The sequence below is a fragment of the Natronorubrum halobium genome (genome assembly GCF_051351675.1).
In the GTDB taxonomy this organism is placed as follows: Archaea; Halobacteriota; Halobacteria; order Halobacteriales; family Natrialbaceae; genus Natronorubrum.
In genome coordinates, this window is the sequence record NZ_CP195595.1 from 2,934,747 (window position 1) to 3,382,188 (window position 447,442).

446 protein-coding genes, 3 tRNA genes, 3 rRNA genes and 5 pseudogenes (1 of these 457 running past the window's edge) are annotated in these 447,442 nt (G+C 63.7%); 232 read left to right on the plus strand and 225 right to left on the minus strand.

Annotation, left to right across the window (positions count from 1 at the left end; all coding sequences use genetic code 11):
- The 7 genes from ACSFC7_RS14475 to ACSFC7_RS14505 all read right to left on the minus strand — a co-directional run.
- Positions 1–481, minus strand: the 5' end (the start) of a protein-coding gene (locus ACSFC7_RS14475) for an acetyl-CoA carboxylase biotin carboxylase subunit (RefSeq protein WP_436343534.1). Its footprint begins 1,349 nt before the window's first position; 481 of the gene's 1,830 nt are visible here — the first part of the coding sequence; the start codon lies at positions 479–481; the stop codon falls past the left edge of the window.
- Positions 482–859: 378 nt separating this feature from the next.
- Positions 860–1,693, minus strand: a complete 834-nt coding sequence (locus tag ACSFC7_RS14480; protein WP_436343535.1) for a carbon-nitrogen family hydrolase — start codon at positions 1,691–1,693, stop codon at positions 860–862.
- A complete protein-coding gene (locus ACSFC7_RS14485; RefSeq protein WP_436343536.1) occupies positions 1,693–2,139 on the minus strand; it encodes an SRPBCC family protein in 447 nt (148 codons plus the stop codon). Before ACSFC7_RS14485 ends, ACSFC7_RS14480 begins: the two co-directional genes overlap by 1 nt.
- A 91-nt stretch (positions 2,140–2,230) precedes the next feature.
- Complete coding sequence (locus ACSFC7_RS14490; protein WP_436343537.1) at positions 2,231–2,455, minus strand: DUF7123 family protein; 225 nt, start codon at positions 2,453–2,455, stop codon at positions 2,231–2,233.
- A gap of 100 nt (positions 2,456–2,555) precedes the next feature.
- The gene (locus ACSFC7_RS14495; protein WP_090306643.1) at positions 2,556–2,744 is read right to left on the minus strand and encodes a DUF7525 family protein; all 189 of its coding nucleotides are present in this window, start codon (positions 2,742–2,744) and stop codon (positions 2,556–2,558) included.
- 146 nt (positions 2,745–2,890) lie between these two features.
- Positions 2,891–3,235, minus strand: coding sequence for a hypothetical protein (locus tag ACSFC7_RS14500; protein WP_436343538.1), 345 nt, complete (start codon positions 3,233–3,235; stop codon positions 2,891–2,893).
- A 9-nt stretch (positions 3,236–3,244) separates the two neighbouring features.
- Positions 3,245–4,789, minus strand: coding sequence for an acyl-CoA carboxylase subunit beta (locus tag ACSFC7_RS14505; RefSeq protein WP_436347965.1), 1,545 nt, complete (start codon positions 4,787–4,789; stop codon positions 3,245–3,247).
- Between the two features lie 306 nt (positions 4,790–5,095).
- Here ACSFC7_RS14505 and ACSFC7_RS14510 point away from each other — a divergent pair, with 306 nt between their 5' ends.
- Positions 5,096–6,376 carry an ABC transporter substrate-binding protein gene (locus tag ACSFC7_RS14510; protein WP_436343539.1) on the plus strand — a complete coding sequence of 427 codons (1,281 nt, stop codon included), beginning with the start codon at positions 5,096–5,098 and terminating at the stop codon, positions 6,374–6,376.
- Between the two features lie 477 nt (positions 6,377–6,853).
- On the opposite strand, the gene ACSFC7_RS14515 is transcribed toward ACSFC7_RS14510, so the two are convergent.
- The 4 genes from ACSFC7_RS14515 to ACSFC7_RS14530 are packed head-to-tail and all read right to left on the minus strand — an operon-like array spanning position 6,854 to position 10,813.
- The gene (locus tag ACSFC7_RS14515) at positions 6,854–7,558 is read right to left on the minus strand and encodes an ABC transporter ATP-binding protein (RefSeq protein WP_436343540.1); all 705 of its coding nucleotides are present in this window, start codon (positions 7,556–7,558) and stop codon (positions 6,854–6,856) included.
- Complete coding sequence (locus ACSFC7_RS14520; RefSeq protein ID WP_436347966.1) at positions 7,558–8,379, minus strand: ABC transporter ATP-binding protein; 822 nt, start codon at positions 8,377–8,379, stop codon at positions 7,558–7,560. Before ACSFC7_RS14520 ends, ACSFC7_RS14515 begins: the two co-directional genes overlap by 1 nt.
- An 11-nt stretch (positions 8,380–8,390) precedes the next feature.
- Positions 8,391–9,701, minus strand: a complete 1,311-nt coding sequence (locus ACSFC7_RS14525; RefSeq protein ID WP_436343541.1) for a branched-chain amino acid ABC transporter permease — start codon at positions 9,699–9,701, stop codon at positions 8,391–8,393.
- Positions 9,698–10,813: a branched-chain amino acid ABC transporter permease gene (locus ACSFC7_RS14530; RefSeq protein ID WP_436343542.1), complete on the minus strand. Its 1,116-nt coding sequence runs from the start codon at positions 10,811–10,813 to the stop codon at positions 9,698–9,700. Before ACSFC7_RS14530 ends, ACSFC7_RS14525 begins: the two co-directional genes overlap by 4 nt.
- Before the next feature lie 473 nt (positions 10,814–11,286).
- Between ACSFC7_RS14530 and ACSFC7_RS14535 the strand changes: the two genes are divergently transcribed.
- Positions 11,287–12,684, plus strand: coding sequence for a sodium-dependent transporter (locus ACSFC7_RS14535; RefSeq protein WP_436343543.1), 1,398 nt, complete (start codon positions 11,287–11,289; stop codon positions 12,682–12,684).
- A gap of 30 nt (positions 12,685–12,714) precedes the next feature.
- Here ACSFC7_RS14535 and ACSFC7_RS14540 read toward each other — a convergent pair whose 3' ends face one another.
- The gene (locus ACSFC7_RS14540) at positions 12,715–13,434 is read right to left on the minus strand and encodes an SDR family NAD(P)-dependent oxidoreductase (RefSeq protein ID WP_436343544.1); all 720 of its coding nucleotides are present in this window, start codon (positions 13,432–13,434) and stop codon (positions 12,715–12,717) included.
- A gap of 106 nt (positions 13,435–13,540) precedes the next feature.
- A complete protein-coding gene (locus ACSFC7_RS14545; protein WP_436343545.1) occupies positions 13,541–13,990 on the minus strand; it encodes a response regulator in 450 nt (149 codons plus the stop codon).
- A 251-nt stretch (positions 13,991–14,241) separates the two neighbouring features.
- Between ACSFC7_RS14545 and ACSFC7_RS14550 the strand changes: the two genes are divergently transcribed.
- Positions 14,242–14,901 (plus strand): glycerophosphodiester phosphodiesterase, encoded by a 660-nt coding sequence (locus ACSFC7_RS14550; RefSeq protein ID WP_436343546.1) that lies wholly within the window; start codon positions 14,242–14,244, stop codon positions 14,899–14,901.
- 2 nt (positions 14,902–14,903) lie between these two features.
- On the opposite strand, the gene ACSFC7_RS14555 is transcribed toward ACSFC7_RS14550, so the two are convergent.
- The 7 genes and pseudogenes from ACSFC7_RS14555 to ACSFC7_RS14585 all read right to left on the minus strand — a co-directional run bounded on the left by ACSFC7_RS14555 (position 14,904) and on the right by ACSFC7_RS14585 (position 24,453).
- Complete coding sequence (locus tag ACSFC7_RS14555; protein WP_436343547.1) at positions 14,904–15,083, minus strand: hypothetical protein; 180 nt, start codon at positions 15,081–15,083, stop codon at positions 14,904–14,906.
- Positions 15,084–15,187: 104 nt separating this feature from the next.
- Positions 15,188–15,504, minus strand: a pseudogene (locus ACSFC7_RS14560) (YjbQ family protein); the annotation flags it as partial.
- A 44-nt stretch (positions 15,505–15,548) separates the two neighbouring features.
- Positions 15,549–16,568, minus strand: a complete 1,020-nt coding sequence (locus ACSFC7_RS14565) for a HEAT repeat domain-containing protein (RefSeq protein WP_436343548.1) — start codon at positions 16,566–16,568, stop codon at positions 15,549–15,551.
- A 76-nt stretch (positions 16,569–16,644) separates the two neighbouring features.
- A complete protein-coding gene (locus tag ACSFC7_RS14570; RefSeq protein ID WP_436343549.1) occupies positions 16,645–18,672 on the minus strand; it encodes a SpoVR family protein in 2,028 nt (675 codons plus the stop codon).
- A 105-nt stretch (positions 18,673–18,777) separates the two neighbouring features.
- Complete coding sequence (locus ACSFC7_RS14575) at positions 18,778–20,103, minus strand: YeaH/YhbH family protein (protein ID WP_436343550.1); 1,326 nt, start codon at positions 20,101–20,103, stop codon at positions 18,778–18,780.
- Entirely contained in the window at positions 20,094–22,382 is a 2,289-nt protein-coding gene (locus tag ACSFC7_RS14580; RefSeq protein ID WP_436343551.1) for a PrkA family serine protein kinase, read from the minus strand. The genes ACSFC7_RS14575 and ACSFC7_RS14580 overlap by 10 nt, the downstream gene beginning before the upstream one ends.
- Position 22,383: 1 nt before the next feature.
- On the minus strand, positions 22,384–24,453 hold the full coding sequence (locus tag ACSFC7_RS14585; protein ID WP_436343552.1) for a PrkA family serine protein kinase: 2,070 nt from the start codon (positions 24,451–24,453) through the stop codon (positions 22,384–22,386).
- Between the two features lie 587 nt (positions 24,454–25,040).
- Between ACSFC7_RS14585 and ACSFC7_RS14590 the strand changes: the two genes are divergently transcribed.
- The 4 genes from ACSFC7_RS14590 to ACSFC7_RS14605 all read left to right on the plus strand — a co-directional run bounded on the left by ACSFC7_RS14590 (position 25,041) and on the right by ACSFC7_RS14605 (position 27,991).
- Entirely contained in the window at positions 25,041–25,493 is a 453-nt protein-coding gene (locus ACSFC7_RS14590) for a DUF5820 family protein (protein WP_436343553.1), read from the plus strand.
- A 113-nt stretch (positions 25,494–25,606) separates the two neighbouring features.
- Entirely contained in the window at positions 25,607–26,053 is a 447-nt protein-coding gene (locus tag ACSFC7_RS14595; RefSeq protein ID WP_090306548.1) for a UPF0179 family protein, read from the plus strand.
- Positions 26,054–26,165: 112 nt separating this feature from the next.
- On the plus strand, positions 26,166–26,852 hold the full coding sequence (locus tag ACSFC7_RS14600; RefSeq protein ID WP_436343554.1) for a PHP domain-containing protein: 687 nt from the start codon (positions 26,166–26,168) through the stop codon (positions 26,850–26,852).
- Positions 26,849–27,991, plus strand: coding sequence for an asparagine synthase C-terminal domain-containing protein (locus ACSFC7_RS14605; RefSeq protein WP_436343555.1), 1,143 nt, complete (start codon positions 26,849–26,851; stop codon positions 27,989–27,991). The genes ACSFC7_RS14600 and ACSFC7_RS14605 overlap by 4 nt, the downstream gene beginning before the upstream one ends.
- Positions 27,992–28,109: 118 nt before the next feature.
- Here ACSFC7_RS14605 and ACSFC7_RS14610 read toward each other — a convergent pair whose 3' ends face one another.
- On the minus strand, positions 28,110–29,075 hold the full coding sequence (locus ACSFC7_RS14610; RefSeq protein ID WP_436343556.1) for a glycosyl hydrolase: 966 nt from the start codon (positions 29,073–29,075) through the stop codon (positions 28,110–28,112).
- A 133-nt stretch (positions 29,076–29,208) separates the two neighbouring features.
- Positions 29,209–29,667: a DUF6069 family protein gene (locus ACSFC7_RS14615; protein ID WP_436343557.1), complete on the minus strand. Its 459-nt coding sequence runs from the start codon at positions 29,665–29,667 to the stop codon at positions 29,209–29,211.
- A 128-nt stretch (positions 29,668–29,795) separates the two neighbouring features.
- Here ACSFC7_RS14615 and ACSFC7_RS14620 point away from each other — a divergent pair, with 128 nt between their 5' ends.
- Both ACSFC7_RS14620 and ACSFC7_RS14625 read left to right on the plus strand, forming a co-directional pair.
- Positions 29,796–30,194 carry a winged helix-turn-helix transcriptional regulator gene (locus tag ACSFC7_RS14620; protein ID WP_436343558.1) on the plus strand — a complete coding sequence of 133 codons (399 nt, stop codon included), beginning with the start codon at positions 29,796–29,798 and terminating at the stop codon, positions 30,192–30,194.
- 179 nt (positions 30,195–30,373) lie between these two features.
- Positions 30,374–30,622 (plus strand): amphi-Trp domain-containing protein, encoded by a 249-nt coding sequence (locus tag ACSFC7_RS14625; protein ID WP_436343559.1) that lies wholly within the window; start codon positions 30,374–30,376, stop codon positions 30,620–30,622.
- Between the two features lie 69 nt (positions 30,623–30,691).
- Here the strand turns inward: ACSFC7_RS14625 and ACSFC7_RS14630 are convergent, their stop codons facing one another.
- From ACSFC7_RS14630 to ACSFC7_RS14650, 5 genes are all read right to left on the minus strand, one after another.
- On the minus strand, positions 30,692–31,783 hold the full coding sequence (locus tag ACSFC7_RS14630; protein ID WP_436343560.1) for a P-loop NTPase: 1,092 nt from the start codon (positions 31,781–31,783) through the stop codon (positions 30,692–30,694).
- 121 nt (positions 31,784–31,904) lie between these two features.
- Positions 31,905–32,192: a hypothetical protein gene (locus tag ACSFC7_RS14635; RefSeq protein ID WP_436343561.1), complete on the minus strand. Its 288-nt coding sequence runs from the start codon at positions 32,190–32,192 to the stop codon at positions 31,905–31,907.
- A gap of 225 nt (positions 32,193–32,417) precedes the next feature.
- On the minus strand, positions 32,418–32,753 hold the full coding sequence (locus tag ACSFC7_RS14640; protein WP_436343562.1) for a hypothetical protein: 336 nt from the start codon (positions 32,751–32,753) through the stop codon (positions 32,418–32,420).
- The gene (gene nrfD, locus ACSFC7_RS14645) at positions 32,750–34,117 is read right to left on the minus strand and encodes an NrfD/PsrC family molybdoenzyme membrane anchor subunit (RefSeq protein WP_436343563.1); all 1,368 of its coding nucleotides are present in this window, start codon (positions 34,115–34,117) and stop codon (positions 32,750–32,752) included. Before nrfD ends, ACSFC7_RS14640 begins: the two co-directional genes overlap by 4 nt.
- On the minus strand, positions 34,114–35,931 hold the full coding sequence (locus tag ACSFC7_RS14650) for a 4Fe-4S ferredoxin N-terminal domain-containing protein (protein WP_436343564.1): 1,818 nt from the start codon (positions 35,929–35,931) through the stop codon (positions 34,114–34,116). Before ACSFC7_RS14650 ends, nrfD begins: the two co-directional genes overlap by 4 nt.
- Positions 35,932–36,365: 434 nt before the next feature.
- On the opposite strand from ACSFC7_RS14650, the gene ACSFC7_RS14655 reads away from it, so the two are divergent.
- Positions 36,366–36,788, plus strand: coding sequence for a cupin domain-containing protein (locus tag ACSFC7_RS14655; RefSeq protein WP_436343565.1), 423 nt, complete (start codon positions 36,366–36,368; stop codon positions 36,786–36,788).
- On the opposite strand, the gene ACSFC7_RS14660 is transcribed toward ACSFC7_RS14655, so the two are convergent.
- The gene (locus ACSFC7_RS14660) at positions 36,692–37,366 is read right to left on the minus strand and encodes a helix-turn-helix domain-containing protein (RefSeq protein ID WP_436343566.1); all 675 of its coding nucleotides are present in this window, start codon (positions 37,364–37,366) and stop codon (positions 36,692–36,694) included. The genes ACSFC7_RS14655 and ACSFC7_RS14660 overlap by 97 nt on opposite strands.
- Positions 37,367–37,500: 134 nt before the next feature.
- Between ACSFC7_RS14660 and ACSFC7_RS14665 the strand changes: the two genes are divergently transcribed.
- The 3 genes from ACSFC7_RS14665 to ACSFC7_RS14675 all read left to right on the plus strand — a co-directional run bounded on the left by ACSFC7_RS14665 (position 37,501) and on the right by ACSFC7_RS14675 (position 38,487).
- A complete protein-coding gene (locus ACSFC7_RS14665) occupies positions 37,501–37,731 on the plus strand; it encodes a DUF2249 domain-containing protein (RefSeq protein ID WP_436343567.1) in 231 nt (76 codons plus the stop codon).
- Between the two features lie 97 nt (positions 37,732–37,828).
- A complete protein-coding gene (locus ACSFC7_RS14670; protein WP_436343568.1) occupies positions 37,829–38,062 on the plus strand; it encodes a DUF2249 domain-containing protein in 234 nt (77 codons plus the stop codon).
- 116 nt (positions 38,063–38,178) lie between these two features.
- Positions 38,179–38,487, plus strand: a complete 309-nt coding sequence (locus ACSFC7_RS14675; RefSeq protein WP_436343569.1) for a DUF2249 domain-containing protein — start codon at positions 38,179–38,181, stop codon at positions 38,485–38,487.
- 15 nt (positions 38,488–38,502) lie between these two features.
- On the opposite strand, the gene ACSFC7_RS14680 is transcribed toward ACSFC7_RS14675, so the two are convergent.
- Positions 38,503–39,417, minus strand: coding sequence for an alpha/beta fold hydrolase (locus tag ACSFC7_RS14680; protein ID WP_436343570.1), 915 nt, complete (start codon positions 39,415–39,417; stop codon positions 38,503–38,505).
- Between the two features lie 259 nt (positions 39,418–39,676).
- On the opposite strand from ACSFC7_RS14680, the gene nirK reads away from it, so the two are divergent.
- Positions 39,677–40,765: a copper-containing nitrite reductase gene (gene nirK / locus ACSFC7_RS14685; protein ID WP_436343571.1), complete on the plus strand. Its 1,089-nt coding sequence runs from the start codon at positions 39,677–39,679 to the stop codon at positions 40,763–40,765.
- Positions 40,766–40,944: 179 nt separating this feature from the next.
- Here the strand turns inward: nirK and ACSFC7_RS14690 are convergent, their stop codons facing one another.
- Together ACSFC7_RS14690 and ACSFC7_RS14695 are read right to left on the minus strand one after the other, a co-directional pair.
- Positions 40,945–41,070 carry a hypothetical protein gene (locus tag ACSFC7_RS14690; protein ID WP_436343572.1) on the minus strand — a complete coding sequence of 42 codons (126 nt, stop codon included), beginning with the start codon at positions 41,068–41,070 and terminating at the stop codon, positions 40,945–40,947.
- 131 nt (positions 41,071–41,201) lie between these two features.
- On the minus strand, positions 41,202–42,179 hold the full coding sequence (locus tag ACSFC7_RS14695; RefSeq protein WP_436343573.1) for a transcription initiation factor IIB: 978 nt from the start codon (positions 42,177–42,179) through the stop codon (positions 41,202–41,204).
- 261 nt (positions 42,180–42,440) lie between these two features.
- Here ACSFC7_RS14695 and gatC point away from each other — a divergent pair, with 261 nt between their 5' ends.
- The 3 genes from gatC (at position 42,441) to ACSFC7_RS14710 (ending at position 44,496) form a co-directional block, all read left to right on the plus strand.
- On the plus strand, positions 42,441–42,716 hold the full coding sequence (gene gatC, locus ACSFC7_RS14700; RefSeq protein ID WP_436343574.1) for an Asp-tRNA(Asn)/Glu-tRNA(Gln) amidotransferase subunit GatC: 276 nt from the start codon (positions 42,441–42,443) through the stop codon (positions 42,714–42,716).
- Between the two features lie 2 nt (positions 42,717–42,718).
- Positions 42,719–43,987, plus strand: coding sequence for an Asp-tRNA(Asn)/Glu-tRNA(Gln) amidotransferase subunit GatA (gene gatA / locus ACSFC7_RS14705; protein WP_436343575.1), 1,269 nt, complete (start codon positions 42,719–42,721; stop codon positions 43,985–43,987).
- A gap of 95 nt (positions 43,988–44,082) precedes the next feature.
- On the plus strand, positions 44,083–44,496 hold the full coding sequence (locus ACSFC7_RS14710; RefSeq protein ID WP_436343576.1) for a hypothetical protein: 414 nt from the start codon (positions 44,083–44,085) through the stop codon (positions 44,494–44,496).
- Positions 44,497–44,913: 417 nt separating this feature from the next.
- Here ACSFC7_RS14710 and ACSFC7_RS14715 read toward each other — a convergent pair whose 3' ends face one another.
- The 9 genes from ACSFC7_RS14715 to ACSFC7_RS14755 all read right to left on the minus strand — a co-directional run bounded on the left by ACSFC7_RS14715 (position 44,914) and on the right by ACSFC7_RS14755 (position 54,517).
- The gene (locus tag ACSFC7_RS14715; protein WP_436343577.1) at positions 44,914–45,264 is read right to left on the minus strand and encodes a helix-turn-helix transcriptional regulator; all 351 of its coding nucleotides are present in this window, start codon (positions 45,262–45,264) and stop codon (positions 44,914–44,916) included.
- 69 nt (positions 45,265–45,333) lie between these two features.
- Positions 45,334–46,137, minus strand: a complete 804-nt coding sequence (locus ACSFC7_RS14720) for an NRDE family protein (RefSeq protein WP_436343578.1) — start codon at positions 46,135–46,137, stop codon at positions 45,334–45,336.
- A 64-nt stretch (positions 46,138–46,201) separates the two neighbouring features.
- Positions 46,202–47,761: a class I adenylate-forming enzyme family protein gene (locus ACSFC7_RS14725; RefSeq protein WP_436347967.1), complete on the minus strand. Its 1,560-nt coding sequence runs from the start codon at positions 47,759–47,761 to the stop codon at positions 46,202–46,204.
- Positions 47,758–48,852: a mandelate racemase/muconate lactonizing enzyme family protein gene (locus ACSFC7_RS14730; RefSeq protein WP_436343579.1), complete on the minus strand. Its 1,095-nt coding sequence runs from the start codon at positions 48,850–48,852 to the stop codon at positions 47,758–47,760. The genes ACSFC7_RS14725 and ACSFC7_RS14730 overlap by 4 nt, the downstream gene beginning before the upstream one ends.
- Positions 48,849–49,790 (minus strand): 1,4-dihydroxy-2-naphthoate polyprenyltransferase, encoded by a 942-nt coding sequence (locus ACSFC7_RS14735; protein WP_436343580.1) that lies wholly within the window; start codon positions 49,788–49,790, stop codon positions 48,849–48,851. Before ACSFC7_RS14735 ends, ACSFC7_RS14730 begins: the two co-directional genes overlap by 4 nt.
- Before the next feature lie 156 nt (positions 49,791–49,946).
- On the minus strand, positions 49,947–50,591 hold the full coding sequence (locus tag ACSFC7_RS14740; RefSeq protein WP_436343581.1) for a cohesin domain-containing protein: 645 nt from the start codon (positions 50,589–50,591) through the stop codon (positions 49,947–49,949).
- Positions 50,588–51,865, minus strand: coding sequence for a DUF7350 domain-containing protein (locus ACSFC7_RS14745; RefSeq protein ID WP_436343582.1), 1,278 nt, complete (start codon positions 51,863–51,865; stop codon positions 50,588–50,590). Before ACSFC7_RS14745 ends, ACSFC7_RS14740 begins: the two co-directional genes overlap by 4 nt.
- A 35-nt stretch (positions 51,866–51,900) precedes the next feature.
- The gene (locus ACSFC7_RS14750; protein WP_436343583.1) at positions 51,901–53,163 is read right to left on the minus strand and encodes a DUF7405 family protein; all 1,263 of its coding nucleotides are present in this window, start codon (positions 53,161–53,163) and stop codon (positions 51,901–51,903) included.
- Positions 53,164–53,623: 460 nt separating this feature from the next.
- Positions 53,624–54,517, minus strand: coding sequence for a 1,4-dihydroxy-2-naphthoyl-CoA synthase (locus tag ACSFC7_RS14755; protein WP_436343584.1), 894 nt, complete (start codon positions 54,515–54,517; stop codon positions 53,624–53,626).
- 157 nt (positions 54,518–54,674) lie between these two features.
- Here ACSFC7_RS14755 and ACSFC7_RS14760 point away from each other — a divergent pair, with 157 nt between their 5' ends.
- The gene (locus ACSFC7_RS14760; RefSeq protein WP_436343585.1) at positions 54,675–54,968 is read left to right on the plus strand and encodes an amphi-Trp domain-containing protein; all 294 of its coding nucleotides are present in this window, start codon (positions 54,675–54,677) and stop codon (positions 54,966–54,968) included.
- Between the two features lie 411 nt (positions 54,969–55,379).
- Here ACSFC7_RS14760 and ACSFC7_RS14765 read toward each other — a convergent pair whose 3' ends face one another.
- From ACSFC7_RS14765 to ACSFC7_RS14780, 4 genes are all read right to left on the minus strand, one after another.
- Positions 55,380–56,306 (minus strand): FAD-dependent oxidoreductase, encoded by a 927-nt coding sequence (locus ACSFC7_RS14765; protein ID WP_436343586.1) that lies wholly within the window; start codon positions 56,304–56,306, stop codon positions 55,380–55,382.
- Positions 56,303–57,442, minus strand: coding sequence for an ABC transporter substrate-binding protein (locus ACSFC7_RS14770; protein WP_436343587.1), 1,140 nt, complete (start codon positions 57,440–57,442; stop codon positions 56,303–56,305). The genes ACSFC7_RS14765 and ACSFC7_RS14770 overlap by 4 nt, the downstream gene beginning before the upstream one ends.
- Positions 57,443–57,444: 2 nt before the next feature.
- On the minus strand, positions 57,445–58,626 hold the full coding sequence (locus tag ACSFC7_RS14775; protein WP_436343588.1) for an ABC transporter substrate-binding protein: 1,182 nt from the start codon (positions 58,624–58,626) through the stop codon (positions 57,445–57,447).
- 66 nt (positions 58,627–58,692) lie between these two features.
- Positions 58,693–59,718 (minus strand): HEAT repeat domain-containing protein, encoded by a 1,026-nt coding sequence (locus ACSFC7_RS14780; protein ID WP_436343589.1) that lies wholly within the window; start codon positions 59,716–59,718, stop codon positions 58,693–58,695.
- A gap of 299 nt (positions 59,719–60,017) precedes the next feature.
- On the opposite strand from ACSFC7_RS14780, the gene ACSFC7_RS14785 reads away from it, so the two are divergent.
- Entirely contained in the window at positions 60,018–61,193 is a 1,176-nt protein-coding gene (locus ACSFC7_RS14785; RefSeq protein ID WP_436343590.1) for a J domain-containing protein, read from the plus strand.
- A gap of 531 nt (positions 61,194–61,724) precedes the next feature.
- Here the strand turns inward: ACSFC7_RS14785 and menD are convergent.
- From menD to ACSFC7_RS14805, 4 genes are all read right to left on the minus strand, one after another.
- Complete coding sequence (gene menD / locus ACSFC7_RS14790; protein WP_436343591.1) at positions 61,725–63,542, minus strand: 2-succinyl-5-enolpyruvyl-6-hydroxy-3-cyclohexene-1-carboxylic-acid synthase; 1,818 nt, start codon at positions 63,540–63,542, stop codon at positions 61,725–61,727.
- Positions 63,543–63,566: 24 nt separating this feature from the next.
- Complete coding sequence (locus ACSFC7_RS14795; protein ID WP_436343592.1) at positions 63,567–64,916, minus strand: isochorismate synthase; 1,350 nt, start codon at positions 64,914–64,916, stop codon at positions 63,567–63,569.
- Positions 64,917–65,016: 100 nt separating this feature from the next.
- Positions 65,017–65,619 carry a sulfite oxidase-like oxidoreductase gene (locus ACSFC7_RS14800; RefSeq protein ID WP_436343593.1) on the minus strand — a complete coding sequence of 201 codons (603 nt, stop codon included), beginning with the start codon at positions 65,617–65,619 and terminating at the stop codon, positions 65,017–65,019.
- Positions 65,616–65,768 carry a hypothetical protein gene (locus ACSFC7_RS14805; protein ID WP_436343594.1) on the minus strand — a complete coding sequence of 51 codons (153 nt, stop codon included), beginning with the start codon at positions 65,766–65,768 and terminating at the stop codon, positions 65,616–65,618. Before ACSFC7_RS14805 ends, ACSFC7_RS14800 begins: the two co-directional genes overlap by 4 nt.
- A gap of 137 nt (positions 65,769–65,905) precedes the next feature.
- Here ACSFC7_RS14805 and ACSFC7_RS14810 point away from each other — a divergent pair, with 137 nt between their 5' ends.
- Together ACSFC7_RS14810 and ACSFC7_RS14815 are read left to right on the plus strand one after the other, a co-directional pair.
- Positions 65,906–66,205, plus strand: coding sequence for a hypothetical protein (locus ACSFC7_RS14810; protein WP_436343595.1), 300 nt, complete (start codon positions 65,906–65,908; stop codon positions 66,203–66,205).
- 344 nt (positions 66,206–66,549) lie between these two features.
- A complete protein-coding gene (locus ACSFC7_RS14815) occupies positions 66,550–66,771 on the plus strand; it encodes a ribbon-helix-helix domain-containing protein (protein ID WP_006091440.1) in 222 nt (73 codons plus the stop codon).
- Between the two features lie 29 nt (positions 66,772–66,800).
- Here ACSFC7_RS14815 and ACSFC7_RS14820 read toward each other — a convergent pair whose 3' ends face one another.
- Entirely contained in the window at positions 66,801–66,989 is a 189-nt protein-coding gene (locus ACSFC7_RS14820) for a DUF7550 family protein (RefSeq protein ID WP_436343596.1), read from the minus strand.
- Between the two features lie 161 nt (positions 66,990–67,150).
- Here ACSFC7_RS14820 and hisF point away from each other — a divergent pair, with 161 nt between their 5' ends.
- Both hisF and ACSFC7_RS14830 read left to right on the plus strand, forming a co-directional pair.
- A complete protein-coding gene (gene hisF, locus ACSFC7_RS14825) occupies positions 67,151–67,963 on the plus strand; it encodes an imidazole glycerol phosphate synthase subunit HisF (RefSeq protein WP_436343597.1) in 813 nt (270 codons plus the stop codon).
- A 281-nt stretch (positions 67,964–68,244) separates the two neighbouring features.
- Positions 68,245–69,057 (plus strand): hypothetical protein, encoded by an 813-nt coding sequence (locus tag ACSFC7_RS14830; RefSeq protein WP_436343598.1) that lies wholly within the window; start codon positions 68,245–68,247, stop codon positions 69,055–69,057.
- 46 nt (positions 69,058–69,103) lie between these two features.
- Here ACSFC7_RS14830 and ACSFC7_RS14835 read toward each other — a convergent pair whose 3' ends face one another.
- Positions 69,104–69,388, minus strand: a complete 285-nt coding sequence (locus ACSFC7_RS14835; RefSeq protein ID WP_436343599.1) for a DNA-directed RNA polymerase subunit L — start codon at positions 69,386–69,388, stop codon at positions 69,104–69,106.
- 564 nt (positions 69,389–69,952) lie between these two features.
- Here ACSFC7_RS14835 and ACSFC7_RS14840 point away from each other — a divergent pair.
- The 4 genes from ACSFC7_RS14840 (at position 69,953) to ACSFC7_RS14855 (ending at position 75,555) form a co-directional block, all read left to right on the plus strand.
- Positions 69,953–71,872, plus strand: a complete 1,920-nt coding sequence (locus tag ACSFC7_RS14840) for a rhomboid family intramembrane serine protease (protein ID WP_436343600.1) — start codon at positions 69,953–69,955, stop codon at positions 71,870–71,872.
- Between the two features lie 404 nt (positions 71,873–72,276).
- Positions 72,277–73,044 (plus strand): ABC transporter ATP-binding protein, encoded by a 768-nt coding sequence (locus ACSFC7_RS14845; RefSeq protein WP_436343601.1) that lies wholly within the window; start codon positions 72,277–72,279, stop codon positions 73,042–73,044.
- Complete coding sequence (locus ACSFC7_RS14850) at positions 73,034–74,311, plus strand: ABC transporter permease (RefSeq protein WP_436343602.1); 1,278 nt, start codon at positions 73,034–73,036, stop codon at positions 74,309–74,311. The genes ACSFC7_RS14845 and ACSFC7_RS14850 overlap by 11 nt, the downstream gene beginning before the upstream one ends.
- Positions 74,308–75,555 (plus strand): ABC transporter permease, encoded by a 1,248-nt coding sequence (locus tag ACSFC7_RS14855; protein WP_436343603.1) that lies wholly within the window; start codon positions 74,308–74,310, stop codon positions 75,553–75,555. The genes ACSFC7_RS14850 and ACSFC7_RS14855 overlap by 4 nt, the downstream gene beginning before the upstream one ends.
- Positions 75,556–75,593: 38 nt before the next feature.
- On the opposite strand, the gene ACSFC7_RS14860 is transcribed toward ACSFC7_RS14855, so the two are convergent.
- Together ACSFC7_RS14860 and ACSFC7_RS14865 are read right to left on the minus strand one after the other, a co-directional pair.
- On the minus strand, positions 75,594–76,232 hold the full coding sequence (locus ACSFC7_RS14860) for an METTL5 family protein (RefSeq protein ID WP_436343604.1): 639 nt from the start codon (positions 76,230–76,232) through the stop codon (positions 75,594–75,596).
- A gap of 10 nt (positions 76,233–76,242) precedes the next feature.
- Positions 76,243–76,644 carry a hypothetical protein gene (locus ACSFC7_RS14865; protein WP_436343605.1) on the minus strand — a complete coding sequence of 134 codons (402 nt, stop codon included), beginning with the start codon at positions 76,642–76,644 and terminating at the stop codon, positions 76,243–76,245.
- Positions 76,645–76,807: 163 nt separating this feature from the next.
- Here ACSFC7_RS14865 and ACSFC7_RS14870 point away from each other — a divergent pair, with 163 nt between their 5' ends.
- Positions 76,808–76,975: a zf-TFIIB domain-containing protein gene (locus tag ACSFC7_RS14870; RefSeq protein ID WP_436343606.1), complete on the plus strand. Its 168-nt coding sequence runs from the start codon at positions 76,808–76,810 to the stop codon at positions 76,973–76,975.
- 117 nt (positions 76,976–77,092) lie between these two features.
- Here the strand turns inward: ACSFC7_RS14870 and ACSFC7_RS14875 are convergent, their stop codons facing one another.
- Positions 77,093–78,118 (minus strand): hypothetical protein, encoded by a 1,026-nt coding sequence (locus tag ACSFC7_RS14875; protein WP_436343607.1) that lies wholly within the window; start codon positions 78,116–78,118, stop codon positions 77,093–77,095.
- 98 nt (positions 78,119–78,216) lie between these two features.
- Positions 78,217–79,116, minus strand: coding sequence for a DUF7139 domain-containing protein (locus tag ACSFC7_RS14880; protein WP_436343608.1), 900 nt, complete (start codon positions 79,114–79,116; stop codon positions 78,217–78,219).
- A gap of 228 nt (positions 79,117–79,344) precedes the next feature.
- On the opposite strand from ACSFC7_RS14880, the gene dph2 reads away from it, so the two are divergent.
- The 5 genes from dph2 (at position 79,345) to ACSFC7_RS14905 (ending at position 85,977) form a co-directional block, all read left to right on the plus strand.
- Positions 79,345–80,394, plus strand: coding sequence for a diphthamide biosynthesis enzyme Dph2 (dph2, locus tag ACSFC7_RS14885; protein WP_436343609.1), 1,050 nt, complete (start codon positions 79,345–79,347; stop codon positions 80,392–80,394).
- A 398-nt stretch (positions 80,395–80,792) separates the two neighbouring features.
- Positions 80,793–82,004 carry a DUF7344 domain-containing protein gene (locus ACSFC7_RS14890; RefSeq protein ID WP_436343610.1) on the plus strand — a complete coding sequence of 404 codons (1,212 nt, stop codon included), beginning with the start codon at positions 80,793–80,795 and terminating at the stop codon, positions 82,002–82,004.
- A gap of 180 nt (positions 82,005–82,184) precedes the next feature.
- Complete coding sequence (locus tag ACSFC7_RS14895) at positions 82,185–83,018, plus strand: MBL fold metallo-hydrolase (RefSeq protein WP_436343611.1); 834 nt, start codon at positions 82,185–82,187, stop codon at positions 83,016–83,018.
- Positions 83,019–83,087: 69 nt separating this feature from the next.
- Positions 83,088–84,950, plus strand: a complete 1,863-nt coding sequence (locus tag ACSFC7_RS14900) for an AAA family ATPase (protein WP_436343612.1) — start codon at positions 83,088–83,090, stop codon at positions 84,948–84,950.
- A 91-nt stretch (positions 84,951–85,041) separates the two neighbouring features.
- Entirely contained in the window at positions 85,042–85,977 is a 936-nt protein-coding gene (locus ACSFC7_RS14905) for a hypothetical protein (RefSeq protein ID WP_436343613.1), read from the plus strand.
- A 74-nt stretch (positions 85,978–86,051) separates the two neighbouring features.
- On the opposite strand, the gene ACSFC7_RS14910 is transcribed toward ACSFC7_RS14905, so the two are convergent.
- On the minus strand, positions 86,052–86,744 hold the full coding sequence (locus tag ACSFC7_RS14910; protein ID WP_436343614.1) for a DUF7509 family protein: 693 nt from the start codon (positions 86,742–86,744) through the stop codon (positions 86,052–86,054).
- 98 nt (positions 86,745–86,842) lie between these two features.
- On the opposite strand from ACSFC7_RS14910, the gene ACSFC7_RS14915 reads away from it, so the two are divergent.
- Positions 86,843–87,208: an ArsR/SmtB family transcription factor gene (locus ACSFC7_RS14915; RefSeq protein WP_436343615.1), complete on the plus strand. Its 366-nt coding sequence runs from the start codon at positions 86,843–86,845 to the stop codon at positions 87,206–87,208.
- Between the two features lie 343 nt (positions 87,209–87,551).
- Here the strand turns inward: ACSFC7_RS14915 and ACSFC7_RS14920 are convergent, their stop codons facing one another.
- The gene (locus tag ACSFC7_RS14920; RefSeq protein ID WP_436343616.1) at positions 87,552–88,598 is read right to left on the minus strand and encodes a tyrosine-type recombinase/integrase; all 1,047 of its coding nucleotides are present in this window, start codon (positions 88,596–88,598) and stop codon (positions 87,552–87,554) included.
- Entirely contained in the window at positions 88,588–88,983 is a 396-nt protein-coding gene (locus tag ACSFC7_RS14925; protein WP_436343617.1) for a DUF5805 domain-containing protein, read from the minus strand. The genes ACSFC7_RS14920 and ACSFC7_RS14925 overlap by 11 nt, the downstream gene beginning before the upstream one ends.
- A gap of 2,066 nt (positions 88,984–91,049) precedes the next feature.
- Between ACSFC7_RS14925 and ACSFC7_RS14930 the strand changes: the two genes are divergently transcribed.
- Positions 91,050–91,706, plus strand: a complete 657-nt coding sequence (locus ACSFC7_RS14930) for an enoyl-CoA hydratase/isomerase family protein (protein ID WP_436343618.1) — start codon at positions 91,050–91,052, stop codon at positions 91,704–91,706.
- Between the two features lie 291 nt (positions 91,707–91,997).
- Here ACSFC7_RS14930 and ACSFC7_RS14935 read toward each other — a convergent pair whose 3' ends face one another.
- The 7 genes from ACSFC7_RS14935 to ACSFC7_RS14965 form a co-directional block, all read right to left on the minus strand.
- The gene (locus ACSFC7_RS14935; RefSeq protein WP_436343619.1) at positions 91,998–92,231 is read right to left on the minus strand and encodes a transcriptional regulator; all 234 of its coding nucleotides are present in this window, start codon (positions 92,229–92,231) and stop codon (positions 91,998–92,000) included.
- 280 nt (positions 92,232–92,511) lie between these two features.
- Complete coding sequence (locus ACSFC7_RS14940; protein WP_436343620.1) at positions 92,512–93,930, minus strand: class II fumarate hydratase; 1,419 nt, start codon at positions 93,928–93,930, stop codon at positions 92,512–92,514.
- Positions 93,931–93,993: 63 nt separating this feature from the next.
- A complete protein-coding gene (locus ACSFC7_RS14945; RefSeq protein WP_436343621.1) occupies positions 93,994–95,541 on the minus strand; it encodes a PH domain-containing protein in 1,548 nt (515 codons plus the stop codon).
- Between the two features lie 6 nt (positions 95,542–95,547).
- Positions 95,548–96,009 (minus strand): PH domain-containing protein, encoded by a 462-nt coding sequence (locus ACSFC7_RS14950; protein WP_436343622.1) that lies wholly within the window; start codon positions 96,007–96,009, stop codon positions 95,548–95,550.
- A 72-nt stretch (positions 96,010–96,081) separates the two neighbouring features.
- Complete coding sequence (locus ACSFC7_RS14955) at positions 96,082–97,782, minus strand: PH domain-containing protein (protein WP_436343623.1); 1,701 nt, start codon at positions 97,780–97,782, stop codon at positions 96,082–96,084.
- Between the two features lie 6 nt (positions 97,783–97,788).
- Positions 97,789–98,250, minus strand: a complete 462-nt coding sequence (locus ACSFC7_RS14960; protein WP_436343624.1) for a PH domain-containing protein — start codon at positions 98,248–98,250, stop codon at positions 97,789–97,791.
- An 86-nt stretch (positions 98,251–98,336) separates the two neighbouring features.
- Positions 98,337–98,591: a BolA family protein gene (locus ACSFC7_RS14965; protein WP_436343625.1), complete on the minus strand. Its 255-nt coding sequence runs from the start codon at positions 98,589–98,591 to the stop codon at positions 98,337–98,339.
- Between the two features lie 188 nt (positions 98,592–98,779).
- On the opposite strand from ACSFC7_RS14965, the gene ACSFC7_RS14970 reads away from it, so the two are divergent.
- Positions 98,780–99,271: a DUF7523 family protein gene (locus tag ACSFC7_RS14970; protein ID WP_436343626.1), complete on the plus strand. Its 492-nt coding sequence runs from the start codon at positions 98,780–98,782 to the stop codon at positions 99,269–99,271.
- A gap of 21 nt (positions 99,272–99,292) precedes the next feature.
- Here ACSFC7_RS14970 and ACSFC7_RS14975 read toward each other — a convergent pair whose 3' ends face one another.
- Together ACSFC7_RS14975 and ACSFC7_RS14980 are read right to left on the minus strand one after the other, a co-directional pair.
- Entirely contained in the window at positions 99,293–99,598 is a 306-nt protein-coding gene (locus tag ACSFC7_RS14975; RefSeq protein WP_436343627.1) for a DUF7344 domain-containing protein, read from the minus strand.
- 81 nt (positions 99,599–99,679) lie between these two features.
- Positions 99,680–103,543: a helix-turn-helix domain-containing protein gene (locus ACSFC7_RS14980; RefSeq protein WP_436343628.1), complete on the minus strand. Its 3,864-nt coding sequence runs from the start codon at positions 103,541–103,543 to the stop codon at positions 99,680–99,682.
- Positions 103,544–104,074: 531 nt separating this feature from the next.
- On the opposite strand from ACSFC7_RS14980, the gene cysS reads away from it, so the two are divergent.
- Entirely contained in the window at positions 104,075–105,568 is a 1,494-nt protein-coding gene (gene cysS, locus ACSFC7_RS14985; protein ID WP_436343629.1) for a cysteine--tRNA ligase, read from the plus strand.
- 193 nt (positions 105,569–105,761) lie between these two features.
- Positions 105,762–106,499, plus strand: a complete 738-nt coding sequence (locus tag ACSFC7_RS14990; protein ID WP_436343630.1) for a DUF6517 family protein — start codon at positions 105,762–105,764, stop codon at positions 106,497–106,499.
- A 188-nt stretch (positions 106,500–106,687) separates the two neighbouring features.
- On the opposite strand, the gene ACSFC7_RS14995 is transcribed toward ACSFC7_RS14990, so the two are convergent.
- From ACSFC7_RS14995 to ACSFC7_RS15010, 4 genes are all read right to left on the minus strand, one after another.
- The gene (locus ACSFC7_RS14995) at positions 106,688–107,800 is read right to left on the minus strand and encodes a presenilin family intramembrane aspartyl protease PSH (RefSeq protein ID WP_436343631.1); all 1,113 of its coding nucleotides are present in this window, start codon (positions 107,798–107,800) and stop codon (positions 106,688–106,690) included.
- Between the two features lie 149 nt (positions 107,801–107,949).
- Positions 107,950–108,213 carry an H/ACA ribonucleoprotein complex subunit GAR1 gene (locus ACSFC7_RS15000; protein ID WP_436343632.1) on the minus strand — a complete coding sequence of 88 codons (264 nt, stop codon included), beginning with the start codon at positions 108,211–108,213 and terminating at the stop codon, positions 107,950–107,952.
- 1 nt (position 108,214) lies between these two features.
- A complete protein-coding gene (gene srp19 / locus ACSFC7_RS15005) occupies positions 108,215–108,496 on the minus strand; it encodes a signal recognition particle subunit SRP19 (RefSeq protein WP_436343633.1) in 282 nt (93 codons plus the stop codon).
- Between the two features lie 60 nt (positions 108,497–108,556).
- Positions 108,557–109,690 carry a PGF-CTERM-anchored ABC transporter substrate-binding protein gene (locus ACSFC7_RS15010; RefSeq protein WP_436343634.1) on the minus strand — a complete coding sequence of 378 codons (1,134 nt, stop codon included), beginning with the start codon at positions 109,688–109,690 and terminating at the stop codon, positions 108,557–108,559.
- Between the two features lie 61 nt (positions 109,691–109,751).
- On the opposite strand from ACSFC7_RS15010, the gene btuC reads away from it, so the two are divergent.
- Both btuC and ACSFC7_RS15020 read left to right on the plus strand, forming a co-directional pair.
- Positions 109,752–110,882, plus strand: a complete 1,131-nt coding sequence (btuC, locus tag ACSFC7_RS15015; RefSeq protein WP_436343635.1) for a vitamin B12 ABC transporter permease BtuC — start codon at positions 109,752–109,754, stop codon at positions 110,880–110,882.
- The gene (locus ACSFC7_RS15020; RefSeq protein ID WP_436343636.1) at positions 110,879–112,378 is read left to right on the plus strand and encodes a heme ABC transporter ATP-binding protein; all 1,500 of its coding nucleotides are present in this window, start codon (positions 110,879–110,881) and stop codon (positions 112,376–112,378) included. The genes btuC and ACSFC7_RS15020 overlap by 4 nt, the downstream gene beginning before the upstream one ends.
- Positions 112,379–112,380: 2 nt before the next feature.
- Here the strand turns inward: ACSFC7_RS15020 and ACSFC7_RS15025 are convergent, their stop codons facing one another.
- Positions 112,381–112,527 carry a hypothetical protein gene (locus tag ACSFC7_RS15025; protein ID WP_436343637.1) on the minus strand — a complete coding sequence of 49 codons (147 nt, stop codon included), beginning with the start codon at positions 112,525–112,527 and terminating at the stop codon, positions 112,381–112,383.
- Between the two features lie 428 nt (positions 112,528–112,955).
- Here ACSFC7_RS15025 and gatE point away from each other — a divergent pair, with 428 nt between their 5' ends.
- The gene (gene gatE, locus ACSFC7_RS15030; protein ID WP_436343638.1) at positions 112,956–114,824 is read left to right on the plus strand and encodes a Glu-tRNA(Gln) amidotransferase subunit GatE; all 1,869 of its coding nucleotides are present in this window, start codon (positions 112,956–112,958) and stop codon (positions 114,822–114,824) included.
- A gap of 42 nt (positions 114,825–114,866) precedes the next feature.
- On the opposite strand, the gene ACSFC7_RS15035 is transcribed toward gatE, so the two are convergent.
- Positions 114,867–115,634 carry an IclR family transcriptional regulator gene (locus ACSFC7_RS15035; RefSeq protein ID WP_436343639.1) on the minus strand — a complete coding sequence of 256 codons (768 nt, stop codon included), beginning with the start codon at positions 115,632–115,634 and terminating at the stop codon, positions 114,867–114,869.
- Between the two features lie 328 nt (positions 115,635–115,962).
- On the opposite strand from ACSFC7_RS15035, the gene ACSFC7_RS15040 reads away from it, so the two are divergent.
- The 4 genes from ACSFC7_RS15040 to ACSFC7_RS15055 are packed head-to-tail and all read left to right on the plus strand — an operon-like array spanning position 115,963 to position 119,468.
- Positions 115,963–116,979 (plus strand): ABC transporter substrate-binding protein, encoded by a 1,017-nt coding sequence (locus ACSFC7_RS15040; RefSeq protein ID WP_436343640.1) that lies wholly within the window; start codon positions 115,963–115,965, stop codon positions 116,977–116,979.
- Complete coding sequence (locus ACSFC7_RS15045) at positions 116,972–117,796, plus strand: ABC transporter permease (RefSeq protein WP_436343641.1); 825 nt, start codon at positions 116,972–116,974, stop codon at positions 117,794–117,796. Before ACSFC7_RS15040 ends, ACSFC7_RS15045 begins: the two co-directional genes overlap by 8 nt.
- Positions 117,793–118,578, plus strand: coding sequence for an ABC transporter ATP-binding protein (locus ACSFC7_RS15050; protein WP_436343642.1), 786 nt, complete (start codon positions 117,793–117,795; stop codon positions 118,576–118,578). Before ACSFC7_RS15045 ends, ACSFC7_RS15050 begins: the two co-directional genes overlap by 4 nt.
- Complete coding sequence (locus tag ACSFC7_RS15055; protein WP_436343643.1) at positions 118,575–119,468, plus strand: MBL fold metallo-hydrolase; 894 nt, start codon at positions 118,575–118,577, stop codon at positions 119,466–119,468. Before ACSFC7_RS15050 ends, ACSFC7_RS15055 begins: the two co-directional genes overlap by 4 nt.
- A 14-nt stretch (positions 119,469–119,482) precedes the next feature.
- Here the strand turns inward: ACSFC7_RS15055 and ACSFC7_RS15060 are convergent, their stop codons facing one another.
- Positions 119,483–119,965, minus strand: a complete 483-nt coding sequence (locus ACSFC7_RS15060) for an Lrp/AsnC family transcriptional regulator (RefSeq protein ID WP_436343644.1) — start codon at positions 119,963–119,965, stop codon at positions 119,483–119,485.
- Between the two features lie 180 nt (positions 119,966–120,145).
- On the opposite strand from ACSFC7_RS15060, the gene ACSFC7_RS15065 reads away from it, so the two are divergent.
- On the plus strand, positions 120,146–121,234 hold the full coding sequence (locus ACSFC7_RS15065; protein WP_436343645.1) for a DMT family transporter: 1,089 nt from the start codon (positions 120,146–120,148) through the stop codon (positions 121,232–121,234).
- A 136-nt stretch (positions 121,235–121,370) separates the two neighbouring features.
- The gene (locus ACSFC7_RS15070) at positions 121,371–122,048 is read left to right on the plus strand and encodes an HTH domain-containing protein (RefSeq protein ID WP_436343646.1); all 678 of its coding nucleotides are present in this window, start codon (positions 121,371–121,373) and stop codon (positions 122,046–122,048) included.
- Between the two features lie 164 nt (positions 122,049–122,212).
- Here the strand turns inward: ACSFC7_RS15070 and ACSFC7_RS15075 are convergent, their stop codons facing one another.
- Positions 122,213–123,253 (minus strand): hypothetical protein, encoded by a 1,041-nt coding sequence (locus ACSFC7_RS15075; protein WP_436343647.1) that lies wholly within the window; start codon positions 123,251–123,253, stop codon positions 122,213–122,215.
- Between the two features lie 138 nt (positions 123,254–123,391).
- On the opposite strand from ACSFC7_RS15075, the gene ACSFC7_RS15080 reads away from it, so the two are divergent.
- The gene (locus tag ACSFC7_RS15080) at positions 123,392–124,627 is read left to right on the plus strand and encodes an RNA-guided endonuclease InsQ/TnpB family protein (protein WP_436343648.1); all 1,236 of its coding nucleotides are present in this window, start codon (positions 123,392–123,394) and stop codon (positions 124,625–124,627) included.
- Positions 124,628–124,763: 136 nt separating this feature from the next.
- Here the strand turns inward: ACSFC7_RS15080 and ACSFC7_RS15085 are convergent, their stop codons facing one another.
- A complete protein-coding gene (locus tag ACSFC7_RS15085) occupies positions 124,764–125,531 on the minus strand; it encodes an RNA methyltransferase (protein WP_436343649.1) in 768 nt (255 codons plus the stop codon).
- 1,100 nt (positions 125,532–126,631) lie between these two features.
- On the opposite strand from ACSFC7_RS15085, the gene ACSFC7_RS15090 reads away from it, so the two are divergent.
- The 4 genes from ACSFC7_RS15090 (at position 126,632) to ACSFC7_RS15105 (ending at position 131,639) form a co-directional block, all read left to right on the plus strand.
- Positions 126,632–127,867 (plus strand): Cdc6/Cdc18 family protein, encoded by a 1,236-nt coding sequence (locus tag ACSFC7_RS15090; protein WP_436343650.1) that lies wholly within the window; start codon positions 126,632–126,634, stop codon positions 127,865–127,867.
- Positions 127,868–128,156: 289 nt separating this feature from the next.
- Entirely contained in the window at positions 128,157–129,347 is a 1,191-nt protein-coding gene (locus ACSFC7_RS15095) for an AMP-binding protein (RefSeq protein ID WP_436343651.1), read from the plus strand.
- Positions 129,348–129,447: 100 nt separating this feature from the next.
- Positions 129,448–130,641 carry a dihydropteroate synthase gene (gene folP, locus ACSFC7_RS15100; RefSeq protein ID WP_436343652.1) on the plus strand — a complete coding sequence of 398 codons (1,194 nt, stop codon included), beginning with the start codon at positions 129,448–129,450 and terminating at the stop codon, positions 130,639–130,641.
- A gap of 299 nt (positions 130,642–130,940) precedes the next feature.
- Positions 130,941–131,639: a 6-hydroxymethylpterin diphosphokinase MptE-like protein gene (locus tag ACSFC7_RS15105; RefSeq protein WP_436343653.1), complete on the plus strand. Its 699-nt coding sequence runs from the start codon at positions 130,941–130,943 to the stop codon at positions 131,637–131,639.
- Positions 131,640–131,706: 67 nt separating this feature from the next.
- Here ACSFC7_RS15105 and ACSFC7_RS15110 read toward each other — a convergent pair whose 3' ends face one another.
- Both ACSFC7_RS15110 and ACSFC7_RS15115 read right to left on the minus strand, forming a co-directional pair.
- On the minus strand, positions 131,707–131,856 hold the full coding sequence (locus ACSFC7_RS15110) for a hypothetical protein (protein WP_436343654.1): 150 nt from the start codon (positions 131,854–131,856) through the stop codon (positions 131,707–131,709).
- Between the two features lie 229 nt (positions 131,857–132,085).
- Positions 132,086–132,445, minus strand: coding sequence for a hypothetical protein (locus tag ACSFC7_RS15115; RefSeq protein WP_436343655.1), 360 nt, complete (start codon positions 132,443–132,445; stop codon positions 132,086–132,088).
- Here ACSFC7_RS15115 and ACSFC7_RS15120 point away from each other — a divergent pair.
- Positions 132,429–132,869, plus strand: coding sequence for a hypothetical protein (locus ACSFC7_RS15120; protein ID WP_436343656.1), 441 nt, complete (start codon positions 132,429–132,431; stop codon positions 132,867–132,869). The two genes, ACSFC7_RS15115 and ACSFC7_RS15120, sit on opposite strands and share 17 nt — an antisense overlap.
- Positions 132,870–132,905: 36 nt before the next feature.
- On the opposite strand, the gene ACSFC7_RS15125 is transcribed toward ACSFC7_RS15120, so the two are convergent.
- Complete coding sequence (locus ACSFC7_RS15125; RefSeq protein WP_436343657.1) at positions 132,906–134,069, minus strand: tubulin/FtsZ family protein; 1,164 nt, start codon at positions 134,067–134,069, stop codon at positions 132,906–132,908.
- A gap of 329 nt (positions 134,070–134,398) precedes the next feature.
- Between ACSFC7_RS15125 and ACSFC7_RS15130 the strand changes: the two genes are divergently transcribed.
- The 3 genes from ACSFC7_RS15130 to ACSFC7_RS15140 all read left to right on the plus strand — a co-directional run bounded on the left by ACSFC7_RS15130 (position 134,399) and on the right by ACSFC7_RS15140 (position 137,605).
- Positions 134,399–136,156 carry an ABC transporter substrate-binding protein gene (locus ACSFC7_RS15130; RefSeq protein WP_436343658.1) on the plus strand — a complete coding sequence of 586 codons (1,758 nt, stop codon included), beginning with the start codon at positions 134,399–134,401 and terminating at the stop codon, positions 136,154–136,156.
- Positions 136,157–136,254: 98 nt separating this feature from the next.
- A complete protein-coding gene (locus ACSFC7_RS15135) occupies positions 136,255–137,127 on the plus strand; it encodes a phosphatase PAP2 family protein (RefSeq protein ID WP_436343659.1) in 873 nt (290 codons plus the stop codon).
- Positions 137,128–137,281: 154 nt separating this feature from the next.
- Positions 137,282–137,605 carry a HalOD1 output domain-containing protein gene (locus tag ACSFC7_RS15140; protein WP_436343660.1) on the plus strand — a complete coding sequence of 108 codons (324 nt, stop codon included), beginning with the start codon at positions 137,282–137,284 and terminating at the stop codon, positions 137,603–137,605.
- 15 nt (positions 137,606–137,620) lie between these two features.
- Here ACSFC7_RS15140 and ACSFC7_RS15145 read toward each other — a convergent pair whose 3' ends face one another.
- The 8 genes from ACSFC7_RS15145 to trmB all read right to left on the minus strand — a co-directional run bounded on the left by ACSFC7_RS15145 (position 137,621) and on the right by trmB (position 146,738).
- Positions 137,621–138,589 (minus strand): sugar phosphate isomerase/epimerase family protein, encoded by a 969-nt coding sequence (locus ACSFC7_RS15145; protein ID WP_436343661.1) that lies wholly within the window; start codon positions 138,587–138,589, stop codon positions 137,621–137,623.
- Positions 138,590–138,684: 95 nt separating this feature from the next.
- The gene (locus ACSFC7_RS15150) at positions 138,685–139,002 is read right to left on the minus strand and encodes a carboxypeptidase-like regulatory domain-containing protein (protein WP_436343662.1); all 318 of its coding nucleotides are present in this window, start codon (positions 139,000–139,002) and stop codon (positions 138,685–138,687) included.
- 162 nt (positions 139,003–139,164) lie between these two features.
- Entirely contained in the window at positions 139,165–140,244 is a 1,080-nt protein-coding gene (locus ACSFC7_RS15155; RefSeq protein ID WP_436343663.1) for a Gfo/Idh/MocA family protein, read from the minus strand.
- 174 nt (positions 140,245–140,418) lie between these two features.
- Positions 140,419–141,606, minus strand: a complete 1,188-nt coding sequence (locus ACSFC7_RS15160; RefSeq protein ID WP_436343664.1) for an ABC transporter ATP-binding protein — start codon at positions 141,604–141,606, stop codon at positions 140,419–140,421.
- Between the two features lie 2 nt (positions 141,607–141,608).
- On the minus strand, positions 141,609–142,706 hold the full coding sequence (locus tag ACSFC7_RS15165) for a carbohydrate ABC transporter permease (protein ID WP_436343665.1): 1,098 nt from the start codon (positions 142,704–142,706) through the stop codon (positions 141,609–141,611).
- The gene (locus tag ACSFC7_RS15170) at positions 142,706–143,737 is read right to left on the minus strand and encodes a carbohydrate ABC transporter permease (protein ID WP_436343666.1); all 1,032 of its coding nucleotides are present in this window, start codon (positions 143,735–143,737) and stop codon (positions 142,706–142,708) included. The genes ACSFC7_RS15165 and ACSFC7_RS15170 overlap by 1 nt, the downstream gene beginning before the upstream one ends.
- The gene (locus ACSFC7_RS15175; protein ID WP_436343667.1) at positions 143,727–145,199 is read right to left on the minus strand and encodes an extracellular solute-binding protein; all 1,473 of its coding nucleotides are present in this window, start codon (positions 145,197–145,199) and stop codon (positions 143,727–143,729) included. Before ACSFC7_RS15175 ends, ACSFC7_RS15170 begins: the two co-directional genes overlap by 11 nt.
- Before the next feature lie 471 nt (positions 145,200–145,670).
- Positions 145,671–146,738 carry an HTH-type sugar sensing transcriptional regulator TrmB gene (trmB, locus tag ACSFC7_RS15180; protein WP_436343668.1) on the minus strand — a complete coding sequence of 356 codons (1,068 nt, stop codon included), beginning with the start codon at positions 146,736–146,738 and terminating at the stop codon, positions 145,671–145,673.
- 155 nt (positions 146,739–146,893) lie between these two features.
- Here trmB and ACSFC7_RS15185 point away from each other — a divergent pair, with 155 nt between their 5' ends.
- Both ACSFC7_RS15185 and ACSFC7_RS15190 read left to right on the plus strand, forming a co-directional pair.
- Complete coding sequence (locus ACSFC7_RS15185) at positions 146,894–147,901, plus strand: mechanosensitive ion channel family protein (protein ID WP_436343669.1); 1,008 nt, start codon at positions 146,894–146,896, stop codon at positions 147,899–147,901.
- A 137-nt stretch (positions 147,902–148,038) separates the two neighbouring features.
- Positions 148,039–148,482, plus strand: a complete 444-nt coding sequence (locus tag ACSFC7_RS15190; RefSeq protein WP_436343670.1) for a universal stress protein — start codon at positions 148,039–148,041, stop codon at positions 148,480–148,482.
- 19 nt (positions 148,483–148,501) lie between these two features.
- Here the strand turns inward: ACSFC7_RS15190 and ACSFC7_RS15195 are convergent, their stop codons facing one another.
- Positions 148,502–148,912: a universal stress protein gene (locus ACSFC7_RS15195; protein WP_436343671.1), complete on the minus strand. Its 411-nt coding sequence runs from the start codon at positions 148,910–148,912 to the stop codon at positions 148,502–148,504.
- Between the two features lie 160 nt (positions 148,913–149,072).
- Here ACSFC7_RS15195 and ACSFC7_RS15200 point away from each other — a divergent pair, with 160 nt between their 5' ends.
- Both ACSFC7_RS15200 and ACSFC7_RS15205 read left to right on the plus strand, forming a co-directional pair.
- Entirely contained in the window at positions 149,073–149,312 is a 240-nt protein-coding gene (locus tag ACSFC7_RS15200; protein ID WP_436343672.1) for a DUF5816 domain-containing protein, read from the plus strand.
- A 274-nt stretch (positions 149,313–149,586) separates the two neighbouring features.
- Positions 149,587–149,892 carry a DUF7116 family protein gene (locus ACSFC7_RS15205; RefSeq protein ID WP_436347968.1) on the plus strand — a complete coding sequence of 102 codons (306 nt, stop codon included), beginning with the start codon at positions 149,587–149,589 and terminating at the stop codon, positions 149,890–149,892.
- A 29-nt stretch (positions 149,893–149,921) separates the two neighbouring features.
- Here ACSFC7_RS15205 and ACSFC7_RS15210 read toward each other — a convergent pair whose 3' ends face one another.
- Positions 149,922–151,121, minus strand: a complete 1,200-nt coding sequence (locus ACSFC7_RS15210; protein ID WP_436343673.1) for a pyridoxal-phosphate-dependent aminotransferase family protein — start codon at positions 151,119–151,121, stop codon at positions 149,922–149,924.
- Positions 151,122–151,404: 283 nt separating this feature from the next.
- Here ACSFC7_RS15210 and ACSFC7_RS15215 point away from each other — a divergent pair, with 283 nt between their 5' ends.
- Entirely contained in the window at positions 151,405–151,605 is a 201-nt protein-coding gene (locus ACSFC7_RS15215) for a dodecin (protein WP_006091367.1), read from the plus strand.
- A gap of 160 nt (positions 151,606–151,765) precedes the next feature.
- On the opposite strand, the gene ACSFC7_RS15220 is transcribed toward ACSFC7_RS15215, so the two are convergent.
- The 4 genes from ACSFC7_RS15220 to ACSFC7_RS15235 all read right to left on the minus strand — a co-directional run bounded on the left by ACSFC7_RS15220 (position 151,766) and on the right by ACSFC7_RS15235 (position 154,152).
- Entirely contained in the window at positions 151,766–152,140 is a 375-nt protein-coding gene (locus ACSFC7_RS15220; protein ID WP_436343674.1) for a HesB/IscA family protein, read from the minus strand.
- Positions 152,141–152,246: 106 nt separating this feature from the next.
- Positions 152,247–152,489 (minus strand): hypothetical protein, encoded by a 243-nt coding sequence (locus ACSFC7_RS15225; RefSeq protein WP_436343675.1) that lies wholly within the window; start codon positions 152,487–152,489, stop codon positions 152,247–152,249.
- A 77-nt stretch (positions 152,490–152,566) separates the two neighbouring features.
- Positions 152,567–153,859 (minus strand): histidinol dehydrogenase, encoded by a 1,293-nt coding sequence (gene hisD, locus ACSFC7_RS15230; protein WP_436343676.1) that lies wholly within the window; start codon positions 153,857–153,859, stop codon positions 152,567–152,569.
- Between the two features lie 71 nt (positions 153,860–153,930).
- The gene (locus ACSFC7_RS15235; protein ID WP_436343677.1) at positions 153,931–154,152 is read right to left on the minus strand and encodes a hypothetical protein; all 222 of its coding nucleotides are present in this window, start codon (positions 154,150–154,152) and stop codon (positions 153,931–153,933) included.
- A 296-nt stretch (positions 154,153–154,448) separates the two neighbouring features.
- On the opposite strand from ACSFC7_RS15235, the gene ACSFC7_RS15240 reads away from it, so the two are divergent.
- From ACSFC7_RS15240 to ACSFC7_RS15265, 6 genes are all read left to right on the plus strand, one after another.
- Complete coding sequence (locus ACSFC7_RS15240) at positions 154,449–155,075, plus strand: metal-dependent hydrolase (protein WP_436343678.1); 627 nt, start codon at positions 154,449–154,451, stop codon at positions 155,073–155,075.
- A 680-nt stretch (positions 155,076–155,755) separates the two neighbouring features.
- Positions 155,756–157,229, plus strand: a 16S ribosomal RNA gene (locus tag ACSFC7_RS15245).
- A 150-nt stretch (positions 157,230–157,379) separates the two neighbouring features.
- A tRNA-Ala gene (locus ACSFC7_RS15250) sits at positions 157,380–157,451 on the plus strand.
- A gap of 247 nt (positions 157,452–157,698) precedes the next feature.
- Positions 157,699–160,618 (plus strand): 23S ribosomal RNA (locus tag ACSFC7_RS15255).
- 173 nt (positions 160,619–160,791) lie between these two features.
- A 5S ribosomal RNA gene (gene rrf, locus ACSFC7_RS15260) occupies positions 160,792–160,913 on the plus strand.
- The 16S, 23S and 5S rRNA genes sit together here with 1 tRNA gene alongside, the layout of an rRNA operon.
- 199 nt (positions 160,914–161,112) lie before the next feature.
- Positions 161,113–161,523, plus strand: coding sequence for a DUF7344 domain-containing protein (locus ACSFC7_RS15265; protein WP_436343679.1), 411 nt, complete (start codon positions 161,113–161,115; stop codon positions 161,521–161,523).
- Between the two features lie 457 nt (positions 161,524–161,980).
- Here ACSFC7_RS15265 and coxB read toward each other — a convergent pair whose 3' ends face one another.
- Positions 161,981–162,754, minus strand: coding sequence for a cytochrome c oxidase subunit II (gene coxB, locus ACSFC7_RS15270; RefSeq protein WP_436343680.1), 774 nt, complete (start codon positions 162,752–162,754; stop codon positions 161,981–161,983).
- Positions 162,755–162,979: 225 nt separating this feature from the next.
- Between coxB and ACSFC7_RS15275 the strand changes: the two genes are divergently transcribed.
- Complete coding sequence (locus ACSFC7_RS15275; protein ID WP_436343681.1) at positions 162,980–165,265, plus strand: DUF6789 family protein; 2,286 nt, start codon at positions 162,980–162,982, stop codon at positions 165,263–165,265.
- A 10-nt stretch (positions 165,266–165,275) separates the two neighbouring features.
- Positions 165,276–165,896 carry a hypothetical protein gene (locus ACSFC7_RS15280; RefSeq protein WP_436343682.1) on the plus strand — a complete coding sequence of 207 codons (621 nt, stop codon included), beginning with the start codon at positions 165,276–165,278 and terminating at the stop codon, positions 165,894–165,896.
- 54 nt (positions 165,897–165,950) lie between these two features.
- Here the strand turns inward: ACSFC7_RS15280 and ACSFC7_RS15285 are convergent, their stop codons facing one another.
- Complete coding sequence (locus ACSFC7_RS15285; RefSeq protein ID WP_436343683.1) at positions 165,951–166,790, minus strand: manganese catalase family protein; 840 nt, start codon at positions 166,788–166,790, stop codon at positions 165,951–165,953.
- A 142-nt stretch (positions 166,791–166,932) separates the two neighbouring features.
- Here ACSFC7_RS15285 and ACSFC7_RS15290 point away from each other — a divergent pair, with 142 nt between their 5' ends.
- Together ACSFC7_RS15290 and ACSFC7_RS15295 are read left to right on the plus strand one after the other, a co-directional pair.
- The gene (locus ACSFC7_RS15290) at positions 166,933–167,457 is read left to right on the plus strand and encodes a hypothetical protein (protein ID WP_436343684.1); all 525 of its coding nucleotides are present in this window, start codon (positions 166,933–166,935) and stop codon (positions 167,455–167,457) included.
- Between the two features lie 98 nt (positions 167,458–167,555).
- Entirely contained in the window at positions 167,556–167,747 is a 192-nt protein-coding gene (locus tag ACSFC7_RS15295; protein ID WP_436343685.1) for a hypothetical protein, read from the plus strand.
- A 30-nt stretch (positions 167,748–167,777) separates the two neighbouring features.
- On the opposite strand, the gene ACSFC7_RS15300 is transcribed toward ACSFC7_RS15295, so the two are convergent.
- A complete protein-coding gene (locus ACSFC7_RS15300; RefSeq protein ID WP_436343686.1) occupies positions 167,778–168,731 on the minus strand; it encodes a cytochrome c oxidase subunit 3 in 954 nt (317 codons plus the stop codon).
- A gap of 194 nt (positions 168,732–168,925) precedes the next feature.
- On the opposite strand from ACSFC7_RS15300, the gene ACSFC7_RS15305 reads away from it, so the two are divergent.
- On the plus strand, positions 168,926–169,195 hold the full coding sequence (locus tag ACSFC7_RS15305) for a DUF7571 family protein (RefSeq protein WP_436343687.1): 270 nt from the start codon (positions 168,926–168,928) through the stop codon (positions 169,193–169,195).
- Positions 169,196–169,364: 169 nt separating this feature from the next.
- Here ACSFC7_RS15305 and hisI read toward each other — a convergent pair whose 3' ends face one another.
- Complete coding sequence (gene hisI / locus ACSFC7_RS15310) at positions 169,365–169,742, minus strand: phosphoribosyl-AMP cyclohydrolase (protein ID WP_436343688.1); 378 nt, start codon at positions 169,740–169,742, stop codon at positions 169,365–169,367.
- 802 nt (positions 169,743–170,544) lie between these two features.
- On the opposite strand from hisI, the gene ACSFC7_RS15315 reads away from it, so the two are divergent.
- Positions 170,545–172,446, plus strand: coding sequence for a beta-CASP ribonuclease aCPSF1 (locus tag ACSFC7_RS15315; RefSeq protein ID WP_436343689.1), 1,902 nt, complete (start codon positions 170,545–170,547; stop codon positions 172,444–172,446).
- Between the two features lie 352 nt (positions 172,447–172,798).
- Here ACSFC7_RS15315 and ACSFC7_RS15320 read toward each other — a convergent pair whose 3' ends face one another.
- Complete coding sequence (locus ACSFC7_RS15320; protein WP_436343690.1) at positions 172,799–173,302, minus strand: macro domain-containing protein; 504 nt, start codon at positions 173,300–173,302, stop codon at positions 172,799–172,801.
- Positions 173,303–173,426: 124 nt separating this feature from the next.
- On the opposite strand from ACSFC7_RS15320, the gene ACSFC7_RS15325 reads away from it, so the two are divergent.
- From ACSFC7_RS15325 to ACSFC7_RS15335, 3 genes and pseudogenes are all read left to right on the plus strand, one after another.
- The gene (locus ACSFC7_RS15325; protein WP_436343691.1) at positions 173,427–174,704 is read left to right on the plus strand and encodes an MFS transporter; all 1,278 of its coding nucleotides are present in this window, start codon (positions 173,427–173,429) and stop codon (positions 174,702–174,704) included.
- 94 nt (positions 174,705–174,798) lie between these two features.
- Positions 174,799–175,758: pseudogene (locus ACSFC7_RS15330) on the plus strand (formate/nitrite transporter family protein); the annotation flags it as partial.
- 116 nt (positions 175,759–175,874) lie between these two features.
- Positions 175,875–177,038 carry a nicotinate phosphoribosyltransferase gene (locus tag ACSFC7_RS15335; RefSeq protein ID WP_436343692.1) on the plus strand — a complete coding sequence of 388 codons (1,164 nt, stop codon included), beginning with the start codon at positions 175,875–175,877 and terminating at the stop codon, positions 177,036–177,038.
- 129 nt (positions 177,039–177,167) lie between these two features.
- Here the strand turns inward: ACSFC7_RS15335 and ACSFC7_RS15340 are convergent, their stop codons facing one another.
- Positions 177,168–177,377 carry a dodecin family protein gene (locus ACSFC7_RS15340; protein ID WP_436343693.1) on the minus strand — a complete coding sequence of 70 codons (210 nt, stop codon included), beginning with the start codon at positions 177,375–177,377 and terminating at the stop codon, positions 177,168–177,170.
- A gap of 120 nt (positions 177,378–177,497) precedes the next feature.
- On the opposite strand from ACSFC7_RS15340, the gene ACSFC7_RS15345 reads away from it, so the two are divergent.
- A complete protein-coding gene (locus ACSFC7_RS15345; RefSeq protein WP_436343694.1) occupies positions 177,498–177,740 on the plus strand; it encodes a hypothetical protein in 243 nt (80 codons plus the stop codon).
- Between the two features lie 11 nt (positions 177,741–177,751).
- Here the strand turns inward: ACSFC7_RS15345 and ACSFC7_RS15350 are convergent, their stop codons facing one another.
- The 3 genes from ACSFC7_RS15350 to ACSFC7_RS15360 form a co-directional block, all read right to left on the minus strand.
- Positions 177,752–178,408, minus strand: a complete 657-nt coding sequence (locus ACSFC7_RS15350; protein WP_436343695.1) for a DUF7504 family protein — start codon at positions 178,406–178,408, stop codon at positions 177,752–177,754.
- 484 nt (positions 178,409–178,892) lie between these two features.
- Entirely contained in the window at positions 178,893–179,546 is a 654-nt protein-coding gene (locus ACSFC7_RS15355; RefSeq protein ID WP_436343696.1) for a hypothetical protein, read from the minus strand.
- Positions 179,536–179,745, minus strand: a complete 210-nt coding sequence (locus tag ACSFC7_RS15360; RefSeq protein ID WP_436343697.1) for a hypothetical protein — start codon at positions 179,743–179,745, stop codon at positions 179,536–179,538. Before ACSFC7_RS15360 ends, ACSFC7_RS15355 begins: the two co-directional genes overlap by 11 nt.
- 895 nt (positions 179,746–180,640) lie before the next feature.
- On the opposite strand from ACSFC7_RS15360, the gene ACSFC7_RS15365 reads away from it, so the two are divergent.
- Entirely contained in the window at positions 180,641–180,829 is a 189-nt protein-coding gene (locus tag ACSFC7_RS15365) for a DUF5786 family protein (RefSeq protein WP_436343698.1), read from the plus strand.
- A 93-nt stretch (positions 180,830–180,922) separates the two neighbouring features.
- Here the strand turns inward: ACSFC7_RS15365 and ACSFC7_RS15370 are convergent.
- Positions 180,923–181,827 (minus strand): annotated as a pseudogene (locus tag ACSFC7_RS15370) (ribonuclease J); the annotation flags it as partial.
- Positions 181,828–181,841: 14 nt separating this feature from the next.
- Positions 181,842–183,233 carry an NAD(P)/FAD-dependent oxidoreductase gene (locus ACSFC7_RS15375; protein WP_436343699.1) on the minus strand — a complete coding sequence of 464 codons (1,392 nt, stop codon included), beginning with the start codon at positions 183,231–183,233 and terminating at the stop codon, positions 181,842–181,844.
- Between the two features lie 230 nt (positions 183,234–183,463).
- Between ACSFC7_RS15375 and ACSFC7_RS15380 the strand changes: the two genes are divergently transcribed.
- Complete coding sequence (locus ACSFC7_RS15380; RefSeq protein WP_436343700.1) at positions 183,464–184,435, plus strand: D-2-hydroxyacid dehydrogenase; 972 nt, start codon at positions 183,464–183,466, stop codon at positions 184,433–184,435.
- Positions 184,436–184,571: 136 nt separating this feature from the next.
- Complete coding sequence (locus ACSFC7_RS15385) at positions 184,572–185,003, plus strand: universal stress protein (protein WP_436343701.1); 432 nt, start codon at positions 184,572–184,574, stop codon at positions 185,001–185,003.
- 34 nt (positions 185,004–185,037) lie between these two features.
- Here the strand turns inward: ACSFC7_RS15385 and ACSFC7_RS15390 are convergent, their stop codons facing one another.
- The 12 genes from ACSFC7_RS15390 to ACSFC7_RS15445 all read right to left on the minus strand — a co-directional run bounded on the left by ACSFC7_RS15390 (position 185,038) and on the right by ACSFC7_RS15445 (position 195,157).
- The gene (locus tag ACSFC7_RS15390) at positions 185,038–185,835 is read right to left on the minus strand and encodes a TrmB family transcriptional regulator (protein ID WP_436343702.1); all 798 of its coding nucleotides are present in this window, start codon (positions 185,833–185,835) and stop codon (positions 185,038–185,040) included.
- A gap of 24 nt (positions 185,836–185,859) precedes the next feature.
- Positions 185,860–186,288, minus strand: a complete 429-nt coding sequence (locus tag ACSFC7_RS15395) for a DUF7344 domain-containing protein (RefSeq protein WP_436343703.1) — start codon at positions 186,286–186,288, stop codon at positions 185,860–185,862.
- A 91-nt stretch (positions 186,289–186,379) separates the two neighbouring features.
- On the minus strand, positions 186,380–187,414 hold the full coding sequence (asd, locus tag ACSFC7_RS15400) for an aspartate-semialdehyde dehydrogenase (protein WP_436343704.1): 1,035 nt from the start codon (positions 187,412–187,414) through the stop codon (positions 186,380–186,382).
- A gap of 359 nt (positions 187,415–187,773) precedes the next feature.
- Positions 187,774–187,968, minus strand: a complete 195-nt coding sequence (locus ACSFC7_RS15405) for a 30S ribosomal protein S17e (RefSeq protein WP_436343705.1) — start codon at positions 187,966–187,968, stop codon at positions 187,774–187,776.
- A gap of 159 nt (positions 187,969–188,127) precedes the next feature.
- A complete protein-coding gene (locus ACSFC7_RS15410; RefSeq protein ID WP_436343706.1) occupies positions 188,128–189,111 on the minus strand; it encodes a hypothetical protein in 984 nt (327 codons plus the stop codon).
- A gap of 88 nt (positions 189,112–189,199) precedes the next feature.
- Entirely contained in the window at positions 189,200–189,823 is a 624-nt protein-coding gene (locus tag ACSFC7_RS15415) for a DUF447 domain-containing protein (RefSeq protein WP_436343707.1), read from the minus strand.
- On the minus strand, positions 189,820–190,671 hold the full coding sequence (locus tag ACSFC7_RS15420) for a triphosphoribosyl-dephospho-CoA synthase (RefSeq protein ID WP_436343708.1): 852 nt from the start codon (positions 190,669–190,671) through the stop codon (positions 189,820–189,822). Before ACSFC7_RS15420 ends, ACSFC7_RS15415 begins: the two co-directional genes overlap by 4 nt.
- Before the next feature lie 94 nt (positions 190,672–190,765).
- Complete coding sequence (locus ACSFC7_RS15425) at positions 190,766–190,987, minus strand: hypothetical protein (protein WP_436343709.1); 222 nt, start codon at positions 190,985–190,987, stop codon at positions 190,766–190,768.
- Positions 190,988–191,177: 190 nt separating this feature from the next.
- Positions 191,178–191,927, minus strand: a complete 750-nt coding sequence (locus ACSFC7_RS15430) for a tRNA-dihydrouridine synthase (protein WP_436343710.1) — start codon at positions 191,925–191,927, stop codon at positions 191,178–191,180.
- A 2-nt stretch (positions 191,928–191,929) separates the two neighbouring features.
- Complete coding sequence (gene cofD, locus ACSFC7_RS15435) at positions 191,930–192,922, minus strand: 2-phospho-L-lactate transferase (protein ID WP_436343711.1); 993 nt, start codon at positions 192,920–192,922, stop codon at positions 191,930–191,932.
- Between the two features lie 115 nt (positions 192,923–193,037).
- Entirely contained in the window at positions 193,038–194,549 is a 1,512-nt protein-coding gene (locus ACSFC7_RS15440; protein ID WP_436343712.1) for an MATE family efflux transporter, read from the minus strand.
- Positions 194,546–195,157: a TetR/AcrR family transcriptional regulator gene (locus tag ACSFC7_RS15445; RefSeq protein WP_436343713.1), complete on the minus strand. Its 612-nt coding sequence runs from the start codon at positions 195,155–195,157 to the stop codon at positions 194,546–194,548. The genes ACSFC7_RS15440 and ACSFC7_RS15445 overlap by 4 nt, the downstream gene beginning before the upstream one ends.
- Before the next feature lie 257 nt (positions 195,158–195,414).
- On the opposite strand from ACSFC7_RS15445, the gene ACSFC7_RS15450 reads away from it, so the two are divergent.
- Positions 195,415–196,422 carry a DMT family transporter gene (locus ACSFC7_RS15450; protein WP_436343714.1) on the plus strand — a complete coding sequence of 336 codons (1,008 nt, stop codon included), beginning with the start codon at positions 195,415–195,417 and terminating at the stop codon, positions 196,420–196,422.
- 228 nt (positions 196,423–196,650) lie between these two features.
- Here the strand turns inward: ACSFC7_RS15450 and ACSFC7_RS15455 are convergent, their stop codons facing one another.
- The gene (locus ACSFC7_RS15455; protein ID WP_436343715.1) at positions 196,651–197,079 is read right to left on the minus strand and encodes a universal stress protein; all 429 of its coding nucleotides are present in this window, start codon (positions 197,077–197,079) and stop codon (positions 196,651–196,653) included.
- Between the two features lie 614 nt (positions 197,080–197,693).
- Positions 197,694–199,244, minus strand: coding sequence for a hypothetical protein (locus ACSFC7_RS15460; RefSeq protein WP_436343716.1), 1,551 nt, complete (start codon positions 199,242–199,244; stop codon positions 197,694–197,696).
- 188 nt (positions 199,245–199,432) lie between these two features.
- Here ACSFC7_RS15460 and ligA point away from each other — a divergent pair, with 188 nt between their 5' ends.
- From ligA to ACSFC7_RS15505, 9 genes are all read left to right on the plus strand, one after another.
- Positions 199,433–201,196 carry an ATP-dependent DNA ligase LigA gene (ligA, locus tag ACSFC7_RS15465; RefSeq protein ID WP_436343717.1) on the plus strand — a complete coding sequence of 588 codons (1,764 nt, stop codon included), beginning with the start codon at positions 199,433–199,435 and terminating at the stop codon, positions 201,194–201,196.
- 202 nt (positions 201,197–201,398) lie between these two features.
- Positions 201,399–202,583: a hypothetical protein gene (locus ACSFC7_RS15470; RefSeq protein WP_436343718.1), complete on the plus strand. Its 1,185-nt coding sequence runs from the start codon at positions 201,399–201,401 to the stop codon at positions 202,581–202,583.
- A 75-nt stretch (positions 202,584–202,658) separates the two neighbouring features.
- A complete protein-coding gene (hisC, locus tag ACSFC7_RS15475; protein WP_436343719.1) occupies positions 202,659–203,798 on the plus strand; it encodes a histidinol-phosphate transaminase in 1,140 nt (379 codons plus the stop codon).
- The gene (locus ACSFC7_RS15480) at positions 203,795–204,337 is read left to right on the plus strand and encodes an adenylate kinase family protein (RefSeq protein WP_436343720.1); all 543 of its coding nucleotides are present in this window, start codon (positions 203,795–203,797) and stop codon (positions 204,335–204,337) included. Before hisC ends, ACSFC7_RS15480 begins: the two co-directional genes overlap by 4 nt.
- The gene (locus ACSFC7_RS15485) at positions 204,334–204,945 is read left to right on the plus strand and encodes a CDP-alcohol phosphatidyltransferase family protein (RefSeq protein WP_436343721.1); all 612 of its coding nucleotides are present in this window, start codon (positions 204,334–204,336) and stop codon (positions 204,943–204,945) included. Before ACSFC7_RS15480 ends, ACSFC7_RS15485 begins: the two co-directional genes overlap by 4 nt.
- A gap of 67 nt (positions 204,946–205,012) precedes the next feature.
- Entirely contained in the window at positions 205,013–205,555 is a 543-nt protein-coding gene (locus ACSFC7_RS15490; protein ID WP_436343722.1) for a multiprotein bridging factor aMBF1, read from the plus strand.
- Positions 205,556–205,728: 173 nt separating this feature from the next.
- Entirely contained in the window at positions 205,729–206,373 is a 645-nt protein-coding gene (gene tpiA / locus ACSFC7_RS15495) for a triose-phosphate isomerase (protein ID WP_436343723.1), read from the plus strand.
- Between the two features lie 84 nt (positions 206,374–206,457).
- Entirely contained in the window at positions 206,458–206,877 is a 420-nt protein-coding gene (locus ACSFC7_RS15500) for a hypothetical protein (protein ID WP_436343724.1), read from the plus strand.
- A gap of 111 nt (positions 206,878–206,988) precedes the next feature.
- Positions 206,989–207,600, plus strand: coding sequence for a toll/interleukin-1 receptor domain-containing protein (locus ACSFC7_RS15505; RefSeq protein ID WP_436343725.1), 612 nt, complete (start codon positions 206,989–206,991; stop codon positions 207,598–207,600).
- 84 nt (positions 207,601–207,684) lie between these two features.
- On the opposite strand, the gene ACSFC7_RS15510 is transcribed toward ACSFC7_RS15505, so the two are convergent.
- Complete coding sequence (locus ACSFC7_RS15510) at positions 207,685–208,389, minus strand: J domain-containing protein (protein ID WP_436343726.1); 705 nt, start codon at positions 208,387–208,389, stop codon at positions 207,685–207,687.
- Between the two features lie 324 nt (positions 208,390–208,713).
- Here ACSFC7_RS15510 and ACSFC7_RS15515 point away from each other — a divergent pair, with 324 nt between their 5' ends.
- The 5 genes from ACSFC7_RS15515 to ACSFC7_RS15535 all read left to right on the plus strand — a co-directional run bounded on the left by ACSFC7_RS15515 (position 208,714) and on the right by ACSFC7_RS15535 (position 212,073).
- On the plus strand, positions 208,714–209,136 hold the full coding sequence (locus tag ACSFC7_RS15515; RefSeq protein WP_436343727.1) for a DUF3054 domain-containing protein: 423 nt from the start codon (positions 208,714–208,716) through the stop codon (positions 209,134–209,136).
- A 416-nt stretch (positions 209,137–209,552) separates the two neighbouring features.
- Positions 209,553–209,768: a hypothetical protein gene (locus ACSFC7_RS15520; protein ID WP_436343728.1), complete on the plus strand. Its 216-nt coding sequence runs from the start codon at positions 209,553–209,555 to the stop codon at positions 209,766–209,768.
- Between the two features lie 61 nt (positions 209,769–209,829).
- On the plus strand, positions 209,830–210,828 hold the full coding sequence (locus ACSFC7_RS15525; RefSeq protein ID WP_436343729.1) for an ornithine cyclodeaminase family protein: 999 nt from the start codon (positions 209,830–209,832) through the stop codon (positions 210,826–210,828).
- A gap of 74 nt (positions 210,829–210,902) precedes the next feature.
- A complete protein-coding gene (locus ACSFC7_RS15530) occupies positions 210,903–211,583 on the plus strand; it encodes a nucleotidyltransferase domain-containing protein (protein ID WP_436347969.1) in 681 nt (226 codons plus the stop codon).
- On the plus strand, positions 211,576–212,073 hold the full coding sequence (locus tag ACSFC7_RS15535; RefSeq protein ID WP_436343730.1) for a hypothetical protein: 498 nt from the start codon (positions 211,576–211,578) through the stop codon (positions 212,071–212,073). Before ACSFC7_RS15530 ends, ACSFC7_RS15535 begins: the two co-directional genes overlap by 8 nt.
- Positions 212,074–212,117: 44 nt before the next feature.
- Here the strand turns inward: ACSFC7_RS15535 and ACSFC7_RS15540 are convergent, their stop codons facing one another.
- Positions 212,118–213,572, minus strand: coding sequence for a zinc ribbon domain-containing protein (locus ACSFC7_RS15540; RefSeq protein ID WP_436343731.1), 1,455 nt, complete (start codon positions 213,570–213,572; stop codon positions 212,118–212,120).
- A complete protein-coding gene (locus ACSFC7_RS15545; protein ID WP_436343732.1) occupies positions 213,569–214,756 on the minus strand; it encodes a thiolase domain-containing protein in 1,188 nt (395 codons plus the stop codon). Before ACSFC7_RS15545 ends, ACSFC7_RS15540 begins: the two co-directional genes overlap by 4 nt.
- A 199-nt stretch (positions 214,757–214,955) precedes the next feature.
- Here ACSFC7_RS15545 and ACSFC7_RS15550 point away from each other — a divergent pair, with 199 nt between their 5' ends.
- Positions 214,956–215,960, plus strand: a complete 1,005-nt coding sequence (locus ACSFC7_RS15550; RefSeq protein WP_436343733.1) for a DHH family phosphoesterase — start codon at positions 214,956–214,958, stop codon at positions 215,958–215,960.
- Positions 215,961–216,039: 79 nt separating this feature from the next.
- Here ACSFC7_RS15550 and ACSFC7_RS15555 read toward each other — a convergent pair whose 3' ends face one another.
- A complete protein-coding gene (locus tag ACSFC7_RS15555; protein WP_436343734.1) occupies positions 216,040–216,531 on the minus strand; it encodes an Hsp20/alpha crystallin family protein in 492 nt (163 codons plus the stop codon).
- Between the two features lie 148 nt (positions 216,532–216,679).
- Between ACSFC7_RS15555 and ACSFC7_RS15560 the strand changes: the two genes are divergently transcribed.
- The 6 genes from ACSFC7_RS15560 (at position 216,680) to ACSFC7_RS15585 (ending at position 219,791) form a co-directional block, all read left to right on the plus strand.
- On the plus strand, positions 216,680–217,363 hold the full coding sequence (locus ACSFC7_RS15560) for a type 1 glutamine amidotransferase domain-containing protein (protein WP_436343735.1): 684 nt from the start codon (positions 216,680–216,682) through the stop codon (positions 217,361–217,363).
- A 135-nt stretch (positions 217,364–217,498) separates the two neighbouring features.
- Positions 217,499–217,675 carry a hypothetical protein gene (locus tag ACSFC7_RS15565; protein ID WP_436343736.1) on the plus strand — a complete coding sequence of 59 codons (177 nt, stop codon included), beginning with the start codon at positions 217,499–217,501 and terminating at the stop codon, positions 217,673–217,675.
- 147 nt (positions 217,676–217,822) lie between these two features.
- On the plus strand, positions 217,823–218,635 hold the full coding sequence (locus ACSFC7_RS15570) for a succinylglutamate desuccinylase/aspartoacylase family protein (protein WP_436343737.1): 813 nt from the start codon (positions 217,823–217,825) through the stop codon (positions 218,633–218,635).
- Positions 218,632–219,006 carry a hypothetical protein gene (locus ACSFC7_RS15575; RefSeq protein WP_436343738.1) on the plus strand — a complete coding sequence of 125 codons (375 nt, stop codon included), beginning with the start codon at positions 218,632–218,634 and terminating at the stop codon, positions 219,004–219,006. Before ACSFC7_RS15570 ends, ACSFC7_RS15575 begins: the two co-directional genes overlap by 4 nt.
- A gap of 77 nt (positions 219,007–219,083) precedes the next feature.
- Positions 219,084–219,293: a DUF1918 domain-containing protein gene (locus ACSFC7_RS15580; protein WP_436343739.1), complete on the plus strand. Its 210-nt coding sequence runs from the start codon at positions 219,084–219,086 to the stop codon at positions 219,291–219,293.
- A 60-nt stretch (positions 219,294–219,353) separates the two neighbouring features.
- Entirely contained in the window at positions 219,354–219,791 is a 438-nt protein-coding gene (locus tag ACSFC7_RS15585) for an RNA-binding protein (RefSeq protein WP_436343740.1), read from the plus strand.
- Between the two features lie 36 nt (positions 219,792–219,827).
- On the opposite strand, the gene ACSFC7_RS15590 is transcribed toward ACSFC7_RS15585, so the two are convergent.
- Positions 219,828–220,037 carry a hypothetical protein gene (locus ACSFC7_RS15590; protein ID WP_436343741.1) on the minus strand — a complete coding sequence of 70 codons (210 nt, stop codon included), beginning with the start codon at positions 220,035–220,037 and terminating at the stop codon, positions 219,828–219,830.
- 145 nt (positions 220,038–220,182) lie between these two features.
- Between ACSFC7_RS15590 and ACSFC7_RS15595 the strand changes: the two genes are divergently transcribed.
- Positions 220,183–221,946 carry a YcaO-like family protein gene (locus ACSFC7_RS15595; protein ID WP_436343742.1) on the plus strand — a complete coding sequence of 588 codons (1,764 nt, stop codon included), beginning with the start codon at positions 220,183–220,185 and terminating at the stop codon, positions 221,944–221,946.
- Positions 221,947–222,008: 62 nt separating this feature from the next.
- Here the strand turns inward: ACSFC7_RS15595 and ACSFC7_RS15600 are convergent, their stop codons facing one another.
- A complete protein-coding gene (locus ACSFC7_RS15600) occupies positions 222,009–222,476 on the minus strand; it encodes a hypothetical protein (RefSeq protein ID WP_436343743.1) in 468 nt (155 codons plus the stop codon).
- Between the two features lie 107 nt (positions 222,477–222,583).
- On the opposite strand from ACSFC7_RS15600, the gene ACSFC7_RS15605 reads away from it, so the two are divergent.
- The 4 genes from ACSFC7_RS15605 (at position 222,584) to ACSFC7_RS15620 (ending at position 225,980) form a co-directional block, all read left to right on the plus strand.
- On the plus strand, positions 222,584–223,066 hold the full coding sequence (locus ACSFC7_RS15605) for a cupin domain-containing protein (protein ID WP_436343744.1): 483 nt from the start codon (positions 222,584–222,586) through the stop codon (positions 223,064–223,066).
- Positions 223,067–223,376: 310 nt separating this feature from the next.
- A complete protein-coding gene (locus ACSFC7_RS15610) occupies positions 223,377–223,886 on the plus strand; it encodes a hypothetical protein (protein ID WP_436343745.1) in 510 nt (169 codons plus the stop codon).
- Positions 223,879–225,465 (plus strand): sodium/proline symporter, encoded by a 1,587-nt coding sequence (locus ACSFC7_RS15615; protein WP_436343746.1) that lies wholly within the window; start codon positions 223,879–223,881, stop codon positions 225,463–225,465. The genes ACSFC7_RS15610 and ACSFC7_RS15615 overlap by 8 nt, the downstream gene beginning before the upstream one ends.
- The gene (locus ACSFC7_RS15620) at positions 225,462–225,980 is read left to right on the plus strand and encodes a hypothetical protein (RefSeq protein WP_436343747.1); all 519 of its coding nucleotides are present in this window, start codon (positions 225,462–225,464) and stop codon (positions 225,978–225,980) included. Before ACSFC7_RS15615 ends, ACSFC7_RS15620 begins: the two co-directional genes overlap by 4 nt.
- A gap of 85 nt (positions 225,981–226,065) precedes the next feature.
- Here the strand turns inward: ACSFC7_RS15620 and ACSFC7_RS15625 are convergent, their stop codons facing one another.
- Positions 226,066–226,842, minus strand: coding sequence for an SDR family NAD(P)-dependent oxidoreductase (locus tag ACSFC7_RS15625; protein WP_436343748.1), 777 nt, complete (start codon positions 226,840–226,842; stop codon positions 226,066–226,068).
- Between the two features lie 220 nt (positions 226,843–227,062).
- On the opposite strand from ACSFC7_RS15625, the gene cmk reads away from it, so the two are divergent.
- Both cmk and ACSFC7_RS15635 read left to right on the plus strand, forming a co-directional pair.
- Positions 227,063–227,674: a (d)CMP kinase gene (gene cmk / locus ACSFC7_RS15630; RefSeq protein WP_436343749.1), complete on the plus strand. Its 612-nt coding sequence runs from the start codon at positions 227,063–227,065 to the stop codon at positions 227,672–227,674.
- Positions 227,675–227,774: 100 nt separating this feature from the next.
- The gene (locus tag ACSFC7_RS15635; RefSeq protein WP_436343750.1) at positions 227,775–229,487 is read left to right on the plus strand and encodes an AMP-binding protein; all 1,713 of its coding nucleotides are present in this window, start codon (positions 227,775–227,777) and stop codon (positions 229,485–229,487) included.
- A gap of 35 nt (positions 229,488–229,522) precedes the next feature.
- Here the strand turns inward: ACSFC7_RS15635 and guaB are convergent, their stop codons facing one another.
- Positions 229,523–231,025 (minus strand): IMP dehydrogenase, encoded by a 1,503-nt coding sequence (guaB, locus tag ACSFC7_RS15640; RefSeq protein ID WP_436343751.1) that lies wholly within the window; start codon positions 231,023–231,025, stop codon positions 229,523–229,525.
- Between the two features lie 523 nt (positions 231,026–231,548).
- On the opposite strand from guaB, the gene ACSFC7_RS15645 reads away from it, so the two are divergent.
- The 8 genes from ACSFC7_RS15645 to ACSFC7_RS15680 all read left to right on the plus strand — a co-directional run bounded on the left by ACSFC7_RS15645 (position 231,549) and on the right by ACSFC7_RS15680 (position 236,359).
- A complete protein-coding gene (locus ACSFC7_RS15645) occupies positions 231,549–232,448 on the plus strand; it encodes a DUF5794 domain-containing protein (RefSeq protein WP_436343752.1) in 900 nt (299 codons plus the stop codon).
- 53 nt (positions 232,449–232,501) lie between these two features.
- Positions 232,502–232,677: transfer RNA gene (locus ACSFC7_RS15650), tRNA-Trp, on the plus strand.
- A gap of 59 nt (positions 232,678–232,736) precedes the next feature.
- Positions 232,737–232,976, plus strand: a complete 240-nt coding sequence (locus ACSFC7_RS15655) for a DUF7563 family protein (protein WP_436343753.1) — start codon at positions 232,737–232,739, stop codon at positions 232,974–232,976.
- Positions 232,969–233,556 carry a DnaJ domain-containing protein gene (locus ACSFC7_RS15660; protein ID WP_436343754.1) on the plus strand — a complete coding sequence of 196 codons (588 nt, stop codon included), beginning with the start codon at positions 232,969–232,971 and terminating at the stop codon, positions 233,554–233,556. Before ACSFC7_RS15655 ends, ACSFC7_RS15660 begins: the two co-directional genes overlap by 8 nt.
- Complete coding sequence (locus ACSFC7_RS15665; protein ID WP_436343755.1) at positions 233,549–233,902, plus strand: hypothetical protein; 354 nt, start codon at positions 233,549–233,551, stop codon at positions 233,900–233,902. The genes ACSFC7_RS15660 and ACSFC7_RS15665 overlap by 8 nt, the downstream gene beginning before the upstream one ends.
- Positions 233,902–234,423, plus strand: a complete 522-nt coding sequence (locus tag ACSFC7_RS15670; RefSeq protein WP_436343756.1) for a hypothetical protein — start codon at positions 233,902–233,904, stop codon at positions 234,421–234,423. Before ACSFC7_RS15665 ends, ACSFC7_RS15670 begins: the two co-directional genes overlap by 1 nt.
- Positions 234,420–234,716 (plus strand): hypothetical protein, encoded by a 297-nt coding sequence (locus ACSFC7_RS15675; RefSeq protein WP_436343757.1) that lies wholly within the window; start codon positions 234,420–234,422, stop codon positions 234,714–234,716. The genes ACSFC7_RS15670 and ACSFC7_RS15675 overlap by 4 nt, the downstream gene beginning before the upstream one ends.
- Positions 234,713–236,359 carry a DUF7845 domain-containing protein gene (locus tag ACSFC7_RS15680; RefSeq protein WP_436343758.1) on the plus strand — a complete coding sequence of 549 codons (1,647 nt, stop codon included), beginning with the start codon at positions 234,713–234,715 and terminating at the stop codon, positions 236,357–236,359. The genes ACSFC7_RS15675 and ACSFC7_RS15680 overlap by 4 nt, the downstream gene beginning before the upstream one ends.
- A gap of 432 nt (positions 236,360–236,791) precedes the next feature.
- Here ACSFC7_RS15680 and ACSFC7_RS15685 read toward each other — a convergent pair whose 3' ends face one another.
- Positions 236,792–238,138, minus strand: a complete 1,347-nt coding sequence (locus tag ACSFC7_RS15685; RefSeq protein ID WP_436343759.1) for an SPL family radical SAM protein — start codon at positions 238,136–238,138, stop codon at positions 236,792–236,794.
- Between the two features lie 136 nt (positions 238,139–238,274).
- Here ACSFC7_RS15685 and ACSFC7_RS15690 point away from each other — a divergent pair, with 136 nt between their 5' ends.
- The 7 genes from ACSFC7_RS15690 to ACSFC7_RS15720 all read left to right on the plus strand — a co-directional run bounded on the left by ACSFC7_RS15690 (position 238,275) and on the right by ACSFC7_RS15720 (position 242,837).
- The gene (locus ACSFC7_RS15690) at positions 238,275–239,327 is read left to right on the plus strand and encodes an SPL family radical SAM protein (RefSeq protein WP_436343760.1); all 1,053 of its coding nucleotides are present in this window, start codon (positions 238,275–238,277) and stop codon (positions 239,325–239,327) included.
- 125 nt (positions 239,328–239,452) lie between these two features.
- A complete protein-coding gene (locus ACSFC7_RS15695; RefSeq protein WP_436343761.1) occupies positions 239,453–240,598 on the plus strand; it encodes a three-Cys-motif partner protein TcmP in 1,146 nt (381 codons plus the stop codon).
- 190 nt (positions 240,599–240,788) lie between these two features.
- Complete coding sequence (locus ACSFC7_RS15700) at positions 240,789–240,992, plus strand: hypothetical protein (RefSeq protein WP_436343762.1); 204 nt, start codon at positions 240,789–240,791, stop codon at positions 240,990–240,992.
- A 273-nt stretch (positions 240,993–241,265) separates the two neighbouring features.
- Entirely contained in the window at positions 241,266–241,802 is a 537-nt protein-coding gene (locus ACSFC7_RS15705; RefSeq protein WP_436343763.1) for a hypothetical protein, read from the plus strand.
- A gap of 272 nt (positions 241,803–242,074) precedes the next feature.
- Positions 242,075–242,365: a DUF7692 domain-containing protein gene (locus tag ACSFC7_RS15710; RefSeq protein ID WP_436343764.1), complete on the plus strand. Its 291-nt coding sequence runs from the start codon at positions 242,075–242,077 to the stop codon at positions 242,363–242,365.
- 2 nt (positions 242,366–242,367) lie between these two features.
- Positions 242,368–242,643 carry a hypothetical protein gene (locus ACSFC7_RS15715; RefSeq protein ID WP_436343765.1) on the plus strand — a complete coding sequence of 92 codons (276 nt, stop codon included), beginning with the start codon at positions 242,368–242,370 and terminating at the stop codon, positions 242,641–242,643.
- Between the two features lie 71 nt (positions 242,644–242,714).
- Entirely contained in the window at positions 242,715–242,837 is a 123-nt protein-coding gene (locus tag ACSFC7_RS15720) for a hypothetical protein (RefSeq protein WP_436343766.1), read from the plus strand.
- A gap of 38 nt (positions 242,838–242,875) precedes the next feature.
- Here ACSFC7_RS15720 and ACSFC7_RS15725 read toward each other — a convergent pair whose 3' ends face one another.
- Both ACSFC7_RS15725 and ACSFC7_RS15730 read right to left on the minus strand, forming a co-directional pair.
- The gene (locus tag ACSFC7_RS15725; protein WP_436343767.1) at positions 242,876–243,070 is read right to left on the minus strand and encodes a hypothetical protein; all 195 of its coding nucleotides are present in this window, start codon (positions 243,068–243,070) and stop codon (positions 242,876–242,878) included.
- Positions 243,071–243,850: 780 nt separating this feature from the next.
- Positions 243,851–244,069 carry a hypothetical protein gene (locus tag ACSFC7_RS15730; protein ID WP_436343768.1) on the minus strand — a complete coding sequence of 73 codons (219 nt, stop codon included), beginning with the start codon at positions 244,067–244,069 and terminating at the stop codon, positions 243,851–243,853.
- 401 nt (positions 244,070–244,470) lie between these two features.
- On the opposite strand from ACSFC7_RS15730, the gene ACSFC7_RS15735 reads away from it, so the two are divergent.
- From ACSFC7_RS15735 to ACSFC7_RS15750, 4 genes are all read left to right on the plus strand, one after another.
- Complete coding sequence (locus ACSFC7_RS15735) at positions 244,471–244,635, plus strand: hypothetical protein (protein ID WP_436343769.1); 165 nt, start codon at positions 244,471–244,473, stop codon at positions 244,633–244,635.
- Positions 244,636–244,778: 143 nt separating this feature from the next.
- The gene (locus ACSFC7_RS15740; protein ID WP_436343770.1) at positions 244,779–245,459 is read left to right on the plus strand and encodes a nucleotidyltransferase domain-containing protein; all 681 of its coding nucleotides are present in this window, start codon (positions 244,779–244,781) and stop codon (positions 245,457–245,459) included.
- Between the two features lie 2 nt (positions 245,460–245,461).
- Positions 245,462–245,962, plus strand: a complete 501-nt coding sequence (locus ACSFC7_RS15745) for a hypothetical protein (protein ID WP_436343771.1) — start codon at positions 245,462–245,464, stop codon at positions 245,960–245,962.
- Positions 245,963–246,233: 271 nt separating this feature from the next.
- Positions 246,234–248,576: a PAS domain-containing sensor histidine kinase gene (locus ACSFC7_RS15750; protein WP_436343772.1), complete on the plus strand. Its 2,343-nt coding sequence runs from the start codon at positions 246,234–246,236 to the stop codon at positions 248,574–248,576.
- A gap of 39 nt (positions 248,577–248,615) precedes the next feature.
- Here the strand turns inward: ACSFC7_RS15750 and ACSFC7_RS15755 are convergent, their stop codons facing one another.
- The 3 genes from ACSFC7_RS15755 to ACSFC7_RS15765 all read right to left on the minus strand — a co-directional run bounded on the left by ACSFC7_RS15755 (position 248,616) and on the right by ACSFC7_RS15765 (position 250,109).
- Positions 248,616–249,083, minus strand: coding sequence for a response regulator (locus ACSFC7_RS15755; protein ID WP_436343773.1), 468 nt, complete (start codon positions 249,081–249,083; stop codon positions 248,616–248,618).
- 268 nt (positions 249,084–249,351) lie between these two features.
- Positions 249,352–249,582, minus strand: a complete 231-nt coding sequence (locus tag ACSFC7_RS15760; RefSeq protein WP_436343774.1) for a hypothetical protein — start codon at positions 249,580–249,582, stop codon at positions 249,352–249,354.
- 89 nt (positions 249,583–249,671) lie between these two features.
- Complete coding sequence (locus tag ACSFC7_RS15765) at positions 249,672–250,109, minus strand: response regulator (protein ID WP_436343775.1); 438 nt, start codon at positions 250,107–250,109, stop codon at positions 249,672–249,674.
- 242 nt (positions 250,110–250,351) lie between these two features.
- Between ACSFC7_RS15765 and ACSFC7_RS15770 the strand changes: the two genes are divergently transcribed.
- The 6 genes and pseudogenes from ACSFC7_RS15770 to ACSFC7_RS15795 all read left to right on the plus strand — a co-directional run bounded on the left by ACSFC7_RS15770 (position 250,352) and on the right by ACSFC7_RS15795 (position 256,624).
- Positions 250,352–250,747, plus strand: coding sequence for an SPW repeat domain-containing protein (locus ACSFC7_RS15770; protein ID WP_436343776.1), 396 nt, complete (start codon positions 250,352–250,354; stop codon positions 250,745–250,747).
- A 442-nt stretch (positions 250,748–251,189) separates the two neighbouring features.
- Positions 251,190–251,375: pseudogene (locus ACSFC7_RS15775) on the plus strand (ATP-binding protein); the annotation flags it as partial.
- A 97-nt stretch (positions 251,376–251,472) separates the two neighbouring features.
- Entirely contained in the window at positions 251,473–251,772 is a 300-nt protein-coding gene (locus ACSFC7_RS15780) for a hypothetical protein (RefSeq protein ID WP_436343777.1), read from the plus strand.
- A 253-nt stretch (positions 251,773–252,025) separates the two neighbouring features.
- Positions 252,026–254,365, plus strand: a complete 2,340-nt coding sequence (locus tag ACSFC7_RS15785) for a catalase (protein WP_436343778.1) — start codon at positions 252,026–252,028, stop codon at positions 254,363–254,365.
- 358 nt (positions 254,366–254,723) lie between these two features.
- Positions 254,724–255,416: a helix-turn-helix domain-containing protein gene (locus ACSFC7_RS15790; protein ID WP_436343779.1), complete on the plus strand. Its 693-nt coding sequence runs from the start codon at positions 254,724–254,726 to the stop codon at positions 255,414–255,416.
- Between the two features lie 644 nt (positions 255,417–256,060).
- Positions 256,061–256,624 carry a DUF7344 domain-containing protein gene (locus ACSFC7_RS15795; RefSeq protein WP_436343780.1) on the plus strand — a complete coding sequence of 188 codons (564 nt, stop codon included), beginning with the start codon at positions 256,061–256,063 and terminating at the stop codon, positions 256,622–256,624.
- 60 nt (positions 256,625–256,684) lie between these two features.
- Here the strand turns inward: ACSFC7_RS15795 and ACSFC7_RS15800 are convergent, their stop codons facing one another.
- On the minus strand, positions 256,685–257,137 hold the full coding sequence (locus ACSFC7_RS15800; RefSeq protein ID WP_436343781.1) for a hypothetical protein: 453 nt from the start codon (positions 257,135–257,137) through the stop codon (positions 256,685–256,687).
- 318 nt (positions 257,138–257,455) lie between these two features.
- Between ACSFC7_RS15800 and ACSFC7_RS15805 the strand changes: the two genes are divergently transcribed.
- Complete coding sequence (locus ACSFC7_RS15805; RefSeq protein WP_436343782.1) at positions 257,456–258,187, plus strand: N-acetyltransferase family protein; 732 nt, start codon at positions 257,456–257,458, stop codon at positions 258,185–258,187.
- A gap of 79 nt (positions 258,188–258,266) precedes the next feature.
- Here ACSFC7_RS15805 and ACSFC7_RS15810 read toward each other — a convergent pair whose 3' ends face one another.
- A complete protein-coding gene (locus ACSFC7_RS15810) occupies positions 258,267–259,895 on the minus strand; it encodes a hypothetical protein (protein WP_436343783.1) in 1,629 nt (542 codons plus the stop codon).
- A gap of 259 nt (positions 259,896–260,154) precedes the next feature.
- Here ACSFC7_RS15810 and ACSFC7_RS15815 point away from each other — a divergent pair, with 259 nt between their 5' ends.
- On the plus strand, positions 260,155–261,219 hold the full coding sequence (locus tag ACSFC7_RS15815) for a DUF7344 domain-containing protein (protein WP_436343784.1): 1,065 nt from the start codon (positions 260,155–260,157) through the stop codon (positions 261,217–261,219).
- Between the two features lie 18 nt (positions 261,220–261,237).
- On the opposite strand, the gene ACSFC7_RS15820 is transcribed toward ACSFC7_RS15815, so the two are convergent.
- Positions 261,238–261,648 (minus strand): DUF2267 domain-containing protein, encoded by a 411-nt coding sequence (locus ACSFC7_RS15820; protein ID WP_436343785.1) that lies wholly within the window; start codon positions 261,646–261,648, stop codon positions 261,238–261,240.
- A 154-nt stretch (positions 261,649–261,802) separates the two neighbouring features.
- Between ACSFC7_RS15820 and ACSFC7_RS15825 the strand changes: the two genes are divergently transcribed.
- Complete coding sequence (locus ACSFC7_RS15825; RefSeq protein ID WP_436343786.1) at positions 261,803–262,981, plus strand: redox-regulated ATPase YchF; 1,179 nt, start codon at positions 261,803–261,805, stop codon at positions 262,979–262,981.
- A gap of 71 nt (positions 262,982–263,052) precedes the next feature.
- Here the strand turns inward: ACSFC7_RS15825 and ACSFC7_RS15830 are convergent, their stop codons facing one another.
- Positions 263,053–263,520, minus strand: coding sequence for a GNAT family N-acetyltransferase (locus tag ACSFC7_RS15830; protein ID WP_436343787.1), 468 nt, complete (start codon positions 263,518–263,520; stop codon positions 263,053–263,055).
- A 684-nt stretch (positions 263,521–264,204) separates the two neighbouring features.
- Here ACSFC7_RS15830 and ACSFC7_RS15835 point away from each other — a divergent pair.
- Entirely contained in the window at positions 264,205–265,107 is a 903-nt protein-coding gene (locus tag ACSFC7_RS15835) for a hypothetical protein (RefSeq protein ID WP_436343788.1), read from the plus strand.
- 48 nt (positions 265,108–265,155) lie between these two features.
- Here the strand turns inward: ACSFC7_RS15835 and ACSFC7_RS15840 are convergent, their stop codons facing one another.
- Positions 265,156–265,800, minus strand: coding sequence for a LysE family translocator (locus ACSFC7_RS15840; RefSeq protein WP_436343789.1), 645 nt, complete (start codon positions 265,798–265,800; stop codon positions 265,156–265,158).
- 359 nt (positions 265,801–266,159) lie between these two features.
- Between ACSFC7_RS15840 and ACSFC7_RS15845 the strand changes: the two genes are divergently transcribed.
- Complete coding sequence (locus ACSFC7_RS15845) at positions 266,160–266,414, plus strand: hypothetical protein (RefSeq protein WP_436343790.1); 255 nt, start codon at positions 266,160–266,162, stop codon at positions 266,412–266,414.
- A 43-nt stretch (positions 266,415–266,457) separates the two neighbouring features.
- On the opposite strand, the gene ACSFC7_RS15850 is transcribed toward ACSFC7_RS15845, so the two are convergent.
- Both ACSFC7_RS15850 and ACSFC7_RS15855 read right to left on the minus strand, forming a co-directional pair.
- On the minus strand, positions 266,458–266,763 hold the full coding sequence (locus ACSFC7_RS15850; protein ID WP_436343791.1) for a HalOD1 output domain-containing protein: 306 nt from the start codon (positions 266,761–266,763) through the stop codon (positions 266,458–266,460).
- A 147-nt stretch (positions 266,764–266,910) separates the two neighbouring features.
- On the minus strand, positions 266,911–267,771 hold the full coding sequence (locus tag ACSFC7_RS15855; RefSeq protein ID WP_436343792.1) for a UbiA family prenyltransferase: 861 nt from the start codon (positions 267,769–267,771) through the stop codon (positions 266,911–266,913).
- A 143-nt stretch (positions 267,772–267,914) separates the two neighbouring features.
- Between ACSFC7_RS15855 and ACSFC7_RS15860 the strand changes: the two genes are divergently transcribed.
- Positions 267,915–269,606: a thiamine pyrophosphate-binding protein gene (locus ACSFC7_RS15860; protein ID WP_436343793.1), complete on the plus strand. Its 1,692-nt coding sequence runs from the start codon at positions 267,915–267,917 to the stop codon at positions 269,604–269,606.
- 52 nt (positions 269,607–269,658) lie between these two features.
- Here ACSFC7_RS15860 and ACSFC7_RS15865 read toward each other — a convergent pair whose 3' ends face one another.
- Entirely contained in the window at positions 269,659–270,012 is a 354-nt protein-coding gene (locus ACSFC7_RS15865; protein ID WP_436343794.1) for a hypothetical protein, read from the minus strand.
- Between the two features lie 99 nt (positions 270,013–270,111).
- On the minus strand, positions 270,112–271,509 hold the full coding sequence (locus ACSFC7_RS15870; RefSeq protein WP_436343795.1) for an FAD-binding oxidoreductase: 1,398 nt from the start codon (positions 271,507–271,509) through the stop codon (positions 270,112–270,114).
- Between the two features lie 98 nt (positions 271,510–271,607).
- On the opposite strand from ACSFC7_RS15870, the gene ACSFC7_RS15875 reads away from it, so the two are divergent.
- Positions 271,608–271,886, plus strand: a complete 279-nt coding sequence (locus ACSFC7_RS15875; protein ID WP_436343796.1) for a hypothetical protein — start codon at positions 271,608–271,610, stop codon at positions 271,884–271,886.
- 160 nt (positions 271,887–272,046) lie between these two features.
- Positions 272,047–273,054 (plus strand): TIGR04024 family LLM class F420-dependent oxidoreductase, encoded by a 1,008-nt coding sequence (locus ACSFC7_RS15880; RefSeq protein WP_436347970.1) that lies wholly within the window; start codon positions 272,047–272,049, stop codon positions 273,052–273,054.
- Between the two features lie 90 nt (positions 273,055–273,144).
- Here ACSFC7_RS15880 and ACSFC7_RS15885 read toward each other — a convergent pair whose 3' ends face one another.
- Together ACSFC7_RS15885 and ACSFC7_RS15890 are read right to left on the minus strand one after the other, a co-directional pair.
- Positions 273,145–273,402, minus strand: coding sequence for a DUF5789 family protein (locus tag ACSFC7_RS15885; protein ID WP_436343797.1), 258 nt, complete (start codon positions 273,400–273,402; stop codon positions 273,145–273,147).
- Between the two features lie 214 nt (positions 273,403–273,616).
- Positions 273,617–274,582: an NADPH:quinone reductase gene (locus ACSFC7_RS15890; protein WP_436343798.1), complete on the minus strand. Its 966-nt coding sequence runs from the start codon at positions 274,580–274,582 to the stop codon at positions 273,617–273,619.
- A 134-nt stretch (positions 274,583–274,716) separates the two neighbouring features.
- Between ACSFC7_RS15890 and ACSFC7_RS15895 the strand changes: the two genes are divergently transcribed.
- Positions 274,717–275,283 carry a type 1 glutamine amidotransferase domain-containing protein gene (locus ACSFC7_RS15895; RefSeq protein ID WP_436343799.1) on the plus strand — a complete coding sequence of 189 codons (567 nt, stop codon included), beginning with the start codon at positions 274,717–274,719 and terminating at the stop codon, positions 275,281–275,283.
- Between the two features lie 9 nt (positions 275,284–275,292).
- Here ACSFC7_RS15895 and ACSFC7_RS15900 read toward each other — a convergent pair whose 3' ends face one another.
- Positions 275,293–276,414, minus strand: coding sequence for a pyridoxal phosphate-dependent aminotransferase (locus ACSFC7_RS15900; protein WP_436343800.1), 1,122 nt, complete (start codon positions 276,412–276,414; stop codon positions 275,293–275,295).
- 148 nt (positions 276,415–276,562) lie between these two features.
- Between ACSFC7_RS15900 and ACSFC7_RS15905 the strand changes: the two genes are divergently transcribed.
- Positions 276,563–277,219, plus strand: coding sequence for a DUF6517 family protein (locus ACSFC7_RS15905; protein ID WP_436343801.1), 657 nt, complete (start codon positions 276,563–276,565; stop codon positions 277,217–277,219).
- Positions 277,220–277,434: 215 nt separating this feature from the next.
- On the opposite strand, the gene ACSFC7_RS15910 is transcribed toward ACSFC7_RS15905, so the two are convergent.
- Positions 277,435–278,298: a 2-oxoacid:ferredoxin oxidoreductase subunit beta gene (locus ACSFC7_RS15910; protein WP_436343802.1), complete on the minus strand. Its 864-nt coding sequence runs from the start codon at positions 278,296–278,298 to the stop codon at positions 277,435–277,437.
- On the minus strand, positions 278,298–280,052 hold the full coding sequence (locus tag ACSFC7_RS15915; protein WP_436343803.1) for a 2-oxoacid:acceptor oxidoreductase subunit alpha: 1,755 nt from the start codon (positions 280,050–280,052) through the stop codon (positions 278,298–278,300). Before ACSFC7_RS15915 ends, ACSFC7_RS15910 begins: the two co-directional genes overlap by 1 nt.
- A 302-nt stretch (positions 280,053–280,354) precedes the next feature.
- Between ACSFC7_RS15915 and ACSFC7_RS15920 the strand changes: the two genes are divergently transcribed.
- Positions 280,355–281,029: an FAD-dependent oxidoreductase gene (locus tag ACSFC7_RS15920; RefSeq protein WP_436343804.1), complete on the plus strand. Its 675-nt coding sequence runs from the start codon at positions 280,355–280,357 to the stop codon at positions 281,027–281,029.
- A gap of 20 nt (positions 281,030–281,049) precedes the next feature.
- On the opposite strand, the gene ACSFC7_RS15925 is transcribed toward ACSFC7_RS15920, so the two are convergent.
- Positions 281,050–282,159, minus strand: a complete 1,110-nt coding sequence (locus tag ACSFC7_RS15925; RefSeq protein WP_436343805.1) for a lipid II:glycine glycyltransferase FemX — start codon at positions 282,157–282,159, stop codon at positions 281,050–281,052.
- Between the two features lie 216 nt (positions 282,160–282,375).
- Here ACSFC7_RS15925 and ACSFC7_RS15930 point away from each other — a divergent pair, with 216 nt between their 5' ends.
- The gene (locus tag ACSFC7_RS15930) at positions 282,376–282,768 is read left to right on the plus strand and encodes a hypothetical protein (protein WP_436343806.1); all 393 of its coding nucleotides are present in this window, start codon (positions 282,376–282,378) and stop codon (positions 282,766–282,768) included.
- Positions 282,769–282,804: 36 nt separating this feature from the next.
- Here the strand turns inward: ACSFC7_RS15930 and mce are convergent, their stop codons facing one another.
- Positions 282,805–283,188: a methylmalonyl-CoA epimerase gene (mce, locus tag ACSFC7_RS15935; protein ID WP_436343807.1), complete on the minus strand. Its 384-nt coding sequence runs from the start codon at positions 283,186–283,188 to the stop codon at positions 282,805–282,807.
- Between the two features lie 238 nt (positions 283,189–283,426).
- Between mce and ACSFC7_RS15940 the strand changes: the two genes are divergently transcribed.
- On the plus strand, positions 283,427–283,894 hold the full coding sequence (locus tag ACSFC7_RS15940; RefSeq protein WP_436343808.1) for a response regulator: 468 nt from the start codon (positions 283,427–283,429) through the stop codon (positions 283,892–283,894).
- A gap of 192 nt (positions 283,895–284,086) precedes the next feature.
- On the plus strand, positions 284,087–284,401 hold the full coding sequence (locus tag ACSFC7_RS15945) for a YbjQ family protein (protein WP_436343809.1): 315 nt from the start codon (positions 284,087–284,089) through the stop codon (positions 284,399–284,401).
- 26 nt (positions 284,402–284,427) lie between these two features.
- On the opposite strand, the gene ACSFC7_RS15950 is transcribed toward ACSFC7_RS15945, so the two are convergent.
- The 3 genes from ACSFC7_RS15950 to ACSFC7_RS15960 form a co-directional block, all read right to left on the minus strand.
- Complete coding sequence (locus ACSFC7_RS15950; RefSeq protein ID WP_436343810.1) at positions 284,428–285,288, minus strand: aldo/keto reductase; 861 nt, start codon at positions 285,286–285,288, stop codon at positions 284,428–284,430.
- Between the two features lie 149 nt (positions 285,289–285,437).
- Positions 285,438–287,570 carry a PQQ-dependent sugar dehydrogenase gene (locus ACSFC7_RS15955; protein ID WP_436343811.1) on the minus strand — a complete coding sequence of 711 codons (2,133 nt, stop codon included), beginning with the start codon at positions 287,568–287,570 and terminating at the stop codon, positions 285,438–285,440.
- 144 nt (positions 287,571–287,714) lie between these two features.
- Complete coding sequence (locus tag ACSFC7_RS15960; RefSeq protein WP_436343812.1) at positions 287,715–289,397, minus strand: acyl-CoA mutase large subunit family protein; 1,683 nt, start codon at positions 289,395–289,397, stop codon at positions 287,715–287,717.
- A 178-nt stretch (positions 289,398–289,575) separates the two neighbouring features.
- Between ACSFC7_RS15960 and ACSFC7_RS15965 the strand changes: the two genes are divergently transcribed.
- A complete protein-coding gene (locus ACSFC7_RS15965; RefSeq protein ID WP_436343813.1) occupies positions 289,576–289,815 on the plus strand; it encodes a hypothetical protein in 240 nt (79 codons plus the stop codon).
- Between the two features lie 61 nt (positions 289,816–289,876).
- Here the strand turns inward: ACSFC7_RS15965 and ACSFC7_RS15970 are convergent, their stop codons facing one another.
- The 4 genes from ACSFC7_RS15970 to ACSFC7_RS15985 form a co-directional block, all read right to left on the minus strand.
- Complete coding sequence (locus ACSFC7_RS15970; RefSeq protein WP_436343814.1) at positions 289,877–290,461, minus strand: GNAT family N-acetyltransferase; 585 nt, start codon at positions 290,459–290,461, stop codon at positions 289,877–289,879.
- A gap of 152 nt (positions 290,462–290,613) precedes the next feature.
- The gene (locus ACSFC7_RS15975) at positions 290,614–291,534 is read right to left on the minus strand and encodes a phosphatase PAP2 family protein (protein ID WP_436343815.1); all 921 of its coding nucleotides are present in this window, start codon (positions 291,532–291,534) and stop codon (positions 290,614–290,616) included.
- A gap of 156 nt (positions 291,535–291,690) precedes the next feature.
- Positions 291,691–292,626 carry a hypothetical protein gene (locus ACSFC7_RS15980; protein ID WP_436343816.1) on the minus strand — a complete coding sequence of 312 codons (936 nt, stop codon included), beginning with the start codon at positions 292,624–292,626 and terminating at the stop codon, positions 291,691–291,693.
- 174 nt (positions 292,627–292,800) lie between these two features.
- Positions 292,801–293,457, minus strand: a complete 657-nt coding sequence (locus ACSFC7_RS15985) for an HAD family hydrolase (protein ID WP_436343817.1) — start codon at positions 293,455–293,457, stop codon at positions 292,801–292,803.
- 114 nt (positions 293,458–293,571) lie between these two features.
- Here ACSFC7_RS15985 and ACSFC7_RS15990 point away from each other — a divergent pair, with 114 nt between their 5' ends.
- Together ACSFC7_RS15990 and ACSFC7_RS15995 are read left to right on the plus strand one after the other, a co-directional pair.
- On the plus strand, positions 293,572–295,248 hold the full coding sequence (locus tag ACSFC7_RS15990; protein WP_436343818.1) for an aldehyde ferredoxin oxidoreductase C-terminal domain-containing protein: 1,677 nt from the start codon (positions 293,572–293,574) through the stop codon (positions 295,246–295,248).
- A 64-nt stretch (positions 295,249–295,312) separates the two neighbouring features.
- Entirely contained in the window at positions 295,313–297,199 is a 1,887-nt protein-coding gene (locus ACSFC7_RS15995) for a S9 family peptidase (RefSeq protein ID WP_436343819.1), read from the plus strand.
- 267 nt (positions 297,200–297,466) lie between these two features.
- Here the strand turns inward: ACSFC7_RS15995 and ACSFC7_RS16000 are convergent, their stop codons facing one another.
- Together ACSFC7_RS16000 and ACSFC7_RS16005 are read right to left on the minus strand one after the other, a co-directional pair.
- Positions 297,467–298,687: an MFS transporter gene (locus ACSFC7_RS16000; protein WP_436343820.1), complete on the minus strand. Its 1,221-nt coding sequence runs from the start codon at positions 298,685–298,687 to the stop codon at positions 297,467–297,469.
- A gap of 135 nt (positions 298,688–298,822) precedes the next feature.
- Positions 298,823–299,104 (minus strand): ubiquitin-like small modifier protein 1, encoded by a 282-nt coding sequence (locus ACSFC7_RS16005; RefSeq protein ID WP_436343821.1) that lies wholly within the window; start codon positions 299,102–299,104, stop codon positions 298,823–298,825.
- A gap of 138 nt (positions 299,105–299,242) precedes the next feature.
- On the opposite strand from ACSFC7_RS16005, the gene ACSFC7_RS16010 reads away from it, so the two are divergent.
- Entirely contained in the window at positions 299,243–300,367 is a 1,125-nt protein-coding gene (locus ACSFC7_RS16010) for an alpha/beta fold hydrolase (protein WP_436343822.1), read from the plus strand.
- An 84-nt stretch (positions 300,368–300,451) separates the two neighbouring features.
- Positions 300,452–301,666, plus strand: a complete 1,215-nt coding sequence (locus tag ACSFC7_RS16015) for a DUF418 domain-containing protein (RefSeq protein ID WP_436343823.1) — start codon at positions 300,452–300,454, stop codon at positions 301,664–301,666.
- 60 nt (positions 301,667–301,726) lie between these two features.
- Here ACSFC7_RS16015 and ACSFC7_RS16020 read toward each other — a convergent pair whose 3' ends face one another.
- From ACSFC7_RS16020 to ACSFC7_RS16035, 4 genes are all read right to left on the minus strand, one after another.
- Positions 301,727–302,569 (minus strand): alpha/beta fold hydrolase, encoded by an 843-nt coding sequence (locus ACSFC7_RS16020; RefSeq protein WP_436343824.1) that lies wholly within the window; start codon positions 302,567–302,569, stop codon positions 301,727–301,729.
- Between the two features lie 7 nt (positions 302,570–302,576).
- Positions 302,577–303,101 (minus strand): ferritin-like domain-containing protein, encoded by a 525-nt coding sequence (locus ACSFC7_RS16025; protein ID WP_436343825.1) that lies wholly within the window; start codon positions 303,099–303,101, stop codon positions 302,577–302,579.
- Between the two features lie 104 nt (positions 303,102–303,205).
- Positions 303,206–303,763 (minus strand): FAD-dependent oxidoreductase, encoded by a 558-nt coding sequence (locus ACSFC7_RS16030; protein WP_436343826.1) that lies wholly within the window; start codon positions 303,761–303,763, stop codon positions 303,206–303,208.
- Positions 303,764–303,912: 149 nt separating this feature from the next.
- Positions 303,913–304,122: a hypothetical protein gene (locus ACSFC7_RS16035; RefSeq protein ID WP_436343827.1), complete on the minus strand. Its 210-nt coding sequence runs from the start codon at positions 304,120–304,122 to the stop codon at positions 303,913–303,915.
- 136 nt (positions 304,123–304,258) lie between these two features.
- On the opposite strand from ACSFC7_RS16035, the gene ACSFC7_RS16040 reads away from it, so the two are divergent.
- Both ACSFC7_RS16040 and ACSFC7_RS16045 read left to right on the plus strand, forming a co-directional pair.
- Positions 304,259–305,605: an MmgE/PrpD family protein gene (locus tag ACSFC7_RS16040; RefSeq protein WP_436343828.1), complete on the plus strand. Its 1,347-nt coding sequence runs from the start codon at positions 304,259–304,261 to the stop codon at positions 305,603–305,605.
- A gap of 98 nt (positions 305,606–305,703) precedes the next feature.
- Positions 305,704–306,534, plus strand: coding sequence for a phosphosulfolactate synthase (locus tag ACSFC7_RS16045; protein WP_436343829.1), 831 nt, complete (start codon positions 305,704–305,706; stop codon positions 306,532–306,534).
- A 36-nt stretch (positions 306,535–306,570) separates the two neighbouring features.
- Here the strand turns inward: ACSFC7_RS16045 and ACSFC7_RS16050 are convergent, their stop codons facing one another.
- The 4 genes from ACSFC7_RS16050 to ACSFC7_RS16065 all read right to left on the minus strand — a co-directional run bounded on the left by ACSFC7_RS16050 (position 306,571) and on the right by ACSFC7_RS16065 (position 310,297).
- Entirely contained in the window at positions 306,571–307,986 is a 1,416-nt protein-coding gene (locus ACSFC7_RS16050) for a uracil-xanthine permease family protein (protein ID WP_436343830.1), read from the minus strand.
- A gap of 161 nt (positions 307,987–308,147) precedes the next feature.
- Positions 308,148–308,693: a hypoxanthine/guanine phosphoribosyltransferase gene (gene hpt, locus ACSFC7_RS16055; protein WP_436343831.1), complete on the minus strand. Its 546-nt coding sequence runs from the start codon at positions 308,691–308,693 to the stop codon at positions 308,148–308,150.
- Between the two features lie 78 nt (positions 308,694–308,771).
- Entirely contained in the window at positions 308,772–309,524 is a 753-nt protein-coding gene (locus ACSFC7_RS16060) for a hypothetical protein (protein WP_436343832.1), read from the minus strand.
- 173 nt (positions 309,525–309,697) lie between these two features.
- Positions 309,698–310,297 (minus strand): DJ-1/PfpI family protein, encoded by a 600-nt coding sequence (locus ACSFC7_RS16065; RefSeq protein ID WP_436343833.1) that lies wholly within the window; start codon positions 310,295–310,297, stop codon positions 309,698–309,700.
- 117 nt (positions 310,298–310,414) lie between these two features.
- On the opposite strand from ACSFC7_RS16065, the gene ACSFC7_RS16070 reads away from it, so the two are divergent.
- Entirely contained in the window at positions 310,415–310,720 is a 306-nt protein-coding gene (locus tag ACSFC7_RS16070) for a hypothetical protein (protein ID WP_436343834.1), read from the plus strand.
- Positions 310,721–310,795: 75 nt separating this feature from the next.
- Here ACSFC7_RS16070 and dnaJ read toward each other — a convergent pair whose 3' ends face one another.
- The 3 genes from dnaJ to grpE all read right to left on the minus strand — a co-directional run bounded on the left by dnaJ (position 310,796) and on the right by grpE (position 315,582).
- Positions 310,796–311,968 carry a molecular chaperone DnaJ gene (dnaJ, locus tag ACSFC7_RS16075; protein WP_436343835.1) on the minus strand — a complete coding sequence of 391 codons (1,173 nt, stop codon included), beginning with the start codon at positions 311,966–311,968 and terminating at the stop codon, positions 310,796–310,798.
- Positions 311,969–312,314: 346 nt separating this feature from the next.
- Entirely contained in the window at positions 312,315–314,237 is a 1,923-nt protein-coding gene (dnaK, locus tag ACSFC7_RS16080; protein WP_436343836.1) for a molecular chaperone DnaK, read from the minus strand.
- Between the two features lie 190 nt (positions 314,238–314,427).
- On the minus strand, positions 314,428–315,582 hold the full coding sequence (grpE, locus tag ACSFC7_RS16085) for a nucleotide exchange factor GrpE (protein WP_436343837.1): 1,155 nt from the start codon (positions 315,580–315,582) through the stop codon (positions 314,428–314,430).
- 165 nt (positions 315,583–315,747) lie between these two features.
- On the opposite strand from grpE, the gene ACSFC7_RS16090 reads away from it, so the two are divergent.
- The 3 genes from ACSFC7_RS16090 to ACSFC7_RS16100 all read left to right on the plus strand — a co-directional run bounded on the left by ACSFC7_RS16090 (position 315,748) and on the right by ACSFC7_RS16100 (position 318,468).
- Positions 315,748–317,205 (plus strand): DEAD/DEAH box helicase, encoded by a 1,458-nt coding sequence (locus ACSFC7_RS16090; RefSeq protein ID WP_436343838.1) that lies wholly within the window; start codon positions 315,748–315,750, stop codon positions 317,203–317,205.
- A 432-nt stretch (positions 317,206–317,637) separates the two neighbouring features.
- Complete coding sequence (locus ACSFC7_RS16095; protein ID WP_436343839.1) at positions 317,638–318,057, plus strand: hypothetical protein; 420 nt, start codon at positions 317,638–317,640, stop codon at positions 318,055–318,057.
- A 150-nt stretch (positions 318,058–318,207) separates the two neighbouring features.
- A complete protein-coding gene (locus ACSFC7_RS16100; RefSeq protein WP_436343840.1) occupies positions 318,208–318,468 on the plus strand; it encodes a hypothetical protein in 261 nt (86 codons plus the stop codon).
- Between the two features lie 147 nt (positions 318,469–318,615).
- Here the strand turns inward: ACSFC7_RS16100 and ACSFC7_RS16105 are convergent, their stop codons facing one another.
- The 4 genes from ACSFC7_RS16105 to ACSFC7_RS16120 all read right to left on the minus strand — a co-directional run bounded on the left by ACSFC7_RS16105 (position 318,616) and on the right by ACSFC7_RS16120 (position 322,064).
- Entirely contained in the window at positions 318,616–319,476 is an 861-nt protein-coding gene (locus ACSFC7_RS16105; RefSeq protein WP_436343841.1) for a universal stress protein, read from the minus strand.
- A gap of 65 nt (positions 319,477–319,541) precedes the next feature.
- Positions 319,542–320,045 (minus strand): hypothetical protein, encoded by a 504-nt coding sequence (locus ACSFC7_RS16110; RefSeq protein WP_436343842.1) that lies wholly within the window; start codon positions 320,043–320,045, stop codon positions 319,542–319,544.
- Positions 320,046–320,212: 167 nt separating this feature from the next.
- Positions 320,213–321,496, minus strand: coding sequence for a cation:proton antiporter domain-containing protein (locus ACSFC7_RS16115; protein WP_436343843.1), 1,284 nt, complete (start codon positions 321,494–321,496; stop codon positions 320,213–320,215).
- Positions 321,497–321,893: 397 nt separating this feature from the next.
- Positions 321,894–322,064: a ribbon-helix-helix domain-containing protein gene (locus ACSFC7_RS16120; RefSeq protein ID WP_436343844.1), complete on the minus strand. Its 171-nt coding sequence runs from the start codon at positions 322,062–322,064 to the stop codon at positions 321,894–321,896.
- Between the two features lie 404 nt (positions 322,065–322,468).
- Here ACSFC7_RS16120 and ACSFC7_RS16125 point away from each other — a divergent pair, with 404 nt between their 5' ends.
- Positions 322,469–323,026, plus strand: coding sequence for a DUF5806 family protein (locus tag ACSFC7_RS16125; RefSeq protein ID WP_436343845.1), 558 nt, complete (start codon positions 322,469–322,471; stop codon positions 323,024–323,026).
- Positions 323,027–323,106: 80 nt separating this feature from the next.
- Here ACSFC7_RS16125 and ACSFC7_RS16130 read toward each other — a convergent pair whose 3' ends face one another.
- Positions 323,107–323,475, minus strand: coding sequence for a sensory rhodopsin transducer (locus tag ACSFC7_RS16130; RefSeq protein ID WP_436343846.1), 369 nt, complete (start codon positions 323,473–323,475; stop codon positions 323,107–323,109).
- Positions 323,476–323,620: 145 nt separating this feature from the next.
- Between ACSFC7_RS16130 and ACSFC7_RS16135 the strand changes: the two genes are divergently transcribed.
- Entirely contained in the window at positions 323,621–324,610 is a 990-nt protein-coding gene (locus tag ACSFC7_RS16135; protein ID WP_436343847.1) for an MBL fold metallo-hydrolase, read from the plus strand.
- 114 nt (positions 324,611–324,724) lie between these two features.
- Complete coding sequence (locus tag ACSFC7_RS16140) at positions 324,725–326,074, plus strand: metallophosphoesterase (RefSeq protein ID WP_436343848.1); 1,350 nt, start codon at positions 324,725–324,727, stop codon at positions 326,072–326,074.
- Positions 326,075–326,359: 285 nt separating this feature from the next.
- Here the strand turns inward: ACSFC7_RS16140 and ACSFC7_RS16145 are convergent, their stop codons facing one another.
- Positions 326,360–327,319, minus strand: coding sequence for a TIGR03885 family FMN-dependent LLM class oxidoreductase (locus ACSFC7_RS16145; RefSeq protein ID WP_436343849.1), 960 nt, complete (start codon positions 327,317–327,319; stop codon positions 326,360–326,362).
- 233 nt (positions 327,320–327,552) lie between these two features.
- On the opposite strand from ACSFC7_RS16145, the gene ACSFC7_RS16150 reads away from it, so the two are divergent.
- Positions 327,553–327,708, plus strand: a complete 156-nt coding sequence (locus ACSFC7_RS16150; protein WP_436343850.1) for a hypothetical protein — start codon at positions 327,553–327,555, stop codon at positions 327,706–327,708.
- Between the two features lies 1 nt (position 327,709).
- A complete protein-coding gene (locus ACSFC7_RS16155) occupies positions 327,710–329,182 on the plus strand; it encodes a sodium/proline symporter (RefSeq protein WP_436343851.1) in 1,473 nt (490 codons plus the stop codon).
- Positions 329,183–329,231: 49 nt separating this feature from the next.
- Here ACSFC7_RS16155 and ACSFC7_RS16160 read toward each other — a convergent pair whose 3' ends face one another.
- Positions 329,232–329,801, minus strand: a complete 570-nt coding sequence (locus ACSFC7_RS16160) for a hypothetical protein (protein WP_436343852.1) — start codon at positions 329,799–329,801, stop codon at positions 329,232–329,234.
- 110 nt (positions 329,802–329,911) lie between these two features.
- On the opposite strand from ACSFC7_RS16160, the gene ACSFC7_RS16165 reads away from it, so the two are divergent.
- The 3 genes from ACSFC7_RS16165 to ACSFC7_RS16175 all read left to right on the plus strand — a co-directional run bounded on the left by ACSFC7_RS16165 (position 329,912) and on the right by ACSFC7_RS16175 (position 333,380).
- A complete protein-coding gene (locus tag ACSFC7_RS16165) occupies positions 329,912–331,474 on the plus strand; it encodes a DUF790 family protein (RefSeq protein ID WP_436343853.1) in 1,563 nt (520 codons plus the stop codon).
- 488 nt (positions 331,475–331,962) lie between these two features.
- A complete protein-coding gene (locus ACSFC7_RS16170) occupies positions 331,963–332,388 on the plus strand; it encodes a response regulator (protein ID WP_436343854.1) in 426 nt (141 codons plus the stop codon).
- Between the two features lie 65 nt (positions 332,389–332,453).
- Complete coding sequence (locus tag ACSFC7_RS16175) at positions 332,454–333,380, plus strand: ring-cleaving dioxygenase (RefSeq protein WP_436343855.1); 927 nt, start codon at positions 332,454–332,456, stop codon at positions 333,378–333,380.
- A gap of 37 nt (positions 333,381–333,417) precedes the next feature.
- Here the strand turns inward: ACSFC7_RS16175 and ACSFC7_RS16180 are convergent, their stop codons facing one another.
- From ACSFC7_RS16180 to ACSFC7_RS16190, 3 genes are all read right to left on the minus strand, one after another.
- Positions 333,418–334,467 carry a hypothetical protein gene (locus ACSFC7_RS16180; RefSeq protein ID WP_436343856.1) on the minus strand — a complete coding sequence of 350 codons (1,050 nt, stop codon included), beginning with the start codon at positions 334,465–334,467 and terminating at the stop codon, positions 333,418–333,420.
- Positions 334,468–334,557: 90 nt separating this feature from the next.
- Positions 334,558–335,067, minus strand: a complete 510-nt coding sequence (locus tag ACSFC7_RS16185) for a DUF7122 family protein (RefSeq protein ID WP_436343857.1) — start codon at positions 335,065–335,067, stop codon at positions 334,558–334,560.
- A complete protein-coding gene (locus ACSFC7_RS16190) occupies positions 335,064–335,975 on the minus strand; it encodes an RsmB/NOP family class I SAM-dependent RNA methyltransferase (protein ID WP_436343858.1) in 912 nt (303 codons plus the stop codon). Before ACSFC7_RS16190 ends, ACSFC7_RS16185 begins: the two co-directional genes overlap by 4 nt.
- Before the next feature lie 104 nt (positions 335,976–336,079).
- Between ACSFC7_RS16190 and ACSFC7_RS16195 the strand changes: the two genes are divergently transcribed.
- Both ACSFC7_RS16195 and ACSFC7_RS16200 read left to right on the plus strand, forming a co-directional pair.
- On the plus strand, positions 336,080–336,820 hold the full coding sequence (locus ACSFC7_RS16195) for a proteasome assembly chaperone family protein (RefSeq protein WP_436343859.1): 741 nt from the start codon (positions 336,080–336,082) through the stop codon (positions 336,818–336,820).
- Between the two features lie 275 nt (positions 336,821–337,095).
- Positions 337,096–338,472 (plus strand): geranylgeranyl reductase family protein, encoded by a 1,377-nt coding sequence (locus ACSFC7_RS16200; RefSeq protein WP_436343860.1) that lies wholly within the window; start codon positions 337,096–337,098, stop codon positions 338,470–338,472.
- Positions 338,473–338,523: 51 nt separating this feature from the next.
- Here ACSFC7_RS16200 and ACSFC7_RS16205 read toward each other — a convergent pair whose 3' ends face one another.
- On the minus strand, positions 338,524–339,678 hold the full coding sequence (locus ACSFC7_RS16205; RefSeq protein WP_436343861.1) for an ATP-binding protein: 1,155 nt from the start codon (positions 339,676–339,678) through the stop codon (positions 338,524–338,526).
- A gap of 211 nt (positions 339,679–339,889) precedes the next feature.
- On the opposite strand from ACSFC7_RS16205, the gene ACSFC7_RS16210 reads away from it, so the two are divergent.
- The 4 genes from ACSFC7_RS16210 to ACSFC7_RS16225 all read left to right on the plus strand — a co-directional run bounded on the left by ACSFC7_RS16210 (position 339,890) and on the right by ACSFC7_RS16225 (position 343,494).
- Positions 339,890–341,371 (plus strand): amidase, encoded by a 1,482-nt coding sequence (locus tag ACSFC7_RS16210; protein ID WP_436343862.1) that lies wholly within the window; start codon positions 339,890–339,892, stop codon positions 341,369–341,371.
- Between the two features lie 115 nt (positions 341,372–341,486).
- On the plus strand, positions 341,487–342,329 hold the full coding sequence (locus tag ACSFC7_RS16215) for an aldo/keto reductase (RefSeq protein ID WP_436343863.1): 843 nt from the start codon (positions 341,487–341,489) through the stop codon (positions 342,327–342,329).
- 114 nt (positions 342,330–342,443) lie between these two features.
- Positions 342,444–343,214 (plus strand): hypothetical protein, encoded by a 771-nt coding sequence (locus ACSFC7_RS16220; RefSeq protein WP_436343864.1) that lies wholly within the window; start codon positions 342,444–342,446, stop codon positions 343,212–343,214.
- Between the two features lie 88 nt (positions 343,215–343,302).
- On the plus strand, positions 343,303–343,494 hold the full coding sequence (locus tag ACSFC7_RS16225) for a DUF7333 family protein (protein ID WP_436343865.1): 192 nt from the start codon (positions 343,303–343,305) through the stop codon (positions 343,492–343,494).
- A gap of 117 nt (positions 343,495–343,611) precedes the next feature.
- Here ACSFC7_RS16225 and ACSFC7_RS16230 read toward each other — a convergent pair whose 3' ends face one another.
- Positions 343,612–344,583, minus strand: a complete 972-nt coding sequence (locus tag ACSFC7_RS16230) for a phosphoadenosine phosphosulfate reductase family protein (RefSeq protein ID WP_436343866.1) — start codon at positions 344,581–344,583, stop codon at positions 343,612–343,614.
- Between the two features lie 294 nt (positions 344,584–344,877).
- Here ACSFC7_RS16230 and ACSFC7_RS16235 point away from each other — a divergent pair, with 294 nt between their 5' ends.
- Positions 344,878–345,009 (plus strand): hypothetical protein, encoded by a 132-nt coding sequence (locus ACSFC7_RS16235; RefSeq protein WP_436343867.1) that lies wholly within the window; start codon positions 344,878–344,880, stop codon positions 345,007–345,009.
- Between the two features lie 109 nt (positions 345,010–345,118).
- Here ACSFC7_RS16235 and ACSFC7_RS16240 read toward each other — a convergent pair whose 3' ends face one another.
- The 5 genes from ACSFC7_RS16240 to ACSFC7_RS16260 form a co-directional block, all read right to left on the minus strand.
- Positions 345,119–345,697: a DUF2150 family protein gene (locus ACSFC7_RS16240; protein ID WP_436343868.1), complete on the minus strand. Its 579-nt coding sequence runs from the start codon at positions 345,695–345,697 to the stop codon at positions 345,119–345,121.
- Positions 345,698–345,780: 83 nt separating this feature from the next.
- Positions 345,781–346,623, minus strand: a complete 843-nt coding sequence (locus ACSFC7_RS16245) for a TatD family hydrolase (protein WP_436343869.1) — start codon at positions 346,621–346,623, stop codon at positions 345,781–345,783.
- A gap of 96 nt (positions 346,624–346,719) precedes the next feature.
- Positions 346,720–346,968, minus strand: a complete 249-nt coding sequence (locus ACSFC7_RS16250) for a hypothetical protein (RefSeq protein WP_436343870.1) — start codon at positions 346,966–346,968, stop codon at positions 346,720–346,722.
- Positions 346,969–347,067: 99 nt separating this feature from the next.
- A complete protein-coding gene (locus tag ACSFC7_RS16255) occupies positions 347,068–349,821 on the minus strand; it encodes a PAS domain-containing protein (protein ID WP_436343871.1) in 2,754 nt (917 codons plus the stop codon).
- Between the two features lie 121 nt (positions 349,822–349,942).
- Positions 349,943–350,419, minus strand: coding sequence for an NYN domain-containing protein (locus ACSFC7_RS16260; RefSeq protein ID WP_436343872.1), 477 nt, complete (start codon positions 350,417–350,419; stop codon positions 349,943–349,945).
- 318 nt (positions 350,420–350,737) lie between these two features.
- Between ACSFC7_RS16260 and ACSFC7_RS16265 the strand changes: the two genes are divergently transcribed.
- The 4 genes from ACSFC7_RS16265 to ACSFC7_RS16280 all read left to right on the plus strand — a co-directional run bounded on the left by ACSFC7_RS16265 (position 350,738) and on the right by ACSFC7_RS16280 (position 355,755).
- Positions 350,738–352,861 (plus strand): S8 family serine peptidase, encoded by a 2,124-nt coding sequence (locus ACSFC7_RS16265; protein ID WP_436343873.1) that lies wholly within the window; start codon positions 350,738–350,740, stop codon positions 352,859–352,861.
- Between the two features lie 153 nt (positions 352,862–353,014).
- Entirely contained in the window at positions 353,015–354,133 is a 1,119-nt protein-coding gene (gcvT, locus tag ACSFC7_RS16270) for a glycine cleavage system aminomethyltransferase GcvT (RefSeq protein ID WP_436343874.1), read from the plus strand.
- A 2-nt stretch (positions 354,134–354,135) separates the two neighbouring features.
- Complete coding sequence (gene gcvH / locus ACSFC7_RS16275; RefSeq protein ID WP_436343875.1) at positions 354,136–354,519, plus strand: glycine cleavage system protein GcvH; 384 nt, start codon at positions 354,136–354,138, stop codon at positions 354,517–354,519.
- 90 nt (positions 354,520–354,609) lie between these two features.
- Entirely contained in the window at positions 354,610–355,755 is a 1,146-nt protein-coding gene (locus ACSFC7_RS16280) for a GIDE domain-containing protein (protein ID WP_436343876.1), read from the plus strand.
- 10 nt (positions 355,756–355,765) lie between these two features.
- On the opposite strand, the gene ACSFC7_RS16285 is transcribed toward ACSFC7_RS16280, so the two are convergent.
- The gene (locus ACSFC7_RS16285; RefSeq protein WP_436343877.1) at positions 355,766–355,963 is read right to left on the minus strand and encodes a hypothetical protein; all 198 of its coding nucleotides are present in this window, start codon (positions 355,961–355,963) and stop codon (positions 355,766–355,768) included.
- Positions 355,964–355,972: 9 nt separating this feature from the next.
- A complete protein-coding gene (locus ACSFC7_RS16290) occupies positions 355,973–356,683 on the minus strand; it encodes a helix-turn-helix domain-containing protein (RefSeq protein WP_436343878.1) in 711 nt (236 codons plus the stop codon).
- A gap of 153 nt (positions 356,684–356,836) precedes the next feature.
- Between ACSFC7_RS16290 and ACSFC7_RS16295 the strand changes: the two genes are divergently transcribed.
- On the plus strand, positions 356,837–357,499 hold the full coding sequence (locus ACSFC7_RS16295) for a metal-dependent hydrolase (RefSeq protein WP_436343879.1): 663 nt from the start codon (positions 356,837–356,839) through the stop codon (positions 357,497–357,499).
- An 18-nt stretch (positions 357,500–357,517) separates the two neighbouring features.
- Here the strand turns inward: ACSFC7_RS16295 and ACSFC7_RS16300 are convergent, their stop codons facing one another.
- Positions 357,518–357,718 (minus strand): DUF7835 family putative zinc beta-ribbon protein, encoded by a 201-nt coding sequence (locus ACSFC7_RS16300; protein WP_436343880.1) that lies wholly within the window; start codon positions 357,716–357,718, stop codon positions 357,518–357,520.
- Between the two features lie 290 nt (positions 357,719–358,008).
- On the opposite strand from ACSFC7_RS16300, the gene ACSFC7_RS16305 reads away from it, so the two are divergent.
- Together ACSFC7_RS16305 and ACSFC7_RS16310 are read left to right on the plus strand one after the other, a co-directional pair.
- Complete coding sequence (locus tag ACSFC7_RS16305; RefSeq protein ID WP_436343881.1) at positions 358,009–358,359, plus strand: ArsR/SmtB family transcription factor; 351 nt, start codon at positions 358,009–358,011, stop codon at positions 358,357–358,359.
- A gap of 72 nt (positions 358,360–358,431) precedes the next feature.
- Positions 358,432–358,704 carry a DUF7521 family protein gene (locus ACSFC7_RS16310; protein WP_436343882.1) on the plus strand — a complete coding sequence of 91 codons (273 nt, stop codon included), beginning with the start codon at positions 358,432–358,434 and terminating at the stop codon, positions 358,702–358,704.
- Between the two features lie 19 nt (positions 358,705–358,723).
- On the opposite strand, the gene ACSFC7_RS16315 is transcribed toward ACSFC7_RS16310, so the two are convergent.
- Both ACSFC7_RS16315 and ACSFC7_RS16320 read right to left on the minus strand, forming a co-directional pair.
- Positions 358,724–359,470 carry a competence/damage-inducible protein A gene (locus tag ACSFC7_RS16315; RefSeq protein ID WP_436343883.1) on the minus strand — a complete coding sequence of 249 codons (747 nt, stop codon included), beginning with the start codon at positions 359,468–359,470 and terminating at the stop codon, positions 358,724–358,726.
- A gap of 71 nt (positions 359,471–359,541) precedes the next feature.
- Entirely contained in the window at positions 359,542–360,717 is a 1,176-nt protein-coding gene (locus tag ACSFC7_RS16320; RefSeq protein ID WP_436343884.1) for a hypothetical protein, read from the minus strand.
- A gap of 559 nt (positions 360,718–361,276) precedes the next feature.
- Here ACSFC7_RS16320 and ACSFC7_RS16325 point away from each other — a divergent pair.
- The 4 genes from ACSFC7_RS16325 (at position 361,277) to ACSFC7_RS16340 (ending at position 363,775) form a co-directional block, all read left to right on the plus strand.
- Positions 361,277–361,507 carry an AbrB/MazE/SpoVT family DNA-binding domain-containing protein gene (locus tag ACSFC7_RS16325; protein ID WP_436343885.1) on the plus strand — a complete coding sequence of 77 codons (231 nt, stop codon included), beginning with the start codon at positions 361,277–361,279 and terminating at the stop codon, positions 361,505–361,507.
- Positions 361,508–361,882, plus strand: a complete 375-nt coding sequence (locus tag ACSFC7_RS16330; protein ID WP_436343886.1) for a PIN domain-containing protein — start codon at positions 361,508–361,510, stop codon at positions 361,880–361,882.
- Between the two features lie 43 nt (positions 361,883–361,925).
- Entirely contained in the window at positions 361,926–363,467 is a 1,542-nt protein-coding gene (locus ACSFC7_RS16335) for a replication factor C large subunit (RefSeq protein ID WP_436343887.1), read from the plus strand.
- A gap of 107 nt (positions 363,468–363,574) precedes the next feature.
- Positions 363,575–363,775 carry a hypothetical protein gene (locus ACSFC7_RS16340; protein ID WP_436343888.1) on the plus strand — a complete coding sequence of 67 codons (201 nt, stop codon included), beginning with the start codon at positions 363,575–363,577 and terminating at the stop codon, positions 363,773–363,775.
- Positions 363,776–363,799: 24 nt separating this feature from the next.
- Here ACSFC7_RS16340 and bioD read toward each other — a convergent pair whose 3' ends face one another.
- From bioD to bioB, 4 genes are all read right to left on the minus strand, one after another.
- The gene (gene bioD / locus ACSFC7_RS16345; RefSeq protein ID WP_436343889.1) at positions 363,800–364,492 is read right to left on the minus strand and encodes a dethiobiotin synthase; all 693 of its coding nucleotides are present in this window, start codon (positions 364,490–364,492) and stop codon (positions 363,800–363,802) included.
- A gap of 10 nt (positions 364,493–364,502) precedes the next feature.
- On the minus strand, positions 364,503–365,711 hold the full coding sequence (locus tag ACSFC7_RS16350) for an aminotransferase class I/II-fold pyridoxal phosphate-dependent enzyme (RefSeq protein ID WP_436347971.1): 1,209 nt from the start codon (positions 365,709–365,711) through the stop codon (positions 364,503–364,505).
- A gap of 175 nt (positions 365,712–365,886) precedes the next feature.
- On the minus strand, positions 365,887–366,951 hold the full coding sequence (locus tag ACSFC7_RS16355) for a transcriptional regulator (protein WP_436343890.1): 1,065 nt from the start codon (positions 366,949–366,951) through the stop codon (positions 365,887–365,889).
- A 27-nt stretch (positions 366,952–366,978) separates the two neighbouring features.
- Entirely contained in the window at positions 366,979–368,085 is a 1,107-nt protein-coding gene (bioB, locus tag ACSFC7_RS16360) for a biotin synthase BioB (protein WP_436343891.1), read from the minus strand.
- A gap of 214 nt (positions 368,086–368,299) precedes the next feature.
- Between bioB and ACSFC7_RS16365 the strand changes: the two genes are divergently transcribed.
- Entirely contained in the window at positions 368,300–368,602 is a 303-nt protein-coding gene (locus ACSFC7_RS16365; RefSeq protein WP_436343892.1) for a hypothetical protein, read from the plus strand.
- A 199-nt stretch (positions 368,603–368,801) separates the two neighbouring features.
- Positions 368,802–369,668: a hypothetical protein gene (locus ACSFC7_RS16370; protein ID WP_436343893.1), complete on the plus strand. Its 867-nt coding sequence runs from the start codon at positions 368,802–368,804 to the stop codon at positions 369,666–369,668.
- Positions 369,669–369,740: 72 nt separating this feature from the next.
- Here ACSFC7_RS16370 and ACSFC7_RS16375 read toward each other — a convergent pair whose 3' ends face one another.
- The 4 genes from ACSFC7_RS16375 to sucC form a co-directional block, all read right to left on the minus strand.
- Entirely contained in the window at positions 369,741–369,890 is a 150-nt protein-coding gene (locus ACSFC7_RS16375) for a hypothetical protein (RefSeq protein ID WP_436343894.1), read from the minus strand.
- A gap of 73 nt (positions 369,891–369,963) precedes the next feature.
- Entirely contained in the window at positions 369,964–370,437 is a 474-nt protein-coding gene (locus ACSFC7_RS16380; protein ID WP_436343895.1) for a hypothetical protein, read from the minus strand.
- A 191-nt stretch (positions 370,438–370,628) separates the two neighbouring features.
- Positions 370,629–371,498 carry a succinate--CoA ligase subunit alpha gene (gene sucD, locus ACSFC7_RS16385; RefSeq protein WP_436343896.1) on the minus strand — a complete coding sequence of 290 codons (870 nt, stop codon included), beginning with the start codon at positions 371,496–371,498 and terminating at the stop codon, positions 370,629–370,631.
- The gene (gene sucC / locus ACSFC7_RS16390; RefSeq protein WP_436347973.1) at positions 371,495–372,649 is read right to left on the minus strand and encodes an ADP-forming succinate--CoA ligase subunit beta; all 1,155 of its coding nucleotides are present in this window, start codon (positions 372,647–372,649) and stop codon (positions 371,495–371,497) included. The genes sucD and sucC overlap by 4 nt, the downstream gene beginning before the upstream one ends.
- Positions 372,650–373,079: 430 nt before the next feature.
- Between sucC and ACSFC7_RS16395 the strand changes: the two genes are divergently transcribed.
- Genes ACSFC7_RS16395 through ACSFC7_RS16405 form a run of 3 tightly spaced genes read left to right on the plus strand, consistent with a single transcriptional unit; the run spans position 373,080 to position 374,126 of the window.
- Entirely contained in the window at positions 373,080–373,427 is a 348-nt protein-coding gene (locus ACSFC7_RS16395; protein ID WP_436343897.1) for a helix-turn-helix domain-containing protein, read from the plus strand.
- Position 373,428: 1 nt separating this feature from the next.
- Positions 373,429–373,818 carry a DUF5985 family protein gene (locus tag ACSFC7_RS16400; RefSeq protein WP_436343898.1) on the plus strand — a complete coding sequence of 130 codons (390 nt, stop codon included), beginning with the start codon at positions 373,429–373,431 and terminating at the stop codon, positions 373,816–373,818.
- Positions 373,815–374,126: a DUF7521 family protein gene (locus tag ACSFC7_RS16405; protein ID WP_436343899.1), complete on the plus strand. Its 312-nt coding sequence runs from the start codon at positions 373,815–373,817 to the stop codon at positions 374,124–374,126. The genes ACSFC7_RS16400 and ACSFC7_RS16405 overlap by 4 nt, the downstream gene beginning before the upstream one ends.
- Positions 374,127–374,187: 61 nt before the next feature.
- Here ACSFC7_RS16405 and ACSFC7_RS16410 read toward each other — a convergent pair whose 3' ends face one another.
- Positions 374,188–374,934, minus strand: coding sequence for a sensor domain-containing protein (locus tag ACSFC7_RS16410; protein ID WP_436343900.1), 747 nt, complete (start codon positions 374,932–374,934; stop codon positions 374,188–374,190).
- 208 nt (positions 374,935–375,142) lie between these two features.
- Here ACSFC7_RS16410 and ACSFC7_RS16415 point away from each other — a divergent pair, with 208 nt between their 5' ends.
- The 4 genes from ACSFC7_RS16415 to ACSFC7_RS16430 all read left to right on the plus strand — a co-directional run bounded on the left by ACSFC7_RS16415 (position 375,143) and on the right by ACSFC7_RS16430 (position 377,984).
- A complete protein-coding gene (locus tag ACSFC7_RS16415) occupies positions 375,143–375,661 on the plus strand; it encodes a halocyanin domain-containing protein (protein ID WP_436343901.1) in 519 nt (172 codons plus the stop codon).
- Position 375,662: 1 nt separating this feature from the next.
- Positions 375,663–376,058 (plus strand): DUF6220 domain-containing protein, encoded by a 396-nt coding sequence (locus tag ACSFC7_RS16420; protein WP_436343902.1) that lies wholly within the window; start codon positions 375,663–375,665, stop codon positions 376,056–376,058.
- A 169-nt stretch (positions 376,059–376,227) separates the two neighbouring features.
- Complete coding sequence (locus tag ACSFC7_RS16425; RefSeq protein ID WP_436343903.1) at positions 376,228–377,052, plus strand: ABC transporter permease; 825 nt, start codon at positions 376,228–376,230, stop codon at positions 377,050–377,052.
- 35 nt (positions 377,053–377,087) lie between these two features.
- Positions 377,088–377,984 carry an ABC transporter ATP-binding protein gene (locus tag ACSFC7_RS16430; protein ID WP_436343904.1) on the plus strand — a complete coding sequence of 299 codons (897 nt, stop codon included), beginning with the start codon at positions 377,088–377,090 and terminating at the stop codon, positions 377,982–377,984.
- Positions 377,985–378,190: 206 nt separating this feature from the next.
- Here ACSFC7_RS16430 and ACSFC7_RS16435 read toward each other — a convergent pair whose 3' ends face one another.
- Positions 378,191–379,582: a DolP-mannose mannosyltransferase gene (locus ACSFC7_RS16435; RefSeq protein ID WP_436343905.1), complete on the minus strand. Its 1,392-nt coding sequence runs from the start codon at positions 379,580–379,582 to the stop codon at positions 378,191–378,193.
- Between the two features lies 1 nt (position 379,583).
- Entirely contained in the window at positions 379,584–380,672 is a 1,089-nt protein-coding gene (locus ACSFC7_RS16440) for an NAD-dependent epimerase/dehydratase family protein (protein ID WP_436347974.1), read from the minus strand.
- 169 nt (positions 380,673–380,841) lie between these two features.
- Between ACSFC7_RS16440 and ACSFC7_RS16445 the strand changes: the two genes are divergently transcribed.
- The 4 genes from ACSFC7_RS16445 (at position 380,842) to ACSFC7_RS16460 (ending at position 384,582) form a co-directional block, all read left to right on the plus strand.
- Positions 380,842–381,756, plus strand: coding sequence for a decaprenyl-phosphate phosphoribosyltransferase (locus ACSFC7_RS16445; RefSeq protein WP_436343906.1), 915 nt, complete (start codon positions 380,842–380,844; stop codon positions 381,754–381,756).
- A gap of 31 nt (positions 381,757–381,787) precedes the next feature.
- Positions 381,788–382,468, plus strand: coding sequence for a PHP domain-containing protein (locus tag ACSFC7_RS16450; RefSeq protein ID WP_436343907.1), 681 nt, complete (start codon positions 381,788–381,790; stop codon positions 382,466–382,468).
- A complete protein-coding gene (locus ACSFC7_RS16455) occupies positions 382,465–383,448 on the plus strand; it encodes a lysylphosphatidylglycerol synthase transmembrane domain-containing protein (RefSeq protein WP_436343908.1) in 984 nt (327 codons plus the stop codon). The genes ACSFC7_RS16450 and ACSFC7_RS16455 overlap by 4 nt, the downstream gene beginning before the upstream one ends.
- 258 nt (positions 383,449–383,706) lie before the next feature.
- Positions 383,707–384,582 carry a UbiA family prenyltransferase gene (locus tag ACSFC7_RS16460; protein WP_436343909.1) on the plus strand — a complete coding sequence of 292 codons (876 nt, stop codon included), beginning with the start codon at positions 383,707–383,709 and terminating at the stop codon, positions 384,580–384,582.
- A gap of 17 nt (positions 384,583–384,599) precedes the next feature.
- Here the strand turns inward: ACSFC7_RS16460 and ACSFC7_RS16465 are convergent, their stop codons facing one another.
- Positions 384,600–384,851 carry a hypothetical protein gene (locus ACSFC7_RS16465; RefSeq protein ID WP_436343910.1) on the minus strand — a complete coding sequence of 84 codons (252 nt, stop codon included), beginning with the start codon at positions 384,849–384,851 and terminating at the stop codon, positions 384,600–384,602.
- Positions 384,852–385,300: 449 nt separating this feature from the next.
- On the opposite strand from ACSFC7_RS16465, the gene ACSFC7_RS16470 reads away from it, so the two are divergent.
- Complete coding sequence (locus ACSFC7_RS16470) at positions 385,301–386,398, plus strand: DUF7537 family lipoprotein (protein WP_436343911.1); 1,098 nt, start codon at positions 385,301–385,303, stop codon at positions 386,396–386,398.
- Positions 386,399–386,509: 111 nt separating this feature from the next.
- Here the strand turns inward: ACSFC7_RS16470 and ACSFC7_RS16475 are convergent, their stop codons facing one another.
- Complete coding sequence (locus tag ACSFC7_RS16475; RefSeq protein ID WP_436343912.1) at positions 386,510–386,737, minus strand: DUF5795 family protein; 228 nt, start codon at positions 386,735–386,737, stop codon at positions 386,510–386,512.
- A 129-nt stretch (positions 386,738–386,866) separates the two neighbouring features.
- On the opposite strand from ACSFC7_RS16475, the gene ACSFC7_RS16480 reads away from it, so the two are divergent.
- A tRNA-Leu gene (locus ACSFC7_RS16480) sits at positions 386,867–386,949 on the plus strand.
- A 465-nt stretch (positions 386,950–387,414) separates the two neighbouring features.
- On the opposite strand, the pseudogene ACSFC7_RS16485 reads toward ACSFC7_RS16480, so the two are convergent.
- Positions 387,415–388,058 (minus strand): annotated as a pseudogene (locus tag ACSFC7_RS16485) (MFS transporter); the annotation flags it as partial.
- An 86-nt stretch (positions 388,059–388,144) separates the two neighbouring features.
- Between ACSFC7_RS16485 and ACSFC7_RS16490 the strand changes: the two are divergent.
- From ACSFC7_RS16490 to ACSFC7_RS16500, 3 genes are all read left to right on the plus strand, one after another.
- Entirely contained in the window at positions 388,145–388,957 is an 813-nt protein-coding gene (locus ACSFC7_RS16490) for an inositol monophosphatase family protein (RefSeq protein ID WP_436343913.1), read from the plus strand.
- Positions 388,958–389,109: 152 nt separating this feature from the next.
- A complete protein-coding gene (locus tag ACSFC7_RS16495) occupies positions 389,110–390,231 on the plus strand; it encodes a DUF63 family protein (RefSeq protein ID WP_436343914.1) in 1,122 nt (373 codons plus the stop codon).
- Between the two features lie 132 nt (positions 390,232–390,363).
- A complete protein-coding gene (locus tag ACSFC7_RS16500; protein ID WP_436343915.1) occupies positions 390,364–391,068 on the plus strand; it encodes an SDR family oxidoreductase in 705 nt (234 codons plus the stop codon).
- Positions 391,069–391,412: 344 nt separating this feature from the next.
- Here ACSFC7_RS16500 and ACSFC7_RS16505 read toward each other — a convergent pair whose 3' ends face one another.
- Positions 391,413–392,957, minus strand: coding sequence for a TrkH family potassium uptake protein (locus ACSFC7_RS16505; RefSeq protein WP_436343916.1), 1,545 nt, complete (start codon positions 392,955–392,957; stop codon positions 391,413–391,415).
- Between the two features lie 293 nt (positions 392,958–393,250).
- Between ACSFC7_RS16505 and ACSFC7_RS16510 the strand changes: the two genes are divergently transcribed.
- From ACSFC7_RS16510 to ACSFC7_RS16520, 3 genes are all read left to right on the plus strand, one after another.
- Entirely contained in the window at positions 393,251–393,490 is a 240-nt protein-coding gene (locus ACSFC7_RS16510) for a hypothetical protein (protein ID WP_436343917.1), read from the plus strand.
- 244 nt (positions 393,491–393,734) lie between these two features.
- Positions 393,735–396,047 (plus strand): amino acid permease, encoded by a 2,313-nt coding sequence (locus ACSFC7_RS16515; RefSeq protein WP_436343918.1) that lies wholly within the window; start codon positions 393,735–393,737, stop codon positions 396,045–396,047.
- Positions 396,048–396,236: 189 nt separating this feature from the next.
- Positions 396,237–398,561: an amino acid permease gene (locus ACSFC7_RS16520; protein WP_436343919.1), complete on the plus strand. Its 2,325-nt coding sequence runs from the start codon at positions 396,237–396,239 to the stop codon at positions 398,559–398,561.
- A gap of 199 nt (positions 398,562–398,760) precedes the next feature.
- Here the strand turns inward: ACSFC7_RS16520 and ACSFC7_RS16525 are convergent, their stop codons facing one another.
- Entirely contained in the window at positions 398,761–401,061 is a 2,301-nt protein-coding gene (locus ACSFC7_RS16525; protein WP_436343920.1) for an amino acid permease, read from the minus strand.
- A gap of 174 nt (positions 401,062–401,235) precedes the next feature.
- The gene (locus tag ACSFC7_RS16530; RefSeq protein ID WP_436343921.1) at positions 401,236–401,979 is read right to left on the minus strand and encodes a winged helix-turn-helix transcriptional regulator; all 744 of its coding nucleotides are present in this window, start codon (positions 401,977–401,979) and stop codon (positions 401,236–401,238) included.
- Positions 401,980–402,182: 203 nt separating this feature from the next.
- Here ACSFC7_RS16530 and ACSFC7_RS16535 point away from each other — a divergent pair, with 203 nt between their 5' ends.
- From ACSFC7_RS16535 to ACSFC7_RS16545, 3 genes are read left to right on the plus strand one after another with little or no spacing between them, the layout of a single operon-like run.
- Positions 402,183–402,674, plus strand: coding sequence for a universal stress protein (locus ACSFC7_RS16535; protein ID WP_436343922.1), 492 nt, complete (start codon positions 402,183–402,185; stop codon positions 402,672–402,674).
- A gap of 13 nt (positions 402,675–402,687) precedes the next feature.
- Positions 402,688–403,359 carry a potassium channel family protein gene (locus ACSFC7_RS16540; RefSeq protein ID WP_436343923.1) on the plus strand — a complete coding sequence of 224 codons (672 nt, stop codon included), beginning with the start codon at positions 402,688–402,690 and terminating at the stop codon, positions 403,357–403,359.
- A complete protein-coding gene (locus ACSFC7_RS16545) occupies positions 403,356–404,903 on the plus strand; it encodes a TrkH family potassium uptake protein (RefSeq protein ID WP_436343924.1) in 1,548 nt (515 codons plus the stop codon). Before ACSFC7_RS16540 ends, ACSFC7_RS16545 begins: the two co-directional genes overlap by 4 nt.
- A 7-nt stretch (positions 404,904–404,910) precedes the next feature.
- On the opposite strand, the gene trkA is transcribed toward ACSFC7_RS16545, so the two are convergent.
- Positions 404,911–406,245 carry a Trk system potassium transporter TrkA gene (trkA, locus tag ACSFC7_RS16550; RefSeq protein ID WP_436343925.1) on the minus strand — a complete coding sequence of 445 codons (1,335 nt, stop codon included), beginning with the start codon at positions 406,243–406,245 and terminating at the stop codon, positions 404,911–404,913.
- Positions 406,246–406,562: 317 nt separating this feature from the next.
- Here trkA and ACSFC7_RS16555 point away from each other — a divergent pair, with 317 nt between their 5' ends.
- Positions 406,563–407,165: a metal-dependent hydrolase gene (locus ACSFC7_RS16555; protein WP_436343926.1), complete on the plus strand. Its 603-nt coding sequence runs from the start codon at positions 406,563–406,565 to the stop codon at positions 407,163–407,165.
- Positions 407,166–407,450: 285 nt separating this feature from the next.
- On the opposite strand, the gene ACSFC7_RS16560 is transcribed toward ACSFC7_RS16555, so the two are convergent.
- The gene (locus tag ACSFC7_RS16560; RefSeq protein WP_436343927.1) at positions 407,451–408,416 is read right to left on the minus strand and encodes an alpha/beta hydrolase; all 966 of its coding nucleotides are present in this window, start codon (positions 408,414–408,416) and stop codon (positions 407,451–407,453) included.
- Positions 408,417–408,551: 135 nt separating this feature from the next.
- Here ACSFC7_RS16560 and kynU point away from each other — a divergent pair, with 135 nt between their 5' ends.
- The 4 genes from kynU to ACSFC7_RS16580 all read left to right on the plus strand — a co-directional run bounded on the left by kynU (position 408,552) and on the right by ACSFC7_RS16580 (position 413,163).
- A complete protein-coding gene (gene kynU / locus ACSFC7_RS16565) occupies positions 408,552–409,853 on the plus strand; it encodes a kynureninase (protein WP_436343928.1) in 1,302 nt (433 codons plus the stop codon).
- 117 nt (positions 409,854–409,970) lie between these two features.
- Complete coding sequence (locus tag ACSFC7_RS16570) at positions 409,971–410,873, plus strand: NOP5/NOP56 family protein (protein WP_436343929.1); 903 nt, start codon at positions 409,971–409,973, stop codon at positions 410,871–410,873.
- The gene (locus tag ACSFC7_RS16575; protein WP_436343930.1) at positions 410,866–411,498 is read left to right on the plus strand and encodes a fibrillarin-like rRNA/tRNA 2'-O-methyltransferase; all 633 of its coding nucleotides are present in this window, start codon (positions 410,866–410,868) and stop codon (positions 411,496–411,498) included. Before ACSFC7_RS16570 ends, ACSFC7_RS16575 begins: the two co-directional genes overlap by 8 nt.
- 81 nt (positions 411,499–411,579) lie before the next feature.
- The gene (locus ACSFC7_RS16580) at positions 411,580–413,163 is read left to right on the plus strand and encodes a fatty acid--CoA ligase (RefSeq protein ID WP_436343931.1); all 1,584 of its coding nucleotides are present in this window, start codon (positions 411,580–411,582) and stop codon (positions 413,161–413,163) included.
- 22 nt (positions 413,164–413,185) lie between these two features.
- Here ACSFC7_RS16580 and ACSFC7_RS16585 read toward each other — a convergent pair whose 3' ends face one another.
- Positions 413,186–413,719 (minus strand): hypothetical protein, encoded by a 534-nt coding sequence (locus ACSFC7_RS16585; protein WP_436343932.1) that lies wholly within the window; start codon positions 413,717–413,719, stop codon positions 413,186–413,188.
- Positions 413,720–414,560: 841 nt separating this feature from the next.
- On the opposite strand from ACSFC7_RS16585, the gene ACSFC7_RS16590 reads away from it, so the two are divergent.
- Both ACSFC7_RS16590 and ACSFC7_RS16595 read left to right on the plus strand, forming a co-directional pair.
- On the plus strand, positions 414,561–415,649 hold the full coding sequence (locus ACSFC7_RS16590) for a glutamate--cysteine ligase (protein ID WP_436343933.1): 1,089 nt from the start codon (positions 414,561–414,563) through the stop codon (positions 415,647–415,649).
- Positions 415,650–415,711: 62 nt separating this feature from the next.
- Positions 415,712–416,401 (plus strand): helix-turn-helix domain-containing protein, encoded by a 690-nt coding sequence (locus ACSFC7_RS16595; RefSeq protein ID WP_436343934.1) that lies wholly within the window; start codon positions 415,712–415,714, stop codon positions 416,399–416,401.
- An 88-nt stretch (positions 416,402–416,489) separates the two neighbouring features.
- On the opposite strand, the gene ACSFC7_RS16600 is transcribed toward ACSFC7_RS16595, so the two are convergent.
- Positions 416,490–417,593, minus strand: a complete 1,104-nt coding sequence (locus ACSFC7_RS16600) for a M24 family metallopeptidase (protein WP_436347975.1) — start codon at positions 417,591–417,593, stop codon at positions 416,490–416,492.
- A 181-nt stretch (positions 417,594–417,774) separates the two neighbouring features.
- On the opposite strand from ACSFC7_RS16600, the gene ACSFC7_RS16605 reads away from it, so the two are divergent.
- Entirely contained in the window at positions 417,775–418,647 is an 873-nt protein-coding gene (locus ACSFC7_RS16605; protein WP_436343935.1) for a cytochrome oxidase assembly protein, read from the plus strand.
- Between the two features lie 43 nt (positions 418,648–418,690).
- Here the strand turns inward: ACSFC7_RS16605 and ACSFC7_RS16610 are convergent, their stop codons facing one another.
- Positions 418,691–419,182: a metal-dependent hydrolase gene (locus tag ACSFC7_RS16610; protein ID WP_436343936.1), complete on the minus strand. Its 492-nt coding sequence runs from the start codon at positions 419,180–419,182 to the stop codon at positions 418,691–418,693.
- A gap of 182 nt (positions 419,183–419,364) precedes the next feature.
- On the opposite strand from ACSFC7_RS16610, the gene ACSFC7_RS16615 reads away from it, so the two are divergent.
- The 3 genes from ACSFC7_RS16615 (at position 419,365) to ACSFC7_RS16625 (ending at position 421,551) form a co-directional block, all read left to right on the plus strand.
- The gene (locus ACSFC7_RS16615) at positions 419,365–419,781 is read left to right on the plus strand and encodes a CopG family ribbon-helix-helix protein (RefSeq protein WP_436343937.1); all 417 of its coding nucleotides are present in this window, start codon (positions 419,365–419,367) and stop codon (positions 419,779–419,781) included.
- A 328-nt stretch (positions 419,782–420,109) separates the two neighbouring features.
- Entirely contained in the window at positions 420,110–420,826 is a 717-nt protein-coding gene (locus ACSFC7_RS16620) for a helix-turn-helix domain-containing protein (protein WP_436343938.1), read from the plus strand.
- Positions 420,827–420,918: 92 nt separating this feature from the next.
- Positions 420,919–421,551, plus strand: a complete 633-nt coding sequence (locus ACSFC7_RS16625; RefSeq protein ID WP_436343939.1) for a uracil-DNA glycosylase family protein — start codon at positions 420,919–420,921, stop codon at positions 421,549–421,551.
- 112 nt (positions 421,552–421,663) lie between these two features.
- Here ACSFC7_RS16625 and ACSFC7_RS16630 read toward each other — a convergent pair whose 3' ends face one another.
- The 3 genes from ACSFC7_RS16630 to ACSFC7_RS16640 form a co-directional block, all read right to left on the minus strand.
- Positions 421,664–422,968: a J domain-containing protein gene (locus ACSFC7_RS16630; protein ID WP_436343940.1), complete on the minus strand. Its 1,305-nt coding sequence runs from the start codon at positions 422,966–422,968 to the stop codon at positions 421,664–421,666.
- Between the two features lie 136 nt (positions 422,969–423,104).
- The gene (locus ACSFC7_RS16635) at positions 423,105–424,451 is read right to left on the minus strand and encodes a DNA polymerase Y family protein (RefSeq protein ID WP_436343941.1); all 1,347 of its coding nucleotides are present in this window, start codon (positions 424,449–424,451) and stop codon (positions 423,105–423,107) included.
- A 206-nt stretch (positions 424,452–424,657) separates the two neighbouring features.
- Complete coding sequence (locus tag ACSFC7_RS16640) at positions 424,658–424,921, minus strand: HalOD1 output domain-containing protein (RefSeq protein ID WP_436343942.1); 264 nt, start codon at positions 424,919–424,921, stop codon at positions 424,658–424,660.
- Between the two features lie 351 nt (positions 424,922–425,272).
- Here ACSFC7_RS16640 and ACSFC7_RS16645 point away from each other — a divergent pair, with 351 nt between their 5' ends.
- Positions 425,273–425,689 carry a DUF5518 domain-containing protein gene (locus ACSFC7_RS16645; RefSeq protein ID WP_436343943.1) on the plus strand — a complete coding sequence of 139 codons (417 nt, stop codon included), beginning with the start codon at positions 425,273–425,275 and terminating at the stop codon, positions 425,687–425,689.
- 641 nt (positions 425,690–426,330) lie between these two features.
- On the opposite strand, the gene ACSFC7_RS16650 is transcribed toward ACSFC7_RS16645, so the two are convergent.
- The 5 genes from ACSFC7_RS16650 to ACSFC7_RS16670 all read right to left on the minus strand — a co-directional run bounded on the left by ACSFC7_RS16650 (position 426,331) and on the right by ACSFC7_RS16670 (position 430,328).
- On the minus strand, positions 426,331–426,660 hold the full coding sequence (locus ACSFC7_RS16650) for a transcription factor S (protein ID WP_436343944.1): 330 nt from the start codon (positions 426,658–426,660) through the stop codon (positions 426,331–426,333).
- A 175-nt stretch (positions 426,661–426,835) separates the two neighbouring features.
- Positions 426,836–427,216 carry a hypothetical protein gene (locus tag ACSFC7_RS16655; RefSeq protein ID WP_436343945.1) on the minus strand — a complete coding sequence of 127 codons (381 nt, stop codon included), beginning with the start codon at positions 427,214–427,216 and terminating at the stop codon, positions 426,836–426,838.
- A complete protein-coding gene (locus tag ACSFC7_RS16660) occupies positions 427,213–428,091 on the minus strand; it encodes a hypothetical protein (protein ID WP_436343946.1) in 879 nt (292 codons plus the stop codon). The genes ACSFC7_RS16655 and ACSFC7_RS16660 overlap by 4 nt, the downstream gene beginning before the upstream one ends.
- 206 nt (positions 428,092–428,297) lie before the next feature.
- Positions 428,298–429,134, minus strand: coding sequence for an RAD55 family ATPase (locus tag ACSFC7_RS16665; RefSeq protein ID WP_436343947.1), 837 nt, complete (start codon positions 429,132–429,134; stop codon positions 428,298–428,300).
- A gap of 213 nt (positions 429,135–429,347) precedes the next feature.
- Positions 429,348–430,328: a beta-ribofuranosylaminobenzene 5'-phosphate synthase family protein gene (locus tag ACSFC7_RS16670; protein ID WP_436343948.1), complete on the minus strand. Its 981-nt coding sequence runs from the start codon at positions 430,326–430,328 to the stop codon at positions 429,348–429,350.
- A gap of 174 nt (positions 430,329–430,502) precedes the next feature.
- Here ACSFC7_RS16670 and ACSFC7_RS16675 point away from each other — a divergent pair, with 174 nt between their 5' ends.
- Both ACSFC7_RS16675 and mobA read left to right on the plus strand, forming a co-directional pair.
- On the plus strand, positions 430,503–431,204 hold the full coding sequence (locus tag ACSFC7_RS16675; protein WP_436343949.1) for a glycosyltransferase: 702 nt from the start codon (positions 430,503–430,505) through the stop codon (positions 431,202–431,204).
- A gap of 169 nt (positions 431,205–431,373) precedes the next feature.
- On the plus strand, positions 431,374–432,024 hold the full coding sequence (gene mobA, locus ACSFC7_RS16680) for a molybdenum cofactor guanylyltransferase (protein WP_436343950.1): 651 nt from the start codon (positions 431,374–431,376) through the stop codon (positions 432,022–432,024).
- Positions 432,025–432,284: 260 nt separating this feature from the next.
- On the opposite strand, the gene ilvD is transcribed toward mobA, so the two are convergent.
- Positions 432,285–434,126 (minus strand): dihydroxy-acid dehydratase, encoded by a 1,842-nt coding sequence (gene ilvD, locus ACSFC7_RS16685; protein ID WP_436343951.1) that lies wholly within the window; start codon positions 434,124–434,126, stop codon positions 432,285–432,287.
- A 379-nt stretch (positions 434,127–434,505) separates the two neighbouring features.
- On the opposite strand from ilvD, the gene ACSFC7_RS16690 reads away from it, so the two are divergent.
- Both ACSFC7_RS16690 and ACSFC7_RS16695 read left to right on the plus strand, forming a co-directional pair.
- Positions 434,506–434,661 (plus strand): hypothetical protein, encoded by a 156-nt coding sequence (locus tag ACSFC7_RS16690; protein ID WP_436343952.1) that lies wholly within the window; start codon positions 434,506–434,508, stop codon positions 434,659–434,661.
- Between the two features lie 528 nt (positions 434,662–435,189).
- Positions 435,190–435,519, plus strand: a complete 330-nt coding sequence (locus ACSFC7_RS16695; protein WP_436343953.1) for a hypothetical protein — start codon at positions 435,190–435,192, stop codon at positions 435,517–435,519.
- A gap of 42 nt (positions 435,520–435,561) precedes the next feature.
- Here ACSFC7_RS16695 and ACSFC7_RS16700 read toward each other — a convergent pair whose 3' ends face one another.
- Together ACSFC7_RS16700 and ACSFC7_RS16705 are read right to left on the minus strand one after the other, a co-directional pair.
- The gene (locus ACSFC7_RS16700; protein WP_436343954.1) at positions 435,562–435,993 is read right to left on the minus strand and encodes an adenylyltransferase/cytidyltransferase family protein; all 432 of its coding nucleotides are present in this window, start codon (positions 435,991–435,993) and stop codon (positions 435,562–435,564) included.
- An 87-nt stretch (positions 435,994–436,080) separates the two neighbouring features.
- Complete coding sequence (locus ACSFC7_RS16705) at positions 436,081–436,578, minus strand: Mov34/MPN/PAD-1 family protein (RefSeq protein WP_436343955.1); 498 nt, start codon at positions 436,576–436,578, stop codon at positions 436,081–436,083.
- A 290-nt stretch (positions 436,579–436,868) separates the two neighbouring features.
- On the opposite strand from ACSFC7_RS16705, the gene ACSFC7_RS16710 reads away from it, so the two are divergent.
- From ACSFC7_RS16710 to ACSFC7_RS16725, 4 genes are all read left to right on the plus strand, one after another.
- Positions 436,869–439,121, plus strand: a complete 2,253-nt coding sequence (locus ACSFC7_RS16710) for an NADP-dependent malic enzyme (protein ID WP_436343956.1) — start codon at positions 436,869–436,871, stop codon at positions 439,119–439,121.
- Between the two features lie 279 nt (positions 439,122–439,400).
- Positions 439,401–440,063, plus strand: coding sequence for a helix-turn-helix domain-containing protein (locus tag ACSFC7_RS16715; RefSeq protein WP_436343957.1), 663 nt, complete (start codon positions 439,401–439,403; stop codon positions 440,061–440,063).
- Between the two features lie 92 nt (positions 440,064–440,155).
- Positions 440,156–440,545, plus strand: coding sequence for a DUF7344 domain-containing protein (locus tag ACSFC7_RS16720; RefSeq protein WP_436343958.1), 390 nt, complete (start codon positions 440,156–440,158; stop codon positions 440,543–440,545).
- A gap of 289 nt (positions 440,546–440,834) precedes the next feature.
- Positions 440,835–442,739 (plus strand): DHH family phosphoesterase, encoded by a 1,905-nt coding sequence (locus ACSFC7_RS16725; protein ID WP_436343959.1) that lies wholly within the window; start codon positions 440,835–440,837, stop codon positions 442,737–442,739.
- Between the two features lie 235 nt (positions 442,740–442,974).
- Here ACSFC7_RS16725 and ACSFC7_RS16730 read toward each other — a convergent pair whose 3' ends face one another.
- Together ACSFC7_RS16730 and ACSFC7_RS16735 are read right to left on the minus strand one after the other, a co-directional pair.
- On the minus strand, positions 442,975–443,103 hold the full coding sequence (locus tag ACSFC7_RS16730; RefSeq protein ID WP_436343960.1) for a hypothetical protein: 129 nt from the start codon (positions 443,101–443,103) through the stop codon (positions 442,975–442,977).
- A gap of 166 nt (positions 443,104–443,269) precedes the next feature.
- A complete protein-coding gene (locus ACSFC7_RS16735; RefSeq protein ID WP_436343961.1) occupies positions 443,270–443,593 on the minus strand; it encodes a hypothetical protein in 324 nt (107 codons plus the stop codon).
- A gap of 378 nt (positions 443,594–443,971) precedes the next feature.
- Here ACSFC7_RS16735 and ACSFC7_RS16740 point away from each other — a divergent pair, with 378 nt between their 5' ends.
- Positions 443,972–444,910 carry an A/G-specific adenine glycosylase gene (locus tag ACSFC7_RS16740; RefSeq protein ID WP_436343962.1) on the plus strand — a complete coding sequence of 313 codons (939 nt, stop codon included), beginning with the start codon at positions 443,972–443,974 and terminating at the stop codon, positions 444,908–444,910.
- 135 nt (positions 444,911–445,045) lie between these two features.
- Positions 445,046–445,633: an NADPH-dependent FMN reductase gene (locus tag ACSFC7_RS16745; RefSeq protein ID WP_436343963.1), complete on the plus strand. Its 588-nt coding sequence runs from the start codon at positions 445,046–445,048 to the stop codon at positions 445,631–445,633.
- Here the strand turns inward: ACSFC7_RS16745 and ACSFC7_RS16750 are convergent, their stop codons facing one another.
- Complete coding sequence (locus ACSFC7_RS16750; protein WP_436343964.1) at positions 445,634–446,278, minus strand: hypothetical protein; 645 nt, start codon at positions 446,276–446,278, stop codon at positions 445,634–445,636.
- A 436-nt stretch (positions 446,279–446,714) separates the two neighbouring features.
- Here ACSFC7_RS16750 and ACSFC7_RS16755 point away from each other — a divergent pair, with 436 nt between their 5' ends.
- Positions 446,715–447,296, plus strand: a complete 582-nt coding sequence (locus ACSFC7_RS16755; RefSeq protein WP_436343965.1) for a hypothetical protein — start codon at positions 446,715–446,717, stop codon at positions 447,294–447,296.
- Positions 447,297–447,442 lie beyond the last annotated feature (146 nt).

Genomic DNA, 447,442 nt, shown 5'->3' on the forward strand with positions numbered 1-447,442 from the left:
CAGCCTTGATCGCGATGGGGTAGCCGTGTTCCTCGCCGAACGCCTCGACCTCCTCGGGGTCGGTGACGGGATCCGTGGTCCCGGGAACGATCGGCACGTCGGCCTCATTCATGATCGTCCGCGCTTTGGTCTTCTCGCCCAGCGACTCCATCGCGTCGCTCGCGGGACCGACCCACGTGATCCCGTCGGCGTCTTCGACCTTGCTCGCGAACTCGGCGTTCTCCGCGAGGAAGCCGTAGCCGGGGTGGATCGCATCTGCGTCCGCGCGGCGGGCGGCGTCGATGACGGCCTCGTGATCGAGGTACGAGTCCGCCGCTCGGGCGGGACCGACGTTGTACGCCTCGTCGGCGTAGCGGACGTGTCCGGAGTCGGAGTCGGCGTCGGAGTAGACGGCGACGGTGCCGATATTCAACTCCTCGCACGCTCGCATCACTCGAACGGCAATCTCCCCTCGGTTCGCGACGAGAACCTTCCTAAACATTCCTGGGAAAACAGACGCGAACCGGCTACGTTACTTTTTCGCAACGGGTCGCTGCTGGATGGATGGGGAAACGGCTATGGAACACGGATTCGAGTTAGTTCATCCGAAAGGATGTGGACGAGGGGTGGACGAGACGTGGGGCGGAGTGAGTCGCTCGTTCCCGGGAGACGAGCGAGCGACGGGCCGGAGCGACGCGCAATGCCGGTCGTGACGTGAAAAGCGCCTGTCAACCGGCACTCGAACAATTACCGCCACGGGATAAAAAGTCAGCGGTCCCGGGACCGTCTCGTCACCTGACGACACTCCCCACGGTTCGGGCGAGCGGGGAACACGAATTACGCGATAGCGCGTGCAGCGGTCGGATGCAACGCCTCGAGACTACAGCCGTCGGTCCCGGAGCGCCGGAAACTCCTCGCGAACGCGCTCGAGCGACCCGAGATCGACGTCGGCCACGACCAGCGCCGGATCGTCGCCGCTCGAGGCCAGCGTCGTTCCCCAGGGATCGTAGAGCGTCGAGCGGCCGAGCAGGGTCGCGTCGGCGTCGTCGAACTCGCCGGAGCCGTTGATCGTCGCGACGAAACACTGGTTTTCGATCGCGCGGGCACGCGAGAGGGTCTCCCAGTGTTCGATCCGCGGATAGGGCCACGCGCTCGGGACGAGCACCAGTTCCGCGCCGGCGTCGATCAGCCGTCGGTAGAGTTCCGGAAACCGCAGGTCGTAACAGGTCGTCGCCCCGACGGTGACGCCGCCGACAGCCGCCGTCCCGATGCGCTCGCCGGGGACGAGCAGTTCCGACTCGGCCGACTGGTAGCCGAAGAGGTGGTGTTTCCGGTAGACGAGCTGTAACTCGCCGCTCGAGTCGAACAGCGCGGCCGTGTTCGCGAGCCCCTCCTCGGCGGGCGTCTCGACGGTCTTGGTGGCCGCAAGATCCTCGACGATACTTCCCGCGAGGACGGCGATGTCGTGCTCGGCCGCCGCCTCCTGAAGCCGCGTGACCGTCTCCCCCTCGAAGGGTTCGGCGAGGCGCTCGTAGCTGTCGAACGCGAAGTAGCCCACGTTGAACAGTTCGGGCAGCGCGACCAGATCCGCGCCCCGGGAGGCGGCGCTCGAGACCGCCTCGAGCGCTCGCTCGACGTTCGCGTCGACCTCGGTGGGTTCGACCTCGATCTGGGCGAGTGCGAGTCGCAACTCGTCGCCGGTCGAGGTTTTCATTACGATCCCTCCGACTGGGTCCGCTGCAGGTCGCGCTCGAGCGCGCGGCGGAGGTTCTCGAGTTCCTCGTCCAGGTTGCGCTTGAAGAACTTCTCGACGCCGGGGAGTTTCCCGTCGACGGTGAAGTTGTTCTCGAGGCGGGTCCCGTCCGCCGTCTCGACGATCTCGTGTCTCCCGGTGACCTGCATCACCTTCGATTTGCCGACGAACTCGACGTACTCCGGCGGCTCGCGGGTGATGTCTTCGGTCTCGACGGCGACGGTCTTTCGGACGAGCGGGATCGGTAACTCGACGTGCCAGGTCACTCGCCGCCCCTCGGGGTCGTCGACGGTGTACTCCTGGACGACGCTGATCGCCCGGGCTCGGTTCTCCGGGTCGGCGATAAACTCCCAGACGCGTTCGGGTGATGCCGACAGCTCGAACGAACGGTCGACCCGTACAGTCATGCCTCTACCTGCGTGAGTCACTACTAAAAAGACCGTGGACCGAAGCGGGGATCGACGTCCGGACACGGCGCGAACGCGGGTGTACGCGGACTCAACTGATGGTGACTTTCCAGGTCGTCGAACGGGCACGGCCCCACTTCTCGATGTCGACCTCGTCGGTCTTCTCCGCGAGGTGGGGGAGACGGACACCTACCTGTTTCGATGACAATCCGATCGCGTCCGCGATGTTCTTCGCCCGGAAGTACTGTTCACCTCGGGCGGCACTCTCTCGGAGGTGTGAGAGAATTCGCTGCTCTTCGTTGGAGTAGTCGGTCATCGTCCGTAGCTGTCTCTAGGGCGTCGTCGCTCTTAACTTTTATAGGCCGTTTCGGGTTCGATCGCGCTGACTGTCGCCGACGATTCGGCGCCTGCGACCGTCAGTCCCAGTAGAGGTGGATGCCGACGACCGCCAGCGAGCTAAAGAGCATCGCCGCCGCGAATCCCCAGGCGGCCGTCATGTCCGGTGCACCGACAAACATCAACAGCGCACCGATCGACGCGACCGCGCCGAGCGCGAGCGCCAGTCCAACACCCATATCCGTCGTAGACTCGGTTTCCGTGGCCATGCTCGGGGGTTGTGTGTGGGGTCTCTTAATTGCATTCATTGATCCGCAAGCGAGGACCCACGCACGGCCGGACTCGAGGGTCACCGGACGACCCTGCGTTCGACGAAATAACGTGACTCGAGGGCAAGACGGCAGCCGAATCCGCGTCAGAACCGATCAGTTCGCCCGGCAGCGGACCAGCCGTTCGTCGGCGCATCGCGTGGGACGCGCACGGTTCGTGACTGCTGGGCTCGAATCCGGCCGGCGAACGACCAGCGCTTGTCGTCCCACGTCTCCTCGCCGCCCGCGGCCGCCGCCGCGGCGACCGCCAGCGCGTGATCGTGAAGGTGCGCCCCGACGGCCGCCGCGATCGCCGCGGCTTCCTCGTCGTTCGCATCGTCGGGGAGTTCGAGGGTGACGTCGGACGGAATCACGCTCGCGGTCGTCTCGGTTCCCTCGTCCACCGCGGGCTGACTCGCATCGGCCGGGTTCGTCTGTTTCTGTGATGCCATGAGGACTCGTTACAGTGGGATGTTGCCGTGTTTCTTGTCCGGGTTCGACTCGCGTTTCGTCTCGAGCATCTCGAGGTCGTCGATCAGCCGCGGCCGAGTTTCGGTTGGGACGATCACGTCGTCGAGGAAGCCTTTGTCCGTTGCAGTGTACGGGTTGGCGAACTCCTCGCGGTACTCCTCGATGAGTTCGTCGCGGAGTTCGTCGGGGTTGTCGGACTCGGCGAGCTCCTTGCGGTAGAGGATGTTGACCGCGCCCTGTGGACCCATAACCGCGATCTCGGCGGTCGGCCAGGCGTAGTTGACGTCGGCGCCGAGGTTCTTGGAGGCCATGACGCAGTAGGCGCCGCCGTAGGCTTTCCGGGTGATGACGGTGAGCAGCGGGACGGTCGCCTCCGAGTACGCGTAGAGGAGTTTCGCACCGTGGCGGATGATCCCGCGGTGTTCCTGATCGGTGCCGGGCATGTAGCCGGGGACGTCGACGAATGTGACGATGGGGATGTTGAAGGAGTCACAGAAGCGGATGAATCGCGAGCCCTTCATCGAGGAGTCGACGGTGAGCGTGCCGGCGTTGACGCGGGGCTGGTTGGCGACGAGCCCGACCGAGCGGCCGTCCAGACGGCCGAAGCCGACGACGATTTCCTTGGCGAAGTTGTCCGCGACCTCGAAGAAGGAGCCCTCGTCGACGACGCTGTCGATGACGTCGGTCATGTCGTAGGGCTTCTGGGGGCTCGGCGGGACGATCGACTTGAGTTCCTCGTCGCGTCGGTCGGGGTCGTCCCACGGCTCGACGCGCGGCGGATCCTCGACGTTGTTCTGCGGGAGATAGGAGAGTAGTCGCTTGATATCGTCCAGGGCCTGTTCCTCGCTCTCGCAGGCGAACTGGGCGACGCCGGTCTTCCCGGCGTGGGTCATGGCGCCGCCGAGTTCCTCATGTGTGACTTCCTCCCCGGTGACGGTCTTGGTGACGCCGGGGCCGGTGATGTACATGTGGCTCGTGTCTTTCACCATGAAGATGAAATCGGTGATCGACGGCGAGTAGACCGCACCGCCCGCACAGGGGCCCATGATCGAGGAAATCTGCGGCACGACGCCGCTGGCTTCCTGATTCCGGCGGAAGATTTCGGTAAAGCCGGCGAGACTCTTGACGCCCTCCTGAATGCGTGCGCCGGCGGAGTCGTTGAGACCGACGATGGGGGCCCCGACCTCCATCGCCATGTCCATGACCTTGCAGATCTTCTCGGCGAAGACCTCGCCGAGCGAGCCGCCGAAAACGGTGAAGTCGTGGGCGAAGACGAAGACTGTGCGCCCGTTGACCTCACCGTATCCCGTGACGACGCCGTCGCCGGGGACCTTCTTCTCCTCCATCCCGAACTGGCTCGTCTGGTGGGTCCGTAGCTGGTCGAACTCCGTGAACGTTCCCTCGTCGAGGAAGTAGTCGATCCGCTCGCGGGCGGTCATCTTCCCCTTGTCGTGTTGTTTCTCGATCCGCTCCTCGCCACCACCGAGACGAGCCTCTTCGCGAAGCTCCTCGAGTTCGTCGATCCGATCCTCCATGGTCATTGATGAACCCTCCCGTTCATTGCCCGAGGCAACGACCACGTTCCTCAAAAGCGTTCGGTAACTCGTAGTATTATCCCAACCCTGGGTGTGCGTAACTATATCACGATCGGCGCGGAACGGCGCTGCGCGGAATCGACGCTTCGAGTTGTTCTGCGACTGTCGCAGTTGAATTCGTCAGAAACTGTCCGTATTCAAGCATACGCGGAGTAGTAGCGGCTGATTCTGGTGGTTGTGCCTTCCTCAGAAACCGTGAACACCGTTCACAAAAGACATATATAGGGGTTGTTGCCACTATTACCCATGGTGCAGCGACTCAATCGACGACGGGTGCTCGGTAGTATCGGTGCCGTTGGTACGGTCGGCCTCGCCGGCTGTATCGGGGACGAGGACGAGGTCGGCGGTGAGGGACCGGACGTCCTGAACATCATCGGCTATCCGGAGAGCGGAATTCAGATCTTCCGAGACTTCTACTCCGACCACGACAACGGAACCGAGATCATCGTTCCGGACGGGATGCAAGACGGCGACCTCCCGAACGAAGTCGGGAACGACATGGAGAACGTCACCGGGACGGGACCGTCCTCGGACGGACCGAACCAAGACGCGTACAGCGACCTCTACGAGGACGAGTACGACGCGTCCCCCGGGGTCTTCACCGCACACACGTTCGACGCCGTCGCCGTGTGTATCCTGGCAAACATCGCGGCCGGTGAGAACGACGGCGAAGCGATCCGCAACCAGATGCGAAGGATCGCGAATCCCGAGGGCGACGAGTACGGCCCTGGCGAACTCGAGGAGGCGGCCGCGGCGGCTGCCGACGGCGACGACATCAACTACCAGGGTGCCTCGAGTACGGTCGACTTCGACGACGTCGGTGATCCGGCGGAGGCGGCCTACGACGTCTGGGAACTCGGCGGGGACGGCGTCGAGACGGTAGATACGGTCACGTTCGAGGGGTCCGAGGCCGGCGGCGAAATGGACGACGACGCCCCCGGCGGAACGGACCGCGACGAAGTGATGGTCTCGATGTTGCTCCCGGACACGGGTGACCTGGGACAACTCGGGACGCCGATGATTCAGGCCGGCGAACTCGCCGCCGACCAGTTCAGCGGCACCGATTTCGACATCGACCTGGCGATCGAGGACACCGAGACGGACGAGGACACCACCATCAGTAACGGTGGTGCGCTCATCGACCAAGGGTACCCGTCGATCGTCGGCGCGGGGTCGTCCGGGAACACCGTCTCGTTCGTCGGAAACAGTAGCAGTGCGAACGTCGTCCAGTGTTCGCCGTCCAGTACGGCGCTCAGCCTCTCGAACATCGAGGACGACGGCTACTTCTTCCGGACCGCCCCCAGCGACCTGCTACAGGGACAGGTCATGGCGGAAGTCGCAGCGAACCGTCTCGATGCGGAGACGGTCGCGACGCTGTACGTCAACAACGACTACGGCCAGCAGCTGTCCGAACAGTTCGTCAGCGCGTTCGAAGACGAACAGGGCGGCGAGGGACTCAACCAGGTCTCCTTCGAATCCGAGCAGGGCTCCTACAGCGGCGAACTCGAGTCCGCGCTGTCGAACTGAGCGGCGACCGAAGACCGATCCGATTTTTGTTTGACTGGTGTCTCGGTAGAAAGACGGATCACACGTGTCTCTCGCCCTCTCGAGCGGCCGTTCGGCGGCGGCGTGCGCTGGCTCGCGGTGAGCAGTGCGTGACCGAACACCGTGAGGCCTCGAAAAAGCGAACGGCGACCAGCGGGAGCCGTGAGCGCATAGCGAACCGCGAGGCAAATTCGCGAGAGGTCGTCGCGAGTAGTGCGGGAGAAGGTCCCGCAGACCATGCGAACGGGCGCTGCGAGGCGGTTGCACCGCCTCGAGTTCGCGGCGCGTCGCGCCGCGCACGGCCCGCGAGCAGCAATCGGCTGGGGAGGACGTGGCAATCACTGTTGCCAGCGCGAGTACCCTGTTCGAGTTCGTCGCACTAGTCGGAGCGCATCGATTTACTCCCGGCTCGAACCGCCACAAAGCCGCAAAAATGGCTCACTCCGACTCGAACGAGGACTAGCCGCCGAGGAACTGCTGGCGGACCTCCTCGTCGTTCAGCAGCGCGTCGCCGGAGTCGACGTAGCGGTTCTGTCCCTGGACGAGCACGTAGCCCCGGTCACAACGACGGAGCGCTTTCTTCGCGTTCTGTTCGACGACGAGCAGCGCCGTCCCGTTGTCGTTGATCGCGTCGACGTGGTCGAACATCTCGTCGACCAGATCCGGCGCGAGACCGGCGCTCGGCTCGTCGAGCAACAACAGATCCGGATCGAGCATCAGCGCACGCCCCATCGCGACCATCTGCTGTTGGCCGCCGCTCATCGAGCCGGCTTTCTGATCCTTGCGCTCCCGCAGAATGGGGAACTGGGCGTAGACGCTCTCGAGTGCCTCCTCGGGCACCTCGTCCAAGATGTACGCCCCCATCTCGAGATTCTCCTCGACCGTTAACGTGGGAAAGACGTTGTCGTTCTGGGGGACGTAGCCGACGCCCTTGTGAATGATCTCGTCGGGCGAGAGTCCGGTGATCTCTTCCTCGCGAAACTCGACCGAGCCGCCCATGTACGTCGTCAGTCCGAAGACCGACTTCATCGCCGTCGACTTCCCGGCTCCGTTGGGGCCGACGATGACCACGTACTCCTCTTCGGCGACGTCGAGGTCGACGTCGCTCAGGATCTGGAGGTCACCGTAGCCCGCGTCGAGTCCGCTGACGTCGAGCATCGACATCAGACCTCACCTCCGAGGTAGGCCTCGATAACCTGTTCGTTCGACGTGATCGTCTCGGGCACCCCTTCGGCCAGCACCGAACCCTGATGCATCACGATGACGCGTTCGCAGTTCTCCATGATAAGGTCCATGTCGTGTTCGACGATCAGGAACGTGTACCCCTCCTCGCGGAGTTCGTGGATGTGATCGAGGAGTTTGTGCTCGAGCGTCGGGTTGACGCCCGCGAACGGCTCGTCGAGCAACAGCATCTCCGGCTCGATCATCAGCGCCCGCGCCATCTCGAGCAGTTTTCGCTGTCCGCCCGAGAGGTTGCCCGCCTTCTCCTCGGCGATGTGTTCGATCTCGAAGAACTCGAGGACGTCCCACACCCGCTCGAGCAGTTCGCGTTCCTCCCGTTCGACCTCCTGACGTGCGAACGGCATCACCGACCGCCAGAGCTGCTCGCCCGACTGCCCCCTCGCCGGGAGCATGAGGTTCTCGAGGACCGTCATGTTGGCCATTTCGCGGGCGATCTGGAACGTTCGGACGAGTCCGTAGTCGGCACACTGGTGGGGCCTGATGCCGGTGATGTCCTGCCCCTGGAACTGAACTGATCCGCCGTCCGGACGGTGGATGCCGGTGATGCAGTGGAACGTCGTCGACTTCCCCGCGCCGTTCGGACCGATCAGGCCGGTCATTGCGCCGGATTCGACCTCGAAGCTCGCGCCGTCGACGGCCGTAATCCCGCCGAAGCGCTTGACGAGGCCGTCGACTTTCAATTCGACGTCGTTTCGCTGCGATTCCGGGTCGGCAACGTCGTTCGGTACCTCCGAGGATTCGATTTCGGTGTCGCTCACGACGAATCACCTCCGCGACCGGCGGTACTCTCGTCGCCCGGCCGTCTCGTCAGCGGTATCGCCGCCGCCGTCTCCTCACGATGGCCCAGTAACCCGTCGGGCCGACGATGCATGAGGAGGATGAGCGCGACGCCCATCAGGACGAACTGGAGCGTCGTGAACTCCTCGAAGGTGTACCGCACGAACGGAGCGGGGTCCCCCGAGAGGATCGGTGCGACGGAGCCGGCGAACGTGTTCGGCGCGTCGCCGAACGTGACGACCTGATCGACGAGTCGGCGGAAGTACTGCGGCCCCTCGAAGAGGATGGCGACGAACAGCCCGGACCCGAGCACGCTGCCGGTGTTCGAGCCCGCGCCGCCGATGATCAGTGCGATCCAAATGTAGAACGTCACGTGCGGTCGGAACGCGTGCGGCGTGACGCCCGTGCGGCGGAACCGCCAGAGGATGCCGGCCAGCCCCATCAGCGCACAGCCGAGCACGAACACCTTGATCTTGAAGTGGTTCGTGTTCTTCCCGAGCGACTGGGCCGCTTCCTCGTCCTCTCGAATCGCCTTCAGCACCCGGCCGAACGGCGACCGACTGGTGCGCTGGATGAGCCAGTAGATGCCCGCCAGCACGAGCACCAGCACTATCGAGTAGGCGAGCGCTCTCGCCTGTGTCGGCCCGAACCCGAAGAGACTGTTCGTCAGATCGACGAACGAACTGAACGCCTCGAGTTCGAAGATGGCGTTCATCGGATCGCCGTAGTTTCGGATGAGACCGCGACCGCCGCCGGTTCCGAGTTCGATACCCAGCAGGCTGAACTCCTGTAACGCCCCGGAGGTGATCCCGAGCCGAACGATCTCGGCGAACGCGATCGTCGTGATCGCGAAGTAGTCCGCTCGCAACCTGAGTGCCGGAATCGCGACGATCAGCCCGGCGAGACCGGCGGCGACGACGCCGCCGACGATGGCGACCGGCATCGGAAGCCCGAGGCCGGCGTACTGTGCGGCCCCTGCCGGATCGGTGGGCTTCGCCAGCATCATCGTGACGTAGAGTCCGACCGCCATGAAGCCGGCAATACCGATGTTGAAGAGACCGGTGTACCCCCAGTGGAGGTTCAACGCCAGCGTCACCATCCCGTAGACGGCGATCAGGTACGTCATCCGCCGCAGGGTGTTGACGATCCCGTCGACCGAGTAGCCCAGTGCGAGTCCGATCAGGGCGTACGTGATGTAGATCGCGCCGAAGACGGCGAGGATCTTGACCGCGTCGTGTTCCCAGAGCGATTCCAGTTGGGCGCGAGTGTCCGTCGTATTCGTACTCATGCTGTCGTCTTCCCTCCGAAGAGACCGGCCGGTTTGATCATCAAGACGAGGATCATGATCAGGAACGCCGTGATGGTCGTAAAGTCACCGCCGGGGAGCCACACCATCGACAGGTGCATGCTGATTCCGATGATCAGTCCGCCGAAGATGGCGCCGTAGATCGAGCCGATTCCGCCGAGGATCACCGCGGCGAAGATCAACAGGAGGAGCAGCCAGCCGAACTGCCAGTCGATCGTTCCCGTCCACAACACCATGAGGTAGCCGGCACTGCCCGCCAGCCCACCGCCGATCATCCAGGTCCAGCGGATGATCTGTTCCGTCGGAATCCCCGTCACGAGCGCCAGATCCCTGTTGTCCGACATCGCCCGCATCGCCTTCCCGAGTTTCGTCCGCTGGAGCATCAGGTGGACGCCGATCATGAGCGCCACGGCAGCGATGATCAGCGTCGCGTCGTGTGCGTCGACGGAGACCCAGCCGTCGACCAACAACAGATCGAACGACGGGAGTCCACCGGTGGTCGTTCCGCGCGTGCGGTTCGAGAAGACGAACACGATGAGGTAGCGCAACGCGAAGGCGACGCCGATACTCGTGATCAACAGCGGAATCCCACCCGAGCCACGCATCGGCTTGTAGGCGATTCGATCGATCAAATACACGAATAGTGCCGTACCGACACCGGCGACGAGCAACCCCGCCATGATCGCGAACGGTGTCGAGGTAATCGCGATCTCCAGATGTGAACCACCGACCCCGCGCTGTGGTGCGACGAGTGCCAGATGACCGAAACTAGCGGCCCCCCAGCCAGCGATGAGATAGGTGACCCCCCACCCGAAAAATGCCCCCGACGTTACGTAGTCCCCGTGTGCGAAGTTCGCGAAGTTGAGGATACTGTAGGTCATCGAGAGCCCGATCCCTGCGAGCCCGATGATAAGCCCGTAGAGCGTTCCTTCCACCACGTATCGTGCGACACGCGAGATACTGTACGTTCCGTTGAGGATTCCGATAATCAGATCTCCTACCAACAGAAACGCGCCGAGTCCAACGACGAGCAGCAGCAACTGCTCGGTGGTCATCCCCCGGCCACGATCGATTACTGTATCGACGGTAGACATTCACAAACCTCCGTACTGGTCGCTAGATTCTGCGTATGTGTGTTATATGTTGTGGTGAGTAACGGTTGTTGTCCACAGCCAGTACACAATTCGTCATTCCGGGTCCGAGCGCCAATCATCGATTTCCGTGCTGCCGGGACGAATTCGACGGCAGACGAGCGAAGCGGACGCTTTCATCCAGACACGTACCACGCCGGATCGGTGGGACTTCGAGAGCGACTGCCCTCGAGTGGCGCTTACAGGGTGGTTGCTGGGCTTGCTGGCCAGCGACACAGTTCCCATAGTTGACAATTAAATAATCATTTTTGCTGCGTTAGTCGTTGCCGATGACCGAGTTGTGAAGAAAGTGGCAGTCGGGGATGGGGTGTCGGAATCGCGGCGCTCACTCGAGTGGTGGAATCGAGGTGACAACTCCCATAGAGTAATGCTGATATCTAGTAAGGTATTTAGAATTGGGTTGGATTGGCTGCCGTATGGTACAACGCGAAACGTGGGCGACACGAACGGGCTTCATCCTCGCTGCCGTCGGCAGCGCGGTGGGGTTAGGTAACATCTGGCGGTTCCCGTTCGTTACGGGAGAGGGAGGTGGTGCGGCGTTTCTCGTCGTCTACCTGCTGTTCATCGCATTCATCGGCTTCCCGGCGATTCTGGTCGAGTTCGTCGTCGGGAGACGGACGGAACGAAATCCGGTCGGTGCGCTAGTGCAACTGGGTGGAAACGCCTGGAAGTACGTCGGGGGCGTCTTCATCGTCACCGGCTTCGTGATTCTGTCGTACTACAGCGTCGTCGCCGGCTGGTTCATCCGGTACTTCCTCGAGGGATTCCGCGGCAGTTACGCGGGCCGTCTCGCGGGTTACGAGAATATCGCAGCCGAAGCCGGAGAGCCGACGGCGGCTATCATGTTCGGTGAGCTATCGACCGGGTTGGACGCCTTCTTCTTCCATACGCTCTTCATGGCGGTGACGATCGGTATCGTCGCGCTCGGGATTCGACGCGGGATCGAACTCGCGACGAAGGCGATGGTGCCGGCGATCGTCCTCCTGCTCGTCGGAATGGCGATCTGGGCGTTTACCCTTCCCGACGCCGGGGCCGGCTACGAGTACTACTTGTCGCCGGACTTCGGCGTTATCGCAGCGAACTGGACGAACCTGCTGCCGGCGGCGGCCGGACAGGCGTTCTTCACGCTCTCGCTCGGGATGGGAGTGATGATCACCTACGCGTCCTATCTGGGTGAAGACCGGAATCTGACCAAAGACGCGACCACGATCATCGGCTTCGACACCGGGATCGCGTTCCTGACCGGTCTGGTCGTGTTCCCGATCTTCTTCTCGGCCGGAATCACCGAACCGGGTGAGGGCGGTCCCGGCGCGATTTTCGTGTCGATGACGCAGGCGTTCGCGGACCTCTCCGGCGGCCGCATCCTCGGCCTCCTGTTCTTCGGAACCGTCGCTATCGCCGCGCTCTCGAGTGCGATTTCGCTGCTCGAGGTCGTGACGGCGTACGTGATCGACGAGAAGGACATCGAGCGGTGGAAGGCGGCACTCGGCATGGGTGGCGTCATCTATCTGCTGGGCGTGCCGGTCACGTACGACCTGATCTTCCTCGACCTGCTCGACCTGTTCGCCGACGGCGTCCTGCTGGTGTTCGGTGCGCTCGTGTTGATGTTGCTCGTCGGCTGGGTCGCCCCGCGATTCGCCGTCGAAGAACTCACGAAGGGGATCGGCAACCTCGGTGGCTGGGGGCAGGCGTGGATCTGGGCGGTCCGCATCCCGATCATCGTCGTGCTCGTCGTCACCCTGTATCTGGGTCTCGTCGACTACGTCGACTTCCTCACCGGTCCCTTCGCCGACTGGATCGGCGAGAACGCCTAACGGCGCGCTACCGAACTGAATCGTATTTTTTTAGGCCTCGCCGTACACCGGCACGGCCGCGCCGCTGGTCACCGCAGTCGCGTCACTACAGAGGACGACCATCACGTCCGCGATGTCGGCGGGGTCGACCCACGAGTCGTGATCCGAATCCGGCATCATCTCGCGGTTCATCGGCGTGTCGATCACGCTCGGCATCACGCAGTTCGCGCGGACGGTACCGCGGTTCTCTTCGGCGAGCGTCTCCGTTAACAGCCGAATCCCGGCCTTCGTGATCCGATAGGGACCGTCGCCCTCGCCGCCCTCGAGCGACGACCGCGCGCTCACGCTCACGATCGAGCCCTCGCTCTCCTGCAGGTGAGGCAGTGCGTGTTTCGAGGCCAGAAACGCGGTCTTCAGGTTCACGTTCATCAGGAGATCGAACTCCGCGAGGTCGGTCTCCTCGATCGGATCGCCGCCGCGCCAGGTGCCGGCGACGTTCAACAGGTGGTCGACCCGGCCGTGATCGTCGACGATAGCCGAGACGAGTCGCTCGACGTCGGCCTCGTCGGTCAGATCCGCCTCGTAGAAGTGCGTTCGCTCGTCGGGTTCGAGTAAACTGTCCTCGTCGTCGGGAGCGACGACGTCGACGGCACAGACGGTCGCACCGGCCGCCCGAAAGCGGTCGACGGCCGCACTCCCGAGCGCACCGCTCGCGCCCGTGATCACCGCGACGGTTCCACCGAAGTCGACGTCGAACTCGGTCGAAGGCATACCGTCACTGCCACGGCCCGTTAGATCAATGTCGGGGTGGTGGTGTCGACACCAGGCGAGACTGGGAACGCGCGGAAACGCACCCGCGTCACGGACGCGACGAGCGTCACGGAGAAATCGGCGGCAGCGCCGCCTTCTGGAGCCAGAACTCCGAGACGGCTTCGACCATCGCCGCGTACTCGGCGGGGTCGGTCGGCTTCGTCAGGTAGGCGTTCGCGGAGAGTTCGTAGCTCTCGAGGATGTCTTCGACGGCCTCGGAGCTCGTCAGTACGAGGACGGGAATCCGCGTGAGCGTCGCGTCACCCTTGATCGTCTCGAGGAACTCGAGACCGTTCATTCGAGGGAGGTTCAGATCGAGGAGGACGAGATCGGGGACGGTATCCGGGTCGCTATCGCGTCGGTCCATGAGGAACTCGAGCGCCTCGTCACCGTCGGTAGCGACGTGAATCGTCGTCTCGGTCGAGAGCTGTTTGAACGCTTCCTGCGTGAGTCGAACGTCGCCCGGATTGTCCTCGACGAGGAGAATTTCGATCGGATCGTCGAATCGGTTGGTCATAACTCGGACATCACCTAGCGTTGGTACGACGTGCTCGTGTTTGGTACATCGGCGACTGTAATCGTGTCTCCGTAGACCCGATGCCCGTTTAACGGTACTTGCTAAAAGGTTTGGAACTCGGGTCGAGTTACCGCCGAAGACCGAGCGACTGCGGGTACCTGAAACGAACGCCAGTCGACCCGGGAGAGTGCGGTACGGACACCTAACAGCGAGCGAGCCACTAAAGCCGCTCGCGGCCGTTGTCCCACCGAATGCGTCTGATCGCCCATCGAGGATTCGCCGCCACGGCCCCCGAGAACACGATCGCCGCGATTCGAACGGCCGCCGAGTACGCGGACGCCGTCGAGTTCGACGTCCGACGCTGTGGGTCGGGCGAACTCGTGGTCATCCACGACGACACGATCGACCGCGTGACCGGGAGCGACGGCACGGTAGCCGACAGCACGCTCGAGGATCTCAAGACCCACACCGTCCTCGAGTCCGGGGAACGCGTCCCCACGCTCGAGGAGATGCTCGACGCGCTCCCGCCGCGAGTCGAAGTCAACCTCGAGATGAAGGACAGCGACATCGCCGCGGACGTGCTCGAGGCCATCGAAGACGTCGAGAACCGCGTCGTCACGACCTCCTTTCTGCTCCCCGAACTCGAGACGATCCGCGAGATCGATCGCAGCCAGCCGACGGGCCTGCTGGTGAGTCGCCGCCTCGAGACGCCGGTCACGACCGCCGTCGAACTCGACTGCGACGTCATCGGCGCGAACTACTGGCGCTGCCTGACCACGGGGCTCGTGTCGCGTGCGAAATCGGTCGACCTCGAGATTCACGCGTGGTCGCTCGAGCGGCGGGCGACGGCGAAGTTGCTCGAGTGGCGCGGCGTCGACTGCGTCTCGGCGGATCGACCGCTCCAGGTCTAGCGTCACGCCAGATCGAATTCGGAATAGTATCGCAACAGCGCACCGAATCCGACGAGGACGATGACGAGTCCAACGAGGAACAGGTGCAGTCTCAGCGCTCGAACGACGGCGTATATCTCCGGGAGAAAACCGATGAGAGCGATCGCGGTTCCGGCAGAGATGATCTTGTATTCGGTTTTCATAGCACAGTATTATGGTAATCTGCGAAAAGATTTTCGCGATCCCGACTCGCGCTTCGGTCCTTCGAGCGACCCCGAATTCGAGTAATCCCACTACTCCCCGACAGTCGACACATTACTGTCCGCGTGCGCGGGCCGTCGCACTCGACCAGCAGCACTGACTGCCACGGCCCCAGCGCCAGTCCGCCGTTTTCGACGGGTACCGTCAGTCCGGTCCGAGCAGCGCCGCTCGGAGGTGAGGGTCTGCATTTCCGTCCGGTTGATCGTGTGCGTGGCCCTCGTCGGGAACGGGAGCTCGGAGGAACGACTCGAGGTCGTCGGGGACGGCGCCGGCGATCCGATCGGTCACGTCGACGGTCGTCAGCCGCGAGTCGGTCTCAACGGAAAACGTCTCTCGTGTCGTGTGCGTCTCCTCGACGGCCAGCAGCCACTGCGTTGCGGTCGCCGAGTTCGAGCAGCGAAAGCGGATCAGGCGATCCGGTCCAGCGCCCAGTCAGCCCGCTCGCGGACGGTCGACGACGGGTCCTCGTCCGCCAGCGTCTCGAGTCGGTCCGCAGCCGCTTCGACGCGGCCGTGTCCGAGCGCGACGCACGCGTTCGCCCGCGCGCGATCAAAATCGTCCGTGAGCAACGCGAGCAACGGCTCTCGAGCGGGGCCAACGCTCCGGTCCGTCTCCGCAGTGACGCGGGCGATCACGACCGCGGCGTTGGCGCGCGTCTCCGGATCCGCGGACTCGAGTGCACCACCGAGGTCCGCACAGGCCGACTCGACTGCCGACGGAGCGTGGTGTGCGACGTCCGCCAGACAGCCGACGGCGTTGCGGCGAAGCGGTGGCTCGTCGTGGTCGACGAGTTCGATCGCCTGCTCGACGAACGCGAGCGTCTCCGGCGGCGTCTCCGATCGGGTCAGTCGACCCAGCGTCGGGAGGACGGAGACGCCGTTACTCTCCGGATCCGCCGCCAGTGCGTCGGTCAGTACCGGCAGCGCCGAATGTGTCGCAGACGGTGTCGTCCGTGACACCCGCTGGATCGCGCGGAGTCCCCAGTCGTCGTAGCCGGATCGACGGTCGACCACGTCCGCGATCGTGGCGGTGTGCTCGGCGACGGCCGTCGGCCGTTCCGCCGCGACGGTGGCCAGACAGCGAAGGAGCTCTCGAGTCGCCGGCGCATCGGCGTGTACCTCGGCGAAAGTCACGATCACGTCGACCGACGGCGCGACGTCCGCGGGCGATTCGGCCGCGAGTTCGGCCAGACAGTAGGCCACCTCGTCGTGAAACTCGAGGGTCGGTTGCTCGAGCAGGGCTCGAAGCTTCGGGACCGTCGGCACGCAGGCGCCGGGACGCTCGGGCAGCGTCTCACGGATCGTGTCGACGGCCGCCCGTTGATCGGTCGGTTCGTTCGTATCCAGCTGTGCGAGGACTGACGGTAGCTCGAACGAGTTACCGTCGACTCGGCGCTGTTCGACCGCCTCGCCCCCTTCCCCATCCATCACATCCCGTGCATGTGCGATCGACGGCAAAAGCCTTCCGAGTGTTTACTGCGGTCGAAAACGGCAGAAAGAACGGTCAGGCGAGCCACTCGTCGGGTTTCGTGTCGTAATCGACGTCGTCGGCCGAGAGGTGATCGACCTCCTCCCAGGGGACGTCTTCGATCGTCACGTCGTCGCCGTCGTACCGGATGAGTTTCCCTCGCTCTTCGGGTTCCGGCTCGCGATTGCGTCGTTTCGCGACCTCGATATCGTGTTCGTCGACCTCCTTGACGATCGTCAGCAGATTCACGGGACGACCCCACAGCTCGAAGATCCGCTTGAGGGTCTCGCGAGCCTGTCCGAGGTCGAGCATGACGCCGTTGTACTGGTGGCCCAACAGGAGTTCGTTCGCGTTGTTGTAGTTGCCGTCGTAGACCGCGATGGTCGGCTTTCCGAAGTTGGTGAACTGCAACAGCAGCTTCTTCTTTACGTCCTCGGCGGCGTCGCTGGCGACGTGGAACTGCCCCGTCGCCTGCGAGTGTTCGTACGTGAAGTAGTTGTTCTCCGTGATGAACTCCGTCGTGAGGAACTCGTCCAGGAAGGTGACGTCGTTGTGGCTCTCGCGGATGTCGAACATGCGGTCCCAGCCGGCCGAGAAGTCCACGTCCGCGAGCGCCTCATCGACGCTCTCGTAGCGAGCGTCGTCGAAGAGGTAGCGGCCGATCTGCTCGAGATCGTTCTGGGTCACCCGGGTCAGGAACCCGCGGTGCTGGCGCTTGACCAGCGAGTAGTGGCGACGCGCCAGCCCCTCGGTGGTCAGGACCTTCCAGGGATACTTCTCGACGTCGATCTCTCCGTCTCGGGCGGCCTCGAGCGCCTCCCGATCGATCCACTCCTCGGGTACTTCCTCGAGTCGATCGAGCGTCTCCGGCGTGATCGTCGCGACGGCTTCCGGCGGCTCGAGCGTCTCTAAGACCTCCTCGAAGTCGACGACGTCCATCAGGTTCCGCCAGGAGACGCCCTCGACGCGGAGGAGTCGCTCGAGGACCTCCCGGCGGTTCGTCCGGTTCTCGACGTACTCCCAGAGCTCCATGCCGAGGCTGTAGGGGTTGAGCCCGCCCGACGCGAGCACCTTCGCCATGTGGTCGGCGTAGTTCATGAACTCGTCGTCGCCGGCGAACCCCTCGTCGGTCATCATCGTCGACTCCCAGTAGGCGGCCCAGCCCTCGTTCATCACCTTCGTCATCTTCTGGGCGGCGAAGTAGTACGCCTCCGCGCGCATCATGTCGAGGATGTCCCGTTGCCACTCCTCCATCTCGGCCGCCCGACCCGCCTCGTCGTCGAACTGTTTGCCGTGTTCGCGGACGAACGAGAGGACGTCCTTCTGGGGTTCTTCGGGGAAGGTGACCGCCTCGTCGGCCTCCTCGAGTTTCTCGAGCCACTCCTCGTCGAACACTTCGCCCTTGATCTCCTCGGAGAGGCCGAGTTCGTCGAGTTTCTCCGCGATGTCGTCGTCGAGTTCCTCGCGCGGCCCGTCGATCTCCAGTCGTCGGCTGAACACCTGATGCTGGTCGATGTTGTCCTCCAGCGAGAGACAGTTGTCGATCCACTTCTCGACCTCGGCGCGGTCGATCTCGGGATCGGACATGTACTCGTCGATGGCGCGGGCGTGGCGCTCTAACATCGCGGCGGCGTTGACCTGATCGTCGTCGGCGCGTCCGCTGGTGAAGAGGCCGAACCACTCGTTCTTCGCGAAGAAGTCCGAGTGGGCCTCGACGTGCGTGATCACGGCCTTCTGGTCGGCGATGGTGTTCGACTCCTGGAGGAAGGCGTGGGCCGGATTGTCGTTGTTGACGATCTCGAAGGCCTTTCCGCCGCCGTACTGGCCCTGTTTCTGTTGCTTGTCGTACTGCATCCCCCACCGCCAGTGGGGGTACCGCGACTGGAACCCGCCGTAGGCGATGAGTTCGTTCATCTCGTCGTAGTCGATGATCCAGTACTTGACCGGATACGGCTCGAGGCCCAGCTTTTCGGCGAGGTTTCTGGCCTCGTCGACCGGTTCCTCTAGATCGGCGGCGATCGCCTGTTTGCGGAATCGATCCGCGTTGGAGTTTCGTTTACTCATGAAAACCACCGGTTTTCGTGATGTTCGATGCGCGCTCCGCGTGCATCGGTACTCGTGCGGCCCCGAAGGGGTCGTGCGAGACCGAAGCGGACGGAATTCGCTTCGTTACTCATCTTCTTCACTCTCCGTGGAGAGGATCTCGTAGATCGCGTCGGTCACGTCGTCCTTGCTGTTGACGTACGCCACCGCGACGTCTTCGGCGTCGGTGCCGAAGTGACGCTCGAGTTCCTCGGCGTGGGTGGCGTTGATCGCGTTGCCGCTGGGCTGAGTCTCGACGTAGGCGTGGAGGTTGGCGTCGATCCGCTCCATCATCGGGATGACGCGCTCGCCGGTGTCGTTGCTCGAGTTCTCCGAGTCCCCCGCCGCGAAGACGTACCGGTTCCAGTCGCTCCAGGGGTACTCCTCTAACAGTTCGTTCGCGAGTTCGTACGCGCTCGAGATCTTCGTCCCGCCGCCCGAACGGATGCCGAAGAAGTCGTCGCGTTCGACCTCCCAGGCGTCGGCGTCGTGGGCGATGTAGACGAATTCGGCGTTGTCGTACTTGCCTTGGAGGTACCAGTCCAGCGGGGTAAAGGTCCGCTCGACGAGTTCGCGTTTCTTCTCGCGCATCGAACCGGAGACGTCGCGGATGTTGACCACGACGACGTTCTTCTCTTTCTCCTCGATGATCTCGGGGTGGCGGTAGCGTTCGTCCTCGCGGCGGAAGGGGACGTGTTTGATCCCCTCGCGGCGGATCTTCTGCTGGACCGACTCCCGTTCGACGTTCTCCTCGACTTCCTCGATCGAGGACCAGGTGCCGTACTCGTCGTCGGGAACGTTGCTGTAGGCCTCTTCGACCCAGGCCATCGAGACGGGGAGGCTCTCGCCGCGGGCCCACTCGAAGACCTCGCGCGGTTCGATACCCTCGACCTTGCAGAGCTCCTTGAGGAACTCCTCGTCGAAGTCCATCGCGAGCTTGCGCTTGAGTCCCTCCTTGAACATCCGCTCGAAGTCGAGCGTGCTGTTGGGACCGGTCCGCGTCATATCGGTGAAGGGGCCTTCCTTCTCCTCGACGACCGTCTTCCCCTTCGGATCGAGGTCGAGACCCAGCTCCTCGTCGAGTTCCTCGGCGAACTCCTCGGGGTCCATCTCGTAGTACTCGTGTTCGCCGCCCTCCTCGCCGGGTTCGCCGTCTTCGCCGTCGTCGTCACCCGGCTGGGGCTGTGGCTGGCCGACCGGCTGGCCGGTGTCGGGCGTCCCGTCCTCGCCCTGCCCGACGCCGCCCTGGTCGCGCTGGTCGTACTCGAACTCCGGCAGCGAGACGATCTTCACCGGGATCTGGATCGAGCCCTGACCGCCGGCGAGATCGCCGTACTGGATGAAGTCGGCCAGATCCTCGCGGCGCTGTTCGCCCACTTCGCGGAATCGTTCGAGGTCGTCTCTCAGTCCCATCTGTAGCTCACCTGTCCCATGACGTGTCGGCTGGTTAGCTCGGCCGACGCCTCCGAGTAGTCGAAGAGATCGACCATGGTATCGATCGTTCGATCCTTCACCGTCGCCGTCTCCGTCTCGCTCGGCGGATCGTCCCACTGGCGCGGGTCGAAGTCCTCGAAGGTCCGCTGGACGTCGTCCCAGTCGTGGCTCTCGAGGACGGTCTTGATCACCGGAATCGCGGTCAGATCGACGTCCTCGACGGCGAAGTCGTCGTCGCGGTGTTCCCACGCGTGGCGGTTCAGCGACGTGATGACCTTCTCGCGGCGGAAGTTCCGGACGCTCTCGCGGGGGAGGTTCCCCTCGTACTCGGCCTCCGAGAACCGGCCGAGGTGTTCGATCTCGAAGAGCTTCATCTTCAGCGGATCCGGCTCGACCTCCTCGCCGCGGTCGTTGTGCAGCGGCTCGTCGGTCTCCCAGGCGTAGACCTGTTCGACGTACTCGCCGACGGTCTCCTCGTCGACCCGCTTGTCGTGCATGATCGCCTCGATGACGTCCGACTCCTGCTGGTCGAAGATGTAGTTCTTCACGGGGACGATCCGGTTCTCGAACTCCGAGCGCTCGCCCGTCGAAAAGACGGGGGCGTCCGACAGCCCCTCGGCCATCGTGTTCAACACGTCCCGCGGCATCACGATGTCCTCGACCGCCAGTTCGGAGTGGTGGCGGTCTCGATCGGTCTGGATGAGTTCCGCGAGCGTGTCTCGCGTGTAGGTGACCGGGATCCCGTGTTCGCCGTCGTGAGCCTCGCCGTCGAAGTCGAAGTCGTCCTTCTCGCGTCGCGTGTCGCCTTCCTGCAGGTAGCCCTGATCGTAGATCAGCGCCTTGTCGACGAGATCCAGTCCGTTAGGCAGGTTCTCCTCGTCGAGTCGCGTGACGACTGCGTACAGCGCGGCGGCCTCGATCGCGTGGGGCGCGAACTCCTCCGTTCGCGTCTCGCCGTCCTGGTCCTTGACCGACACGCGCACCGGCTCGCGGATCCGGTCCTCGAGTTCGTCGTAGCTCTCGGCCTCCCAGACGGCGGACTCGTTGGTCAGTTCGCGACGGATCAGCTCGCACTCGAGGCTGAGGTTCGTCAGGTAGCCGAACTGGTGTTTGTCGAGGCGGCGCTTGAGCGCCTTCAGCGGGTCCATCCCGTTCCGGTCGGAGTGCTGGTTGAGCTGGGCTTCGAGGTCCGGGTTCGAGATGATCAGCATCTGCGTGTCGACGTCCATCCCGATCCCCTTGTCCAGTTTGACGGACTGTTCGTCGGGGACGTTCAACAGCTTCTGGAGCAGGTCGGCGTGCTGGGCCGCGTCCTCGACGACCGTGAGGACGCCGTTGCCCTGCGAGAGCACGCCGTCGTAACTGAACGCCTGCGGATTCTTGCGCCCGCGCGAGTCCAGTTCCTGGAGCATCCCGTGCATCCAGGAGCCGACGAGTCGCTCCTTGGGCGGCCCGTCGTCCTCCGAGTGGAGGACGCCGACGCCCTGGCCGACGTCGACGACGTAGTTCTTCACGCGCAGGTGGTCGTCGTCGGTGATCGCCGAGAACAGGGACTTCTCGCCCTCCCGACGGTATCGCTCCTCGAGGAAGTCGTAGGCTTCCCGAGAGAACGGATCGAGTGCCGCGTCGACCCGGACGGGGACGTGGTCGTCGAGGTCGTCGTTCAGGTCGGCAAGCACTCGCTCGCGGACCTCCTCGGGGAAGACCGACAGCGGGTGTACCTGAACGGGGCTCTCGTACCAGTGCTGGTCGTCCGTCGCCGTAGGATCGCTGCTCCCGTAGCTCAGACCGCGTTCCTCGGCTGCGGCCGTCGTGACGTTCCACTCGACCGTGTACCGGCGTCCTTCCGGCGTCTTCGAGTACTCGCGCAGCCCGTTGACCAGACAGCGCTTGAGTTCAGATTTGCCGGTGGCGGTCGGCCCCTCGAACCAGATGATCTTCTCGTCTTTCGCGCGGCCCGCGGCGATCGATCGGAGGTCGTCGACGAACCTATTCAGCACCTCGGTGTTGCCGAGGATCGCGTGTTCGCCGTCGTTGTGCGGGTCGTCGAAGAAGCGGTAGCGCTCCTTCTCCTCGCCCTCCTCGACCACGGTCCGGGTGCCCGCCGCCTCGATCGCTTCGAGCAGGTACTTCGAGGCGTGGGAGGCGATCGTCGGGTTCTCGAAGATCCGATCGACGTAGGTCGCGAGGTCCATCGGCTCCTCGTAGGTCTTCTCGAGCGTGCGATCGGCCTCGGTGACGTAGTCCTCGCCGGTCATATTAATCCATCTCGGCCTTTGCAACCTCCGCACCGGCGAACTCGAGCACTTCCTTGGCGCCGCCTTCGGAGTAGCCCTGTTCCATCAGCGCGTCGATCCACGAGGAGCGCTCGTCGTCGTCGAACTCGTTGGCGCTCACCAGCGCGGAGAAGTTGATGTTGTGCTTCTTGTCCTCCCAGAGTTTGCGCTCTAAGGCGCGGCGCAGGCGCTCGTTGTCCTGCGGGTTGAACGCTTCACCCTCGCGAGCGCGTCGGGAAACCCAGTTCGAGACCTCCTGGCGGAAGTCCTCCTTACGGTCCTCGGGGATGTCGAGTTTCTCCTCGACGCTCCGGAGGAACGTCTCGTCGGGTTCCTGCTCGCGGCCGGTCAACTCGTCCTCGATGGTGTCGTCGTCGATGTAGGCCATCACGTGGTCCATGTACTTCTCGCCCTGGCGCTGGATCTCGTCGATGTCGTAGGCCAGCGCGTGACGGACGTCCTCGATGGCCCGTTCCTTGTACTCCTCTCGCACCGTCTCGAGGTAGCGGTAGTACTTCTCGAAGTTCTCCTCGGGGATGGAGCCGTGGTGCTCTAAGTTCTCCTCGAAGAAGTTGAACACCGTCAGCGGCGAGAGGAAGCCGCGGCTGCGGTGTTTGGAGTCCATGATCGCCTCGGCGATCTCGTCGCCGATGAACCGGGGCGAGACGCCGATCATGCCCTCGCCGATCTCGGCCTTCTGTTCGGCCTCTTCGCGAAGCTTCTTGATGTCGATGTCGTCGCCCTCGTCGATCTCGCCGTTGTAGGCTTTCGCCTTCGAGAGCAGATCGACGGTCTCGGTGTCGGGCTCTTCGACCCGCGTGAGGACGCCGAAGAGGCCCGCCATCTCGAGCGTGTGCGGCTCGACGTTGATGTCGGGGACGTCGGCGTTGGTCAGCATCTTCTCGTAGATGCTGGCCTCGTCCTCGTATGAGAGGACGTACGGGAAGTCGATCCGCTTGGTGCGGTCGTTGAACGCCTCCATCTTCTCGTCGCCCTTCTTGTCCTTGTACTCGGGCATGTTCGTCCGGCCGACGATCACCTGATCGATGTCGATCCGCGGGTTGTTCTTCGGCTTGATCGTCTGCTCCTGGGTGGCGTGGAGGAAGTCGTAGAGGAACTCGCGCTGGAGTTTGAGCAGCTCCTCGCCGGAGAAGATCCCGCGGTTCGCGTTACAGAACGCCCCCGAGTAGTCGAACGCGCGCGGGTCGCTCTCGCCGTAGATGGCGATCTTCGAGTAGTTGACGTCGCCCGTCAGTTCCGTCTCGTCCTGGTTCTTCTTGTCCTTGGGTTCGAACGTCTCGAGACCCTGGCGTTTGTTCTCGTCGGCCACGAACCGGATGATCTCGACGTGATTCTCGAGGACCTGCTGGAGGTCGTCGTCGTAGTAGGCCAGCAGCCGGTCCATGTAGAATTCGCTCTCGGGGTCTAAGGCCTGCTCGTTCTGGATCGTGTACGGCGCATCGAGGCGCTCGTTCAGGTCGTCGAGCACGCGCTCGCGCTGCTCGAGCGGGAGGAGCACGAGCGGATCCTGGTTCATCGGCGACCGGACGGTGTCGTCGGCGGGATCCTGATCCTTGATGACGTCACAGAGGTTCGTCCAGCGGAAGGTGTACATCCGCCCGTCCTCGCGGAGCGTGTAGTCCTCGAAGTACTTGCGGACCTGCTTGTCGAAGTGGGACTTCCCGGAGCCGACGGGACCGAGCAGGAGTTTGATACGCCGTTCGGGGCCGAGCCGACGGGCACCCGACTTCACCTTGTTCACGAACTCGTGGATCGACTGGTGGATCACCCGTCCGTAGAAGGTGTTCTCGCCGTCGTTCAGCGGATCCTCGCTCGCGAGGAGGTACTCGACGACCCCTTCGGTCTCGTCGTAGGCCGTTCCGTAGTAGTCGAACATGTCCGCGACGCGCTGGTGGGCGTTGCGGGTAATCTTCGGATCCTCGTAGCACTCCTGTAAGTACCAGTCGAAGGACTTGGTCTCCCGCAGGTCTGCGGGCATCGATTCCTTGTAATCCGTGCTGAGCGTCTCGAGTGTCTCGATGTCACCGGTCATGGTATCATTGCCAGTTGCGATCTCCCCCGTCTGCATCGTCCGTGATCACACGGAGTGGTCAGAGCGGACGTCGTTCGACCACCACTCTCGTCGCGGCCGAACCGTCGGTATCCGTCGAGCCGTGTCACCGTCGACCACACATCGTCACGGCGGCCGGCGAACTCCGCGAGTAACTCGCTCGCAAAGCGAACCGAACTGCAGTGGGCGGCGGTCTGTCGTGCCATGTGTGATCGATCACCACTCACGTTGCGCGACGACCCAGTCAGGGGCTCGGGCAACGGCGCGCCGGGGACGGGCGCAGAGTGGATCGGTCCGGCGAACGGATACCGATAGTATTTAATGAGTGAGTAATCCAGGTACTTAGCTTTAGCCCCAAAAGGTATTTATCGGAATATTATTCCGCACACCAACAGCGTGTATTATATATTGCCCCACGATACCACACCGCAATTTGGCCGATCTACGGGATAAGTTTCCGGCCTGCAGCGGCCGGCCTCGCTCGTGCGCGCTCGACGCGTGAGCACGGGCCACGGTTTGGTCCCCCGATCGACGACGAGGCTTTAGGACCGACCGACCTACCACCGCACATGACGAACTCGGAGACCGACGCGGATCCCGAACCATCGCTTTCGTCGCTCCCCGACGCGTGGACCGTCTGGAATCAGGGCGACGACGGCCGCCTCGTGCTCGCGTATCGACCGGACGTCTTCAACGCCGACGACTTTCCGCCGCCCTGTCTTCCCACGCTGTACCTGACCCACGGCAAACGCACCCGCCGCCCCGGCACCAACCCGACTAGCCGTCCGGGCGACGACTGGTACGTCACCCTCTACCTCGAGCCGGACGTCTCCGGCGAGAACGAACGATTCGAGACGCGCGAGATCGCACTCGAGCGCGCGCTCGAACTCGCCGGAGAGTTCGACGCGGGCGAGATCGACTACCGAGGGCTCTACCAGGTGCCCCGCGAGAGGTACTTCGATCGACTGGACGAACTGACCGGCGCGACCGGGGACGACGATTCCACGCCGGAAACGGCGTAGTACGGACACTGCGAGGGAGAATAACCACCGATGGGATGAGCGGGAGGCTGGCGAACGGATCGTTAGCGAATCGACACGTGAGTCTTAACCGCCGTCGTGAATTAGGGACCGCTATGTCGACCGTTACGCTCGTCGGAACCCGGCTGGCCGACCCGGGAACCGAGTTCGTCTACCACGGCGAGGCAGACGCCTGTGCCGGCTGTCCCTACCGCAGTCAGTGTCTCAACCTCCAGCCCGATACCAAGTACCGGATCACGTCCGTCCGGGAGAACGCCCAGACCCTCGAGTGCGCCATGCACGACGGCGGCGTCCGCGCCGTCGAGGTCGAACCCGTCTCCGTGCGCGCGAACATCCCGTCGAAGGGGGCGTTCGCCGGCAGCAAGGCGAGTCTCTCCGGCCCCTGTCCCTACGTCGAGTGTCCGAGCCACGAGTACTGCGAACCCGACGCCGTCGAGTTCGACGAGGAGTACCGCATTCGCGACATCCTCGGCGATCCGCCGCACGAGGTCTGTCACCTCGATCGGTCGCTCGAGATGGTCGAACTCGATACGGACGAGTAGGGCCTCGGAACCATCGACGTTCTCCGTGTGATCTTGTGACATTCCGTTCTCGCACAGCTATCACGTACCGAGTTGTTTTTGATCGGTCCACACGAACCGTCGAGGTATACCCGTGCTGTCGGTTGAACTCCACGCTCACTCCGCGCTCTCCTACGACGGCCGAGACTCGGTCGAGTTGATCCTCGAACAGGCCGAAGCCGTCGGTCTGGACGCGATCGCCGTCACCGACCACGATGAGATCGACGCGAGCCTCGCGGCCGCCGAACGCGCTTCCGAGTACGGACTGGTCGGCATCCCCGCGATGGAAATCTCGAGCAAGGCCGGTCACATCCTCGGCTTCGGTCTCGAGGAAGCCGTCCCGCCCGGGCTCTCCTACGAGTCGACGCTCGAGGCGATCTGGGATCAGGACGGACTCGCGGTGATCCCCCACCCCTTTCAGGAGTCACGCCACGGCGTGATGGCGCGCATCTCGCGCGACCAGCTCGCCGAGGGTGACGCGGTCGAAGTCTACAACTCCCGGCTGCTCACCGGCCGCGCGAATCGGCAGGCCGAACGGTTCGCCAAGTCCCACGACCTGCCGATGACGGCCGGCAGCGACGCCCACATCAGCGAGATGGTCGGCCAGGCGGTCACCCGCGTCGAGGCCGACGACCGCTCCGTCGACGCGATTCTCGAGGCGATCCGCGAGGGCCGGACCACCGTTGAAGGCAAACGAACGCCGTGGCACATCAGCTTCCGGCAGGCCGCCGGCGGCGTCACCCGGCGCGTCAGAAACGGCGTCCTGGGGCTCTTCCAGTGACGCTCCGCGGTGCCGACCCCGAAACCGTCCGCGGTGCCCTCGAGAGCGGCGACCCGCTGCCGGGAACGACCGGCTTCGCCGGTGAACTCGACGGCACGCTGGTTCGCGACGTCCTCGGCCGCGTGCCCGTTTACAGCGAGTCCGAGACCGATCGCTCTTCGACGAGCGAGACGGCCGCCGAGTGGGCGTTCGAACCGTCGGCCCTCGAGGAACCGAAACTCCTCCCGGCCGGCACCGCACTCGACCCGACGGATCCCAACGCCGAACCCGAACGCCGCTGGACGCTCCCCGATTCGGTCCCGGCGGACGACCCGGACGCCGCACTCGAGCGACTCGCCGCGGCGGTCGAGACCGCGGCCGACGACGCGCTCGACACGGACCGCGACGTCGCCGTCGCCTTCTCCGGCGGCGTCGACTCGGCCCTCGTCGCCGAACTGCTCGACGCGCCGCTGTACGTCGTCGGCTTCCCGGACAGCCACGACATCGAGGCCGCGCGGACGGCCGCCGACGCGATGGGCCGGGAGCTAACCGTCGTCGACCTCGAGCCGGCGGATCTCGAGCGTGCTGTTCCCCGCGTCGCCGAGGCGACCGGCCGCACGAACGCGATGGACGTCCAGATCGCCCTGCCGCTCTACCTCGTGGGCGAGCGCGTCGCCGCCGACGGCTTCGACGCGCTGGCGGTCGGACAGGGCGCGGACGAACTGTTCGGCGGCTACGAGAAGGTCGTCCGTCTCGACCACCGCGTCGAGGCCGAGACGACCCGCGAAGCCGTGCGCGAACAGATCCACACGCTGTCCGAGCAGCTTCCGCGAGACGTCCACGCGATCGACGCGACGGGACTCGAGCCGATCGCTCCCCTCCTGCACGACGCCGTCGTCGACGCCGCGCTTCGACTGCCGGACGACCTGCTGGCCGACGAGACCGAACGCAAACGCGCGCTCCGTCGCGTCGCCGCGGAGTACCTCCCCGAGGAGGTCGCCTCCCGCGAGAAGAAGGCCGTCCAGTACGGCAGCCTCGTCGCTCGCGAACTCGACCGACTCGCCCGACAGGCCGGCTACAAACGCCGGATCGACGATCACGTGACGAAGTACGTCCGGTCGCTGCTCGAGGACGATCCGGCGCCGCCGCCGGACTCCTGATTCTCTGGCTCCCGACTCGCCGATTCCACCGACTGCTGTCTCGTCTCGCGGTTCGTCTCCGTCAGAGAAGACAAACTATTATTCGTCCGCGAACATCCATCGAGTAGCGTTAGTCGGATTATCCGCCCGAAATCGACCGAATCCACCCGGGAACGTGCCCGAGCGTGGTCCAGTTATCGTTCTCTCGGACGATCACCCGACCTTCCGTCGTACCAGCGAGTACGCGCCCGTCGACCGCCGCCCACGCGTAAACGAACTCGTCCGGCGAACCGGGATATGATTTGCTCTCGAACGAGTCTCCACCGTCCATCGATTCGAACAGTGATGCGTTCACGTCTCGCTTCCTGTAGCGAGTCCCCATCGGGAGGGTTGGGGGAAGCGTTTGGGCTGCCGCGTACAACGTACCCCGGTAGGAAAGCGCTTCCTGAAAGTACGATCTGTCCGGGTCGACGTCGAGGCGAGTCCACGAGTGTCCGGTATCGCGAGTTCGATAGAGACCGCCGCCACACGAGACGACGTACTCATCGGCGGTTTCGACCAGTACGTGGTGAACGTCGTATTGAAGGTCGTCCTGTCGTACGGCTTGAAGTCCATGCCGTCTTTCGGCCCACGTCTCACCGTAATCGTCGCTGACGTGAACGCCGCCGACTTCGACGCCAGCGACGAGCCGATTCGGTCTATCCGGGTGTACGCCGAGGCTTCGGACGTGTGACCGCCCCCGGTGACGAGGGGTGTGCCATCGGCCACGTGAGGGAAGGTCCTGAAATCCCTCCAATTCAAGCCACGTCTTCCCGTCGTCAGTCGAGACGTACAGGTGGGCCGGATGTGTTCCCGCGTACAGACGATTGCCGTCGGGACTGACCGCAATCGCGTACACCTCGGTCCGAGGAACGCCGAGTCGCTCCCACGACTTCCCCTCGTCTGCCGAGCGATACAGGCCGGTTTTTGACGCTACGAACGAGCCGCGATTCTCAAACGAACGGACGCTGAGCGTCACGCTCGAGTCGAGTACCCGTTCGACGTCTTCGAGGTCACCGCTTTGCGAGCGGTACACACCATCTTGTGTTCCGATGAGTACCGTCACGATCTCGGTCACCCCTCCGGACGCTGCGTGGCCTGAACTTCTGCCGGTTCGATCGCCGTACACTCAACGACGCGTGCGCCGAGTCCATGCGGCCGCACCTCCCCCGGTGATTGACCTGGTCGACCGAGAGAGTTCATCGGAATCTGGCCTCCCGGTTCATCGCCCGGGTCAAGACACCGACGATGGTGACTGCGGCGGTCACGTGCATCACCGCGAGTATGGCGAAGACCCTTGGCGGAGCGCCGGACAGGTCGGGTGTGAGGAACATCGCAAATGAAAGCACCAGTATCACCCCTGCGATAGCGGTGAACGTCCGATTCGGTCGCGCCGAGTATCGGGTGATCACGCCGTACGCGAGGGTAGCCCCGATGGCAGCGACGGCTGAATTGACGACGACTGGCCCAACCGCGAGCGGTCCGAACGGTCCCCCGACGAATTCGGCCGGGAATTCGATCGTCGCTAGCCCGATAAACAGGACGAGCACGTTCACGACGATCACAGCGATCAACGCGATTAGACCGTATTTCACCAGTTGCTTCCTACCGACGGATCTGCTCGTTTCCGATTTGGTCATGGCGTTCGTGGATGCCATGCCCATAAGTACATCTACTGAAGTAATATACTATCAAGTTAGGAGTTATGGAGCAACTCACCTGTCGCTAGGCTACTTAGGGGCTTCGAAGGAACAAGTTATACGACTTCAGAGCAAATAGTAACGGTATGGTCGAACCCCCGCACGCCGAAGAATTCATCGAGACGATTCAGTCCAACGAGACGGCGAGACCGCCCGGTTCTGACCGAGCCGAGGCGGATAATCAAACCATGTCCGCGCTTCTCAACCTGCTGGGAAAGAAACACACTATCGTGATTCTACATCAGTTTGCAACGGGTGACGGACCGTTGCGATTCAGCGATCTAGAAGAGGCGGTCGATATCGCGCCGAATACGCTCTCGAATCGGCTCGAAGAGCTTACCGCGGTCGGGTTACTAACGCGGAAAGCGTACAACGAAATTCCACCTCGAGTCGAGTACGACGCCACGGAGAAGGCGAGAGACCTCGCTCCCGTCTTCTGGTATCTCGGCGTATGGACTGAACGGTACGAACTCGAGCCGGCCTGACGATTCGAATCAGGGAGGAGCGTCGCTCCGACCGAGAGTCGTCTCCGTCAGGGGTCGTCCGTCTCGTCCGTCCGTTTCGTCTCGAGTGTTGATACCTCGGTCCCCGAACCACCGTAACCGTAGCCCTGCCTGCCGATTCCCAGCCAATCTATTTATGATCGTTCGGTGGACGGTTGCTCATGGGAGAGAAGACCAACGACGAACAGGACGTGTCACGAGAGCAGGCAGCGGATCTGGTACAGGAAGTCGCTCGAGAACTGCGAAGCGATGGGCCCGCCGAACTGCGCGTCGGGAATAAGATGCTAACGCTCTCGCCGGCGCCGGAACTCGAGTACGGCATCGAAGTCCAGGAGCGATCACCGATGCTCGGCGGTCCGCGAGAGGAGGTCACGATAACGCTCGAGTGGGAAGTCGAAGAGGGAACCTGAGAGCAACCGTCGAAATAATTCGGCGGCGCTCGAGCAACCGTCACTCGAGACGAGCGGAAAACGGAGCCGCTAGTCCTCGAGTTCGGTCGGGAGCTGGTTCTCCGGCCCGCCCTCGACGTTGTCGGCGACCGTGCGGCGGTTGGTCTCGCCGATGCGGTCGGAGACCTCCGCGACGAGGTCCTCGACGGTCTCCTGGACCTCGCTCTCGTCGTCCTTGACGATCGCTCCCTCGCTGCCCTCCGCACCGAAGTCGGGGTGGATCGGGATCTGTCCGAGCAGCGGGACGTCGTACTTGTCGACGATCGACTGCGCCCCTTCGGTCCCGAACAGGCCGTGCTGGTCGCCACAGGACGGACAGACGAACGAACTCATGTTCTCGACGACGCCGAGCACCGGCGTGTCGTGTTTGTTGAACATCTGAATCCCCTTTCGCGTGTCGTCGAGCGCCATCTCCTGGGGCGTCGTGACGACGACCGCACCGGTGACCGGCATCGACTGGAGCAGGTTCAGCGTCGCGTCACCCGTCCCCGGCGGCAGGTCGACGATGAGGTAGTCCAGTCGACCCCACTCGACGCCCTCCAGGAACTTCAGCATGAACTTGTTGACCATCGGGCCGCGGAGGATCGCCGGATCGTCCTCCTCCTCCGTCATCATCCCCATGCTGATGACCCGGACGCCGTCCGAGCGGGGCGGGACGATGTCCTCACTCGGCGTCACGCCGGGTTCGCTCTCGACCGGCAGGATTTGCGGGATGTTCGGGCCGTGAATGTCGGCGTCGAGCAGTCCGACCATCGCCCCGCGCTTCTCGAGACCCGACGCGATGTTCGCGGCGACCGTCGTCTTCCCGACCCCACCCTTCCCGGAGGCGACGGCGATGACGTTGCGAACCCGCGGCAGCACCTCGTCGTCGAATCCGTGTTCTTCGCCGACGTGGGCACGCAGGTCCGTCTCGAGGCCGGCCTCGTCGCAGACCTCGCGAATTCGGTTGCCCAGTTCCATTTCGGAGGGCGCGTACGGGGCGTTCAACGCGAGGTCGATCCGGGCGGTTTCGTCCTCGATCTGAACGTCGTTTACCAGGCCGAGCGAGACGATATCCTCGCCGATATCCGGGTCTTCGATCCCCTCGAGTTTGATCTGGAGTTCGTGTTCTGTGATACTCATAGTGCGTCGTGTGCGTTACCCGAGGATAAGGTCGCCGAACGGGATACGTGTGATGGTTCCGTGTGCGAACGAGGGGATGGCCGGACACGTGTAGCGAGTCAGCCGAAGACGGGAACGACCGTCAGGAGATACTGGGTGCCTGTCCGTAGAAGATGATGCCGATCAGGACCGTTATGACGAGCATCGAGACCCACATGCTGGTCGCGATGCCGACGAGATAGGTGACGCCGAGGAGTCCCGTCTTCGTGTCCCGGGGCGTGCCGGCGAACCACGCGATGAGCATGACGTAGACCGGGAGCAAGACGACGCCGAAGATGATGTAGGTTCCCTCGTTCGGAAACCCGGTCCATCCCTCGGTCCCCTCGAACCCGTGATAGAGGACCATCGACAGGACGTCAATGAGTGTCATAGGCATGGTTTGCTACCTACCCGGGTCGTGGTTTCCCCTGACTGTGCATGGGTATCATGACAGCGGCCCGTGGCCACCGTCGAACGGTCATCGAGAATCCGCCCGAGAACGACGTATGCGTTCGTGAGGACGCGGCTGTCGGTGGTCAGTGCTGACGGCAAACTCGAGTGCAAAAAATATCGAGAATCGTTCCGAGTGACGGAGGCCCCGGTTCGACCGATCGGATTAGAACAGGAACCCGAAGATCGGTACGTCACCAGTTGGGCCGGGGGAGCCGAGCGGCTCCGGCAGACCGCCGTAGAACACGAAGCCGATGATCACGGTCAGGATGAACATGCCGATCCACATCTGGGCCGTGATCCCGACGAGATAGGAGACGCCGAGCATCCCGGTCTTCGTGTCGCGGGGTGTGCCGGCGAACCACGAGACGACCATGATGTAGACCGGAACCAGAATGACCGCGAAGATCAGGTACGTCCCGATATTGGGGAACCCGGTGAGGCCGTCGGTGCCGGTGTAGCCGTGGTAGAGCGGTTCTGCGAGTGCTGCGATGGTACTCATGCTTTCACCTCGGGTTCGGTCGCGGTTTCACCTGACTCTTCGTGTTCGTGTGCGTGGTCACCGCGAAGGTGTTCGACCGCGTGGAGCTCGACGATCGGAACGACCTTCGAGACGATGAGGAAGATCATCGTCACCATACCGACCGTGCCGACGAGCGAGAGCCACTCGATCGCGCTCGGGAAGTACTCGCCGGGCGTGGCCGCGTAGATCTCGAACTCGGGGTGCATGAAGCCTTCGACGACGAACAGTATCTTCTCGATCAGCGTCCCGGTGAGCACCGCCAACGAGGCGGCGATCGCGCGCATCTTCGTGAACAGCGACGGGCGAATCGTCTGGGCGAAAATGTACGCGAGCGTCCCGAAGACCAACCCCATCGAGAGGAGGTACAGTGGGTGTTCGATCGTCGCTCCCTGTGCGGTGCCCGTGCTGACCGGTGCGGCGAACAGTCCGACGACGTTCTGCTGGAGCTGGAGCCAGAGGAACAGGAGACAGAAGAACCCGAGCCACAGGAGCAGCCCGCGGAAGACGTCGTCGGTCATGATGTGGTCCCAGTCGTAGGCGCGACGGAACGCGTAGGCGGCGATGATCACGCCGCTGATCGCCGAGGTAAGCGCGATCGTCAGGAACTGTGGTCCCTGAACGGCGCTGAACCAGGCCGGCATACCGGGAAGCACCGCGAACAGCCACGGAATCACACCGCCGTGAAGCAGGAGCGGTGCCATGATGATGATCGCGAGTGCGAGCCACCAGACCATCCGCTCGACGATCTCGTCTTCCTCCTCGGTGTAGCCGAGGGTCAGGACGTTGTAGACCGGCGAGAGGTAGCCCGGCAGATCGTCACGGAGACGCGTGATGTCGTACCGAAGCGTCAGTGCGAGGTAGGTCGCCGTCAGCACGAAGTAGGCCGTGATGACGGTCACGTCCCACACCAGCGGCGAGTTGTTCACCGTGATGTGGTAGTGGCCCAGCACGCTCGTGACCATCCGGTCCGGACGGCCCATGTGGACCAGAATGTAGAAGCCGGCCGCGGAGAGGCCGGCGATCGTCAGCAGTTCGGCGAGGCGGGCGACCGGCATGTATCGATCCATGCCGAGCAGTCGGACCGCGGCGGAGAGGATGATTCCGCCGTGAGCGATCCCGACCCACCAGATGAACGCGCCGATGTACAGTCCCCAGGTCGCACCGCCACCGGTCCCCCAGTCGGAGAGTCCGGTGACGGCCATTCCCTCGGACAGCTGGTACATCCAGGCGACGAGGAAGGACCCGAAGGCCAGCGCACAGATCCCGAACAGGATGAGGTACTTCTTCGAGACGTTGTTGACCGGGCGGAGGATGTCCGCCTCGGATGGCGTCTTGGTGCTCATAGCGACACCCCTGCGTCACCGACGGTCTGGTCGTCGAGCACGTCCTTGCGGTTGTCGACGAGATTGACGCGCTCTCCGTCCGCGCGTTCGTAGGAGATGTTCTCGTAGGCGATTCCCGTCCCGGTCGGCTCATCACGCTGCTCGGCGTTCGGTCCGGGCTCGTTGCCGAGGTAGACGACGTTCGGGTTGGTTCCCATGTCCTCGAGCAGTCGGAAGCTCGACGACGGAACGCCTGCGAACGCCTCGAGGAGGTTCTGTGCGGCCTCTACGTCCGGGCCGTCGAACTCGTCCTCTGCTTCCTCTTCGTCGGATTCGTCTTCGTCCTCGTCTTCCTGAACGGACGAGCTGGTTTCCGCTTCTTCCGAGTCGTCTTCTGAACTGTTCTCTTCGTCGCCGCCCTCTTCTGTGCCGTTCTCTTCCTCACCGTTCTCTTCCTCACCGCCCTCTTCTGCACCGTTCTCTTCGTCGGGTGCTTCGGCGAGGTCGAGTTCCGTGAGCACTTCCTCGCTCTCGAGGTCGAGGCCGTGGTCCGAAAGTGCTTGGAGCACGTTCTGGACGTCCGTTTCGTACGAGGCGATGTCGCCGTCGCCGGCGGCCATCTCGTTCTCGGCAGTGATTTGGATAGCGAGCAGCAGTCCGAGCGTATCCTCGTCCAGATCGGTCGCGTCGAGGACGGATCCGAGGTCGTCGTCCTCGCCGTCGAGGTCCTCCTCGAGGGAGCCGAGGAAGTCCTCGCCGACGGACAGTTGGGCGAGCGTGCGGGCTCGGCTCGGGTTCGCCGCGTAGGTCTGCGGATCGCTGGTCTCGTCCTGCATGTTCCCGAAGTTGATGGCGTCCGGCGGACAGGCCTCCTCACAGGCCGTCGATCCGACCCTGTCGTCGCCCATCTCGCCGTCCTGTCGGGTCGGGCACATCGTACACTTGCTCATCGTGCCGCGCGGCGACCGGCTGTCGACCCAGCGGTCGCGTTCGTCGACCATGTGGTCGCCGTCCGAACCCATCTCCTCGGCCTGTGCTGCGATCTGATCCGTGGAGATGTCCGGTTCGTCCCACTGGAAGTAGTTGACGCCGTACGGACAGGCGACCTGACAGTATCGGCAGCCGATACAGACGTCGTAGTCGGTCAGCACGAGGCCGTCGGACTTGCGAGTGTGACGGGCCGTCGTCGGACAGACCTTCTCACAGGGTGCGTCGGTACAGTGCTGGCACGGTCGGACGAGCCGGTTGCGGCTGTTCTCCGGCGTGCCCCCTCTGGGTTCCTCGTACTCGAGGACGTACATCCAGTTGACACCCTGGTCGAGGTTGTTCTCCTCGGCACAGGCCTCCATACAGGAGAGACAACCGTCACAGCGCTCGAGGTCGATAGCCATCCCCCACTGGACGTCGCTGTTCGGCTGCGCGTCAGTGATCTCGTCGTCTGCGAGGCTGGGTTGTCCGTCGTCGACGGTGCCCCACGCACCGAGTCCGACGGCGGCTGCACCGACGCCCATCTTCTTCATGACGTCGCGGCGACTCTCGTCGCCGTCGCCGTCGAAGGCCGAAAGCATCCGCCCCATCGTGCCCTTCGACTCCTCCTGGGCCTTCTCGTAGGCGGCTTCGGTCGGACGGTCGTCGACGCCGAACTCCTCCATCACGTCGTCGTGATACTTCTCGTGGAATTCGGCTTCCGAGAGTTCGCCCTTGGTGACGCGCATCGCGTCCTGGGCCATTTGCATACCGAGATCGCTATCGTACTCGGTATCGTCGAGCATCCCCTCTAGTTCAGTCTCCCACTCTTGACCGAGCGGGTGGAAAGATTCGTCGTCCGTGCTCATTCCGATCGAACACCTCTGGACGAGAATCCGCTCGATGCGAAGTAATTACACGCCGACACGCAATTGAATACGGTCATCTGTGGATCCTCTGTACCGCACTCACAACTAGATAACGTTGAAGTGTAGAGTCGATTTCCACCGCGTGAGAATCGACGCGAATATGTTCGATGTTATTTAGGGCTACGTAATAGTCATCACCTGTACTGGCTGGCATATGGGTAATAGTAACGATGAACACGGGAGAGCGATCGGGATCGCGAAGGCGATGGAAACTCCCGAGTAGTTTCTCGAGGGCCCGATGTGAACCACATGTCAATACCGAATCAACATCTAAACTCGCGTCCGCAACCGGCCCCCTCGAACGGATCTCGAGGCGACACTGACCGAACAAATTCGGCTCAAGACCGACACCCGAGTGGAACGGACGGTTGCGTATGGCCGATCCCGATCTGCCCCCGACGCCGACGGAACGACGCCGTCTCGACGAACTCGATGTGACCCCGCACGCACACCTGTTCGACGGCGAACCGCAGACGATTCGACTCGCGCTCGCCGACGGTGAGCGGATTCCGGCGCACCGACATCCCGACCGAGCAATCGTCTTGCACGTCCTCGAGGGGCACCTCACGGTCACGCTCGGCGACGACGAATACGACGTCCGAGAACGCGACGTCGTCAGATTCGACGGGGCACAGGATACCTCCCCGAAAGCACAGGCGGACACGACGGCTCTCCTCGTGTTGGCACGGCGGCCGACTGATCAACTGCTCGTGAGCGGGTCCTCGACCGTCTCTTCGGTATCGACGCTCGGCAGATCCTCGACGAACCGCTTGATGATCGCTTCCTCGGCCCGGTGAAGCGTCTCGCTGCAGGTCGACTTCGCGATGTCGAGATGCTCCGCGAGTTCCGTCAACGAACTCCGCCGGGGCGTGTCGTAGTAGCCTTCTTTCACGGCGGCGACGACGACCTCGAGCTGTCGGTCCGAGAGCAACTGGCTCTCGTGGAGCCGCTCGCGGACGTGTTCGATTCGGTACTGAAGGCCGAAGTGCTCGAGTTGTTCGGCGAGTTCGGCGAGCCGATTCCGCGAACCGGTCACCTCGACCGTCGCCTCGCCGTCGACGATCTCGACGGGGAGTTCGATCGGCATTCCCGAGTCTCGGGAGGAAAACAGCAACAGCGGGGCAGTCGTCTCGAAGTGAACTGTCACCTCGTTCTCGCTCCACTGGGCGAGCGAGAGTTCGGTGATCTGGGGGTGGTCGCGCATGTCCTCGACGACGTCGGCGACCTCCGGGCCGGCGATTCGGACGAGGGCGAATCCGGTCTCGGAGCCGGGAACCGCCGCCAGCACCCGAAAGCTCGCCGCCGGATACGCCGTCGAGAGCTGTTGAATCCAGACCTGTTCGGGCATCGTGATTGTGAGTGTCGCCTGAGCCATACGAACGTGTTCCGTTCGACACTATATACCCGTGCCGTCGAATATATTCGCGACCGTTCCCAACCCGTGGGAATACCGGCGGTTCGAACACGTTCGCCCGAACGCCCACCCTCGTTCGCACCGATCGTCGAATCATGGCATCCGAATCGACTGCCACCGAGACGACGCTCGACGTCCGCGAGATCGACGGCCCGCCGTTCGACGACATCGTGGCTGCACTCGAGGCGCTCGCGGCGGACGAGCGACTGCGCCTGATTGCCCCGTTCGAACCGAAGCCGCTGTACGAGGTCCTCGAAGCCCGCGGATTCACCCACGAGAGCGAACGGCGCGCCGACGTCTGGCACATCCGCATTGAACGCGCCTAGGCTGGCCCGCACACGAGCGGTCCACCCGCTCTGCGACTCGGAAGGCGAACACATTCGGGCGAATATCCTTGCGACCGTGCTCCCCAGATTCAGTTGCATGACACGACTCGACGTCCGCGAGATCCCACCGGTGAACCGCCACCCGACCATCCACGACGCGTTCGACGACTTGGAGCCCGGCGAGACGCTGACGATCGTCAACGATCACGAGCCCAAACCGTTGTTCTACGAGTTCCAGGCCGAGGTCGACGCGTTCGACGCCGACGGCTACGAGGTCGAACGCGTCGCCCCCGAGGAGTTCGTCGCCCGGTTCCCGAAGGTGACCGCCTGAACTGACGAAACCGGGCCGACACGACGCACCACCCACCCCCCTGCTGCTCCACTTTTTCTGTGCGACCGAACACGTACGGGACGAAATCGAGGTAGCATCGCCGCGAATCACCGCGTATGCAGACCTCCGATACCGTCGTCGAGCGGACCGATGCGCCCAGCGACCGACCGCGAGAGGTCCTCGACGTGCGCTCGCTTGGCCCGCCCGAACCGCTCGCGAAGACCCTCGAAACGCTCGCAGATCGTTCCGACGAGACCGTCCTCGTCCAGCGCAACGACCGGGCCCCGCAGTTCCTCTATCCGAAACTCGAGGCGCGCGGCTACACATACGAGACCGTCGGGGGCAGCGAGGCGTCTGACGACGCCTCGAGCAGCCGGACGCAGTCCGGCGACGACGAGGTCGTGACCGTCATCTGGCGGGAGTGACCCCAGCAGCGCCGTTCAGAACTCCTCCTCGAACGCCTCGAGCAACAGGTCCGTCAGCCGCTCCGGTCGTTCGTGTTGGACCCAGTGGCTCGTCTCCGGCAGTAACTCGAGCCGACTGCGTTCGCAGTACTGGTCGGAGTCGATCGCCAGTTCGGTCGTCAGCGCGACGTCGTCGGTCCCCCAGACGATCAGCGTCGGGACGTCGACCCGCTCTCGAGGCACGGTGGGGGGGTACCGCGCGGCCGCTCGGTACCAGTTGAGCATCGCCGTGAGCGCCCCGTCCTGCCGCCAGGCGCGGCGATACTGCTCGAGATCGTGATCCGTGAAGGTGCCCGGTGCGGCCATCTCTCGGAGCGCTCGCTCGAGCAGGGCGAAGTGCCCGGCGCGGAAGGCGAGTTCGGGGAGCCACGGTAGCTGGTAGCAGAACGCATACGAGCTCCGACGCAGTTGCTCCGGATTCGAGAGCAGGTGGTGACGGTAGACGACCGGATGCGGGGCGTTGACGATCGCGAGCCGATCGACGACGCCGGGGTGTCGGAGCGCGAGGTCCCAGGCCACTGCGCCGCCCCAATCGTGGCCAACCACGCGAGCGCTGTCGCGGCCCTCGCTCGCGATCAACTCGACGACGTCCCGCGAACACTCACTGGTACGGTACGAACGCACGCCCGCCGTTTTCTCGCTCAGATTGTAGCCGCGCTGGTCGGGGACGAGCACGCGATAGCCGGCGTCGACGAGGGGTTCGATCTGGTGTCGCCAGCCGTACCAGAACTCCGGAAAGCCGTGAAGCAAGACGACCAGCGGGTCCGTTTCGTCGCCGGCCGCGACGACGTGAAACTCGATCCCGTTGACGGTTCGAACGGACGATTCAGCGCCGAGCGACGACGGGAGGTCTGCAGCCGTCTCGAGGCGCTCGGACGAGAGCGCAGCCATACGTACGCCGGCAACGCGGCCCGTGAAATCCGTTGGGGGAGAGACACGCCACGGTCGACCGTCGGGGGCCGGACACGTCACGATCGAGTCGGTAACTCTCGAGGAAGCGAATCAGCGTCTCGAGGGGTCCGGAGCCACCAATCTGGTCGAGTACGGACGACCTTCTGCAGCCGAACATATCCGCCTATTTACTACGGGATGGGAATCATCACTACGGACGTATGGAGGGGTAACCTACGATATAGTGAGGAGAAGACCAATGACCACCGCTACCGCAACACCGACTCGACGAACAGTACTCCAAGCACTCGGCGCGACCGGCGCGGTAGCACTCGCCGGTTGTCTCGCCGACGACAGTCCGGATCCAGCGGCAACGCCCGACGACGACGACGACGGCCTGCGCGCGGCGAAGGATATCGACATCGACCGCATCGCGGCCGATCCGACCGACCTTCCACCTCCGGTCGACTGGGACGAGCCGCGGACCCACGAGATCACGCTCGAGACCATCGAGGTCACGGCGGAAGTCGCACCCGGCGTCACGGTCGACTTCATGACCTACGACGGGCGGATTCCGGGACCGATGATCCGCGTCCGCGAGGGAGACACCATCGAACTCACGTTCGAGGTACCGGACGACCACAACAAGGTCGCTCACAACGTGGACTTCCACGCCGTCTACGGCCCCGGTGGCGGTGCCGTCGCGACGACGGTCGCACCCGGTGACGAACCGGCCAGACTCCGATTCAAAGCGGAGTACGCCGGCGCCTTCGTCTACCACTGCGCCGTCCCCGCGATGGACCAACACATCAGCCTGGGCATGTTCGGCGCGATCCTCGTCGAACCGGCAGACGGACTCCCCGAGGTCGACCGAGAGTTCTACTTCGGCCAGCACGAACTCTACACCGCGGGCGACACCGGCGAGGAAGGACATCACTACTTCGACTTCGACTCGGCCGCCGACGAGGATCCGACCTACGTCCTCCTGAATGGCGAAGTCGGAGCGATCACCGAAGACGGCCACGGTCCGGTCGCCGCGGAAGTCGGTGAGACGGTACGGGTGTACTACGCTAACGGCGGGCCGAACCTCATCAGCGCGCTCCACCCCATCGGCAACGTCTGGAGCCGCTACTACCGCGACGGCGACCTCCTGAGCGATCCCGCCAGGAACGTCGAGACGTCGCCCGTCGCACCCGGAACCGTCGTCGCGGGCGAGATGGAACTCCGGGTTCCCGGCCCGATCAAACTCGTCGACCACGCCCTCTCGCGGGTGACCCAGAAGGGGATGATCGGCGTCATCGACGTCCAGGGCGAACCAAACCCCGAGGTCTACGACGACGACCTGTGATACGGTCTGCTGTGACGATTTACCGGAGCAACCGCAGACCGGCTCGCGGTTGCTCCGGAAATGACTTACAGCAGACCGTATGAGTAGCCGTCTCAGCGGCTCCCCCTCTTTTCCAATTCGCTCGTCTGACTCCGCTCGCAGCTAGTCGCAGACTCGGTCGTGTTCAGTCACAGACCCGGTCACGTCCAGACGCGAAGACACTCGCTCGAACAGAAGTGCAGATCGATCCGTTCGTCAGGACTATCCGAAACGTGAGTCGTCAGCGTGTAGGCAACCTCCTCCGACGGACAGTTGTCACAGTTCATACTCGGTTCATAGCGAACGGAGACCTTCACTATGAAGAGACTATAATCGATTCGATACTGTTAGTGTCGGAATAACTCGAGTCAACCCGCCGTTGACGAGATCCGGTAATCGACTCACGCGGACCGGTCGATCAGGCCGGAGCGCCCTCTTCAGCCTCGAGCAACTCGTGGTACCGATTGCGAATGGTGACTTCGGAGATGCTGGCGACCTCGCTGACGTCGTTCTGGGTGACCTTCTCGTTGGTCAACAGCGCCGCGGCGTACACCGATGCGGCGGCGAGTCCGACCGGGGACTTCCCGCTGTGGATACCCTGCTTCTTCGCCGTCGAGAGGAGGCTCCGGGCGCGCCGTTCGGTCTCGTCCGAGAGATCGAGATCGCTCGCGAAGCGCGGTACGTACTGCTCGGGGTCGGCGGGTTTGACCTCGAGACCGAGTTCGCGGACGACGTAGCGGTAGGTGCGTGCCACTTCGTCCTTCTCGACGCGGGACACGGCCGAAATCTCGTCGAGGCTGCGCGGCGTGCCGGCCTGTCGGGCGGACGCGTACAGCGAGGCCGTCGCGACGCCTTCGATCGAGCGGCCGGGGAGGAGGTCCTCCTCGAGCGCGCGGCGGTAGATCACGCTGGCGGTCTCGCGAACGCTCTCGGGAAGGCCGAGCGCGCTGGCCATTCGGTCGATCTCGCCGAGAGCCTGCTTGAGATTGCGCTCCTTCGAGTCGCGGGTGCGAAAGCGCTCGTTCCAGGTGCGTAGCCGCTGCATCTTCTGGCGCTGGCGACTCGAGAGGGAGCGACCGTAGGCGTCCTTGTCCTGCCAGCCGATGTTGGTCGACAGGCCCTGGTCGTGCATCATGTTCGTCGTCGGCGCTCCGACGCGGGACTTCTCGTCTTTCTCGCCGGCGTCGAAGGCGCGCCACTCCGGACCGCGGTCGATCTCGCCCTCGTCGACGACGAGACCGCAGTCGTCGCAAACCGTCTCGGCGTGTTCGGTGTCGGAAACGAGGCGACCGCCGCACTCGGGACACTCCTCCTGCTCGACTGACCGTTCTGGTGACTCTTCGGACTCGTGCTGACGTCGCTCACCGCTCCGTGTTTGGATGGTGGTGTCTGACATTGTGTTGGAAATCGATCACAACGCTCGCTGGAAAACGTGTTATCGTGACGTGTATCGACGAACTGACGATGCTTAAATTCTTCGATCGTGTCGTGAGATGAATTAGCAACTATCCTGTGAAACTGTCGAACGAGTCGGTCGCTCCCGTCACTCGATTGGCGGCGTGGGGTGGCGATTCTCGGCGGCGTGCGCGCCGATTCACGATCACGACACCGTGCGCGTATCGAAACCCTTACTCCCCGCTGGCCAGTGCGAGCAACCATGAGCGACGCCGTCAGTGCCGAGGAGGTCCGCCACGTCGCGGAACTGGCCCGCGTCGACCTCGCGGACGACGAGGTCGACCAGTTCACGCGACAGTTCGCGGACATCCTCGAGTACTTCGAAACGTTGGACGAGGTGCCCGAGGTCGACCGCGAGGCCGACCTGACGAACGTGATGCGGCCGGACGAGGAACGCGACTCCCTCGACCGCGAGGCGGCACTCGAGAACGCGCCGGAAACCGAGGACGGCTACTTCAAAGGGCCCAACGTCTCCTGATCATGGCCGAGGATATCTTCATCACCGAGGAGACGATCGAGGGCGACGACGACGGGCCGCTCGCCGGCACGACCGTCGCCGTCAAGGACAACATCTCGACCGAGGGCGTTCGGACGACCTGCGGGTCGAAGATGCTCGCGGAGTACGTCCCGCCGTACGACGCGACGGTCGTGAGCCGACTGAAAGACGCGGGCGCGACAATCGTCGGGAAGGCGAACATGGACGAGTTCGGGATGGGGACGACCAACGAGACGTCCCACTTCGGACCGGTGGACAATCCCGCCGCACCCGGGCGCGTCCCCGGGGGGTCCTCCGGCGGTTCGGCCGCCGCCGTCGCCGCGGGCGAAGCCGACGTCGCACTCGGCTCCGACACGGGCGGCTCGATTCGCTGTCCCGCCGCGTTCTGCGGCGTCGTCGGCATCAAACCCACCTACGGACTGGTCTCGCGGTACGGACTGGTCTCCTACGGGAACAGTCTCGAGCAGATCGGTCCGTTCGGCGAGACCGTCGAAGATGCCGCAGCGCTGCTCGACGTAATCGCCGGCAGCGACCAGCGGGACGCGACCACTCGTTCGAACGGCGACGAGACCGCCTACGCCGACGCCGCCACCGGCGACGTCGACGGCCTCTCGATCGGGATCCCGACGGAACTGCTCGAGGGAGCCGACGAGGGCGTCGTCGAGACGTTCTGGGACGCCGTCGCCGACCTCGAGGACCGCGGCGCGGAGTACCACGAGGTCTCGCTGCCCTCCGTCGAACACGCCGTCGAGGCTTACTACGTGATCGCGATGTCGGAGGCCTCCTCGAACCTCGCGCGGTTCGACGGCGTTCGGTACGGCCACTCGAGCGACGCCGAGGGCAACTGGAACGAAACCTTCGCACGGACCCGCAAGGAAGGGTTCGGCGACGAGGTCAAACGTCGCATCCTGCTCGGCACGTACGCCCTCTCGGCGGGTTACCACGACAAGTACTACAAGAAGGCCCAGGACGCACGGGCCTGGGTCAAACAGGACTTCGACGAGGCGCTGTCGGCGGCCGACGTGCTCGCGTCGCCGACGATGCCCGTCCCGCCGTTCGAACTGGGCGAGAGCCTCGACGACCCGCTCCAGATGTATCTGGCCGACGCGAACACCGTCCCCGTGAACCTCGCCGATCTGCCCGCGATTTCGGTGCCGGCCGGCGAAACCGACGGCCTGCCCGTCGGTCTGCAACTCGTCGGTCCGGCCTTCGGCGAGGAGCGTCTGATTCGGGCCGCGAGCGCGCTGGCCTGACTCGAGGGCGGCTCACTCGCCGAATTGAAAGATAGATTTTTATAGCATTTTTGCTAACAGTACCCATACCGAACCGGTCGCTCGGTGATCGTTCAATGAAGATTACCCAAGAACACGAGGTCGAATTCGACGAGTTCTCTCGAGCGTGTGATCTCGTCGAGGAATATTTCGGCGAATCCATCGACGACGTCGCGCTCCACGCGCCGGTCTCTCGTCGCCAGCTTGTCGCCGTACTCGCACGGGCCCAGCTCTCCGGCCGCCAGCTCGCGATCGACGGCCTGACGGAAAAGGGGGCGGTCGTCTACCAGTCCAACGACGAGACGTTACTCTGGCTCGACGGCGGATTCTGGACCGATATGCGGGGCCGTCACCACTTAGAGCCCGACGAGGGCCGGGCCGCACGCGAGGTCCACAGGCGCCTCATCGAGGCGATCGACGGCGACGTCTCCTACTACAACCGCGAACGAGACCCGTTCGTGCTCATCGAGCGATTCGATCCGTACGACTAGCGGGCAGTTTTCCGGTTCCGTTGAAATCCACTGGGAGCGATTGGTAGGAACTTCGTTCCGTTCAGTGCAGGTGACGTACATACCACTGGAACTGACGATCCATGTGCGGTGGCGCACGCTGAGCCGCGGCGAACGGACCGTGAGACGCGGCTCGTAGCCGTGCGAGGGATGAGCGAATGAAATGAGCGAATCGGCTGGGGAGGACGTGGCAATCACCGCTGCCAGCGACAGCAGAACGCTCATCTTCATCACATTCACGGCGAACACGTCACCAGCAAGTACGCCGCTCACGTGTACAGCTGTTTCACGGAAACAGAAATCGCAGCCGCGGGATCCACCGACAGCTCTCGTGAGAGAGGCACTCGAGAAACGGGATGATTCGAGACCCGAATTACGGCCGTAAAACCGGGTACCGAACTACTCCTCGTAGGCGAGGTTCATGATCCACTGCGAGAAGGCGTCGCTGTTGGGATCGACCTCCTCCTCGCCGATGAACGGCGACAACATGTCGCCGGCCATCAGCAGGGTGAAATCGAGGTCTCGAGCGGTCGGCGAGATGTAGTAGGTGTTGTGTCCGGCGTAGACCGTCTCCTCCCGGTCGACCAGTTCCTTCTCGACGAGCGACTCGACGATCCGGCTGCCCTTGCGCGAAGAGACGTCCAGTTCCTTCCAGAAGTCGCTCTGATGGATCCCACCGGTCTCACGGACGAGTTCGAGGCCAGCGCGCTCGTCCTCGGAGAGTTCGGCTTCGATCGCGGAAACGCTCACGGTGACCACCCCGTGCTCGTCGCTCGGGACTGAAGTGCGTTCATACACGTATGAGATAGAGCGAGGCGCTTAAATGTGCCCTTCGACGTCGCTGTCGGCATCGACGCCGCCCGGTTCGTCGCCGTCGACTCCCTCGAGATCGACCGGCTCGTACGACGTCTCGCAGGGCGGGCCGGGTGCGAACGAGTACCGCGCGTCCTCGCGTCCGAGGGCGATCAGCGACGACGATCGCGTGCCGAAGCCGTTCTCGTGAATGCAGACGCCGTACTCGTGATCGCCGAGCACGTCGCCGGCCCGCTCGAGCCACGCCGAAACAGACTCGTCGCTGCCGTCCTCGACCGACAGGGCCTCGCGGACCGCGCGAGCGTTTTCGGCCTGCTGACGGCCGACGGCGGGTCGAACTGACGGCACATCGACGGCGTCGTCGACGGCGACGTTGACCACCACGTGGACGCCGGGTTCGAACTCGATCCGGGAGAGTTCCCCGTCCCAGTAGTAGCAGTAGGCGTCGGACTCGTCGGCGATCACGAGGTAGAAGCCGTCGTACTCGTCTTCGGCAGTCGCTTCCTCGAGAACCTCGGCCGCCTCTCGAGCCGATTCGGCCTCGAGGACGTCGGCGACGAGCAGCCCCCGCGAACGCTCGGCCGCAAGATCGTCGTCGGTCCACTTGTTCGTAATTCCGGCGAAGACGCCGTGTGCGTTGTAACCGATCCACGTACCGCCCGCTTCGGCGTCCCGCGGGGCGACGACGAGCGGATCCTCGCGGTAGACGTCCGGCGGAAGCGCCTCCCGATCGAGCGCTTCGTCCCTGTTCGCGGCGACCGCGACCGGCGCGTCGTCGAAGACCTGCCAGGCGAGGGTGAGTGTACACACGCTCTCCACTAGCAGCGCGAGCGTCTTAACTCCGATTCCGGCGGCGACAGTCGCCGACACCCTCTCAGGACAGGTCCGAGACGTCCGTCCCGGACTCGAGCAACCGCGCTCGAACCGCGTCGCGATCGACCGTCCCCGACGCCGTCCGGGGCAGCGAGTCGGCGACGGCGATCGTCTTCGGTCGTTTGAACCCGGCGAGGCGTTCAGTACAGTGCTCGAGCAGCGACTCGAGGTCGATCGTCCTCGAGTCGGCTGACTCACCACCGTCGTCGGCGGGCACGACGAGCGCAGCCACGCGTTCGCCCCACTCAGGATCCTCGAGACCGACGACGGCGGCGTCCTCGACCCGCGGAGACGACCGCAACGCCTCGATCACCGCGCCGGGATCGACGTTCTCGCCGCCGGTGACGATCCGGTCGCTTCGCCGGTTGAGTACCCATAGCCGACCACTCACATCTTTGTAGCCGATATCGCCGGTGTGCAGTCCCTGTTCGCCGAACGCCGCCGCCGTGTGTTCGTCCGTGAGATAGCCGGGCGTCACCGTCGGTCCGGAGACGACGAGTTCGCCCGCCTCGCCGGACGGAACCCGTTCGCCCGACTCGTCGACGACCGTCACGTCGGTGCAGACGAGCGGCCGGCCGACCGTCCCCTCGTGAGTCGCCGTCTCCTGTGGGGTGGCCGTCGCGATCTGGGAGGCCGTCTCGGTCATCCCGTAGGTCGGGTAAACCGGCACGTCGGCCGCCCGACAGCGCTCGAGTAACTCGTTCGAGGCGGGTGCGCCGCCGAGCAAAACGAACCGCAACGTCTCGGGCGGGTTCCACCCCGCGTCGAGCAGTCGTTTGCACATCGTCGGCACGAGCGAGACTCCCGTGATATCGTGGTCGTCGATGACCCCGGCGGTCGCCGCGGGATCGAACTCCCGCTGGATCACGACGGGCGTGCCGTAGAGCATCGAGCGGACGACCGGGGCCAGCCCGCCCATGTGGTACATCGGCAGACAGCACAGCCACCGATCGTCGGGCGTGACGCCGAGGCGGAACGCCGACGCGTTGGCGCTCGCGACGAGGTTGCCGAGCGTCAGTCGAACCCCCTTCGGGGTGCCCGAGGTCCCCGACGTGAACATGAGCAGGTGGGTTCGGTCGCGCTCGAGCGGGACCGGAGCCGTGTTCGCACCGGCTGCCGGCTGAAACGAGGAGAGCGAGGAGACGTCGTCGCGTTCGGGGTCGTCGACGGAGGCGATCGGGCAGTCCGCAACCTCGAGCGCCAGCCCCTCCGTCTCGGATTCGCAGATGATCGCGTCGAGATCGGTTCGACGAGCCTTCGACTCCAGTTCGACGGTCGTCTCCCGGACGTTCAACGGCACGACTGTCACCCCGCGGCGCATCGCGGCGAGGTAGAGTTCGACGAAGGCGACCCGCGTGTTCAGCAGCACGCCGAGTCTCTCGTCGGGTCCGTAACCGACGTTCTCGAGTCGCTCGGTGACGGCATCGACCCGCCGATCGAACTCCCCGAACGTCCACGACTCGCCCTCGTCGGCGTCGATCACGGCCGTCGCGTCCGGCGTCGTCGAGGCGCGGTGGGACAGCAGGTCCCGGGTGGGCCACTCGACGGGGCCGCCTCTCACTCCTGCCACACCCCCTCGACGCCGAGCCCTTTCGCCTGCGGGACGACCGCCGACCCCTTCTCGAGGAGGACGGGATCCCGGCCCAGATCCTCGGCCAGAAGCTCCGTCGTGGCCACCCCGCAGGCCGGCACGTCAGGGATCGACGCCGCGAGGTGGACCGCGCCCGTCCTCGCGACGACCGCGTCGATCGTCGTCGTCACGACGGGCGTGACCTCGAGCATCCCGACCCAGGCCGCGACCTTCCGAGCGACGTCGAGCCCGCCGAGCGCCATCGGTTTGAGGACGAGCACGTCGGCCGCCTCCGCGTCGCAGATCGCGTCGACGCCGTGCTCGAGCAGCCCTTCGTCCAGCGCGATCTCGACCCCGTCGTCGCCCGCTCGCTCCCTGAGATCGGCGTGACCCTCGAGCGCCCCCGCCGGCAGCGGTTGCTCGAGGATCGCGACGTCGAGGTCGGTGAACGCCTCGAGTGCGGTCGTCGCCTCGTCGTAGGTCCAGGCCTCGTTCGCGTCGACCCGGAGTTCGACGTCGGGACCGACGGCCTCTCGAGTGCGTCTCACGCGTTCGATGTCGGTCTCGAGGTCCCTGCGGCCGACCTTCAGTTTACAGCAGTTGAAACCGCGCCCGACGGCGGCGGCCGCCTCGCTCGCGGTTTCGGTCGGCGAGCCGTCGCCGATCGTCGCGTTCACCGGCACCCGACCGACCATCGGTCCCTTGCCGATGTACTGGTACAGCGGCATCGACTCGCGGGTCGCCTGCAGGTCCGCGAGCGCGAGCGTGATCGCGTGTCGAGCCGCGACCTGATCCTCGACCGCCTCGAGTGCGGCGTCGGGGTCGGTCTCGATCGCGTTGCTCGCGCGTTCGAGGGCGGCTTCGCAGTCCGCGTGCGATTCCGTCCAGCCGGGCAGCGGGGTCGCTTCGCCGTAGCCGATCGGCGGGTCGCCCCCGTCGAGCGTCGTATCCACGATTCGGACGAGAAAGCCGTCCCGGGAATCGATCGTCCCGTCGGCCGTCTCGAGCGGGCTGGAAAGCGCCAGCGAGAACGACCGATACTCGAGTTCGAGGTCTCGAGCGTAGTCGCAGTCGCCGGTCACAGCATCACCCCCGCGGCGAACAGCACCGCGTAGATCGCCAGCAGTTTGCCGGTCCCCTCGAGGGCCGGGTTGAGCGCCTCGCCGTCGGTTCGCGTACAGACCGTTCGGGCGATCACGGCCGCGTAGGGCAGCGTGACCAGCGGGAGCAACACGCCGGGACCGAAGCCTTCGCCGAGCCAAAGCCAAACGGGCGTGACGTAGCCGAGTCCGACCGTAGCCACGTACTCGGCGCGACTCCACCGGTAGCCGAGTCGGACCGCGAGCGTGCGCTTGCCCGTCTCGGCGTCGGTCTCGAGGTCGCGAACGTTGTTCACCACCAGAATCGCCGTCGAAATCCCGGCAACGGGGAGACTCGCGAGGAACGCCTCGCGGGTCACCGTTCCGTCCGGAATCCCCGTCGCGAGCGGTTCCGCGAGCGTCGCCGCGGCCTGCACGTAGAACGTGCCCATCACGGCGACGACGCCGAAGAAGACGAAGACGAAGAGGTCGCCGAGGCCGTGATACCCCAGCGGGTAGGGACCGCCGGTGTACGCCCAGCCGCAGAAGACGCTCAGCAGTCCGACGACGAGAATCGGGACGCCGCCGATGTAGACGAGGTACGTCCCAGTGACGATCGCCAGCGCGAACGTGACGATCGTTGCCAATTTTACCTGTTCGGGCTCGATGATCCCCGCCTGTGTAACCCGCGTAAAGCCCTCTCGGTCGTCCGTATCGGCGCCCTTGATCGCGTCGTAGTAGTCGTTCGCGAAGTTGGTTCCGACCTGAATCAGCGCCGCCCCGACGAACGCCATCACCGCCGGCAACAGGGCGAACCTGCCCTCGTGGATCGCGAGCCCCGTGCCGACGATCACCGGTGCCGCCGCCGCGGGCAAGGTCTGGGGGCGTGCAGCCATCAGCCACGCCTTCGTCCATGAAATGTCGACCTCCGCCGTACTCATTGCTCGAGAGTCCAACTCGCGGGAGTGTCAACGTTGGCATTGCAGCCGATCGGACACACCGGGTGGCAGTTCCGGCGGTCGACCCGATCCTGTTTTCGGTGGGATTTCCCTCTTTCGAGGCCAGTGCGGGCTACTGACGGCCGTATGTCGGACGGGCTACTGCCTGCTGTAGAACACTATCGCCGCGACGATCGCGGCGACCGCCAGTAGCGGCGTGAATCCGGGAACGGTGTCGTCTCCGTCGCCGCCGCCGTCGACGGCGATGGTCGCGTCTCGCTCGAGCGACGCCTGCGGATGGCCGGTCACGAGTATCGCCTCGGCGTCGGTGATCTCGAGGGTGGTCGTCGACGGCGCGTCGTCGGCGATCTCGAGCGTGATGGTCGCCGCCGTATCCGTCCCGACGGCGCCGTCGCCCGACGGCTCGCGCACCTGTTCGATCGTCACCGTCCCGCGCTCGTCGTCGATGTTGACCGAGCCGTCGACCTCGGCGTCGGAGTCGTTCCCCGCAGCCAGCATCGGCCCGTGCTCGACCTCGGTGACGGTCACCGCGTCGGAATCGTACTCGAGGTCGATCGAGAGTTCGTCGGCACCTTCGCCCCCGTATCCGCCGTGCGTGCTCACCACGAGGTCGAGCGTGACGGTCTCACCCGCCTCCGCGTCGACTTCGAGGGGGTCGAACTGGAACGTCGTCGCGTTGTCTCCGGCGGTGACCACCGCCGGAGCGAACAGCGCACCGACGAGCGCGCACGCGAGGAGCACCGCGAGAACTGCCGAACGGCGTGCCGTCGTCGACCCCGTCATCGGTCCTCCGGGATCGTCAGTTCGATCGGTGGCATCTCGAGAAAGGCCGTCTCGTACCCCTGGTGGCGAGCCACCTGCGGCGGCGATTCGATCGAGATCGTGACCGAATCGCCCGATTGGACATCGGGAAGCGACGCCCCGTAGTGCAGGTCGTACTCGCCGTCGATCGTCTGCTCGAGAACCGCGTCGTCGGTGACCGGTCGTCCGTCACGCTCGACCGTCGCTCGCAGGGACATGTCCGCGAGCGGGACGCGGTTGTACGGGGTCCGCGGCGAGACGAGCAGGTACCGTTCGTCGTCGTCGGCCAGGCGGGAGTCGGACTCGAGGAGCGTCGTGACGAACGCCGCGTCGCCGCTTCGCGGGAGCGTGTCCGCTTCGGAGTCGTCGTCCTCGAGTCCATCAGATCCGCCGGGTTCGTCGACCGGTTCGAGGTGCGTTCCCGGATACGCCTCGGCCGGCGGGAGCGCAGAGTACGGGATCTCGGCGCGGGTATCGTGGTCGCCGTCACCGTGATCGTCTCCGTCGCCGTTACCCTCGTGTCCCCCGTGAGCCATCGGCTCGAGCGCACCGGGCTCGCCCCACCGCTCCTCGTCGAGATACTCGACGCCGTCGGTGACCTCGGTCTGAAACGCCCGATCGTACTCGAACTCGAACGTCGCGGTACCCGATTCGGTGAACCGGTCCGCCAGGTCTCCCGTCGTTCGGACCGAGAGCGGCGGTATCTCGACCTCGACCGTGTAGGTGCCCTCGCCCTCGAGCGGAACGTTGTCGCCGAAGTGAAAGCCCATCCCTTGAGAGAGCATCGGCCACGCGGACTGCGGTGAGCCGACCTGCTCGCCGTCCAGCGAGACCCTGATCTCGGCACCGGTGTCGACGGGAAGGATGATTCCCGTCTCGTCGTCCCAGACGACGATCATCACGTGGACGCCGCCGGTCTGCTCGGGATCGACGCGCTGAATGCCGTTCTCGCCGCCGCTACCGGTGACGAGCCAGAACGGGTGCTGATAGGACAGCATCGGAGCCAGCGTGTAGTCGCCGGCGTCGACCGGCTCGAGCACCCGCATCGATTCCCGGTGTGTCGGGAGGTAGACCGCACTCGGTGGATCTTCGACTTCCGGGAACGACGGTAGTTCGCCGGCGTCGGGGTCGTCGACTCCGTTTTCGTCGGCAGAGTCGTCGTCGCCGAACCCCAGACAGCCCGCCAGAGCCAGTGCTCCGGTCGCGACTCCCGACAATCGGACGAACGCTCGCCGGTCGATGTCGTGTCGTTGCATCTGTGAACTCGTGAGCCGTGGACTGTCGTCGGTCGTTACGCCTGCTCCGGCTCCGCCGGCGGCAGCGCTCGCAGCGAGCGGGGCGGTAGCAGGTAGTTGCCGCGCCGGTTGGGGAAGATGTAGCTTCGGATCCCGTTGTTCGCGTTCGGGGCGCTGAGGTCGTCGCCCTCCATCGCCTCGCGAACGCGGACGAACTCGTCGATGCCGCCCTGGAGCGAGACGAAGTGAAGTCCCGGACTGTCGCCGTCGACGGTGTTGAAGTCCCGCCGGAGCAACAGCGGCTCCCCGTCCTCTCTGGCTCGAGCGGCCTTCTGAGCATGACCGACGACGCCGCCGCGAGCGTCGTCCTCGGTCGTCTCGATCCGTTCGTCGGTCAGCCCGTTCGAGGACCCCAGCGCCTCGCCGACGTCGCCGACCAGGTCGTCCGCGGCGTGCTCCGGACTGAACATCTTCGAGACCCGCTGCGTGTGGCTGTCCTGCTCGAGCCAGGTCCGGAGCTGAATGGTCATCGATTCGACGTGCTGCGTCGTCGCGCCCGCGAACGGGCCCTCCTCGATGGTCACCCGATCCTCGGTCGCCTGACTCTCCGCGAAGCCGGACCGAAAGCCCATGAAGAACGGGGCTTCCTCGGGAATCGAGTCCGGAACCCGCGAAACGTCGGTGTGTTCGGCGGGCAGTCCCGCGCCGACGAAGCCGGTCCGGCGGTGATCGTCGACGCGCTCGAACGCGCCCGTCAGGTCCGTCTCGACCTCGTGACCGTTGAGTTCGTCCGAATCGCCGAACAGTCCCTCCTCCGCCTCAAGGACGACCCGGGAGTGATCGCTCGCGAGGTGGAGGACGGCGTCGAACTCGTCGAACTCGTCGGCCTGCCCCACGATCGCTTCCGGCTCCGGGAGATCGACCTCGTCGGGCAGCGACTCGTCGAACCGGTCGAAGTACGCCGGCGCGTAGCCGAGCGTGAAGAGCAGCCCCTCGTTGCTCCACTCGTAGGCGCGCTCGAGTCCCTGCAGGGCGGCTTCGACCTGGTCCCGCGTCTCGTCGGTCGGGTCGTCGACGAGCGAGAGCGCGACCAGAACGTGGTGTTCCGACGGTCGGACGTTGCCGTCGTCGTCCCGCGTGAGGGCGTCGTTCCAGGCGTGCTGTCGCGCGGGGAGCGACGCCGGGTCGTCCGTTCCGGACGGAACGTCGACGTCGTCTCCCTCGGAGGTGCAGGCGGCGAGCGCGCTCGCGCCGCCGACGGCGACCAGCGCCCGGAGGTAGTCCCGACGGGACAGCGCGGACCGATCGGGGAGTGTCACTGGTTGCGTTTCGGTGCTGGAAGACCCAAAGCGTTACTCTTCCCGCCGGCGCTACCGCAATCGGTTCGAGCCCACACGAGCGGGCGCGCTCGAGCGCAACAGTGGGCAGTACTGGGCGACGGATCTGCCTAGAGTGGTCGAACGCTCTGCGGCGGCGCGCGCTGTCGTTCCGGCCGAGCGACTGCGAGGTCGGATGACGATACTGCACGACTCTGAACAGCGCCTCACTCGGCTCACGGCTCCCGCTGGTCGCCGTTCGCGTTCCGAGCCGCTCCGTGGTCGCGCCTCGCTTTCGTTCGCCGCAGTTCAGCGCGCGCCACTGCACGCAGTTTGGTCGGCCTCCGAAATTGTACCGTTTCATCGATACTGAGCGCGACATATACTGAACCGGTCACGAACTGCTACTGTGTGCACCCGAGTATCTCAATAGATCACTAAAGTCGAGCGACACTCGAGTCGCTCAGTAGTGCCACGGGTAGTCGTCGAAGTCGGGGTCGCGACCCTCGACGAACGCGTCTCGCCCCTCCTTCGCCTCGTCGGTCATGTAACCCAGCCGCGTCGCCTCGCCAGCGAACACCTGCTGGCCGACCATCCCGTCGTCGGTCATGTTGAACGCGTACTTGAGCATCCGCATCGCCGTCGGGCTCTTCGAATTGATGCGTTCGCCCCACTCGAGGGCCGTCTCCTCTAACTCCTCGTGGGGGACCGCCTCGTTGACCATCCCCATCTCCGCGGCCTCCTCGGCGCTGTACGTTTTGCCGAGGAAGAACACCTCGCGGGCCTTCTTCTGGCCGATCTGCTTAGCGAGGTAGGCCGAGCCGAAGCCGGCGTCGTAGCTCGCGACGTCGGGGTCGGTCTGGAGGAACTTCGCGTGCTCCTCGCTCGCGAGCGTGAGGTCGCAGACGACGTGCAGCGAGTGGCCGCCGCCGACGGCCCAGCCCGGCACCACGGCGACGACGACTTTCGGAATGTGTCGAATGAGGCGCTGAACCTCGAGGATGTGAAGCCGTCCCTGCTCCGATGCGCGTTCTTCGTCGCCCTCGTACTGGTAGCCGTCCTCGCCGCGGATCGTCTGATCCCCGCCGGAACAGAACGCCCAGCCGCCGTCTTTCGGCGACGGGCCGTTGCCGGTCAGCAGGATACAGCCGACGTCGGTCTGGCGCTTGGCGTGGTCGAGCGCGTCGTACAATTCGTCGACCGTCCCCGGTCGGAAGGCGTTGCGGACCGCGGGCCGGTCGAAGGCGATCCGAACCGTCCCGGAGTCGACCGCGCGATGGTAGGTGATGTCCTCGAACTCGTCGTTCAGGTCGGCGACCGGTTCCCACTGCTCGGCGTCGAAGAGTTCCGAAACCATTGCTCGTGTTTGGTGGGCAGCGGGTGAAATAGGTTCGCGTCGCGGGTTCGAGGGCGTTCGACAGCGTCGGCGGACGAACAGTTCGGAGTCTCGAACCGCGGCGAGTATACGGAACCACCGTGAACGACATACCCGTCGCCGCCCTGTATCCCGAACGATGCCAACCGACGACCCCGACACCGACGAGCGAACGACGATTCGACCGGGACGCAACTTCGAACGGGAGTACCGTCTCGACGCGAGCGACGCCGGCGAGTTCCTCATCGCGCTCGGCGAACAACTCCGCGACGGGGAGGAACTCACGATCGGTGACGACGAGTGGGTGCTCCCGTTCGCGTTCGGCGACCCGGTCGCACTCGAGATCGACTTCGACGGGATGGACGAGCCGGAACTCGAGATCGAACTCGAACTCCCCGGTCGGACCGACGAGACGGGGCCGCGGGTCGAGTAAGCGATACCGGACCCGCTCCGTAACGACGACCGGTCTGTTGTGCGCCGGTGGACGGACGCCGTCTCGAGAGCGACGACACTCGTCCCCGTCGTCGATCGCCGTTCCACTGCGTGTGGGAGATAGTTTAGGTAGTACGAAAAATTGCATCTCCGTCGTCGCCGCGGGCGACCGACCGCATCCGCGACGACGACGGGCGAAACCGGTGGGCCGTCCCGTCGTTCGAGGAGGGAGAGCACGAGGAGGTACTGGGGACCACCGGTCATCTGTCACCGGATCGGCGCTGGATGGCCCCCTGCGCATCCGACACCCGACGTATAGACGCGAGCGTTCCTCACGGCCGGGAGCGGTTGTGCGACCGGATCGAGGGCGCGCGACGTTTCGAGAACCGACGGTTCGCTGGTGGGAGTGATACTACTCACCTCCCGTCTCGCGTTCGGCGTCGATTTCGCGCGCCGCCTCGAGGATCAGTTCGTCGTCGATGTGTTCGAGCAGTCGCCTGTGACCGCGCTCGATCCGCCGATCGATCTCGTCGCCGGAGAGGTACGTCGCGAGCCTGCGATCGATTTCCTGCTCGCGGATCTCGGCGAGTCGCTCTTCCTCGAGGCCGTGATCCTCGGGCACTCGGTCGTCGACGTACTCCCGCCATCGGCTTCGCTCGCTCCACTCGTCGTCGAGTTCCGTCTCCCGGCGCATCCAGTCGTAGTGATTCGTCATCGGTTCGGGGTAGCCCCGGTCCCGTCGAACGGCTTCGACGACGGTTATCCCGACCTGCGTGCCGTGTCCGGCGGCCATGCTGGCCTGGTAGCCGGTCTCCCCGTACGGGGACGCGACGAAGAGTCCGTCGACCGGCGTCGTCCCGTCGCGCTCGGCGTACCCCTTGTCGAAGTGCTCGTGTTCCTCGCCGTCGTGTTCGTGCGTCTCGAACATCGCCGCCTCGTCGTCGAGACCGCGCATGTACTCGCCGTCGTAGCGCGTGGCCGCAACCACCCGCCGAGCGGTGATCGGCTCCCCTTCCTGTCCGCTGACGACGAACCCCGCTCCGTCGTCGGCGCGCTCGACCGACTCGACGAGGTCGGGAACGATCTCGCAGCCGGCCGTCTCGGCGTGATCGTGCATCAGTCCGTACAGCGTCTCGATGTCGATCCCCGCGGGGAAGCCGAGGTAGTTCTCGAGGTAGGCACAGCGCTGAATCGATGAGCGCCCGCGGTCGAAGATGACCGTGTCCAGACCGTACCGGGCAGTGAAGACGCCCGCCGCGCACCCTGCGGGACCGCCGCCGACCACGACCACGTCGTGATCGAACGCCGCCTCCGCCTGCGTCGTTTCGAGGGCGCTCATCGTTCGACCGCCCCGTTGACGATGTCAGCAACTCGCTGACGGTCGAACAGCCGTTCGTCTCCGAACTCGTCGGGATACAGCTCCTTGGCCGCCCGTTCGAGCTGGAAGAGGTGGATGATCGGCCCCTGGTAGGTCACCCCGCCGTAGATCACCCGATCGTTCCGAACCGCAGCGAGGTCGCTCGCGACGTCGTGGCTCCGGAGGTGTGAGACGATCTCGTCGTCGAAGTACTCTCTCGTGATTTCGCCCTGTATCCGGATCGCGAGCGCGTCCGGATCGATCTCCAACAGCGTTTCGTAGTCGATGGCTCCCCCGCTGGCCTGGGCGTCCGTGATGCCGTTTCGCGCGAGGGCGTCCTCGACGTTCAGCTCGTTCCAGTGTTTGGACTGCGTCCCGGAGCCGATCAGGTACGGGTAGAACGAGTCCGGCGGCACCTCCACCGGGTAGAGAACGGCGACGGTCGGCGTTTCGTTCGGGAGCCGTGCGCGAACGTCTTCGAGCACCTCGTCGTGATACTGCGCAAACGCCTCGTAGCGAGCCTCCGCTCGAAACAGCCGTGCGACCTTCTCGAAGGCCTCGTACAGCGTGTAGTCGGCGTAGTCGTGCCAGTCGTAGACGCGCGAGAAGATCGTGTTCCCGACGAACGGCGCGACGCTATCCCGGATCTCGTCGACGTCGGCCTGACTCCACTGGAGGCGGTTCACCATGAAGTTCGGATCGATGACGTGGACGTCGGCCTCGAGTTCGTAGAAGATCTCCTTGCCGGTGCCGTCCCGATAGAGTTCGGTGAGGTCGTCCCCGTCGACGGAGACGCCGGGGAGTTCGTCGTACAGGTGTGAGGCGAATCGGGCGCGGACGCCGATAGCCGAGAGGCCGTCGCTCTGGCCGAGCGCGACGCCCATGTCCGCGTAATCGCCCGTGTACGGGATCCACGTTTCGGGAACCGAATCGAACTCGACGGTGCCGACGGGCTCCATCGTCACCGAGTACGACTCGTCCGTTTCGGTCGGCGCGGCCTCGTCTTCCGTCCCGCTCGTACAGCCGGCGAGCAGTCCGCCGCCGACCGCGGCGGCGCCGTACTTCACGTACTCTCGTCGCGTCGGTGCCTCGGTCGCGGTGTCATCGTCGTCACTCATCCTCAGAACTCTCCGTTGATGATGTCTGCAACCCGCTCGCGGTCGAATAACTGCTCGTCCGACGGAATCTCCGGGTACGGGCCGTCAGTGTAGGTCGGCCACGCCCCGAAGAGATCGGGATAAAGTTGTTTGGCAGTCATCTCGAGTTGAAACAGGTTCAGGATCGGTCCTTGGTAGCGGGCCCCCTGCGAGTAGACGCGGCCGTTTTCGGCCGCGGAGAGTTCCTGACCGACGGCGTGGTTCTGCAGCGCCGATCGAATCCCGGGCATATCCGTTTCGGGGTGCATCCCGCCCAGTGCGAAGATAACGTCGGGATCGGCCTCGAGCATCCCTTCCATGTCGATCGTGTCACCGGAGGAGATATCACCGCCCAGGACGCCCATCGGACCGAGCGGGCGCACGTGTGCCGTCAGAAACCCGGGCGTGTCCAGCGTGTAGACGTACATGCTCTCGATGTCGCTCATCCCCGCCAGGACCGCGGTTGGACGCTCCCGTTCTGGGGGGAGATTCTCTTCGATCGTCTCCAGCAGGGTCGTGTGTATCTCCGCAAGTGCATCGTACCGCGACTCCTCGCGGAACACCGCTGCGACCCTCTCGAACATCTCCCAGAGGCTGTAATACTCGTAGCGATCGGCCCACTCGGCTGGTGGCTCGTCGTGTCTATCGCTGAACTTGTTGCCGAACCACGGGGAGACGGTATCTCGGATCTCCTCGATATCCGCCGCGTTCCAGCTATCGAGGGCGTTCACGCTCGCCGGGTCGGAGAGGTGGACGTCGCTGTCGAGCTCGTAGAGCATCTCCTTATCAGGGTCCCAGGAGGAGTACAATCCCGACCAGTCCAGCGTGACGCCGGGCAATCGTTCGGTGAACTGATTCCACAGTTGATCGTAGTAGTCGGGGGCGTGCATCGCGTTGACGTCGTCCCCGCGTCCGAGGGCGAACGCCATCCCGGCGTGATGGGTCAGCCGCGTAAAGACGCTCTCCGGCGGCGAGCCGAAGGAGACCTCTCCCATCGGAGCCATCGTCACCGAGTAGCTGCCACTATCGGACTCTCCGTCCGTCTCATCGCCCCGTCCGGCCAACTTCGAACAGCCCGCCAGCAGTCCGCCGGCGACGGCCGTACTGCCGTACGTTACGAAATCCCTCCGGGTCGGTTCCTCGCGTTTCGTCTCATCTCTCGCCATGTTTTTAGGCCCACCTAAACCATAATAAGCGCTCCTATTTTTAGGCTGACCTAATATTTCCCAATATCAGCGGGGATCACCACACCGCGGACAGATTGGCGGCCCGACTGCGGGAAGCGACTGCCCGCAGTGGGGACACTCGTCGCCGTCGGGGCTGGTGATAGCATCGACGACCTCGTCCGTTCGATCGCGAATTCCCTCGAGCATCCCGATTCCGACGGAATCGGTGTCGATCGGCTCCTCGCCGCTCGCGTTCGTCGCGAATCGAATTCGATCGCGAAGGAATCGCTCGGCATCGTCGTCCGCGTCCGAACTCGCACCTGATTCCACGGCCTGAGTTACGTCCGGTACCGAGACATCCGAATCTGCCCGAGCGAGCAGACCGAACGTTTCGACTGCCCGTCCCCGCACGAAGGCGCTCTCGTCGTCCAAGCGATCAGCCAGGGCAGCGGTACTCTCGGACACCGCGTCCGGATACGCACAGCCGATCGCGGCGAGCGCGGTACAGAGGTGGTACCGAACGAGTTCGTTCGAATCGCCGAGATTCCGAGTCAGGTCCGATACGTGGTGACGGAGCCGGCTCTGATCGGCCAGCGCCAAGTACTCGAGCGCTTTCGCCAGTTTCTCCCTCACCTCGGGTTCATCGAACGACAGCCCGATTCGCAGGTCCGCCAGCACTTCGGGCGAAGCGACCGTATCCGGTACTTCCAGCGCGACGTAACCGAGTGCCTCTGCCGAACGGGCGCGCACGTAGTAGAACTCGTCCTCGTCGGCCAACCGAGCAGCGAGCGCTGGAACGACGGACGAGGCCGCCTCCGGTTCTGCCTGGGCGACGGTCGCGAACAGTTTCGCGGTCGTCAGACGGATCGATCGCTCCTCGTCGGTAAGAAATGGCGTGAGCGCGGTGAGTACGGGCTCGAGCGCGTCTGGCTTCGTTTCAGCCCCCTCACGCAGCGCTCGGAGCGCCGTCTTCCGCGTCTCGGTGTCGGCCGCCGTGAGCCGCTCGAGACACGCAACGGCCTCCTCGGATCTGTCGTCCTCGAGGAGCGCGTCGAGCCGGCCGGCCGGTGATGGCTGTGTCGAGTCGTCCATTGTGCGACGAAACGTATCCGTCGATTCCGTCTCGCCAACTAATAAAATCCACCGTCGACGGTGTCAGTCGGTCAGATCGACGCGCTTCGAAACGGGAAGCCCACGATACACAATTTCATATAGCAATATAGAGTGTATTTGTTGCAGTAGGGTCACTCGAGTAACTGAGCGATAAGCGCTCGGTTCGGTGAGGAGCGTCTTACTCGCCAGAAATCGTTCGATCGGAGACGTTCAGTAGTAAGTGATAGTCTCTCAACCAGAGCGGTTTTTTGACTGGACTCCGAACCCTCGGCTACTCGATGGGGCAGACGTACTACGACGTCCTCGAGGTCGACCCCGACGCGACCCGAGCGGAGGTCCAGACGGCCTACCGCGAGCGCGTCCTCGAGACCCATCCGGATCACAACGACGCACTCGACGCCGCCGAGCAGTTCAAGCGCGTCTCGACGGCCCGATCGGTGCTCACCGACGGCACCGAACGCGCGCGGTACGACCGTCTCGGTCACGACGCCTACCTCCGACTCGCCGACCGGTCGACGAGTTCGAGCGGGCCGGCGTCGTCGGACTCGAGCACGGCGGACGGGGGTGACGACGGCGACGGCACTGCCGGCCAGGCAACTCGATCGCGAACCGAGACCGGAACGTCGAACCAGTCGGGGTCGACCGCCTCGAGAGGGAGCACCGACGGGACGGCTACGGGCCACGACCGTCGTGGCAACGGGAGTCGAACGCGAACGTCGAGCGGTCGAACGCACTCGAGGGCGGAGTCCTCCTACCGGAATCGATCCGAGGGCCGGGACGATCGAACCGGGAGTCACCACGCCCGACAGCGCGCGCGGCGCCAACGGAAGACGGCCCGGCAGCGAGCCGGCGGTGGCTGGACGTTCGTGACCGAGGGCGGACGCTCGAGTGACGGCTCGTCCTCGAGCAACACGGCATCGTCCAGTAGCGACGCGTCCTCGAGTGCGACCGGGACGGCCGGAGCCACCGGGACGACTACCGCCACCGGGACGACCAGCGCTACCGGCACCGGGTCGGCTAGCGCCGCCGCGGCGTCCAGAGCCTCGAGTACGCCCGACGAGGGCGCTGCGTCGGGATTCCGGTACGCCGTCCACGGCTGGGAGGGGGAGGTCGACCTCGAGTGGGAGGGCCAGGCCATGACGCAGACGACGGCGGTGACGATCGGCTGTCTCTGGCTGCTGTATCCGATGTTCGTCGCCGCGAGTCTGACGTCGCTGTTCCCGCTCGTGGTCAACGCGATCGTCGCCGCGTGCACGCTCGCCTTCGTCGGCTATCTGCTCACGAGACCCCGTGTCGCGACCGCGGTGTTCGGGTTCTGGAGCGTGCTCTTCCCGCTCGGGATCGACCGGTTGTCGGCCGTCCCGCCGTTCTCGATCACGGGACTGCTCGCGCTTGGGTTCGCCTGGGTTCCCTTCGGCTACGCCGTCGCACTCTGGTGGGCACTTCGGCCGTGAATAGATGTGGTACCCAGATGAGTTTTTAACTGAAACGAGTGTCCTGCCCACGCTGGCGGCGATGAATTCCACGTCCTCCCCAGCCGATTTCTCCTCATGGGTGCTTCGCACCCGTTCGGATGGTTCGCGGAACCGCCGGTTCCGCGCTAACGCTCACTCCTTTCAGTCGCTCGCTCATCCACCGGAAGACGCTTCGCGCCTTCCGAGCAGTCGCTCGTGATATTTGCTCACGGGCCGTACGCGGCTCGACGCGCCGCGAACTCGAGGCGGTGCAACCGCCTCGCAGCGCCCGTTCGCATAGTCTGCGGGACCTTTGGTCCCGCACTACTCGCGACGACCTCGCTCAGTTTCGACTCGCGGTTCGCTTTCGAGGCACTCGTTCCTCTCGCGCCTCTCTTTCGCTCACCGCGAGACAGCGCGCGCCACCGCACGTGGCTCGATCGGTTCAGGAATCGTCTGTGGACCATTGCTACCGACAACTGGTGGGACGAATACATTGTCCGTAGAGATCAAACTGAGTCGTTTCGGTCGTTAATCGCTCTCGCTTCGAATTTCGTCACGAACCTGCCGTGCGAGCGCCTCCCGTCGCCGATGACTCGCTTCCGAGTCGAACTCGACCGACAGCACCTGCGTTCCCTCGCGCTCGAGCGACCCGCGATAGGCGTCGACGAACTCGGCGGGAGCGACGCGCTCGAACTCGAGACCGTAGAACTCCGCTAACGTCTCAAACTCGAGTCCGTGCGGCGTCTTGAACTGGTCCGTAAACGGCGGTTCGAACTCTTCTATCGGGAGTTTGTGGAAGATGCCGCCGCCGTCGTTGTCCAGCAGGACGATCGTGGCGTCGACGTCGCAGCGGTCGATCGCGAGCAGGCCGTTCGAATCGTGGTAGAACGCCAGATCGCCGGTGACGAGGACGAGCGGGTCGTCCGTCGCGCTGCCGGCACCGAGTGCCGTACTCGCGATGCCGTCGATCCCGCTCGCGCCCCGGTTCGCGAGCACCGTCAGAGCGGCCGCTCGCGGTCGACCGAACCGATCCGCGTCCCGGATCGGCATGCTGTTCGAGACGAAGACGGTCGCCGGGTCGGGCGCGTGCTCGAACACCGACGCGATGACGCCCCCCTCGAACGGGTCGGTCTCGAGTGCATCCGCCTCGATCGCGTCGCCCAGGACGTCCCAGTGACGACGTTCGGCGGTCTCGAACCGAGCGAGCCACTCGCCGCTCGTTGCGGGTGCGGCTCCGTCACCGCCGGTATCGGGTTCGGTCTCGAGTCTCTCGATCAGTCCCTCGAAGACGGAGCCGGGCGACGCCGCGAGCAAGTCGGTCGCGGTGAACGTCGCCTCGCGCCACGCGCCCGCGGGATCGAGCAGGAACTGGTGGGCGCCGCTGTCGCGCAACGCGTGGCGAAGCGGTTTCGAGGTCGGCGACGCGCCGAACCGGACGACGACGTCCGGCGACGGGAGGTCGGCGACGTAGCCGTCGTAGCCGCCGTACACCGGTCCACTGCTGGAGTTCCCCGCGACGTGAGGGCCGAAGCGCAGGTTCGAGAGCGGATCCGCGAGAATCGGCGCGCCGATGCGTTCGGCGACGGCAACGACGGCTGCGGGATCGAGTTCGGACAGGTCGGTCGGATCGGCCGGTCCGGCCACGATCAGTGGCCGGTCGGCGTCCGCCAGCGCCCGCACGAGTGGCCGGTACTGGTCGTCCTCGAGCGTCACGTCCCCGGAACTCGTCTCGACGAACGCGCCCTCGCGTCCCTTGCCGGCCAGCGTCTCCGAAAAGGAATCCGGAACGGCGTCGGAGACCTCGAGCGGCTCGAGCGGCTTTCGAAACGGACAGTTCAGGTGGACGGGGCCGGGGTCGGCACCGCTCGTTTTCGACAGCGCTCGCGCGGCCGTCGTCCGAAGACTTCGCACTTTTCGCTCCTCGGCTTCGGGCTCCGGCAGTTCCGCGTCCCACCGAACCGCGTCGCCGTAGAGGGCGACCTGATCGACAGTCTGGTTCGCACCGCTGTCGCGGAGTTCGTGGGGTCGGTCGGCCGTGAGCACGAGCAACGGGACTCGAGCCCGATCGGCCTCCATCACCGCGGGGTGAACGTTCGCCGCCGCCGTCCCGGAGGTACAGACGAGCGCCGTCGGCTCGCCGGTTCGTCTCGCGCGCCCGAGCGCGAAGTAACTGGCAGACCGCTCGTCGAGGTGTGAAAAGACGCGAATTTCGGGATGGTCGGCGAACGCGACCGTCAGCGGCGTCGATCGACTCCCGGGGGCGATACAGACGGCCTCGAGGCCGCCCTTCGCGAGTTCGTCGACGAGGATGCGGCCCCACAGCGTCGCGCGGTTCGGTGCGGTCATGGGATCACCTGTTCTCTCATCGTCTCACCGCAACTCGTCGAGAATCGGGCGGAACTTCAGCTGTACCTCCTCCCACTCGTCGTCGGGGTCGCTGTCGGCGACGATGCCGTTGCCCGCGAACAGCGTGACCGTCTCCTCGGTCGCGATTCCCGAGCGGATTCCGACGGCGAACTCGCCGTCGCCGGCGCCGTCGAACCAACCGATGGGAGCCGCGTACCAGCCCCGGTCGAACGTCTCGGCGTCGCGGATCGTCTCCCAGGCCGCCGCCGGCGGAACGCCCCCGACGGCCGGCGTCGGATGCAGCGCTTCGACGATCTCGAGGACGTGTGTATCCCCCTCGAGCATCGCCGAAATGGGCGTCTGGAGGTGTTGAATGTTCGCCAGTCGTCGAATCGTCTGGTCGTCGATCGCGAGGTCGCGCGCGAGCGGCTCGAGCTGGTCGCGGATCGCTTCGACGACGAGGCCGTGCTCGCGCTGGACCTTCTCGCTGTCGCGCATCCGATCCGCGTACGCCTCGTCCGCCTCGGGCGCGTCGCTTCGGGGTACCGAGCCCGCGAGGGCTTCGGTCTCGACGCGCGAGCCGCGTTTGGAGACGAGCCGTTCGGGCGGGGCGCCGAAGAAGGTCCCGCCGACCTCGTGGCCGATCAGGAACCGGTAACAGTTCGGGTACCGCCGGCGCAGGCGCTCGAGCGTGCCGGGGATGTCGACCGGGCCGTCGAGTTCGACCGCCAGCGCCTGCGCAAGGACGACCTTGGTGAGATCCCCGTGTTCGATCCGTTCGAGCGCCGTTTCGACCTGTCCGGTCCAGTCCTCGCGGGACGTCGTCCGCGCCGTCGAGTCGATGCCGGGAGCCGTCCCGCTGGGTTGCATCGTCGGCAGTTCGTCCAACCGTTCGGTCCAGTGTTCGAGACGAGCCGTCGCCTCGTCGGGGGTGTCCCCGACGGTCGTCAGCCAGGTCCCCTCGTCGCTGCGGACGACGAGCGTCTGCGGGACGACGAACGACGCCGCCTCGAACCCCGTCCAGGGAGGCCCCGATTCGTGTCCGTCGTGAAACGAAAAGCCGCCGAATGCACGCGGTCGGGCGACGGCAGGACCGTCGTGATCGAGCGCGTCGAACACGCGAGCGGTCTGCGTTCGGATCCGATCGAAGCGCTCCGGCCCGGTGGCGGTGACTCGAGCGGCGACGCCTCGACCGACGACTTCCAGCCCGTCCGGCGTGGCCCACAGAATCCGTGAGTTGGTGGCGACGTCGACGATCGCGCCGAACGACACGTCCTCGAGTTCGCGACTGCGGCTGGTGAGGGTGGTCGGACCGTCGGCTGGCTGGGACCCCGTCTCACCCGCCAGTCGACGCTCACCCGACGATTGGTCCATCGAACACAGTTCGGGACTGCCGTGCCTTCAGCCTAACTATACCGGACGCTGTTCGCGGTCTGACACTACTGCGCGCGGGAGACGGCAGAACGGCCGTCGATCAGCTGTATCGCTCTTCCTGCCACGGATCCGCCGTCTGGGAGTAGCCGCGTTTCTCCCAGTACCCGCGCTCGGGTTCGGTGAGGAACTCGACGCCGTCGACCCACTTCGCTCCCTTGTAGGCGTACTTGTGGGGCGTGACGACCCGCAGCGGTCCGCCGTGGTCTTCGGGGAGCGGGTCGCCGTCGTACCCCCACGCGAAGAGGACTTCCGCTCGCAGGCAGTCCTCGAGCGGCAGGTCGGTCGTGTAGTCGTCGAGCGCGGAGAACAGCACGTGGACCGCGTCGTCGTGGACTCCCGCTCGCTCGGCGAGTTCCGGAAACGGCACGCCCGTGAATTCGCAGTCGAACTTGCTCCAGCCGGTGACGCAGTGGAAGTCCTGTCGCTGGGTCTCGGTGGGGAGGGCCCGGAACTCGTCCCAGGAGAAGGAGAGTTCCTCGTCGACCGCACCGGTGACGGTGAACTCCCACGTTTCGGGGTCCCACTCGGGCGTTCCACTCTTCGAGAGGACGGGGAACGCCGATGTCTCACGCTGTCCGGACGGCAGTCGATCGTCGCCGAACTCCCGGTACAGGTCCGTGACGTCGGTCACGTCGTTAGTCATACGCGTGCGTTGGTGCCGACGGACGTAGATGTGACGCTCGGCGCCGATTCGATCACCTGGATGGCCTCGACGGGACCGGGATTCGGTCGAACGCGACCGTCCGCTTGAGCGAGGTACTCGGTGACACTCGAGTCGAGTGATGCGATCATCGACATGTAACCCCGATTTTCGGGGACGGCACCGCGACTGGAACGGAGTGGAACAGTAGCATTGGCATCACAATTCGGGGCCTTCCTCTCGAAACCCTCGTCATCCCTTAGTACGGTCTCGACCACTCTCTCACTGTATGGCGAGCAAACAACAAATGACGGAACGAGAGATGTCCGGACAGGCAGCGGAAGAAGTCACCGAACAAGCCATGGGCCCTGCGCTCCTCGCGGCGGCCGCGTCGGTCGGGCTCTCGTGGTACTACTTCTTCCTGCGCGGAGAACGACAGCGCGGGATGTTCGTCGGCCTCTGGCCGCCGACTATCCTCGCGTTCGCGAGCTACTTCAACCAGCGGAAAATGCGCCAGCAGATCGACTCGATCACCCAGCCCGGGACGACGCTGAAGAACGCGTTCGACTCGATGATGGGAAGCAAGTAAGACGACCGCAAACCGTACGGGCCGCTACGACGTCGGTGCCGCTATGCAGCCACCGCAAGCACGTCACCACCGACGACTACCGGTTTTCTCCGTCGGTTTCACTCGCGTCGATACTGACGTGTACGATGGATCGGAGTCCCGATCGCTACCCGCAGCAATGTGCCACCGCAGTAGTACCCGTGAGTCACTGTACTAGCGGTATCGAAAGACCGCCGCAGCAGTAGCGAAACGGCCCAGCGCCGGTACCACTTCGCCGGTCGATCGGGACCCTCCGCGGCGAGTCGTTCCGGATGGTGTGGAGTCCCCGTCAAACCTAAATACCCCCTCGCCGAAAGCCGAATCAGATGCCGAAAGTAGAGATCACCATACCGGAGCACCTCGAGATGCAAATCGCCCAGATGGTCGAACGCGGCGAGTTCGTCAACCGCGAGGAGGCGATCGAGGATCTCCTGTCGACCGGTATCAAGGCCTACAAGACCAGTGGACCGATGGACGAAGACGAAGGTGGCCCCGGCGGCCTCGAAGACGACGGCATGATGGGCCACGACGACGAGTACGTCTTCTAACGACCACGTTTTCGCACGGTGTTCTATCGCTACGGAGCGACCGCTACCAGCGGTATCCCGAACGCGATCGCGACGCCGATCAGCGCGACGACGAAGCCGATACCGGCCTCGCGCGCCGTGAATTCGCTCATCGGAGCGGTCGTCCGTTCGGCCTCGAGGTCGTGACCGACATCGGCGCCCGTGTCCTGTTCGCCCGTCAAATCCGTGTCGTCTGCCATAGCTGCGTGTTGCCGACTCAGGACCTTAAAGACACGCGATTGCGGACCGAACGCGGCAGTCACACGGTGCCGAACGGGGACCACCGCATCGTCCACCCGCGGCCGGTAGCCGATGCAGACCACTTTACTACTCCGGGTGCCAAGATTCGGCTACCGATCATATGCTGACCAAGCGCATCATCCCGTGTATCGACGTCGACCTGGACGAGGACGGGAACCCGGCGGTCTACACCGGCGTTCACTTCGAGGACCTGAAATACACCGGCGATCCGGTCGAGATGGCCAAGGCGTACAACGAGTCCGGCGCGGACGAGTTCGTCTTCCTCGACATCACCGCCTCCGCGGAGGGGCGAGAGACCATGCTCGACGTCGTCGAACGCGTCGCCGACGAAGTCTTCATCCCGCTGACCGTCGGCGGCGGCATCCGCACCACCGACGACATCAAGGAGACGCTGCGCGCGGGCGCGGACAAGGTCTCGATCACGACCGGCGCGCTCGAGCGACCCGAACTCATCAACGAGGGCGCGAAGGCCTTCGGCAGCCAGTGTATCGTCATCAGCGTCGACGCCAAGCGCCGCTTCGACGAGGGGGGCGAACACTACGTCGAGGTCGACGGCGAGTCCTGCTGGTTCGAGTGTACGAAGAAGGGCGGCCGCGAGGGGACGGGAATCGACGTCCTCGAGTGGGCCAAAGAGGCTGAATCCCGCGGTGCGGGCGAACTGTTCGTCAACTCGATCGACAAGGACGGCACGAAAGACGGCTACGACCTCCCGCTGACGACGGCGGTCTGTGACGCCGTCGACACGCCCGTGATCGCCTCCTCGGGCTGTGGCGGTCCCGAGGATATGTACGACGTGTTCACCGAAGCGGACGCCGACGCCGGCCTCGCGGCGTCGATCTTCCACTTCGACGAGCACTCGATCGAGGAGACCAAGGAGTATCTGGACGCGCGGGACGTGCCGGTTCGGCTCTGAGACATCAGTTTTCGGACCGCGAGCGAACGAAGTGAGCGAGTGGCTTTTTGGTCAAGGTTTTTGCACGAGGGCGAACGACGTGAACCCGAGTGGAAAAGGTGGCAACGGCGTACCTCGACGAGCGGGACGTTCCCGTTCGGCTCTGAGCAGGGTTTTCACCGGTCCGAGCGCTGGTTTCACCCCGATGCTGATCGAGTCACCGCTCGCCCGCACGGTTTGTTTCGCCCCATCCGTTTCGGCTTCCAATACGCTTATACCCGCTCAGTTGTGCTCTACTACCAGTGAAGTGGCGGTGTACGTGGTGCGGTAAACCACACGAGTCGAACGATCCGCCGTGTGATAGCTGCGGCCACAACGAGTTCGAGGAGGCGGTCGTCCGCCAGGAGGAGTTCGAGACCGTCGACACCGGCACGCAGTACATGTGGGTCTGCGCGAACTGCGGCCGCCAGCACATGAAGAACAACCCGCCGTGCTCGCGCTGTGGCGGCCACGATCTGGAGAAGACCGAGGATGCGTTCTCCGACGTCGACCGCGACCTCGAGGTCCCCAGTTGGCTCGAGGTAGCCAAACCCTACGCGCCGATCATCGTCGGCTTCGCCCTGATCGTCGCCCTGTTCGCGACGGGGATCGTATCGCCGTCGATCATCCCCGGCATCGGGACGCCGTCGCCGCCCGACGCACCCGGCGAGGGCAGCGAGGCGGCCGGAATCGACCTCGAGGCCGCCGAAGACGAGGTTCACGAGCGACTCGAAGCGGAACGGAACGCGGACGAGTCGCGGTCCTACGACGACGGATTAGCGGCGTACGCCGAATACACGAACCGCGCGAACGTGGCGATGGAGTACGACGACGCGAGTCCCGATTCGGTGGACGGGAGCGACTTCGGCGTGGAGTGTCGCAACGAACTGGTCGGCGCGAACCTGCCGATCCCCGGATCGATCGACGACTACGACGACGAGGGTGCGCTCGCCGAGGCCGTCGCAGAGGCGGTGGTGACGAGCGAGCGCCTGACCGACCCCGAACTCGAGTCCGAAGGGCTCGACCTCCACGTCGGTCCCGACGGCGCGCTCTACGGTGTCTACCTGACGTGTTGAAAGAGAAGCGAAACCGAGACGCGTCGACGATCGATCCAGTGGGAGCTTACGCAGCCGCTTCGAACGCGTCGCGGAACGCCGTCGTTTTCCCGCGGACGTCGCCGGCGGCTTCCTCGAGCGCCTCGAGGGGATCGACGCCCTCCACGGTCTTGATCGTCAGAATCGGCTCCGTCTGGCCACCCGACTGTTCGGGGTTGACGTCGTAGGTGGCGGCAGTGACGTCGTCGTGCTCGAGCAGCGTCCCCTTCAGGACGTTCATAAACGTGTGATCCTCGCCGGCGATCTCGATCGAGAGTTCGTTCTCGGTGCTCTCGGTGACCCGCAGTTCCATGTCGATGAGTCCGGTCGTCGGCCGCTTGTACCTTTCTGTTCGGACTGACGGCTCTCGAGCGGTGGCATTCGGATCAGTAGTCGGAAGATCGCACCGGACTCGTTTGAGAGTAGCAAGAGACTCTCGTCCGCTTCTCGCACTGGCGGCGGTGATTGTACGGCCTCCCCAGCCGATTGCTGCTCGCGGGACGTGCGAGGCGGTGAAAACGTTGTCTCACGGGTGCGCAGCACCCGTTCGACTGCTCGCGGAACCGCAGGTTCTGCGCTAACGTTCGCCCCCTCAAGGCACTCACTCATCCACCGGTAGAGCAAGCTCTACCGAGCCTTCGCTCAAAGCGTTCGCGAAGACCTCGTACAGCTTCGAACCGCGGTTCGCCTTGCTCACGGCTCCCCACGGTCACCGTTCGCTTTCCGAGGCCATCACTGCGTTCCGGCCTCGCTCTGCTCACCGCGGTCCAGCGCGCGCCATCGTACGTCGTTCGATCGGGTCGCAGTAGCCGCGGTGGCAGTCGAGCAGGGAGCCACAGAAGTAAATCCATATACAGTCTCGCTCGAACCACTGGATATGCTCTCGCCCGAGGCCGTCCAGTCGTTCGTCCTGACGGTCGTCCTCCCGATCGTCACGGTGGCGGCGCTACTCGCCTCCGCGGCGGTCGTCAGCCGACTCCACCGATCGGGACGCCGGTGGGGAGACGTGGCCCGCTCGAGGCTCGTGATGGGGGTCCCGTGGGGGTCGCTGATCGTCATCGGACTCGTCTGGTGCGTCTACCTGTTCGTCCAGGACGGCGTCACGGCGTTCTCCGATCCCGTGACGATCCCCTACCGGGCGTACTCGTACTTCTATCCGCTGGGAATGCTGACGGCGTCGTTCTCCCACGCCGGACCGAACCACCTCATCGGGAATCTCTCGGCTACCGTCATCGTCGCACCCATCGCGGAGTACGCCTGGGGACACTATCCGGACGAACGGGGAGCGGGCTCGTTCGCCTCGTGGCGCACCAATCCGTGGGTCCGCGCAGTACTGCTCTTTCCACTCGTCGTCGTCGCGATCACGCTCCTCACGAGCCTGTTCGCGCTCGGACCCGTGATCGGCTTCTCGGGCGTCGTCTTCGCCTTCGCCGCGTTCGCGCTCGTCCACTATCCGATCGCGACGATCGTGGGCGTCCTCGGGGTGCAGGGCGTCCTGCTGACGATTTACCGCGCGCTCCAGAATCCGATCGGGGTCTACGTCGCCGAGTCGAGACCACCGTCCGCGCCGTCGTGGGCCGGTATCGCCATCCAGGGCCACGCGCTCGGCTTCTTCATCGGTCTCGTGCTCGGTATCGCGCTGCTCCGCCGACGCGGACGCCGTCCCGACGCGCTTCGACTGTGGATCGCGATCCTGGCCTTCGGGTTCGCACAGGGTCTCTGGCAGATCTACTGGTTCGGCGGCGGGAACGTCTTCTACCTCTTCCAGGGCCCCGGCGTGTTGATCGTCACGGTGCTCGCGCTCGTGGTCACCGTCGCGATTACAGCCTCCGAGCGACCCGTCGTCCCGGAACAAGTCCGCCGCCTGCTCCCTCGCGTCCGCCGAACTCAGCCCGACTCGTCCGTCTCCCGCCCGCTCGAACTCGCTCGGAACAGCGGTGATCGGTCTGGATCGGACACCGGCGATCGGATCGGAGCCGACACCGGTGACCGTCCCGGAGCCGACGGCCGCGATCGCTCCGGATCCGACGCCGATTCCACGGCCCTGACGGCCACCCTCGAGCGCATCAGCGAAATCGCCGCGAAACCACGGTCGCGCGATTCGGGCCGGCTCTCGACCGTCGGCCAGCGACAGACCGCGCTCGCGCTCGTTCTCGTGATCCTCGCCGCCCTCGCCGGGATGGCGGTTCCGGTCAACTTCTTCGTCCTCGAGGATGCCACCGCTTCCTCGGACGCGGCCGTCGAGATCGAGGACTACACGGTTCAGTACGCCGAGGGCGTCGAGAACGAACTCGTCTCGCCCGTCCAGGTCGGTCCGCTGGCCGACGCCGTCTCCCTGGAGTCCAGCGGCGTGATCGTCGCGAGCGAGCAGCGGCAGCTCTGGTCGGAGGTGATCCCGGCCCGGCAACTCGAGTTCTCGGGCGAGGAGTCGATCACCGTCGGCGGCCCCGGCTGGCGCGAGACCGTCCACGTCGAGCGGACCGGCTGGGAGCCGGTCGGCAACGACAGCGTCTACCAGGTCGAGATCTGGGCCGAGGGCGACGATCCACAGCTCGCCCACGAATCGAATAGCTCGCGCGCAGACGTCCGGATCGACGACCGGAACGTGACGATTTCGTCCGTCGACGGCGAGTTCACGCTCGAGGTCGAATCGACCGAGACCGGGGACGTCGAAACGACGACGATGCCCGACTCGGCGGAGCCGACCACCGCGGGAGGACTCACGTTCGAACGCGAGGACGACACCGTGTACGCCGCTTCGAACGGGACGCGGATCGCCATCGCGAGCGAAGAGTAAGCGGCCGACCGCTTCCGCGAGCCGTATTCGGCAGCCTGCACGCCTGTATGGCGTCCTTTCGTGCCAGCTACCGGTTCGCTCTCGCGATCACAGCACGTCGATCCGGAATCGGACGTTGAGCCGCTTCTATCGCGCAGTAGACGGTGGTTTCGTCCGGTTGAGACCAGTACAAACGACTAACCGAGCGAGATAGTCAGTATTACGAGTAGATTTCGCCAGCCGGGCCGCTGATCGCCGGTGACGGATCCGTCGTCGCTCGAGACGGTCGTCTATCGATTACTGTGGCGGCTGAGAACCAGTTTGGTGTTTTCCCTCGAGTCGTTAACGGCTACGTGGCCGAGAGAAGCCGGAGAGAAACAATATCCGTCTCCGCCGTTCGTTCGATCGAGTTGAATCCTGGACCGATGAGCAACTACGCACTGCGGCAGGCGACCGCCTCGGACGGCGACTCGAGTACCGTCGACGTCGAATCACGGACGGCCGTTCGGCTCGAGGCCGTGACCCACGAGTACGGGGCGAACGGCGGCCGAGGCCGCTCGGGCGACGACCGGACCGTAACCGCGCTGCGGGACGTCTCGTTCGACGTGCAGGCGGGCGACATCGTCGGCCTCGAGGGGCCGAGCGGCAGCGGGAAGTCGACGATCCTCCACGCGGTTTCGGGACTGTTGGTTCCCTCCGGCGGAGCCGTCGAACTGCTGGACACCGATCTCACGACCTGCTCGAATCGGGAACGAACGCGGCTGCGACGGCGACACGTCGGGATCGTCTTCCAGCGCTTTCATCTGCTGCCGGCGCTATCGGCCCGTGCGAACGTCGCGTTACCCCTCGTTCAGGCCGGAATCCCCAGATCGACGCGCCGCGAGCGCGCCGAAACGCTGCTCGAGAAGGTCGGCCTCGGTGATCGTATCGGCCACCTCCCGGGCGAACTGAGCGGCGGCGAGCGACAGCGCGTCGCGATCGCGAGGGCGCTCGTCACCGATCCGGACGTCATCGTCGCCGACGAGCCGACGGGTGAACTCGATACGGCGACCGGAGAGAACGTCCTCGAACTCCTGATGGATATCGGCCAAGATCGAGCCCTGCTGGTCGCCTCGCACGACGAGTCGACCCTCGCCGTCGCCGACCGCGTGGTCACCCTTCGCGATGGACGGGTGGTCTCGGATGGCGGATGACGGCGAGTTCGACGCCGAGCGCGGCGGCTCCCGCCGGGCGCGCTGGCGCGGCCTCGTCGGCGTCTCCGTCATCAGGCTGTGGAAGCGGACGGTTCGAACGCGCTCGAGTCGCGTCGTGGCGACGGTCGGTGCCGTCGCCCTGACGATCGCGCTATTGGTGGTCGTGACGGGAGTCGCACTGGGGCTCGCCGGCGGCGGCGCCGTCGACGATACCGACGCCGACGTCCAGATCGTCCCCGAGGAGAGCGGCACGCTGTCGGCCGTCGACGGCGTCGAGGGGCCGCGGCTCGGCGACAGCAACGAACGCGCCGAATCGATCCGGTCGGACGACGGCGTCGACCACGCTTCGCCGGTACTGGTCGAACCGGTGAAACTCGAGTCGGCCGACGGTGGCGAACCGAAGACCGTCCTCCTCGTCGGCGTCGTCCCCGACGGCGAGCCTCGGACCGTCGGTGGGCTCCCGACCGACGCACTCGAGCCGGGCGATCCACACTACGCCAACGGCTCGTACGACGGCTCGCGGGAGGGCGAACTCGTCCTCTCCGAGGCGGCTGCGGAGCGCCTCGACGCGGAGGCCGACGACGAACTCACCGTCGGCGGTTCGCAGACGCCGGACAACGTCTCGACACCGTCGGTGACGGCCACTGCCGTCGAATCGGTCGACGACGACGACGAGACGCCGGTCGCGCTCGTCCACCTGAGCGAACTGCAGGCGCTCTCGGGCGCGGACGACGGCCAACTGGCCGACCAGATACTGATCTGGGGCGATACCGACGCGGCGGAGTCGGCTGCCGACGACGAGTACCCCGACGCCGCGGTTGAGTCCCACGACGGAACCGATCCGTCCGCGTTGTTCGGCGACGGACTGGCGTTCGCGACGAGCCTGCTCGCGTTCGTCGTCGGTATCGCCATCTGTGCGTCGTTCGTCGCGACGACCGCTGGGATGACCGTCACCGAAGACCGGCGAACCCTCGCCGTCCTCGAGGCCGTGGGCTACTCCGCGCGCAGTCGACTCTCGATCGTCGCGGTCTCGACGCTGCTCACGACCCTCGCGGGCGCAGTGCTGGGAATCGCCCTCGGCGTCGGCGGAATCTACGCCGTCAACGCGGTGGCCGGCGCGACCGTCGCGCCGGGTGCCGTCGCGCTCGTCCATCCGATACTCGTCCCCTACGCGCTCGCCGTCGCACTCGTCTCGGGACTCGTCGCCATCCCCTATCCGCTCGCCGTCGCGGCGCGAACGTCCGTCCTCGAGGAGGTGGGCCGGTGAGCCTTCGTCGAGCGGGCAGGCGGCTGCGAGCCGTCGTCGGCCTCGCGTTCGCACAGCTTCGACGCGCCCCCGGTCGGACCGCACTCACCGTGTTCGCGGTCGCGCTCGCGGTGCTGTCGGTGACGCTGCTCGCGAGTCTCGGCGTCGGCGTCGTCCAGACGGGCGAGGACGGTCTCGACAACGCCGATCGCGATATCTGGGTCTCGAGCGACCCGATCGACCCCTCGGCCAGCGGCACGGAGAACCCGATCGTCGGCGCCCACGGCGTCGCCGCCGAGATGAGCGAGCGGGACGACGTCAGTTCGGCCGCGCCGATCGCGATGCACGATATCTACGTCGGAACGGAGGCCGACGACCTCGAGCGCACGTCCGCGGTCGGGGTCCACGAGACTCACGACGGCTTCGACTTCGAGGAGGGAGGCGGGTTCGAAAGCGAGATGAACCTCTCCGCCGGGGAACATCCCGACGGCGAGCGGCCCAGCGAACCGGAGACGGAAGAGATCGTGCTCGACCCCAACACGGCCGAGGCCCACGACGTCGAGGTCGGCGACACGGTCTACGTCGGGACCAGTCGGGAGTCGGCGGCGAACCACGAGTTCACCGTCGTCGGGATCTCCGCGTACTACTCGCAGTATCTGGGCTCGGACACGGAGACGGTCCCGCTGACCGACCTGCAGGCGGTCGCCGGGACGACCGGGACGGATCGGGCGACGTTCATCACCGCCAGCGTCGAGGACGACGCCGACCGGGACGCAGTCGGCGCGGAACTCGACGAGGAGTACGCGGCCTACGACGTCCGGACCAGCGACGAACAGATCGGCGCGATGTTCGAGGAACAGCCGCTCGTCCTCGCCAGCGGGGCGACGCTGGTCGGGCTCGCCGTCGTCGGCGGGATCGTCCTGACGGTCAACCTGTTCGCGCTCGTCGCCTACCAGCAGCGGGACGAACTCGCCGCGCTCCGGGCGATCGGTCTCTCCCGGTGGGTGCTCGCGGGAACGATCGCCGTACAGGGACTCGTCATCGGCGTCGTCGGCGGGATTCTCGGTCTCGTCGCGACACCTCTGCTCGTGGCCGGCCTGAACTACCTCGCGTCGTCGGTCATCGGCTTCGGCGAACTCCTCCAGACGCCGCCCGAGGTCTACCTGCTCGGTCTCGTACTGGCCATCGTCGTCGGGACGGTCGTCGCGCTCGTCACCGGCTGGCGGGCGAGTCGCTACGCGCGGATCCAGCACCTCAGCGGCTAATAGGGGTACTCCGGGGCCGACCTCACGATCCCAGCCGATCACCGCCACTCGATTCGGAACACTTCCGCCTCGAGCGTCTGCTCGGCTTCGGTGTGAAACTCGAACCGCTTCGCGATCGGGAATTCGGCCCGGAACGCGTGTGTCACCTCGCCGCCTTCGTCGGCCGCGAACGATTCGACGAACTCCTGGCTCCCCTCGTTGTGGATCGTGTAGGATACGTCGGCGAGCGAACGGGCCGTTTCGAGGAACTCGCGGTCGGCGTGACGGTTCCCATGCTGAGCCCCGAACGGCGGGTTCGAGACGACGGTCACGTCGGTATCGGAAACGGAGAGCGGCGGTCGAGTCGCGTCACCGCGGAGCCACTCGAGGGGGCCGTCTTTCCCCGCCTCGTCGATCCGGGCTGCGTTCGCACGGGCCAGTGCGAGCGCGTCCCGGTCGATGTCGACGCCGACGACGCGGTCGGCCCCCGCGAGCGAGGCCCCGATCGCGAGCATCCCGGTTCCGGTCCCGAGATCGACGACCCAGCCCTCGAGATCGCCCTGCATTCTCGCCTGGTGGCAGATGTGGGCGGCGATCTCCGGCGGCGTGAGATACTGCTCGAGCGCGGCTGACGGCTCGGAAAAGTCGGCGAGCGCTTCGAGCGCTCGAGCGAGGGTACGTCGCGACGGCCCGGACATTACCGCGTCGTTAGGCGTCGAGCGTGATAGCCCCGTCGAGTTCGAGCGCGATTCCCTCTCGCTCGGCGCGTTCCGCACAGGCGGCCAGCGCGGGCCGTACCTTCTCGGGATCGGCGATATCGTCGATCTCGAGCGTGACGGTTCCGACGCCGAGGAAGGCACCGGCCCGCACGTACGATCGCACGCGATCGATCTCCTCCTGGGTCGCGAGCGAACAGTCCTCGTCGAAACAGGCGTCGACGACCAGGTCGGCCGGGAGCAGTCCCTCGTCGGTCAGTTCCCGCTTCAGCTCTCGGAGGTAGTCCGGCGCCGTCGACTCGAGCGTCGGTGCCTCGAGCGTGACGGGTGTGACGTCTGCGGGTCGACAGCGGTCGATCGTCGGTTCCAGTTCGGCCGGTGGTGACGTATTCATTACAGGCACATACATGAGTCGCATACAAAAGTCTTTGTAAATGTTCTATAGTAATATCTCGATCGCGAGAACGTCGGACGATCACGCTGCTCGAGCCGAACCGGTGTTCCGTTTTCATGACAAGTTCGAATAGAGTTAAGGAGAGTCCGTGTGAGAGACAGGTATGGAGTGTCCGCGGTGCCAGGGGTCGCTGGAGGAACTCTCGCTGGGTGACGTCTCGACAGTAACGTGTCCACACTGTGCCTTCGCGGACGTCCCGGTCGACCACGTTCAGGAGGGCGAGGACCCGGAGTCCTGGCGAGACGCGTTCAACCGATTTTACGAGCAGTGAGCCGTCGGGGAGGACACCGCTGACGGCTGGCTAGGCGACTGTAACGACCGCGTTCGCGACGATTGGAACAGTGACGCGTCTCGCAACCGTCTGCGTAGCAGGAAAAAACCGGGGCGCTTACTCCGCTTCGGCTTCGGCTTCTTCTTTTTCGGGTTCGTGATCGACGTCTTCGTCGGAGCGGGCGGCGACGAGGCCACCGCGTGCGACGCTGTAGAGCGGCTCGTTGGCGTGCGAGACGCCGCTGATCGAGAACGGAATGTTCGCGTCCTCCAGGTGGTCACGGAACAGCGCCTCGAAGCCGCTCGGGCTCGAGGTACCGCCGGTGACGACGACGGGCACGTCGAGGCCTTCCTCGACGTCTTCCTCGTCGACTTCCTTGACGATGTTCTCGATGACGTAGTCGAGCAGGTTCTCGTAGTAGATCGAGAGCGCACCCTCGACGCCGCCGACGTCCGTCGTGAAGTCGAGTTCGAAGTCGTCCTCCTTGATGGAGGTGACCTTGTCGACGGGCGTGCCCGTCGCGCGTGCGGCCTGCTCGTCGACCCAGTCGCCACCGCGGGCGACGGAGAACTTCATGACGGGCACCGCGTAGTAGGACAGACAGACGTTCGTCATCCCGGCACCGAAGGAGATGCCCAGTCCGGTGAAGTTGTTGTCCGCGAGTTCGCTGTAGATGACGGACATCCCTTCGTTGATCGGTTCGGAGTCGTATCCCATGTCGTCGAGGAACGACTCGATCGTCTTCTGGTGGTACAGCGTCGAGAGATCCGAATCGATCGGATCCGCCGGGGACGAGAAGTAGAGTTTCTCGTCGGGATAGGCGGGCTCGCCGACGACCTGCTCGATGATGAGCTTCATCATCGGGATCGCGCTCTTCTCGTCGTTCGAGAGGATCCCGTGTTTCATCGGGCGCCGCGTTTCCTTGTTGAAGATGTTCGCAAAGTTGAGGGCGTCGTCGCCGACGACGTACACCTTGTCGTCCTTGCGAATGTGTAGGACTTCGCTTCGCGAGAGCATCTGCTCGGCCATATCCGAGTACTCGATCTCTACGAAGGAGTTACGCTGTTGCACGAAAACCGTATCGTTCCCATCCTGCTGTGCAGACAGGATGTTCATCGTTCCAACGTCTAGGCCTTTCGCCATAGTTTGGCAAGGCGGCCGATGGATTATAAATCTATGTGAATAACTTACACCTCAAACTACTGGACAATAAGCATAGGTTACGTACGAGTATCGAAAGATTACCGCCGGCCGAGGAGTTCACGGAGCCGATCGAGTACCCCCGAGAGCGGAGATCCGCCGTCGTCGGCCGTCGCCATCTCCTCCGCTTGCTGTTGCTCGCGCAGTTCCTTGAGTTTCGCCGTCTGATCGTCGACCGTCGACTCCGAGGTCGTCGTTTTCGTCTCGCCGCCTTTCAGTCCCTTGAGGCCGGCGACCTGTGCGTCGACGCCGGTCGAGCGCGCCGTCTTCGTTCCGGCGTCGGTGTTGACGGACACCGCGTCGAACTCGTCCTCGGAGAAACTGAGACGCTTGTGTTCGGTTTTCTCGACGCCGCCCCAAGAGAGTTCGACGTCCTCCATCGCCTCGTCGATGTCCCTGCGGACGTCCGCATCCGAGAGTTCGTCTTCCTCGTCCCCGTCGTCGGCCTCGACCGTCTGGACCTGTTGGGCCATATCCAGATAGTGAGCGATCAGTGCCGCCCCCGTCGAAGCGGTGATGCCGGCGAGACCGATAGCGTAGGTCGCGACGACTTCGACCGTGTAATCGTTTCCGTAGCCGTTCCAGTTGTCGGGGTACGCGCCGATGAAGCCGATGATGGCACCGATCGTGATCGCGACACCGGCGATCGACGTGTACAGCATCCGTCGTTCCGACGGCAGTAACACTACGACCCCGAGCATGAACACGGGGAGCGAGATCATTACGAGCGCGTACGCGGGTTGTACCCAGGCGATGTACGATGCGGATCGGGTCTCGAAGGTGCCACTCCAGACGAAGAGCAACAGGGCGACGATCGCGAGTCCGATCCCACCGAGAAACAGGCTGAACCCGACGTAGACGTCGGTTCGATCCTCCGGTTCGCCGATGTATCGACGATAGATATCGAAGAGATACCCGTCTACAGGCTGTTCCGCTGGCATTAGCACCTCGTTTACACTCCAGTACTATGACTGTTGGGTCGAGCGACCAGTTCGCTGGGAAACCAGTTGGGTTGCGGGAGATACCTGCAAATCGGTCACGTCGAATCCGAAACACGCAGCGAGAGACGACCCGCTGTGAGCCGGCAGGCGGATTCACCGGAGACGGCGGCAGTTCGCCGGGTTCGTCACAGCGTGCAGTATTTACGTCCGTGGTCGTTAAGACGGTCAATGAGTCGAGAGTCGGAGTACACCGAAGGGGACCTCCGAAACACCGGGATGCAGTTGAAGCACGATCGCGAGTGGGACTACGAACTCGAGCAGATCGTCGAGGCCATCGAGGAGCGAGACGCGACGAAGGTCGGGTTGCAGTTTCCCGAGGGGCTGAAGCGGCGCGGCCCGGCCGTCGCCGACGACCTGCGAGCGCTGACGGACGACGAGGTCACCTTCATGCTCTCGGGCCAGCCGTGTTACGGCGCCTGCGACCTCGACACGTATCTGATGAAACGCACCGACGTCTTCGTCCACTTCGGCCACTCGCCGATGAAGGACACGGACAAGGTGATCTACGTGCCGCTGTTCTCGAACGTCGAGGTGCTGCCGATCATGGAGGAGGCACTCGACACCCTCGAGTCACCCGAGGAAACCGAGAGCGTCGGTCTCGTCACGACCGCCCAGCACATGAACCGCTACGAGGAGATGTGCGAGTTCCTCGAGGAACGGGGCTACGACGTGCAGAGTCGTCGCGGCGACGAGCGACTGACCCACGAGGGACAGGTGCTCGGCTGCAACTACGCGAGCGCGGACGTGCCCGCGGATCAAGTGCTCTACGTCGGCGGCGGGAAGTTCCACCCGCTCGGTCTGGCGATGGAACACCCCGACAAACACGTCGTCATCGCGGATCCGGTCAACAACGTCGTGACGCCCGCGGACACTGACAAATTCATGAAGCAGCGCTACGGCGCCGTCCACCGCGCGATGGACGCCGAGAAGTGGGGCGTCATCTTCTGTACCAAGATCGGCCAGGGCCGCTGGGAGATCGCCCAGGATATCATCGACGACAACGAGAACGCCTATCTCATCACCATGGACGAGGTGACGCCGGATCGACTGCAGAACTTCGATATGGACGCCTTCGTCAACACCGGCTGTCCGCGGATCACGACCGACGACGGGCCGCAGTTCCACAAACCGATGCTCACGCCCGGCGAGTACCGAATCGCCGTGGGCGACGAACCCCTCAACAGCCTCTCGTTCGACACCTTCCACGGTACCTGGTAAAATCTCAGTTACGTCCGCTCACCGGCGTCTTTCTACTCCGGATTCGTCGGCTCTGGGACGGTCCCGGAATACGTCGATTATTTCCGTCGGTAGAAGGCCCGACTCCGCAGCGGCGTCAACGTCCAGCGGACAACCGGTGAGGACGACGAGACGACGGTTCCAACCGCGCTCGTACGGGCGCGTAATCACGCGACAAACAACCAGAGACGAAGATTATATTGCAGATGATAGTCTCGGATACGGAAGTAAACTGTCCAGAAATACCCGAAATAGGCTACTACTATTCACGGAATTTTAGGACTGTTTTGGCGATATTCAAGATTCGATTGGTAATTGTGTCCTGATTCCAAAGTGGTTTGGAACAGTTCTTTTGCCCGATAGCCACCCACCAGTAATCGATGAGTAATCCCGACGTCAGCGAACGGTCGCCGCGATCTCGAGAGGAGGTCTTCGATACACTCGCAGACAGCACTCGGCGTGACGTTCTCCGTATCGTTCACGGCCGATCGTCGAACGGCGTCTCGAAGACCGATCTCGCCTTCGAACTCGCCGCGGTAACCACCGATACGCCGCTCGCGTCGGTAACCGACGACGAACACCAGCGAGCACTCCTCGACTGCCAGCACAAGCACCTGCCCGCCCTGGTCGACGCTGGACTCGTCGCGGAGACCGACGACGGAACGATCGTGACGACCGACCACTGGCTGTTCGACGATTCCGAATTCGACGCGATCCTCACCGGCCGAACGGACGACGAAACCGATCTCGATACCCTGTTCGACGCCCTCTCCGACTCACGGCACCGAACGATCCTCACCGTTCTCGGGAACCAGTATCACCCGCTCTCGACCGAGACCCTCGCTCGAGACGTCGCCGCACGCGAGGCGGAGACGTCCGAACGCGACGTTTCCCAGGAGCGCGTCGAGCGGGTGCTGATCTCGCTCGTCCACGTTCACCTGCCGCACCTGAACGACGCCGGTCTCGTCGGCTACGACGCCGAGATGGGCAGCGTCTCCTACGAAGGGCACCCGAGCCTGCGCACCGACTGGCTCGGCAGTAACCCGGACCGTCTGCAGTCGGCCGCCGAGTCGACTTCCACCGAATCGCTCGAGACCGACTCCAGCGACGACGTTCGGACGCTGCGGGGACGGGAGTCGATCGTCACGACCGGCCAGTCGCTCTGCGAAACGGCCGAAGACGAACTGTTCATGATGTTCACGACGACGGGGTTGCTCGAGGAGGGCTGTTTCCGTCGGATCGAGGACGCACTCGATCGCGGCGTCGACGTCTACGTCGGCTCGCGGGATCCGCGGGTTCGCGAAATCGTTCGCGAGCGCGCGCCGGAGGTCGTCCTCTGGGAGCCGCAACTGGACTGGCTCAACCTGCCGCCGAACGGCGAGTCCGTCGGTCGGCTGGTGTTTGCGGACCGCGAAGCGGTCCTGCTGGGGACGCTCGGCACGCCGCCAGCCGACGGCGAGTACGACGAAACCGCGCTCATCGGTGAGGGAGCGGACAACGGGTTCGTCGTCCTCATGCGACGGCTGCTCGGATCGCGACTCGACCACCTGGATGCTCCAAGAGAGACCAATCAGTCGGAAATTCCGCTGTAACGCGACGCTGCGGAACGATCGCGACGAACGACCGCGTACTGATCGCCGACAGATCGGATTACTCTCGGCCCCATTCGCTTCGGCCCTCCCCGTTTCTCGTCCGTTTTTCACCTGTCACGCCGCCGGTCACGGGCCATCGAGACAATAACACTTACCCAGTCGGTCCTCGCACGCACGCATATGATCCAGAGTGACTGGGGAGACTGGCTCGTTCGTGACGTCGAAGACGCTTCACCCGAGGGGGTAGCGATCTGGTATCTCGGCTGTAACGGCTTCGTTCTCAAGGGAGGCGAGGGAACGACGATCTACATCGACCCCTATCTCGGACTGGGAGATCCGCCCCGAACCGTCCGGATGATCCCCGTCCCGTTCGATCCCGACGACGTCACGGACGCCGACGCGGTTCTCGCGACGCACGAACACTCCGACCACGTCCACGGCGAGAGTCAGGCCCCGATTCTCGAGCAGACGGGCGGAACCTTCTACGCACCCGACGACAGCCTCGCCGTCGCCCGGGACGAACAGGCGTGGGCCAACGAGTGGGACCTGTCGGACGAGCAGTTCGCCGAAGTCGACGAGGGCGACACACTCGAAATCGGCGAGTTCACGGTCCACGTCGAGGAAGCGAACGATCCCGACGCGACCCACCCCGTGAGCTACGTCTTCGAACACGACGCCGGCACGTTCTTCCACGGCGGCGATACGAAACCGTCCGACGAGTTCGAACGGATCGGCGACGAGTACGACATCGACCTCGGCGTCCTCGCCTTCGGTACCGTCGGACGGATTCCCGATAAAGAGACCCGCGAGCCCGAGCGGACCCGCTGGTACAACGACGAGAACCAGATCGTCGAAGCGGCGTCGGCGCTCCGACTCAAGCGACTCCTCCCGAGTCACTGGGATATGTGGCGCGGACTCACGTCCGATCCGAAGGTCCTCCACCATCACGCGAAGAGCTTCGAGTACCCGACCCGACTCGATCTCGTCGAGATCGGCGACCGCGTCGATCTCTAGAATCGCTACGTGAACCAGATCTGATACTGTCCGTATCATTTATAGTAATGGTGTGGTAACGTTGGCCTCATGAGTAGCACCGCCGACACGGACGACGTGATCGAGGTCGATGCTGACGGGTTGTCCGTCCGGAAAACGTTCGCGGCGGACGAGTTCCCCGTGCCCGCGATCCGCTTCGAGATCGAATCCGAACGTGACGAGCAAGTAGCATTTCGACTCTCCGAATCGATCCCCGAATCGTTCCCGATGGACAAAGTCGGGTTCCACCCCGAGTACAACAGTGACGACTGGACCGCCTTCCAGGATAACCACGTCGAGTTTACCGGCACGCTCGAGGCCGACGAACAACTCGTCACCGTCTACGGCATTCGTATCGACGACGAGAGCGACGCCGAACCGTTCCTGACGGAGCCGGAAATCGTCGAGGTCAGCTCCGAGGACGACGACGGGACGGAGGCCGAAGAGGTCGCCGACGACGTCATCGGAAACATCGTCTCCGAGGATCGGAATCAGGCCGTCAAAGATATGATCGCCGGCGAATCGGAGTCCGTCCCCGGACTCGAGAACGACGAATCGACCGGCGACGCCAGTGCGGACGAGGATGAAGACGAGGCGACGGCTCGGGACGACGACCTCGAGGACGAAGCCGGCGGACTCGATCTCGACCTGGGTGACGTCGATCCCGATCCGGAACCAGTTGACGAGGCCGACGAGGACGAAGACGACGCGCCCGATATCGACCTCGGCTTCGAGGAGGACGAGATTCCGGACCCCGACGATGCCGACGCCGACGAGGATACCGACCTCGGAATCGATCTTGCCGTCGACGAAGACGACGCTTCGGAGGATACGATCGACCTTGAGGACGATGCAGACGACGACCCCGAGATCGAACTCGACCTCGAGGCCGCCGCGGCCAGCGTCGACAAAGACGAGGAGGCCATTGCCGACGAGAGTACGGACGAAGACGAAACGCCGCTGGACGAGACGGACGAGGACGACTCCACGCTCGAGGACGACGACGGCGATGCCGAGATGCCGTCGACCGACGACAGCGACCTCGCCGACGCGGACTCCGCTGCGAGCAAGCCCGAACTCGAAGACGACGAATCGACGGCCGAGGATGCAGTTGCCGACGAAGAGCCGTCGACCGAGATCGACGAAGCGGCCGTCGACGAAAACACCGAAGCCGTCGCGGACGACGTCCGGGACATCGAAGAGAGTGCGGCCGCTACCGAATCGGAGACCGAACCCGCGGCGGCGTTCGACGGCTCCGTCGCTGCCCGACTCGCGACGGAGATTCGCGACGGCGACGTCGACGACGAGGACCTCGAGGCCCTCCGCTCCGAGCTCGACCTCGAGCCGTCCGGTCCGGACGTCGCCAAAGTCGAGCACCTGCAGCGCCGCGTCGAAGAGGTCACCGCCTACACCGACGCGCTCGAGCAGTTCCTCGAGGAGAACGGCACCGGGAAACAGCTTATCGAGGAGCTCACGGCCGATATCAGTCGCCTCGAAGACGACTTCTCGGCTATGGACGACCGGCTGAACGAGACTGCAGCGACCGTCGACGACGTCGAGGCCGACGTGAGCGATCTCTCCGACTGGAACGCCGACCTCGAGACCGAGATCGACGCCGTCGAAACGGACGTCGACGGACTCGGAGACGACCTCGCCGGTGTCGCGGACGACGTGTCGAGCGTCGAAGCGGACGTCGAGGCGGTCGCTACCGACGTCACCGACCTCGAGGAAGACGTCGACGACGTCGAAGACGACGTTGCAAACGTTGTCGACGACCTCGACGATGTGGCCGAAGACGTCGACGACGTAGAGGCCGACGTCGAAGCGATCGAAGGGGAACTCGAGGACGTCCGGGCCGACGTCACCGACGTTCAGGAGTGGCGCGACCAACTCGGCTCGATGTTCACGGACTGAGCCACGCCGTTTTTTGGATCGCTCGATCCGGATTCTCACTCTCGTTTTCGAAGCGCAACGCGTTTATCCATCGCCGGTCGAGAATTCGTCGATGGGCGAGACGATTCCGATCGCAGTGCCACGCAAGGGGCGACCGCTCGAGTCGGTGCTCGACCGATTCGCGCGTCGACTCGACGTGGCGGATCTCGCGGACGATATCACGTCGACGCTTCGTTACGAGAAAGCACTCACGAAGGGGACGGTCGACCCCGAAGACGACGCCGAGGAGCACGTCTACCATCGTCTCGCCGACTACAGTACCGTCGAGGATCCAACCGAGCCCGAGTACACGCTCCTGCGAGACGATCGGGCCGGCAAACCCCGACGGATCGTCTTCGATAGCGTCACGATTCCGCTCGAGGACGTCGACGGCGTCTCGGACGGTACGGAGATTCAGCTCGTCGGTCGCGAGGAACCGTTTCGAGCCCTGCGCACCCACGAGTTCGCGCTCGGATTCGATAGCGCCGATCTCGTCCTCGAGGAGGTCGTCGAACTCCGTCCTGAACCGCTCGACCGGATCGCCGACATCAACGCCCGAATCGATCCGACCGATACCGACGTTCGGGTGGTGACCGGTCTCGGCGACACCGTTTATCATACCTTGATGGCCACTCCTGCGGTGTCACCATCGACGGGGTCGATCGATCGAGACTTCCTCGAGTCCTACGAGGGGCCGCTCTGTATCGAACCGCGGTACGAACGGCTCGTACAGGCCGTCCTCGGGACGCGGACGCTCGACGGCGTCCACTTCGAGTATCCCGAAGAGAGCCGCGAAGAGGAGGCCGCGATCGCCGACGCCGGGCTGGGTGTCTACCTGACCGTGACGGGATCGACGGCTCGAGAACACGGGCTGTTGCTCGGTGAGCAACTGTTCCCCAGCGAGACCGTACTCCTGGAAAGTAAGCCGGAAGTGAACCAGACGGTCGAGCGGGTTCGGGCGTTGTTAAACGGGAGCGACCTCGAGACGGCGCTCGCGGTCGAACAGTAGGACACTTCTCGAAGCGGGTTTTTTCTCGTCGGACCACCGGTCGGCGCGACCGAACCGACGTCATCGACTCGCGGTCACGTACCGCTCGAAAGGGGGACGACGTACGCCTCGATAAAGTCGACGAGCGTGTCGACCAGTTCCGCCCGGTCGACGAAGTACCGGAAGCGAAGATCGTACGCGTCGTCCATCTCGTCGATGGACGCGCTGCTGAATCGTGGTTCGTACACGTTTCGTTCGCTGTCCGCCGTGGCCTCGGCGAAGATGCAGAACGTTCGCGGATCGCGAAGCCGTCCGACGTCGTTCCGGAGACGGAAGTATTCGGGGATCGCTCCGGCCTCGGCTCCCGCACCCGTCGTCAGTCCGGCCTTCGTGAAAACGAACGCGTTCCCCTCGCTGGCCTTCGCGAACGCGATCGACTGATCGATGACGGCCATCCCCGTCTCGTCACGTTCCGTCCGTTCCGCTTCCTGTTTAGTCGGGATATCGACGTCGCTCGCGATGAACACCGTCGTCGAAGTCTCGGCAGACACCTGCTCACAGATCGTCCGAAGGGTCGCTTCGATTTCGTCGGGGGCGGCGGCGCTCCGATCGGGTGCGAGCGGATCGGACGGCAGCGGATATTCGGCATCCGGATAGAGGTACGACGGATCGAGCAATCTGTACGGTCCCATCAGAAACACGAACGTATCGTCCGGTTCTGCGTACGGGATCGACTGGGCGATGATGGTTCTAATCGGCGTTCCCTCGTACGTCGTGAGTCCGGCCATCGTTCTTCAGATCCAGACCACTATCAGGTAACCGTTCGTGTCGTCTCGGCATCTTAATAACGATTAAGCCTAAGTGTACTGGACGACTAGAGACAGCTATGAGCGAACGAGAGATCTCGACGAACGAACAAACGGCCGCCCGAGAGCGTCTCGAGTCGGAACTACTGGAGGGGACACTCGACCTCGAGCGGGAGGCGAACCGGCTATCGGTGATGGGTGAACCGACCCGGTTTACGATTCTGTATCTGCTCTCCGAGGAGGGACAGGTGCGGAGTGGCGAACTAGCGGAGCTACTCGACCGGCGGCAGAACGATCTCTACCACCACCTCAACGCGCTCGAAGACGCGGGACTGGTCGGCAAGTTCCGCGACGGCGGGAGTCGCGTCTACGAACTGTCGCCGCTCGCGGAGGGGTTCGTTCCGCGGATCTTCGATGCGGTCAACGCTCGCGCCGAGGCCGTCTGATATCGGCACAAACGGACCAGTTCGATAGCGATCCGCCAGTCTAGATTCGATCCGATTACGAGAACGTCTCCCTACGCCGGTACGCGGCACCTCCATTATTCCTCGGGAAGCGGCCTGAGAACGGCTGTATCGTTCGATTTCGAGCATCCGAACGCTGAACAGTTCACCTCCAATTGGATATAGTGAAATACAGTTTAATAGACTGCTTTCGGACACAGTATATTACTATAAACATAGTAAATAATACGATCAGTGCGGTCGATCTCCTGAAGATAGTTGCGAGAACGTCTGAGTATCGGTGACGCTCACAGGCTACTCCGCGGTCGATAGCGCTCTCCGCGATTTATCGACTGACGGCGTAGATGTGCTCGAGGTACGTCTCCCGAACGCGATCGCCCCAGTTGTGGGTGTAGGTATCGATCACGTCGCCGGCGACGTCACCCCGGAGATACTGGACGATCCCGCGGTCTCCCGTCCGATCTCGGAGGTGCGTCGTGAAGAAGTGTCGGAAGTAGTGGGGAGTAACGTTCTCCTGTGTCCCGCCCCCGGTGCGATACCAGCCACGCTCTCGAGCGTGCGTTTCGACGATATACCGAACGTCCGACGGCGTCACGCGCTCACCCCACGACTCGCCGGTATCGAGGAAGAGCGGGTCGGCGTCAGAAACGGGGTCCGGGCGGATCGCCAGCCACTCGAGGAGCGCCCGTCGGAGTTCGTCGTCGACGGGAACGACCGTGTCTCGCTTGCGCTTGTTCGATGCCGTCCGTTTCTCGCCGTTGACGGTCGCACCGCGAGCGGGCTCCGCAGCGACGAACACCGACGACGGCCGGCGCTCGAGTCCGACACGGGGCGTCCACTCGCAGTCGATTTCCGAGGTCTCGAGGTTCAGATCCCGTAGATCGAGGTTGCAGCACTCGCCGACGCGCATCCCCGTCTTCAACAGTGTGACGACGAGGGCCCGCTCGAGCGGATGGTCGATCGTGGCGACGAACGAACGCATCTCCGGGACCGAGATATCCCGTCTCGTCGGGTTCGTATCGATCGATTCGGACAGCTCCTCCATGACCAGGGCCATCGGATTCTCGTCGAAGAGCCCGACGCGGTTCATGTAGTCGTAAAATCGGTTGAGATACGACGCGTAGGTCGCAATCGTACTCGGTTCGAACCCGCCCCGAAGGGAGTGAATCCAGGCCATACACTCCCGTCGCTGTGCCGCCCCGACCCGGTCGACGTCGAAGCGCTCGCTCACGAACGACTCGAACCGTCGGAGGACGCGCTCGTAGGCCTCGAGCGTCCGTTCGCTCTTGCCGTGATACCGCTGGTCGTCGAGGAAGTACGCGATCGGGTCCGTAACGTCCGCTGGGACGTCGGTACCGCGCTCAGTCGCCATCGCCACCACCGTCGACGGCGGTGTATCCGCCGTGGCGACCGCTGTATCGAATGCGGTTGTTCGTCTGGAGTTCCTCGAGCGTCTCGTCGAGTCGCGATTCGATGTCGTCGCTGACCGCCTCGAGGAGGTCGTCCCAGGAATACGTGTCAGACCTAAGAAGTTTCAGGACCCGTGTTTCGAGGCCGTTACCCCCAGGGTCTGGGGCCGGAGAAGGGGGTTCCTCACGATCGGAATCGAACCCCTTTCGACCGGCCTGGACCATCGTCCGAACGAACTCGGCCTGACTCATCCCCAGATCGTCGGCGTGAGACTGCCATTCAGATTTCTGGTAGGACGGGACGTAGGTTTTGACGGTGGTTCGTTCGGTGTCCGCCGAATCGCTCATACGACATCCATCAAACGCGGTGAGTATTAATCTACCCATTATTCGAGCTAAGTGTTTTTATCTCTTCACGTAGGACGGTTTTTGCGCCAAATTTGGCCCTACGACTCTATATTGATTTTCGGATAGTCCTACAAATGCAGATTTAGATCTCGGAGTTTTGGGGCCACAATTTGATATACAAGGTCAGACCGGCACAATTGAGGTTCAGCATCCAGCAATCAGACTCGTGAAAATACGCTAGTTTGAAGCGCCAATAGAGATACCAGATGTCTTTCAATTGGGTGTTCCACAGCGGGTAAATATCGAAGAGGTAGCTGTGAAATATTGTAGTTAGTTTCGCCATCCGAGATGGTGTTTTTTCTCTCTTTCGTGTCGAGAGAGGTCGGGTACAGTGGCGTCTTTCTCGACGTGGTTTCCCTTCAATCGATCGCGGTCCGACACTGCTCACTGAAGGGGGTGGAGCTCGCTCGAGGATGTGATACAATCACTACAGCTACGCTCGAATAGACGGTCGGCCGATCCCCGATCGGTTCCATCGTGAGGTGTTCGTAGTTCGACTGCGATAACCAGTGGTCGATCCACGTCGGTACCCGGGCAACCCCGGTCGTGGGTACTGGATCGAACCGAGGAACGGTGCTCGTTGCTTACTCGTGCGTCGAACAGCGCATGATCCGGAGTGGCCTACTGCTGGCTCGAAGCGTGGGTTTACCTCTCGAAGAACCAGAAGTCGATTCCCAACACCAGACGGTGGTGGGCTGGCGTGCATACTACCACGATCGGTCCGATACCCACTCACGCCACAGCCGGGAGTGACGTAGCCCCAGTCCTGGCTGACACGCCGTCTCGGGACGGCGTAGGCGGTCGGAGGGCGTTTTTGGTCCCTAAACCTCGCTATTCGAGAAAATCGTCTCAGCGTCCATATAGCGGCGTTACGAGAGAACGGTGCAACACGTCGCCCGTACGAACACGACGGACCATAATCAGACTTGGTATCGTTCGAGAGCCATACTACGCTCGCGAAATATCGCTCCGCTAGCGTCAAGACGGCTCTGGCGTTGAACCACGACTCCCAACCCGGAGCAGTTTCACAGACGAAGAGCTGCGCCTCCGAGGCTGCATCGGATAGGTGTACTCTCCGCGAGAATGCAGGGTCACTAGCACGGTCGCAGTTGGAATCCTCGATCTCCAGACGCGAGCGCATCGCGGTTTCGAACACGGGATAGGCCGTAGTTCCGCCAGACACACCCGCTCGAGGACTCGATGGTGTTCAAGGGAGCTATAGTAACAATTGAAACGATTTACACACCGATCGCAATGATGTCCTGCGATCGGGTGTGCAGTGACTTTCAGTGGCTACTATAGGTTCGGTACACCGTGAGAGCACCATTCGAGTCAGCGGGCCCCGCTCGCGGACCGCAGAGAAGGTAGCTTTGGGGATACGAGACCGGCGCGCCGTCGTTCGAACGTCTTGCAGTGACAACTCTTCGACCCCACTCACGAGTCGACAGCGCCGCCTCGGCCGACGTCAGAGCGCGGTGTCCGCTCCGGGAGTGGACAGCGAGACGAGTTGCGACCGTGCGCCGGTGTCGCTCGTCTCGAGATCGGCCTCACAAGCATCCCTCGAGCCGTCCGAAACGCCATACCGTCCGCACTGGGACTGGTGAGGGCGGCACAGATCGACACGAAGACGAGTTCTCCTGCTGTTTCTCGATACCTCTCAGGTATACTCAGCGAACATCTCGACGAGATGCCGCTCGACGGCCGTTCGCTCACCGAGATTCGCTTTCGAATCGGTGAGGGGCTCGTCGGGTGGCCGACGATCCGTCCGTTACTGCCGGCTGACAGTGATCCGTCGTCGTGGTGTCGGCATCAGTTCGAGGCCCAGTCGTCTCCTATTCAGTCGATAGCAGCGACTAACGTTTTATGTTACCACTCCACTCACCCCACACCGTGTGGCGGGAGCACGACGGATAAATTGTATGGCGCTATATCGAAATGGTGCGGTGAGAGTGACGATCGGCACTCGTTTCACCCACCGTTATCAGAACCCGTGGGGATGACCACACATGGCCTCGTCACCGCTCGTCGGCGTCGAGATCACCGAGGAGATCGCCACTCTCAGATTGAATCGGCCGGACAACCTCAACGCCGTCACGCTCGAGTTACTCGCCGACCTCCGGGACGCGCTCGTCGACCTGCCCGAAGGCGAGATCAGGGGACTCGTTATCACGGGTGCCGGCGACGTAACGTGCGCCGGAATGGACAGGGAGATCGTCGCCGATCCCGCGTACGACGAGAAGTACGCGGACGAGATCAACGAATTGACTGCCGAAATCTACGACGTCCTCACCTCGAGACCCTATCCGACCGCGGTCGCGGCCCGCGGTGCCCTCATCGGAATCGGGTTCATCCTCTCGCTTCGGTGTGACTTCCTCGTCCTCGGCGAGGAGACGAAACTCGCCCTGCCGGAGGTCCAGTTCGGTATCGCCGCGACGGACACGGTTCCGTATCTCGAGGCGATCGCGGGAACCAGAGCCACCAAAGAGATCGTTCTCACGGGCGACCCACTCGCACCCGAACGCGCACGGCACCTCGGCATCGCCAACCGGGTCGTTTCGAACGAAGCCGCCGAGAAGGCGGCACGGGAACTCGTCGGCGGAATCGCCGAACACGATTCCGACGCGGTCCGGGAACTCAAGTCGGCGACGACCGTCCCCGAGTAGCGATTTCGTCTTGCCCCCGGAACCGGGTAATTTCTCAGACGACGCTTCGAGACTGCAGGAACGACACCGGACAGTAACAGCGTCGCCGTGATCGATTGGCCGAACCGGGGTGCTCGCGGATCGACAGACGCGATACTCGAGTTCGACGACCGGCTCGAGGTGCCCGTGTCACTCGAGGAGTTGAATCGGTGTTCGGCGGCCATCTCTCTCGTACGGACTCGACGCGCAGAACGTGCGGTCACGATCACGCTCCAGTCGGAGTTCGACTGATCGGTACGCGTTCTCGTTCGATCAGTGAGTCGCTGCTCGGACGTCGTCGACGCGATACAGGTCCTGTTTCAGTCCGTCTCCCTCACACTCGTCGTTCGGACACTCGTAGTGCCAACCGTCCTGGGTGGCATCGCCTTCCCGGAATCGGTCGCCACATACCTGACAGAAAAGCTGTCCCTTTTTGCACGTATCGCGGTGAAGTTCGAGGGCGAGCTCCGTCTGGAAGGACTGGTTGCAGTTGCGACAGGTGTGCATATTTCGTCTGACGCGAGCATCCAACAAAACTGCTTGGGTTTGTTTCTTACGTTCGAAACGGACGTGATTCAGCTCCACTGTGCCGATTTACCGACGACAGTCTGTGAAGAAAGAACAGTCAGGAACCCTGTTTACTCAGTTCGGGGTACTCCGTTTCCTGTCACGTCGACGTACAGCAATGTCGTGCGGATGGAGCACACAGCACTATATCATATTTTTGGTGGTTCGGGTTTAGATGAGTGTGACGTAGCTGAAAAATAGTCCCGGTCAGCGACCGACTTCAGTCGTCCTGACCGAGAATTCCGCGCTCGGTCATCTTCCGGGGGTCGAGCACTTCGTCGGCTTCCTCCTCGCTGAGGTAGCCCTTCTCGAGGACGACCTCGCGAACCGTCTTGTCCTCCTTGAGTGCCGTTTTCGCGACTTCGCTGGCCTTGTCGTAGCCGATGTGGACGTTGAGCGAGGTAGCCATCGCCATCGATTGCTCGACGCGCTCCTCGCAGTACTCCTCGTTGGCCTCGAGCGGGTCGACGAAGCGCTCGGCGAAGACCTGACTCGAGTTCGAGATCAGTTCGGTGGACTCGAGGAAGTTGTGGGCCAGTACGGGCTTGTAGAGGTTGAGATCGATCTGGCCCTCCGCGGCGCCGGCGGAGACGGCGGCGTCGTTGCCGACGACCTGCTTGTGGACCTGGTTGACGGCCTCGGCGACGACGGGGTTGATCTTGCCGGGCATGATCGACGAGCCGGGCTGGTTCTCGGGCTGTTCGATCTCGCCGAGTCCGTTGCGCGGGCCGGAGGCTAACAGTCGAAGATCGTTGGCGATCTTGTTCAGCGAGCCGGCGATGACGCGCAGTGCGCCGTGGGCCTCGCTCATGGCGTCGTGGGCGGCCTGGGCCTCGAAGTGGTTGTCGGCCTCGCGGAACTGGACGCCGGTCTCCTTGGTGATGTACTCGGCGGCGCGGCCGGGGAACTCCTCGTGGGTATTCAGCCCAGTGCCGACCGCGGTGCCGCCGAGGGCGAGTTCCGCGAGGTGCTCGCGGACGTTGTCTACGCGACCGAGTCCCTTCTCGACCTGCGTGCGGTAGCCGCCGAACTCCTGGCCGAGCATGACCGGCGTCGCGTCCTGAAGGTGTGTACGCCCCGTCTTGACGACGTCGTCGAACTCTTCCTCCTTGCGCTCGAGCGCTTCACGGAGGGTGTCGAGGGCGGGAATGACGTCCTTCTCGACGGCCTCGAGACTTGCAACGTGCATCGCGGTCGGGACGACGTCGTTCGACGACTGGCCGTAGTTGACGTGGTCGTTGGGGTGGACGACGCGGTCGCCGATCTCGCTGCCCATGATCTCGGCGGCGCGGTTGGCGATGACCTCGTTGGCGTTCATGTTCGAGGAGGTTCCGGAACCGGTCTGGAAGACGTCGACCGGGAACTGGTCGTCGTGCTCCCCGGCGATGACTTCGTCGGCGGCCTCGATGATGGCCTCGGCGACGTCGTCCTCGATCAGACCGAGGTCGCGGTTGGCCTGTGCAGCGCCCTTCTTGACGACGCCGAGCGCCCGAACGAATCGTCGACTGAAGGAGATGCCCGAAATGGGGAAGTTCTGAATCGCTCGCTGGGTCTGTGCGCCCCAGTAGGCGTCCTTGGGTACCTGCATCTCGCCGAGACTGTCCTCCTCGATACGGTAGTCCGTGTCTTCGTCTCCCATACGGAGAGCGTCGCCACGGGTGGGGTAAAATCCACCGAAAGATCGACGGCGACCCCGGGTACCTCAGGCGATATCGGCCGTCAGCCCGACGTCGTCGCCGCGAGCGCGTTCTCGAAGCGTCCGCTGCAGGCGCTCACGACTGGTTTCGCGAACGCCGCGCGCCTCCTCGAGGTCGACGTCGTCGATCGTCGGGACCGACCGGGAGAACGTTCTCGAACTCGCGGTATCGACGACCAGCGACGCCAGGCCGAGGCGGCGCTGGAAGATCGACCGACGCGTCGAAACCGTCTGGATCCGGTAGTAGGGGATCACGGTCGTCTGGCGACGCCAGAAGCCGCGTCGGACGACGAGGTGGTCCTCGCCGACGTAGTAGCCCATGTTCGCCCACTTCAGGTGGGCCGCGACCGGCACCGCCGCGAAGGCGACCGCGGCGAGGTACCAGCGCTCGAGGGCCGTCCCCCGAGCGACCACGTATGCGGCTGCGACCGCGAGCGCGGCCAGTATCGCGTAGCGCCCGAGATATCGCCGGCGGGCCATCGACGGGTGCGCGGAGAACTGCGGCCGGTCGGCACCGGTGATCCGCTCGACGAACCGATAGACGCGAGCTTCGTCGGCGAACGGAACGGTCGACTGACTGCCGCCGTCGCTTTCGGGACCGTAGCCGGCCGTCTCGACCGACAGCCCGGCGTAGCCGAACAGTCGCTGGAGCGGATTGTCCGTGATCGTCACCGACTGGACCTTCTCGACGGGGATCGAACCGCTGTAGCGTTCGATCAACCCGCGCTCGTAGACGAAATCGTTCCCGGCCCGTTCCAGCCGGAACCCGTAGTACCGCGTGACCGTCACGAGTCCGCTGAGAGCGTAGGTGGCGATCAGCCACAGGACGACGCTGGATGCGGCCAGCACGGCGACCGAGAGTTCGGCGACGGACTGCGGGAGCAGGCTCGTATCTCCGCCGGTCAGGAAGAGCACGAGGAACACCGGCAAGAATCCGGTACTCGGCCGGATCGCGGTCCCAGCGTAGAGCAGGAGTTCACGGACCTCGAGTTCGAACAGGAGCGTCCCGTCCCGACCGTCTCGAGGTCGGCCGCTGTCCGCGACGTCGTCGGCCGGCGCGTCCGCCTCGGACGGCGGCACCGATCGGTCGTCCGTATCGGCCGATTCCTCGGTTGCGGCCGTCAGCCGACGAATCTCCGACTGGAGCCGCCGGGCTTCGTCGTCGGTCACGAAGTTCAGGGTCGCCTCGGTGTCGCCGCCGCCGGCGGTCTCGATCGAGACGACGGCGACGCCGAACAGTCGGTGGAGCAGGTCCTGGCGAACGTCGACGTTCTGGATCCGTCGATAGGGAATCTCACGAACCTGCCTCGAGACGACGCCCGAGGCGACGTCGACCGTCTCCGTCGTGAGTTCGTAGGTGAACCGATAGTAGTACGCGATGCCGTAGCCGAGACCGACGAGGAATCCGAGCGGTGCCAGAACGAACAGCCAACTAGTCTCGACGAACTCGACGTACTCCGCGGAGAGGACGACGAGAGTGAGCGGGATCATGAGCCCGGAGATGGCTCCGCTGACCGCCTTCGACACCGCGCTGAGTGGATGCAGGCGATTCATGGTTGGTTAAACGGCGTCGTCGGCTTCGCTCTCGACGGCGAGTTCGCGAAGCGTGTCCTGCAGGTCGCGGGCACGGTCGGGCGTCAATCCAGGAATCCGGACGTCAGCATTGCGCGATCCTGCCGTGTAGACGACGACGCTCGAGAGCCCGAGTACTCGTTCGACGGGTCCGAACTGCGTGTCGACGTGCTGGACGCGAACGAACGGAACCGCGGTCTCGACGAACGTGACGACCCCGCGTTCCAGGTAGAGCGCGTCGTCCTGCAGTTCGAACGTCCAGACCTGGTAGAGCCGGACGGCGTAGGCAGTTCCGAGGACGAGACCGACGGTGACGACGCCGGCGATGGCGACCGTGGGAACGCCGGTGAGCCACCGGTCGACGAGCGCGAGGACGACGCCGAGAACGATCGCCGCGATCGCTCCCTGTGCGATCCAGAGGAGTCTGATGCGGGGGTGGAGGGGTTCCATACGTGATTATGAGCTTATATTTAAATAAACTCTTGGGAACCGATCTGTCGGACGGGAACAGCGAGCCCAGCGTCAGGTGAAATCCACCGACAGCCCCAGATCGTCGTCACGGGCGCGTTCGCGCAACGCGGACTGGAGGCGTTTTCGGCTGGTCGTCTGGACGTCGCGCGAGTCCTCGAGGTCGACGTCGTAGATAGTCGGCGTCGCCCAGAAGAACGTCCGCGAACTCGCGGTATCGACGACCAGCGACGCCAGGCCGAGGCGGCGCTGGAAGATCGACCGACGCGTCGAAACCGTCTGGATCCGGTAGTAGGGGATCACGGTCGTCTGGCGACGCCAGAAGCCGCGTCGAACGACGAGGTGGTCCTCGCCGACGTAGTAGCCGAGGTGGACGTACTTCAGGTGCGCCGCGGGAGGTACCGCCGCGAAGACGACTGCAGCGAGATACCAGCGCTCGAGGCCGGTTACCTGCGCGATACCGAAGACGGCCGCGACGATGACGGTAGCGATGATCGAGTAGCGAGCCAGGTACCGGCGACGGGCCAGCGTGGGCGGACTGCGGAACGTCGGCGTCTCGACGGCGGTCAGATTTTCCGTGAATCGGTGGACGCGACCCTGTTTGGCCAGCGGAACGGCCGACTGGCTCCCACCGTTACTGTCGGGGCCGTAGCCGGCCGTCTCGACCCAGAGGCCCGCGTAGCCGATGAGTCGCTGCAGCGGGTTGGCCGTCACCGTCACCGACTGCACCTTCTCGACGGGGATCGACCCGCTGTAGCGCTGGAGGAGCCCCCGTTCGTAGACGAAGTCCTCGTCGGCGCGGCCGAGCTGGAAGTCGTAGTAGGTGGCGAACGTGTAGGCGACGCTCAGCACGTACGTGACGACGACCCCGTTGATCATCGAGACGAGCGTCAGGATGCCGTAGTCGGTAGGCGTCCCCTCACCGATCGATTCGGGGCCGCCGAACGGCTGTGCGACGGCCACGAGCAACTGGATGAACGTGTCCGTCGCGATGAAAAAGAGCCCCAGAACGGCCGCGGCGGCCGCGGGCCGGAACGAGGTAAACGAGTAGAGCAGGAGTTCCCGCGCCTCGAGATCGAACAGTCGCTGTCGCCGCGGTCGTCCGTACCCTGAAGTGCGGTCTCGTCGGCGTTCGGACGGCACCGATCCCTCGCCTTCCGGCGCCGTCGTCGGGACGGCTGGATCCGGGTCGGTACTGTCCGAGTCGGACGGTATCGCTGTCTCGCCGGCGCCAGTCAGTGTCTCGCCGGTTTCGACGGCCGAGTCGTCACCCTCGGCCGTCGACGAATCGCGCTTGCGTCGACGGTCTTTCGCGTCGGCGGTTCGGCGTCGAATCTGCTCCTGAAGCCGTTTCGCCTCCGATTCGCTGACGAAGTTCAACGTCGCTTCGGTGTCGCCGCCGCCGGCGGTCTCGATCGAGAGGGTGGCGAGCCCGAACAGTCGCTGGAACACGCCCTGCCGAACGTCGACGTTCTGAATTCGGCCGTACGGAATTTCACGGGATCGGCGCGCCAGGACGCCCGAGGCGACGTCGAACGTGTCCGGAGTGATACCGTACTCGAACCGGTAGTAGTAGGCGACTCCGTAGGCGACGCCGGCGACGAATCCGAGCGGTGCGGCCACGGGGAACCAGGCCGGACTGATCGGATCGACGATCCCGCCGAGGACGAGGACGAGCACCATCGGGACCCACAGCCAGATGAACCCGTACTGGAGGCCGTACGCGACCGCGCTGAGTGGATGAAGGCGATTCATGGTCGATCAGACCGCGTCGTCGGCTTCGCTCTCGACGGCGAGTTCGCGAAGCGTGTCCTGCAGATCGCGGGCACGATCGGGCGTCAGTCCTGGAATGCGGACGTCCGCGTTACGGGAGCCCGCGGTGTAGACGACGACGCTCGAGAGCCCGAGCGCTCGTTCGACGGGTCCGAACTGCGTGTCGACGTGCTGGACGCGAACGAACGGAACCGCGGTCTCGACGAACGTGACGACCCCGCGTTCCAGGTAGAGCGCGTCGTCCTGTAGTTCGAACGTCCAGACCTGGTAGAGCCGGACGGCGTAGACGATCCCGAGTACCAGTCCGAGCGCGGCGACGCCGGCGATGGCGACCGTGGGAACGCCGGTGAGCCACCGGTCGACGAGCGCGAGGACGACGCCGAGAACGATCGCCGCAATCGCTCCCTGCGCGATCCAGAGCAGCCTGATACGGGGGTGAAGCGATTCCATACGCATATCCTATCAGGTACGGAGGATAAAGCTGCGGTTCCGACCGGGGTCAGCGCGGCGCCGGCCCGACACCCGAACGGTCACGCTCACCTCTCGTACTCGTCGTACTCCTCGGGCGTGTACGTCGACAGTTCGAGGGCGTGGATGTCGGTCGTCATGTGGTCTCCGAGGGCGTCGTAGACCTGCTGGTGTTGCTGTACCAGCGGAACGCCGTCGAACGCCGGCGAGACCACCGTCGCCGCGAGATGATCGTCGTCGTGTTTGTCGCGTGCGTGCGTGACCGTCGCCTCCGCCTCCTCGAGGTTCGATTCGATGAGATCCTCGATATCGTCCAGTTCCATGGTCGTGGGTCGGTCGCTCGAGGCAAAAACATCGCGGTCCGGATCGAACCGTCGCAATCCCGTCGTACCCGACACAGTCCGATCGACTCACCGTGGGCTGCCGGCCCAGTCTGAGTCCGGTCTGGAACGGCACCTCGAGTCCAGCCGTCGTCGTCGAATTTATACGGACCTGGCTCGCTCCTTGTGGTATGTCACTGGCAGCCGAGACGCGGCGCGCCGCCGACTCCCACCCGTTTCTCCGCACGGCGCTGCGAGCGGGCATCGTGAACTACACCGCCGCCGCCCGGTTTCTCGAGGTCGACGGTGAGATCGACGCGGTCGCGACGGCGCTGCGCCGGTACGCCGAGGAGTTGTCGGCGTACGATCGTGACGCTCGCGGCGTGCGGGTCAGGATGGAGAGCGGCATCGGTCCGGTGGACGCCGGATCGGACGACGCGCTGGTTTCCGTCGCTGGGACGGCGTTCGGGTCCAGCGACGGCGATCGGACGGCGATCGTCGCGACGGGGGACGTCGACGCGGCCGCCCTCGCCGCGGTACTCAAGCGACTGCTCGTCGAGGGGATCGCCGCCACCGCGGCCGCCGTAGGCGGCGAGTCGCTGGTCGTCGTCGTCGACCGCCTCGAGGGGGCGAACGCGCTGCGAGCGGTCGAGGGTGCGCTCGAGGCCGTTCCCGTCGAGTAGCGGCGCTTCGGATAACGGCCGTCAGCGGCGCAACCGCGCACGCTTTCGAGTACTATCGTACGAGAGGTGTCCGGCGTTCTCGAGTCGCGGGAGATCGCTGTGGTGGAGTCGAATTCGAGCCGTTTCGGCGTCGCTGACGGAGGACTCGTCCAGCGACAGCAGTTCGTCGGCGAGTCGGCCGACCGTCGCCGTCCCCGAGAGGGACTCGAGACAGTCGAGAACCCGCAAACAGCGAGCCGGTGGCTCGGGTTCGGTGAGCGAGGTGAACTGCAGGACAGCATCGGTTGCGGGCGTCGTGGTCGTGGCGGTCGCGTCGTCTCGGATCATCTCGTTCGGGACGATAACACCGATAGAAAAAGGGGTTCTGACCGATCCGTCCAAGAGTCGAACGGCTACCGGAACCGATCGTCAGTCGGCCACGTTCGAGGGAGACTCCGGCCCCGCGACCTCTTCTTGCGTCGTCTGCGGCGGTTCCTGTTCTCGGATCGCTAACGCGGTCCGCGCATCCGGTGTGAGTCGATTGACGACGGCTCGACCGTCGCGTTCGCGTTCGATCATATCGGCGTCCTCGAGTCGACTCAGGTGATGCGTAACCGTGCTCGGATCGCGCCCGAGTTCGTCGGCGAGTTCCGACCCCGTCGCCGATTCGCGGTCGGCGAGTTCCTCGAGCACCGCGGCCGTCGACTCGTCCCGGATCGAGGCGACGAGTTCGTGATCGTCCGCGGTGACGAGGTAGTACCGGCGCTTGCCGCGGATCTTCGACGTAACGACGAGGTTCTCGCGCTCGAGGACCCGCAGGTGATAGCGTGCGGTCGAGCGGGAGACGCCGGTCTCGTCGGTTAGGTCGGTGAGGTTGATCCCCGGCGACGCCTCGATCGTTTCGTGCAGGGTTACCCGTTTCTCGTGTTCGAGCGGGTCGGTGTCGTCGTATCGGCTGTACCCGAACAGACCGAACGTCAAGAGCAGCTGCCGAAGCCAGCGACGGGCCGCGGTGAACAGGGTCCGAAGCTGGAGCGTTACCGTCGTCGCGGAGGTGCCGACGAACGCCGTCGACGCGGTCGTGAACGATCGACCAACCACGACGCCGCCGAGTAGCAGCAGCGCCACGAGACCGGTGCCCGTCTCGTCCGGCATCGGGAACTGACTTCCGCGTGGCTCGGTGTCTGCCGCTGGAGGTGCCGTCGAATCATCACCGTCGTCGCCAGTGGCCGGCGACGAACCGACCGTACTGGAGTCGTCCCCGTCTTGCAACCGAACGGTCTCGGGTTCGCTGCGACCGTCGGTCGAGACACTGGGTCCGGTCGGAGTTTCAGGAGCGGTCGAGACACTGTTGTTCTCGTCAACAGAGGGGACAGACTCGCTACTCGCCGCTATCGTCTCGGGCGAGTCGATAGCTGTACCGGGTGAGTTGACGACTAGACCGGGCTGCGACGACAGTGGCAACGCACCGGTTGTTGGACCGAACGACCACGGATTGACCGTCGGCCGGTCGGTCGTCATTTCGAGGAAGTCACCTCCCTCGATCGCCGCAGTCGCGTCGCCGATCCGGATAGCCGCACTCGACCGGTCACCCAGTCGAACGTCGGCGATGGACGTGTCACCCACGCGGACGTCGAGGAGTGTCGCGTCTCCGCGGCTCGGAGTCGGATCGATTGCATACTCGAGATGGCCGCCGGGATCGGTGGAGACGCTGACCGGCGACTCGAGGAACGGGAGATCGGTCGTCGCCGAGAGGCTGCCGTCAGCGCCGTCTGCCGTCACCCCGAGACCACCGACTGGGTCGAGACCGGGAGCGGTGACCGAGGTGGACGACTCGAGACCGGCACCGATTCGGTCGCTCGAGGTCAGGTCCGTGAGGTCGGTAGTCGTGTTCGACTCGAGACCCGATCCGAGACCGCTGTCACCGCCCGTCGTTGCAGTCGTTTGGAGACCGGGTCTGTCAGTCGTCTCGCCGGTGGTCCCGAGCGACGTATCACCGACCGTCTCGCCGGAGAGATTGACGACCACCCCGTCGGTCGTCTCGGCTGCGATTCCGACGCCGGTGTCGCCGACTGTTTCGGCGGTGACTCCGACGGCGGGCCCGTCAGTAATCTCCGCTGTCGTCCCGATGCGGGTGTCGTCGCCTGCCGTTACGGTCAGATTCGTCTCATCGACCGCTTCCATAGTTGGCCCAATGATGGTCTCGAGAGTTCCGTCGACACCAACTGTGTCGTCGATCCGCCCGGTCACCGGAGAGTCGGTTTCGGTCAGATCGGTGCCCTCCTCGAGCGAGCCGATCGGCGCGTCTAGGGACTCGTCGACGACGGATCTTAGGGACTCGTCGACGACGGATCTGGACGAGTCGAGCACGGTCGTCGGACGCGTGCCGTTCGGTTCGAGCGTCTCGGTCGTTCTCGCGGACGACTCGACTGCATCGTCGATCGTGGTCTCAACAGGGCCGTCGAGAGTCGACTCGTCGCTCCCGTCGAGAATCGTCCCAGCACTGCCGTCGATGATCGAACCGGAACTGTCGTCGACGACGTTCTCGAGTTCGCGCTCGCTCGTAGAACTCTCGATGTCGTCACGTCTGTCGGCGATTTCGACATCGGTTTCGTCGGCTGGAAGGACCTCTGCGTCGAGCGTGGGAGAGTCACCCGAGTCGGGGTCGACGATTCCGGGAGCCGTGTCGGCAACGTCGATCCCGTTTTCACCAGGGATTTCGGCGGGACGCTCGTCCTGCAGTCGGTCCGCTGGCTCGTCTCGAGTCTCGGACTCGACAGTCTCGGTCACGTCCGTCAGCGGCGCGAGTTCGCTGTCCCCGTTCTGGGACCCGGCGTCTTCGTTCCCAACAGCCGTGTCCGTTGGCTCGGACGGTTCACTCGAGGTCGTCGACGCCGGTCCACTGTCGGTGTCGTTAGTGTCGACAGCCGTCTCGTTCGTCGTCGGTGGCTCGGTTTCCTCGAGGATGTCGGTGGGTTCGTCGGCTACTGCGGGAGTATCCCCGCCGTCTCCAATGAGTTCACCACTGGTTTCGGCAGCGTCTTCGTCGACCCCGTCGGAGCCATCCGCCGTTTCCGCTGTATCCTCAAGGACGGGCGTGAGCCCCTTGAGGCCTTCCTCGGATTCGTCGGTCTCATCGATGGGCGCGGCGGCAGGTTCGTCGTTCTCGTCGGTTTCGACCGTTTCCTCGTCGGTTTCGACCGTGTCCCCGTCGTTATCGACCTCGGTGGAGTCGCCGGTCGAATCAACTCCCGACCGGTCGTCAGCAGTCGATTCCGAGGAAGTCGCAGCGGACGGCTCGCCTTCGGTGTCAGGCACAGACTCCGCGTGCTCCTCGACCGATTCGGTACGCTGTTCGCCGTCGGCCGTCTCGGGTTTGTCGCTCGAGGCGGGCCGAGTTTCGTCGACGGGAGACGGTTCCCCGGTCGAATCCGGGTTCGCCGATTCCGTATCGACCGACTCGCCGGAGAGAGTGTCCTGCGTCGGCTGCTCCGAAACTCGCTCGACCGAATCGCCGATGGAGTCGTCGACGGTCGTCGATCCGCCTTCGACCGATCCTTCAGCAGGGTCGTCCTCGGCGGGTTGCGCCGGTGACTCGTTTTCGACGGTATCGGAAGCGCTTCCTTCGTCGATAGACTCCTCGGGCGTGTCGTCTTCGGCGACGAATTCGTTGCCGGTGTCGGCTACAGCGCCCGACCCCAGAGAACGATCTGCGCCGAACTCGTCGGATTCACCGGTGTCGTCCGGCTGGCCGTCGGGATCGTCGTCAGAATCTTCCTGACTAGCGGGTTCTGGTTCGTGCTCTTCGTCGGCTTCCGCCGGCTCTGCGTCCACTGGCGCTGTAGCGTCGTCAGGTGTGAACGACGATGCCCCATCGCCGCCGTCGGCCGGTTCGCTCCCGGCATCGGGAGTGGCCGTGTCGGTGGTCACCGCTGAATCAGTGTCGTCGCCAGCGTCACCATCGTCTGTATCGGGACCGCCGTCGCTGTTGTCGTCAGTGGTAGTGGCGTCGGGATCATCAGCGGCGTCGGAACCGTCATCAATCGGTGTGCTATCGGCCGACGGTTCGGCCGTCGATTCGTCACCGGAATCAGTGGCCTGCTCATCGTTCGGTTCGGCTTCCGGCTCGTCGTTCGCATCAGTCGACTCACTATCGTCGCTACCGGCGACCGATTCGGCATTGCTCTCGACGGCTGGGTCGTCGCTGGTCAGTTCGTCAGTCGAGTCGACGGCAGTATCGGCTGCTGTCGCGCTCGCGGTACACGCCAGTAGTACGACGAACAAAACCACCATCGCCGAACGAAGCCGTCGACGATGCATCACTCTGAACGGCGGAGGTAACGCTGTTTTATTTCGATACTCGTCCGCCCGTCGAATCCTGATTTCCGTAGTAATCCTCTCATACGTGATCGCCTTCGATACGTCTCCGGTGTGAAACAACTCATTACATCACTCGTCTGCTACGAGTGGTCGAAGTACCGGGAGGTTTCACACCAGGATCGAAAATTCGTACCGACTACCCGGGCATAAACATAGCAACCCATTTTGGCCGTTTCATTCGAGTTTTGTTCGGTTAGAGAGGATTACCGGATCACTCTGCGAGGTAAAATTATATTACTCGTTACTGAATATTATTGATTTCTATACTAATTAGAATAATTGTCTATTACTCTCCGTCTCGCCGTCATTTCACGGTCAGAAGCGACTGTCAGATACCGACGTGACCGAGACGAAACGACGAGCCCCGTTCGGGCGCCAACGCACCCGAGTCGTCGTCGAACGTCCATCACACGCTTTAACTTTCGGCCGCGGGAAGTGGGCGTCATGACCCTGCACGTGACGAACACGTTGACGGGCGAGAAAGAGCCGTTCGAGCCACAGGATCCCGAGAACGTTCTCCTCTACTACTGTGGCCTGACGGTTTCGGACCCGCCACACCTGGGCCACGCGCGGTCGTGGGTCCACGTCGACGTCATGCACCGCTGGCTCGAGTACCTCGGGTACGACGTCCGTCACGTCGAGAACTTCACCGACGTCAACGAGAAGATCGTCGCTCGCGTGGGCGAGGACGACCTCGGCGAGGACGAAGCGGATGTCGCGAAGACCTACATCGAACGCACGCTCGAGGACATGCGCTCGCTCAATCTGCTCCGAGCGGAGGTCTATCCCCGCGTGTCGGAGCACGTCCCCGAGATCGTCGACCTCGTCGAGACCCTGATCGAGAAGGGCTACGCCTACGAATCCAACGGCTCGGTCTACTTCGACGTCACCAGTTTCGACGAGTACGGCAAACTCTCGAACCAGGAACTCGACGAGATCGAGTCCCAGGGCGACCCCGACGAGCGGACCGAGAAGCGCCATCCCGCGGACTTCGCGCTCTGGAAGGCCGGCGGCGTCGACGAGAACGCCGTCCACGAGCACCGTCACGAGGGCGTCGACCACGGCGATCACGCTCCCGAGGGAGAGACCTGGGACTCCCCGTGGGGCGAGGGCCGGCCGGGCTGGCACATCGAGTGCTCGGCGATGAGCATGACCCACCTCGACGAGACGCTGGACATCCACGTCGGCGGACGGGATCTCGTCTTCCCCCACCACGAAAACGAGATCGCGCAGTCGGAGGCCGCGACCGACCAGCAGTTCGCGAACTACTGGCTCCACTGCGAACTGTTCCAGATGGACGACGAGAAGATGTCCTCGAGTCTCGGCAACTTCGTCACCGTCGACGAGGCCGTCGACCGGTGGGGGACGAACGTCCTGCGGACGTTCCTGACCGCCGGCTCCTACAACAGCAAACAGCTCTACTCCGACGAGACGATCGCCGAGGCCGAGGAGCGGTGGGACCGACTCGAGCGCGCCTACGAGGCGGCCGTCGAGGCGGTCGATTCCACCGATGCTCGGACGAAAATCGACGACGAGTCGCTGCGGGCGGCCGTCGAGGAGGCCCGCGAATCGTTCGTCGCGGCGATGAACGACGACTTCAACACCCGAGAGGCCCAGTCGGCGCTGCTATCGGTCACGACGGCGGTCAACTCGCATCTCGAGGATCGCGACGAGTTCGACTACCGCGGGCTTCGGCGGGCCGTCGACGCGCTCGAGGAACTCGGTGCCGTGCTCGGCCTCTCCTTCGTCGGCGAGACGACGGGGACGGCCGACCTCGCGGGCGACGTCGTCGACCTCGTCCTCGACGTCCGCGAGCGGGAACGCGCCGAGGGCAACTACGACCGTGCCGACGAGTTGCGCGACGAACTCGAGGCGCTCGGCATCGAGGTGCAGGATACGGACGACGGGGCGAGCTATCGATTACCCTCGGGCGAGTAGCGTCAGTCGACAGCCCTGTCTCGATTGGGAACGAGTTCAGCGTCGCCCATCACGACGTGCCGTCTTGGGAGGGCGTGCCACGATGATAGCGGAGGGGCGCTCCAGGGCGGCTGAACGGCCCGGAATGAGCGTATTCCACCCCGTGACGAAGACCACGAGCTTTTTGTTCGAGAACACGGTCGACCCGACTAGTATGAATCGACGACAGTTCGTTGCCGCGGCTGCGGCCGCCGCCGCGGGTGCATCTGCGGGTTGTGTCAGCGGTCTTCTCAACGACGCCACGACGTTCGAGGCGTCGCCGATCCGCGTCTCGGAAGGCGCCGCAGACGACGCCGGCTACGAGTATCAGGGAACCGAAGAACGGGTCGAAGAGCGGGAGTTCGCCGGCGAGAACGTCGAGGCCACGAACTACATCAGCCAGTACACGCGGACCATCGACGTTCCGTTCGCCGGCCTCAGTTCGGAGGTGGATGCCGGCGTCTTCGCGCTCGTCTCGACGCCACAGGTCGCCGTCGCGGGGGAGAGTTTCAACCCGGTCGGAGACATGAGCGAAGCGGAACTCGCCGAGTACGTCCAGGAGGAGTACGACGAACTCGAGATCGACCGCGACGTCGGCGGGCGAGCGATCGAGGTCGACGATCTCGAGTCGAGGATCTCGCTCGACACGTACGAAGGGACGGCGACGCTACAGGGCGAAACGGGTATCGACGTCTACGTGGACGTCGCCCAGCCCGATCACGACGAAGACCACCTCGTGGTTATCGCCGTCTACCCCGACGACGACGACGTGCCGCTGGACGACGAGCGAGAGTCCGTCGATACCATGGTCGCCGGCATCGAACACGGGGACGACGTCGACGTCGACATCGTCGAGGAGACCGAGAGTGACGGATCGGAGGACGACGACGACGGCAGCGAAGACGGCGAGTAACTCGAGACGGATAACGCGTACCCGCGGACGGATTCGATTCTTGTCTGTGCCGATTTCGATCCGGTCCGGTCCGCGTCGACCCGATTCACGATCGAGACGGTGTGCGACCCCGAGCGATCGATGCGTCTTCGAACAAGTTTCCGTCCGCAAACTAGCAACCCTCGAGTCGATTGCAGCGCGAAACCGGACTACAGTCCGAGCGCGGCAGTGAGCGTGAGGCCGCTCGCGAGTGCACCGAGCAGGTAGCCCCCGATCGCCCCGCCGTTGAGCAGCGGGAGTCCCGCGTGCGGTCGTCCCTTGAGAACCATGTACATGAGGACGAGGAGGCCGGCGATGGTGCCGACCAGTGCGCCCAGGGCGGGGACGTTCAACGCGATTCCGGGCACGTCGATCGCTCCGGCGTCGAGGAAGTAGGCCGCACTCGCGACGAGAATCGTCGGAATGACGGCGTCACCGAGTCCGATGAACAGTGCGTCGCGTTCCCGTTCTTCTTCCGATAGCTCGTCGGTCTCGGTCTCGCCGTCGGCACGATCTTGGGTGTCAGTTGCGGACTCGCTATCGCCGAGAGCCGGATTACCGTCGTCCGCGCTCGACTCCCTGTCGGAGTCGGCGTTCGAACCGTCCGTCTGGGACGAGTCATCACCGCTCTGGGCACCGTCATCCTCGTGGTCCTCGAGGACCCCGTCCGTGCTGCCCGAGGCGAGATACGAGTAGGAGAGGCTCGTCGGGATGACGAGCACGACCGGGATCTTGAGGTCCATCACGCCTTCGGCCAGATCGAGCATGTGTTCGGTGCGGTAGACGCTGATGGCGTCATAGACGGCGAGGACGGCGAGCAGCAAGATTGCCGGTAAGAGCCCGAAACTGATCCCGAAGAGCGCGGCGGCGCCGGCCCCCATCACGACCCCGGTGGTGTCGATGACGTACCACTCGGGGTAGAACAGGAGGGCCGCGCCGACGGCGAGCGCGGCGAGCGCGGCGAGGGCGTTGACCTCGCCGACGGTGACGACCGGCGGCACGAGTTCGGCGAAGACGAACCAGGCGAGCATCACGCTGACGCCGACGATCATGGCCTTGATGAGCCACTGGGCGTCGTACTTGAACGTCACGAGCATGAGAGCGGTCGCGCCGAGGATGATACCGAAGTAGACCGCACTGTTCGTCGGGTCGTCGGGATCCTCGACGGCCTGATGGCCGGCCTCCTGGAAGGGCTCGACCAGCGCCAGCGCGCCGAACTGGACGCCGAGGAAGAGCGCCACGGTGAACGCGACGGCGAGGTAGACGCGTGTCCGATGGTTCATGAAGCGGCGTTTGCACCCCGCTCCTATGGGTGTTTTCGTCTGCGCTCGAGACGAACGAATCGATCCGCCCAGAGCCGAACCGGAGCAAAACGGAGCCGAGGCGGTGGATTTTTCGGGTCTCGAGCGACGAATGCGAGCCCGTCGGCGGCCTATCGCGCGTAGAGCGTCGATCCGACGAGCGACGGCAGGTGGACGCCGGCGTCCGGCGTCACCGCGATATAGGGACGATCGACGGGGCCGAACACGTCGACGACGCGGCCGACGGTCTCGAGTGAGTCGTCCAGGACCATCGTCCCGATCTCGTCGTGGACAGCATCGCTCGAGCCGGTCGCGCTCCTATCTCCGTCGGTGTCGTCCGTCCGCAACACGGCGAGTCCCTGTGCGGTTCGGACGACGGAGCCAACCCGGCGCATCTCACTCGCGCATCGCGACGACGTACGCCGCCACGGCTTGGACGAGGTCGTTCTTCGACGAGTCGTCGGCCCCGCGGATGACGACGCGGCCACGGTCGGCCCAGTGCTCCCGGGAGTAGGCCTTGTCCCGTTCGATCGTGGCGTCGTACCCGATCTGTTGGACCGCCTTGGCGATTTCGTCGACCGTCGGCTCTTCGACTGCGAGATCTTCGGACACGCGCCGGCCCTCGGCCCGTGAGAGGCCCGAATCGAGATAGGCGGGCCAGATGACGTTCTCGACCATGCGTTCATCTCGAACAGCCGACGAGTAAACACTTTTCAAAACGAGACGCTAGTGAGACGGTTATCGACGGTGCAGGAGGAAGCCGGCGACGGCGAGCACTGCGGCGACCGCGGCGGAAACGCCGAAGCCGGGGATCGAGTCGTCGTCGCCGTCGTCGCTCGCTTCTGCGTCGTCCGAGTCGTCGTCCTCGCCGTTCGCGTCGTCACCGATTCCGTGCGCTTCGTCGACCTCTGCGAGGTCGGACTCGATCTCGTCGTACACGTCGGGGTGGACGGTCTCGACGAGCGATTCGACCACGTAAACGACGTCGGGAGCCGGTTGACTCACTGCGTTGTCGTCGACTGCGTGGATGTTATCTTCCTGGAAGGCCGTCGTCTCTTCCAGATTGTCCGCGGACGGTGGGGAGTCCTCACGGTCGGGGTAGACGATCCACTCCGGATCCTCGTCGACGACGGTCTCCGGACTCATCATCACCCACCCTTCCTCGCCGGCTTCGGCGGCCAGATTGTCGAGACCGCCCGCCGTCAGCACGTCGTGCTGGAACGTCTCCGCACCGAACGTCGCGCCGTCGTCACCGCTGTCGTAGTACGCGAGCGGTGCCTCCTCGTCCTCGAGCGCGTCCTCGACGACCGCGAGTCGGTCGTCCATCCACTCGATCGTTTCTTCGGCGCTCTCACATTCACCGGTCACTTCGCCGGTGGTACGGACGTTGTCGTAGACGTCGTCGATCGACGTCGCGGTGTCGAGCACGACGACCGTGATGTCGGCGTCCTCGAGCGTCTCGAGTAGATCCTCGTCGCTGAGGGCAATGTTGGCAGCGAGTACGACGTCGGGATCGAGCGCGACGATTTCCTCGGCGTCGGGGGTCACTCCGTCGTCTTCGCTGATGTCGGTTCGATCGCCGGCGTCGAGCGAGTCGGTGTACTGACCGATCGGCATGCCGACGACCTTGTCTTCGGCGCCGATGGAGTAGGCGAGTTGCGCGTCACCCGGATAGAGCGTCACGATCGACTCGGGTTCGTCGTCGATGGTGACCTCCTCGCCGGACGCGTCGGTTATCGTGAGCGGATACTCACACTGTGCATCCGAATCCTGTACCGCAGCACCCGTAGTCGCGCCGGTGGCACCCACGACGGGGGCGATGACGGAAACCGCGAGTAAGACGGCCACGAGAACGGTCAGTTGTTGTCGCATCGTCCGTACGTCACCCGCTACTTCAACAAATATTTGCCTACTCCAATCGAGGTTGTGATGTATGGAGCGATCGGTCCGAACCGCCGCGTGGTCGGTGGGGCTGACAGCCCTGCTCGTCGCCGTCGTCGTCGGGAGCGCCGCCCTCGGTTCCGTCAGGATCGATCCGCTAACGGTCGCGATGGCCACGCTGAACGCCGTCGCGGTCCCCTCGAGTATCATTCTGACCGAAAGCACCGTTCCGTGGATCGGCATCACGGTTCCGGTCCCCGGATTCGAGTACACCTCGGTCTTCTCGTTCGACGTGCCGGGGGGCCACCAGTACATCGTCGAGAACATCCGTCTGCCTCGGATCGCGCTCGCGGCGACGGTCGGATTCTCACTCGCCGCCGCCGGAACCGTCATGCAGGGATTCTTCCGGAATCCGCTCGCGGATCCGTCGATCATCGGCGTCTCGTCTGGTGCCGCCGCGGGCGCCGTCGCGGCGATCGCGTTTCCGGCACTGATCCCGTTCGGCGGCCTCCACCTTTCGGCGTTCGTCGGCGCGCTCGGGACCGCGTTTCTCGTCTACGCGATCGCGACCGAGGGCGGGCGAACGCCCGTCGCGACGCTGCTGCTGGCTGGCGTCGCCATTCAGGCCTTCCTCGGCGCGATGATCTCCTACATGCTCGTCCACAGCGGCGACGACCTCAGACGGGCCGTCATCTGGATGATGGGCCACCTCGCCAACAGCACCTGGAGCGACGTCCGGTTCGCGCTGCCGGTGACCCTCGTCGGCGTGGCCGTCCTGCTCACCTACACCCGGGAAATGAACGTCCTCCTGCTGGGCGAGGAGGACGCCCATCACCTCGGGGTCGACGTCGAACGGACCAAGCTCCTCCTGCTCGCGCTCGCGAGCATCGTCACCGCCGCGGGCGTCGCCGTCGCCGGCGTCATCGGGTTCGTCGGCCTCGTCGTCCCCCACATCATGCGGCTGCTCGTCGGTCCCGATCACCGAATTCTCTTGCCGACCAGCGCCCTCGCCGGCGCGTCGTTTCTCGTCGCGACCGATACGATCGCTCGCCTCGGCACGCTCTCGTTCCCCCTCGGTCTCGAGCTCTCGACGCCCATCGTCCCCGTCGGCATCATCACGGCCGCCCTCGGCGCGCCATTCTTCCTGTTCCTGCTCACCCGTCGGGAGGTGCACTCTGTATGAGCCGACGACCGAGACCGGACGACGATGGAACGGCAGACGACGGTGGGTCGGCAGGCGACACCGGAGCGGTGGACGATGTCAGAGCCGCGGACGACGTCGAGAAGCGAATCGACCCGTCGCCGATCACCGTCGAGAACCTGTCGCTCTCCTTCGGCGACCTCTCCGTTCTCGAGGACGTCTCGCTGACGATCGAGCCCGGCGAGTTCGTCGGCTTCGTCGGTCCGAACGGCGCCGGGAAGACGACGCTGCTCCGGGCGATCAGCGGCGCGCTCGAGCCGGATTCGGGGACAGTGTCGATCGGCGACACCGACGTTCATCGGGCGTCCTCGAAGGCCTCGAGTCGACTGGTCTCCGTCGTCCCGCAGGATACGACGCTGTCGTTTTCCTTCCCCGTCCGCGACGTCGTCGAGATGGGGCGCCATCCGCACCGGTCGCGCTTTTCGTCCCCGACGCGCGAGGACCGCGAGGCGGTCGAACAGGCCCTCGAGCGGACGCGAACGGCCGAACTCGCGGAGCGCCCGATCGACGAGGTGAGCGGCGGTCAGCGCCAGCGCGTGGTGCTCGCGCGTGCGATCGCTCAGGAGACGCCGGCGATGTTGCTCGACGAACCGACCGGCAGCCTCGACGTGAATCACCAGATCGAGACGCTCGAGTTAGTCCAGGAGTTGGTCGAAGAGGGACGGACCGTCTGTGCGGCGATCCACGACCTGGATCTGGCCGCGCGGTACTGCGACCGGCTTGTGGTGCTCGCCGACGGCGAAATCTACCGGAGCGGGCCGCCGGCGGACGTGCTGACGGGCGAAACGCTTTCGGACGTGTTCGACGCGACCGCGGCGGTCACGCAGAATCCGATTACGGGGACGGAAACGGTGACGGCGCTTCCGAGCTCGAACGGGGCCGAAACGCGACGCGGAGACGACGGGAGCGACGTCCGAATTCACGTCTTCGGAACCGGACCGACCGCGTCGGCCGCGCTCGCTCGACTCGAGACGGCGGCAGCCGATCACGAAATTTCCGCCGGCCCCGTCACAACGGGCGATACGGCGGCGGAGACCGCCCGGTCGCTCGAACTCGAGCGACTCGAGGTCGCGCCGTTCGAGTCGCTCTCACCCGCGGATCTCACGGCCTTCGAGGACCGCGTTCGAGGGGCCAACGTAACGGTTGTCACCGAGAGCGTGATCGAATCGACCGGCGCCGGCTCGAGACAACTCCTCGAGACGGTCGATGCGGTGGCCGACTCGGTCGTGGTCGTGACGGGAGCGGACGACGCTCGGTCTCGATCGGATGGCGATACTGCAGTTCGAACGGACAGCGACGTCCTGTCGAATCGGGACCCGAGCCGACGAATCGAGACGTCACCGGAGACGATACTCGAGGCGGTCGAAAACGGGCCGGGATCGACGTACTCGCGTGCCGATTCCAACTCGTCGGAAACCGGTTCCTCGTCGGACGGCGACTCGGGGTCCGGAATGTCGGCGGAGTCCTCGAGCGACTGACGCTAGTAGCCGAGAAGTCGAAGGATTATTCCGAGAATGACTCCCGAGATACCGACGAGGATCCCGACGCCGGGAATAACGGGGATCGGGATGAGACCGATAGCGAGGATAATCGCGAGGACGATGACGATCGTCGAGATCCGAACCATACCTGAACGTGGCTGGTACCCGCGTGTAGCCGTTGTGCTTGCTCTTGCGACGGGAATCGTGAACCGACGACACACGGGTCTATTGGTCCAGTACGAACCCCGCCGGTCGCAGCGCGATCCGCGTAGCATCGGACAGTTGCCGCACCTGACTACCGGAGCTGTTTTATAGCGATAGAAGAGAGAGCCGGTAGGCGGCACGGTCAGGCAGCCACCTTTCGACTACGCGTGGTTTCCACGTGTACTCACGCTGACTGACCTACCCCGTCTCTCTAACACCTTCGAGCGGCCGCTATCGCTCTCGGAAACCACCGAACTACGGCGGCAGCCGCGCGCGTACAGGCGGTCGAATACTGCGGCGACAGCGGCACCACCGCCGGTCCGACCGCAACTGGACGGTTTTTTACCCCTCCGCCTCCGAGTGGCCGCCAATGAGCGAGTACGATTACGACGAGCTCGGACTCGTCGCCGGGCTGGAGATCCACCAGCAACTCGATACGGCGACGAAGCTGTTCTGCCAGTGTCCGACCGAGCTTCGCGAGCCCGAGGAGTCGACGCGGACGTTCACGCGCTACCTGCACCCCACGCGTAGCGAACTCGGCGAGATCGACCAGGCCGCCCTCGAGGAGAGCAAGGTCGACCGCGAGTTCGAGTACCTCGCGTACGACTCGACCTGTCTGGTCGAGGAGGACGACGAACCGCCACACGAGTTGGACGACGAGGCGCTCGAGACGGTCCTCGAGATCGCCCAGTTGATGGACATGACCCCGGTCGATCAGGCCCACGTCATGCGCAAACTCGTCGTCGACGGCTCGAACACGTCGGGCTTCCAGCGGTCGACGCTGATCGCCACCGGCGGCGAGATCGAGACCGGCGACGGTGCGGTCGGGATCGAGGATCTCATGCTCGAGGAGGAGAGCGCCCAGCGCGTCGAAGAGACCGACGAGGGGGTGCGGTACAGCCTGGATCGACTCGGCATTCCGCTGGTCGAAATCGGCACGAAGCCGGACATCTCGTCGCCCGAGCAGGCCCTCGAGGCCGCCGAACGGATCGGCATGCTCCTGCGCTCGACGGGGAAGGTCAAGCGCGGACTCGGGACGATTCGTCAGGACGTCAACGTCTCCATCGCGGACGGAGCACGCGTGGAAATCAAGGGCGTCCAGAGCCTCGACGACATCGACGACATCGTCCGCAACGAGGTCGCTCGCCAGGCCAAACTCGTGGAGATTCGTGAGGAACTCGCGGATCGAGAGGCCTCGATCGGCGAGACCCAGGACGTGAGCGAGGTCTTCGAGGGGACGGACAGCGGCGTCATCGGTGGGGCTCTCGGTTCGGGCGGTTCCGTGATGGCCGTCCCGCTGTACGGCTTCGACGGCATCGTGGGTCGCGAGGTCGCGCCGGACCGCCGGCTCGGCACCGAGTTCTCCGACTACGCGAAGCGACACGGCGCGGGCGGCATCTTCCACACGGACGAACTGCCGGCCTACGGGGTCACTGAAGGGGAGGTCGAGGCCCTGCGAGACGCCGTCGGTGCCGGCTCCGAGGACGCCGTCGCGATCGTCGCCGCCGAGACCGACGTCGCCGAGGGCTCGATCGAGGCCGTCGCCGAGCGCGCCGGAGTCGCACTCGAGGGCGTCCCCGAGGAGACCCGCGGGGCGAACGACGACGGAACGACTCGCTACCTGCGGCCGCTGCCCGGTGCGGCGCGGATGTACCCCGAAACCGACGTGCCGCCGGTCGAACCCGACCCGAGCGAGGTCCCCGAACCGGAACTGCTGACCGAGAAGGTCGAACGCTATCAGGCGGAGTACGATCTCGGCGCGGGACTGGCGGAGCAGGTCGCCTACGGGCGACGGATGCCGCTGTTCGAGGACGTCGTGGCCGACGGCGTCGATCCGACGCTCGCCGCGACGACGCTCGAGTCGACGCTGACCGAACTGCGCCGCGACGACGTGGCCGTCGAAAACCTCACGCGCGAACACCTCGAGGATGTCTTCGCGATGGCCGACGGCGGCGACCTCGCCCAAGAGGGCGTGCCGGATCTGTTGCGGGCGCTCGCGGACGATCCCGACCAGTCCGCCGAAGATGCGGCCGAGGCCGCCGGACTCGGGTCGGCCGGCGAGGACGAGGTCCGAGAGGCGGTCGTCGAAGTCGTTGAACGCAACGAAGGACAGGTCGAAAAGGAAGGGATGCAGGCGTTCTCAGGACTCATGGGCGAGTGTATGGGTGCGCTGCGCGGGAAAGCGGACGGCGACCTCGTGAGCCAGTTGCTCCGCGAGGAGATCCAGAAACGCGCCTGAAACGCATTCGGAGTGATCGGAATCGAACGTTACCGTCACCGATCAGGAGTACCGGAGATTGACTTCGATCTCGTTGGCGATCGCCAGTACCTGATCCGCCAGTTCTTCGTCGATCTTCTCGCTCGGGATCCGGTTCGCTGCGCCCGCGATTGCGATCGCTCCGACGACACGGTCGTCGAGTCGGATCGGGGCGCCGACGCCGTTCAGACCGACGATCGCCTCGCCGAACTGAACCGAGTAGCCTCGCTCCCGAGTCCGTTCGAGTGCCTCGAATAGCTCCTCCTCGTCAGTAATCGTGTGTTCCGTCCGGGCGGGAAGCCCGTGGCGGTCGATGATGGACCGAACGCGGCGCTCCGGAAGGTAGGCGAGGATCGCTTTACCGCCGGCTAGCGGATGGAGATGACGACGCTTCCCCACGTTCGCGAAGTTCTGAAACGGGTTTCCACCGACCGCTTTGTGAACGTGAACGGCGAGTCCGTTCTGCTCGGCGCTCAGCCAGACCGTATGTTCGGTCTGCTCGGCCAAGTTCTCGGCGAGGTCTTTCCCGATCTGATACAGCTCGTTCTGTCTCATCGCCGAGAATCCAAGGTCGAGAAACCAGAGTCCGACTCGGTAGGCGTCTCCGTCTTTGGTTACGTAGCCGAGGTCCTCGAGGGTCGTCAGATGCCGATGGATCGTACTCTTTGCGAGGTCTATCTCCGCATCGATCTCGTTCAGTGTCAACCTGTTTCGTTCTTTGAGCAACTCGAGGATCTCGAACGAACTCTGTGTCGTCGTAACCGGCTGGCTAGGCCGGGTTCGATTGGCCATGTGTGGTGGTACCACATGGACGGGGAAAAGCTTTCGAATAATCCGAATTCCGGCGTACTCTACTTTAATAGGTTCTGCGGATGCATTACCTGCTTCCACTAGGAAGCGGTTCTCTCACTGAATACTGGTAGTGTATTCGGTTCGGTCGACCCGAGACGAGACGACGAATTACGTTCGGACTATTCGAACGGGATCCACTTATAAATACCCTATAGACAACAGTCCGATGTTACGAGATCGAGGTATAGGGACGTTATATGGCGAGAATCGCTCATTCCTTATAGCAATATTCGAAATACCTATATATGTGTTTACCATGGGTGTTATCATGGCCCATGATAACCGAAATACTGGCGCTCATCGGTGGGAACGTCGAAGGGTACTGAGAGCGGCCGCCGGAGCGAGTATCGCCGGAACAACCGCTGCGTTAGCGGGGTGTCTCGGCGGAGAAGACGAGGACGTCATCACGAAAGGGACGACCGAAGGCGGAACGACCGGACTGTTAACGGAGACGCTCATCGATCAGGGATTCGACGAGGATCGCGGAATTCGGATACAGAGTGAAGCGTTCGCCGCACCACCGCAGGTACAACAGCAACTTGTCCTCAACGACGATATTCCGACCGGGTACATGGGTTCGATCGTCGCGACCCGTAACTGGGACGACAATCAGATCGAACTCATCGGACCGTACATGAACTATCACGCGTACGTCGTCACCAGAGCCGATTCCGATATTGACGAACCACAGGATCTCGAAGGAACGGAACTCAGCTGGGCGAGCAGAGAGGCGGACGCGTGGCTCAAAGTCGCCGTGATTCTCGAGCAAGAGTACGGGCTGAGTCCCGACGACTACGAATTAAGCGAAGTCGCACCCGCCGCCAGCATCGGATTGTTAGAGGACGGGGAACTCGACGCGATCTTGCTGCACGAACCGCTCATCACGAACGCACTGGTCGAACACGACTTCGAAATCGTACTCGATCCAGAGGAGGTCTGGGAGGAGACGACCGGACTCCCGATGACGACGGTCGACGTCGCCTGGGATCGATCGTGGTACGAGTCGAACGAAGCGGACGGTGAAGCCTTCGCAGCCGCGGTCTTCGATACGCAAAACTACATTGAGAACAACTTCGACGAGGTCATCGACACCTACGCCGATTCCATCGGACTCGAAGGTAACGAACAGATCGAACTGGCGAAAGAACGGTTGCCGGGAACGTATCCGACGGAGTGGTCCGACGACCTCGCCGAATCGGGCCTCGAGTTCGTCGAACAGGCGTACGACCTCGGTATTCTCGAGACGGAACCGACCGACGAGATATACAACATCATCGATGTCTGAAGCAACCGAAAAACGCGTCGGACTGCGACGCTACGGCCATCAAGTACTCGAGGAGAAACTGTTCTACCAACTGCTCTCGGTTGGGGTCGTCCTCACGGCCTGGGAGATCGCCTCGATATTTTTCATCGGGCACTTCCTGCCCCGTGTCACCGAAGTCGCAGTTTTCACCGCGACGATCGTCTCGACCGGCGAGTTCTTCGTTCACGCGATCGACACGACCCAGCGCGTCGCGGTCGGATTCGGCGCCGCCTACACCGTGAGCATCCTACTCGGGATCGTTATGGGACTGTACAAGCGCGCGGAGTACTTCTTCGAAATACTGGTCCTCATCGGCATCACGATCCCCGGTCTGGGTATCGTCGTCCTCTCGATCATCTGGTTCGGCGTCGCGGAGATGACGGCGTACGTCTCGCTGTTCATTCTCGCAACACCGATGATCGTCTTCAACTTCTGGAAAGGGATGCAGTCCCTCGACGGCGATCTCGTCAGCATGGCTCACGCCTTCGAAGTCTCGAGGTGGGACATCTTCCGGGACGTGTTGATCCCGACGCTGATGCCGTACATGCTGGCCGCGGCACGGTTCGGATTGGCGCTCTGTTGGAAGATCGTCGTGTTGGTCGAACTCCTGGCGCTGACGAGCGGCGTCGGCTACATGATCAACCAGCAGTTCCAGGTCTACTCGATCGTCGGCGTCCTTGGCTGGACGCTGAGTTTCACCCTGATCATGATGTTCGTCGAGTTCGGGATTCTGAAACCGCTCGAACGTCGGGCGACCGCCTGGCAGGACGGTACGGACGAACAGCGAGTGACGATATGACACGGATGAACCACGCAACCGACTCCGAGCAGGTGGACGGAACGAGAATCAGCGTCGACGAGGTGTCGAAATGGTACCGTCAGGCCGACGGAACGCAACTGGACGTCCTCGATGAACTCTCATTCGAGACACGGGCCGGGGGATTCGTCTCGATCCTCGGCCCCAGTGGCTGTGGGAAATCGACGCTCCTGAACCTGATCGCCGACCTCGAAGAACCCTCGAGCGGGTCGGTCACTGTCGGATCGTCCGACAGCGAGACGACAGTGGCATTCGTCTTTCAGGAACCGCGCCTGCTCGACTGGCGAACGGTCCGGTACAATATCGAGTTCGGCCTCAAGGGAATGGGCATCCCCGAATCCGAGTGGGACGAACGCGTCGATCGATACCTCGAGTTAGTCGAGTTGTCCGACTTTGCGGACGAATATCCCCAGTCGCTGTCCGGCGGGATGAAACAACGCGTCGCGCTGGCTCGGGCGATGGCCGTCGAATCCGACGTGATCTTGATGGACGAGCCGTTCGGTGCGCTCGACGAGATTACGGCACGAGAGCTTCGAAAAGATCTGGTAGAGATCTGGCAGACGGAGCGGAAGACGATCGTATTCGTGACGCACAACGCCCTGGAAGCGGCGTTTCTCTCGCAGCGAGTACTCGTTCTCTCACAGCGGCCCGCACGGATTGTCGCCGACAAAACCGTCGAGAAATCACATCCGCGTGATCTCGACGATCCGGACATTGTTGGAGTGTCCGAAGAATGCGTCGACGCACTGCAGGAACACATATGAAGGGTACACTACTCGGAACCGGAAGTCCAGTACCACTGCCTGACCGTGCAGGAACGAGTATTCTCGTCTCGGTCGGGGGAGAGAAGTTGCTGTTCGATTGTGGGCCGGGGACGGTAACCCGGTTGCTCGAGAACGGTATCAATCCCGGCTCGATCGATCGGCTGTTTTTCACCCACCATCACATCGATCACAACGCGGACTTCTACAACTTCGTCGTCGCGAACTGGGCTCGAGGCGACAGTCAAGGAGCGCTCCGGATCCATGGTCCCAGTCCGTGGACGGACTCGCTACTCGAGTCACTCTACGATATTTACGAGGAAGACATCGAGTACCGCGAAGACGTCGGTTATCCGACCTCAGGCATCTGGGATATCGAGACCTCGCCGATCAATCACGGATCGGTCGTCGAGACCGATCGTTGGCGAGTCGAGGCGCGTGCCGTTGACCATTCGATCGAAACGTATGGCTATCGGATCACTGACGAGGAGACCGGTCACGAAATAGCCTTCTCGGGTGACACCCGGAAATGCGATAGCGTGATCTCGCTCGCGGAAGGTGCAGACGTCCTCGTTCAGGACTGCTGTATTGCCCCCGTTACCGCCGATCCCCCTTCGAATTCAGAAACGTTCGTCTGGGACACCTACACGGAAGCGATGCCCGACGAGAAACGAGAGGGGCTCCACCAGACTCACTGTGATCCGACGGAAGCCGGCGAAATCGCTGCGGCTGCCGGTGTAGAAACGGTCGTATTGACACATCTTCTCCCATATCGGGACGAAGAGGTGATGCAAGACGCGGCCAGTTCGGCGTTCGACGGGACCGTTATCGTCGCGGAAGACGGGTTGGAAATCGGTACCGAGACGGTCGACGTGACCGCGAAAGAGCGGTAGTGGACGGGCAGTCGTTACTCGTCGGCCAGTTCCTCGAGCAGCGTCTCGAGACTGTAGCTCTGCAGCGCGTCGCGTTCTTCGATCGCTGAAATGACGAACGTCGAGTCGGTTCGCTCGACGCCCTCGAGTTGCTCGAACTCGGCGATGAGGCGCTCGACCATCTCGCTGCTGCTCAACCGGGCGACGACGATGAAGTCGGTCTCCCCCATCGTGAAGTAGACGTTCGTGACCCCCTCGACGGTCAGTAACCGGTCCGCGAACGACTCGTAGGAGCCTTGGTAATCGGCGTGGACCTCGACGAGGACGGTCACGCCGAGACCGAGTTCCTCGAGGTCGACGTCGTAGCGGTCGTTCGTGATGATCCCTTCCTCCCGCAGGTTGCTAAGTCGGTAGTGGATCGTCGACACCGGAATGCCGGTTGCTTCATGAAGCCGTTCCGGACTCCCAGTCTCGAGTTCGGAGATCGCTTTGAGGAGTCGCACGTCGCGTTCATCCATGCACGGGTGCTCGGCGGGGAGCAGAATATATCCTTCGGCTGACGTACTTGGAGAGAGCTACAAATTGAGTCCGTCTCGTGGCGGGTGATTCGTATTATATCCATATGTGTGGTTCTTGTTTCGCCGATATCGGATCTGTTGTAGAAGGATCTAAATACGACCTCCTGTTCCGAACTGAAAATGACCGTACTCGCTTCGCTTCGATCTGAGTACCGTGAACTGGTGCTCTTTTCGATGCTTTCACTCTGTTGGGGATGTTCGTTCGTCGCGATCGAGGTCGGCCTCGAGTACGTGCCGCCGCTCCTGTTCGCCGGACTCCGCTACGCGCTGGCCGGCGTGATCGTCCTCGGATACGCGGCCGTCGTCACCGACCGGATTCGTCCGTCCGGTCTCTCGGAGTGGCTCGTGATCGCCGTCGCTGGCGTCTTCGTCATCGCGCTCTACCACGGGTTATTGTACCTCGGTGAGCTGTACGTGGCCGGAGCAGTCGCGGCGACGATCGTCAGCACGGCACCGATCCTGACGGTCGCATTCGCCGGCGTGTTACTCCCGAACGAGCGACTCAACCTCCTCGACGTCGTCGGCTTCGTCCTCGGACTGATCGGCGTTGTCCTCGTCGTCCAGCCGTCTTCGGCGGCGCTCGGCGGAAGTACGACGTTCGGCGCCGTACTCGTCTTCGCCTCCGCCGTCGCCTTCGCCCTCGGCGGCGTGCTCGTTCGCCCGATCGAATCGAACCTTCCGCTCGAGACGCTCCAGGCCTGGTCGATGCTGCTCGGGTCCGGCGTGTTGCTCGGCTGGGCGTTCCTGCGCGGCGAGTCGGCCGCTGCGATCCAGCTGACCGCGACGGCACTGCTGTCGTATCTCTACCTGACGCTCGTCTCCGGCGTCTTCGCGTTCCTGCTCTACTTCGAACTGCTCGATCGAAGCGGGGCGATACAGGTGAACCTCGTCGGGTACGCCGAACCAGCAGTCGCGATCTGTGTGAGTTGGTTCGTCCTCGGCTCGGTCGTCGACTCGCTCACGATCGTCGGTCTGCTGACGATCCTCGCCGGCTTCGTCGTCATCAAACGGGAGGCGTTCCGCGCGCTGATTCGGTCGCGACTCGAGGACCGGAGCACACCGGTGATCTCCCTCGATCGGCGGTCCGACGCGAGAACGGACGGCGGGACCGACCGAATCGACGTGAGAACGGATGGTGGGCCTGATCGAGTCGATGCCGAAACGGACGACGAAACCGCTTCGTCCGACGTCGGAACAGGAGCCGAGTAGCGACAATCGCTCGGCTTGCGCCGGTTCCTCGACGGCTACGTTACTCACCTCGGTATCGTGTCACTTCGGCACCGTGCCACGACATGACTTCCCAGAAACATTTAAGTCGGATACCGTGGCCCGAGTACATGATCCAATGACAGCACCTACAGCTACGACATCGACAGACGTGACGGTCGTCTGCCACGTGCGCGCACCGCTGTTGCTCGAGCCAGTCGACCGACAGATCGAGACCCTGCAGGCCTGCGACTCCGAGGGGACGATCGACGATCTGTTGCTCCGTAGCTGGCCGAAAGAGATCGCACTGACGGACAACAGCCCCTATCAGGAAGCGCTCGACAGTTTCGAGCGATTCGAAGCGTGGGCAGCCGATCAGGGTGTGAGTATTCGACCGCCGTTCCAGGAGCGCACCAAGACATCTCAGGTGACCGGCGAGACGACGGACCTCCTCGTGACGCCACTGCTCTGTCTCGAACTCTACGCGGACGACGAACTGGTCGGCGTCTTCCCCCACACCGACGAGGGGACCGAAGAGACGTACACGACGGACGAGGCGATCGCCTCCCTCCGAACGGGTGAGCTCCCGACGCCGCTGGCCGGTTCGCGGGAGAGCGAAGCGACGGAACCGACGGCGACCGAGGCGAGTACGAACGACTGTCCCGACTGCGGCGAGTCGCTGATCGACGGCCAGGGACTGTTCGCGTGCGCCGACTGCGGCTGGACCGGCACCGTCTCCGAGACGGGTCAGTACGTCTCGCAGTCCACGGATGCTCGATCGACCGAGCGCGAGGTCACGCCGGAGAACGGAGAATAACCGTAAAAACCGCGATACCCCTCCCCACGAAACACGACGGTCCCCCGCTGACGAGTCGATCCGCGATTCGTGTCCGCTCCGAGCAATCAGCGATCGATTCACGTCCAATTTTCGCGTCGAGTCTTCGGATCCAGCGCAGGTGTCGTATCGGTCGGTCCGTTCGATCAGGCCAAGTCGCCGGCGTATTCGGCCTCGAGCGACACCGTCGCCCCGTCTCGAGTCACCTCGAGCGATTCCGTCTCGGTTCCGAGCGACGACTCGAGTCGATCGACGTCGACTCGGTTTTCGTCCGCGTACGTGACGACGGCACTGGCGCTGGCGTCGCTGTCGTCGACCGATAGCTGCTGGTGGACGCCGAACGCACCCTCGAACGCACCGAACTCGAACTCGAGACTCTCGGCGTCCTCTTCCGGCCGGTCATCCTCGAGTGCGTCGGACGCGAACTCGTCGTCGGCGGTGTAGAGCCCGAGCGTGATTCCGGTCGGTTCGCCGGCCCGGAGGAGTCGCTCGAACTCGTCGTCGGTGGCGTGTTTCGGCTCTCGGTCGCCGCTCGCGGTCTCGACCATCCGTTCGACGGCGGCGACCGAATCGAACTCGTCGTCGGGATTCGGGTAGGAGAAGGCGTACACCTCGTCGGTGATCCCGATCGCTTCGCCGGTCTCGGCGTCGGTATAGACCGCGTACGACTCCTCGTCGGTTTCGCGGTCGTATCCGTCGTCCTCGAGGTCGGCAGCGAGGCCGTCCCGGTCGTACTCGCCGACGAGTGCGTAGACGCCGTCGGCGAAGACGAGTTCGCCCTCCCCGCTGGGGGTCTCGTCGTTCGCACTGTACGACGCCGCTGCCCGGGAGTTGGCGAACTGCGAGAGGCCGAACGAACACAGCAGTGCGACGACGATGGGGTTCCCGATCAGCGGATCCGTCGGTTCGTCGCCTGCTTCGGCACCCTCGTCGTCGGTGATGGTGGACATCGTCTCGAAATCGATCGCGCCGTAGAAGTAGGTCGAACGGTCGCTTTCGGGGAGAATCGAGGCGTACGACGGGAGAGCCCCGCCCAGATCGATCGTCTCTTCCGACCCGTCGTCGCCGTCATCGCCGTCGTCGCCATCGTCGGTTCCGCCGTCGTCCGACGTTTCCGAACAGCCCGCGAGCGTTGCCATTCCCGCACCGGCGAGAGACAGTGTCCGTCGTCGGGTGACCTCGATCATAGGTTGAGCAACGCGGAAACCCACGACGTTAGTCGTGGGAGGAAGGGCGTTCGCTTGACTATGCTACCAACGACGGTGGCAGGCTGACTCCCCCACCGTATATTAATAATTAAGTGCATGACTTGTGTTGTGATATGTATGGAGGTCCGCCGAACAGTCCCGGTCAAACTCGACGTGACCGACAGCGACGCGGACCTTCTTCGAGAAACGATTCAGCAGTTCCTCGACGCTGCGAACTACGTCGTCGATGCTGCGTACGACGGTGAGTGGGTCGAGATGCGGAAGTCGGTGTTGCACGACGAAACGTACGGTGACGTGCGCGACCGAACAGAGTTGCATAGCAACCACGTTCAGTCTGCCCGGGATCGTGCGGTGGACGCGCTCAAGTCCACCGTCGCGAAGTGGAAGCGCGGTAAAGAAGCGTCGGTGCCGACGTTTACATCGCCGTTCGTCGAGTATAATCAGCGCAACGCCACGTTCTACGAGGGTTACGCCTCGCTGTCCACTGTCAATGGGCGCATCACCGTCGAGTACGTTCTGCCCGGCGAGAACCGTGACACGCCCCACTCGCAATACCTCTTTTCCGACGAGTTTGAAACGACTGGCGCAACGCTTCACTATCGCGAGACCGATGACGAGTTCTCCCTTCACGTCCGAACAAAGGCGGACGTGGACGACTCCGAACAAGCCGAGAACGGAACGGTTCTCGGCGTGGACCTCGGAGTCGAGAACATCGCCGTCACGTCGACTGGCATGTTCTGGTCTGGCGACGAGCTCGACCACTGGCACCGCGAATACGAGAAGCGTCGTGCGTCTATGCAGCAACACGGTACGCGGTACGCTCACGAGGCGATCCAGCGCGTTGGCGAAACCGAAACAGGCCGGTTCGAACAGATGCTGCACTGTATCGCGAACGACCTCGTCGAAGAGGCCGACGAGCGCGAGTGTTCGCACATCGCCTTCGAAGACTTGACCGACATCCGCGATCGGATGCCCGGCGCGAAGCGTCTCCATGCGTGGGCATTTCGACGGCTCTATGAGTATGTCGCGTACAAGGCCGTCGGACATGGACTCGTCGTCAATCAGGTCGACCCGGCGAACACGTCGCAGCGATGTTCGTCGTGCGGCCACACGGCCAGGGACAACCGCCCGACGCAGGACTCCTTCGAGTGCCAGTCGTGTGGCTACACGAACCACGCTGACTACAATGCTGCGAAGAATGTCGGCTATCGACTCCTCCAGAACCAAACTGGGGCCGGGGGAGGCGCACCCGTAGGCGTGCGCTTGAACACCGGGATGTTGAATGCGAACGGGATCAAGCCCGTACCGGATTCGGTTAGAGCGGGAGTCCATGGTGAAAGGCCACGGCTTTAGCCGTGGGTTAGCTTACCCTGTAGTGCTGTCCACCAGGAGTATATGATTGTGGTGGCCGAGTGTCGCAGTTCTTTCGTAACTATCTGCCAGGCGATCTGCTGCCATCGGTTCCGCTCCAGTTGCCGTCGTTTCGGCGTTACTGTCGTTCCGGCCGTTCCGTCGCCCGGCGGAGCAGTCCGAGGAGCGTTTGTGCCTCGCCTTCGGTGAGATCCGCTCGCCCGTAGACGCGTCGTAGCATCCGCATCGTCTTCTCGCGTTTCTCCTCCGGGTGGTTGAGTGCTACGAGGAGGGCCGCCCACTGGTCGTAGACGCGATTGATGGTCGGTTCGGACGCTCGGACGCGCTCGAGGTCGGGTAGCTGCGTCTCCTCGTCGGACAGCGTGAGCGATCGGAGTTCGTAGAGCGTGATGGTCGCCGCCTGGCCGAGGTTGAGGACGGGATACTCCGCGCTGGCCGGAATCGAGCAGATTTCGTCGATCCGGGCGAGTTCTTCGTTGGTCAGCCCGACGCGTTCGCGACCGAAGACGAGTGCGGTGGGTGCCTCGACGGTCGCCAGTCGGTCGGCGAGGTCGGCCGGCGTGGAGAACGGGAACCGAACGTGACTGTGGTCGTCCTCGTTGGTCACCGCCGTACAGCCCACCGTGTGGTAGTTCGCGACGAGGTGATCGAACGAAATTTCGGTCGCGTTCGGAAGGATGTCCTCGCGGGCGTGGCCCGCGTATCCGTACGCTTCGCCGTCGGGGTCGAGTTCCGGCGGATCGACGAGCAGGAGGTCCTCGAAGCCGAAGTTCTTCATCGCTCGCGCGATGGTGCCGACGTTACCCGGCGTCTGGGCGTCGACGACGGCGACTGCTGGTGGCGTGCGGCGAGTGGAACTGTCGGGTTCGGGCGACTCCTCGCTCATACTCTGTCGGTGGATATCGACTCGAGAAACGGGTTATCCTTTCGGTTCCGTGTTCGACCGGAATCGTCCCGTCGAACGTCGCCTTCGGCAACCGGTGTATCGGAAGCCAACTGACGAGGAGATAGCGGACCGACGGAGAACGGATGACTGCACAAGAGCGGACGGATGACGGGGAAGTAGACGGATACCGGAGGGGATTCGAGAGTGTCGAGATTCGAGTCCACGATCCGTTGAGAACTGCGATCTGTGGACGGACAGGAGTTCTGTAACCTGTTTCTACTACTTTTCTCTATAATCTAGTTCTAGACTAGGTAACTAGTCTAGAGGGTCGTTTAGAGAGTACAGCGGACGTTTCGAATCGAATCGAGGGGATCGATACTCGAGAGGCGCCGTGGGTTTTGAGGGGTATTACACCACTCTGCCGTGTTTCTCGAGACGAAACCCATATAATGGTGGGAGGGACACACCCCCCTCGCGTTTGTAAGCCGATCTAGGTGTGGGGGGTCTGAACTGGAACACACCTCCCTCGCGGATGTAATATCTCGGTGGATGTGTCCCGAAGGTGCCCAAATCGAGGAATTCACTCGCACCCCACCCACCCATTTGGCGTTACATCCGCGACGGGGGTGTGTGTCCCCAGAAGTGGTCGTCTCGGCGTCAGACGGTTCGATATTGCTACGAAATGTCGTCTTTTCGAGCGGGGGAGCGGACGTTTTTCGACCGCGTTCGTCGGTACAGGGGGTCGCACTGCGGTCGTCGGGACGCGCGCCTAGATCGGTCGATACGTCATCGAAGGGGTACGCTGGACGTCTCTCCATTTGACTCCAACGACTTCCGGACTGTCCGCTGTTCGGGTGACCGTCCACTCGTCCGGTCGACCATCGTCTTCGACACGTTACATCCGCGAGGGGGGTGGGGGTGTTTCCGTTCCGAGGTCGGTCCGTCGAGGATCGTCAATTAGAAACGCGATGTCGGCGAAGTAGCTGATTTTCACGACACAGCCGAATACCTGCACTCGGGTGCCTGAATCGTCGCATTTACATCCGCGAGCGAAGTCCATAGCTTTATTTCAATCCAGTCAGAAGAGTCTCGGTATCGCAATGTCCGCCAACGACGATCGTGATCCCCTCTTTCGGTACGACGATCCGGTCTTCGCCGACGAGCGGTTGCTCGAGATCACGCACCTTCCCGGGCCGGACCGGATCGTCGGCCGAGACGACCAGATGCAGCGGGTTGCGGACGCCCTGAACCCGGCTATCTTCGGGAGCGAGCCCAATCATCTGTTCATCTTCGGCAAGACCGGCACCGGAAAATCACTCATCTCCCGATCGATCACCCAGCGGGTGATCTCCGAAGCACAGCGCGACGATATCACCGTCAAGTACGCCTTCATCGACTGCGGCGAGCAAAACACCGAGGCATCGATCGTCAAAACGATCGCCCAGCTCGTCAACGAGTCCGACAAGAGCGGTGTGAGCGTCCCCGACCGAGGCCTCGGCACCGGCGACTACTACAAACGGCTCTGGCAGGCGGTCGATCACTGCACCGACGTCACCATCGTCATCCTGGACGAGATCGATATGCTCGAAGACGACGAAGTCCTCCGCAAACTCTCCCGTGCCGGCGAGAACCGACGCATCTCGGACTCGAGTATCGGCATCATCGGCATCTCGAACAAGATCGACTTCCCGGACCACCTCTCCGAGCGCGTGAAATCGAGCCTCTCGCGCGACGAACTCGTCTTTTCGCCGTACGATGCGAATCAACTCGTCGAAATCCTCGAGAAACGGCGGGACGCCTTCCACGACGGGGTGCTCTCCGACGACGTAATCCCGTTGACCGCCGCGCTCGCCGCCCAGGAACACGGCGACGCGCGGAAGGCGATCGACATCCTCCGCAACGCCGGCCGCATCGCGAAGAAGCAGGACGCAACTCGCGTCACCGCGGATCACGTTCGCGACGCCAAGGAGAAGACCGAAGCCGATCGGTTCAACGAACTGATCGAGGGCTCGCCACAGCAGGCCAAGGCGATCCTCTACTCGCTGACGCTGCTCACCGAGAACAGTTCGGAGAAGGAGTTCCCGACGAAGATCATCTACAACCAGTACAAGTCGATCGCCCGCCAGCTCGACTTCGACGTCCTCTCGGAGCGCCGGGTCCAGGAGATCCTTCAGGAGCAGAACTTCCTCAACGTGATCCAGTCCGAACGGGAGGGCCGCGGACGCGGCCGCGGTGCCCACGCCAAACACCGACTGCTCGAGAACCCCTCGATCGTCAGGAAAGTGCTCCTGCGAGATTCGCGGCTGGCCGTCCTCGAAGACGACGGTCAGGAGTAGGAGTCGAGCACGACCGCTCGGGACGCGGTGTCGTGAGTTCGATTTCGGTACACCGTGCTCAGGTCTCGATACGTTACTTACGTTCTTCCGATTCCAGTACGGTGGTGCCCCGACTTCGGCGCGTCAATTTCGGCGTGCCGAGTACGCGTTCGGGACGTTCGATCACTGTTGGAGCGTACAATCGATCGATCTCGAATCTTCTAGGGCATATTCAGACATACGCTTGTGGATGACGTTCTTGTACTGTACGTGGAGAACGCTTAACGCACCTCGATAGCCATCCGCTATTATGTCTAATCTCACGAAGCAGCTTCAGGAGGCGGTCATGGAGAACCAAACGGAACCGGCTATCGCCGGGAGCGATCCGACCACGTTTTCGAAACTCTGGGCGGAGACGGACGCGTTCGCCGGCGGCCTACAGGCCAGGGAGATCACCGCAGGCAACGCCGTCGCGATTCGGCTCTCGAATCCTCGAGCCTTCCTTATCGCTTTCTACGGGACGCTCAGAAACGGTTGTATTCCGGTGACGGTGCCGCTCGAGTACAGCAACGCCGATATAACGACTGTGCTGCGTGAAACCGGTGCGAACGCGTACGTCACCGACGAAACGCCGTTTCTGGGAATTCTGAACCGAGTCGAGACGGTGCGCGTCGCGATCACGGTCGATATCGATGCGCGAATGGGGATCGATCTCCCGACATTTCTCGACAACGACGGCATCAACAGTGCCGGCGCGCGAACCGGTATCGATATCGTGCGACGGTCGGACGACGATCGCGGACTGATCGCCTACATCGGACACGACGACGGTGAGCCACTCGGTGTGAATTACACTCACTCGGCGCTGACCGCCGCCGCAGATCTCGGACGGTCGATCGTCGAGCGGGGTGCCAACTGCCGTCACCTCGGGACGCTCCCGTTGTCCGATCCGATCGAACTCGCGTACGGTGCGAACGCCGCGATACTCGAGGGCGGGCAGTACCACCCCCTTCCGGACTGGGATCCCGAAACGACTCGCTCGCTGCTATCCACCGACAGCGTCGATAGAACGTTCCTCACACCCCGACAGTACGATGCGCTCCGTGCACTCGAGGACGATGTCGACGACCGCGTCGCTGTTCTCGAACGGGCGATGGACTCGACCGGCGACAAACCGGGCGCCGCCGTCCGCTACCGAGGGCGTCCGGAAACGGGACTGACACACGTTAGAAAACCGGACGAAGACGACCCCGACGCGCCCGACGAGGTGTTGCCGGGGGTCGAGACGCGCACGCTTGACGACCACGCCGACGGCGAACTCTCGATCAGCGGACCGAGAACGATGAACGGGTACGTCGCCCGCCCGGAACTGACCGACGAACTGATCGCGACGGTCGACGGGAGACGGTGGGTTCGAATCGGCGTCTTCGACCGCGACGAGACGGGAGTGAGCCGTGTCGGCGATCCGATGGAGTCGATTCACGGCCGCTCGCGGTCGTAATCGCCGGCAGAACGCCTGCGAAACTCGCTACCGAGTTCCAGTCCTTTTGCCCGGGTTCCTCAATCGCGGTACCTATCAGGCTTCACTCCTCAGTCCGCGTATGAACAGTGTCGACGCGGCGGGGCTGGGGATCGGTGACGACTACCCGCCCCGGATCATGGGTGTGTTGAACGTCAGCGAGGAGTCCCCATACGATCCGAGCGTCTTCGACGACCCCGGTGAGGCCGCTCGGTACGTCGACGAGGAACTCATCGATCAGGGGGCCGACATCGTCGATATCGGCCTCGAGTCGGCGAACAAACGGTTCGACGTGCTCTCAGCCGAAGAAGAACTCGAACGCCTCCACGTTGCGCTCGAGACGATCGAGAGCGTCTCCGGGGACGCGATTTACTCGATCGAGACCCGGTACGCCGAGGTGGCCGACGAGGCGCTCTCGCAGGGATTCGACATGGTCAACGACATCGCCGGCTTCGCCGATCCAGAGATGCCCGCCGTCTGCGAGGAGTACGACGTGGCCGTCGCGAAGATGGCGAGTCCATCGAATCTCGAGCGACCGGGAGCGGTCGAGGAGACGGACTGGGGCGAGCGGAAATCGCCCGAGTGGGCGACCCAGGCCGACTACGTCGACCAGGTGTACGAAGCCCTGAAGCAGAACGGTTTGACGGACAAGACGATCGTCGATCCCGCGTTCGGCGGCTGGAGCGAGGCCCAGACGCTCGAGGACGACCGCGAGACGTTCCGCCGACTGCGCGAGTTTCGTGCGCTCGGACGGCCGATACTGGTCTCGATCAACCGGAAGAACTTCCTCGGCGAGATCGCGGGCCGCGAGACCGAGGAGCGACTGCCGGTCAGTCTCGCGGCAACGTCGCTGGCCGTCGAACGCGGCGCACACGTGATCCGAACCCACGACGTTGCCGAAACGCGCGACGCGGCACTGATCGGGGCGGCCTTTACCGAGCGTTCGAGCGACAGCCACGGTGAGCTGTCAGTTTCGCGGCTGGACGTCCGCTCGAGGCGCGACCTTCGAACTCATCTGACGGAGCGCGACATCGACCCGACAGTCGCCGACGACTGGTCCGTACTGGCCGTCGAAATCGCCGGACTCGGCGGCGACGATCGAGTTCGATTCACGTCCCTCGTCGCCGAGTACGACGCCGACGCGTACAGTGTTGACAACGATCAACTACTGTTACTGGGATCGACAACTGCAATTTCAGACGTATCAGACCGTCTACGCGACGAAAACGGCGATCTAAGCGCTCTTGCGGGCTCGCTAGCGGCGATGCTAAGGTAAGAGAAAGCTTATGCCGGAGGCTTCGAAAAGGGGAACTGGACGCCGGGCGGCCTCCCGGGTAGGGGTACTTTGGAGGCGACCCCCGGCCCACAACACGGAATTATTGTGGAACTACGCCGACGAGTGCCAACTCGAGGGCGGCAGAATCGTTCTTCCCAGTGATACGTCTCCGCCAGCGACGCCGGAAGCCAGCGCAATTCCTGGAACCGGTACCGGTGACAGATCCGGAGACGAGTTCCGGCTGCCGCTCTCGGCGCCGCATTCCGAATACAGATACGACTCCGGATCACAGTGGGCATATGGAGTTCGACGAGTGGGAATCCGTCTACGAGGCGATTCTGGACGATTTCGGCTATGACCGGGCCGGTGACGAGCGAGCGCGCGACGCGCTCGGCTCGCTGACCGACGGATTCGACCTCGAGCGACTCTCGAGCGCTCGCGACGCGACGGTCGCGGTCGCCGGCGCCGGGCCCTCGCTCGAGGACGGGAGGGCTCTCGAGCAGGCGCGGAGCGCCGACGTCGTCTTCGCGGCCTCGACGGCGGCCGATACGCTCGCCGAACGCGGGGTCGATGTCGACTGCATGGTGACCGATCTCGACAAGAATCCCGACACCGTTCGTCGACTGACCGACGCGGGGGTTCCGGTCGCAGTCCACGCACACGGTGACAATGTCCAGGCGGTTCGCGACGTGGTTCCCGACTGCACCGACGACTTCGTGCTCCCCACGACGCAGGCCGCACCGCGAGGTCCCGTCGAAAACTTCGGGGGGTTCACCGACGGCGATCGGGCGGCGTTCCTCGCCGATCACTTCGGGGCGACTCGCCTCGTCTTCGTCGGCTGGGACCTCGACGATCCGACCGTCAATCCGGTGAAAGCCCGAAAGCTCGAGTGGGCCGAACGGTTGCTCTACTGGCTCGAATCCCGGCGCGCCGAGCGCTTTGCAGTGCTGGACGGTCGACGGGACGCGATCGAGACGAGCGTGCTCCCGGTCGAGTGACGAGCCGTTCGAGCGTCGGCGCGGTGGGGCGGATACGACGTCGTTCGAAGTGGTGACGGACGCGACGTCACTCGAGGTGATACTTCACGATATCGTCGCGGCCACAGGCCGGACAGTTCGGTCCGCCGGACTCGAGCGTCGTTCCGCACCGTCGGCACTCCTCGATGACCGTCCGCCCTTCGTTCCGGAAGAACACCGACTCGAGTGCTCGCCGCATTCGTGACGATGTCGATACCCGGTTCGAGTGTCTCTCACTTCGCATACCCGACTAGTTGGTCGTATCGGGTTTCGTTATACTCCTCGTAACACGAATAACAACTAATCTGATAGCTATTCGCCGCTAACACTGGCGAGTGAGACGGCGGTAATGAGCCGATTACGGCGTGCCGTCCGGGATATTGATTCAGTACGAATCCGTGATTCAACGTCTCGTTCCAGTTCCAATATCAGTGTCTGACGGACTGATAACTGCTCGGATCGCTTCCGATTCGACCGACGATCCCGCCCGTTCGATCGACGATCTCGTCCCGTTCGAGGTGTCGACGGTGAACTGCCGCCTCACCGGCGCCGAACTTGGCGTCGATCTCCTCGAGATCGCCGAACAGGTCGTTCGCGAGTTGCCACGGTATCGCCGGATCGGTGGACGACTCCTCGTGGCGCTCGACCGTCTCGGCAACCCGTGTGGACCGCTTTCGGTGGTTTTCGGCCGTCAGAACGGTGACGGCCCGTTTCGAACGTATCTGATCGCTGGTAATAACGATTAAGACGGACAGGTGGCCACCGTAGTACGTGGATATTCGACTCATCGTGACGGTGCCGGTCGTGGCGTACGTCATCGTGCTAGGACTGTTCGCCGCCGCGCAGTCGATGGTCGGCGCGACGTTTACGGAAGGACAACCCGCGTTTCTGGCCGTCGTCGGCCTGTTCGGCCCGCTACTCGCGTTTACCCTGATCTGGCTCAAGAACTACGCCTACGGGGCGCCGTTGCTCGTCGCGTCGCTGCTGCCCAACGCCTGGTTCGTCTGTTACTTCTTTTTCGTCCACGACAACCCGGCGAACGTGTTTGCGGTCTCCGGCGACGGCGCGGCGGCCTATCTGGCGTCGGCTGTCGGGGTCGTCGCCAACTCGATCATCCTCGCCGGCGTCGGCTGCTGGCTCTGGTACCGAGAGAGTCCGCAGTTCCGCGATGCTGTCGACCGGGTCATTCGCCCGCCGGCGTCCGAGAACTGAACGCGAGACGCTGGAAGCGGGTTCCGGATGGTCGTTTCAAAAGAGGGCGTCGAGTTCGCCGCCCGTATCGACGAGCGACGCGAACTCGTTTTCGGCGTTGGCTCGGACCTCCTCGGTCGTCTCTTTGGCTTCGACCCCGACCTGTTGCAGTTGATCGACGCGGGGGACGTCCGTCACGCCTGAGAGGAGGACGATCGCACCCACCTCGTCGTCGGGAGTCGGATAGTCGCCGCCGCGGATCTCCATGCTTCCCGTCTCGTCCTCGAGCCACTGCCGACCGCGTTCGACGCCTTTGCGGTTCAGGTGCTCGGACGGCCCGGTCGCGACGACCAGGCCGCGATCGGCGCTGCCGACGTCACACGGGAGGGTGAGTCGACCCAGCGTCGCCTCGCGCACGAGACTGGTCATTCGGTTGGTCGCGCTCCCCTCGTCGAAGCCGTCGTCGCTCCCGGTAAACGACGAGAGCAGGCCGTCACCGCCCGTTTCGACGGTCTCGCTCGCGTAACCGATGGTCGAGATACCGCCGTCCGAGAGCGTGTTGATGATCTCGGAGGAGTCGACGACGCTTTCGGCGACGTGATCGCCGTGGCCGACCTCGCCGGCGGCGAACAACAGCCCGAACCGCTCGACGATCTCGCGGTTGATCCGGTCGTAGCCACCCCGGACGGATTCGCCGGCGCTTCGCCAGACGTCGTTGTCGAAGACGAGCAGGTTGTCGACTTCGCGAACGAACGTCCGGAACGAACGGGCCGCGTTGAGCGTGTAGATGCCGCCCTCGTCCGTCGCGGGGAGGATCCCGAGCCCGTAGACCGGCTGCGTGTAGATCCGCTTGAGGTGTTTCGCGAGGACGGGTGCGCCCCCGGAGCCGGTGCCGCCGCCCATACCGGCGACGACGAGGAAGGCGTCGATCTCGTGGGTCGGAATCGAGTCGATCGCGTGCTGGACCTCGTCGATATCCGCCTCTGCGACCTCGGCACCGAGTTCGTTGTCGGCACCGACGCCGTGGCCGTTTACGCGCGCCTGCCCGATGAGGACGCGATTCTCGTGGGATACGTTCTCGAGTCCCTGGAGGTCCGTCGTCGCGGTGTTGACCGCGATCCCGCTCTCGACGAAGCCGCCGTCGATCGCGTCGTCGTACGCCAGAAACTGGTCGACTACCTTCCCGCCTGCTTGACCGAATCCGATGAGTGCGAGTTTCATAGCTGTCTCTCGTGGCCGTTCCTCGGACGCGGTCGACCGATCGAGAGGGATCGGCCGGACCGGCCGTGTGGGAACGGGAGCCACGTGCGGTTCGATACCACGACACTGTATTGTTATGGCTCGCATATTCACGCGGACAATATAATCAGGATCTCGTTACTATATTCACATCGGATAAATCGGTTTCACTACCTATCCAGACGCCCAGCGAGCACCTCGAGTCGATTGCCGAGTCCTGCCGTTCGTCCCGAAGCGGTCGTCACATTCGCTCGTCAAGATGTCGCCTCGAGAGTAAGTCCTATACGCTGTGGTGGCGTATCCGGGGACGTATGGAAGACGCCGTTCCGTCGACGACCCGGCGAGGGCTCCTTGCAGGCGGCGGTGTCGCCGCGGTGAGTTCCCTCGCTGGCTGTTTCGACCGACTCTGGTCACAGGCGGAAACCACCAGTCCGGACCAGGTTGCGCTGTCGATCAAGACGGTGCCGGCAGACGACGATCCGATCGCCGCGACGATCGCGAGCAGGCTCCGGGAGAACTACAATAACGCGGGGATCGACGCGACCCACGAACCCGTCTCCACGGCGGAACTGTACCGGGACGTCCTCCTCGAGGCCGATTACGACGTATTCGTCACGAGACACCGCGGGTTCGACGATCTCGACGCCCTGTACGGACTGCTCCACTCGCAGTTCGTCAGCGAACCGGGGTGGCAAAACCCCTTTCGATTCAGCGAGTTAGCGGCCGACGATTATCTCGAGCAACAACGGGAAACGAACGAAGACGACCGTCCCGATGAGCTCGTCGAACTGATCGACTACCTGCTGCAGTCGACGCCGTTTACCGTCGTCGCACACCCGTACCGAATAACCGCGTCTCGCGAGCGTCTCGAGGTGCCCACGCCGCCGCGAGATGCGTTGGGATACGTCGAGATCTGCTCGGACGTGGCTAACGGACCGCGGGACGGCCCCCTCGAAATCGGTGTGTTCGGGGAAGGGCTCACCGAGCGGTTGAATCCGCTGACCGTCGATCGGAACCGGATCGAGGGGCTACTGGACCTGCTGTACGATCCACCGGCGCGACGGATCGACGGGAAGTACGTGCCGTGGTTGGCCGAACGTGCCGAGTGGGACGAAGGGGGCGGGCTTCGAACCCGCCTCACCCTCCGGGACGGACTCGTATGGCACGACGGCAAACCGATCGATACTGACGACGTGAAGTTTACCCTGGAACTGATCGAAGACACGTCTCTGGGCGACGTCGAGGGCGGGATCCCCGCACCGCGGTTTCGCGGTCGGCAAACGCTCGTCGAATCGACCGACGTCGTCGACTCTCGGACGATCGATCTGTACTTCGTCAACACGACGCGGGCGGTCGCGGCGCGCGCGTTGACGATTCCACTGCTCCCCGAGCATATCTGGGCCGAGCGATCGGAACTGGTCACCGATCGTCAGACGGAGGCGATTACCCACGACAACGAGAATCCGATCGGCTCCGGACTGTTCGCGTTCGTGGATGCCGAGACGGACGACGAACTCGAACTCGAATCGTTCGACTCCCACGTCCTTCGCGGACTGTCGAACCGGCCATCAGTGCTCGAGGAGTTTTCTCGGTTCGAGGGCCTTCGGTTCCAAGTCGCCCCGAACGCGGGTGCGATGAGAGACCTGCTCATCGACGACGAAATCGACGTGACGGCGAGCGAACTCCCTCCGGAAACCGTCGAGGACGTCCAGAGCGAGTCCGAGGTCTCGACGGCGATGGAGACGACCGACGCGTTCTACATGGTCGGCTACAACAGTCAGTCCGCCGACCTCGGGAATCCGAACTTCCGGCGAGTCTGTTCGCGGTTGATCGATCGCGAAAACATCGTCACCGACGTCCTCAACGGCTTTGCCGAGGTGGCGACGACTCCGACTGCACTCGTCGGCATTCGCGACGATGCGTGGGAGTACGCCGACGACGAGTTCGCCGATCCCAATCCCGAAATTCTGGACTTTCCCGGCACCGACGGATCGATCGATACGGCGCAGACCCGGCCGCTGTTTCAGGAGATCGGCTACAGCTACGACGACGGTAGATTACTCGAGTGAAGGCACCACAGTCGTCGATAGTCGCGACGCGTGCTGGCGTGCGGAGAACTGTGAAAGAGTTAATGGCTCGGGAGCAATAGTCTCAGCGAGTATACTGAATGGCTCTCTTCGATGTCCTGCTCGAACTCGTACTTGCCGTGATGACCATGCTCGTCACCGCGACGCTCGTCATCGTCGGTCCGCGAAACGCGGTCGCTGCGCTGCGGGAGTTTCGATGGCGACTCCAGACCTGTCTCCTGCCGTTCACTGCGCTCGCGGTCGTGCTCCTCCTGCGGTGGTCGACACAGGACGTCGTCCAGCGACTCGAGCGTCGCGTCCTCCGGAACAATATCACGCCGTATCTGTTCGAGTTCGATCGGGCGCTGTTCGGCACGGATCCCGTCGTCGTCGTCCAGTCGTTTCAGACGGACGCCCTGACCTCGTTTTTCGTCTTTATTTACATCTACGGCTACGCGTTCCTGCTGTTGTTCCCGTTCGTCGCGTACTTCGCACTCAAGGAGATGGAGGAGTTGTCGACGCTCGTGCTCTCGTTCACCGCGAACTACGCGATCGGGCTGTTGTTCTACACGCTCTTTATCGCGTTCGGGCCGCGAAACGTCGACCCGTCGCTCTTCGAGGGGCTCCTGTACGAGGCGTTCCCGCAGTCCCGGACGCTCACCAACGAGATCAACCAGCCCACGAACGTGTTCCCGTCGCTGCACACGTCCCTGTCGATGACCGTCTTCTTTCTGGCGTGGGTGACCCGGGAGAAGTATCCGGTGTGGGTTCCGCTCTCCGGATTCCTCGCCGTCAGCGTCGGGCTCTCCACCATGTATCTGGGGATTCACTGGTTCGCCGACGTCGTCGGCGGGACCCTCCTCGCGCTCGTCAGCGTCTACATCGGCGTCAACTACACGGTCGACGGCATCGTCGCGCCGATTCGGCGATTCTTCGAGACGCGACTCGAGTCGCCGAACACCGACAGGGAGTAGCCGACGGGGGTCTCCGTGATACCTCGTCGAAACGAGTCCGGTCGGGTGTCGACACGAACGGACGTATATCGCCAGTACAGTCGACGTCTGACGGTTTTTTCACGCAGCTACGTTCGACACTACCCTTATCCGCTCGAGCGGAGATGCTACAGCTATGTCCTCCGCATCCGATTCGCCGTCGTCGCCCGAGAGCGCGGTGGTACCGACCCAGGCTGTCATCGAAGCGATCGCCGCCCGCGAAGGGGTCGACGTTACCGACGTCGAGCCACCGGCGTACGAGCCGTTGTACGCCGTGGTCGATCCGGCGGCACTGGACAGGCTGTTTCAGACGCCGTCGGGAGTCTGTCCCGACGCGCGCGTTACCTTCGAGTACGAGGGCTACGAGGTCGTCGTTCACAGCGACGGGCGCGTCGAGGTCAGCGAGCGATCGGGTACCGGCGATACGGACGTCTCGTTCGGCCGGTCGCTCGAGGACTGAAACCGCCCGTCCCGATCACTCCGCCCAGTAGGCCTCGCCCGGTTCCGTCTCGAAGATCGCTCGATCGAGGAGATCGACGGCCTTCTCGAGGCCCTCGCGCGAACTCGTCAGGGAGTCCTCGTGTTCGATGCTGAGCGCGCCGTCGTAGCCGATCATGCGAAGCGTCGAGACGATATCCTTCCAGTGAGACTCGCCGTGGCCGTAGCCGACCGATCGGAAGAGCCACGACCGGTTCGGCTCGTCGTCGTAGGCCGTCGTGTCGAGGACGCCCTTCTCGCGGGCCTGTGGCTCGTAGATCTTGGTGTCCTTGGCGTGGACGTGGTGGATCGCGTCGCGCTCTCCGAGATACCGGATCGCGTCGGTGATCGTGATCCCCTGCCAGTAGAGGTGGGAGGGGTCGAAGTTCGCCCCAATTCGCTCGCCCGTCTCCTCGCGCAGCCGCGCCATCCCGTGGGGCTCGTAGATCAGCATGTTCGGGTGCATCTCGATGGCGATATCGACGCCGTACTCGTCGGCGTACTCCGCGAGTTCCTCCCAGTAGGGGACGGCCCGTTCCCACTGATACTCGAGCGCCTCGTCGTGTTCGGGCGGCCAGGGGGCCGTGATCCAGTTCGGGACCTCGTCCTTCGGTCCGCCGGCGGGGAGGCCGGAGAAACAGGTGACGACACCGACGTCGAGCTGGCTGGCTAGCTCGATCGCCTCCCGAAGTTCGGTGTCGGCCTCCGCTGCCCGCTCGTCGTCCGGATGCAGCGGGTTGTTGTGCGTCGCGAGCGCGCTGATCCGCATGTCGTAGCTCTCGAGCAGGTTTCGAACCTCCTGCTGGGAACTGTCGTCGTCCAGGTGTTCCGCACGCGGGAGGTGGTCCTGTCCGGGGTGGCCGCCGACGCCGGGTTCGATCGCGCCGACGCCGATCTCGGAGAGATACGAGAGCGCCCCCTCGAGCGATTCGTCCGCCAGCGGCGGGGTGTGTACGCCGATATCCATACGGACCGACGATCGACGGCCGGCGAAATAAAACGAGGGCCGGCGAACGGGTAGCGTCCGACGGAGCGTGGCGTTTCAGCGCGATGGGTGTCGGTTCACAGCCGCGGCGGACCGGTTCGCCGCGGCCGTCGGCCCGTCGAGGATCGCGGCATCGCTCGCACGAGCGAGACTGCTGGTTCGTACGAGACGCGTTCGGTCGGCGACTTTCTCGCGACCAGCTTCCAGAACCCGGGCGAGCGGAACGTGATTTCGCATCGACCGCTGGCGTCGGTTCGCTCGCGTTTCGAGCCGGCTTCGACGACTGCTCCCTCGATCGGTCGATTCCCGCTGTCTCGGACGCGAACGGTGATCGGCCGTCCCACCGGTATCTCGTGACGACTGATCTCGAGGACGAGCGGTCGTTCGACTTTCATGTGGGTGTGTACCACGAGGACGGCGAAAAGCGTGTACTTGCAAGTGTGTGCCGTTCGAACCAGCGCGTGTCGTTCCTGCGAAGAGCCGGTACCTATAGTAACAACTGAAATGATTTACACACTGATCGCACAGCCGTCGTGCGATCAGGTGTGCATTGACTTTCAGTGGCTACTATACTCTCCGACGGTGATCGTGTGGCCCTCGTCGCTCGAGCGATAGATCGCGTCGATGATCTGCTGGACGGCGAGGGCCTGTTCGACGCTTCGATCGTCCGGATCGTCGCGCTCGATGCGGTCGAAAAACACCTCCTGTTCCCGCGAGTGAGTGTCGATCTCACGCGTCTCGATTGACGTATCTTCGAGGTGATCGGGACCGGTCTTGCTCGCGGAGTGGACGCTGAGACCACCCTCGAGGAGGTCGAACCGCGCGGCCGATTCCGTGCCGCGGACGACGAACTCGTGGGTCGGCGGTCGGTTGGTCGCCCACGCGACCTCGAGCGAGACCGTTTGGTCTTCCTTGCACCGCATGAACGCGCTGGCGGAGTCGTCGACGTCGAACCCCGCCGGGCCGGCGTCTTCGCCCCACATCTCGAGGTAGGCGTAGTCGTCGTTCGAGCCGAACTCCCCGCGTGTGACGCCGTTTACCTCGTTGACGTCGGGATAGTCGAGCAGGAACAGGGCGAGGTCGATGGCGTGCACGCCGAGGTCGATGAGCGCGCCCCCGCCGGCGATCTGTCGCCGGGTGAACCACGACCCTCGGCCCGGAATCCCTCGGCGGCGGACGTAGTTCGCCTCGATGTGGGTCACCTCGCCCAGGTTCCCCTTCTCGATCCGGTTTCGGACGATCTGAACCGTGTTGGCGAACCGGTTGTTGAAGCCGACCATACAGTGGCCGCTGGAGTCGTTCGCGGCGTCGGCGATCCGCGTCGCGCTCTCGAAGGAGTGAGCGAGCGGTTTCTCGAGGAGGACGTGAAGGTCGCGATCGAAGGCGTCGACGGCGTACTCTTCGTGGTACTTGTTCGGCGTCGTGATGATCACGGCGTCGACGGTGTCGTACAGTTCGTGGTGGTCTTCGTAGACGTCGACGTCGTACCGACGTGCGAACCGCGAGCGCGCCTCGGCAGCGACGTCCATCCCCCCCACGAGAGAGACCCCGTGGTCGACGAGTCGCTCCGCGTGGTACTGGCCGATATTCCCCAACCCGACGATACCTGTTCTGATGTCGTTTCGATTCGATGTCATTGGAGTGCAGTCACCACAGTCGTCGTCCGTTCTCGTACTGATACAGCCAATACCGCTATATCGAATTGATGCACTGAATCCTCTTTGCTCCGTTGCCAAACGAGCGCCGACTCGGTACGGACCGGACGTATCGAGACGCCGTGCTGTCCGTCCCGGTCGGTCAGTGAGCCGGGATTAGCTGTCCGCCTCCGTTCGAGTCGTTCCCGATTCTCGTTCGGACTGGTCGGTGATGTCGTGTGTGAGCGCGTCGCCGGTCTCGGTGTCGAAGAGGTGGATCTTCGACCGGTCGAGGACGACGTCGACGTCCTGTTCCGCCTCGATCTCCGTGTCCGGCGTGACGCTCATCAGCAACTGGCCCGACGACGACGCGGGATCTTCGTCCATCGACCGCTCTGCCCCCTCCGCGAGCAGCAGATAGACGAACACCTCGTCGCCCATCGGTTCGATGACGTCGCTCCGGGCGTCGATGGGTGCCGTCGGCTGGGACAGCGAGTCGGCGTACCTCGAGAGATGAACGTCCTCCGGTCGCACGCCGAGCGTGACTGCGTCGCCGACCGTCACGTTCGGGACGGTCGTGGGATCGAGTCCGACGTGGAAATTCGGGGTCTGAACCCCGTCTTCGACGAGTTCTCCCTCCGCGAAGTTCATCGACGGCGAGCCGATGAAGCCCGCGACGAACAGGTTCGTCGGTTCGTTGTAACAGACCAGCGGCGGCGCGATCTGCTGGAGCTTCCCGTCGTTCAGGACGGCGATCCGGTTCGACATCGTCATCGCCTCCGCCTGGTCGTGGGTGACGTAGATGACCGTGGCGTTGAGCTCCCGGTGGAGTCGCTGGAGCTCCGTCCGCATGTGTACCCGCAGCTTCGCGTCGAGGTTCGCCAGCGGTTCGTCCATCAGGAACACGTCCGGGTTGCGGACGATCGCGCGAGCGATGCCGACCCGCTGTTGCTGGCCACCGGACATCTCCGCGGGCATCCGGTCTAACATCCCCTCGAGCTGGACGATGTCGGCGGCCTGCTCGACGCGCCGGCGGACCTCCTCGTCGTCGTACTTTCGGAGTCGCAGCCCGAAGGAGATGTTCTCGTAGACGTCCATGTGCGGGAACAGGGCGATGTTCTGGAAGACCATCGCGACGCCCCGGTCCTTCGGGGCGAGCTTGGTGACGTTGTCGTCACCGATGTACACCTCCCCTTCGGTCGGCTGGGTGAGCCCTGCAACCGTCTCCATCGTGGTCGACTTGCCACAGCCCGACGGGCCGACGAAGGTGACGAATTCACCGTCTTCGACCTCGAGGCTGATCCCGTCGACTGCCGTTTCCTCTCCGTACCGTTTCGTGATATTTTCGAGTCGTACTCGTGCCATTGTTACTCTTTGAGTGCTCCTGCGGTGAGTCCGCTGACGATCTTTTCCTGGGCGACGACCACGAGGATCGCGACGGGGATGACCCCGATGATGCTCGCAGCCGCCATGAGGTGGTACATCACTTCGTACTGTCCCTGATAGGCGAGAATGCCCTCGAGGATCGGGGCCCAGTTCTGGGGCTGGCCGTCGGTCATCAGGAACGAGAAGAAGAACTCGTTGTAGACCGCGATGAAGGTCAACACGCCCGCGGTCGCGACGCCGGGTGCCGACAGCGGGATGATGACCCGGAACAGCGCGCCGAGTCGGGTCGTCCCTTCGACGCGGGCCGCGTCCTCTAACCCGTCCGGAATCTGCGCGTAGAACGTCGTCAGGATGAAGATCGCCAGCGGCATGAAGATGGCCGACAGCGGCAACACCATCGCGCCCGGCGTGTTGTAGAGCGTGCCGTCCCCGGTGATCGGCTCGAGGATGAAGAAGCTCGTGTTGAACAGGTCGTTCAACGGGATGAAGAAGGCGGCCGGTGGGAAGAAGGAGATCACCAGCACGAGCAGTAGCAGGGGCGTTTTGCCCGGGAACTCGAGTCTCCCGAAGGCGTAGCCGGCGAGGCTTCCGATGACCAGGACGAGGATCGTCGAGGCCGTCGCGATCACGAAGCTGTTGAAGACGTACCAGTGGAACGGGATCGTCTGGAACACCTCGACGAACGCTCCGGGATTGAACCCGTTCGGCGTAAAGATGATATCCTGAAGCTGCCCTTCCGGCGTCAACGCGACCATGAGCAGCCAGTAGAACGGGAACAACGTCGTAAAGAGGAAGAAGATCGCCGCGACGTAGAACATCCCCCGGTAGACGCGTTCGGGGTTCTCGATCGAGTTCGCGGCCCACTGCTGGAACGGACCGCGGTCGAGTTCCGCCTCCCGGCCGTCTTCGAGGATGGCCGTCCCACCGCCGTCGGCGCGAGACGCCGACGAGGATCGCGTCGCATCGCTCGGCTCGCCGCCGTCGGAGCGGAGGCGAGCGGCCCGCGAATCGGTCACTGCTGCTCGATCGTCCGTCTCGGCTGTGCGGTCCGTATCAGCGTTGTGTCGAGTGTCCGTCATCAGTACAGTCCCCCCTCGGTGTCGCGGAAGAACACCACGTACACCGAGATGATCAGGCCGATGACCAGTGCGGTCGCGAACGCGACGGCGGCCGCGGTCGCGTAGATGCGGGTCCCGCCGAACATAGCCTCGACGACGAGACACGTCAGCGACGGCACGGTGGTACAGCCGGCTGTCGATTCGATCAGTCCGTAGACGCGCATCGCGTCCATCGTCCGGAACAACATCGCGACCAGCAGGGCCGGCATCACGAGCGGGAGCGTGATCATCCTGAACCGCTGCCACGGCGACGCCCCGGCGACGCGGGCGACGTCGTAGAGGCTCCGATCGACGCTCTGGAGTCCGGCCAGGATCAGCAATGCCATGAACGCCGAGGACTTCCAGATGTCGGCCACGAGGATGATGATGAACGAGTCCCGACTATTCGCGAGCGGACTATCGCTGAAGACCCCGAACCACTGCATGAGGTCGGTCCCGAAGCCGACTTCGGGCTGGAACATCAGGAAGAAGATCATCCCCTGGATGACGATGGGAACGGCCCAGGGCAGGATGATCGCGACGCGAACCCAGCGTCGGCCCCTGAACTCCTGGTCGAGGACGTACGCCTGCCCGAAGCCGATGATCGTCTCGAGGACGACGCTGATGACTGCGAACGCGAACGTGACGAGCAGCGCCTGCTGGAAGAACGGCGCTCCGAAGTCGACGAACGGGAACGACCCCGACAGCGAGACGTCGAGGAACTGCCTCGCGAGCCGTGCGTTCCCGGTGACGATGTCGACGTAGTTGTCGACGCCGACGAATCCGCCGAGCGGCTCGGCGCCTCTCGTCTGATCCTCGCGCAGCGACGTGATGAACGTCGAGATGAGCGGATAGAACGCGATCAACGTCAGCAACGCGAACGCAGGGAGTAACAGCAAGTAGGCGTACGCGGCCTCGCTCAGGTTCTCCATCCAGTTGACGACCGAGTTCCCGGTCCGCTCGCGCTCGGTTCCAGCTTCGCCGCCGGTCAGTACGTCCGTATCAGTCGCCATTCTGCTGTGCCACCTCCGTTTCGCTGCCTTCGAGGCGTTCACTGAGATCGCTCATCGCCACGTCCGGTGCTTTCTCACCGCGTAACGCCGCGTTCACCTCCTGATAGATCAGCGCCGATTGCTCGGGCCAGACGTCCGTCACTGGACGCGGAATCGCGTTCTCACTGGCCCGTTCGACCTGATCGGTGTACCGGGCGATCGGCCCGATCTCGTCTTCCTCGGCCTCCGTCACCAACTCGATGACCGGCGGCAGGAACCCCGCGAGCTCGAGGATCGTGAGCATGACTTCCTCGCTCGCGAAGGCCTCGAGGACCTGCAGGGCTTCCTCGCGGCGGTCCGTGTACGGACTCACGACGAGGTTCCAGCCGCCGAGCGCCGAGGTCGTGCCGCCGACGCCCTCGTTTTCCGCTTCGTCTTCCGAGACTGCGGTGGGCATCGTCGTCACGCCGAGGTCTTCACCGAACGCGTCTTCTCCCCCCGTTTCGGCCATCACGAACGACCAGTTTCGGTGGGCGACCGCGTCGCCCGCCGAGAAGGGGTTGAGCGACTCCTGTTCGGTCCACTGGACGATCGAGGACGGGCAGATTTCGTCGTACTCGTCGAGCGCGTTCGAATCGTCCTCGTTGATGAACGTTCGCAGCATCCGAATCGCGTCTACGACGTTCTCGTCGTCGACGGTGATCGGACGGTCCCCCGCGGTGAACAGGTTCTCTACGCCGCCGAAGTACGCGCCGCCCCAGGACGTCATCACCTCGTTGAACGAACAACAGGCCAGTCCCTCGTAGGCGGCCGCCTGCGTCGTGAAGCCGTATTCGACGTCGGCCTCGGACATCGCGTCGCTGACGGCCGTCGAGAACTCCTCCCACGAGGGCGGTTCCTCCGCCCAGTCTTCCGTGTCGTGTCCCGCGTCCTCGATGTAGTCCTGGCGGTACACCATGAACCCGAGGTCGGGAAACAGCGGAAGGCCGTGAAGATCGTCCGTCTCCGGATGCCGGGCCGTTTCGACGATCGCCTCGAGGTAGTCGTTCTCGACGCGGTCCAAAACGTCGTCCGAGAGGTGTTCGCTCAGATTGGTCGTCTGCTCCCGGAGGATGAACGGAATCGTCCAGCCGCTGTCCATCATGTGGATGTCGGGCGGGGCACGACCCGCTTGGAGCGCGGATTGTGCGCTCTGCATCCGCTGATTGGAGTCGCTGACGACCGTCTGAATCTCGACCCGGATGTCCTCGTCCAGTCCGGCGTCCCAGAGCGCCTGCTGGATCGAGGGTTCGTCTCCGTCACTGTGCATGATCCCCTCCACGTCCGTGGCGGCGGTCATCACCACGGTCCCCGGCTCGCGAGCCCCACCGAGGCAGCCGGCGATGGCAACCGCCCCGGTCGCACTCGTTACTGACGCGGCCTTCAGAAACGACCGACGTCTCAGGCGGGAACGATCTGATCGACCGGCAGTATCGCGTCCCATGACCAGTGATCCGTCCACGCTATGGGACTTATATATTGGCAATAAATGGTGTAATAAACCGTGAGTGTCGCGATCTCGTTTCGGTTACGATCTCCTTGCTACTGGCAACGGAATGTCACCATTTCTGGCTCGTGTTCCCGTCGGCGTCGGTGCCCAGCCAATCAGTCATTGGCGATCGACGGTCGGCAGGCGCCGGCGAACGACCAATACGGTAGTTCGATGAATGCCGGTGACCGCCCGACGGACAGAAACCCGACGTTCTTCGCCGGACAGGCGATGACGACACCGTTCGCAGTCGAAGCTCGAACTGATCGCCCCGTCTACGCCACCGAGAATCCGGTATCCGACGATTGTACACCGACGATACTACCGAAAAACCGGCCCTCTTTCCGTCAGCAACAGATTTCTGGCACTCACACCGGTCTACAGCCAACGACAGTCGGCGATACGGCCCGAATCGGGCGCAGCCGATCACTCGTTTTCGATCGCCGGCGGTTCGTTGCGGCCGATGTGGATCTCGTGGGCTTCGACGTCCTCCAGGGCGGCGACGCGGCCACCGACGGTGACCTCTTCGCCCGACTCGTTCTCGAGGGTGAGTGCGGCGACTTCCTCGCTGACCTCGAACGAGACGTCGAGGATCCGTCCGCGGACGATGCGCTGGCCGCCGACTTCGACGTCCCGCCCCTCGATCGTCGCGTAGAACTCGCCGCCCTCGTCGATGACGTCCTTGACGCAGCGCCGGATCGAGGCGTACTTGCGAGGGTAGCGTCGCGCGGTCCCGTCCTCGCCGAGGGTCCGTTCGGCGGTGGTCCAGAGGACGGTTCCGAAGAAGCCCGAGACCAGGAAGCCGAGCGCCGAGCGGTTGAAGATGACGCCGTACCGGTCCTGATCGTCGCGAAGCGCGTCCTGCGTCGCGTACATCGAGTAGTTGCCGTCCGCGACGGCGACGACCGGAGTCGTGATCCCGCGTCGCGCTCGAGCCGTCGTCGCGATCTCGAGATAGTCGAACTCGTCCGGATCGGGCGCCTCTCGTCCCGGCGTGACGATCAGATCCACGCTGACGCCCTCCGTGACGGCCTCCTTCAGGTCGTCTTCGAACCGCGTCAGCAGGTCCGGCGTCAGCGAGAGGGAGAGTTCGTAGTCGGCGTCGGCGATGACCTCCTCGAGATACCGGAGGATCGTCGACCGGGATTTCACGAGGGAAACGGCCTCCGTGTCGCGAGCGGGGGCCGTGTAGCGGGCCTCGAGTTCGTCGATCATCGCCTCTAAGGAGTGCTGGACGTTCTCGAAGGCCTCGCCCGGATCGATCGCGACGACCTTCATCGGTCGCGATTCGCGCAGTTCGACCAGCCCGCGGTCGCTCAAACTGCGCACGGTGTCGTAGACGCGGGGCTGTGGGATGTCGGTTCGATCGGCGATCTCGCTGGCCGTGAGCTGTCCCTGCTCGAGGACGGTCAGATAGGCGTCGATCTCGTACTCGCCGAGATTGAACCGGTCGCCGACCTGCTCGACGGTCGAGCGAAGTTCGTCTGGTGCCATACCCGCTCGTATGCTCCCGACGACTAAATGATTTATTATATTCTGAGTAGCACCTATTTTCGAAATTGGGTTGTTTTAGCTGCGGCGAGCTACCGTCTCTCACGACGTGTGTGAAGGTCAGAACCCTTAACCACTCCGCGACTGAGTGTGTTGCCATGCGCGAGGTGTTGCAAAACGAGAGCGCGGCGACCGAGGAGGTCCAGAGCATCCTCCCGTTCGGTATTCCGGAGACGGTCGTCCAGCTCGTCCTCGCGGGTCTCGTGTTGGTCATCGGCTGGTACCTCTCGAAGCTCGTCGTTCGGGTCGCCGGCCGCACCGTCGCTCGCCGGATCGAACGCCCGAGCGTCACCCGAACCGTCCTGCGAGGCGTCAGAGTCTCCGTTCTGGTGATAACGGGGCTCGTCGTCCTCAACATCCTCGGTCTCGGCGGCGGCCAAATCCTCCTGCAGGTGACCGTCATCTCGGCCGTGATCGCGGTCGTCCTCGCACCGCTCGTGGGGAGTCTGATCAACGGATTCTTCGTCCTCGCCGACCGTCCCTACGAGATCGGCGACATGATCGAAATCGCCGACGAGGGCCACAAGGGGTTCGTCGAAGACATCACGATCCGGTACACGAAGATCTTCACCCTCCAGAACACGTTCATCGTGATCCCGAACTCCGCGATTCAGGAGCGGGACGTGATCAACTACTCCGCGGAGGACGAGCGCACGCGGATCTCCGTCGAGTTCGAGATCACGTACGAGAGCGACCTCGAGGCCGCGCGACGGCAGGCCGAGCGGGCCGCTCGCACCGTCGACACCGTCATCTCCGGCGGGCCGGATATCCGGATCGGCAGTGCGCGGTACGGTGCCGCACCGCTCTGTACGATCAAGGAGTACGCCGACGACGGCGTCGCGCTCGAACTGCGCTTCTGGGTTCAACATCCCTACAAGCAGAGCGTCGCCCAGTCGGACGTCCAGGCGGCGGTCACCGAGCGGTTCGCCGACATGGACGTCGAGTTCGCGTACCCGCACCGACACCACGTCTTCGACGAACACAGCGGTGTCGGCCGCATGGCCGTCGACGGTCCCGACTCCGATCGGTTCGAGTCGACCGCCGAACCGGCGGACCGACCCGGCGAAGCGGCCGAGGCCGACGGCGGGGACGAGACCGACCAGTAACGACCGTTTTTCGCTCGCCGCCCCGTCGGATCGGCCGTCGCCGCTCGTCGCCGGTCCGAAGCCGTTCGTCCTCCCACTGCCCGAAATCGTGGGGATCCTTTATCTGAATTCCTCGCCAAGTCGAACGCTAGGGACAGATGTACGACGACATCCTCATTCCGACGGACGGGAGCGAGACGATCGACGAAACGTTGGCTCACGCCTTACCCATCGCCGAGGACAACGACGCGACGGTACACGGGCTCTACGTCGTCGACAGCCGGATCACCGCCGCGGCCAGCGACGAGACCGGACCCGACCTCGAGCAGTCACTCGAGGAGGAGGGCCGAGACGCCGTCGCCACCGTCACTGACCGGGCGTCGGAGCGCGACCTCGAGACCGCGGGCGACGTCAGGAAGGGAACGCCGTCGAAGACGATTCTCGAGTACGCCGACGAGCGCGGGATCGATCTGATCGTGATCGGAACGCGCGGGAAGAGCGCCCGAGAGAAAGTCACCTCGCTCGGCAGCGTCTCGGAGCGGGTGGTCGACAACGCCTCGATTCCGGTGTTCGTAGTGCGGGATGCCGGTCGAACCGCGTAAGCCCTGGTTGCTCTCGGTTTCAGGCCGTCGCGCTCTCGACCGTGATGACCTCGCAGTCGAGGTGGGTCCGGAGGTACCGATCGATGTTCGGATTGTCGGTGAACCGCTGGAAGATCCGGCGTAATCGGCTCGCCTGCTGACTGCCGATGACGACAGCGTCGGCGTCTTCCGCCGCCACTTCGTCGAGGATGCTCTCCTCGACCAGGAATCCGGTCCGCACGACGTATCGAACGTTCTCGAGCCGTCCGAACACGTTCTCCACGGCGGTTTTCAGGTCGATTCGCGTCACTTTCTTCCCGTTCTGGTAGAGATCGACGTGCAAGACCGTCAACGACGCGTCACGCTCGCGAGCGACCTCGATCGCGCGCTCGAGCGTTCGACGCGAGTGCTTCGACAACGGATACCGAACGGGAACCACGACCAGCGACATTGCTCGAACGAACGATTCCCTGCCGGGTAAACCTTTCAGTTAGGACAGTCACCGCTGTGAACACATGCCACGGCACGATCGTGATCGATCGCGCGGACGTCCCTCGTGGCCACCAGAGCGGACAGACAGCCATTTACCACGTGCGCGGGTACACGCGTGTATGCAAACACTGTCCACCGACGACGGGTCGACCGTCTACGTTTCGGAGACGGACGGCGACAGAGGCTCGAAGGGGCCGTTTCTCGTCGCGTACGAGTCTCGAGACGCTGACCGCCGCTACGGCTGGTTCTGTGCGAACTGCGAGAGCTTCGACAACGCGATGGATTCGATGGGGCGCATCAAGTGCAACCAGTGCGGGAACTTCCGGAAGCCGACCGAGTGGGACGCCGCCCACGAGTGACGGCCATCGATACCGGACCCGACGCCTGCATCGAGATTCGCCGGGTCAGACGCCCGTTTCGAGCGTTTCACCGCGTTCACGCGCGGGCCAGCAAACCATCGTGTATCCCCAGTAACAGGCGATTTCCGTCAACTAAACAGCCGGTTCGATGAAACATTGTATCGTCTCCTCGCGGAATAAGTTCAGCTTATTGGAAAGATGTGCCGACTTCTTGTGACGCACCAACATTTATGACGGATGGCGTAGTATGTGAATCTGAATGGGTCCTGTTAACATGCGACTCGTCGAGCAGGCCAGGTCGATCTTCGCAGAGCTTGGGTACACCGTCGAAGGCAACGGCCCGACGTTCCGCGCCGAACGCGAGTGGAAGGCCGTTCAGGTAAACACCGTCCTCGAGACAGGAGAGTTGCCGTCCCAATCGGGACAGTTCCACTGTTTCGTCGCCCAACCCGAGGACGCCGACGAAATCGAAAACAAGCTCAACAGCGTGGATCCGGACTACGAGTGGGCCATCATCGTCGTCGACGGGGACGACTATCAGGTCGAACGCGCCCCGCCAGGACCACGAGTTTCGGCGTAACGAGCGAAAAGAAGCCGTTCCGTTCTTTTTTATAGCGCGTCTCGAGTCGCCGACACGCCGGCGCCGGGATCGACGTCCGCACCCATCGATTCGAGCACGTCACCCAGCGCCGTCACCACGTAAATCACGTTCTCCGGACGGGCGGAGTAGCCCATACAGCCGATTCGGAAGATCTCGCCCTCCAGATCGCCCAGTCCGCTCGCGACCTCGAGGTCGTAGCGCTCGAGCAGTTCGGCACAGACCTCGCCGTCGTCGATCCCGTCGGGGACGCGGACGGCGTTGAGGCTGGGGAGCCAGTACTCGTCGGGGGCGTTCATCTCGAGGCCCATCCCCTCCATGCCGGCTTTCAGCGCGCCAGCGAGTCGCTCGTGGCGGTCCCAGCGCTCCTCGATGCCTTCCTCGGCGACCAGTCGCAGCGCCTCTCGAATCGCGTAAACGTTCGTGATCGGCGCGGTGTGGTGGTAGGATCGATCGTCGCCCCAGTACCCCTCGAGCAGGGAGAGGTCGAGATACCACGAGCGCGGCTCTTCCTCCCGCGAGAGGACCTTCTCCATCGCGGTGTCCGAGAGCGTGAGCGGGCTCGCACCCGGCGGACAGGAGAGACACTTCTGTGGGCCGGCGTAAGCGACGTCGATATCCCACTCGTCGACGCGCAACTCGACCCCGCCGATCGAGGTGACGGTGTCGGCGATGACGAGCGCGTCGTGGTCGTGGGCCGCCGCCGTGAGTTCGGGGACGTCCGGCTGGAGGACCCCTGTGCTCGTCTCCGCGTGGATGAACCCGAAGACGTCGGGATCGTGTTCGGCGAGCGCGTCGGAGACGTCGGTCGACTCGAGCGGTTCGCCCCACGGCGCGTCGACTTCGACGACCTCGCCGCCGGCCCGGCGCGCCATCGAGGCCATCCGCCCGCCGAAGTAGCCGTTCGTCGGGACGAGCATGGTGTCGCCCGGCTCGACGACGTTCCCGATCGCGGCCTCCATGGCCGCAGAGCCGGTGCCCGACACCGGAATCGTCCACTGGTTGTCGGTCCGGAACGTGTAGCGCAGCAGCTCCTGAACCTCGTTCATGATCTCGACGAACGACGGATCGAGGTGGCCCACGAGGGGCGTGGTCATCGCTCGCAGCACGCGGGGGTTGACGTCGCTCGGTCCGGGCCCCATCAGCGTCCGATTCGGCGGCGTCAGTTCGTCGATTTCCGACACGTCGATCGAACCGTCTGCATCTGACATGGAACAGAGTGGGACCGGAACCCTCAAAAACGTTCACGCATCGGCACGGTGCTCCTGTCACGCACGGCTTCCGTCGCTGCCGGTCGACGTCGGCGAGTAGCGTCTCGCGGCTCGTGCGACTGCATCGCGTTCCGGCTCGAGTTCCTCGAGGAGCGATCGATTCGATCTTCCGTCCGCTCCCCGGCTTCGGCCGCTCGTTTCGCCGCAGTTCGTATCAAAAACAGTGCTAATTGCTATCACTAGCCATACATTGAAGAGGTCACGGGGTGTAGCTCCTCGGGCAATGGTCTTCAAGAAGATCACCCTGATCGGAACGAGTTCGGAGAGCTTCGACGCCGCGGCCGACGATGCGATCGACCGCGCCGAGGCGACCCTCGAGAACGTCCACTGGATCGAAGTCGACGAACTGGGCGTCGAGGTCGCGAGCGCCGACGACCGGGAGTATCAGGCGGAAGTCACCGTCGCCTTCCAGCTCGAGGACTGAGTGGCACCTCGGGTTCGTCCGATACCAGGACGTGCTCCTGACTCGAGTCTGTCGCGGTCGGGACGGACACGGCACAGTCGCTACGGCGAATACGCCGCTACGGACGCTCGTGTGCGAAAGAATCGATAGAACGGACGGCTACTGGTGACGAGAGCGGGAGTTACGTCCGGAACGATTCGCCACAGCCACACTCGCTGACGACATTCGGATTCTCCACGTGGAACCCTTCCGCCTGCAGTCCGCTCTCGTAGTCGAGGATGCTGCCCTCGATGTACTTCAGGCTGGCCGGGTCGACGAAGACGCGCAGCTCGTGGTGGTTGTAGATCGTATCGTCGCCGTCCGGTGCGTCGTCGAAGCGCATACCGTAGGACAATCCCGCACAGCCACCCTGTTGCACGAAGAGTCGAAGCCCCGCTTCGCCGGCGTCGAGTCCTTCGCTCTCGAGCAAGTCGAGTGCCTGCTCGGCCGCTTCTTCGGTCACTTCGATCTGCGGGCGTGTCTCCGCGTCGCCACCATCTACGCTGTCCGTGCTCATACGTATCCCTTCTGTCGCGACGGTGTTAACTGTGACGCCATCGGTCACCCCAGTGACTCACCGGCCCCACGCTCACGACCCGTTTTACGGCGCGACCGTCGGGTCGTCACTCGCCGTACGCGTTCGCCCGCCGCTGTACCGACTGGTAGTACGTTCCGAACTGTCGTTTGTCGTTTCGCGACAGTTCGATATCGTACTTTGCGAGCAACTTGAGCATCCGCTTTGGCTCACACTCGTACCACATCGAGAGGAGTCGCACGTTCTTCTGTGCGTAATCGTAGTTTCGCTCGAGGATGCGCCTATCGGTCGGATCAACCACTGGCTCACTCTCGCGCTCGCGCCGTGGCATTTCTCTTCCCTACTACGTCGAGTGCCGTAAAACTAGGTTGTAGATTCCCTGAGTATCGGCCCCAGGTACGGGTCGCGTTACGTGTCGTCCGGGTTCTCGAGTCGTCGGCGAACGCTCGCGGCGTGGGCCTCGAGTCCCTCGGCGTCCGCGAGCGTCGCGATCGTCTCGCCGATGTCGGCCAGTCCCTCGCCGGAGAGGCGCTGGACCGTCGTCGATCGCAGGAAGGTCTCGACCGAGAGCCCGCCGGTCACGCGCGCGCCCCCGTTGGTCGGTAACACGTGGTTCGTCCCGCTGGCGTAATCGCCCGCAGCGACCGGTGTGTTCGGCCCCAGGAAGACGCTCCCCGCGCTGTCGATACGCTCGAGGAGCGCTTCGTCGTCCTCGGCGACGATCGAGAGGTGCTCGGGCGCGTACTCCTCGGCGAAGAGGATCGCCTCGCTCATCGATCGGGCCAGGAGCACGCCGCTCGCGTCGTTCTCGAGCGCACTACGGATTACGTCCTCACGCTCGCGGGCGTCGGCTTGCTCGTCGACTGCGGTGGTGATCGCCTCGGCAGTGTCTTCGTCCGCCGTGACGGCGACGACCGAGGCGTTCGGATCGTGTTCCGCCTGCGCGATTAGCTCCGCCGCGACGAGTTCGGGGTCCGCCGTCTCGTCCGCGACGACGACGACCTCGCTCGGTCCCGCGAGGAAGTCGATCTCGACGTCACCGCGAACGGTAGCCTTCGCCGCCGTGACCCACTTGTTTCCGGGACCGACGATCTTCTGGACGCGCGTGATCGTCTCGGTCCCGTAGGCGAGTCCGGCGATCGCCTGCGCGCCGCCGACGCTGTAGACCGCGTCGGCACCCGCAGCGTGGATCGCACCCAGCGTGGCCGGGTTTATCTCGTCGGCCGGGGGCGTCACGACCGACACGTGATCGACGCCCGCGACGACGGCCGGCACGATACCCATGATCGCACTCGAGGGATAGGCGGCCGAGCCGCCGGGAACGTAGACGCCGACGCGATCGATGGGGCGGAACCGACGCCCGAGTTCCCGTCCGGGTCCGAACTCGTCGCGCCAGTCTTCGGGGAGTTGTGCCTCGTGGAACTCCCTGACGTTCGTCGCGGCCGTTTCGATCGCCTCTCGGAGGTCGTCCTCGAGGTCGTCGTACGCGCGCTCGCACGTATCAGTGATGTCGATGTTTCCGAGTTCGATACCGTCGAACTCGCTCGTAAACTCGCGGACGGCGACGTCACCCTCCTCGCGCACGCGGTCGACGATCTCCGCTACGTCTCCGCTGACCGCCTCGATGCCGGCGTCCCGATCGAAGAAGGCGGCGCGGTCGGCCGGTCCGAGGTCGGCGAGTAGCCGCACAGTCACTGTCATACCCTCGCGTTCGTCCGGTGTGCGAAAAACGGTTTCCTTCCGAGTTCGACGACGGTCCCACGTACCCGGCGTTACGCGTCGCTATTCTCGACTTCCCAGATACCAACCAGATCGAGCGTCGCTCTGATGAACAGATAGACGACGATACAGAACCCGGCGACTGCGAACGGTGCCTGCAGCAGTTCTGCAACGTCTCGACCCAGGGCGAGCTGGCTGAACCCGCGAACGAAGAAGCTCAGCACCACGAGTCCGATCCCGATGACTGCGAGTTTGACGAACCCCTCTCGATCCATACCTGCGTATTCGACGCTCGCCGCTAAATCGTATCGATCGTGTCCCGTTCGAAACGGTGTGCGTCGATCGAAACCGACGTAACACTCGTATTACGACGCCGGCGACGGCAGGTAAGCGCTCGCTACCGCTCCGGATCGTTCTCGCTTCGATACGCCGCGTGATACCACCGGCCGATCGTTCGCATCGCCTCCATCCACAGGTGGCGCTCGAGGACAGTCCACGCGCCGGGCGATCACCCGACGGGATCGACGACAAGCGCTGCATAACTATTCACTGCCCACCGGACGTCCGGACTATGTGGCCATGGGAGCACGCGATCGTGGGTTATATCGTCTATTCGCTGTTTTGTCACGTGATCTTTCGGGACTCGCCCGGTGGGCTCGACGCGTTCACGGTCGTCTTCGCGTCCGTCCTTCCGGACATCATCGACAAGCCGCTGGCGTGGGAGTACGGCGTCTTCGACGCCGGCTACGCGCTCGGTCACTCGATCTTCTTCGTCGTTCCGCTGTCGATCGTCGTCGGCGTCGTCGCTCGCTCGGTGGGACGGCCGCGTACCGGTGTCGCGTTCGGTCTCGGCTACCTGTTGCACCTACCGTCCGACGTGGTTGACGCGTACGTACGCGAAGACGTCTTTCAGCCGGCGTTGATGCTCTGGCCGCTCGAGACCGTCAACCCCCACGATCACGGCCAGGGGTTCGTCGATCAGTTTCTGGAGTTTTTCACCCGGTATCAGCACGAACTCCTCGCGGGCGACCTCTCGACGTACGTCTGGATCCAACTCGGGCTGACTGCATTTGCGGCCCTCATCTGGCTTTTCGACGGGGCACCCGTCCTTCGAGAGCTGCTGCTCGGCTGCAAGCGACTCCTCTTCGGCCTCGCCGGAATCGAACAGTCGTCGGAACGGCCCTCGGAACGGCGGTAACCGACGGATCCGGTTCGCTCGTCTCGAACGGATGACGAGACGGAGTAACGTGGGCCAGACGTCCCTCGAGACGACGGCCTTATGTACGAACCCGGACCTCGATTGTAATGCGAACGACGTGGCACATCTCGCTACGTTCCCCCCGGCCGTTTCCCGGCACGGAGGTAGGTACTGTATCCGTCTCTCGTCGTAGCCCGTCGGTCCAACCGACCGGCTTCAGTACGGGCACTCGGATCGCACGCGACTGACGTCGACGAATCGGCGTTCCAGTACGATGTCCTTATATACTGAGGACTCCTACTGTAGAGTACGCGAAAACCCCTTCCGGATGCGGTTTCCGGCGGTGGTTTCGATCCGATGCCCTTAAGTGTATGAGGGAACTCGGATATGATGTGTTCGGCGGGACGTTGGATTCGTCCCGTCGTCTCGGATCACTCGCAGTCCGAAGGGGTTATGTACCCCGGATGGCCTACGAATAGGTCCGAAGGAAATGAGGATCCTACCCCTGCGGTCCGCCGTACAGATGGGATCTGATGTTAGCCTTGGTAGTTCGGTGACGCTCGACCGGTCGTCGGTCCGTGGTCACCGAACGTGGACCCATTTATGTGTGAGTGTGTACAAGAATACGACATTCACCGCCAAATGAACCCTCCCAACCAGACGGTTGGGAGTTAGATAGCATTCCGGTTGATCCTGCCGGAGGTCATTGCTATTGGAGTCCGATTTAGCCATGCTAGTTGCACGAGTTCAGACTCGTAGCAAATAGCTCAGTAACACGTGGCCAAACTACCCTATGGATCCAGATAACCTCGGGAAACTGAGGCTAATCTGGAATACCACTCGATGCCTGGAACTGGCTCGAGTGCGAAATGCCCCGGCGCCATAGGATGTGGCTGCGGCCGATTAGGTAGACGGTGGGGTAACGGCCCACCGTGCCGATAATCGGTACGGGTTGTGAGAGCAAGAGCCCGGAGACGGTATCTGAGACAAGATACCGGGCCCTACGGGGCGCAGCAGGCGCGAAACCTTTACACTGCACGCCAGTGCGATAAGGGGACTCCGAGTGCGAGGGCATATAGTCCTCGCTTTTCACTACCGTAAGGTGGTAGTGGAATAAGTGCTGGGCAAGACCGGTGCCAGCCGCCGCGGTAATACCGGCAGCACGAGTGATGACCGCTATTATTGGGCCTAAAGCGTCCGTAGCTGGCCAGTCAAGTCCATCGGGAAATCTGCGTGCCTAACGCGCAGGCGTCCGGTGGAAACTGATTGGCTTGGGACCGGAAGATCCAGAGGGTACGTCCGGGGTAGGAGTGAAATCCTGTAATCCTGGACGGACCGCCGGTGGCGAAAGCGCTCTGGAAAGACGGATCCGACGGTGAGGGACGAAAGCTCGGGTCACGAACCGGATTAGATACCCGGGTAGTCCGAGCTGTAAACGATGTCTGCTAGATGTGCCACAGGCTACGAGCCTGTGGTGTGTCGTAGGGAAGCCGAGAAGCAGACCGCCTGGGAAGTACGTCCGCAAGGATGAAACTTAAAGGAATTGGCGGGGGAGCACTACAACCGGAGGAGCCTGCGGTTTAATTGGACTCAACGCCGGACATCTCACCAGCATCGACAATGTGCAGTGACGGTCAGTGTGATGAGCTTACCTGAGCCATTGAGAGGAGGTGCATGGCCGCCGTCAGCTCGTACCGTGAGGCGTCCTGTTAAGTCAGGCAACGAGCGAGACCCGCACCCTTAATTGCCAGCAGCACCCTTGTGGTGGCTGGGTACATTAAGAGGACTGCCAGTGCCAAACTGGAGGAAGGAACGGGCAACGGTAGGTCAGTATGCCCCGAATGTGCTGGGCGACACGCGGGCTACAATGGCCACGACAGTGGGATGCAACCCCGAGAGGGGACGCTAATCTCCGAAACGTGGTCGTAGTTCGGATTGAGGGCTGAAACTCGCCCTCATGAAGCTGGATTCGGTAGTAATCGCGCCTCAGAAGGGCGCGGTGAATACGTCCCTGCTCCTTGCACACACCGCCCGTCAAAGCACCCGAGTGAGGTCCGGATGAGGCCTGGATTCCCAGGTCGAATCTGGGCTTCGCAAGGGGGCTTAAGTCGTAACAAGGTAGCCGTAGGGGAATCTGCGGCTGGATCACCTCCACAGACCGGGACCGGGGCGCCGCCCCGGCCCACCTTCGCGTGGCGCTACGCGCCACGCACTCCACGTTCGATCGACCCAACCGCTGGCCGATCGGGCACCTTAGAACTACCAAGGCTAACACTGTCGTCTCGTGTCCACATCTGTGGACGTGGGCCCATAGCTCAGTGGTAGAGTGCCTCCTTTGCAAGGAGGATGCCCAGGGTTCGAATCCCTGTGGGTCCATCACTCGGTGCGGATCGAATCGTGCCCCTTAAGTGGGGCAAACGATTCTGATCTAATCCGAACGAAAACCGATGCACCAGCCCGTGTAAACGGGGCTGGGAAGGGTTAATGCATGCCGCGTCTACGGCGTGCAGATGAGACCGTGTGTACGTGTAGTCCAGGCGTCCACTGGACCCGTTCCCGGGTCACTCGCGTTACACTTCCGTGTAACGTTATTCGTTGCGACTCTGTCGCAACGCCGATCCGATGAACGTGGCTACTGTGCCAGCTGGTGGATCGCTCGGCTTGAGAGCTGAAGAAGGACGTGCCAAGCTGCGATAAGCCTGAGGGAGCCGCACGGAGGCGAAGAACTCAGGATCTCCGAATGGGAATCCCCACCGCAATTGCTTCGCGCAATGGGGAACGTCGAGAATTGAAACATCTTAGTATCGACAGGAAAAGAAAACGAATGTGATGTCGTTAGTAATGGCGAATGAACGCGATACAGTCCAAACCGAAGCCTTCACGGGCAATGTGGTGTTCGGACTGACGATCACTCTCAGACCATCTGCAGGAAGTCTCTTGGAATAGAGCACGAGACAGGGTGACAGTCCCGTAGTGTAGATCAGTATGAGACGAGTCAGCTCCAGAGTAGCGGGGGTTGGATATCCCTCGTGAATATTGCAGGCATCGACTGCAAAGACTAAACACTCCTCAAGACCGATAGCGAACAAGTAGTGTGAACGAACGCTGAAAAGTACCCCCAGAAGGGAGGTGCAATAGGGCGTGAAATCAGTTGGCGATAGAGCGACAGGGCATACAAGGTCCGCTGTACAATGAACCAGGTGCGAACCTGTAGTAAGCCACAGCGGAAGCCGATGTTCTGTCGTACGTTTTGAAAAACGAACCAGGGAGTGTGCCTGTTTGACGAGTCTAACCGGATTATCCGGGAAGGCGTAGGGAAACCGATATGACCGCAGTCTTATGACGAGGGTCACCGTGTTCAAGCGCGGGGAGTCAAACGGGCACAACCCGAAACCGGACGATCTAGGCGTGAGCAAGGTGAAGCGTGCCGAAAGGTGCGTGGAGGCCTGTTAGAGTTGGTGTCCTACAATACCCTCTCGTGACTTACGTCTAGGGGTGAAAGGCCCATCGAGTCCGGAAACAGCTGGTTCCAACCGAAACATGTCGAAGCATGACCTCTGCCGAGATAGTTTGTGGGGTAGAGCGACGGATTGGGGGATCGCACTCCGAGAGGAGTGTGCCCCCCTGTCCAACTCCGAACCTACAAACGTCGTTTGACGCAGGGAGTCCGGTGCGCGGGGTAAGCCTGTGTACCGTGAGGGAGACAACCCAGAGCTGGGTTAAGGTCCCCAAGTGTGGACTAAGTGCGATCGAAAGTGGTGCCGAGCCCTAGACAGCCGGGAGGTGAGCTTAGAAGCAGCTACCCTCTAAGAAAAGCGTAACAGCTTACCGGCCGAGGTTCGGCGCGCTTAAAATGATCGGGGCTCAAGTCCACCACCGAGACCTAGCGGCATCCATCAACGGATGATCCCGTAGGTTGGCGTTCTGTTCGGGCGGAAGCATGGTCGAGAGATCATGTGGACCGTTCAGTAACGAAAATCCTGGTCATAGTAGCAGCGTTAGTCGGGTGAGAACCTCGACGGCCGAATGAGTAAGGGTTCCTCAGCAATGCTGATCAGCTGAGGGTTAGCCGGTCCTAAGTCAGCCCGTAAGTCGAAGCTGACAACAGGGAAATAGGTTAATATTCCTATGCCAGTGTGCATCCAAAGCCGACGCTTTGGGGCCGCCTCTGCCGGGCTTTCGCCCGGTCGAACAGTCGAACTTCGTGGAAGCCGTAATGGCACGAAGCGAACGAATGGCTGGATAGCGAAAGAGAGGCCAACCTAGAGCCCGTGAAAAGGCGAGCACACAGTCCGTACCGAGATCCGACACAGGTACTCATGGCGGCGAAAGCCAAGGTCTGTCGGGAGCAACCGACGTTAGGGAATTCGGCAAGTTAGTCCCGTACGTTCGCAATAAGGGATGCCTGCCTCGCGAAGAGGCAGGTCGCAGTGACTCGGGCGCTCCGACTGTCTAGTAACAACATAGGTGACCGCAAATCCGCAAGGACTCGTACGGTCACTGAATCCTGCCCAGTGCGGGTATCTGAACACCCCTTACAAGGGGACGAAGGACCCGTTAACGGCGGGGGTAACTATGACCCTCTTAAGGTAGCGTAGTACCTTGCCGCTTTAGTAGCGGCTTGCATGAATGGATCAACGAGAGCGCCACTGTCCCAACGTTGGGCCCGGTGAACTGTACGTTCCAGTGCGGAGTCTGGAGACCCCCAAGGGGAAGCGAAGACCCTATAGAGCTTTACTGCAGGCTGTCACTGAGACGTGGTCGCCATTGTGCAGCATAGGTAGGAGGCATTACACAGGTAGCCGCGCTAGCGGCCCACCGAGCCAGCATTGAAATACTACCCGATGGTGACTGCGACTCTCACTCCTGGCGGAGGACACTGGTAGCCGGGCAGTTTGACTGGGGCGGTACGCGCTTGAAAAGATATCGAGCGCGCCCCAAGATTTCCTCACTCGGGTCGGAGACCCGAGGAAGAGCGCAAGAGCAAAAGGAAGTCTGACAGTGTCGAACACAACGATCGACGCTGACGCGAAAGCGTGGTCTAGCGAACCAATTAGGCTGCTTGATGCGGCCAATTGCTGACAGAAAAGCTACCTTAGGGATAACAGAGTCGTCACCCGCAAGAGCACATATCGACCGGGTGGCTTGCTACCTCGATGTCGGTTCCCTCCATCCTGCCCGTGCAGAAGCGGGCAAGGGTGAGGTTGTTCGCCTATTAAAGGAGGTCGTGAGCTGGGTTTAGACCGTCGTGAGACAGGTCGGCTGCTATCTATTGGGGGTGTTACGGTATCTGACGAGAACGTTCGTATAGTACGAGAGGAACTACGAATGGGTGCCACTGGTGTACCGGTTGTTCGAAAGAGCACGTGCCGGGCAGCCACGCACCACGGGGTAAGAGCTGAACGCATCTAAGCTCGAAACCCACTTGAAAAAGAGATACCACTGAGATCACTCGTAGAAGACGAGTTCGATAGACTCGGGGTGTACGCGCCAAGGCAACGAGGCGTTGAGCCCGCGAGCACTAACCGATCGAGCCACATAGTCATACAACATCGCATTGGATCCGTGACGCGGCGAGCGGGTCCGGACGCAAACTGGACTACACATACACACGGTCAGTAACCACCGATTACGGTTTCTTGGACGTTCGTCCAAGGCGCGGGAGACTCCACGGAGTCTCCCGGTGTTACAACGGTTCGAGTCCGTTGATCGGCGTTACGGCGGCCAGAGCGGTGAGGTTCCTCCCGTACCCATCCCGAACACGGAAGATAAGCTCACCTGCGTATCGGCGAGTACTGGAGTGCGCGAGCCTCTGGGAAATCCGATTCGCCGCCTTCACTCATACTCGGTGATCCCTCACGGGATCGCCACGCACATTACCCACAGAGCCATAGCGCTGGCTCTGTGGGTTTTTTGCATTTCGGAGCAGCGAAAATAGGACAGTTACTGTAAGCGACACGAATCAGTAACCGCTCGTTTATCTGTACCAAATATTTTTGGAGCGGGGCTTATTCAGGTGTGGGAGAAAGCCGATGGTATGACAGCGGCAGACCTCTCCCTGGATACGATATACGGGATGCTATCGGAATCTCGCCGTCGATACGTCCTGTACTACTTTCTGGATAACGATCACGCGAATATCGAAAACCTCACCTTGCAGATCGCTGCCTGGGAGCACGACGTAACGGTCGACGCGATCACTAAAGAACAGAAACAACCAGTAACGACGTCGCTGATTCACAGCCATCTCCCGAAACTCGCAGACCACGGGCTCGTCGAATACGACAGTCGAACCGGAGACGTGGTCATCGCGGACGGGTTCGACGAGATTCGAGCGATGGTCACCCGTGCGAGAGCAACTGAAGAAGAGGTCGAAGTGACCGGCTCGTCCATGGAATCGTTCCTGTACAGTGAGCCAATCACTCAGTCGTCGAAGACCGATCACTGACAAGCAACACGTATTGTGGTAGGACCGTTTGATCAGTGAACCGGGCATCCCTGTTTTCGGTATCTCGCCATCTGATCGGGGAGTTGCTGACAGCGTCTGAATCGCGAAATAGTCACGACAGACAACTGTCCGGTCGGCTCCGGGGTCCGAGACCCGTTGCTGTCGCTCGTGCTGTGTTGGAAACGGTGTCACCCGGAACACTAACGTCCAGCCTCATCCCGTGGCGGCATGCCGCGTCGGCTGGCTAACCCTCGTGCCGGGCGGAAGAGCTTCGCGCTCCTCGGTCGGGTGGGCGAAGCCCACCGAATCACTGTCGCGTGCCCGGGTTCGCCGTGCTGTCATCGCACCCGAATGGGTTTGCTCGGACGGGGACTGAAGGCACGCACCTGATCTAGGTGCGTCTGCGGTTTAACCCTTTCAGTGATCGGTAGCGTCAACCGGCTGCTGGCAGGTGGCCTCACGCAGGCTCCGGTGCCGTCGCCCGTTCGCCTTCGTTGTCTTCGAGCCACTCGTCGTACACCTCGCGGTCGACGACCACGACGTCGGCGTCCATTCGCGAGTGGCCGGCGCCACAGAATTCCGCACAGACGGCGTCGTACTGTCCGGTCTCGTAGGCGACGGTACGGGCGCGCGTGAACTCGCCGGGGAAGGCGTCCTGTTTGACGCCCAGGTCCTGGACGAACAGTGAGTGGATGACGTCGTCGGCGGTGAGCCAGATGGTGACGTCCTCGTCGGCCGGAAGGACGATCTCATTCTCGGTCGTGACGTTCGCCTCGGGGTAGGTCGCCTCCCACTCCCACTGATAGCCGCGAACGACGACTTCCTCGTCGTCGGTCTCGGGCAGGTCCTCGAGCGACTCGAACTCCCCGTCGGCCGCCTCGCTGTCACCGGTGAGGTCGGCGGGCTGGGAGGGTGAGACGTACGGGCTGACGAGAACGCTGTAGCCGGCGAGGCCGACGAACAGCAGGATGACTGCCGTCGCGGCGGTCCAAGTAATCTCGAGGGCGGGGTCCTCGGCGGTCGGCTGGGGGTCGTCATTGTCGTGGAACTTGACGGCCGCGTAAACGAGGATCACGAGCACGAACAGGGTCAGCGGCAGGGCGACGTAGAGCAGCTGGTGCTCGAGGCCGTCGATGAGTTCGCGGTTTTCCGACTGTGCGGCGACCGATCCCGAGAGCGCGAGCAGTCCCGCGAAGGCGGCGAGGGCGAGACGGCTGCGTCGACGACTCATTGCGGGTTGATTCCACGAGGGGCTTGTTATACGGCCTTCATCGATGACCGGACTATCCCGATATCGTGAATGACTGTGAAGAGAGAATCTCGAGCGAGTTCCACTGTCAGCGTAAGTAACAGTCAGCGCATCGTGGATTGGTCTTATTGGTATCGATGTGGAGCCATCGCGTATGTATGTCGGTGACCGTGGCGTCGGGGTTGGCGCCACCGGAGGTGAAGAGTGATGCCGAGTCGGGCGATCACGGAGGTGACTCTGTTCGCGCTAATCTGTCTCAGCTGTCTCGTAATGCTGCTGGTCGCGCGGCGGATCCGTTCCGAGCCGTCGCCGGACGGCGGGTACGCGACCGTCGACGAGCGGGAGTTCACGGTGGCCGCGGCGAAGGATACCGTCGTCCGCTGGACGACGACGACGAACCACCGCGAGATCGGACTACTCTACATCGCGTTCGGGACCGTCGCGGCGCTGTGGGGCGGGATCGACGCGATGATGATCCGGACGCACCTGTTGACGCCGGCGGCGGATATCTGGACGGAACAGACGTACAACGAACTGTTCACGATGCACGGGGTGACGATGCTCATCTTCTTCGTCGCGCCCGTCTTCTTCGGGATCGGGAACTACTTCCTGCCGCTGTTGCTCGGGGCCGACGACATGGCGTTCCCGCGGCTCAACGCCGTCGGGTTCTGGATGCTGCCGCCCGCGCTGTTGTTGTCGCGGCTGGGGATCGTCGCCGAGGTGACGGCCAAGACGCTCGCGCTGGTGGTACCCGAATCGTTCCTCTCAGCGCTGTTCGCGTTGCGCGAACCCGCGGTCGGGTGGACCCTGTATCCGCCGTTGTCGTCGACGGCGCCGGATCCGCAGCTAAATTTCCTCCTGTTGGGCCTCCACTTGAGTGGCATCGCTACCACGATCGCCGTGATCAACTTCATCGCGACCGTCGTCTACGAGCGCGACGAGTCGATCGGCTGGGCGAACCTCGACATCTTTTCGTGGAACATGCTCGTGACGAGCGCGATCGCGCTGTTCGCGTTCCCGCTGCTCGGGACCGCCCTCCTGATGTTGCTGTTCGATCGCAACTTCGGGACGACGTTCTTCGCGACCGACGGCGGGGGTCCCATCCTCTGGCAGCACCTCTTCTGGTTCTGGGGCCATCCCGAAGTCTACATCGTTTTTCTCCCCGCAACGGGGCTGATGAGCCTCATCCTGCCGAAGTTCGTGGGGCGGAAGCTGTTCGGCTTCAAGTTCATCGTCTACTCGACGATCGCGATCGGCGTCCTCTCGTTCAGCGTCTGGGCCCACCACATGTTCACGACCGGCGTCGACCCCCGAATTCGGGCGAGTTTCATGGCGACCTCCATCGCTATCGCGGTTCCGAGCGCGATCAAGGTGTTCAATTGGATCACGACGATGTGGAACGGGAACGTGAAACTCGCCGCGCCGACGATCCTCTGCGTCGGTTCGATCGGCCTCTTCATCGTCGGCGGCGTCACCGGCATCTTCCTCGCCGTGATTCCCGTCGACATCATCTACCACGGCACCTACTACGTCGTCGGTCACTTCCACCTCATCATCATGGGGATCATCCCCCTCATGATGTTCGCCGCGAGCTACTACTGGTATCCGATCATCACCGGTCGCCTCTACGACCGGCGGCTGGCGCTGTTCCAGTCGTCGCTGTTGGTCGCCGGCGTCGCGCTCACGTTCATGACGCTGATGGCGATCGGATTTTTAGAGCAGCCGCGACGGTACGCGACGTACCCGACCGAGTTCCAGCCGTTACACATCGTCGCGACCGTCGGCGCGTACGTCATCGGACTCAGCGTGCTGCTGTGGCTGTACAACATGATCTGGTCGTACTTCCACGGTGAACCCGTCGAGACCGCCGATCCGTGGGATCTGAAGTCGACCGAGCAGTTCACGCCGGAGTGGCAGTGGTTCGAGCGGAAACTCGAGCGCGAGCGCGGCGTCCCGCCGACCGAACCCGACGAAGTGCGACCGTCGTACGTCCCGGCCCAGGAGGGGAAGCCGCCGTCGCTGTTCGGGCGGATCGCGCCCGTCGCGCGGACGGTCCTTAACGACGCAGGGGCGGGAGCCGTCGGCGGTCTGGTCGGTACGCTGCTCATGTCGGGGGTGCTCGCCGTCGCGGTCGCGCTGGGCGCCTTCGACCTCGAGGCGTTCGCCGGACTCGCGACACTCGTCGGACTACCGGCGAGCGTTCCGCTCGGCTACGTCGTCTTCCTCGCGGGCGGGATGATCACCTGGCCGCTGCTGTTCCTGGCGTTCGGCGAGTACCTCCCCGGAGAACTCTCGTTCGTCACGGGACTGTGGTTTTCGACCATCATCTCCACGGGATTCGCCATCGCGTTTCACACGGATCAGGCCGGACTCGAGCTGGTGGCCTACCTCATGTTCGTCCTGCTCTCGCACTGGATCTACGGGCTCGGACTGGCGGGTATAGTCGAGTATTTGGGCGGTCGCCATCCGGCACCGCCGGAGGAGCAGTCGTGAGGGATCGACCATGAGCGGTGACGACGCCGGCCCATCGGATCGGCCTGATAACGGGACTGACGTCGACCGGGAGACCGGATCGGATACAGCCGAAGATCCGCCGGCGACCGGCGAGCCGACGGAATCCGAGGAGTCGTACCTCCTGACGTACGCCGCCCCCTTTCTCGGGGTGCTCCTGATCGCGTCCGGGATCCCGATCGCGCTCGTCGGCGGCTACGTCGTCGTGCAGGACACGCTCGGCCTCTGTGGCGATCCGGAGATCGAGGTACGGGCGCTCGAGGACGGCGAACGACCGGCCGAAACCGTCGAGGAGTTCGCCTACGACGATCTCTCCGAGGCCGAACAGCGGGCGATCCGGGAGGCGATCGACAGCCCGCTCGAGGAGGCGACGGTCGACGGCGAGGGGGTAGAGAACGAAGAGGCGTTGCTCGAGGGGGTCGTCGTCGAAGTGGACGGGACCGAGTACTACGTGCGCATCGCGTCGTTGAACTCCTGTCTCGAGGCCGAGCCGTTGCTGTTCTCGATCGGTTCGGTGGCCATTCTGATGGGAATCGCGGGCGTGTTGACGCCGCCGCTCTACCGCAAGATGGCCGGTTTCGAGGAGCGGATCCAGCGCGACCGCGGGCGCTGAGGTGTATTCGAGCCGTCGGCAAGAAAAATATCGGTACGCGAGATCGGTGCCGTGTTACTGGCCCTGGGTGGGATCGTTGGACTCGTTCGGATCGTTGTAGGTGTTCGGATCGGGTTCCGGGGCGACGACTTCGCCGTCACCCGGCTGTTCGGGCAGGTAGGAGAACTCGCCCTTGCTGTCCGGGGAGTCACCCTGCGTCCACGGCGCGCCGGGGTCGGGCTGTTGCTCGCGCCGGGTCGACATGAACGTGTAGTTGAACTCCTGGTTCTCCTCTTCCTGCGGGAAACTCGCGGGGACCGGAACCGGGTCGTCGAGGGCCTCGATGGCCTCGAGCCACTGGTTCTGGTGCATCGTGTCGCGGGCGATGAGATAGGAGAGCATGTCCTTCATGCCGGGGTCGTCGGTATACTCGTAGAGGCGGGTCGCGAGGGTTCGTCCGGTCGCTTCGGCCATGACGTTCGCGTAGAGATCCCCCGCAAGGTTGCCCGACGCGGCGACGTAGCCACCGGTAAAGGGAACGCCGTTGCTGTCGACGGGCATCGCCGACTGGCCGGCCGAGAGGAATTGGCGGGGGTTCTGTCCGGTCATCGCCGCGGCGGTAGCTGCGGTCTCCTCGACGTCTTCGTCCATCTGCCTCGGCGAGCCGCGCAGGTTCTTCGTGACGGCCGACGCGAGCATTTCGATGTGGCCGAGTTCCTCGGTTGCGGTCTCCATCAGCAGATTTCGGAACGCTTCGTACTCTTCCGGGAGCGCCCAGGCCTGAAACATGTACTGGAGGGCGACGCGCATTTCGCCTTCCTGTCCCCCGATCGCCTGCTGGAGCAGTTTCGCGAAGTGCGGGTCCGGATTTTCGACGGTAACTTCGTACTGAAGCTCTGGTTCGTGGAAGAACATCCACGCCTTTCTCGCTACAGCGACGAGAATAATGGTGTTACTTGCCAATGCACTGTCGTGCTGACGCGCGACGCCGGCGTTGTGTCAGCATGGCCAATTATTATACCGCCACCGATGGTCGGAAGCAGAGACGGTATCAACGATGCAACAGGACACGACAGGATCGACGTCGCGACGAACGTTCGTCAAATACGGGCTGGCCACGACGGGGGCCGTTCTCGGCCCCTCGAGCGCGGGAGCGGCTTCGAGCGACACCCGGATCGACGATCCGGAAACGGACTCGAGTCGCCCGCTCGAGCGCGGGGTGATGCGATCCTATCAGTACATACCGAACAGTCGGGTCACGATCGACGACGCCGTAAACTGGCAGCCGGCGGGGCTCGAGCGTGCGTATCGAACGTACGCGATCTCCTACGACCACGCCCCTTCGTACCAGGCGCTGCTGTTCGCGGACGACGGTCGCGATGGACCGGGGGCGGAAGGCGAGAGTGAACGCAAAACCGTCGACGAGGGAAGCCTCGAAACCGAGAACGCGAACGACGCGCTACAGCCCGGTGACACGCTCTCGCTCGGCCCGGTTCGCGGATCGCCGTCCGAGACGAATCGGAAGTACGTCACCGTCGGTCTCGAGGCCGGAACCGACGATCCGCCCGCTTCCGACGGGTAGTCGCCGACCGTGGCGCGAACCGTCGGAGCCGACCGCGGGTACCCACCGGGTTTTTACCGGCTGGCGCTGGTATGCCCTACCGGTTCGAGGTGAGTTCAGTGGGAGAATACGACGAGGGCGAGAAGCGACGAGCCGCGGCGAAGTGCGAGCGCTGCGGCGAGATCGGAATCGTCCAGATCTGGCCCGACGGGCAGCGCAAACCGCTCGGTCAGTCGGCGTTTTGTGACTGTTCGGACCCGCCACTGCGCGTTCTCGAGGAGGATCTCGACGCCGGTGACGACCTCCCGTGAGTTCGTGACGGCGGTCCGTTCGACGGAGTTTCAGAGCGCGGCCCCGACGTAGAGAACGAGGACGAGGAACACCCAGACGACGTCGACGAAGTGCCAGTACAGCGAGACGGTCGCGACGGAGGTGTCTCGCTCCGTCCCGTAGTGACCCCGCAACCCGCGCCAGAACACGACGGCGATACCGCCGACGCCGAGTGCGACGTGCAGTCCGTGGAGGCCGGTCAGTGCGAAGAAGCCGCTGCCGAACACGCCGCTCCCGAGGGAAAAGCCCTCGTGGACGATGAACTCGTAGTACTCGTACGCCTGTCCGCCGAGGAAGATCACGCCGAGTGCGAGCGTCGTCCCGAGCAGTCCCAGAAACCGCCGTCGGTTGCCGTCGTGCAAGGCCTCGTGGGCGTAGTGAATCGTCACGCTGCTGGTGATCAGAATCAGCGTGTTGACCAGTACGAGCGACGTCAGCAGCGGCGGCAGTGATTCCGGCGGCCAGGCACCCAATCGGACGAAGAAGTAGTAGATGAACAACGCGCCGAACGTCGAGACGTCGGTCGCGAGAAAGAGCAGCGTCGTCGACACGTACGACTCTCGTGATTTCGTCTGCTCGGCGTGCGCTCGAGCGGGTGCCAGAAACGCCTCGTCGACCCACCCTGCTACCCCGGCCAGCAGGATGATCGTCCCCACGACGGCGAGCCCGATCCCGAGCAGCGGGGGCGCGACGCCGGCCGCGACCCCGAGCAGGTAGATCGCGACGCCGCTGTAGAGCCCGCCCGCCCCGAGGCCGGTGACCAGCGGCCAGCGACTGCGGTGCTCGTCGTGGCCGTGATCGCCCGGTTCGTGAGGGCTGTCTGGGCCGACGGGTCCGTCGGGACCGTCGGGATCGGTGATCTCTCCCTGATCGTCTCGCGATACGTGGCCGGCGCCGTCCGCTCGAGTCGCTGCCGTCTCGGACGGCTCGTCCCGATCGTCCGAGCCGTCGAACCGAGCGCTCATACGTTCGGTCTCCACCTCGAGCGGGAAAAAGGATCACCGCTTACACGACGGTAGGTCGTCCGTACAGGTACGTCACACGGTTCGAATCGGTTCAGTACGGCGCGTGTATTCGCGACTCGCCCCGCGTAGACGGCAGATTTTCATCGGGTCGGCAGACCTTTGTAGTACTGTGACATGGTGCTGGGTGTATCGATATGAAACCGTGCCAAAACTGTCAGGCGGTCATCGACGAGTACATCTTGGATAAACAGCTCGAACCCCTGCGCGGACTCACGGTCGACGACTTCAACATTTGCGCCGACTGCGCGACCATCGTTTCCGATTCGTGCGTGGGGTGTAGCGGTGCGGTCTACGTTCCTCGGAGCGTCACTGCCACACCCGACTACTGTCCGGCGTGCCGATCCGACCACATCGAACGCACGGGTCAGGATCCCGGCTGGAACCTCGATACCGCGTCCTCCTGAGCGGTAGGTCCGTTCTTGCCCGCCGATTGAGCCGCTTTTTTGCGATTGCTGCCGTCCACGGGATCCGTCAGGCCCATCCGTTTTCTGGATGGTTCAGATCCAAGGTACGGCATAATGAATGCGACTGGATCGAGTAGAACGGTTTTCTATCCGGTTTATATTCTAACACTCATTCGTATACTTGTTCTGGATCGAACACTATCTCATCGTCAATTTCCCCGTCGATCGTTCGATAAAAGCAGGAACGGTATCCTCTATGACAGGCTCCTCCCTCTTGCTCGATACGATAGAGGAGTGCGTCACCATCACAATCGACGCGGATCTCTTCGACCTTTTGGACGTGTCCGCTGGAGCCTCCCTTCTGCCAGAGTTCGTCTCGACCCCGAGAATAGTAGTGAGCGAGACCCGTATTTTGGGTCGCTGCCAATGCTTCTGGAGTGACATATGCGAGCATCAGAACGTCGCCTGTTTTGGCATCCTGTGCGATTGCGGGGATTAGTTCGTTCTCACCGAAATCGAGTTCGATGGCGAGTCGATCATCCTGCATATATCGTCAATACGAAAGACACAAGATACCAGTTGTTATTTTGATATCGAGAATATGATTCTTCTATGCAGCCCTGAATATCGCGTTTGATTCGATATGTCGTGTCTGCTTATTACGGATCTGTATCTCGAGTTTGAGTTTCTTCCCGACTGAACGTTCCAAGATCACCGTCGATAGTTCGGGAAAGATTGGTATTTTTCGACTTATTGAACCGTAGGTCTGACTACAGAAGCCAAGACTCAAATCATTCGCACTCGGGAATACATCTGTGGCGGCGATGACGAATAGTTACCCCTCTGAGCCCCTTATGATGACGGTACTGGCCGAGCCGCTACACTTTCGGAAGTAACTGGTTCTTTTCTTGAGCGATAATATTGCCTCTCTGTTCTCCGTTAGTCATCGCTATTGGTTCAGATTATTGCCGAGGCGAAACAGCAGGCAGAGGCCCACGGTAGTTTACTCACGACCTCCAAATCGCGAGGATAACATGGCCAAGGTCTTTCAAGACGTTGGAACTGGGTCTCTGCCAGTTTGCCCTCAGCCAAGAGGCCTCATCAGGCGTGGAAAACCGGCTCGTTACCCGAACGAAGCGGACGCCTGCGTTTAAAAGTCACCATCGTGTGCATCGGTGTCACAACACACACTTTGCGGTACGAAGGTTTTTATTCCTCCTGACAAAGTCACTACTACCAGTTCATCAGCCCTCTTCGTATATTTGGTTGACCGATCATCCCTGAGTGATTCTGGTTGTCGGTCTGTGAGCGAGAGGGAAGCGATCACCGGTGAGACAGCGATCCTATCTATGAGCGACGACACGATCCATTCCGACTTGCACGAACGCGTTAGAAACGAAGTCCCCTCTCATCTGGATGTTACCGACGTCCAATACGAAGGTCCCGATCTCGTCATCTATACTGAGACTCCTCGAGAGTTCGCACGAGATAGCGATATTCTCGGAACGCTTGCTCACGCACTCCGTAAACGGGTAACGATTCGACCAGTCCCGGGAACGCAATCGAGTCCAGCAAACGCTAAGGCGGTTATTCATGATGTCGTCCCTGAAAACGCGAACATCCAAGAACTCGATTTTCACTCGACGACTGGAGAAGTCATCATCAAAGCCGAGAAACCGGGATTAGTGATCGGGCAGCGTGGGAGTACGATCCGCGAGATTACGAAGGAGGTGGGGTGGAATCCGGAAGTGGTCCGGACACCGCCGATGGAGTCGTCGACGGTAGATAACGTCAGAAGTTACCTCACGCAAGAACGAGCAGAACGACGTGACTTCCTCGCGGACGTCGGAGAGCAAACTCACGGTCCTCCCAATAACGACGTTGACTGGGTTCGAGTAACGACACTCGGGTGCTGTCGCGAAGTCGGTCGCGCGAGCTTCGTCCTTCACACGCCGAATACGAAGCTCCTCATCGATTGCGGAGACAAACCCGGTGCCGAAGGTGAGGTGCCGTATCTTCACGTCCCGGAAGCGATGCCGCTCACAGAACTCGACGCTGTCGTTCTGACGCACGCTCATCTGGACCACAGTGCATTGCTCCCACTGTTGTTCAAATACGGCTACGACGGACCGATCTATACGACGGAGCCCACTCGTGACCTGATGGGACTGTTACAACTCGATTATCTCGACGTCGCCTCGAAAGAAGGCCGTACGCCGCCGTACTCGAGTGAACAGGTACGACAAGCGATTAAACATACGATCCCGGTCGAATACGGCGATGTCACCGATATTGCTCCGGACATCAAGCTGACGATGCACAATGCAGGGCATATTCTGGGGAGTGCAACGGCCCACTTTCACGTGGGGAATGGATTCCACAATATCGTCTTCTCGGGTGACGTTCACTACGAACCGACGCGGCTGTTCAACGGAGCAGTCAACGACTTCCCTCGAGCCGAAACGATGTTTATGGAATCGACGTACGGTCGCCGAAATGATTTCCAAGCGGACACAGATAAGAGCGAGGCACGGGTCAGGGAGATCATTCGGGAAACGTACGACCAGAACGGCATCGTCGTCATCCCAGCGTTCGCCGTCGGCCGATCACAGGAATTGATGCTCGTCCTCGAAGAGGCGATGCGGGAGGACGAGATACCAACGATGCCGATCTATCTCGACGGGATGATTCGGGAAGCAACTGCGATTCATACGGCGTATCCGGAGTACCTCCGCGACGGGCTTCGACAGCGAATCCTCCACGAGGACGAGAATCCGTTCATGGCCGATCAGTTCCAGCAAGTCGACGGTGGTCAACCGATGCGCGAAGAGATCGCCAGCGACGAGCCGAGTATCATCCTCTCGACGTCGGGGATGGTGACTGGTGGGCCGATCATGTCGTGGCTCGAGTTGCTCGGAACGGAGTCGGACAACACGCTCCTCTTCGTCGGCTATCAGGCGGAAGGGACGTTGGGTCGCAGAATCGAAAGCGGTCGCACGGAGGTCACGCTCGAGGGACGCGCAAATCGGCTCACACTGCATTGTCGCATCGAGTCCGTGAGCGGATTCTCAGGGCATGCGGATCGAAACGGGCTCGAGCAATACGTCGACGAGATGAATCCGCGACCGGAAACGGTTCTCTGCGTTCACGGTGACGATCAGGCGACGGATCAACTCTCGTCGGCTCTCTACCAGAAACACGATATCAAGACTCACCAGCCGAAGAATCTGGAAACGTTTCGTTTCCCCTGACGCCTCCGCCCTGGAAGAACGCTACGCCACTTCGTCCATTTGAGTTCGGACTCGAGTTCGTACTGCATGTCCCCGGTTTTCGAATCCATGAGGCGGTTTGATCGGTCGCTGGGCAGAGACGAGATGCCTCTCTAGACGGGCGATAAAGTGGCGGACAGAAACTGCGAGTACCCCTACCCGCTGCCCGCCGTCCTACAAGATGAGTAAGTGGTTGGTGAAATATGCTTTGTGGTCATTCTGTACTACCGTTTGTTGAGATGCGATACTCAAAGGGAGGACAGACGACGTATCTGTAACTCCGATTCGGTTTTACAGAGTTCGGGAGCAAACCCACGACTATAGCCGTGGTAGCTCACCGTATCTCTTCGGCGATCGATTCGAGTTCGTCGTACTCCTGTTTCGAATAGGCGATCACCCGAGTCTCGGCCACCGACGAGGGCTCGTAGTTCAAGATCGTTTCGCAGACGTATCGCGCTCCCTCGTGGAAGTCAAATCCGGCGGCTCCCGTACCGAGGATCGGAATCACGATGGATTCACAGCCGAGTTCGTCCGCTTTCTCGAGCGATTTTCGCGTCGCGATCCGGATACTCTCGCTCGTTGCACGGCCATCACCATAGTGGGGCATCGCGGCCGCGTGAATGACGTACTCGGCTTCGAGGTCGTACGCGTCGGTAACGGCGACGTCACCGAGATCGACTGGTCCCTTTTCAATTGCCTCTTGGTTGATCGGTCCGTTCGCATTTCGTCGTAACGAACCGGCCACGCCACTTCCCATTCGAAGACTGGTACCTGCTGCGTTCACGAGGGCGTCGGCCTCTTGATTCGCAATATCGCCTTGGATGACTGTGAACTCCATACGTGTCGCTTCGACGTCGAATTCCTAAAACCCGTTCCGACAGTACGTCGCTGAATGGTACGTCTCCCACTCTGTCTGCCCTTCGTTTCGAAACTGCTTTTCAGCCAGGTTCGAAAGGTGCGCCGTGAACGAGGATCGCCTGCAGTTCTGGTCGCTCTATCTTGCTCGGTTCGCTGAGGGGTTCGGCTTCGTCACGCTGATCACGCTGTTGCCGTACTACATCAACGCGCTCGAGCCGACCGATACGACGATCCTCGGGCTGACGATCAGCGCCGGACTCATCGTCGGCCTCTACACGACGGGGTTTACCTTCGCCCAGACGCTCACCGTCGTCCCGGTCGCGTGGGCTGGCGACCGATTCGACAAACGGACCGTGTTGCTCGTCGTGCTCGGGATCGGGGTCGTCGTCTACGGGCTGTTCCCCGTCGTCGACTCGAGCGCCTCGTTCATCGCGATTCGAGGATTGCAAGGGGTCGTCGTCACGGGAACCGGACTGATGACGCTCTCGCTCGTCGGGCAACTCGCCGATGTCGGGACGCGAGCGAACTACATCGGCAAGGCCAACGCGGCGAGCTTCGCCGCGTCGATCGTCGGGAGCCTCAGCGCGGGGACGCTCTACGAGGCCTTTGGCTTCGGCTCGATCTTCGCGATCATCGTCGGCATCGTGCTCGTCGCGTGGGTCGGAACGGTCTACTATCTCGGTCCTGACGAGACGCGCGTCCACGGATTTCCGTTCACGGATCTCGCGCTCAATCGACGGATCCTCACCCTTTCGACGTTTCGCTTCCAGTACGCGTTTTCGGTCACGCTCGTGCGGACGTGGGTACCGATCTTCGCCGGCGTCTCCGCCGCCCAAGGTGGACTGGCATACGGCGGCCTCGCGGTCGCGCTCACCGTCGTCGCCGAGAAGTTCACCAACATGTGCTGTCAGCCCTTTACGGGGCGGCTCTCGGACGGCTACGGCCGGGCGGTGTTCGTCTTCACCGGCGGCGCAGCGTACGGTCTGATCGCGCTGGCCGTCCCGTTCTCGCCGGTGATCGGAACCGCGCTCGGGCTCCCCGCGGCACTCTCGCTGTTCGGCGACGTCTCACCGGCGTTTCTCCCATTGGTCACGCTCTCGGGGCTGCTGGGCGTCGCCGACAGTTTCCGCGAACCGGCGAGTATGGCGCTGTTCGCCGACGAGGGAACCGACGACGGCGGTGTCGCTTCGAGTTTCGGAATCCGCGAACTCATCTGGCGGCCGGGAAGCGTTATCGCACCGTTGCTCGGTGGCTGGCTCATGTACGAGATCGGCATGGCGTCGGTGTTCTACGTCGGCGGCGCGTTTGCACTGACCGGTATCGGTTCGTTCCTCGTGATTCTGATCTGGTTCCACGGCCCCGACGCGCTCACTGAGTGGTAAATCACTGCCGATTGGGATATCGGAATAGCGTGCATTTCTGTCCCTTGTAGTCGTATGACGACAGCGTTATTCGGGCCCTCCCGTAGTCGCTACCATGAGCGTTAATGAGAAAACACCTGACGAGTCTCAACGAGAGACGTTGAGCGAGGATGACTCCAATCAAGACGAAGCGATCCGGGACGCCGTTGAACAGTCGCGACACGGCGTCCCGGCCGCCGGCGCTGTTGTTCGCGACCGATTTTCGTCGGACGAAATCTTTCATCGAATCGTCGCCGCGGCCGACGACGAAATTACGACCGGCACGCGGGAACTGTTCTTCAGCGCATTGGCTGCAGGCTTTGCGATCACGCTGACGTTCATGCTCTACGCATCGCTGACCGAAGCGACCGGCGGGGCGGCGATCACGAGTGCACTCCTCTATCCGCTCGGATTCATCTACATCATCCTCGGCGATTACCAGTTGTACACCGAGAACACGCTGCCACCAGTTGCGCTCGTCCTCGAGCGATTGGCAAGTATTCCAGCGCTGCTTACCGTTTGGACGATCGTCCTGATCGGAAACCTAGTCGGCTGCGGGCTGGGTGCGTACCTTCTGGCGTCAACGGGCGTTTTTTCACCAGATGTAATGATGGAAGCAGTCGACATCGCTGAGAGCGGCGCCGCGACGCCGTGGTGGGATCTGTTTTTCAAGGGTCTCTTCGCCGGTCTGATCGTCGCGGGAGTTGTCTGGCTCGACTACGCGGCACAAGATACGATCTCCCGTCTGGTATTAGTGTACGTCGCGTTCCTCGCGATTCCGCTGGGGAACCTCTTCCACGTCGTAGTCTCTGCTACCGAAGCGATGTTTCTCGTCTTCCGCGGTGAATTGGCGCTCGTTACCGGCATGTTCGACTTTGTACTCCCCGTTCTCCTCGGGAATACGATCGGTGGTGTCCTACTCGTGACTGTCGTCAATTACTTTCAGGCGGTCGAACGCAAGTACCAGCAGCAAAACTACCAGCTCTCGATACGAGAGATACTCTTCGGAAAGTACGTCGGGAGCGATTATGCACCTCCAGAGCGAAGCGACGATTGATCGCTGGAAGTGTCGTGATGATTTGTACTGACCACGATTGTCAGAATTCGGTAATAACCACAATAGCAACGGCGGAGGGAAACGTGTCGTCTATTATGGGCGACTCATTTGACGTCGTACCGATCGACGCGATCGAAAGCGGCGAAGCAACGGATGCGTACTTTGATCGGACCGAACAGACGCTACAGCATGCACAGAAGAACCCGACTGTCGTTGCTGAAGTCACAGCCGATCAGTTTTCAACGGGCGAGTTCGAAGTGATCGCCGGGGTTAAAGACGCGGCGCACCTCCTCGAGGGTCGTGACCTCAACGTCGACGCACTACGAGAGGGTCAACTCTTTGATGGTGGTCCCGTGTTCCGAATCGAAGGGCCGTATCTCGAGTTCGCCAGATTCGAAACGTCATTACTAGGCCTGCTCGGCCATCAAAGCGGGATCGCAACGAAGGCACTCGAGACCCGACGTGCCGCACCCGAGTCGCAGATCCTGAGCTTCGGAGCGAGACACGTTCATCCATCGATCGCAACCATCGTCGAGCGAGGCGCGCTCATCGGTGGATTGGACGGATTCTCTCACACGACTGCTGGCGATATCATCGGCCGCGAAGCGAGCGGTACGATGCCTCACGCGCTTGTCTTGTGTTACGGACGCGGTGAACAGCAAGCGGCTTGGACGGCGTTCGACGGCGCTGTCGATTCCGACGTGCCGCGTATCGCTCTCTGCGATACGTTCAGTGACGAAGTTGAGGAAGTGTTGCAGGCGGCTGAGACACTCGGGGACGACCTGGACGGCGTTAGACTCGATACGACCGGCTCTCGACGAGGGAATTTTAAACATATCGTTCGCGAGGTCCGCTGGGCCCTCGAAGCGGCCGGTCACGAAGATATCGATATTTTCGCCAGTGGCGGCCTCTCACCGGCGGACCTCGTGCAGTTGCGAGATGTCGCAGACGGTTTCGGCGTCGGTGGGTACATCAGTAACGCCGATCCGATCGACTTCGCCCTGGATATCGTCGAAATTGACCGTGAACCGATCTCAAAGCGGGGAAAGCTTCCGGGAGTCAAGGATGTCTATCGAACGTCAGACGGCGACCACTGCGTAACGCTCGCTGATCACGATTCCACGTCTAATGGTGATTCACTCTTTGAACCGCTACTTCGTCAGGGAGAACTCGTTAGAGAGTTCGATCTCGACGACGCTGCAGCGCGTGCAGAGACCGACGCGGAAACGGTTGGATTCAGCTCTCCCAATTTGGGCTAAGCCATCAGTGTACTATCTTTTCGCCGAGAGTCGCTCCTCAATGGCGTCTCAGTCGAGCGAAAAAGCAGGAGAAGTGGCTCTATTAGGGGGTGATATCACCTCGCTAACTTGAATCCCCGTTTGATTCGCTCATCGATCTTGCAATGCGAACGCTACGTGAACCGTCGTTTTGTAGCGCTCGATCTGTCCGTTTTCGACGTCAGCGGTTCGTGATTCGATTTCGAGCCCACTGATGTTCTCGAGTGTCTCGTCTGCATTGTTTAACGCATTCTGCGCGGCGTCCTCCCACGAGTCAGTCGAATTGCCGACCAGTTCGATTACTTTGACAGTTTCACCCATGATCCATTGGAACGGACATCGCCGATGGACAAAGTAGTTGGAGGGAAAAATCTTTCCGAGCACCAGATATGCATCTGGGTGGTCCGAAAGTAGTTATCCGCAGAGGGAGGAACAGTAAGTATGAGTACGGAGGATGAATTGAGCGTCCGTACGGTCTCTTCGTTACAGGAAGCGATCGATTCCATCGTTCAAGCGTTCGACTATCCCAGGCAGTTATCGATACAGTACGCGTCCGTGGACGGACGAAAAGTGACTACGATCGAAATCGAGGGCGATCGTGGCGTCGAAACGTTTGAAATGCAATTCAAGGGAAACGAACCGGATGACAATCCCGTACTGAAGCGAGTCACTGACAGCCGGTAGGTCAGCCCTCGCTACCGGGTGCGCGTTCGATGATAGTCGAACCGAAGTCCTTGTCTCTCCGTCTGCTCGGTCCAGACGATTCCGTTGACGAGTCTCTCGAGTGCAGCCATCGTGGCTTCATCGTGTTCGGTGTAGTCGACACTGAACACGGTAAGACTGGACGTAGAGCGTTGCCGCTCGATCCATCGCTCAAGTGCGTTTATTACGCTTTCGAGACGTCCTTCAGCAAGTATCGGTGTGAGCGATCGGATACCCACATGCGTTTTCGAACACGATTCCGAGAGCGTTTCGTGTAAGTCCCATATCGCGAGGGAGAGTTGCGTGAGTTCTCTTGAATGGGGGAGATAGACTGTCGGGTTCTCCTGATAGAGAGCAGCGAGATATTCGTCGGCAGTCGTATCGACAACTCCAATCCGGTAATCTCCCGATTGTGCGATTGTTTGTTGCTGTCGGATCGTTTCTTCGGCACTGACCGATGACGTTACGATGATCCGACAATCATTGCGGTCTGCGTATCGGTTGACAATGCGTAGCGGCAATGCATACTCCGTAAGCGGCGCTGGTTTGGCTATACAGAGGGCCGCATTGCTCGAAATCGTCTCAGGCAGCCCGTCATAATCGATGAGCGAATCGGTAGACCCCCAGTCGTCTGTCTTGAAATGAATCATATGTGTAACTATACAAATGTTGGTGGTTCGATACGGCTCTGCTTACAACTCTCGAGACTTGCGGCGTCCAAGAGCACTGAGAGTATGCGCGGGATAGTGACGCTCACCGCAGGCCTGACATTCGGCAACGAGAACGGCAGTGTCATTCGCCGTTTGGAACCCGAGTTCGTGTGGATCGATCGTCGCCTCTCGAAGGTCTCCACCACATTCCGAACAGGGTAGGTCGAATTCTGAGGTCATGGTTTGCTGTACCGTTTTCGTGGCCCCGGTGGCGGTGAACCAGTGATATGCGTCCACTGTCTACATTCGGTGCGATCAGATCGATCACCGCCGGCGAATAGCGCTCGAGTGGCGCACCGAAGGAAATGAAACCGCGCCGAAGTTGTTTCTCTATTTTTCTTTCGTCCGTAAATACGTTTCGCTGTATTAGATTCGGGTACTTTCTCCCCTCTTGTCATTTGATCGTGATCAGATCATCTCGCTACTACTGCATTTTGTCAGAGAACGCCGTACGAACTTCCTCTAGTGCCGTCTCTCGATCGAAATCACCTCGCGTAACTGACACCAGACTGACCTCCTCATCGGTGATCGGTATCCAGATCTGCACGAATCCCTGGGCACCATCGAGATAATCGATCCGTGAGACCGGTTTTTGCCAGAGTTCCGCTTCGGTACCGACGTATCCCGGATGAATCTCTTGTGGGATCTCACGGACCGTTTCTCGTCGGAAATTCGGATCCTGCTCGAGAATGGTGCTTACATCTCCTTCGAGAGTATGCCGTTCTGCGTCTTCGCGGAGTTCCGTTCGAAGTGTCCGTGCGGTATTCAAGACGAACGTCTCGAGATCCCTAGCTGGGACCAACTTTGCAACGTCCTCGAAGATCTCTTTTTGCTGATTCACCGGAGTCGTAACTATACCGGAGTTGACATCGTCCGTGATCGGATTGTGGTAGAACCCGATGTTTGCTTTTGGTGTAGTTCCGGGCAGATACGTATCTGGAATTTCGATGACCACTCCGTGATCACCTTCGGCATAGCTCTCGTATGACTGTCGAAGAAACCGCTTGAGCTGTGGCATATCCGACTGTTGGGGCGAGATCGAGAGTAGCCAGCGAAGTGTCTGCTGGTCATTCCTCATCTTTGTAGAAGAAGCAGTGCTCTTCGTAGTCCTCGAGTGCGAGCCATCCGAGGTAATCGATGGGGCCGCCGTCGGCAACGACTACTTCTTCGACGTATCGGACTCTTGCTGGCGGGTACTCTTCACGGACGATCTCGGCTAACAGTTCGATTTGGCTTTCGGGGTCAACGTCGAAATCGAGTTGCAGTTCGCTCGTCATGGATGATCAATCCGGCGGCTAACGGTTGCGAACAGCTAGAAGCCGGGAAACCTCTCGATTACTAGCGATGGGTCTATCGTGAAATAGTCATCGATGCCAAACGGATGCGTTGGGACAGCCTTTTCTGCCCGACGTTCTGTTCTCGTTCTCGAGGAGGCGATTCGATTCTGATCAGTTCTCCCAAGAATGCCTATCTATTGACATTTACTCTTTCGTTTGAGCTTGGACTTTCTGAAGTGGTCTCTACTGAATGACAAATATACTGATTAGTGGTTTCACCTACCGATATATGTCTAAATTCCCGGTGTTACATCCGCGACAGTGGGGGTCCAGTAGGACGACGTCTGGTTGAGGTACGTTCTCGTATTTGTTTCGACGGTGAACAAAGTCCAGTGCTACTTGACCAATAGTTGGTTGTTGATGTGGCCGACACGGAAGGCTTCTTCAATGAGACGCATATCCCCTAGATTGTCTTCGATCAGTGATGTTTGTGCCTCATCAAGGAGGGAGGACGGCACACCATGGTTGAATCTGCCGGTGTGTCAGTATAAGTCGCTCGGCTCTCTGCGGTAATTTGATCGCCGATCAGAATGTCACTTCCCATTCGTGGCCACAATTTCGGCAACTAAATCGAAGTACTCGTCTCCCACTCTCGTCCCGATATCTACGTACTGGGTTTTGAACAAGCTTGTCACATGATGGACAACTTGCTGGCACAGACAATTTACCTCTCTGGTATACAACGACCTTCTCGTTGCAAGAGATACCACTGGTCAATAGAAGCCGATTGGTTATATTCCAGCACACTATCCAACTCTACTATTTCTCCTGTTCGAATAGTACGCTGTACAATTACACCGCTGGAAATATACGGTTGGACTGTAAAACGTGCAGTATGGGTTTTGGTAGCTACGACGAATCCGAGCAGCAGCAACAGAATGTCGATGATGAGAAGGCCGAGGATGCTGCCGTAAACGTCCACGAAAACGATTACGAAGGTGAGGTGACCGCCGAAAATGGTGCCCCGACCGACGACCTGATCGGTCAACTACAAGAAATCAAAGAGAACAAAGAAGACGAATAACGGCACTTCGTTCTATCCTTGGCCCGATGAGGCTTCACGGCTGAGGGCATCGATGTGGATCCTCTTTCACAGTCTCCAACGCTCGAGAATACGTTACGCGAGTTTGATGACATTTCCGTTTGACGCGGTGTGGAGGTCCCGTCCGAGTACGTATCCTCGATTCGAAGCCAGATCGACGTATCCCGAGAACCCTCCGAGGTCCTGATGGGCCGGAATAACGTGGTGCGGTTCGAGTGCCTCGAGCATCGTATAATGGCCCTCTTGACGGAGGTGACCCGAAACGTGGATCTCATCGTAGATCCGCGCGCCTTGCATCAGTTTCTCAGCCTGGTATCGTTGGCCCTCGTTTGTCGGTTCCGGAATGATCCCCGCGGAGAAGAGAACCTTGTCTCCGTTGTCGAGTTCGTAGGGCGTTTCGCCGCGGGCCATCCGAGTGAGCATTGCGCGAGGTTCACCTTGGTGGCCAGCAACGAGCGGAAGGAAGTTCTCTTTCCCCTCGTTCATGATCCGCTCGAACGACCGGTCGACGGAATTTCGATGCCCGAACATTCCGTCGTCGTCGGGGAAATCAGCAAAGCCGAGTCGCTCTGCGGTGCCCGAATACTTCTCCATCGATTGACCCAGGGACGGGTTGACGACCGATTTCTTTTGCAAATTCGACTAGCGACGTTACACGTGCAATGTGACTCGAGAACGTGGTGGCGACGATCCCGCCGTCGTAATCTTCTACGCTGTAAAGGACGTCGCGGAGCTGTTCACGGGCGAGGCGTTCGGACGGTGTCCGGCCCTTCTTATTTGCGTTCGTACAGTCCTCGATGTAACAGAGCACACCGTTCCCTTCGCGACCGATCTCGCGGAATCGCTTCATATCGATCGGAGCCGATGACGGGCGTGTGATCCATCCGCTTATCCAGACCGTAGGCGATGGTTCCCTCGGGTGTATGCAGCACCGGGTTGATCGCGTCGATTATCGAGTGGGAGACATTAACGAACTCGAGTCGGAAAACGAAACTCAGTAGAAGTACTCGTCCTCTTTCAACTGCACGTAGCCGCCGTTGCGGTAGGCGTACTTCCGTCGCTTGTAGGCGAGCATGATCTTCGAGGCACCGAGGCTGGCCGAATAGCTACGTCTGATCAAGTTACCGCCGGTGGCCCCCTGTTGCATGTCGGTGATGGTGTCGAACGCCCGGTCCCAGTCGTCGGGTTCGTAGTCCTTCACGATATCCGCGAAGGCGACGTTCCGGAGGATCTCGTCACCGATGGCTCGCTTCCAGACGTCGTTGTAGTGCCCGATCGAGTCCGTCGCGGCCAGTCGACCGGCGATCTTCCCCGTTCGGACGGCGACGTGGTAGCCGCCCTCGTGGAAGGCCGAGGTCGTTCCCATCGCACCGCCGGCGACGGCGATGTTCGCGCCGACTGGCGACTCGATCGGTCGCGTCGAGGAGATGGGATACGTTTCGGTCCCCTTCGACTTCCCGCGGTCCTCGACGATCGGGATGTCCTCCTCGATATCGTACTCGTCGCCGTACTCCCGTTCGAGCAGCCGACGGATGTACTCCGAACCGGAGGGCAACCGCTCGTCGTCCGGGCGCAGGAGTTTGTACGCACCCGGATTCTTCACGTCCTCGAGTTCCATCCCGATGGGCATCGTCAGGCCGACGCGGGCGACCGTGCCGTCGTTGGGAAACACCCACGGGTAGGCGGTCTCGCCGGGCATGTAGCCCCACCAGAACTTGAGGGTATCCTCGAACTCCTCGAACAGTTCGGGGGGGAAGTCCCGGTACTCCTGATACGCGATGTGGTTCGCCTCGGGCGGCGAGAGGTAGTCTGAAACGCTGCGGCCGGGGGCCGTGAACTGATCGAGTGCGTCGAGGGTGATCCGTCGCTGCGGGCCGTCGGCGAGGACGACGTACTGGGCCTCGAGTTGCTCGCCGTCGGAGAGGGTTAGCGTGTGGATCGGTCCCTTCTCGCTGTCGGCTCGCAGGTCGGTCTCGAGGTCCTTGACGCCCGTCCCGACGCGGAGATCGGCACCGGCGTCCGCGGCGCGCTCGTGGAGCCAGTCGTCCATGCGGGCGCGGTGGAAGGTGTATCCGAATTTCGGATAGCTGGCCTCCATTCCGGTCGTCGTCAGTACGACGCGGCTGTTGGGACCGACGAACTCCGTGGATTCGAGTTCCCGGTGGATGACCTCGTCGGGAATCTCCCGGTAGTCGAAGTCCATGATGTCGATCCAGTAGTCGAGCATGCCGGCGGCGTCGGTCGAGTCCGGACCGATCCCGTCGCGGTCTTCCCGCGGGACGCCCTGTTCGAAGAGGACGGTTTCGGCACCGTGTGCCGCGGCCCGTTCGGCCGCGGATGCCCCTGCGGGGCCGCCACCGACGATCGCGACGTCTACGCGTTCCATACTCCGTTGGAACTCAACGGGCCATTATTAAATTGCCTGAACGTCCCGATGATGGGAACCGATATCGACGGTCCGCCGACCACGCCTCCGGGGTGGACTGGTAGGACCTGTCCGCCCTGCCTCATCCGCCAGCGCCCGCTCCATCGGCGTCACCCTCCGATACCCGCTCGAGCGCGCCGTCCCGTTCCGGGAGACGAACGCTTTTGAGCCCACTGGACGACCCCACGAACATGAGTGACGCCGACACACCGGACGTACTCGTCCTTCGAACGGGAACTCACGGCATGCCAGTCGAACAGTACGCCGCCGCGATTCGCGAGCGGGTGCCGGAGCAGACGGTCGAACTCGCACGCACGCCCGCCGAAGAGCGCGAGCGAATCGAAGACGCCCGGTTCGTCACCGGGATGACCCTCGACGAGGACCTCCTCGAGGCCGCCGAGAACCTCGAGGTCTTCGCGTGCGCCTACGCGGGGACGGGACACCTCCCGCTCGACCGACTCGAGGAGCGCGGCGTAGCGGTCACGAACGCCTCCGGTGTACACGGCCCGAACATCGGCGAACACGTTCTCGGAGCGATCCTCCGGTACACGCGCCGATTCCACGTCGGCGCGCGTCGACAGGACCGACGGGAGTGGCGCCACTACCAGGCCTACGAGTTGCAGGGGTCGACGGTGACCGTCGTCGGGCTGGGTGCGATCGGACGGGCGGTCACGGAGCGCCTCGAGCCGTTCGGCGTCGAGACGATCGGCGTACGGTACTCGCCCGAGAAGGGCGGGCCGACGGACGAGGTGATCGGCTTCGAGGACGACGCGTTCGACGACGCGCTCGCCCGGACGGACTACCTCGTGCTCGCGTGCCCGCTCACGGAGACGACCCGCGGACTAATCGGCCACGACGAATTCGTGACGATGAACCCCGAGGCGGTTCTCGTCAACGTCGCCCGCGGGCCGGTCGTCGACACCGCCGACCTCGTCGCGGCGCTGCGCTCGAACTGGATCCGCGGCGCGTCGCTGGACGTCACCGATCCCGAACCGCTCCCCGAGGAGCATCCGCTGTGGACGCTCGAGAACGTCCAGATCACGCCCCACAACGCGGGCCACACGCCGAAGTACTACGAACGGCTCGCCGATATCGTGGCCGAGAACGCACGGCGGTTCGGCGAGGATTCGGAGACTGACCTCGAGAATCAGGTGCGTCCCTGAGGTACGGCTCACGCTTCCGTCGACTGCAGCTTTTTCAGTGGTCAGCCCGAATTTCGGGTATGGCGATATCACCACCGTTCGAGTCTACCGCAATACTGACTCGTGAACGACGAACACGGAGAGCGGAGGGCGATCGATGACACTCGCGTTCGACGGGACGATCGTCGTCCCCGCGGCGGATCCGGACGACGGTGAGCGGACAGCCACGGCGCTCGCACCGCATCTCACTCCGACCAGTTCGGTCGTCGTCGTCAACGTGATCGAGAAAGCCGGTGGTGCACCCGACAAAGCCTCCGTAGAACAGCGCGAGGAGTACGCCGAAGAGATCTTCGAGCGCACGCGCGGACCGCTCGAGACGACCGGTGCGACGGTCGAGACGGACGTACTCTACGGGACTGACGTGGTCGAACGGATTTTCACCGAAGCGAAGGACCGGAACGCCGACGCCGTCGTCTTCGCTGCCCGACCGGGGAACCGGCTGGCGGAACTGCTCACCGGTGACGTCGCCCGACGGATGGTCAAGGAGGCGTCCGTTCCGGTCGTTGCGCTGCCACAGGCGGACGCCTGAGTTGCGGTGAGACGCAGACGGGAAGGGGTTCGTTTCAGCTGAAGACGCCCTGTGAATCGATTCGTGCCCCGAGAACGTGTCGGAGCCCGACGACCAGTCCGTGATCCGGTCCGCTGGCCCAGATCGCCGTCTCCTCGAACTGCCCCGGACGGGTCTGCTCCGTGATGGCTCCGAGCAGGACCGACCGACGATCGATCATGACGATCCGGCCGAGCCGTTTGACGTTCAGGGAGGCCGGATCGGCCGCGAGATCCGTGACTACGACGGTGGTCTCCGGTGTGACGTCCAGAATTCGCGCTTCGGTCTCTTCGGACGAGACTTCGATCCGGATGTCGACACCGCGTTCGCTCGCCGCGGCCAGTTGCTCGAGAAACTGCTGGTCGAGAACGCTTTCGTCCGTGACGAGCGCGTAGATCTCGTCGCTGGCCTCCTCGAGAAGCGTTCCGATCCGATCGGTGACGTGATCGTGGTCGGAGATCGCCCACGCCCCGCTCTCCTCGAAGTCGTTTCCGCCGTTCGAGCGTCGCAGTTCCGAGAGGGCGTCGTCGGTCGCCTCGAGGGTCGCGTCGTACTGTTCTTGCAGCGACTCGAGGGCCGCATCCTTCGAAATCGCCCGGTATTCGCGCGGCTCGGACTGCTGGATGTCGACCAGCCCCCGTCGGTGTAGCCGATCGACGGCGTCGTAGACGCGCGAGCGCGGTACGTCCGAGAGATGGGAGATCTCCGACGCGGTCGCCGTCGAGACGCGGGAAAGTGCGACGAAACAACGCGACTCGTACTCGGTGAGCCCCAGTTCGACCAGGAGCTGTACCGCCTGCTCCTCAGTAGGCATCGTTCCATGAATTTGCAGGGCTGACTACTGGACGTGGTGCTTGCAGCCGCCACACTCCTCGGTGGTCGCCTCCAGCCGAGCGAGCAGATCGGCACCCGAATCCCGCAAGGAGACGGTGTTTGCCTCGAGGTCGAAATCGACGACGTCGGCCGCTTCGAGTTTCGGAACGTGGTGGTGTCTGAGCGAAATTCGAACGCGTCGGCGGGTTCCCAGCAGCGCGTCGCCACAGCCGGCGATCGCACCGCGAGCCTGTCCCTCTTCCTCGAGGGTTACGTGGTCCGCCAGGTCACTTAGTGAGACCGGCGCGTCGTTGTCGTCGAGATACTCGAGGACGGCCCGGCGACGCCGATCGGCGAGCAGGTCGAGCGCCCGTCCCGTCTCGTCGGCGGATCCCGTCGACGACTGTGCTGAGACCGGCGTCAGGGATTCGGGATCGGAAATCACGGGAAGCATACTCGCTGTTGGGCCCGTTCGTACTTGTGCGCCCTGCCAAATCACGCAGGGTCTGTGGCGAAGAAATTACTGGAAGCTGAGTAAAAACGACTTAGAGGTAGCCGTTCTCGAGCAGCAGTTCGCCGTTCAGCACGCTCGCGCCGGCGGCGCCGCGGATGGTGTTGTGCGCGAGGCAGTTGTACTGCAGACCGAAGGCGGATTCGCGGAGGCCGCCCGCGGCGATGGCCATCCCGTCGCCGAGCGTTCGGTCCATCCGCGGCTGTGGACGATCGGGTTCCTCGAAGACGTGGATGAGCGGGTCGGGCGAGGAGCGAAGGTCGAGCGAGGGGTACTCCCGCATGGCCTCGGCGGCCGCGTCGGGGGTCAGGTCGTCTTCGGTCTCGACCCAGACGTTCTCGAGGTGGCCGTCGATCGTCGGGATGCGGTTACAGGAGGCCGCGACGTCCATACTGTTGTGGCTCAGTTCGGCGCCGTCGAACGTGCCGAGCAGCTTTCGGGACTCGGTCTCGAGTTTGTCCTCCTCGCTGCCGATATAGGGGATGGCGTTGTCGATGATCTCCATCGAGGTGACGCCGTCGTAGCCAGCCCCGGAGACGGCCTGGAGGGTCGCGACGTGGACCTTCTCGAGCCCGAACTCGGCCAGCGCGGCGAGCGTGGGGACGAAGGTGATCGTCGAGCAGTTGGGGTTCTTGACCATCGCGCCGTCCCAGCCGCGCTCGTCGCGCTGGACCTCGAGCAAGTCGAGGTGATCGGCGTTGACCTCGGGGATGACGAGCGGAATGTCGTCGTCCATCCGGCCGTTCGAGGAGTTCGACGAGACGACGTAGCCGGCCTCACAGAAGCCGGGTTCGACCGTCGCGCCGACGCTCGAGGGGAGCGACGAGAAGATGAGGTCGACGTCGTCCGGAACCTCGTCGGGGTCGGTTTCGACGACGGTCATCTCCGCGACGTCCGCCGGAATGGGGCTGTCGACGCGCCACTTCGCGGCTTGCCGGTAGGTCTTGCCGGCGCTGGATTTACTCGCGGTCAATGCGGCGATCTCGAACTCCGGGTGCGGGTCGAGAAGCTGAATTAGTCGCTGTCCAACGGCACCGGTCGCACCGAGGACGCCAACTCGTACTGCCATTTTCCCGGACTCGGAGTTGTGTCCGCAAAACCGTTTGGGTTTCCGTCGCACAGGACCTGTCAGTGAGATACTAGCCGTTCGCCTCGTCCGTCATAGTGACGGCCGTATTACGTTACAAAACCCGAGTGACAGCGGTCCACTGCGGACGTCCAACAGGTTCGATCCGACTCGAGCACGGGGTGGTCACAGTGACGAGTTCGACCGCGAACTCGAGCGCCGTCGGTCCGTTCGCGACCCGGTTCCGGACCGGCGCGGCAGTCGTCTCGGTGCTGCGCTTCCCCCTCGCAGCGCTCGTCGGCTGGACGGGTATCGCGAGCGCTGTCGCTCAGGACCGTCGGAACTCGAGGGCAAAAGCGAGCTTACGCGGTAGCTGTCTGAGCGCTTTTCTTTCGGGTAACGTACCCGGCGATGCGGTTTCGGACGCCCTTGGACTCGACGTTGGTGAGCTTCGTGACGCTGTCTTTGTTCTGTTCGAAGTCGGTCGTGAACGCGTCCGGGTACCGCTCCAGGAGGAGGTTCCCGGTCTTCTTGACATAGGCCGGTTTGATTGCCATGGAGGAAGGTTCCGTCCAGAGGCTCTTAATCCCTTTCTCTTTGGCGCTTCGGAAACCCAGGTCCCTGACGACTGTCGACGAGCGGTGGCTCTCGAGACTGTGCGTGTCGCGATCGGTGACGGTACGGGTGTTCTCGAACCGGAGTCGATCGACCGAGCGTTAGGCGCCACTCCCCGCGACAGGACGTTCTTCGGGCTGTGGCGACTGATCGGCCGGCGTCTCATCGTCGGCCTTGCTCACGAGTTCCTGGAACCGGTCGGATCGCGCGGCGATCCGGTCCATCGTCTCGCTGTCCGGCGTCTCGTCTCGAGATTCGACGAGGAACGTGGTGATGACGACGGTCTTCACCCACGGTTTGAGGAAGCCCGTGTAGAGGGTCAGGAAGAGGCCGCCCACGACGACCCAACCGGCGACTTCGACCGTCGCCGAGAGCCCGCTCAGGACGCTCGCGATCGGCGTCAGGGCCAGCAAGAGTGCGAACGCAGCCGCGTACATCCCGACCACGATGAGCATGGTCGAACCGAGCACGGGCTTCCAGTTTTTCCCATAGAGGACGACGCCGTCCCGGGCGGATCGCCACGGGTTCTCCTCGTCACTGACGAACATGTGGGCGATGATCGCCTCGTCGATGTAGGACGCTGCGATCGCGATCGCCTTGCCGACGAGTCGGATCAGTTTCTTCAGCGCGGGCACGAAACTGAACAGCTTCGAGAACGAGACGACGCCGCTGTTGAACTGCGTGACGACGGCTTTGACCACCTGATCGACGGCAAACAGGGCGCTCGCTTCGGTGAACCGTTCGGTCACCTGGCCCTTACCGTACTGGATCTGATTGTCGGGGACCTCGCCGGTCTCGACGATGTGGGCGATGACGGCGATGTGGCCCGCCTTGATCAGGTAGAGCACGTACCTGCTAAACAGTCGCCAGAACCAGGCGAATAACCCGAGCGCCACGAGGAGTCCGGCCACCGCGATCCAGCCGGAGATCGTCCCCGCCTCGAGCAGCCTGTAGCCGACGTAGAGCACGACGCCGAAGTAGAGGATGCTAAGCACACCGAGCAGAACGCCGATGCCCAGTCTGAGCAGTACGAACGGCAAGGTCTTCGCGAAGATACTCGTCGCCTGTCTGAAGTGGAGTACCATGTGGCCCCGCTTGGCCTCGGCTTCCTATTTAAATTTAGCTACGGTAATCACGAATGCGCATCCGGGTCCCGTCCGATTCGTCACGGGTTCACCACGCGGAGTGCTCGCGGACGCGCTCGAGCGCCTCGCGTTCGCGCTGACTGCCGGCGCGGTCGACGACGGAGTCGCAGTACGCGAGACGCTCGCGCAGACGCTCCTCGTCGTATCCCGGCACGTCGAGGCGCGAGGCCGCGACGGTAGCCTCGACGACGGCGCCGAAGCCGCGGTCGATCGTCGGCACCGTTTCGGTCTCGATGACGGACTCGAGGGGACGAAGCGCCCACTCCTCCCAGTCGGTCCCGTCGTCGGTTCCCGAATCGATCCGCTCGACCGAAACGCGTACCCACGCGTTCGCGGACTCGAGTACCGGTTTCTCGCGTTCGACGATCGAGAGCGCGGCGTCGGCGAAGACGAGGGGATCGTCGACGAACTGGACGTAGCCCTCGCCCTGGCGGTGGAAGTTGCGTCGCGTGCGAGTGTTGCCCCACGTGCGCGCGGTGACGGGGTGATCTCCGCGCTCCGCGGCGAAGAGGCCGAGCGCAGCCAGATTCCACAGGCCGTTGGGACCGAGCGTCGCGACGACGGACTCGGTGACGCCCGACAGAGAGACCGGCCACTCGGCATTCGCATCGGTATCGGGATCGTCGTTCGACCGGTCCCCGTCGTCGGTCATACGGTGATCGCCCCACGCTCGAGCGCGATGAACAGCCCCGCTGCGGTGATATCCGCCGTCGTCCCCGGGTTGACCCCTCGTTCGACGAGTTCGTCGGCGAAGGTCTCGACGGTCTCCGGGTCGGTCTCGAGTGCGTCCCGCTCGACCAGTTCTCCTGCGCGCTCGGTCACCTCTCGCGCGACGGCCTCGCCGCTGCGGGTCGCGACGAGCGTGTCGGGTCGATCGGCGAGCAGCGTGAGGAAGACGGCCGCGGCGCGCTCCGTCAGCGGGCCGTCGGCGTCGGCGAGCCGTTCGGCGGCCGTAAAGGACCGCTCGAAGCCGTAGACCCACTCGCGGGCGACGTCGTCGCCCGGGACGCTTCGGCTCATCACGTCGAGCAGCGTCAGTCCGCGTTCCTCGAGGGCCGGAACCGCGTCGCTTCCCCGACGGACGTCGAGGGGTTCCATGTCCGCGGGCGGCTCACCGACGAAGACGTCGACGTGGTCGAACGCCCGGTAGAACCCGGTGGCGTCCGCGACGGTGGTGTCCTCACAAATCGCCTCGACGACCGGCTGTGCGAGGTCGTCAGCGGTAGCCCGGACTAACGGGACGAGCAACAGGAGGGCGCCGAACTGGGTGTTGCCGCCGCCCTGGGTGGCCATCCCTTCGACGCTCCGCTCGAACGCGGGGCCGACCGCGCCGCCGTTGGCCGCCAGCTCGAGCCCCGCTTGGGCCCCCACTGCGCCGGCGAGGAAGTGTTCGAACCGCAGGTCCTCGAGGTCGCGATGCCGGTCGACGTTGCCCGGCTTGGGCGTGCCCGCCACCTCGAGGAGGAGTGCCAGATGTGCGTTCTGCGCCGGCGTTCGCATACTCGACGTTGGAGTCGGGAGGATTAATGACTGTGGATTTGGGTGTCAGTTTGGCAAGTAGCGAGTGGCGAGTACAGTGACGTACCGAACGAGGTTAGCGGTAGATGTTCTGATAGGCCTCGCGGTACTCCCGGAGTGCGATCCGCGCTCGGCGTCTCGAGGTAAATCCGAAGCCGACCGACCGACAGTCGTCGGTCGGACACGCCCAGAGAAACGTCTCCGAAGCGGGGTCTCTGTCGACCGGTACGTCCGCGTCGCATCGGGGACACTGCCATCCCCAGCGGATATCGCCTGCGCGCTCGTTCCGACGACTCATACTGATACTACGTCGAGATTGTATGCACTACTGATAAGGGACCGTCTACACGGATGGTCGTTTTATGTCGATCGTGAACGGTGGAGGCGTCGGGTGGTCGCTCGACGGCCGCACGCGTCCGGTCGACGAAGTCGTCCGGCCGGCTTCCGGCCGGTTTCCGGTCGGCTTCCGTGCGGAATCGGCGTTCTCACTACGATGGCGTCTTCTCGAGTCCGAACTGCCGTTCGACGGCGTCGCGAACCCGCTCGAGGACGACCGGGTTATCGCTGGGTCGTCCGACGCTGACCGCGTCGGCGCCGTAGTCGACGTACTCGCGGACGGTCGCCCCGTTGCGGACGCCGTTGTTGGCGATGACGAACAGCTCGGTCGCGTCGACGACGTCGCGGACGACGGACTCGGTGTCCATCGCGTCGATATGCACGAACGACGCGCCCGCCGCCTCGAGTTCCCGCGAGAGCGTCGGCAGGTCGGCGCCGGGAACCTCCGCCCGGACCTTCACGCCGACGGTGGCCCCGGTCTCGGCTGCTCGTTCGACGTACGCACGGAGTCGGTCGGCGTCCCGCAGGAGCGTCTCGCCGCAGCCGACCGCACACAGTTCGTCCTGCCTGCAGTGGGCGTTGATCTCGAGGAACGCCGCTCGATCCCGACAGACCTGCGCCGCGTCGGGGATCGGATCGGGAGTCGCGCTCCGGACGTTGAACGCGGGCTGGACGGGGACGTCCTCGAGCGCGGCGAGTTGGCGGTCGATGAACGCGACGGGATCGTCCGGCAGGAACTCGTTGCGATCCCGTGCGACGAGGTCGCGGGCCGCGGCTCTCGAGTCCTCGTCGAGGGCGATGCCGCCGAGAAACGCCGCGCCTGCGTACTCGGATCCGGTACGGGCCCAGTCGGCGTCCGCTTCGCCGCTGAGACTCGCGAGGGCGAGGGGCGGGGAGAACATGATCAGTCGACGATATCGATCGCGCTCTTGACTGCCCGAGCGACCCGTGCGGCGTCGTCGGGCGAATCGATTCGGATGTCGGTCTGGATCGTCGGCCGATCGAACTCGGCGTCGTCGCTGCCGTCGACGACGAAGGCGTCGGCGAAGGGGTACGCCGTCGCCAGGCCTTCGGTACTCGGCTCGGCGTTGACCGCTTCCATGAGGTCGCCCGCCGGCCCCGAGAACGCGTCGTCGCCGAGGAACGGCGAGACCGCGACGACGGTCGACTGGCTGAGCGCGTCGGCGACACCGGGCAGCGTCAGCATCGGGCCGATGCTCGTGACCGGGTTCGAGGGGCCGATCACGACGGTGTCCTCGAGGGCATCGATGACGCCCGGTGCGGGCTCGGCGTCCGAGGAGCCCCGAAACTCGACGGTCTCGACGGTCGGCTCGCCGCGGTGGGCGACCCAGTACTCCTGAAAGTGCATCAGCCCCTCGTCGGTGTGAATGAGACTCGCGATGGGGTCGTCGCTCATCGGCAGCAGATCGATCGTCAGGCCGAAGGCGCCGGCCAGTCGCTGGGTCGCCTCGCTCAGCGTCAGCCCCTGATCCAGCAGACTCGTTCGCGTGATGTGGACGGCCCGGTCGCGGTCGCCGATCGTCATGAACTCGGCGGTCCCCGAAAACCGTCGCCAGTTCGCGATGTCACGCCCCGCGGTCTGCTTCTCGTCGGACAGATACTGCGGCCCGTCGGGCAGCCCCGCGGCCGCGGCGATATCCGACAGCGCCGCGTTGGTCCGATGCGTATCGCCGTCGATTCCCCACCACGTCTCGCGATCGAGTACCCCACCACCCTGAAACAACAGCGTATCGACGTCCGGCGAGACGAACAGCCCGCCGAGTTCGACGTCGTCGCCCGTATTCGCGACGACGGTGGTCTCCTCCGGCGAGAACGCGGCGGCAGCACCGTCCAACAGCTTCGGCGTCCCGGTGCCCCCGGAGAGGAAGGTTACCATAGTCGACACTCTCGAGCGTGGGTACTTAATCACTTGCGGCCGTCTCCGGCGCGTCGTCCGGGGATCGTTCGCACTCGAGGGCAGTGCCGGACAGTCCCCTACTCGGGGACGGTGATCAGTCGTCGCCGACGTTCTCACTGGCGCTTTCGCCGACCGCCTCGGTGGCGACTGCGACGTCCTCCCCGGTAAGGCTCTCGTCGAGCCAGTCGACCCAGTTGAACCAGGCGTAGGCGATACAGCCGCCGATCACGGTCGAGACGGCGAACGCGAGCCAGACGCCGGTCGAGCCGTACAGTTCCGCGCCGACCCACGCGAGCGGGAAGCGGATTACGCCGAGCGTAAGCACGGAGATCACCGCCGCGATGAACGTCTTTCCGGCGCCCCGGAAGCCCCCGCTGTAGGCCCGCATCACGCCCATGAATCCGAACGTCAGCGCGGTGTATCGGAGGAACAGTGCGCCCTCGTCGACGACCGCGGGATCGGTCGTGAAGATGGAGACGATCGGCGCGGCGGCGAGGAAGACGAGGACGCCGAGGCCGGAGAGCGTGACGAGCAACACCTTCGCCCCGAAGTGGTTCGTCCGCTCGGCCCGGTCTCGCTTTCCGGCGCCGATGTTCTGGCCCGTCATCGTCTCGATCCCCTGCGAGAACGCGATCGCGGGGAGGAAGATGACCGAGAACACCCGGGTACCGATCCCGAACGCGGCGACGACCGTCTCGGGAAAGATGGCGATGATGACCAACAGTAGGTTGATCGACAGCGCTCGGGCGGTCCCCTCGACGGACGCCGGCATCCCGATATCGACGAGCCGTCGCCCGTACTCGAGTTCGGGTTTCATCTGCGAGAGCGTGATCTGGACGCCGTGGGTGCCTCGGAACAGAATCGCGAGGCCGACCGCGAACGCCACCGCTCGCGAGAACACGGTCGCGATCGCCGCGCCTTCGATCCCCGCACCGGCGTACCCGGTGAGCGCGAACAGTTCGGTCTCGAGGCCGTGCAGCCCCAGATAGCCGAAGAGCGGGTTGTTCTCGAACCCGAAGATGAGGAACGGATCGAGGACGATGTTGAGGACGACGGAGCCGAACATCACGAGCATCGGGGTGACCGTGTCGCCGTAACCGCGCATGAGCGCGAGAAAGACGAAGAAGCCGAAGACCGCGACCAGACCGACGGAGTAGACCTCCATGTAGGCGGCGACCAGCGGCGCGACGTCGTCGGAGGCGCCGAGCAACGCGATGGCGTCCTCGACGAACGCGTAGCCGACCGCGCCGAGTGCGATCGAGGCGACGATCGCGTACCCCACGGTCTGGGAGGCCGCGTACTCCGCTTCCTCCGGTCGGTCGGCACCGGTGTACTGGGCGACCAGGACGCTGCCGGCGACCGAGACGCCGAGCGCGAGCGCGATGAGGAAGAACACCATCGGAAAGGCGAAGCTGATCGCGGCGAGCGAGGTCGTGCTGTGCTGGCCGAGCCAGAACGTGTCCGCGAGGTTGTAGGTGACCTGCAGAAGGTTCGTGATGATGAGCGGAATCGAGAGGTAGATCAGCGGTCTGGCGATGTCACCCGAGGTCAGATCGAGGTCGTCGGGCGACTTGAAGATCGCATCCAACTGGTCGCGAACCGTCACTCGAGACCGCCCTCCGATCGATCCGCGTCCGCTTCGTCGACGAGCAACTGGCGGCAGACGTACGTCTCGAGCAGTGCGTACGTCTGCTCCGGCGAGCGATCGACCGCGACGTGACGGGTCTGGGCACCGTTCAATACCGTGACGATGAACTCGGCCGTCTCGTCGGGATCGATATCGTCGCGAACGAGTCCGTCCGTCTGCCCGGCCTCGAGCAGCGATCGGATCCGTCCGTGGAGCATCCGATCGAACTCCGTGAGTTCGTCACGAAACCGGTCGTCGTACGGTCCCTGGGCCTTGATCTCGAGCAGCGCCGTCCGGAACTCCTCGTGATCGTCGTCCTCGCCCGGTGAGAGGTAGGTCTCGACGAGCGACAGTAACTGGGCGGCGGGGGTCTCGCCCTCGAGCGTCTCGATCTGGTCGGCGAACGATTCCGTAAGGAAGTCGAGCAGCGCGTAGAGGAGGTCCTGCTTGCTCTCGTAGTGGTAGTGCAGCGTCGCTTTGCTCTTCGACGACTCGTCCGCGATATCCTGCATGCGGAGCGACGCGTAGCCGTGCTTGCACAGTGCGGCGTAGGTCGCCTCCATGAGTTCCTCGGTTGTGTCGGTCATCTCAGTGCTGACTAGCGAGTCAGTCAATCGTATCCTAACTGACTGGCCAGTCAGTGAAGTATCTTCGGATCGACTCGCGTCGATCACTGCGATAGCAATACGGGGAGATGCGTATCCGAATAGCCGTGTCTGATGAATGACTAACACGGCTGTGTATCCGTTGGTTCGTGTTATCACAGTCCCCGCAAACCGTTTAGTTGAGCCGCTTATAGACACTCCATCGACTTCGAACTAGTCACATATTACGAAATGGTAACATGACAAAGGCAAAAGAAGTATTGTTGTTCGGCGCGCTCGCATTCGTCTGGGGAACGGCCTTCACAGCGATCGAAATCGGGCTGGAGACCCTGCCGCCGCTCCTCTTCGCAGCGGTCCGATTAGACATCGCTGCGCTCATCTTCGTCGGAGCTATTCTATTCAGCCGACTCGAGTGGCTCCCTCGGACGAGAGCGGATCTGGCGCTCATCCTCTCGAACGGTATCCTCGTCATCGGCGCGCACTTCGCGTTCTCCTTCGTCGGCCAGAGTTACGTCTCGAGCGGTGTCGCCGCGATCGTCCTCAGCTTCACGCCGATCATCACTCCCCTCATCGCGATCCGTGTCCTCCCGACGGAACGCATCTATCTCACCGACGTTATCGGTCTGTGCACCGGGCTCGCCGGTGTCATCGCGATCGCAGTCGCCGGCGGCTCCTTCGACGGACAACTCCTCGGCATCGGACTGCTCCTGGGGTCCGCAGTCGTCTTCGCGCTCGGGTCCGTGCTGACGGAACGCTGGACGGCGGTCCTCCCGACGCTGTCCCTCCACGCGTGGTCGATGGCTACCGGTGCGGTATTCCTCCACGCCACGGCCTACGCGTATTCGGGGGTATCGATCCGAAACGTGACGTGGACGCCGTCGGCGGCCGCCGCGCTCGCGTACCTCGGTATCTTCGCTACAGCGGGCGGTTTCCTCCTCTATTTCACCCTGCTGAATCGGATCGGCGCGACGAACGTCAGCCTCATCAACTACGCGTCACCCGTCGTCGCGACGATCTTCGGTGCAACCCTCCTCGGTGAGCAACTCACCGCGGCGACCGTCGCGGGATTCGCGCTCATCGTCGTCGGCTTCGCACTCTGCAATATCCGACCGCTCTGGCGACTTTCCCGGTCCATCCGGAACGCGGGCGTCCCTACTCGGTCGCTCGAGCGCGACGAAGTCCGCGTCAAAGGGAACGTGTACAAGACGACGACCGACTCGCCGAACTACCTGCACTCGAGCGATTAACTCCCCGCTCGTCGCCTGTAGTCCACAGATAGCTGCGCTGTTTCGTTGCTCAGAACTGGTTGCGAAACTCACGAGACGTATAGGTGAAAGCGTTACCAGTAGGGACACTAATCTGCCTTCTAACTGCCAAGAGTCGCATGCTGAATACAGTGGGATAGTTCAGCACACTATTTTTATTTTCACTAATAGTGGTGGATAAAAATGTAGTAGATGTTTTATTGACCGCCGCTATGCCGTCTGATCGGGGTCAGGTAAGGAAATAACGGGAAGGGATGGATTCGTAACAAGTTTCGTGGCAATATCTCCAGCAAGGATTCGTTTGATTCGGCTTCCACCACGGGCACGGAAGGCGATTGCATCTGCTCCAACGTCAGTCGCCGTCGAGAAGAATGCGGGTACAATGTCCGTTGCAAAGACGGTGCGTGTTTCCACAGCAACGGAGTTACTGAGCGAGGACTCAACAATAGCGAGGAACTCGGATGCATCCTCTCGACGTTTTGCCAACGGTGCTTTGTCTGGCGCCCCACCTGCTTTTTCGATGACATGGATGGCAGTTACACGTTCTATATCATCCAGATAAGGATGTAATGCATCACACGTCGCATAGGCATCGTTATTGCTTGCGATCGGGATCAGGATGTGCGGAAAAGGAGCCATATTAATTTAGGATTCATTAGCTACCACTAAGTAGCTTTTTGCTCATCAGTTGTGTGGAGCATCCCATTGGTTTATAGTGAGACATCTTTAACTCGGGATATGGGAATAAGGGATTTACTGGGGCCAGTTTCTCTGAATCAAATTCTCTATGTCTTTCTCTTCTGGGTCGTCCTTATTATTCTTTCAACCAGTATCTATGATTCTCCATTACTCAGATTGGAGATTATTATTGGAACGGGTATCCTGCTGGTATGGGTTGTGTGGGGGGTCTACTATCGACTCGAACAAATTCCAAAAGAACGGTACAAGCGAAAGTGACAACTCTCTATCTGCTACATCCTTTTTGTACAGACGGTTATGTGCTCGTCCTGCACTGAGCAATCACTCTTTCCGCAAACTGACCTCCGGCTTTGCCACATTCGCGCCCTATATTCAGCACAACTTACCCAACACTATCGCCATTTGATAGAAGCTATAGCGTTCCATTCGCCGATAGCGTTACCGCGGATTTGGGCTAGATCTCGCCAAAAATATCGTCTACGAACGCCAACGATCCCATTCGGTTCGAGAGGTAGTTTCCCATAACCCTGTGGAATCCGCCCCTCACCGAACGACTAGTCGCCGATCCAGTCCGCGAAACTGCCCTCGAGCAGCGTCTCCTCCTGTCGGCGCACGTAGCCGCGCTGCATCGTCGCGATCGCGTCCTCGAGCGACGCGCCGTCCTCGAGCGCCTCGCTCACTTGCTCGTGTTTCCAGCGGGCGGGCGTCACTCGCTGGCGGACGCGCCGCCGGAGCGGGTAGAGGTACTTCGCGGCCTGTTCCTCGGTGAGGCCGCGATTGACCAGTCCGTCTTCGGCGTGGGCGAGCAGGTCCTCGTAGAGTTCGAGGCTGTCGGTCGTCTCCTTGCCGTCGTTGGTGATCCACGTCAGGTCGGCCGCGAGTCCGTCGCGCATCGCGGCGTAGAAGTTCTCGCGGGCGATCTGCCAGTCGAGTTCGACGACGGGGTGCTCGAGACGGGTCAGGCTCTCGAGGACGCCGGCGAAGGCGGCCAGAAAGGCGATCGAGTCGCGAACGGTCGGCTGGGACGGAATGGGGCGGAACTCGATGCGGGCGTTAGCGGCCGAGCGGGTCGGGCCGCCGAAGACCGGTCTGACCCACCGCCAGTAGGTGCCGTGCTTGCGCCGGAAGTGTGGGAACTGGTCGTCGAATCGCCGGCCCGGTTCGACGGGCATCGGGACGATGGTGTCGTCGTCGACGATCCGGATGACGGCCTCCTCGACGCTCCCCAGGTCGCGGGGGAATCGAACCTTTCCTTCGGCCGCGGCGGGATCGTTCAGTGCGGTTTCGAAGATGCTGATCCGGTGTTCCATCCAGGCGTCCGCGAGAATCTCGTCGGCGGTCGCGTCGTCGTACAGATCCGCGGGGAAGAACGGGGAGTTGACGCCGAGCGCGAGGAGCGGACCCGCAGCGCGAAGCGCGTAGTTGAAGTATCGCGGGAGGTCGGATGCGTGGGCCACCTGATAGTGGGGCTGGATCGAGGTGATGAGGCTCTCGGGCATGACAGTGTCGGCCTGCAGCGAGACGTTCGGGGCCTCGATACGCATGCCGGCGGACTCGGCCTGATCCGTGTTAGCCATCGCGTGATAGCGCGCCGAGTCGCTCATATTGGTCGCGACGCGGATCGATCGCTCGTCGCCGTTCGCGTCGGTCATCGTCCGTTCGACGCTGTCGGTGAGGTAGGTCGCCGCGTCCTCGCCTTCCGGCGGGAGGGTCCAGAGCGCGTCGCTGACCAGTCGCATGCGCTCGGACTGCGTGACGTCGAGGGCCGTCTGCAGTCGCGCTTTGATCTCCGACTCCTGGGCGGCCAGTCCGTGGGCGTTCAGCGGTTGGGGACTGGTCGTCATCTCCGCGTTGTGGAGGCCGAGTTCCTTCTCGAACCCGATGAGTTCGAGGAGGCGACGCGGCACCCGTCGCAGCGCACAGTCGTCGTTCTTGATCGCGTAGAACTCGTACTCGAAGCCGACGATCGCCTGCGGATTGTCGAAGACGCCGTCGTGAATGGCGTCCGTGATCACCTCGGCGTCGGCCTCGGCCCGAGCGCGAAACTCCTCGGCGTCGACCCCCAACACGTCCGCGACCCGCGCGGCGAGTTCCTCCTCTGGCATACCTCCGAGTGGGTGTTCGATCGCCTTTAAGGCGTCCCTCGAGTCGCGCGGCGCTCGCCGTGCTCAGCCCCTTCTTCCAACGAAGCGATCGTTGCCGTATTGACAACCGGAAGGGCGGAGATAGTATCACCGCCCACTGACGACGCGTCTCAGAACCGTTTTACTCGCGCCGACGGTACACACCGGCGATGGAGTTCGCCACGTTCGCCGACCGCGCCGCCGCGATCGAAGCCGAGCCCGCCGATCTCGAGATCGTCGCCCTCGTCAGGGAGTTGCTCGAGGACGCGGACGCCGATCTGGAAATCGTCGCCCGCTTCGTCCAGGGGCGGGTCTTCCCGGCCTGGCGATCGAGAACGCTCGATATCGGCCCGAACGCGTGTTACGAGGCGATCGCTCGCGCGGCCGGAACCAACGTCGGGAGCGACGACGTCGAGGAGCAACTCGCCGAGGTCGGCGAGATCGGCGAGGTGGCGGCGAGCTACGAGTTCGGCGGCCAACAGGGGCTGGGTGCGTTCACGGGCGGTGGCGGCGACGCCGGCGAAACCGGTGACGACCTGACCGTTCGCGAGGTCTTCGAGACGCTTTCGGACCTGGCCGCCGCCGAAGGGGCGGGGAGCCAGGACCGCAAGATCGACCTCCTGTTCGGACTCTTCAATCGCTGCTCGAGCGACGAAGCCCGATACCTCGCCCGACTCGTCCTCTCGGAGATGCGCATCGGCGTCGGCGAGGGCACGGTGCGGGACGCCATCAGCGAAGCGTTCGACGTTCCCGGCGAGGGGGTCGAGCGCGCCCTGCAGGTGTCGAACGACTACGGACAGGTCGCCCGCGTCGCGCGCGAGGACGGTCTCGAGGGACTGGACGCGATGGAACTCGAGGTCGGCCGCCCCGTCCAGGCGATGCTCGCCCAGGCCGGAACGGTGACGGACGCGCTCGAGGAGTGGGACGAGGCCGCAGTCGAGTGGAAGTACGACGGGGCTCGCATCCAACTGCACCACGAGCCGGCTACCGGCGAGAGAGAGCCAAGAACCAGCGTCTTCTCGAGAAACATGGAGAACGTCACCGACGCTCTCCCGGAAGTCGTCGAGTACGCCGCGGAGACGCTCGAGGAGCCGGTCATACTGGACGGCGAGGTCGTCGCGATCGACGCGGGCGGCGCTCCGCTGCCGTTTCAGGATGTTCTCAAACGATTCCGCCGGAAACACGACGTCGAGAAGGCCCGCGAGGACGTCACCGTTCGGCCGGTCTTCTTCGACTGCCTGCACGCCGCGGGGGACGACCTGCTCGAGGAGCCGTTGACGACCCGGCACGATCGGCTGCGGGAGGTGCTGACTGACCCAGATAGGAGCGAACCGAACGAGGAGGAGGTCGAGGGGCTCTCCCTGCTCTGGCGCACCGACGACCCCGACGAGATCGAGTCGATCGACGCCGACGCCCTCGAAGGCGGTCACGAGGGGATCATGCTCAAGAACCCCGCATCGACGTACTCGCCGGGCCGACGCGGGAAACACTGGCGGAAACGAAAACCGGACGTCGAGACGCTGGACTGCGTCGTCACGGGCGCGGAGTGGGGCGAGGGCCGCCGGGCGACGTTCCTCGGCACGTTCGAACTCTCGATTCGGGCCGGAGACGACAGCGAGGAACGACGTTCCGCTGGCTCTGCGGTGGAACCGCAGAACCTCGAGACCGTCGGGAAGGTCGCAACCGGGATCACCGACGAGAAACTGGAAGAATTAACCGAACTACTCGAACCCCACATCGCCGTCGAGGAGGGGCAGGAGGTCGATCTCGAGCCCGAAGTCGTCTTCGAGGTCGGCTACGAGGAGATTCAGACCTCGCCGACGTACTCCTCGGGCTACGCGCTTCGGTTCCCGCGGTTCCAGGGCGTGCGCCACGACAAGGACCCGAGGGATGCGGACAGCCTCGAGCGACTCGAGTCGTTACGGTCGGCGTGATGTGGATACCATACTGGCAGCGTACCGTGGACGGCGTGCGGTCGACGTGATGGATGGCTGGAATCGGTCTGGTGTCTGCAGTAGGAGTGCCCGCCGCGCCCTGGGCTTACGACCACCGGCCACCGGTGCCCACAGACTGGACAGTACAACGTCTCTTTCACCTTGCTGAACGCACTTATGGCTCGTTTCCGTACGATCGGGTATGACACGGATTTCGCGCCGAACGCTTCTCACCGCCGGGTCGGTCGGCGCCCTGACGCTCACGGGCTGTCTCGACGCCGATACCGCCGAGGAAGGCGATCCTCCCGGCGACGATACCGGCGGGAGCGGCGACGAGGACGTGACGTACGACGTCTTCCAACTGGGGCCATCCCTGTCTCGACCTGACTGGGCCGCGGGAGACGCCGAGACCGTCGGTGCCGTCGGACTCTTCGAGTCCGAACGGGAAGTCCGGACGATCGCAACCGTCGACGAGGTCGACGAACTGGAGGCGTGGCTCGAGGATACCGATTTCGACGAGTCGGCGATCCTGCTCGTCGAGACCGTCGGCCCGAACACCTGCTACGACGAACTCGAGGTGTCGGACGTCGGGATCTCCCCGGTCAGCGTCGGCGACGAGAGTGACGCGGTCGCCGCGATCACCGGCACTGCCACTGCCGTCGATACGAGCGACGAGACGACGGTCTGTGGCGAAGCGATCACCTACCCGTCCGCGCTCGTTCGCGTGACCGGTGGCGACCTGCCGCCGATGGCCGCGTTCGAGATCACGAACGGGTGGGGCGACACCGGCGACGTCGACACGATCGGCGGCGCGGTCGATCCGGACGCCCTTCCCGGATACGTACGCCCGCCGACTGATCCCCAGACGGTCCCCGACGCGCTCGACTGCGAGGACGACGACTTTCGGCGCCACTGGTCGTCCGACGACGACGTCGCGTGGGGCGAGGTCCACGACGAGGACGGCGGCCCCGCGCTCGCGATGCGCGTCCAGAACCCGCAGTACGACGGCGACGACGTGACTCGAGCGCTCGAGTTCGAACGCGGCGACGAGGTGCGCGTCTCGATGCGGAACGTCTCGGACGAGCAGGTGTATACGGGGAACGGGAACAAGTACGGCCTCGAGGTGCTGACGGCCGACGGCTGGACGGACGTGCGCGGCACCACGGACGACTTCGGGTTCGAGTACACGGACGAAGCGCTCGGTCACGCCCCCGGTGACGGGTTCGAGTGGACGTTCGAACTGACGGCGGACGGCGTCGTCGGAGATCACGCCAACGCGGACCGACTCGAGGTCTGTCCCGACTTTCCCGCCGGCCGATACCGGTTCGCCTTCCGGGGAGCGCTCGGCGACGCGTCGCTGGCCGTCGCGTTCGATTTCGTCGGCTGAGGTCGCCCGCCGGGGGATCGACTCGGCTGGAGACAGGTAAGCACGCTTAAGACCCACGGCCGACAGGATTGGCGTATGCAACCGCGCGACCTGTCCGATCACGTCGCCTACGAGGCGGGTCGAGGCATCGAGGAGGTCGCCCGCGAACTCGACCGGGACCCCTCCGAATTCATCAAACTCGCCTCGAACGAGAACCCCCACGGCCCCTCCCCCGCGGCCGCCGTGGCGCTGCGCGAGGCCGCCTCGAGCGTGAGCTCCTATCCGAAAGCCGCTCACGCCGACCTCACCGCCGCCATCGCCGACCGCTGGGAGGTCACCGACGACCAGATCTGGCTCGCAAACGGCGGCGACGGCGCGCTCGATTACCTCCACCGAGCGACGATCGAACCCGACGACACCGTCCTCGTCCCGAACCCCGGCTTCGCCTACTACGGGATGAGCGCTCGATTCCACCACGGCGACGTCCGGGAGTACGCCCTCGAGCGCGAGGACGACTTCGAACAGACCGCAGATACCGTCCTCGACGCCTACGACGGCGACCGGATCGTCTTCCTCACGAGTCCCCACAACCCGTCGGGGTCGACGATCCCGCTCGAGGACGTCGAGCGGATCGCCGACGAGACCGACGAGGAGACGCTCGTCGTCGTCGACGAGGCCTACGGCGAGTTCGCCGACCGCGACAGCGCTATCGCGCTGCTCGAGGGCCGCGACGGCTTCGACGCCCGTGACGACGTCGCCGTCTTGCGAACGTTCTCGAAGGCCTACGGACTGGCCGGCGTGCGACTGGGCTACGCGATCGTTCCCGACGAGTGGGCCGACGCATATGCCCGGGTGAACACGCCGTTCGCCGCGAGCGAACTGGCCTGCCGGGCCGGATTAGCCGCTATCGACGACGACGGACACGTCGACCGAACGGTCGAGACGACCGAGAACTCGCGCGCGTACATGCGCGAACACATCGACGCCCACGTCTGGGAGAGCGAAGGGAACTTCGTCCTCGTCGACGTCGACGACGCCTCGGCCGTCGCCGAGGCGATGCAAGAGCGCGGTATCATCGTCCGGGACTGTACGAGTTTCGGCCTCCCGGGCTGTATTCGCATCACCTGCGGCACCGACGACGAGACGGAACGCGCCGTCGAGACGCTCAACGAGGTGCTCGCGGATCTCGGTCTCGACGACGATACCACCACCGGCGCGGAGGTGACCGACACGTGAGAGTCGCCGTCACCGGCACCCCGGGCACCGGGAAGACGACCGCGACGGACCTGCTCAAGTCTCGCCGGTCGAGTTCGGCCGACGACTCGCTCCCCGAACTCGAGGTGATCCACCTCAATCGGGTCCTCGAGAACGAGGAACTGTACACCGACGTCGACGCCGACCGGGAGAGCAAGATCGCCGATCTCGAGGCCTTGAGCGAGTGGCTCGAGGGGCGGGACGACGTCGTGATCGAATCCCACCTCGCACACCGCTTCGAGGCGGATCGGGTCGTCGTGTTGCGGTGCCGGCCCGATCGACTCGAGCAGCGGTTGCTCGAGCGCGGTGAGACCGAGGCGAAGGCGACCGAAAACGCGGAGAGCGAGGCGCTGGACGTCATCCTCTCGGAAGCCGTCGACGAACACGGCCTCGAGTCGGTCTACGAGATCGACACGACCGATCGGGCTCCGGAGGGCGTCGCCGACGCCCTCGAGGCGGTCGTCACCGGGAACCGCGAACCGAGTGCCGGCGAGGTGAACTTCGTGGGGTATCTCACATGACGCTCGATAAGTTCCGACCGTACGTCTCTCGCTTCCTCGATCCGTTCGTCAGGGGATTCGACCGCGTCGGCATGACCCCCGACGGCGTGAGTATCCTGGCCTTCGGGATGGCGATTCTCGCGGCGGTCGCCTTCCTGCTGGGCGGTCGTGCGGATCCGGTCTGGTACGTCGCGGCCGCGACGCTGGTCTTTCTCAACGGCTGGCTGGACATCATCGACGGCGCGCTCGCTCGCGAGCAGAACGTCGCGTCGGCGGGCGGGGACCTCCTCGATCACGTCCTCGATCGCTACGCCGACATCGTCGTCATCGGCGGGCTGGCCGCCGGCGTCGGGGACTACTTCCTCGGCTTCCTGGCCGTGACGGGGGTCGTGATGACCTCCTACCTCGGCACGCAGGCCCAGGCCGTCGGACTGGATCGCGTCTACGGCGGACTGGTCGGCCGGGCGGACCGACTGGCGATTATCGGTCTCGCCGGCTTTCTGGCGTTCCCGCTGTCGGGCGAGTACGGCGGCCTCACGCTGATCGGCTGGCTCCTCGTCTTCCTCGCGGTCGTCGGCCATCTGACCGCGCTCCAGCGGTTCTTCTACTCCTGGTCGGCGCTGGAGTGACGGTCCCCGACTGCGGGTTCGAGATCGCGCCGCATGGTTTATGACTCGCCGCGATATACGTTCCTCCATGGTTCAGTGCGAGATGTGTGGCGCCGAGACGTCGTCTCCGAAGACAATCAAGGTCGAGGGTGCGAAACTCGACGTGTGTTCGAACTGTACCGACTTCGGCACCGAAGTCAAGCAGCCCACGAGTTCGAGTTCCTCGAGCAAGTACTCGACGAGCTCGTCCTCGAGTTCGGGCAGCGGCTCGACCGGGTCGGGCTCGAGTTCGAGCACGAGCGGTGGGAGTTCGAGCTCCCAGCGCCGTTCGGATATGTTCGACGACATGGACGAACTCGCCACCGATTACGACGATCTCGTCCGTAACGCACGCGAGGGGAAGGGGCTCAGTCAGTCGGATCTCGCCAACGAACTCAACGAGAAGGCGAGTCTGATTCGAAAGATCGAGCGCGGTGATACGCTGCCGAGCGACCAGGTGCAGACGAAACTCGAGGACTTCCTCGAGATCAACCTGAGCGCCCAGGGCGGCTCCGCCGACGACGCGGAGTGGTCCGGCGGCTCCTCCTCCGGGAGTTACACGCTCGGCGACGTCGTCAAGCGCAAGGACTGACCGCGGACCGATACCGGCCGGTTGCGTTTCGGTGCCACACCCATAGCGTTCGTCGCGTCGACGGTGGGTATCACGACGACAGTAGCCACATCGATAGCCGCAACCGCTTCGAATCGCCGATCGCCCGTCGTGGACTCGCAAGCTATTTCTTCCGGGCGAAAGGCTGTGCTGGTATGTTCGTCCTCGTCAACCTGAAGACGTACCCGTGTGATCCGATCGAAGTCGCGGAAGCCGTCCGCGACGTCAACGAGTCCACCGACGCTCGCGTCGCCGTCGCCCCGCAGGCCGCCCACATCGCGCAGGTCGCCGATACGGGCGCGGAGACGTGGGCCCAGCACGTGGATCCGATCGACTACGGCAGCAACACCGGTCACACGCTGGCCGAATCCGTCGCCGACGCGGGCGCGGCCGGGACGCTGATCAACCACTCCGAGCAGCGGCTGAAACTGGCCGACGTCGACGGCGCCGTCCGCGCCGCACAACGTGCGGACCTCGAGACGGTCGTCTGTGCGAACAACGCGGCCCAGATCGGCGCCGCAGCGGCGCTCGGACCGGACGCGGTCGCCGTCGAACCGCCGGAACTGATCGGCACCGGCACGCCGGTCAGTCAGGCCGATCCCGACATCGTCGAGGATGCCGTCGAGGCGGCTCGAAACGTCGACGCGGACGTCTCCGTGCTCTGTGGCGCCGGCATCAGTACGGGCGACGACGTCGTCGCGGCCGGCGACCTCGGCGCCGAGGGCGTCCTGCTCGCGAGCGGCGTCGCGAAGGCCGACGATCCGACGGCGGCGCTCGAGGACCTCGTCGACCCGCTCTGAATCGCGCTCGCGGGACTCTCCGCAACCGGATCGACGCCGGCGCTCGGCCGACGACTTTTCCCCCTACTCGTGCTATCTCTCCCCATGACCGATCATCGGCCCCTCCGCGTCGCCCTCGAGAACCGACTCATGAGCCACGGTATCTACGTCACCGACGTACAGCGGCTCTCGGACGAGGCGGATGCGGAGCGGGAGGATACCCGACTCCCCGACGGTGCCGGCTTCGCCCTCGAGTACGAGACCGTCTCCGACGCGCCGGCCGTCGACAGCGACGAGGTCGGTGCCGTCGTGCGGACGCTGCTCGATATCGCGAACGAACGCGAGTGGGCGCCGGGCCGACTCGAGGTAACCTCGTGGTCGACCGAAGGGGACGTCCGCGGTCGGTGGCACGTCGAACGCGAGTGGTTCGACGCCCTGGGACTCGAGTACGACGACCTCGAGTTCTCACAGCGGGTGCTCGCCACGAGGCGCGCGGACGGCGTCGAGGAGCAGCGGAGCCGCTGAGTGCAGTGTCGGCCGACGCTCGGCCGTCGCGCGATCGAATCCGGCTCGTTTCAGTCGCAACGATAGGTAGATTAATAGTGTCTCACACACCTACTCGTTGTAGATCCGTAGATGACCGGAGAGCAGATTTACGTCTCGCACGCGCCCGAGGACCTCGAACTCGTCCAGGAACTGTTCTCGACGGTCAAGAACTTCCCCTTCGGCGTCCACATCGCCTTAGAGGAGGTCGAATCCGGTCGCTCTCGAAAGCGACTCGAGGGGCGACTCGCGAACAGCGACGTCGTGATCGCGGTCCTGACCGAAGGATCGGCCGACAGCCGATGGATCAACCAGGAGATCGGCTACGCGCTGGCGAAGGGGATCCCCGTGATCCCGCTCTACGACCACGAGCGTCGCCGCGGCGGCTTCATCAGCGACGTCGACGGCGTGGAGATCGACCGGCCGAACCCCTCGTATACGATCTTCAATCTCCTCAGTCGCCTGCGGAGCGAACTCGCCCCCCTCGGTGCGCTGTCGGTCCCGAACTGGTACATTCGGTTCCCCTGTACCATTCCCGACTGCGGGCATCCGGTCACGCTCGATATCGAGCGAGATCAGACGAAGCTCTGGAAGCGATACGAGCACGGGAAACTGCTGTCGGCGTCGTGTGGGGTCTGTGAGTCCACGTACTACTTCGATGCGGCCACGATCGGATACGTTCGCCGCGAGGGGGGACTCGAGTGAGTCTGAGGGCCGATTGTAAGTCATTTCCGCAGCAACCGCGAACCGTCTTGCGGTTGCGCCGGTAAACAGCTACAATCGACCCTCTCAGGCGTCTTCTCGGAGCCGTTCGTAGGCGTCCGTGACGAGTTGGAACGCCGACGCGCTCCCGCTATCCCGGTCGGGATGGGCGCGTTTGACCTCCCGGTGGAACGCCGAGCGAATCTCCTCGGTGCTCGCGTCGGTGTCGACGCTCAGAATCGCTCTCGCTTCCGCGCTCCGCATGCCGACGTCCTTGACGATACCGTCGCTTTCGGCGGTTTCCTTACAGGCGGGGCAGAGCCGTTCGTGCCGGCCGTCGACGGTCGTTACCCGAAAGCGTTCCGCCCTGGTCCACTCGTTACACTGCGTACAGAGGGATTTTTCGCCCGTCACGTCGTCGCTCTCGACTGCGTGGTCGTCGCCCGTCGACTCCCTCGAGTTGCCGTTCGATGTCTCGGACCGTCGACTGGTATCGGCACCGCGTCCGGGCGCTTCGGCCGCACACGAGGGACAGCAGGCGACGACGGTGCCGTCGTCGAGCACCACGTCCTCGAGTCGTGACTCGAGGTAGGTGTCGGTACAGCCGTCACAGGTGTCGCGACGCTGGTCGAGCGAGGAACACTTGCGGGCGGCTTCGCGGGCGTGCGGTTCACAGCGAGGGCAGCAGGCGACTCGCTCGCCGTCCGGCATGGTTACTGCCGTCAGCTCCTCGAGCGGAACCGTTCGGCCACATCCATCACAGCCAACGTGACGGTCACCGGCCACAGCCATTGTCCTCGTGTTTGTCTTCATCCCTTATTAGTTCTTCTTCTGACAGACTCGGAGCGTGAGATGGTCGAGGCTGACTGCGACGGCCCGATTACCGACGTATTGACCGCGACGGAGCGGCCGAACTCGTCGTGAAAGCAGGTGGTAACAAAGATCCACCATCCCTATCGAATCAGTATGCGAGGTACCACTCGCACGATTGCAGTCCGTTGGACGGCTCTCGACGACGCACCGTCGTCGAGTCCCTCCCCTCCTGTCCGGGTCCTCCGATCGACGGTCGTCGGCTAAACCGGGAATTCAATAGGGGATCGGCGTCGAGTCCTACGTATGGACACCGCAGTTCGAACGGAATCCCGCTCGCAGTCGATCGACCGGGAGACGCTCCTGCTCGCCGCCGGCGATATCGGCCTGCTCGCCGGTCTGGTGATCGTCGGCCAGCTCAGCCACGACGTGAATCCGATCGACCAGCCGATCACCTCGCTCGAGGCGATCGCCCCGTTCGTGATCGCCTGGCTCGCGGTCGCTGCCCTCGCGGGACTCTACACGCGCTCGGTCGAATCATCGGTGCTGCAGGTCACTCGGCTGACGACCGTGACGTGGATCGCGGCGGCGAACGTCGGCTTGCTCCTTCGGCAGTCGGTGTTCGGTGACACCGCTGCGTGGCCGTTTCCGCTGGTGATAACGGGCTTCGGCCTCCTCTTGCTCGTCGGCTGGCGAGTCGGGTACGCCATCGTCGCAGACCGCCGCTGAGGGCTTGGGGAGGTCCCGTCCCATCGCACTTCACGACTCCTGGCTGTTCCTTGCTAACACGGGGCGTTGGTACGCGAGCTCCCGTATTCGGCGACCTATCACGATCCGTATGCACGCCTGCTACGAATGAAAGATAAAGTGTAGACGATCATTATATATGTAGATGGACAATACTGCCTCGAGCCGATATTATCGTGCCGTAGTCTTGCGGTTATCAATCTAGAGGAGCGAGTTATCATATGAAATATTATCAGAAATTCCCTCTTGCAGCGTTATTTTTCAACTGTAGAAGCAAGCAATAATGTATTGATAAGTTATGAACATCCTATACCGTCAATACGAATTGGAAATTGGTTCACCATCGAGCGATTATGGGAAACGCTTATATGCCTATTTCTCATACTATAGGATAGATTATGACTGGATATTACGACATTGTTCTCGGCCTCATCCCAGTCGCACTGCTCGGAATCACCGCAGGCCTGACCGTCGTGGGCGTCTCGCTGACAGCCGCAGTACCGATCGGTTCGGTCGTTGCGATGGCGATTATCGGGCACGCGATGTTCGTCAATACGCCCGCCGACGTTCCCGACGAACCGCAGTCCGCGCGGCCGCCGATGAACGCCGACTGATCGCGTCGTCTCTTCTGCCGTCTTCCCGTTCTTTATCTCCGTTCGCGTTCCGTTCTCCCCTATGACCGAGACACTGTTCCTCTCGAGCGACGACGTCGACGACCTCGCGACGCCCGCCGATTACGTCGACGTCGTCCGCGAGGGGTATCGCCAGCGCGGCGAGGGCGCATCGGCCCAGCCGCGGTCGAAGTTCTTCCGTGCCGATCCCCAGGGAATGCTCACGAGTTACGCCGCCGTCCTCCCCGACACCGGGGCGATGGGCGGCTACATGTACAGCGCCGGCTTCGGTGCCGGAGACGCGTGGTTCATGACGCCGCTGTTCGACGCCGACAGCGGCGCTCCCCTCGCGCTCCTGGACGGCGCGAGTATGAACCCGCACAAGACCGGCGCCGCCGGTGCCGTCGCCGTCGACGCCCTCGCCCGCGGGGACAGCGAGACGCTCGCCGTTATCGGGAGCGGCGCGCAGGCCCGCGGCCAGCTCCGGGCGACTGCCACCGTCCGAGAGTTCGCCGAGATCCGCGTCTACTCGCCGACGCCGGAGAATCGCGAGGCTTTCGCCGCCGACTTCGACGACGACCTTGCAGCCGACGTTCGTCCCGTCGACTCGAGCAAGGCGGCCGTCTCCGGTGCTGACGTCGTCATCACGGCGACGAAGGCGAGCGAACCGGTGTTCGACGGCGACGACCTCGAGCCCGGAACCCACGTCACGGCGATGGGCCAGTACTCGCCGGACAAGCGCGAACTGGACGCGACGACGCTCGAGCGAGCGACGTACGTCCCCGACCTGCGGGAACGCGCGACGTTCGACTCGGGAGAGTTCATGTCGGCGCTCGAGGAGGGGGCCGTCACGGAGGACGACATCCACGCGGAACTGGGCGAGATCGTGGCCGGCAAAGAGCCCGGACGGACGAGCGACGACGAGATCACCGTCTTCGACAGCGGCGGAACGGGGATCGAAACGGTCGCCGCGGCGTACATGCTCTACGAACGCGCGAGCGAAGCGGGGCTCGGGACGACGCTCGAGTTCGCACCGGCGAGCGAGGCGCTAACTGGGGACTGATCGACTACGCTAGAGCTATTTTTCGGTACAGCAGTTATTTATACCTCGTCGCACAAAATCAGACAGTGTCTGGAATGACGAAACAAGGGATAAATGTTTGCATCGACATCCCTTCCGATGCTGGAGACACCGTGTTTCGTGTCCAGGCAGCGGACGATATCCTCAGAGTACTGGCCGATGCTCATGAGACGGAGTTTACGATATCCGAACTCGTCGAAGTAGCGGGAGTGACTCGATCGACGGTCTGGAGAGCCGTCGATCTACTCGAGGAAATCGGTGCGATACGCATTCGCGATACACCACAGCGAAAGTACATCGCTATCGATCCTGAGCGGTTACAGAAGGACGATCCGATACTCGCAATCGAACAGACGGAGTTTCACGAACCGGTACGTACATTCGTCGAGAGAGTACGTGAGACCATTGCCGACTCCGACGATGTCACCGACCTCCTCGGAATCCTCGTCTTCGGTAGTGTAGCACGCGGTGAGGCCGACAGACAGAGTGATATCGACCTGTTCGTCGTCGTCGACGGTGACCGAACAACCGCCCGCCGTCTCGTGGCGGACGTGGTTGCAGATCTCCGCAAACGACGGTTCGACGGAGAGCGGTTCGACTTCGAACCGTACGTCGAGTCGGAAGCGAGTGCTCGACGAGCCGGATCAAAGCTTCGAGAAATCGTTCGAGAAGGTATTACAGTGTACGGAAGCGAACGGCTCCACTCAGTTCGGAAGGAGGTAGTCACTGATGAGTAGCACGCGCATCGACCAACTTCTCGACGATGTACAGGCGACGTTCGATAGTCAGCCAACGGAGATCGAATCCGGCCTCAACGTCGAAGACGCCGCAGTACTCCAGCTTCGGAAGGGGTGTCGCTTGCTTGCTGGTGCAGAAACGCTTCGTGAAGCGGGATACTACACGCTCGTCATCGAAACGTCGTTCGTCGCTATCGAACGGACCGTCGAATTTCGACTGCTGGAACGGGGGACGCTGCAACCGAAGGATCTTCCAGGAACACATTCCGGCGTCTACCGAGAAGCAGCGGCAGTCGGGATCTTTTCCGAAGCTACATCGGCGGACCTCGCCGACCTCTGGCGTGACCACCGAGCGAAAACGTACTATCAGGATGGACTCGCCACGGCAGAACGAGCGGAACAGATGTACGAGCTTGCGGCTGAGATACATGCATACATCGTTGGTCGGTCCTCTCAGGGGTACGAATGCTGTTGTGATTTGGAGCAGTAGGCGCTGAAAATTGATGATACTGATCTTCGGACGACTCGAGCCAGTTACTCCGCGGGCCGCACCTTGAACCCGTACCGCGTCACGCCTTCCTGCGTGTAGATCCGTCGGATCGTCGTCTCGATTCGATCGCCGACCGCGAAGTCCTCGGGCGCCGCGTCGGTGCCCATCGCCGCGATGCTGGCGGTCTCCGATCCGTCCTCGTCCTCGAGCGCCACGATAGCCGCCGCGTAGTCGCCGGACCGCGCCTGCTGTTCGGCGAACTCCGGCGGGGCACCGCCCTGCGAAATCGTCGTGACGGCTTCGATGGTCCCGTCACCGGGGAGCTGGACCGGTTCGTACTCAGCGAGCGCGCCGCAGTCAGCGCAGGCGCCTTCGGGCGGGAACGAGAGTGCGCCGCACTCGGGACAGCGACCGGCTGCCAGGTTGTAGCGCTGGGGGATCGAGCGCCGCCAGGAGGGGACGCTCACGTACGCGCCGCCGCCGGACGGCGGGCCGCTCGTGACCACGCCGCGCTGGCGCAGGTACTCCGCGTAGGAGAGCGAGTCGTCGCCCTCGAGTGCGTTGTTCACGGGCACCTCGCCGTCTGATTCGACGACCAGCGCGTCCGCCCCGGCGCCGCTGCCGTGGGAGACCGCGAGGACGGAGTCGTAGCCGTCGGCGAGCGCGCTGGCCAGCGAGACGGGAACGCTCGCCGCGCCGAGGTCGCCCAGATCGTGGACCGTCGCGGCGGCCTGAATCTCGTCGGTGCCGACGCCCGCAGCACCAGCAGCGCGGTAGGGAAGTTTGCCGTCGGGGGACTGAATCGCGGCGGCGTCGGGTTCCGGCTCGGTCTCGAGACCGGAGACGGCCCCGCCGATCGTCTCGGTGAACGCCGCGCGGTCGTACTGGGTGACGCCCAGTCCCTGCGTCTCGTCCTCGCCGGCGTTGCGAAACCGAGTGCCGGGGTACGGCACCGCGTACTCGGCCCGATCGACGATCTCGGCCCGACCGTCGCCGTTACTTCGGTGCGCCTCCGACGCACCGCTCTCGAGGACGAACGCGGCCGCCCCCGCGCCGGCGGCGTGATCGACGCCGTCGTCGGGGTCGCCCTGCGGGGCGTCGGCCGCGACGATGAGTCCGGTGGTCGCATCGGACGCGAGGGCGTCCATGCCGGCCCAGAGCGCTCGGGTGCCGGCCCGGGTACTGCCCGAGAAGACGTGTCGCGTCGCGGATTCGTCGACCTCGAGCATCGCACCGAGTCGGGCGGTCAGATCCTCCTCGGCCAGCGGCGGTCGCGAGGAGGCGAACGCGAGCCAGTCGACGGTCGCGGCGTCGACGTCGGCTGCCTCGAGCGCTCGACCGGCGGCCTCGTAGGCCATCGTCAGGGAATCCTCGTCGGCCGCGGCGACGGCCTTCTCGTTCACGCCGGCGGCCTGGAACTGTCCCCAGGCGTCCTGGAAGGCCTCGGCGCTGATGCGGAACCGCGGTGCGTACGCGCCGACGCCGGTGATTGCGCTCATCGGGCGCTCACCTCCGTCTCCGCTTCTTTTTCAAAGATGTGAATCACGGAGGCACCACCGCTGCCGCCGACGTTGTGCGTCAGTCCGCGCGTCGGGTTCTCGACCTGTCGCTCGCCGGCCTCGCCGGAGAGCTGTTTGAACGCCTCGACGACCTGACCGGCGCCCGTCGCGCCGATGGGGTGGCCCTTGGACTTGAGGCCGCCGGAGGTGTTGACCGGGAGGTCGCCGCCGAGTTCGGTCGCGCCGGACTCGATCAGTCGGCCGGCTTCACCTTTCTCACAGAAGCCTAGATCCTCGTAGGCCAGCAGTTCCGCGATGGCAAAGCAGTCGTGGACCTCCGCGAAGTCGAGGTCGTCCGGCTCGACGTCGGCCATCTCGTAGGCCGTTTCGGCGGCCCGCTGGCTCGCGGGAACGCCGGTGTAGGTATCGCGCTGGAAGAGCCCGACGTTGTCGCTGCCCGCGCCGACGCCAGCGACTCTGATGGGGTCGTCGGTGTAGTCGTCCACCACGTCCTCGCTGACGATCAGGGCGCAGGCCGCGCCGTCGGAGGTCGGACAGCAGTGATAGAGATTCAGGGGGTCGGCGACGACCGGGGCGGACTGGGCATCCTCGAGCGAACACTCGAAGCCCAACTGCGCGTGGGGGTTCTTCGCCCCGTTCGAGTGGTTCTTGACGGCGACCCGCGAGAGCTGTTCGCGCGTGGTGCCGTATTTCTCCATGTGGACGCTGGCCATCTGGGCGTAGACGCCGGAGAACGTCGTCCCGGAGAGCCGCTCCCACTCGGTCTCCCCCGAGACGCCGAGCCAGTACTTCGTCGCGTCGGAGCTCATGTCCGACATGATCTCGAAGCCGCCCGCGAGGACGACGTCGGCCATCCCCGATTTGACGGCCTGGACGGCCTGTCTGGTCGCGTAGCCGCTGGCCGCACAGGCGTTTTCGACCCGCGTACAGGGGACGCCGCCGAGTCCGACGTGTTCGGTGACGGCCGGTCCCGAGAGGCCGAGTTGACGTCCGCCGACGCCGAGATTCCCGACGAACGCCTCGTCGATATCGCTCGCCTCGAGTCCGTTCGGTACACTGTCAGTGGCTGCCTCGAACGCCGTCCGGAACAGCGACCGGTAGCTCTCCTCCGGGAAAGCCCCGTAATCCGACTGCCCCGCGCCGACGAGATACGCGTCTCGCATACCCGTGGGTGGGGTTTGCAAAGTGAAATACCTGTACACTCGTGGCGAAAACTGTAGCTCGATGGAACCGGTCTCGTGTACGGTGGTAACGACGGTGGCGAGTACACGGCGCTCGAGTACCACCCGCTCGCCGCGGTTCCAGTCTCTCAGCGTGCGTTCCGACACGGGGTTCAAGCGTCTCGCACTCTTACAGCGATTCATGACCCGCGCGGCGGAGCTCGCGTCCGTCCTCGAGACGACCGAGTCGCTGGTGATCGTCTGCCACGACAATCCGGACCCGGACTGTCTCGCCAGCGCACTGGCGCTCGAGGCGATCGCGAGCGACCACGACGTCGAGGAGGTGACGATCGCCTACGGCGGCGAGATCTCGCACCAGCAAAACCGTGCGTTCGTCAACATGCTCGACATCTCGCTCGAGTCGGTCGAACGCACGAACATCGACGACTACGGCTGCGTCGGCTTCGTCGACCACTCCCAGCCCGGATCGAACACCGAACTCCCGGCGAGCGTCGCGCCCGAGATCGTCGTCGACCACCACCCCGGCGATCCGGTCGACGCGACGTTCGAAGACATCCGGACCAGAGTCGGCGCGACGGCGACCATCTTCGTCGAGTACCTCCGTGACCTCGAGACCGACCTGACGACGCGTCTGGCGTCGGCGCTCCTCTTCGCCCTCCACCGCGAGCGGCTGGACTTCGTCCGCGAACCGACTCGACGGGAGTACGAGGCCGCGCTCGCGGTCTATCCCGACGCGGACCTCGAGACGCTCGAACAGCTGTACGGGAGTGCGTTCTCCCCTGGGACGCTCGATGCGATCGGACGCGCGATCGCGACTCGTGAACGACGGGGCTCGTCACTGGTCGCCAGCGTCGGCAAGACCCCCGAAACCGACGCGCTCCCGCAGGCGGCGGACTACCTGTTGAATCTCGAGGGCGTCGACACCGTCCTCGCCTACGGCATCGTCGAGGACTCGATCCGGATGAGCGCCCGTTCGATCGATCCGCGGATTCACATCGGCGAGACGCTCCAGAGTGCTTTCGCCGAACTCGGTGCTGTCGGCGGTCACCACGACATGGCCGGCGGTCGGATCGAACTCGGACTCTTCGCCGACGATGCGGAGGACGCCGAGGAACTCCTCCAGTTCGTCGACGGCCGTCTCACTCGTCGCTTCTTCGACGCGCTGAACCTCGACGACGACCAGTGAGCCTCCGCCAGTCGATCCGTTCGCACACCTGCTGACGCGGGCGGCGCGACCGGACGACGGGCGCACTCCGTGGCATCGGTCACTCGAGATCGATCACGTGCGTTTCGCCGGAGGGCTCGTGTTTGGGCAGCCAGATCGTCAGTATGCCGTTGTTGAGCGACGCCGTCACCGCGTCGGCGTCGACGGGATCGGGAAGCTGCACCTGTCGGCTGAACGACTGCGTTTCGCGCTCGCGGCGGATGTACGTCCCCGGCGACTCGTAGGCGTCGTCCGCGTCGGTCACGTCGTCCGTTTCGAACGCTCGTTCGCGCTCGCCCCTGATCTCCAGCGTGTCGCCGCGGAGTCTGCTCTCGAGGTCGTCGCTCTCGAAGCCCGGGACGTCGACGGTGACCACGAACGTGTCGCCGTGGTCGGCGAGATCCAGTCGCGTCGCCGACTCGCCCATCGCGAGGTCGAGCTGGCTGCGGGCGTCGAACTCCGACTCCCACGACCGCGCAGCCGTCCCGAAGTGTCGGCTCAGTCGGTCGAACAGGTTCTCGAGGCCGTCGAAGGGACTGGGTCCGTTTGACATGGTTACGTTTCTCGTTCGTCGTCGACGGCGAAAAAGTCCACCCTCAGCGCGACGGACGGTCTTCGTTCCGAACGTATCGGATCGATAGATTGCGGCAGAACCGAAGGGTGGGCTGGCCGTTTTTAGGCTCCTCCACGTACGATCGCGTATGAGCACCGCACTGTTCGTCGTCAGCGAGGAGGGGTACTGGGGAGAGGAATGCGTCGAACCGCTCGAGACGCTCTCGGACGCGGGCGTCGAGATCACGGTCGCGACGCCCTCGGGGAACCCGCCGGAGATCGACGAGCGCTCGATCGACCCCGAGGAGGTCGGCGAGGAGACCGCGGAACACGTCCGGGAGGTCCACGAGTCCGACGAGCGACTGAACGATCCGATTCCGACCGCGCGCGCCGACGCGGAGGCCTACGACGCCGTCGTCTTCCCCGGCGGCCACGGTACGGAGTGGGACGTCAACCAGGACAGCGACGCTCGCCGACTGCTGCGCGACATCGTCGAGGACGAAAACGGCGGGAAGGCGCTCGTGGTCTGCCACGCCGTCGGCATCCTCGCCTTCGCCCGCGACAGCCACGGCGCGTTCCTCGTCAACGGCCGCGACGTGACCGGCTTCCCCAACGAGTGGGAGGAGGGCATCGTCGACGAGAACGACTGCATGCCCAGCGGCCGGAAACTGCCCTACTGGGTCGAAGACGAGGTGAAAGCCGCCGGCGGCAACTGGGACGCGGAACTCGAGGAAGACGCGAGCGTCACCGTCGACGGCGACCTCGTCACCGCCCGCGGTCCCGGCTCGTCGAGCGCGGCGGGCGAGACGCTGCTCGAGGAACTCGACAGCTAATCGAACTGGCAGATCGATCCGTTTTTGCGGTCACTCAGCCCGCTCGAGTACTGCGATTTCGAGCCCTAATCGCGGTGTTCGACCGCGTTACGCGCGGACCGAGTCCGTTATACACACAGATTCCCGAGGTCGTGTGTGGTCCCCGCCGAACCGAACACGCCCACCCAAACCGATTCGTTGGAGAGTCACAGCTACCGCATCACCGTCGACGACGGCCGCGAGTCCTTCTACGCGCTCAGTATCGAAGACGCCGCCAGCGAGGACGCGTGGCTCATGTCCGATACCGTCGTCGCACTGGACAATATCCGATAACTCACTCGGTGTGGTCGTCGTCGGAATCACCCGATAGCCCACCCCGTCGTGATCGTCGCCGACGCGACTCGATCGCACCCGACCGCGGACGGTCCGGTCCACCGCCGATGAGAAAGTGCTTGAGGGCGCGGAATCTACCCGCTTCTCATGAGGCGTCGGACGCTTTTGGCCGGCGGTGGCAGCGCTCTCGCGGCTATCGCCGCGTCGGGAGCCGTGAGTCAGCCGTCGGGCAACGAGTCGCTGCTCGAGACGGCCCGCCGGCCCGGCGACGCGGGCGAAGCCAGTACGAACACCGAGACGATTCTCCCCGGAACCGATCACGAGACGCCGCTGTACGAGATCCGTGCAGCGAGGGACGGACCGACGGCGATGGTCTTCGGCGGCGTCCACGGCGACGAGCGAAGCGGGATCGAGGTCGCCCGCGAGATCACGGACTGGCACCCCGACGCGGGAACGCTCGTCGTGGTCCCCGAGACTAACCGCATGGCCGTCGCGAACGACGAACGCGAGGGAGTCGACGGCGACCTGAACCGCCAGTTTCCGGCCGATCGCGAACCGGCGAGCGACCTGGCGCGCGGTATCTGGGACGCCGTCGAGACCCGCGAACCCGACGTCGTCCTCGACCTCCACCGATCGCTCGGAATCTACGGGCTCCACCGGGAGTACGTCGGACAGGCGATCTTCCACTCGCCGGACGCCCGCGGCGACGCGCTCGCCGACCGTCTCGACGCCGACGCCGTCCCGTGGTATCTGCCGTTCCACCGGTTTACGGCCCGGGAGAGCGGTCTCTCGGGACCGTTGCTCTTCCAGAAGGCAGCCCGCGACCTCGAGGCCAGCGCCTACATCTTCGAGACGACGGAGTTCCTGCTCGACCAGTCGACGAGAAACGAGATGACGCGACTGGCGGCCGCACACGTCCTCGAGCTACACGGCCTGCTCGAGGTCGGAGGTGGCCGATGACCGCCGGAGACGAGCGGACGACTGCCCTCCGCGGCGTCGGTCGTCGGCTGCCGGTCTCGCCTCGCCGGATCGTCACGAGTCCGGCGACGCTCGCCGCGTTCGCGCTGCTCGTCGTCCCGTTCGGACTGGGATGGCTCGAGACGCGGCTCTTTTCGCCGCTCGCGCTGCCCGGCTACCTGCTCTACAGCGTCGGAACGGCGATCGGTAACGCCGTCGCGCCGCGATTCGATCTGTGGGTCTACTGGGTGCCGTTCCTCGGCGGGTCCGCGGGCATCGCCGTCGTCGTCGGCTTGGCATTCGAGTGGTGGCGCGAGCGGCGGGACGAGAGCCGGCGCGAACGCTGCAACGCTAGCTCGCGCGAACGTCTGTAACCCGGGACCGATCCACCCGCCAGACGAGGTTGCCGCGAATCAGTCCCTTTTTACGCGATGGCGGGGAATTCAGGGCTATGAGCTTCGACGAAGACGACCGCGTCGTCCTGAACGACGAGCACAGCGAGTTCGACGGAGAGACCGGCACCATCACCCAGACGATGGAGTCGATGTTCGGCGACGTCACCTACACCATCAGCTTCGAAGACGGGCAGGAGACCGGCGTTCCCGAGGACTCCCTCGAGGAGGCCGACGAGGAAGCCGACGCGGACGAAGACGAAGAGTAAGCGAGCGACTGGCCGCGAGCCAGCCGCTCGAATCGCCACCAGATCACGGACAGACCGCAGATGCCACAGATCCCGCTTCACTACGTCGACCTACGCACGTTCTGTTACGCCACCGAGGACGAGAAACGCGTCGAGGAGGCGCTCAGAACCTTCCTCCCCGAGGAGTTCGAAATCGAACGCGCCGAGAGCGAGGGCCACTTCGGCGACCGCATTCTCGTCCTCTCGGCGCGCGTCGAGCGAGCGGACGAGATCCGCCACGTGCTCTCGCGACTGGCCGACCTCGAGTCGTTCGACGATCTGATCGACGAACTCGACGACCGGGTCACCGAGAACACCGAACTCTTCTTGCGACTCGACAAGCAGGGGGCCTTCGCGGGCGACGTCCGACTGGGCGACGGGATCACCTTCCGCGGAAAGGTCGAAGCCTACCCCGCGAAGAAGGAACAGGCCGTCGAAAACGCGGAAGAAGTTCTCGAGCGGCTTCGGGACGATCGGTAGTCCGGTTCGATTCTCCAGCGGCGATATCGATACTCGCTACCGGAGCCGTCGGTACGCGCGCAGCAGCATCGACGCGGCCGTTCCGAGCCCGGGAATCCTCGAGGAGAGGGCGGCGGCCCCGAGCAACAGGAGGCCGCTCTTCCGGCGTCCCTTCGAGAGCTCCATGATGCCGTCGATCGCCGTCGTGACGACGCCCGCGTTCTTCAGCAGTTCCGTTCGATCGCCTTGCGCTCGTGTGGATGCCATGGATCTGTGCTATCAACGTCGACCAGCGGCAAACCGTGGCGGCCTGCAGGTGTCGGGTCGCGGCTCCCGATTCGACGGCTCGCGCTCGCGGTCGTGACGGCCGACGAGCGCGGCGTTTTTGACGCCGGCCTGCGACCGTATGCGTATGGACATTCACGTCGTCGGCGACGATCCGGTCCGCGCGGCCGTCGTCGCCGCGCTCGGAGACGTCGACGTCAGCGTCGTCAACGCCAGTGCCGACGACCTCGCGGACGCCCGGTTCGCGGTCGTGAGCGACGTCGTCGGCTCGCCCGCGTTCGACCGGGCGAACGAGGCCGCTCGAGCGGGGGGAACCCCGTGGATCGCCGTCGAGATCGGCGGCGTCGGGGGACGGCCGCTCGAGGCGGTCGACGCGGCCGTCTCGGGATTCGCTCCCGCCACCGGCTGTTTCGACTGCCTCCGCCACCGCGTCGCCTCGAACCTCGAGGAGGGGACGACGAGCGAGCGGCCGAAGGGAGATCGCAGCGCCGCACGACTGGCGGGGGCGGTCGCCGGGCGGGAGTGCGTGCGGGTCCTCTCGGGCGACGAGGAGTCGATCATCGGCAACGTCCTGGAACTCCCCCATCGGCGACGGCGATTTCTGCCGGTGCCGGGCTGTGACTGTCAGGACGGCGAGCGAGAGCGCGCGCTCGAGCGCGACGACGACGCGCTCGGCCTCGACGCGGCCGTCGAACGCGCCGAGGCGGCGATCGACGACCGGGTCGGGGTCGTCACGAGCATCGGCGAGATCGAGTCGTTCCCCGTCCCGTACTACTTCGCGACGACGGCGGACACGTCGACCTTCAGCGACGCCAGCGCGCCGACGCAGGCGGCCGGCGTCGCCGACGACTGGAACGCGGCGCTGATGAAAGCCGTCGGCGAGGGCCTCGAGCGCTACTGTGCCGGCGTCTATCGCGACGCGGAGTTCGTCCACGCGAGCGAGGACGACCTCGAGAACGCGGTCTCTCCGACCGACCTCGTCCGACCCGAGGACGCGCCCGTCTACGATGGAAGCGACGAGAACCGGTGGGTACCCGGCGAGAATCTCGCGACCGGTGAGTCGGTTCACCTGCCGGCCGCCGCGGTCCAGTTCCCCCAGCCGGGCGAGCGACTCGTTCCGGCGATCACGACCGGGCTGGGACTCGGCTCTTCGACCGTCGACGCGCTGCTGTCGGGGCTGACGGAGGTGCTCGAGCGCGACGCGACCATGCTCGCGTGGTACTCGTCGTTCGAGCCGCTCGGCCTGACGGTCGACGACGACGCGTTCGCGGTGCTCGAGCGCCGCGCCCGAAGCGAGGGACTGTCGGTGACGCCGCTGCTCGTCACGCAGGATATCGACGTCCCCGCGGTCGCCGTCGCCGTCCACCGGGATCCGGAAACGCTCGCGGACGGGCTCGAGCCGGCAGACGACGAGTGGCCGGCCTTTGCCGTCGGTTCCGCGGCCGGGCTCGACGCCACGGCCGCCGCGCGGTCGGCGCTCGAGGAGGCGCTCCAGAACTGGACGGAACTGCGCGGCCTCGGCCCCGAGGAGGCCGCCGACGCCTCCGGTTCGATCGGCGAGTACGCCGCGTTCCCGGCGGCCGTCCGGTCGTTCGTCGACGTCGAGCGGACGATTCCGGCCGCGAGCGTCGGCCCGGACCCGGTGCCGTCGGGTCGGGAGGCACTCGAGGCGCTCGTTTCGCGGACGGCCGACGCCGACCTGACGCCCTACGCGGCGCGACTGACGACCCGGGACGTCGAGCGCGTCGGATTCGAGGCCGTCCGCGTGGTCGTGCCGGGTGCACAGCCGCTGTTCACCGGCGAGCCGTTCTTCGGCGAGCGGGCGCGGACGGTCCCGGACGACCTCGGGTTCGAGCCGCGGCTCGAGCGGGCGTTCCATCCCTACCCCTGAGCGGGGGCTCTCGAGTACGCAGAAATGCGGTCGGTTCCGGATCGGACCCGTTCAGCCCGTCGTCACTCGCCGTCCGTTTCGTTCCCGTCGGTCTCGGCCGTTTCGTTATCGCCGTCGTCGTCGACAGTTTCGTTCTCGGCCCCGTCACCGTGGTCGACTTCGATCACGAGGTCGTCGTCGTAGAGTCGGATCACGACGAGTTGGGTGTCCGAGGTGATGGACGCTTCCCGGACCTCCGCTTCGTCCTCGTCTTCGATTTTGGCGACGCGAAAGCTTTGCTCCGTTTTGTCGAGGTTCGGGGGTTTGACGTTGTCCCCCGGGGTGATGGAGTAACTCTGGTCGTAGCTTTCTCGGCTCGCCTCGAGATCGTAGGCCTGGAGGTGGAGGTTCTGCGTCTGCTCGGCTTCACTGTAGATCTCGATGGGGACGACTCCTTGCAGTCCGAAGTGCTCCTGGACGCCGTCGACACAGCCCGCGAGTCCGACGGCGGCGGCCACTCCGGCGGACTGAAGTAGCGTACGGCGGTTCACACTCGACTCTCGGGAGCGGACGAACGTAGGCGTTACTCTTCGCGGCTCCGCACGCTTGTGACAGGCTACCGTTCGGTTTATGATGTGTGAGGGAAACACACGCACGTATGGAGAAAACCGCAATCGACGACGTCGGTATCGAGACCAACCCGATGGACGTCCACTCGATCAGACGGCCGATCTCGCAGGCGCTCGGCTTTACGGATTTCGCGATGAATTACTTCGAACTCGAGGCCGGCGAGTCCTTTTCCGGCGGGTTTCACACCCACCACGACCAGGAGGAGGTCTTTTACGTACAGGACGGGACTGCGACGTTCGATACGGAGGAGGGCGAGGTCACCGTCGAGGAAGGGGAGGTGATCCGGTTCGCTCCGGGGGAGTTCCAGCACGGGTACAACGACGGCGACGACCCGGTCGTCGGCTTCGCCTTCGGCGCACCCGACGCCCGACACGACTGGGATCAGATCGAATCGATGATCTACTGCCGGAACTGCGAGGAAGAAGTCGGCCACGGCCTCGAACTCACGGACGAGGGAGGGTTCCGAATGGACTGCACCGACTGTGGCAACACGTTTACGATCGGCGGCTGATCGGAACCACGATCAGCAGACGCACTCGCGGATAAATTCTGGGCTTTACTACTCCTTCTATTATAGTCGGTGTCCCCGTTCGACCGTTCTGCAGCGGGGTGGCTATTGACATGTTAACAAGCACATTCTCGGCGGTCTGGTGCGTGTCATGTAGTATCGTGATGGTCGACACCGGAAAGTGTGCTCGAACGGGCAGCGACGCACCGCTGTAGTGACCGTCACTGGAATCGGGGAATCTCCCCGGAGTGGATTGTACAACGAGTAGAACCGAATCGAACGCGAAGCAACTTCGACACGAGTTACCAACACAATGGCACGAAACGTAACGATGGGTGCGATCGGTGTGCTCTCACTGATCGGACTCGTCACGGCGAGTCTCGAGTTGTATCGAGTGTTCTCGTTCGTCGGGGCGTTGATCATCCTCTCGGTGATCGCGTCGGCGACGATCGAGCGAAGCGATAGCGATCCCGATATTGCCCCGTATACGGGGCTTATCGGCGCACTAGCGGCCTTTTTTCTGGTCGGACTGGGCGGCATCTGGCTGACGTGGGAGCCGGGCACGACCGAGTTCAGCTACGTCCTCGGCGTCCCGGCGTCGACGCTCATCTACTACGGATTGATCTGGTTGGCACCGCTGACCGCCGCGGTCTACTACTCCCTGATCTTCGATCGAATCGCCGGGGAAGAGATCGTCGACGACATCATCGGATCGGCTCGCGAACGACAGCGCGAGGAGTCGTTCCCGCTGGCACCGGAGCAACCGACACAGTCCCCCGACGGCGTCGAAGTGACCGACGGTGGTGAGGTGACCGATGAGTAATCTCCTCTCGCTGCTCCCGCTCCCGCTTCAGGAGGGCGGGATTCCCGTCGCCGACGATCCCGTTATCATCGCCTTCGGTGCGGCGTACCTGCTCATCGTGGTCCTGATCGGTGCCTGGGGCTGGTCGCGTACGAACTCGACGAGCGACTTCCTGATCACGGGCAAGAGCATCGGGACGTGGGTGCTCGCACTGACGGCGTTCTCGGTGATCCAGTCCGGCTTCGGGTTCGTCGGCGGTCCGGAACTGGTCTACGAGTTCGGAAACACGGCGCTGTGGATCTTCTTCACCGCGCCGCTCGGCTTCCTGCTCACGTGGATCGTCCTCGCGAAGCGGATGCGGCTGATGGCCGATATCCGAAACGTACTGACGCTCCCCGATGCGATGTACGCCCGCTACGAGAGCGACGCCGTCCGCGGGCTGACCGGCGTCGCGGTCATCGTCGGCGTGATCGCCTACCTCGCGACGAATCTCGCGGCCCTCCAGTTCGTCATGCGGGCGATCTTCGGGATCCCCGTCATCTGGGGCCTGCTCGGCGGGGCGCTCATCCTGTTGCTGTACAGTATGCTCGGCGGGATGATCGCCGGCGTCTGGACGGACTTCCTGCAGGCGATCACCATGATCGCCGGTGCCGGGCTCGTCTTCGCCTACGCGATTTCCTTCGGCGGCGGCATGTCGAACATCTCCCAGAACCTCGCGACCGCGGATCCGAACCTGATCGCTCCCTTCGGCGCGATGGGCGGCGCGACCACGGCCGTTCTCGTCGCCGTCGCGTGGTGGATCCTGTTCTCCGTCGGCGCGGCGGGCCAGCCCCACCTGATCACGAAGTTCTACATGAGTCGCGACATGAAGATCCTGAAGTGGGGTGCGCCGATCGCCGCCATCTCTTACGCCATCTCGAGCCTGATCGCCTTCTCGGCGGGCCTGTCGATGCGCGCGATGGTCGAGGCCGGTGAGGTCTCGGAGACGTTCGCCGCCTCGGAGGTTGGCCCCGTCTTCGTCCTCGAGTACACGCCGAGCGTCGTCGCGGGACTCATTCTCGCCGCACTGCTCGCGGCGATCATGTCCACGAGCGACTCGTTCCTGAACATCGGCGCGGCGGCCGTCTCTCGAGACATCCCGCGAGCGTTCGGCAAGCCGATCACCGACGACAGGACCGAACTCCGCGTGACGCAGGCGGCGCTGGCCGGACTGACGATCCTCTCGACCGGCGTCGTCTACTACTCCGACGCGCTCGTCGGCATCCTCGGCACGATCGGCTGGGGCTTCTTCGCCGCCGCGTTCGTCCCCGTCGTCGTCTTCGGACTGAACTGGAAGGGGGCGACGAAGGAGGGGGCGATCGCCGCTCTCGTCGCCGGACTCGTCATCAACGTCCTCTACAGCGCCGCGCCGATGGCCGCCGAAGTCGCCGGCTACGAGGGACTCGCGAGCGGAATCATGGCGACCTACCCCTATCCCGACGTCTTCCCCGTCGGAACGGTGGCGCTGTTGGTCGCCACCGTCCTGTTCGTCGGCGTCTCGCTGGTGACCCAGGACGGCTCGGAGCTGCCGAGTGATCTCCACGCGCTGCTCGAACGATGACGACCGAGATCGAATCCGAATCCACGAACGAGCGCGAACACGAAACCGTGACCACATCCGAAACCCCGATCGCGCGGTTCCCGCGGTGGCTCCGCCAGCGCCCGAACTCGATCGAGTTCTGGGAACTGGTGTGCACCGACGAGCGACTCGTCTGGTGTTACGTCGGCCAGTCGTATCGCTCGATGCTGTTGCGAGCCGATATGGGCGAACGCGACCGGGCCATCGTCGAGGACAGCCACCCCGAGGAACTGGTCGACCTCGCCGAGGAAAACTTCGCGATTCCGCTCGAGGCTCTCGAGTCGATCCGCCACGTCGAGGGGACGCGGTTTCGCCGCGCCAGGCTCGAACTCGAGTGGCGAGAGGACGGCGACGGGACGCCCTACGACGGGGAGATGACGCTGGTCAGCACGAGCAGGGCCGAGTCGCAGCGCGACCTCGTCGCCGCGCTGGCGGACGATCCGCGTCTCGAGCACGTCGACGTCGAACTCGACGAACCGCGCTGGACGCTGTTCTAAGTCGATTCCGAACCTCTCTGGCCGATCTCTCGCGAACTATGGGCCGGTGTTTCAATCCGATGACGGCCGGGAGATAGGACGGCGGTCAGTTTTCACAGCCCCACCCGAACGCCGTCCAGCCGCCGTCGGCGGTGAGCACTTCTCCCGTGACGAAGTTGTCCCTCGAGGCGAGGAACTCGACGCAGTTCGCGACTTCTTCCGGCGTTCCGAACCGATCGAGCGGCGTCCGGTCCCTGACGTCCTGCTGATCGAATCCGGTCTCGTCCTGAGCCTGTTCGACCATCTCGGTCATGATGTACCCCGGCGCGAGCGCGTTGACCTGAATGTCGTGTTCCGCCCACTCGACGGCGAGACACCGGGTGAGGTTGTTGACGCCGCCCTTCGTCGTGTTGTACGGCATCCTATCCCGTTGCCCCATGCTGCCCATCATGCTCGAGATGTTGACAATGCTCCCGCCGTCTCCCTGTTCGATCATCCAGGCTCCGGCCGATTGCGCGCAGAAGAAGGTTCCCGTCAAGTTAACGTCGACGACCTGCTGCCAGTCTTCCGGCGCCATCTCCTCCGCGGGACCGCGGATGTTGATCCCCGCGTTGTTCACCAGAACGTCGAGACGACCGAAACGGTCGACGGTCTCGTCGATCAGGTTCTCGACGGCCGGTTTCTCGCTCACGTCGACTTCGACCGCGTGGGCCGAGCCGTCGGTCTCGTCGAGCGCGTCGACGACCCGTTCGCAGTCCTCGAGCGACCGCGAACAGATAACGACGTTGTCGCCGTTCTCCGCGAATCGAGTCGCGATCCGCTCTCCTAATCCTCTGGTCGAGCCCGTTACGATCACCGTCCGCTCGTCCGGTTCGGTCGCCATACTGCGGTAGATTCCCACACCCCGGCGCTTAATTACTTTGATAGCGGGGTGAATCTATACTGTCGACTTCTCGTTCCCGTCACTCGCGCACGTCGAGAGGGGTCTCCTCGGAACGCGCCGTTCGCAGATCGAACGATCGATACGCAGTTTCGGAGTCGAATTCGAGTCACTAGACGCGTCAGACGGACGGTTTTTCACGGAGAACGACGAGGTATCACGCATGTCGACACCGGATCCATCGGCGGCAGAGATCGACACGACACTGTTCATTACCGTCTCCGGGCCACCGGGCTGTGGTGCGACGACGCTCTGTGAGCGACTCGCCGACGCGATGGGCTGTCCGTACGTCTCCGGCGGCGACATCTTCCGAGAGATCGCGGAGGACCGGGACATGAACCTCAACCAGTTGACGGCGCAGGCGGACTCGTCCGAGGAGATCGACCGCGCGCTCGATCAGCGACTCCAGCAGATCGCCGAGAAGTGGGGGACGGCGAACAAGCCCTTTATCCTCGAGTCCCGCCTCGCGGGCTGGCTCGCCGGCGAGCGGGCCGACCTCCGCATCTGGCTCGACGCGCCCGAGGACGTCCGCCTCGAGCGGATCGAGGACCGCGTCGAGACCGAAGCCGAGATGCGCGTCCGCGAGGTCAGCGAGGCCGGCCGCTATCAGTCGTACTACCAGATCGACATCGACGACCGGGAGTTCTACGACCTCTCGATCAACACCGCCCGCTGGAGCAAAGCGGGCGTGTTCGAACTCGTTCGGACGGCACTCGAGGAGTACGACGCCGAAATCGACGAGGGGGCGTTCTCGACGCCGGATGTCGATCCGTAGCTCGGAGTCATAGGAGGTTCCTCCGCGGCCGGCATCTGCCGTCGTCGAAACCGGTCACGACGGTAGTTCTTTTGTGGTATGTGTAAACAATCACCAGTATATGGCGTACTACGTCACGATCGACGGCGAGACGTACGATGAGGCTCGCGAGTCGTTCTCGTGGGACGTGCCGGCGGGGTTCAACGCGGCCGCGGATCTGGTCGGTAAACACGACGACGGCGACAGAGTCGCGCTCTATCAGGTGGCGGCCGACGGCGGCCACGAGGAGTACACTTTCGCCGACCTCGACGCGCAGTCCAACGCCGTCGCGGGCGCGCTCGAGTCCCGCGGCATCGAGTACGGTGACCGCGTCGCCGTCGTCGTCCCGCAGAAGCCGGCGAACGTCCTCACGCATCTCGCCTGCTGGAAGCTAGGTTCGGTCTCGCTCCCGCTGTCGGTGCTGTTCGGCGACGACGCGCTCCGCTACCGACTGACCGACAGCGAGGCCCGCGCGGCCGTCGTCGACGCCAGCCAGTGGGAGACGATGCTGGAGGTCGCACCTGACTGTCCGCACCTCGAGTACGTCTTCGTCGTCGGGGACGGCGAAACCGACGTCGAGGCGGACGCAGTCGACGGCGTGACCGTCGCGCGATTCGAAGACGCCGTCGACTGGGGGGAGACGACGTTCGAGTCGGCGGCGACCGACGTCGACACGCCCGCGATCATCATGTACACGAGCGGCAGCACGGGCGAGCCGAAAGGCGTCCTTCACACCCACGGCGTCTGGCTCGGTCACTGTCCGGCGTTCACGATGTACTTCGAGCGCGACGTGCGCGAGGGCGTCTACTGGACGCCGGCCGACTGGGCCTGGATCGGCGCGCTCGGCGACCTCGTCTTCCCGGCCTGGCACTACGGCCGGCCGGTGGTGGGGTACCCGATGGGGTCGTTCGACCCCGAACGCGCCTACGAGATCATGGCCGCGTTCGACGTCACGAACGCCTTCCTCCCGCCGACGGCGGTCCGGATGCTGATGGGCGTCGAGGATCCCACCGAACGGTACGACCTCTCGCTCGAGGCGATCTGCTCCGGCGGCGAACCGTTGACCGGAGAGATCCTCGAGTGGGCCGCGGAGTCGCTCGAGGGCGTGGTCGTCAACGAACTCTACGGCCAGACGGAGGCGAACCTGCTCGTGACCAACTGCCGGGAGTGGTTCCCGGCGAAGCCGGGCAGTATGGGGAAACCGGTCCCCGGTCACGACGTCGCCGTGCTCGATTCCGAGACGGGTGAGCGAGTGGAATCCGGAGCGATCGGTGAGATCGCGGTTCGACGCGGTGACGATCCGGTGATCTTCGAGGCGTACTGGAACGCCCCCGAGAAGACCGAGCGGGTGACGCTCGAGGACGGCCCCAGCGGCGGTGAGGATGCGATGCGATCCTCAGCTGACGGGACGTCTGACGGCGACACGTGGCATCTCACGGGCGATCTGGCGGAACGGGACGACGACGGGTATTGCTGGTTCACCTCGCGGGACGACGACCTCATCATCACGAGCGGCTACCGCGTCGCGCCGCGGGAGGTCGAGGAGACGATCCTCGAGCACGAGGCCGTCGCACAGGTCGGCGTAGTGGGGGTTCCGGACGAGACGCGCGGCGAGATCATCAAGGCGGTCGTTCAGCCCGTAGACGGCGTGGCGGGAACGGACGAGTTGCGCGAGGAGATTCAGGATCTGGTCCGCGAGAAGTTAGCGGAGTACGAGTACCCGCGGGAACTCGAGTTCCGCGACGAACTGCCGACCACGACGACCGGGAAGATTCGGCGAACTGAACTCGTCTGAGTCGGTTCCGGGACAGGAGTTCCTCGAGCGGTGTCTTACTCGCTATCGGGGGAGTAGTTCGGCGCTTCGTCGGTGATGACGACGTCGTGGGCGTGGCTTTCGGCCTGCCCGGCCGCGGAGACGCGGACGAACTCGCTGCGCTCCTTGAACTCGGGGATCGTCCCGGCGCCGACGTAGCCCATGCCGGATTGCATGCCGCCGGCGAGCTGGTGGAGCTCGGATTTGAGCGTGCCCTTGTACGGAGTCGCGGCCTCGACACCTTCGGGGACGTACTCGTCGTCTTCGTTCGGCTCTTCCTTGAGGTATCGGTCGCTGTCGCCGGATTTCATCGCTCCGACGGAGCCCATGCCGCGGTACTGCTTGTACTTCTTACCGTTCATCGTGACGACGCGACCGGGGGCCTCGTCGGTGCCGGCGAAGTAGGACCCGAGCATGACGGCGTCCGCACCGGCGGCGACGGCCTTGATCGCGTCGCCGGAGTACCGAATGCCGCCGTCGGCGATCACCGGCACGTCGTGTTCGCTCGCGACATCCGCGACCTGCGCGACGGCCGTGATCTGGGGCATGCCGGATCCGGAGACGATGCGAGTCGTACAGATCGATCCCGGACCGATGCCGACTTTGATTCCGTCCGCGAAGCCGACCAGATCCGCGGCCGCCTCGCGCGTGCCGACGTTGCCGACGACGACGTCGGCCTCGACGGACTCCTTGATCTCTCGAGCGCCGTCGATGACGTTCAGGTTGTGCGCGTGAGCGGTGTCGATGAACAGCACGTCCGCACCGGCCTCGTCGGCGGCCTCGGCGCGCTCCTGCTCGAAGGGGCTGACGGCGACACCGCACCGGAGGCGTCCGTCCTCGTCGCGGACGGCCTGCTGGTACTCGCGACGCTGGAGGATGCCCTGCATCGTCACGAGACCGACGAGGAGGTTCTCGTCGTCGACGACCGGCACGCGCTCGATCTTGTGCTCGTACATCAGGTCGAACGCGTCGCGGGCGTCGATATCCGTCGGTGCCGTGACGACCTCGTCGGTCATCGCTTCGGTGACCGGGTCGTCTTCGTTGACCTCGAGGTGGGGCCGGATGTCGGTACTCGAGATGATCCCCAGCACTTCGCCGCGCGTGTTGACGACCGGTGCGCCGCCGACGCCCTCGCGGGCCATGCGCTCGTCGACTTCGCGGACGCTCATCTCGGGGTCGGCGGTGACGACCGAATCGAGGGGGATGATGAGTTCGTCGGCGCTCTTGACCCGCTCGATCTCCTCCACCATCGCGTCGATGTTCATGTTACGGTGGAGGACGCCCAGGCCGCCGTGGCGGGCCATTGCGATGGCCATCCCGCTCTCGGTGACGGTGTCCATCGCGGCCGAGAGGATCGGGACCGACACCTCGACGGATTTCGAGACGTGCGTGGTGAGGTCCGCGTCGTCGGGTTCGACACGGCTCTCTTTCGGTCGCAAGAGGACGTCGTCGAACGTTAGCGCTTCCGGTACCTGTAGTTTCGAAGAATAAGGCTCCTGCTCAGGGATATCGTTCGCCATGTAAACCGTCCGAACCCGCGAGCAAAAAGCGTTGCGAGATCCGAACCGGCTGTCACGAGTTGGCGAGGCTGTCGGAGCTGTCGGTGGTTGATTCGATACCGCGGCTGTTCGCCTGCGACCGTGCGCGCGGATCGCGACCGACTCGGGGAGGACCGGGAGGTGGACGTTCGTCGATCGATTCCGTCACTCAGCGAGGAAATTCACGCGCAGGTGTGTACATTCCCGACCGATTCTGGCTCCCAGTGTTGCGAATGCGGCAAGTTATGCGACGGCGTCCCACACAACGTTTATTGAGAATCCGGTTCTCTGTCCGGGTATGTACGCTGTGAGTTTCAGTGACCCCCGAACCGCTGGCCGGACGAGCGTCGACAGTGACGCCGCCAAATTCCAGTTCGGGAAATTTACACCAAAACTCACAGCACGGGGCCCTAATTGGACGAACTGGTGTGCGATTCACCGGTCGATTCGGGACCGTCCACCCTATTACCCACAGGCCTCGGGTCATGGCCATCGACCCTGACCGATGAGTACGTCACGACACCCGGTCGCACTCCGTCTCGAGCGTATCGTCGGCGGTGACACCCGTCTGTTAGCGCTGGTAATGATGTTGCCGCTGATCGACGGCGTCTTTCCGGCGCTGATCCTCGCGGGTGCGTTGAACGACCCGCTCGGTGCCCTTCAGGTCGGACTGTTGATCTTCGGGGGGAGCGCCACGGTCGCGGTGATCCTCGCGGAGATGTCCGGCACGCCACGCGAGCAGGCCACGATCGTCATGCTCGTCGGAATCCCGCTGATACTGCTCGCGGGAGTGCAGGCCGCGCTGGCACCGGCGATCGGGAGCGTTCTCGATATCGTCATCTTCGAACGGTTCGCCGCGCTGGTCATCGTCGCCATCGCGGCCAAGACCGCCAGTGCGACGATCGGTGACTACCTTCCGAACCCCGTCGTCATCATCGGCCTCGGACTCGTCGCGAGTATCGATCCCACGGGTGCCGAGTTCGTCGTCATGGACAACCCCGCACTCGTCGCGAACGCCGTGCTCGCTGCCGGGGTCGGCGTCGCCTTCGCGCTGACCATCGCCCTCGGCGGCCCGTACCTCCGCGGCTGCATGGACATCGATCGCTTCCGGTTCGGCAGTGCGGTGGCCCTCGGGCTGCTCCCGCTGTCGATGCTCGGCATGGCCTTCGGACAGGCACCGCTGGCCGCCCTGCTCGTCGCCGGCGTGTTCGCGATCGACCTGCCGCTCGAGCGCGACTCGAGTGACAGCGCGGCCGGCAGTGACGAGCCACCCGCTACGGGTGCGCTGACGGACGGCGGCGATTCGAAGGCAACTGCTGACGAGGAGCCGACCGACGACGCCGACACGGGACCGTATCCGGGTGACGATTCGACCACGACCGAGGGCCGGGCCCCGTGGCTGTAGTGCGGATTCCGAATCGAAACCACTTTAGGCGGGATACCCCAACTGAGAAGCGAGGGGCTGTGGCCAAGCCAGGGATGGCGACTGACTCCAGAGGCTACGGCGCCCGGGACGACACTCCAGACTGATATACTGATCGGACACCTGATCAGTGTCCGTGTGATGACCCTCTGGAGTTCCGAGGCGCACCGGAGATATCAGTCGATCGGGGGTTCAAATCCCTCCGGCCCCATATGAAATAAAAAGCCAGGAGAGGCTTTTCTCGCGTTCTCGATACATTCTGAATACGGGGTGGTCGGCGTGACGATCGCGCCGTGCCCGTCGGTCGACACCTCGACGTGCAAACACTGCGGAGCGTACGTTTCCGACCACTTCTGCCGCGTTTACGGTGACAACAGCGACCGCGCCCATCGCTGCGGGGAGTGTGACTCGTATCGACGCCTGACCCGCGGGTCCGCAGCTGGTGTCGACGTCGGCATTCCCGATCCAGAGACGACCGTCGGTCACCACGGAGGTGAGGCCGATGTCTGAACGCCTCGAGTGGCCGGAAGGCTTCGAGCGGACGCCAGCCGACGACCGCGAGTCCTACCCGCACGGGTTCCGCGTCTCTCGAACACGAGCGTTCGAGAACATCCTCGAGGAGTTGCGGAAGATGAACGCCCGCAACGTGCAGGTGAAGACGGCTGCACCGCACACGCAAGCGGAGCCGCACCGGCCGTACGCCGACCGAGATCCTGACGATCCGGGCGTTGTTGTCTACTTCGAACGTGACGGCCAGCAGTTCGCCGTTCCGTGCGATCGGTGGGACAACCTGCGAGACAACGCACAGTCGATCGCGAAGTATCTCAACGCGAAACGCGCTCTCGAGCGCTACGGTGTTCAGACCGTCGAGTCGGAGTTCTCGACGCAAGCGCTCCCGAGCGCCGACAAGGATGCCGTTGCACCGCCGGAACCGCACCACGCCGTTCTCAAGGTGGCTCCTGACGCCGCTGACGACGACGTGAAGGCCGCCGCTCGAGCGAAGAAGAAAGAACATCACCCAGACCTAGGTGGCGATCGCGAGCGCTTCCAGCGCGTCGTCGAGGCCGAGGAGGCGATGCTCGATGAGTGAGTTCGTCCCGGCGAGTCGCCTGTACGACGTCGAGAGTCGGACGCCCACAGCCCATCCAGCCCATCAGGCGACCGATGCCGATGTTCGCCGTGCGCTTAAGAAAAGAGGAGTCCGAACCGACGGCAGTGTCAATAGCGATACTGAGGTCAGGAATGTCAGGGTAGAAAACCCTGACACGGAGCAGATCTGCGAACTGCTCTATGGAATTCGGACTCATTTGGCGATTCTGATAGTGGTGGCGCAGGATACCTTTGAGTCCAGTTCAAGGGACTCAATAAACGATAATAAATCCGCTAGGAGTTGGCAACAATCGCCGGGTACTGTGCCTGAGAACGGTGATTCGTGATGAGTTCGCGGACATCCGAACTCGAGAGTCCGAAGGCCAGCGGTGACGCCCTCGAGGCGGAGATCGTGCAGGTGATCGACGCCTTGGAGTACGTCGGCGACCGCACGGCCACCTGGCACGACGCGCGAACGACGGCCGTCCTCGAGGCGAGTCGATCGCTCCCGTTCTACGGTATCGTGCTCGTCGAGCCCGAGACGCCAGTCGAGATCAAAGGCTGTCAAATCGAGACGAGCAACGGCAGCCGATCGACTCGAGGCCGGTTCTACGTCAAACGCAACGCTCACGACCAGTTGCTCGAAGCGGGCGGGATGTACCTGCTCGTAGTCTATCTGCCGCGACCGGGGCTGCCCCAGGTCGCCCGCGCGATCGTCCCGGCGACGATCGTCGACGAGCTGCTGTCCGGGCGGTGGTACGATGTCGGCGGGTCGCGCTCCGAACAGGAAGTCGCGAAACTCGCGTGGTCGCACGTGATCAACCCGGCCGGTGTCGATCCGTCGGTGACCGTGGGGCGCCCTCGATGAGCGTCGATACCGGTCGCGACGATCGTGACCTCGAGGCGGAGTTAGCGAGCACGAGTTCTGGTCGCGTCGGTATTCCCGTCGATGCGATCTGCGTGGGCTGTGGGCGGACGCACGTCAAACGGGCCACTCCCGAGGAGATGGACCAGCACCCGCAGGTTGATCCAACCTCGCTCGAGTCTACAGACTGCACGTCGTTCAAGCACGTCTGTCACCCCTGCGGGAGCGCGACGTGGTGGAACCCGGTTGCGGTGTTGACTGGCCTACTCGAGTCCGAACGGGGTGAACAAGAGTGACGGCGGACCACCCAGCAACTGCCGCTCACGAGATCCGCGGATATCTCACCTACACCGATCACGGCGACTCGCCGTACTGGCAGTGGGGGAAGGTGATCGAAGCGTTCAACGGCGGTCGGAAAGAGATCAACGTCGATCTCGACGGAGAGCGGTGGGTTGTCTCGGTCGGCTACCAGGTTGGCGGCCTCGAGCCGCGCCCGTCCGATGCGGTCGACGGGAACCTCCGCGAGTATCGTGTCACCGCACACGGTGAAGAGGAGCGAAAGCTGCCGCTCCTCATACAGCCGCGCCTCGACTGGTCCTCGAAACGCCGTCCCCAGTCGGTCCCGTCCGATCTCGGTCTCGCGACGAACGTCAAACTCGAGCAGTGTGTCAACCTCGATCCGGACGAGATAGAGAACCTGATTCCGCGCATGATGAGCGCGATCGCGACGAAAGCGGGCGTCGATTGGCACCCGGACTATCTCACCGGCACGCCGCACGAGTACTCACGTTGTACCCAGTACGAGCGGTATCTGCGAGCGAACCGAGAGTACGCCCGCAAGATCGTCAGGAGTGACGGTATCTTTCACCGTCTGTTCCACCTGCTCGCTGATCAGGAAGGATCGAAGATCGTCTTTTCAGCTGACAATCGGGACGTTGTCGGGTACAACCACCAGCTCCAGCTGCCGACACGCGCAGTATCGGAAATGTTTCCTGACGGTACTCGTCACGGGATGCAGCTCAAGCACTACCATCCGGAGCACGTACGGAAAGACGAGAAAACCGATGACGGCGAACTCGATCCGCTGTACCATCCGAAACTGGGTGCGCTGTTCAAAAAAGGCCTGAACGACGGAGCGCACCCCTGGAACGAGATCGACGACCTCACGCAGGAACTCGAGGAGACGTTGATCAACGTGCTCGAGTGGGCCGAGATTCCGACCAAGGGATCGGGGTCATTCGTCTCGGATTGGCACTTCGATGCGAACGAGCGATCCGAACTCGACGTCGCGCTGTTCGATGATCCGACGCCTGCGGTCGAAGCCAGCCAGGAGTCCGTGCTGATCTCGACGATGACCCGCCTGTCCAATCGTGATCAGGATATCCTCGAGGGCGTCGCGATGACCGACGGTGGTAGCACACACGTCGACGAACTCGCCGATGAGACCGATTGGTCGACGTCGACCGTCTACCGAGCGCTTCGAAAACTCGGCGATCTCCTCGAGAACGAGAACGGGAACGTCTCGTTCATTTCGCAGAAAATTCGCGATCGCGTCAACGAACTTGTCGATCAGCTCGACGAGACAGTCGAAGCGACCACGCGAATCATCGAAGACACGTTGCAAGTCGATCCGCGCGACCTCGAGCGGAAAGGGCGTGCATGGCAGAACTGGCTGACGCGCTACGGCGCCGAACTAATTCGCGACGGGGAACAGCCTACCGAGAACGCGAAGATTCGCGTTCGTGAGATCCTGAACACCTACAAATCGGTGAGCTACGATAACGTGGGCGAGGTGCTCGAATACGGACGTATCTCGTGGATCAAGGCTGGTCGCGATCCGGCGACCTTCGACGACGCGATCGTCGTCTTCGACGTTGGCAACGGCAACACGATGAGCGGGAAAGCCAGCCGGTTGATTGAGCAGTACGCACCCGGGTAACGAAGCCCGGTCGGTAGTGGCAACGCTCGGTCTCGTACGGTTCTTTTATAAGCAATCCTGATTTTCACCCCGAACCACCGTTTCGTGTAGAGATCGCGTTTCGGGTGGAACGCCTTTTTTCCAGCTGTTAGCGTGTGCAACCCATTTGCCGTTCCCACCGGCTGCCAACATCCCCTTAGCGAGTGTGTCTAACGACACAAAATTAAAATTTACACCGCCCCGCACAGCACCGCTGCGTCGAAAATTCGGAGGTTTTAGATCCGCAAGGCCACCGAAAAGCGCCTTTGGTGGACCCCCGGCCTATTTTCGGGAGCCTCCACCCGAAGGACACGAAACCGTGGTATAGGTGATTTATTATCGTTCTTCGCTTTCACCGATTTGGTCATCAGCGAAGATGTGAATAGAACGAAATATGTTGTCTCTATGATGCGTTTAGATTAAATGCCTCATTGAATCTGCGTCTAGTGTTAGTTCTGATTGCTCAGGAGCACTCTCTAGATCAGTATCCGAAAACGATTCTGGAGACACTGCTTGCTGCATCGCCTTGAGCTTTGAGCGTAGCTGTCCATTCGTGGACCGTACAAGTTCATCATCTGGCCATGAATGGACATAGAGACCATCAAACCGCGTTGCTACCTGCTGGACAGTGATCAATTGTTCGAGAGCGTACTCAGCCCAGTACTGACGGTCATCCTGCATTCGTTGCAGTTCCTCAGCAACGTCGTCATAGCCAGCTCGCTTTGCTGCATCAAGACACTGCCGAAAGTTCGAACCTCGAGGATTGATTGGCTCATGAAAAACAACGATCTCTCCCAATGCTCGGAAATAGCTCAGGAGTTCATGGAAGTCGTCTTCACCCATCGTTGGATACGTAGGTGACATCGAAATAAAAACTGGAATACCGGCATGCTGGAGTCGGTCAAGTGCTTCCCATCGCTTCATCGGCGGTGGTGCATTTGGCTCAATGGCGCTAACAAGTGGCGTCTCGAACGACGGAATTGAACTCCCCACCGTGATACGATTGCCTGCCTCCTGAAAGAGATCGATATCACGAACGACAGCAGGACTACGGGTTAAAATTCGTACCGGAATATTGTGCTCAACAAGTTCCGTGATGACTCCACGAGTGATCTGAGCAGCACGCCGATCTTGGTAGCAGTCCGTTCCACTTGATAACATTACGACACCGCGCCCCCTCTTTGTTTGTTTCCGATCACTGGGATCGCGGTTTTCGAGAACATGAGCAAGTCGTTCAGGGAGATCATCACGGTATAATAGGTAGCTTCCCCAGTCTTCCTGTGGATCATCGACATTAGCTTGCTCAGAGAGCATTCTATCACGACTGTCAATAGCAGGTGTTGTTGGTACGTAACAAAATTCGCAGCCATGACGGCAGCCAGTAGCGATATTGATCACATGATCACACAAGCTCTTCGTGTGGAGATGAGATTCGCTCATCACGGATTTGGTTGGATCGGTGTTGACCCGAAGACCATGCTGATCTGTGGTTTCAGTGTCCATCGCACAATCCCAGCAAAGAATTTTACCAGTTGGATTGGCGGCGAAGCGGCCATTAATTTCGCTATCACAATTGGAACAAAGGAGTCCGGCTTGCCATAGATCTAGTCGGTTAGTAGGACCACCATGGCTGCGTTCTATCTCACGGAGATTGTCGAGCGATGGTTGATTCTCGAATTTTTCGATCAGTTGGCCATCGCTGTCTTTGATGGCATACGATCGCTCAAACCAACTATCGCCAACTTCCCAAGTGAGATCCATGCAAAGTCCTCCCTTGTGCGCTACTTCTCCATCTTCTCCAAAAGAGGTGAGCCAAGTATAGTGAAAGTGAAAGTGGAATTACGTATGTCGAACTAACAATTTATACACCAGGCGAAATGAGTAGTACAGGAGACTTATGTCTAATGACCATGACGAGGGAGTCCGAACTGGAGATGATCCTACGAAGGCCATTCTCAGCGAGTCAGGACTCAATAGTAAGCATCTATGCGATTATGTCGTCAACGTGGCGACAGGATGCCGACATGGGTGCAAGTTTTGTTATGTACCATCCACCCCCAACATCCGGACTCGCCCAGATATGCTCAAAGAGGAGGCTAATGTGGATAACGGCCAGAAAGAGTGGGGAAATTACGTTCTGTACCGTGATGGGCTCGGAGGACGACTCGATAAGCATCTGGACCGTAAACGGACATGGCGACGAACGAGACGCGGGCGTGGCGTTGTAGGTGTTTCTTTCTCTACTGATTGTTATATGGATGGTCGAGCAGGGAAAATCACTCGGAACGTTGTTCAAGCACTAACGAAACATGAAGAATACACCCGAGTACTGACTCGCAATCCAATCCTGGCACTGCAGGATCTTGATGCATTCAAAGAAGGAGGTGAGTACGTTACCATTGGTTCATCGATTCCATGTATGGATTCGGATCAAGTCAGTGCTATCGAAACTAGCGCACCAGCTCCAGAGCATCGTCTCCGTGGACTCAAGGAATTCAATGATCATGGAGTGCAGACCTTCGTCAGCATGAGTCCAACCTACCCGACTCAGGACAAAGACGATCTTCGTGAACATCTTGAGCGAATTGCTGAGTGTGAGCCTGCTGTGGTTTTCCACGAGCCGATTAACCCTCGAGGTGGGAACTTCGAAATGACCGTACAAGCTGCTCGAGATGCTGGAGAAAATAAATTGGCTGATGCGCTGGATCAGTTACGTGACCGAGAACAGTGGGTTTCATATGCGACTGACCACCTTCGATGGGTGCAAGAGATTGGTAAGGAATTAGGGCTGCCAGTACACCTATGGCCAGATAAACAGCTGATCAAGTACGTTTCTGATGATGAGGCTGTTTGGTTACAATCTTGGCGCGATCGACAGTCACCAGAAGACTTTGCTGAGCGGGAAACTCCCACAACACCTGTTCCTTCTTGTCCAATTTATGCTAATTGACTCCTGTTCGCTGGTCGTGGTTTCTTTCGTAGACTCTCAGAAATCCGCTTGGAGAAATTGCGTCTCAGCGACAGAATAATATAGTCTCCATCTCTATCTGTCGATAATTCAGAACTGTCCCTATTATGCCCCTTGATGACTCTGACCCTGACAAATGGCACATGAAAGAACATACAGAGGTAAAACACCGGATTCTCCGAAAGTATCTGACTACATGGACACGTATTGTCAGTAGTGGGAACCCCGAAATACACTATTTTGATGGATTTGCAGGACGAGCAAGATATGAAGATGGAGAACCAGGTTCACCTCTTCTCGCACTTGACGTAGCGAACAGGAGTGCAGATCTGTTTGATATCTTTCACTGTACATATAACGACTATAGTGATGAGAATTACCAAATACTGAAAGAAGAGGTAAAAGACAAAAAGAACTCGTGTGAAAATAATACTCAGATAGATGAGGTAATTTTCAATGAGGAATTCGAAGATATCGCTATACCCGTTTTAGACTCGGAAAAGTACAGCGGCTTGCCGAGTATGGTTTTTATTGATCCTTTCGGCTACTCTGGAACTCCCTTTAATGTCATATCGAAAATAATGAACCTACAATCGAGTGGCAATGAGGTTTTCTTCAATTTTATGGTAGATACAATAAGAAGATTTCTAGATGACGAAAGTAAGGAGGAAACAATCACACGAGCGTTTGGATCGTCTGACTGGAAATCTATCAGGAAATATACGGACCGAGAGAAACAGGAGGAAGAAATTCTAAAATTGTATGTGTCTCAATTGAAAGAGGAGGCAGGTGTGAAATATGTGTTCCCTTTTCAAATGAAACATCCTGACAAGAATGTTACTGTTTACTACCTCATTCATGCCACAAACCACTTCAAAGGGTTCAAAGCGATGAAAGATGTCATGTTTAACGAAGGTGCTGATGATAACTTTGCATATTTGGGATCTGACCATTATGGGTATGAAGATGAGCAAACAAATCTTTTTGAAGTTACTGCATCCGAAGATTTACGGATCAAAGAACTGAGAGAACGGCTGTTGAGTAGGTATAACGGCGATACAGTTTCCTTCAACGACATTCTCAAATTTGCCTACTTGAATACAGATTTGATTGACACTCATTGTCGTAAAGCGCTAACAACACTCGAATCACAAGACAAGATCCACGTCGATCGGGGCAGTTCAACTCGCGGATTCAAGGAAGAGTATGATATTACTTTTAGGCCGCAAAACCAGAGATTAACGGATTTTTAGTAGTTATATATCCGAGTGATGCTCTCGTTCCCGAACATACTGCGATATGTTATACAGCCGGGATTCCACAACTCTTAGACGGATGCGGACTAACTGAGGTTCGATCAATTGATTAGTTCCTCTTTCCCCCTGGGAGTGGATATCGGCAAATCCGGTTCCTCGAATATGCACACGAGATACGAATATCCGTGTGTACAACGACGGAACTCCAGACGGGGTATTTTCCCACTCAGAATACGGTAGTACTGCTTTATGCTCTATCTCGAGAATACTGGTTGTACAAGGGATGGGAATGGACGAGGCGACTCAGGAGGAAGTTAGTGAAGCAATTCAACAGTGCGAGCAGGAGGAAGAGGATGAAGACACCGACGAGATTCTTATTGCTGACGAGTAGCGATCTCGACCACTGAGTGAGAGCGTATCGGAATTCCGGAAACCGCTCTCCGCTGCTTATCTGATTACTGCTCGCCCTATATCATATGGGCAAGACAAACCACACCTACCGCGACACACTCAGTGAATTCGAACACGAGTGGTCACCCTGTTACATCAGCCACGAATTGCAAAATTCTAGTTAAAGTCTACAAGGTGTCAAGCGTACAACAGAGAGATCAACAGCTTTTGATATGATGCATACCAAGGGGGATATGTTAGCGTTTAATCCAATATGATTGGTGGAGAATGGGCCCCGGTCTTTAGCCTCCTTGGACTAATTTCGGGTGTTCTTGGGTCGCTCTTGATCGTTTTTCCACGTGTGAAGTTAGTTGAAGAGTGGTTTCTAAACACCGGTAGGATATCCTCAATTGAAGAAGGGCGCCGCGTTATTCTTGATGAGTCAGAATTGTTGAAAGGGGATTACGGATTTTCCGAGACTAAGCGTATCTTGAATAGAGATTGGGATATAGATAAAGAAATCATCAAAATCAGAGCTTTCCCTTTTGGAGGATTTGGAGGAGGAGGCTTCGTTAAAGTCTATGATTCTGAGGACATAGTGAAGCAATCATCAATTGCTGTTTCAGAAGATAAAAAGAGGCGGGTACGTGGTGAGAAGGTCGGATCTATACCTGTTATTGATCTACATATGTACCAAGAAATTGAACATGTAAGGGAGGAATTCAGGAATGTGTTTTTTATTATTGGGATCTGTCTGATATTGTTTGGGTTCCTTCTTCAATCGGTATCGCAGTATTTACAGTACTTTTGAACTACTAGGCGATATGGGAATAGTTTGCCTACTCTCTTATCCTGGGACTTTCCATCCGAATCCGTGTGTGTCTCCTTGCGGTCGGACGTCGTGAATATCTGTTTCCCCGATATGAACACGAACCGAGTACCGGCCGTGTTCATATTCCGCCCATAGCCCACGAGATCGTCACGGCCATCGCGCCGATCACGCCGGGCCAGGCCCCCTCTTTATAAACTGAGACCGTTTGAGTGAACCGAAAAAACTAGGATAGGCGGGTTGTGTTCACGGCCATGTCTCACTCAGAGACGCCCGGATCGGTTCGAATCCGGACCGACGACGGGAACGAATGGCGATTCGACGCTATCAAGAAAGCCTCCCGGTTCTACGACTGCAACCGGAGCAATGCGATCGCGTTCGCTTGCGAAGATGTCGACCAACTTGTGTCTGCAGCTACCCGCGTCCTCGAGCGCGACGATCTCACCCGCGAACAGCGCCGGGAGATCGCCGAAACGCTCTCGACTCGAGCCGTCAGCTTCGATCTCGAATCATCGCTCTCGGTGACGACGAAAGGGGACATGTGACGATGACTGCCGACGATTTACTCAGAGAGGCCGAACGGGAGAGCCGCCGCGAGCTCGAGCAGGAAGCGCGAAAGGCACACGAACTCCGCGCCCGACTTCCCCAGCTCGTCGAGAACGCGATTCGGAAGGATCACGAGCGGATCGCCGTCGAACTCGCCGAACGTAGCGAACTCACATACCGAGAAATCGGAGAGATAGTCGACTACAGCCACGTATGGGTGGCTCAGGTCGTCAACGAGGCCGCAACAGAGGATACAGACCAATGGTCGACGGATTAGCACTATTCGGAGTGTTGCTGTTCGGATTTCTCGAGGGACAGCGCTGTTCCGAACTGAGGGACAAGTGAGACATGTACTACTACTGGAAGGGGATCGCCGTCGAGATCGCGTTACTGTTCGTCAACGGGTTCCGGCACTACGTGCTCGGTGACGGCCTCGAGCCGACGGAAAACAAGGATAACTCGGACACATGAGCGGCAACTACTCAGACGGTACTGAGCGATTTCAGGGGCTACGCCATCTGTTCAAGTGCACTGGCAATTCGAGACAGGTTATAGATCACAGCCAGTCCAATCCCTATCCAAATCCAGATGATTATCGCGCCGATGTTCTCTGTCAGAACGAAGGAGGTGATTCCAATAACGGCACATACGAGGAGTATCGTGGCACTAAATCCGATCATTCCGTAATTCGATTTAGAGGACATACCCCGTTTTCTCGAATCAATTGTCATAACTATTTTGACTGCTTAGGAGTCGGTGTACGAAACAATCACTGTTCACTATAGCCGGACACTGATCGCAGAGAATTCTCGATACTGAATCCCAAGATTGGCCGTTAGAAGGGCCAAAACCTGCGCTTTCTTGCGGTTTCATAGCCCTCCGGCCCCCTATTCTCGCCGCTCACGAGTTTGTGAGCGGCGAGTAGTGGAAGCGGAGGGATTTGAATCAGGGAACAGCTTGCTGCGACCGTGGTTCAAATCCCTCTGGCCCGTCTTCTGTCGGGAACAAATTCGCAAACGCCAGCTATCAATCTCTCGAGCGAACGAAAATTCCACTCGAGAGCAGGTAAAACACGCCAAGGCGCGACCAGCACTCGAGACGAACGCGGTCACTGTACCGGCGGTACTGATCGATGTAGTCCGTCGTCGATCAAAAGGCAGGATTCGACGAATCCCCGCTACGGTAGGTGGTGGTTCGTCCCAAGAGGGTGCCTCTGACCTCCGGGACTGAAATTCACTTGATTCCGTAACACCATTAATTTACGGGAAACCAGTACGCGCTTCCGCCAGTTCCGGCACCCGGTGATCGACCGGTCGGTCGGAGACTGACCGTACCGGACCACGAGTTCGAATCTCGAACGGAGCCGTGGTCCATTCTCGAGCGAGCGAACGCTCCCGCTCGAACGCGGATGTGACGCCTCGAGCCGCGAACGCGACGAGCGCACCGAGTGAGAACCCCCTTCCTGTCCAGTCGGCACCGACCGGCTACAGCTTGTTGGCGATGCGCTCGACGGCCACGACCAGTCGATAGAACAGATAGAGCGCGTACACGGAGACGAAGAGTCCGAGGAGCGTGAAGAGATTGCGGATTTCCGGTCCAAAAATTGCGTGTATCGGAGTCAACACGATGGATCCGACGAGGAGGGCGCCGACGATCAGCGCTAGTCGTTTGCGGTCGGACCAGTCGTTACTCGAGGCGGACATACAATAACAACTCACCACTTCGAAGTTAAACACTCGGTTGACAGGAACTGCAAATACCGGCACGTACGGAAACCGAGATCGCGAGTAATCTACGGGACGATGAGCATCCTTCTCGAGGTGCCATCTGACAGCGACGGGGGGTCGAGAATCTCGCCGCCCAACTCTCATTTTGAGAAATTAGCAGTAGATATAAGTCGTAATAGATCAACAATCAGAACGGAAGCCGCCCTTAGCCAGTCGGTAGGGGCATGCATCGAAATGCCCCGGGTGGAACCAGCACCCGAGACGTGGCTTCCAAGCGAGCCGCTTCGAAGCCATGATTACGTCTATCCTGCCGGGATATAAACGTCCCGCACGACCGTCGAATCGCCCGCCTCGAGCCCCACCCACCGGAGGTCCCAATGCCTAATGACACCGATCCGGACGCGTCGCCCGCCCGACCCACCTGCCCCAGCTGTGACACCCCAATTGCGGTCGTGACGGTCGTCGGACCGACCGACGGACACGTCTCTCCCTGCGGCTGTCGGGTCCCGCCTGCGGCGCTCGAGGGACCGCGTCTCGACTAATCCCCGCCTCGAGTCGCGGCGGCCAGCCGGGTACCGGTCACGCCGCCACCGTCGGCACACGGTCCGGGAGGGGGCTTGAAACGCAGCCCGTTCCTTCCGAACCCACCCGAATGCTTTTCATGATATGCAAACTATTGCATAATATGCAAAAGTCGAAAGTACTACTCGACTTTCCGTTCCCCGACGAACGGGTGTTCCGATACGAGGCGATGCAATCAATTCTGCATCATCTCGTGAACAATCCGTTCGAAGAGTTCACGCAGAAGGAGTTGGCGAATATAACGGGCGCCGACGTCTCGTCGGTCTCCCGATCGATCGATCTCCTCGAACAGCTCGGGGTGGTGACGGTCGACGCGGGCTCCCCGTCTCGGATTCGTATCGATCAGGATCACCTCGAGCAGGCGGACCCGCTCTTTGCGATCCAACAGCCGGCGTTCCGAAAACCGATTCGGGCGTTCTGCAGCGAACTCGACGATCGAATCCGCGCATCTGACGATATCGATACGATCGTCGGTATCGTCCTCTTCGGAAGCGTTGCCCGTGGGACGGCCGACCGCAGGAGCGATATCGACCTCTTGGTAATTCTGGACGGAGACGCAACGTACGGACGTCGAATCTGTAAGCAGCTGGCACGAGAACTGGAGGAGGAACAGTTCGACGGCCACCGATACGAGTTCGAGGTTCTCGTCGAGACGCCCGCGAGTGCGAAATCCCACAGCGAGAACCTCGTGGAGATTTTCGACGACGGAATCGTACTTCAGCGAACGGAGCAACTGAGTGAGGTGCGCGATGTCGTGTACGCGGATACAGCCGGAGGCGAGTAGGAATGCCGATCGATCTCGATGACCTCGAACCACTGGTGTCGAACGCCGAAGAAGCGTTTCGTCGCGGTGGACAGACCGCCGAAGAGGGTCTCGATGTCTCCGACGGAGGACTCGTCCAGCTTCGAAAGAGCTGCCGCTCGTTGTTGGGTGCGCGTCACCTCCTCGATGACGGCTACTATACGCTCGCGGTCGAGGCAGCGTTCACGTCCACTGAAAAGACGTTCATGTTCTGGCTGATCGAGGAACGCCACCAAGATCCGTCTCAACCACCACAATCGCACACGACTGCGATTCAGCGAAGCGCAGCGGTCGGGTTCATTACTGAAGAAGTTGCGATCAGGCTCGGTGACCTGTGGACCGATAACCGAGCGCAGACGTATTATCAGGACGGGCGAGCAACGGCTGAGCGAGCCGAAGCGATGCTTGCACTGGCGACCGAAATACACGCTCAAGTTGTCGGATTGGTCGGCATTCGACACGACTGTCTCTGCGAGTCCTCGTAACCGAATCACCAGTTCCAAGCGCTGGCATTCGGCCAAACCCACTCGCAGCGGACTGCCGGATGCGAAACACACCACCACGAAACCATCACCGTCGGTACCCGGTCCGGAATCGGGACTCGAGACGCGGCATACCCCTGTCGAAACCCACTCGAGCAGTATCGAGATATGCGACTACGTGCATACACGCAACGGGCAGCGAAGACCACTGGGACACGGATTGACGTCTCCCATCCAGCATGACATTTATCCGCTCCACGAGCCACGAACACGTATGAGCAGACGAGCGGACGAGACGGAGTCAGCGTTCTGGGCAGACACTGCTGACGATACCGTGGCGGCCCGACGCTACCGGACGCTCGTGAACGCGGTCGACGACGGGATCTACCAGCTCGATGCCGCTGGCCGATTCGTTGCGGTCAACGATCACCTCCTCGAGATAACCGGTTACGCGCGCGAGGACCTGCTCGGCGAACACGCCTCGAGCGTGCTCGCGGACGACGATTTCGACCGAATCACGACTCGAGTGGACGAGAGCGTCACGAACGGCGATCGGCCGAACGAGACCGTCGAACTCACCGTTCGAACGGCCGGCGGTGAGACGTGCTCCTGTGAGGTGCGGGCGAGCCCGCTCGTCGACGACGGCACGGTACGGGGGTCGGTCGGGGTCGTTCGCGAGTTCGACGACAGCAACCGGACGGCCCGACGGCTCGAGGAGCGAGATCGGCAACTCGCACGGACCCAGCGTCGGTTCGAGGCGATCTTCAACGACCCGAACATCCTCGTCGGGCTGCTCGAGCCCGATGGGACGGTGCTGGATATCAACGGGACGGCGATGGAGTACATCGACGCCGACCTCGAGGACGTGACCGGCGAACCGTTCTGGGAGACGCCGTGGTGGGGAGAGGACGAGACGGTCCAGCCCAACGTCAAGGAGTGGACCGAGCGAGCGGCAGCGGGCGAGTACGTCGAGTTCGAGGCCGATCTCACCCGACCGAACGGCGACCAGTATACGCTCAGCGGCGTGTTCAGGCCCGTCACGAACGACGACGGCGAGGTCGTCTCGATCATCGTCTCCGATCGCGATATCACGGAGCGCAAGCGACGCGAACGGTCCCTTCGCGACGCCAAGGCGCAACTCGAGGCCGCGACCGAGGCCGGTGCGGTCGGGACGTGGGAGTGGCAGATTCCCGAGAACCAGATGACCGTGGGGACCCTGTTCGCCAGAAAGTTCGGGATCGATCCCGACGAGGCTCGCTCCGGGGTGCCACTCGAACGGTTTATCGATTCGATCCACGAGGACGACCGCGACCGCGTCGTCACGCAGATCGAGAACGTTGTCGAGTCCGGCGACGAGTACGAGGCCGAGTATCGCGTCTGGAACGCCGACGACGAACTCCGGTGGGTGATCGCCCGCGGACACGTCGAGTACGACGACGACGACGGCACACCGGTCACGTTCCCCGGTGCGCTCACGGATATTACGGACCGAAAACGAGCCGAGATCGAGGTCAAGGCGCACAGACGGCAACTCGAGACGCTGTTTCAGGTGCTGCCCGTCGGCGCCGTGGTCGCGGACGCGGACGGCTCGCTGATCAGAGCGAACGCCACCGCCAAGGAGATCTGGGGCGGCAACGTCTTCGACGCGGAATCGGTCGCGGAGTACGAGAAGTACTCCGCCGTCTGGGCGGAGTCGGGAGAGTCGGTCGGCCCCGAGGACTGGACGATGTCCCAGGTACTGCAGGGGGAGGCGGTGACCGATCCGAACATCTACGAGATCAGTACGTTCGATGACGAACGGCGGATCATCATGGAACACGGGATGCCGGTCAGAGACGAGCACGGGGAGGTGAGCCGCGCGGTCGTGACGCTGACGGACATCACCGAACGCCGGGAGTCCCAGCGAAAACTCGAGGAGACGGTCGCCAAACTCGAGGAATCGAACGAACGCTTAGAACAGTTCGCCTACGCCGCCAGCCACGACCTCCAGGAGCCCCTTCGAATGGTCACGAGCTACCTCCAGTTGCTCGAGGACCGGTACGGTGATGCCTTCGACGAGGACGGTGAGGAGTTCCTCGAGTTCGCCGTCGACGGGGCCGAGCGGATGCACGATATGATCGATGCCTTACTCGAGTACTCCCGGATCGAAACGCAGGGCGATTCGTTCGAGCCGGTCGAACTCGACGGCGTCGTCGACGACGTGATCGACGATCTGCAGCTCCAGATCGAGGAGACGGCCGCCGAAATCACGGTCGACGAACTCCCCGTCGTCGACGGTGACGCCAGCCAGCTCCGACAGGTGTTCCAGAACCTCCTCGACAACGCGCTGACCTACCACGGCGACGATCCACCCCGGGTCCACGTCGACGTCGACCGACGCGGCGAGATGTGGCTGCTGTCGGTTTGGGACGACGGCATCGGGATCGATCCCGACGATCAGGAGCGGGTGTTCAGCGTCTTCGATCGACTCCACAGCCGCGATGAGTACGACGGGACGGGGATCGGACTCGCACTCTGTCAGCGGATCGTCGAACGCCACGGCGGCGACATCTGGGTCCAGTCGGAATCGGGCGAGGGGGCGACGTTCGCGTTTACGCTTCCGGACGCGACCGAGTGAGACGCGACGTGTTGCGGTCGGGAGACGGTTCGGACGGGCTCAGTCGGCGGGTTCGGTTTTGACGATCGCGAACCAGAACTCCTCGACCTCCTGAACGAATTCGATGAACTCCTCGGTTTCTACCGGTTTCTGGATATAGCCGTCGGCCTCGAGACCGTGGTTTTTGACGATCTCTTCGCCGGCTTCCGAACTCGTGAGGACGACGACGGGAATCTCACAGAGCGCGGGCTCGTCGTTCAGCGCGGAGAGGACCTCCATTCCGCTCTGGCCGGGAAGCTGTGGCTCGAGCAGGATCAGATCCGGGCGCGGGGCGTCCGCGTACTCGTTGCGCTGGTAGACGAACTCGAGCGCTTCCTCACCGTCGCTGACGGCGTGAATGGCGTTCATGAGCTTCGCGTCTCTGAAATTCTCCTCGAAAAGACGGGTATCGCCGGGGTTCGGCTCGACCAGTAAGATGTCGATCGTCTCCCCGAGAGTGTCGTCCCCCTCCTCGTCTGCTGAAGCCATATACGAGCATGATGCTGCAAGCGTATAACACCAACTCTAACGGTCCCGACACAGTCTTCGAATCCGTCTCGTCGGACTCGATGGCAGCCGGTACATCCCTCGTCGCGGTCGCTAACGGGACGATACCAGATCGACTCCGAACTCGACGGCAGTAGAGGCCCTCGGCTGCGTGGCAACCGGTAGCCGGCTTCTCGTCCCAACCGCCGCACGCTACAGAATCGGTCGTTGCGAGGGGCTCGCGCGAGTAGCGAGCGACTCGACCGGCTACTCAGTCTCCAGCGCAGTAACAGGACGTGGTGTGTCCGTCAGCTGCTCGAGCCGAGTCCCTCGGCCGAACGGTGATCGTCGTGCCACAGTCGGGACAGTCGTATCGGTTGCAGTCACGGCTCTGCTGGACGATCCAGTCGCCGTCGAACGGACTCTCGTGTCCACACTCGAAGCAGTACAGTACGGCCTTGCTGGTGGGCGGTCGATCCGCGGTAGATGCGGGGTGTGTCATTGGTACGGATAGGGGTCGAACACCGAAAACGGTGTTGGGGAGACCCGACCGGAACGTGCATCCGACCGCCTCAGTCGGGGATAGCGGGGTCAGTCGACCTCGGCTGGATCTCGAACGATCGCGAACCAGAACTCCTCGAGTGACTGCACGAACTCGACGAACTCGCCCGGGGCGACCGGTTTTCGGATGTAGCAGTCGGCCTCGAGACCGTGGTTTTTGACGATCTCTTCGCCGGCTTCCGAACTCGTGAGGACGACGACGGGAATCTCACAGAGCGCGGGCTCGTCGTTCAGTTCGGCGAGGACCTCCATGCCGCTCTGGCCGGGAAGCTGTGGCTCGAGCAGAATGATATCCGGCTGCGGGGCGTCCTCGTAGTCGCCGCGCTGGTGGACGAACTCGAGGGCGGACTCCCCGTCGGTGACGGAGTGGATGGTGTTCAGCAGTTTCGCGTCTCTAAAGTTCTCGGTGAAGAGTCGTGTGTCGCCGGGGTTCGGCTCGACCAATAAGATGTCGACCACCCCCTTCATCTGCATCTCCCCGTAGTCATGCTCACTACTTCGTCCGAGAGGGTAAAGCTACGATGGTGGCGAGCGTGAACACTCGTCAGTTCCGAAGCGAGTCGCTCCGGACCCGCCCGTGATCGTCCCGAAACGTTTCGCGGAGACGCGGACGGTCAGTGTGCGAGGCGCTTCGCGGAGCCACGGACGAGCGGTGTGACGGGCACAATGCTTGGTCCACATTTAGCACCGCTGGGAGCGTACGGACGGCTATGAGTAACACGCGCACGTCGAGCGATCGATCACCGATTCCGGTGCGGACGGCCGCGTTCGCCGCCGCGCTGGGGGCCTGGATCTTCTGGTCGGGGGTGTTCCTGACGGGCTCCGGACCGATCATCATCAACAACGTCCTCGCCGGCGGGGCGATTGCCGCGTTCGCCGCGTACACCGCCGCCTGGCCGGACGGCGGCCCACTGCCGAGCGTCGCCGCACCGCTGCTCGCCGCCCTCCTCGGCCTGTGGGTGCTCGCCGCACCGTTCGTCCTCGAGGTGACCGCGGATCGGCTGCTCTGGAGTAACGTGATCGCCGGCGCGCTCGTGGCGATTCTGGCCGGCGGGAGCCTCTACGGCAGTTGGCAGTTGACGCGGTCGAGAGCGAGCGGTGCGTGATCGCGACGCCCGTCCGAGTGCCGTGTCAGAACCACCCACGATCAGTGTTCTTATCCCGCTGTGGCCTGTCAGTTGTCGTATCGACTCGAGGCTGACGTCCTGCGATGGCTCGCGGCTCGGTGCTCGAGGTTCCCAACTGGTCCCCGACCTGCTCCCGACGTCCGTATCGACGGTGGACGACGACCGCTGGACCCCAGTCGGTCCAGCGCGGACACGCACACCACACGCCGAGCGACTCGACTGATACATAATGAGTCGAACTACACAAACCCCCGAGGATGATCTTCTCGGCATCGAGAGCGGTCTCGAGGCGCTTCGATCGAGTCCCGAATTCACCGGCCCCGTGGAATCGGTCGCCGGACACGACTCGTACGATCATCTCGCGCTCGTCTACGAAACCAGAGCCGAACAGTTCGCGACGGCGATTCCCTACATCGCACGCGACGACCAGGAGCGGGTGTTCAGCGTCTTCGATCGACTCCACAGCCGCGAGGAGTACGAGGGAACGGGCATCGGGTTGGCGCTCTGTCAGCGCATCGCCGAGCGCCACGGCGGCGAGATCTGGGTCGATTCCGAACCCGGCGAGGGATCGATGTTCTCGTTTACACTCCCGACAGATTCCCAGTAGGCGGCGATTCGAGTGCGATTCCGACCGTTTTTCGCCGACTCTACGGCGCCGAGAGCCAGGTGATACAGATATCTTTTCCGGACGCGTACACACCTCGATGACGCCTCGAATACCCGTACGGACGAACGACCGGAGACGCGACCACCGACGAGAGAGACCGCACCCCGCGGACGCGACCGCCCGTCTCGAGCGCACCGAGTCCCAACTGCGGGACGTCACCGCTCGGCTGGAACGGGTCGAATCTCGGCTCCCGTTGCTGGAGAACACGGTCCGTGCAATCGCCAGACAGGCGGGCGTTTCGGTCGGCTGTCCGTGTACCCGCTGCGAGCGGAGTTACCTCCTGGTCGCCGACGGCATGATGACGTGTCCGACGTGCGGCTACCAGCAGTCCATCTGAGGACGGCGCTGCCGTTCGAGACCGGTCGATAGGGCGGCCGATCGGTACCGACGTGGCTCGCAATCACGACGCCGGTCCGATTCTCGATCGGTTCGACCGGACGGCCGCGGCTTCGTTCCGGCCCGCTCGACGGGTTGCAAGCACATGACTGGATGAGCATTACCACCCAGTTAGTCGAAACGCCGGTACGGCGGTCGCCCGCCCCGCGTTATCACTCGTGTCTCTGCCGGGATGCCTGACCGTCGACTTACCGATGACTACGGACGAACCTACCGAGCACGACCAAACGGCGAATCGATCGGACGAACCGACTGACGGCGGTGGACCGGACGCGGACAGCGGTACGAACGTAGACGGCGATACGGACGCGGACCCCGACGCGCAGCAGCCGCGATCGGACGGCTCCGGAGAGGCGTCCGAATCGGCCTCGAGCCAGGCCGGAACCAGCGACGATCGCGAGGGAGAGATGGACGAGAACAGCAAGCAGGAGCAACTCGACGACGTTCGGGAGAACGCCGAGGGGGAGGACCTGACGACCGACCACGGCGTCAAAGTCAGCGACACCGACAACTCGCTCAAGGCGACCGAGCGCGGGCCGACGCTGATGGAGGACTTCCACTTCCGGGAGAAGATGACCCAGTTCGACCACGAGTCGATCCCGGAGCGGGTCGTCCACGCCCGCGGGACGGGCGCCCACGGCTACTACGAGCCCTACGAGGATCCGGACCTCGAGGGGTTCGACGACGTTTCGGAGTTGACGAAGGCCTCCGTTCTCACGGACTCGGACCAGAAGACTCCCGTTTTCGTTCGCTTCTCGACGGTCGTCGGCTCGCGGGGATCGGCGGACACGGTCCGGGACGTCCGCGGCTTCGCCACGAAGTTCTACACCGAGGAGGGGAACTGGGACCTGGTCGGGAACAACATCCCCGTCTTCTTCATCCAGGACGCGATGGAGTTCCCGGATCTGGTCCACGCGATCAAACCCGAACCCGACGACGGGATGCCACAGGCGTCGGCGGCCCACGACACCTTCTGGGACTTCGCCTCGCTCAAACCGGAGATCACGCACATGATCATGTGGGTGCTCTCCGGACGAGCCCTGCCTCGCGCCTACCGCATGATGCAGGGCTTCGGCGTGCACACCTTCCGACTGGTCAACGACGAGGGCGACTCGAAGTTCGTCAAGTTCCACTGGACGCCGAAGTTCGGCACCAACCAGCTGGTCTGGGACGAGACCCAGAAGATCGCCGGCAAGAATCCGGACTTCAACCGTCAGGACCTCTACGACGTCATCGAGGCCGGTCACGAACCCGAGTGGAAACTCGGGGTCCAGATCTTCGGCGAGGAGGAGGCCGAGGCGTTCGACTTCGACGTCCTCGATCCGACGAAGATCGTCCCCGAAACCGAAGTCCCCGTCCAGCCGATCGGCCGGATGGTCCTGAACGAGACGCCGGACAACTTCTTCGCCGAGACCGAGCAGGTCGCGTTCCACCCCGGGAACGTCGTCCCGGGCATCGACTTCTCGAACGATCCGCTCCTGCAGGGCCGGCTGTTCTCCTATCAGGACACCCAGCTCAACCGCTTCGGCAGCGCCAACTGGGACGAGATCCCGATCAACCGGCCGGTCGCCGAACGCCACAACAACCAGCGCGCCGGCTTCATGCGCCAGGAGATCAACCAAGGCAAGGCCTCCTACAAGCCCAACTCGATCGGCGACGACGATCCGCAGGAGGTCTCCGAGCAGGAGGGGGGCTACGAACACTACAACGAGAAGATCGAGGGGAAGAAGATTCGCAACCGGAGCGAGAGCTTCCAGAATCACTTCGATCAGGCGCGACTGTTCTGGAACAGCATGAGCGAGCCCGAGAGGGAGAACATCATCGACGCCGCGCACTTCGAACTCGGGAAGGTCGACCGCGTGGAGATCCGCGAGCGGATGGTCTACGACATGTTCAACAACGTCGACCACGAGTTCGCCAAGCGAGTGGCGGAGGGGATCGGGATCGAACCGCCCGAGGAACCGGGCGATCAGATCGCCGACCACGACCGAACCGATCCCTCGCTCAGCATGCTGGACCGAACTCCCGACACGATCGAGACCCGCAAGGTCGCCGTCCTCGTCGACGACGGCTTCGACAGCGACCACCTCGAGACGATCGAATCCACCCTGGAAGACGAGGGCGCCCGCGTGAAGATCGTCTCGAAGATTCTCGGCGACAAGGAAACCGAGAGCGGCGATACCGTCGAGGCCGACAAGAGCCACGTGACGACGGAATCAGTCCTCTTCGACGCCGTCTTCGTCCCCGGCGGCGAGAGCGTCGACGCGCTGCTCGAGCAGGGCGACGCCAAACACTTCGTCGCGGAGGCGTTCAAGCACAAGAAACCGATCGCCGCGCTCGGCGAGGGAACAGAGTTGCTCGAGGCGGTCGAACTGCCCGACATCGAGATCGCCGACGACGGAGAGGGTCCCGTCTCCGCGGACGGCGTCGTGACGAGTCGCGACGGCGACCTCGAGGCGTTCGCCGAGGCGTTCGTCGACGCCATCGCCGAGCACCGCCACTGGGAACGGAGTCCGAAGGAGGTTCCCGCGTAGGGTTTCGGCCGAGTCTCCGTCGAGTTCCGGTCTCGAGACCGCGTTCGCGACGCACCGACGGTCGATCAGCGAGGCTACGAGGGGTCGTGAGTACGAGAAAACGCGATACCGCGACCTGCATTCCCTGTCGACCCAGTTTCCACACTCGGTCTGCTAAATATTTGGACTTACTGATACTATAGCCTTTTCGGTGGTTGCAGTGCGTGAGAGACGCCGCGACGGACCGCGGTCGGCTAGCGTTGCTGGACTATTCATCGCGCGAAACACTCCGCTCGAAACGAGAGTCACGGCGATTGGGTGGCGGGAAAGGCTACCGGAAACCCAACGCGTCTATACGTCTCTGTGGTGGGTTTCGAGCATGACGACAGTCGTCGAACTCGAGATTCCGGCTGATCGCCTCGGGGCCGCCCGGACGTTCGATCGGGTGCCGACGTTCGAGTGCCAGATCGGTGGAATGATCGGGGATTCTCCGCCGTTGGTCTGGGTCATCGGTCCGGATCGCCGAACCGTTCACGAGGCGCTCGAGGCGGACCCGTCGGTCGACGTGATCGCGAGTTTGACGGACGGTGAGCGGAGCCTCCGAAACGGGACCGAATCCGACGACCGCGACCGCTGGCTGTTCAGACTCGAGTTCGGAGACGGTGTCAAACTGTTCGAGCAGATCGTCGCGGAGAACGGCGGGGCCATTCTGGCGGCCTGCGGCGAGAACGGAACGTGGTCGGTGAAGTTGCTCTTTCACGATCGGGAGTCGCTCTCGGAGTGTTACGCGCTGTTCGAACAGTACGACTACGACGTCGAAGTCACGCGACTGACCGGAATGGACGACTTCGAGAGCACGCAGACGCACCTGACCCAGACGCAGTACGAGACGATCTGCAAGGCCCACGAACTCGGCTACTTCGATATTCCCCGCCAGATCACGCTCAAGGAACTCGCCGCCGAACTCGACGTCTCTCACCAGGCGCTCTCGGAACGACTTCGGCGGTGTCACTCCTCGCTCGTCAGCGCCGAGTTGACCGATCGAATGCAACCGACCGCGATCGATCCCTGAGCGCACGATTCCGCCGACGACTGGCCGAGTCACGCCGCTCGTGAACGACTCGCTGTCCCTGTCACGACGAGCGACGACTGGGGCGCGTCGACTGCCTGTGTCCGGCGGACCGACTCGGTGCCGTACTCGCTGCTCGAGAACTGAACGACGACACGCCGAATCGCGACGGTGACTCGCGGTGAGGAACTACTATCGATCCTCGGGTCTCACAGACCGGAAATTTTCAGGGTCTCCGGAGGGAATTATATTCTGGTGCAGAGAACAGATCGACAAAGAGAGGCGAATGTACACTTTGAACTCCGGTATAGGCGAATATACCGCAACAGGTAGCTTTATTATTGGACGGAAACAAATATTCGATGTCGGCGAGACGCCGACTCCGCGACACACTACCGCGTGCGACGAAGCGCCGGTGGATCACTCGTGCTCAATCACGGCGGCTGCTCGTGGCTGTGTAGCCGCCTATTTTAGATTCCGCGAGCCGTCCCACCGTGTACTATCGCCGCTTCTGAACGGTTTCAGGCGGGACGACGAACGGCTCGCCCTCGTTTTCGAACCATCCAGACGTTCGAGACCGGGAGCCGTTGGGCTCCCGAAACGGGGAAGATACTTATTCGCCCTCTGCTGGTGTTAGAGTATCGACAATGGCGCCAACTGCGTCTCCAACTCAGCAGGCCGGCGAGCAGACGTCTCGAGACCCCGAGGCGGACGACTCACTGGAGCCCGACGATATCTATCACATCTTACAGACACGGCGACGACGTGACGCGCTCCGGTACCTTCGGGCGAACGACGACCCGGTGCTGTTGAGCGACCTCGCCGAACAGGTCGCCGCCTGGGAACACGAGACGACCGTCGAGAATCTGCACTCGGACCAGCGCCAGCGCGTCTACATCTCGCTGTACCAGTCGCATCTCCCGAAACTCGACACGCGCGGGATCATCGACTACGACAAAGACCGCGGGACGATCACGTCGACGTCGATCACCCCCCGGTTCGATCCCTATCTGGCGGGACTCGAGGCGTCGGACTCGAGCGATCCGTGGCCGTACCGATACGCGGGGGCCGTCGGCTGTTGCGGGCTGTTTCTCGCCGTAATCGCGAGTGGTATCGTCGCGATTCCGTGGCTCGTCGCATCGGTGTTCACCGTACTGGCGTTCGCCGCCGTCACTGCCGCGCACGTCTACGCAGTGTCGGTTGACTCGTGACATGAGTAGAATAGCGAACTCGAGTAAGCGGCCCGCGCGAACACGACGAAGCGGCGACCGTCAGTCGGCGCAGGAAGCGGGTGCCGTGTTCGATTCGCGGGCGGCCTTGGTCTTGAGGGCGCGGTGAGCGTAGAAGGCGACCGAGAAGTCCTGTGGGCTGGGGATCGAACAGGCCAGCCAGCCGATCCCGACCGCAGTCAGGATCGGCGAGTCGACCGGCACGCCACGCATTCCGAGTGCGAAGACGGGTGCGGCCAGGAGGAACGGGGAGAGCGCCGCAACCCGAAGATGCCAGGTGGGTTCGCGGCCGGTCGGATCCGGCCGGACTACCGCCCACGGACAACTTGCCAGCAGACCGACGACCCCGTCGGTCCGATCCGGAAAGTAGGTCACCGTGTAGTCGATCCGAGCGAGTCGAAGGGTCAGTGCGTGCAGCCACTCGTGGACCACCAGTCCGGTGGCTACCGCGAGGACGAGCGCACCGCCAGCAACCGCCACGTCCGTTTCGATCATGTGGGGACACGTGAGATCGATACCCGATTCCGACCTCGCTCCGGGTCGATGATCCGTTCACTGCCGGTCAGTGAGCCGTATCGTCATCTCACGTACTCGCTTGGAGGGACCGTCCGCGAAAGGCTCTCCGGATTCACCTGTTGAGCTATTAAGTTCCTGTTCGCTCATCGCCGACGCGTTGCTCCGCACCGCCGAGACGTCGCTCTCGTCGGTCACACGGCCGACAGTTCCCCGGAGACGATCCCGCTAGATCCCCGGCGGAGGCGACCGCCCACCGGCCGGCCAAGGGTTAAGTATTGTAAGGTGTTACCTAGGCCCATGGCATCCAGTGAACCCCTCGAGTTCGGCCACGACGACCGCAAACAGATCTACGAGCACGTCGAGCGCCACGGGGCCGTCGATCCCGACGACGTTCAGGAGTCCCTCTCGATCGACCCCAGCGGGTTCCGACACCACGTGGCGATCCTCAAGCGCGACGGACGACTCGAGGAAGAAGACGGGAAGCTCCGGGTGACGATCGCCGCGGGGGCCGAAGAGGAGTACGTCTCCGAGGATCTCGAGTTCCACATCCGGCCGGCTCGTCAGGAAGACCTCACCGGGATCGTCGGGGCGATTCGGCGGGTCGCCGAAGAGAAGACGTACATCGAGGCCGAGAGCGTCGCCGACGAGATCGACCATCAGGACGCCCTGTTGCGGCACAACGAAATCGAGTCCCGGATGTTCTTCGTCGCGACCGTCGACGACGAGGTCGTCGGCTGGGTCCACCTCCACGCGCCGGAACTGGAGAAGCTCTCCCACACCGCCGAGCTCACCGTCGGCGTCATCGAGGAGTACCGCGCCCACGGCATCGGCTCCCACCTCCTCTCGCGCGGGCTCGAGTGGGCCGGCTCCAACGGCTACGAACGGGTCTATCAGAGCGTTCCATCGAGCAACGAGGACGCCATCGCGTTCCTCGAGGCCCACGACTGGGAGACCGAAGCCGTCCGCGAGGACCACTACAAGCTCAACGGCCACTACGCCGACGAGGTGATGATGGCGCTCGAACTGTAACGCCGTCCGATCGGTTTCCCGTACCGTGCGACACGCGTACTTCGTCCTCCTCGCGAGCGTCGAACCGATTCGCCCGTTCTCACCCGATCAGATAGCTCCGATATCGCCGGAGGGCGGTCCCGTACGCCGCTCTCGAGACCCCGACAACGACGACCGTCCCGACGAGCAGCGCGCTCACTCGAACGGCCGCGATCGGTATCCCGACCGCCGCAATCCCCTCGTAAACCGTCGCCACGTTGCCCAGATAGGCCGGCGAGCCGGCGAGCGATACGATCCCGAACGTTTTCCCCATTCTGCGGATCCAGGCTGTCCCCAGTTCGCCGTACACCGGGACGTCGGTGAAGAAGAACGGAACGGGGACGAGCGTCGACCGCTCGACGTCCATGCCGATCGCCAGCGCGACCGTCGCGGTACACGCAGCGACGGCAATACCGAAGCCGACGATTCCGATCGTCTCCGCGACACCGGCCGGACTCACCACGCCGATCGGGAGAACGACGACCGCGACGAGCGGGACGGCGGCGGCGAGTGCGGCCAGCACGACGCCGCGGACGTACTGCCGTCCGTCGACCGTCGTGAGCAACATCGGCAGCCCCTGGTACTCGACCGCGATCGGACCGGTCCCGAAGGCGAAGCCGGCCGCGAGTCCGAGGGCGACCGCGAACAGCAACAGAGTTGGAACCTCGAGGATACCGAACACCGGGAAGAGCACGAGACTCGCGAACAGGAGGACGTATCCGATCGACAGCAGTCCGTACGGGACTCGCCGCGCGCGAAGCCAACGCACTCGAGCGACCGTGAGAACCGGTCTCGAGACTCGACCGCCGAGCAGCCGTTCGGACCACCCCGAAGCGACGAGGGAGCGAGAGCCGTGCGGTTCCGTCACCCCGGTCGGATCGCGCTCCCAGATGCGGCGAGCGAGAACGGTCGTCGAAGCGACGAGCGTCGGGACCGCGAGGACGGCGATTCCCAGTGCGCCCAGCGCCCGACCCGGTTCGACACCGATCCCGCCGCCGGCACCGACCAGCGCGAGGTCGACGAACCACGCCACCGGTTGCGTCTCGAGGACGCTCAGAAGGGGCGCGATCGAAACCGACGTCTCCCGTAACAGGAGCCACAGCGCGACAAGGGGGACCCAGCCGAAGACGACGAGCAGGTCCCGGTAGAAACCGCCTCGAGCCAGCCGCATTCCGACGAGGTGGACGGCGAGTCTCCCGGCGGTTCCGAACGAGCCGGCGACCGCCGTCAGACCCGCGACCGCGACGACGACCGTGAGCGCGACGGACGGCGATCGGAGACCGACTGCGACCCCCACTGCGACGCCACCCGTCGGCAGGGCGAGCGTGGCGGCGACTCGAGCGAACACGAAACAGCACAGTCCGAGCGCCGGGACGGATGCGGGGACGGCGGTGAGGTGTAATTCAGGAGATAGTTGCTCGAACCGGTCGCGGGTGAGCCGTGCACTTCGGAGCACAACCGAGACGAACGCGACGGCCGAGACGATCCACGGCCCGCCGAGGGGGACCGCTCCGTCCGCAGCGAGATCGCGGCCGACGACGTAAGCGGCCGCTCCGAGCACGACGGTCGCGACGAGCAGGGCAACGGATCGAACGGGCCGTTCGGCCCACGGTCCGCCGATCTCGCGAGCGTGGCGCGTCCACTCAGTCCGTGCAATTCGCACGGCGTGGTGGATCCTGGGTTCGTTCATGCCCGATCGTTCGCTGTGGAACCGTCCCGATTCATGAATCGACGTGTAAACTGGGATACCATACTTCTTTCGGATAGGGGTCGACGCACTGATAGCCGCCGCGCGACGCGACGTTCGCGCGGACTAACAGGGTCCCCACTCGAGCCTTCGGACCTCCTGATCCCGGAAATCGACAATCGCGACGGCCGTCTCACAGCTACGACGAACGGGGGACGGCCGAACACGATACTTTATGTGACCGTTCGGAGAACGGAGAGGTATGCGTTTTAGTACCCCACTGCGGTACGAGTTGGAGGGGTGGGGGGAGTCGAGCGCCGCGATCGTCGCGATGGGACTCGCGCTCGCGACCGTCGGTATCGTCCAGACGATCACGTCGCCGGCCGCACAGCCGATCGTCGCGCTCGAATTGTTCGTCTCGTTTCTCGTCCCGACCGGACTCGCAACCGGCGGCTACTGGCTGGCCAGTCGAAACGTCTCGCCGGACGTCCGGTTTCGGGTCACGACCTGGGTCTCGATCGGAATCGTCGCCGCCTGCGGACTCGGCGGCTGGCTGTTGGTTTACGTGTCCCTCGAGGGCGGCACGATCCACGAACCGCTGTCGCTCGTGACGACGCTCGCGGCGGTCGGCGGCGCGACCGGATTCGTCGCGGCCGTTCACGCGTCGCCGCGGATACTCCCGACCGATTCGACGGGCGCGGTCGAGTCCGCTCGAGAGACGACGGGAGAGCGCGAGTCCGCACGCGACGACGCGGAACGAACTTCCGCGTCCGAAGCGACGGCCGACCTCGAGGACGAGACGGTCCTCGAGCCGACCGCCGGTGCGTCGGCTAGCGCACTCGCCGTGACCGTTCCGGAACCAGCTACGGACCGTCCGGTCGCATCCTGCGAGGCCGCGACGAGTCTCGAGGCTACCGCTCCGTCCGAACCGATCGTCCCCGACGAAACCGATCCGTTGGCCCCGTCACCGGGCGACCTCGAGCCGAGCGTCGAACGGGTTGCAGCCGTTCCGGAAACGACGGAGGCGGTGCTCGAGGTCCTGCGGGACGAGCGAGCACGCATCGTCCTCGCGCATCTGTACCACGACGCCGACGGAACGCAGTCGCTCGACGACCTCGCGCGCGTCGTCGCTGCCCACACCGACCAGCCCGCTGCGACCGCGGTGGCCTCGCTCCGGCACGCGACGCTCCCGCTGCTGGATGCCGTTCGAGCGATCGACTGGGATCCTCACGCCGATCGCGTCAGCGCACCGGAACACGCGGTCTTCGAAGAAGGCGTTCGCGACGCGTCAGCACTGCTCGAATCGTTCGAGCCGGGCACCCGGTAGCCGTCCCTCTCTTCGTACCTACGCGGGACTCTCTTCGTGTTCCGCGATCTCGAACAGTTCGTCGTACCCCTCGTCGTCGGGGAGCTGCTCTTTCAGATCCTCGAGCGCGCCCTCGGTGACGGCTTCCTCGACGACGTCGACGACGACCTGTGCGTGGAAGGCGGCGTCGGCCGCATCGTCGTCGCCGATCTCCTCGCGCTCGGCGACGCGGTCGACGAACTCGTCGAACGCGAACCGTTCGACCTCGTCGACCTCCTCGAGGAATCGGCCCAGCTCTTCGGGAAGCTGGGCGCCGAGGTTCTCGGCCTCTCCGGGCTGGATTCGCTCGGAGAGCGTCGTTAGCGTGGCACGGGAACTGCTCAGCGCGGCCTCTCGGGAGTCGAGCTGTGCACGGTGTTGGACCTCGCCGATGAAGTCATCGTACTGCATGGGTGCCCATCCACGCGCGTCACTGGTGAGTCTGAACCCTTCAGTCGAAGGGGTATCACCGGTAACCGATGCTCAGCGGAGCGGCGGTCCGTACCCGCCAGTGACGGGTGACGGAACCGAAAGACAGTTTGAGGGGACGATGCTACGGAGAGGCATGCTTTCGATCGCGCTTGCCGGGAAACCGAACGCCGGCAAGTCCACGTTCTACACCGCGGCGACGATGGCGGAGGTCGACGTCGCCAACTACCCCTTCACGACCATCGACGCCAACCGCGGAGTCAGCTACGTCCGGACGGAGTGTCCCTGCCTCGAGCGCGAGGAGCGCTGCAACGCCGACAACTGCGAGGACGGCAAGCGCTACGTCCCGATCGAACTGCTCGACGTGGCGGGACTGGTGCCGGGCGCCCACGAGGGGAAGGGACTGGGCAACCAGTTCCTCGACGAACTCACGAACGCGGACGTCATTATCAACGTCATCGACGCCTCCGGCGGGACCAACGAGAAGGGCGAACCCGTCGATATCGGCGAACACGACCCGCTCGAGGACATCGACTTCGTCGAGGAGGAGATGGACCTCTGGCTCGCGGGTATCGTCGAGAACAACTGGGAGTCCGTCGAGCGCAAGTCTCGCTCGCCCGATTTCGACATCGACGACGTCCTCGCTGACATGCTCTCGGGCTTCGGTGCGTCGCCGACACAGATCGCGAAGGTGCTTCGGGAACTGGACTACCCCGAGGATCCGATCCAGTGGGAGGACGACCACCGCGAGGAACTCGCGCGGTTGGTCCGCGAACGGACCAAGCCGATCGTCGTCGCGGCGAACAAGATCGACGTCGCGCCCCAGGAAAACGTCGAGATGCTACTCGACCTCGACAAACCCGTGATTCCCACCACTGCGGAGGGCGAACTCGCCCTTCGCCGCGCCGCGGAGAACGGGCTCGTCGACTACGACCCCGGCGACGGGAGCCTCGAGATCGGCGACGGCGTCACCGACGCCCAGCGCGAGGCGCTCGAGGGACTCGCCGAGACGATGGGCGAGTGGGACGGCACCGGCGTACAGTCCGCGCTGAACTACGCGGTCTACGAGTTGCTCGAGTACCTCACGGCCTACCCGGTCGAGGACGCCGCGAAGTGGTCCGACGGGAGCGGGAACGTCCTTCCAGACGCCTTCCTCCTGCCGGACGGCTCGACGCCCGTCGACCTCGCCTACGCCGTCCACTCCGACATCGGCGACGGCTACCTCCACGCCGTCAACGCGAAGTCGAGTCGGGAAGTCAGCGACGGGTACGAACTCGAGGAAGGCGACGTGATCAAGATCGTTAGCACTAACTGATAACCACCTGTCGCAGAGAGCCGATATTTTCATACTGTTTGGAGCAGCCAGAGAGACGGGCGTCCTTCGACTCACTCCAGTGGCTGTGCGTAATCGACTTGCTTCGGCTGGAAGTTCGTATTACGGTAAAACCGGCGTGCGCCCTCGTTCTGCCATTCGCAGGAGACTTTGAGATGGTCACATCCTCGCTCGCGAGCGAGTTCTCTCACGCGCTCGACGACCGCCGTACCGTGGCCTTGACTTCGGTCGTCCTCGTCGATAGCGATGTTCACGATACGAAGGTACTTCGAGTACTTCCGGGAAGGGTGACGGCCCTCGCGGAGCGTGACGAAGCCGATAGTCTCGCTGTCGTGAACGATGAGGTAGTCCGTGATGTCCTCGTTATCGAGGTGAGCGCGGAAGCCGTCGTCGGGGACCTCGTGAACGTCCGCGTAGGCGAGATCGTTCATCTCGGAGTACTTCTCCATCCCCGTTGCGAGGTCGTACCAACGGTCGACGAGCGCATCGAGATCGTCTGCGGTAGCTTCGACGAGTTCCATACGCGGATTCCTCAACGCTCGCTCTTTAGGTTTCGCTCGGTGTGTTTGGCTCTGGTACGTCACGCATCTGCTCTACGAGAGATTCTGTGACCCCGTCGTACAGAAACCTGATAAATAGTGGTAAAATCGGAGCCGTTGCTCCCTACTCGTTTTCGAGCGCGTCGTAGATATCTCGATTCGCGTCCCGGTCAGCCGCTGCCACCCGCTGGACGAGTTCTCGTCGGATGTCGTCCATCACTACCCCGATAATACGCTATTCGTTAGGTATACGGCTTTTACGCCCGTTCCTGTACGTAGAGGTCCATGGTGGAGAAAACGTTCGCCGCGGACGAACTCAGTCGTGACGAAGCCGCCGAACACCTTCGATCACTGGCCGACGAACTCGAGGACGGTGACGGTATCGAGATGACGAGTCCCAACTGACGGCCGCACGGTGCAAATTCGATCCCGTCGGGTCACTGCGTTCTAGCTGGACGCGGCGGTCTGTACGGACGAAGGCGGTACCGTATCGATCTGGCAGAAGCGTTCCCTCGGGAGCGACCGCCCTTCGTAGCGTTCGCTACGACGTCCGCGAAATATCGACAACAGTAATTAGTACATTTCATTACCGAATAGTGATTTTTCAACTGTTGAAGACAATAATCATTTCTTAAAACTTCACCGTTGGCTATTGAGTCGTAACAGATGAATCCCGAACGAATCCGGAATACTCCGTTTCTGAACCGGCGATCGTATCTCACCCTGACCGGCGCAACCGTTGCGGGGATGCTCGGCGGAACGAGCACGGTCAGCGCGTCGGACGATGGGTACGAAACCGTCACCGTTCCCGAAGGCGAGCGCGAGGTCGTCTACGTGAACGACGACGAGACGCTCGAGAACGTGCTGTTCGACGTCACGGCGTGCGGTGCCGGCGTGACGATCGTCGCGTACGGGTCGGGGTGGACGATCCGAAACGTCGGCGTCCGCGGGCAGGTCGACATGGAGGACAACACCGTGATCGGTGCGGCCGTCACCGACGGCGGGAGCGCCCGTATCGAGAACGTGTGGATCGGCGACGGCGCGGTTTACGAAGCGGAAGGTGGGATCGGAATCTGGGTCGATCCCGAACACGACGGGCACCTGACGATCGATCGGGTGAACGTCCAACAGATGGCCAACAACGCCTTCTACTGCTCGTCGCCGGGCGGCAACGGTGACGGGATGGTAACCTTCCGGAACTGTTACGCGGCGAACTGCGGGATCGCCCACTACCGACTCGCACGCGGGATCGTCGATAACTGCGTCGCCGCCGTTACCGACGATCGACAACACCGTCAGGGACGAGGGGTCTGGGCGTGGCCACCGGGCCCGGTCTTCGTCAAAGACAGCCAGTTCGCGATGAACGGGAACAACTACTCGTTCGTTCCCGGCGCGGAGGACGAGGGGAGCACCATCGTCGTCACCGAAACGCAGTGGGACGACGAGTTCCGCGGCGGCTGGACGGATCACTACGGCGGAACGGTACATTTCGCTGGCACCGGTACCGATCCGCAAAACGTCGTCCCAGCGGGCTGTCCGACCTCGGCCGCAGACGCAGTCGAGGACTGATCGTCGTACTCCTCATCGGGGACGACGTCGCTGTACGCACGGCTCCGCTCAACCGGCGACGCTCCCGAGCAGCAGGCGGAGTCCGAGTCCGACGAGGATAAGTCCCGAGAGCCACCGCACGCCGTCGGCGACTCGCGGTCGCGCGAACAGTATCCGCCGGACGGCGCTCGAGCCGACCGCCACCGTCGCGAGGTAGCCCATGGTCACGAGCGCGTAGAGCGCGCCGAGGATCGACAGCTGCATCGGCACGTGGCCGGTTCGGTCGACGAACTGCGGCAGGAACGCGAGGAAGAACAGCGCGACCTGCGGGTTCAGCACGTTGACCAGCACGGCCTCCCGGAACGGACTCGCCGTCGAGGGAGCGTCGTCCTCGAGCAGCAGTCCGTCGTCGCGGATCGTCCGAACGCCCAGGTAGACGAGGTAGGCCGCGCCGACGACGGTGACGGCGGCGAACGCGAGTTCCGACGCCCGAAACACGGCGGACAGTCCGACGACCGCAGCGAGGGTGTGGACGAGTACGCCGACGCTGATCCCCGTAGCGGAGGCGATTCCGGCGTCGCGACCGTCACCGACGCTTCGGGTGAGCACGTAGAGCGTATCCGGCCCGGGCGAGAGGATCATCGCACCCGCCGCTACGAGGTAGACCGCGAGCAGCGTCGGTTCGATCAGGATGGCGGCTGCGATCTCGAGCACCGGAGATTACACCTCGAGCGGGCTGTCGCGCGGATCGGATCGGCTGCCGTGGCGGGCGACCGCGAGGAGCCGCTCGCGGCTCCCGCGGCCGACGATTCGCTGTCGTCTCACTAGCGACCAGTTTCGCGGTCGGCGACAAAAGCGGCGCGGCTTCTCGAGGGTGGGTGCAGTGCCGGAGCGGGTAGACCAGTGGACTCTCATCGCGAGTGCGTTACCCCGCACAACGCGACACGGTTTCGAACGGGTCGTCCCGCTCTCGATCCGCGACTGGCTCGTTTCCGGGGACGGAACTAGTTTCTCAGAAATAGTGAAAGACCTGATACCTTAACAGTTCCGAGCGCGTATATCGGATCGACGCGATGAACGAATCACGGCCGACACTGATGGAGGATCTCGAGCGCGCGGGACAGGAGAGCATGCCGCATTTGCTCGGCGCGGTCGTGTCGGCGGTCGCCTCGCTGCTGGTTCCGATCGCGGGGATCGGCGCGGCCTACAGCGGCTATCAGCTGACGACGGTCATGGAGCGATCGTGGTTCGGCCTGCTGTTTGCCGTATTCGGCGTCGTGATCCTTGGCTCGTGGCTGGTGCTGGTCTGGGTTCCGTACCTGTTGTAGTTTGAACGGCACTCGACTCGAGACGACCGCGCTTACCGGCGGGTCACTGATCGCCGACGCTGATCACGAGCTGGCCGCCGCTCGCAATCGTGATGTGAAGGGAATCGATATCGAACGCGACCTCGAGGGACCCGTTCCGGTCGCCGCCGACGAGCAAATCGAGCGCCTCCGGATCGACGTGGTCGTACAGCGTGGTTCCGGTCTCACGCACAAGCGCTACCGGGGTCGTCTCTTCGACCGTCGCGACCGCCTCGACGATGGCCTGACTCGGTGCAGTCGCCGCCCAGTCGTACTGCGTTCGAATCGTCTCGCCCCCGGTTGGTGTGCTCTCGTGATCGGGTGCTCCCATACCCCCCGTTCGGCGAAGCACCTGAAAAGTCTGTTGTAGCATTTCATCACGGACAATAACTCATTCCGAACGGACCTGCTCGGAATTATACCAACTCCGTCCGCGGCGTCCCGGTCCCTTCCGTGAGGGAGCCGAGATCCCGCGTCGTCAGCCGATCGTCGACAGCGGCTCGAACCAGACTGCAGCTATCAGGACGGCCAGGAAGACGTACGACCCGCGAACGAGCAACATCGTCGCGATATCGGGGGTGGCTCGCCGAGCGATGGCGGCGATAACGGCGAAGGCGAGTGCCGCGAGGACGGTCGCCGGTGGGAACACTCGAGCGACGGCGAAGCCGAGCACGACGAGGAGTGCGGTCATCATCAGCCCGTACGCGACCGTGTACGCCCGCTGTGGACCGACTGTGACGGCGACGGTCCGCTTTTCGATCGATCGGTCGTAGTCGTAGTCCTGGGCGTCGTCGACGACTTTGATGCCCGACAGCAAAACGAGGAAGACGACGGCGAACCCGAGCGGGACGGCAGCGATCGTCTCGATCTGCACGTAGAAGCCGCCGAGCAGCGAGAGCGCGATCCCGAGCGGATAGCCGGTCGTCGCCGTGAGCGGGTTCGTATCGAGCTGCGGGGCGTGGTGGTAGGCGATCGCCCACGTCGGCAGCGTCAGCGCGACCGCGATCCAGCCGACGGCCACCCAGAGGAGGAGACAGCACAGCGCGAACGTCGCCGTCGAGAGGGCGAGTCCGACGCGACAGCCGCGTTCAGTCAACGGATGGTCGTCGTCCTCACCGCGGACGTGAAAGTCGACGTAGCCGTCCTTGACGTGGGCGGTGTAGACCGCCGCAAAAATCGCGACGACGTGGACCGCGGCGAGCGTCGGCTCGAGACTGCCGGCGAGGATCACGCCGAACAGCGACGCGGCGAGCGGGGGCAGCATGAACACCGGATGGACCTGCGACCAGAACGCCTGTGCAGTCGCTCCGACGCCGGGTCCACCTCTCGCGAGAGCCATGCCTCGAGCGACAACGAACTGATATATAATACCCTACCCAGCAGGAAACTCGCTGGAAGCGGATACCGCACGTGACAGCCCGTGAACCTGTCCCGAGCGCCGAAACACACAGTTTGATGTATCGTCCCGTGCCACGATCGATCATGACAGATGGCTATACTGGTGCTGATCTCTTCACCGACGCACTCGAATCCTACGGCGTCGACTACCTCTTCGGCAATCCCGGCACGACGGAGCTTCCGATCGTGGACGCGATCGGCCGAAGCGACCTCGAGTACGTGCTGGGCCTCCACGAGGATATCGCCGTGGGCATGGCCTCGGGCTACGCGCAGACGCGACGGTACCACTCCCATCACGACGAGTCGATCACGCCGGTCGGCGTGGCGAATCTCCACATCGCGCCGGGGCTGGCCCACGGGCTGGGGAACCTCTACGCGGCCAAGATCGCCGGCGCGCCGCTGGTCGTCACCGCCGGGAACCACAGCACGGACTTCCGCCACGAGGAGCCCATCCTCTCGGGCGATCTGGTCCGGATGGCCGAGCAGTTCTGCAAGTGGTCCGACGAGGTGTTAGACGTCGAGGCGCTGCCGACGATGCTCCGACGCGCGTTCCGCGTCGCGATGACGCCGCCGACCGGTCCCGTCTTCCTCGGCCTCCCGCTGGACGTGATGCTGGCCGAAACCGACGCCGAGCCCGAACGACTCGGTGCGATTCCGAACGCGGGAAGCGGGGATCCCGCCCAACTCGAGCACGCCGCCGACCTGCTCGTCGACGCCGACAACCCGGTGATGGTCGTCGGAGACCACGTCGCGCGCTCGGGGGCGGACGCGGTCGCCGCGGCGGTCGAACTCGCGGAGGCGACCGGGGCTCGTGTCCACGGCGAGATCCTCTCCTCCGAGGTGGACTTCCCGACCGACCACGAGCAGTGGGTCTCCTACATCCCGCCGAACGAGAACCTCGCGTCGATGCTGATGGATACCGACACGGTCGCGTTTATCGGCTGTTCGACCAACACGACGCTGACTCGTCACGAGGAGGCGCTGGTCGATCCGGACACCACGTGTATCCACGTCAGCGACGACGACTGGCAGGTCGGCAAGAACCAGCCCGCCGACGCGGCCGTCATCGGCGATCCCGGGCTGATTCTGCAGGGGCTCATCGAGCGCGTTCAGGGACAGCTCTCCGAGGAGACCGTTCAGGAGCGACTCGAGAACGTCGGCGCGATCAAGGAGATGGTCGAGGCGAAGATGGCCGGCATGGGCGAGGGCGACGCCGAGGACGACCCGCGGGCCTCGAAGGCCGAACTCGTCGACGCGATGGAGCGGGTGGCTGGAGATGCCGCGATCGTCGACGAGGGCGTGACCTCGAAGTACGCCATGCTGACCCGCTGGAACCTCGCGCCCGAGCAGTACATCTCGAACAAGGGCGGCGGGCTCGGCTACGGGCTCCCCGCTTCCGTGGGCGCGGCGGTCGCCGAAGGCCAGCGCGACGACCCGCGAGACGTCATCGGCTTCATCGGCGACGGCTCCTACCTCTACTACCCACACTCCATCTACAGCGCGGCCCGTCACGACGTCGACCTCACGGTCGTCATCTCGGACAACCGCAACTACCGCATCCTGAAGGACAACACGCTCAAACTGATGGGCGGCGAGGAGACCGACTACGAGTTCACCGGCATGGACTTCGACCCGGCCGTCGATCTGGTCAAGAACGCCGAGAGCCACGGTGCGCGGGCCGAACAGGTTGAGACGCCGGACGGGATCGAAGGGGCGCTCGAGGAGGCGCTGGCCCACGAGGGAACCGACGTGCTCGACGTGTTAGTGCACGACTGAGGGTCGTCGTGCGTGTCTCCGATCGACGATCGGCGACTGACTCGAGGACGACTCAGTACTGGTCTCGAACCTCGTCGATCTGACACTGCACGCAGAGATCGTCGGCGAAACACGAGATGTTGTCGTAGGGACAGTCGTACGTCTCGACGTGCACGGAGAGGCTGCGCTTTTCCCGTCTCCAGACGCTCTCCCAGTCGTCGATGTCCATCTCCGCGGAGGTGAAGACGACGGTCCCGTCTCGATCTACTATCTTCGCTACCGTGACCGAGTGCTGTCGCTCTCTAACGAGGTTGATCGCTCGCTCGTACGACGAACAGCTGATATCCTCCGTTCCCGCGTCGTCGTCCAGGAGCCGAACCGTGATCGACCCGTCGTACTCTTCCGTCGGATCCAACCCGTGAGTCACGATAGCTACTGATCGAACGGCGATGAAAAAGGTAGGGTTCGAGGAGAGGCGTGTTCGGATGACCCTCAAGTGGGGTTCGTCACGCCGCTTCCTCTGGGCTCACTCCCCTTCGTCCGGAAAGATCTTCTCCGGATTCAGCGTCCCCGTCGGATCTAGCGCCCGCTTGACCCGTCGCATCGCGTCGACCGCACTCGCGCCGTGTTCAGCCTCGAGGAACTTCCGTTTGCCCTGTCCGATGCCGTGTTCGCCCGTCGAGGTGCCGCCGATCGCCATCGCTTGTTCGACGATCTTCCCGTACAGCCGTTCACCGCGCTCGACTTGCTCGGGATCGTCCGGATCGACCAGCACGCTGTAGTGGAGGTTGCCGTCGCCCGCGTGGCCGAAGCAGGGGACGAGCAGCCCGTACTCCGCTTCCAGCCGTTTGGCCTCGTGGACGATCTCCGGATAGGCGCTGATCGGGACCGTCACGTCGCCGGGGTGAAGCGGCTGTAGATCGGGATCGTAGCTCTGAACGGCGTAGGCCAACTCCCGACGGGCCCGCCAGAGCGACTCCATCTCCGCGTCGTCGTCGCTCATCTCGAAGCGGGCCGCGTCGTGGTCCTCGAAGATGGTCCGGCAGAGGTCGATCTCCTCCTCGACGCCGTGGTTGGCGTGGAACTCGAGGAAGACCATCGGCGCGTCCGGCAGGCCGGAATCGAGATACTCGTTGGCCATCCGGGCGCTCAGCCCGTCGACGAGTTCGATCCGGGCGACGTCGACGTCCGTCCGTACGGCGTCGAAAACCGCTGCCGTCGCGTCGTCGAGCGTCTCGAAGATGGCTCGCCCGCCGCGGATCTGCTGGGGGCGGCCGGCCAACCGGAGGGTAGCCCTGGTGACGACGGCCAGCGTCCCCTCGCTGCCGACGAGCAGTTCGGTCAGGTTGTAGCCGCTCGAGGTCTTGATCGCCCGCGATCCCGTCTCGATGACGGTGCCGTCGGCTAACACGGCCTCGAGGCCGAGCACCCAGTCGGCGACCTCGCCGTACTGGACGGTCTGCATGCCGCTGGCGTCGGTCGCGATCATCCCGCCGATCGTCGAGATGTCGCCCGAGGAGGGCAGCGGCGGGAAGAACAGCCCGTCGTCGGCGACGTACTCGTCGACGGCCGAGCCGATGATTCCGGGCCCGACGTCGATCTGGAAGTCGTCCGGTCGGTAGTCGATCACGTCGTCCATCCGGGTCAGATCCATGCTGATTCCGCCACGGGCCGGGACGGCGTTGCCCTCGAGTCCGGTTCCCGCCGCGTAGGGCGTAACCGGCACGCCGTGGTCGGTTGCGGCCGCGAGGACTGCCGAAACGTCTTCCGTCGTCTCCGGCCAGACGACGGCGTCCGGAAGGACGCCGCGTCCGTCCTGTTCTGCGCCCCAGTCGGCGGCGTGCGTCTCCCGACGTCCCTCCGCGAACGAAAGCTGGTCGTCCGCGAGGTCGAGCTCCTCGAGGAACGAACAGTCGTGTGTCATACGTGGACGTCGTTCACGTTCCGTATCAACGTTTCCCACTGTATCCGGAGCGGGTAATCGGGAATACCACTACGTGACAAACCGTCGTAGGTCCCTTCGTGACCGACGACTCCCTCGAACGCCGAACGGAGCAGTTACACACCTCTCTCGAGCAAACCGCCGAGTTACCGATCGATCGAGACGCCAACCGCTGGCTCGGCGAGGCCGAAGCCATCGCTCGCGACGTCGCGACGAGCGACCTCGACGAAGAAACCATCGCCGAGCGCGTCGAGAAGATCCACCGCCTGCTCTCGGAGGTCGACGAGACCGGCAACGAGGAGGCGGCCGAACACCTGGAGGCGGCGGCGGAGTGCTGTGAGGCGATTCTCGAGTCGTAGGCTCGATTCGAGTCGGCGCCGCTGGTCCACATCGTGGCAGGCTCCCCCGTCGCTCGAGACCTTTCGTCTATCGGGAACGCTGAACTTTATGTGAATTGCTGACGCGGTAGTGGACGATGGCAGACAGCCGAGCGATTCGACCGGCGCGGAGGGGAGAACCGTGAACGCCGATCTCGACCTGCTGGTGCGGCTCAACGACTACGATCGGCCACAGGACGTGGCCGAGCGGGCCGTACAAGCCGAAGAACTGGGCTTCGACCGCATCACGGTCGGCGAGACGACTGGCTGGAACATCGTCCCGGTGCTCACGCTCGCCGCCGACCGCACCGACGAACTGGGGATCACGAACGACGTTATCTCGCCGTTCGGCCGCTCGCCCGCGATGCTTGCCCAGACCGCTCTCACGCTGCACGAGGCCTCTGAGGGCCGATTCCGGCTCGGTCTCGGACCCAGTTCCCCCGCGATCACCGAGCGCTGGCACGGCCTCGAGTTCGATCGCCCGCTCCGCCGCACGCGTGAGACCATCGAGGTCATTCGGTCGGTTTACGAGAACGGCAGCCCCGCCTACGAGGGTGAGATCTTCGAGATCGCCGGCCTCAACTACGAGCGCGAGGTCCCCGAGAACCCGCCACCGATCGACCTCGGGACGCTCGGCCCGAAGGCCACCGAGATGGCCGGCCGCTTCGGCGACGGCTGGACGCCACAGATGTTCACCACGGACGGCCTCGAGGAGCGACTCGAGGATCTGGCCCGCGGTGCCGAACTCGCGGACAGGACCGTCGACGACCTGCGCGTGGCACCGATCGTCCGCGGTATCGCGAGCGAGGACCGCGAACTCGCCCGCCGGAAAGCTCGCGGCACGATCGCGTTCATGCTGGGTGCCTACGGCCCCTACTACGGCGATTCGGTCGCCGAGCAGGGCTATCCCGATGTCGTCGAAAACGTCCGTGCGGCGTGGCAGGATCGCGATACGGAGAAGATGGCCGCCGAGTTACCCGACGAACTGCTCGACGAACTCGCTCCCGCGGGAACGCCGGACGAGGTCCGCGAGTGGGTCGAAGCGTACGGCGATGTCGAGGGGGTCGACGCCGTCCGCGTCGGCTTCGTCAACGAGATGACCGAGGACGAAAAGGAGACGACGATGGAAGCGGTCGCCGATCTGGTGTAGGATCGGCTGTCCGTCGCTCGAGTCGGGTGCCGAAAACGCGTTCCGTTGCGGGACCGACTGCCGATCGATCGTCCGATCGTCGATCAGCCGTTATCCCTCGCCCTCGGACTGGTACGGTTCGCCGACGGCGTGTCGAGGGAGGAGGTTGAACACCTCGGTCTCGAGGTCGTCCATCGACTCGAACGAGTCCCCGCTCGAGTCGGCGACGAGTTCGCCGAGGTTCTCCTCCCCGTCGGCGAGGATCAGCGTCACGTCGTCGCACTGCTCGACGACTTCCGCCTGCGAGATCGGGTACTCGAGGTCGTCCAGTACGTTCACGAGACCGTTGAGCTTGACATCCTGTGTCATAGTACTGGACACGGTTGCCGTCGGCATAGCCGTATGGATACCCCGGATCGCCGGACAGTCGTAGTCGGCCGAGTTACGGCTACCGACCGCGTTTCTCGGGGACGATTTCAAGATGCCGGTCGAGGTCGAGGTGCCGGTCGAGGTCGAGATGCCGGTCGAGGTCGAGGTGCCGGTCGAGGTCGAGATGCCGGTCGTCGGCTGCGGAACCGTTCGGTTACGGCTCGATAACCAGCTTCCCGAGGAAACTGTCGTTCATGACGTCCTCCTGGGCCTGCGAGGCCTCCTCGAGGTCGTATCTCCGCGCGAGTTCGATCTCGAGCGCGTCGGTCGCCATGAGGTGGGCGACCCCCCGGAGCGGTACCCGCAGGTCGGGCGTGTTGAACATGCTCATGAACTGGTAGCTGACGTCCTTCGAGCGAGCCGCGCCGTCGTTCGTGAACGCGGGGTCGGGGCTGTTCTCGCCGATGCCGACGACGCGACAGCCGGTCGCGGCGACGTCGGCGTCGAACTGGAGGTAGTCGTCCAGTCGGTGGTCGAGAATCGCGTCGACCCCGCCGTCGCTGGCCTCGAGAACCGCATCGGCCAGATCGTCGCGCGCGTAGTCGAGGACGGTCTCGGCACCGAGGGCTTCGAGGTCGTCGTGGTACCCCTCCGAACCCGTGGTGATGACTCGGGCGCTGACAGCAGCCCCGATCTGGACGGCCGCGTGACCCACGCCGCCGGAGCCGCCGTGGACGAGACAGTGTTCGGCGGGATCGAGGTCGGCGTGGTCGATCAGCGCGCGCCAGGCGGTGACGCACGCGACCCCGGCGGCTCCCGCTTCGGTCAGATCCGCGCCGTCGGGGAGGTGGACGACGCGGTCCGTGGGAACCGTCGCGTACTCGGCGTAGGAACCCTGGGCACTGCCGTTGCCGATACCGGTCCCGAAGACGCGGTCGCCTTCGGCGAACGCCTCGACGTCCGAACCGATCTCTGCGACGACACCGGCGAGGTCGACGCCCGGCGTAAACGGCACGTCGACCGGCTCGTACGAGCCGTCTCGAAAGTAGGTGTCGACGGGGTTGATCCCCGCGGCGGCCACCTCGACGAGCAACTCGTCGGCGGCCGGCTCCGGTCGGTCGACGTCGTTTACCTGCAGTACGTCCGCGTCACCGTGCTCGTGTAGGCGTACAGCGCGCATGATACTCGAGCACACGCCGTAGAGCCGTATAAGGGTACAGTTCCCGGCTGCTCGCGGGCCGGCGCGTTCCGCCGCTGTCACGGCTGCATCAGCAAGTCCAACGCTTGTCCGTCCGCTGGCCCTCGAACCACGTGATGAGCCAATCCAGCGAGAGCCAACTCGAGGACGTGACGGTCGCCGTCTTCCTCGCACAGGAAGGCAGCGAAGAGGTCGAGTTCACGGAACCGAAGGACGTCGTCACCGACGCGGGCGCAACGGTCGACGTCGTCGGGCACGAGACGGGCGAGGGCCGGACGGTGAACAACGATCTCGAGGAGAGCGAGAGCTACGAGATCGAAAAGAGCTTCGACGAGGTCTCCGCGGACGACTACGACGCGGTGATCGTCCCCGGCGGCACCGTCGGTGCGGACACCCTCCGAACCCGCGAAGCGGGAGTCGAACTCCTGCGCGAGCACGTCGAGGCGGGCAAGCCGACGGCCGTCATCTGTCACGGCCCGTGGACGCTCGTCGAGGCGGACGTCGTCGACGGGAAGACACTCACGTCGTACCACAGCCTCCAGACCGACGTCCGTAACGCCGGCGGCGAGTGGGTCGACGAGGAGGTCGTCGTCGACGACGGACTGATCACCAGCCGGAATCCGGACGATCTGGACGCGTTCTGCGAGACGATTCTCGAGGAGTTCGGGGCCGCGAGCGAGTGAGGCCGAACGCTACTGAACCGCCCGCGTCGCGTCGTCAATGATCTCGAGTGCGTCTTTCAACTCCTCCATCCCCGTCGCGTACGAGAGCCGCGCGTAGCCCTCGCCGTTCGCGCCGAAGGCGTCGCCGGGAACGACGACGACGCCCCGGTCGATCACCTCGTCACACCAGCCCTCGGGCACCTCGGGCATCACGTAGAACGCGCCTTCGGGTTTCGGCACCTCGAGGCCGGCGTCTGTGAGACCGTCGAGGACGACATCGCGCCGTTCCTCGAACGCCTCGACCATCTCCTGTACTTGATCCTGCGGGCCAGTCAACGCGGCCTCTGCAGCGTACTGTGCGGGGGCGGAGGCACAGGCCTGCCCGTACTGATGCACTCGCAGCATGCGCTCGATCCGCCGATTCGAGCCGGTGACCCAGCCCAGCCGCCAACCGGTCATCGAGTAGGTCTTCGAGCAGGCGCTGACGACGACCACGTTGTCGGTCTCGGCGAACTCGAGCGGTGATCGGTGTTCGCCCTCGAAGACGATGTGCTCGTACACCTCGTCGGAGACGCAGAGAACGTCGTGCTCGTCGGCGATGCGGGCGAACTCACGCATGTCGTCCTCGCTCTGGACGGCACCGGTCGGGTTGGCGGGGCTGTTGACGACGAAGGCAGCAGTCTCGTCGGTGATGGCCGCTTCGACGGTCGCCGGATCGAGGGTGAGATCCTCGCGGAGTCCGACGGGCTTCGGCGTGCCGTCCGCGATGTGGGTGAGCGCGTCGTAGGAGACGAAGCCGGGATCCGGGAAGATCACTTCCTCGCCCGGATCGACGTGGGCCTGCAGGACGATGTGGAGGGCCTCGCTGCCGCCGGACGTGGCGATGACGTGCTCGGGGTCGACCGCGAGGTCGTAGTCGCGGTCGTACTTCGCCGCGATCGCCTCGCGAAGCGTCAGCGTTCCCTTGTTCGACGTGTAGGCGTCGGTCTGTCCGGCCTCGATCGCCTCGATCGCTCCCCGCCGGGCGTGGGCGGGCGTCGGGAAGTCCGGCTGGCCCAACCCGAGGTTGATCGCGTCGTCACCTGCGGCCTCGAACACTTCGCGAATGCCGCTGATCGACACCTGCTCGACTCGTCGTGCGAACTCGGTCATGCCTAAAGGCTGGTGCGGATCCCGATAACTCTTGATGTGTCCGTGCTCTCCGGAGCTGTCGGCCCGATAGTCATTATTCTATCACTATCTTGTCTACGTAACTATACGTGCCACAACTAATATACGGTTTCTACCGAATACTTCCGTAATGACCTACTCACGACGTGCCATTCTCGCGACAGGTGCGACCGGCACGCTCGCACTGACGGCCGGCTGTCTCGACTTCGCTCTCGGAAACGGGCCGCTGGAGCTCTCGGCCGAACGCGTCGCCCCAACCGATGCAGCCCTCGAGGACGCCGGCTATGACGAGTACGAGATCGAAGAACGATCCATCGAGGAAACGATCGAGGTCGGCGTCGAGCGCGACGTCGAGGCCAGAGTCTGGTCGTCGATCTACTCGAAAGCGGTCGAGTATCAGGGGATCGAACGCGAAGGCGCCTTCTTCGTCGCCGTGTCGATTCCCGACGTCTCGGTCCTCGGACGGTCGCTCAACCCCATCGCGGACATGACTAACGAGGAACTGCTCGGGGAGTTCATGAGCGAAATCGACAGCGACCACGCCGACGTCGAGAACATCTCGAAGGTCGACTCGTTCACGCTCGATAGTCTCGGCGACGGTCGAACGGTCGACGTCTTCGAAGGCGAGTCCGACTTCGAGGGCGAACCGATCGACGTCGAAATCCCGGTGGCGTCGTTCGATCACGAGGACGACCTGATCGTCCTTCTCGGGAACTATCCCGCACCGCTCGCCGAGGAGTCGGCGAACGCGGAGGTGCTGATGGAGTCCGTCGAACACCCGGTCTAATCGCTCGCGAGTTCGAAATGCGGCTGTCTCCGGTTCGCTAGTTTCGAACCGTAACCGAGAGACGCGGAGAGCGAGCGCTCCGCTCCGAGTGAGGTCACTTGAGCGGCGCCTGGAGTGTGGTTGCAGACACGGCACTGTCCCGACGGCGGCAACAGCGGCCAGTGATCAGCGCTGAGAAAACGAACGGAAACGAGTCGCGTCGATATCGTCGGCCGTCAGTAGAACTCGCGGACGAGGTCCATCGCGTCGTCGGGCGCACCGTCCGGAATCTCGGACATGTTCTCGGTGACGCCGTGTTGTTCGTGGTACGGGACGGAGTTTTCGTCCTGGTACATGACGCCCTGGTACTCCTTTTCGCCGTCGAGGATGACTTCCTTGGCGTCCTGGTAATCGTTCGGGTCGTGGCCCTCCTCTTTGAGGTCGACGAGGCTGTCGCGGAAGTAATCGTAGGTGTCGACGTCGTTGAACGTGACACACGGGCTGAAGACGTTGACGAAGCCGAAGCCGTCGTGCTCGATCGCTTGCTCGATGATCTCCTGGTGTCGGAGCGCGTCGGAGGCGAACGACTGGGCGATGAAGGACGCGCCGGAGGCCAGTGCGAGCGCGAGCGGGTTGACCGGCGGCTGTTTGGGGCCTTCGGGGGTCGTCGAGGTCTCGAAGTCCGAGCGCGAAGTCGGCGAGGCCTGCCCCTTCGTCAGGCCGTAGATGCGGTTGTCCATGACGACGTAGGACATGTCGACGTTTCGGCGGACGGCGTGGACGAAGTGACCGGCACCGATCGAGTAGCCGTCACCGTCGCCGCCGGCGACCATCACTTCGATGTCAGGGCGGGCCATCTTGACGCCGGTGCCGACGGGGAGTGCACGGCCGTGGACCCCGTGAAGGGCGTAGCTGTGCATGTAGGTCCCGATCTTGCCGGAACAGCCGATTCCGGCCACCACGAACGTGTTGTCGGGATCGTTGCCGGTTTCGGCCAGGGCTTTCATCATGCCGTTCATCGTCCCGAAGTCGCCGCATCCGGGACACCACGTGGGCTGCTTGTCGGATTTGAAGTCGGTGAATCGTACGTCGGAGCTCATTATGCTGGCACCTCCTCGGAGAGTTTTTCGGTGATCTGTTCGGCGAGTTCGTCCGCCTTGAAGCGGACGCCGGTGTACTTGTTGATGCGCTTGACGCGGGTAAGTGCGTCGTGTTCGATTACGTCGGCGAACTGGCCGGTCGCGTTACACTCGACGACGACCGTCTGTTCCGCCGCCTCGATCTCGTCGCTGAGGTCCGGTCGCGGGAAGATGTACGGCACCGAGATCACGCGGACGTCGGTGTCTTCGTCCTCGAGGTAGTCGAGCGCTTCGACGAGAGCCCCTTCGTTCGATCCCCACGAGAGGATGAGGTTGTCCGCGTCCTCGTCTCCGAACTCGCGATACTCCCAGTCCTCCTCGTTCTGGGCCGTTTCGACCTTTCGGTAGCGCTTGTCGACCTGCTGGACGCGCTCGTCCTGTTCCTCGGTCCGGCGCCCGAGTTCGTCGTGTTCGAGGCCGGTGCTCATGTGTGCGCCGTCGATCGTCCCGGGGATGGCGCGCGGGCTGACGCCGTCGTCGGTGGCGGCGTGGGCGCGGAACCGCCCCTGCTCGTCGAGCCACTCCTCGACCTCGTCGTCGTCGACGAGTTTGCCGCGGTCGATCTCGACGTCGTCCATGTCGAAGGCCTCCGGCGGGAACGTCTGTTCGGTGACCGACATCGCGAGATCGGAGACGAGGAAGACCGGCGTGTTGTACTTCTCGGCGAGGTTGAACGCCTCGACGGTCTTCCAGAAACACTCCGTGATCGACGTGGGGGCGACGACGAACCGCGGAACCTCCCCGTGACCGCCGTACAGCGCCATGTTGAGGTCGCCCTGTTCCTGTTTCGTCGGCATCCCCGTCGAGGGGCCGGATCGCTGGACGTCGCAGATGACCAGCGGCGTCTCGCTGGTCGCGACCAGACCGAACGTCTCGGTCATGAGGTCGATCCCGGCTCCGGACGTCGCGGTCATCGATCGGGCGCCGGCGCGCGCGGCACCGAGCGACATATTGACCGCCGAGAGCTCGTCCTCGGCCTGGACGACGTGGCCACCGTAGTCTTCGATGCGTCCCGTCAGGTACTCCATGATGGACGTCGCGGGCGTGATGGGGTACCCGGCGTAGAACCGGCAGCCGGCGGCGATCGCACCCATCCCGATCGCCTCGTTGCCGTTCAGGAGGACGTAATCGTTGTCGGTTACCTCGACGTTGTAGCCGAGGTGCTCGAGATCGTAGTTCTCTTCGACGTACTCCTGGCCGAGGCGGGCGGCTTCCTTGTTGTTCTCGACGATCTTCGAGCCCTTGCCACCGAAGCGCTTCTCGAGGGCTTCGTCGAGGTACTCGACGTCGAAGCCGGTGATCTTACACGCGGCGCCGAGCGCGACGATGTTGCGCATGATCGCCCCGCCGGCGTCCTCGGCGAGCGATTTCAGGGGGACGTCGACTGCGGTGATCTCGTCCGGAATCTCGGCTTCCCAGGAGCGTTCGCCGTCGTAGATGACGGCACTCCCCTCGTGAAGCTCGTCGAGATTCTCGTCGATGGTGCGCTGTGTCAGGGCGACCAGGATGTCGAGTCGATCCACGACGCTCTGGACCTGCTCGACCGACGTCCGAATCTTGTAAGCCGTGTAGCCACCGCGGATTCGCGACGCGAAGTCTTTCGACGTGAATACGTGCCGTCCGGCTCGGGAAAGTGCCTGAGCGAAGATTTTCCCGGTGGAGTCGATACCGTCCCCGGCCTCGCCTCCGACCGCCCAGTTGAGATCCTCAGCCATGTTATGCTGAGCCTTGCCCCCAGTAAATGAAAAGGCTTCTGAAAACCCTACCAGACCACCGTTACAGTCTGTGATATGTTCGCTCCAGAGGGCTCCGTTCGTTACTCGAATCAGAATAAATACGTGGTGAAAGTACGTCTCCGAACTGCTGTGAAAACTGCGGTTGGTGTCTCTAATCGGGATGAATATCTCTCGAGAACGAGCATTTCCGATGGGCGCCTCGAATCGGGTACATCGAATCACGAGTCTCGCAACGACGCGGAACGGAACGCCTTTTCGAGCGGCTCCCGAACGGATTCGACATGACAATCGAAGGATCACCGGTCACCGTCGAATCGATCCGCGAAGTCGGTCCTGAAACCGTCGCACTCGAACTCGAGACGCCCGAGGGGTTCGACGCCCGTCCCGGACAGTTCGTCCTGCTCCGCGCCGTCCCCCGGGATGTCGACGCGGAGGAGGAGATCGACGAGGACGACGTCGTCATGCGCCACTACACGCTTTCCTCGCCCGCGGTCGGCGAGACGTTCGAGATCACGGTCGGGATCGACCCCGACGGCGATCTCTCCCCGTGGCTCGCCGATCTCGAGGGCGGCGAGACCGTCCACATCGAGGGACCCTTCGGCACGATCACGTACGAGGGTGACACGGACGTCGTCGCCGTCGCGGGCGGCCCCGGCGTCGGCCCCGCCGTCTCGATCGCCGAAGCGGCCCACGAGTCGGGTCACGAGGCGGTCGTCGTCTATCAGGACGACGAGCCGGCACACGTCGACCGACTCGAGGCGCTCGAGGACGCGGGCGCTGACGTCGCCATCCTCGACGAGGACGACAGCGACGGACTGGCGGAAGCGATCGAAACGCACCTCGAGGACGGCCAGATCTACGCATTCGGCTTCGAGGACTTCGTGCGGTTCGTCGCCGACACGATCGACGACGCCGGCGGCGATTCGGACGAGGCGCAGATCGAGAACTTCGGATAGGATCACCCGCGAGCCGTTCGTTACTTGGAATCGTTGTTGCGTAAATAAATCGATCGGCCGGCTTTCACCAGGTTCCAACTGAGACCCGTTCCGCGTTCCCAGTAGAGATTCGGTACTAACTGTCCACCGAACCCCTCTTTGAATCTGAACACGCCGCTCTCGAAGTCACCGTCTGCGCCCCCGAAATCGTACGTTTCGTATCCGTTTTCGATCGCCCACCGAATTACGCGGTCGTAGAGGATCTCCGATGCGTTATACTCGTAGTATTCTTTCGGTATCGAGGCGAAGAAACCGTGGACGGACGACTGTTCGTCGTTCAGCAACTCCAGAAATCCACCCGCGTACTCTCCGTCGATTCGCAGCGTGAGCAGTAAGAGTCTCGACTTCATGTCGAGCAGCTCCTCGAAAAACGCCATCGGATACACCTCTCCGCCGACCTGGTTCATGTGCCGTTCGTACGCGCGGTAGAACCGCTCCAAATTCGCCATCGTGATCTCTTCGTTGACGATCTCGTGGTCGGTCTTCCGTCCCTGACGAATACCCTTGCGTCTCGACTTGCTCATACCGCTCAGGATCGCGTCGTACCCTTTGTCGAGATGGAGCAGAAACCGCCCCTTGATTCGAGCGGGTCGATAGCCTTGCGCCCGAAAGTGGTCGCTGTATCGGACGTAGTCGCTATTACACGCTCGAATCTCGTGGACGATCGTCCTCCCGGTACAGAGGTCCCGAATCGCCTCACTCATCAGTGACAGGGATTCGGCCACGTCTGTCGTTATTGCCGGTCCACCGAACCCCGGGTACACCGACTGAAGCCGCCGAAGCGGTACCTTCGGCAGATCGACGACGAAATTCGGGAATACCCCGATCGTGTTTCCGTCTTTCGTAACGATCACGTGTTTGGCCGGGTATCCTAGTCCTGTTTCGATCGCGTCGATCCACTCGTAGCGGTGAAAAACGGTCCCACAGTCCGAGCTCTCGACGACGCCGTTCCATTGAGTTTTGTCGACTGTTTGAATTGTATCGGTACACTTCACTTCATGCCCGTCCTCTGTTACATTTATTGTCGTATCTAGTTCAGTGCTCTCTAGTGTCTTATTCGACCGAATAGATCCTATCGAGTTTTGCGTCATTCACTATCTGACACCATTACGTCGTATGTAGTATTTCGTCAGGATATCTGCAGGTGAATACGACCGATACTATTTAAAAACGCACACGTCCTTCACTCGTCGAGTGAGTCAGTCTTCGCTGACTCTGAAAGAGCCCGTCTTACGAACTACTGAGACGGGTGATCGGGGTACTCTCGCAAGCACAGTACCTACGCGCACCCGTCCACTACTGCGAGTATGGTTGACGAAGATCTCGAACTCGAGCGGGACATCGGACAGGCGACGATCGTATACGAAGAACCCGACGAGGACACCGTCAGGAAGACGGTGCCGAACGAACACATCGCCTACTTCCAGGACCACTGGATCGTCAAGACCGACGAGGACGAGGAGGGCCACGACATCGTCCGACGGATTCCCGCCCAGCGCGTCCACTACGTCGAACGCTCCGTCGAACAGTTCGAAGAGGAAGTCAAGACGCTGGTCGATCAGGTGCAATCGTTCGCCGCCGACCTCCGGACCAAGCTTCCGGTCGGGGGCAGCAGCGGCGGCGGGGGAGAGCGCCCCGAACCACACCGAATCGACATCGACGAGGGCGAGTTCGACGAAACCGACGGCCGAATGGACTGAGTCGGTCGTCCGACTTGAGTACCGATACCGGCCGAGTCAGTGCTCGACGAGTTCGACGAGGATCCCACCGGTGTCTCTGGGGTGGAGGAAGGCGACCGAGTGCCCCCACGCGCCGGGCCGCGGCTCCTCGTCGATCAACTGGACGCCGTGGTCGCGGACCGTCTCGAGCGCGCCCTCGATATCGTCCGTCGCGAGCGCGAGGTGGTGGATCCCCGCCCCGTTCGACTCGAGATACCGGGCGATGGTCCCCTCCTCGAGCGGTTCGAGCAGTTCGACGTAGCCGTTTCCACAGTCGAGGAAGACGACGCGCATCCCGTCGAACTCCTCTTCGTGGGCGATTTCGAGGCCGAAGAGGTCCGAATACAGCTCCGCGAGTTCTCGAGCGTCTTCCGTCGCGACGCCAGCGTGGTCGAAGTGCATGGGCGTTCCTTTTGCGAGGATCGACAAATATCGGGTGGATCCCGTCGGTGGGAGGAGCGTTACACCTTCCTCGATCGTTGCCCCTGTTCCTCACACCGCTCAAACGATCAAAGCCGCGCCAAAGAGGTGCCAGACGGTCACGATCACGATGGGGATGATAACTCGCTGACGCGACGGAGTGCGGAGTGGTGCATCGAGATACGAACCTTCATGTTCCGACACATGATAACAGAGTCCAATGAACGGCTCGAACGAGAACGCAAGTCAGGCCCAGACCATCCTGCTCGTGGAGGATAACCCGGGCGACGCGCGTCTCGTAACGGAGGTGTGTCGCGACATGGGCCTCACAGACGTACTTTACACCGTCTCGACTGGGGCTGATGCACTTGACTTCGTGAATCAGCGCGGCGAGTACGCCGATTCGCCGCAGCCGGACCTCATCATCCTCGACTGGCACCTCATGGACATGGATGGTGAAGCGATTTTAGCGGAATTAACCGGTGACCCGGCCCACGATCACATTCCCGTGATCGTGACGACCGGGTCGCTTTCGGAACGAGAAGTCCGGAAGGTGTACGAAACGAACGCGAACGCCTGTATCATGAAACCAGCGGGGCCGGACGAACTCGAAGAGACCATTCGAGCGGTCGAGGCGTTCTGGTTGTCGACCGCTCGGCTTCCCAGCAGCACCGAGGGCACACAGTAACACGTTCCATCCGCAACCCCTGGCGTTATTTCCCCCTCTCTACAACCCCTGGCGCATTCCCCGCTCCCTTCTTTCGGATACGACCCGATCCTGCCGCTGGAGTGACCAGTAGCGGCCGATACCGATCACGTTCTCCGTGTTTCGACGGTGTTTCCTCATCCTCTATGTTGTCAGGCTGCCTCCGTTCGGTGTATGCAGCTCGCAAATACGGAGACCGTCCCGAACGGTGAGGTCGTCGAAGTCATCGGAATCGCCCGCGGCAATACCGTCGAAGCCAGAAACGCCGGCCGCGACATCACGCAGGGGATCCGCAACGTCTTCGGCGGCGAACTCAAGGCGTACTCGGAACTCCTCTCGAAGGCTCGAGACGAGGCCATCTCCCGCATGGAGGCCGATGCCGAAGAGATGGGCGCAGATGCCGTGGTCAACGTCCGCCTCGAGACCTCGCAGATCACCGACGGCGGCTCGGAAGTGATGGCCTACGGAACCGCCGTTCGGCTCGAGTAAGGGAGAAATCGGCCCCGAATCGGCCGTCACCGTAATCCGATCTTCGCAGCCAACCGGTTCCAGAGTCCGCCGCCGACGTCGGCCACCGCTGCCATCTCGTCGCTCGAGAGTTCGAAATCGAAGATATCGGCGTTCGCTTCGATGTGTCTTCGACTCGCCGCCTTCGGAATCGCCGCCACGTTCGGTTGCTGGAGCAGCCATCGCAGCGCGACCTGCGCTGCGGACTTGTCGTACGGCTCGCCGATCTCCTCGAGTCGGCCGTCGCCGGGAACGGCTCCATCCGCGAGCGGGCTGTACGCCGTCAGGCAGACGTCGCGGTCGACGCAGTACTCGAGCAACTCCTCCTGATGATGGTAGGGATGGTACTTCACCTGGTTCGCGACGATCGGCGTCTCGGAGTGGTCGATCGCGGACTCGAGTCGATCGACCCCGAAGTTGCTGACGCCAACGTGCTCGACTCGCCCCTCGTCCTGGAGTTCGTTCATCGCCGTCAGCGTCTGCTCGAGCGGCGCTCGGCTGCTGGGCGCGTGCAACAGGAGCAGATCGACCGTCGCCAGTCCGAGTCGCTCGAGGCTCCGCCGAGTGGACTCGAGGACGTCGTCGTACGCGGCGTTCTTCCGGTGGACTTTGGTGACGACGAAGACCTCCTCGCGGTCGACGTCGCTCGCGGTGATCGCATCGCCGACCGCGCGCTCGTTGTCGTACATCTGGGTGGTGTCGACGTGGCGGTAGCCGACCTCGAGGGCGGTCTCGACGGCCCGCCGGCAGTCCCCGCCGGTCATTCGGGCGGTACCGAAGCCGAGGGCCGGTATCTCGGCCCCGTTCGCGCTGATCGTTCGGGTCGTTGGTTCGGTGCCCACGCCTACGCATTCGTGATCGCTGGCCATCAAAGTCGGCCCGGCGAGCAGCGACGGTCGCCCGTCTCGAGGCACTCACGAGCGGCTACGCAGGGTTCACGCGCATTCGGACGAACGGATCTCCACAAAAGAATCGAAACCGCGCTGCCCGACGATCGGTACGCGTCGTCGGTCGTGTTCTAGTCGGTCAGGTTCCCGTCAGTTGCGTTGTCGTCGGTCAGATTCCCGTCGGTCGCGTTGTCGTCGGTCAGGTTCTCGTCGGTTGCGTTGTCGTCGGTCGCGTTCTCGTCAGTCGCGTTGTCGTCGGTCGCGTTCTCGTCCTCGTCGATCGGCTCGTCCTGCGTGTCTTCGGTCGCTTCTTCGTCGGGGTCTTGCTCTTCGGGATCGGTTTCCACCCCTTCGGGCGGTTCCAGCTCCTCGCCCTCGTCGGGCGGGACGATCTCCATCACGACGCCCGTATCGCCCTCGGGAACGCCCATCCTGTTGCCGAGCACGTAGACGTTGCCGTCGAGGTCCTGACCGAACTGCCGGACGAAGTACGGGAACGAGCCGTCCTCGCTGCCCGCGACCTGAAGCTCTTCCATGTCCCAGAGTTCGTCTCGAGGAACGATCTCCTCCTCGTCGCCGTCGTCGGTTTCGTTGGCAGCCTCCTCGTCTTCTTCTTCCGCCTCGTCACCGTCGTCGGACTCCGACGCGGCGAGGAGCCGCCCGATGGGTTCTTCTCGAGACGGGTCGGCCGTCCAGTCGCCGAAGACGTACTTGCCGTCTAAGTCTTCGATTTCTCCGGCTTCGTAGACGTGGCCGCCGATGATCGTGATGCCGACCATCTCCCCGTCGTAGACGTGGGGGTACTCGACGATCGGATCCTGCAGCTCCTGTCCGTTGTACGGCGCTTCCTCGGGGGCGGAGTCCGGACAGTCTTCCGGCGGATCGCTCGGACTCTCCGTGCTGAAGCAGTGGGTCCCCTCCTTGACGTTCCAGCCGTAGTTGCCGCCGGCCTCGACGAGGTTCGCCTCCTCGAAGAGGTCCTGGCCGGCGTCGGAGACGAACAGCCGTTCCTCGCTGTCGAAGGAGATCCCGAAGGGATTGCGGAAGCCCCACGCGTAGTACTCGTCGAGGGCGTCCTCTTCGTCCACCAGCGGGTTGTCGTCCGGGATACCGTACGGCCGGTCGTCGTCGCCCTCCTCGTCGACGTCGATCCGATGGATGCCACCGAGCAGGTTCTCGCTGACGTCCTGACCGTTCCCGCCGTCGTTGTCGTCGTACCAGTCCTCGACGTGGCCTTCCATGTCGTCGTTCGCGCCGCCACCGTCGCCCATCGGCACGTACAGATAGCCGTCCGGGCCGAACGCCATCGGTCCGGCGTCGTGGTTGTACTGGGGCTTCTGGAACTCCATCAGGATCTGCTCCGACTCCGGATCAGCCTGACTCAGCTCCTCGTCGGCCTGGAACTCGGAGACGACTTCGACGTGACTCCAACCGTCGGGCGTCTCGTCGTTCGGCGGCGCGCTGTAGTGGACGAAAAAGCGTCCGTTGTCCGCAAACTCGGGGTGGAACTCGACGCCGAGCAGCCCCCGCTCGTCGTACTCCGAATCCGGGTCCGCGTAGTCGCCCTCGAACGTGCCGAGTTCGACCATTCGGTCGCTGACGTCGAGGAACGGCTCGTCCTGTCGTTCGCCGTCCTCGACGACCCAGAGTTCGCCGGTCTGGTCACAGACGAAGTACCGCTCCTCGTCCTCGTCGGCGACGCCGAAGTCCGTCGGTGCCGTCATGCCCTCCGCGAGCGTCTGGACGCCGATTTCGGTGCCTGCCTCGAAGAAACTCTCACCCTCTTCGTCCGACTCCTCCTCGGCCGCGTCGCCTCCGTCGCCGACCGAAATCTCTCCGCGCATCGTCCCCGCGTGGGGCTCGCAGTAGTACTCCGCCATCTCGCTCGTCGCCTCGAACTCGAGCGACTGGGTCTCCCCCTCCTCCGACATGAGTTCGGTCCGCTCGAGTTCTTCGCCGTCCTCGCTCTCGACGACGAAGTTGTGCGGTTGCCCGTCGAGGTTCTCCCAGACGACTTCGTAGGTGGTTCCCTCCTCGAGGTCCAGCGTCGGATTCTCCTCGTCTGCGATGTCGTCGGGGGAGACGCCCTGCCAGCCGCTGGTCTCGCCGCCGAGTTCGATCGTCTCGGGCTCTTGCTCCTGGGCGAGGCCGAGATCGCTCAGCGCGACCACGCCACCCGCCGCCGCGGTGGCCTGCAGGAGTCGCCGCCGGGATGTCGACGTGCTGTCGTGAGGGATCGTGCCCTCGTCAGTGTGTTTTGTCATTATCTCTCACGACACTGTGATCGGTCGAGACGCCGATAAACGGTCCCGACCGTTCCCTCCGTAACAAACAGTTAGCACCGATCTACCCAGAACAGCGAGACGTAACGTACGTTTACCCGGCTCTAACCTCGGGTTCCGACTCGATCAGACAGCACTCCCTGGCTGGTACTCGCCGAACTCGTCGCGCATCACGTTACAGATCTCGCCAACCGTTGCATACACCTTCACGGCTTCGATAATGTACGGCATCAGGTTCTCGTTACCCTGGGTCGCCTCGCGCAGGGCCTCGAGTTTCGCCTCGACGGCCTCGTCGTCGCGCTCGTCGCGAACCGATTCGAGGCTGTCGATTTGGCGCTGCTGGTCCTCCTGGGTGACTCCCTCGACGTCCATCTCGGGATCTTCGTCGACCTCGAACTCGTTGACGCCGACGATGATGCGCTCTTTCTCCTCGATCTCCTTCTGGCGGTCGAAGGCGGTGTCCTGGATCTGGCGCTGAACCCACTGCTGTTCGATCGCCTCGCGCATGCCGCCGCGTTCGTCGACCTCCTCGAGAATCTCGTAGGCGTCTTCCTCGACCTCGTCGGTGAGGGATTCCACGTAGTAGCTGCCCGCAAGCGGATCGATAGTATCGGCTGCGCCGGACTCGTGGGCCAGAATTTGCTGGGTGCGCAGCGCCGTCCGGACCGACTGCTCGGTCGGCAGCGCGAGCGCCTCGTCCTTGCCGTTGGTGTGGAGACTCTGCGTGCCGCCGAGCACCGCGGCGAGGGCCTGGTAGGCGACGCGGACGACGTTGTTCTCGATCTGCTGGGCGGTGAGCATCGAGCCCGCAGTCTGGGTGTGGAACTTGAGCTGTTTGGATTTGGGGTCCTCGGCGTCGAACCGTTCGTCGATGATGTCGTGCCACATTCGGCGGGCGGCGCGGAACTTCGCGACCTCCTCGAAGATGTTGTTGTGGCCGTTGAAGAAGAACGAGAGCTGCGGGGCGAACTCGTCGACGTCGAGGCCGGCCTCGATCGCCGTCTCGACGTACTCGATGCCGTCGCCGAGCGTAAAGGCGAGCTCCTGGGCGGCCGTCGAGCCGGCTTCGCGGATGTGGTAGCCCGAGATCGAGATCGTGTTGAACTTCGGCGTCTCCGACGCACAGAACTCGAAGATGTCGGTGATGATCCGCATCGACTCCTCCGGCGGGTAGATGTAGGTGTTGCGCGCGATGTACTCCTTCAGGATGTCGTTCTGGATCGTGCCGCGCAGCTCCTCGCGGTCGACGCCCTGCTGATCGCCCACGGCGATGTACATCGCGAGCAGCACCGACGCCGGCGCGTTGATCGTCATCGAGGTCGAGACCTCGTCTAACGGAATCCCGTCGAAGACGGTCTCCATGTCGGACAGCGAGTCGATCGCGACCCCGGCCTTTCCGATCTCGCCGGCGGCCATGCTGGCGTCAGAGTCGTACCCCATCTGCGTCGGCAAGTCGAACGCCATCGAAAGCCCCGTCTGTCCCTGATCGAGCAGGTAGTGATAGCGCTCGTTGGTGTCTTCGGGCGTCGAGAAGCCGGCGTACTGACGCATCGTCCACAGCCGACCGCGATACCCCGTCGAGTAGACGCCGCGCGTGTACGGCGGCTCGCCCGGATAGCCCAGATCCTCCCGGTAATCCAGATCGGCGACGTCGTCGGGGGTGTAGAGTCGATCGACGTCCTGTCCCCCCGTATCCGTCGTGAACGTCTCTTTTCGTTCGCCGAACCGTTCGACCACCGGCTCGACTTCCTCCTCGTGCCACTCCTCCCGGTCGGCACGGATCTCCTCGAGATCGTCGGAATCGAACATTATCGTTTATCTAGGTTGGGGTGGGGCTTGAAGGTTCATGAAGGCGGCCAGTATCGTCTCGAGTTGCGACCCGTACCACCGTGTCGCAGGTCCGTTCGTCGGCCGAAACTAGCACGAACTCGTGAGAGTCAGCCGAATCGGCACGGCCGCTTTTCACTCGAGCCGTGGTGGGGCCGATATGGAGCCGTCGTTGCCGACCGACGAGACGACGCGCGACCGCCGGCGAGCGGCGCTGTACGTCGCGCCGTTTCTCGCGGTCGGCCTGTTCAACCTCGTCCTCTTGCTCCGCTGGGGGGTCGATCCGCTGTGGGCCTTTGCCATCCTGCCCCCGATTCTGGCCGTCACCGCCATCGCGTGGGTCGCGTTTCGCCACGGGTTCGACCGGCAGTCACACCAGCCGGACACCTATCGCGAGTGATCGGTGTCGCTTCCGTCGGTCCGACCCACGCAGTCGACGCCGGTTCCTCGCTCGAGTCGAGCTAGCGACCCGTATCGTACTTGTAGGTCGCCGACTCGGGATCGATCCCGAAGTCTTCGGCCGACTCGTCGTCCGAGGCCTCGTCGCGACCGTCCGGAGCCCGTTTGAACGCCTCCCGCAGTCGCTCGGGTAGCTGAAACTCGTCGACGTCGATCTCGAAGGGGACGGCGTCGGGGTCGACCCCCTCGCGTTTGTCCTCGAGTCGGTTCCGGAGGGGCTCCGGAAGCGCCGACTCTTCGATCCGCCGGAATCCGAACTGGGCGAGGTAGCTCCCCTCGCCCGTCAGGGTGTAGACGGTCTCGAACCCCTGATCGCCGGCGTACTCGACGAGACGTTCGACGACGTGTGCACCGACGCCCTGGCCGCGCCAGCCCTCGAGGACGCCGATACTGGTCAACTCGCAGACGTCGTCGCCGTCGTCGGGTCTGTGGATACGAATGCGACCGAATCCGGCCTTCTCGCCGGATGCTTCGTCGACGGCGACGACGTAATCGCGCGAGCGGAACGCCGTCTCGTCGAGACCCATCGCCTCGATGGCGTCGAGCAACCAGACCTCCTCTCTGTTTTTCGCGTCCCGCACGTACATGATTCGAGGTAGGGGGTGTATCTCCAAAAGCGTTTGCGGGGGTGACAGGAGCGAGGTGTCGCTTTGCGGTCGCACGTTCGGCGTGACGGGCGGCGGACTGCGCAGTCGAGACGCCGTAATCGGTGCGGTTCGCGAGCAGTTCGACCGACTCGTCAGCCGGTAAGTCGCCGGCTGCGACGTTTCGCCGTCCTCCAGAACGCGCCCGTCGGCGCGACCCACGGGACGAGGACGACGGCGGCGAGGAACAGCGCCGACCAGGCGACGACGAACGCGCGGTTGCCGATTCCCAGATCGGTGACGAACCACGTTCCGACGACGACGGCGACGCCGACGAAGGGGGCCACCGTCTCCCAGATGGTATCTCGCATTCGGTCTGCGATCACCGGCGCGTAGTGCCAGGCGAGCAGCGCACCGATCCCCGCGCCGAAGGCGATGTGTGAGTTGCGGCTCCCGACGTAGGTGACCGCGACCAGCGCGAAGAGGAGTCCGACGGCGAAGGCGGCCGTCGTCTCGGAGACCGACGTTCGCCGGGGGACGTACCGCCGGCCCAGGTAGTAGACGGTGAGGAAGACGAGCGCGTAGGCGATGCCGCCGGCGACGTCGCCCGGAAAGTGAACGGCGAGTCCGACTCGAGTGAACCCGACCCAGCCGATCACCGCAACGCCGGCGACGGCGCGTCTCCGGAGGCTGCTCACCGGCAAGTCGACGACGATCATGCCGACGATGACCGTCGCCGCCATCGCGTGGCCGCTGGGAAAACTCGTCGTGGGAATGTGTGCGGCGTGTTCGTACCAGGGGACGAACCAGCCGGGGAAGTCGGTCCCGTCGACGGGGGGACCGACGATCGGCCGGCTCGCGGTGTGAGAGGACTTGGTGATCGACATCAGGCCGTAACAGCCGATAATACCGCCGAGCCACGGCGCAACGAGGTCGCAGTTGGCCCAGTAGCCGGCGATCGCGGAGGGGGCGATCAAGTAGATGCTACCGAAGTACGAGAGGACGACCATGACGACGCCGAGCCACGTCGGAACGGCGTCGCGGACGGCTTCGACGACAGCGGGGTCAAACCACATCGCCATTCGGTTCAAATCTACAACAGGTATTTCTTTCGATTGGGAGCACGCGCTATTGAACGCGTGCAAACGGCACTACTCGCGGCAGACAGTAGGCTGGAACTCACCGACGTGATACAGGGCTACGGCGAAACCGACGTCGTCTCTTTTCCCCACTCAGTTCGCCGTCAACGCCTCCTCGAGCCGATCCTCGATCGCCTCGAGTTCGTCGTGAAGCGCCTCGCCCTCGGCGTCCTCGAGGTCGCCGATTTGGTCGGCGAGCCCCTGCAGCCGCGAGTACTTCTCGTCCTCGTCGACGCCGGTTTTCTGGACGTAGACGTCCTCGCTGGTGTCGTAGACGTCGTCTTCGTCGAGGTCGGTGACGGAGAGAACCACGTCCAGTTTGTCTCGATCGACCCCGAGCACCCACTCGCGGGGAATTCCGCGCTCGTCGAGGGCGGCGAGCACGGTCTCGTCGTCCTTCGGGCGGCGGCGTTCGCGGGTCGTTCGCCGAACCGTCCCGAAACGACCGTGGAGTTCCTGATCGGGGCCGAGACGCTCGAGCAGTTCGTCGCGCGCCGCCGTTCGCACTCCGTCGGCGCCGCGCTGGACGTCCGAGGCGAGGACGTAGTAGTCGGTCAGCGAGTCGGTGTCCAGCGAGTCGAGCGCGTCGAGGTCGTCGATCTCGAGTCGTTCGACGAGGTGAGCGAGCAGGATCGCGTCGTCGTGGACGCGTTCGGGCGGCGTCCGCGCGTCGGCCGCGGAGACGAGAAACGGACTCTCGCCGCCGGTGGCGTCCTCGGGTGCCGTGACGATCCTGCCGTCGTCGACGGTGTACGATTCGGAGAGCGTGATCACCGCGGCGTAGGGCTCGACGCCCGGCTGGAGGTCGTCGATCGCCATCCCCTGGTCGCCGAGTTGTTCGTCGAAGACGCCGAACTGCTCGCGCCAGAGGGGGCGTTCTTCGGCGCTGTCCGCAAAGCGGACCAGGATCCGATCGGTCGCGGTCGCCTCGATTCCGAACGGGCGTTCGGAGAGCGGTGTCAGCAGTTGGGCTCCGGCGTCGACGTCCGCACAACGGGATCGGAGTTCGGTCCAGTCGTCGTCGTTCATGCCGTCGTCTCCCACCCTCGCGTCCAAAAAGTAGTGGCTGGAATCTGCGGCGGACGCGGTGCTAGCGGATCTGTGTGGTAGTTTAACACCCGCGACGGGGGTCCCCGTCGAGCGCCGGTCCGCCGTCTCGAGTTCGTCGACCGTCTGCCGAACGTGACGAGAGACTGACTCCCCTCACTCGAGGAACGCCGGCAACTGTGCGAGCGACGAACAGTGGTACGTGGGAGCCACGTCGGGAGCGGGGTCGTCGCTCGAGGACGTACGGGAGAGCAACACCGAATCGATTCCCGCGTTGGTGGCGGCCCGCACGTCGACCGACCGATCGCCGACGTACAGCGCCGACTCGGCCTCGAGGGTATCCATCGCGGCCTCGATATTCGTCGGGTCGGGCTTGCGCCGGGCGAGACCGTCCGGCGTCAGCGCACAGCCGTAGACGGTCTCGAAGAGGGATCGAAGGTGTACGCGGTCGAGGACGGTCGTGACCACGGTGGGATGGTTGTCGCTGACGATTCCCAGCGGCAGTTCGAGCGATCGAACGACGCTCACGTCGTCGTAGACCGAGCGCAGTCCGCGCTCGATTTCCGCGAGTTGGGTGCGGATCAGTTCGCGGGCGGCCCGCGTACAGAAGACGTTGGCGTCGATCTCGAGGCTCCGACACCGGTCGGCGATCGACTCGAAGTCGCCGCGCGCGAGTTCCTGAAACGTCTCGGTTGCCGGTCCCGAGCGATCGAACTGCGCGTACGTGCGGCCGAGCGCGTCGGACATTCGCCGAGGCGAGGGTGTCTCGACGACGACGCCGTCGAAGTCGAACAGAACCGCGTCGTACTGCATCGCTGAATGGGTATCTGTTCGGGGACAATAACTCTACTGAGACGATGCGCTCGCTGCCAATCGGGTGTGTATCAGTGGCATACAGCTAAGGATCCCTATCCACAATCCTGTGACATGCTCCACGCGACAGGACCATTGCTCACCGTCGACGTCGGTGGGCGAACCGCGGACGAGGCGGCGATAGACGACGTGCTCGAGGCGACCGTCGGCGGTCGGGCCGCGGCGACGGCGCTCGCCCACGAACGGATCCCCTTCGACGCGGACCCGTTCGGCCCCGAGAACCGGGCCTACCTCTCGACGGGACCGCTCCAGCAGTCTCAGATGTCCTTTACCGGCCGGATGAACATGACCGGGCTCTCGCCGCTGACCGACGGACTGGTCTCGACCAACGCCGGCGGCTACCTCTCGCGGAACTTCGTCGCGACGGGCTACAGCGTCCTCGAGATCACGGGCGAGAGCGACGAGTTGCTCGCCGTTCACGTCACGGACTCGGGCGTCGAGTTCGAGGCGGTGCCCGAACTCGAGGGCGCGACGGTCCCAGAGACCTCCGACTACATCGAGAACCGGCACGACCTCGGCCCCGAACACTGCATCGCGATCGGTCCCGCGGGCGAGAACCGGGTTCGGTTCGCGTCGGTGATGACCTTCGACTCGAGGGCGTTCGGCCGCGGCGGACTCGGGGCCGTGCTGGGCTCGAAGAACGTCAAGTGCGTCACGTTCGACGGGGATGTGGAGCCGCCGCTCGAGATTCCGAACCCGCCGGAGATGGACATCCACCGGGAGGCGGCCACCTCGGACGACCGGATGCGAAGGCAGGGAACCACCGGCGGGACGGAGTTCATCAACGACAACTTCTCGCTGCCCACGCGGTACTTTCGGGAGTACGAGTTCGAGGGCGCGGCCGACATCGGCGGCAACGCGGTCGAGGAGAAGAAGTACAAGAAGGGGGCCTGTTCGGCCTGCGCCTACGCCTGCAAACTCCCGACGCGAGACGAAGAGAGCGGCGTCGAGACCGAGGGGCCGGAGTTCGAGACCGTCTACGCCTTCGGCTCCCAGCAGGGGGTGGACGATATCGTCGACGTCATGCGAGGCAACGAACTCTGCGACTCGCTCGGTATGGACACCATCTCCGCGGGCGTCACCGTCGCGGCCTATCTCGAGAGCGAGGACGAGTTCGGGAACGCCGACCTCGCCCAGGAGATCACCGAGAAGATCGCGTACCGCGAGGGCGTCGGCGACACGCTCGCGGAGGGCGTCGCCCGCTGCCACGACGACCTGGGCGTCGACGATTACACGGTCAAGGGGATGGAGTTCGCCGCCCACGACGGGCGGGTTCTCCACGGCCAGGGGCTCTCCTACGCCGTCGCGAACCGCGGCGCCGACCACATGTACGCGAGCATGCTGAGCCTCGAGTACGCCGGCCAGATCGATCCGCAGGGCACGCTCGGGAAGGCCGAGACGCTCGTCGACCGGGAGAACCACAACGCGTTCCGCGACACCGGGATCGTCTGCGCCTTCGGCGACGACTACGTCACCGAGGAGCGCCTCGAGCGCCTATTCGACGCCGACTACGAGGACCTCGTGCTCGTCGGGGCCCGAACCGTCGAACTCGAGCGCCACTTCAACAACCGGCGGGGCTTCGACCGCGACGACGACGGCGTCCCCTACGACCTGCCGGACATCGGGGACGCGATTGCCGAGTACTACGACGCCCGCGGCTGGTCCGACGACGGGACGGTTTCCGACGTGAGACTCGAGTCGGTCGCGGAGATCGCCCGGTCGGACGACTGAGCGACGGCCGCCCTCCTTTGCTACTTCTCGAACAATTAAGTCAGTTCGTTAATACGAGTTAGCAATGAGCGACTCAGACGAAACCGTCCTCGAAGAACTGGCGGGGCTGCCGACGATCGCCCACCCGACCGTCTCGCCGTCCGGCGACGAAGTCGCCTGCTACTACGACGTCACCGGCCGAAACGAACTGCACGTCGTCGACGTCGAGACCGGCGACGTGGAGCGGTGGTCCGATGGAGAGGTGCCGCGCAACGCCCGGTGGTACGTCGCGTGGGCCGCCGATGGCGACCGCGTGTTCTTCCACCTCGACGACGCCGGCGACGAACAGAACGATATCTACGCGCTGTCCCGCGACGGATCGGTCGAGCCGGTCGTCGAGATGGACGGCCAGCTCGCCGTTCAGGACGTCGGCGAGGACGGCGAGACGCTCCTCGTGGGATCGAACCGAGACGGCCAGCTGAACGTCTACAGTCACGACCTCGCGAGCGGCGAGACGACCAAGATCACCGACTACGAGCGAGCCGTCTGGGAGGCTCACCTCTCGCCCGACGGCGACCGGATCGCGTACGCGACCAACGAAACCGACGACTTCGACAACCGGGACGTCTACGTCGCGAACGCGGACGGCTCCGATCCCCGGAATCTCGAGATCGGCGAAATCGGTGCGGAAGCCACGCCCGTGGACTGGGGTCCGGACGGCGAGCGGCTGTTGGTCGGCGACAACACCCCCGATCTCGGCCGCATCGGCGTCTACGATCTCGCGGCCGACGACGTGACCTGGTACGGCGACGACGAGTACGACGAACAGCCGATCGCGGTGCTCTCCGGCGGCGACCGACTCCTCGCGTCCCGCAGTCGGAACGCGAACACCGTTCCGGTCGTCTACGATCGGGAGTCGGGTAGCGGGCGGGAACTCGAACTTCCCGAGGGCGTCACCTCGTTCGGGATGGGGCCGACCGGGATCAGTATCGACGAGGACCGGATCCTCCTCGAGCACACCAGCCCGACGCGGCGTCCGGAACTGCTGATTTACGACCTCGAGAGCGACGAGTACGAGACGCTGCTCGAAGCGGAGTACGGCCCGTTCGATCCCGACGACTTCGCGGACGCCGAGTACGTCACGTTCACCTCCGACGGGGTCCCCGAGACGCCCGCCGAAGCCGTCGAGCACGAACCGTACGACGAATTCGAGATCGGCGCGCTCCTGTACGACTCCGGCGAGCGGCCCTCGCCGCTGATCGTCAACCCCCACGGCGGACCGCGCGGTCGCGACGACACGTCGTTCGACCTCTACGCGCAGACGCTGGTCTCGCAGGGGTTCTCGGTGCTGCAGGTCAACTATCGGGGATCGACCGGCCGCGGCCGCGAGTTCGTCGAGGAACTGATCGGGGACTGGGGCGGTGCCGAACAGGGCGACGTCGCGACGGCCGTCGAGTACGTCCTCGAACGCTACGACTGGCTCGACGAGGATCGCGTGGTCGTCTTCGGGGGCTCCTACGGCGGCTACTCGGCGTACTGGCAACTCGTCCAGTACCCCGCGCTCTACGACGCCGGTATCGCGTGGATCGGCCTCACGGACCTCGAGGAGATGTTCGAGACCACGATGGCCCACTACCGCGTCGAACTCATGGAGAAGTACCTCGGTACGCCCGCGGAGAATCCGGATCTCTACGCGGACCGCTCTCCGCTCACGCACGTCGAGAACCTCGACGTTCCCATTTGCATCGTCCACGGCGTCAACGACCGGCGGGTTCCCGTCTCGCAGGCGCGACTGTTCCGCGAGGCGCTCGAGGAGCGCGAACTCGAAGCGGGAGAGACCGGCGCGTTCGAGTACCACGAACTCGGCGAAGAGGGCCACGCCTCCTCCGATCAGGCGCAGAAGCTCCGCCTCTTTCGGCTGTTGACGGAGTTCCTCGAACGCCGCGTCGGCGTCGAACGGACTGTCGTCTGAACCCGACGTAAGAGCAGCAAAACCGGGCCACGCGAGGTATCCTCGCGTACGGTGCGTGGCCCGTTATCGTGTTTGGACACGACGCGACCAGCCGACCGTCGAACTTGCTATCGTCCGACCGCACGACAGCCTCGTCTCCTCAGTCGCATAAACCCATGCCAGTCAATATCATGCACCGTCCGATGGAGACTGGATCGGTTTCGAACTGGCGAGGCGTGCCGGTCGGTGTCGAGAGCGAGTTCGGGGCGTTCGCACTCCCGTGAGGAATCAGTCACGCCGCTTCGTGAGCGCGAGGTAACCGGCCAGCAGCAGTCCGAGCGCCGGGAACGCGGCGAGGACGAGGAAGAGGAGTCTCGTCCCGCCGTACGTGAGGGCGACGCCGGCGATGGACGCCCCCGCGGCCCCGATGCCGAAGACGCCGAGGTACGTGACGCCGAAGGACAGGCCGTGGACGTCTGCAGTGGCGTATTTCCCGATCAGGGCCTGATGGATCGGGGCTTCCACGTAGACGAAAAAGCCGAGCGCCGCACAGACCAGCAGCGTCGCGACGAGGCCGGCGTTCGTCGCGAGGGGAAAGAGCAACGAGACGGCGATCAACGCGGCGAACGCGCCGACGATGGCCCACTCGGGGGAGCGGTAGTCGCTCGCCTTTCCACCGACGAACTGTCCGAGGCCGCCGATCAACAGCAGTCCCGCGTAGACGTACTGGCTCGGTTCGAACGTCTCCCCGGCGACGATGACGGGATCGAAGACGGGGAGTTCCGCGAGGACATCCGGGAGGAACGTAAAAACGCCCCGGTAGTACGTCCCTGCGAGCATCGCGATGACGAACACGACGGCGAAACTGCCGACGAAGAGCAGTTTCGTCCGCTCGAAAAGCGTCACGAACCCGTTTCTCGAGTCGGGTGTCGACGTGGGATCGTCGTCGACGCCCGCCCGCTCGTCGAAGCGAAAGATCGAGGCCGCGAGGACGGCGACCAGCGCGGGGACGGCGAACAGTGCGGCCACGAGCCGCCAGTCTAAGAGCGTCAACGCGATCGCTGCCACGAGCGGGCCGACCGCCGTCCCGACGTTGCCCGCGACGCCGTGGTACGCGAGCACGGTGCCCTGCTGCTCCGAGCCGCGGGTGATCAGCGAGAGGCCGGCGGGATGGTAGAGGCTCGCCGCAGCCCCCCAGAGGACGAGTGCGATACCGAGCAGCCAGACGGTCGGTGCGAGGCTGACGAGCACGAAGCCGGCGCCCATGCCGACCATCGAGAGCACGACCAGCCGTCTCGAGCCGTACCTGTCAGCGAGCGCGCCGCTCGGCAGCGCGCCGAGCCCGATGAGCGCGTAGCCGACCGCGACAACCGTGCCGAGCACGGCCGGCGAGACGTCGAACGCGTCCAGCCAGACGACGACGAACAGCGGGATCGTGAGTTCGTACAGATGGAACGTCGCGTGCCCGAGCATGGTGAATCGTGCGATCGCGCGATCGTTCCGGTCCATAGCGTGGCTAGTCAGGTGTACTGGTTAGTCGTTCCGATCGGAACGAGGTGGCAGGTGCTCGAGGGCAAATACGTACTCGTCGACCGATTTGGCGTACCGGTACGGATTCGATCGGCGCGCGGTTTGTCTACCGAGTCAGCCGCCGTACACCGACGGTACCAGCCGAATCACGTCCGTCTCCTCGAATTCCGTCTCGAGACCGTCGATGTGCGTCACGTCTCGTTTGTTCTTCGTGACGACCGCCTTTCTCACCAGTTCGTTCCCGTCGTCGGACACGAGTCGCCCCTCGAGATCGGGGTACGTCGACTCGAGGGCGAGGAGGAACTCCCCCACGCTCTCGGCGTCCGTCTCGTAGCGGACGGTCTTCTCTCCGACGGCGTCGCGAAACGAGCCGAAGAAGACGCACTCGAGTTGCACGGCGCGGCGTTCGACGCGGTAGCTCTCGAACTCGACGGTTCCACGGACGGCTAGTGGACAACCCCGACGCCGGCGATCGCGGACAGTGCAGGGAGACGCCTCATGGCTTTCCGACCTGTACGGGTCACTCACCCGCCAATGGACCCGTGCGAGTTCTACCGACAGGTCGCGAACAGGGCGGCGCGAACACCGGCGAAGCTCGGCCAGGCACCGCTTCGTGCGGCTCAGATCGCGACCGCGGATCCCGGCATGACGCCCTCCGAAGTCGTCTACGAGGAAGGGCCGGTGGCGCTCCGGCGGTACGAACGGCAGGTGCCCGCCGACGGGGAACGGGACGTCCCACTGGTCATCGCGTATCCGTTCATCAACGATCCGTCGATTCTCGACTTCGCCGCGGACCGGAGCGTCGTCCGCTCGTTTCTCGAGGACGGATTTCCCGTCTACCTCGTCGAGTGGGGCGATCCCTCGCCGATCGACCGCTCGCTGGGACTCGGCGACTACGTCGACAGGTTCCTCTCCGACTGCGTCGAGTTCGTTCGCGAGGAGACGGGCGCGGACGCGGTCCATCTGCACGGCTACTCGACGACCGCCCCGCTGGTCGCCGGCTACGTCGGATTGTATCCCGACAGCGTTCGCACGTTGGTCCTTCAGGGTCCCCCGCTGTCGTTCGATCCCACCGATGGGGCCGCAGACGCCGACGACGTTACCGGAATGGACCTCTTTCGGAAACTGGCTGCCAACCACGATCCCCAGCAGGTCGCGGACGCCTTCGACACCGTTCCGACGCCGCTGCTCGAGGTCGCGCTCGCCCTCCGAAAACCCGTCGAGTACACCGTCACGAACCCGCTTCGACTCTGGGATCGGTTCGACGACGACGCGTACGTCGAGAAGTACGGCCGCAAACTATCGTGGCTTCGGGGCGGCCCGCGCCTCCCCGGGACCGCCTACCGGGAGTTCATCGAGGAACTCCTGCTCGAGAACCGGTTGCTCGAGGGCACGTGGCGACTGAACGGTCGGGACGTCGACCTCGAGCGAATCGACGTGCCGGTCTCGCTCGTCCTCGGCCGCGAGGACCAGTTCGTTCCGCGGGACGCGAGCGTTCCCTTTCTCGAGGCGATTCCCAGCGAGGACACGACCGTCCTCGAGTTTCCGACCGGTCACGTCGGCACCTCGATCGCCGCCGAGGCCCACGAGGCGGGCTGGCCGCAGGTTCGCGAGTGGCTCTCGAGGCGGACCGGGGCGGACGAGAGCGCGCCGTCGTGACCGCGTCCGTCTCGGGGAATCGGGACCGAAGGCGGACGGCGGGAAAGGCATTTCCTGTCGGCCACACTACGAGAGAGGGACGCGATGAGTTCCGAGAACGGTCCCACGTCGCCGTCGGAGCGTATCGTCGGCCTCGATGCGCTCCGCGGAGTCGCGCTTCTCGGCATTCTAGTGATCAATATTCGGGTGTTTTCGATGCCCGAGGTAGTCCTGTCCAATCCGACGACGTACGGTGATCTGTCCGGAGGAAACTACTGGGTCTGGTTCGTCGGACACGTCTTCGTGGAGGGGAAGTTCATCACGTTGTTTACGTTTCTGTTCGGCGCCGGCATCGTGCTGTTCACTCGGAGCGTCGAGAAGCGGGGACGTTCCTCGCTCGGGTTACACGTCCGGCGGTTCGGATGGCTCGTCGCATTCGGCCTTGGGCACGCCTACTTGCTCTGGTACGGTGATATTCTCGTCGCGTACGGCGTCTGTGCGTTCGGCGTCGTCGTCCTTCGCGACCGTCCACCGCGGGAGCTGGCACGTCTGGGGGTCCTCCTGCTGCTGATTCCGTCCGTCATCGAAGTGCTGTCGGGGCTGACCGTGGATCCGACTGCGCTCGCGAGCACGTGGCGACCGCCGGAGACGGCTCTTCGGGCCGAAGTCGAAACGTACCGAAGCGGGTGGCTAACCCAGATGGAACACCGGGTTCCGGCAGCGTTCCAGCGACAGACGTCGGGATTTCTGGGGTACACTGCGTTTCGCGTGAGCGGATCGATGCTGCTCGGGATGGCGCTGTTCAGGTGGGGCGTCCTGACGAACGATCGTCCGTCGCGGTTCTACCGCCGGCTGATCGGGATCGGCGCTGTCAGCGGTCTCTCCGTCGTTCTCGTCGGCGTCTGGTACATTCAGGTGAGCGACTGGAGCGCCGGGACGGCACTGTTCTGGCGCCAGTTCAACTACTGGGGGAGCCTCCCCCTCGCCGGCGCGTACGTCGGTGCGGTCATGCTGTACTGTCGGCGGCGTCCCGAGGGAGTCGCGACCCGGGCGCTGGCGGCCGTCGGTCGGACCGCGTTCAGCAACTACATCCTGCAAACGGTGCTCGCCACGTCGATCTTCTACGGACACGGACTCGGGCTGTTCGGGCAGGTGTCTCGAGTCGAGGCGCTCGGTATCGTGGTGGCCATCTGGGCAATACAGATTCCGCTCTCGGTGCTCTGGCTTCGGTACTTCCGGTTCGGCCCGATGGAGTGGCTGTGGCGCGTACTCACGTACGGGACGCGCCCGCCGCTCCGGCTCGACCGGACTGAGAGGTGATGACGGCGCGACGCTCGCGTGTACGGCGGCTGTGGCTCCCGAACGAGACGGGACCGTCTGTCACCTCTCGAGCACTGTCGAATACGGCCGCTCGAGAAATTCTCGAACCCGCGAGTCGAACGTCGCCTTCCGCTCGTGGAAGGCGCCGTGTTTCGCGCCGGCGACGAGTTCGAGTTGCCCGTTCGGCAGTCCGGCGGCCGTTTCGCGGGCGAGTTCGGCCGTGAAGTACGGGTCTCGCTCGCCGCTGAAGACGAGCGTCGGCTGGTCGATCGCCTCGAGTCGGTCGCAGCCGTCGAACTCCAGGATGAACTCGAGCGAGCGCCAGACGTCGGCGGGCTCGGCGGGCCGCGGCTGGACGAACCGACCGATCGTCTGGAGCACGGGCGGGTACGCCATCGCGCGGCCGTCCGAGAACATCGCCGCGGCCAGTTTCGAGCGGATCGACGCCCAGTCACCCTCGCGAGCGTAGCGCTCGAACTGCCGGACTGCCGAACGGGCGTCGTCGTCGAGCCGACAGGCGCTGTTCGCGATGACGAGTCGGTCGATCGGGTCGGGCTCCCGACGAGCGAGCGCCTGCGCGATCAGTCCGCCCATCGAGATGCCGATGGCGTCGACGCCGTCGTGCGAGTCGGCGATCGGTTCGAACGCTCGAGCGTGCGACTCGACGGCGTCGCCTTCGTCGTATCCCGGCGGGAGTTCCCGCGGCCGACTGAGCACGTAGACCCGGTAGTCGTCGAGATACCGGGCGAAGTACGGTGCGATCGCCAAGCCCGAAAACGGCGGGTAGCGACCGGAGAACATCGCGTCGCCGAAGCCGGGCATGACGACGAGCGCTCGAGGTCCGTCACCGACGCTCGCGTAGGGGTGCCCGCCGGGGAGCGTCCCGGTATCGCTGTGGATCACTGTGGGGTTACGACGGCGTCAGGCGATCCCACAGCGACTTCATGTCCGACGCGGTCTCCATCGCGGAGAGTTCGCGGTACGCCGACTGCTCCTCGTCGTAGTTCGACTCGAGCGGCTTCCGGATCTCGTCGTCGTACTCGAGTTTGTTCGCCATCGACGTCAGCCCCTCGTAGGCCGTCATCTCGATGCGCTCGGTCATCATCCCGGCGGTCAGGTAGGCCATGTCCAGCATGTCGTCGTCCTGAATGGCGTCCTCTAACGTCGTCCGCTCCTGCTCGAGCGCGTCGAGGACGGGATCCTCGCGGCGCTCCGCCGGCCGGTCGAGGGCTGCGAAGACCTCCTCGAGGCGCTGGACGTGCGTCCGGGTCTCGTCGCGGTGGTCCGCGAACCCCTCGGCCATCCGATCGTTGGTCGTGTTGATCGCCATCTCGTCTAACGCCTCGACGAGTTCCTGCTCCGTGTAGTACAGCTGGGCGAGCTTGTGGTGGAACAGCTCCTCGAGGTCGTCGATTCGGTCGACACTGGTTTCCATACGTCGGTTTCCGCCGAACAGAGCCATAGTCGTGGGCCCCGAACACGCAGGCTTCGTGGCGAACGATCGAACCCCGTCCGGACTCGAGCGCGACTCGATTCGGACTACGCCACGTCGTCGGGGACGTCGAAGTCGTGGAAGTGTTCGCCCTTCTCCTTGCTGAGGATGTCCAGCGCCGCCGAGGCGCCGTCGCCCGCGGCGATGACGGCCTGCCACTCCTCGTCCCGGACCATCGCGCCCGTCGCGTACAGGTTCTCGATGCTCGTCTCCGTGTCGAGGTCGACGTCGACGGTTCCGTCGTCGTCGAAATCTACCTCGAGGTCCTCGGCCATCGAGCGATCCGCGCCCGTCGCGAGGACGACGTAGTCGGCGTCGTACTCGCCGTCTTCGGTCTCGACGTGGAAGCCGTCGCCGGTGGGTTCGACGTCGGTCACTTCCTCGCCCACGCGGACGTCAGCGCCGCGGTCCCGGACCTGCCCGCGCGTCAGTTCCATGAACTCGCTGCCGCTGATGCTCCGGATTCCGGGGTAGTTAAACAGGTGCGCCTTGTGCATCCACGTCTCGTCGGTGTCGAAGACGACCGTCTCGAGGCTGTTCTTTGCGGTGAAGAGTGCTGCGCTCAGTCCGGCAGCGCCGCCGCCGACGATTGCAACGTCTGGCATATTCGGGGTAACGACGAACGGCTGGATAAAAAATTCCTCACGAGAACCCGATTGTACCGAATTCGAGGATGTTAGCGCTTCTCCTCCAGTGGCGGGGTCCTTCGATCCCGTGTTGATCGAGTCCACCGCTCGATCTCCGTCTCCCTCGGTCAACTCGGACGCTCTTCACCGATCGTCTCCTCGAGTTCCGGACGTTCCTCTCCGAGCGTCTTTTCGATGATCGGCGTCGCCGAACTCCCGAGTACCACGGCCGAGAGCAGGATCGTCGTCGAGCCGATCGCTCGGACGGTCTCCGGATTCGCGAAGGGAGCCTGGTTCGGACCGTGTGAGAGGTAGTAGAACGGCACTCGATTCGGCACACGCGTCGTACGGTACCTTCGACGTGCTCACGTTACGGGAGCAAGCCGTGGACCGCGTCGAAATCCGAGTAACCGCTACCGGCTCGTTGCACAGCCCACGCCAAGACGTTTGACGGTACTGCTGGTGACTAGCCGTATGACGACGCTCGAACTCGCCGAATTCGTCCAGGAAACCGACTACGACGACCTTTCGCCGGAGACTCGGGACGCGCTGAAACGCCGCGTTCTCGACTCGGTCGGCATCGCCATCGCCGCGGAGGTAGCCGATCCGACACAGGTGGTGTACCGGACCGTGAACGACCTCGAGACGGAGGGAGAGTGCACGCTCTGGGGCCGGGACGCCGCCGCCTCGCCGGTACAGGCGGCGATGCACAACACGGCGCTGACTCGGTACCTCGATTACATGGATTCGTTTCTCGCGCCCAACGAGACGCCCCACCCGAGCGACAACATCGGGGCGGTCGTCGCCGCGGGAGAGTACGCCGATCGGTCCGGCAAGGACCTGCTCGTGGGGCTCGCGATCGCCTACGAGATTCAGGCCGAACTCGCGTGGAACGCGCCCGTTCGAGATCGGGGATTCGATCACGTCACCCACACCGTCATTTCGGCGGTCGCCGGCGCGTCGAAGCTCCTCGGACTCGACCTCGAGGAAACCCGAAACGCCATCGGTATCGCGGGAACCGCTCACAACGCCTTGCGGGTGACCCGAACGGGCAGGATCAACGAGTGGAAGGGCATCGCGTCGGCGAACGCGGCTCGTAACGCGGTCTACTCGGCGATGCTCGCGAAGAACGGAATGGACGGTCCGCGGAACCTCTTCGACGGGCAGAAGGGGTGGAAAGAGGTGATCTCGGGGGATTTCGACGTCGATCCGACGCCCGGCGAACGCGTCCACGACGTGATGACCAAGCGGTACGTCGCGGAAACGTACGCCCAGTCGGCCGTCGAAGGCGTGGTCGAACTCGCCGAGCGGGAAAATCTCGACCCGGACGACATCGCGGGGGTCAAACTCGATACCTTCGCCGGTGCGAAACTCATCATCGGGGGCGGCGAGGGGAACCGATACGAGGTCGAGAACAGGGCGCAGGCGGACCACTCGCTGCCGTACATGCTCGCAGTGGCGCTGATCGACCGGGACCTCTCTCTGGAGCAGTACGAACCCGAGCGCATCCGGAGCGAGGACGTTCAAGCGTTGCTCCGCGTCGTCGACGTGAACGAGGACCCCGAACTCACCGAGCGCTTCGAAAACGGCGAGATGCCGGCCCTCATCGACGTGACGACGGACGACGGCACCACGTACCGGATCGAAAAGGACGCCTTCCGCGGTCACCCGATCGACCCGATCGGCTGGGACGGTCTGGAGGCGAAGTTCGACGCGATTACGGACGGGCACCTCGCGGACGATCGGCGCGACGACATCGTCGAGATGATCGAATCCCTCGAGGAGCACGACGTTTCGGAGCTGACGGCGCTGCTCGCCTGACCGGCTCACGACCGCGTCGAGAGCTCTGCCCCGTCGGGTCGCCCGCCTTTCTCAGGCAACGTGGTAGCGTTTTGGCGGTGGTCGTGGTGAGCGGTCGTATGTCCGATCGCGCATTCGACTTCCTGCACGTCAACGAACGCGAGGAAAAGCCCCGAGAGAACGGCATCACCGAGATTCGCGGCCCGTACTACGATCCGATGGGGCCGCGAGAGCTGCGAGACGTCCTCGAGACGATGGGCGAGTACGTCGACATCTACAAGTTCTCCGGCGGATCGTTCGCGCTGATGCCCGAAGACGCCGTCGAGGAGCTGATCGGAATCTGCCACGAACACGACGTACTCGTCTCGACGGGCGGCTTCATCGAGCACGTCCTGATTCGGGACTACGAGCAGGTCGAACGCTACGTCGAAGAAGCCGCCGATATCGGCTTCGATATCGTCGAGGTCTCGAGCGGGTTCCTCGCCATCGACGTCGAAGATATGGTCCAACTCACGGAACTCGTCCAGGACCACGGGCTGAAGGCCAAACCGGAGATCAACGTCCAGTTCGGCGCCGGGGGTGCCTCGAGCGTCGAGGAACTCGAGTCCGAGACGGCGATCGATCCGACGAGCGCGATCGAGGAGGGGAAGCGCCACCTCGAGGCGGGCGCGTACAAGATCATGGTCGAGTCGGAGGGGATCACCGAGCAGGTGCGCGACTGGCGGACCGACGTGGCCTTCAAAATAGCGGACGGCCTCGGCGTCGAGAACTGCGTCTTCGAAGCCGCGGACCCCGAGGTCTTCGAGTGGTACATCAAGCAGTTCGGCCCGAAGGTGAACCTCTTCGTCGACAACTCCCAGATCGTCGAACTCGAGTGTATGCGCTCGGGGCTGTGGGGCAAGAAGTCCTCGTGGGGGCGGATCGCGAGCTACGAACGAGATGACGACTGACGTGAGCCGATAGGATAGCGACCGGCGAAACGATCCTCAATCGTCGCTCGGACCGACAGCGGGCTCTGGCTCCGCGGAATCGCCTTCGGGGACGACGTCGAACAGCGGGCTCTGCTCGCCGGGAACGAGCGTGTTGAGCACCAGCGCCGACAGCGCGGTCAGAATGACGGGTTGACCGAAGAACGTCTCCGCCGCGTTCGGAAGTCCCTCGAGCGCTTCGGGGGTCGTCGCGACGCCGAGTCCGAGGCCGAGCGAGACGGCGACGATGACCATGTTTCGGCGGTCGAAGTCGGTGTGCTGGACGATCAGCCGGACGCCACTGGCGGCGACCATGCCGGCCATGAGCAAGACGGCGCCGCCGAAGACGGCGCTGGGAATCGTCGTGACGACGGCGCCCACCTTCGGGCTCAGTCCGAGCAGCGCGAGGATCGCGCCGCAGATCCCGACGACGTGGCGGCTCATCACGCCCGTAAAGGAGACGATGCCGACGTTCTGGGAGAACGACGTGATCGGGAACGCGGCGAAGACGGCGCCGATCGAACTCAGCAGGCCGTCGTTGAACAGCCCGCCGCGGAACTCCTCGTCCGTCGGGTTTCGCCCTTCGGCGGCCGTGACGCCGGACATGTCGCCGACGGTCTCCATCGCGGAGACGAGAAAGAGGAAGGCGAACGTGACGATCGCGATCGGCTCGAACTCGAAGCCGAATCGGGTGGGCGACGGAACGGCGACCCAGGCGACGTCGCCGACGGCCGAAAAGTCGACGAGTTCGGGGCCGAAACCGAAGAACGCGTACGGGACGACGGCGACAACGTAGCCGACGACGATCGCGACGAGGATGCTCAACAGTCGCGTAACACCTCGCGTGAACAGGTTGAGACCAACGGCGATGGCCAGCACGAGCGCGGCCAGTCCGATGTGGTGAAGCGCGCCGAGTTCGCCCGCCGCCTCGGCGGCGGCGCCGCCGGCGGCGTACTCCATTCCGACGGGGATGAGGTAGAGACCGATGATGACGACGACGAGCCCGGTGACGAGCGGCGGGAAGAAGGGTTTGATACGTTTGAACTGCCAGCCGATGAGTCCCTCGACCGCGAATCCGGTGACGAGGATCGCACCGAAGACGGCGGCCATTCCGAGGTCCGCGCCGATCGATATCGACGCGCCGACGAAGGTGAAACTCGAGCCCATGACGATGGGCAGTCGCGCGCCGACCGGGCCGACGGTGTAGGCCTGTATTACGGTCGCCAGTCCCGAGAACAGCAGGACCATCTGCACGATGTAAGCCGTATCCGCGGCGCCGAGGCCGACCCCGCCCGCGACGACGTACGCCACCGCCGTCGCCGGCACGATCATCACCGCGACGTGTTGCAAGCCCAGCAGGATCGACTTCGGCCACGGCGGTCTATCGTCGACTCCGTATTCCAGTTGAATGCCCCCGTCCGTATCGTTCGACATGCTATACCCGCTCCGTACCGAGTCGGAGTACAAAAAGTCTCGTATATACGCTCATTACGAGTCCAACAGCGACCCAATATAATCACAAACGTGCACAAAACCGGGACCGACGCCGAGATGCCGGTGGACGATCCAGCACTCGACGATCGAAATCGGGACGGTTAGTGGACCGTCACTTCGCCGTCTTCGACGGTGATATCGATGAGGCTCGTCGCCTCGAACGCCGTCTCGTCGAGTGCGGACGGTCCGACTTTCCGCATGACGACGACGATGTCGACGATCTCGGCGCCGATGTCGTCCAGCGCGGTACAGATGGACGCTAGCGTTCCACCCGTCGAGAGCATGTCGTCGACGATGAGAACGCGGTCCCCCGATTCGACGTCGTTGATGTACATCTCCGACTCCGAGTAGCCGGTCTGCTGGTGTAACGAGACCTCACCCTCGAGGCCGTACGGCCGCTTGCGGATCACGACCAGCGGGATGTCGGTCTGGAGCGAGAGGGCGGTCGCGAGGTGGATCCCCATCGCCTCCGGGGCGACGATCTTGTCGACGTCCAGATCGGCCGTCTGCATGACTTCGATGACGACCTCCCGCAGGAGGGCCGGATCGAGCATCGGAACGCCGTTGCTGATCGGGTGAACGAGGTACTCGTAGCCGTCTTTGTCGATGATCGGCGCGTCGTCGAGCGACGCGAGGAGTTTCTCCATGCCGCTGATTGGGCGAATCGCGGCAAAAGCGGTTCGTTCTCGCGTCTGCTCGAGACCGAGTCGTCCGTCCGCGGCCGTTCACTCGAGCGAAACCGCGCTCGGTTCGATCCGATTCGGCTCGGCTACCGACTCGCTCGAGAGTCCGTATTCGCCGCGCTCGACGGCCGTCTCGCTCTCGTCCTCGTCGCCGGCGAGAACGATCACCCCCTCCGCGAGCATCGGTGCGAGGACGCCCGCGACGACGACTCGAGGATCCGCGAGGGAATCGCGGACGACGACGCGGTCGCCGGCCTCGAGTCCGTACGCCTCGACTACGTCGCCGGCCGTCTCGAGCGCCGCGCCGTGACTCGCGGTCCGCTCGCCGTCGGTCAGAAGCGTCGTCTCGGGGTCGATATCCAGCGGCGGGAAGGCGGGATTCTCGCTCCAGACGCCGGCGTCGAAGTGGTGGATGTCGGGTTCCTCGGGTTTCTGCCCGTAGCCGACCCGCTGGGAGCCGCGCGGGAGGGCGTAATCGCCGGACTCGAGATCGGTGACCGGGGCGACGAGGGCCCTGAAATCGTCCTCGTCCGCGAGATCGGTCGGCGGGTCGAACCGCGTCGCCCCCTCGAGGAGCGTCGTACCGAAGAACGCGAGCAGGGAGAGCGGTCCCTCCCCGACGATGCCGACGGTGACGTCCTTCCGGACGCCCGCGTGCCGCAGGAAGTTCCCGGCCTTCCAGGACGTCGTACACAGCCAGTGATTGTCGAACTCCCGGCCCGTCGTGTCCACGAGCGCCGTGCGATCGTCCCGGAGGTCGCGCGTGAGCAGGTCGTCCACTGTCTCGGCGGTCATGTGCGTGACTCGAGGCCCGGCCGAAAAAAGGACGCCGACTCGAGTCAGCGGTGGTGTCGCCGATGCCCGTCGTATGGCGGTGCTGGCGGTGACGGGAGTGTGACCGCCGTCCGTGGTGGCTCCGGCCGAAGTTCGCCCGCCGGTACCGCCGTTGACCGGCAGTCGACGCTCCGTTAGTCGTCCGCCGCCGCGGGAGCGGTGTCCTGGTGATCGATCTCGGTACCGAGACACTCGAGGAACTCGGCGAGCCACTCGGGGTGGTCCGGCCAGGCCTGTCCCGTCACGAGGTTCCCCTCGCGCGTGACGCCGTCCGTCCAGTCGCCTCCAGCGATTCGGACGTCCGCCTCGAGTGCCGGATAGCCGGTGCAGGTTCGGCCCTCGAGGACGTCCGCGGCGGCGAGAATCTGGACGCCGTGACACAGCGCGGCGACGGGTTTGTCTTCCTCGAAGAAGTGGCGGGTGATCTCGAGGACCTCGTCGTACGTCCGGAGATACTCGGGCGCGCGGCCGCCGGGAACCACGAGCGCGTCGTACTCGGCGGGGTCGACGCCGTCGAAGTCGTGATTCAGTTCGAAATTGTGCCCCGGCTTCTCGGTGTAGGTCTGATCGCCCTCGAAATCGTGGATCGCGGTCGGACAGCTGTCGCCAGCTTCCTTTTCGGGGCAGACCGCGTGGACCTCGTGGCCGACCATCTGCAGGGCCTGAAACGGGACCATTATCTCGTAGTCCTCGACGTAGTCGCCGGCGAGGAGCAGGATCTGTTGTGCTGTCATGGAACGCTCGAGCGTACGGTCGCAGCGACCATAGTCTGTGTTGCACGGTACCGTGAAACTCATCACCATTAGCATTCGTGTGTCACCGTTACAACGGTGCGTGCCGCACCGTTCGCTATGGACTGTCAGTTCTGCAACGTGGCGGTTCCGTTCGACCAGCACAAGATGCAGTACCACATCTTCGACCTCTCGGATGCGGACCGCCGGTGGCGGCTCTGTCAGGACTGCGCCGAACTGCGAACCGACGGGACGAAGTTCAGAAGCGGCGGCAGAGACGGCGAGCGCGGAACGTGCGTCGACTGCGAGGAAGAGGCAGACTACGGCATCACGCTATTAAAAGAGACGCCGGCCGGAGAGGTCGTTCCCGACGACACCGTCTATCACGTGCTGTGCGAGGATCATTTCGACGAACGACAGCAGTGAGTCCGAGGCGACTCTCGAGTTCCTTGTCGCGAAACCGGGAGCCGAGCGAGAACCGGACTTCAGTCCGTCGCCGATCTAGAACGCCCGCTTGATCTTCTCGAAGAAACCCTCTTTGACTTCGATCTCGTCGCCGCCGGCCTCGGCGAACGCCTCGAGCGCGTCGCGCTGTTCCTCGTTCAGGCTGTCGGGCGTGACGATCTGGACCTGCACGTAGAGATCCCCGTGCCCGCGACGGCGGAGGCGGGGCATCCCCTTGCCCTCGAGGCGGAACGTCTCGCCGCTCTGGGTGCCCTTCGGGATCTCGAACTCCGCAGCGCCGTCGAGGGTGGGCACCTCGACGGTGTCGCCGAACGTCGCCTGCGGGAACGAGATGGGGAGGCGATACTGGAGGTCGTCGCCGTCGCGTTCGAACTCCTCGTGCTCGCGGATCGAGACGTCGATGAGCAGGTCGCCGTGACGACCGCCCTCGGGACTGGGTGCGCCCTCGCCTTCCATCCGGAGCGTCTGGCCCTCCTGAATGCCCTCCGGGACGTCGACGGTCAGCGAGGCCTCGTTCCGGACGTAGCCCTCGCCGCGACAGTCGCCGCAGGTCTCGGAGTACAGCGTCCCGTCGCCCTCACAGCGGGGACACGCAGTCGTCTGCTGGACGCGGCCCAGCGGCGTCTGCTGGACCTGGGTCACCTGTCCGCGGCCCTGACACTCGGGACAGGTCCGCGAATCCGCATCGGGCGGGTGTCCCTCGCCCGCACAGGTGTCACACTCCTCCGGCCGTTCGACGGTGAACTGCTTTTCAACGCCGTCGTAGGCCTCCTCGAGGTCGATTCGGAGTTCGGTTCGAAGGTCCCGACCCTTTCGCGGGCGACGCCGGCCGCGGCCGCCGCCACCGCCGCCGAAAACCTGTTCGAAGATGTCACCGAGACCGCCGCCGCCCATCCCACCGCCGCCGCCGCCCATGCCGCCGAACGGACCGCCACCCATGCCGCCGGCGCCACCTGCTTCGCCGGCGTCGAAGCCGTGTTTCTCGGCTTGCTCGTAGCGGTCGTGGCCCATCCGGTCGTACGCCTTGCGCTTTTCCTCGTCCGTGAGGACCTGCTTCGCCTTCTGGATTCTCTTGAACTTCTCCTCGGCGTCGGGGTCGTCGCTGACGTCCGGATGGTACTCCGTGGCCTTCTTCCGGTACGCCTGTTTGATGTCCTCGGTCGACGCATCAGGGCTCACGCCGAGTGCGTCGTAGAAGTCCTCGCTCATTCGTTATCGAACCGATACTCGGTTGAGCCACTTGAAACGAACGTTCCGGAAGTACCTTTTTCCGCCTCGGGTTCGCTCGCTTCGCTCACTCACCGCTCGGCGCAAAAATCTACGCTAAAAAGGCCGCTCGCTCCCGCTGGTCGCTCGCGGGTGCAGCGCTTGCACTTCGACCGCTACGGTACCAATTCCGTATTTACTCCACGATAAACTCCAATGTGCCGAAGACGACAAGTAAGGCCCTCTGACAGCGCGAATCGGAGATTCGATGGCAGACGAGGACTCGTCCCTTCAGTCCTCGTCTTCGTCGACGTCGTCAGACTGCGTCTGACGGGCTGAAGAAAACGACTCAGTCTTCGTCGTTTTCTTCAACGTCCTCGAAGTCCGCATCGACGAACTCTTCGCCCTCGTCGCCGCCAGCCGCAGCACCGTCTGGGCCTGGGTTCGGTCCGCCACCCATGCCACCGGGGCCTGCGCCCGCGGCGCCACCGGCCGCGCCGCCTGCGGCACCGCCAGCGCCCGCTGCACCGGCCTCCTGGTAGATCTGCTTGCCGATCTCCTGGAGTTCCTTGCTCAGGTCCTCGGTCGCGGCCTCGATAGCCTCGGCGTCGGCGTCCTTGTCGTCGATGGTCTCCTCGAGGTCCTCGACGGCCGCCTCGATGTCGCCGCGGAGATCGTCGTCGACGTCCTCGTTCTCCTCGAGGAGCGTCTCGGCGCGCTGGATCGTGGCCTCGGCGGTGTTGCGGGCCTCGATGCGCTCGCGCTTCTCCTTGTCCTCTTCGGCGTGTTTCTCGGCTTCGGCCTGCATCTTCTCGATCTCGGTGTCGGAGAGGCCGGCGCCGCCCTCGATGGTGATCTCCTCGCTGGTGCCGGTGCCCTTGTCCTCCGCGCTCACGTTGACGATGCCGTTCTCGTCGATGGAGAACGTGACTTCGATCTGTGGCGTACCTGCGGGGGCTGGCGGGATGCCGGTCAGGTGGAACTCGCCGAGCATCTCGTTCTTCTCGGCCAGTTCGCGCTCACCTTGGAAGACCCGAACCTGAACGGAAGTCTGGTTGTCCGCCGCGGTCGTGAAGATCTTCGACTCCTCGGTCGGAATCGTCGTGTTCTTCTCGATGAGTCGCTCGAAGAGGCCTCCTTTGACCTCGATACCGAGCGAGAGCGGCGTGACGTCGAGCAGCACGATGTCGTCGACCTCGCCGCCGAGGACGCCGCCCTGAATCGCCGCGCCCAGGGAAACTGCCTCGTCTGGGTTGACGTTCTTCTGGGGTTCCTTGCCCGTCAGATCTTCGACCTTCTCCGCGACCTGAGGCATTCGTGTCGAGCCACCGACGAGGAGAACCTCGTCGATATCCTCTTTCTCGTAGCCCGCGTCCTCGAGCGCCTGCTCGGTCGGCTCGACGGTGCGGTCGATGAGATCCTGCGTGAGCGACTCGAACTTGGCGCGAGTCAGGCTCTCCTCGAGGTGGATCGGGCCGTCGTCGGTCGCGGTAACGAACGGCAGGTTGATCTCGGTCTCCTTTCGGCTCGAGAGTTCGATCTTGGCCTCCTCGGCGGCGTCCTTGAGCCGCTGGAGGGCCTGTCGGTCGTCTCGCAGGTCGATGCCGTGTTCGGCCTCGAACTCGTCGGCAAGCCAGTCGATGATGGCCTCGTCCCAGTCGTCGCCACCGAGGTCGTTGTCGCCGTTGGTCGCGACGACTTCGTAGACGCCGCCGCCGAGATCGAGAATAGAAACGTCGAAGGTGCCGCCGCCGAGGTCGTAGACGAGCACGGTCTGGTCGGAGTCGTCGTCGAGGCCGTAGGCCATCGACGCGGCCGTCGGCTCGTTGATGATGCGTTCGACCTCGAAGCCGGCGATCTCGCCGGCGTCCTTGGTCGCCTGGCGCTGTCGGTCGGAGAAGTACGCGGGGACCGTGATGACGGCCTTCTCGACCTCGTCGCCGAGGTAGTCTTCGGCGTCGCGTTTGATCTTCTGGAGGATCATCGCCGAGATCTGTTCCGGCGTGTACTCCTCGTCGTCTACCTCGACGGTATAGTCCTCTTCGCCGATGTGGCGTTTGATCGAGGCGATCGTCTTTTCGGGGTTCTGAATCGCCTGATTCTTCGCCGGTTTGCCGACGAGTCGCTCGTCGTCGTCGGTAAAGGCGACGACGGAGGGTGTCGTCCGTTCGCCTTCGGCGTTGACGATGATCTCCGGATCGCCACCTTCCATCACCGCGAACGCGCTGTTCGTCGTCCCAAGGTCAATTCCGAGAATCTTGTTGCTCGCCATCGTGGCAGGCTATTGTGCGCACTTTGTTTTAAAGGTTACTAGGCAGTATCGTGAGCCGAATAAAATCCACCGAAACGCCCGGAGACGCCACGCTCAGGGTCTGAAACGCACCGAGTAGAATCGACTTTGGAGACGATAATATGGTGTCGGCTGTCGTGAATGACCGGGCGTCGAGCGGCCGACCGATCCCTCAGTTGGCAGTTTCGTCGGAGTCGGTGGCACCGTCCGCGTCGTCCCCACCGTTCGCTTCGGCATCCGTGGACTCGTCGTCCGCGACCTCGCCGCCGAGTTCGATCGCCGCGTCCTCCTCGTCGGCCGGTTCCTCGGATTCGTCGGCGGCCGCCGCGTCGTCGCCGTTGGAGTCTGCGTCCGCGTCCGATGCTCCGGACGCTCCCTCGGTCTCCTCGGCGTCGTCATCCACGCCGGCAGTGTCGCTTTCGTTTGCCGCTGTCCCCTCCTCGGCCTCGAGTTCGCCGTTCGAAACCGTCACCTGTGCGTTCTGGATGACCTTGTCGCCCATCTCGTAGCCGGGCGTGTAGACATCGGCGATGGTCCCTTCCGGCTGGGCGCTGTCGACCTGCATCATGACCTCGTGGCGCTGCGGGTCGGTCGCGGTGCCGGGGTCGGGATCGATCTCCGAGACGTTCTCGTCCTCGAGGATGCGGTCGAACTCGCGCAGCGTCATGTCGACGCCGTCGCGCAGGCTCTCCGCGTCGTCGCTGTCCTCCTCGAGGGCGCGTTTCAGGTTGTCGCGGACGCCGAGCAGCCGTTCGACGAGGTCCTCGGTCGCTCGGTCCTTGATCTGCTGCTGGCGCTTTTTGGCCCGCTTCTTGTAGTTCTGGAAGTCGGCCTGTTTGCGCTTGAGTCGGCTCTTCAGGTCCTCGACCTCCTCCTCGTACTCGTCGACCCGTTCCTCCCGCGCCTCGAGTTCGTCCTGTAACTCCCCGATGGTCTCGGCCTGTTCCTCGACGCGCTCGGTGAGATCCTCGAGTTCCTCGCGCTGGTGGGAGACGGTGCCGTTCAGGTCGCGGGCCTCGTCGACGACGGCGCTGACCTGCTGTGCGAGTTCGTCGTCGTACTCGGTCACGTCGTCGAGCAGTCGCTGAATGTCCTCGCTCGTCTGGGGCGCCGCGGACGACTCGCCGTCGGATTCCTCGGCAGCGTCCGTCACAGCGACGCTCGAGTCGTCCCCGTCCGATTCGGAGTCGCCAGCAGGGGCCGGTTCGGCGTCCGACTCGTCCGTGCCTGCCGAGGCGGATTCGCCGTCGATCATCTCGCCGTCGTCGGATCGCTCCTCGGACGGGACACCCTGGGCTGAGGAGTTCGTGCCCTCGTCTTCGCTCATGTGCCAGTCAAGGAACACCGGTAATAAAAGGGTTGAGGTAGGGGTCCGACGGCCCTCGATTTCCACGACAACCGTCGACACACGCCGACCGCGTTCGTCGGCACGCTCCGACTGCGTCCGTCGGCAGTCCGACAGTATTTGGTCGTCCCGCTCCGACCGTTCACCGTGACCCGGCCCAGCAACGAGCAGTCGGATTCGACGTCGATTACGCTCCGCTACGAGGACGGCACCGTCCGAATCGACGGACTCGAGGAGTCGTCCGTCGCCCCATCACCCCTCCGGAAGTCGGTCCCCGACCTCGAGAGCGATCCGCGGACCGACGGCTGGCGCGCGCCCGCGTTTCGCTACGCAGTGCTCCGAGCGGCCCTGCTGGACGCTGCGGCCGAACCGGATCGAATCGACGACCGCGTGCTCGCCCTCGACTCCCTCCCACCTCTCGAGTCGGCGTACGAACTTCGCGCGTATCAGAAGACTGCGCTCGAGACGTGGCTCGAGACGGATCGATGTGGGGAGAACGCTGCGGACGGCAGCCCGATTGCTACCGCGCCCGCGGGCGTCCTCGAACTCCCGACGGGCAGCGGGAAGACGGTCATCGCCCTGAAAGCGATCGAACGGCTCTCGGTGCCGACGCTCGTGGTCGTCCCGACGATCGACCTGCTCGACCAGTGGCAACGCGAACTCGAGCGCGAGTTCGACGGCGATATCGGGCGCTTCGGCGGCGGCGAGCAGCGCCTCGAGCCGATCACGGTCTCGACGTACGACTCGGCGTACCTGAAGGCCGATTCGGTGGGAGATCGATTCGGGTTCGTCGTCTTCGACGAGGTCCACCACCTCGGCGGCGAGGGCTATCGCGAAATCGCTCGCCTGCTCGCCGCCCCCGCCCGACTGGGACTTACGGCGACGTTCGAGCGCCCGGACGACGCCCACGAGATCATCGAACAGATCGTCGGCTCGCTCGTCCACCGCGTCGACGTCGACGAGTTGGCGGGCGATCACCTCGCGAACTACGACCTGAAGCGACTCGAGGTGGCGCTCACGCCCGACGAACGCGAGGAGTACGAGCGAGTACAGGAGGTGTTTACGGACTACCTGGCGCGGTCGGGCATCCAGATGCAGAGCGGGTCCGACTATCAGGAACTCGTCAAGCGCTCCGGCAACGATCCCGAGGCTCGCGAGGCGCTGCTCGCCCGCCAGCGCGCTCGCGAGATCATGTACGGCAGCGCGGCCAAACTCGAGGCGCTCGAGGAGATTCTGGCCGACCACCGTGACGATCGGACGATCGTCTTCACCGCCCACAACGACCTCGCGTACGACGTGAGCGAGCGATTTCTGATGCCGACGATCACCCACCAGACTGGGGCCGCGGAGCGCAGGGAGATCCTCGAGCGGTTCCGCGACGGCACGTACGGGCGAATCGCGACCTCGAACGTCCTCGACGAAGGGGTCGACGTCCCGGACGCGTCGGTCGCCGTCGTCCTCTCGGGCAGCGGCAGCGAACGGGAGTTCGTCCAGCGCCTCGGGCGGATCCTCCGTCCAAAAGCGGACGGCGGTCGGGCGATCCTCTACGAGATTATCTCCGAAAACACCGGTGAAGAACGGGTTGCGAGGCGTCGCCGCGACTGATGGTCAGTTAGTATCGCAGTCGTTGGTAATACGATCTGTACGCGGTTTATTTCTTCGATTGTTCGCACCTTCGGATGGTATTTTCAAGGAAGTCCCATCTAAGAGTCGAGCGTTGGTACCGCTCTTCGTGTCGTAATACGCGATTTTAATGGAATTGAGGGGACCCAGCATCTATAGCAATTCGGCAATAAACAGAGACATCCGCTCTTCATGATCACTGCCCTCGTAACCTGGTTCCGTTCGCGGAGACGGAACGATACCGAACGGACCGCGAATCACGGTCTTCGATTCGCTATCGTCATCGCACTCGTCGAAGGCGTCCGTCGGCGTGATCCGAGCGTGATCGTCAATGGCATCCTCTCCCTTCTGTTTGCGGCAATGCCGAGATGCCTCGAGAACAGATACGGTGTCCGTTTCCAACCGTGGCAACGATTGTGGGTCTCGGTAGCGGCATTAGTCCACACGCTGGGGATGCTGGGTCCGTACGATCGGATCTGGTGGTGGGATCACCTCGCGCACACGCTATCCGGCGTCGTCGTCGCGGGAGCCACAGATGTAGCATTTCGAGCGGAGGCCGATGCGGACCCCCGGGGGAAATTTTCGCCAAAATTCAGACCGGCAGTCATCACGGGCGTAACTCTCGGTTTCGGGGTTCTCTGGGAGGTACTCGAGTACGGAATCCACGCGACCGCCGATCAGCGAGGGTTCGAACCACTACTCGTCCACTACGGACGACTCGACGCGATCGGAGACATCGTCTTCGACCTCTTGGGTGCATCTCTCGTGGTCCTATTTGGTCGACACGGACTCTCCAATGTCATCGAATCGATCACCGACGAGAGCGACGAATGATAAGCGGACGTGACCGCGAGAGGGATCTGGAGGCGCTAGTCGAGTGGGAAACAGTGGAATCGTAAATATCGTGTGAATTACTGCGAGAGCAAACCGCACCTTGCTAATACTGCCGTTCCCCTTATTATCGCACGAATGCTATGCTAAAACATGGTTGGTGTCAACAAGGTAGATACGGAGGAGGACTACATTCACGTCCGATTTAGAGATCCGGACCAATTCGACGAAATTCGGACGCCCGATTGGGCAGAGGATCCCGCCCAATCGGTCTCCGAGGGGAGTGAAGTACGGATGGGACAAGAAGAAGATAGTGATGACTGGAAGGTGGAATCCGTTCTCATCAAGAAAAGTGTGGGAGAAGACAAGGCCGAAGAGCAAGCCCAAGAGATCGTCGAAAAGATCGAGTCATAAGGACTCTCTAGTTGGCTCATCGTAGCTCACCTCGTGCTCGTGTGTAGTTCTCTCTTCCGAACAGTTCGAGCGTTCGCTTCGCCGTCCAGTCTCCAACGGCTCGCAGGTGACCCTCGAGTGACCGCTCGCGGTCGCGAGTTTCCCACCCTACGATTCCGGTGATCGGTTCGTCGTCAACACGGGGACTGACGCGGTGCGAAGGACTCGTTCAGTGATACTCCCGAGGAGATGTTCATCGAGCCCCGTTCGGCCGTGAGTTCCCATCACGATGAGATCGACTCCCTCCCCGTCAGCATACGTGGTGATCCGCCGCGGGACCGATCCGGACTTGATCGCGGTCACGACGTCGTCGGCACCCGCGTCGATCGCCGTCGATTCGGCATCTAAGAGGAGATCCGCCGCTCGGTTCTGGCGTTCGGTCTGGTCGGTGATCGATCCGAAGAGTTGGTCCTCCAGAACCGAGAGGAGATGGAGCGTGGCGCGGTTCCGGTTCGCCACGTCTGCTCCTAGTTGCAGTGCGACCGCTGCGTGCTCGCTTCCGTCGGTCGGGACCAGGACGGACTCGTACGGATAGGTCGGGGCGTCATCAATCGCACGAACCGTCAGTACCGGCATCGGCGCCGCGTTGACGATGCGTTCGGCGACGCTTCCGACAACGTATCGCTCGAGACTGCCTCGGGCGTGGGTCCCCATTGCCACGAGATCGACATCCTTCGTCTCGGCGTAGTCGACGATCGCGTCGTGGGGTACACCCTGCACGACGTCCGTAGTCGCGGGAACGTCGCTATCCGCGGCTCGTTCCCGCGCGTCCGAGACGATCTCGTCGCCTTCGCGTTCTAGAACGTCCACGACGTTAGTACCGAGACGGGTTTGACTCGGCTCGTTCGTGTCTGCAACGTAGAGAAGGGTGACGGTCGCGTCGTGATCGCCGGCAATCTCGAGCGCGTGGTCCAGCGCCGCCGTCGCCGAATCGCTCCCGTCGACTGGAACGAGAATTCGATCGTACATGGCGATCCTTGACTACGTTCCGGACCGGTATACCTGTTCGACCTGCCAGCAGAGCGGGACGTCCCTTACCAGTAGTTGGTAATACGAGAAAGCGAAGGTGTCTGAGGCACCGTATACGTGGGGATACCGCCCGGAGAGCAGCAACGTGACGGCCGGAAAGTCACCGATAGTCCCGTCCCGGTGATCCCGCTGAATCCCTCGAACAAGGCGTTGCTCGGCGAGAGCAATGCGCGCATCGTCGCGTTCACCGGCGGCGTCGCGACGAAGTTCGGCTCGAGGGCGATGGTTCCCGCGATGAACGCGAACGGGAGCGAACTGAGCAGTCCGACGACGAGCCAGACGACCGCTGCGGACGCGAACGCCTGTGCGGACGACGTCTCCTCGGCTTCCGATGCGGCGTACATCAGTACGCGACCGATGACGTAGACGATCGCGGCCGACAGGAGTTCGGCCGGGATCGCGTAGTACTCCTCCCAGACGATCGAGACGATCGCGAGACTCGCGACTACGGCGGCGAACTTGGTCAGAACCATCCCGAGATTTCGACCGATCGGATTGTACCAGCTCATCGGACTACGACGGACCAAGTAGTGCCGATACTCGTCTGTCGAAATCGAGCCCGTTCGAGGGGATCAATGACCGAGTACACGGACGATCGTCCGTCTCGAGTCCGCATTTACCTACCCATTCATAGTAAAGAAGAACGCATCGAAACGGCCATACTCCGGACGCTCGCTCATCCCTCCGAGAACGCCGACGATTGATCGCTCCCGTCCGACGACTGTGTCTGGACGCGATCGATCGCGTGGCCGTACAGCTTCGTAAACGGCGTGGCCGTGATCCCGTGGACCAGCACCGAACTCGCGATGACGAGACTGGCCGCCCCCCAGATGATCTCGTTGCCCAGTATTCGGTGGGCGACCGTCGCGTAGAAGAGCGCCGCGATCCCGATGGGGCCGAACCAGCCCGCGAACAGCGAGTCGTGATCACCGTCGATCGGCCGGACCGTCCGCCGGAAGATCACCGTCATCGGCAGTCGACGCAGGAGCAAGATGCCGGCCGCGAGGGCCACGCCGGCCCAGCCGAGCGAAACCCACTGGTCGACTGGCAGCGCGATACCGAAGAACACGAAGATCGGGAACGTGAACAGGCGGAGCACCGTCTCCTGGACCTTCTGTTCGTCGGCTTCGTCGGTAGCGTCGGCGAACTGATTGAACAACAGTCCGGCGACGAAGGCCGCGAGGATACCGTCGCTGCCAAGTAACTTGACGCCGCCCAGCACGGCGAACGTGAGCGCGACGGTGACGCTCAGTAGCGACGTCTCCTCGAGGAGTTCGTGTTCGTGGAACTCGCGTTCGATCCAGCCGGCGGCCGCGCCGATCGCCGCGCCGACGAGCACGGCGGCGCCGACTTCCCAGAGGAGCGTCGAGACCAGCCAGTCGGTGATCGCCCGCTGGGGCGGATGCTGGAGTACTAGAATCGGAAGGAAAACGAGCGGGTACGCGAGTCCGTCGTTGGCTCCAGACTCGCCGGTGAGGAGGTTCCGGATCGACTCCGGAATGTACTGCTCTGCGGTAGTGCCCGTGACGATCGTTCCGGCGAGGACCGGGTCCGTGGGAGTGATGATCGCCCCGATGAGCAGCGCGATCCAGAGCGGAACGCCCAGAAAGAGATAGACGAGTCCCCCGCTGACGAGCCACATGCTGATCATTCCGGGGACGAGGACCGCCGCCATCGATCGCGCGTGTGTCCGGAGGTACCGTTGGGGGAGACGGAGCGCGGCGGCCATGACGGCCAGGCCGACGGTGAGGCGGGCGAACTGTTCCATGATCGTGAACGGATCGCCCCAGTGTGAGAGGCTGACCAGCCCTAGGCCGAAGGGTCCGATCACGATCCCGAGGAGCACCGACGCCATCGGCTCCGAAAGGAAGTATACCTTGTTTCGCATCAGTCCCGCGACGAGACTCAACGCCAACGTCAGCCCACCGATCGTGACGAGCGCGATGTTGAGCTCTTGCATAGTCTCGGCTCCGAACGTCGGTACAGGACCTGAAACTCCCGTAAATGGGAGCGTATAACGGTTCATTCGCCGATAAACGGAATAGGAGTTCGGCCTGCGACTGTCGTGCCCGTCATGCGCGCGGTCGTAACAGTAGCAGCGCCGGTGGGACTACTCTCTACCCGTCCGCGTATCTCCGGTCGATGGTCAACGCCTTCTGGCTCGATCGCGACCTCGAGCGGGCCGCGGCGTGGCTCGTCGACCGCCACGTGATCAGCGGCGTCTTCGAGTGTTCGATGGTCCTGACGACCGCGGTCCAGTTGAACGGGTACCCTTACGAACGTCCCGGAGCGCGACGGCGTGAAGCGCAGGTGTTCGGCGCATCGCAACCGAACCCGCGTCAGATACGTTCGGGAGGCTATTTCGAGGCCGAACCGACCCGATCGTCGCGGTCGGTTTCGGACCCGCGGTGTCGCTCGAGGAGCTGTTGCACCCCGGCACGGAGCGCTTCGCTCCGGGAGTGGTACACGTCGGCGTCGACGAGCGATTCGAGGGCGGCGAGTTGCTCGTCGGTGGCTCGGAACGTCACGCGCTCGAGCGTCTCCCTATCCTCCAGTCGGGAGTGGTTGGGTTCGGCTACGATATCGTCGGACGGCGAACTACGCGACAGCTTCGGTCACCTCGTTCCGGTCGCGATCCGGACGCGACGGCGGTCTCGTCTCGGCTCCCGCGGCTCTGAGTCCCGTTCTACTTATCGCGAGGACCATGTGACGAGGAGGGGACGGCCAGTAAAAAGGGCTCGCGTAGCGGAGTGGAAGTGAAACAGGACGATGCAAGTGTAGACGGGTGGGAAGATGCCGGTTCCGGTCGTCGCGGAACGTCGACCGATCGATCGGCAACGGGGCGGACCGGAACGCGCGATTCCGGGCCCGACGGACAGCGTTATCCTCGTTCGGCCCCTGAACGTGACGCGGGCAACCGCAGGAAAAAACCATGCCCGAAGATACGCAGCCAGCCTCCCGGAGCAACGCATCAGACGACGACCGGTTCGAGCGACTCGAGGGCGCCGAGTACGACCGCGTCAGCGAGTTCCTTCGCGATCGCGTCGCCTTCACGGCCCGCGAGTGGGCGGTCGCTCGCCTCTGTGCCGACTTTCGGACCGGAACGGGTATCGAGATGACGACCGTCGGGGAGAACCTCCCCGACCTCGTTCCCTTCATGGACGACCAGTACACGCGCCAGGCCGTCTACCAGTCGCGAAAATCCTTCGAGAAGAAGGTTCGAAAAGCGGGTGCGACGTTCCTCTACGGCGCCTACTCCGATTTCTTCACGGCCGATGAACTGGACGACATCGCCTACGAGGCGACGGAGGTCGCGCGGTTTCTGATCGAAGTCGAAGGCGCCTCCCTCTCGCACGAGACCGAACTGGACGCGGAAGAACGGGTCAGAGCGGCGATGGAGGACGTCCATCGGGCGAGCCTCGAACTCCGGTACGACCGCTGTCCGAACTGCGGCGAGCGACTCGGTGAAGACGCGATCGAATCCGAATGAGGCGCTCTCGGACCAGTTCGTCTCCTCCTCGACCGACTGTTCGGCTACGGATTGTTCGTCTCTCGGTTCCTGGGCCGCGATCACTCGATCGGATGCGCGACCGTGGTGAGCAGCGCGTTCTCGGCCTGTCGCGAGTCGAGTCGCGTGTGCTGGCAGACGACCGGCACGTCCGATTCGATCACGCTCGCGAAGTCCTCGCCTTTCGGGATCGCTTCGGGCTCCTCGAGTTCGTTGAACCGGACGTGACTGGTTCGCTCCGCGGGGACGGTCCGCTCGAACGGTCCGATCGGCCCGCGATCGGTGAAGTAGACCGTGATCTCGACGGTGGCGTCCTCGTCGGTCGTATTCAGAATGCAGACGGTCTCGTGGCTCTCCATCTCCGGTTCGGGGCCGGTGCTCTCCTCGGGGATGTACCCCTCCGGGATCGCCCACGTGCGTTTGCCGGTCATCGGTTCTCACCGGGGAGAACGACGGAGATGCAGATAACACACCGGCTTGTACCCTCAGGCGGGTATCGAAACGAACGGCTCGGACGAGCGGCGGTCAGGAACGCGCAGGCTCGAGCCTTAGGGCCGTCCCGAACGAGGTACCCGTATGGCCGACACCGACGCAGGCGATAGCGACGGCTTCTGCGTCACCGCCCTCGGGACGGGCGCATCGACACTGGACAACGAGCGCGCGTCCGTCGGCTACGTCGTTCGCGTCGACGGCGACCCGGCGCTGCTGGTGGACGCCGGCGGCGGAACCGCCGCGCGACTCAGCGATGCTCGAATCGACCTGACTGCGGTGGACGCGGTCTTCCTCGGCCACCTCCACGTCGATCACACGGCCGACTTCCCGGCGGTCGTCAAGGCCGCGTACCAGCAGGGCCGCGGCGACCGACCGCTGGCGGTGTACGGACCCGCGGGGACGCCGGAGCACCCGGGAACCGAGACCTGGCTCTCGCGGCTGTTCGACGAGGAGACGGGTGCGTACGGCTACCTGTCCGACTTCGTCGAGCGGTACGCGGACGGCGAACTCGACCTCCCGGTCACCGAGGTCGACGCCATCCCCGGAGAGAACGACGATGCGGTGCGGATCTACGAACGGGACGGCCTCACCGTCGACGCGATTCCCGTCGTCCACGGGGAGATTCCGACGCTCGCCTACCGGGTGGCCTACGATGGGCGGTCGTTCACGTTCACCGGCGATTACGCCGCCGAGACGGGGAACGTACCGAGGATCGCTCGCCAGACCGACGTCCTCGTCCACCACCGGTTGCTCGAGGACGACGCCGAGGGACCGAAGACGGACCTCCACCCGTCCGCGAGCGAGTGCGGCCGAAACGCCCGAGAGGCCGGCGTCGGAACGCTCGTCCTGTCGCATATCGGTCGCGACGATCCTGACGACCTCGAGACGGCGCTCGAGACCGTCCGCGACGAGTACGACGGTCGGATCGTCGTCCTCCGAGACCTGCTCGACGTCTATCCCGACGGGACCGTCGTCGACACGCGGGAGAACCGTATGAACGGACGTACGGGGCACCTCGAGGTGACCAATTTGGGTCCCGGTATCGTCGTCCTCGACGAGTGCTCGGAGCCGTAACAGTAAATCGACGAGTGCTCGGAGCCGTAACAGTAAACGGGAGCATGGGCAGTGAACCATCTCGCGAACTGCCGGGACCAGCACTATACGTGTTGGACTCGAACGTCTGAGTCTATGGCCGACGATGCCGACGCGCCGGTCTACTACGTGATCAGTGACCTCCACATCGGCGGCGACGAGCAGTTGGGTGAGATCGACTTTCTCGACGAGTTGCTCGACTTTCTCGAACGCCTCGAGACGACCGACGAGGACGCGGAGCTGATTATCAACGGCGACCTGTTCGGGCTGTGGGAGTTCACTGCGATCGACGGGCCGGCGAAATTCGACGTCCTGACCGAGCGCTATCCCGAACTGTTCGAACAGTTGCGCGCGACCGGCGACTCGGTCCCGATCACGCTGTTGCCGGGCAACCACGACAACGAACTCGCCGCGTACGACGAGTACGTCGAGCGGTTAGCACGGTACAACGTCGAACTCGTCCGGTCGGAGTCGGTCACTCGCCCGGTCGGCGATCGAACGATCCACTTCGAACACGGTCACCAGCGGGATCCCAACAACCGATTCGAAGACTTCGGCAACCCGTACGAGACACCGATCGGGTACCACTACAACACTCACGTGACGAGCCGAGCAGGCCAGCTGTCGGACCGAGGACGGTACAACTGGTTGAAGGACGTTCAGGCGGTCACGCCGACCGAACGTGTGCCTCGCTGGCTGCTTTCGAAGTACTTCTACCGCGAAATGAACCCGTTCTTGCGGTACGCCGCGATCCCGTTTCTGTTGCTGTTCAACCTCAGTGTCGTCCTCGCGGTGATGGCGGGGTTGGACGTGGCTGGCGTCTGGACGATGCCCGTCGAGACGACGGATTCGGTTCTCGCCCAGTTGGGGTTAGTGGGCGAGGCCGTTCACTTCCTCCTCGTCGTCAATGCGGCGGTCGCCGGCGTGCTCCTCCTCGCGGGCGTTCCCATTTACTTCGTCGTTCGTGACGTCGGGGAGACCGTCGATCGGTTCGGAATTTTCGAGACGGATCTCACCGTCGACCCCGAGGAGCCGTACGAGGAAGCCGCTCGCGAGGTGTTCGCAGACCGTCCGGAGACGGCAATTTTCTGCTACGGTCACACACACCGCCCGGGGGTGAACGAGGTCGAAGGCAGGCTACTCGTCAACAGTGGGACGTGGTTGAAGCGCCTCCACCGTCGGAACGTCATCGCTGGGGTGCTCCCGCCGGTGTTCTATCCGTCCTATCAGCTGTGTGTCGTTCGCATCGCCGCCGACTCCGACGGCGTGGCAGTCGAGTACGAGGAGATCCAGAAGACTCCCCCCAGCGGGGAAGAAATCACGCTCATCGAGCGCCTTCTCACGCTGGGTCGGGAACCGACTTCGGAGCTCCCGGACCGTTCGGTCGTCACCGACGAGGTACCAGACTCCGCTTCCGAACGGGTGACCGACCACTCCCGAGCGTGAACGAATCGATACGGTCCGGGATCGGAGTTCTACGCCACCTACGCGGCGGAATACACTCGCTGTGGTGGGATCGCGGATCTGCAATGTCCCCTCACTATTCGACACGCCGCTCGTGACAACGGCGGGCCACCCGACGTGTTACGGCGTTCGCCGTTACGGAGAGAACAGGCCGCTGCGGTCCACTGACCGCGGATTTCACGAGCGAGTCCGAGTACGGCACCCGTCCGACTATCGACCGGGCACGCGCGATCTTCGATCGGGCGCGCCACGACAAGCGCTCGGTTCTCACTCGAACCGGGGCAGCACCGCGTCGCCGAACGCCTCGATGAACGCCGCCTGATTCGTGTTGACGTTGTGGACGAACACCCGATCCACGTCGAGGTCGACGTCGGTCTCGAGCCACTCGACGTGCTCCTCGAGATCCGACGAAACGCGGACGTTCTCCGCGACGACCTCCTCGTCGACCGTTTCCGACAGTTCGTCGTACTGCTCGGGCGTCCGAAGCTCCTGGGTCACCGGGCCCGGCACGCAGTTGGTGTGCCACTGCTCGTAGGCGCCCTCGAGTGCGCTCTCGTCGTCCTCGTCGTAGGAGTGCTGGGCCTTGAGGAAGACCGGCTTCTCCGGGGCGTTCTCTTTGAACGCCTCGACGCGGGCGGCGTCGTCGTCGTGATCCGGCGTCGCGATCGTGATCATCCCGTCGGCCCACTCGGCGAGCCATTCGGCGGTCTCCGCCGACAGCGCGGCCCCGATCAACGGCGGAGCCGTCTCGGGCCGCGAGTAGAGCTGTGCCTGTTCGACGTCGACGCGGCCGTGGTGGGTCACCTCCTCGCCGTCCCACAGCCGCCGCATGATCTCGGCGCACTCCCTGAGACGGGCGTTCCGTTCGCGCTTGACGGGCCAGTCGGTTCCCGTGATGCCCTCGTTGAGTAACTGGCCGCTGCCGACAGAGAGCCAGAATCGCTCGGGATACATCTCGCGCAACGTCGCGGCACCCTGGGCGACGACGGCGGGGTGGTAGCGGTAGCCCGGGGCGTTGACCGTCCCGAACGTCAGGTCGGTCGCCTCGAGCGCCGACCCGAGCCACGACCAGACGAACCCCGACTCGCCCTGTCGCTCGCTCCAGGGGTGGAAGTGATCCGACGCGAGGGCGTGATCGAAGCCGTTGTCGTCCGCGAGTCGGGCGTACTCGAGGAGGTCGCTCGGCGCGAACTGTTCGTGCGAGACGTGGTATCCGAGATCGGTCATGAGTGGTACGTTCGGTCAAAGACTCCGTCGGGGCTGACGCCGTGCTCGTAGTCGTGAACGTGATCGTGGCTGCTCGACTTGCTGGCCACCGTCTCTCCTACTCGACTCGAGCGTGTCTCGTCGATCGTCCGCCGTCGACACGGACGTATACCCCACGAAACGCTACTTAGTTTCACGGCGTGTCTGTGCCTGACTCGCACCGTTTCGGCTCGAGTCGATATCTGTATATTATCATGTATGGGACCCACGCACGCATGGTGCTGGGGTTGCCAGCGGGGAGTACCATCGTCGTCCTGGTGATGCTGCTCCTGCCGCTCGTCACGCTCGTACTGTACTGGATCGATCACACGAGAAACGACGGCTACGTATCGGTTCTGGGGAGGCGATGAAATGCCGACGCTGCAACTGACTTTCGGTGCGTACCTGCTCGTTTTGCTCGCGATCGGGATCTACTTCTTCCTCACGACGGAGACCCAGCGGCTCTCGGACTACCTGCTCGCGGGACGGGACGTCGGCACCTGGCCGATCGCCATCTCGGAGGTCTCCTCGGTCGCGAGCGGCTGGACGTTCTTCGCGTGGGTCGGCGTCGGCTTTACGACGGGCCTCAACGGGCTCTGGTTCGCGGTGACGATGATCGTCATCATCGTCTTCATGTACCGCTACGTCGGCTCTCGGTTTCGCCGACAGTCCGAGGATCTCGGGAGCGTTACGATCTCCGATCACCTCTCCCTAGCGGTCGAGGACGAGCGGCTCAGTTTCTACGTTCGGATCGTCGCGACGGTCTCGATTCTCGTCTTCATGGGCGCCTATCTCGGCGCACAGATCATCGCGGTCGGCGAGGCGATGGACACCGGAATCGGAATTGATTACCTTCTCGCGATCGCCGTCGGCGGCGTCGTCGTCGGGATTTACACCGTCCTCGGCGGGTTCAACGCCTCGATCTGGACCGACGTCTTTCAGGGAATCCTCATCTTCGTCGCGGCCGTGACGCTGCCGATTCTCATGATTATGGAGGTCGGCGGCTGGTCAGCGTTCGTCTCCCAGGCCGGGGCCGTCGAGGACGCCGCGTTGCTCGATCTCAACGCCGGGCTCGCCGGGCAGGCGATGGTCATCGCGACGCTCGCGTGGGTGACGTTCGCGTTCGGGACGATCGGCCAGCCCCATTCGTTGATGCGCTTCCAGGCGATCCGCTCCGAACGTCATCTGAGCGGTGCAGCCGTCATCGCCGTCGCCTTCCAGTCGCTGCGGCTGACGGTGCCGTTGTTCATCGGCGCGGCCGGTCGCGTCATCTACGGCTCCGTCGACGATCCGGAGAGCGTCGCAATGATGGCGATCGTCGACTTCTTCCCCGCGTTCGTTGCCGGCATCCTGCTGGCAGCGATCGTCTCCGCGATCCTCTCGACCTCGGACTCGATGCTCATCGTCGCGTCGTCGGACCTGACGCGGTTCTACGAGGAACGGATCAACTCCGACGCGAGCGAGAGCGAACTCGTCCTGATCGGACGTGCTACCGTCGGTGCACTGGCAATCGGCGGTATCGCGCTCGCGTTCCTCCGACCCGGTACCATCTTCGAGATCATCGAGTTCGCGTACGTCGGTCTCGGCGCAACGTTCGGTCTCCCGTTGCTGTTCCTGTTGTTCTGGGATCGAACGACCGGTGAGGCCGTCCTCGCCGGGATCGTCGCCGGACTCGTCACCTCGATTGGGAACCTGTATCTCTTCCCCGACCTCTTCCCGATTCTCGTCTGGCCGATCTGCCTCGCCGTGATCGTCGGCGTCGCGTTCCTGACATCGGAGAGCGGCGCCGATCTCGCGGACGTTCCCGCTCCCGCCTCGAGGAGCGTCGATCCCGCCGACGACTGACTGTCTTCGCCCGTCGATTTCGACATCGCCTGACTGTTCCCCGCCGACTTCACGAGTAAGCCTGCGGGTTCCACTCGCCGCCGAGTTCCGTCCGTTTGTAGGTCTCGAACGAACCGCCCTCGAAGATCGTGACGCGTCCCGTTTCCTCGCTCAGCGTCAGCGTCGAGACGACGTTCTTCCGTCTCGAGGTGTCCAGCGCGCTCATGTGGCGCGCCCCCATCCAGTCCTCGTACTCGGCGTCGGCCGGATCGATGGCCTCGAGTTCGCCGGGCATGAGATCCGTAAAGCGGACCAGCTGTTCCTGGACGACGCCGTCGACGCTCACGACGAGGGCCCCGTCCCGCGTCATCGCGACGTCCTGTGCCGTCTCGAAGAAGTTCTGGAGGTCCATACAGACGTCCCGACAGTCGTCGGTCGGCCACCGGTTTCGCCCCATCGGATCCGCGAAGTTCGCGACGGACGGACCCGTGACGATCGCGATATACATCCCCGGTCCCTTGACGTACTGATCGTTCCACCGGTCGAAGCTCAGACTGATCGACTCGAGGGTGTGCGTGAGACAGTCGATCAACTCCTGAACGCCGTCGTGGTCCTCGTAGGCGATCCGGAGGTCGTCCATACCGCCCGTAGGTGCCGGATCGCCGTAATGCCGCTGCCTGAACGGCGGTCCCGTCCGCCCCGTCGACCAAGCGGGGTGCTTTTGGGGTCGCCGCGCCGATATCGAGTCGGATGCTGACGAAGGACCTGCTTCGCGTCTCGCGGGCCGGCGGCGGCTACCACCCCCAGTTCGCCGGTCGGGAACACCGGCCGCTGGCCGCCCGCGTCATCGGGACGTATCAGGGCCACGTGGGCGAACCCCGCTCGGCGCTCGAGGACGCGCTCACTGCGCTGGAGCGCGGGGCGCCACGAGAGCAGGACGCCGAGGATTTCAAACTCGTCCGCGGCTTTTCCGCCCTGCTCGAGCGCGAGGCAACGTTCGAGACGGACGCAGTACTCGACCCCGAACGCGCTCGGAAGGCGGCCTTCGAGGCCGCCGAGGCCGTCGGCGTCGTCAGCGAAGACGAGCGAGCGATGGCGCTCGTTCGCGCCGGGGAGTCACTCGGCGTCTCGGCGGACGACCTCGAGCGGGCGCTCTACGCCGATCTCGAGGAGCGGCAGGTCCTCACCGAAGCGGGCTCGCCGTGGGATCCCGACGACCTCGTCGCGCAGTACAACCTCTCGCTGGCGCAGACGGCGCTGTTCGACGCGACCGAGATTCGCGTTCGCTCGAGCGACCCGAAAGCGCTGGTCTCGGCGATCAAGCGACTGCGACTGATGTACGAGATTTGCCGGCTCGAGAGCGAGGGTGGGAGCGACGGCGACGACGGGTCCGGAGCCATCGTCGAACGCGAGGTGGTCGTCACCGGGCCCACTCGGCTCTTCCGAGCGACCCGCCGGTACGGCACTCGCTTCGCGCGGCTCCTGCGAACCGTCGCGAAAACCGACCAGTGGCACCTCGAGGCGACCATCGACGACCGCGGGACCGAGCGGACGCTCGCCCTCTCCCACGAGGATCCCGTCCGCGTTCCCGACGCGGATCCGGTCGCCGAGGTGTCGTTCGACAGCAGCGTCGAGGCCGACTTCGCCGGTCGATTCTCGAATCTCGGCCTCGAGTGGGACCTCGTGCGGGAACCGGAGCCGCTCGCGACCGGCACCCGGGTGATGATTCCCGACTTCGCGTTCGACTACCAGTACGGCGAGTTCCGCGTCTACTTCGAAATTATGGGCTTCTGGACGCCCGACTACGTCGAAAAGAAGCTCGGGCAACTCGAGGGACTCGAGGACGTCGAACTGGTCGTCGCCGTCGACGAGTCGCTGGGCGTCGGCGAGGAAATCGCCGCGCGGGACTTCCGGGCGATCCCCTACACCGGCACCGTCCGCGTCAAGGACGTCGCCGCGGTCCTCCGGGAGTACGAACGTCAACTCGTGGCCGAAAGCGCCGCCGCGCTGCCCGAGGAACTGCGGCCGGACGAGGACGTCGTTACGCTCGAGTCCCTCGCCGCCAGACACGGCGCGAGCGAGGACGCGCTCGCGGACGTTTCAGTTCCCGACCACGAACGGGTCGGTCGGACGCTCGTTCGGCCGCCGGTCCTCGACTCGCTCGCCGAGGACCTCGAGACCGGGATGGACCTCGCGGACGCCGAGGCTGTGCTCGAGGACGTGGGGATCACCGACTCGAGCGCGGTCCTCTCGGAACTCGGCTATCGCGTCGAGTGGGAGGGGCTGGCCGGCGGGACGCTGGTCGAGCGGTAGTTCCTGCGTTGTAGTTCGACGGCCAATGGCACCGGCATTTGTGGCCTCGACGACCGAGTATCGGCCATGAGCGTGCTCGTCGGCGGCGGTGGCGGAACGATCGGTCCCCCCGTCGCGCACGCGCTCGCCGCACAGTATCCGACGCTGGACCTGACGCTCGCCGACCCACGTCGGTCTGGGCGTTCCCGTCGACCTCAGCGGGCACGGCGTCGCGGAAATCGTCGAGTGGAGCTTTCGACCGACGAACGGGATCGACTCGAGCAGGCTGCGACTGCGGTTCGAGAGTCGCTCGAGTGCTGCCGGCTTGATTTTCCGAGTAACAGGTACGTGTGCCGCTCGACTGCCAGCCGGCAACAGGTGTCACGATCATCAGCGATCGATCAGGAAGGGAGACTCGTTCCAACAATATTAGTGGGTAGCCTTAACCCGCTGAGGTGTCAGGTCCCCCCTGTGCACGATTCGTGAATGATTATCGCTCTACTGATCCTATGCAGATCTTACTCGTCGAAGACAATCCCGGCGACGTTCGGCTGATACAGGAGGCGTTCCGGGAGGTGGACGTGGAGACGACGTTCCATACGGTACACGACGGCGGTACGGCCCTCGAACTACTCCGCGAGCGACAGCGGACCGACTCGACCACCGAGCTGGATATCGCGCTTCTCGATCTCAATCTCCCGCGAATCGGCGGCTTCGAGGTCCTAGAGGAGATCAAGAACGACGAGGAGCTGACCGCGCCGCCGGTGCTCGTCCTGACGAGTTCGAAAGCGGACGAGGACGTCGCCAAGAGCTACGAACTCTGTGCGAACGCGTATCTCACCAAGCCGAGCAATCCCGACGAGTTCACCAAGCTGGGGAAAGCGGTCGAAGCGTTCTGGTTCGAGGAGGCGACGTTGCCGCCGGCCCCGGCCTGACCCGTTCGACCTTAGACAACCGACGCGACCCCAGCATTATCCCCGCTGCCGGTGTAGTGACGAGTATGCCCGACGACATTCCTGGCATCCACCACGTCACCGCGATCGCGAGCGACCCGCGAGGGAATTTCGAGTTCTACACGGAGACGCTCGGCCTGCGACTCGTCAAACGGAGCGTCAATCAGGACGACGTCTCGGTCTATCACCTGTTCTACGCTGATCACGAGGGGACGCCGGGAACGAGTATGACGTTCTTCCCCTACACCGACGCCCGACCCGGCCAGGTCGGCGCGGGCCAGGCCAGCGCCGTCTCGTTTCTCGTCCCCACCGGATCGATCGACTACTGGCGCGAGCGACTCGTAGACGCCGGCATCGACCTTGAGGAGCCCCGCGAGCGGTTCGGAGATACCGTCCTGCCCTTTACCGATCCGGACGGCCTCCCGCTGGAACTGGTCGCCCGGGAGGACGCCCCGCCCGCGAACCTTCCCGAGAGTCCGGTTCCACACGCCCACGCGATTCGCGGTTTCTTCGGCATCACGCTCTCGCTGACGAGCGGCGACGCCACCGGCGACCTGCTGACGGAGATGGGGTATCGGCAAACCGATCGCGACGGGAGCCGACACCGCTACGAGGCCGACGGCGAGCTGGGCTACGTCGTCGACGTGCTCGAGGATCCACAGGCACCCCGCGGGATTCCCGGCGCGGGAACCGTCCACCACGTCGCGTTTCGGGTCTCCGCGGACGACCAGTCCGATTGGCGCCAGCTCCTGATGGACCGCGGGCTTCGGCCGACCGAGATCATCGATCGGAAGTGGTTCAAGTCGGTCTACGCCCGCGAGCACGGCACCGTCCTCTTCGAGTACGCGACCGCGGAACCGGGCTACACGGTCGACGAAGCGCTCGACGAACTGGGCGAACGGCTCGTCCTCACCGAGTGGCTCGAGGACCGCCGCGAGGAGATCGAGGCCGGATTGCCGGACCTGTCTCCCTGATCGGCCGGCCGGCTGGTCGCGTCCTCGCCAGTTTCGATCACGACGACTCCATGATCTCGGTCTCCTCCTGCGGAAGCTCCTGTTGCAGGACGAACGGACCGAAGTCCGCGGCGGTCCGCCGAGCGATGGTCGCGATCCGGAGGACGTAGACGAGCAGGACGGCGAAGGGACTGAACAGGGCCGTGATCGTCGTACTGACGACCAGTACGTACACGTACGGGTGCAGTCCCATCGCCAGCAGGTTCCCGTACGCGACGATGATGAACGCGCCGCCCAGCAGCGTCGGAAAGCCGACGTACAGCAGGATCTTCGACAGATCGGCGAGCTCCTGTTGCATATACACCGTCTTGAAGTACTGCCGGGCGATGTGGATGTCGCCGAGGAGTTCCTCGAGTCGCTCGAGTTGCCCGTCCGCCGCCTCCGAGAGGTCGTCACGGTAGCGCTCCCGGAGTTGCCGAACGATCTGTAACTGCCAGGGGTCGTTGTAGTGCAAAATGACGGAGATGACGGTGAACGAACCGAACGTGGCTCCCCCGAGCGTTTCGATCGCGTCCCGATCTCGCGGGTCAGTCTGCGAGACGAACGAATCGACCCGCGACCGCAGGTCGTCCGGGGCGTCGCGACAGACGTTCTGCAGCCCTAGCGCCGTCCGCCGCTTCGCCTCGATCAGCACGCGGAGGAACTGCGACGGCTCGGCCGGCGTCGGTCGGTAGCCGGTGTGCTCTTCGATTCGCTTTCGGTAGTCGCGGGTCTCCTCGAGTCGTTCGAAGAAGGCGCCGGTCGAGCCGAACTCCTCCGAGAGGATGAGCTGGTTGATCGCGAGGACGACGGTGATAAAGGGGAGCATCCCGCCGACGAGTGCCGCACTGATGGCCGTGATATCGCCCTCCTCGGCGGGCGTGATCAGTCCGCCCCGAATGAGCAACAACGAGGCGCCGAAGACGAGGAGGAGGAGAAGCCCGGAGATGACGCGTCGGTCGCCGTACAGGAAGGTCCAGCGGACGAACTCCCCGGCGTTGAGCCGTTCGAAGACGGAGGTATCGTCCAGCGAGGCGGACGGCGGTTCCGCCTCGTCCTCAGCGCCCATCGTGATCACTCGCTGTACGACTCACGTAGCCTCGATATTACTGCCCCAGCGACAAAACGATCCTGCCGGCAGAGAGCCGAGTGAGTCGCGCTACAACTCGCGCTGTCGTCCCTTGGGGACCATCGACCGCAGTTCGCCGTGGACGTAGAGTCCGATTCCGAGCGGCTCGAGTTTACCGGCGATTTCGTGGGCACCGATCAGGTAGCCCCAGTCGCCGTCCCACCACTCGAGGTCCTGATCTTCGCCCGTCGCGAACGCTCGGGCCTGCTCGCGATCCAGTTCGATCACGCAGTCGCTCGCGTACCGACCGAAGCGCTGGACGAAGTCCGTCGTCGGCTTCCAGTGTTCCTGGCGGGTGCGCAGGCAGGTCATCCCGATGGCTTCGATCTCGAGCGGCGTCGTGGCCTCGCCGGCGTAGATCCAGATCTTGCCCGCGCCCTTCTCCCAGAACGTGTAGTCGTCGAACGTCTCGGCCGGAACGCCGAATCGGTCTTCGAAGTAGTCGACGACCTCCTCGCGACTGGCGCGGCCCTCGACGGTTCGTTCGTCGGGCGTTTCGGGGAGTCGATCGAACCGCTGGCCATCGTTTTGCTCGGTCATTCGGCGGTCACCTCCAGTTTCGCGACGAAAAAGCCGCCCGTGTCGTTCTGGTGGGGGTAGATCCTGATCGCCCGCTCGAGACTGGGGTCGAAGGTCTCACCCTCCCACGCGGTGAGTCCCGGCGAGTGCTCGAGTCCGATATCGAAGTCGACGACGCGACAGGACTCCTCCTCGAGCGCGTGCTGGACGACCGCCTCGTTCTCCTCGGGCGCGAACGTGCACGTCGAGTAGACGACCGTGCCGCCCTCGCGGGTGGCCTGGATCGCGCGCCGGAGGATGCCCTTCTGAATGCCGGCGATAGCGGAGATGTGGCCCTCCGACCAGTTGTCGAGCGCGTCGGGGTTCTTCCGGATCGTCCCCTCGCAGGAACACGGGGCGTCGACGAGCGTCCGGTCGAACTCGTCGAAGGGAAACCGGTTCAGCGAGTAGTTGCGCGCGTCGTCGACCGTCACCGCCAGACTCGTCGCGCCGAGTCGCTCCGCGTTGAATCGGAGCGCCGAAATCCGGCCGAGGTTGTTGTCGTTCGCGACGACGGTTCCGCGGTCGTTCATCAGCGCGGCGATCTGGGTCGCCTTGCCCCCGGGTGCGGCACAGCAGTCCCAGACCCGCTCGCCGGGTTGGGGATCGAGGACGACCGGCGGCACCGCCGACACCTCCTCCTGGCCGTGGGTAAAGCCGTGGAACGACGTCCACGTCGACCCCGGAGAATCGGTCTCGAGGCGTAGCACTCGCGAGTTCCAGTCCGCCTGTTCGTACTCGACACCGTCCTCGTCCAGGGCCTCGAGCGTTCGCTCGACGGACGCCTTGATGGTGTTGACCCGGACGGCGTTGCCGAGCGGCCGCTCGCAGGCCGCGAGAAACGCCTCGAAATCGTCGACGATGGGTCGATACCGCTCGAGTGGCTCCATTGCCCCGGAATTCGATCGCCCGGTGTTTGTGGGTTTCGAACCGTCGGAGTCGACCGGCACCACCTGCCCTCGATTTTAAGACGCCGCCGACAGTCGTCTCATACATGGCACAGATCCGTTTGCAGGGCCCGGAGGTCGACCTCGAGGAACCGACGCTGATCGAGGGCTTCCCCGGACTCGGACTCGTCGGCAAGATCGCGACCGACCACTTCGTCCGCGAACTCGACATGCGCTACTACGCGAGCGTCGACTGCGATGGACTGCCCCGAATCGGCGCCTACCGCGGCGGCGACCGGACGGCTCGACCGCCGGTGCGGCTCTACGTCAGCGAGGAGCACGATCTGTTCGCGCTCCAGAGCGACGTCCCGATCACGTCCGACGCTGTCAACACCGTCGCCGACTGCGTGACCGAGTGGATCGTCGAGGCGGAGGCCACGCCGATCTATCTCAGCGGACTCCCGGCGGAGCGAGAGGGAACACCGGATCTCTACGGGATCGGGACCGGTGACGCCGGCGAGACGCTCGAGGCCCACGACATCGCCATTCCGCCCGAAGACGGCGTCATCACCGGGCCGACGGGCGCATTCCTCAATCGCGCGGCACACCGCAACTACGACAGCGTCGGACTGGTCGTCGAATCGAGCCCGCAGTTCCCCGATCCCGAGGCCGCGAGCGTTCTCATCGAGGCGGGGATCGCACCGATCGCCGACCTCGAGATCGACGTTCAGGACCTCCTCGACCGCGCCGAGGAGATCAAAGCGAAGCGCGAGCAGTTCGCCCAGCAGATGCAACAGATCGGACAGGAGGAGAGTTCGCAGGCCCAGCCGCTGCGGATGTATCAGTAGTCCGCGCCGCGCCGGTAGCGATCGACGATCCGAGCCCGCCGGCACGCTCCGACGGGACAACCCGACGGACATACCGTCGCTCGAGGCCTGACACGACCTCTCGCCCGTTCGATACTGGCAGTTGGTGAATGATTGTCGTGGGATGACACTCCGTTTCTGGCTCGAATTGCCGTTTGTGGCCCGCTGCGGTCGATCCTTCGAATTCCGTCGTCTGTCTGCCGTCACAACAGTTTCCACACGTTTTTATTCTCGATAACGTTTGTGCTGGAATAGAGATGACTACGCGAACAGTGTCGTACGATATGGTCGTCGTCGGTGGCGGAACGGGTGGCTGTTTCGCCGCGGCGACCGCTGCCCGAGCGGGACTCGACGTCGTCCTCCTCGAGCGAAAGAGCGAGGACGAGGGCGGCTACATCGCCTGCGGTGACGGGATCAAGGGCAAGAGCACGTTCCCCGACGTCGTCGACCGCGACCGACTCAGGGACGAATCGTTCACCAACGAGGGGATCACGCGCGGCATCTTCGAGAACCCCCAGTCGGGCGAGTCGCTCGAGATTCCGTTCGACGAGACGGGTGCTGTCGTCGACCGGTTTAAATACGGACAGGTGTTGCTCGAGGAGACCGACCGCGCCGGCGTCGAACTGCACTACGACACCGTCGTCAACGACGTCGTCCAGCCGAACGGGCAGGTCGAGGGCGTGACGGCGGTTCGAGACGGCGACCACCTCGAGTATCGGGCCGACGTCGTCGTCGACGCTGCGGGCGCGCTCTCCGTGTTGCAGGACAAAACCGACCTCTCGCAGTCGACGTTCGATACGAACGTCAACTACTCGCAGTTCTGCTCGGCCTATCGCGAGGTGCTCGAGGTGCCCGAACCGGTCGACTGGGACGACGCGCTCGTCTTCAAGCCGACCGAGGAACTGGGCTACCTCTGGTACTTCCCGCGGTCGTCAACGGAGATCAACGCGGGACTGGGCTTCCAGATGAGTCAGCAGCCGCTGGAACTGGTCGACGTGCTCAAGGACGACATCGCGAACCGCGCGGAGTTCGCGGGCGCGACGGTCAAGAACAAACTCGGCGCCGCGCTCCCGACGCGGCGACCCTACGACTCCGCCGTCCACCCCGGCTACGTGGCCGTCGGCGACGCCGCGGCACACGTCAACCCCTGTACCGGCGGGGGGATCCCCGGGGCTGCGAAGGCGGGCCACTGGGCCGCGGAGATCGCCGTCGAGGCGATCGAGGACGGCGACGTCAGCGAAGCCGCGTTGTGGGAGTACAACCGCCGCGTTCAGACCGACTTCGGCAAGCGCTTCGCCGCGATGGATCTCTACAACATCTTCGGGACCGCCCGCGATCAGCAGGATCTCGTCTCGATGGTCACGGCGCTCCCCGGCCAGCAACTGATCGACGCCATCGGCAAGAAGGGGACGACCGACATGAGCCTCGGACTCAAACTCAAGACCCTCGTCAAGACGTTCGGGCACTGGGACGCCCTCTACGACCTCTACAAGGTCCAGAACGCGGCCGGCTCGCTCAAGGACGTCTACGACAGCTATCCCGACGGCCCCGACCAGTTCGAGGCCTGGCAGAAGGAACGCGACTCCGTGATGGACCGCGTCTACGAGATCACCGGGGCCGAGCCGAAGTACTAGTCGAGAGCGGCGCTCTTCGGGCGCTCCAGCGGCGGGACGTTCCCTGCCGACCTACGAGGACCGAACGAGGGGCTCCGGCCGCTCTTGCTCCGCAGTGGGGATCGTGAAGTAGAAGGTAGCTCCCTCGCCGGAAGTGGATTCGACCCAGAGCGTCCCGCCGTGGCGTTCGACGATCCGCTCGCACAGCGCGAGGCCGACCCCTCCTGCATCGGGTTCCGACTCATCGGTCGCGTGGAGCGACTCGAACACCTTGAAGATTCGCTCCTGATACTCGGGATCGATACCGATGCCTTCGTCGGCAACCGAGAACCGACAGCCGTCATCCGTTCGTTCGACACCGATGTGTACCTTCGGTGTGCCTTCGCCGCTGTATTTGAGCGCGTTCGAGAGCAGGTGCCGGAACAGCTGCGCGAGCTGGTCCGCATCTCCACGGACGGTCGGCAGTTCGTCGACGGTAATCGTCGCGTTCGTCTCCTCGATCCGCAACTGCAGGTCGTCGAGAACGCCGTCGAGGACCGCCCCAGTGTCCGTCGGCTTGAGCGGTTCGCCACCGGAAGAGATTCGCGAGTATTCGAGGAGACTCTCGATCATCGCTCGCATTCGATCGGCTCCACCGACCGCGAAGTCGATGAACTCGTGTGCATCCTCGTCGAGGTCGTCCTCGTAGCGGCTGTCCAGCAATCGAAGGTAGCTGGAGACCATTCGGAGCGGTTCCTGCAGGTCGTGAGAGGCCGCGTAGGCGAACTCCTCGAGGCGTTCGTTCGCCGTGCGAAGTTGTTCGACGGTCTCCTGCAGTTCGAGCTCGCGCGTTTTGGCTCGCGCATCGTGGATGCCGGCGGCGAACCCGGCGACGCTCCCGATCGCTGTGAGGATGAGAACGTTCTGGACTGGGTCTCGCAGCCCGGCAGCGAGTGCAGTAAGGCCGAGCAGACCGAGCATGGCCCCGATGCCGCCGGCACACCACTTGGTAACGACGGCGTACACCTCCGGACGGATGTCGCTCTGTGGGAGCCGATAGCCGCCGGAGAGGAGCACAACGCCGGGGCCACCGACTAAAATAGCCATCACGATGTCGATTCCGAGCGGCGTATCTCCGACGAGCGGCAGGAACGAATATCCGACGGCGAGGGCGACGTACAGTCCGCCCAGAGCGACGATGATCTTTCGTGCTCCAACTGTGGAGCGGACGGCGGTCGGCTGAGGCACTATCGGCATCTTGAGACCGACTCTTATCAAGGTACTGTCCGAGAGCGACGACAGACGCCGACGGTCGCATCTGAAACGTTACCGAAGGTCTCGCACGGATTCGTTCGCGTCGCGAACGGGACCCCGAACGGTCTCGTCAGTACGATCACTCGAGTCCGTCGGCAGCCGAAACCGTGTGAGAATATATATCCCCTCCTGTGGTCCGAATAGTATGTCATTCGAGTCGGAACTCACACGGCTCTCCGCGACGGAATTGGCGACCCGAATTCGGAACGGCGACGTGACCGCGACCCGGGCCGTCGACGCCCACCTCGAGCGAATCGAGCGACTGGGCGACGAGATCAACGCCTTCGTCACGGTCTGTGCGGACGAGGCACGGGCAGCCGCCGAAGAAGCCGACCGTGTACTCGAGGCGAGCGAGGCGCAAAGCACCTCGGATAGTCGAACAGGGAGTGACGCGACCCGCGAGACGAGCGAGGACGTCGGTCCGCTCCACGGCGTCCCGCTGGCGCTGAAGGACCTCGGCGCGCTCAAGGAGGGCGTCAGGCACACCTACGGCTCGGCGCTCTTTTCGGACAACGTCGCCGCGGAGACGTCGGCGATCGTCGAGCGCCTCGAAGACGCGGGCGCGATCGTGATCGGGAAGACGAACACGCCCGAGTTCGGTCACAAGGGGACGACCACCAACGAACTCGTGGGGGCGACGGCGTCGCCGATCGACACCGATCTCAACGCCGGCGGCTCCTCGGGCGGCTCCGCGGCGGCCCTCGCCGCGGGGATGGCACCCGTCGCGACGGGCAGCGACGCGGGCGGCTCGCTGCGAATTCCCGCGGCTGCATGCGGTATCTACGCCATCAAACCGACGTTCGGGCTGGTCCCCGACGACGGCCGACCGAGCGCCTTCGGTCGGACGACTCAGCACGTCACGAAGGGGCCGATGGCCCGCACCGTCGAGGACGCCGCGCTGATGCTCGAGGCGATGGCCGGCCCGCACTCGGCCGATCCCTCGAGCGTCCCCGTCGACGTCGAGTATCGTGATGCCGTCGAGAATCCGATCGACGACTATCGGATCGCCTACAGCCCGGATCTCGACGTGTTCCCGGTCGGCGAGGAGGTGGGTGCGGTCGTCGAGGAGGCCGTCGGCGCGCTCGAGTCGACGGACGCGACCGTCGACGAAATCTCGGTCGATCACGGCTACTCGATGGCCGAGATGCAGGAGGCGACGATGGCGACGTACATGACGTCGATTCTCGAGACCGCGACCATCGTCGAGGAAGCACACGAGATCGACCTTCGAGAACACCCGGACGACGTCACCGACAGTCTGCTCTCGATGATCCACATCGGCGAGGGGTTCGGTCCGGAAGAACTCGCGCGATCCGCCGTCGTCCGAACGGGCTTCTACGACGCCGTCCAGGACGTGCTGGCCGACTACGACCTCCTCGTGACGCCGACGCTCTCGCGGGCCGACGTCGGCCTCCACGAGGACCTCGAGTCCAGCGCGTGGGACTGGCCGCTCACCTGGCCGTTCAACTGGACCGGCCATCCGGTCGCCGCCGCGCCCGCGGGGCTGACGGAGAAGGGACACCCCGTCGGTATCCAACTGATCGGATCTCGATTCGAGGACGACCGGGTGCTCGCGGCGAGCGGAGCGTTCGAGCGCGAACGCCCCTGGGAGCGGCTGTACGAGTGATCGTCGCCGCTGTGTTCGTTACGCCATCGCTCGAGACGAGCGATCCTCGACGACGGAACCCGAACCGCTCACCGCAAACCAAACCCATTTTCGCGTGCTGACCCTCGTCCCGTCTATGGGAACAGAAGACGCCGAAGCTGTTGCGCCGGGAACGTGCCCAACCGCGAACGGGATGCCGATGCTCGGACTCGGCACCTGGCAGAACGACGACTCCGAACAGTGCGTCGAGAGCGTTCGGACGGCCCTCGAGACGGGCTACCGGCACATCGACACCGCTCAGATGTACGAGAACGAGACGGCCGTCGGTGAGGGCATCGCGCGGGCCGACGTCGACCGCGAGGAGGTCTTCCTCGCGACCAAGATTACGCCCTCGAATCTCGCACCCGACGACGTCCTCGAGACGGCCCGCGAGAGCATCGATCGACTCGGCGTCGATTACGTCGACCTGCTGTACGTCCACTGGCCGGCCCGAGCGTACGCCGGCGAAGACACGCTCTCGGCCTTCTCGGAACTGTACGACGAGGGACTGATCGAGAACGTCGGCATCAGTAATTTCCTGCCGGAGCAGGTCGCGGAGGCCGTCGATAGCTGCGACGCGCCGATTCTCGCGAACCAGGTCGAACTGCACCCGATGCTCCCACAGCCGGAACTCCGGGAGGCCTGTGAGAACGCCGACGTCGAGGTCGTCGCCTACTCGCCCATCGCTCGGGGGGCAGTGTTCGATCAGCCCGAGATTCAGGACGTAGCGGAAAAACACGGCGTCAGCGAGGCGCAGGTCAGTCTGGCCTGGCTGCGCGAGAAGGGCGTGACGGCGATTCCGAAGGCCACGGGCGAGGAACACATCCGTGACAACTGGGGGTCGCTCACCCTCGAGTTGGATCGCGAAGATATCGAGACGATAGACAGTATCGACGAGACGAGTCGCGAGGTCGACCCCGGCTTCGCACCGTGGAACTGACGGTTGCTGTCCGGTAATTGGGGGCGCGAGGCAGTATCGATCTACAATTATTGACCTGTCTTCGATCGGGAATAAGCAGGAAAGTTTACGGTATCCCGGCTTTTTGGCTCGCGTATGTCCACCCGCTCACGACAACGTGGCGGTGGTGGGTTCGTCGGTGCGATCAAGACCGACGTACAGCGGTTACACGGTGCCTGGATGGAACTCGTCTTTCCACGCCAACGTGGCCGCGGCCACTCCGTCATGGGGAAGTGGAAACCCGAGACGCTCCCCCAGAAGATCGGTTACCACGGCTGGAGCATTCTCGGTCTGTTCGGCTTACTGCTCCTCTACCCACTCACCGTTATCGGCCTCGCAACCCGCTTCTACGCGGCGAAACTCGACTCGACGCGCACCCGACTCGGCATCGTCGGCGTCACCGGCATCGCGCTGCTCGGCTGGGGACTGCTGACGGTCGCCTGGGGGGCGATGTCGTACATGGATCAGGTCGACATCCCGCTCGACGCGGTGCTCGCCGTCGCCGCCGCGAGCGGCGTCGCGACGCTCTCGACCGCGCTCGCCGCGACGTTTTCGAAAGTCGGCGGCCGTGCCGTAACGGTCGTTCTCGCGTACCCGTTCGCGATGACGGCGCTGTTCCTTCCGCCGGTCGTCGCCGCCCTCGTGACGCCGTCGCTGCACCCGTACATCCTCGACCCCAGCTACGAGTTCGCGGCGTGGGCCCTCGACAACGTCCTCTACGTCGGCGGGCTGAACGAGTACCTGCGCGGTAACTACAACCTCGAGGGTGCGGCCTACGCGGCGATGTGGCTCGGCATCTCGATTCCGCTGGGCTGGTTCCTCGGAATCGTCGTCGCGCTGGCGAATCTGGTGCGTCCCTCGGAGTAGCGTCGTCGCTCGAACGCTCGTTTTCCACGGACGCAAACTGGCTACCGATTTCCGATACGATTAGGTGATCGACTCCGAACGGTCGCGTATGGAGTTCAACGAACTGACGACAGCAGTCGCGTTCATCGGCCTGATCGCCGTCGGTGTCGGCGGCATGATCGCCTCGGATATGATGGCGACGGACACCATCCTGATGATGGTCGCCCCGTCGATGATCGTCTTCGGCGCAATCATGCTGGGGATCGGTGTGCAGTACGGGGAGTACCGCGCGATGAACTGAGAGTCACTGTTTTCGGCTTCGAGCAGCGTGCGACCGCTCGAGTCGTGAGTCGGGCTAAAACGGGGACCGAACGGAGCGAAAATCGAGCCCGCGTCGCTTAGCGAGTGTCGACCGCGATCACATGTAGCCGAGGTCGCGCAGGCGCTCCATCAGGTCCTCCTTGTCCTGGGCGCGGCCCGCGCGCTCGGTCGTTCCCTCGAGGTCCTGCAGCCAGGCGGGCTCCTCTTCGCTCTTCTCGGTCGAGATCTCGCTGCCCAGCGAGCGGAAGCCGGCGAAGTACTTCGGCGAGATCGGAATGTCCTCCTGCTCGACGCCCTCGGGGAGGTCGTCGTCGCTCTGCGGGACGTAGCCGTCGTCCGGGAACGCCTCGACGGTGTCCGGAACCACGAAGTTCCAGAACGCCTCCCACACTGCGGCTTCGTCGAACTGCAGGATGGGCTGGATGCGGTCGTGGGGCGGGTAGATGTCGGGGTCGTGGCGCGGCGAGAAGAACGTCTCGTCGGCGCGGGCCTCCTGTTCGTCCCAGCGGACGCCGGAGATGACGCCGTCGATGTCGTACTCCTCGAGCGCGTCGTTGAGCGCGACCGTCTTCAGCAGGTGGTTGCCGACGTAGGTGTCGAGCAGGAACGGGAACTCGTCTTCCTCGTACTCGAGGATCTCGCGAACGTGGTGCTGGTTGTGGTCGGAGAGTTCGGCGATCTCGATCTCGTCGCCCGGCTCGAGACCGTGTTCGTCGACGTACTCGCCGATGTCCTCGTTGCGCGCGTAGATGACCTCGAGATCCCACTCGTCGGCCCAGTGATCGACGAAGTCGTGGATCTCGTCGAAGTGCTGGTAGTGGTCGATGAAGACTGCGGGCGGTACCTCGAGGTCGAAGCGCTCGGCGACCTCCTTGATGAAGTACAGCGTGAGCGTCGAGTCCTTGCCGCCGGTCCACATCACGGCCGGGTTCTCGTACTCCTCGAGGCCTCTCCGGGTGACCTCGATCGCCTTCTCGATTCGATCCTGAACGTGCGGGTAGTCCTCGGGATCTTCGCCGTCACCATCGTCGTAGTCGACGTCGACGTACTCGGGGAAGTTCTCCGTCATGCAGTGTAATGAGATATAATTACCACATTTAAACCCTTTGGGGGACCGGAAACGTCTGTCGGGACCTGAGTCGAGCGATCGACGTCGGAAGTCGTGGGCGCATCTCGAATACGCTGGTGGCGTGGTGGGCGTCGATATTCGGCGCCGATAGCGCCCGTACTGGTACTTTGGTGGCCCAGACGTCGACAACCGGAGGGATGGAATCGGCCGGTATACCTGTGTGCCGTGGTCACAATACGGCCGGTCCTGCGGCGGGGGTAGGGCGACAGTCCCGGCGACAAAACGAGGCCAATCTTGACGGTACCACAACGCGGCGTCCACCGAGAGACGCTCGAGCGGCTCCTCGTGCGCTCGAATCGGCGGCACGCTGCGTCGCAGTCGCTGGGTGAGACGAACGGTTCGAAGAAGGACATCCGTCGAACATGACCGAACCGAATCCCCAGTTCAGGCTGTCTCAGTCGTTGGCCGGGGCCGCGTGGCCCGTCCGAACGACGGGACGCTCGCCGAGTCGAAGACCGCTCCGATACAGCGGCAGTTACTCGTCTTCCTCGACGACTTCCGGATCGCTCATCGCGCTCTGGAGGCTGTCGAGTCCGTTGATCCACTCCGTAACGAGGCCGTACTCGAGTTCCTCGGCGACGCCCATGTCCAGTTCCTCGCCGTCGATGATGAGAGCCCCGGCCTGTGCGGCGTAGCCGAGCGCGGCGTCGAGTTCCTCCTCGGCCTCGGCGTCGGCCGCGGCGCCGATGTAGTCGCCGACACTGCCCTCCTCCGGTGGTCCGCCGGCGACGTACTCCTCGGCGGCGAAGAAGACGCAGACGAGACTCGTCTGGACGCCGTCGACGAGGATCAGTTTCTCCTCGTCCTCGATATCGACCTCGCCGAGGACGATCTCGCGGACCTTGTTGATCTCCTCGAGCGCTTCCTCCTGTTCGAGATCCCCGTCGTCGTAGGCGGCGACGATCTTCGCGATCGCGATCGCCGTGTCGTCCTGCAGATTGAGCAGGAGTCGGGCCGACGATTCGTCCTCCGGATCGATCTCTTCGTCTTTGATGCGGCCGATCCAGTTCTGCCAACGTTCCTCCGAGTAGAACTCGGTCGGGGGATTGCTCATACAGACACCTACACCGGCCGCTTGAAATGCCTTTCTCTACTGTATGCCGATCCGACCAAAGCCGTACGGACGGGATATGGCCGTTAGAGGGTCCCTTCCGTGTCAATTCCGTAGACGAGATCCGGCGTTTCGACGTGTGCGTTTCGGACCGCGTCCGCGTGGCCGTTCTCGAGCAGCCACCGCACTCGCCGCGGAACGGTCTTGGGTCCCAGAACGGCCCCGGGCCGGTCCGGGTCGTCGATGTAGTCGGTCTCCATCAGGAACGGGTCGCCCCGTTCGGCGGCCGTCTCGAGGGCGTCTTTCTCGCACATCACGCTCGGAATCGGTCCCTCGAGACGGCCGCCCGCGTAGTGTTTGACGACCCTGTGTCGCTGGAGTCCCGCCGCTTCGGCCCACTCCGCTACCTCGGTCAGATCCTCGCTGGCCTCGGTGTGGAGTTGGACGGCGCAGTCGAGGTCGGCAGCGCGCTCGAACGCCCGCCGCATGACCGCGTTCGAGGCGTCCCAGACGGCGTCCTCGACGTCGTAGTGGGGACGGCCCGATTTCAGCGCCAGCGCGTCACCGGCCTCGACGTACTCGGCCGCGACGTCGATTCCCGCCCGCATCAGGTCGCGCGCGTTCTCGGGACCGAACCCGCGGTCGTCGACCAGCCGCGAAACGAGACCGGGATGGACGCCCAGCACGGGCCACGCTCGCCCCTCGAGTTCCTCGTCGGCCTCGGCGACGATCTCGATGGTGCGCTCGAAGACTTCCCGAAAGTCCGCGCCGGTCTCGACCTCGACGCCGAGATGCCAGGAGGGTTTGTTCACCACGAGCAGGTGGGTGCCGCCCATGTGGGCGAAGTCCCGCACGGCGTCGATGCCGCGGTGGTTGTCCGGATCGAGGTGGAGGTGATTGTCCAGGACCGGCGTCTCGTCGTCGATCATAGCCGACAGTGGGCGGGCCGCGCGGGAAAAATCTCCGGCTTCGGACTCGAGTCGGACGACGCCACGGGCCTCGCATCGCCCGCTGGATCGACGGCGCTAGATCGTTCGTCGATACTGACACTGCGGACAGTAGATCGTCTGCCGACGGACGATCAGCAAACTCTCGCCACAGCGGCACGGGCCGCCGAGGGAGACGCTGGTCGCCTCTCGGACGACGCCCTGCAGCGTGTTCTCGAGTCGGTCGGCGCGTCGTTCGACGGTCTCGAGTCGCTCTTCGATCTCGTGGAGTCGTCTCGAGAGCAGCCGTCGCCGTCGTGCGTCTCCCGGATCGTATTTGTGGCCCATACCCCGTCCACCGCTTCCGTTCGGATTAAACGCGTGGGGGTGATTAGCAAGGGTGGAGCGGTTCACGACCGGTCGAACGGCGTCGCGTCGAGGCCGGTATCAGTCACGAACGGGCGCTCGCTCGTCGGAGCGTACCGCCGGAAGCGTCACCGAGAACGTCGATCCCTCGCCGGGTTCGGACTCGACGCGGATGTCGCCGCCGTGGCGTTCGATAATTCGCTGACAGAGCGCGAGGCCGATCCCCGTTCCTGCGTACTCGTCGCGGCTGTGCAGGCGCTGGAACACCTCGAAGATGCGTTCGTCGTCCGACGGATCGATGCCGATCCCCTCGTCGCTGACCGAGACGATCCACTCCGCACCCGCCCGTTCCGCGGAGACGTGCACCCGCGGCGGTTCGTCTCCGCTGTAGGTCAGTGCGTTGCTCAACAGGTTCTGGAAGACCTGTCGCAACTGCCCGGCATCGCCCCGAACCCGCGGTAACGATTCGACGGTGACGTCGGCGTTCTCCTCCTCGATCCGGAGCGCCAGTTGCTCGCGGACCTCCGAGACGACGGTCTCGAGGTCGACCGGCCCGAGGGGATCACCGCGCGTCTCGACCCGCGCGTAGGCGAGCAGTCCTTCGATCATGTCGCGCATCCGGTCGGCGCCGTCGACGGCGAAGTCGAGGAACTCCTCGGCGTCCGAATCGAGGTCGGCGGCGTACCGGTTCTCGAGCAACTGCAGGTAACTCGAGACCATCCGGAGCGGCTCCTGGAGGTCGTGGCTCGCGGCGTAGGCGAACTGTTCTAACCGTTCGTTCGACTCCTCGAGCTGGTCGACCGTCTCCTCGAGTCGACGCTGATACGCTCGGCGCTCGGTGACGTCGGTGAGCGTAACGACGCCCCGGCGAACCGACCCGTCCGCGTCTCTGACCGGCATCCCGTGTGCCATGACGATGCGCTGTTCGCCGTCGTCGGTCTCGATCTCGTAGACGTGGGGGTCCGTGAGCTCCTCGCCGTCGAGGACCCTGACCATCGCCCACTCGTCGTCGGCAACCGGTTCGCCGGTGTCGGCCCACCGTCCCGAGTGCCGGGCGTAGTCGTCGATGGCGTCCGTCTCGGGCGGCCCCTCACCCCAGATATCGATCGCCGTCTCGTTCAGTTCGAGCAGGGTCCCGTTCGCATCCGCGACCTCGACGCCGACGGGTAACACTTCGAACAGCGTCTCGAACTGGTCTTTGTGTTCCTGGAGGGACCGTTCGGTCCGTTTTCGGTCCGTAATGTCGGTGACGGCGCCGAGGAACGTGTCGGGTTCACCGCTGGCATCGCACTCGACGTGGCCGCGGGAGACGATCCACCGGAGGTCTCCATCGGCGTTTCGGACGCGGTACTCCGCCTCGTAGGACCCGCAGGTTTCGAGGGCCTCGTCGATGATCGTCTCGACGCGCACGCGGTCGGCGTCGTGGATCGACGACAGGATCGTCTCATCGTCGACGCCCTCGCGTGCCGTCTCGGGATCGATGCCGAACAGTTCGGCGAACGTCGCGTCCGTGATCATCTCCTCCTCGGCGAGTTCCCACACCCAGGTGCCGACCGCACCGGCTTCTGTCGCCGCTTCCAGTCGGGCTTTCGTCTCGCGCAGGTCCCGTTCGCGCGCCCGCCGCTCGGTCACGTCCTGTGCCATCGCGATCCCGGCGAACACCGACCCCGTCTCGTCGGCGACGGGCACCACGTGAATATGCCACGTCCGGCCGGCGTACTCGAGTTCGGCCGTTCGCTCCGCTCCCTCGAGTGCGGCCCGACAGATCGCTTCGGCCGACTCGGCGAACTCGCCGTCCCAGACGTCTCGAACGCGTTTTCCCTCGAGGTCGTCGGGGTCGGCGGGCAGATCCTCGAACGCCGTCCCCGCGGCCAGCGTGTAGCGGAGGTCGTCGTCGAACATCGTGACGATGCCGTTCGGGAACCGTTCGGCGAGCGTGCGGTAGCGGCGTTCGCTCTGCCGGAGTTTCCGCTCCCGCTCTTTCCGGTCGGTGACGTCCCGGAAGTAGACCGAGAGCCCGGTCTCCGACGGATACGCCCGGACCTCGAACCAGGCGTCGAGCGGGTCGGGGTAGTACTCCTCGAACGAGACGGTCTCCTGGCGGTCCATCGCGTACTCGTACTTCGCTTCGAACTTCCGTCCGAGCGCGTCCGGAAACTCGTCCCAGATGTTCGTCCCGACGAGTTCGCGGTCGCTCGGATTGATGAGGTCGTGGGCCGAGTCGTTCAGATACGAGAAGTTCCACTCCTTGTCGAGCGAGAAGAAGGCGTCCGAGATCCGCCCGTACATCTCCTCGAGCTCGGTCTCCGCGCGTTCGTTTTCGATCGCCGACGCGAGGACGTTCGCGACGCTCTGGACGAAACTCGCGTCGTGATCGGTGAACTCCCGTCGATCGGTCGTATGCGTGCCGAGGACACCCCACGGCTCCTCGAGCGAGCCGATAATAACGCTGATCCCGCTGACGACGTCGTGGTCGGTGAGCAACTCGGGGCCGGAAAACCGCTCCTCGGTGCGCAGATCGTCGACGACGACGGGTTCTCTGGAGATGAGGGTGTAGCCAGCCTGTGAGTCTCGATCGGTCGGGACGGTCGCGTTCCCGACGAGACCTTCCTGCCAGCCGACGCCCTCGCGGAGGAACACCTCGTCTCCGCCCGGGAGGAGTTCGAGGACCTTGCAGTACTCGTTGCCGAGCGTCTCGGCGACGGCGACCGACGCGGCGCGCATCAGTTCGTCGAGATCGTCGACCGCTAACGCTTGCTGCCCGAGATCCGCGACGACTTCCTGTTGGTGAATCCGCCGCTGAAGCGTCGCGTCGGATGCCGACGAAGGATCCATGCTATCTCTGCTACCGATGGCACCGGGGTAAACGTTACCCTTAGCTCTCGATTGCGTCTTCGATCGGTCACGAGAACGCTCCATTTCTCGATAGCACGGTGACGCCGTTCGAACGCGGTGCTCAGGAACCGAGCGTGATCGCCTCGTCGGCCGCGTTCTGCAACGCGTCCGATCGCCCGTGCGACCCCGGCGCGATGGCGATCGTTTCGACGCCGACGGTCCCCGCGTACTCGAGGGCGGGCTTGAAGTCCGTGTCGCGAGAGGCGATCGCGAGTCGGTCGATGGTGCCCTCGCTACACAGCGCGGTCGCGTCGACGGCGAGTTTGACGTCGACGTCGCCGCTGGTGATGATCACCTCGAAGCCGCGGGCTTCGGCGGCCTGAATGAGCCCCGGCGTAGCGTGTTCGTCGAGGTAGAGTCGAATGACGCCGACGCGCCCGAAATCGCCCGCGACGTCACGAAGGTCGTTCAGGTCGACGTCGAACTTGTCGCGAAAGACGTTCGGCCCGTCGACGAACAGACCCACCGTCGGCTCGGTCTCGAGTTCGGGATCGGGGCCTGCGAGGCGAGCCAGACGGGCGCGAACGCGGTCGAACATGCTCGAGCGTTTCTGGGGCCGCGAAATAGGTGTGACGAATCGCGACGACGCTCCGGGCCGTCAGATCAGGCGGTGAACGACCCTCGTCGCCGATCGACTGTTGTGACCGAATGTAGGCCAACTCTTGTCAGTTCTAAAACAACGAATAGTTGGTTGTTTTGGAACGATACAGGGCCTTAAACGGGTTGCTGCACATATTCATACGGTATCTGCCAATCGTTTTCCGTTCTGATACGTTCTCGAGATCACAATGTTGAATAAACAAATTCTTGGTTCGATAAGATTTTACTAATTTCAGTGTTTGCTGACTGTCAGCGGATGACACAAGACGATCCGGCGGACGACGGTGCGGACACGACGTACAATCGACGGAGATTTCTGACGGGAACGGGGTCGCTCGCGGCAGGTGGCCTGATCGGCTCCAGCGGGCTGGCGAGCGCGACGCCGAGTCGCGAACCGGGGGCGAAGAAGGACGAACTCATCATCGGCATCTCGCCGTCGGTGTCGGACATCGAGAGCGAAATCGGACCGCAGATTCCCGGCGACGCGTGGATCGAGCACACGAACGAGACGATCCACTATGCGGTCGTTTCGCTCCCGGAGGAAACACCGGAATCGGCTCGCGAGACGATCATCGAGGCGCTTTCGAGCGTCGATCAGATCGAGTACGCGGAGGAGAACGCAACTTTCGAGGCCCTCGGTGCACCGAACGACCCCCACTACAGCAGCCAGCACGCGCCCCAGCAGGTCAACTGCGAGACGGCGTGGGAGACGACCTACGGGAGCGACGACGTCACTATCTCCATCGTCGATCAGGGCATCCAGTACGATCACCCGGTGCTCGAGGAGAGTATGGACGACAGCGTCTCGAACCACGGTAACGAGTTCGTCAGTGGCGGCAACGATCCGTACCCGACCGCCGGCGACGAACGACACGGAACCCACGTCGGCGGCATCGCCGGCGGCGGAACGGACAACGGCACCGGCCACGCCGGGATCAGCAACTGTTCGTTGCTCTCCGCTCGAGCGCTCAATCAGCGGGGACAGGGCTCGCTCTCCGACATCGCCGACGCGGTCCAGTGGTCGGTCGACGCCGGTGCGGATATCATCAACCTCTCGCTGGGTGCCTCGAGCAGCTACCGGACGCTCCGGGAGGCCTGTCGATACGCCGACAATAACGGTGTGTTGCTCGTCGCGGCCGCCGGTAATTCGGGGTCGTACGGCGTCGCGTACCCGGCAGCCTACGACGAGGTCGTCGCCGTCTCGGCGCTCACCAGCAGCAATTCGCTCGCATCGTTCTCCAATAGAGGGTCGCAAATCGACCTCGCTGCACCCGGGTCCCGCGTCATCTCGGCGGTCCCCTGGGACAATTACTCTCGAATGTCGGGCACGTCGATGGCGTCACCCGTCGTCGCGGGCGTCGCCGGACTGGTGCTGTCGGCCTATCCGGGACTTTCGAGTGACGAGGTGCGCGAGCACCTGCAGTCGACGGCCGTCGACGTCGGACTCTCCTCGAACGCGCAGGGCTACGGTCGCGTCGACGCCGGCGAGGCGGTGACCACCGTTCCCGAGGGATACGACGGTGACGAGCGCGACGGCGAGGAAGACGGCGACGAAGACGAACGAGACGAGGCTCCGGGTCGCCTGCTCGCGTTCGTGACCGAACCCGATGCCAGCAACGCGGAGTACGAGTTTACGGCCGAGGGGACCGTCGAGTTCACCGAGGCACCCTACGACAGTCCGTCCGGCAGAAGCATCGAGGGCGGCACGTACACCGGCGTGGACTTCATCGACGACGAAGGCGAGACGGTCCGCGCCGGCGGAGTCACCGGCGGCGGATACGGAGACGCCTTCACCGTCACCGGTCCGGTGACGTCGATCGAGATCGACCAGCCCGACGTGATGTGGCTCGAACTCGACAGGGAGGAGATGACCGTCGAGGAGGTTATCGACGAAACTGGTGGTGACCCCGACGACAACGATCCTGACGAGGACGACAATAACGACTCCGACGACGAACCCGACGAGGATGACAATAACGACTCCGACGACGATAACGACCCCAACGACGACGAGGACGATAACGACGATGAGGACGAGGAACCCAGGTGCGGCAACGAGACCGCGAGCGAACGCTTCGACGGCGAACTCGACGCCGGCTGGGTGGGTGACAGCGACCGGTACACCTACTCGCTTCGGACGGACGACCCGTGCTCGGCGACGCTCACGCTCGAGGGACCGTCGAACGCCACCTTCGATCTCTACGTGAATACCAGCGGTCGCTCACCCAACAGGTGGATCCACGACGAGTCGTCGGAGGGTTCGGGCGCGTCCGAGGAGGTCTCGCTCGAGCTCTCGGGCGACGAAGAGATCGGGATCCAGGTCTACGCCGATAGCGGCAGCGGCGAGTACGAGTTACGCATCGACGAACGGGGTCGATAACCGGCCGGTAGTTACACCGGCTCGGCGGACTCGAGTCGGTCACGGATCGGTGCAGGCTCGCTCACTCGCTGGGCCGACTGAGATGCACGAATCGCCCGCGTTCCCCACCGACCGACGAAAAGACATTACTACTCCGCGGGTGATGACTCGCATATGCCGCTTCAGACGCCGCCGTTACGTGGGGTTCACGCCGAACGAGGCGCGAAGTTCACGGAGTTTGGCGGCTGGGATATGCCGGTCGAGTTCGATTCGATTCGAACGGAACACGAGGCCGTCCGCGAGGATGTCGGCGTCTTCGACGTCTCGCACATGGGCCAGATTCACGTCACCGGACCGGACGCGACCGAGTTGATGCAACGGCTCACTTCGAACGACGTCGGCCGACTCGCGGTCGGTGACTCCCAGTACGCCGCGATCACCGACGAGGAGGGAATCATCATCGACGACACCGTCGTCTACCGGCTGCCGGACGGCGAGACGTCGGAGGCGTCTCGAGCGGGCGAGTCGACCTACCTCTTCGTTCCCAACGCCGGAACCGACGAGGCGACCCACGAGCGGTGGATCAGCTACCGGAACGAGTGGGACCTCGAGGCGACCGTCGACAACCGAACCGACGAGTACGCCATGTTCGCGGTTCAGGGACCGAACGCCGCCGATCTCGTCGCGGACGTAACCGAGGAGTCGGTCACCGACCGTTCCCGGTTCGAGGCCCAGTACGGGACGATCGACGACGTTCGGTGCTGGATTGCCCGGACGGGCTACACCGGCGAGGACGGCTTCGAACTGATCGTTCCCTGGTCGGAAGCCGAGGCGATCTGGTCGCTGTTCGACTGCCAGCCCTGCGGCCTGGGCGCTCGAGACACGCTGCGGATCGAGGCCGGACTCTTGCTCGCCGGCCAGGACTTCGATCTCGAGTCGAACCCGCGAACCCCCTACGAGGCCGGGATCGGCTTCACGGTCGATCTGGACACCGAGTTCGTGGGTCGGGACGCCCTCGAGCAGGTCAGCGAGGCGGGCGTCGAGGAGCAACTCGTCGGCTTCCAGTTGATCGACCGCGGCGTCCCCCGTCACGGCTACGACATCACGAACAGCGAGAGCCGGGTCGTCGGCACCGTCACGAGCGGGACGATGAGCCCGTCGCTCGAGAAAGCGATCGGTCTCGGCTACGTCCCGACCGAGTACGCGGAGCCGGGAACGACCCTGCAGGTCGTCGTCCGCGGTCAGTCCAAAAAGGCAAGAGTTGAAACGACGCCGTTCATCGATACCGTATAACTATGAGCTTCGAAATTTCCGACGACAGACGCTATCTGGAATCGCACGAGTGGGCACTCGAGGAAAACGGCACCGTCCGGGTCGGCATCTCCGACTTCGCGCAGGACGAACTCGGCGACGTGGTCTTCGTCGAACTCCCCGACGAGGGCGACGACCTCACGCAGGAAGAGGAGTTCGGCGTCATCGAGTCCATCAAGGCCGTCTCGGACCTCTACGCGCCGGTCAGCGGCGAGGTAACGGCCGTCAACGAGGACCTGTTCGACGCCCCCGAACTCGTCAACGAGGATCCCTTCGGAGAGGGCTGGATGCTCGAGATCGACGCCGACGATACCGACGAACTCGAGGCCCTGCTGAGCGCCGAGGAGTACGAGGAGCAGATCGCCTGAGTGTCGCCCTGCGCCGACGCACGCGAACCCGGCGCCGTCACTCCGAAAGCTGTATCTTCTCTCACATCTCAGCGTCCGTAGTAGGAGACTATGTCGGTAACGTCACCGGGCGCCGTCGCGTTCTCGCCGATCACCGGACTGGACCTCCTCGCACTTCTCTTGCTCCTCCACGTCTGGTTCGTCGGCGTCGGTCTCGCCGCGTACAGCGAGAGCTCCGGGCTCCCCTGGAGCCAGCGCATCGACCTCGGTATCCGCCAGTACGCGTTGCTCACGCTGCTCGCGACGGTCGTCGCCTGGCTCCCGTTCGCGCTCGGCGACACGTACCCGGTTCCTCTCGGCGGCTCTCGAGGCGAACGACGGCTGGCTATCGTTCTGCTGGTCGGTGGTTTCGCCGCGGTCTGGTCCGGATTCTACTACGCCGGCGGCGCGGTGACCGCTCTCCGGTCGTACGCCGCCGTCCGCCGGACCGCCGTCGTCGACGCCGGCGACGTCGAGACGGGCCGCGTTCAGGTCTCGGGAACGGTTCGAGCGTCGACGGACTCGCTCGAAGCACCTCTCTCCGGTCGCGACGCCGTCTGCTACGAGCTGACCGTCGCTCGAGACCTCTTCGAAGACGAGTCGACGCCGAACGACGACAGCTCCGGGACCGGCGGTTCCACCGACCTGTTCTCGTCGGCGTTTCGTGAAACGATTCCCGTCGACGACGTCCGAACGACGTTCGCCCTCGAGGACGAGACCGGCCGGGTCGCCGTCGACCCGACGGACGCCGCGCTCCGACTCGAGACCGAGACGACGACGGTCGTCCCCGGCGGCGACCGCCCGTCCGGTTCGCTGCTCCGGTATCTCGTCCGTGAGACCGAGTACGAGCCGACCGAGCACCGAGAGCGCTACCGAGAAACGAGGATCGAACCGGGTGACGAACTGTCGGTCATCGGCGTCGCTCGTCCCGAACGGACCGTCGAATCGGTCGACGAAGCGGCGGTCACTGTGCGTGGGAATTCCGACGACCACGAGAGCCACGCCGGATCCGGACGGACGTCGGCGATCGAGTCACGTTCGACGACGCTCTCGACGATCACGAACGGCGACTCGTTCGCAGAATTCGTCGTCGCCAGCGGCTGTGAATGCCGTGTCGAGCGACACTTCGGGCGAACGGTCACTGGCTGTGCGCTCGCGGCTGTCGCGTCGACAGGGACGGGTCTCGGACTCCTGTGGCTCCTGGCCGGACACGGCTAACCGAATCGGTTCAGTCCGCAGTCCCGTCCGACGGTCGGTCGGACCGGTTCACCAGGACGAGCGCACTACCCGCGAGGACCACCATCGCAGCCCCCCAGATCACCCACAGGACCGCGCTGTTCAGCCAGATCGTCACCGCCATCGTGACGGCGAAGACGGCCGTCACCGCGACCGTCAGTCGCTCCGTCCAGTCGAGGCGCTCGAGCATCGCTCTTCCTCACTCGAGGCCGGCGAGTCGTTCGAGTATCTCGTCTAACCCCGTGTTCGTCACGGCGAGCGAGTAGCCGTCGATGCGGGCGAGTTCCGCCGCGTGGTCCCACAGTTCGTCCTCCTCGAGGCCGTGGAGGATCACGGCGTTCGGCGTCGGGTTGAGCACTCGAAGGGCGATGCCGACGCCTTCGCCGCGGGTGACGTTGGTGAACACCAGCACGCGATTCGTGCTCTGGCCGTAGAGTCGGAAGAACTCCTCGCTCGAGAGGCGGGTGATCGCCTCGATGCTGTCGATCACCGTGTGGCCGCTGATGTGATCGGTGTTGCCCGGGGAGACCACGGTCGCGTCGAGGTCGTCGTGGAGTCGCGTGAGTGGGATCGAGGTCGCGTACTCCTGGAGGTCGTAGACGACGTCGCTGTCGAAGCCGGCGGACAGGACACGACCGTACTGTCGGATGCGGTCGCCGCCCCGTCGTTCGTCGATCGCCAGCAATCCCCTGACGAGTCGCCGCACGACGCCGATACCGGGGCTCTCGCGGCGCCCGCTCTCGTAATCGGAGATGACCGACGACGAGATGTCCAGCTCCGACGCCAGATCGGTCTGCGAGATATCGAAATCGGTCCGCCACTTGCGCAAGGTGGCGCCGGGATCGTCGCTCAGCGTGATCTCCCCGGCTATCTTCTCCGCGAGTTCTCGTTTTGGCCCACGGCCGCTCATACGCGACGGTCGGACGGTCGACTCAAGTAGCTACTGAATACGAGTCGTCGTCGACGGTTCGTCGAGATGACAGTCACCGTATCTGTCAATAAACTGTCTCTCTGGACGAAAACGAGCCCAAGACTGAAACGCGATACTGTGGCAACGGGTGGTATGCCATCTGTTGTCGTTCACGTCGCCCTCGGTGGATTACTCGGGACGGCGTTACTCGGCGATCGGTTCGACGCGAAGGCGATCTGTTTCGTTATGTTCGTCGTGGCGAGTGTCGACCTCGATACGCTGATCGGGTTCTATATGCCGGGGGCACACCGGGCGCTGTTTCACAACGTCTGGATCGTGCTCGTCCCGGCCGTCGTGCTCCTCTGGGACGTCACACTTCGCGAATCGTCGTTCGTTCTCGAGCGCTGGGGTGCGTACGGCTATCGGATCGCCTGGGTTACCCTCGTCACGGTACTACTCGCACACGTCTTGCTGGATGCCTTTTACACCGGTGTGAATCTCCTCTGGCCGCTGCACGACCAGTTCTACGACCTCTCTGGAAAACTGATCGTCTCGAACCACCGCGGTATCGTCCAGACGTTCGTCGAGTTCGACACCGTAACCGGAGCGATGGACGAGTCGACGGTACGGGGGTCGACGGAAGAGATGTACTACTCGACCGGATTCAATCCGACGCCGGGCGAGTCGTCCTCGGGTGCCGAACGAACGTTCCCGGTCGCGGAGACCGGGGAACAGCTCGTGCTCGTCGTCGCCAGTTTCCTAACCGTGGCGTTCCGAATCCTCGAGACGACTCGAAACGCCGAGAAAAACCAGTAGTAAGGGAATACGAACTGGTTACGCGTTGTTCATTCGTTGACTGTCGCGGTTGCCACACCGTGTGCACTCCCGAACTCGGTAGGGTTCGCGAGAGTACTGCGCGTTGTCTTCGTTCATGCTTTCTGTCACGAGCTGGATGCTAACCTCGTGAAGGGTGTTGGTTTCACAGACGTCACACGGTTCGGTCATCCCGTTTGATACGCCACCTGTCGTTGCCATATCTGCCCATTAGAGCCATCCACGATATATCGGCGTCACTGGCTTCGGAGCGCGAGAAGGGGTATAAATAGGTGTTATCTCAAACTGAAAATACCCCGCTCGATCACCGACGTATCAGAAACAAGTCATTAGTGGGTCAACGCCAACTGCTGGAATCGAACCTCCGGTTACAGCCCGTTCGGATCCGATTCCCCGTCACTGGCGGTCGTTCGTTCGCCGACCTATTCGACGAACTGAGTTTCAGCGTTACCCGGAAAACCTTTTGTTATGAGTCCCCCAACGCAGACCATATGGATGACGAGTCCTCTATCGAGGAAATTCTGAATACAATCGGGGACGAGCACGCTCGAACCGTCCTCGCCTCGGTCAGCCGCAAACCCGGCTCGGCGAAAGAACTCGCCGAACGACTAGAGCTCTCCCAGCCGACGATCTATCGACGCCTCGAACTGCTCGAGGAGAACGACCTGATCGACGATCGAACCCTCGTCGCGGACGACGGGAACCACTACAAGGAGTACACGTGTAACTTCAACAGCACCGTCATCTCGCTGGAAGACGACGAGTACGACGTGCGTATCTTTCGGGAAGAGAACCTCCCGGACCGGTTCACGAAGCTCTGGGACGAACTCGGTGTGAAATAACACCCGACAGATGTACGGCACACCTCACTCTCCGGTCGGAGGCACGCTGCAGCCGTGGATCGGTGAGTCCGAATGAACGAGATAACCGACGCGGTGCTGATGTTGATGCAGATGGCCGTCTTCGCGCTCTCGCTCGGACTGACGCTCATTAGCTTTCAATCGTACACTCAGACCAAATCGAAACGACTGGAGTCCGCGTTCATCGGGTTCGCGTTTCTCAGTATGGGCGTCGGACTCACGACGATCAACTCACAACTCTCGTCGGCGCCGACGGTGTTCTACATCGCCGAGACGGTCCCCTTCATCGTCGGGTTCGGGATGCTCTATCTCTCTCTCTATCGGTGAGCGCCGGTCCGGATTACCGTCACTCCGACGCAGGCGAGTCGGTCGTTTCGACGCGATCCTCGAACCACGCTATCGCCGCCTCGACCGTGTGCTCGTTCGTGCCGCGCACGCGAATTCGACCCGGGCGATCCTCGCTGCGCGGATAGCTGCCGACGGTGACGTCGAACTCGTCGGTCACGCCCTCGAGCGCATCGTGCAGCGACCCCTCGGGTGCGGGCGTGTAAACCGTTCGGGCGACGGCGTCGCCCCGGAACTCGTCGGCGACCGCCTCGAACGTCTCCTGCATCTCGTCGGGGATGCCGGCGAAGACGTAGACGTTGTCCACGACGCAGCCCGGGGCCCACCCCGCGTCGGTGACGAGCGGCGTCGCGCCCTCGGGGATCGACGCCGCGGCGTCGAGATCGAGGTCCAGATCGTACTCGTCGACCAGGTCCGGATTCTCGTCGCGGAACGCTGCGGCCTTCTCGAGCAGTCGATCCCTGATCCGCTCGTGGACGACGAGATCGCGGCCCAGTCCGTCCGCGACGGCTTCGACGGTGACGTCGTCGGGCGTGCCGCCGATCCCGCCGGTGACGATGACGGCGTCGAACGCGTCGGCCCAGCGAGCGACGTAGTCGGCGATGAGCGCTCGATCGTCGGGGATCGTCAGGATTCGCTCGACGGTGCTCCCGCGCTCGGTTATCCGGGTCGCCAGCCAGGCGGCGTTCGTGTTCGTCGTCGTGCCGGCGAGCAACTCGTCGCCGACGGTGACGATCGCGACGTTCATACTGGCCGTTCGGCGTCGCGACAGTTAGCGCCTGCGCTACCTGCCGCTGCGAACCGGGCTCCTGTCGTGACTCACTCGACCGTAACGGTCTCGCAACTCTCGTGTGCCCCCGTGTCGACGCAGACGGGGAACGACTCGCTGTCGCCCGCGGGATAGCCCGCCCGGAACTCGAGGGTGAGGTCGGCCGTCTCGCTCGCCTCGAGCGTCAGCATCCGGCTGTCTTCGATGGCGGGATCGTGACCGACGACGAGGTCGACGTCGGTCGTCCCGGACTCGTCGCCGACGTTCTCGATCGTCGCGTCGACGACGAGCAACTCCCCGCCCCCGACGGGGGAGTTCGTCGCCATCGACGTCACCTCGAACGTCGCGGGGATCGGGTCCCCGTTCTGGCCGGTCTCGTCTTCCCACTCGGATTCGAACTCGGCGAGGCACTCCTCCGCGTGCGGATTCGAGTGGGTGATGCCGGCCCCGACGTAGTCGTCCGGATCGGTCGTCAGTCCGGTGATCGCGGTACCGTACTCCCCGTATTCGGGCACGGTGACGATGACTCCGTCTACGCCCTCGGAGACGGCCCGCTCGTCCGCAATTTCGAAGGTGATCGTTCCGGTAAACGGCGCGACGTCCTCGCCGATGGTAATGCCGTCCTCGATGATCGTATTGCCGAAGCCCGACTCCGTGTAGAATCCCGTACTCGCGTAGGCGATGTCGCCCTCCTCGAACGTTCCACTAACGATCGCTCGCTCGCACGATTCGAACGTGACGTCCTCCCCGGGATCGGGGTCCCCGTTTCCGCCCTCTTCCCCGACGACGACCGTCTCGCAGGCCTCGTGGGCCCCCGTGTCCACGCAGACGGGGAACTCCTCGGTATCGCCCGCGGGGTAGCCCGCCTGAAATTCGAGAGTGAGATCGGCCGTCTCGCCCGGTCCGAGTGTCAGCATCTGACTGTCTTCGACGGCGGGAGTGTGACCGACGACGAGGTCGACGTCGGTCGTTCCTTCCTCGTCGCCGACGTTTTCGATCGTCGCATCCACGACGAGCAACTCCCCGCCCCCGACGGGGGAGTTCGTCGCCGTCGACGCTACCTCGAACGTCGCGGGGATCGTCGTCGACCCGTGGCTCTCGGTATCGCCCTCGTCGATCGCCGTCGTCTCGTCCCCCTCGTCAGCGGTCCCCCCAGCATCCAGACAGCCAGCGACCCCGACTCCGATCCCGATTCCCGCGGTCGCGATAAACGTGCGCCGTTCCATAGCCGACGTATCGTGGTCACCACACATCAAACTATGTCTAATCTGTCACATCTGATTATGTTCATCATGTCCTATCTGACCGGTCTATGGCGGCGTATAACGGCACTATTCAACTTTCACGCACACACGATATCAAAAATTTCATGAATGTGCTTATGCCGTCTAACCGATCACGTTCCGAGACGGATGTAAACGGAGTACGATACGATTACCGATGTCGGTAACGAACAGTTGGTCTCGAGGAGGCTAGCTACGCGGTAGTTGTTCGGGGTCGTGGGACTCGAACGACTGATGAGGCAGCCGAGTCGTTCGCACCGCGTCTCGATCGGAACTCCGTTACCGAGGAGTGACGCTCCGCAACCGCTAGCGACTCACCCCACCCACACTTCAATGAGCGACTGTACCTGGTGATCGGTAGAACGTGATGGACGTGCGATGTATCGGCTATCCTGAGAATACCTGTGGTTCGTTCGTGGATGAGGGGACGCGTTCCGACAGGTGATGGGTATCGTGGCTCATCTGGGGAATGTTTTTACTTTCGCCCACCGTACGCCGAGATATGTCCGACGTAGCGCTGGACGACCGCGGTCGTCTCACGCTCCCGAAGGAAGTCCGAGAGCGATACGGCGACCGGTATCACATCGTGCAGCTTCCCGACGGGATCAAGTTAGTGCCGGTCGCCGACGACCCGCTCAAGGCACTCAGAGACGAGTTCGCGGACGTCGAGAAGTCGGCCGACGAACTTCGTGAAGAGGCGCGTGAGGCAGCGCTCGACGAGGGCGGACGGTAAATGTACGCGGAAACGGATTTCCTCCTCGCCCTGATCAAGGACGACGACTGGCTCGGCGATGCCGCCGAGTCGGTGTACCGGGACCAGCGGGACGAGTTGTGGACGTCGCAGTTCACGCTCATCGAACTCCTCATGGTCGCCTACCGAGAGGACCGAGATACCGAACGCGTCGTCACGAACGCTGCCACCCTCGTCGACGTACGCGGGGACGTGGATACGGTCGTCGCCGCGGCAACCTACGTCGAAGATCACGGATTCACGCCGTTCGACGCGCTCCACCTCGTCGAATCGGACGGCGATACTATCGTCTCGAGCGACGACACGTACGAAGACGTTACGTCCCGTCTCGACCTGAAGACGATCGACGAGGAGTGACGCTCCGCAACCACTAAACGCGACTCACCCCAACCACACTCCAATGAGCGACTGGACCGAGAAGTACCGTCCGACCACGCTGTCGGAGGTACGCGGAAACAACAAGGCCCGCGACAAACTCGAGGAGTGGGCGAAGAGTTGGGACGACCACCGGAAGTCGGTGATCGTCCACGGGAGTCCGGGCATCGGGAAGACCTCCGCGGCTCACGCGCTGGCCAACGACATGGGGTGGCCGGTGATGGAACTCAACGCCAGCGACAGCCGCGGGGCCGACGTGATCGAACGCATCGCCGGCGAGGCCTCGAAGAGCGGGACCCTCACGGCGGGCGGCGCCGGCCGTCGACTCGTGATCATGGACGAGGCGGACAACTTCCACGGCAACGCCGACTACGGGGGGTCTCGAGAGGTCACCCGCGTCGTCAAGGAGGCCAACCAGCCGGTGGTCCTCGTGGCCAACGAGTTCTACGACATGAGCAAGTCGCTGCGCAACGCCTGCGAGACGATCGAGTTCCGGGACGTCTCGAAGCGCTCTATCGTGCCCGTGCTGCGGGACATCTGCCGGCGCGAGGGCGTCGAGTTCGAGGAGGAGGCCCTCGAAAAGATCGCCGAGTCGACGAGCGGCGACCTGCGCTCGGCCGTCAACGACCTGCAGGCGGTCGCCGAAGAAGCCGATCGGCTGACCGTCGACGACGTCGTCACGAGCCAGCGCGACCGGACCGAGGGGATCTTCGACTTCCTCGACACGGTCATCAAGGAGGCGACCGCCGAGGAGGCGCTGCGGGCGTCCTACGACGTCGACGAGAACCCCGACGAGATGTTGAACTGGATCGAGGACAACATGCCGAAGGACTACGAGGGCCCGGAGTTGGCCGACGCCTACGGCTACCTCGCGAACGCCGACCGCTGGCTCGGACGCGTCCGTGCCACGCAGAACTACTCATTCTGGCGGTACGCGACGGACAACATGACCGCCGGCGTCGCCGCCTCGCGTCGCGGAAACAAGGGCGGGTGGACCCGCTACGGTCCGCCGAGCTACTGGTCGAAACTCGGCCGCACCAAGGGAACCCGGAATACGCGGGATTCCATCGCGGAACGCATCGCCGAACGCGAAGGAACGAGCGTCGCCACCGCGCGCCGGGAGATCCTCCCGTTCCTCTCGGCGATGACCCATCACTGCACGAACCGCGACCTCACCGTCCGGATGGCCGCGACCTACGACCTCGACGAATCGGAGGTGTCGTTCGTCACCGGCAGCGGGAAAGACACCAACAAAGTTCAGTCGGTCGTCGAGGACGCCGAAGACCTGCTCGCGGAGGAGACGGTCGAACACTCGGGGTCCGCGTTCTTCGACGCCGGCGACTCGAGTGACGACGGCGATTCGAGCGTCGACGCCGACGCGGACTCGAGCGACGGCACCGAGACGAGTCCCGGTACTGGTACGGAGTCAAGCGACGGTTCGGACGACCAGGAGACGCTCACGGCGACGACCGGATCGACTGACGTCGGCGACGATGTCGACTCAGAGTCGGCCAGCGACGACCCCGAACCGGACGAGGACCAGTCCGGGCTGAGCGACTTCATGTAGGATCATCGCATCCTCGGATACAGTCTCTCTGCGGATATATCGGATTGTTGTACGATCGACACTATTAATCTGGAGAAGGGTGACACTAGCTACCGGTGATCGAACGGATGACTGACCAACACCGTTGCCCCCTCTGTACCGAGACGTACGCTGACCGGACGGAGCTCCACGTCCATCTCGAGGTCGAGCATCGGAAGTCGGAAATCGTCGCGACGCTCGTCGAACTGTCCGGTACCGTCGCCGACACGACGCTCGAGGACGAGCCGACGGTTCTCAACGACGAACGACCCGCGCCGTCGGCCGATTGATCACACGGTTTCTCCCTGATCCCGTCAGCCGTCTCCGATCAAAAACCGTTCCAGAAACCCCGACGAGAGCGCGGTTTCGACGCCGGTAGCCAGCGCTCGCGGCGTCTCCCCCTCGAGCGGCGGCACCGTTTCGACGTCGTAGCCGGTCATGCGCTCGAGTTCGGCGGGGTTGGTTCGTTCTGCGACGGTCGCTCCCGCGTACTCGTTGCAGACGATGCCGGCGATCTTGACGCTGCGGCGCTCGAGCGCCTCGACCGACAGCGCCGTGTGGTTCAGCGTGCCGAGTCCGGATCGGGTGACGACGACTGCGGTCGCCTCGAGGTCGGCGACGAGGTCGATCACCTCGCGGTCCTCGGCCAGCGGCACCCGAAGCCCGCCGATCCCCTCGACGATCGGGAGCGGCGTGTCCGCGATCGCATCCTTGCACGCGGTCAGAATCGAGTCGTACGTGAGCGTCTCGCCGGCTTCGGCCGCGGCCACGCGCGGTGCGAGCGCCGGCTCGAGATAGCGCGGACAGGTCGCGGCGTCGGGGTCGCCACACGCGTCGGCGACGAATCCCGCGTCGTCGTCCGGCGGGAAGCCGGTCTGTGCGGGTTTGATCGCCCGCGCGTCCGCGCCGTTCTCGCGGAGCCAGCGGGTGATGCCCGCGGTCACGACGGTCTTTCCGACGCCGGTATCGGTTCCGACGATCGCGATCGTGGTGCTGGTATCGCTCATAGTCCGGTCCTCAAAGAATGCCGACGTCCTCGCCCGCGGCTCGAAACGCCTCGAGACAGGCGACGATGTCGCTCCGGTCGTGGGTCGCCATCGGGACGACGCGGATTCGACTCGTCCCCTCCGGCACCGTCGGCGGACGGATCGCCGGCGCGACGATCTCTCGCGAGCGGAGTCCGTCGGCCAGCGCGAGTGCGTCCCGCCGGTCGCCGACGAGTATGGGGAGGATCTGCGAGTCGCCGATGACCTCGAATCCCATCGACTCGAGGCCGTCCCGCAGGTGAGCGACGTTCTCCCAGAGCCGTTCCCGAACGTCGCTGTGACGGGCGACGTGGAGCGCCTCGCTCGCGGCCGCCGCGGCCGGCGGCGCGAGGCCGGTCGAGAAGACGAACGATCGCGCGTCGTTGCAGAGACACTCGATCAACTCGTCGCTCCCCGCGACGTAGCCGCCCTGACTCGCTAGCGCCTTCGAGAGCGTTCCCATCTGGACGTGGACGCGATCCTCGAGTCCCTCCGACTGGACGACGCCGCCGCCGTTCGCGTAGAGTCCCGTCGCGTGGGCCTCGTCGACCATCACCCACGCGCCGAACTCCTCTGCGAGGTCGCAGATCTCCGCGATCGGTGCGACGGTACCGTCCATGCTGAACACGGAATCGGTGACGATTAGCCACGATTCGTCCGCGTCGTCGGCGGCTCTGGCTCGCTCTTCCAGTTTCGTTCGCAGGCTCGTCGAATCACAGTGGCTGTAGACGATCGATTCGGCGTCCGTGAGCCGACAGCCGTCGATGATACTCGCGTGGTTGTACTCGTCGGAGAAGATCACGTCGGGTTCGAGCGCCGTGATCGTCCCGACGTTCGCGGCGTACCCCGACGAGAAGGCGAGTGCTCGCTCGGTCCCTTTCGTCTCGGCGAGCACCCGTTCCAGATCCTGGTGGACCATCGTGTCACCCGTGACGAGTCGACTGGCGCCGGCGCCCGTGCCGACGGTCGCGGCGGCCTGCCGGGCCGCGTCCTGAATGCGCTGGTCGTCGGTCAGACCCAGATAGTTGTTCGAGGCGAACACCAGCGCCTCGTCCGAGTCGAGGACCGGTAGCTCGCCGCCGCAGGGCGGTGCGAAGTAGCCCCGCTCGGCGACCCGGTCGACGGGGGAGAGCGTTCGTTTCAGATCAGATTCCTCGAGGGTATCGAGTCGGTCCTCGAGGTCGAACCCGCGGTCTTCCATTCGGATGTACGGTGTCAGTGCCATGGTTTGACTCTCACGGTTCTGTTTTGCACGCGTTAAGTCGGTGTTCGAAACCGTGCTCCCCACCGTGACGGCCTCTGGGCGGTAATCTCGATCGATACGGGTCCGGTACCGAGGACCGACGCGGCGGAGAGACGGTGCAGTCGCTCCCGCGTCAGAATCCGGGCATCAGTTCGGCGGGGCCGAAGACGCCGTACTCGCCCGCACGATTTCGCCGGACGCCGGTCTTCAGGTAGCCGAGCGCCGGCCCGTTGACGTTCGCCTCCATGCTCGTCTCGTCGCCCAGTCGGAAGGTGTTCGTCGCCGTCTCGCCGTCGAAGGTCGTCCCCGTCACGCTGACGGTAGTCGTCGTCGGTTTCTCGTCGCTGCGGACGTCGAGGACGCCGCCGACGGTCACGTCCTCGACGTCGCAGACGCCCGCGCGCTCGAGCAGGACGTCGTCGGCGTGTTCCATATCCTCGAACTCGATGACGCCATCGTGCTCGTCGATGATCGCCTCGATCTCCGCGTCCGAGAGGTCTCGAGCGGTCTCGATGTCGTACTCGGGGAGGTGGGCGACGTCCTCGCGGACGGTGCCGCGGTTGTCCTCGTAGCCCGATTTGAGGCCGACGCCCCACCAGATCTCGACGTCCGTGACCTCGACGAACGACTGGGCGGCGAGTGCCGCTGCGCCAGTGAGCAGGCCGGGCGTCGCACCGGCGCCACAGACGAATGTGACGCCCGCTTCTTCGAACGCCTGGCTACGGTCGTCGAGCATGCCGATCACGCGCGAGCGTTTGAGCACGTCTATCAGCACGCCCGAGTAGCCGCCCTCGAGGAAGCGGTCGGCGACGCGCGGGATGAAGTCGTGTTCGTAGTTCGGCAGCGCCAGCAGGACGGCGTCGATCCCGTCGCCGTGGTCGATGATATCCCGAATGGAATCCTCGCTGGGGCGGGCCTGACTCGAGGCGACGACACCCCTGTCCTCGCCGTGTTGTTTGACGCCGCTCTCGCCGTCGGCAGTCGCCGTGCCGGCTCCGCCGTCGGTCGCAACTTCGTTGTCTATGTTCCCCTCCGTCGCCGCCAGCAGTTCGTCCACGTCGAGCCCGTCGACGTCGATCGCGGTGCCGTGGCGGTCACACGCCGCGACGGGCGTCAGGTGGTCTTTGTGCTGGCTCACTTCGAGCGCTCGCCGGCCGATACCTCCCGTTCCGAGTACTGCAAACGTGATGTCGTCCATTGTTGTGTTTCGAATGTCTGCTGGTCGTCAGTCGTCGCTCGGTTCTGCACCCGTACTCGCCGTCGTCTCGGTCGACGACTCCGCTCCCTCCGCGCCGCGAGCCTTGACTTCCTCCGGGTCGAACTCGTTGGTCTCCATATTGGGCTCCAGCCCTGCGCGTTCGACGATCTCTAAGTCCTCGCCCGGCGACTGGCCCTCCGTCGTGAGGTAGTCCCCAGTGAGGAGGCCGTCGGCACCCGCCTCGAGGGGTAGATGCTGCTCGTCGGGATCGAGATTGACCTCGCGGCCGCCCGTCAGCCGAACGCGGGACTCGGGGTGGAGCAGTTTGTACACCGCGACCGTCTCGACGATCTCCTCGGTGGTGATCTCGACGCCCTGCTCGGCGAGCGGCGTCCCCGCGACCGGATTGAGGACGTTCACCGGGAGCGAGGAGATACCGATCTCCTGTAAGGCGATGGCCGCGTCGACGCGGTCGGTCGGCGTCTCGCCCATCCCGAGGATGACGCCGGCACAGAGGTCCATCCCGGCCGCCTTCGCTATCTTGAGCGTCTCCACCCGATCCTCGAAGCTGTGAGAACCGACGATCTCGGGAAAGTACCGCGGCGAGGTCTCGATGTTGTGATTGTAGTGGTTGATCCCCTCGTCGGCGAGAATCGCGGCCTCCTCCTCGGTCAGGATGCCCAGGGAGGCGTCGACCTCGAGATCGCACTCGTCGCGGACGAGGCGGATCGACTCGAGGACCTCCTCCCACTCTTCGGGACGATTTTCCTTCGAGACGCCCTTCTCCGCGACGACGATGCCGAATCGCTGGGCACCGTCGCGTTCGGCGCGTGTCGCGGCCTCGAGGATCTTCCTGGGGCCGAGGAAGCCGTAGGTGTCGATGCCGGTGTCGAAGTGGACCGACTGCGCACAGAAGCCGCAGTCCTCGGCGCAGTTGCCCGCCTTCGCGTTGACGATCGAGCAGGCGTCGACCGTGCCGTCGCCGAAGTGATCGCGCACGGCCGCGCCGGCCGCCGCGAGCGCATCGACCGGTTGGGCCATCAGCGCGAGCCCGTCGGTCCGATCGAGTCGCTCGCCGGCCAGCACGCGCTCGAGTGCGTCGTCGACCGTCTTGTTGTCCGTTTCGTAAACCACGATTCGAGTAGTGGTTGACGAGACTATAACGATTGTGGATCCTCACGACAATTGCGAGACAGCTGCGTCAGGTCCCGTCGGTCGATATCACGGCCTGACGACGATATTTCGCCGACGTTTCCGTCGTCCTCGACGTCGCTGCGCGTAGCGGAAGCCATCAATGAATTGCCACCAAAGCGTTTATAGAGCGTTTTCTCGAACTGTTATTGAGTCGATGACAACGAGCGTACGATCGATCGTGAGCAGGTTCTGGACCGGAATCCGCGACGGGATCAGCGTGCAACTCTTCGTCGGACTCGCCGTCGGTATTCTCGCGGGTTACAGCGCTATCACGATCGTGAGTACCGACGTCGTCACGCTTCCGATCGCTGGAGCCGTCTCCGGACAGGTACTCGGTGTTCTCGGACTGGTCATGGCCGCCGCCGCGTACCAGTGGACCGGCTGTGGAACCTGTGGAAGCGCATCGGACTGTGGCTGTTCTGGCGGGTGTAACGATCGGTGTTCGTACGACGACTGAGTACACCGAACGATCCGCTGGGCGCTCGATTTTGAGAATCCACCTCTTGACGGGACACTGGCTGGTTACTTGTCAACTTCTTATCTCCGAAAAAGCCGGGACGGCCGGTACGCTAATACCGTATCACTATCATCGCTCGAGACTGAAAAAATTCCAAAAATTAAAGGTGCGTGATAATGTAGTAGGACGGAAGGAGTTTATGACTGATAGTTCGATAGAAACAAATTCGGGTGACGGCGCGTTCGACGCCGGTTCGAGTGTCGACGAACTGTTCGGGGAGTTCGCGGACGAGTCACTCGAGGGGGCGGACGACGAGTCGACAGCCGAGTCCACGACCGAGGATGGGGGCGACGCCGGTGCGAGCGGCGTCGAAGACCAGACGGCCGCGGACGTCTTCGGTCAGCTTCGGGCCAACGCCGAGGACGACGCCGACGAGGTGCTCGCCGACGAGAGTCCGGAAGACATCATCGCGAGCGCGGACGAACCCGATCCGGAACCCGACATCGACGACGACCTCCGCGTCGAGGACGACGAACTCGCGGATCTCCTGCTCACCGGCCGATCGAAGGAGAAGGAGTTTCTCTGGGTGGAGTCGGGATCGCCCCCCGAGACCGACGAGGAGAACGAGTCGAACGAGCGTGAATCCTCCGGCGCCGCCGCTGGCGAGACGGACACCGGTGCCATCTTCGAGTCCGACGAGACCGAGGCGGACACTGAGACGGAATCGCTGCACGACGACGAGGACGTCGATTCCGACACTGCCAGCGACACTGAGACGGTGACCGACGCCGCGCTCGAGGATGAGGACACGACCGAATCCGAAGACGAGACCGAACTCGCTGCCGACGAGGACGGCGACCTCGAACTCGAAGACAGTGATACGGCCGAGGATACCACCACGACGGAGGATACTGCCACGTCCGCGGAAGACACCGACACGCTCGAGTCGGACGAAACGGCGCTCGTCGCCAGAGACGAGGGCGACGTGCCGGCGACGGTGGAGGAGGACGGCGGATCGTCCGGCGTCCTCGGCTGGCTCCGGTCGAAACTCGGCGGCCTGTTCTAACGCCGCGAGACGGCGGTCGAACGCCCGTTCCGCAGTCCCGTTATCGGTCGTTTCAGTTCGTTGCCCGAGCACTCACGGCTCGGGATGCCACTCGAGTCCGTCCCGGCGAACCGAGTACGGTTTTTCACCGCAGTTCGGACACCGCGTGCCGCCGCTCGGATCGTCTTCGCGGTCCGGAATCGTGTGGTCGAACCCGCAGGACGCACACTCGATGTACACCATGTCGAAACCGACGAGTCGAGCGACCATCACCGCGGTGCGGGCAATAGCTGGGCGATGACGGGAAGGGACTACGTCAGCGATCCGTCGTGCTCGATTCGATCACGGAGAGGTAGCAAAAGTACGCCAGCGCCGCGACGATCAGCGACACCGCCAGCACGGTGACCCCGACGAATCCGTCGAGCGCCGCTTCGGGAGTGTTCCAGAGGTAGTAGCCGCCCTCGATCGCGAACGCGGTGAGCCCGCCGTAGAAAATGGCCAGAACGATCGCCCGAACCACCGCCATCGCCCCGCGCTCGCGGCTCTGAAACAACTCGAGGACGAACAGGAGCGCAAAGACGAGGAGGTAGAACGGTTCGGGAATCGCCTGACCGAGCGTCTGCGGGCCGGTCACCGCGAGGTAGCCGTAGTACGCCAGTGCGAGCAACACGCCACCGATCAGTGTGAGCGACAGTCCGTACCCGCTGGCGTCCTCGACGGTCGCCGGGACGAAGCCGTCGTCGTCCGCGACTTCGGCTGTCGAGGCATCCTCGTCGTCGGGTCCGGACATACGCGACTATTGTCCGTAGAGCGTAACAAACGTTGGCACGGAATTATCGTCGAATCACCGTAACTCCGCAGAGACTCGTTCACGCGAACGTCGCGAATCGACGGGATCAGTTCCGGATTCGCTCTCCACACCGAAACCGAATCAGCTTCTACCGATAAAACGAGAGCGGCGGCCGCACCGACTCGAGTCTACTAGAGGAAGCCTTCGATGTGGTCGGCGACCTCTTCGGGGGTGTCGCCGACGGGGACGCCGGCGTCGTTGAGCGCGCTGATCTTGCTCTCGGCGGTCCCCGTCCCGGAGCCGGAGACGATCGCACCGGCGTGGCCCATCCGCTTGCCCGGCGGTGCGGTACGGCCGGCGATGAAGCCGGCGACCGGCGTGTCGACGTAGTCGTCGATGAACGCGGCGGCTTCCTCTTCGTCCTCGCCACCGATCTCACCGCACATGACGATGGCGTCGGTGTCGGGGTCGTCCTCGAAGAGTTCGAGGGCGTCGACGAAGTCCGTGCCGATGATCGGGTCGCCGCCGATACCGATCGCGGTGGTCTGACCGATGCCGCGGTTGGTCAGATTGTCGACGACCTGGTAGGTCAGGGTCCCCGAGCGGGAGACCAGGCCGACGTTCCCCTCCGCGAAGATGTTACCGGGGAGAATGCCGAGTTTGGCCTCGCCGGGCGTGATGAGGCCGGGACAGTTCGGACCGATGAGACGGGTGTCCGTCTCGGAGAGTCGCTTGTTGACGCGAGCCATGTCCTGGGTCGGAATGCCCTCCGTGATCGCGACCGCGAGGTCGAGATCCGAGTCGAGCGACTCGAAGACCGCGTCGCCGGCGAACGCCGGCGGGACGAAGATAACCGAGGTGTCGGCGTTCTCCTCCTCGACGGCCTCGTGGACCGTGTCGTAGACGGGGACGCCGGCGGCCTCCTGACCACCTTTGCCGGGAACCGCACCAGCCACGACGTTGGTGCCGTACTCCATCATCTGTTCGGCGTGGAACTTGCCCTCCCCACCGGTGATGCCCTGTACCACGACGCGCGTCTCGTCGTCGACTAGCACACTCATTGTTCGTTCACCTCCCCAGCGTACTCGACAGCACGTTGGACCGCGTCCTCGAGGGTCTGTTCGACCGTCACGAGGTCCTCGTTCAGAATCTCCATCCCTTCCTCCCAGTTGGTGCCGGCGAGGCGGACGACCACCGGCTTGGGAATCTCGTCGAACTGCTCGAGCGCCTCGTTGATCCCCTTGGCGACCTCGTCGCCGCGGGTGATCCCGCCGAAGATGTTGAAGACGACGCTGTCGACGTTGTCGTCGGAGAACACCATATCGAGCGCGTTCGCGATTCGGTCGGCTTTCGCGCCGCCACCGACGTCCAGGAAGTTCGCTGGCTCGCCGCCGTAGTGGTCGACGAGGTCGAGGGTCGTCATCACGAGTCCGGCACCGTTGCCGATGATCCCGACGTTGCCCTCGAGACGGACGTAGTCGAAGTCGTACTCGTCGGCCTTCTGCTCGAGTTCGTCGCCGGTGCTGGCGGCTTCCGCCTCCATCTCGGCGAGTTCGGGCTGGCGGAATAACGCGTCTTCGTCGATATTCATCACGGCGTCGGCCGCGATGACCTCGTCGTCGCCGGTGACCATCAGCGGGTTGATCTCGGCGTCGGCGCCGTCGCGGTCGTCCCAGAGCTGATAGAGCGTGGTGAGGACGCTCGAGACGTCGCGGGCGATCGCCTGATCGACGCCGGCGTCGTAGACTGCCTTGCGGGCCTGATACGGGTGCATCCCGAAGGCGGGGTCGATGTGTTCGCGCGCGATGGCGTCGGGGTCCTCCTCGGCGACCTGCTCGATGTCGACGCCACCTTTCGTCGAGACCATCGCGACGGGTTTGCCCTCGCCGCGGTCCATCGTGATGCCGACGTAGAGTTCGTTGGTGAAGTCGACCGCCCCCTCGACGAGGACGCTGCCGACGTGGTAGCCCTTGAGATCCATCCCCAGAATCTCGTCGGCCGCCTCGCGGGCTTCGTCTGCGTCGTCGACGAGTTTGATCCCGCCGGCCTTCCCGCGGCCGCCGACCTGTACCTGCGCTTTGATCGCGACTGGATACCCGATCTCCTCGGCCGCGGCAACAGCGCCGTCGACGTCGGAGGCGAGTTGAGACGCCGGCGTCGGAATCCCAGCGTCGGCGAAGACCTGCTTCGCCTGATACTCATGCAATTTCATAGCCATTCGAACGGCCGTTCCGACCTTGCTTAAATCCTGTTAGTTTCCACTCGCGACCGGAATCTATCGACGGGCATCAACTTCACTGTCTCACTGTGGTTACAACGTTTTCCCATGTCCGCTCGTTATGTGCATTTTCAACTATGGCGGGGAGAAATACGTCCGCACGTTCGGACTCGAGCGGATTTCGATACCATTTGCGTGTGTTTGTCCACCACCGTTCGATTCTGTCTCAATTGCCGTGCGGATCGTTCGACGAGCGAGTCGGCCACGGGTTTCAGAGACGGTTCACACCACAGTCGCTGGCTCGGCGACCGTGACTAACGTTTTAAGTCGGTCGCGAGCCGACAGTCGGCCAGTGTATGCTGGGATCGATCGGTGTAGACGGTCGTGAGCCGCCAGGGACGTTCGTACGTCACCGCGGAGTGGAATGATCGAGGACAGCGACGTGCGGGAGTTCGCCGCGCTGTTCGAAGACGAATACGCACATGCCATCCTCATTCACACGAGCACGAAGGCGATGTCCGCAGCCGAACTGAGCGAGGCGTGCGACGCGTCGATATCGACGGTCTATCGACGGATCGAACGTCTACAGGAGCACGACCTCCTCGACGAACGGCTCCAGCCCGACCGGGACGGCCACCACTACAAGACCTACGCCGCACGGCTCGAGCGAGTCGAAATCGAACTCGTCGACGGTTCGTTCGAACTCGACGTGACGTACCGATCCGACAATGCCGCCGATCGGTTCACCGATCTCTTCGAGGGGTTGCGCTGACATGCGGTCGTTCGGACTCCTCCAGACGGCGACGGGCGGCTCTGAGCTCCTCGTCGTCCTCGCGCTCTTCGGGTTGGTCGTCACCGCCGGAGCGTCGCTCGTCGTCGCGTACGTGATCGCTCGAGGCTACCGTCGAAACAGAGACCCCGCTCGGCTGTGGTTGGCCGTCGGTCTCGTCCTGCTCGCGACTGGACCGATCGTCCTCCAGTTCGTGCTGACGAACGCCGCCGTCGGGACGGACGTCGTTCGATCGGCCGTCGCGAACGCCAGCAAACTGCTCGGACTCGGGGCGATACTCTACGCGATTTACGGCGTCCCACGTCGACACGTACCCGAAGACGAACGCGAAACCGAGCGACCGAACGATGACGCGGGCGGGGTGAAAAAATGAGCGCGGCGATCCACTCCGTTCAGGCCCTGACGACGAGCCCCGAGGGGTTGATCTTCGCCTTCGCGGCGGTAGTCGCCGCGGCCGGGTTGTTCGTCGCGTCGCTGGCCTACCGCGGCTACCGCCGCAACGAGAGCCGGCCGATGCTGTATCTGGCCGTCGGAATCGGCTTTCTGACCGCGGTACCCGCCGGAATCAATTACGGGCTGAGTTCGCTGACGACGGCGTCGGACGCGACGATCCTGTTGACGGTCACGATCGCACACCTCGTCGGCGTGCTCGCGGTTCTGTACGCGCTCACTCGAGCGTAACGTTACTGCGCGTTCGGACCGCCTATCCGCCTCGTTTCTCCCCTCGACCACCCTCGATCGCTTACCGGCCGAACGGTCTCCAGTAGTTCGGCACCACCAACATCACTCGCGCGTACCGACCCCAAAGCGTTGCGAGCACGGAGACCAGTCGGACCGTGACGAGGAGGAGAACGGCTCCGAAACCGGCGACGAGCAGCGCCTCGGGGAGCGTCTCGAGCCGCCACGAGCCGAGCCGAAACGTGGTCGTGAGGCCGACCAGCAGATCGTCCCAGCCGAACAGGATATCGAGCGCGACGTCGCCGCGCGGAACCGGTCCGTACGCGACGACGGGCGCGTCTCGGTAATACAGCGGCGCGGTCAGGAAGCTCCACGCCGTCGCGAGCAGTGACCCGATCAGCCCGAACGCGAGGCTCCCGAAGACGAAGACGCTCAGCAGGTACGCGTTCGCCTTCCAGGTCCGACCATCGGTCACGAGCTGGATCGTTCGCGCCCACAGTCCCGACTTCCGCTCGACGGGAGCGGCGGCGACCTCGACGTCCAGTAACACGCGAACGAGCGTTCGCTCGAGGGCGGCCACGCCGGTCGCGGCGACGAGAACCAGCACGAGGATCGGAATTCCGACGCCGACGATTGCGAGCCCGAGACCGGTGGCGAAGCCGACCACGACGAGATTGAAGTAGACGACCCCGAGCGGGAACATCAAGAGGAGATAGCAGAGCTGTCTGTGGGGTCGTTGCCCCGACGGGACGATCACACGGGCGAGAACGGTGCTCCAGGGGCGGGCATCGGACGGTGGCTGTGACGACATACGAGTGCGCTCCGAGGGTGATCGGCGGCCATCGCGACCCGACCGCGGGTCGACCGAACGCGGGTCGACGGATCGTCGAACGGATCGAGCGCCGAGTACGCCTCAGTCTCGGATTCGAGACGGCAGCGGTATAAACCCTCACGCACAGTCGCTGTCCCAGCGACCGTGCTATCCGGGTTATCTCCGCCCGGTTCCTCGAGTAGACCCGATGAAAGCACTTCCAGACCGGCGAGACGAAGCGGTTCGATACTCGAGCACTCGACGCCGGGACGTTCTCCGATCGCTCACCGGCGTCGCGGTCGTCGGAACGGTCGCCGGCTGTCTCGACGCTATCGGAGCGAGCGACGACGAGTACAGCGATTCGTTCGACGACGGCGGTAATCCGGAGTACGGAAACTGGTTCGACGACGTCGACAACTACGACGGGACCGTCGACGCTCGCAGCGAGGACGAGGTCGACGTCGCCGTCGGTTCACACGGCGGTCTCGCGTTCGATCCGGCAGCGATCCTGATCGGGCCCGGGACGACCGTCGTCTGGGAGTGGACCGGCGACGGCGGTCGCCACGACGTCGTCCACGTCGACGGGGCGTTCGAGAGCGAGCGGGCTCGAGACGCGGGCCACGCGTTCGAGCACGCGTTCGACGAACCGGGCGTCTATCGATACGTCTGCGAGCCGCACCGTCGGGCGGGCATGAAGGGTGCGGTCGCCGTCGCGGAGCGTGCGTGAGATGACGGCTCCCGAGCGGTCGTGGGGACGCTACGGGTACTGTGGACTGGCGGGACTGTTCGCCGCGTGCGTCCTCGTCCAGACCTACATCGCAGGCATGGCGATCTTCGTCGATCCGGAGAACTGGACGCTTCACGCGTCGTTCGTCCACCTCTTCGAAGTCGTTCCCTTCCTCATGGTGTTCGTCGCCTTTCTGGGCCGGCTCTCGTGGCCGTTGCGACTGCTCCCAGTCGGCCTGTTCGCGCTCATCAGTGCCCAGTACGCGACGGCACACGTGTTCGGGTCGTTGACCGCCGCGATCCACCCGGTCGTCGCCGTCGTCATCTTCTGGCTCGCGGTCGTCGCGACGAAACGATCGTGGCCGCGAACGGCCGAAGCGCCGATCCAGCGCGGGTGACCGCCGTTCGTCGGGACCGTTCGGCGACGAGCGCACGCCGCTCGAAACGCAAGATACCGCGGGTGAGCCGATCTCCCATATATAAAACTTGCTGCAGGAACGCCGCGCCGGCGACCGTGCTGGCCGTCTTATCCTCGTTTCACTCCTCTGTTCGCTCGAGAGATCACTAATGACGACAACGAGACGAAACCGAGTGCCGTGGATCGCCCAGACGCGGACGTTCACGCGCCGACAGTTACAGCAGTTGCGTCGCAACAAGATGATCGTCTTTCTCACCGTCGCGTGGCCGGTGTTGTGGTACTTCCTGACGATCGAGTTCTTCGTCGACCTGCCGCCGGGAGCCGACGTCGGACCGCTCAAGGCGGCCAACGGGATCAACTACGGGCTGTTCGGGGCGTTCACCGTCACCGTCGCGGTCTTCGCGGGCGCGTTCGCTCGCGATCTCGAGGAGAACCGATACAGAAAATTCCGATCGATGCCCATCGCGCCGACCGCCGACCTCGCCGGGCGATTCCTCGCCGGCACCGCGCTCGGCGTCTCATCTTATCTCGTCACGATCGCGGTGGCGTACGCCCACGGCGGGGCGTTCGGGCCGCTGACGCTCGAGACGGTGGCGATTCTCGCACTGACGCTCGTCTCGTTCTGTCTGATCGCGATGGCGCTCGCGATGGTGCTCGCGCTCGCGATCACGAAGCCGGAACAGCTGACGACGATCGCCATCGTCATCGTGCTGATGGCGTACTTCGTGACGGGGTTCAACGGCTCCTCGCCGGAGATGCTCGCGGACGGCGCCGAGCTGGTGAACTACCTGCCGAACTCGCTGGCGGCGCGGATGCAGATCGCCGTCTGGGTGGGCGCCGAGAACCTCGAGTCCATGACGCCGCCGGAGGCGCCCGACTCGCTCGAGTACGTCGGACTACTGCTCGGATACGCGGTCGCGTTACTCGTTATCTCAGTGGTGATCGTGCGACGGGTCGCGTACGGGAACGAATAGCCGACGAACGGATCGAACTGTCCACTTACACACCAATGACCGAAACGACGAACTCGAACGCGGTAGTCGACGTATCGAACGTGCGAAAACGGTTCGGTGATCACGACGTGCTGCGGGGGATCGACCTGAGGATCGAGCGCGGAGAGATCGTCCTCGTGATGGGACCGAACGGCGCCGGGAAATCGGTACTCCTGTCCTGTCTATCCGGGAGTCTCGCTCCGGACAGCGGTCACGTGCGCCTCTTCGGCGACCTCACACCCGCACGAGCGCGATCCGAGATCAGCGTCATGGTCCAGGGCGCGATGGCAGACCCCGATCTCACCGGGAGAGAGAATCTCCAGTTCTACGAGGACCTGCATCCGAACGGCACCGATCGGTGGCACGACCTCGTCGAGGTACTGGAGATCGAGGACGACCTCGACCGCGTCGTCGGGGATTACTCCGGCGGCATGCGACGGAAGATCGAACTCGCCATCACGCTGTCGGCCGACGTCCCGTTCTACGTCCTCGACGAACCCACTATCGAACTCGATCTGGCGACGATTCGAGCGCTTCACGACCTGCTCCTCGAGCTACAGACGGCGGCAAAGACGATACTCGTCACGAGTCACGCGCCGCTGGACGCACAGATCGCGGACCGAATCGCGTTTCTCCGGGACGGCCGGTTCATCGCCGACGACTCCCCGGCCGACTTGCTCGAGCGGCTGCCGCCGGTGGTTCGAGTGCGGGGTGCGATCCCGCCCGAAACGCGACTGGTCGGGAATCGACTGTTCCAGCGCGGTGACGAGGTACGAGGGTTTCTGTCACCGGGTGTCGACGTCGCCCAGATCGAGTCCGAACTCGAATCGGCCACCGAAACGCCCCTCGTCGATCTCGATCGGCCGTCGTACACGGACCTGTTCAACTATTACACGTATCTCGTAAACGAGTGACCGAACCCTGACGCGTCGCGGGGACGCAGTTCGTCTGTACTGTCGAATCTCCGCGACGGCGGGGGAGAACGCGCGTAGCCGCTCGAACCCGAGCGACTTTCGCCGCCGTTCTCCCGGGTGTTCCATTCTCGCCGGTCGCACCGATCCGATCCGTCGACTCCCCGCGTGTCAGACCGTCGCTCTTCGATCCGCTCGAGATACCGACCCTAGCCGCGATCGGTCCGACTCGGCCACCCGCTGCAATCGCGCGCGTCAAGCCGGTCGTCGGTCATCCCGATCCACCGCACTTCGTTCCAACTCAACCGGTAGTGACAGGTGTCGGGTTTCAGCTGCTCCCAGTAGATGGTCTGCATCGACGGAACGTCCGCGTCTCCCGGCGTTATCGGCAGATCCTCCCCCTCCGGCTCGGCCTCCTGTTGCATCGTCTGGAGCGTCGACTGCGGGCGCGGCGAGCCGAACTCCCAGACCAGCCCCGAGAGGACGAGCACCACGACGACGGCGACGACGGCGACGGCCGTCCATCGCTGTCGTCGAGTGGTCCGGGTCGCGTCGGTACCGCGGCGCTTCGCCGCTCTCGACCGCCACGCGATCACGCGCTCGACGGCGACGGCCACGCCGAGCGAGACGAAGGCGAGCCAGAGGAGCGCGTCCGTCGAACCGTCCATATCGACGAACAGCACCTGGAGGGCGAGTATCACGCCGCCCGTCGGCACCCACCACCGCTCCCAGGGGTCGCGGACGGCGGCGTGCGCCCAGCCGTAGAGCGCCACCGGGATGAGCACCGACCCGTAGCCGAACACCAGCAGTATCGAGAAGCCGCGCTCGGCCAGCGTGTACGTCGAGCCGGCGGTCAGCGGCGCGACTATAGTCTGTACGACCATGGGAACGAGCGCACCCGCGGCCGCGAACACGAGGACGACGACTCCGGTGACGACGGCACCGCCTGCGACCGCCGAGAGCGCGTCCTTCCCGCCGTTTCGCTGGTACGCCATCCCGACGACGAGCAGCGCGAAGACCGCCCCCGACTGCCACGACCCCGCACTCAGTGCCGCGATGGCCCCGGCGAGGAACGGCCGGTCGCGGAGGACCAGAACGAGCGCGAGCACACCGAAGAACAGCGAATAGAACTGCGCTCGAACCCCCTCCGGAGAGAGGAGGAAGAGCTCCGGGACGACGAGCATCGTGAGGCCGGCGGCGACCGCCGCGGCGTCCTCTCCGGTCACGAGGTACGCCGCCCAGCCGACGAGCAGGACGCTCGCGGCGGCGACGAGCACCGTGAGCGTCGAGCCGAGTCCGTGTAAAACGAGCATATTCCCCCCGGAGAGGGCGGCGAGAACGGCCGTGATTCCGAACGGGACGGGCGGGTTCACGTCCCAGACGTCGACGTACGGGACTCCGCCCTGAAGGACGTACCAGCCCGTGTGCTGGAAGAACGCGGGATCGGTCGGAAGCGCCGGCCACTCGTTCATGAGGTATCTGGAGAAGCCGAAGCCGAACAGGACGACGACGAACGTCCCGAGGACGGTGATCCAACTGATGCGAGCCCGGAGCCAGCGGATGCGAGCGTGGAGGCGTGAACGGGTGGAGCGGGCGGCCATCTCAGATCCGCTGTGAGACCTTCTTCGCGACGGCGAGGGCGCCCTGATCCCACGCGACTCGGTGGTCGAGGCCGGATTCGTCGACCCCCTCGTCGGCCTCGTAGTTCTCGAGGTACCACTCGTACGTCTCCACGAGCGCCTCCCGGTTGGAGTACTCGGGTTCCCAGCCGAGGTCTTTCAGTTTCTCGACCGAAACGTAGGAGTCCTCGTGGGCCGTCTCGTAGACCCACGGATACAGCGGGGAGAGGTTCAGTTCGTCCAGCACGCGGAGGACCGCGACCGTGAGGAAGGCGGGCGTCCCGATGGTGCGCTTGCCCGTCCCCGCGTAGTCGATGGGGGCCTGGAAGTCCTCCTTCATCGTCCCGAACTCGTCGGTGCCGACGTTGAACGTGTCGTTGACCGCCTCCTCGTCCCTGGTGAGCAGCAGTTCGATGGCGGTGACGAGGTCGCGGACGTGCAACAACTGGTAGCGGTTGTTCCCCCACCCGACGAGCGGGACGTTCGCGCCGTCCTCGATCCAGTCGAACAGCACCTGAAACACGCCGAGTCGCTGCGGACCGATGAACGTCTTCGGGCGGAGGACGGGAACGCACATTCCCATGCGGCGAAAGTCCTGGCAGACCTTCTCGGCCTGAATCTTGGCCTCGCCGTAGGGTCCGACCCCGTCCAGGGGCGACTCCTCGGTGATGGGATGCGCGTCGTGGGTTCCGTACACCGCGGTCGAGGAGATGTAACAGACCCGCTCGACGTCGCGTTCGTTCGCCGCCCAGAGCACGTTTCGCGTCCCGTCGATGGTCGTCTCGCGGATGCGGTCGGCGTCCCACAGCGGGAGCGCGGCCGCCGCGTGCACCACCGAGGTGGCACCGCTCTCCTCGAGCGCGTCGGCCACGGACTCCTCGCTCCGGACGTCTCCCTCGACGAACTCGATTCCGTCCGTGTCGTCCTCCGCCTCGAAGGGCTTGAGATCGAACGCGGTGACGTCCCACCCCTGATCGCGGAAGTACTGACACGCGTGCAGGCCGAGGAATCCGGTACCCCCCGTGACGAGAACCGAGCCGCTCGAGTCGGCGGCGCGCTCACTATCGCTCATCGTGATATCAACCTGAACGACCACACGACGGCTCAATAGTGTAACGAGGTGTAACTATTCAGTACAGTCTCGGTGCGATGAAAACGGGACTTCCAGCGTGCGACGCACCGGGTGAGTCAGTCACAGGCAAGCCGGGCCTTTTTCGCGTCATATGGAGTGAAAGAGACAGATGACCCGCGCCTATGCCAGCCAGAGTCGGGTCGTGATGACCGTCTCCGGGCTGATAAAGGAGATGCGTCCCTGGCAGTGGTACAAGCAGAGCGTCCTGCTCTTGGGGCTCGTCTTCTCTAAGAGTCTGTTCGATCCGATCGCCGTCACGAACGTCGCCGTCGGGATCGTCGCGTTCTGCGCTATCGCGGGCACGACGTACATCGGCAACGACATCCTCGACGTCGAGGAGGATCGTAATCACCCCCGGAAGAAACACCGGCCCATCGCCAGCGGACAGGTCCCGATCCCCGTGGCAGCGGCGTTCGCGGTCCTGCTCTTCGTCGGCGGCCTCGCCCTCTCCTGGTACCTCGGTCCGCTGTTCCTCCTCGTCGTCTGCACGTATCTCGCCCAGAACGCGCTCTACTCCGCGTTCCTGAAGGAGATCGTCATCGTGGACGTGATGGTCATCGCCATCGGGTTCGTCCTGCGGGCCATCGCGGGAGTCGTCGCCATCGGCGTCTACCTGAGCCCCTGGCTCGTCGTCTGTACGTTTCTCGGGGCGTTGATGCTCGCCCTCGGCAAGCGCCGCCACGAGATGGTCGTCACCGACGACCCCGCCGCGTCGCGTTCTATCCTCGCAGAGTACACCGAGGAGACGCTCGACCAGTTGCTCGTCGTCGTCCTCTCGGCGCTGCTCGTCTCCTACTCGCTGTACACGTTCTTCCGAAGCGGACTGTGGATGATGTCCACGCTCCCGTTCGCCTTCTTCGCCGCGTTCAGATACCATCTCCTCGCCCACACGCGGGACCTGGGCGGCGACCCGAAGTACCTCTTCGGCGACCGTCCGTTCTTCGCCAATCTCGTCGTCTGGGGCCTCACCGTTATCGCCGTCCTTTACGAGGTTCCGCACCAAATCATCGGTACGATCACGTGACCCCCTCGTCGAACGCCGCGTTGCGATCACCATGACACGCCGATACGATCTACAGGTCCACACGGACGCCTCGCCCTGCTCGAGCACGCCCCCCGAGCGCGTCGCCTCGGCGGCGGCGGACGCCGGACTCGACGGCATCGCCGTCACCGATCACGACACGCTCGCCAACGTCGACGCCGTTCGGGACGCCGCACCGGGCGACCTCGAGGTGATCCCCGGGGTCGAAGTGACGACGACGGAGGGCCACCTGCTGGCCCTCGACGTACGAGAGGCGCCGCCCCGAACCGATCCGCTGACCGTGGTCGACCGCGTCCACGAGCAGGGCGGCGTCGCCGTCCTCTCGCATCCGTTCGACACGCTGCGACAGTATTACGAGACGGACCTCGAGGCCCTCGCCGACGCCGTCGACGGGGTCGAAGCGGTGAACTCCCGCTGCGTCCGCCGCCGGTTCAACGAGCACGCGGCGACGTTCGCGGCCGCTCACGATCTGCCGACGACCGGCGGAAGCGACGCTCACTTCCCGATGGAGGTCGGCCGCGCGTACACCGCAGTAGAGGGAGACGGGTCGCTCGCGGACGCCGTCCGCGACGGGCGCGTCCGACCGAGCGGTCGCGGACGATACCTCTCGGGACACGTCGCGACGAAACTTCACCAGTTCCGAACCGCCTCCGATCGTGCCGTCTCCAGGGTTATGTCGGGGCGATCTCCGTGACGACGGGCGGCGAAACCGGTGAGATCGGTTCGACCGTCGTCGACCGTTTCCGGCGGGTCGTCCGCGATCACGGGATCTGGCTAACGGCGCTGCTCTCGGTCGTCGTCTTCCTCGGTCTCGCCGTCTACGCGGACGTCGGCGACGTGACGACCGCCCTCGTCACCGTGGAGTGGGGGACGTTCGGGGCCGTCGTCGGCCTCACGACCGTCGGCTACGGCTTCCGGTTCGCCAAGTGGCACTACTACCTCCGGCGCCTCGAGGTGGACGTTCCGCTCGACGCGAGCGCCATCACCTTCTTCAGCGGGCTGATGATGGTCGTCACGCCGGGGAAGGCCGGCGAGGTCTGGAAGGCGTGGTTCCTCCGCGACACACACGGCGTCTCAGCGAGCAAGACCACCTCCGTCGTCGGCGCCGAGCGCGTCACGGACCTCGTCGCGCTGAGCGCGATGGCCGCGCTCGGCCTGCTGGTCTACAGCCGATCGTCGCTCCCCATCGTCGTCGTCCTCGGCGCCATCGCGGCCGGAATCGTCCTGCTCCAGTGGCGGCGGGCCTGCCTGGCGATCCTCGGACGGCTCGAGTCGGTCCCGGTCCTCGGTGAGTACGCGACCGAACTGGAGCGGTTCTACGAGAGCGCGTATCGGCTGTTCCAGATCCGACCGCTGGTCGTCTCGACGCTGCTCAGCCTCGCGGCGTGGGGGTTAGAGGGCGTCGCGCTCTGGTTGGTCCTCGAGGGGTTCGGCGTCGAAGCCACCCTCGTGATCGGCCTGTTCGTCTTCGGTCTCGGCTCGGTCGTCGGCGCGGTGTCGATGCTCCCCGGGGGGCTCGCGGCGGCGGAGGCGTCGATGGTTGGCCTGCTGATCACGTTCGGCTATCCCGAAGCAGTCGCAGCCGCAGCCACGATCGTCATCCGCGTGGGAACGCTGTGGTACGCCGCGGCGCTCGGCACGGCGGTGTTCCTCGCGTACAAGGCGACTCGCTGAGCGGATCGCACCGTTCGACGAGTGCTCCCCGCTCCCGCTCTCGGACGGATTCGCTCGCGGTCCGGCGTCCGAGCCGACAGTGTGTTGGCCTGGCCGTCAGGACCGATCGCGATGCGCGCTCGAGGCGCGGCAACCGAAGCGCTTGACTCCGGCCGGATGCAACGGAAACGCAAGCGGACCGGTCAGCGATCGACTCGAGGTGTACCCACCCGACCCGTATGCTCGTCACCGTCGCCCTACGTTGGAGGCCGAACTGACGTGACCGCCCCGACTGCGTCCCACAGCGACCGGGCGTGGTTCGCGTCGCTCCAGCGGTCACTCCGGCTGTTGGTCCACAGCAACCTCTTCATCTCGCTCGCCACGATGAGCGTCGTCGTCACGACGGTCCTCCTCGCGGATCTCCCGCTCGAGGCGTTGCCCCTCTTCATCGTCTTCGCGGCCACGCTGTTCGTCTACACCGTCAACCGCTTTACCGATCTCGAGGAGGACGAGGCGAACGTCCCGGATCGCGCGTCGTTTACGAAACGGTACGGACGGCTCCTCCTCGCACTCGGCGTCGGCTGTTACGTCACCGCCATCGCAGTCGCCGTGCTGGAGGGGCTGCCGGGGGCGATCTATCTGCTGCTCCCGCTCGTCGTCGCGCTCCTCTACTCGGTCGGCGGGATCAAGCGGGTCTTCCTCGTCAAGAACCTCTTCGTCGGCCTCGCCTGGGGGGCGATTCCGCTGGGCGTCGGCTACTACTACGAACAGCTCTGGGCGTTCGACATCCTCGTGGTCGCGGGCTACGTGATCGCGATGATCACCATCGCGGCCGTGATCTTCGACGTCAAGGACATCCCGGGTGATCGAGCGGAAGGGATCGCCACCGTACCGAACACGCTCGGAACGGCAGCGACTCGACGGTACTCGCAGGTCGCCAACGTCGCCGTGGCAGCGGTCGTCGTCGCGCTCGTCTTCGGGACGGACCTCTCGCTCGAGTTCCTCGCGCTGCTCGCGATGAACGGCTACGTCGCCGGCTACATTCCGTTCGCCACGACCGAGCGCGGCCCGCTGTACTACGGCTTCGTCGTCGACGGCGAGCACGTGTTTCTCGCCGCGGTCGTACTGGGTCTCGAGTTGCTCGGCGTTCTCTAAACCGCCCGATCGTACCGCTAGTCCGCCCGAAGCCACCGATACAGGCCGATCACTCCGAGCACCGCGATGACGACCCAGCCGACGGCGATCACGAGTACGACGAGCTGGATAGCGTACATCCGGCCCGTCATCCCGGACGCGGCGGACGAGTCGAGCAGCCCGGTCCATCTACCGATGCCGATCGCGAGAACGAGACACGCTATCAGGAGTATCCGATTCCGGAAGTACGACCGACTGAAGTAGTACTCGCGGTACTCGTCGAAATCCATCGGGGTCTGCTCCGTCGTACGAGGGCGGCGTACTAATCGATACCGTCGCAGGACTGCAACTCACCGCTCGGTCGAGCTACACGCTCCAGTGGCCGGTCTGAAGAGAGTACGTAACTGGTCTAAAAATCGATGACGCCCGGCATCTACTCGATGCTCTCTCATAGGTTTTGCCAGGTTGACTCTGTCCGTAGACGGTTCGACGGACCAGTGTACGAGCAGTTTCGTTGTCGAATCCCGGTTACTGATACCAACAGCTATCTGGAATTTTACTGAATTGACTCTAAACTTGATATGAACGCGTTCGAATGACCACTATGATCTCGTATGGCGCTCAAGGAACTGAACAGTGTGTGTAGATGAACTATCTCTTCCGAGTATAAATTGTACCGTATAACACACGGTAATATTATTTGGAAATTTATATATGTGCGCTATAATTGCTTGTTGACATGCACAGACGCCGATTGCTGGCACTAGCTGGAACCGTCTCGACGGTCGCTGTCGCAGGATGTACGAGTAGCGACGACAGTGAGGAGGACGAACCGACCGAATCGACCGACGAAACCCAGGAAGCGGACAGCGAGACGTCGTTGGACGACTTCGAGTTCCCGGAGCACGCGAGTCGCGAAGGGATAGATGCAGTCCACATCACCGACGAGCACCTGAATACCATCCAGGATAGCGGCTCGGTAACGGTGTCGAGGTCCAGTGAGCGCGAATTCGGGCGCCACTCGAATGAGGAGCATCTCGAAGCACAGCTGTCCAGGGCCGGTATCCGTGCAACCTGGGACCGCGGCGACTACGAAGAAGCGACCTGGACGGAGATCGGTGACTCTCGCGGATTGATCCGTCGTGACGGCGGTTTTCAGGAAACGTTCCAGATCACCTCGGAGGCCCCGCACACGAGCGAGATTCTCGGCGAGCACACGCTCGAACTGTTCGCGGAGGGATTCAGCTTCGGCGAGGCGGAAGCGGCAGTCGAGATCGATGGATCGCTCACTGCCCAGTACGACGTCGAGTCCGTCGCCGATTCGACCACGGTCGAGCGATTGGTTCACGCCGATTCCATCGACGACGCGACCGGTTCGGTGTTCGTCACCGAAGACGGTACCCTCAAGCGGTATAGCTACGACATCGAATTCGATGCTCACGGCGAGTCGCGGAGTCAATCGATCGAAACGACGTACTTCGACATCGGAGAAACCACGGTGACTGAACCGGACTGGGCGGAAACAGCCCGTGCGGAGGGCCGACAGTTCACGGCGACGAAAACCGACGACGGCTATCTCGAACTCGAACTGGCCAACGGCGATTCGATTTCCGCCGGATCGAACGTCGACATCAGCACCCCGGCTGGACACGAGAACCAGCAGCTCTCGGAAGCGCTCACGGTCGGCGATCGGATCGTCATGGGGGCCGACAGCGCGGGTCTGTCGATCGAAATAAACGGCACACCGGATTCGTCGAGCGGGATCGACACTCGCCACGTGTACCTCCACATCCGAAGCGATGGACTGCCGATTTACGACGGCTCGGTCCCGTTGTAAGGGCGAGTCGGCTTACCGTTGACAGGTACCGCTCTCGGACCCGACGGCATCGAACACGGGCCAATTGGGTCTCTCCGGCCGGAGTCTCTGTGCGCCCTCCCGAACGTGCGCTCAGTCCCGGTCGGTCTCGCTCCAGTCGCAGTCCTGGCACTTCCAGCCGGTGACGAACTCCGTGACTGAGGGCATGTAGCCGACTTTCAGGACGTCTCCACCGCAGTCTGGACACTCCCTGTCGGCGTCCTCGATCGACTCGGCCTCCATCACCGACCCGTCCTCGATCAGTTCCGCGAGTTTCTTGCCCGTGACCATTCGTCCCTGAACGACGCGATTCTCACTCACACTCGACCGTTCGGGTGCGGGCCCCTAAGCGTTTTCAGGTCGACTCGAGGCCGAGTCGCCTCGAACGGACGGCGACCCGAACGCGAATCGGACGATTTAACCCCGTGAGGGCAAAACCTGACACTGCGTGCGAGGGTAGCCAAGCGGCCAACGGCGGCGGACTCAAGATCCGCTCCCGTAGGGGTTCGTGGGTTCGATTCCCTCCCCTCGCACTATCACATAGTGCGGCAAGACGGAGCGTCTTGCCCTCGCAAACTTCTGCGTCCCTCTCCAAACTGAGACGGCAGTCTATCGTCTTTCAGGAATCCGAACCGATTGAAGAGCCGACGACGCGGACTCGAGATCCGCTCCCGTAGGGTCTTCGCGAGCGGAGCGAGCGAAGGCGGGGAAGTCGCAGCGCGTGAGCCCAGCGAACGCAATCGTCTTCCCGTGGTTCGCGGGTTCGAAGTTCGTCTTGCGAACTTCGAACGACGCCGGGGTTCTGCGCGAAGCGCAGGTTCTCGGCGGTAGTTCGATTCCCTCCCCTCGCACTATCATATAGTGCGGCAAGACGGAGCGTCTTGCCCTCGCAAACTTCTGCGGACACACGGCGTTCTCGAGCGACGGGTTTCGACGGCTGACCTGTTCTCAACCGCCGGTCCTTCCGTCCGGAATCGGGCTACGTTCTCCGCGTCCGATCACCACTCGAGGAGCGCCCGTCGGCCGTGTGCCCAGAGGAGAATCACGAAAAACGTCGCGACGCCGGTCAGCGCGAACGCGCCGCCGACGTAGAAGACCGAGGCCATGCTCACTTCGTACATGAGCCAGCCGCCCAGCAACGGCGCGACGACGCTGCCGGGCCGCCAGACGAGTTCGCGGATTCCGAAACTCGAGGCGACGCCGCCTTCGTCGGTTCCCTCGTCGGCGAACAGCGCCATACTCGCGGGTTCGCGGAAACTATCCGCGATACCCAGCAGTCCGGAAAGCGCGACGAGCGGAAGAAACGCCGCGGAGACGCCACTGAACAGCGTGAGTCGAGCGGGGATCGACTCGAGCGGGAGCATCGCGGGAAGCGTCGCCCCGGCGAGGATCGCGGGGAGTCCGAGAGCGATCTCGGACGACAACCCGAGCGCAGCACCGATCGTCGGCGAGAGCGGGACGAGCAAGGCGACCAGGCCGTACGCCGCACCGCCGGCGAAGCGAAGATCGCTCGACCGTAGCCGTCCGAGAGCCGTCCAGTAAAGGGCTGACAGCACATGTTGGTGATCTTCTCGGCGACGACGGTGAGCGCGACTGCGAGGCCGCCGTACGCCAGTCCGCCCTGTGCCGCCGAATGCCCCGAACGGACGACACTACTCGTCGCGGTTGGTCGGCGTCTGCAGTGCCGCATTGCTATCTCTTTTCAGTCCGCCCAACAGACGAGTGACAATGAGCGAACGCGAACAGGATGCTCGCCGAGCGAGCGTCGCGCTCCGCGCGGCCAGCGCCGGTGCGGACGTCGCCGTGGAGTCGTTTCGGACCGATCTCGAGATCGAACGGAAAGACGGGAAGACCGACGTCGTCACGCAGGTCGATCGAGACGCCCAGCAGACGGTGATCGAGGTCCTCGACGACGAGTTTCCGACGGACCCGGTCGTCGGCGAGGAGGAGGGCGCACTGAAAGCGGTCCCCGAAGACGGCCCGGCCTGGATCGTCGACCCCATCGACGGGACGAATAACTACGTCAACGAGTGTCGGGCGTTCGCGACTGCCGTCGCCGCCGTCCGCGACGGCGAACCGGTCGGTGCGGCGGTCGTCTGTCCCGCGCTCTCGGATACGTACCGCTCCGGTCCCGACGGTGCAGTTCGCAACGGCGACCCGCTCTCGGTCAGCGACGTGAGCGATCCCGAGGCTGCGACCGTCTGTCCGACCTTCTGGTGGGACTACGACCAGCGCGACCAGTACGGCGCGGCGACCCGCGCGATCGTCGACCGGTTCGGCGACATGCGCCGGTTCGGCTGCGCCCAACTCGAGCTCGCGATGGTCGCTTCAGGGACGCTCGAGGGAACGATGACCAACCTGCGGGCCAACTCGTGGGACACCGTCGCCGGGGTTCACCTGATCCGCGAAGCCGGCGGGACCGTCACCGACCTCGAGGGGAACCGCTGGCGACACGACAGCCCGGGACTGGTGGCGTCGAACGGCGCGATCCACGACGAGCTCCGTGCAGCCGCACGGGAGATCGACCGCGAGACGCAATAACGGCCGAGCTGCGGAGACTCCCGTCGACCGATCGACGCTCCGGGCCGACGACGGCTCTCGAACCCTCGTTTCGGTGACGGTCACTGGACCTCGACTGTCAGTACCTGTGGGAAATCGGAAACGGTAAGCGCGCGCCCCAACGGGTATCGACCATGGACGAGTATATCGAACGGTACGGGGCCGAGCGAGTCTGGGTCGCGGCCGTTCTCCTCCTCGCTGGCGGCATCGCGCTCGCTGCTTTCCTCTTTCCACAGCGCGTGTACGTCGACTTCATCTGGCAGTACTACTGGGGCCCGGTGGTCGCCGATGCCCACGGCTGGGGCTGTATCGCGTGGGACGGCGGGGAACAGGTCCACTGTAACGACGCGTCCGCGGACGCCGGACCGACCGCATCGCCGGGCTACACCGCCGTCTCCTACGCCGGGTACATCCCGACGCTGATCCTGTTCGCGATCGGGATTCTGTTCGCGATCCGGCGCCTCGACATCGACCGCTACCGAGCGGGCTTTTTCGCGCTGTTCCCGTTCATGCTGTTCGGCGGGGCGCTCCGGACTGTCGAGGACGCGAACGTCGCCGCCTACCGCGAGACGGGTGAACTCGCGATTCAACTCCCGTGGTCGGGCTTCATCATCAGCCCGCTGATCTACTTCACGGTGGCCCTGATCGCGTTATTCGCGGTCGTCGGCTCCGTCTGGCTCGATCGGAACGACTCCGTCTCGGGGTACGAGTACCCGCTGTTCGGCGTCGGCGCGGCGGTACTCGCGACGACGGTCGGCTGGCTCGGCTATCTCGCCGCCACGACGGAGTATGTCTCGTTCTATCCGTCGATCTCGGCGATCGTCCTCACGGCCGCGACCGTCTCGACCGCGCTCGTCTGGCTGGGTATCCAGCGGTTCGCGCCCGAACTGAACAGGGGGACCGGAACGATGGGCATCGTCGTCATCTGGGCTCACGCGATCGACGGCTTCGCGAACCAGTTGATGCTCGACTGGTCGCACGTCTGGGGGCTCGGCTACAGTCCGAAACACCCGGTCAACGACGCCATCGTCACCGTCACCGGTTCGATCCTCCCCGCCAGCGTCACCGAGGTTACCGGCGCCGCCTGGCCGTTCGCACTCCTGAAACTCGCCGCACCCGTCTTCATCATCTGGATCTTCAACGAGGAGATCTTCGAGGAGAACCCGCGCTTCGCGATCCTGATGATGATCACCGTCGTCGCCGTCGGCCTCGGGCCCGGAACTCGCGACATGCTCCGGGCGACGTTCGGGGTCTGAAGCGGATTCGAGCGTGCTTGTTCTGCTACCGTTCTGTGTCAGCTACGTTTTGACGCGAAATTCACGCTCACTACGGATGCGAACGTACTGTTGTGAGACTGATTTTATGAACGCGGCCGTATTAGTAGTTGTATGGCTGATACGAACGTCGCAGTAGTGACAGCGGCGGGAAGCGGCATTGGAGAGGCCTGTGCCCGGCGACTAGACGAGAAGGGATACACGCCGGTTCTGTTGTCACGGTCGGGGAGTGCCGTCGAGGTCGCGAACGACCTCGGCGGAGACGGGTTCGAAGGCTCGGTGACCGATCCCGACGACTTGGCAGCCCTCGTCGAGACGACGAACGAACGCTACGGGCGTATCGACGCAGTGGTGAACAACACGGGTCACCCGCCGTCCGGCGACCTCCTCGAAATCTCCGACGAGGAGTGGCACGAGGGGGTAGACCTCGTTCTGTTGAATACCGTCCGGATGGCCCGACTCGTCACGCCCATCATGGAAGACCAAGGCCACGGGTCCATTGTGAACATCTCTACCTTCTCGGCGTTCGAACCGTCGAGCGAGTTCCCCGTGTCATCGGTGCTTCGAGCCGGACTCGGGAGTTTCACCAAACTCTACGCCGACCAGTACGCGGCGAACGGAATCCGGATGAACACGGTTCAGCCCGGATTCGTCGATAGTTACGACGTAGACGAAGAAACGAGAGCGCAAATCCCGATGGGACGACCGGCACGAACCGCAGAGATTGCGGACGCAGTCGCGTACCTGCTCTCACCCGCTTCGAGCTACATCACCGGCCAGAACATCCGCGTCGACGGGGGACTTACCGCGTCCGTATAGACGCCGCAGGTTCTTCCAGCGCCGTACCAACCGGACGCCGTGTTGGCTACACCCTCTCTCAGTGCGGCGGTCGTGGAAGGTATCCGTGAAATCGGTTTCCGCACCGTCACCTACGTGACCTGTCCCTCCCGTTGAGGGTGCCTCCCCTTCACTTCTCGAGGACTTCGACGGAGCCGCGCTTTTCGATCCGAGCCCGTCCGGATACGGGGTCGATTCTCTCACGAGACGCGACGACGGGTTCCGATACGGGCACATCTACACGAAGTACAGTCTCCGACTGAAGCGGCCGTCTGGAGCGATCCGAGCAAGACGAGAGTTCGATACCGATCGGCTCGCTCTCGCCCTCAGCGCTTCCAGAACGCGCCCGTGAACACCACGAGCACTGGGATGATCTCGAGGCGACCGACCCACATGAGGAAGATCATCAGGAGTTTCGAGGACCTCGGGAAATCGAGGTAGCTGCCGAACGGGCCGAGTTTCCCGAATCCCGGTCCGATGTTCCCGATGGTCGCGATGCTCGCGCTGATGGCCTCGAGAACGGAGAGCGAGTAGCCGACGCGGGCCGAGTCGAGCATGATGAACACCGTCGCGAAGACGAAGAGGAGCATGTACAGGAGCGTAAACCCGAGGACACCGCGGATCACGTCCTCGTCAACGATGTAACCGCCGAGCCGAACCGGTCTGACGGCTTCGGGGTGGGCGGCGGTGAACAGTTCTCGGCGGGCGACTTTCAACACGACCAGCCAGCGGATGACCTTGATCCCACCACCGGTCGAGCCGGCGCTGCCCCCGATAAACATCGCGAACAGAATGACGATCTGGGCACTCGTGTCCCACTCGGCGAAGTCACTCGTCGCGAATCCCGTCGAGTTCATCAGCGAACCGATCTGGAACGCGGCCTGTCGGAGCGCCGGTTCCGTCGTCCCTTCGGTCGTGCCGCCGAGCGCTTCCAGTGCCGGCGCTGCCCCGCTGTAGAGAAGCGCGCCGAGAATTCCGATCAGGACAGCGATGGCACCGGCGTAGGTTCGGAACTCGGTGTTCTGAACGACACGACGAGGTTCGCCGTGTAACACGTACCAGAAGAGTGCGAAGTTGGTCCCAGCGACGACCATAAAGGGGATGATAACCCACTGGACGATCGCGGAGAAGGCCGCAATGCTGTTCGCTTCGGGTGAGAACCCGCCGGTCGGCAGCGTCGTAAAGCCGTGGGCGACCGCATTGTAGAAGTGCATGTTCGGTGCCAGCCCGACGAGGTGGAGCCCGTAGAGCAGCGCGATGAGGAGGATCGTGAACCCGAAGTAGACGAGCCACAGGATGCGGGCCGTCTCGGCGATCTTGGGGGTGAGCTTCTGAAGCTCCGGCCCCGGTGACTCCGTTCGGATCAGTTGGGCCCCATTCACTGCGAGTTCCGGGAGGATCGCGATCATCAGGACGATGATCCCCATGCCGCCGAGCCACTGGGTGAGCTGGCGCCACATCATCAGCGCGTGGGAGTGGCGATCGACCGAGATTTCACCCATTACGGTGGCTCCCGTGGTCGTGATCCCGGACATGGATTCGAACAGTGCGTTCACCGGGAATCTGAGCGTCGACTCGGTACCGTAGCCCGCGATGAGATACGGAATCGCACCGATGATTCCGACTGCAAGCCACGAAATCGCGACGAACAACATTGCCTCCCGCGGTTGCAGGTCCGGGTCCGGGTCCGGATCGAGTCGCTCGAGGAGGTAGCCGATGGTGACAGTGATCGCGATCGTTGTCACGAAGACCAGAATATCTTCCCGATAGACGATCGCGACGACGAGCGGGACGAGTAGCGTCAGTGCGAGGTACTTGAGAACGGTTCCGGTGAGTGCGACGCTTGCCTGCCAATCAACGCGTATATTCATACTCTCACATCTGACTCCGGCCGAACCGGAAACATGCTCGAGTGAACTTTTCGTCGGCACATAATTCCACTGAATCCGGCTGGAGGAAGGGATCGAACCGGTCACGTTCCTCTCGAGGTAGATTCGAACGGCACTCACGGGTCGGACACGATCGTTGGCCGGCACGCCGATCAGTGTCCGCTACGGACTGGATCACCGCGGTGTTGACGACGAACGTACTGGATACAGTCACTCGCTCGAACGAGTTGACCAGTCTCCTTTACGTGTCCGTCTCGTACGTGGAGACGGTTGGTATGGTCCGATTCCCCAGTGTTCGTTATCCGGTTTCGTTCTTCGACGTCTTCACCGTTACCGCCGTTTCGATCACCGCTGTCGCGCTCGTACTCGCCGTCTGGCACGGCTCGTTCGTTCGCATCGAGATGGGCGTGTTTTCCGTGATTGTATTCGGCTGGGTCGTCTGGGCCGTCAATCGCATCCTGAAACAGTCGGTTCAGGAATCGAGAGACACACGCCAGCGTGAACCGAGACGATAACTCTCGGCCCGACCGCGAGCGGCTTTCGGACGGTAAACGAACCTATTAAGGGGTGAGTCCTACTTCGCCACTATATGTCCGGGACGTTCTCCGTTCAGACGTAACTCCCGGTTCGACAGCGTCCCGTCGCACTCGAGGACGGTATCTGGAGGATATCCGACGAGCCGATTCACACCGTTCGTAACCACAACATGACACGCAACTCACTGCAGATTGCCGCTGTACGGGCATCGAGGAGGGGACGATGAGCGGAGGCGACGAAGAGCTCGCGAAGGACCTCGGTCCGCTCGCCGCCCTAACGATCGGCGTCGGGACGATGATCGGGGCGGGGATTTTCGTCCTCCCCGGACCGGCGGTCGCGGAACTCGGCCCGCTGGCGGCGCTGGCGTTCGTCATCGGCGGCGGACTCGCACTGCTGACCGCGCTCTCGGCGTCCGAACTCGGGACGGCGATGCCCGTCTCCGGCGGCGCCTACTACTACGTGAATCAGGGTCTCGGCCCGATGTTCGGTTCGATCGCCGGCTGGGGAAATTGGATGGGGCTCGCGTTCGCTTCGGCGTTCTACATGTACGGGTTCGGCGAGTACGTCAACCAGTTCGTGAACATTTCGTCGCTGACGCTCGGCCCCGTCGGCCTCGAGTCGGCCCAGTTGATCGGACTGGTCGGTGCGGCGTTCTTCATCGGGGTCAACTACGTCGGCGCGAAGGAGACCGGACGGCTGCAGAACATCATCGTCGTTATCCTCATGGGGATTTTGGCGGTCTTTACCCTGTTCGGACTTCTCAACGCCGATCTGGAGACGCTCCAGCCGATCGATCCCTTCGGCTGGGCGCCCCTGCTGCCGGTGACCGGGCTGATATTCGTCTCCTATCTCGGCTTCGTCCAGATCACCTCCGTCGCCGAAGAGATCCAGGACCCGGGAAAGAACCTCCCGCGGGCGGTGATCGGGAGCGTCGTGATCGTCACCGTGATGTACGCCCTGATTCTCCTGGCGGTGCTCGCGGCCGTCGAAACCGACGTGGTCGCCAACAACGAGACCGCCGTCGTCGACGTCGCTCGGATGTTGATCGGTCCCGTCGGCGTTGTGGCACTGTTGCTCGGTGGCCTGCTCGCAACCGCGTCCTCAGCGAACGCGTCGATCCTCGCGTCCTCACGGATTAACTTCGCGATGGGACGGGACAAACTGATCTCGCCGAAGATCAACGAGATCCATCCGCGCTTTGCAACGCCCTACCGTGCGATCGCGATCACGGGCGCGTTCATCCTCCTGTTCATCGCCTTCGGAAACCTCGAGCTGTTGGCGAGCGCGGGAAGCGTCCTCCATCTCATCGTGTACGGCCTCCTGAATCTCGCGCTGATCGTCTTCCGCGAAGCGGAGCCCGAGGGGTACGATCCCGACTTCGAAGTGCCGCTCTATCCCTTCACGCCGATCCTGGGTGCCGTCTTCTCGTTCGCGCTGATCGCGTTCATCGAGCCGTTCGTCATCCTGCTCTCGATCGGGTTCGTGTTCTTCGGCGTCGTCTGGTACCTCGGCTACGCCCGCTCGGAGATCGAATCGCCCGGTGTGCTCGCCGACTACGTCATCGAGCGTTCGGAGGAGCTTCCGAACGCAGCGGTATCCGCAACCACGTCCGTGAAGCCCGAGGGCGGCGAATACCGGGTGATGGTCCCGCTCGCGAACCCCGCCCACGAGGAACATCTCATCACGCTCGGTTCGGCGATCGCCGCTCAGAACGACGGGACGGTCGTCGCCGTCAACATCGAGCAGGTGCCCGATCAGACGTCGTTGCGAGCCGCTCGAAAGCAGAAGGATCACGAGGCGGCTTCGCACCTGCTCGAGCAGGCGCGGGCCAACGCCGAGACGTACGGTGTCGACGTCGAAACCCACGTGGTGCTCTCACACCGGGGTATCGAGGAGGTGTTCGACGCCGCGAAACGGTACGGCGTCGACAGCTGTGTCATGGGGTGGGGACCGGATTCGCACGGCTCGCCCGGTCGCGTCGAAACCAGGTTCGACGAACTCGCGCGGTCGCTGCCGTGTGATTTCCTCGTCTTCCGCGACCGTGACTTCGATCCGTCTCGGATCCTGCTCCCGACCGCTGGCGGCCCCGACTCGGATCTCGCAGCCGCCATCGCGTGCACGCTCCGAGACCAGTTCGACGCGAGCGTCACGCTGTTGCACGTCGCCGACGACCGCGAACGGGGACGTCAGTTCCTCGAGGGCTGGGCCGCCGAGCGCGGCCTCGAGGACGCGAAGCACAGGGTCGAGACTGGCGACGTCCAGACGCGCATCGCCGAGGCCGCGTCGGACGCGTCCTTGCTGATCATCGGAGCGACGGAGAAGGGCGTCCTCGCTCGACTCGCTCGAGGATCGCTCATTCTCGACGTCCTCGACGAGGTCGACTGTTCAGTGATTCTCGCTGAGAAGCGTCACAAACGGGCGCTTCGGGAACGAATCTTCGGCACCAGTGGCGACGAAACGTCGGACGAGGTCGGTGTCACACCGGAGCCGACGACACCCGATTCGATCGACGGTACCGGCCAGCCGGAACAGTGATGCGGATTCGGTAATTGGCGGCGCCCGATATTCCGAATGCAATACTAAAACTACCCTATAATCAGGAATCAGAAATACTAAGAAGGGGCGATCCATCGATCACGGTATCAGGAGTGCGGCGTCCGCTCTGAACCCGACTATGTCACTGATACTGGTACTCGACAGCCACTCGAGACGGAGGAACCGACGATGACCGGGGGAGACGAGGAGCTCGCCAAAGATCTGGGTCTAGTATCGGCACTTGCGATCGGGATCGGGACGATGGTCGGTGCGGGCATCTTCGTCCTTCCGGGCGTTGCGGCACAGGAGGCCGGACCGATCGTGGTCCTCTCGTTTATCATCGGCGGCATGATCGCCATGGTCAACGCGTTCTCGGTGAGCGAACTCGGGACGGCGATGCCCAAAGCGGGCGGCGCGTACTACTACATTAATCGCGCACTCGGCCCCCTCTTCGGTTCGATCTCCGGAATGGGTGACTGGATGGGACTCGCCTTTGCGAGTGCGTTCTACTGCATCGGCTTCGGTGGCTACCTCGCGACGCTGCTCGACGGCGTCGCGGTCCCGATACCCGTCGTGGGAAGCGTTGCGCTCTTGCCGACGATCGCCCTCGGGCCACTGGTTCTGGCAGACATCCAGATCGGTGCCCTCATCGCCGGTGTCGTCTTCGTCGGCGTCAACTACATGGGGGCAAAAGAGACTGGCGGTGTCCAAACCGCCATCGTGACGCTGTTAATCGCGATTCTGACGGTTTTCGCGATCGTCGGCTTCTTCTCGTTCGACTGGGGAACGGTCGTGGTCGACGGGAGCGTCGCCCCGCTGGGGTATACCGAGGTGCTGCCGGGCGCCGCACTCGTGTTCGTCTCCTATCTCGGCTACGCGAAGATCGCGACGATCGGCGAGGAACTCAAGAATCCCGGTCGAAACCTCCCGATCGCGATCATCGGCAGCGTCGCCATCGTGATGGTCATCTACACGATTCTCGTCGGGCTCATGGTCGGAATCATTCCGTACGATTCGATCAGCCAGAGCACGCCCATGTCCGACGTCGCTGGGGTCATCTTCGAGGGCAACCTCGGCGTGATCGGCATCACGTCGATCACGCTCGCCGCATTGCTCGCAACGGCTTCGAGCGCGAACGCGTCGATCCTCGCCTCGGCGCGGATCAACTTCGCGATGGGCCGGGACAAGATCGTCACCGACTGGTTGAACCAGATCCATCCGAAATTCGCCACGCCGTACCGATCGATCGCCGTCACCGGCGGGATGATCCTGCTGTTCATCGTCGTTCTCGGGGGCGATCTCGAGGTGCTGGCGAAGGCGGCGAGCGTGTTGCACCTCGTCGTCTACGCGCTGATCAACGTCGCGCTGATCGTCTTTCGCGAAGCGGATGTGCCGGAGTACGATCCGGACTTTACCGTTCCGTTCTACCCGATCACCCCGATTCTCGGCATGGTGCTCTCGCTGGGGCTGATCGGCTTTATGGATATGATCGAGATCGCGCTGGGCCTGGCGTTCGTTCTCGGTGCCGTCGGCTGGTACGGCATCTACGCCCGTCACGAGACCGATCGAGAGGGCGTGTTGAGCAACTACATTCTCTCGCGGCCCGAGGAGATGCCGGATGCAGCCGTCTCCGCGGCCAACGTCGCCAAACCGTCCGGAGACGGCGAGCACACCGTGGTCGTTCCGGTCTCGAACCCCCGGACGGAATCTCATCTGCTCTCGCTGGCGAGCGTCGTCGCCAAGGCGAACGACGTCGTCGTCCAGGCCGTCCACATCGTCGAAGTCCCCGACCAGACGCCGCTTCAGGAGGGATCCGAGCACATTCGGCGAATCGACGAGGAGTCCCAGCGGCTGATGACACAGGTTCGGGAGAGTACGGAGACGCTCGACGTCCCCGTCGACGTTCGAACGGTCGTCTCCCACCGTTCGTTCGAGGAAGTGTTCGACGTGGCTCGCCGCGAGAAGGCCGATACCGTCGTCATGGGCTGGGGTCCGGATCGGCCCTGGAGTGCCGGTCGTGCGGAACGGCCGCTCGACGAACTAACACACGACCTGCCGTGTGACTTCCTCGTCTTGAACGACCGCGGCCTCGAGACCGACCGCGTGCTGGTCCCGACCGCCGGCGGTCCGGACTCCGACCTCAGCGCCGAAATGGCCCGCCACATGCGCGACCAACTCGGCTCCGAGATCACGCTCCTGCACGTCGTCGACGAAGGTGGGGCGGGCGAGGGCGAGGCCTTCCTGACCGAGTGGGCGGCGGATCACGACCTCGAGGACGCCGAGATCCGCGTCGACACCTCTGCCGACGTCGAGGCCGCGATCGCGACGGCGGCCCGCGATCACTCGTTGATCATCCTCGGTGCGACCGAACGCGGACTTCTCTCACGACTGCTTCGTGGCTCGCTCGCCTACGATATCGTCAACGACGTCGACTGTTCCGTTCTGCTGGCCGAACGACCGACGAAACGATCGCTGCGAGATCGGCTCTTCGGCGGTCGATCCGGTGACGACTGATCGATCTCCGAGGGGGTCGGTCGCTCGCTGATTTTCCATCGCTTCCGTCGCCAGCCACGGTTCGTCGGTACGGTTGCACCGCACGATCTGTCGCTCGTCGATACTGTCGAGTGAGACCGCTCCCAGAGGCGTTAATCGGCAGCTTCGAACCACAGAACCCCTCAGAGAAACGGTCACCAACGCACGCCGACGTCCCGCGTTATCGCTCCAACCGCTGAATTAACGCCTGGCGGAACGTTCGCGGCGCGCGTTGCTCGCCGCGAGCCATCACGACTGTCCCGTCGCTCTCCCCGACGATCCGTTGCGGAATCGAGCCGTACAGCGCCTGCGCGACGGTGCTGCTCCCCGTCGCGCCGACGACGACGGTATCGTACTCGCCGACGGCCGCGACGAGCGTGTCGCGGACGTCGTCGGCGACGATGACCCGAGATTCGTACTCGTCGTCCGCGAGTCGCGCTTTCTCTGCGACGTCGTCGATCGTTTCCTGTCCGATAGCGTCCGGATCGATCGGAACCTCGTCCTCGCCGGCCACTTCCTCCGGCGTTGGCTGGACGTTCAACAGAGTGAGCGTGCTATCCGCGAACGCTCGTCGGAGCTCACCAGCGCGTCGAGCGGATGTCGAAGCGTGTGGCCCGCTGCCCGCGAGCGTCACGATGTTCCCCGGCGACTCGCTCGGATCCTTGATCAGCGTCACGTCACACGGCGCGCGCTCGAGGAGCGGATCGATCGTCGAGCCGAAGAGGACGTCCCGGCGGCGACGTTCGCCGGCCCACCCGAGCAGCATGTGATCCGCGCTCTCCTGGTCGATAACTGAGAGGAGCGTCTCTGCGGCGTTACGGCCGACGATCGCCCGTGTCCGGACTGCAACGTCGAGTCCCTCCGCCACGTCGCGAACGTTCTCGAGGAGGTGTCGCTGGCGCTCGACGCGTTCCTCCTCGAACTCGATCTGTGCCGGTGAGGTCTGGGGTGGGACCTCGATCACGTTGACGGCGACGAGTTCGGCCTCGCCTTCCTGGCTCGCGGCACTCGCAGCGGCGTATTTCAGGAGTGTCCGCTGAGTTTCGGGATTCGAAACGGGAACGACGACCCGGTAGGCCTCTTCTTCGAGGCCCTCCTGCTCCGCTGGGGCCACCGCCTCACCGATCAGGGTCGTCGAAATCGCCTGGTCTTTCGCGTAGAACTGGTACCAGAGGATACCGACGACGATGATCCCGAGACCGATCAACTGGACCGGCAGCGCCATCTGAAGCATGACGGCCAGACAGGCGACGAAGCCGAGCGCCGGAACGATCGGATACAGCACCGCCGGAATCCGGAAGTCCGGTTCGTACTCGTCCGGATCGGCGCGTCGCAGGACGACGACGGCCGCGTGGACGAGCGCGTACGTGATGAGGAACATGAAACTTGCCACGTCCGCGAGCGTATCGATCGGGAGCGGGCTGGCGATCAGCGCGAGGATGACGGCGCCGGTCGCGAGGATCGCGCGATACGGCGTTCGGTACTCGTTGTGGATCTTGTTGAGCCAGTTGGTGAGAATCTTGTCCCGACCCATCGCGAAGTTGACTCGAGCAGCCGAGAGGATCGACGCGTTCGCGGAGGAGATGGTCGCCAGAATCGCGCCCGTGATCATCACGAACGAGCCGACGGTGGCGAACTCGAGCGTGTAGTCTCCGAGGGCGAGAGAGCCGAACTGCCCGGCCGCCGCAGCGGCGACGTCGGCGACGGGAACGTCCGATGCAGCCAGTTCCGGCACTGGGAGCGTCCCCGTACTGACGAGCATGACGAATACATAGAGGATCGTCGGCGTGACGACGGCCGCGATCATCGAGAGCGGCAGGTTGCGACCGGGATCTTTGATCTCCTCGGCGCTGGTAGCGATCACTTCGAAGCCGATGAACGTCACGAACACCGTCCCCGCGGTCGCCGCGACGACCGGCCAACCTTCACCTTCACGGACGAACGGACTGAGCAGGTCCGTATCGATGCTCGTGAGCCCGATGGCGATAAAGACGGTAATGAGGCCGACAAGCAGGATGACGATGACGTTCTGTAACGATCCCGTCTCCTTGACGCCGCGGTAGTTGACCCCGACGAGCAGTGCGGCCATTGTCACGCCCGCGAGAATGACTGCGAACGCGTCCGACGGCTGCTTGAGCAGGTACTGCCCGAAGCCGAGCATGTAGAACGCCGTCGCGAACATCAATCCGGCCCACATGCCCCAGCCGACGATCGTCCCGAAGAAACTGCCGAGAGCGTGATTGACGTAATAATAACTTCCGCCAGCTTTCGGCATCCCGGTTGCGAGTTCGGAGAGCGACAGCGCTGCGAGCAGGGCGACGACGCCACCGATCACGAACGAGATCATGCTCGCGGGTCCCGCGGTTTCGGCGACGATTCCCGGGAGGACGAAGATCCCCGCACCGATCATCGTCCCCAGTCCGAGCGTGTAGGCCTCGAGAAAGCCCAGATCCCGCGCGAGTTCCTGATCGGACTCAGACATATACGGTCTCACCCTGTTGGCCCCAACCTCGAGACGCGGGAGTCGCCAGGGTCGAGATGGTTTTCGATTCCAGAGAGACGTTCATATACCCGGTCCTGATTCGTTCCCTCAAAATAAGTGTACTGACTTATCAGTAACCACAGACGGAACAATGCAGTATTCGAAAATTACCCGCTATTCAATTTCGGTTTCGAAAACTTCGAACGTCTCGTTCGAGAAGCCGCCTCGCGAGAGGACCGTCAGGATATCGCCGGCCTGAATCTCGCTCCCCCCCTGTGGCGTTAACACAGTGTCGTCTCGTTCAATCGAGACGACGAGGACGCCGTCCTCGAGGATTCCCTCTCGACCGGCCTGTTCGAGGGTCAACCCGGCGATCGGCGCGTCGTCGTCGACGGTGAGTTCGACGACCTCGTTCCCGCCGGCGAGGCTGATGTAGTCCGAGAACTGCTGATGGGTTTCGGTGGGGCCGAAGGGGTGGTACGCCTGAAACTGCTCGGTCCGAACGACCTTCTCGTCGTCGATGGTGACGCCGAGAGACGTCAGTTCCCGGGTAACATCGTGTAGCGATTCGACGTCGTCGCCGACGGCGAGTACGTGGAGATTCTCCTGTCCGGCCACGAACTCGCGGACGTTGACGACGCCCGTAATCGTCCGGGCCTGTTGTGCGAGTCGCGCCCGCTCTTCGATGGGCGCGGTCCCCACGTAGAGCGTGGTCAGCATCTCGTCAGCGGCGTCGAAATCGACGTTCGCGTGATAGCCGCTGATGACGCCGGCCTCTTCTAGCTGGTTGATCCGATTTCGAATCGTCGCAGGGGAAACCCCCACTTCCTCGGCGATCATCGGTGCAGACGTGTTTCGTGCGTCTCCCATGAGCGCGTGAATGATGCGCTTGTTCACATCGTCGAGCCGAATACCCATACGGAGGGGTACGACTACGGACATTGAAAGGACCGTGCTTTTCGATCAGTTATCGGGACGTATCGAGCACTCACCGTCTCTACTCGCTGATTTTCAGGATAGTAGGTTCTAGTTAAGTTGCCGACTACTGAATGCGTAGATTAGATAGGCTTATATTGTTGAATCCTGAATACTGTCAGAAGCACAAGCATGTCGAGGGACCAATGCAACGAACGGCCGATACCTATCGCGAGGGGCGACCGATGACGGACACCATCATGACACACACGGTCGTCCCGATCGCGACCGAGGACGACGCGCGAACGACGTGTGACGCACTCGAGTCGATCCTCGACGACTCAGTCGAGCGGATCACCGTCGTCCACGTCATCGAGAAGACCGAGGGCTACATGGACAAGGCGCCGCTGGAAGCGCGCCAGGAGCAGGCCGAACGGATCTTCTCGATCGTCGAGGAGCGGTTCGCCGACGGTCTACCGATCCGGCGCGAACTGCGGTACGGTACCGACGTCGTCGACGAGATCCTCGCCGCAGCGGCGGACGTCGACGCGACGGCCATCGGGTTCGCTACCCGGCCGAGCGGTCGCCTCCATCGACTGCTTTCGGGCAACGATTCGTACAGACTGATCACCGAAAGCGAACAGCCGGTCGTCGTCTTCTCGCGGCTCAATTCGGACGACGACTCGAGCGACAACTAATGGAGACTCCACAATGTATCTCGTCATCATCGGCGCAGGGAGCATCGGCTCGAATCTCATCGATCTTGCGGTCCGTGACGGCAACGACGTCGTCGTCATCGAGACCGACGAGGAGCGAGCGAACGACGTCGCCTCTGAGTACGACTGCCTCGTTCTCAACGCCGACGCGACGAAAAACGGGACGCTCAGGGACGCCGGTATCGACCGCGCGGACGCCGTCATCTCGACGACGGATATCGACGCGGTCAACATCATGGTGATGTTGCTCGCTCAGGAACACGAGGTCCCCAATCTGGTGAGCGTCGTTCACGACCCCGAGAATCTGCCCGTCTTCGAGAAGATCGGCGTCACGCTCATCGAGAATCCACAGCGACTGATCGCGGACTACCTCTATCACTCCGTTCGGTACCCCAACGTCAGCGACTTCATCGAACTCGACGACGAGACCGAACTCGTCGAACTGACGGTGACCGACGGTGCACCGATGGACGGTCAACCCCTCGAGACGGCCATCGATACGGGGTCGCTTCCCAACGGCTGTCTCGTCGTCGCGCTCAAACGTGACGAGGAGATCCGCGCTCCGAGAGGCGACACGACGATCCAGGCAGGCGACATGGTAACGGTGTTCACCGACGACACGACGCTGGCCGATGCGGTTGCGGCGTTTACCGGCGAACACCCATGAGGGTTCGGTATCCGGCGGTCGGACGAGATCTCGGCCGGATCCTGCAGGTGGTCTCGCTGATGTTGCTCGTCTCGATTCTGGTCGCCGCCGCCAACCGCGAGTTCTACACAGTCCCCGCGTTCGCCGTCTCGGCGATCGTGATGGGCGGACTCGGAATCGGACTCGCGCGTCGGTATCGACAGGTATCCGACAGCGGCCGACTCGAGGCCATGGTTACGGCAGCCGCCGCCTGGGGTGCAGTCGGCGTCCTCGGCGGCCTCCCGTTCCTGCTCATCGCGTGGACGATCGCACACGATCCGTACCCGGCGTGGGCGAACACGCCGGCGATGAACGACACCGTCGATGTCTTCCGTCACCCGCTGAACGGGATTTTCGAGAGCATCAGCGGGTTCACCAGTACGGGCCTGACGATGGCTGCGGTCGAAGAAGACCTCCCGCGGTCGCTGCACTGGTGGCGGTCCTTTACCGAGTGGATCGGCGGCGTCGGCGTCATCGTCCTCACCGTTGCGATCCTCGCTCGTCCGGGAAGCGGCTCGCTCACGCTCTTCGAGAGCGAGGCTCGCTCCGAGAAGATCCATCCGAGTATCGTCTCGACGGTCACGGAGATCTGGAAGATCTACCTCGGTATCACGATTGGCGCGATCGTCCTGTTTTTCGCCGCCGGGATGCCGCTGTGGGGAGCGATCAACCACGCGATGACGGCCATTTCGACCGGCGGATTCTCGGTTCACGCCGATTCGATCGGCCACTACGACAGCGCGGTCATCGAGTACGCGGTCGTCCCGGTGATGGTCGCGGGCAGCATCGCGTTCCCGATCCACTACCTGATCCTCAAGGGAGACCTGCGGAACGTCTACACGGACCTCCAGACTCGCTGGGTGTTCATCTGGTTTACCGCGGGATCGATCGCACTGACGGGACTCCTCTGGGCCAACGGTCAATACGCTACATTCGAGGAAACGTTCCGAACCGCGCTGTTCCAGTTCGTTTCCGCGACGTCGAACGCCGGCTTCGGGACGACCGCGATCGGTGGTGGAACCGAGCAGATCTGGTCGACCGGAACGATCCTGTTGCTCTGCTTCGGGATGCTCACCGGTGCAGCAGCCGGGTCGACGGTCGGTGGGCTCAAACTCGTCCGCGTCATCACGCTCGTCAAGGGGACGGTCTGGCAGATCAGCAGCGTCTTCGCGCCGGCCAGCGCAATCAGACGGCTCCGCCTCGGCGAGCGGACCCTCGATCAGTCACAGGCCCAGCGCGAATACACCGAAGCGGCGGTCGTCTTCGTCCTCTGGATCGCCGGACTCGTCGTCGGTGTCGCCGTCTTCCTCTGGGTGTTACCGCCGGCGTACCCCCTCGAGCACGTCATCTTCGACGTGATGAGCGCACAGAGCACCGTCGGACTGGACACGGGGATCACCGGCCCCGACATGCCGACGGCCGCCAAGGTGATGTTGCTCTTCAACATGTGGATCGGCCGCCTCGAGATCATCCCGGTTGCGGTGTTGCTGGGGGCCGTCTTCCGGCGATTCGAGCTCTACCGTTGATCGGCTCTCACAGCACCGCCGAAACTTCGTCGAGCACCGTCGCGTCGACGAAGAGCACGACGTGATCGCTCGGTTGCGGGACCGTCGTCCCGCGGGGAGTGACCAGTTCGCCGTCGCGAGAAATCGCGCCGATGACGACGCAGTCCGGCAGGTCGGCCATGGACTCCGCGATCGTCTTCCCCGTTAGGGCGCTGTCGTGACCGAGTTCGACCTCGATGACCTCGGCGCGGTCGTGCTCGAGCATCGCGATCTTCTCGGTCTGATCCGTTCGGGTAAAGCGGACGATCTCCTCGGCGGTCTCCTCGCGGGGGTTGATCGCGACGTCGATGCCGACGGTCTCGAAGAGGTCGCCGTACTCGGTGTTCTCGATGATCGCGACCGTTCGATCGACGCCGACCCGGCGGGCCAGCAGGGAGACGAGCAGGTTCTTCTCGTCGCTGTCGAGCGCGGCGATCACGATGTCGGCCTCGTCGATGTGCTCGCGTGCGAGGAAATCCGTGTCCGTCGCGTCGCTCTCCATGACGAACGTGTTGGGGAGCGCTTCGGCCATCTCGCGGGCGCGCTCGTGATCCCGTTCGATCAGCCGCGGCTCGAAGCCGTGTGCCTCGAACTCGCGTGCGGCCTGAAACCCGATCTCGCTGCCGCCGACGATGACCACGTCGTCCGCGCTCGAGGTGGTATCACAGACGGTCGCCATCGCGAACTCCTTGACCGAATTGGGGCTGCCGATGACGACGATCCGGTCCCCGGCCTGAAAGACGGTCTCACCGCGGGCGACGATCATCTCGTCGCCCCGGAAGACGCCGGCGAACGTCATCGAGTCGTACTGGTCGGCGTCCTCGACGCGCTGGCCGACGAGCGGGCTGTCCGAGCCGATATCGAACTCGGCCATCCTGACGAGGCCGCCGGCGAACATCTCGACGTCCTGCGCCTGCGGGAACCCGGAGATCCGGAAGATCGTCTGGGCGACCAGCAGGTCGGTACAGACCATGAAGTCGACGCCGAACGCGCCCTCCGATCCCTCCCACGTGTTCAACAGCGTGCGACGTCGAACGCGAGCGATGGTGAACGCATCGCTCGAACTCTTGGCCGTGCCACAGACCACGATGTTCGTCTCGTCGCTGTCGGTACACGCCACGACCAGATCCGCTCGCTCGAGGCCGGCCTCGCGCAGCGTCTCGAGTTCGGTCCCGTCGCCTTCGACGGAAAGCACGTCGAACGAGTAGGTGATATCTTCGGCGACCTCCGGATCGCGTTCGACCACGGCGACGTCGTGCGAGTCGGCGAGGTTCGAGGCGATCATCTGTCCGACCTGACCCGCACCGATGATTAGTACGTACATTGATGAATCATCCTCTGCGAGAGCATTCTTCTCTGCATGTTTCGGTGGCGAGGCGAAAGGCGTTACGACGATGAGTCGGACTGGACTCGTTCCCGTGCCGGCAGCCGTGATGGCGTCGCCGCGCGCTCAACTCCATCGGCGGGTGTGACGCGGCCGATCTCGGGGACGGCGCCGCGACGGCGTCCGGGTCCGACAGTGCGATTGCTACACGGTGTCGAACCGGATTCACGGCTACTTTCCTCGAGTATTCGTCGTCAGCAGAAGGACTGATATGCCGTCGTTGCCTTTCCGTTACTCGGAACGAGGTCCGAACCACGATGATGCTACCGACGCACGCGGTGATCGGGCTGGCGATAGCGGCGCCGCTCGTCGTTCTCCGTCCCGAAATCGCCCCAGTTGCACTCGCGGGCGCCCTCGTCGGGAGCATCCTTCCCGACCTCGATCTGTACGCCGGTCATCGACGGACGCTCCACTACCCGACGGGCTTCGCGCTCGTTGCACTCCCGGCGGTCGGGCTCGCGGTCGCGGTTTCGACGACCGTCACCGTCGGTATCGCAGCGATCGTCGCCGGCGCAGCCGTTCACTGTCGGCTGGATCGATACGGGGGCGGCCTCGAGCTCCGTCCGTGGGAGGGGACCTCCGATCGCGCGGTCTACGACCACGTGCGGGGGCGCTGGCGGCGACCGAAGCGATGGATCCGGTACGACGGGGCAGCCGAGGACCTCCTGCTGCTGGTGAGTCTCGGCGTTCCGCTGCTCGTCGCGCTCGACGATCCGTTTCGCATCGTCGTCGCCGTCGCGCTCGCCGTCGGTGTCGTCTACGCCGGACTTCGTCGGCGACTGGCGACCCTCGCTCCCGTCGTTTTCGGTTACACCCCTGACCGGCTGGAGCGACACGTCCCAGAACGGTACCGTTCGTAGCAGTCTGATTTCGACACGCTCCCCATATTAGTGATGTAAATGAATGCGGACCGCTGAAACATCACGAAATGTATACCGACGAGCGGCGAATCAGTGTCGACGACGAACCGGAGGACGTGGCTCGCACGGCTGTTCCGGAGCGGCCGATACGACTCGGTCGTCTCGTAGGTCCTCGAGCGACTGAACGAGCATCCGGATCGGGTCGCATTCCCCGTCAGCCGGAGTCGATAACGCTCGAGGGCGTCGTCGAACGGTCGGTGCGTGAGTAGGGGACTCTCGCCGGTTTCACAGCATCACCCCCTCGTCCCCACCGATCGCAGTGGTTACCCCGGCCATCGCGGTCTCGGCGCGAGAGACGGCATCGGTGAGGCTCAGAAACCCGTGTGCGAGCGACGGATAGTGACAGTGACGGGTTTCCACGCCGGCGGACTGCAGTCGGTCGGCGTACGCCACCCCTTCGGACCGGAGCACGTCGTGACCGGCGGTCGCGATCACCGCGGGCGGACAGTCCGCTAACGAGGCGGCTCGTAACGGGGCCGCGAGCGGGTCGTCGGCGTCGGCCGGGTCCGAGAGGTACTGGTCCCAGAACCACGCCATGTCCGCGCGGGAGAGCAGCGGCGCATCGGCGTGCTCTCGATACGATGGCGTCTCGAAATCGCGGTCGAGAATCGGATAGCAGAGCACCTGCACGGCCAGGGAGACGTCTCTGTCGCGGGCGCGGAGCGCGACCGCGGCGGCGAGACCACCTCCGGCGCTGGTCCCTGCGACACCGAGACGGTCGGGGTCGACGCCGATCGATTCGGCGCCGTCACGCACCCACTCGAGGGCGGCCCAGGCGTCCTCGACCGCCGCCGGGAACGGATGCTCGGGCGCCAGCCGATAGTCGACCGAGATCACCACCGCGCCGACGCGCGTCGCGAACTCCCGACAGAGGTCGTCGGCCGAGTCGAGCGTCCCGAGGACCCAGCCGCCGCCGTGGCAGAAGACCAGTGCCGGCGGGGGATCGCTCGTCTCCTCGGCCGACGCTTCGGGCCAGTAGATCCGCACCGGAACGTCACCGGCAGGGCCGTCGATACGCCGATCGGCGACCCCGTCGACGGGCGGTCCGTCTCCCGCCGAAAACGCCTCGTCTTCGACGCGCCGCGCTTTGGCGACGGACATGCTGTGCCACGAGGGAAGGGCGGCTACCCGGCCGTCCCGGAGCACGTCGGCGAACTGCGGATCCAACTCGTCGGTCGCCTCGTCGTCCATACGTCCGTCCAGTACCGAACGCCAATTAGCAGTACCGGCTCTCGCGCCGTTACGGCCGATGCGGGACGAGTACCGCGTCCGCAGTCGCAGTCGGCACGCCGAAACACTTCAGTGAGACCGACCCAACCGTCACGCATGGATTCCGACTTCGATCAGGACCGCACCCACGGCGACGGTGTCGCGTACGCCCGCGAGCGGGACGCCGAGGACCCGCTCTCGAGCTTTCGGGACCGGTTCGACGTTCCCGGCGAGCTCTATCTAGACGGGAACTCCCTCGGTCCGATATCGGACGCGGCCGAGCGGTCGCTCGAGCGAGCGGTCGAGGAGTGGCGAACCCTCGGAATCGGCGGGTGGACGGAGGCCGAACGGCCCTGGTTCTGGTACGGCGAGTCGCTAGGGGACGACCTCGCGCCGCTGGTCGGCGCCGACGAGGCGGAGGTGGTCGTCGCGAATTCGACGACGGTCAACATCCACACGCTCGTCGGAACGTTTCTGGACGCGCTGGAGGACCGCCCGCCGGGTATTCTGGTCGACGAACTCGACTTCCCGACCGACCACTACGCGCTTCGCGCGCAGTTGCGCCAGCGCGGTCACGACCCGGACGAGCACCTCCACGTCGTCGAGAGTCGGGACGGCCGAACGATTTCGGAAGCGGATATCGTCGCAGCACTGGACGAACAGGAAGTGGGCGTCGTGTTCATGCCGTCGGTGCTCTACCGGAGCGGCCAGCGACTCGATATCGAGCGCATCACCACCGCGGCCCACGAGCGGAACGTGCTCGCCGGGTTCGACCTCGCCCACTCGGTCGGCGTCGTCCCCCACGAGCTCTCGGCACACGGCGTCGACTTCGCGGTCTGGTGTAGTTACAAGTACCTCAACGCCGGGCCCGGCGCGATCGCGGGCCTGTACGTCAACGAGCGGCATCTCGGCACGACCCCGGCCCTGGCGGGCTGGTGGGGACACGAGAAGGAGACGCAGTTCGAGATGCGCGAGACCTTCACGCCCGCCGATTCGGCCGGTGCGTGGCAGATCGGGACGATCCCGGTACTCAGCGCCGCGCCCCTCGACGGAGCGCTCGAACTCGTCGACGAGGCCGGTATCGACGCGATTCGAGCCAAGTCGCTCGCGCTGACCTCGTACCTCGTACACCTTGTCGACGAGAAGGTCGCGGATCTGGACTGCTCGGTCGGGACGCCGCGGGCCCCGGAGCGGCGCGGCGGCCACGTGGCGATCGAACATCCCGAGGCGGAACGGGTTAGCCGGGCCCTCCGCGAGCGCGGGATCGTCGTCGACTTCCGCCCGCCGAACGTTATCCGCGTCAGTCCGGCGCCGCTGTACACCCGCTTCGTCGACGTCTGGGAGTTCACGGAGCAGCTCCGGGAGGTGCTCGTCGACGGCGCGTACGAGACCGTCGACGCCGACGGAACCGTGTCGTAACGAGCCGCCGTCCGTTCGGTTCCGTCCGGTAGCGACCATCGGAACAAGGAATCTCTCCGGGAGCCCCGCTATCGGTTTCGAGAACGCATATACGAGCCCGGCCACCAAGGAGTACGTATGACCGACAGCAGCGCCGCGAACGCAGGCTGGTTCGCGGACATCGACGCCGACGACCGGGAAGCGGCCGCGGCCGCGATTCGCGACGGTTCCGCCGACGAACCCCGCGACTGGCCCGCGCTCGCCCTCGAGTCGGGGTTCGCCGACGACGAGGCGATGTACTACGACGCCCTGAAAGCGGCGACGACGGCGGCGACCCGCGCCGAAGTGACCGAGCGCGAGGCGGCCGACGACCGCCAGCTCGTCCACGCCGTGCGCGCGATGGACGACTGCACCCGGACCGCGAACGAACTCGCCGAACGGCTCGCCGAGTGGGCCGGCACCGTCGATCCGGACGCCGGCACGGGCGTCGACTACGCCCGCGAACTCGCGACTCGAGAGACCGAGCCGGAACCCGGTCAGGAGCCGCTCGTCTCGCTCGCCGAGCGCGTCGCGGCGCTCGCGGACGAGGCCGACGACCTGCGGGAGTACGTCGAACGACAGACGCCGACTGTCGCGCCGAACCTCTCAGCGCTCGCCGGGCCCGTCCTCGGAGCGCGGCTGATCTCGCTGGCCGGCGGCCTCGAGGATCTCGCGAAGAAACCCAGCGGAACGGTGCAGATCCTCGGCGCCGAGGACGCCCTGTTCGCACACCTGCGAGGGCACGCGCCGTCGCCCAAACACGGCATCATCTACACCCACGACGCGGTCCGGGGCACCCACCCCGACGAGCGCGGGTCGGCGGCGCGTGCGGTCGCCGGCAAACTCGCCATCGCCGCCCGCGTCGATCACTACTCCGGCGACGTGAAGCCGGAACTCGAGGCCGAACTCGCGGAGCGGATCGAGACGATTCAGGCCCGGAGCGAGGACGGGAGCGGTGCCGGTGCTGACGAGACCGACCACGCGGGTGATTCCGATGAGTGACCTCCCCGACGGCGTCGAGCGCCGCCAGTTCGACGGCACCGAACGGCTCGCGACCCGCGGCGACCCCGTCTATGGCGAACCCACGGGCGGCGAGTGGCGCGCCTGGAATCCGAACCGCTCGAAGCTCGGGGCGATGCTCGACCTCGAGATGGACACCGGCCTCGAAGGCGGCGAAACGGTGCTCTACCTCGGCGCGGCCAGCGGGACGACCGTGAGCCACGTCGCGGACTTTGCCGGATCGACCTACGCCGTCGAGTTCGCCGCACGGCCGACCAGGGATCTGCTCGAGGCCGCCGACTCGCGGCCGCGGCTCTTTCCCTTGCTCGCGGACGCTCGGAAACCCGAGACCTACGCCCACGTCGTCGAATCGGACGTCGACGTGATCGTGCAGGACGTGGCGACGCGGGGGCAAGCGAGGGTGGCGCTCGAGAACGCGCAGTTCCTCGCTGACGACGGTCGACTCCTGCTGGCCGTCAAGGCCCGGAGCGAGGACGTCACCCGCGACCCCGATGACGTCTTCGACGACGTTCGGGCCGAACTCGAGGACGGCTACGAGGTGCTCGAGTCGAAGCGACTCGAGGAGTATCACACGGATCACCTCGGAATCGTCGCTCGTCCGCGATAGACCGACCGGGAACGGCGTTTTCGGCGCTTCACCTCCCCCTCGGTAACAAATATAAGGGCATTTGTGGGATAGTATCACGGTATGTCGGAACACCCCACGATAGGCGACACCCTCGAGCAGACGGTCGACCGCCACCCCGACCGCGACGCGATCATCTATCCGCGCAAGGACCAGCGGTGGACCTACGCCGAGTTCGACGAGCGCGTGAATCGGCTGGCCAACGCGCTGCTCGAGAGCGGAATCGAGAAGGGAGACCGCGTCGCGACGGTGCTGTACAACGGCTCGGAGATGGCGCTCACCGTCTACGCCTGCGCGAAGATCGGGGCCGTCTTCACCCCGCTGAACTTCCGGCTTCCGGCGGGCGAAATCGAGTACATCGTCGACGACGCCGCGGCCGAACTGCTGGTGTTCGAATCGGCGACGAAAGACGCCGTGGAGGGCGCGCGGCCGGCCCTCGAGACCGTCGACGACTACGTCTACATCGACGACGACGTGCCGGAGTACGCGACGGGTTTCTACGAGCTACTCGAGTCGGGCTCCGACGAGCGACCCGACGTGCGCGTCGCGGAGGACGACGTCTACGCCTTCATCTACACCTCGGGGACGACGGGCCGTCCGAAGGGCGTGGTCCACGAGCACCGGAACATGGTCGAACACAACCTCATCTGTATCGCGGAGGGGCGGATGACTCGCGACGACGTCGGCCTGTCGATCATGCCGCTGTATCACTGCGCCGAACTCCACTGCAACCTGTTCCCGCGGGTGCACCGCGGTGCGGCGAACGTCATCCACCACGAGTTCGAACCGCAGGCGGCCCTCGAGGCGGTCGCGGAGCACGACGTCACGCTCCTCTTCGCCGCACCGACGGCCTGGAACGCGCTGTCGATGACCGCGGCCGAACTGGACGTCGACGTTTCGTCGCTCCGACTCGGGATGTACGGCGCCGCACCGATGCCCGAGCAGGTGCTCGAGAACTGTCGGGAGCACCTCTGCGAGGACTACCTCCAGGCGTACGGGATGACCGAGATCGGCCCCGCCGGCGTCTTCCAGCCGCCGGAGGACCAGCTCTCGAAGCAGGGCTCCGCCGGCGTGGCCGCGCTCAACCACGAAGTGCGCGTGATCGAACCCGACGGGGACCCCGACCAGGAGGTCGCCGACGGCGAGATCGGCGAGATCCTGATCGCCAGCCCGTGTACGATGCGCGAGTACTGGAACCGACCGGAGGCGACCGAGCGGTCCTTACGGGAGGCTGACGGGACCACGTGGTACTACACCGGCGATCTGGGCCGATTCGACGACGACGGCTACCTCTACGTCGTCGACCGGAAGGACGATATGATCGTCTCCGGCGGCGAGAACATCTATCCGGCCGAGGTCGAGGACGTGCTGTTCTCCCACGACGCGGTCGAGGAAGCGGCCGTCCTCGGCGAACCCGACGACGAGTGGGGCGAACTGGTCGTCGCGTACGTCGTCGCCGACGGCGTCTCCGCCGAGGAGTTGGACTCGTTCGCCCTCGAGAGCGACCACCTCGCCGACTTCAAACGACCGCGGGCGTACTACTTCGTCGACGAACTCCCCAAGAACCCCAGCGGGAAGATCCAGAAGTTCAAACTCCGGGAGGACGAGGCGGACGTCGATCCCGAGGCCGAGACCGTCGCGTCCTGAACGTCATCGACGGCGGCTCCGGCTATCGCTCTCGGAGTCTGCCGTACACCGACTCGGCGAGGCGCGGAAACGCCAGGATCGAGACGACCGAGACGACGAACGCGACGCCGAGCGAGAGCGGCGCGACGTCGAGGACGTCGGCGAGCCACACCCCACCGAAGACGGCGAGGGACAGCGCGAGATTGTAGTAGACGAACCGGAGGACGAGCAACGACGGCGTGACAGCCACCCAGCCGAGCGTATCGGTGGCCAGCGGCCTGATCCAGCCGCCGCGGATCGCCGTTCCGACGGCGACCATCGTCGTCCACGCGAGGAGGCCGGCGGCGGTCGCGTCGTAGATTCCCGGTCCGGGTGCCGCCATGATCGCGAACAGCGTCGGGAGTGCGAGGATCGAGATATCGCCGAAGACGTGACTGCAGTCGTGCAGAGCCCGGCCGAAGCCGCTCTTCTTGGCACGCGAGAGTTTGCCGAGGCCGTACCAAGTGCGGCGCGTGGCGCTGTTGGCCGGTCGCGTCTGGCGTCCGGGATTGCGGTCTCGGCGCCGATCACGGCCCATGCAACCAGATACCACGACGCCGCCTATAAGTACTGCCGTCCGAACGTCTTCCCGCCTGTTGTGAGGCGGTGGGAATCGCTGGTGCCCGTAATCGTCCCTCGAGCCAGCCATCGAAAAGAAAGGTCCGGGTGCGAGAATTGAACTACGCGTCTCAGTCGAAACGGACTGAAGGATGGCCACTACCCCAACCCGGACACAGTGATACTACAGTTCTTGCTACCACGGTGTCGGTGTTATAACTCCGGACGCTCTTCACACCGTGCGAATTTCGGTAAGTATTGACGGAGATGCGTCTGCTCCGTGCTCGTTTTTGCGTTCGAACCACGGTATTTGAGTGGGAGGTTTTCGCAATACCCCGCGATGAGCATCGTGAGAACCGTCAGCAACGGCGCGAAGATGAATGCGTCCGATAGGTGACGTCGCACCAGCCGACTCGAGAACTCGCCGAGTCCGGTGAAGAAGCCGCGCACCATCCCTTTCTCGTTCGACGCCCCACTCATGTTCTCCCTCCGACCGCCTGCCAGCGTCCGGCGCGGCGGTCGCGTTCGCTGACCGGTCGCCGTGGCGGACCGTTGGTCCGTCGTACCATAGTTAGCTAACAGGAGCCAGAACCAGACAGATAAGTGACGTTCCAAAAATAATTGAGATCGACACGAGAACTGATGTGTACGTCGTCCTCACCCGATTTCGGTTAAACCGATCCCTGACATATCGGTGATGCGAATCGCTGTCGGACGATCGTTCGAGTGTGGATCATCCATCGACACGAGTCGATCCGACGCTCGTCGCCACGCCGCCGAGTCCAAACGGTATTTACCACCGCGGGCGAAAACGGGAGACGATGGAACGCGGGTCCCGGGATTCGTTTACGCGCATGGGCACGCTGGGGATCGAAGAGGAGTGTTTCGTCGTCGACGAAACGGGCCGTCCCACGAGCGGCACCGACGAACTCGTCTACGAACACGATCCGCCCGAAATTCTCGCGGACCGACTCGACCACGAACTGTTCAAGTTCGTGATCGAGACGCAGACGCCGCTGATCGAGGATCCGAGCGACGCGCGGGAGTCGCTGCTCGAGATCCGACGGGCGCTGGTCGACCACGCCACCGAACACGGCTACCGGATCGCCGCCGCCGGCCTGCATCCGCTGGCGAAGTGGCGCGAACTCGAGCACGCCGAGAAGCCCCGCTACCGGTCGCAACTCGACCGCATTCAGTACCCACAGCACCGGAACACCACCGCGGGCGTCCACGTCCACGTCGGCGTCGACGACGCGGACAAGGCGGTCTGGATCGCCAACGAACTGCGTTGGTACGTGCCGATCATGCTCGCGCTCTCCGCGAATTCGCCGTACTGGAACGGCTTCGACACGGGCCTCCAGTCCGCGCGCGCGAAGATTTTCGAGGCGTTGCCGAACACGGGGATGCCGACCTACTTCGAGGATTACGAGGCGTTCGACCGGTTCGAGCGCCGGATGCTCGAGACGAACTCGATCGAGGACCGCGGCGAACTCTGGTACGACGTCCGTCCGCACACGGCCCACGGGACGGTCGAACTGCGCACACCGGACGGACAGGCCGATCCGGATATCGTGCTCGCGTTCGTCGAGTACGCCCACGCGCTCGTCGAGGAACTCGCCGCGGCGTACGAGGACGGCGCGTCCGGCTACGCCCGCGATCACCGCCGCGAACTGTTAGACGAGAACAAGTGGCGCGCGATCCGCCACGGGCAGGCGGCCTCGCTCATCAGTCGCGATCTCGAGGAGACGATCGACCTGGGCGAACTCGTCGACCGCGAGTGCGAACGCCTCGGTATCGACGGAATCAGACGCGTCTACGAACGCGAGAGCGGGGCCCGCCGACAGCGGCGATTACTCGAAGAATCCGGGCCTGACGCCCTCTGTGAGTCGATACTGCTCGAAGCCGAGTGAACGGGTTCGACCCCCGCAAAGGTTTACTTCCGTGCGAGGCGTTGCCTTTGACGAGACAACAGATGGCTTCAGACGACACTGACGAGCACCGGGTAGACGACGGGAGCGACGAACAGCATCGAAACGAACGTGACGAAGACTATGACCTGACTGACGTAGACGTATTCGTGAACGACGAGAGCGACGGCGACGGCGTCCGAACGGTGGCCGTCGAGGAGGTCGACCAGCGAATCGTCGATCTGCTCTCGTGGATCCTCGATACGGAGACGCGGGCGAAGATCTACGTCCACCTGCTGGCGAAACCCGGCAGCACCTCCGAAGAGGTCGCGAAGGGGACCGGCCTCTACCCGAGTACGGTCCGCGAAGCGCTGGCGGAACTCCACGACGAGGACCGCGTGACCCGGGAGAAACGCGCGAGCGAGGGGGCGGGGAACAACCCCTACGAGTATACGGCGATCCAGCCGAGCGAACTCGTCGGCGGGATCGTCGATCAGGTTCAGCAGGAACTGAACACCATCTTCACGCTCGATCGCGTCCTCGATCGGCGCGACGAGTCGGAACCGAGTCTCGAGGGGGACGCCGAACCGGTAACGATCACCGTCGACGACACCGAGCCGCCCGAAGTCGGCACGCTGGGCGATACCGATGGTGACGATGCCGACGACGATGCCGACGAGACGACGACGCCCGAGACGGACGTCGAACTCCTCGAGGACGACGCCGACGAGTCGAGTTCGGACGACGGACAGTAAGGCTCGAGCCGTCGTCGAGTCGACTGCACCGTGCTCGCTGTCGTCTCCAGTCGCTGTCCACCCGTTTTCGGACTTCAGTGCTCCAGTCTCAGTCGTCGAGCCCCAGCACCGCCGGCCGCTCGAGTTCCAGGTCGGCGTCGACGGCTCGTGCGGTCGTCGTCGGCCAGCGGTCCGTCGACGTCAGCGGCTCAATTTCGTCGTCGTCGACGAGGACGGTCCCCTCGCTTTTGGCCCCCTGTACGGTCGGATTCCACGCGTAGGCCATCGGTGTCGCGACCGACGCCTCGTGGTCGGGGGTCGCGATCCACTCCCGGCCGGCGAAGCCGGCGGCACCGCCCTGATGGTGGCGTTCCCACTCGCCGTCGTAGCCGAGCGCGTCGTAGGCGTTCTGGATCGCTTCGAAGACGTCCCCGGCCGTTCCGCCCTCGGTCGCCGCCGCCTGCGTCGCTGCGAGCGCAGTCGTCTCGACGCGGGCCGCGGTCGCGTGTCTGTCCTCGAGCCACGACGGCGGATCGAAGGCGACGGTGCGGGTACAACTCGCGTGGAGGCCGGCGCGCTGGGTCGTCACCGAGACCAGCGCGTAGCCGCCCAACTCGGCCTCGGTGGGCGTGTAGTGGCGGTACTGCTGGGCGCGCTCGGCGCCGCCGACGAGCACGACGGGCGCCTCGATGTCGCGCGCCGAGAGGGCGACCCGCAGCGCCGACGCGACCTCGTGTTCGCTGTCCTCGGCCCGGAGTTCTCGACAGACCGATTCGACGGCCGAGGCCGTCTCCCCGCTCAGTTGTCGGTACCGCTCGATATCGCGTTCGGTCAGCGGCTGCCGAAGCGCCGTCGGATCGACGCGCTCGAGTCCCGGAACGTCGATATCGGCGGCGGCCCGCTCGTCGTCCGCGACACGGGCCGCGACGGCCTCGCCGAGCGAGGCGGTGTGCCAGGAGAACTGCTCGAGCGAGACGTCTTCGCCCTCGAGATCGGGGAGTTCCTCCGCAGCGATTCGATCCGCTTCGATGTTGTTCGTCACGATTCGCACGTCCGCCCCGTCGTAGCCGACGGCGGCGACGCCGGCGTCCGTCTCGCGGTCAACGACGTTGTTCCCGCCGGTCAGCCAGGCGAAGGCGTTCGGTCGGGCGAACCAGACCGCGTCGAGGTCGGTGGACTCGAGGTAGCGCTCGAGTCGCTCGCGTTTGTTCATATCTGGTGCTGGCACGGGCGACGCTTGAATGCGACGAACGCGAAGCCGTCGGTCGTGATGAGCGTTCGAAACGCAGGTGACGAGATCGTGGCCCTCCTCCGCCCAGTCGGTCGATTCCAGCGCAGTAAGAACGACTCGGGCAACATAAGTAGAGCTGGTCCTAATCACCGTCCGAACGCCCGTGTCGACCGATAGCCACACTTCCCGTCCGGTAGTTCGTCCGCTGATCGAACGGTTCGGCTTTCCCCAGCTACTCGCGACGACGCTCGTACTGGTCGCAGCGACGATCCTGCTCGGCGTCGCCGCGAAGGCGACCGGCTCGGGACTGGCCTGCGAGCAGAACTGGCCGCTCTGTGACGCCGGGCCATACAACGCGTTCCCGGCTAATCTTCCGAGTTTCTACGAGTGGTTCCACCGGTTCGTCGCCATGTTCGCCGGCCTCGCGATCATCGGGACCGCGGCCGCCGCCTGGCGACTCCCCGACGTCGACCGTCGCGTCGCCGTGCTCGTGGTCATGGGCGCGATCCTGACGCCGATTCAGGTCGTCCTCGGCCGCGAGACCGTCACGCAGTACACGATGGATATCCTGCAACTGCACTTCTGGACCGCCGTCCTCATCTTCGTCCTGTTCGTCGTGGCGACCGTGCTCGTCTGGGCGCCGCGGCTGACGGCGGGCCACGTCACCGGCGCGCTCGCACTCGGTGCCCTGTCGCTCCCCTTCCACGTCGCCCTCAGCCCGTTCGCGCTCGGCGACATCACGTCCTACGGGCCGTCGATGCAGATGGCCCAGTACGGCGTCACGCTCGCGCTGTTAGCCACCGTTATCGTCGCCGTGATGATCGGTCGCCGTCGGTTCCAGAACGGGCGACTGACGGGCCTGCTGAGCGCCACGGCGGGGCTCACGCTCGTCGTCGTCTTCCTCGGCCGTCAGGCCGTCAACCCGGCGTTCGACTACGTCTACCTCGCCACCGCTGCACTGCTCTTCCTGACGCTCGTCGTCGGTAGCTCTCTGAGCCGCTCCGCTCCGACCGAGGCGCACGGGCGCCCACGTTAGCTCTTCGCCGGTCGGTTTCGTGACGTGCGGGGTCGTGTTTCGATCAGCCGAGTGTGACCACGATGACCGTCGCGACGATACCCACCCCGGCACCGAGTCCCAGCAGGGCGTAGTTCGCGAGCGGGTTCGCCGCCTTCGTTAGTTCGAGCGTGTAGTGTCGCCTCGAGACGGGCCAGAACGGCCGGATTCCCATCGGCGTGAGCGCGTCCGCGAGGAGGTGCGAGGTGATCGAGAGCGCGCCGACGACGAACGCGAAGGCGGCGAAGCCGACGTCGGCGAGAGCCGAGGGGGCGTCGATGAACAGTGCGGTGACGGCGGCGAGTCCGGCGCCGACGAGGAGCGCGAACCCCACGGAATGGGTCGGGCCGCGGTGCTCGAGAGTCGGAATTCGATGGTCGCAGTCGGGGAGCGTCGAGAGGGAAACGCAGGCGAGTGCGCCGACGATAGCCGCCGTCTCGTGGCCCGCGAGGCCGACGACGGTCCCGAGTGGGGCGTACGCGAACAGCGCGGCCCCGTAGTGACCGACCTGATACATTGTCCAACGGGATTAGCTTCCGGGCAATAAACACATCGCAATCGACGTGGAATATCGGAATTTCAACCCAACCGATAGAACGGGTAATCCGCCCACGCAGCCACGTTCCCGACGAAGAGCGCCGCGGTAGTCGGACGCCGGCGACCGCTGGACCTTTTTCGTCTCCGCGCGAACGTCCGGGTATGCGAACTAGTCTCAACGTCCCCGAGGAGATGCTGGCCGAGTTCGACCGGACCTGGAAGGCGGAGGGTCTGGACTCTCGCTCGCGCGCACTCCGGGAGGCGATCCAGGAATACGTCGAATCCCACCACCGGTTAGAACGGGCACGCGGAACGGTTGCGGCGACGGTCGTCTTCGACTACGTTCACGAGGCGATCATCGAGGAACTCCACGAGATTCAACACGAGTTCCAGTCCGAGATCGACACGACCTGTCACGTCCACCACGGAGAGTGGTGTCTCGAGGCCGTCTTCTGTCACGGATCGGCCGAACGCATCCGTTCGTTCGTCTATCACCTGAAGGACTTCGACGCCGTCGGTCGCGTCTCGGTGACGTTGTTGCGTGCGGATTCGACGGCCGTCAACGAGCAGGGATACTGACGGCCGTCGACGTTCGATCCTATCCCCGCCGTTCGATGTCGCGGAACTCGGTTCTAGGATCGTCTCGTTCCCCTCAGCCGTCCGATCCGATGCTACCCCACCCGAAACTACGTCCGGTTCTCGCGGCCGAATACGCACCACGACTTAAACTACTTCGATATCCAACCGGCCAATTATTGTAAGCGCCTGTGGATGTTCCACCGAACGACTCCTCCATGTCCCGTGACATTCGGCGGTTACCAACGACGCAATCGACGAAGTCGAATCGACTCCGAGGGACGAATCGCCGCGGTCCCCGCGCCCCATCGCTCGAGAGGACGCGCGTGGAATGAGTATCATCGCGACAGTCGTCGTTCCGGCGGCGGAGTTCCCGCTCGGCTCGCTCTCCGAACTGGACGAGGACGTGACGCTGACCGTCGAACCGACGGTTCCCACGAGCGAATCGGTCGTCCCGTACTTCTGGGCTCCCGCATCCGTCGCGGACGCGGTCGTCGACGCCCTCGAGTACGAGCCGGTCGTCGCGACCGCTTCGATCGTCGACGAGACGGACGAGCACGTCCTCGTCAAGGTCACGTGGAACGACCGGGTCAACGGTATCCTCGAGTCGATTCGCGAGCGCGACGCGATCGTCACGAGCGCCGTCGGGACCGACACGGAGTGGACGTTTCGGCTGCGGTTTCCCTCCTACGAGGATCTCTCCGGGTTCTACACGAACTGTGTCGATCAGGGGATCTCGATGGAACTCGTCCAGTTACACGAGACGGTCAGTTCCGGCACCAGTCGCGAGTTCGGACTGACGACGGCCCAGCGAGAGTTGATCACTGCCGCCTACCGTGCGGGCTACTTCGACGTCCCGCGGCGGACGACGCTCGTCGAACTGGGGCAGCAACTCGGGGTCTCCGACTCGGCCGTCTCACAGCGGCTCCGCCGCGGCCTCGCGGCGTTGATCGGTTCGACGATCGCCGCGGATCAGTCGTCGGAGGGGAACGAGGCGTCGACCACGCTCGAGTACGGATTCGATACCGAACTGGAGACGGATCAGTAGCACGCGTTGCAGTGGGATCGTCGACGGGTTCGAAGCCGGCGACTCGCTCGCTAATCGTGGTGATTATGCTCCTCGACGGCTTTTCCACTCCCGTGAAGAACGTTACAGAGCGGACGAGCAACCCGTTCGGACTGCGACCGCCGTTCGACCGAACCGGTCCCGGCGAGCGGACCGCCGTCTTCGGCTACGGTGACGCCAACGCCGACTTCTACCTGATCGGCGACCACCCCGGCGTCCACGGCGGGACGTCGACCGGCGTGCCGTTCACCGAAACCGAGGCCGGCGACGCGATTCAGGACGTCGCTCGCGAGGTCGGGTTCGTCAGCGGTCCGGCGGATCGTCCCGTCCTCGAGAACCTGTTCTGCAGCTACATCCACATGTGCTGTCTGCCGGACGGCGAGACGCCGACCGAGGAGGACTACGCGGACCTCGAGCGCTACTTCGACGCCGAACTACGGGCGATCAACGCCCACATTCTGCTGCCGGTCGGCGAGCGCGCGACCGATCACGTCCTTCGGGCGTACACGACCCAGCGGGACCGTCTCGAACTCGACATGGCCCGGCTCCACGCCCGCGAGATCCGCGGCCGCGGCTTCCTGGTCGTGCCGATCAGGGATCCCACCGAGTGGGAGGACACGGAGCGAGAAGCGATCGTCGCGCGACTCGAGGCGATCCTCGGGCGCGATTATCGGCAGACGAAAGGCGTCGCGACGACGGTCGGCTGATACTGTCGGACAAACGTCCGTGAACGCCCGATCGCGTCTCGAAGCCTGTCGCCACCGGCGACGGCTTCTCGAGTGCGATCGGTGTGTGAACCGTTTTGTCCAACAGTATAAGCTACCAGCCGAAGCGTTTCCGGATCGTCGCCCGCAGCGGCAGTCCGAGTCCGCCGACGATCGGGAGGATCACGAACGCGAGGAGGTCGATCGGAAGCGTCGCGTAGCCGGCAGCCGCGACCGCGAGTCCGGCGAGCGGAGCCACCACCGGCAGGATATACAGGTACGACGGCTTCCAGCCCGGTCCGCGGCGGGTGTGCCGGACGATGACGGTGAACAGCACCGGCATGAGGACCGCACCGGCCAGCAGCGGCCCGCCGACGAGGACGGTCGTCGCGGTCACCGCGAGCGCGAGGACGATCGTCTCGTCGATCGATATCGAACCCCACGTCTCCACGTCACGAACGACTCGAGCGCCGAGCAGGCCGAGGACCGTCAGAGCGACGACGCCAGCTAACGCGCCCTCCCAGAGCGGTTGCTCGAGCGGCGGCGCGACGAGTTCGAACGCGGCGAGATAGCCGACGGTCGAATCGACGCCGTGGCGACCGCTCGAGAGGACGTCCCGGAGCGCGCCGGGATCGGCACCGACGGCGCTCAGTTCGGCCGCCAATCCCTCGAGTGCGGAATCGTTCGCGAGCGAGAAGTGAGCGATACCGGCGAGGTAGACGAACACCGAGGTCCAGATCAGCGGCAGCGAGAAGTTCTGGCGGCGCCACCAGCGGACGGCGGCGTTGTCGCCGAACCGTCCGGAGTCGGCGCGGGACCGGCCGCCGGTTCGGGCGCTCGCGGTCGCGCGACTCGTTCCGCCGTCGGTCGACCCGGCGGATCGGTTCGTCCCGCCGGAACCGGTGGCACCGGCCCCGCTCGTCGTTCCCGTCGCAGTGCCAGTTCCCGTCGCTCCCGCGGCACCCGCCGACGACGTCGTTCCCGTCGTCCCCGTCGCCGTCGCACCGGCGGTCGACGACGCCTTCGCCTTCGATTTGGATTCGGATGTCGACGAGCCGGCGCCGCTCGAGGCGCTCGAATCGGACGAGTACGTGAAGGTCTTCCCCGACTCGTCGTCGGACGCGTCCTCGGTCGCGGTGCTCGTCTTCTCGTCGTTGCTCTTCCAGACGTCGGGCGAGGGGAGCCCGCTGGTTCGCTTCGCGACGTAGTCTTCGTGGCCGAGGCGGTCGTAGGCCTGTCGCTCGACGGGATCGCCGAGGATGTCGTAGGCCTTCTTGACCGCCGTAAACTGTGCTCGGGCCCGCTCGTCGTCGTTGTGATCGGGGTGGTAGACGCGGACCTGTTCGCGATAGGCGTCCTTGATGTCGTCCTGGGGGGCGTCGGACGGGACGTCGAGAAGGTCGTAGAAATCCTCAGTCATGTGAGAGTCAGAGTGTCTGGTGTGGATTGTAATCGAAGGAATATAATTACGCCGTTCTGTTCAGTCAGTTCGAGTCGTCGCTCGAGCGAGTTTACTATTGTGGCCGCGGGCCGGGATGGACGGGGTCCGGCTGCCCTCACGAGAAGTCCGTGAGCGACGATTGCCCGTCCGCGTGGGTTGTCGAGTCGGGTTCGTCAGCTGTCGGCTCCGATTCATCGGCGGTGGGGGGTTCGCTGCTGGGGTCCGGTTCCTCCTCGGCGGGGTCGGTACCGGTCGCGTCACCACCGTCGGCTCGCTGTTCGGCCGCGTGGCCCTCCCAGCCGTCGAGGCTCGCCTGATCGGCTGCGGCGAACTCGAGGTTGGCCACGCGGACACCGACCTTACGGACGGCTTCGGACTCGAACTCCGTGAACAGGTCGCGGGCGATCCGGTCGACGAGTTCGGGGTCGTCGATCGGCCCCGGCAGGGAGCGCTCGCGGGTGTTGACGTCGTACGGCGGCGTGACGGCCTTGACGCCGACGGTCCGGTAGAGCGCGCCCTCGCGCTGTGCGCGGTCGGCGACGGCCGCCGCGAGCGTCTCGATCTGCTCGTACTTCGGCTCCGCCGCCTCGACCGGTTCCGCGAACGCGGACTCGCGAGAGAAGCTCTTGGGTTCGCCCTTCGGTTCGACTCGGCGGTCGTCGTCCCCGCGTGCGCGGTCGTACAGTTCTCGGCCGCGCTCGCCGAACCGCTCGACCAGGGGATTCGGATCGGTTTCGGCGACGTCGCCCGCGGTCTCGAGCCCCATCTCCCGAAGCGCCCGCGCGGTGACGGGACCGACGCCGTGGAGCAGGTCGACCTCGAGCGGCGCGAGGAACTCCCGCACCTCCCCGGGCCGGACGACGATCAGCCCGTCGGGTTTGTCGAAGTCGCTGGCGATCTTGGCCGCGCTCATCGTCGGCGCGACGCCGACGCTGACGGTGACGCCGACCTCCCGGCGGATGCGATCCGTGACGTGGCGAGCGAAGCCGTCCGCGACCTCCCAGGCGGTGCGGTCGGTGACGTCGAGGTAGGCCTCGTCGATGCTCACCTCACGGACGGTGTCGGAACACTCGTGCAGGATCTCCCGGACCTCCCCAGCGATCGACTCGTAGTAGTCCATGTCGACGGGCCGGTAGTGGCCGCTCTCCTCGGGCGTCAGATCGGGGTCGTGATCCTCGGCGTCGGGGTCTACCGCGGCGCGTCGGGGCAGCCGCTCGAGCGCGCTCGAGATCGCCTGGGCGCTCTCGACGCCGAACTCGCGGGCCTCGTAGCTCGCGGTGGCGACGGCACCGATGGTGTCGCCGGGTTCGTAGCCCATGCCGACGACGACGGGTTCGCCCCGCAGTTCGGGCTCGCGAAGTCGCTCGCAGGAGGCGTAGAAGCAGTCCGCGTCGACGTGACAGACGATTCGGTCCTCCTCGTCGTCCGTCCGGATCCCCGGTAGTCGCGGCCCGTCGGTCATTCGTCTACTGATCGGTTCGCGCGAATCGTTGTGAACGTTGTGTCCGACGGCGGCGCGACCGACGCGGCGAATCGTTACTCGACCGTTCCGGATCGCGAGGGAGTCGATACAGTAGTCCCGCCTCGAGCGCCTCGGATTCCGACGCGGAGCAACCTCCGTTACACGGAGTACAGGAGAAAGGCCACGGCTTTAGTCGTGGGAGGAGGTCAATCGACCTCCACCAGTCCCGTCTGGTAGACCGTGATGCGATAGCCCTCGTACGTGAACGTGATCTCTACGTCCGCCCGCGAGGCCGGCGGATTCGAGGCGAACTCGTCGAGGAGGTCGTTCATCGTCGAGTACAGCGGGGGCAACTCGAGCGTATCGACGTCCTCGAGATCGGCGATAACTTCCACGACGGCTCGAGTCGGGGTGGTGGTTTCGGGATCGAACTCGCGTTTGTCCGCACAGTCGTCTGAATCGCCCACCATACCCAGACAGCCGAGACTCAATTATAAAGAGTTATGTCAGACATATATTATGAGGCGTGAAATTCTTCGGAGCGGGTTACTAACAGCGTGAGACATACCGCCGATTCCGTCTCACTTCGGTACCGGCGAGATCGACCGTATCGGAGTCAGTCATTTCAGCGGCACGCGGCCAGCGGATTCATCGTTTCTCGGCGTTCCTCGTCGAGGGAGGTCGCCCCGATACGAACGGAATGATCCTTCGAATCTGTCCACGCTCGCAGCCACCTGCCCTCCCGCCGAGAGAGCGCGTGATGATCCCGTTCTCGTCTCGATAACGACAACTATTTTACCTGTAGGGCGAGAATCCGTGCTATGGACTCCGACACAGCCGACACGCCGCCACCCGTCGACACCTACGGTACCGATCCGGACGGGACCGAACCCGCGTCCGGGTTCGGTACCCCGCTCAACGCGCTGATCGGCGGCGCCGCCGGAGTCGTTCTCTCGTTCGTCCCGGGGTCGACGCTGCTCGGAGGCGGGATCGCCGGCTACCTCGAGGGCGGCGAGCCGGCGGACGGACTGCGAGTCGGCGCGCTCGCCGGACTCGTCATGCTCGTCCCGTTCGTGGTCCTCGGCTTCCTCGCCTCGATATTTTTCCTCGGGATTGGGGACACGGCACCGGCGCTCGGCGTGCTGTTCGTCGTCTTCCTGGTGTTCGGCGCGTTCTACACGGTCGGGTTGAGTATCCTCGGCGCGGTGCTGGGCATCTACGTCAGGAACGAACTGTGACCGGCGGTAGTCGCGCGATTTCGGGATTCGACGGTACCTGTACACGTCGCGGTCGGTACAGGGTGTGTACGTCTCGCTCGAGGAGCGACGGCGAGTCGCGCTATTTATATACATACCTTTAACACGCCGGGTGACTTCCTATCAAACGGAATAACGATTCATCTCGTGTGTTCGCGCCCGACTGCTGAAGGGGCCGTTTGAACCGGATACTCGTTCCGTCACGGAACGCACCTCGTTCTCTCCACGTCACGGTTGTGGGACGCATCGTAGTGGACACGGACTCCCTCATATGACCACGAACAACGCAGTCACGACGGACGGAACGGGACTACCGCTCCGGGTATCGAATACCCACAAAGACGAATTGTCGACGGAATGGTCGCAATGAGCCCCGAGCAACGTACTGAGAGGATTCGTATCGCGTGTACCGAGTGCGCCTTTTCGAAGGTGGTCACGAGGGAAGGGAACAAATCTTCGGAAGTGATGATCGAGCACGGTCGGGAAACGGATCACACGCTCGTCGCCGAGGATCCTGACGACGTCGAGTAAGCGGCGCTACGCCTGGCACTGTCGGAGAAAGCGCGAGATCCGCAGGTTCCGGGAGCAGCCGAACGGGTGCGACGCACCCGAGAGACGTGGTCTTAGTTGTAGCCGCGCCACCGCTTCCCGCACTCGGTGCACTTGAAGAATCGCGTCGGCGGCTCGTCGGCCGAAGCCGTCTGCTTGAGCGTGTACCAGGCCTCCTGATTCCCGCACTCGTCACAGACCACGTCCGTCGCCTTCGGTTTCCCCTCGAAGTTGGCGTTCGCGTCCGACTCGATCACTTCGTCGTCCGTCTGGGACTCGGTCGAGACGAACTCGCTCTCGCGATCGCGGTCGCGCTCGCTCGAGGCGCCACAGTCGTCGTTCGTACAGACCATGTGGTCACCGTCGGCTTTCATCATCGAACCGCAGTCGTCGCAGAACTGCATACCCGCTCGTAGCGGGTCGAGGCGCAAAAGGATACTGACGTCCCGATCCCCGTCAGTGGCCTCGCTCGAGTCGCTCGTCCTCGAGAACCACGGGACAGTCGGCGACCCGAAACGTCTCGAGTGCGGGCAGCTCGAGAATGTCGGTCTCCTCGCGGGTACACGCGACGACCGGCGGCTACGAGAAGTGCTCGCACTGGTGGCAGTAGCTCCCGCTGTCGATCTCGCGGATTTCCCGGTCGTCGAACCCGCCGGGCGGAGCGCCGTCGTCGGCCTCGAGCGCCGCCCAGAGCCGTTCGGCGTCGATCTCGGTGACGTCCTCGCGGTCGAACAGTTCGTCGAACTCCGGGTCGGACGCCGACCGAGACGCGACGTCGCCGTCTCGCTCTCGGGTCCGGTCCGTCGCTCGCCGTTCGTCGGCCGCCGTTGCCAGATCGCTGAGCGGACCGGTCCGGTCGATCGGGTCCGACTCTGCGCCGGTATCGGGGATCTCGGTGCCTCTTTTACCAGAACCGGCGGTACCGGTGTCTCGATCACCGGAATCGTCGGGATCGATCATCGAGTCGACCCCTCCGGGTTCGCGTCGGCGACGGATCCCACACTCGAGCCGTCTCGCTCGCCGTCGACCGTCGATTCTTCCGTCGCAACGTCCGCTTCGACGGCGTCGAAGACGGCCGCCGCCGACGCGTCGGCGGGTTCGACCTGGCCCTCGAGCGCCGGTGGTTCGCCCGTCTCGAGCGTGTGCGAGCCGAAAAAGGAGGTGCGCTCGACGACTTCCGCGATCCCGCTCGCGCAGTGGGGACACGCGGCTTCGGTCAGGAGCGCGATATCGACTCGCTCGTCGCAGGCGTCACAGACGGCCGTTCGGACGCCCAACTGATTCGCCGCGCGCTTGAGCCGGTCGGCCGCCGCTCGGCGAGCACGACGGCGAGCGGCGGCCTCGCGTCGTTCCCGGAGGTCGACGACGGCGGTCGCCAGCAGCGTCGCGTGCTCCGCGAGCGTCTCGGTCTCGTCGAACAGGTGCTCGAGGACGGCTTCGAAGTTCTCGAACCCGTCGTCGACGGTCGACTCGAGCGTCTCGAGATCCGACCGGAGCGCCCCGAGGTCGTCGTCGCTGGCGTACGCGGCGTGCTCGTGGCCGACCGGCGCTTTGGCGTCGGTCTCGCGTTTGACCTGCACGACGCGAGCGCGAACGTCCTCGAGGAGGTCCGTGAACTCCCCACGCTGGGTCTCGATCTGTGTCTGCAGGGCCGCGACGTCCTCGAGATCGGTCGGGCTGAAGTCGTCGTCGGTCGCGATGGCGTGGGCTGCAGCCACCAGCTGTCGGCAGACGTCGTCGCGACTCTGTCCGCGTCGGTCGGCTTCGCGAGCGAGCCAGTCGTTCACCTCGCCGGGGACCGCAAACGAGATGCCGCTATCGTTCTCGCTCGACATGATATGCGATAGTCGGTCGAGACGGGCTTAAGGGTTGGTTCGGACTCACCGCTCGATATGCGTCCGAGAGGGCGTCTCGACGGTGTTCTCGAGATTAGCGTAGCCGAAATCGTACGGTCGGCCTGCCGAACCCGGTCGTCGGCGTGCGAGATCTGGGGTCGATACGCCGGCATTTTGCGGCTGACCCACCGGATCTCGCGGCCGATCTACCGAATCTTGCGAACGTTGCTGATGTCGAACCCGCTGTCCCGAATTTCGGTCTCGAAGCGGACGATGTTCTCGTCCTCGAGTCGCGAGAGGACCCCCCGGAACTGCTCGACGACGAGCGTCCGGGCCCGCTCCGAGCCGCCGCTCTCCCACTCGAAGGAGAGCGTGCCGTCGGTCGCTTCCTTCAATCGCCCGTACTCGGTGGGCTCGAGGACGTCCGTGGTGACCAGCAGTAAGATGACGCCGCCCCAGCGGTGGGCCGCGCGCTTGAGCCCCTTCAGGAGGACGGTCAGGTCCGACCACCCGAACTGCTCGTCCGCGGCCGCGACGAGGTCCGAGACGGAATCGATCACGACGAGGCTGTCCGCCGCGTGCTCGGTCAGGTAGTCCCCGAAGGTCTCGAGGACGTCGCGTCGACCGGTCCGGTCACCGAGGTCGGTGATATCGGTCGTCCGATCGGCGTACCACGCCGTCGGGACGGGCGTCACCTGAAAGTACGCCTCGGCGAGTTCGACGACCGAGACGTCGGCCATGCCCGCATCGACGAGGTCGTCCTCCAGGACGTACCGCATCTCGTCGACGATCGCGCCGCGTTCGTCGGTGAACGAGACGTAGTGCACGTCGTCGGGGAGTGTCGCTTCGGCCTCGAGGTCGCCGTAGTAGCGCTCGAACTGGCCGGGATCGGCCCTGACGAGGCCGTTCATCGCCGCGGCGGTGTAGCAAAACTCCCGCGCGCCGGCCCCGGCCTCGCCCGCGATCAACACGACGCTGCCGGCGGGGGCGCCGCCGCCGATCGTCCGATCGAGCCGCGAGACGCCGAACGGAAGCCGTTTCATAGGGTGGGATTCGTTCGAGTCCGCTTACTCGTTGTGGCAGTTACGGTGGCCGTGAGTCTCTGTTACCGATTCGGGGAACACGCTGCACACACTGGCACCGGTGATTTCCACACCCTCCCCAGCCGATTCGCTCGTTCATTCCTCACGCAATTTCGGACTCCGGCTCGCTGTTCGCTCGCCGCCGCCCAGCGCGCGCCACCGCACGGTGGATGCTCAATTGCCGTCAGTCCGGACTCGAGCCCCGCTCGAGGCCGCTTCCGCCAGAATAACCCGTCCCTCGAGTCCGTTATCCGCCAGCGCATCTCGAGCCGCCGATTCGGCTTCGTCGGCGTGCGTGCGGTCCGTCACGCCGTAGACGACGGGTCCCCACGACGACTGGCCGACGCCGGTACAGACCGGGCACTCTTCGAGCGTTTCGACGAGCGTCCCCGCGGGCGGCCGGAAGACGCCACCCTGGGCGTCGGCGTACCACGCCCCGTTCTTGCGGCCGATCTCGGCGATGGCCTCGCCGAAGGGCTCGAGTCGGCCCTCGGCGGCGGCCGGGAGCAGTTTCCGGGTGACCACACCGGCGATCTCGTCGGCGACGGCGGGATCGGCGCGTTCGACGACCGAACGCATGCTCGCGTCCTCGTCGTCGCCGCTGCGGCCGGGTTCGGCGTCGGGCACGACGACGAGGAATCGCCACTCGTCGGGGATCTCGTGTCGGGCGACGACCGGCGGGACCGTCCAGTCGCCTTCGGCCGGCGGCTCGGTCGTAAATCGATTCGTCGGGTGGCCGGCGTCGACGACGAAGCCGCCGTCCTCGAACGTTCCGACGCCGACGCCGCTGCGACCGCCGCGACCCATCGCGGGGGCCTGCTCACGGATATCCGGTTCCAGACCGTGTGCGCGCGCCGCGGCGGCGAGCACCGACAGGGCGAGTTGGGTCCCGCTTCCGAGCCCGACGTGGCGAGGGAGGCGATCCTCGAGCGCGACTGAGACGCCGGGAACGTCGAGGACGTCGACGGCTCGGGAGGCGTACTCCCGGACCAGCGGATCGTCGCTCTCGACGCCGTATCCGGGTTCGGCCGTGACCGTCATGCGCGGCTCCTCGAGACCGACGCCGATGCCGCCGTAGAGTCGTCGCCGCGCGAGCGAGAGGTTCTGAAAGCCGACGTGGAGTCGCGCGCCTGCGGTGACGGTCGCGGTCGTCATGCACGGCGCTACGAAGCCCCCCGGGAAGGGGATTTCGACGGTGGCAACGACTGTGAACGTCGCGGCTACGGTGGACGCGACGTGGCTACGGTGGATCGTGCAACCCGCGGAGCCGACGGCCTACGAATAGCGGAGACGCAGCGACTATATCGCTCGCGGCGACAGTCACTGCTGATGAACTCCGCCTCGGTCGTCGTCCCTGCCCGCGAGGAGGGGCACCTCGAGCGAACGCTCGACTCGCTCGCGGATCAGGTGTTCGACGGCAGTCTCGAGGTCGTCGTGGTCGCCAACGGACCGGCGACGCTGGCCGCCGCTCGCGAGCATTCGATCACCGACCGCGTGCTCGTCGACGAACGGGAAAACGGGCCGGGGACCGCTCGAAATCGGGGTGCGGCGGCGACCACCGGAGAGTTACTGTTGTTTACCGATGCGGATACCGTCGTTCCCCCAACGTGGGTTCGACGCCACTGGCGCCACTACGCGACCCCGTCCGTCGTCGGCGTCGGCGGGCCGTTTCGCCCGCTCACGGACGCGATCCGGCACAGAGCGCTCTTTCGGGTCCTCTCGGACTGGTGGTACCGCGTCAGCTGGCCCGTCGGCTTCGTCCAGCAACCGGGCTGTAACTGTAGCGTCCGCCGCTCGGCGTTCGAGGCGATCGACGGCTTCGACGAGTCGCTCTCCTTTCTCGAGGACACCGACCTCTCGCTGCGATTGCGCGAAGAGGGCCTGGTCGTCTACGACCACACCTGCCCGGTCGAGACCTCGGCTCGTCGCCAGCGCGAAGAGGGGTATCTCCCCCTCTTTCTCGCGTACTGCGTGGGTTACCTCGAGTACGTGATCCCCGGACTCTCGCCGACTCGAGCCCACTTTCGGTGACCTGTCGCGGACTCGAGCGCACATTCGTTCCCCTGTCGCGGACTCGAGCGCACGTCCTGCAACTCCGATCGGCGAGCGGTGATCGACCCACCGTAGTGTGTCCCCCGACCTCCAGCGGAACGGGAACGTCGATGTGTCTTTATACGACCGTGATACGTAGCGACCGGACGTGACGAGCAACGGCTCACTCGGGGGCGTCGTTCTCGCCGGCGGCTACTCCACGCGCTTCGGCGAGGCCGACAAGGCCGTCGCCGACCTCGCCGGAACGCCGATGATCCGGCGGGTCGTCGACCGGGTCGGGTCGGTGACGGACGACCTCGTGGTCAACTGTCGGGCCGACCAACTCGAAGCGATTCGACGCGCGCTCTCGGACAGCGACGTCGCCCCCCGCTACGCGACCGATCCGATTCCCGACCGCGGCCCGCTTTCGGGGATGCAGGTCGGTCTCGAGGCGTTCGATCGCGAGTACGCGGCCGTCGTCGCCTGTGACACGCCGTTCGTCGATCCGACCCTGCTCGAGCGTCTTCACGAGCGCGCACGCGGACGCGACGCCGCCGTCGTCCGACTCGCGGACGGCTGGTGGCAGCCGACGCAGGCCGTCTACCACGTCGAGACGATGGCACGAATCTGCGAGCAACGACTGGCGGCCGAGGACGGCCGAGTGATGGATGCACTCGAACGTCTCGATATCGTGACGGTCGACGAAGCCGATCTCGAGGACGTGTCCGACCGAACGTTCGATAGCATCGACACGCGGGAGGCGCTACGGGGCGCGACGCGGTGGCTCGAGCAGTCCGCAGCGAGCGTCGATAGCGAATAACCACCGCTTCGAAAACCAGTTCCGAACCGTCAGTCCTGCTTCGCGCCGGGGTTCGTCACGGCACCAGTTCCATCTTTTTCTCCTCGGGTGTCCGCGCTCGCTTCGCTCGCCGCGGACACCCCTCGTCCAAAAACGTCTCCAGAAATCTACGATTTCTGGCGGGCTCGCGAGAGCCTCGCTCTCGCGAACGTGGTTGAAAAAGCTGCCACCTCACTGCGTTCGATGACAGCGAAACCGCGCCTTCGGCGCGGTATTTGTGGTCAGTCCTGCTTCGCGCCGGGATTCGTCACGGCACCGTTGGCCGCGGAGTCGAACGTCTGGCCGTACTTCGCCAGCACGCCGCTCGTGTAGTTGGGTTCGGGCAGGTCGTGGTCCTCGAGTCGCTGCTCGATTTCCTCGTCGGAGAGATCGACGGACAGCTCGAGTTCGTCGATGTCGATGGTGATCGTGTCGCCGTCCTCGAGTGCCGCGATGGGACCGCCGGCGGCGGCCTCCGGTGCGACGTGACCGATGGAGAAGCCTCGAGTGGCACCGGAGAACCGGCCGTCGGTGAACAGCGCCACGTCCTCGGCGTGGCCCTGACCGGCGACGGCCGACGTGACGCCGAGCATCTCGCGCATGCCGGGACCGCCGCGGGGGCCCTCGTTGCGGATGCCGATCACGTCGCCGGAGTCGACGCGGCCCTCCTGGACGTACGCCATGGCCTTCTCCTCCTCCTCGAAGATCCGGACCGGTCCTTCGTGATGGAGGTGGTCCTCGCCGGTGATCTTGATGACGGCGCCGTCGGGCGCGAGGTTCCCCGTGAGGATGCGGATCGCACCGCGCTCGTGGATCGGGTCGTCGACGGTGTAGAGGAAGTCGGCGTCGACGGTTTCTCGCGGCTCGTCGCCGTTGTCTCGCGGCTTCGCCGCGTGACTGTCCGCGGAACTACGTTCCGCGCTACTCGAACTATCCGAGGCGCTCCGCGCCTCGCTGTCCTCGATTCGCGGCGGGTCGATGCGCTCGAGCGCCTCGGCCATCGTCTCGCCGGTGACGGTCAGCGCGTCGCCGTAGAGCAGGTCAGCCTCCAGCAGCTCCCGCAGGACGACCGGCACGCCGCCGACCTCGTGGAGGTCGTTCATCACGCGCGCGCCGCTGGGCTGGAGCTTGGCGATCTTCGGCGTTCGGCCGCTGATCTCGTTGAAGTCCTCGATGTCGAGGTCGACGCCGGCCTCGGCGGCCATCGCCAGCAGGTGGAGCACGGCGTTGGTCGAGCCGCCGATGGCCACCTGCAGCGCGATGGCGTTCTCGAAGGACTCCCGGGAGAGGAAGTCCGAGGGTTTCCGTTGCTCGTGGACGGCCTCGACGGCGAGTTCGCCGCTCTCGCGGGCGACCTCGTAGCGGGCCTCGTCCTCGGCGGGCGGCGAGGACGAGCCGAGCGGCGCGAAGCCGATCGTTTCGGAGATCGACGCCATCGTGTTGGCGGTGAACATCCCGCCGCAAGAGCCGGCGCCGGGGCAGGCGTTGTGCTCCATCTCGTCGAGTTCCTCCTCGGACATTTCGCCGTTGGCCACTGAGCCGACGCCCTCAAAGACGTTCTGAACGGTGATCTCCCGTCCCTCGTGCTCGCCGGGCATGATGGAGCCGCCGTAGAGGAACACGCTCGGCAGGTCGGTCCGGATCGCGGCCATCATCATCCCGGGCATGTTCTTGTCGCAGCCGCCGATGGTGACGAGCCCGTCCATCCGCTCGCCGAAGGCGACCAGTTCGACGGAGTCGGCGATGACCTCCCGCGAGATCAGCGAGGCCTTCATCCCCTCGGTCCCCATCGAGATGGCGTCGGAGATGGTGATCGTTCCGAACTCGATGGGCATGCCGTCGGCGTCGTCGACGGCGTCGTAGGCGGACCGGGCCACGTCGTCCAGATGGACGTTACAGGGCGTGATGTCGGCGGCCGGGTTCGCGACGCCGATCATCGGCGAGGACAGATCCTCGTCGTCGTACCCCATCGCGCGGAACATCGCACGGTGAGGGGCCCGCTCGACCCCCTCCGTGACCTCGTTGCTCGGCAACTCCTCGGATTTGCCCTCCGCGGGCGATCGCTGCTCGGGCTGTTGGCTCATACCGGGAGATAGCCACGTCGGCGCTTAAAGGCCCCGGATACCGGAACTCGCTCCCTTCAAATCGCGATCGAACACCTTCGGTCGGTCGCCGCGACGAATCGGCCGCCGATTGCAGTCACCCCGCGACGGGTCGATCGCCGACGTGTTCGATCGCCAACTGCGCCATCGCGTATGTTACACGGCGGCGTGGGCGGACTCGCGCTCGGGAATTCGATCGCACGCTCGACGACCGTATTCGATCGCGTGTTATTCAACTATTCCTCACGGAATGTGACTCGTTTCCACCCGTGACTTTCCTTCGCAGGCGAGCGCATGGACCGTCGATTTCCTGCACGACGCTTTCAACCCTCTATCGTCGAGTACTGTGTAAGACCGACAGATGTACAAATACTGTCTGGAGTGTGACTGGCACGCGAGCACGGAGGAGGGATTTACGCCGGAGGAGGTCTCGAAACGCGCGATCGACCACTTCGTAGAGACGGGGCACACGGTCGACTCGATCAGACTCCCGCCGCCGGTCGTTCTGGAAAACTGAGTCCGTACGCGCTGTCTCTGCCGGTAGCGGGTGACTCACGGCTCTAGTCTGCATCCGACTCCGCGGTTCCAACGGCCATCTCGGATACTACCTCGAAAACCGACCGTCGACTACTCCCGCCGCCGAACTCTGTGAGTTATTCGCCGTCGGGGTCGACGCCGGCGAAGTGCGATCCGGCACCGGTGTCGAACTCTCCGACGATCTCGTAGTCTTCGACGCGGACGATCTAGGGTCTTCGCGCCGCTGGCACTCGGATTCTCGCTGTAGGGTTCCGTTGAAACCCTTAGAATATGATAGGTTTGCCCCTTCGGGGTACGTACAGGACAATCATAGCCCATCAGCATCTTCCAGCAATCGTAGCAGCATACCCAGAGTCAGCACCATCGCAACGACGAACGTAATTGCGATAATAAGAGTCCCTGTGCCGATCATAGCTGTTCTCGAGTGTATAACCCCAATAAGATACCGGCTCGAAGTTTCCCTCCGTGGTACCGTTCGGACCGATCAGTACGCACGTGTAGTGAGCGTGTGTTTCACGCTAAGAATATATCTGAAGAATGGAATTTCAACAGAGCCGCCGTAGCGGAACTCGGAGTCGGAGTCGACTACGTACGGTGTCTCTCGCGTTCCGTCATCGAGACCGATCTCTTCGGTGGCCGCGAAGTCGTCACCGTCCGGTTCGATGACGTACAGCGTCGCAGCACCCTGGTCGACGGCCCACAGTTCGCAGTCGTCGTCGCTATCGCCGGGGACGAGGCCGAACCCGCGGCAGTCCGGAATCGCGACATCCTCGTCGGAGTAGTCGTCGACCGGGTCGGGTTCGACGACCTGACCAGTTCGCGGCTCTCGCTCAGCTGAACCGTTTTTGCCAAAACCTCCCTCCGAAGCCGACCGTAGCCGTTAGCCTCGCCGCTCGAGGATCCGATCGATGATCAGCCGCGTCGAGAGAATCTCGTCCTCGTCGGCGGCTTCGCGCCCGCTCGCGCGCTCGACGGTGCAGTCGATCCCGCGGCGCTCGAGTTCGGCCTCGATCGCGTCGTCGTCGTGGTGCTGATCGTGGCCCAGCGTGATCACGTCGGGATCGATCTCCTCGATCGGGACGAAGATGTCCTCCTCGTGGCCGAGGATCGCCTCGTCGACGGCCTCGAGGGCGTTGACGACGTCCCGACGTTGCGTCGCGGGACAGATCGGCGCCTCCTTGTGGTCGACGTTCGCCTTGCGAGCGACGATGACGTACAGTTCGTCGCCCATCGCCGCGGCCTCCTCGAGGTAGTGGACGTGGCCGGGGTGGATGATGTCGAACGTTCCCTGGGCGATGACCGTCCGCGTCATGTCCGCCTCCGGCGGCTGGCCGAACGGCTCGTCGCGAGTGTAGTCGTGGATACGGTCGTCGTCGTCGGAGTCGTCTCGAGAATCATACTAACGTCTGAGTTCGTCGTCGATATCCGCCTGCGTAAAGTCGAAAAAGTCCTCTGTCTCGGGGAGGTCCACGTCGACCACGTTCAACTGGGTGGGCTGGCCCCGCGAATCGAACGCTTGCCAGTCGGAGCGGCGGTACGGCGCGCCGATGATGATGTGGACGCTGCCCCGACCGAACGTCTCCAAGTCCGCGGCGCTCGGGCTGATCACGCCGTTGGGGTGGGAGTGGACGCTGCCGAGCGCCTTCACGTCGTTCGGAATCTGACTCGTCTTGACCGTCGCGCTGACGCTGTTGGACTCGGTGCCGGGAACCACGAGAATGTCCGTGATGACGAGTCCGTCACTGTCGAGCCCCAGTCGGTCCGCCTCCGTCCCCCGGAGGAATCCCATGTACTCGTTCGGGTGAGACGCGTCCGAGGACTCGATGGCGAACTCGAGCGTCTCCTCGGCGATACCGAGAATCTCGCTCGAGCGAAACAGCGCGTCGAACAGCCCCATGTCACGACCTGAGTGCTTGCGGTTGCTAAACGTTCCGATGGGCGTCCCGTTCGCGTTCCGGTCGAGGGAGTCGCCCGGCGCATCGACTGGACGGACTCGACGGATGCGCGGACTCGACGGATATTCCTGTCTGACCACCCCGCGTGAAGCGTCCCGTCCTTACCCAGCGCTGTTATTTCCGCCAACCATATGAATCGTACGTGATATTTATCTGGTGTCAAATAGGTCTGCATACACTCTCAGGCAGTACTAGCGAGCCGTTTTTCCGAACGGTGTTCCTCTCTCCCGGTATGTCATTAGACGAAGACTCACTCGAGTACCACCACGACGATCCGCCGGGGAAGATCGAAATCCGGACGACGAAATCGACGAGTACCCAGCGGGATCTCTCCCTCGCGTACTCGCCCGGCGTCGCCGCACCGTGTCGCGCGATCGACGACGACCCGAACGACGCCTACCAGTACACGGCGAAAGGCAATCTCGTCGGCGTCGTCTCGAACGGCTCCGCGGTTCTCGGTCTCGGCGATATCGGCGCGCAGGCGTCGAAACCCGTCATGGAGGGGAAGGGCGTGCTGTTCAAGCGCTTCGCCGACATCGACGTCTTCGACATCGAACTCGATCACGACGACGTCGACGCGTTCGTCGAGTCGGTCGCGGCGATGGAACCCACGTTCGGTGGCGTCAACCTCGAGGACATCGGCGCGCCCGACTGCTTCCGAATCGAGGACCGGCTCAGAGAGCGCATGAACGTCCCCGTCTTTCACGACGACCAGCACGGGACGGCGATCATCTCCGGAGCGGCACTGCTGAACGCCACCGAAGTCGCCGGGAAGGATCTCGAGGAGCTCTCGGTCACCTTCGCGGGCGCGGGCGCAGCGGCGCTCGCGACCGCCCGATTCTTCGTCTCGCTCGGCGTCCGCAAGGAGAATGTTACGATGGTCGATATCGACGGCATCCTGACGACCGCTCGAGCGGAGGCGGGCGACCTCGACGAGTACAGCCGCGAGTTCGCTCGCGACGTGCCCGACGGCGAGTTGGAAGACGCGATGGTCGACGCGGACGCGTTCGTCGGCCTCTCCGTCGGCGGCATCGTGAGCGCGGAGATGGTGCAGTCCATGGCCGAGGAGCCGATCCTGTTCGCGATGGCCAACCCCGACCCCGAGATCGACTACGAGGAGGCGAAGAACGCCCGCGACGATACCGTCATCATGGCGACCGGCCGCTCGGACTACCCGAATCAGGTCAACAACGTGCTCGGCTTCCCCTTCATCTTCCGCGGCGCGCTCGACGTCCGCGCGGCCGAGATCAACGAGGCGATGAAGGTCGCGGCCGCGGAGGCCATCGCCGACCTCGCGAAGAAAGACGTGCCGGACGCCGTGCGCAAGGCCTACGGCGACCAGCCGCTGCAGTTCGGCTCCGAGTACATCATCCCGAAACCGCTCGATCCCCGGGTGCTGTTCGAGGTGGCCCCGGCCGTCGCTCGCGCCGCGATGGAGTCCGGTGCCGCCCGCGCCGAGATCGATCCCGAGGAGTACGTCGAACGCCTCGAGGCCCGCCTGGGCAAGTCCCGGGAGATGATGCGGACCGTGTTCAACAAGGCCAAAAGCGATCCGAAGCGCCTCGCGCTGGCCGAGGGCGGCAACGAGAAGATCATCCGGGCGGCGGCCCAGATCGAAGAGCGCGAGATCGCCCGGCCGGTCCTGATCGGCGACGAGAACGAGATCAAGACGACCGTGGCGAACCTCGGGCTCGAGTTCCAGCCCGAGGTCGTCGATCCGAGCGCGGGCGACTACGGAGCGTACACCGACGCGCTCTACGAGCGCCGCCAGCGCAAGGGCGTGACGCGCACCGAGGCGGCGGACCTGATCCGGGATAGCAACTACTTCGCGTCCGTGATGGTCGATCGAGGCGACGCCGACGCGATGCTGACCGGACTGACGAACCACTATCCGTCGGCGCTTCGGCCGCCGCTGCAGGTGATCGGGACGGCACCGGATACCGACTACGCCGCGGGGGTCTACATGCTGACGTTCAAGAATCGCGTCGTCTTCCTCGCGGACACGACCGTCAATCAGGACCCGGACGAGGACGTGCTGGCCGAGATCACGCGTCACACGGCCGAACTGGCCCGACGGTTCAACGTCGAGCCGCGAGCCGTGTTGCTCTCGTACTCCGACTTCGGCAGCGTCGACAACGAGGGGACGCGAAAGCCCCGGCGAGCCGCCGAACGACTCCGCGAGGATCCGAGCGTCGACTTCCCGGTGGACGGCGAGATGCAGGCCGACACCGCCGTCGTCGAGGAACTGCTCGAGGGCAGCTACGAGTTCACCGATCTGGACGAGCCGGCGAACGTGCTGGTCCTGCCGAACCTCGAGGCGGGGAACATCTGCTACAAACTGCTCCAGCGCCTCGGCGGTGCCGAAGCGATCGGACCGATGCTCGTCGGCATGGGCGAGCCGGTCCACGTCCTTCAGCGCGACGACGAGGTCACCGATATCGTCAACCTAGCAGCGGTCGCGACGGTCGACGCACAGGACGAGTAGCTCCTCTCACGGCTCTGTTGAAACCTCATTCTCCAGATATATTTTAGCGTAAAATGAGCTCTCACTGCACGTGCGTACTTACTGCTGACTCGAAATTGTCTGTTTGACTCTGTCCGGCTTCTTGATCACACAGCACCCACAGTTAGTGAACATATAAACAGATAATCGGAATATTCTTCATAAATCACCCTGCTGCAGAAGTGTTGAAGTTCAGTCTGTCATCTGATAATAGAAATAGTTACGCCCATCAACAACTAGGTAGAATCAACAGACCTCATAATGACTCTCAGCGCGAAGTTTCGAATTCCAGTCAAAGTCCTTCCGTTGGGATCTATTCTATCAAATTTCGATAATATTATGTTTGAACTCGTTCGTGTTATCCCGACCCGAGATGGATTCATTCCATACTTTTGGGTCTCAGGTGAGAATTTGGATGAGTTTGAACACGCCCTTCAAGACCATCCTCGTATCCTCTCACTTGAACTGCTTGATACTGTTAACCACGACCACCTCTATCAAGCCGAGTGGGACGTGAAACATGGAGAATTCTTCGCAGGCCTTATCGACACGGATGCCGCAGTTCTGGAGGCATATAGCACCGACAGATACTGGTTTTTTCATTTCCGTTTCCCGGATCATGACCAACTGACTCAGTTCTACAACTATTGCGTGGAGAACGAGATCACGGGAATTGAACTAGAACACGTCTATTCGTTTACTGAGCGGTCAAGGCACTTTTTCGAGTACAATCTTACTTCAGAACAGCGAGAGGCGCTTGTCCTTGCCGCTCAACGTGGATACTTCAGCACACCACGTGAGGTGACTCTTGAGGAACTCGCTACTGAACTTGACATCTCTCAACAGGCGCTTTCACAACGGGTTAGAGGTGCCACCGAAAAAGTCGTATTAGGCGCGTTGAACCTGCCCCTCAAACCGGAATAGGATTGGAGTGATATGCCAACTTCAAATCCCCCTTACTAAGGCCCTTGTTTGGACAAGGGTTAAAATCAGTGCCACGAGGGCCAGTGGACTATATGAATATGGATACCCATCCACAACAAGATCAGTTATTTGACTGTCTGGCACATCACCATCGACGGATGATCATAGATGTATTGCGGAACTCAAACTCACCAAAGCCAACTATCGAATTAACACAGGACATCATAGAGAGAATCCGCGAAACATCCGATAAGGAGATTTTGTCTATCGAAGCTCTGCAAACATCCCTCTATCACTCGCACCTTCCGAAACTGAAAGAAGCGGGTCTCGTCGAATATGATGAGGAGAGAGATCTAGTAGCACCTGTCGAGTACGTATCTCATTTAGGTATTCTTGTGGATATGGCAGAGCTAATTGCTGGGGAACGTCGCCAACTAGATCTTGAGGCTCATGACTGGGATGATGAACCGATTATGGGATAGGAAATAAGAATACTATTCAACACAATATCTGGTCAGTGATTCACCTGTACTTACCGCAGAGGGTGCCAAACCTATCATGTTCTAAGTGTTTCAACAGGGCCATTCTCACCGGTCTCGCGGTCGGTCTCGAGGACACGAGACGGTCGGTGGCGACGAGCGGTGGTGACGACCTCCGGCGAACGGCCTCGTCGCTTGCGGGCCGAACTGTGCCTTCGCCGACAGCCTCCGGCGACAGCGCCGCTCCTTCTTGACAAGGGTTATACGCGACCGTCCCAAACTACGGTTCAAGATGACACGTGAGTCCGCCGGGGAACCCGGCGCAGACGACGGGGATTCCGTCGTCTACGATCTCGCTGCCGAGTGTACTGCAGAGGACGTCGAACACGGCCAGGACTACCTCGCCGAAATCAACGGCATCGTCGACTACGGTGTCTTCGTCGATCTCTCTGAATCCGTCTCCGGACTCGTCCACGAATCCGTTCTCGAGGGCACCTACGGCGTCGGCGACGAACTCGTCGTCGAACTCGAGGCCGTCCGAGACAACGGCGACATGGCGTTCGAACCCGCCGACGTCGACGACTACACCCTCGAACCCGTCGCCCACGATTACAGCCTGACCGGCACCGACCGCCTCGAGGCCACCATCGGCGACCAGATCCACCTCGAAGGCGAAGTCGTGCAGGTCAAACAGACCGCCGGGCCGACGATTTTCCACGTCGCCGACGAGTACGGCGTCGTCCCGTGTGCGGCGTTCGAGGAGGCCGGCGTTCGCGCCTTCCCCGCCGTCGAGGTCGGCGACGTCGTTCGCGTCACCGGCACGCCCGAACACCGCGAGGGATCGGTCCAGATCGAGGTCGACGGCCTCTCGACGCTCGAAGGCGAGGACGCCGACGACGCCCGCGAACGACTCGAGGACGCCCTCGAAGAACGCGCGGAGCCCCACGACGTCGAACCGCTGATCGACTGGCCCGCCTTCGAGAAGCTCCGACCGAACCTCAAGGAGGTCGCGAAACTGCTCCGTCGGACCGTCCTCGAGGGCCGTCCGATCCGCGTCCGTCACCACGCCGACGGCGACGGGATGTGCGCCGCCGTTCCCGTCCAGATCGCGCTCCAGCGATTCATCGCCGAGGTCCACGAGGACGAGAACGCGCCGCGACACCTGATCAAGCGCCTCCCCGCGAAGGCCCCCTTCTACGAGATGGAAGACGCCACGCGGGACCTCAACTTCGCGCTCGAGGACCGCGAGAAACACGGCCAGCAGCTTCCCCTGCTGCTCATGCTCGACAACGGCTCGACGGCCGAGGACGTCCCGGCCTACGAGACGCTCTCTCACTACGACATTCCGATCGCGGTCGTCGACCACCATCACCCCGATCCCGAAGCCGTCGAGGATCTGCTCGACGCCCACGTGAACCCGTACCTCCACGACGAGGATTACCGGATCACGACGGGGATGCTCTGCGTCGAACTCGCGCGGATGATCTACCCCGATCTCACCGACGAACTCCGCCACGTCCCCGCCGTCGCCGGCCTCTCGGACCGCTCGAAGGCCGACGCGATGGACGACTACCTCGAACTCGCCAACGAAGAGGGCTACGACGATGAGCGGCTGCAGGACGTGAGCGAAGCGCTGGACTACGCGGCCTTCTGGCTGCGCTACAACTCCGGCGATCAACTGATTCAGGACCTGCTCCAGATCGATTCCGATAACGAGGAGCGCCACCGCGAACTCGTCTCGTTCCTCGCGGACCGCGCTCGCGACGACGTCGACGTCCAACTCGACGCGGCGATGCCCCACCTCGAACACGAGGATCTGGACAACGGCGCCCACCTCTACCGGATCGACGTCGAGAACTACGCCCACCGCTTTACCTACCCTGCGCCGGGGAAGACCACGGGCGAGATCCACGACCGCAAGATCGAGGAAACCGGCGACCCCGTGATCACGGTCGGCTACGGTCCCGACTTCGCCGTCCTGCGCTCCGACGGCGTTCGACTGGACATCCCGCAGATGGTCACGGAACTCGAGGCGGAAATCTCGGGCGGCGGCGTCTCCGGTGGCGGCCACCTCGTCGTCGGCTCGATCAAGTTCGTCAAGGGCAAACGCGAGGAAGTGATCGACGCCCTCGTCGACAAGATGGAAGACGCGGAGATCGACGAAGCGCTCTCGAGCGCCGCGCCGATCGACGACTGAGCAGCGTATAGCACCGTTTCGATCCTTTGTATCATCTACATCTTCGTTCGACAAGGAGATCCTGTAGACGATCCACGTGAGGTGGCGCGCGCTGTTTTTCGGTGAGCGGAACGCGAACCGCGAAACGGACCCACTGCGAAAAAAAGGACATCACCTTCAAGGTAGCTGGTCGCAACGGTACGGTCTGAATTCAAACCGAGGGACGAAGAGTATCGGTCTCTACTTCAACTCGAGTCTAGTCCGCGCCGTGACGTGGCGTGTAGCCACAATCGACGCACTCGAGCGAGTCGTGCTGGGACTGGAGGGAGCCGGTACATTCGGGACAGCGGTAGTCGGGGTCGGTTGCGGATTGACTGGTTGCCATGTTCGGACCGGGGAACTCGACGGTAATAAGCTCGCCTATTATCGAGATAGAAGTATTCTGTGGCAATAAGATGCGTATATATGACGGTGGTAGCTGTTGAACGGTCAACCGAGTAGACGTTCTCGACGGTCGCTCGGTGCCGTCTGCCGGATCGCACTCTCGTCGACTAGAATTGATAGCGCCGCTCGTCGTCCATCGTCGGATACTGGTCCGCACCGGTCATCTGCTCGAAGGTCATTCCCGAGAGATACTCGTCGTAGGTGACGTCGTAGGCCGACCGTAGTTGGAAGTCGAGTTTCCCCGTTTCGACGGTCGACTGGAACAGCATGTGGATCGCCCGCCGGACGAGTTCGTCCGTCTCCTCGGGCTCGAGGGCCGCCTCGAGCAGGGCGAGTTCGTTTTTGGTCTCCCGGTCGAGCGAGACGCTGAGGTCGTCGTCGAACGCGGTGTAGGACTCCTGTACGTCGTCGTTGAGATCGTCGAGGCTCATAGGAGGGAGGACTCGAGCCGACGGGATAGGGCTTTCGTGCTTAGATCGTTCGATAGCAATGATTGCGGAGACGAGCGTCCTGCTCACACTGGCAATGATGATTGCCACGTCCTCCCCAACCGATTCGCTCGTTCACGGGGTTCACTCGCTCATCCCTCGCGCGGCTTTGCCCCGCGCCTCACTGGGCTCACGGTTCCCACCGGTCACCGTTCGCTTTCCGAGACACTCGCTTCGCTCGTGTCTCGCTTTCGTTCGCCGCGGTGCAGCGCGCGCCACCGTACGTGGCCCGATTGGATTGCAGAAACACGTACCACCCTGAACCGAGACGCTCGAACCAGAACCGCCACCAGTAAGACGGCCCGGTCGCTAGCCCGAGCAATGAGCGAGCGCGACGCGGACGGGGACGACTGGTCGCTGCCCGAGGACCTCGAGGCCGTCCAGAACGCCCTGATCGACTGGTACGAGGGGGACCACCGAGACTTTCCCTGGCGGCGCACGGACGACCCCTACGCGATCCTGGTAAGCGAGGTGATGAGCCAGCAGACCCAGTTGGATCGCGTGGTCGACGCCTGGGAGGAATTTCTCGAGCGCTGGCCGTCCACGGCGGATCTCGCCGCTGCGGACCGTGCGGACGTCGTGGGCTTCTGGACGAGTCACAGCCTCGGCTACAACAACCGGGCGAAGTACCTCCACGAGTCGGCCACCCAGATCGAAGGGGAGTACGACGGCACCTTCCCCGAAACGCCCGACGAACTGCAGGAGTTGATGGGCGTCGGTCCCTACACCGCCAACGCCGTCGCGAGTTTCGCGTTCAACGAAGGCGACGCGGTCGTCGACACGAACGTCAAGCGGGTGACTTACCGCGCCTTCTCGATTCCGGACGACGATTCGGCCTTCGAGGACGCCGCGAACGACCTCATGCCGGAGGGCGAGTCGCGGGTCTGGAACAACGCGATCATGGAACTCGGCGGCGTCGCCTGCACCCAGACCCCCCGCTGCGACGAGGTGGGCTGTCCGTGGCGCGAGTGGTGTGACGCCTACGCGAGCGGCGACTTCACCGCCCCCGACGTCCCCACCCAGCCCGCTTTCGAGGGGAGCCGTCGCCAGTTCCGGGGGCGCGTAATCGGGACCCTCCGGGAGTACGACGAACTCGAGTTGGACACGCTCGGCCACCGGATCCGCGTCGACTACGCGCCCGAGGGCGAGTACGGCCGCGAGTGGCTCACGGGGCTGCTCGAGGACCTCGAGTCCGACGGACTGGTCGCCCTCGAGCGAACCGAAACGAACGCCGAACTCGTCGCGCGACTGCGACGGTAAGCCGTCGATCGACGGCGAACGTCCCCGCCGTCTAGACGACGAGGAGGACGAGAATCGCGACGTCGAGACCGCACCGGGACCCGAAATCGTGCCGCTTGCCCCGTCTATTTGGATCTTGCAGCCTACCCTAGCAGCATGGCAGACGTCCACGTCACCGCAGTTTGTGGCAGCCTCCGCGACGCGAGTACGACCCACATCGCCCTCGAGCGCGTCCTCGAGGCCGCCGAACGCGGCGGTGCCAGCACGGAACTGATCGACCTCCGCGAGTACGAACTGCCGGTCTTCGACGCGGATCAGGATCGGGAGGACGCGGGTGACGCGGCGGAACTCGCGGCCAGCCTGCGCGAAGCCGATACGATTATCCTCGGCTCGCCGATGTACCACGGCTCGTACTCCTCGCCGCTGAAGACCGCCCTCGACTACTGTGGCTTCGACGAGTTCAGGGACACAACCGTCGGGCTACTCGCGGTCTCGGGCGGCGCGTTCCCCGTGACGGCCTTAGAGCACATGCGCTCGGTCTGTCGCGCGCTCAACGCGTGGGTGATCCCCCACGAGGCCGCGATCGCGAACTCGCACTCCGCGTTCGAGGACGGCGAGTTCGTCGACGAGAAACTCGAGGAGCGCGTGGCGACCCTGGGACGGCGTGCGGTACAGTACGCGACGATCGAACCGGACCCGGACTCGTTTCAGGGCGACCAGAACATCGGTGCCGAGGGCAAGTAGTCAGGGCTCGAGAAGCTGTTCGAAGCGCCGCTGGTGGGCGAGGAAGGCGAAGAGCGCGAAGACGACCACGCCGACCTGAAGCGCCTCGATTCGGACGACGATCGTGGTGACCTCGAGCGCCAGCGGCGGCGTGGCGATCGCCCACTCGGTGAGCCAGGCCGATGCGAGCAACGCCGACGCGCCGAGGGCCAGCAACAGGCCGGGGACGAGCGGCGTTCGCGTCGTCCGGGACGGCGACCGGTGGCGGAAGACGTGTCGTTCGAGGGAGAGTTGCCCGACGAACACGCCGGCGAGCAGGATCGTCGCGACGAGAATCCCGGCGGTACCCCCGATCAGTTCGGCGACGAGCAGCCAGACGATCCACCCGCCGGTCAACAGCAGCGCGGCGCCGAGTCGCCGCGGTTCCAGGAGGTCGCCCAGTTCGCTGATGGTCGCACCGAAGACGCCGGCTCTGAGGAGCGCACCGCAGAAGAGGATCCCCAGTCCGGCGAGTGCGGTCGACGTCGTCCGGGAGTCGACGACGAGCGTGAACCAGAGGCCGACGGTGATCGCTTCCACGGTGGCCGCCGAGAGCGCCGCAGTCAGCCCGACGACTCGCCGACGAGTCGTTCGGCCGAGGACGCCAGGCTGACGGATGACGCTCATACCCCGCTCCACTCAGCCGACCCCTTTCGTTATGTGAGCCATTACGTCACACAGTACCACGGTCGTAATCGCGTATTTGCCGGGTTCGAATTTATACGGCGGTAACGTGTTGTTTATCCAATATCTCCTCGGAGTTGGAACTCGCTCGAGCGGATATCGGGAACAGATTCGTCGAGTCGGTCACGGATCGCACGCGAGGTGGAAACGAAGTTGACCGGCTACTACCGGCGTTCTCGCTCGTGTCCGGATCATTCAGTACTCGCCGGCCGGTCAGTCTCGGACCCTCGCGCGGCCACTCGGCCGACCGTTCGATCGAGTAGGGAGCGGTTACTCGGTCGAGCGCGGTGCGGTAGTCGGCGTGTACTGATCGAGAAAACGATTCGCGCGAACGAAACGTTGGACAGAACTATTTAGGGGGATGTGGTCGGGACTGATTATGCCCGAAACTGAGCAACAGGACAAGACGCTGGCTGAGACCGTCGTCAGAGAAGCAGTCGGAATGGGGATGGAATCACCGCTTCGAGACTCCATCCTCGAGGCCGTCGAAGAGGCGGACGGGTCGACATCGGGCGGCAAACGGAACCTACCGATAGCAGGCGCTCTCTTCGGTGCCGGTGCCGCGCTCGGCTTTCTCGCGGGCCGACAGTCGCCCGAACTCGAGGACACCTCGCTCGAGGACCTCCAGGAGCCGGAGATCATCGACGACGTCGTCGAGGAGACGACGGAGACCGCCCAGGAGACGATGAGCGAGGGCGAATCCGAGACGGAGATGGAAACCGAAGACGAGGGCGGTTCGAGTCGGCTGTCGCGAATGCTGCTCGCCGTCGGTCTTATCGCCGGCGTCGCGCTCCTTCGCCGTCGGCTGTCGTCCGGCGAGGAAGACGAGTGGGAGCCGATCGAGGAGTTCGAACCCGCGACGAGTGCCGACCCGGAGGAATCCGAGGACGAGGGCGGGCTGGAAGCCGAAGCCGACGCCGACGAGTCGGACGAATCGGAAGCGGAAGAAGAGGAGGAGTAAGCCGCTCATTCCAGCGCCGATAGCCGTCGAGCGGTCGACGCTCGATACACTGTTTTCACCGGAACGGATTGCTGACGCGACAGTTACGACGCGAATGAGCGGCTCGAGCCCGTTATTCGCGATCGAAACGCGCGAAGTCCCTGCCG

Coding starts and splice junctions, on each gene's coding strand:
- ACSFC7_RS15360 (WP_436343697.1), bottom strand. CDS start 179,745: ATGACGAGCGAACTGCAACTCGATTTCGACGTTGACCCCGAAAGCCAA.
- ACSFC7_RS15645 (WP_436343752.1), top strand. CDS start 231,549: ATGAGTACGTCACGACACCCGGTCGCACTCCGTCTCGAGCGTATCGTC.
- ACSFC7_RS15135 (WP_436343659.1), top strand. CDS start 136,255: ATGGCTCTCTTCGATGTCCTGCTCGAACTCGTACTTGCCGTGATGACC.
- ACSFC7_RS16125 (WP_436343845.1), top strand. CDS start 322,469: ATGCCCGAAGATACGCAGCCAGCCTCCCGGAGCAACGCATCAGACGAC.
- ACSFC7_RS15855 (WP_436343792.1), bottom strand. CDS start 267,771: ATGGCTCTCGCGAGAGGTGGACCCGGCGTCGGAGCGACTGCACAGGCG.
- ACSFC7_RS16645 (WP_436343943.1), top strand. CDS start 425,273: ATGGACTCCGACACAGCCGACACGCCGCCACCCGTCGACACCTACGGT.
- ACSFC7_RS15240 (WP_436343678.1), top strand. CDS start 154,449: ATGTGGCCATGGGAGCACGCGATCGTGGGTTATATCGTCTATTCGCTG.
- ACSFC7_RS15660 (WP_436343754.1), top strand. CDS start 232,969: ATGTCTGAACGCCTCGAGTGGCCGGAAGGCTTCGAGCGGACGCCAGCC.
- ACSFC7_RS15845 (WP_436343790.1), top strand. CDS start 266,160: ATGAACGAATCACGGCCGACACTGATGGAGGATCTCGAGCGCGCGGGA.
- ACSFC7_RS15850 (WP_436343791.1), bottom strand. CDS start 266,763: ATGGGAGCACCCGATCACGAGAGCACACCAACCGGGGGCGAGACGATT.
- ACSFC7_RS15200 (WP_436343672.1), top strand. CDS start 149,073: ATGCAAACACTGTCCACCGACGACGGGTCGACCGTCTACGTTTCGGAG.
- ACSFC7_RS14970 (WP_436343626.1), top strand. CDS start 98,780: ATGTCACTGGCAGCCGAGACGCGGCGCGCCGCCGACTCCCACCCGTTT.
- ACSFC7_RS16140 (WP_436343848.1), top strand. CDS start 324,725: ATGGCCGACGATGCCGACGCGCCGGTCTACTACGTGATCAGTGACCTC.
- ACSFC7_RS15345 (WP_436343694.1), top strand. CDS start 177,498: ATGAGTACGGAGGATGAATTGAGCGTCCGTACGGTCTCTTCGTTACAG.
- ACSFC7_RS16280 (WP_436343876.1), top strand. CDS start 354,610: ATGTCGGTAACGTCACCGGGCGCCGTCGCGTTCTCGCCGATCACCGGA.
- ACSFC7_RS16040 (WP_436343828.1), top strand. CDS start 304,259: ATGACGACGCTCGAACTCGCCGAATTCGTCCAGGAAACCGACTACGAC.
- ACSFC7_RS14995 (WP_436343631.1), bottom strand. CDS start 107,800: ATGAACCATCGGACACGCGTCTACCTCGCCGTCGCGTTCACCGTGGCG.
- ACSFC7_RS16490 (WP_436343913.1), top strand. CDS start 388,145: ATGAGCGAACGCGAACAGGATGCTCGCCGAGCGAGCGTCGCGCTCCGC.
- ACSFC7_RS16000 (WP_436343820.1), bottom strand. CDS start 298,687: ATGGACCGGAACGATCGCGCGATCGCACGATTCACCATGCTCGGGCAC.
- ACSFC7_RS16375 (WP_436343894.1), bottom strand. CDS start 369,890: ATGGTGTACATCGAGTGTGCGTCCTGCGGGTTCGACCACACGATTCCG.
- ACSFC7_RS15785 (WP_436343778.1), top strand. CDS start 252,026: ATGACTACGGACGAACCTACCGAGCACGACCAAACGGCGAATCGATCG.
- tpiA (WP_436343723.1), top strand. CDS start 205,729: ATGTTCGTCCTCGTCAACCTGAAGACGTACCCGTGTGATCCGATCGAA.
- ACSFC7_RS14585 (WP_436343552.1), bottom strand. CDS start 24,453: ATGACCGGTGACATCGAGACACTCGAGACGCTCAGCACGGATTACAAG.
- ACSFC7_RS15115 (WP_436343655.1), bottom strand. CDS start 132,445: ATGAGTCGAATATCCACGTACTACGGTGGCCACCTGTCCGTCTTAATC.
- ACSFC7_RS16100 (WP_436343840.1), top strand. CDS start 318,208: ATGGTTGGTGTCAACAAGGTAGATACGGAGGAGGACTACATTCACGTC.
- ACSFC7_RS14950 (WP_436343622.1), bottom strand. CDS start 96,009: ATGGAACCCCTCCACCCCCGCATCAGACTCCTCTGGATCGCACAGGGA.
- ACSFC7_RS14845 (WP_436343601.1), top strand. CDS start 72,277: ATGAGCAACTACGCACTGCGGCAGGCGACCGCCTCGGACGGCGACTCG.
- ACSFC7_RS15945 (WP_436343809.1), top strand. CDS start 284,087: ATGCAGCTCGCAAATACGGAGACCGTCCCGAACGGTGAGGTCGTCGAA.
- ACSFC7_RS16285 (WP_436343877.1), bottom strand. CDS start 355,963: ATGCTCGAGCGCCTCGACTGGACGGAGCGACTGACGGTCGCGGTGACG.
- ACSFC7_RS16560 (WP_436343927.1), bottom strand. CDS start 408,416: ATGGACGACGAGGCGACCGACGAGTTGGATCCGCAGTTCGCCGACGTG.
- ACSFC7_RS14500 (WP_436343538.1), bottom strand. CDS start 3,235: ATGGCATCACAGAAACAGACGAACCCGGCCGATGCGAGTCAGCCCGCG.
- ACSFC7_RS16635 (WP_436343941.1), bottom strand. CDS start 424,451: ATGACCGACGGGCCGCGACTACCGGGGATCCGGACGGACGACGAGGAG.
- ACSFC7_RS15490 (WP_436343722.1), top strand. CDS start 205,013: ATGGTTCAGTGCGAGATGTGTGGCGCCGAGACGTCGTCTCCGAAGACA.
- ACSFC7_RS15540 (WP_436343731.1), bottom strand. CDS start 213,572: ATGAGCGCAATCACCGGCGTCGGCGCGTACGCACCGCGGTTCCGCATC.
- ACSFC7_RS15605 (WP_436343744.1), top strand. CDS start 222,584: ATGGAGAAAACCGCAATCGACGACGTCGGTATCGAGACCAACCCGATG.
- ACSFC7_RS15285 (WP_436343683.1), bottom strand. CDS start 166,790: ATGTTCTTCCACGAACCAGAGCTTCAGTACGAAGTTACCGTCGAAAAT.
- ACSFC7_RS15090 (WP_436343650.1), top strand. CDS start 126,632: ATGTCCGCCAACGACGATCGTGATCCCCTCTTTCGGTACGACGATCCG.
- ACSFC7_RS15390 (WP_436343702.1), bottom strand. CDS start 185,835: ATGCCTACTGAGGAGCAGGCGGTACAGCTCCTGGTCGAACTGGGGCTC.
- ACSFC7_RS14640 (WP_436343562.1), bottom strand. CDS start 32,753: ATGAGTACCATCGCAGCACTCGCAGAACCGCTCTACCACGGCTACACC.
- ACSFC7_RS15455 (WP_436343715.1), bottom strand. CDS start 197,079: ATGGCTCCTTTTCCGCACATCCTGATCCCGATCGCAAGCAATAACGAT.
- ACSFC7_RS15525 (WP_436343729.1), top strand. CDS start 209,830: ATGACCGAGACACTGTTCCTCTCGAGCGACGACGTCGACGACCTCGCG.
- ACSFC7_RS16155 (WP_436343851.1), top strand. CDS start 327,710: ATGCCGACGCTGCAACTGACTTTCGGTGCGTACCTGCTCGTTTTGCTC.
- ACSFC7_RS15065 (WP_436343645.1), top strand. CDS start 120,146: ATGACCGTACTCGCTTCGCTTCGATCTGAGTACCGTGAACTGGTGCTC.
- ACSFC7_RS14490 (WP_436343537.1), bottom strand. CDS start 2,455: ATGACCGACTACTCCAACGAAGAGCAGCGAATTCTCTCACACCTCCGA.
- kynU (WP_436343928.1), top strand. CDS start 408,552: ATGGATTCCGACTTCGATCAGGACCGCACCCACGGCGACGGTGTCGCG.
- sucC (WP_436347973.1), bottom strand. CDS start 372,649: ATGAAATTGCATGAGTATCAGGCGAAGCAGGTCTTCGCCGACGCTGGG.
- ACSFC7_RS15890 (WP_436343798.1), bottom strand. CDS start 274,582: ATGCGCGCTGTACGCCTACACGAGCACGGTGACGCGGACGTACTGCAG.
- gcvH (WP_436343875.1), top strand. CDS start 354,136: ATGAGCTTCGAAATTTCCGACGACAGACGCTATCTGGAATCGCACGAG.
- ACSFC7_RS15810 (WP_436343783.1), bottom strand. CDS start 259,895: ATGAACGAACCCAGGATCCACCACGCCGTGCGAATTGCACGGACTGAG.
- ACSFC7_RS15320 (WP_436343690.1), bottom strand. CDS start 173,302: ATGGAGTTCACAGTCATCCAAGGCGATATTGCGAATCAAGAGGCCGAC.
- ACSFC7_RS14860 (WP_436343604.1), bottom strand. CDS start 76,232: ATGTCCGGGCCGTCGCGACGTACCCTCGCTCGAGCGCTCGAAGCGCTC.
- ACSFC7_RS14630 (WP_436343560.1), bottom strand. CDS start 31,783: ATGAGTATCACAGAACACGAACTCCAGATCAAACTCGAGGGGATCGAA.
- ACSFC7_RS14820 (WP_436343596.1), bottom strand. CDS start 66,989: ATGGCAGACGACACGGATTTGACGGGCGAACAGGACACGGGCGCCGAT.
- ACSFC7_RS15930 (WP_436343806.1), top strand. CDS start 282,376: ATGGTTGACGAAGATCTCGAACTCGAGCGGGACATCGGACAGGCGACG.
- ACSFC7_RS15420 (WP_436343708.1), bottom strand. CDS start 190,671: ATGCGAACGCCGGCGCAGAACGCACATCTGGCACTCCTCCTCGAGGTG.
- ACSFC7_RS14485 (WP_436343536.1), bottom strand. CDS start 2,139: ATGACTGTACGGGTCGACCGTTCGTTCGAGCTGTCGGCATCACCCGAA.
- ACSFC7_RS15710 (WP_436343764.1), top strand. CDS start 242,075: ATGTCTCACTCAGAGACGCCCGGATCGGTTCGAATCCGGACCGACGAC.
- ACSFC7_RS15835 (WP_436343788.1), top strand. CDS start 264,205: ATGAATCCCGAACGAATCCGGAATACTCCGTTTCTGAACCGGCGATCG.
- ACSFC7_RS15910 (WP_436343802.1), bottom strand. CDS start 278,298: ATGAGCTCCGACGTACGATTCACCGACTTCAAATCCGACAAGCAGCCC.
- ACSFC7_RS14780 (WP_436343589.1), bottom strand. CDS start 59,718: ATGGACGACTCGACACAGCCATCACCGGCCGGCCGGCTCGACGCGCTC.
- ACSFC7_RS15510 (WP_436343726.1), bottom strand. CDS start 208,389: ATGGCTGTGGCCGGTGACCGTCACGTTGGCTGTGATGGATGTGGCCGA.
- ACSFC7_RS14925 (WP_436343617.1), bottom strand. CDS start 88,983: ATGAGCGATTCGGCGGACACCGAACGAACCACCGTCAAAACCTACGTC.
- grpE (WP_436343837.1), bottom strand. CDS start 315,582: ATGAGCGAAGACGAGGGCACGAACTCCTCAGCCCAGGGTGTCCCGTCC.
- ACSFC7_RS16750 (WP_436343964.1), bottom strand. CDS start 446,278: ATGAGCGTCATCCGTCAGCCTGGCGTCCTCGGCCGAACGACTCGTCGG.
- ACSFC7_RS16715 (WP_436343957.1), top strand. CDS start 439,401: ATGACTCTCAGCGCGAAGTTTCGAATTCCAGTCAAAGTCCTTCCGTTG.
- ACSFC7_RS15725 (WP_436343767.1), bottom strand. CDS start 243,070: ATGTCCTCTAAATCGAATTACGGAATGATCGGATTTAGTGCCACGATA.
- ACSFC7_RS15620 (WP_436343747.1), top strand. CDS start 225,462: ATGACGACCGAGATCGAATCCGAATCCACGAACGAGCGCGAACACGAA.
- ACSFC7_RS16070 (WP_436343834.1), top strand. CDS start 310,415: ATGGACTGTCAGTTCTGCAACGTGGCGGTTCCGTTCGACCAGCACAAG.
- ACSFC7_RS16130 (WP_436343846.1), bottom strand. CDS start 323,475: ATGACCGGCAAACGCACGTGGGCGATCCCGGAGGGGTACATCCCCGAG.
- trmB (WP_436343668.1), bottom strand. CDS start 146,738: ATGGCACCAGACGAACTTCGCTCGACCGTCGAGCAGGTCGGCGACCGG.
- dnaK (WP_436343836.1), bottom strand. CDS start 314,237: ATGGCGAGCAACAAGATTCTCGGAATTGACCTTGGGACGACGAACAGC.
- ACSFC7_RS16540 (WP_436343923.1), top strand. CDS start 402,688: ATGTATCTCGTCATCATCGGCGCAGGGAGCATCGGCTCGAATCTCATC.
- ACSFC7_RS14765 (WP_436343586.1), bottom strand. CDS start 56,306: ATGAGCGCCCTCGAAACGACGCAGGCGGAGGCGGCGTTCGATCACGAC.
- ACSFC7_RS15950 (WP_436343810.1), bottom strand. CDS start 285,288: ATGGCCAGCGATCACGAATGCGTAGGCGTGGGCACCGAACCAACGACC.
- ACSFC7_RS15050 (WP_436343642.1), top strand. CDS start 117,793: ATGACACGGATGAACCACGCAACCGACTCCGAGCAGGTGGACGGAACG.
- ACSFC7_RS16325 (WP_436343885.1), top strand. CDS start 361,277: ATGTCCGACGTAGCGCTGGACGACCGCGGTCGTCTCACGCTCCCGAAG.
- ligA (WP_436343717.1), top strand. CDS start 199,433: ATGGAGTTCGCCACGTTCGCCGACCGCGCCGCCGCGATCGAAGCCGAG.
- ACSFC7_RS15425 (WP_436343709.1), bottom strand. CDS start 190,987: ATGAGTCGTCGGAACGAGCGCGCAGGCGATATCCGCTGGGGATGGCAG.
- ACSFC7_RS15730 (WP_436343768.1), bottom strand. CDS start 244,069: ATGTCCGCCTCGAGTAACGACTGGTCCGACCGCAAACGACTAGCGCTG.
- ACSFC7_RS14910 (WP_436343614.1), bottom strand. CDS start 86,744: ATGGCCGGACTCACGACGTACGAGGGAACGCCGATTAGAACCATCATC.
- ACSFC7_RS15155 (WP_436343663.1), bottom strand. CDS start 140,244: ATGACATCGAATCGAAACGACATCAGAACAGGTATCGTCGGGTTGGGG.
- ACSFC7_RS14975 (WP_436343627.1), bottom strand. CDS start 99,598: ATGATCCGAGACGACGCGACCGCCACGACCACGACGCCCGCAACCGAT.
- ACSFC7_RS16310 (WP_436343882.1), top strand. CDS start 358,432: ATGAACGAGATAACCGACGCGGTGCTGATGTTGATGCAGATGGCCGTC.
- ACSFC7_RS15800 (WP_436343781.1), bottom strand. CDS start 257,137: ATGATCGAAACGGACGTGGCGGTTGCTGGCGGTGCGCTCGTCCTCGCG.
- ACSFC7_RS15415 (WP_436343707.1), bottom strand. CDS start 189,823: ATGACCGACGACGGGGACCGGTCGAACGACGATCCCGATACCGATGCG.
- ACSFC7_RS14800 (WP_436343593.1), bottom strand. CDS start 65,619: ATGACTAACGACGTGACCGACGTCACGGACCTGTACCGGGAGTTCGGC.
- ACSFC7_RS15085 (WP_436343649.1), bottom strand. CDS start 125,531: ATGAGCGAGGAGTCGCCCGAACCCGACAGTTCCACTCGCCGCACGCCA.
- ACSFC7_RS14590 (WP_436343553.1), top strand. CDS start 25,041: ATGACGAACTCGGAGACCGACGCGGATCCCGAACCATCGCTTTCGTCG.
- ACSFC7_RS16115 (WP_436343843.1), bottom strand. CDS start 321,496: ATGCAAGAGCTCAACATCGCGCTCGTCACGATCGGTGGGCTGACGTTG.
- ACSFC7_RS14955 (WP_436343623.1), bottom strand. CDS start 97,782: ATGAATCGCCTTCATCCACTCAGCGCGGTCGCGTACGGCCTCCAGTAC.
- hisC (WP_436343719.1), top strand. CDS start 202,659: ATGCAACCGCGCGACCTGTCCGATCACGTCGCCTACGAGGCGGGTCGA.
- ACSFC7_RS16720 (WP_436343958.1), top strand. CDS start 440,156: ATGAATATGGATACCCATCCACAACAAGATCAGTTATTTGACTGTCTG.
- ACSFC7_RS15635 (WP_436343750.1), top strand. CDS start 227,775: ATGGCGTACTACGTCACGATCGACGGCGAGACGTACGATGAGGCTCGC.
- ACSFC7_RS16365 (WP_436343892.1), top strand. CDS start 368,300: ATGACAACGAGCGTACGATCGATCGTGAGCAGGTTCTGGACCGGAATC.
- ACSFC7_RS15860 (WP_436343793.1), top strand. CDS start 267,915: ATGACAGATGGCTATACTGGTGCTGATCTCTTCACCGACGCACTCGAA.
- ACSFC7_RS14850 (WP_436343602.1), top strand. CDS start 73,034: ATGGCGGATGACGGCGAGTTCGACGCCGAGCGCGGCGGCTCCCGCCGG.
- ACSFC7_RS15575 (WP_436343738.1), top strand. CDS start 218,632: ATGACCGCCGGAGACGAGCGGACGACTGCCCTCCGCGGCGTCGGTCGT.
- ACSFC7_RS15615 (WP_436343746.1), top strand. CDS start 223,879: ATGAGTAATCTCCTCTCGCTGCTCCCGCTCCCGCTTCAGGAGGGCGGG.
- ACSFC7_RS14510 (WP_436343539.1), top strand. CDS start 5,096: ATGGTGCAGCGACTCAATCGACGACGGGTGCTCGGTAGTATCGGTGCC.
- ACSFC7_RS16330 (WP_436343886.1), top strand. CDS start 361,508: ATGTACGCGGAAACGGATTTCCTCCTCGCCCTGATCAAGGACGACGAC.
- ACSFC7_RS14565 (WP_436343548.1), bottom strand. CDS start 16,568: ATGGATGGGGAAGGGGGCGAGGCGGTCGAACAGCGCCGAGTCGACGGT.
- dph2 (WP_436343609.1), top strand. CDS start 79,345: ATGAGTCGAGAGTCGGAGTACACCGAAGGGGACCTCCGAAACACCGGG.
- ACSFC7_RS15685 (WP_436343759.1), bottom strand. CDS start 238,138: ATGGATCTCACTTGGGAAGTTGGCGATAGTTGGTTTGAGCGATCGTAT.
- ACSFC7_RS15430 (WP_436343710.1), bottom strand. CDS start 191,927: ATGTTCTCCCCGCCCCTCGCCCTCGCGAGTCTCAGCGGCGAAGCGGAC.
- ACSFC7_RS16520 (WP_436343919.1), top strand. CDS start 396,237: ATGACCGGGGGAGACGAGGAGCTCGCCAAAGATCTGGGTCTAGTATCG.
- ACSFC7_RS15045 (WP_436343641.1), top strand. CDS start 116,972: ATGTCTGAAGCAACCGAAAAACGCGTCGGACTGCGACGCTACGGCCAT.
- ACSFC7_RS15580 (WP_436343739.1), top strand. CDS start 219,084: ATGAGCTTCGACGAAGACGACCGCGTCGTCCTGAACGACGAGCACAGC.
- folP (WP_436343652.1), top strand. CDS start 129,448: ATGAACAGTGTCGACGCGGCGGGGCTGGGGATCGGTGACGACTACCCG.
- ACSFC7_RS15920 (WP_436343804.1), top strand. CDS start 280,355: ATGACAATCGAAGGATCACCGGTCACCGTCGAATCGATCCGCGAAGTC.
- ilvD (WP_436343951.1), bottom strand. CDS start 434,126: ATGAGCCAACAGCCCGAGCAGCGATCGCCCGCGGAGGGCAAATCCGAG.
- ACSFC7_RS14935 (WP_436343619.1), bottom strand. CDS start 92,231: ATGCACACCTGTCGCAACTGCAACCAGTCCTTCCAGACGGAGCTCGCC.
- ACSFC7_RS16435 (WP_436343905.1), bottom strand. CDS start 379,582: ATGGCCGCCCGCTCCACCCGTTCACGCCTCCACGCTCGCATCCGCTGG.
- ACSFC7_RS16065 (WP_436343833.1), bottom strand. CDS start 310,297: ATGACAGCACAACAGATCCTGCTCCTCGCCGGCGACTACGTCGAGGAC.
- ACSFC7_RS15520 (WP_436343728.1), top strand. CDS start 209,553: ATGACTGGATATTACGACATTGTTCTCGGCCTCATCCCAGTCGCACTG.
- ACSFC7_RS14915 (WP_436343615.1), top strand. CDS start 86,843: ATGAGCGAACGAGAGATCTCGACGAACGAACAAACGGCCGCCCGAGAG.
- ACSFC7_RS15770 (WP_436343776.1), top strand. CDS start 250,352: ATGAGTAACACGCGCACGTCGAGCGATCGATCACCGATTCCGGTGCGG.
- ACSFC7_RS15110 (WP_436343654.1), bottom strand. CDS start 131,856: ATGCGGCGAGCACTCGAGTCGGTGTTCTTCCGGAACGAAGGGCGGACG.
- ACSFC7_RS16515 (WP_436343918.1), top strand. CDS start 393,735: ATGAGCGGAGGCGACGAAGAGCTCGCGAAGGACCTCGGTCCGCTCGCC.
- ACSFC7_RS15280 (WP_436343682.1), top strand. CDS start 165,276: ATGAGCGGTGACGACGCCGGCCCATCGGATCGGCCTGATAACGGGACT.
- ACSFC7_RS15075 (WP_436343647.1), bottom strand. CDS start 123,253: ATGATCGAGGTCACCCGACGACGGACACTGTCTCTCGCCGGTGCGGGA.
- ACSFC7_RS14655 (WP_436343565.1), top strand. CDS start 36,366: ATGGCCGATCCCGATCTGCCCCCGACGCCGACGGAACGACGCCGTCTC.
- ACSFC7_RS16710 (WP_436343956.1), top strand. CDS start 436,869: ATGTCATTAGACGAAGACTCACTCGAGTACCACCACGACGATCCGCCG.
- ACSFC7_RS16655 (WP_436343945.1), bottom strand. CDS start 427,216: ATGATCGATCCCGACGATTCCGGTGATCGAGACACCGGTACCGCCGGT.
- ACSFC7_RS15060 (WP_436343644.1), bottom strand. CDS start 119,965: ATGGATGAACGCGACGTGCGACTCCTCAAAGCGATCTCCGAACTCGAG.
- ACSFC7_RS14760 (WP_436343585.1), top strand. CDS start 54,675: ATGCCAACCGACGACCCCGACACCGACGAGCGAACGACGATTCGACCG.
- ACSFC7_RS16640 (WP_436343942.1), bottom strand. CDS start 424,921: ATGGTGGGCGATTCAGACGACTGTGCGGACAAACGCGAGTTCGATCCC.
- ACSFC7_RS15265 (WP_436343679.1), top strand. CDS start 161,113: ATGACAGCGGCAGACCTCTCCCTGGATACGATATACGGGATGCTATCG.
- ACSFC7_RS16700 (WP_436343954.1), bottom strand. CDS start 435,993: ATGACGCGGACGGTCATCGCCCAGGGAACGTTCGACATCATCCACCCC.
- ACSFC7_RS15140 (WP_436343660.1), top strand. CDS start 137,282: ATGTCCTCCGCATCCGATTCGCCGTCGTCGCCCGAGAGCGCGGTGGTA.
- ACSFC7_RS15560 (WP_436343735.1), top strand. CDS start 216,680: ATGAGCACCGCACTGTTCGTCGTCAGCGAGGAGGGGTACTGGGGAGAG.
- ACSFC7_RS15460 (WP_436343716.1), bottom strand. CDS start 199,244: ATGCCAGAGGAGGAACTCGCCGCGCGGGTCGCGGACGTGTTGGGGGTC.
- ACSFC7_RS14815 (WP_006091440.1), top strand. CDS start 66,550: ATGCCGAAAGTAGAGATCACCATACCGGAGCACCTCGAGATGCAAATC.
- ACSFC7_RS15275 (WP_436343681.1), top strand. CDS start 162,980: ATGCCGAGTCGGGCGATCACGGAGGTGACTCTGTTCGCGCTAATCTGT.
- ACSFC7_RS16135 (WP_436343847.1), top strand. CDS start 323,621: ATGGCCGACACCGACGCAGGCGATAGCGACGGCTTCTGCGTCACCGCC.
- ACSFC7_RS15825 (WP_436343786.1), top strand. CDS start 261,803: ATGCTTTCGATCGCGCTTGCCGGGAAACCGAACGCCGGCAAGTCCACG.
- ACSFC7_RS14615 (WP_436343557.1), bottom strand. CDS start 29,667: ATGGCATCCACGAACGCCATGACCAAATCGGAAACGAGCAGATCCGTC.
- ACSFC7_RS14775 (WP_436343588.1), bottom strand. CDS start 58,626: ATGGCGAGAGATGAGACGAAACGCGAGGAACCGACCCGGAGGGATTTC.
- ACSFC7_RS14505 (WP_436347965.1), bottom strand. CDS start 4,789: ATGGAGGATCGGATCGACGAACTCGAGGAGCTTCGCGAAGAGGCTCGT.
- ACSFC7_RS16530 (WP_436343921.1), bottom strand. CDS start 401,979: ATGGGTATTCGGCTCGACGATGTGAACAAGCGCATCATTCACGCGCTC.
- ACSFC7_RS16600 (WP_436347975.1), bottom strand. CDS start 417,593: ATGAACAAACGCGAGCGACTCGAGCGCTACCTCGAGTCCACCGACCTC.
- ACSFC7_RS15695 (WP_436343761.1), top strand. CDS start 239,453: ATGCCCCTTGATGACTCTGACCCTGACAAATGGCACATGAAAGAACAT.
- ACSFC7_RS16440 (WP_436347974.1), bottom strand. CDS start 380,672: ATGAGCGATAGTGAGCGCGCCGCCGACTCGAGCGGCTCGGTTCTCGTC.
- ACSFC7_RS14515 (WP_436343540.1), bottom strand. CDS start 7,558: ATGTCGATGCTCGACGTCAGCGGACTCGACGCGGGCTACGGTGACCTC.
- ACSFC7_RS14920 (WP_436343616.1), bottom strand. CDS start 88,598: ATGGCGACTGAGCGCGGTACCGACGTCCCAGCGGACGTTACGGACCCG.
- ACSFC7_RS15535 (WP_436343730.1), top strand. CDS start 211,576: ATGAGTAGCACGCGCATCGACCAACTTCTCGACGATGTACAGGCGACG.
- ACSFC7_RS15410 (WP_436343706.1), bottom strand. CDS start 189,111: ATGGTACTCCACTTCAGACAGGCGACGAGTATCTTCGCGAAGACCTTG.
- ACSFC7_RS14905 (WP_436343613.1), top strand. CDS start 85,042: ATGGGCGAGACGATTCCGATCGCAGTGCCACGCAAGGGGCGACCGCTC.
- ACSFC7_RS15545 (WP_436343732.1), bottom strand. CDS start 214,756: ATGCGAGACGCGTATCTCGTCGGCGCGGGGCAGTCGGATTACGGGGCT.
- ACSFC7_RS15750 (WP_436343772.1), top strand. CDS start 246,234: ATGAGCAGACGAGCGGACGAGACGGAGTCAGCGTTCTGGGCAGACACT.
- ACSFC7_RS16575 (WP_436343930.1), top strand. CDS start 410,866: ATGAGTGACCTCCCCGACGGCGTCGAGCGCCGCCAGTTCGACGGCACC.
- ACSFC7_RS15235 (WP_436343677.1), bottom strand. CDS start 154,152: ATGGATCGAGAGGGGTTCGTCAAACTCGCAGTCATCGGGATCGGACTC.
- ACSFC7_RS15530 (WP_436347969.1), top strand. CDS start 210,903: ATGACGAAACAAGGGATAAATGTTTGCATCGACATCCCTTCCGATGCT.
- ACSFC7_RS15220 (WP_436343674.1), bottom strand. CDS start 152,140: ATGAGCACGGACAGCGTAGATGGTGGCGACGCGGAGACACGCCCGCAG.
- ACSFC7_RS15445 (WP_436343713.1), bottom strand. CDS start 195,157: ATGACCGACACAACCGAGGAACTCATGGAGGCGACCTACGCCGCACTG.
- ACSFC7_RS14890 (WP_436343610.1), top strand. CDS start 80,793: ATGAGTAATCCCGACGTCAGCGAACGGTCGCCGCGATCTCGAGAGGAG.
- ACSFC7_RS15335 (WP_436343692.1), top strand. CDS start 175,875: ATGGGCGACTCATTTGACGTCGTACCGATCGACGCGATCGAAAGCGGC.
- ACSFC7_RS15210 (WP_436343673.1), bottom strand. CDS start 151,121: ATGTCAGATGCAGACGGTTCGATCGACGTGTCGGAAATCGACGAACTG.
- ACSFC7_RS16170 (WP_436343854.1), top strand. CDS start 331,963: ATGCAGATCTTACTCGTCGAAGACAATCCCGGCGACGTTCGGCTGATA.
- ACSFC7_RS16295 (WP_436343879.1), top strand. CDS start 356,837: ATGCCATCTGTTGTCGTTCACGTCGCCCTCGGTGGATTACTCGGGACG.
- ACSFC7_RS16050 (WP_436343830.1), bottom strand. CDS start 307,986: ATGTCGAACGATACGGACGGGGGCATTCAACTGGAATACGGAGTCGAC.
- ACSFC7_RS15145 (WP_436343661.1), bottom strand. CDS start 138,589: ATGGATATCGGCGTACACACCCCGCCGCTGGCGGACGAATCGCTCGAG.
- ACSFC7_RS16305 (WP_436343881.1), top strand. CDS start 358,009: ATGGATGACGAGTCCTCTATCGAGGAAATTCTGAATACAATCGGGGAC.
- ACSFC7_RS16495 (WP_436343914.1), top strand. CDS start 389,110: ATGGACGAGTATATCGAACGGTACGGGGCCGAGCGAGTCTGGGTCGCG.
- ACSFC7_RS16665 (WP_436343947.1), bottom strand. CDS start 429,134: ATGAAACGGCTTCCGTTCGGCGTCTCGCGGCTCGATCGGACGATCGGC.
- ACSFC7_RS15040 (WP_436343640.1), top strand. CDS start 115,963: ATGGCCCATGATAACCGAAATACTGGCGCTCATCGGTGGGAACGTCGA.
- ACSFC7_RS16430 (WP_436343904.1), top strand. CDS start 377,088: ATGACCGAAACGACGAACTCGAACGCGGTAGTCGACGTATCGAACGTG.
- ACSFC7_RS15720 (WP_436343766.1), top strand. CDS start 242,715: ATGTACTACTACTGGAAGGGGATCGCCGTCGAGATCGCGTTACTGTTC.
- ACSFC7_RS14535 (WP_436343543.1), top strand. CDS start 11,287: ATGGTACAACGCGAAACGTGGGCGACACGAACGGGCTTCATCCTCGCT.
- ACSFC7_RS14670 (WP_436343568.1), top strand. CDS start 37,829: ATGACACGACTCGACGTCCGCGAGATCCCACCGGTGAACCGCCACCCG.
- ACSFC7_RS16745 (WP_436343963.1), top strand. CDS start 445,046: ATGGCAGACGTCCACGTCACCGCAGTTTGTGGCAGCCTCCGCGACGCG.
- ACSFC7_RS15150 (WP_436343662.1), bottom strand. CDS start 139,002: ATGAAAGTCGAACGACCGCTCGTCCTCGAGATCAGTCGTCACGAGATA.
- ACSFC7_RS16245 (WP_436343869.1), bottom strand. CDS start 346,623: ATGATCGACGACGAGACGCCGGTCCTGGACAATCACCTCCACCTCGAT.
- ACSFC7_RS16580 (WP_436343931.1), top strand. CDS start 411,580: ATGTCGGAACACCCCACGATAGGCGACACCCTCGAGCAGACGGTCGAC.
- ACSFC7_RS14540 (WP_436343544.1), bottom strand. CDS start 13,434: ATGCCTTCGACCGAGTTCGACGTCGACTTCGGTGGAACCGTCGCGGTG.
- ACSFC7_RS14530 (WP_436343542.1), bottom strand. CDS start 10,813: ATGTCTACCGTCGATACAGTAATCGATCGTGGCCGGGGGATGACCACC.
- ACSFC7_RS15610 (WP_436343745.1), top strand. CDS start 223,377: ATGGCACGAAACGTAACGATGGGTGCGATCGGTGTGCTCTCACTGATC.
- ACSFC7_RS14875 (WP_436343607.1), bottom strand. CDS start 78,118: ATGGCGAAAGGCCTAGACGTTGGAACGATGAACATCCTGTCTGCACAG.
- ACSFC7_RS16255 (WP_436343871.1), bottom strand. CDS start 349,821: ATGGATCCTTCGTCGGCATCCGACGCGACGCTTCAGCGGCGGATTCAC.
- ACSFC7_RS14550 (WP_436343546.1), top strand. CDS start 14,242: ATGCGTCTGATCGCCCATCGAGGATTCGCCGCCACGGCCCCCGAGAAC.
- ACSFC7_RS15970 (WP_436343814.1), bottom strand. CDS start 290,461: ATGTACGTGCGGGACGCGAAAAACAGAGAGGAGGTCTGGTTGCTCGAC.
- ACSFC7_RS15105 (WP_436343653.1), top strand. CDS start 130,941: ATGGAGTTCGACGAGTGGGAATCCGTCTACGAGGCGATTCTGGACGAT.
- ACSFC7_RS15070 (WP_436343646.1), top strand. CDS start 121,371: ATGACAGCACCTACAGCTACGACATCGACAGACGTGACGGTCGTCTGC.
- ACSFC7_RS14990 (WP_436343630.1), top strand. CDS start 105,762: ATGAATCGACGACAGTTCGTTGCCGCGGCTGCGGCCGCCGCCGCGGGT.
- ACSFC7_RS15940 (WP_436343808.1), top strand. CDS start 283,427: ATGAACGGCTCGAACGAGAACGCAAGTCAGGCCCAGACCATCCTGCTC.
- ACSFC7_RS15450 (WP_436343714.1), top strand. CDS start 195,415: ATGACAAAGGCAAAAGAAGTATTGTTGTTCGGCGCGCTCGCATTCGTC.
- ACSFC7_RS15165 (WP_436343665.1), bottom strand. CDS start 142,706: ATGACGGACACTCGACACAACGCTGATACGGACCGCACAGCCGAGACG.
- ACSFC7_RS16355 (WP_436343890.1), bottom strand. CDS start 366,951: ATGGACGACATCACGTTTGCAGTACTCGGAACGGGAGGTATCGGCCGG.
- btuC (WP_436343635.1), top strand. CDS start 109,752: ATGGAGCGATCGGTCCGAACCGCCGCGTGGTCGGTGGGGCTGACAGCC.
- ACSFC7_RS15585 (WP_436343740.1), top strand. CDS start 219,354: ATGCCACAGATCCCGCTTCACTACGTCGACCTACGCACGTTCTGTTAC.
- ACSFC7_RS16160 (WP_436343852.1), bottom strand. CDS start 329,801: ATGGACGACCTCCGGATCGCCTACGAGGACCACGACGGCGTTCAGGAG.
- ACSFC7_RS14555 (WP_436343547.1), bottom strand. CDS start 15,083: ATGAAAACCGAATACAAGATCATCTCTGCCGGAACCGCGATCGCTCTC.
- ACSFC7_RS15195 (WP_436343671.1), bottom strand. CDS start 148,912: ATGTCGCTGGTCGTGGTTCCCGTTCGGTATCCGTTGTCGAAGCACTCG.
- ACSFC7_RS15020 (WP_436343636.1), top strand. CDS start 110,879: ATGAGCCGACGACCGAGACCGGACGACGATGGAACGGCAGACGACGGT.
- hisD (WP_436343676.1), bottom strand. CDS start 153,859: ATGACAGTGACTGTGCGGCTACTCGCCGACCTCGGACCGGCCGACCGC.
- ACSFC7_RS15550 (WP_436343733.1), top strand. CDS start 214,956: ATGACCCGCGCGGCGGAGCTCGCGTCCGTCCTCGAGACGACCGAGTCG.
- ACSFC7_RS15905 (WP_436343801.1), top strand. CDS start 276,563: ATGACCTACTCACGACGTGCCATTCTCGCGACAGGTGCGACCGGCACG.
- dnaJ (WP_436343835.1), bottom strand. CDS start 311,968: ATGAGCGAGGACTTCTACGACGCACTCGGCGTGAGCCCTGATGCGTCG.
- trkA (WP_436343925.1), bottom strand. CDS start 406,245: ATGTACGTACTAATCATCGGTGCGGGTCAGGTCGGACAGATGATCGCC.
- ACSFC7_RS15595 (WP_436343742.1), top strand. CDS start 220,183: ATGGACATTCACGTCGTCGGCGACGATCCGGTCCGCGCGGCCGTCGTC.
- ACSFC7_RS14880 (WP_436343608.1), bottom strand. CDS start 79,116: ATGCCAGCGGAACAGCCTGTAGACGGGTATCTCTTCGATATCTATCGT.
- ACSFC7_RS15735 (WP_436343769.1), top strand. CDS start 244,471: ATGCCTAATGACACCGATCCGGACGCGTCGCCCGCCCGACCCACCTGC.
- ACSFC7_RS15815 (WP_436343784.1), top strand. CDS start 260,155: ATGCGTTTTAGTACCCCACTGCGGTACGAGTTGGAGGGGTGGGGGGAG.
- ACSFC7_RS15665 (WP_436343755.1), top strand. CDS start 233,549: ATGAGTGAGTTCGTCCCGGCGAGTCGCCTGTACGACGTCGAGAGTCGG.
- ACSFC7_RS15990 (WP_436343818.1), top strand. CDS start 293,572: ATGCTCCACGCGACAGGACCATTGCTCACCGTCGACGTCGGTGGGCGA.
- cysS (WP_436343629.1), top strand. CDS start 104,075: ATGACCCTGCACGTGACGAACACGTTGACGGGCGAGAAAGAGCCGTTC.
- ACSFC7_RS16350 (WP_436347971.1), bottom strand. CDS start 365,711: ATGGAAGACCGCGGGTTCGACCTCGAGGACCGACTCGATACCCTCGAG.
- ACSFC7_RS16630 (WP_436343940.1), bottom strand. CDS start 422,968: ATGACTGAGGATTTCTACGACCTTCTCGACGTCCCGTCCGACGCCCCC.
- ACSFC7_RS16590 (WP_436343933.1), top strand. CDS start 414,561: ATGGAACGCGGGTCCCGGGATTCGTTTACGCGCATGGGCACGCTGGGG.
- ACSFC7_RS15500 (WP_436343724.1), top strand. CDS start 206,458: ATGACCGATCATCGGCCCCTCCGCGTCGCCCTCGAGAACCGACTCATG.
- ACSFC7_RS14980 (WP_436343628.1), bottom strand. CDS start 103,543: ATGGTGGTTTTGTTCGTCGTACTACTGGCGTGTACCGCGAGCGCGACA.
- ACSFC7_RS15000 (WP_436343632.1), bottom strand. CDS start 108,213: ATGCGCCGGGTTGGCTCCGTCGTCCGAACCGCACAGGGACTCGCCGTG.
- ACSFC7_RS16290 (WP_436343878.1), bottom strand. CDS start 356,683: ATGAGCGGCCGTGGGCCAAAACGAGAACTCGCGGAGAAGATAGCCGGG.
- ACSFC7_RS16300 (WP_436343880.1), bottom strand. CDS start 357,718: ATGGCAACGACAGGTGGCGTATCAAACGGGATGACCGAACCGTGTGAC.
- ACSFC7_RS15870 (WP_436343795.1), bottom strand. CDS start 271,509: ATGACACACGACTGTTCGTTCCTCGAGGAGCTCGACCTCGCGGACGAC.
- ACSFC7_RS16615 (WP_436343937.1), top strand. CDS start 419,365: ATGCGAACTAGTCTCAACGTCCCCGAGGAGATGCTGGCCGAGTTCGAC.
- ACSFC7_RS16425 (WP_436343903.1), top strand. CDS start 376,228: ATGACGACAACGAGACGAAACCGAGTGCCGTGGATCGCCCAGACGCGG.
- ACSFC7_RS15760 (WP_436343774.1), bottom strand. CDS start 249,582: ATGACACACCCCGCATCTACCGCGGATCGACCGCCCACCAGCAAGGCC.
- ACSFC7_RS16320 (WP_436343884.1), bottom strand. CDS start 360,717: ATGGAACGGCGCACGTTTATCGCGACCGCGGGAATCGGGATCGGAGTC.
- ACSFC7_RS16045 (WP_436343829.1), top strand. CDS start 305,704: ATGTCCGATCGCGCATTCGACTTCCTGCACGTCAACGAACGCGAGGAA.
- ACSFC7_RS15315 (WP_436343689.1), top strand. CDS start 170,545: ATGAGCGACGACACGATCCATTCCGACTTGCACGAACGCGTTAGAAAC.
- ACSFC7_RS15715 (WP_436343765.1), top strand. CDS start 242,368: ATGACTGCCGACGATTTACTCAGAGAGGCCGAACGGGAGAGCCGCCGC.
- ACSFC7_RS16015 (WP_436343823.1), top strand. CDS start 300,452: ATGAGTTCCGAGAACGGTCCCACGTCGCCGTCGGAGCGTATCGTCGGC.
- ACSFC7_RS16670 (WP_436343948.1), bottom strand. CDS start 430,328: ATGACGACCGCGACCGTCACCGCAGGCGCGCGACTCCACGTCGGCTTT.
- ACSFC7_RS14735 (WP_436343580.1), bottom strand. CDS start 49,790: ATGAGTACGGCGGAGGTCGACATTTCATGGACGAAGGCGTGGCTGATG.
- ACSFC7_RS16650 (WP_436343944.1), bottom strand. CDS start 426,660: ATGCAGTTCTGCGACGACTGCGGTTCGATGATGAAAGCCGACGGTGAC.
- ACSFC7_RS15885 (WP_436343797.1), bottom strand. CDS start 273,402: ATGACACAGGATGTCAAGCTCAACGGTCTCGTGAACGTACTGGACGAC.
- ACSFC7_RS15690 (WP_436343760.1), top strand. CDS start 238,275: ATGTCTAATGACCATGACGAGGGAGTCCGAACTGGAGATGATCCTACG.
- ACSFC7_RS16220 (WP_436343864.1), top strand. CDS start 342,444: ATGTCCACCCGCTCACGACAACGTGGCGGTGGTGGGTTCGTCGGTGCG.
- ACSFC7_RS16410 (WP_436343900.1), bottom strand. CDS start 374,934: ATGTCGTCACAGCCACCGTCCGATGCCCGCCCCTGGAGCACCGTTCTC.
- ACSFC7_RS15340 (WP_436343693.1), bottom strand. CDS start 177,377: ATGGGTGAAACTGTCAAAGTAATCGAACTGGTCGGCAATTCGACTGAC.
- ACSFC7_RS16030 (WP_436343826.1), bottom strand. CDS start 303,763: ATGCCAGACGTTGCAATCGTCGGCGGCGGCGCTGCCGGACTGAGCGCA.
- ACSFC7_RS15765 (WP_436343775.1), bottom strand. CDS start 250,109: ATGAAGGGGGTGGTCGACATCTTATTGGTCGAGCCGAACCCCGGCGAC.
- ACSFC7_RS16380 (WP_436343895.1), bottom strand. CDS start 370,437: ATGTCCGGACCCGACGACGAGGATGCCTCGACAGCCGAAGTCGCGGAC.
- ACSFC7_RS14620 (WP_436343558.1), top strand. CDS start 29,796: ATGGTCGAACCCCCGCACGCCGAAGAATTCATCGAGACGATTCAGTCC.
- gcvT (WP_436343874.1), top strand. CDS start 353,015: ATGCCGCTTCAGACGCCGCCGTTACGTGGGGTTCACGCCGAACGAGGC.
- ACSFC7_RS16250 (WP_436343870.1), bottom strand. CDS start 346,968: ATGGGCCACAAATACGATCCGGGAGACGCACGACGGCGACGGCTGCTC.
- ACSFC7_RS16510 (WP_436343917.1), top strand. CDS start 393,251: ATGGTCCGATTCCCCAGTGTTCGTTATCCGGTTTCGTTCTTCGACGTC.
- ACSFC7_RS16400 (WP_436343898.1), top strand. CDS start 373,429: ATGCGGTCGTTCGGACTCCTCCAGACGGCGACGGGCGGCTCTGAGCTC.
- ACSFC7_RS16010 (WP_436343822.1), top strand. CDS start 299,243: ATGGACCCGTGCGAGTTCTACCGACAGGTCGCGAACAGGGCGGCGCGA.
- nrfD (WP_436343563.1), bottom strand. CDS start 34,117: ATGAGCACCAAGACGCCATCCGAGGCGGACATCCTCCGCCCGGTCAAC.
- ACSFC7_RS15395 (WP_436343703.1), bottom strand. CDS start 186,288: ATGCTTCCCGTGATTTCCGATCCCGAATCCCTGACGCCGGTCTCAGCA.
- ACSFC7_RS16105 (WP_436343841.1), bottom strand. CDS start 319,476: ATGTACGATCGAATTCTCGTTCCAGTCGACGGGAGCGATTCGGCGACG.
- ACSFC7_RS14525 (WP_436343541.1), bottom strand. CDS start 9,701: ATGAGTACGAATACGACGGACACTCGCGCCCAACTGGAATCGCTCTGG.
- ACSFC7_RS14665 (WP_436343567.1), top strand. CDS start 37,501: ATGGCATCCGAATCGACTGCCACCGAGACGACGCTCGACGTCCGCGAG.
- ACSFC7_RS15190 (WP_436343670.1), top strand. CDS start 148,039: ATGTACGACGACATCCTCATTCCGACGGACGGGAGCGAGACGATCGAC.
- ACSFC7_RS16215 (WP_436343863.1), top strand. CDS start 341,487: ATGGGAACAGAAGACGCCGAAGCTGTTGCGCCGGGAACGTGCCCAACC.
- ACSFC7_RS15300 (WP_436343686.1), bottom strand. CDS start 168,731: ATGAGCGCTCGGTTCGACGGCTCGGACGATCGGGACGAGCCGTCCGAG.
- cmk (WP_436343749.1), top strand. CDS start 227,063: ATGTCGACACCGGATCCATCGGCGGCAGAGATCGACACGACACTGTTC.
- ACSFC7_RS16535 (WP_436343922.1), top strand. CDS start 402,183: ATGCAACGAACGGCCGATACCTATCGCGAGGGGCGACCGATGACGGAC.
- ACSFC7_RS14675 (WP_436343569.1), top strand. CDS start 38,179: ATGCAGACCTCCGATACCGTCGTCGAGCGGACCGATGCGCCCAGCGAC.
- ACSFC7_RS15975 (WP_436343815.1), bottom strand. CDS start 291,534: ATGTGGTTTGACCCCGCTGTCGTCGAAGCCGTCCGCGACGCCGTTCCG.
- ACSFC7_RS16110 (WP_436343842.1), bottom strand. CDS start 320,045: ATGAGCTGGTACAATCCGATCGGTCGAAATCTCGGGATGGTTCTGACC.
- ACSFC7_RS16610 (WP_436343936.1), bottom strand. CDS start 419,182: ATGTATCAGGTCGGTCACTACGGGGCCGCGCTGTTCGCGTACGCCCCA.
- hpt (WP_436343831.1), bottom strand. CDS start 308,693: ATGGAGAAACTCCTCGCGTCGCTCGACGACGCGCCGATCATCGACAAA.
- sucD (WP_436343896.1), bottom strand. CDS start 371,498: ATGAGTGTGCTAGTCGACGACGAGACGCGCGTCGTGGTACAGGGCATC.
- ACSFC7_RS15010 (WP_436343634.1), bottom strand. CDS start 109,690: ATGCGACAACAACTGACCGTTCTCGTGGCCGTCTTACTCGCGGTTTCC.
- ACSFC7_RS16225 (WP_436343865.1), top strand. CDS start 343,303: ATGGAGTTCAACGAACTGACGACAGCAGTCGCGTTCATCGGCCTGATC.
- ACSFC7_RS14930 (WP_436343618.1), top strand. CDS start 91,050: ATGGCCTCGTCACCGCTCGTCGGCGTCGAGATCACCGAGGAGATCGCC.
- ACSFC7_RS15820 (WP_436343785.1), bottom strand. CDS start 261,648: ATGCAGTACGATGACTTCATCGGCGAGGTCCAACACCGTGCACAGCTC.
- ACSFC7_RS15305 (WP_436343687.1), top strand. CDS start 168,926: ATGAAACCGTGCCAAAACTGTCAGGCGGTCATCGACGAGTACATCTTG.
- ACSFC7_RS15290 (WP_436343684.1), top strand. CDS start 166,933: ATGCAACAGGACACGACAGGATCGACGTCGCGACGAACGTTCGTCAAA.
- ACSFC7_RS16025 (WP_436343825.1), bottom strand. CDS start 303,101: ATGGAAACCAGTGTCGACCGAATCGACGACCTCGAGGAGCTGTTCCAC.
- ACSFC7_RS15380 (WP_436343700.1), top strand. CDS start 183,464: ATGAGTGACGCCGACACACCGGACGTACTCGTCCTTCGAACGGGAACT.
- ACSFC7_RS16180 (WP_436343856.1), bottom strand. CDS start 334,467: ATGGGCGCTGAGGACGAGGCGGAACCGCCGTCCGCCTCGCTGGACGAT.
- ACSFC7_RS15675 (WP_436343757.1), top strand. CDS start 234,420: ATGAGCGTCGATACCGGTCGCGACGATCGTGACCTCGAGGCGGAGTTA.
- ACSFC7_RS15170 (WP_436343666.1), bottom strand. CDS start 143,737: ATGGCGACTGATACGGACGTACTGACCGGCGGCGAAGCTGGAACCGAG.
- ACSFC7_RS14960 (WP_436343624.1), bottom strand. CDS start 98,250: ATGGAATCGCTTCACCCCCGTATCAGGCTGCTCTGGATCGCGCAGGGA.
- ACSFC7_RS15130 (WP_436343658.1), top strand. CDS start 134,399: ATGGAAGACGCCGTTCCGTCGACGACCCGGCGAGGGCTCCTTGCAGGC.
- ACSFC7_RS15080 (WP_436343648.1), top strand. CDS start 123,392: ATGGAGGTCCGCCGAACAGTCCCGGTCAAACTCGACGTGACCGACAGC.
- ACSFC7_RS15915 (WP_436343803.1), bottom strand. CDS start 280,052: ATGGCTGAGGATCTCAACTGGGCGGTCGGAGGCGAGGCCGGGGACGGT.
- ACSFC7_RS14635 (WP_436343561.1), bottom strand. CDS start 32,192: ATGACACTCATTGACGTCCTGTCGATGGTCCTCTATCACGGGTTCGAG.
- ACSFC7_RS14835 (WP_436343599.1), bottom strand. CDS start 69,388: ATGGAACTGCGGGTCACCGAGAGCACCGAGAACGAACTCTCGATCGAG.
- ACSFC7_RS15590 (WP_436343741.1), bottom strand. CDS start 220,037: ATGGCATCCACACGAGCGCAAGGCGATCGAACGGAACTGCTGAAGAAC.
- ACSFC7_RS15225 (WP_436343675.1), bottom strand. CDS start 152,489: ATGCCACGGCGCGAGCGCGAGAGTGAGCCAGTGGTTGATCCGACCGAT.
- ACSFC7_RS16450 (WP_436343907.1), top strand. CDS start 381,788: ATGACACGCCGATACGATCTACAGGTCCACACGGACGCCTCGCCCTGC.
- ACSFC7_RS16525 (WP_436343920.1), bottom strand. CDS start 401,061: ATGTCTGAGTCCGATCAGGAACTCGCGCGGGATCTGGGCTTTCTCGAG.
- coxB (WP_436343680.1), bottom strand. CDS start 162,754: ATGAGTCGTCGACGCAGCCGTCTCGCCCTCGCCGCCTTCGCGGGACTG.
- ACSFC7_RS14660 (WP_436343566.1), bottom strand. CDS start 37,366: ATGGCTCAGGCGACACTCACAATCACGATGCCCGAACAGGTCTGGATT.
- ACSFC7_RS15895 (WP_436343799.1), top strand. CDS start 274,717: ATGAGCCAATCCAGCGAGAGCCAACTCGAGGACGTGACGGTCGCCGTC.
- ACSFC7_RS16395 (WP_436343897.1), top strand. CDS start 373,080: ATGATCGAGGACAGCGACGTGCGGGAGTTCGCCGCGCTGTTCGAAGAC.
- ACSFC7_RS15705 (WP_436343763.1), top strand. CDS start 241,266: ATGATTGGTGGAGAATGGGCCCCGGTCTTTAGCCTCCTTGGACTAATT.
- ACSFC7_RS15185 (WP_436343669.1), top strand. CDS start 146,894: ATGCGCGAGGTGTTGCAAAACGAGAGCGCGGCGACCGAGGAGGTCCAG.
- ACSFC7_RS15160 (WP_436343664.1), bottom strand. CDS start 141,606: ATGGCACGAGTACGACTCGAAAATATCACGAAACGGTACGGAGAGGAA.
- ACSFC7_RS14495 (WP_090306643.1), bottom strand. CDS start 2,744: ATGGCCACGGAAACCGAGTCTACGACGGATATGGGTGTTGGACTGGCG.
- ACSFC7_RS14755 (WP_436343584.1), bottom strand. CDS start 54,517: ATGGTTTCGGAACTCTTCGACGCCGAGCAGTGGGAACCGGTCGCCGAC.
- hisF (WP_436343597.1), top strand. CDS start 67,151: ATGCTGACCAAGCGCATCATCCCGTGTATCGACGTCGACCTGGACGAG.
- ACSFC7_RS16585 (WP_436343932.1), bottom strand. CDS start 413,719: ATGGGCCGTGATCGGCGCCGAGACCGCAATCCCGGACGCCAGACGCGA.
- ACSFC7_RS15790 (WP_436343779.1), top strand. CDS start 254,724: ATGACGACAGTCGTCGAACTCGAGATTCCGGCTGATCGCCTCGGGGCC.
- ACSFC7_RS15215 (WP_006091367.1), top strand. CDS start 151,405: ATGGTCTTCAAGAAGATCACCCTGATCGGAACGAGTTCGGAGAGCTTC.
- ACSFC7_RS14795 (WP_436343592.1), bottom strand. CDS start 64,916: ATGGACCAATCGTCGGGTGAGCGTCGACTGGCGGGTGAGACGGGGTCC.
- ACSFC7_RS16260 (WP_436343872.1), bottom strand. CDS start 350,419: ATGTTCGACCGCGTTCGCGCCCGTCTGGCTCGCCTCGCAGGCCCCGAT.
- ACSFC7_RS14965 (WP_436343625.1), bottom strand. CDS start 98,591: ATGGAACTGGACGATATCGAGGATCTCATCGAATCGAACCTCGAGGAG.
- ACSFC7_RS16725 (WP_436343959.1), top strand. CDS start 440,835: ATGACACGTGAGTCCGCCGGGGAACCCGGCGCAGACGACGGGGATTCC.
- ACSFC7_RS15625 (WP_436343748.1), bottom strand. CDS start 226,842: ATGGCGACCGAACCGGACGAGCGGACGGTGATCGTAACGGGCTCGACC.
- bioD (WP_436343889.1), bottom strand. CDS start 364,492: ATGAGCGATACCAGCACCACGATCGCGATCGTCGGAACCGATACCGGC.
- ACSFC7_RS14770 (WP_436343587.1), bottom strand. CDS start 57,442: ATGAGTGACGACGATGACACCGCGACCGAGGCACCGACGCGACGAGAG.
- ACSFC7_RS15995 (WP_436343819.1), top strand. CDS start 295,313: ATGAGCGACTCAGACGAAACCGTCCTCGAAGAACTGGCGGGGCTGCCG.
- ACSFC7_RS14545 (WP_436343545.1), bottom strand. CDS start 13,990: ATGACCAACCGATTCGACGATCCGATCGAAATTCTCCTCGTCGAGGAC.
- ACSFC7_RS16420 (WP_436343902.1), top strand. CDS start 375,663: ATGACGGCTCCCGAGCGGTCGTGGGGACGCTACGGGTACTGTGGACTG.
- ACSFC7_RS14810 (WP_436343595.1), top strand. CDS start 65,906: ATGGCGAGCAAACAACAAATGACGGAACGAGAGATGTCCGGACAGGCA.
- ACSFC7_RS15405 (WP_436343705.1), bottom strand. CDS start 187,968: ATGGCAATCAAACCGGCCTATGTCAAGAAGACCGGGAACCTCCTCCTG.
- ACSFC7_RS16150 (WP_436343850.1), top strand. CDS start 327,553: ATGTATGGGACCCACGCACGCATGGTGCTGGGGTTGCCAGCGGGGAGT.
- ACSFC7_RS16735 (WP_436343961.1), bottom strand. CDS start 443,593: ATGAGCCTCGACGATCTCAACGACGACGTACAGGAGTCCTACACCGCG.
- ACSFC7_RS14865 (WP_436343605.1), bottom strand. CDS start 76,644: ATGAATACGTCACCACCGGCCGAACTGGAACCGACGATCGACCGCTGT.
- ACSFC7_RS15055 (WP_436343643.1), top strand. CDS start 118,575: ATGAAGGGTACACTACTCGGAACCGGAAGTCCAGTACCACTGCCTGAC.
- ACSFC7_RS14595 (WP_090306548.1), top strand. CDS start 25,607: ATGTCGACCGTTACGCTCGTCGGAACCCGGCTGGCCGACCCGGGAACC.
- ACSFC7_RS16060 (WP_436343832.1), bottom strand. CDS start 309,524: ATGACCGCCGAGACAGTGGACGACCTGCTCACGCGCGACCTCCGGGAC.
- ACSFC7_RS15385 (WP_436343701.1), top strand. CDS start 184,572: ATGACACTCGCGTTCGACGGGACGATCGTCGTCCCCGCGGCGGATCCG.
- ACSFC7_RS14650 (WP_436343564.1), bottom strand. CDS start 35,931: ATGAGCACGGACGACGAATCTTTCCACCCGCTCGGTCAAGAGTGGGAG.
- guaB (WP_436343751.1), bottom strand. CDS start 231,025: ATGGCGAACGATATCCCTGAGCAGGAGCCTTATTCTTCGAAACTACAG.
- ACSFC7_RS15670 (WP_436343756.1), top strand. CDS start 233,902: ATGAGTTCGCGGACATCCGAACTCGAGAGTCCGAAGGCCAGCGGTGAC.
- ACSFC7_RS14575 (WP_436343550.1), bottom strand. CDS start 20,103: ATGGGACTGAGAGACGACCTCGAACGATTCCGCGAAGTGGGCGAACAG.
- ACSFC7_RS14570 (WP_436343549.1), bottom strand. CDS start 18,672: ATGAGTAAACGAAACTCCAACGCGGATCGATTCCGCAAACAGGCGATC.
- ACSFC7_RS16595 (WP_436343934.1), top strand. CDS start 415,712: ATGGCTTCAGACGACACTGACGAGCACCGGGTAGACGACGGGAGCGAC.
- ACSFC7_RS16690 (WP_436343952.1), top strand. CDS start 434,506: ATGTACAAATACTGTCTGGAGTGTGACTGGCACGCGAGCACGGAGGAG.
- hisI (WP_436343688.1), bottom strand. CDS start 169,742: ATGCAGGATGATCGACTCGCCATCGAACTCGATTTCGGTGAGAACGAA.
- ACSFC7_RS14840 (WP_436343600.1), top strand. CDS start 69,953: ATGCTCTCGCCCGAGGCCGTCCAGTCGTTCGTCCTGACGGTCGTCCTC.
- ACSFC7_RS15805 (WP_436343782.1), top strand. CDS start 257,456: ATGGCATCCAGTGAACCCCTCGAGTTCGGCCACGACGACCGCAAACAG.
- ACSFC7_RS15505 (WP_436343725.1), top strand. CDS start 206,989: ATGACCGGAGAGCAGATTTACGTCTCGCACGCGCCCGAGGACCTCGAA.
- ACSFC7_RS15830 (WP_436343787.1), bottom strand. CDS start 263,520: ATGGAACTCGTCGAAGCTACCGCAGACGATCTCGATGCGCTCGTCGAC.
- ACSFC7_RS16185 (WP_436343857.1), bottom strand. CDS start 335,067: ATGACCGAGCAAAACGATGGCCAGCGGTTCGATCGACTCCCCGAAACG.
- ACSFC7_RS15985 (WP_436343817.1), bottom strand. CDS start 293,457: ATGCAGTACGACGCGGTTCTGTTCGACTTCGACGGCGTCGTCGTCGAG.
- ACSFC7_RS15025 (WP_436343637.1), bottom strand. CDS start 112,527: ATGGTTCGGATCTCGACGATCGTCATCGTCCTCGCGATTATCCTCGCT.
- ACSFC7_RS16555 (WP_436343926.1), top strand. CDS start 406,563: ATGATGCTACCGACGCACGCGGTGATCGGGCTGGCGATAGCGGCGCCG.
- ACSFC7_RS16505 (WP_436343916.1), bottom strand. CDS start 392,957: ATGAATATACGCGTTGATTGGCAGGCAAGCGTCGCACTCACCGGAACC.
- ACSFC7_RS16620 (WP_436343938.1), top strand. CDS start 420,110: ATGAGTATCATCGCGACAGTCGTCGTTCCGGCGGCGGAGTTCCCGCTC.
- ACSFC7_RS15755 (WP_436343773.1), bottom strand. CDS start 249,083: ATGGCTTCAGCAGACGAGGAGGGGGACGACACTCTCGGGGAGACGATC.
- ACSFC7_RS16210 (WP_436343862.1), top strand. CDS start 339,890: ATGTCATTCGAGTCGGAACTCACACGGCTCTCCGCGACGGAATTGGCG.
- ACSFC7_RS14740 (WP_436343581.1), bottom strand. CDS start 50,591: ATGACGGGGTCGACGACGGCACGCCGTTCGGCAGTTCTCGCGGTGCTC.
- ACSFC7_RS14680 (WP_436343570.1), bottom strand. CDS start 39,417: ATGGCTGCGCTCTCGTCCGAGCGCCTCGAGACGGCTGCAGACCTCCCG.
- ACSFC7_RS15900 (WP_436343800.1), bottom strand. CDS start 276,414: ATGACCGAGTTCGCACGACGAGTCGAGCAGGTGTCGATCAGCGGCATT.
- ACSFC7_RS16660 (WP_436343946.1), bottom strand. CDS start 428,091: ATGTCGAGCGAGAACGATAGCGGCATCTCGTTTGCGGTCCCCGGCGAG.
- ACSFC7_RS16740 (WP_436343962.1), top strand. CDS start 443,972: ATGAGCGAGCGCGACGCGGACGGGGACGACTGGTCGCTGCCCGAGGAC.
- ACSFC7_RS16755 (WP_436343965.1), top strand. CDS start 446,715: ATGCCCGAAACTGAGCAACAGGACAAGACGCTGGCTGAGACCGTCGTC.
- gatC (WP_436343574.1), top strand. CDS start 42,441: ATGAGCGACGCCGTCAGTGCCGAGGAGGTCCGCCACGTCGCGGAACTG.
- ACSFC7_RS16230 (WP_436343866.1), bottom strand. CDS start 344,583: ATGACGGAGAACTTCCCCGAGTACGTCGACGTCGACTACGACGATGGT.
- srp19 (WP_436343633.1), bottom strand. CDS start 108,496: ATGGTCGAGAACGTCATCTGGCCCGCCTATCTCGATTCGGGCCTCTCA.
- ACSFC7_RS15795 (WP_436343780.1), top strand. CDS start 256,061: ATGGCGCCAACTGCGTCTCCAACTCAGCAGGCCGGCGAGCAGACGTCT.
- ACSFC7_RS15570 (WP_436343737.1), top strand. CDS start 217,823: ATGAGGCGTCGGACGCTTTTGGCCGGCGGTGGCAGCGCTCTCGCGGCT.
- ACSFC7_RS16190 (WP_436343858.1), bottom strand. CDS start 335,975: ATGGAGCCACTCGAGCGGTATCGACCCATCGTCGACGATTTCGAGGCG.
- ACSFC7_RS16545 (WP_436343924.1), top strand. CDS start 403,356: ATGAGGGTTCGGTATCCGGCGGTCGGACGAGATCTCGGCCGGATCCTG.
- ACSFC7_RS15745 (WP_436343771.1), top strand. CDS start 245,462: ATGCCGATCGATCTCGATGACCTCGAACCACTGGTGTCGAACGCCGAA.
- ACSFC7_RS16730 (WP_436343960.1), bottom strand. CDS start 443,103: ATGGCAACCAGTCAATCCGCAACCGACCCCGACTACCGCTGTCCCGAA.
- ACSFC7_RS14580 (WP_436343551.1), bottom strand. CDS start 22,382: ATGACCGGCGAGGACTACGTCACCGAGGCCGATCGCACGCTCGAGAAG.
- ACSFC7_RS16370 (WP_436343893.1), top strand. CDS start 368,802: ATGACTGATAGTTCGATAGAAACAAATTCGGGTGACGGCGCGTTCGAC.
- ACSFC7_RS16315 (WP_436343883.1), bottom strand. CDS start 359,470: ATGAACGTCGCGATCGTCACCGTCGGCGACGAGTTGCTCGCCGGCACG.
- ACSFC7_RS14745 (WP_436343582.1), bottom strand. CDS start 51,865: ATGCAACGACACGACATCGACCGGCGAGCGTTCGTCCGATTGTCGGGA.
- ACSFC7_RS14710 (WP_436343576.1), top strand. CDS start 44,083: ATGAAGATTACCCAAGAACACGAGGTCGAATTCGACGAGTTCTCTCGA.
- asd (WP_436343704.1), bottom strand. CDS start 187,414: ATGGCAGTACGAGTTGGCGTCCTCGGTGCGACCGGTGCCGTTGGACAG.
- ACSFC7_RS15780 (WP_436343777.1), top strand. CDS start 251,473: ATGACGCCTCGAATACCCGTACGGACGAACGACCGGAGACGCGACCAC.
- ACSFC7_RS15555 (WP_436343734.1), bottom strand. CDS start 216,531: ATGTCAAACGGACCCAGTCCCTTCGACGGCCTCGAGAACCTGTTCGAC.
- ACSFC7_RS14895 (WP_436343611.1), top strand. CDS start 82,185: ATGATCCAGAGTGACTGGGGAGACTGGCTCGTTCGTGACGTCGAAGAC.
- menD (WP_436343591.1), bottom strand. CDS start 63,542: ATGACCGCACCGAACCGCGCGACGCTGTGGGGCCGCATCCTCGTCGAC.
- ACSFC7_RS15740 (WP_436343770.1), top strand. CDS start 244,779: ATGCAAAAGTCGAAAGTACTACTCGACTTTCCGTTCCCCGACGAACGG.
- ACSFC7_RS16415 (WP_436343901.1), top strand. CDS start 375,143: ATGAAAGCACTTCCAGACCGGCGAGACGAAGCGGTTCGATACTCGAGC.
- ACSFC7_RS15035 (WP_436343639.1), bottom strand. CDS start 115,634: ATGGCCAATCGAACCCGGCCTAGCCAGCCGGTTACGACGACACAGAGT.
- ACSFC7_RS15925 (WP_436343805.1), bottom strand. CDS start 282,159: ATGACGCAAAACTCGATAGGATCTATTCGGTCGAATAAGACACTAGAG.
- ACSFC7_RS16675 (WP_436343949.1), top strand. CDS start 430,503: ATGAACTCCGCCTCGGTCGTCGTCCCTGCCCGCGAGGAGGGGCACCTC.
- ACSFC7_RS15095 (WP_436343651.1), top strand. CDS start 128,157: ATGTCTAATCTCACGAAGCAGCTTCAGGAGGCGGTCATGGAGAACCAA.
- ACSFC7_RS15355 (WP_436343696.1), bottom strand. CDS start 179,546: ATGAGGAATGACCAGCAGACACTTCGCTGGCTACTCTCGATCTCGCCC.
- ACSFC7_RS15350 (WP_436343695.1), bottom strand. CDS start 178,408: ATGATTCATTTCAAGACAGACGACTGGGGGTCTACCGATTCGCTCATC.
- ACSFC7_RS14480 (WP_436343535.1), bottom strand. CDS start 1,693: ATGAAAACCTCGACCGGCGACGAGTTGCGACTCGCACTCGCCCAGATC.
- ACSFC7_RS16570 (WP_436343929.1), top strand. CDS start 409,971: ATGACCGACAGCAGCGCCGCGAACGCAGGCTGGTTCGCGGACATCGAC.
- ACSFC7_RS16405 (WP_436343899.1), top strand. CDS start 373,815: ATGAGCGCGGCGATCCACTCCGTTCAGGCCCTGACGACGAGCCCCGAG.
- ACSFC7_RS16705 (WP_436343955.1), bottom strand. CDS start 436,578: ATGGGGCTGTTCGACGCGCTGTTTCGCTCGAGCGAGATTCTCGGTATC.
- ACSFC7_RS16335 (WP_436343887.1), top strand. CDS start 361,926: ATGAGCGACTGGACCGAGAAGTACCGTCCGACCACGCTGTCGGAGGTA.
- ACSFC7_RS16465 (WP_436343910.1), bottom strand. CDS start 384,851: ATGGATTTCGACGAGTACCGCGAGTACTACTTCAGTCGGTCGTACTTC.
- ACSFC7_RS16200 (WP_436343860.1), top strand. CDS start 337,096: ATGACTACGCGAACAGTGTCGTACGATATGGTCGTCGTCGGTGGCGGA.
- ACSFC7_RS15960 (WP_436343812.1), bottom strand. CDS start 289,397: ATGTTCGATTCCGACGATCTCGAGGAGATCCGTGCCGACCGGGAGGAG.
- ACSFC7_RS16265 (WP_436343873.1), top strand. CDS start 350,738: ATGACACAAGACGATCCGGCGGACGACGGTGCGGACACGACGTACAAT.
- ACSFC7_RS16240 (WP_436343868.1), bottom strand. CDS start 345,697: ATGAGCAATCCCCCGACCGAGTTCTACTCGGAGGAACGTTGGCAGAAC.
- ACSFC7_RS16445 (WP_436343906.1), top strand. CDS start 380,842: ATGACCCGCGCCTATGCCAGCCAGAGTCGGGTCGTGATGACCGTCTCC.
- ACSFC7_RS14695 (WP_436343573.1), bottom strand. CDS start 42,179: ATGTCAGACACCACCATCCAAACACGGAGCGGTGAGCGACGTCAGCAC.
- ACSFC7_RS16340 (WP_436343888.1), top strand. CDS start 363,575: ATGACTGACCAACACCGTTGCCCCCTCTGTACCGAGACGTACGCTGAC.
- ACSFC7_RS14805 (WP_436343594.1), bottom strand. CDS start 65,768: ATGATCGCATCACTCGACTCGAGTGTCACCGAGTACCTCGCTCAAGCG.
- ACSFC7_RS15965 (WP_436343813.1), top strand. CDS start 289,576: ATGGAGCCGTCGTTGCCGACCGACGAGACGACGCGCGACCGCCGGCGA.
- ACSFC7_RS14940 (WP_436343620.1), bottom strand. CDS start 93,930: ATGGGAGACGAAGACACGGACTACCGTATCGAGGAGGACAGTCTCGGC.
- gatA (WP_436343575.1), top strand. CDS start 42,719: ATGGCCGAGGATATCTTCATCACCGAGGAGACGATCGAGGGCGACGAC.
- ACSFC7_RS15955 (WP_436343811.1), bottom strand. CDS start 287,570: ATGACAAAACACACTGACGAGGGCACGATCCCTCACGACAGCACGTCG.
- ACSFC7_RS14870 (WP_436343606.1), top strand. CDS start 76,808: ATGGAGTGTCCGCGGTGCCAGGGGTCGCTGGAGGAACTCTCGCTGGGT.
- ACSFC7_RS15470 (WP_436343718.1), top strand. CDS start 201,399: ATGACACGGATTTCGCGCCGAACGCTTCTCACCGCCGGGTCGGTCGGC.
- ACSFC7_RS15125 (WP_436343657.1), bottom strand. CDS start 134,069: ATGAAACTCGCACTCATCGGATTCGGTCAAGCAGGCGGGAAGGTAGTC.
- ACSFC7_RS15205 (WP_436347968.1), top strand. CDS start 149,587: ATGCGACTCGTCGAGCAGGCCAGGTCGATCTTCGCAGAGCTTGGGTAC.
- ACSFC7_RS16470 (WP_436343911.1), top strand. CDS start 385,301: ATGCACAGACGCCGATTGCTGGCACTAGCTGGAACCGTCTCGACGGTC.
- cofD (WP_436343711.1), bottom strand. CDS start 192,922: ATGGTAACCTTCCTCTCCGGGGGCACCGGGACGCCGAAGCTGTTGGAC.
- gatE (WP_436343638.1), top strand. CDS start 112,956: ATGAGCGAGTACGATTACGACGAGCTCGGACTCGTCGCCGGGCTGGAG.
- ACSFC7_RS14945 (WP_436343621.1), bottom strand. CDS start 95,541: ATGAATCGCCTGCATCCACTCAGCGCGGTGTCGAAGGCGGTCAGCGGA.
- mce (WP_436343807.1), bottom strand. CDS start 283,188: ATGCACTTCGACCACGCTGGCGTCGCGACGGAAGACGCTCGAGAACTC.
- ACSFC7_RS14785 (WP_436343590.1), top strand. CDS start 60,018: ATGGGGCAGACGTACTACGACGTCCTCGAGGTCGACCCCGACGCGACC.
- ACSFC7_RS16175 (WP_436343855.1), top strand. CDS start 332,454: ATGCCCGACGACATTCCTGGCATCCACCACGTCACCGCGATCGCGAGC.
- ACSFC7_RS15365 (WP_436343698.1), top strand. CDS start 180,641: ATGGGTTTTGGTAGCTACGACGAATCCGAGCAGCAGCAACAGAATGTC.
- ACSFC7_RS16500 (WP_436343915.1), top strand. CDS start 390,364: ATGGCTGATACGAACGTCGCAGTAGTGACAGCGGCGGGAAGCGGCATT.
- ACSFC7_RS15980 (WP_436343816.1), bottom strand. CDS start 292,626: ATGAACGACGACGACTGGACCGAACTCCGATCCCGTTGTGCGGACGTC.
- ACSFC7_RS16195 (WP_436343859.1), top strand. CDS start 336,080: ATGGCACAGATCCGTTTGCAGGGCCCGGAGGTCGACCTCGAGGAACCG.
- ACSFC7_RS14625 (WP_436343559.1), top strand. CDS start 30,374: ATGGGAGAGAAGACCAACGACGAACAGGACGTGTCACGAGAGCAGGCA.
- ACSFC7_RS15485 (WP_436343721.1), top strand. CDS start 204,334: ATGACGCTCGATAAGTTCCGACCGTACGTCTCTCGCTTCCTCGATCCG.
- ACSFC7_RS14690 (WP_436343572.1), bottom strand. CDS start 41,070: ATGAACTGTGACAACTGTCCGTCGGAGGAGGTTGCCTACACGCTGACG.
- nirK (WP_436343571.1), top strand. CDS start 39,677: ATGACCACCGCTACCGCAACACCGACTCGACGAACAGTACTCCAAGCA.
- ACSFC7_RS15175 (WP_436343667.1), bottom strand. CDS start 145,199: ATGGGACGCGATACTGCCGGTCGATCAGATCGTTCCCGCCTGAGACGT.
- ACSFC7_RS15515 (WP_436343727.1), top strand. CDS start 208,714: ATGGACACCGCAGTTCGAACGGAATCCCGCTCGCAGTCGATCGACCGG.
- ACSFC7_RS15375 (WP_436343699.1), bottom strand. CDS start 183,233: ATGGAACGCGTAGACGTCGCGATCGTCGGTGGCGGCCCCGCAGGGGCA.
- ACSFC7_RS14900 (WP_436343612.1), top strand. CDS start 83,088: ATGAGTAGCACCGCCGACACGGACGACGTGATCGAGGTCGATGCTGAC.
- ACSFC7_RS16165 (WP_436343853.1), top strand. CDS start 329,912: ATGCTGACGAAGGACCTGCTTCGCGTCTCGCGGGCCGGCGGCGGCTAC.
- ACSFC7_RS16145 (WP_436343849.1), bottom strand. CDS start 327,319: ATGACCGATCTCGGATACCACGTCTCGCACGAACAGTTCGCGCCGAGC.